The sequence below is a fragment of the Pseudomonas sp. LB3P58 genome (genome assembly GCF_054897895.1).
On record NZ_JBUBVE010000001.1, the window covers coordinates 3744249 to 4185000 of the forward strand.

The following is a 440752-nucleotide window of genomic DNA, read 5'->3' on the forward strand; positions in this document are numbered from 1 at the left end:
AATCGCTGACCACCTTGCGTCCGAGCTTCGATACACCACCGCTGCTACCAAGCAACCTGCAAGACTGGTTAGTCAAAGCCCAGACCGACAGCCCGCTGATCCATGCGCGCCGTCATAGCAGTGACCTCGCCGAAGAAGAAGTGAAGCGCGCCAAGGCAGGCCACTGGCCAACACTGGATTTCGTTGCCGGCTACACCGCGGGTCAAAGCCAATCAATCTCCGAGTTGAATCAACGCAACCACTACGGCTCAATCGGGCTGGAAGTAAACTTCCCGTTGTACAGCGGTGGCGGCACCAGCGCGTTGACACGCCAGGCCAGCGCCAATAGCTATAAGGCCCTGGACGAACTCGACGCCACGCGCCAGGAAGTCATCACCGGTACCACCCGTGAGTATCACGGCGTACAGAGCGGCGCCCAACGTATTCACGCGCTGGAGAGAGCAGTGGAGTCCAACGAACGCTCACTGACTTCGACACGCAAGGGCTTCAAAGAAGGAGGCACCAGCACCAACTCGGACGTCCTCAATGCCGAAGAGCTGCTCTTCGTTGCGCGCCACGATCTGTTCGAGGCCAAGCTGCGCTATTTGATGTCGCACCTGCGCCTGGCCTCTTCGGTGGGCAGTTTGGGCGACGACGATATCGACCGAATCAACAACTACCTCGGCCCGGAACTGTTGGTCACCAACTGACGCTCACCTGCGCGGCACTTCTACAAGGTGGTCGGCAAAACCCAGGCACAACAAGCCGTAACACGATCTGTAGCAGCTGGCGAAGCCTGCGTTCGGTTCGGGCCGCGTTCGGACGAAGCAGTCGTGAAATCAGACGACGAGGTGCTTCAGGAAGACCTCGCGCTCAGGTTTTACGACTGCTCCGCAGCCGAACGCAGGCTTCGCCAGCTGCTACAAAGTTTGCGTTGCGGCTGAAAATTGCCCCCCCCGATTCCGGAGTGAACTCCCCCACTAATGGGTGTCGTTCCCCCAGTATTCGCGTCTCGATTAGCACAAAATTTCAGCCTATGACCAATGTTTGCTGGACCTTCAGGTCATTGCACATGTTTTGTCACAGTCCTTGCAACGTAATAACCGAGTGAGCTTCTCCCTCGGGGAAACGTTTATGAACCACCCCACATACAAACACGCACCCAGGCCGGGGGAATTACTGGCAGCCTTTGTCCATAACCTGATCTACCGGGTGATCAAACCTTTCGTTCGCCGTTTTTTATGCTTTCTAGCCTGCCTGCTGACGGTAACGCTGGTGGCGGCCGACGAACCTCAGGGCAATGACAATCAGGATAATGAGAAGTGGCTGGAGCCGGCACGCTCCAGGCTCATGCATGTGATTGGCGGGATGCCGTTCTTTCCGCATCGGGCCAATACCCCCGGCAACCTGGTTTTGAACGTAAAAGACTTCGACAATGCTCAGGTATGTGGCGCTTGCCATACGGAGATCTACAAGCAGTGGCGCTCGTCGATGATGTCCCAAGCCTGGGATGAACCCATCTATCGGGCCTTGCTCAAGCGTGCGAGTTCGGCCACCGAGGGGAAAGTCGATAACTTTTGCACCGGCTGCCATACCCCGATCGGTCTCACGACCGGGCAAATCAATTCGGAAATCAACCGCTCCTCGATTGAAGACAGCACGAAAAATCATCCGATGCCTGGGGTCGATTGCGAGACCTGCCACAACATTAGTGCCCGCACGGGCCTCGATAACGGCGCCTATGTCCTGAGCCCTCGAGCGCACGGTAAACCGACCAAGTTCGGCCCGCGTAAAGATGCCGTTTCGCCCTATCACGACACCGTATATTCCGCTCTGCACACGCGCTCGGACTTTTGCGGCACCTGCCACAACGTCACGCACCCGTTCAGCAGTGTGGCGGTCGAGCGCACCTATGACGAATGGCAGGAAAGCTCCTACAGCCTTAACGATGTAACCTGCCAGAGCTGCCATATGCCGGTTTTTGCGGGTAAGGCCGCGATCATGGGGCCAGACCGCGAGCAGGTCTCCTCGCATTGGTTCAGCGGAGCCAATGCCATGATGCTCAAGCATCTCGGTCAGGAAGCGGGCGCGCAACGCGCGCGCGATATGCTCGCGCGCGCGGGGGAAATAACGTTCCAGCAACTGCCGTCAACCATCATTCCCGGGCAATACACCTCGGTAGCCGTGAAAGTTGCCAATGTTGGCGCCGGGCACAAGCTGCCGACCGGATTTCCGGAGGGACGGGAGATGTGGATCGACTTCCGGGTGCTGGATGCCAGTGGTCGCGAGCTCTATCGGCTGGGCTCGATCAAGGACGGCAAGACCGAGGTCAATACGCGAAACTTCAAAGTGCACATAGGCGACAAGGACGGCAATCCGTTGGATGTCGAGGTCTGGAATGCTACGCAAATTCTCTCGGACAACCGCATTCTGCCCAAGGGCTACGATATTGGGGAGTTCTCCTTCCTGGTGCCGGCCGACGCCGTCGGACCGCTCACCTTGACTGCCGAACTGAACTACTGGCCATTTTCGCAGAAGCTGGCCGACTACCTGCTTGGCAAGGATAAGTTGCAGGTGGAAATCACCCAGATGGCCAAAGTCACACAGAGCATCCCCCTGTCGACAAGTCTGCCAGTCGTCGGTGCAAACACTGCGCACTTTTAGCTGCGCAGTGTCGACGTCGAGGTGAACACGTCAAAACGGGGGCGGCCCCCCGCGACATGTTCGGGGTAGTTTCAGATATGGATTTCGCTGGTCGGGATAACGTCGATCCGCGCCACGGGCCCCGTCAAGTGCGCCAGGTCTGCGTTGTGCTCGGCGATGATGTCTTCAGCGGCGAGGTTGCCGTTGTCGACGGTGGAATGCGCATCGGCGGCGAGCACCACGTCATAGCTCAGCTTAAGGGCCTGGCGGACGGTGGCATTGACGCAGTAGTCGGTTTGCAGGCCGCAGATGATCAGGCGGTCAGTGCCAAAATCTTGCAGTTGGGCTTGCAAGTGGGTCTGGTAGAACGAGTCTCGAGTGGTTTTTCGCACGTGAAGGTCTTGCGGCGAAGTCTTCAGGCTTTCGGCCAGTTGCCAGCCTTCGGAACCGTGTTGCAGCAGGTCGCCCTTTTCTTCGTGCTGGATGAGGATGACCGGGATGCCTGCTTCGCGAGCCTTGGCACTGAGGCCATTGATGTTCTCGATAACTCGCTTGATCTCAAAGCAGGCGTACTCGCCAGTGCACAGGGCGCGCTGGACGTCGATGATCAGCAGTGCGGTAGCCATGGTCCCTTCCTTGAAAAGTCAGTGGATCAGGGGACGAAAAATAGACCCGTCCCCTTTTAAAAACAACCCTCAATAACCGAGCGATAACCCGGTGTTACGACGTGGATCGTTCGCCCCATAGAAGCGGTTTTTGCCCACCGGTTTGCCTTCCAGGGAAGGCGCGCCGACCAGAATCGCCGCCACATGGTTGGCGTCCTGTGGCCCGGCAAACTTGTGCCCCCAACTTTCGAGCATCTTCACCGTATCAGGACTGGTAGTGAAGGTCTCAAGGTTGGTCTCTTCCGGCAACCACTGCTGGTGGAAACGCGGTGCATCGACCGCTTCCTGGATGTTCATCCCGTAGTCGATCACGTTGAGCATGGTCAGTAAGGTGGCGGTGATGATGCGACTGCCGCCGGGGGTGCCGACGACCATCACCACTTTGCCGTCCTTGGTGACGATGGTCGGGCTCATTGACGACAGCGGTGCCTTGCCGGGCGCGATGGCATTGGCCTCTCCTTGCACCAGACCGTACATGTTCGGCACGCCGATTTTCGAGGTGAAGTCGTCCATTTCGTCGTTGAGGATGACCCCGGTTTTGCTGGCCATGACGCCAGCGCCGAACCAGTCGTTCAAGGTGTAGGTCACCGAGACCGCGTTGCCCCATTTATCGACGATGGAGTAATGGGTGGTATTGCTGCCTTCATGGGGCGCTACGCCGGGTTTCAGCTCGCGGGACACACCGGCCTTTTTCGGGTCGATGGCGGTGCGGATTTTGGTGGCGTAATTTTTATCCAGCAGATGGGCGATCGGGTTCTTCACGAAATCCGGGTCGCCCAGGTAGCTGTTGCGGTCTACGTAGGCGTGACGCATCGCTTCGATCTGGTAGTGCATGCTCTGGGCCGAGTGATAGCCCAGGTCTTTCATCGGATAGCCTTCGAGAATGTTCATGATCTCGCAAATCACCACGCCGCCAGAGCTTGGCGGTGGCGCTGAAACCACGTGGTAGCCGCGATAATCGCATTCAATCGGGGCCAGTTCGCGGGTCTTGTATTTGTCGAGATCGGCCTGGGTGATGATGCCCTTGTTGGCCTGGCTGGAGGTGACGATGGCATCGGCCACCCAGCCTTTATAGAAGCCGTCGGCGCCGTTCTCGGAGATTTCCCGCAGGGTCTTGCCGAGGTCTTTTTGCACCAGTTTCTGGCCGACTTTCATCGGCTCGCCGTTGCTCAGGAATATCGAGCCGGAATCCTTGATGTCCTTCTTGAACACGTCGGTGGCGTATTCCAGTAATTCGACATCGCCCTGCTCCAGCACAAAACCGTCTTCGGCGAGCTTGATGGCCGGGGCGATCACTTCCTTGCGCGGTTTGGTGCCGTATTTCTTCAGCGCCAGCTCCATGCCCGACACGGTGCCTGGCACGCCAACGGCCAGATGGCCACGGGTGCTCAGGTCAGGGACGACGTTGCCCTCCTTGTCGAGGTACATGTCGGCGGTGGCGGCCAACGGTGCTTTTTCACGGAAGTCGAGGAAGGTCTTGCGCCCGTCCGCCAACTGAATGGTCATGAAACCGCCGCCGCCCAGGTTGCCCGCAGCGGGATAAACCACCGCCAGCGCGTAACCGACCGCTACCGCGGCATCGACGGCATTGCCGCCGTTCTTGAGTACATCGACGCCCACATGACTGGCCAGATGCTGGGCGGTGACGACCATGCCGTTTTCGGCCGCAACCGGCGCCACGGAGGCCGCGTAAGCACTGAGGCAGCTGAGCGCCAATGAGGTCGCAATCAGCGATTTGGCAAAAGGTTCGAACTTCATGAGTCGGTCTCTTTTTGTTTTTAGGCTCTGTACACAAACAGAGGGAAGGCTTCAAGAGCAGAGGCAAGTATGGCTGGGATTGCGTATTGCGCCTCCCCGTCGAGGCAGTATGCTTGCCCTCTGCTCAGCACTTTTACGGAGTCCACCGGCATGAGTTACACCTTCATCACCGTCGCATCGAAGGTGGGCGAGCTGAAGCTGGTCGCGAACGGCTCACGACTGGCAGCCATCCTCTGGGAAAACGACAAACCGGGGCGGGTACGACTTGGGCCGATGCGCGAGGCGCCGGATAATCCGATCCTGATGCGCACCGCTCAGCAGTTGCAGGAATACTTTGCGGGCACGCGCAATCGTTTCGACCTGGAACTGGAGTTTTCCGGGACGGAATTTCAGAAGACGGTCTGGGCAGCGCTGCTGACCATTCCGTTTGGCGAGACCCGCAGCTATAGCGAGATTGCCCGGCAGATCGGCAATCCCAGTGCAGTGAGGGCGGTGGGTGCGGCCAACGGCAAAAACCCGATATCGATTGTTGCGCCGTGTCATCGGGTGATTGGCGCTTCGGGGAAGTTGACGGGGTTTGCCGGTGGGCTTGAGGCGAAGGAGCGTCTGTTGACGCTGGAGGGCGGGCAATGGGGTGGAACTGGACGACTGGAAGGCTTTTGACCTTGTAGGAGCTGCCGCAGGTTCGGGCCGCGGTCGGACGATCTTTTGATCTTCAGTGTCTTCAAGGGCACCGAAGATCAAGATCAAAAGATCGCAGCCTGCGGCAGCTCCTACAGGGGTTGTGTGCGTCTCTTAAACCGCGGTGAAGATGTTTTTCATCGCCGCATACTGCAACAGCATGATGGTCTTCGCATCGCAGATCTCCCCGCGATAAAACGCCTCAAGTGCGTCGTCGAATTTCCATTCCAGCACTTCCAGTTCCTCGGTCTCTTCCTCCAGCCCGCCGCCATCACTGACCTTGGAAGCGGCATCGTACTCAGCGATGAAGAAGTGCAGTTTTTCAGTCACCGAACCGGGGCTCATGTAGGCCTCGAACACCTTGTGCACGTGGTGCACGCGATAACCGGTTTCTTCCTCCGCTTCTTCGCGGATGCGCTCTTCAGGCGCCGCACCTTCGAGCAGCCCCGCCGCCACTTCGATCAGCAACCCATCGTGGCCGTTGACGAACACCGGCAGCCGGAATTGCCGGGTCAGCACCACGGTTTTCTTTTCACGGTTGAACAGCAGAATCGCCGCGCCGTTGCCACGGTCATAGACCTCGCGGGTCTGGCGTTGCCATTCGCCATTGTTGCGCAGGTAATCGAAGGTGATTTTCTTGAGCAGGTACCAGTCGTGGGACAACACCTGGGACTCGATGAGGTTGACCCGCTCGGCTGTGTTCGACATGACAACGCATCCCTTTTTTCGTCAGAAGGTGCACATGTTAGGCGAAAACGAAAGCCTGGCGCTAAGAAAGCTGAGCCTTGTATTCCTTCACATATTGCCCCGCCAGCGTCTCTTTCTGTTTGTCGTCGAGTAGCTTGCCGGCCATCTGGAAGAACTTCTGCTCTTCCTCTTCCAGGTGGTGATTAACCTTCTCGGCGAGCTTCTTCGCGGTCGCCAGCCAGGCCGGGCTGGACATCTCGGTCTCGTCCAGTTCCTCCATCATTTCGTCCATCTCGTGATGTTCTGAAATGGCATGGCGGCTGAGGTCGACGCCATTATCAAACTCCATCAGCGGGATGTAGAAATGCCGCTCTTCAGCGGTTTCGTGGGCCTGAAGTTCGGACTTGAGCTGCTTGTATGCCTCGACCCGCTCGGGAGTGTCGCCGCTGGTCTGGATCAGCGCATCGGCGTAAGTGCGTTGGCGGTCGTGGCTTTCGCGCAAGGCTTCGAAAATATTCACGGAGTGTCCTCATAGGCCGTGTTCTGGAATGACGCTGTTTAGGCTAGACATCTGCGCGATGGCGACGGTTCCACTTGTTCTCAGGGGATAGAACAAGACGTGCAACCGAGATAGGCTGCCACTTCACCGCCATAAGGATATAGCCATGACCCTGCGAATCGAGTTGTCGCAAAACCCCACGAATGAAGACCGCGAAGCGATCCTCACGCCGTTGCGCGCCTATAACGCCGCGCAGGCGGGAGAGGCGAACTCGCAGCCGATTGCCTTACTGGTGCGCGATGACAACGACGAGATTCTCGGCGGGCTCTATGGACGGGTGTTTTACCGGTGGTTATTCATCGAATTGCTTTCGGTGCCTGAACAGGCCCGGGGACAAGGCATGGGCTCGAAGCTGATGCAGATGGCCGAAGACCTGGCACGGGAGAAGGAATGCGTGGGGATCTGGCTCGACACCTTCGACTTCCAGGCGCCGGAGTTCTACAAGAAGCACGGCTACAGCGAACTGGGCGAGATCGCTGACTACCCGCCTGGCCACAAGCGCTTCTTTTTCCAGAAGCGCCTGATCAATAGCTGAACGACTTACAAACAGGTCGCCAACGCCGCCAATCGGCGCTTGGCGACAAAGTCGTCGTGCTGCGCGTAATAATTCAGCACGGTGGCGGAAGCGTCAGTCTTCACGTCCACAAAGGACTCCGCCGAGCGCGTGTAAACGGTGGTGCCGCCCTTCTCGCCAGGCTGCAAATACGCGCCAGCATCGACACCGAACACCGCCTCATCCTGCCAGGAAAACTGCACACACTGGGCGACGACTTTTTCCGGCTTGTCCGACGTCAGGGTTTTGTACGGGGTTCCAGTGCGGGCGTCGTTCATCGCCGAGCCCGCGCATCCCGCCAGCAACGTTACGGCCAACGCCACCATCAGAATTCGCATTGCGTTCGCTCATCAAGAAAAAGCGGACTGTATCACCGCGGCACGGCGTATCGTTCTGCTTTACTTCATTTATACCGCGACACCGAGTGACGATTCGCGCACCCTGTCGCGCCATTAACGCCGCATCGCCCGTTTTTCCGGGCTCATTTTTTGGAAAGGCCATGACACCCAACGCCGAATATTACAAACCGACCGCTGAATATGCCGACAAGCTGATCAGCCAGATCGGTCAGACGCCGTCCTGGATTGCCAAGCGAATTGGCGTCACCGACAAGCGGATTCGTTACATCCTCGACGGCGAAAGAACCGTGAAAGGTGAAACCACGCCGATTCAAATGACCTACCCCGAGCAGTTTGCCCTCGAATGCCTGGCAGCAGCGGCCAAGGCCAGCAAGAAGCAGTCTTCGTAATCCAGCCTCAAGGAGCGACCATGGCGGCAACCGAACAGCAACACGAGCAAGCGCTGAAGAAGTTTCTCGATGAGCGCCCTGAACTGCGCGTCGAACTCGACAACCTCAACCCGCTGTTGGCTCAGGCCAAGGGCGAGACCGCGGCGCAGTACCGCGAGGAGCGCTTGCATGAAGCCTTCGAAGCCGAGGCCGAGCATCTGGGATTGTTTGCCTGGGAGCTGACGCTGCAACTGACCGCCGCGACGTCCGAGGACTATCAGGCCCAGCGCCTGGAAGTGCACAAGGAAGTCGCCGAGATGGCCGGCATGGACTGGCTGGAGTATTGCGAGTTATATGGATTGAGTAAGTGACCCTAACGGTCGCTGCCTGAGGACGACCTTCGCTGATGTTGCCATCCCTCTCCACTGACCGCGCCAGTCCAGGCCATCTGCATGCCCGCAAATGGCGCGGACGCATTGGCATGTCGCTGGTGGCCAGCCTCTCGGTACTCGCGGGCATGACCGACGCCATCGGCTTCATGGCCAGCGGCGATTTCGTCTCGTTCATGAGCGGCAACACCACCCGCCTCGCCGTCGCCATCAGCGACGGCGACCTGGGCCTGACCTTGCGCCTGGTGATCCTCGTTGGCACCTTCATCGTCGGCAACGCCTTGGGGATTGTCGTCAGCCGCCTCGGCGGCCGTCGGGCGCTGCCCTTGCTGCTGTGCATCGCCACGCTGCTCTGCGGCGCCGCTGCCTGGCCCTATGATGAACAACTACCAGCGCTGCTGGCCGCGATCATCGCCATGGGCATGCTCAATGCCGCCGTGGAAGAAGTGAATGGGCTGCCGGTCGGCCTGACCTACGTCACCGGCGCCCTGTCGCGCTTCGGCCGTGGGCTGGGACGCTGGATGCTCGGCGAACGGCGCAACGGTTGGCGCGTGCAACTGATCCCCTGGACCGGGATGTTTGCCGGCGCGGTACTCGGCGCCGTGCTGGAGCATCATTTGGGGCTCAGGGCGTTATTTGTCAGCGGTCTGCTGGCCGGCGCGGTCGGGCTGCTGTCGCTGAAAATCCCGCGGCGCTGGCAGTTGGGTTATATGCCGCGCTGAATTGGGTGGTGTCTGTCAGGCCGCCTTCGCGAGCAAGTCGGATCGCCGCACCGCCGCTCCCACATTGAATCGCATTCCATTTGGTAGAACTCGGTCAAATGTGGGAGCGGGCTTGCTCGCGAAGGCGGCGACTCGGTCTTGAGGAAAACGCCCTTCGCCGCCCCGGCGATAAAGCTTTATCATGGCCGCAGTTTTACTGATCGAGTCCGTCATGAAGTTCGCCATCGCGCTGTTTTCCGCTGCCCATGCGCCCTCCTCGCGCCGAGCCCTGCTGTTCGCCCAGGCCGCGCTGGCCGGTGGGCATGAGATTGTCCGGCTGTTTTTCTATCAGGATGGCGTCTACAACGCCTCCGGCAGCGTGGTTACGCCGCAGGATGAGCAGGATTTGCCCAAGCAATGGCGCAACTTCGTCACCGAGCATCAACTGGACGGCGTCGTGTGCATCGCAGCCGCCCTGCGTCGTGGCGTGTTGAACGAAGAAGAAGCCGGCCGCTATCAGCGTGAAGCCGTGGCGGTGGGTGCGCCGTGGGAATTGTCTGGTCTGGGCCAGTTGCATGACGCGGTGCAGGACGCTGACCGCCTGATCTGTTTCGGAGGCGCGTGAGATGCCTAAATCCTTGCTGATTATCAGCCGTCAGGCGCCCTGGTCCGGGCCGAGTGCGCGCGAAGCGCTGGACATCGTGCTGGCCGGCGGTGCCTTCGACCTACCGATCGGCCTGCTGTTTCTTGATGACGGGGTGTTCCAGCTCGCCGCGAAACAGGACGCCAAGGCCCTCCAGCAGAAGGACCTGAGCGCCAACCTGCAAGCCTTGCCGATGTTCGGTGTCGAAGACCTATTTGTCTGTGGCGACAGCGCTGCAGAACGGGGTCTGAACCCGGCCGGCTTGTCGCTGGAAGAAGCTCAAGTGCTGGCCGCCCACGAAATCACCGCACTTATTGACCGTTACGACCAGGTGATCACCCTCTGATGTCGACTTTGCATGTGTTGTCTCATTCCCCGTTCGGCGACGATCGCCTGACCAGTTGCCTGCGCGTAATCGGCGCTGACGATGCCTTGCTGCTGACCGGTGACTCGGTTTATGCGTTGCAACCAGGCACCGCGCCGTTCAATGCGCTGAACGCCCGCCATCTGAAACTGTTCGTACTGGCCGAAGACGCCCAGGCTCGCGCGCTGGAGATTCCTGACACGGCCAAGGCTATCGATTACCCGGCCTTCGTCGAGCTGTCGATTCACTACGACAAGGTCAACAGTTGGCTATGAACTCCCTGACGGTCGGCGCCCGCGCCATCGAGTTGGACAAGGACGGTTTCCTGGTAGAGCTGAGCGACTGGTCCGCCGACGTGGCCAGCGCCCTGGCCGCCGCCGAAGACATCGAGTTGAGCCCTGAACACTGGGAAATCCTCGAACTGCTGCGCAGTTTCTATGCCGAATTCCAGTTGTCGCCGGCCACGCGTCCGCTGATCAAGTACACCGCGCTGAAGCTGGGCCCGGACAAGGGCAACAGCCTGCACCTGAACCGACTGTTCAAAGGCACCCCTGCCAAACTCGCCGCGAAACTGGCGGGCCTGCCCAAACCGACGAATTGCTTATGACCGACTTCCCAGCGCTGACCCTCGAAACACCCGCCGAACACCCGTTCGCCCAGTTCGTGCGCATCCTCGGCAAAGGCAAACGCGGCGCCCGAGACCTGACCCGCGAAGAAGCCCGCGAAGCCATGGGCATGGTGCTCGACCACAAGGTCGAAGACACCCAGCTCGGCGCATTCCTGATGCTGTTGCGACACAAGGAAGAAAGCGCTGAGGAGATGGCGGGTTTTACCGAAGCGTTGCGCGAACGTTTACAGGCACCGACGTTGAATGTGGATCTGGACTGGCCGACGTATGCCGGCAAGAAACGTCACCTGCCCTGGTATCTGCTGGCGGCCAAATGCCTGGCGCAAAATGGTCTGCGCATTTTCATGCACGGCGGCGGCGCGCACACGGCGGGTCGGCTCTATAGCGAACAATTGCTGGATAAGTTGAAGATTCCGTTGTGCCGCGACTGGCAGCAGGTGGGTGTGGCGCTCGATAACGGCGGTCTGGCCTTCATGCCGCTGGTAGATTGGGCGCCGCAGCTGCAACGAATGATCGACCTGCGCAATACGCTGGGCCTGCGCTCGCCGATCCATTCCCTGACGCGGATTCTAAATCCGTTGGGCGCTCGCTGTGGCCTGCAAAGCATTTTCCACCCCGGCTACCAGGCTGTGCATCGCGATGCCAGCGGTTTGCTCGGCGATACCGCGATCGTGGTGAAAGGCGACGGTGGCGAAATCGAAATCAACCCGGACGCCGACAGTCACTTGTATGGCACCACTGGCGGCGAAAGCTGGGACGAGGAATGGCCGCAGCTGTCGGCTCAACGGCACGTCAAACCGGCCACCCTCGATCCCGAGCATTTAAAAGCCGTGTGGCGTGGCGATGTGGTCGACAGCTATCCGCAAATGGCGCTGATCTCGACCATGGCCCTGGCCTTGCGCGGCCTCGGCCAAACCCGCGAACACGCCTTCGAAACCGCCCAGCAGTATTGGGACGCTCGGGACAAATCGATTTAACCGATCATAAGCGCCCAACCTTTGCGCTTTTTTATCGAACCTATGCGAATAGACTCCTCTCCAACGCTTATTGGTTGAGGAGTCTTGAACATGGGTTTGTTAGTTGAAGGTCGCTGGCATGACCAGTGGTACGAAAGCGCCAAGGACGGTACGTTCCAGCGTGAACAAGCGCAGCGTCGTAACTGGCTGACCGCCGACGGCAAGCCTGGCCCGACCGGTGTCGGTGGCTTTGCGGCCGAAGCCGGTCGTTATCACCTCTACGTGTCCCTCGCCTGCCCATGGGCTCACCGCACGCTGATCCTGCGCAAACTCAAAGGCCTCGAAAGCCTCATCGACGTCTCGGTGGTCAGTTGGCTGATGCTGGAAAACGGCTGGACCTTCGACCAGAACCTCGGATCGACCGGGGACAAACTCGATCACTTCAATTTCATGCACCAGCGCTACACCGCCGATACCGCCGACTACACCGGCCGCGTCACCGTGCCGGTGCTCTGGGACAAACAGCAAAATCGCATCGTCAACAATGAATCGGCGGAGATCATCCGCATGTTCAATGGCGCCTTCGATGACTTGACCGGTAATGACCTGGATTTCTACCCGGCGCCGCTGCGGGGCGAGATCGACGCGCTGAACGAACGGATTTATCCGGCGGTGAACAATGGCGTGTACCGCGCAGGGTTTGCCACGTCGCAGAAGGCGTATGAAGAGGCGTTCGACGGGTTGTTCGAGGAGCTTGATCGGCTGGAACAGCTGTTGGGCGCCAATCGCTACCTGACGGGTGAATACCTGACCGAAGCTGATGTTCGGCTGTTCACCACGTTGATTCGCTTTGACGCGGTGTATTACGGGCACTTCAAGTGCAACCTGCGGCGGATCGCCGATTATCCGAACCTGTCGAACTGGCTGCGGGAGATTTATCAGTGGCCGGGGATTGCCGAGACGGTGGATTTTGAGCACATCAAGAATCACTACTATGGCAGCCACAAAACCATCAATCCGACCGGGATCGTGCCGAAAGGGCCTGCGCAGGAATTCACGGCGCCACATGATCGCGAGCGGTTGAGCGGGAAAGGGGTTTGGCGTAAAGCCCAGGTCTGATCTGAGGTATGGGGTGGTTTTGAGGACCCCTTCGCGAGCAAGCCCGCTCCCACATTTGACCGAGTTCTAACTGAAGAATACGGTTGAATGTGGGAGCGGGCTTGCTCGCGAAGGGAGCGACTCGGTTTCTAAACTTGCGCCTGAGCGCCCTCGAACCACGCCAGTTTCTCGCGCAATTGCACCACTTCCCCAACGATCACCAGCGTCGGCGCATGCACTTCATGCTCCGCCACCAGACTTGGCAAATCCGCCAACGTGCCGGTAAACACCCGCTGATTGACCGTGGTGCCCTGCTGGATCAACGCCGCGGGCGTATCCGCTGCGCGACCATGCTTGATCAACTGCTCGCAGATAATCGGCAAGCCCACCAGCCCCATGTAAAACACCAGGGTTTGCGCCGGCGCAACCAGGTCGGCCCACGGCAAATCGGTGGAACCGTCCTTCAAGTGCCCGGTGACAAAACGCACAGACTGCGCGTAATCGCGATGCGTCAGCGGAATCCCGGCATACGCCGCGCAACCGCTGGCCGCGGTGATACCCGGCACCACCTGGAACGGGATGCCATGGGCCGCCAGTTCTTCGATCTCTTCACCGCCGCGACCGAAGATGAACGGATCACCGCCCTTCAACCGCACGACCCGCTTGCCTTGCTTGGCCAAATCCACCAATTGCTGGTTGATCTGATCTTGTGGCACAGCGTGATCGGCGCGACGCTTGCCGACGTAAATCCGCTCGGCATCGCGACGGCACAAATCCAGAATCGCCGGCGCCACCAAGCGGTCATACAGCACCACATCGGCTTGCTGCATCAGACGCAAGGCACGGAAGGTCAGCAGGTCGGGATCACCCGGGCCGGCGCCCACCAAATAGACTTCGCCCGTTGCATCCGGTGCATCACCGGCAATTTTCGCCAGCATCAAGCGCTCGGCTTCGGCGCCCTGCCCGGCCAGTTGCCGGTCGGCAATCGGGCCCTGGAACACATCTTCCCAGAACGCCCGGCGCTGCTGCACATCCGGGAACAGGTGTTTGACCTGGCTGCGAAAACGCGCTGCCAGGCCGGCCAGTTGACCGTAAGTGGAAGGAATCCAGGTTTCCAGTTTGGCGCGGATCAACCGCGCCAGCACCGGCGCGTCGCCGCCGCTGGAGACCGCTACGATCAAAGGAGAACGGTCGACGATCGCCGGGAAGATCACGCTGCACAAGGCTGGCGCGTCCACCACATTGACCGGCACACAACGCCGATGGGCATCGGCGGAGACTTGTGCGTTCAGCGGTTCGTCGTCGGTGGCGGCAATGATCAGCCCGCAACCGTCCAGGTCTGCTTCAACGTAGCCTCGCACCAGACACTCGCCACCGCTGCCGGCAACCAGTTCGCGCAGTTGCGGTTCGATTTCAGGTGCGACCACCCGCAGCAGCGCACCGGCTTCGGCCAGCAGGCGGGATTTGCGCAAGGCAATCTCCCCCCCGCCGACGACCAAGACACGACTGCCGCGAAGGTTATGGAACAGCGGCAGATAGTCCATTTAGCCGATGACCTCAAGGCCACCCATGTACGGTTTCAGCACGTCCGGCACACGGATCGAACCGTCGGCTTGCTGGTAGTTTTCCAGCACCGCCACCAGAGTACGACCGACCGCCAGGCCGGAACCGTTCAGGGTGTGAACCAGTTCAGGCTTGCCGGTTTCCGGGTTGCGGAAACGCGCTTGCATGCGACGGGCCTGGAAGTCGCCGCAGTTGGAGCACGACGAAATCTCACGATACTTGTCCTGGCTCGGGATCCACACTTCCAGGTCGTAAGTCTTGACCGCGCTGAAGCCCATGTCGCCGGTGCACAGCGCAATGGTGCGATAAGGCAGCTCGAGCAATTGCAGGACTTTTTCGGCGTTGGCCGTCAGGCCTTCCAGCGCGTCCATCGAGGTCGACGGCTCAACGATCTGGACCATTTCAACCTTGTCGAACTGGTGCTGCCGGATCATGCCGCGGGTATCACGACCCGAGGCACCGGCTTCACTACGGAAGCACGGCGTGTGGGCGACGAACTTGATCGGCAGCAGTTTCGAATCGACGATTTCGCCAGCGACGATGTTGGTCAGCGACACTTCGGCGGTCGGAATCAGGTACAGATCGGCTTCGCCTTCGCGAGTGATCTTGAACAGGTCTTCTTCGAACTTAGGCAACTGACCCGTGCCTTGCAGCGCCGGTGCTTGAACCAGATAAGGCGTGTAGGCCTCTTCGTAACCGTGTTCGCTGGTGTGCAGGTTGATCATGAACTGCGCCAAGGCGCGGTGCATACGAGCGATCGGGCCACGCAACAGGGCGAAACGGGCACCGGACAGCTTGGCGGCGGTTTCGAAGTCCAGCCAGCCGAATTTCTCGCCCAGGGCGACGTGGTCCTGAATCGGGAAATCGAACGCGGTCGGGGTGCCCCAGCGGCGCACTTCGACGTTGCCGTCTTCGTCGACACCGATCGGCACGGATTCGTGCGGCAGGTTCGGGATGCCGAGCAGGATCGAATCCAGATCGCTCTGGATCGAGTCCAGCTCGACTTTACCGGCGCTCAATTCGTTCGCCATGCGCTCGACGTCAGCCATCAGCGGTGCGATGTCTTCGCCGCGCTGCTTGGCCTGGCCGATGGATTTGGAGCGCGCATTACGGTCTGCCTGCAGTGCTTCGGTGCGGGTCTGGACGGTCTTGCGCTGTTCTTCCAGCGCTTCGATGCGCGCAACATCCAGCGTGTAGCCACGGGATGCCAGGCGGTCCGCTACGTCCTGAAGGTTGCTACGTAACAGTTTGGAATCGAGCATGTCGGTCTCTCGTTATCAAAGTTTGGTCAAGGACAGGCCAGCCCAGGTAGCGAGCAGCCCACCGAATACGCTGATGGCAGCATAGACAATAGCCAGCGGCATTTGCCCGGTTTCCAGCAGACGCACCGTATCCAGTGAAAAAGATGAAAAAGTCGTCAGCCCCCCGAGGAAGCCAACCATCAACCCGGCGCGCACCTCAATCGGCACCTCCGGGCGTACTAAAAACAGACCGTATAGAACGCCGATCAGCAAACAGCCGACGATATTAACGGCCAGCGTCGCGGTATAGAAGTGCCGCGGCCAATTAGCGTTGATCCAGTTACCCGTAGCAAAGCGCAAAAGCGTTCCGGCGACACCGCCCACAGAAACGGCAACGATCAAAGGGATCACTATTTTCTCCGCTGCCGGGGACTGAGACGGTCAAGTTGCGCAAGGTGATTGAGCTTCTCGCCGATCTTCAGCTCCAGGCCACGCGGCACCGGCTGATAGAACGGTTGTGGCTCAAGTTCTTCCGGGAAATAGTCTTCGCCAGCGGCATAAGCGTCCGGCTCATCATGGGCGTAACGGTATTCGTCGCCATAACCCAATTGCTTCATCAATTTGGTCGGCGCGTTGCGCAGGTGCAGCGGCACTTCCAGCGAACCGTGTTCGGTGGCGCTACGCATGGCTGCTTTGAAACCCATGTACACCGCGTTGCTTTTCGGCGCGCAGGCCAGATAGGTAATGGCCTGAGCCACCGCCAATTCGCCTTCCGGGCTGCCGAGGCGCTCTTGCACTTCCCAGGCAGCCAGGCACAGGCTCAAGGCGCGCGGGTCGGCGTTGCCGATGTCTTCGCTGGCCATACGCACCACGCGCCGGGCCAGGTACAACGGATCGCAACCGCCGTCGATCATCCGCGCGAACCAATACAACGCGCCATCAGGATTGGAGCCGCGCACGGATTTATGCAGCGCAGAGATCTGGTCGTAAAACGCTTCGCCGCCCTTGTCGAAACGCCGACGGGTATCACCGAGCAGGCTTTGCAGCAGGTCGACGCCGATCTCGCTGTTGTCTTCAGCCAGGTCCGAGGCGTTTTCCAGCAGGTTGAGCAGACGCCGGCCATCGCCATCGGCGGCCGACAGCAGCATCTGGAAGCCTTCATCGCTGAGGGTCAGTTGCCGTTTGCCCAAGCCACGCTCTTCAGTCAGCGCGCGATGCACCAACTTGCGCAGGGCCGCTTCATCGAGGCTTTTGAGCACGTAGACGCGCGCCCGGGAGAGCAAAGCGTTGTTGAGTTCAAACGAGGGATTTTCAGTGGTTGCGCCGATGAAAATCAGCGTGCCGTCTTCGACGTATGGCAGGAACGCATCCTGCTGAGACTTGTTGAAGCGATGCACTTCATCGACGAACAGGATGGTCCGTCTACCGTACTGCCCGGCCTGCTGCTTGGCGATTTCCACCGCCTGACGGATTTCCTTCACGCCGGCCAGTACCGCCGAAACCGTTTCGAAGTGCGCATCCGAGACTTCCGCCAGTAGCCGCGCCAGTGTGGTTTTCCCCACACCCGGCGGGCCCCAGAAAATCATCGAGTGCAGGGCACCCTGCTCCAGCGCTTCGCGCAAAGGCTTGCCGCGAGCGAGCACGTGTTCCTGACCGACGTACTCGTCCAGATTGGCGGCACGCAGGCGTGCTGCCAAAGGTTGAGCGATCGGGGCACTGCGAAACAGGTCCATCACTACTTATGAAACCTCACTACTTGAACACTGCAGGCCCCCTGTAGGAGTGAGCCTGCTCGCGATGGCTGCGTTACATTCAACATCATTGTTGACTGACCCAACGCTATCGCGAGCAGGCTCACTCCTACAGGTTTTGCGTTTTACTCCTGGATCACGTCGGCACCCTTCGGGATGACGAACTTGAACTTGGACGCCGGGATCGGTTCGTTGGCTTTCACGCCAGTGAACAGGATGTTGGTGCGCTGACCGACGCTGTCGATCATCTGCATGTCATTGACCAGGCCATTGCGGAACGACAGACGCAGGCTGTCGAACAGGGTGTCCTTGGTTTTCGGCTTCAAGGTGAAGTCGATCACGCCACCGGCTTCCTTGGCGCTGATGTCGAAGCTCTGGCTGATCTTGGACACGTCACCGGACAGCAGCAACGCCGGGGTCTGGGTCAGGCGCTGATCGAGGTTCTTGATGGTGGCCTGCTCCAGGTCCGGATCCCACAACGTCACCTTCTTGCCGTCGGAAACCATCGTTTGTTCGGCCGGCGCGTTGGTGTGCCAGTAAAACAATCCAGGACGCTGCAAGGACATTTCACCCGCGGTTTCCTGCAATTGGGTGCCGCTGCCGTCGAGGGTCAGCTGGGAGAAACGCGCGGTCAGGGTCTGGGATTTTTCCAGCAGTTGGGTCAGACGTGCCACGTCCTTGTCATCGGCGTGGGCCGAGAGCGTGGTCAAAGCCAAAACCGGCAGCAACAGCATGCGGATAAGACGCATGGGAGTCCTCATAACATTCGTGGGGGTGCGATGGCGCGTCATTACGCCACCGCGTTTCAATCAATTCAGTCGCGTACCGGGCCCGGAGCCAGGACCTCACGCGAACCGTTGGTGTTCATGGACGTCACGACCCCCGCCATCTCCATGGCTTCGATCATGCGCGCGGCGCGGTTGTAGCCGATTTTCAGCTTGCGCTGAACCGCAGAGATGGACGCTCGACGGCTTTCCAGTACGAACTGCACCGCTTCGTCGTAGAGCGCGTCGGATTCACTGTCGTCGTCGCCACCGCTGCCGCCTTCAAAGCCGCTACCCGGCTCTTCGACACCGGCGAGAATCTCGTCGTTGTATTCCGGTGCGCCGCGCAGTTTCCAGGCTTCGACCACCCGGTGAACCTCGTCATCGGACACAAAGGCGCCGTGGACACGAATCGGCAGACTGGTGCCCGGCGGCATGTAAAGCATGTCACCGTGGCCCAGCAGTTGTTCGGCACCGCCCTGGTCGATGATGGTCCGGGAGTCGATCTTGCTCGACACCTGGAACGCCATACGGGTCGGAATGTTGGCCTTGATCAGACCAGTGATTACATCAACCGACGGACGCTGGGTCGCGAGGATCAAGTGGATACCGGCCGCACGCGCCTTCTGAGCGATACGGGCGATCAGTTCTTCAACCTTCTTGCCAACGATCATCATCATGTCGGCGAATTCGTCCACCACCACGACAATCGTCGGCAGCTTGGTCAGCAGCGGCGCTTCATCGTGAATGCTTTCGCGCTTGTACAACGGATCGGTCAACGGCGTACCGGCGTCCTGGGCTTCCTTGACCTTGGCATTGAAGCCCGACAGGTTACGCACGCCCATTTTCGCCATCAGTTTGTAGCGACGCTCCATCTCCGCCACGCTCCAGCGCAGGGCGTTGGCGGCGTCCTTCATGTCGGTCACGACCGGGCACAACAGGTGCGGAATGCCTTCGTAGATCGACAGCTCAAGCATTTTCGGGTCGATCATGATCAGTTTGGCGTCTTCCGGGCCGGACTTGAACAGGATCGACAGGATCATCGCGTTCACGCCCACCGATTTACCGGAACCGGTCGTACCGGCTACCAGCAAGTGAGGCATTTTCGCCAGGTCGGTGATGACCGGCTTGCCACCAATGTCGTGGCCCAGGGCCAAGGTAACCGGCGACTTGAAGTTGTCGTACTCGGGGGTCGACAGCACTTCGGAGAAACGCACGATCTGGCGGTCTTCGTTAGGAATCTCGATACCGACGGTGGTCTTGCCCGGAATCACTTCCACCACGCGCACGCTGGTCACGGCCAGGGAGCGTGCCAGGTCTTTCGCCAGATTGGAGATGCGGCTGACCTTGACGCCGGCCGCCGGCTGGATTTCGTAACGGGTAATCACCGGGCCCGGGTGAATCGAATCCACCGAGACTTCGACGCCGAATTCCTTGAGCTTGATTTCCAGCAAGTGGCCAACCGCCGCCAGGGATTCAGGCGAGTAGTTGAGTTGTTTCTTTTCTGCCGGGTCGAGAATCGAGATCGGCGGCAAGGTGCCTTCGACGGCGCTGTCGACGAACAACGGCGCCTGCTTCTCTTTTTCCACGCGCTTGCTGGGCGCCGCTGGCTTGGGCGGCGCAGGGGCAATCACCGGCGGCACCTGCTTCTCGCGGTCCGACATGTGTTTGCTCAGCGCCTGCTCACGTTCGATCAGGCGCTCCTTGACCTTGGCTTGCTCGCGCTTGTCGGTGACGGTCGGCGCCACCACGTCATGGACGCGATCGTCGACTTCACGCAACTGCGCAACCAATTGTTTGCGCTCGACACGGGCCGCCCACCATCGATTGGCCGCGCCCTGGAACAATTCGAACAGGTCGAGGGTGATCTTGCCGGTGAGGTCCATCACTTTGAACCACGACAGGTCGGTGAACACCGTCAGGCCAAACAGGAACAACGCGATGAACACCAGCGTACTGCCCTGGATGTTCAGGGCGTTCCTGGCCAGATCGCCAAGGCTTTCACCTAGCGCGCCGCCAGCGCCGGCCGGCAGACCGGTCGCGGCGTGGAAATGGATATGGGCCAGGGCCGCGCCCGACAGCACCAGAAACACCAGGCCGATCAGGCGCCAGGAGAACAGCCAGCCGCTCCACTCCCACTGCTCGTGGCGTTGACGGAAGATTTGATATGCCTTGATCGCCAGCAACAGCGGGAAGATGTAGGCGAAGTAACCCAACACCATGAACAGGATATCGGCGCTGTAGGAGCCGACCGGTCCGCCGAAGTTCTGCACATCGTCGATCTTGCTGTTATGGCTCCAGCCTGGATCGTCCTTGCCGTAGGTCAACAAGGCCATCATCAGGAACAGGCACAAGCCGCCGATGGCGATCAATGCACCTTCCTTGAGCCGGTAGTGCAATTGCTGGCGCCAGAGCGGAACGACTGTTTTTGGTGCTGCGGTGGATTTCTTCAAAACGCTTCTTTTCCTGCGCCTGTGGCGCGTCCATCTGTTGATTGACTATAAAAAACTGCCCAATCCAGGCAGGTAAAAAAGATAACAGGTGTAACTGGGACTACTTTTAACACTACGCTCCGGTTTTTATAAACACGGCGCGCAGCGCTTATTTTATTACAAGCACTGTAACAGGCAGGCATTGTACGGGTTTGTTCGTCCGATGCCATGCTTGAAACCCAAGGTGTAGCATAGCCAACAGCACATAACGCGCGGTTCAATTTGAGCATGCATTCTCTTTTGTGACAAAGGCTTATGAGGTGTTTTTATGAGCGAAGCGAAGCATTCCCGCCTGATCATTCTGGGTTCCGGCCCTGCCGGTTACAGCGCAGCCGTTTATGCCGCCCGCGCCAACCTCAATCCCGTTGTCATCACCGGCATACAGGCAGGTGGCCAGCTCACCACCACCGTCGAAGTCGACAACTGGCCCGGTGATGTCGAAGGCCTCACCGGCCCGGTACTGATGGAACGCATGCAAAAACACGCCGAGCGTTTTCACACAGAGATCGTCTACGACCACATCCACACTGCCAAGTTGCAACAGCGCCCGTTCGAACTCATCGGCGACAGCGGCACTTACACCTGTGATGCGCTGATCATCGCCACCGGCGCCTCGGCGCAATACCTGGGGCTGCCATCGGAAGAGACATTTGCCGGCAAAGGAGTGTCGGCCTGCGCGACGTGCGACGGTTTCTTCTACCGCAATCAGGTGGTCGCGGTCGTGGGCGGCGGCAACACAGCAGTTGAAGAAGCGTTGTACCTGTCAAACATTGCCAAGGAAGTTCACCTGATTCACCGGCGCGACAAGTTGCGCTCGGAGAAAATTCTTCAGGACAAGCTCTTCGAAAAAGCCGCCAAAGGCAATATCCGCCTGCACTGGAACCAGAATCTGGATGAAGTGCTGGGCGATGCCAGCGGTGTGACCGGCGCCCGCCTGCGGGACAGCCACACTGACGAAACCAGTGAATTGCCGCTGACCGGCGTGTTCATCGCCATCGGCCACAAACCCAACACCGACCTGTTCGAGGGTCAGCTGAAAATGCGTGACGGCTATCTGCTGGTCAAGGGCGGCAGCGAAGGCGACGCTACCAGCACCGAAATCCCCGGCGTGTTTGCCGCCGGCGACGTAGCCGATCACGTTTACCGCCAGGCCGTGACGTCTGCCGGGGCCGGCTGCATGGCCGCGCTGGACGCCGAGAAGTATCTCGACGACATTCCAGTCATTTGACGGCACACTTCACGGTGGGCCCACCCGCCCACCACTGCCCTCCCCTTCTGCAAGCCCGGATGCCATGCTGACTTGGTTACAACGCAACACATTGACCTTCCCGCCCCTGGAAAAAGCCATGCGCGATCCCAACGGGCTGTTGGCCGCGGGCGGGGATCTGTCCGCCGATCGTCTGATTCAGGCCTATCGCCACGGCTGTTTTCCGTGGTTCTCGGAAGGCCAGCCGATTCTCTGGTGGTCGCCGGATCCACGCACCGTATTGTTTCCCGACGAACTGCATGTCTCGCGCAGCCTGAACAAACTGCTGCGTCAGCAACGCTATCAAGTGACCTTTGATCAGGATTTTGCCGCGGTCATCCGCGCCTGCGCCGCGCCTCGGGATTACGCCGACGGCACCTGGATCACAGAAGCCATGCAGAACGCCTACCTCGAGCTGCACAGGCGCGGCTACGCCCACTCGGTGGAAGTCTGGGACCAGGGCGAACTGGTCGGCGGGCTCTATGGCCTGGCGATGGGTCAGCTGTTTTTCGGCGAATCCATGTTCAGCCGCGCCGATAACGCCTCGAAATATGGCTTTGCCACGCTGGTCCGACATCTGAAAGACTCAGGCTTCGTGCTGATCGACTGCCAGATGCCTACCGACCATCTGCACAGCCTCGGCGCCCGAGCGATTCCTCGCAGCGAGTTTGCCGACTACCTTGCGCAGCATCTGGACCAACCCAGCCGTGCAACCTGGGTTTGCTGAGCGACTTTTGCGACAGTGGCTTACACTTAATTCAAAGCTTATTCCCGAGGGTTGATCATGACCGAGTTGGCGCGTTTGAAGTTCTATGCCACTCAGCCCCACTCTTGCAGCTATCTGCCCGAGGAGCAGGCCACGACCTTGTTCCTCGACCCTAGTCAGCCCATGGATGTGCATGTCTATGCAGACCTGTCTGAAATGGGTTTCCGTCGTAGCGGCGATCATCTTTACCGGCCTCATTGCCAGAATTGCAATGCCTGCGTACCGGCGCGCATCCCTGTGGCGCAATTTTCGCCCAACCGCCAGCAGAAACGCATATTCAAACGCAACGTCGACCTGCAGGTGCGCCCTTCCAGGCCGCAATTCAGCGAAGAGTATTTCGACCTTTATCAGCGGTATATCGAACAGCGTCACGCCGATGGCGATATGTACCCGCCGAGTCGCGATCAGTTTGCGACGTTCCTGGTACGTGACCTGCCGTTTTCCCGATTCTACGAATTCCGTCTCGAAGGACGACTGGTGGCGGTGGCCGTCACCGACTTGCTGCCGAACGGTCTGTCGGCCGTTTACACCTTCTACGAGCCCGCTGAAGAACGCCGTAGCCTGGGGCGTTATGCGATTCTCTGGCAAATCGCCGAGGCTCAGCGCCTGGGGCTGGAGGCCGTCTATCTGGGCTATTGGATCAAAAACTGCAAAAAGATGAGCTACAAGACTCAATATCGCCCTATCGAACTGCTGATTAATCAGCGCTGGGTCATCCTGAACTAGAGCAAGCCGTAAACCCCTTGGCTTAAACCCCATTTTTCGGGCACAATGCACGCCGCTTTTGCCTGGCGCAGTTGCACCGGGCCATTCATTGGACACCGAGGGCTTTACTGCATGTCGAAAGAAGACAGCTTCGAAATGGAAGGCACTGTCGTCGACACCCTGCCCAACACCATGTTTCGTGTGGAGTTGGAAAATGGGCACGTCGTAACCGCGCATATCTCCGGCAAGATGCGCAAGAACTACATCCGTATTCTTACCGGTGACAAAGTGCGCGTCGAGCTGACGCCCTATGACTTGAGCAAAGGGCGCATCACTTACCGCGCTCGCTAATCAAGTCAATACAAAACGCCCGGTTTATGCCGGGCGTTTTTGTTTGTCTGCGATTTGGTGGGGTTTTGGGTTTTGGGTTCTTGGGTTCTTGGGTTCTTGGGTGTATATCCGTTGCTGCGGTAACGGCTGAAAATGGTTTCGCTCTTACAGCGACTCACTTTTGCAGACGCCCAAAAGTAAGCAAAACGCTTCGCCCCGGCGTACGGCACTTCGCTAAAGCTCAGTGTTCCCTCGCTACGGTGTCCATCAGGGGGCATCGCCTACGGTCTGCTTCGCGACGACCTCCTCTCGATGTGTGCGGCTTCGCCGCACGGCGCTACGCGCCTAACCCCCTGATGAACACCTCCGCTCGGCCTGCCGAAGGGGCGAGAGATCAAAATCAACTTCAAAAGCCACAGCCGCAGCCAGATCAAAAGATCGCAGCCTCGTTTCACTCGACAGCTCCTACAGGGGATGGGTGTACCCCCCCCTCACCACTCAACAGGCCGAGCGTTAGCTCGCCTGCCGCTCTTGATCTTGATTCACCCGCCCCTTCGGGAGGCTGAGTGGAGGTATTCATCTGGGGGATAGGCGCGTAGCGCCGTGCGGCGAAGCCGCACACATCGAGAGGAGGTTGAAGCGAAGCCAACCGGAGGCGATGCCCCCAGATGAATACCGGAGCGAAGGAACGCCGAGCCCAAGCGAGGGGCCGGACGCTTGGGGCGAGCGTTTTTTTGCTTACTTTTTTGAGGCGTTTGTCAAAAAAGTGAGTCGCCGTAAGGGCGAAACCCTAAGCAGCCGTTACCGCAGCAACGGATATACACCAAATCTAATAGACAACAAAAAGGCGCCCGAAGGCGCCTTTTCGCGTTACCGCCGTCAGGCCATTTCAGCCGTGGTCTCGAAGTCGAAGGTCAGCTCGCCGTCCTTGAGATCGATGTGAACCACACCACCATGGTCGGCCAGTTCGCCAAACAGGATCTCTTCCGCCAGCGGACGCTTGATCTTGTCCTGAATCAAACGCGCCATTGGTCGAGCACCCATTGCCGTGTCGTAGCCACCCACTGCCAGCCAGCCGCGCGCTGCGTCCGTCACTTCCAGCTGCACGCGCTTGTCTTCCAGCTGCGCCTGAAGCTCGGTAAGGAACTTGTCCACCACGCTTTTGATGACCTCATGGCTGAGGCGACCAAACTGGATAATGGTGTCCAGACGGTTGCGGAACTCTGGCGTGAAGCTCTTCTTGATCACTTCCATCGCATCGGACGAGTGGTCCTGATGGGTGAAACCGATCGAAGCGCGAGCTGCCGTTTCGGCACCGGCGTTGGTCGTCATGATGACGATCACGTTACGGAAGTCCGCCTTGCGCCCGTTGTTATCGGTCAGCGTACCGTGGTCCATCACCTGCAGCAGCAGGTTGAAGACTTCCGGATGCGCCTTCTCGATTTCATCGAGCAACAGCACGCAGTGAGGCTGCTTGGTGATGGCTTCGGTCAGCAGACCGCCCTGATCGAACCCGACATAGCCTGGAGGCGCACCGATCAGACGCGATACGGTGTGGCGCTCCATATACTCGGACATGTCGAAGCGAACCAGTTCGATGCCCAACGCCTTGGCCAGCTGACGCGCCGCTTCGGTTTTACCGACACCGGTAGGCCCTGCGAACAGGAACGAACCGACTGGCTTGTCAGGCGACTTGAGGCCGGCACGGGACAGTTTGATCGCAGTCGACAGTGAGTCGATTGCGGCATCCTGGCCAAATACCGTCAGTTTCAGGTCACGCTCAAGGTTACGCAGCAGCTCTTTGTCGGAACTGGTGACGTGCTTAGGCGGAATCCGCGCGATTTTCGCGACGATGTCCTCGACTTGAGGCACTTCGATGCGCTTAACGCGCTTCTCGATTGGCTGCAGACGCTGGTAGGCGCCCGCCTCGTCGATGACGTCGATGGCTTTGTCCGGCATGTGCCGGTCATTGATGTAGCGCGAGGCCAGTTCGGCCGCCGCACGCAACGCTTCATCGCTGTATTCGATGTTGTGGTGCGCTTCGAAACGACCTTTCAGGCCGCGCAGGATGCCAATGGTGTCTTCCACCGAAGGCTCCGACACGTCGACCTTCTGGAAGCGCCGGGCCAAAGCACGGTCCTTCTCGAAGATCCCGCGGAATTCCTGGAACGTGGTCGAACCGATGCAACGGATATCACCCGACGACAGCAGCGGCTTGAGCAGGTTCGAGGCATCCATGACGCCACCGGACGCGGCACCCGCACCAATGATGGTGTGGATTTCGTCGATGAACAGGATCGCCTGCGGACGTTTTTTCAGCTCATTGAGCAACGCCTTGAAGCGCTTCTCGAAATCGCCGCGGTATTTGGTCCCGGCCAGCAAGGCCCCCAGATCGAGGGAATACACCACGCTGTTGGCCAGCAGGTCCGGCACCTGGTTGTCGACAATGCGTTTGGCCAGGCCTTCGGCAATCGCGGTTTTACCCACGCCCGCCTCGCCCACCAGCAACGGATTGTTTTTGCGACGACGCGCCAGGATCTGCGCAACGCGCTCGACTTCCAGCTCACGGCCTACCAATGGATCGATTCGACCCTGGCGCGCGAGTTCGTTGAGGTTGCTGGCATAAGCATCCAGAGGATTGCCTGAAGAAGAAGACTCACCGCCCTCGTCGTCCTGCATATCTTGTTCACCTTCAGAGTGATCGCCATGCCCCGGCACTTTGGAAATGCCGTGTGCGATGTAGTTGACGACATCGATGCGCGCAACGCTCTGCTGTTTCAGCAGGAACACTGCCTGACTCTCTTGCTCACTGAAGATCGCGACCAGTACGTTGGCGCCAGTCACTTCGCGTTTGCCCGAGCTCTGTACGTGAAAGACAGCACGTTGCAGAACACGCTGGAAGCCCAGGGTTGGCTGGGTCTCACGATCCTCGTCATGAACGGGGATCAATGGCGTGGTGGAGTCGATGAACTCCTGCAGATCGTGCTTGAGTTTGTCGAGGTTTGCGCCGCAGGCACGCAAAACGGTGGCGGCAGCCTCATTGTCCAATAGGGCCAGCAGGAGGTGTTCGACGGTCATGAACTCATGACGCTTCGAACGGGCCTCCTTGAAGGCAAGATTGAGGGTGACTTCGAGCTCGCGGTTTAACATAGCTTCACCTCATACCCAAGTGGTCGGCGATTAACCGTCCTTCTCGATTTCACAGAGTAGCGGATGCTGGCTTTCCCTGGCGTACTGGTTGACCTGCATGGCCTTAGTCTCGGCGATGTCGCGGGTAAACACTCCACATACTGCCCGTCCTTCTGTGTGGACGGCCAGCATGACCTTGGTCGCCAGCTCGCGATTCAGGTTAAAAAACACCTCGAGCACTTCGACGACGAAATCCATCGGTGTGTAGTCATCATTGAACAAAACCACCTTGTACATCGGCGGCGCCTGTAAAGCAGGCTTTGCCTCCTGAACAGCAATGCCTGCGGAATCGTCGTCGTGTGAATCAGGGCGATCCTGATTGAATGTTAGTCGAATCTGGCTGATTGCATGCATGGAAAGAAAGGTTCGTCAGTTGTGCAAATACAGTGGTGGGGGCGGCTATGGACGATTTCAACTCCGACTGCCCGGTCACCTTGACTATCGGGAAATCGGTGTTACAACCAATAGAGCCCACAGTGGGTAAAAAAGGTCCGCGGAGTCAATCTTATTTCCAGGAAATGACTGCGGATGAACTGGATGATACTCCAGTGATGGAGTCTGTTGCAGAGGGATATGGGTATGTCAGTCGGTAAGGTGAAATGGTTCAACAATGCCAAGGGGTTCGGTTTCATTAACACCGATGCCAGAGAAGGCCGTGACGAGGATGGCAAGGAAATCGATTTCTTTGCCCACTATTCGGCCATTGATATGGGCGGGTACAAGACTCTCAAGGCCGGGCAAGCTGTAAATTTCGAAATCGTCCAGGGACCCAAAGGGTTGCATGCAGTGAAGATTACGCCCGCAACGACCGAGAACGAGCAGACCGTACCTGCCACCCAGCAAGAAACGGTGTCGAGCTGACGCAACCCGTCATCCAGTCATAAAAAAACCGCCCGAAGGCGGTTTTTTTAATGCTGATTCGCTTACATATGCGGCTTACATATGCGAGATGAGCGCATCACCAAACGCAGACGAAGACAGCAGCTTCGCGCCTTCCATCAGACGGTGGAAGTCATAGGTCACTGTCTTGGCCGAAATCGCGCCGTTGGTGCCCTTGATGATCAGATCAGCGGCTTCGGTCCAGCCCATGTGACGCAGCATCATCTCTGCGGACAGGATCAGGGAACCCGGGTTGACCTGGTCCTTGCCAGCGTACTTCGGCGCAGTACCGTGGGTCGCTTCGAACATCGCAATGGTGTCAGACAGGTTGGCACCCGGTGCGATACCGATACCGCCCACTTCCGCCGCCAGGGCGTCGGAGAGGTAGTCGCCGTTCAGGTTCAGGGTCGCGATCACATCGTATTCGGCCGGGCGCAGCAGGATCTGCTGGAGCATGGCGTCGGCGATGGCGTCTTTGACGATAACGTTCTTGCCGGTTTTCGGGTTTTTGAACTGCATCCACGGACCGCCATCGAGCAGGGTCGCGCCGAACTCTTCAGCCGCCACTTCGTAGGCCCATTCCTTGAAGGCACCTTCGGTGAACTTCATGATGTTGCCTTTGTGCACGATGGTCAGCGAGTCGCGGTCGTTGTCGACCACATACTGCAGCGCTTTTCGCGCCAGACGCTTGGTGCCTTGCAGCGAAACCGGCTTGATGCCGATACCGCAGTTTTCGTCGAAACGAATCTTGGTGACGCCCATTTCATCTTTAAGGAACTTGATGACTTTGGTCGCTTCCGGCGAACCGGCTTTCCACTCGATACCGGCGTAGATGTCTTCCGAGTTCTCACGGAAGATCGTCATGTCGACGTCGCCTGGCTTCTTGACCGGGCTAGGCACGCCTTCGAACCAACGCACAGGGCGCAGGCAGACATAAAGGTCGAGTTGCTGACGCAGGGCCACGTTCAGGGAACGGATGCCGCCACCGACCGGGGTGGTCAGAGGGCCCTTGATGGAAACCACGTAATCTTTAACTGCGTCCAGGGTTTCCTGAGGTAGCCAGGTGTCCTGATCGTAAACCTGAGTCGCTTTCTCCCCGGCGTAGACTTCCATCCAGGAAATTTTGCGCTCGCCGCCGTAAGCCTTCTTAACAGCAGCATCGACAACCTTGATCATGACCGGGCTGATATCAACGCCAATACCATCACCTTCGATGAAGGGGATGATCGGGTTGTTAGGAACATTGAGAGAATGGTCCGCGTTGACGGTGATTTTGTCGCCGACTGCTGGAACCTGAATCTTCTTGTATCCCATGCTGAACTCCATTGTTTGGATTGAACATCTGGCTTCGTTCGAGCGTACCCCAGTTAAATCGGCACGCAAACCCTCTGTTCCAACCATCTGCCGCAAAGCTGCACAGTTCGCGACCTACAAGCCTGAAAGCAAAGGGAAAAGCGCCAAACTCAAGCACGGTGCAAGACTCTACGCCCCACTCGCCCCTGCGACCTTTAGACCAATGGACGACAATCGTTGCATATGAACCATCGGCAGATTGCCAGCTACCTATGTATAATGCCGCCCGCTGACCACAGAGTCACGACGGCCGACCTCTCCTGCAACTGAATAAGTAGCCGAGACTTCGGGCCTGAAAAGCAAGACTGTTACCGCAGTCCACCCGCTTGACGCTCGACTGATGCACCCAACATCACCGCGAAGAAATCTCGACATTCGGCTCATGGATGACTTTGAACGAACGCGCTTACCCGGCGCCCCTCGAGTTTTTCTGCGCACGCTTTAGCAAAGAAGAGAGAGTTAATCCGAATATGCCCACCCGCTCGAAGATCATCTATACCTTCACCGACGAAGCTCCCGCCCTCGCCACCTATTCACTGTTGCCTATCGTAGAGGCCTTCACCGCCTCCGCTGATATCGCCGTGGAAACCCGCGATATCTCTCTTGCAGGGCGCATCCTGGCCAGCTTCCCCGAGCAACTGGGTGACAAAGCCGTAGCCGACCACCTCGCCGAACTGGGCGACCTGGCCGTTACGCCTGAAGCCAACATCATCAAGTTGCCGAACATCAGCGCCTCGGTTCCGCAACTGCAAGCCGCGATCAAGGAACTGCAAGCCCAGGGCTTCGCACTGCCTGACTACCCGGAAACCGTGACCAGCGACGCCGACAAGCTCGCCAAGTCGCGTTACGACAAGATCAAGGGCAGCGCCGTGAACCCGGTTCTGCGCGAAGGTAACTCCGATCGTCGTGCACCGCTGTCGGTCAAGAACTACGCGCGCAAACACCCGCACAAAATGGGCGCCTGGGCTGCGGACTCCAAGTCCCACGTCGCGCACATGAGCACCGGCGATTTCTACGGTAGCGAAAAAGCTGCCCTGATCGACGCCGCTGACGCCGTCAAAATCGAACTGATCGCTCAAGACGGCACCACCACCGTCCTGAAAGAAAAAACCACCGTGCAAGCCGGTGAGATCCTCGATTGCGCAGTCATGAGCAAAAACGCTCTGCGCAGCTTCATTGCTGCCGAGATCGAAGACGCCAAAGCCAAAGGCGTGCTGCTGTCGGTTCACCTGAAAGCCACCATGATGAAGGTCTCCGACCCGATCATGTTCGGCCAGATCGTTGCCGAGTTCTATAAAGGCGCACTGGCCAAGCACGCTGACGTGCTGGCGCAGATCGGCTTCAACCTGAACAACGGCATCGGCGACCTGTACGCTCGCATCAAAGCCCTGCCGGCTGAGCAGCAAGCGCAGATCGAAGCGGACATCCAGGCGGTCTACGCCGATCGTCCGTCGTTGGCCATGGTCAACTCCGACAAAGGCATCACCAACCTGCACGTGCCGAGCGACGTTATCGTCGATGCCTCGATGCCGGCGATGATCCGTGACTCCGGCAAGATGTGGGGTACTGACGGTCAGTTGCATGACACTAAGGCTGTGATCCCGGATCGCTGCTACGCCACCATCTACCAGGCGGTGATCGAAGACTGCAAGCTGCACGGCGCTTTCGATCCAACCACCATGGGCAGCGTGCCAAACGTTGGCCTGATGGCGAAGAAAGCCGAAGAGTACGGCTCGCACGACAAGACTTTCCAGATCAAGGCCAACGGCGTAGTTCGGGTTTCCGATGGCGCTGGCCGCATGCTGCTGGAACAGTCGGTTGAAGCCGGCGACATCTTCCGCATGTGCCAGACCAAAGACGCGCCGATCCAGGACTGGGTCAAACTGGCCGTCAACCGTGCTCGCGCAAGCGCCACTCCAGCCATTTTCTGGCTGGACCCAATGCGCGCCCACGACGGCGTAGTGATCGAGAAAGTTCAGGCTTACCTGAAGGATCACGATACCTCCGGCCTGGACCTCCGCATCATGTCGCCAGTCGACGCGATGGCCTTCACTCTGGGCCGTACCCGCGAAGGCAAGGACACCATCTCGGTGACCGGCAACGTACTGCGCGACTACCTGACCGACCTGTTCCCGATCATGGAACTGGGCACCAGCGCCAAGATGCTGTCGATCGTTCCGCTGATGAACGGCGGCGGTCTGTTCGAAACCGGCGCCGGCGGTTCGGCTCCGAAGCACGTTCAGCAACTGCTGGAAGAGAACTTCCTGCGCTGGGATTCCCTGGGTGAGTTCCTGGCCCTGGCCGCTTCCCTTGAGCACCTGGGTGTTACCTACAACAACCCTAAGGCGCTGGTTCTGGCCAAGACCCTGGATCAGGCTACTGGCCAGTTCCTGGACAACAACAAGTCGCCATCGCGTAAAGTCGGCAACATCGACAACCGCGGCAGCCACTTCTACCTGGCGCTGTACTGGGCTCAAGCCCTGGCTGCCCAGACCGAAGACACTGCACTGCAAGCACAGTTCGGCGAACTGGCCAAGACCCTGACCGAGAACGAAGCAACCATCGTTGCCGAGCTCAACGCCGTTCAGGGCAAGCCAGTAGTCATCGGCGGTTACTACCACGCCAATGCCGAGCTGATCAGCAAGGCCATGCGCCCGAGCAACACCTTCAACGCCGCGATCGCTGCGCTGGTTTAAGGTTGTAAGGGAACATCACAAACCCCGGCCCTGCGCCGGGGTTTGTGTTTGTGGCGTTCACACACTTCCAATGTGAACACTGGACCAATGTGGGAGCGGGCTTGCTCGCGAATGCGGTTTATCATTCAACAATCATGCTGGCTGACCCACCGCTTTCGCGAGCAAGCCCGCTCCCACATTGACCGTGTTTCAATATTCAAAATTCGAGGAAGCTTCATGGATTGGCTACCCCACATCACCGTCGCCACCATCGTCGAAGACAACGGTCGTTTCCTGATGGTTGAAGAAACCAAGCACGGACGAACGGTGCTCAACCAGCCCGCCGGCCACCTCGACCCAGACGAAACACTGATCGAGGCCGCCGTACGCGAAACCCTCGAGGAAACCGGCTGGGACGTCGAGCCGACTGGCGTGGTGGGCATTTACCTCTACACCGCCCCAAGCAATGGCGTGACCTACCAGCGGGTCTGCTTCACCGCAAAACCGCTCAAGCATCACCCCGACTATCAGCTGGACGACGGCATCGTCGGCGCAAAATGGCTGACGCGTGACGAACTGCTGGCACAGCGCGCAAACTGGCGCAGTGAGCTGATCATCCGCTGTATTGATGATTATCTGGACGGCAAACGCTTCGGCCTCGAACTGATCCGCCCTTCTCTTTAGCCTTGCGGGCTTCGGCCTGTTAGAATCGCGTCCTTTTTCAAGACACTCATTGAATCCCTATGCGTGATCCAGCCCCTTCTGACACACAAAAGAAGCGCGTCATTGTCGGCATGTCCGGCGGCGTGGACTCTTCCGTTTCCGCTCTCCTGCTGATCGAGCAGGGTTATGAGGTGGAAGGCCTGTTCATGAAGAACTGGGAAGAAGACGATGGAACGGAATACTGCACCGCCATGGATGACCTGGCGGACGCCCAGGCCGTGTGCGACAAGATTGGCATCAAGCTGCACACCGCCAACTTCGCCGCCGAGTACTGGGACAACGTGTTCGAGCACTTCCTGGCCGAATACAAAGCCGGTCGCACGCCGAACCCGGACATCCTGTGCAACCGCGAGATCAAGTTCAAGGCGTTCCTCGACTACGCCATGATGCTCGGCGCCGACCTGATCGCCACCGGTCACTACGTGCGCCGCCGCGACATCGATGGTCGCACCGAGCTGCTCAAGGGCCTGGACCCGAACAAGGACCAGAGTTACTTCCTGCACGCCGTCGGCGGCGAACAGATCGCCAAGACCCTGTTCCCGGTCGGCGAGCTGGAAAAACCCGAAGTCCGCGCGATTGCCGAGAAACACGAACTCGCCACCGCGAAGAAAAAGGATTCCACCGGGATCTGCTTTATCGGCGAGCGCCGCTTCAGCGACTTCCTCAAGCAGTACCTGCCGGCCCAACCGGGCGAGATCAAGACCACCGAAGGTGAAGTCATCGGCCGTCACCATGGCTTGATGTATCACACCATCGGCCAGCGTCAGGGCCTGGGCATTGGCGGCTTGAAAGACGCCAGTGACGAGCCGTGGTACGTGCTGATCAAAGACCTGGAACACAACGAATTGATCGTTGGCCAGGGCAATGACCATCCGTACCTGTTCTCCCGCGCCCTGCTCGCCTCGGACATCTATTGGGTCAACCCGATCGACCTGAGCGAACCACGCCGATTGACCGCCAAAGTCCGCTATCGCCAAAGCGACCAGCCGTGCACGCTGGAAAAAACCGCCACCGGCTACCGCGCGACCTTCGATGACCCGCAACGCGCGGTCACCCCGGGCCAGTCCGTGGTGTTCTACGACGGTGAAATCTGCCTCGGCGGCGGCGTGATTGAAGTCGCGGAGCCGTGGACCAGCAAAGGCACGGCTCAAGGCGAGCAGCAATGAACCCGACTCAGGAGCAACTGACGGCCCTGGGCGGTGTGTTTCTCGCCGCCGTGCTGGTCGACAAGATCGCCAAGACCGGCCAGACCACCGAAGCCGGCCTGACGTGCATGCTCGGCAGCCTGCTGATTCGCGACCCAAAAGACACCCTGGAAGTCTACGGCGGCGACGACATCAATCTGCGTGAAGGCTACCGCGCATTGATTGGCGCCCTGGAACGCGACCCGAGCACCCTTCAGCGCGAACCGCTGCGCTATGCGCTGGCGATGCTTGGTCTGGAGCGTCAATTGGCCAAGCGCAACGACATGCTGGACGTAATCGGCAAGCGTCTGCCGCAGATTCAGTCCCAGGTCGAGCACTTCGGCCCGGCGCACGAAAACGTGATTGCCGCCTGCGGTGCCCTGTACCAGGACACCCTGAGCACCTTGCGCCAGCGAATTCAGGTCCATGGCGACATGCGCAACCTGCAGCAACCGAGCAACGCTTCGAAAATCCGCGCCCTGTTGCTGGCCGGAATTCGTTCGGCGCGCCTGTGGCGGCAGTTGGGCGGTCATCGCTGGCAGCTGGTGATCAGCCGTCGCAAGTTGCTGAAAGAGCTTTACCCGCTGATGCGCAGCAGCTGAACCGCGCCCGCAAGACCGTTTGTAATTTGTAACGCGTAAGACGCTGGTCAGTTGGCAACGGACCGGCGGATTTTTTCATGTATGATACGCGCCCCATTTCGTTGCCCGACTGTCCGAGAACACCCCATGCAGCTTTCTTCGCTCACTGCGGTTTCCCCTGTTGACGGCCGCTACGCCGGCAAAACCCAGGCCCTGCGCCCAATTTTCAGCGAATACGGCCTGATCCGTGCTCGCGTTCTGGTTGAAGTGCGCTGGCTCCAGCGCCTGGCCGCTCACCCTGGCATCAGCGAAGTGCCGGCGTTCTCCGCCGAAGCCAACGCTGTGCTGAACACCCTGGCGGAAAACTTCGCTCTGGAGCACGCCGAGCGTGTCAAAGAGATTGAGCGCACCACCAACCACGACGTAAAAGCCATCGAATACCTGCTCAAAGAGCAAGCGGCCAAGCTGCCGGAACTGGCCGCCGTCAGCGAATTCATCCACTTTGCCTGCACCAGCGAGGACATCAACAACCTGTCCCACGCCCTGATGCTGCGCGAAGGCCGTGATGACGTGATGCTGCCGCTGATGCGCCAAACCGCTGAAGCCATCCGCGAACTGGCCATCCGTTTCGCTGACGTGCCGATGCTGTCGCGCACCCACGGTCAACCGGCTTCGCCGACCACCCTGGGCAAAGAGCTGGCGAACGTGGTTTACCGTCTGGAGCGTCAAATCGCTCAAGTCGCGGCCGTTCCGCTGCTGGGCAAGATCAACGGCGCTGTCGGCAACTACAACGCTCACCTGTCGGCCTACCCTGAGATCGATTGGGAAGAGAACGCCCGCGCCTTCATCGAAGACGAGCTGGGCCTGGGCTTCAACCCGTACACCACGCAGATCGAACCGCACGACTACATCGCCGAGCTGTTCGACGCGATCGCGCGCTTCAACACCATCCTGATCGACTTTGACCGCGACATCTGGGGCTACATCTCCCTGGGTTATTTCAAGCAGCGCACCATCGCTGGCGAAATCGGTTCGTCGACCATGCCGCACAAGGTCAACCCGATCGACTTCGAGAACTCCGAAGGCAACCTGGGCATCGCCAACGCACTGTTCCAGCACCTGGCGAGCAAGCTGCCGATTTCCCGCTGGCAGCGCGACCTGACCGACTCCACCGTACTGCGCAACCTCGGTGTCGGCTTCGCCCACAGCGTGATCGCGTACGAAGCCAGCCTCAAAGGCATCAGCAAACTGGAGCTCAACGCTCAGAAAATTGCTGCTGACCTGGACGCGTGCTGGGAAGTATTGGCCGAGCCAATTCAGACCGTTATGCGTCGCTACAACATCGAAAACCCGTACGAAAAACTGAAAGAGTTGACCCGTGGCAAGGGCATCAGCCCGGAAGCACTGCAAACTTTCATCGACGGCCTGGACATGCCAGCCGCCGCCAAGGCCGAGCTGAAACTGCTCACCCCGGCGAACTACATCGGCAACGCTGTAGAGCAAGCCAAACGCATCTGATCGACCGCTTTACCCTTTTGAGACGCCCGGCAGCGCCGGGCGTTTTTATTCCCGTCTGAAAAGTGCATTTTTTCAATAGGTTACACATGAATCCTGATATTCCTCTTCAACTTCTGGGCGGCATCACGGCGCGCGAATTCCTGCGTGACTACTGGCAGAAAAAACCGCTGCTGATTCGCCAGGCGATCCCTGATTTCGAAAGCCCGATCGACCCAGACGAACTGGCCGGCCTGGCGCTGGAAGAAGAAGTTGAATCACGCCTGGTGATCGAACACGGCGAGCGTCCTTGGGAAATGCGTCGCGGCCCATTCGCCGAAGACGAATTCAGCAAACTGCCGGAGACCGAGTGGACCCTGCTGGTGCAAGCGGTCGACCAATTCGTGCCAGAAGTCAGCGAGTTGCTGGAAAACTTCCGCTTCCTGCCGAGCTGGCGCGTCGACGACGTGATGATCAGCTTTGCCGCCCCAGGTGGCAGCGTCGGTCCGCACTTTGACAACTACGACGTGTTCCTGCTGCAAGGTCACGGCAAGCGCAACTGGAAAATCGGCCAGATGTGCGATTCCGAAAGCAAGCTGCTGCCGCACGCGGACCTGCGTATCCTCGCCGACTTCGAGGCCACCGATGAGTGGGTCCTGGAACCCGGTGACATGCTCTACCTGCCGCCACGCCTGGCCCATTGCGGCGTTGCGGTGGATGACTGCATGACCTACTCGGTCGGCTTCCGCGCCCCGAGCGCCTCTGAAGTGCTGACTCACTTCACTGACTTCCTCAGCCAGTTCCTGACTGACGAAGAGCGTTACACCGACGCCGACGCTCTGCCGGCGGTCGATCCGCACCAGATTCAGCACGACGCCCTTGATCGCCTGAAAGCTTTGCTGGCCGAGCACATGAGCGACGAGCGCCTGCTGCTGACCTGGTTCGGCCAGTACATGACCGAGCCGCGCTACCCGGAACTGATCGTCGGCCCGGAAGAAGTCGAAGAAGAAGACTTCCTCGCCAGCCTGGAACAAGGCGCCGTGCTGATCCGCAACCCGAGCGCGCGCATGGCCTGGTCCGAAGTCGATGACGACCTGCTGCTGTTCGCCAGCGGCCAGAGCCGTTACCTGCCGGGCAAACTGCGCGAGCTGCTGAAATTGATCTGCGCTGCCGACGCCCTGCACACCGATAACCTCGGTGACTGGCTGAACGACGAAGACGGCCGCGGCCTGCTGTGCGAGCTGGTCAAGCAAGGCAGCCTGGGGTTTGCTGATGAATAAAATTCACGTACGTGTCGCAGACTGGCAAAAGGACAACGCCGAGATCCGGCGCATTCGTGAGACGGTGTTCATCGCCGAGCAATCCGTTCCGCCTGAGCTGGAATGGGATGCCGATGACGCAACGGCGGTGCATTTTCTGGCCTTCGAAGGCGACTTTCCGATTGGCACCGCCCGCCTGCTGCCCGATGGCCACGTCGGCCGGGTGTCGGTGCTGAAAGACTGGCGCGGCTTGAAAGTCGGCGATGCGCTGATGCACGCGGTGATCGGTGAAGCCGAGAAGCGCGGGCTCAAGCAGCAGATGTTGAGCGCACAGGTGCAGGCCACGGCGTTCTATGAGCGCCTGGGCTTCAGCCTGGTCAGTGAGGAGTTCCTGGAAGCAGGCATTCCGCATGTGGACATGGTGCGGCATTCGGCATAACACCGAGGTGCTGCCATCGCGAGCAGGCTCGCTCCCACAGTGGATTGATGGTGTTGCTGCAACCTGTAACAACACCTAAAACCCTGTGGGAGCGGGCTTGCTCGCGAAGAGGCCCGAAAGAACACCACAAAACGCCCCGCCATCTTCGGATGCCGGGGCGTTTTGCTGTCTACGATTCAACTTGGCCCACGCCGGGCCGACAAACTGGCAATATCAACACTTCAAGATGTCGGAGATAACGGATATGTCCCTACGCACCCTGCTCACCACGCTGCTGCTGAGCTGCAGTTTTTCGGTCATGGCCGCCACCGAGATCGTGCCACTGAACTACCGCACCAGTGCCGACATGCTGCCCATAGCCCAGGATTTCATCGGCAAGGATGGCCAGGTCAGCGCCTACGGCAACCAACTGATCGTCAATGCCGATCAGCGCAAGATCGACGAACTTAAAGCCTTGATCACGCAACTCGATGTAGCCGCCAAACGTCTGCTGATCACTGTCGACACCAACGAAAACAACTTCCAGGGCGATCAGGGTTACTCGGTAAACGGCACGAAACCGAGCCAGACCCGCATCATCAATCGCAGCACCGACAGCCGTGACGGCGGAATTCAGCAGATCCAGGCCAGCGAAGGCTCGCCGGCCCTGATCCAGGTCGGCCAGAGCGTCCCGCTCACCAGCACTCAGACCGACTCCTACGGCGACCTGCGAAGCCAGACCGAATACCGCAACGTCACCCAGGGTTTCTACGTCACTGCCAGCGTCACCGGCGATATCGTTCACCTGGCGATCAGTACCAACCGTGACCGAATGAGCCAGGAACGTCCCGATGTAGTGAATGTGCAAAGTACCGACACAACTGTCACGGGACGACTGGGCGAATGGATCACCCTGGCCGGCGTGAACCGCCAGACTCAGGCCGACAAACAGGGCCAGACCCGCAGCTACTCGACTCAGGGCCGCGATGACATGACCCTGCGGGTGAAAGTCGATACTTTGGACTAAACCACCGAAAACTGACTGATTAGTCGTATTAGACCAAAGATGTAGTGCCACAAAAAAAGCACTACAAAACGTTTGACGATACAAAAAAGCAAAGGCATGATGGCCTCGCTCCCGCTAATCAGGGGCCCTGGCAAGGGCCTTCGAGGCGCCGTTCGCACCTACCCCGCGAGCCGCTTCGTGTCTGTACCGCCCACAAGGTGTGTTTGACGAGGTTGCCGACTGGAACGAAGTTGTCCCGAGGGACGGAAGCGTAATTAGGTAACCCGGCTCCACACTGAAGTTCGTACCAAGGCCCACGACGCCCGAATGCGCTCGCCAGTTCGCCCTTACCTGCTCACTTCCCCTCGAGCCCATCGTTCATCCCGTCGCCATCCCCGCCGAATCCGACTTGACCACCTAAGCTTCTGGTCAGCGAGCAGCCTTTTACGCCCACCTTTGAAAAGCGTACTTGGCAGGAGCAGGAATTTTCCACCCAGACCTATGCGACGAGGTTTATCTCCATGGCACTGACACGCGAACAGCAAATTGCAGCCCTCGAAAAAGATTGGGCTGAAAACCCACGCTGGAAAGGCGTGACACGCGCTTACTCCGCTGCTGACGTCGTCCGCCTGCGTGGCTCGGTTCAACCTGAGCACACCTTTGCAAAATTGGGCGCCGAGAAGCTTTGGAACCTGGTAACCCAGGGCGCCAAGCCGTCCTTCCGTCCTGATAAAGATTTCGTCAACTGCATGGGCGCCCTGACCGGCGGCCAGGCTGTACAACAAGTTAAAGCCGGTATCCAGGCAATCTACCTGTCGGGCTGGCAAGTCGCTGCGGACAACAACTCCGCCGAATCGATGTACCCAGACCAGTCGCTGTACCCGGTGGACTCGGTTCCAACCGTGGTCAAGCGCATCAACAACTCGTTCCGTCGTGCTGACCAGATCCAGTGGAAAGCCGGCAAAGGCCCGGGCGACGAAGGCTACATCGACTACTTCGCGCCAATCGTGGCTGACGCTGAAGCCGGTTTCGGCGGCGTACTGAACGCTTACGAGCTGATGAAAAGCATGATCGAAGCAGGCGCCGCCGGCGTTCACTTCGAAGACCAACTGGCTTCCGTGAAAAAATGCGGCCACATGGGCGGCAAGGTACTGGTTCCTACCCAGGAAGCTGTACAGAAGCTGACCGCTGCTCGTCTGGCAGCTGACGTTGCCGGTACTCCGACCATCATCCTGGCTCGTACCGACGCTAACGCGGCTGACCTGCTGACTTCCGATTGCGACCCGTACGACCAGCCGTTCGTGACTGGCGAACGTACCCAGGAAGGCTTCTACAAAGTGCGCGCCGGCCTGGACCAGGCGATCGCTCGCGGCCTGGCTTACGCTCCGTACGCCGACCTGATCTGGTGCGAAACCGCCAAGCCGGATCTGGACGAGGCTCGTCGCTTCGCCGAAGCGATCAAAAAGGAATACCCGGACCAACTGCTGTCGTACAACTGCTCGCCTTCCTTCAACTGGAAGAAAAACCTGGATGACGCGACCATCGCCAAGTTCCAGCGCGAACTGTCCGCCATGGGTTACAAGCACCAGTTCATCACCCTGGCCGGCATTCACAACATGTGGCACAGCATGTTCAACCTGGCGCACGACTACGCCCGTAACGACATGACTGCCTACGTGAAGCTGCAAGAGCAAGAGTTCGCTGACGCTTCGAAGGGCTACACCTTCGTGGCTCACCAGCAGGAAGTGGGCACCGGCTACTTCGACGACATGACCACTGTGATTCAAGGTGGCTCGTCTTCGGTAACCGCGCTGACCGGTTCGACTGAAGAAGAACAGTTCCACTGATCTGATTCACCTGAGCAAACGGCCGTTGCGGACCGAATAGAAAGCTAACCGCAACGCCGCACATCTGACGCCCCGACTGGTTCGGGGCGTTTTTTTTGCCTGAGATTTCACATGCCCGCTCTCACACAACGCGCTCAAAATCATTGATCCAGAGCAGTTTTTCGATCAGGAAAAGAAGGTAAAACGATCCTGCTCGCTACTTGTTGTTACGCACATATAAGACAACTTCCCGACTCTCACCCCATTAAACAGTTTAAAAACCACCGCAAACAATATTGATTATCATTTAGCCGCAACTATGTTCGTTACATTCCCAACAAAACAATATTGATGAAATCCCGGCTAATGCCCGAACCGCATGGGCTGCGGGGTTTTGGAGGTGCGCTATGTCCTTATTCCTATAAATAATTTCGCTATAGGAATTTTACTTGCACGGTGTTGTGCCATAAAATCAGCGGGATTGATTGCTGCGACATATCGTCACTGCTTTGTTTCTTTTCAAGCTCAGAGACCTTTGCTCTCTGTTAAGGATTACCAGCATGCCCGAAGCGACAGGACTCATGGCCCACAACTGGGGCTTTGCCATTTTCCTTCTGGGCGTCGTCGGCCTTTGTGCCTTCATGCTCGGCGTCTCCAGCCTCCTCGGTTCAAAAGCCTGGGGCCGCAGCAAAAACGAACCGTTCGAATCCGGCATGCTACCTACAGGTGGCGCCCGCTTGCGGCTCTCAGCCAAATTCTATCTGGTCGCGATGCTGTTCGTGATCTTCGATATCGAAGCCCTTTTTCTCTTTGCCTGGTCTGTGTCCGTCCGCGAAAGCGGCTGGACCGGATTCGTCGAAGCTCTCGTTTTCATAGCAATTCTGTTGGCAGGCCTTGTCTACCTATTTCGAGTGGGCGCCCTTGACTGGGCTCCGGCAGCTCGTCTTAAGCGGCAAGCGAAGCTGAAACAATGAGGCTTTGGCAATGCAATACAATCTCACCAGGATCGACCCCGATGCTCCTAACGAGCAGTATCCGATTGGCGAACGGGAAACCGTTTCCGATCCGTTAGAAGATCAAGTTCACAAAAACATTTTCATGGGCAAGCTCGAAGACGTGCTTAACGGCACGATCAACTGGGGGCGCAAGAACTCCCTGTGGCCGTATAACTTCGGTCTTTCGTGCTGCTACGTGGAAATGACCACCGCCTTCACGGCGCCCCACGACATCGCGCGCTTTGGCGCCGAGGTTATCCGGGCATCGCCGCGTCAGGCGGATTTCATGGTTATCGCCGGTACCTGCTTCATCAAGATGGCGCCGATCATTCAGCGTCTCTACGAGCAAATGCTCGAACCTAAATGGGTTATCTCCATGGGTTCGTGCGCCAACTCCGGTGGCATGTACGACATCTACTCAGTCGTTCAAGGGGTGGACAAGTTCCTGCCCGTGGACGTCTACGTGCCTGGCTGCCCGCCCCGCCCTGAAGCTTTTCTGCAAGGCTTGATGCTCTTGCAAGAGTCGATTGGACAGGAGCGTCGTCCGCTTTCCTGGGTCGTCGGCGATCAAGGCGTGTACCGCGCCGAGATGCCTTCGCAAAAGGAACAGCGCCGCGAACAGCGAATCGCAGTCACCAACCTGCGCAGCCCCGACGAAGTCTGATCCAGACCTGCTTCTTTTATAGAACGAGAACCTGGCTTCATTCTTTACGTTGACCGAAAGCGATAAATAACCATGACTACAGGCAGTGCTCTGTACATCCCGCCTTATAAGGCAGACGACCAGGATGTGGTCGTCGAACTGAACAACCGTTTTGGCCCCGAGGCGTTCACCGCCCAGCCTACCCGCACCGGCATGCCGGTGCTTTGGGTTGCCCGTGCCAAACTCGTCGAAGTCCTGACCTTCCTGCGCAACCTGCCCAAGCCGTACGTCATGCTCTATGACCTGCACGGCGTGGACGAGCGTCTGCGCACCAAGCGTCAAGGGCTGCCTAGCGGCGCCGACTTCACTGTGTTCTATCACTTGATGTCGATCGAACGTAATAGTGACGTAATGATCAAGGTCGCCTTGTCCGAGAGCGACCTCAGCGTGCCGACCGTGACCGGCATCTGGCCGAACGCCAACTGGTACGAGCGTGAAGTGTGGGACATGTACGGCATCAACTTTGCCGGTCACCCGCACCTGACCCGCATCATGATGCCGCCGACCTGGGAAGGTCACCCGCTGCGCAAGGACTTCCCGGCCCGTGCCACCGAGTTCGATCCGTTCAGCCTGACCCTGGCCAAGCAACAGCTTGAGGAAGAAGCCGCGCGCTTCAAGCCTGAAGACTGGGGCATGAAGCGTTCCGGTGCGAACGAGGACTACATGTTCCTCAACCTCGGTCCTAACCACCCTTCCGCGCACGGTGCGTTCCGCATCATTCTGCAGCTGGACGGTGAAGAGATCGTCGATTGCGTACCGGATGTCGGTTACCACCACCGTGGTGCCGAGAAGATGGCCGAGCGTCAGTCCTGGCACAGCTTCATTCCGTACACCGACCGTATCGACTACCTCGGCGGCGTGATGAACAACCTGCCGTACGTGCTCTCGGTCGAGAAGCTGGCCGGCATCAAGGTGCCGGAGAAGGTCGACGTCATCCGCATCATGATGGCCGAGTTCTTCCGGATCACCAGCCACCTGCTGTTCCTGGGGACTTACATCCAGGACGTCGGCGCCATGACCCCGGTGTTCTTCACGTTCACCGACCGTCAGAAGGCGTACACGGTGATCGAAGCCATTACCGGCTTCCGTCTGCACCCGGCCTGGTACCGAATCGGTGGCGTCGCTCACGACCTGCCGCGCGGCTGGGAAAAACTGGTGAAAGACTTCATCGAGTGGATGCCAAAGCGTCTGGACGAATACCAGAAAGCCGCACTGGACAACAGCATCCTGCGTGGCCGGACCATCGGCGTCGCCGCCTACAACACCAAAGAAGCCCTGGAATGGGGCGTCACCGGTTCCGGCCTGCGTTCGACCGGTTGCGATTTCGACCTGCGTAAAGCTCGCCCGTACTCCGGTTACGAGAACTTCGAATTCGAAGTGCCGCTGGCGGCCAATGGCGATGCCTACGACCGTTGCATCGTGCGTGTCGAAGAAATGCGCCAGAGCCTGAAGATCATCGAGCAGTGCATGCGCAACATGCCGGAAGGCCCGTACAAGGCGGATCACCCGCTGACCACGCCGCCACCGAAAGAGCGCACCCTGCAGCACATCGAGACCCTGATCACGCACTTCCTGCAAGTTTCGTGGGGCCCGGTCATGCCGGCCAACGAATCCTTCCAGATGATTGAAGCGACCAAGGGCATCAACAGTTATTACCTGACGAGCGATGGCGGCACCATGAGCTACCGCACCCGGATTCGCACCCCAAGCTTCCCGCACCTGCAGCAGATCCCTTCGGTGATCAAAGGCAGCATGGTCGCGGACTTGATCGCGTACCTGGGTAGTATCGATTTCGTTATGGCCGACGTGGACCGCTAAGCATGAACAGCACGCTTATCCAGACAGACCGTTTCGCCCTGAGCGAAACCGAGCGCTCGGCCATCGAGCATGAGCTGCATCACTACGAAGACCCGCGCGCGGCGTCGATCGAAGCCCTGAAGATCGTCCAGAAGGAACGTGGCTGGGTGCCTGATGGCGCGCTCTACGCCATCGGCGAGATCCTAGGCATCCCGGCGAGCGACGTTGAAGGGGTGGCGACGTTCTATAGCCAGATCTTCCGTCAGCCGGTCGGCCGTCACATCATTCGCGTCTGCGACAGCATGGTCTGCTACATCGGCGGCCATGAATCGGTAGTCAGCGAAATCCAGAGCAATCTGGGCATCGGCCTGGGTCAGACCACCGCCGACGGTCGTTTCACCCTGCTGCCGGTCTGCTGCCTCGGCAACTGCGACAAGGCGCCGGCGTTGATGATCGACGACGACACTTTCGGTGATGTGCAGCCTGCCGGCGTTGCCAAATTGCTCGAGGGCTACGTATGACCCTGACTTCCTTCGGTCCAGCCAACCGCATCAAGCGTTCGGCCGAGACTCACCCGCTGACCTGGCGTCTGCGTGACGACGGCGAAGCCGTCTGGCTCGACGAGTACCAGGCCAAGAACGGTTACGCGGCTGCGCGCAAGGCTTTCGCCGACATGGCTCAGGACGACATCGTCCAGACCGTGAAAGACGCAGGTCTTAAAGGTCGCGGCGGTGCAGGCTTCCCCACGGGTGTTAAGTGGGGCCTGATGCCCAAAGACGAATCCATCAACATCCGCTACCTGCTGTGCAACGCGGACGAGATGGAACCGAACACCTGGAAAGACCGCATGCTGATGGAGCAACTGCCCCATCTGCTGATCGAAGGCATGCTGATCAGTGCTCGCGCGCTGAAAACCTACCGCGGCTACATCTTCCTGCGTGGCGAATACACCACCGCCGCCAAGCACCTCAACCGTGCCGTGGAAGAAGCCAAGGCAGCGGGCCTTTTGGGTAAAAACATCCTCGGCAGCGGCTTCGATTTCGAACTGTTCGTCCACACCGGCGCCGGGCGTTACATCTGCGGTGAAGAAACCGCACTGATCAACTCCCTCGAAGGTCGCCGCGCCAACCCGCGCTCCAAGCCGCCCTTCCCTGCTGCCGTTGGCGTGTGGGGCAAGCCGACTTGCGTGAACAACGTTGAAACCCTGTGCAACGTGCCGGCGATCATTGCCGACGGCGTGGACTGGTACAAATCGTTGGCCCGCGAAGGCAGCGAAGACATGGGCACCAAGCTCATGGGCTTCTCCGGCAAGGTCAAGAACCCGGGCCTGTGGGAATTGCCGTTCGGCGTCACCGGTCGCGAGTTGTTCGAAGACTACGCCGGCGGCATGCGCGACGGTTACAAGCTCAAGTGCTGGCAGCCAGGCGGCGCCGGTACCGGTTTCCTGTTGCCGGAACACCTGGACGCACAAATGTACGCCGGCGGCATCGCCAAAGTGGGCACCCGTATGGGTACCGGCCTGGCCATGGCGGTGGACGACAGCGTCAACATGGTTTCCCTGCTGCGCAACATGGAAGAGTTCTTCTCCCGCGAATCCTGCGGCTTCTGCACCCCGTGCCGTGACGGTTTGCCGTGGAGCGTCAAGCTTCTGCGTGCGATCGAGAACGGTGAAGGGCAAGCCGGCGATATCGAGACCCTGCTGGGTCTGGTCGGTTTCCTCGGCCCAGGCAAGACCTTCTGTGCTCACGCACCGGGCGCCGTGGAGCCGTTGGGCAGCGCAATCAAATACTTCCGCCATGAGTTCGAAGCCGGCATCGCGCCTACCAGCGCCGTCGTCCCGCCTCTGGCAAGGCCGATCGTAGTCGGCGCGTAAACGCTTAAAAAAGCGAAGGGTCCGTGCCCTTCGCTTTGTCGTGTGATGACGCCGTAAACGGCTGTGTTGATTCACGCGAATAACAAGATTCCATTAGCCACGCCCGCTGACACCGGGCCAACGAAGAACTTTGAACCATGGCCACTATCCACGTAGACGGCAAAGAGCTCGAAGTCGATGGGGCAGACAACCTGTTACAGGCATGTCTGTCGCTAGGCCTCGATATCCCTTATTTCTGCTGGCACCCAGCCCTAGGCAGCGTTGGCGCTTGCCGCCAGTGCGCGGTCAAGCAGTACACCGACGAAAACGACAAGCGTGGTCGGATCGTCATGTCCTGCATGACCCCCGCCACCGACGGCAGCTGGATCTCCATCGACGACGAAGAAGCGAAAGTGTTTCGCGCCAGCGTCGTTGAATGGCTGATGACCAACCACCCTCACGACTGCCCGGTCTGTGAAGAAGGCGGTCACTGCCACCTGCAAGACATGACGGTGATGACCGGCCACAACGAGCGCCGTTATCGCTTCACCAAGCGTACTCACCAGAACCAGCAACTGGGCCCGTTCATTTCCCACGAAATGAACCGCTGCATCGCTTGCTACCGCTGCGTGCGCTTCTATAAGGACTACGCCGGCGGCACCGACCTCGGTGTATTCGGCGCCCACGACAACGTGTACTTCGGTCGCGTTGAAGACGGCACCCTGGAAAGCGAGTTCTCCGGCAACCTCACCGAGGTCTGCCCGACCGGTGTGTTCACCGACAAGACTCACTCCGAGCGCTACAACCGCAAGTGGGACATGCAGTTCTCGCCGAGCATCTGCCATGGCTGCTCCAGCGGTTGCAACATCTCCCCGGGCGAGCGCTACGGTGAACTGCGTCGTATCGAAAACCGTTTCAACGGTTCGGTAAACCAGTACTTCCTGTGCGACCGTGGCCGTTTCGGCTATGGCTACGTCAACCGCAAGGATCGCCCGCGTCAGGCATTGCTGGCCAACGGCGCCAAGCTGACCCTCGACGAAGCGCTGGATAAAGCCGCCGACCTGCTGCGCGGTCGCAACATCGTCGGTATCGGTTCGCCGCGTGCCAGCCTCGAAAGCAACTACGCGTTGCGCGAACTGGTCGGCGCCGAGCACTTCTACTCCGGCATCGAAGCCGCTGAGCTGGAACGCATTCGTCTGGTCGTGCAGGTGCTGAAAGACAGCCCGCTGCCGATCCCGAACATGCGCGACATCGAAGACCACGATGCGATCTTCGTCCTCGGCGAAGACCTGACCCAGACCGCTGCGCGTATGGCCCTGTCCCTGCGTCAATCGGTCAAAGGCAAAGCCGAAGACATGGCCGACGCCATGCGCGTCCAGCCTTGGCTCGACGCCGCCGTGAAGAACATCGGTCAGAACGCTCTGAACCCGCTGTTCATCGCCAGCCTGGCTGAAACCAAGCTCGACGACATCGCTGAAGAATGCGTACACGCTGCGCCAGACGACCTGGCCCGCATCGGTTTCGCCGTGGCTCACGCCCTCGACGCCAGCGCGCCTGCCGTTGAAGGCCTGGACGCTGAAGCTCTTGAGCTGGCCAAGCGCATTGCCGACGCCCTGCTCGCCGCCAAGCGTCCGCTGATCATTGCCGGTACCTCGCTGGGTTCCAAGGCGCTGATCGAAGCCGCGGCAAACATCGCCAAAGCCCTGAAACTGCGCGAGAAGAACGGTTCCATCAGCCTGATCGTGCCAGAGGCCAACAGCCTCGGCCTGGCCATGCTCGGTGGTGAATCGGTCGACGCAGCCCTGCAAGCGGTGATCGACGGCAAGGCCGACGCCATCGTCGTGCTGGAAAACGATCTGTACACCCGTACCGACAAAGCCCGTGTCGATGCGGCCCTGAACGCCGCAAAAGTGCTGATCGTGGCGGACCATCAGAAGACCGCCACCAGCGATCGCGCGCACCTGGTTCTGCCAGCCGCCAGCTTCGCTGAAGGCGACGGTACGCTGGTCAGCCAGGAAGGCCGCGCCCAGCGCTTCTTCCAGGTCTTCGACCCGACTTACCTCGATGCAAGCATCATGGTTCACGAAGGCTGGCGCTGGCTGCATGCCCTGCGCGCCACCCTGTTGAACCAGCCGATCGACTGGACCCAACTGGACCACGTCACCGCTGCCTGTGCCGCAAGCACTCCGCAACTGGCCGGCATCGTCAGCGCCGCACCGTCCGCCGCGTTCCGCATCAAAGGCCTGAAACTGGCTCGCGAACCGCTGCGTTACTCCGGTCGTACCGCCATGCGCGCCGACATCAGCGTGCACGAGCCGCGTACTTCCCAGGACAACGACACCGCGTTCTCGTTCTCCATGGAAGGTTACTCGGGCTCGGTCGAACCGCGTCAGCAAGTGCCATTCGCCTGGTCTCCAGGCTGGAACTCGCCGCAAGCCTGGAACAAGTTCCAGGACGAAGTCGGTGGTCACATCCGCGCTGGCGACCCGGGCACCCGCCTGATCGAAAGCACCGGTGACTCGCTGAACTGGTTCGCCAGTGTTCCGCGTGCATTCAACCCGGCTCCGGGCACCTGGCAGGTTGTGCCGTTCTTCCACCTGTTCGGCAGCGAAGAGAACTCTTCCAAAGCCGCGCCGGTTCAGGATCGCATCCCGGCCGCTTACGTGTCGCTGGCCAAATCCGAAGCCGACCGTCTGGGTGTCAATGACGGCGCCCTGCTGAGCTTGAGCGTTGCTGGCCAGACCCTGCGTCTGCCGCTGCGCATCAACGAAGAGCTGGGTGCCGGTCTGGTCGCATTGCCGGCTGGTATCGCCGGCATTCCGCCCGCGATCTTTGGCAAATCCGTTGACGGTCTGCAGGAGGCAGCTCAATGACCTGGTTCACGCCTGAAGTGATTGACGTGATCATCGCGGTCCTCAAGGCCATCGTGATTCTGCTCGCCGTCGTGGTGTGCGGCGCGCTGCTGAGCTGGGTCGAGCGTCGTTTGCTCGCCCTCTGGCAGGACCGTTATGGTCCGAACCGCGTCGGCCCGTTCGGCGCGTTCCAGATCGCGGCCGACATGATCAAGATGTTCTTCAAGGAAGACTGGACCCCGCCGTTCGCCGACAAAGTGATCTTCACCTTGGCGCCGGTCGTGGCCATGAGCGCCTTGCTGATTGCCTTCGCGATCATCCCGATCACCCCGACCTGGGGTGTGGCGGATATCAACATCGGCATCCTGTTCTTCTTCGCCATGGCCGGTCTGTCGGTCTACGCGGTGCTGTTCGCCGGCTGGTCGAGTAACAACAAGTTCGCCCTGTTGGGCAGCTTGCGGGCCTCGGCACAAACCGTGTCGTACGAAGTGTTCATGGGCCTGTCGCTGATGGGCATCGTGATCCAGGTCGGCTCGTTCAACATGCGCGACATCGTTGAATACCAGGCGCAGAACCTGTGGTTCGTGATCCCGCAGATCTTCGGTTTCCTGACTTTCTTCATTGCCGGCGTCGCCGTGACTCACCGTCACCCGTTCGACCAGCCGGAAGCGGAGCAGGAACTGGCTGACGGTTACCACATTGAATACGCCGGCATGAAATGGGGCATGTTCTTCGTCGGTGAGTACATCGGCATCGTGTTGATTTCGGCGCTGCTGGTGACCCTGTTCTTCGGTGGCTGGCACGGTCCGTTCGGCATTCTGCCGCAGATCCCGTTCATCTGGTTCGCACTGAAAACCGCGTTCTTCATCATGTTCTTCATCCTGCTGCGCGCCTCGATTCCGCGCCCACGGTATGACCAAGTGATGGATTTCAGCTGGAAGTTCTGCCTGCCGCTGACCCTCGTCAACATGCTGGTGACCGCTGCGATCGTGTTGCTCAACACGCCCGCCGTCGCGGCTCAGTGAGGATAGAGAATCATGAAGTACATATTTGACATCGTGCATGGCTTCTTCACCCAGCTTCGCAGCCTGGTGATGATTTTTGGCCACGCCTTCCGCAAGCGCGACACGCTGCAATACCCGGAAGAGGCGGTGTACCTGCCGCCGCGCTTCCGTGGTCGTATCGTGCTGACCCGCGACCCTGACGGCGAAGAGCGTTGCGTAGCTTGCAACCTGTGCGCCGTGGCGTGTCCGGTCGGTTGCATCTCGCTGCAGAAAGCTGAAACCGATGACGGTCGCTGGTACCCGGAGTTTTTCCGTATCAACTTCTCGCGCTGCATTTTCTGCGGCCTCTGCGAGGAAGCCTGCCCGACCACCGCGATCCAGCTGACACCGGATTTCGAGATGGCCGAGTTCAAACGTCAGGACCTGGTGTACGAGAAAGAAGATCTGCTGATCTCCGGCCCCGGCAAAAACCCTGATTACAACTTCTATCGTGTTGCAGGTATGGCGATTGCCGGTAAGCCGAAAGGCGCCGCGCAGAATGAAGCCCAGCCGATCAACGTGAAGAGCTTGCTGCCTTAAGGAAGAAAGATGGAATTCGCTTTCTATTTCGCATCGGGTATCGCTGTTGTGTCCACGCTTCGCGTGATCACCAACACCAACCCCGTGCACGCCCTGCTCTACCTGATCATTTCGCTGATTGCCGTGGCGATGACGTTTTTCGCCCTCGGCGCACCGTTTGCCGGTGTGCTGGAAGTGATCGCCTACGCTGGCGCCATCATGGTGCTGTTCGTGTTCGTGGTGATGATGCTGAACCTGGGGCCCGCCTCGGTTCAGCAAGAGCGCGTCTGGCTCAAGCCCGGCATCTGGCTCGGCCCGGTTGCACTCGGCGCCCTGCTGCTGGTTGAACTGCTGTACGTGCTGTTCAGCCACGACAGCGGCCAGGCCGTCGGCCACACCACCGTAGACGCCAAGGCCGTGGGCATCAGCCTGTTCGGTCCTTATCTGCTGGTGGTCGAACTCGCCTCGATGTTGCTGCTCGCCGCAGCCGTCACGGCGTTCCACTTGGGCCGCAACGAAGCCAAGGAGCAATGACGATGCCTGCTATCCCTATGGAGCATGGTCTGGCGGTCGCCGGCATCCTGTTCTGCCTCGGTCTGGTCGGCCTGATGGTCCGCCGCAACATTCTCTTCGTGCTGATGAGCCTGGAGGTCATGATGAATGCCTCCGCACTGGCCTTCATCGTTGCCGGTAGCCGCTGGGCGCAGCCGGATGGACAGATCATGTTCATCCTGGTGATCAGCCTGGCAGCCGCCGAGGCCAGTATTGGCCTGGCGATTCTGTTGCAGCTGTATCGCCGCTTCCACACTCTCGATATCGACGCTGCCAGCGAGATGCGCGGATGAATCTTCTCTATCTGACTTTCGTATTCCCTCTCATAGGTTTCCTGCTGCTGGCGTTCTCACGCGGCCGTTTTTCGGAAAACCTGTCGGCGCTGATTGGCGTCGGTTCCATCGGCTTGTCTGCCATCGTCACGGCTTATGTGATCTGGCAATTCAACGTCGCGCCACCTGAAGGTGGTCACTACACCATGGTGTTGTGGCAGTGGATGGCGGTGGAAGGCTTTACGCCTAACTTCGCGCTGTACCTGGATGGTCTGTCCCTGACCATGCTCGGTGTGGTGGTCGGCGTCGGCTTCCTGATCCACCTGTTCGCGTCCTGGTACATGCGCGGTGAAGCCGGTTACTCGCGCTTCTTCGCCTATACCAACCTGTTTATCGCCAGCATGCTGTTCCTGGTCCTGGGCGATAACCTGTTGTTCCTGTACTTCGGTTGGGAAGGCGTGGGCCTGTGCTCGTACCTGTTGATCGGTTTCTACTACAGCAACCGCAACAACGGTAACGCGGCACTCAAAGCCTTCATCGTCACCCGGATCGGCGACGTGTTCATGGCCATCGGCCTGTTCATCCTGTTCGCGCAACTGGGCACGCTGAACATCCAGGAACTGCTGGTTCTGGCGCCGCAGAAATTCCAGGCTGGCGACTTCTGGATGGTCATGGCCACCCTGATGCTGCTGGGCGGCGCTGTCGGTAAATCTGCGCAACTGCCGCTGCAAACCTGGCTGGCGGACGCGATGGCCGGTCCTACTCCGGTTTCGGCACTGATCCACGCTGCAACCATGGTGACCGCCGGTGTCTACCTGATCGCCCGTACTCACGGCCTGTTTGCCCTGGCGCCGGATATCCTGCACCTGGTTGGCGTCGTCGGCGGTGTGACCCTGGTACTCGCCGGTTTTGCCGCACTGGTTCAGACCGACATCAAACGTATCCTCGCCTACTCGACCATGAGCCAGATCGGCTACATGTTCCTGGCGCTGGGCGTTGGTGCGTGGGATGGCGCGATCTTCCACCTGATGACCCACGCCTTCTTCAAGGCGCTGCTGTTCCTTGCGTCCGGTTCGGTGATCGTTGCCTGCCACCACGAGCAGAACATCTTCAAGATGGGCGGTCTGTGGAAGAAACTGCCACTGGCCTACGCCAGCTTCATCGTCGGCGGCGCGGCTCTGTCGGCCCTGCCACTGGTCACCGCAGGCTTCTACTCCAAGGACGAAATCCTCTGGGAAGCGTTCGCCAGCGGCAACCACGGTCTGCTGTACGCAGGTCTGGTCGGCGCGTTCATGACGTCGCTGTACACCTTCCGCCTGATCTTCATCGCGTTCCACGGTGAAGTGAAGACCGAAGCGCACGCCGGTCACGGCATCGCTCACTGGCTGCCACTGTCGGTGTTGATCGTATTGTCTACCGCCATCGGCGCGATGATCGTTCCACCGCTGCACGGTGTGCTGCCGGAAAGCGTCGGCCATGCCGGCGGCGAAGCCAAGCACAGTCTGGAAATCGCGTCGGGCGCCATCGCCCTGTCCGGTATCCTGCTGGCCGCGCTGCTGTTCCTCGGCAAGCGTCGTTTCGTCACTGCAATCGCCAACAGCGACATCGGCCGCTTCCTTTCGGCCTGGTGGTTCGCTGCCTGGGGCTTCGACTGGATCTACGACAAACTGTTCGTCAAGCCGTACCTTGCGATCAGCCACGCACTGCGCAGAGACCCGCTCGACCAGACCATCGGTCTGATCCCGCGTATGGCCAAAGGTGGTCACACCGCCCTGAGCCGTACCGAAACCGGTCAACTGCGTTGGTACGCGGCATCGATGGCAGCCGGCTCCGTGCTGGTCATCGGCGCCATCGTGCTGGTAGCGGTCTGATATGAACCTTGCGAACTTGCGAACTTGCGAAAGGAATTGAGCCCGTCATGATTCTGCCTTGGCTAATCCTGATCCCCTTCATCGGCGGCCTGCTGTGCTGGATGGGTGAGCGCTTCGGCGCTACCCTCCCCCGCTGGATTGCGCTGATCACCATGTCCCTGTTGCTCTCCCTCGGCCTCTGGCTGTGGGCTAACGGTGACTATTCACTTGCCCCGGCGCCTGGCGCCGACCCGACCTGGGTGCTTGAGTTCAAGCATGTCTGGATCCAGCGTTTCGGCATCAGCGTGCACCTGGCCCTCGACGGCCTGTCGCTGCTGATGATCATGCTGACCGGTTTGCTGGGTGTTCTCTCGGTACTGTGTTCGTGGAAAGAGATTCAACGTCATGTTGGCTTCTTCCACCTGAACCTGATGTGGATCCTGGGCGGTGTCGTCGGCGTGTTCCTTGCCCTCGACCTATTCATGTTCTTCTTCTTCTGGGAAATGATGCTGGTGCCGATGTACTTCCTCATCGCGCTCTGGGGTCACAGTTCTTCGGACGGCAAGAAAACCCGGATCTACGCGGCGACCAAGTTCTTCATCTTCACTCAGGCGTCCGGCCTGATCATGTTGGTGGCGATCCTGGGTCTGGTCCTGGTCAACTTCAACGACACCGGCGTGATTACCTTCAACTACGCCGACCTGTTGAAAACCAAGATGTCGCTGACCACCGAGTACATCCTGATGCTCGGCTTCTTCATCGCTTTCGCGGTGAAGCTGCCAGTGGTGCCGTTCCACTCCTGGTTGCCTGACGCTCACGCCCAGGCGCCAACAGCGGGTTCGGTCGACCTGGCCGGTATCTTGTTGAAAACGGCTGCTTACGGTCTGCTGCGTTTCGCCCTGCCGCTGTTCCCGAATGCCTCGGCCGAGTTCGCGCCGTTCGCCATGACCCTCGGTCTGATCGGGATCTTCTACGGTGCGTTCCTGGCGTTCGCGCAAACTGACATCAAGCGTCTGGTCGCGTACTCCAGCGTTTCGCACATGGGCTTCGTGCTGATCGGCATCTACTCCGGCAGCCAACTGGCGCTGCAGGGCGCGGTGATGCAGATGCTCGCGCACGGCCTGTCGGCCGCGGCACTCTTTATCCTGTGTGGCCAGCTCTACGAGCGCACTCACACTCGCGACATGCGTGAGATGGGTGGCCTGTGGTCGAAGATCGCCTACCTGCCAGGCGTCAGCCTGTTCTTCGCGGCGGCCTCTCTGGGCTTGCCAGCGACCGGTAACTTCGTCGGCGAATTCCTGATCCTGATCGGCACGTTCCCTGCCGCCCCATGGATCACTATCATCGCGACGTCCGGCCTGGTGTTCGGTTCGGTCTACTCGCTGATCATGATCCACCGTGCCTACTTCGGCGCGTCCAAATCGGACGCGGTGATGCATGGCATGGACGGTCGCGAACTGATCATGGTGGTCGGTCTGGCAGCGTTGCTGATTTTCATCGGCGTGTACCCGCAGCCGTTCCTCGACACCTCTGCCGCGACGATGCATGGCGTGCAGCAGTGGCTCGGCACCGCCTTCACTCAACTCGCTTCGGCCCGGTAAGAGCGCTATGGAATTCACGACTCAACACTTTATCGCGCTAGCGCCGTTGTTGATCACCAGCGCCACGATCATCGTGGTGATGCTGGCGATCGCCTGGCGCCGCAACCACTCGCAGACCTTCCTGATTTCCGTGGCGGGTCTGAACCTGGCGTTGCTGTCGATCCTGCCAGCCTTGAAAGTCGCGCCATTGGCCGTGACCCCGCTGCTGCAAATCGATAGCTTCGCTTGCTTGTACATGGCGCTGATCCTGGTCGCCACCCTCGCTTGTGTGACCCTCGCCCACGCCTACCTCGGCGATGGCGGTTCGGGTTACCCGGGCAACCGTGAAGAACTTTACCTGCTGATCCTGATGGCCGCCGCCGGTGGCCTGGTGCTGGTCAGCGCGCAGCACCTGGCCGGGTTGTTCGTCGGTCTGGAACTGCTCTCGGTACCGGTCTACGGTCTGGTGGCGTATGCCTTCTTCAACAAGCGTTCGCTGGAAGCCGGTATCAAGTACATGGTGCTGTCGGCCGCCGGTTCCGCGTTCCTGTTGTTCGGTATGGCACTGCTCTACGCCGATTCGGGTAGCCTGAGCTTCGTCGGTATCGGCCAGGCGCTGGCGGCTACTGGTCTGCCAAGCTCGCTGGCGCAACTGGGCCTGGGCATGATGCTGATTGGTCTGGCGTTCAAGCTGTCGCTGGTACCGTTCCACCTCTGGACCCCGGACGTTTACGAAGGTGCTCCGGCACCGGTGGCCGCGTTCCTGGCCACCGCTTCGAAAGTCGCTGTGTTCGCTGTGATGGTGCGTCTGTTCCAGATCTCGCCCGCGGCGAGCAGCGGTGTACTGAGCGACGTGCTGACCATCATCGCCATCGCGTCGATCCTGTTCGGTAACCTGCTGGCACTGACCCAGAGCAACCTCAAGCGTCTGCTGGGTTACTCGTCCATCGCTCACTTCGGTTACCTGCTGATCGCCCTGGTGGCGAGCAAGGGTCTGGCCGTGGAAGCCATCGGCGTGTACCTGGTCACCTACGTGATCACCAGCCTCGGCGCGTTCGGCGTGATCACGCTGATGTCCTCGCCGTACAACGGCCGTGACGCGGATGCCCTGTACGAATACCGCGGCCTGTTCTGGCGCCGTCCGTACCTGACCGCCGTACTGACCGTGATGATGCTGTCCCTGGCCGGCATCCCGCTGACCGCGGGCTTCATCGGCAAGTTCTACATCATCGCAACCGGCGTCGAGTCGCATCAGTGGTGGCTGGTCGGCTCCCTGGTACTGGGCAGCGCCATCGGCGTTTTCTACTACCTGCGTGTGATGGTCACTCTGTTCCTGATCGAACCGAACCTGCGTCGCCACGATGCGCAACTGCACTGGGAACAACGTGCAGGCGGCGTGATGCTGCTGGCGATCGCTGCACTGGCGTTCTTCCTTGGGCTGTATCCGCAGCCATTGCTGGTCCTGGTTCAGCAGGCGGGTCTGGCGGGTTGATTGCTTAAGCGACACTCGGTAGAAAACAGAAACGGCACCTTCGGGTGCCGTTTTTTTTGTGGCGAGCCTGCTCGCGATGGCGTCGGCACAATCAACATCTTCATTGCCTGACACTCCGCCATCGCGAGCAGGCTCACTCCTACAAGGATTCGCTGTACTTGGGGCTCGCCCCACATGACGAAATTGTAATTCCCCCATCACCTTGGCGTTATCCGCAGCTTGCAACGATGTCACCCGGCGACCAATGCCGGCGGGCCCTTGTCCGTCGAACAATAAAACCACGCCGACGTACGTTCCTGTTCTGCCGAACCCAAGGAGTGATTGATGGTTAACAATTCAAAAATGTCGATGGCCGCTTTAGCGGTGGTGGTCGGTTCCGGGCCGTCCATGGTGATGGCGGATGATAAAGCCGAAGGGTTTATCGAGGGCAGCAGCCTGACGGTGCTCAACCGCAACTTCTACTTCAATCGTGATCACCGTGACGGCCAGTCCAGCCCCACCGGCAATGGTTATTCCGAGGCCTGGGCCCATGCGGTCATCAGCAAGTTCGAATCCGGGTTTACACAGGGCACCGTCGGAGTCGGTGTCGATGCGTTTGCGATGATCGGTTTGAAGCTTGATACCGGTGACGGGCGCAACGGTGGCCGTAGTTCGTTTGATGTGCTGCCGGTCGACAGTGATGGCCAGGCGCGGGACGAATACACCAAGGTCGGTGGCGCCGCCAAGGTGCGGGCGTTCGATACGGTGGTGAAGGTCGGCGATGTGTTCCCCGCCAATCCGGTGGTTGCGGCGGGTGACTCCCGACTGTTGCCGGAAAGCTTCCGGGGTGTCACGGCCACCAACACCAGTATCGAAGGTCTGTCGGTACAGGGCGGTCGCCTGCATGCGATGAGCCAACCGGTGTCCAGCGACATGCGCGAGAACTTCGCGACCTTCTATGCCGGCCCGGTCAACTCGCCGTGGGTAGGCTATTTCGGTGGCGACTACACGCTGAACAAAAACCTCAGTTTCAGCCTGTATTCCAGTCGCCTCAAGGATGCCTGGAATCAGTACTACGCCGGCACCGCGTGGACTTACCCACTGTCGGATGACCTGTCGCTGTTCGGTGGCCTGAACTATTACAAGGCGGTCGACGAAGGCAAACAACTGCTGGGCAAGTTCGACAACAACATCTGGAGCGGCCGGGTCGGGGTAAAACTCGGTGCCCACTCCGTTGCGTTATCGCACCAGCGCAACAACGGCAACGACGACTTCGACTACCTGCGCCAGTCCGACTCGATCTTCCTCGACAACTCCATCCAGTACAGCGACTTCAACTCGCCCAAGGAACGTTCGTGGATGGTGCGTTACGACCTCGACATGAGCAGCTATGGCGTGCCGGGTTTGTCGTTCATGACCCGTTACGCCCGCGGCACCGACGCCGACTATTCCAGTGCCAACTCCGTGTACATGCGCCGCGATGCCGACGGCAACCCGCTGACCGATCAGAAACGCTGGGAGCGCGACATCGAAGTCAAATACGTGGTGCAGAGCGGCTCGCTGAAGGACATGTCGTTGCGCCTGCGTCAGGCCACAACCCGCGCCACGGCATTTGAGTCGGATCTGGATGAAGTGCGGGTGATTATCGAGTATCCGCTGGCGATTCTCTGACTTCACGGTTGATGCAAACTCACCTTTAGAAGCTCCTTGCTCCTTTGGTAAGAGGTGAATCTTTTGGCGTCCTTCGGGGCGCCTTTTTTATGCCTGTAGATTGAGCACTGCAGGAGCAGCCTTCGGCAGCTCCACAGGGGAATTGGTGTCAGCCGCCGCGATTGAGGCAATCGCCCGCCACGGTGTATTTGATGGTGTTGAGTTGGCCCTTCGAGTCTTCGTAGGTCATTGCGGTGGGAACTACAGCGCAGGCAACTTGCGGGCGCACAACACTCACCACTTTCACCACGTCCAGCTTCATCCCGTATTCATAATCCTTGACCACCGGCGCCGGTTTGCCCTGGTTGGCCGCGTATTGCTCCATGGCTTTAGTGTTGGCACTGAGCGCTCTCTCGAACGTCCGGTCGCCCCCCCCTTCAGCCAGCACATTCAGGGACATCGCCATCACACCGGCGAACGTCATCAACTTGATAATTTTCATGTTCAATACCTTCATAAAAAAGCCCGGCATCGGGACTCGACGACGGGCTTGTTCAAGTGCGACACGCTTACAAGTCTTTGGTGTTGTCGTCCTTCTTTTCATTGACGACGACTGGGTCGCGCGCCTTTTCTTTGGTCGCATATAGCTCCACCGAGCGGTCACTCGCCGCCATCATTCTTTCGAACGCCCTGTCGCCGCCACCTTCAGCCAAAACAACAGAAGTCATCACCAACGCCACCGCAAATGCACTCAGTTGTACAAGTTTCATGTTTGATTCCTCGTTTAATTAACTAACGGGATCAAGGTAACAATCCGAACCTTTCGTGACGGTGGCGTGGAGATTACATATCCGTTATGTGGCAAAAACATGTGGGAGCGGGCTTGCTCGCGAAGGCGCCGGGTCAGACAACAATGATGTTGAATGTGCTGACCCTTTCGCGAGCAAGCCCGCTCCCACAGGGGGATCACCTACTTAGTTGAAGCTGCGTCTTCGTCGCGTCGGTGCGCCAACTGATACAACGCCGGCAATATCAGCAGCGTCAGGATGGTCGAGGATAGGATCCCGCCGATCACCACCGTTGCCAGCGGACGCTGCACTTCCGCACCTGTGCCGGTTGCCAGGGCCATCGGAATGAAGCCCAGGGACGCCACAAGCGCCGTCATCAACACCGGACGTAGACGCGTTAGCGCGCCCTCGTTGATCGCATCACTGAGTGAGCGCCCCTCCTCCCGCAAATTGCGGATAAACGCAATCATCACCAACCCGTTAAGCACCGCCACCCCCGACAGCGCGATGAAACCGACGCCCGCCGAGATCGACAGCGGAATGTCCCTCAGCCACAACGCCATGACGCCGCCAGTCAAGGCAAACGGAATCCCGGTGAATACCAGCAAGCCGTCCTTGAGGTTGTTGAACATCATGAATAGCAGCCCGAACACCAGCAACAAAGCCACCGGCACCACGATCTGCAAGCGTTTGGCCGCCGACTGCAACTGCTCGAACTGCCCGCCCCAACGGGTCCAGTAACCCGCCGGCACCTGCACATCGCGCTCGATCACCTCTGCGGCCTCTTTAACGAAGGAGCCAATATCCCGCCCACGCACGTTGGCGCTGACAATTACCAGGCGCTTGCCGTTTTCGCGGCTGACCTGATTCGGCCCGAGCACCAGATCAAGGCTGGCGACGTCGTTGAGGGCGATGAAGCCAATCTGATCGGCAGCGCCATTCAGGGGCGCCGGCACCGGAATCAACAGCGCCGACAAGCCTTCGATGTCCTTGCGCATGGCATCGGACAGACGCACCACCATGTCGAAACGCCGATCGCCTTCATACAGTGTCCCGGCCTGACGCCCGCCGACCGCCACCGCAATGGTGTCCTGCACATCGCCGACGTTGAGCCCGTAACGCGCAGCCTTGTCGCGGTCGATGTTGATGGTCAGCACCGGCAGGCCGGTGGTTTGCTCGACCTTGACCTCGGACGCGCCGTTAACCTTCTGCAGGGCGGCGGCAATCTTCGCCGCCGTGGCGTTGAGCACCTCCATGTCATCGCCGAACACCTTGACCGCTACATCGCTGCGCACGCCGGAGATCAGTTCGTTGAAGCGCAACTGGATCGGCTGCGACAGTTCATAGTTGCTGCCCGGCAGCGTCGCGGCGGCTTGTTGCAGTTCGGCCATCAGCGTTTCACGGGACTTGCCCGGATCCGGCCACTGCTCCTTCGGCTTGAGCATCACGTAGCTGTCGGAGATGTTCGGCGGCATCGGGTCGGAGGCGATTTCAGCGGTGCCGGTGCGGGCGAACACGCGCTCGACTTCGGGCACTTTGTTGATAATTAACGTTTCCAGACGCTGCTGCATATCCACCGATTGGGTCAGACTAGTGCCCGGCACGCGCAAGGCTTGCAAGGCAAAATCGCCCTCGCTGAGGCTCGGCACAAACTCGCTGCCCATTCGGCTGGTCAGCACACCACTGAGCACAATCACCCCGAGCGCCGTGCCCACGGCCACTGCTCGATGGGACATCACCCAGGCCAGCGCCGGCGCATACACCTGACGTGCGCCACGCATGACCACGCCTTCCTCTTCCTTGACCTTGCCGGTGACAAACAGCGCAATGGCCGCCGGGACGAAGGTCACGGACAAGAGCATCGCACCGAGCAGTGCGATGACCACGGTGAAGGCCATCGGGTGGAACATTTTCCCTTCGACACCGCTCAGGGCGAAGATCGGCAGGTACACGACCATGATGATCAACTGGCCGAAAATCAGCGGCCGCCGCGCTTCTTTTGCCGCCGCGAATACCTCGTGAAAACGTTCGGAACGGGTCAGCAATCGCCCGTGATGCTGCTGCGCATGAGCCAGACGCCGCAGGGTGTTTTCGACAATCACCACCGCACCGTCAACGATGATCCCGAAGTCCAGTGCGCCGAGGCTCATCAGGTTGGCGCTGACTTTGTTGCTGAACATGCCGGTGAAGGTGAACAGCATCGACAGCGGAATCACCATGGCGGTGATCAACGCCGCGCGGATGTTGCCCAGAAACAGGAACAGAATCGCGATGACCAGAATCGCGCCTTCCACCAGGTTCTTTTTCACCGTGGCGATGGCCTTGTCCACCAGGTGTGTGCGGTCATACACCGGAACCGCGATCACACCTTTGGGCAGGGAGCGGTTGATCTGTTCAAGCCTGGTAGCCACTGCCTGGGAGACCGTTCGGCTGTTTTCGCCGATCAGCATGAACACTGTGCCAAGCACCACTTCGCGACCGTTCTCGGTGGCGGCACCGGTACGCAGTTCGCGGCCGATGTCCACGGTCGCGACGTTCTTCACCCGGATCGGCGTACCGTCGACATTGGCCATGACGATGTTGGCGATGTCCTCGACGCTCGCCACCTGGCCGGGCGCACGAATCAGCAACTGCTCGCCGCTGCGCTCGATGTAACCGGCGCCGACGTTGGCGTTGTTGCGCTCCAGCGCCGTGACCAGATCGGTGAGGGTCAGCTTGTACGCCGCCAGCCGTTTCGGATCGGGGGCGATCTGGTATTCCTTGGCGAATCCGCCGATGGTGTTGATTTCGGCCACACCGGGCACGTTGCGCAATTGCGGCTTGATGATCCAGTCTTGAATCACCCGCAGGTCAGTCGGCGTGTAGGCGGTGCCGTCGTCCTTGAGCGCACCGTCCTGCGCCTCCACCGTCCACAGGAAAATCTCGCCAAGCCCAGTGGAAATCGGCCCCATCAGCGCTTCCGCGCCCTCGGGCAATTGCTCCTTGGCGATCTGCAAACGCTCGTTGACCAATTGCCGGGCGAAGAACAGATCGGTGCCGTCCTTGAAAATCACCGTGACCTGCGACAGCCCCGAACGCGACAGCGAGCGGGTCTGCTCCAGCGCCGGCAGACCGGCCATGGCAGTTTCAATCGGGAAGGTGATGCGCTGCTCGGTTTCCAGCGGCGAGAACCCGGCCGCGCCGGTGTTGATTTGCACCTGGACGTTGGTGATGTCCGGCACGGCGTCGATCGGCAGCTTTTGATAACTGGCGATGCCGAGGCCGGCCATGAGGAGAACGGCGAGCAGCACGATGATGCGCTGCTCGATGGCAAACTGAATCAGGCGTTCGAACATGAGGACCTTCTCGTCGAGGGGGCGGATCAGTGGGAGTCTTCAGTGAGAGTGCTCAGCTGAGGCTTTGCCCAATTCCGATTTGAGGACGAAGCTGCCGGCACTGGCGACTTGCACGCCCGGTTCCAGCCCTTGGGTGACTTCCACCAAACCGGCCGCGCGACTGCCCAGTTCCACCGGTTGCGCCTTGAAGCCGTCGTCGGTGCGCACGAACACCGTGGGCTTGTCCTCGACGGTCTGGATCGCGGTTTCAGGTACGGCGACCTTGGCTTGGCGACTGTCGATAGCCACCAGCGCGGTGACGAACAGGCCGGGGCGCCACGAGCCTTGCGGATTTTCCAGTGTCACGCGAACCGTTGCAGTGCGGGTCTGTTCGCCGAGCAAACTGCCTACGTAGGCCACGGTGTCGGCGACTTCGGCATTGAGTTCCGGGGCGCTGACGGTGACCGGTTTGCCCACTTGCACCTTGTTCAGATCCTTGGGCGAAACGCCGAACGTCACCCACACCCGCGACAGGTCGGAGAGCGTAAAAGCCGCCGTGGTTTCATCGACCACTTCCCCCGGCGTCAGGTGTTTCTCCACCACCACGCCGTCGAACGGCGCGCGCAGTTCATAGCGATTGCCGCCGGTGGCGACCACGCTGCCACTGAGCACGCTGATCTTTTGCCGGGCATTGGTCAGGGAAATTTCGGCTTCTTCCAATGCTTGACGTGCCTGAAGGAAATCCTGCTCGGCGGAGATCCTGTCCTGCCACAGTTTTTTCTCGCGTTCGTAGGTGGTGTGCGCCAAGGTCAGGCGACGCTGTGCGGCAGCCTGTTCGCTGCGCTGATCGGAGATCTGCTGACTGGCGATCACCGCCAGCAACTGGCCCTTCTTCACCGACTGCCCGAGATTGACCGACACCGACTCGACCACGCCGGGCACACGCGGCACCACGTGCGCGGTGCGGTCTTCGTCAAAGCGCACTTCGCCGGGGAACGGCAAGCCGAGGCTGATGTTCTGCGCCCGCGCTTCGACCAGTTGAATGCCTGCCGCTGTGATCTGTTCGGTGCTCAACTCCAAGTGCCCTTCTTCTGTATGTTCACCGTCGGCTGCTGCGCCTTCTTCAGCGTGATCGGCGTGTTCCGCCGCTTCATCGGCGTGAGCGTCGATGGACGCATTGCCCGGCCACATCGAGCCAATTCCAATGCCCAGCGCCAACGTCGCCGCAGCAACCACGATCAGTTTTTTTTCCATGGAAACTCCTCTGCGCCATGCCATCGCGCAGTGATCTGAAAGATGAAATTCAAGGGCTGACGGAGAGGTCGCCGAAGATGCGTTCGATGCGTACTCGCGCATCCGTCGTCTCGCTGACGGCCTGGATGTATCGGCTGCGCGCGCTGATCAGGGTGCGTTGGGCGTCGAGCACGTCGAGGAATCCGAACTTGCCCATTTCGAAGCCGCGCGTGGCGCTGTCGACCGCACTTTGCGCGGCGGGCAGGATGGTCTGGTTGAACGCTTCGACTTCGCCGTTGGCGGTCTGCCATTGCTCAAGGGTGGTCTTGATTTGCGTGCGTAAACGCAGCTCGGTGGCGTTGCGCAGATCCCGCGCCTGATCGGTGCGCCGCGCCGCCGCCAGCACATTGCCCTGATTGCGATTGAACAGCGGAATCGGCATCGACAGCCCGACCACGTTGACCCGCTCGCGCTCGGTTTCACTGTATTGGCTGCCAATGCTTACGGTCAGGTCGGGAATGCGTTGCGATTTTTCCAGACCCAATGAGGCTTCGCGCTGATCGATCTGCAATTTGGCCAGACGCAACTCGGCGGTCTCGTTCAGGCGCTCAAGCAATCGGGTCGGCGGTGGCACGCTGGGCATGCTTTGCGTGGCCGCTTGCACGGTGGTCGAGGTTGGCAACGGTGAGCCCATGACCTGCGCCAATTGCTGATAGGCGTTGGCCTGATCGCGTTCGGCGCGGCTCAGTTCCAGGCGCACTTCGGAGCGTTGCACTTGCGCACGGGTGCCTTCGACTGGCGATGATTGACCGGCCTCGATGCGCCCTTGGGCGACGCGCAAACCGTGTTCGGCGAGTTGCAGCGACTGGCGCGACAACTGCAAGCGTTGTTGCGCGGTCTGGGCGCTGTTGAACGCCTGAATCACATCAGCGCGCAAGGCATTGCGCTTGCGCTCCCATTCGATCCCGGCGGCGTCCTGCGCGCGGCTGGCGACGTCGATCCGTGCGCCGCGTTTACCGCCCAGTTCGATCGGTTGGCTGAGCCTCACCGTGGTGGTTCGCGAATCGCGGCGGGTGTCTTCGGCCTCCCACGACACTTCGGGGTTGGGGATCAGACCGGCCTGTTTGCGCTCACCCTCGGCGATGCCAATTTCCCACTGCGCAGCCGCCAGATCCGGGTTACCGGCGAATGCCGTTTGCAGGGCTTGATCGAGGGTCAGGGTCGATGCATGCACAAGACCCGTGCCGGCCAGCAACACAACGCTGGCCGTCACTGTCCTCGCTGTTTTTTTCAGGCGTGATCGCGCCGTCAGTTCTTTTAAACCGGGCAATGGAAGACTTCCTTTATTCAAGAATCTTTGATGCCGCCACGGTAGGGTTTTGAACTTATCGGCAAGGTGACTGGAACATTACAAATCCGTTATCCACGGTTTGTGGAAGTTGTTTTGATTTAGGATGCGAAGTGCGAAAGGCGACATAGCAATACATGGAAACAAATACACGGTAGTTATCTGCCAAACAGCACTTGCCTGAATGCGGCGCATGGGCATTCGGGCTTGCCCGCTGCGACAGGCTGTCGCAGATCGCCACTTTAAGGGCTCAAGACCCAGCATTTCAGTTGACCCTGTAGCCACTACAGCCTTTACCTTGTCCGCCATCACACAGGGAAATCTCTGTAGGAAACCAGGAGCTCACAGCCTCTAGTCGTTATTCAAATCCGTCCGGAAGCCCCTACAAAAACAACAACTTTCCCGGCCACCTTAATTAAATATCCATTAAATAAAAGTGGTGATAGATCATGCGAATCCTTGTCGTCGAGGACGAGCTTAAAGCTGCCGAATACTTGCATCAGGGACTGACAGAAAGTGGTTATATCGTTGACCACGCGGCCACCGGCGCCGATGGACTGCATCTGGCGCAACAGCAGGCGTATGACCTGGTGATTCTGGATGTGAACCTGCCGGAACTCGATGGCTGGGGAGTCCTGGAACAATTGCGTCGCACCCATTCCACCCGAGTGATGATGCTCACTGCGCGCGGTCGTCTGGCCGACAAGATTCGTGGTCTGGATCTGGGCGCCGATGATTATCTGGTCAAACCGTTCGAGTTCCCCGAATTGTTGGCGCGGGTGCGCACGCTGATGCGCCGCAGCGAAAACATCCCGGTGCCGCAGGTGCTCAAAGTCGCCGACCTGGAACTCGATCCGGGGCGCCATCGCGCCTTTCGCGGCGAGCAGCGCATCGACCTGACCACCAAGGAGTTCGCCCTGCTGCATCTGCTGATGCGACAGTCCGGCGAGGTGCTCACCCGCACCCAGATCATTTCACTGGTGTGGGACATGAACTTCGATTGCGACACCAACGTGGTCGAAGTGTCGATCCGGCGTTTGCGCGCCAAGATCGACGACCCGTTCGACAGCAAACTGATCCATACCCTGCGCGGTGTCGGCTATGTACTGGAGGCGCGGGATTGAAGCCGGCCAGCCTGTCGCTGCGCCTGGGCCTGACCGTCAGTATCCTGGGGGCGGTGCTGGTGGTGTTCCTGGCTGTATTGGCGTTCTTTGCCCTGACCCATGAACTGAACGCGTTATCCAGGGACAGCCTGGCGCAGAAGATGGAACAGGTGGAACACAGCCTGTCGCTGTACGCCGATTCCGCAGAAATTCGTTCGGCGCCGCACATTCTGCTCGATCAGGTCATGGGCCATGACAACCTCACCCTGACGATTTATGACCGCGCCAACTTGCGTACGCCGCTGTTGAAATCCGGCTCCGGCATGGTCGACCCGCGTCTTGAGCGCAAGGCAGCGCTGGCCGCCAACGAACAACTGGCGTTCTCGGGCAGCACCGACGATCAAGACAAGCGCTACCTGACCGCCTCTCGGTTGATCCGCATCAAGGACGGCACCCGCGTCCCGGTGCTGCTGTCGATGGACGATGCCCACAATCAGGCGTTGCTCAACGCCTATCTGCGCTCGACACTGATTGCTTTGCCGTTGCTGCTGATCTTCATCGGCCTCAGTGCCTGGGCCGCCGTACAGCGGGGGCTGAGGCCGCTGCGCGAGTTTCGCAAAGTGGCGGCGATGGTCTCGACGCAAGACCTCGGCCATCGGCTGTCGGTGCTCGACATGCCCCAGGAACTCAGTGAACTGGCCCAGGGGATCAACTTCATGCTGGATCGCCTCGACAATGGCGTGCAGCAGTTATCGCAATTCTCCGATGACCTGGCCCATGAACTGCGCACGCCGATCAACAATTTGATGGGCAAGGCACAGGTGACGCTGTCCCGGGAACGCACGGGCGAGGCGTACAAAAACGTTTTGGTGTCTTGCACCGAAGAACTGGAGCGTGTCGCGCGGATTGTCTCGGACATGCTGTTTCTGGCGCAGGCCAGTCACCCGGCAGCGCTCACGTCCTTCGAGTCGGTCACCCTGGAAGAAGAAGCCGAAAAGGTGGCCGACCTGTTTTCCTTGTCGGCTCAAGACAAGCGCATAAGCCTGAGCGTGACCGGCAGCGCACGCGTACTGGGCGACCGCTTGATGATTCAACGGGCAATATCGAACCTGCTGTCCAACGCCCTGCGTCACTGCCCGTTTGGGCAAACGGTTTCGCTACACATTGAGCAAGAGGCGACTCAGGTTTCGCTGCGGGTCAGCAACCCCGGCGCGGGCATCGAAGCACAGCATCTGCCGCATCTATTCGACCGCTTTTACCGCGTCGACAGCAGCCGCTCCCGCTCGCAGGGCAGCACCGGACTGGGCCTGGCCATCGTGCGCTCGATCATGAGCTTGCATCAGGGGGTGGCCGAAGTTGAAAGCCTGCCCGGTGCGATGACCGTGTTCAGACTGGTTTTCCCCGATATCCAGAATCGCCTCGCGGGTGAATCAGCCGCGTCCTACATCCCGATCCTGCCTTCGACTTTAACGTAATGACTTGACCGAATTCGGCAGGAACAGAAACCTTGACCTATTCGATTCTTGTGATAGAAATATACGCAGGTAACGTACAGAACATGGACGCTCTTTTTATCGAATTACCCGCATTTCAAAAGCACAGAAATGACTACCTGGACGACGAACTGTTTCGCAGCTTTCAACTGGAGCTGCTGAAAAACCCGGAAGCGGGCGATCTCGTGGAAGGTACGGGCGGTTTGCGCAAAGTCCGCTTCTCCGACCAGCGACGAGGCAAAGGCAAGCGCAGCGGATTACGGGTGATTTATTACTGGTGGTCAGGTTTCGATCAATTCTTGCTGTTCACGGTGTACAGCGAAAATGAGCAAGACGACCTGACGCCTGCCCAGAAAAAACTTTTCAGACAAACGCTGGATAGAGAAATCAATACGAGAACTCACTATGAAACGTGACATTTTTTCCGAACTGATGGAGGGCCTCGAAGCCTTGGCCGACGAGCGCCAAGGTAAGGTCACGCTGCGGAGCCACAAGGTCAAACTGCCAAAACTGGTACCAATCACTGCCGAGGAAGTGGTAGCCATACGCCAACAACTCAACCTTTCCCGTTCGGTATTCGCGATGTATTTGCGTACGAATACCCGGACGCTGGAAAACTGGGAGCAAGGACGAGCGAAACCTAATGCTCAGGCGACAACGTTGATCCGGCTGGTTGAGCGCTTTCCGGAGACGGTTCAACAACTGGCGGCGCTGACCTGAAGTGCTCTCTGCGTTTTCAATGACGCCATCGCGAGCAGGCTCGCTCCCACAGGGGACCGAGTTTGCCCAAGGGAATGCGGTCAAATGTGGGAGCGGGCTTGCTCGCGAAGGGGCCCTCTCTGGCACAAAAGAAAACGGCACCTTACGGTGCCGTTCGCCTTTCAAAGTCCAGCTGTTTACTTACGCGCATCCGCCCACGATTTCAGCAGTTCGTTGTAGCTCACGGTTTCACCCTTGGGCTTCTCGTTGGCCAGTTTCGGCTTCGGTGCGCCCGGTTGATCGAACCAGTATTGCGCGTCGCGTTCCGGGTTCATTTTCGGCGCACAAGTGGCCTGGGCCTTGGAGCGTTCCAGACGGGTCATGATCGCGTCCTGATCCTTGGCCAGACCATCGAGCGCCTGTTGCGGGGTTTTGTCGCCGCTGGCGGCTTCGGCGATGTGGCTCCACCACAATTGCGCCAGACGCGGATAATCCGGCACGTTGGTCCCGGTCGGAGTCCATTGCACACGGGCCGGGCTGCGATAGAACTCGACCAGGCCACCGAGCTTCGGTGCCAGGTCGGTCATGGCTTGCGAGTTGATGTCCGACTCGCGGATCGGGGTCAGGCCAACGATGGTTTTCTTCAGCGACACGGTTTTCGAGGTCACGAATTGCGCATAGAGCCAGGCAGCCAGTTTCTGTTTCTCAGGCGTGGACTTCATGAACGTCCACGAACCCACGTCCTGATACCCCAGCTTCATGCCCTCTTCCCAATACGGACCGCGCGGCGATGGCGCCATGCGCCATTTCGGCGTGCCATCGGCGTTGACCACCGGCAGGCCCGGTTTGGTCATGTCGGCCGTGAACGCGGTGTACCAGAAGATCTGCTGGGCGATGTTGCCCTGGGAAGGTACGGGACCGGATTCGGAGAAGGTCATGCCCGCCGCTTCCGGTGGCGCGTAAGCCTTGAGCCAATCGACGTATTTCGTGGTGGCAAACACCGCCGCCGGGCCGTTGGTGTCGCCGCCACGGGTTACGCTGGAGCCGACCGGGTGGCAATCCTCGACACGGATACCCCACTCGTCCACCGGCAAACCGTTAGGCAAGCCCTTATCGCCGCCACCCGCCATGGAGAACCAGGCGTCGGTGAAACGCCAGCCCAGGGACGGGTCCTTCTTGCCGTAGTCCATGTGCCCGTAGACCCGCTTGCCGTCGATTTCCTTGACGTCTTCGCTGAAGAATTTGGCAATGTCTTCATAGGCCGACCAGTTCACCGGTACGCCCAACTCGTAACCGTACTTTTCCTTGAACTTGGCTTTCAGGTCCGGGCGCTCGAACCAGTCGGCGCGGAACCAGTACAGGTTGGCGAACTGTTGATCAGGCAATTGATAAAGCTTGCCATCGGGAGCGGTGGTGAAGGAAAGACCAATGAAGTCCTTGAGGTCCAGGGTCGGCGAGGTGAAGTTTTTACCTTCATTGGCCATCAAGTCAGTGATCGCTTCGGTCTTGCCGTAACGGAAGTGTGTGCCGATCAAGTCAGAGTCATTGACCCAACCGTCATAGATGCTCTTGTCCGATTGCATCACGGTCTGCAGCTTCTCCACCACGTCGCCTTCTTGCAGCAGGTCGTGGGTCACTTTAATCCCGGTGATCTCGGTAAAGGCTTTGGCCAGCACTTTCGACTCATACTCGTGAGTGGTCAGGGTTTCCGAGACCACCTTGATGTCCATCCCGCGAAACGGTTCGGCCGCCTTGATAAACCACTTCAATTCTGCGAGCTGTTGATCGGCCGTCAGGGTGGACGGTTTGAATTCGCTGCCAATCCATTTCTTGGCGGCGTCTTCATAGGCATCGGCCCAGGCTGCAGCGCTCAACCCGCTGAGTGCCAGCATGGCTGCCAATGAAACGCTATGTCGCAGCTTATTGTTTTTGTCGAACATAGAGACCTCCTTTTAGGGTTTCGGAGCAACTTTGCCGAGCGATTCGACTAGCCCCAACGCATCACAGCCAACAGCCACACCAGGGACAACGCGAACGCCACCCAGATGCTCCAGTCGGTGACGCCGATTACCAGCAAATGCAGGTAGGCGCTGCCGAGAAGACCGATAAACAACCGATCGCCACGGGTGGTGGCAATCGGCAACAAACCACGCCGGAGAATGCTCGGCGAACGCAATTCCCAGGTCGTCATGCCCACCAGGATCAAGGCAATGACGCTGAAGAACGCCGCCGTAGGGCCGGTCCAACTCATCCATTCCATCATCAGCTCCTCAGACCCGGCCCAGGGCAAAGCCCTTGGCCACGTGGTTGCGAACAAACCAGATCACCAGCATGCCCGGCAGGATGGTCAACACCCCCGCCGCCGCCAGCACGCCCCAGTCGATGCCTGACGCCGAGACCGTGCGCGTCATCACCGCCGCAATCGGTTTGGCGTTGACCGACGTCAGCGTCCGCGCCAGCAGCAGTTCGACCCAGGAAAACATGAAGCAGAAAAACGCCGTCACGCCGATCCCGGAGCCAATCAGCGGCACGAAAATTTTCACGAAGAACTTGGGGAAACTGTAGCCGTCGATGTAGGCCGTTTCGTCGATCTCCTTCGGAACGCCAGACATGAATCCTTCAAGGATCCACACCGCCAACGGCACGTTAAACAGGCAATGAGCCAACGCGACGGCGATGTGCGTATCGAACAAACCGATCGAGGAATACAGCTGGAAGAACGGCAGCAAAAACACCGCCGGCGGTGCCATGCGATTGGTCAGGAGCCAGAAGAACAGGTGCTTGTCACCGAGGAACCGATAGCGCGAGAACGCATACGCGGCCGGCAATGCCACGCTCAGCGAAATCACCGTGTTCAGGCTCACGTAGTACAGCGAGTTGAGGTAACCGGTGTACCAACTCGGATCGGTGAAGATCACCTTGTAGTTGGCGAAGGTGAAATCCTGCGGAAACAACGTCAGGCCGCCGAGGATTTCGGTGTTGCTCTTGAAGGACATGTTCAGCAGCCAGTAGATCGGCACCAGCAGGAACAGGATGTAGATCAGCAGTGGAATGAGCTTTCTTTTACTCATGGCAGACCTCAGCGGTTGGCGTCAGAGTGAGTCATGGCCGTATAGAACAGCCAGGACACCAACAGGATGATCAGGAAGTACACCAGCGAGAAAGCCGCCGCCGGGCCGAGGTCGAATTGCCCTACCGCCATCTGGGTCAAGGTCTGACTCAAGAAGGTCGTGGCATTCCCCGGACCACCACCGGTCAGCACAAACGGCTCGGTGTAGATCATGAAACTGTCCATGAACCGCAACATCACCGCGATCAACAGCACGCTCTTGAGCTTGGGCAACTGGATGTGTCGGAAAACCGCCCAGGCCGATGCCCGATCAATCCGCGCCGCCTGGTAGTACACGTCCGGAATCGCCCGCAGCCCCGAAAAACACAACAGCGCCACCAACGACGTCCAGTGCCAGACGTCCATCACCAGCACCGTGACCCAAGCGTCCATGGTGTTGGCCGCGTAGTTGTAGTTCAGGCCCATGGCCTTGAGGCTGGCGCCGAGCAATCCAATGTCGGCCCGACCGAAGATCTGCCAGATCGTCCCCACCACGTTCCACGGAATCAGCAACGGAATCGCCAGGATGATCAGCACCAGCGATGACCAGCGGCCTTTGATCGGCATGGTCAGGGCGATGGCGATGCCCAGCGGGATTTCGATCAGCAGCACACAGCCGGAGTAAATGAACTGACGCAGTAAAGAGTCATGCAGGCGCGGATCGAGCAGCACTTGCTTGTACCAGTCGGCGCCGACGAAGTAGCGGCTGGACTGGTCGAAGATGTCCTGCACCGAGTAGTTGACCACCGTCATCATCGGGATCACCGCACTGAACGCCACCAGCAAAAACACCGGCAACACCAGCCACCAGGCCTTGTTGTTCTGCACCTTGTTCATGGCTACGTCTCCAGGAGGTATTCGTCGGCATACACCATCAACCATTGCGCCGGGAAGCTGATGTAGGCGGTTCCCTCAGGCACTGGCTTGTCTTCGGCCAGGCGCACTTTCAAAGGCGCGCCGTCGAGGTTCAGGGTCATGATCTTGTAGGTGCCAAGGTCTTCGACGTGTACGACCTGTGCCTGCATCGCCTCATCAAACGGCTCGTCCCACACATGCACGAACTCTGGACGGATGCCGACCTTCAGGGTTTTCCACTCGGACTCGGCAACGCGTTTCTGCTGAGGATCGGAAAGCGGCAAATGAGTCGAGGCGAAAACGACACCGCCTGGCTGCGGCTGCACCTCGATCAGGTTCATTCCCGGACTGCCGATGAAATAGCCGACAAAGGTGTGGCTCGGCCGCTCGAACAGTTCTCGCGGCGTACCGAATTGCACAATCTGCCCGCCGTACATCACCGCGATCTTGTCGGCGAAGGTCGAGGCCTCCAGCTGATCGTGGGTGACGTAGACCATGGTGATGTTGAACTGCTCGTGGATCTGCTTGAGCTTGCGCCTCAGCTTCCACTTCAAGTGCGGGTCGATCACCGTCAGAGGTTCATCGAACAGGATCGCTGACACGTCATCGCGCACCAGCCCACGGCCCATGGAGACTTTCTGCTTTTCATCGGCGGTGAGGTTGCGCGCCTTCTTGCTCAGCAGCGTCTGGAGGTCGAGGACTTCGGCGATTTCCTGCACCTTGCTGTGAATTTTCGCCTCGGCCATGCCCTGATTGCGCAGCGGGAAGGCCAGGTTGTCGAACACCGTCATGGTGTCGTAGACCACCGGAAACTGGAAAACCTGGGCGATGTTGCGCTTCTCCGGGGTCAGGTCGTTGACCACTTTGCCGTCAAACAGCACTTGGCCCTGAGACGGACTGAGCAATCCGGAAATGATGTTGAGCAAGGTCGACTTACCGCAGCCCGATGGCCCGAGCAAGGCATAAGCACCGCCCTGCTCCCAGACGTGGTCCATCTCGCGAATCGCATAATCCTCGGGGCCGGTCGGCGTGCGGGTGTAACTGTGGGCAAGGTGCTGCAAACGGATTTCGGCCATCAGGCAACCCTCGCGATACGGCGACCGGGCGCCTGGACCAGCCGCCCCTGCATATCGAAGACAAACAGTTTATGGGTCGGGATATAGATACGAATCGGCGCATCGACGTCGTATTCGTGAACGCCGGGCAAGTGCAGCACCAACAGAAAATGCTCGTTGCGCACATGGAGGAAGGTTTCCGACCCGCTGATCTCGGCCACCTCCACGGTCACCGCCAGTTCCAGGTCATCGTCGTTGCTCGGCACCAGCGAAATATGGCTGGGTCGTACGCCAAAGCGGAACTCGCCCTCGCCCACCGGGCGCAGATCGACGTTCAGCGGGAAGTGCACGAAATTGGCGAAGCTGACTTCGTTGCCGGCGATACGCCCCGGCATCAGATTGATCGGCGGCTCGGAGAACAGCTCCGCCGCCAGCACGGTTTGCGGCTGGTGATACACCTCGGAAGACTTGCCGCTCTGAATCACCCGACCTTCGTGAAGAATGGTGGTGGTGCCGCCCAGCGCCAGGGCTTCGTTGGGTTCGGTGGTGGCGTAGATGGCGATGGTGTGGCGAGCCTTGAACAGCTCGCGCATTTCCTGCCGCAATTCTTCGCGCAGTTTGTAGTCGAGGTTCACCAGCGGCTCATCGAACAGGATCAGTTCGGCATCCTTGACCAGCGCCCGGGCCATCGCCGTGCGCTGTTGCTGACCGCCGGAGAGTTCAAGCGGATGGCGCTGGAGGAATTTCTCGATGCGCAACATCTTCGCGGTTTCCAGCACTTTGCTCTGGATCAGCTCATTGGAAACGCCGCCCTGGCGCAAGGGCGAGGCGATGTTCTCGAACACCGTCATGGTCGGGTAGTTGATGAACTGCTGATAGACCATCGACACGTTGCGCAACCGCACCGGGCGCTGGGTAACGTCGACGCCGTTCATCAGGATGCGACCGCTGTCGGGCTTGTCCAGACCGGCCATCAAGCGCATGAGACTGGTTTTGCCGGACAGCGTACGCCCGAGCAAAACGTTGAAGGATCCGGCTTCGAAACTAAGGCACGCATCGTCGATCCAGGTCTGGCCCTCGACGGTGCGGCTGACGTGCTCCAGGGTTAATGACATGGCTCGGCCTTTTTATTATTGGAGTCAAGCGACCGGAGCTACAGAGCGACATTCGTGCCAGAAAATGCAAGCCGTTGATCCGGCTTGAGAATCCTTGAAGTGGACGGAAAATCGCGTTCGTTGCTGAACAGAAATGAACAACCGCGACTGAACAATTGAACAATCCAACCGTTGACAATGAACAATAGTGAACAACACTCTACGGATGCTTTTGGCTCGCAAAGACGAGCGCATAACAAAAACAACAAAGCATTTTCAGAGACTGCCGACCATGGCCGCACCCGCCTTGCCGCTCTCCCACGACGCCATCATCCAGGACTCCTGGTCCCGTTGCCGCGCGTTCGGCCTCAATCATCAGAGCGCCCCGGCGTTCGATCAGCTGCCGGCCGAGGGCATTGCGCAATTGCTGGAGAGCCAGCACTCACTGGTGCAAACCACTCACCAGGAAGTCCTGCCGTATTACGAGAACATCCTCAGCAACTCCAACTGCCTGATCATGCTCGCCGACAATCAGGGCCAGGTGCTGACGTCCTGGGGCACCCAGCGTTTTATCGAGCCGAACCTGACCCGCGGTTTCAGCGCCGGTGCCAGCTGGATGGAACGCTGCAGCGGCACCAATGCGATCGGCACCGCCCTGGCCTGCGAGCAGGCGGTGCACATCGAGCACGATGAACATTTCCTCAAGGCCAATCGATTCATGACCGGTTCCGCCGCACCGATTTTCGATGCCGAACGCAAGGTCATCGCGGTGCTGGATGTGTCCAGCGACAGCTACCTGCCGCCGTCCCACACCCTCGGAATGGTCAAGATGATGAGTCAGACCGTGGAAAACCGGCTGATCCTCAACCTGTTCCACGGCCAGCATTTCCAGCTGACCTTCAACACCGGACTGAACAACCTCGACAGCCAGTGGGCCGGGCTGCTGATCTTTGATGAAACCGGTCAGGTGCTGTCCGCTAACCGCCGGGCCGACAATCTGCTGGGGATCAGCCTGTCGCGGGTCAGTGTCGAAAGCCTGTTCAAGGTTTCGCTGCTGGAGTTGCTGAACCAACCGGACGGCCTGCCCTTCGCCTTGCAAACCTCGGGACGCAACCGCTTCCAGTGCCTGTTGAAGCGGCCGAAACAAATGCCCATTCAGCCGCGCGTCTTTGCCGAGCCGGTGGTGGCAGCGTCCGAAGCGATCAGCCTCAACACCCTGCATTTCGGTGACAGCCGCGTGGAAAAAGCCGTGCGCCAGGCCGAGCGGTTGCTGGAAAAAGACATTCCGTTGTTGATCCACGGCGAAACCGGGGTCGGCAAGGAAGTCTTCGTCAAAGCCCTGCATCAGGCCAGTTCGCGGAGCAAAAAACCCTTCATTGCCGTCAACTGTGCGGCGATCCCCGCCGAACTGGTGGAATCCGAACTGTTTGGCTACGAGAAAGGTGCGTTCACCGGTGCCAACCAGAAAGGCAGCATCGGGCTGATCCGCAAGGCTGACAAAGGCACCCTGTTCCTTGATGAAATCGGTGATATGCCGTTGCCGACTCAGGCTCGACTGCTGCGAGTGTTGCAGGAGCGTTGCGTGCAACCGGTGGGCAGCAGCGAGTTGTTCCCGGTGGATATACGGATTATTTCGGCGACCAACCGCTCGTTGCGCGAACAGGTTCAGTTGGGGCGCTTCCGCGAGGATTTGTATTACCGGATTGGTGGTTTGACCCTGGAACTGCCGCCGTTAAGAGAACGCAGTGATAAAGAGGCCTTGTTCAAACGTCTGTGGGAACAGCACCGCGAACCGAGCCAATGGGCGGGATTGAGTCGCGAAGTGTTGGAGCTGTTCGGGCGCCACCCGTGGCCGGGGAATTTAAGGCAGGTCAGCAGTGTGATGCAGGTGGCGCTGGCCATGGCCGAGGAACAACCGGTGCGGCCGGAGCATTTACCGGATGATTTTTTTGTCGATCTGGAGATGGAGCCGGTGGATTTGCCGGAGCCGTTGTCGGTGGATTTGAATGATGCCGAGGATTTGAATCGGCAGTTGCAAGCGGCCGGGGGGAATATCTCCCATTTGGCGCGCAGGCTCGGGGTGAGCCGCAATACCCTCTACAAGCGGTTGCGTCAGATTGAAGGTTGAATGAACCTCCTTTCCCCTCACCTCAGCCCTCTCCCGGAGGTAGAGGGAGCCGACCGAGGTGTCTGGCGTTCTACATCGACCTGAAAAACTGAGTTGATTATGGATTAGGCACAAATCGTTCAGGTCGGTGTATCTCTTGAGCATCCCCGAATCAGTCCCCTCTCCTGGGGGAGAGGGTTAGGGTGAGAGCGAAAAGGCTGGCTCAACATGCGCAGCTGACGCAGCCCCCAGAGTGCGCACGCCAGCCAGCACGACCACCACCATCATCAAACCTGCGCCAATCGCCACCCCGAACCCAGCTCGTGCGCCATAAGCGTCAATGACCAGCCCCGCAAGCATGCCTCCAAGCGCTACGCCGATGCTGATGCCGGTGGTCATCCATGTCAGCCCTTCGGTGATCCTCGACGGAGGGATGATGATTGTCCCCAGCTTCATGACCACGACCATCGTTGGCGCAAACGATATGCCGGCGATAAACAGCATCGCTGACAGGAAATAAACGCCCGGTGAGAAAACAGGCAATACGCCTGTGACTGCCGTCACTAATATCCCGATCAAGAACTGTTTTTCTATCAGCAGGGAAACCCTCAATGCACCGAACGTCAGGCCCGCAATCAGTGAGCCGAGCGCATAGGCTGCGAGGATGAAGGTCGCAGATGCTGGCCAGCCTTGCGCATTGGCGAAGGCCACGACGGCGACATCGATTGATCCGCCGATTGCCCCCATCGCCAACAGCGCGAGCACGATGGTGCGGACGCCGGGAATAAGCAGGGTTGACCCCGTATGGCTCTTATTGCCCACGACAACTTTAGGTTCAGTCTGGCGTTGCAGGAGAAAAGCCGTGACCCCGACGGCCAGCAACCCAACCGCTACAAGCGGCCCGGCTTCGGCGAAAAAGCTCACGCTCAAACCGATCGCCAGTGGCGGGCCGACGATGTAAGCGAGTTCGGTCAGGACCGTATCCAGAGAGAACGCCGTGTGCAGTTGCGGCTTGCCACGGAACAACTGTGTCCATCGAGCCCGGATCATCGACGGCATGCTCGGCATCGTCCCCGCCAGTGCAGCCAGAACAAAAAGCAACGCGGCTGGAGCGCGCAAGTAGACGGCGATGATCAGCGCCAGCAACATGCCAATGCTGACAGCCGTCACGACGGGCAGCACGCGACTCTGGCCACGCTGATCAACCAGTTTCGAGATATGCGGGCCGATCAGCGCATTGGCCAAGGTAAACGTACCGGCGACTGCGCCGGCCAGCCAGTAAACACCGGTTTGCTGCACCAGCATGGTGATGATGCCAATGCCGATCATTGCCTGCGGCAACCGCGCAATAGAACTCGCGAGCACTAACCCCGTGGCACCGGGGGTCGTTAGAAGCTCGCGATAGTGATTAGCCATGATGTCTCCATTCCATAATCGTCGCCGATCAGCATCCCGCTGCATGCGCCGCCGCCAAGGTTGGCAGCGTCAGACATCAAGACCTACGCGCACCGCAAAAGCAACCACAGGCTTTGGTTTTGATGACTGCCTTTACCGTGCAGCCGACGCAAAGCGTTGCCCTCACCCCAGCCCTCTCCCGGAGGTAGAGGGGGCCGACCGAGGTGTCTCGCGTTGTACATCGACCTGAAACATCGAGTTGATTATGGATTCGCTAAAAATCGTTCAGGTCGGCGTATCTCTTGAGCATCCCCCAATCGGTCACCTCTCCCTTTGGGAGAGGTGTTAGGGGCTCTTTTCGCGCCCAAACAAAAACCCGCACAAGGCGGGTTTTGTTTGTAACAAACGCAGCGATCAGTCAGCCAGACGCCAGGTCGTGCCGCCCTTCCCGTCTTCCAGCACCACGCCCATGGCGGTGAGCTGGTCGCGGATACGGTCGGATTCGGCCCAGTCTTTACCAGCACGAGCCGCCAGACGCGCGGCAATCAGCGCATCAACCTCCGTCGCATCAACCCGCCCTTCAGCGCCGGCCTGCAAGAAGTCATCAGCCTCAAGCTGCAACACACCCAGCACGCTAGCCAATTCCTTCAAGCGCGCCGCCAGACCCGCCGCCGCATCGAGATCACTCTCGCGCAGACGGTTGATCTCGCGAACCATCTCGAACAGCACCGCGCAGGCTTCCGGCGTACCGAAGTCGTCGTTCATCACCTGAGTGAAACGCTCGACAAAAGCTTCGCCACCGGCCGGTGCCACGCTCGGCAGGCCTTTCAACGCATGGTAGAAACGCTCGAGTGCGCCTTTGGCGTCCTTGAGGTTGTCTTCCGAATAGTTGATCGCGCTGCGGTAGTGGCTCGACACCAGCAGGTAACGCACGACTTCCGGGTGGTACTTTTCCAACACGTCGCGAATAGTGAAGAAGTTGTTCAAGGACTTGGACATCTTCTCGCCATTGATGCGAATCATGCCGCAATGCATCCACGCATTGGCGTAGGTCTTGCCGGTGGCCGCTTCGCTCTGGGCGATTTCGTTTTCATGGTGCGGGAACTCGAGGTCGCTGCCGCCGCCATGAATGTCGAACGTCTCGCCGAGGCAGCAGGTGGACATCACCGAGCACTCGATGTGCCAGCCCGGCCGACCGTCGCCCCAAGGCGAAGGCCAGCTCGGCTCGCCCGGCTTGACGCCTTTCCAGAGGACGAAGTCCAGCGGGTCCTGCTTCGACTCGTCGACTTCGATCCGCGCGCCGATGCGCAAGTCTTCAATCTTCTTGCGCGACAGCTTGCCGTAGCCCATGAACTTGGCGACGCGGTAATACACGTCGCCATTGCCCGGAGCGTAGGCGTAGCCCTTGTCGATCAACGTCTGGATCATCGCGTGCATACCAGGGATATGCCCGGTGGCGCGCGGTTCCATGTCCGGCTTCTTGATGTTCAGGCGCGCTTCGTCTTCGTGCATCGCCGCGATCATGCGCTCGGTCAACGCTTCGAACGACTCGCCGTTCTCGTTGGCCCGATTGATGATCTTGTCGTCGATGTCGGTGATGTTGCGCACGTAAGTCAGATCGTAGCCGCTGAACCGCAACCAGCGGGTCACCAGGTCAAACGCGACCATGCTGCGGCCGTGGCCCAGGTGGCAGTAGTCGTACACGGTCATCCCGCAGACGTACATGCGCACCTTGTTGCCATCCAGCGGCTTGAAGACTTCTTTGCTCTTGGTGAGCGTGTTGTAGATCGTAAGCACTTTAGTTTCCTTGAATCACTGGCCCCACGAATCACGCAAGGTCACGGTACGGTTGAACACCGGATGACCGGGTTTCGAGTCCTTGATATCCGCGCAGAAGTAACCTTCGCGCTCGAACTGGAAACGGTCTTCCGGCTGTGCATTGCCCAGCGAAGGCTCGGCACGACAACCGGTGAGGACTTGCAGCGAGTCAGGGTTGATGTTGTCCAGGAAACTGGCGCTGTCTTCGGCCTTCTCAGGGTTGGCCGAGCGGAACAGGCGATCGTACAGGCGCACTTCGCACTCGACGCTGGCCGCAGCCGGCACCCAGTGAACCACGCCTTTGACCTTGCGGCCTTCAGGGTTCTTGCCCAGGGTTTCCGGGTCATAGGAGCAACGCAGTTCGACGATGTTGCCATCGGCGTCCTTGATCGCTTCGTCGGCGCGAATCACGTAGCTGCCGCGCAGACGCACTTCGCCAGCAGGTTCCAGGCGCTTGTAGCCTTTTGGCGGCTCTTCCATGAAGTCTTCACGGTCGATGTAGATCTCACGGGCGAACGGCAGAACGCGCACGCCCATGTCTTCTTTCGGGTGGCACGCCAATTCGAGGTTTTCGACCTGGCCTTCCGGGTAGTTGGTGATCACGACTTTCAGCGGACGCAACACGCACATGGCACGCGGGGCGCTGTGGTCGAGGTCGTCACGGATGCTGAATTCGAGCATGCCGAAGTCGACCACGCCGTCGGAACGGTTGGTGCCGACCATTTCGCAGAAGTTGCGGATCGATTTCGGCGTGTAACCACGGCGGCGGAAGCCGGACAGCGTGGACATGCGCGGATCGTCCCAGCCAAGAACGTGCTTTTCATCGACCAGTTGCTTGAGCTTGCGCTTGCTGGTGATCGTGTAGTTCAGGTTCAGACGGCTGAATTCGTACTGACGCGGTTGCGCCGGCACGGGCAGGTTCTCGAGGAACCACTCGTACAGCGGACGATGGCTTTCGAACTCCAGGGTGCAGATCGAGTGAGTGATGCCTTCGATGGCATCCGACTGACCGTGGGTGAAGTCGTAGTTCGGGTAGATGCACCACTTGTCACCGGTCTGGTGGTGGTGAGCGTGACGGATGCGATACATGATCGGGTCGCGCAGGTTCATGTTCGGCGAGGCCATGTCGATCTTGGCCCGCAACACGCGTGCGCCGTCCTTGAATTCACCGGCCTTCATGCGGGCGAACCAGTCGAGGTTTTCTTCCACGGAACGATCGCGGAACGGGCTGTTCTTGCCCGGCTCGGTCAGGCTGCCACGGTATTCCTTGGCCTGTTCAGGGCTCAGGTCATCGACGTAGGCCTTGCCGGCCTTGATCAGCTCAACGGCCCAGTCGTGCAACTGGTCGAAATACTGCGAGGCGTAGCGCACTTCACCGGACCATTCGAAGCCCAGCCATTTGACGTCGCTTTCGATCGCGTCGATGTATTCCTGGTCTTCCTTGGCCGGGTTGGTGTCGTCGAAACGCAGGTGCGTGACGCCGCCAAATTCCTGGGCCAGGCCGAAGTTCACGCAAATCGACTTGGCGTGACCAATGTGCAGGTAGCCGTTGGGCTCAGGCGGGAAACGGGTGACGATCTGCGTGTGCTTACCCGAGTCCAGGTCCGCCTGGATGATCGGGCGCAGGAAATTGACCGGCACGGCAGGGCCGGTCTTGGAATTCGAGGTAGGGTCGACAGTGGGCTTGCTCATAGGATCCTTGAACGTACAAGTGCGCGGCCAGTTGGCCAAATCAAAGCGGCTGTTAAAACAAAGGGGCTTATCATAGCCGATGCCGTCAAGTCGCTGACAGCGCAGGGCAAAAAACGGCTGCATTTAATCGGATGCAAATGAAAAACAGCCTCGAAATTCGCGCTTGGCACGCTAAACTGCGCATCTTGGCCAAAATTGGCCGGACCGGTTGAGGGCTTCAACGCCCCGAAACCCACGAATTCCTAGAAAACGCTTCTTTTATAAAGAGTCCCTGATCATGACCCAAGTCAAACTGTCCACCAACCATGGCGACATCGTCCTGGAACTGAACGCTGAGAAAGCCCCGATCACCGTGGCCAACTTCATCGAGTACGTCAAAGCCGGTCACTACGAAAACACCGTTTTCCACCGCGTCATCGGTAACTTCATGATCCAGGGCGGCGGTTTCGAGCCAGGCATGAAAGAAAAGAAAGACAAGCGCCCAAGCATCCAGAACGAAGCCGACAACGGCCTGCCGAACGAGAAGTACACCGTTGCCATGGCCCGCACCATGGAGCCGCATTCGGCTTCCGCCCAGTTCTTCATCAACGTGGCTGACAACAGCTTCCTGAACCACAGCGCCAAGACCACTCAGGGCTGGGGCTACGCAGTATTCGCCAAAGTCGTTGCAGGCACCGACGTAGTGGACAAGATCAAAGGTGTTTCCACCACCATGAAGTCCGGCCACCAGGACGTACCAGCAGAAGACGTGATCATCGAGAAAGCCGAGATCATTGAGTGATACTGCTGATTTCAGACTTGCATCTGGAAGAGGAGCGCCCGGACATCAGCCGGGCGTTTCTGGATTTGCTCGCCGGACGCGCCCGCTCGGCGAGTGCGTTGTACATCCTGGGCGACTTTTTCGAGGCGTGGATTGGCGACGATGCCATGACGCCCTTTCAGCGTTCCATCTGCCAGGCCCTGCGCGAACTCAGCGACAGCGGCACGGCCATTTTTCTGATGCACGGCAATCGCGACTTCATGCTCGGCCAGGCTTTTTGCAAACAGGCCGGCTGCACGTTGTTGAAGGACCCGAGTGTCGTGCAGTTTTACGGTGAGCCGGTGCTTTTGATGCACGGCGACAGCCTCTGCACCCGCGACGAGGCTTATATGAAGCTGCGTCGCTATCTACGTAATCCGATCACCCTGTTCATCCTGCGGCATCTGCCCCTGAGTACTCGCCATAAACTGGCGCGCAAGCTGCGCAGTGAAAGCCGTGCGCAGACGCGGATGAAGGCCAATGACATTGTGGATGTCACGCCGGATGAAGTGCCGCGGATCATGCAGGCCTTTGGCGTGAAAACCTTGATCCATGGGCACACCCATCGCCCGGCCATTCACAAGTTGCAGATTGGCGAGCAGGCGGCCAAGCGGATTGTGTTGGGGGATTGGGATCGTCAGGGGTGGGCGTTGCAGGTGGATGAGCAGGGGTTTGCGTTGGCACCGTTTGATTTTGGTACGCCGCCACAGTTGGCATTGCCAAACGGCTGAGAGCCACCCCTCACCCCAGCCCTCCCGAAACGTCGGACCGCCCCAGTGGGGAGAGGGGGAAAGGGGGCAGATCTTCATGGGTTTCAAAACCTGAGTTCAACTCAAAGTTTTCAGGTCGCCGTATCCAGCACGAGCAACTCGGTCAGTCCCCTCGCCCTCTGGGAGAGGGTTAGGGTGAGGGGTCGATTCTGAGCCGTACACTCAATGCCCTGACGCCGCCGGCCCCGCCTTCGCCGCAAACGGCGGTTTCGCCAGCCACACCAGCACAATCAAGCCCATGAATGCCCACCCCAGCAACGTGAAGTAATCCACGGTGGAGAGCATGTACGCCTGACTGGTCAGCACATGATCCAGTTGCGCATACGCCGGATTGCTCGCCCCGCCCAGGCTGTTCAGCGCCTCGCGGGTAGCCGGCTCATAGGTGCTGATGCTTTCGCTCATATAAGCGTGGTGCTGATCGGCCCGGCGAATCCAGATCCAGGTCGTCAGCGACGCCGCAAAACTACCGCCTAACGTGCGCAGGAACGTCGCCAGGCCCGCGCCGTCGGCGATCTGGCTCGGTGGCAGGTCCGACATCAGAATGCTCAAGGTCGGCATGAAGAACAGCGCCACGCCAATCCCCATGAACAGCTGCACCAGAGCGATGTGCTGGAAGTCCACTTCGTTGGTAAACCCGGCACGCATGAAGCAGCTCAGGCCAATCGCCAGGAACGCCAGGCCGGCCAGCAGCCGCAGGTCGAATTTGTGTGCGTACTTGCCGACAAACGGCGACATCAGCACCGGCAGAATCCCGATTGGCGCCACCGCCAGCCCCGCCCAGGTCGCCGTGTAACCCATCTGGGTTTGCAGCCATTGCGGCAGGATCAGGTTGATCCCGAAAAACCCGGCGTACCCCAACACCAACACAATGGTGCCGATGCGGAAGTTGCGGTAAGCGAACAGCCGCAGATTGACCACCGGGTGTTTGTCGGTCATTTCCCAGATCACGAACACCGCCAGCGCTATCACTGAAATGGCCGCGCCGATGAGGATGAAGTTCGACTCGAACCAATCCAGGTCATTGCCCTTGTCGAGGATCACCTGCAAGGCGCCGACGCCAATGATCAGCGTGATCAAACCGACGTAATCCATCGGCTGGTAGCTGGTTTCCACCGGCCGCGCCTTGAGTTGCTGGCGCACCACCATCACCGCGAAAACACCGATCGGCACGTTGATAAAGAAGATCCACGGCCAGCTATAGCTGTCGGTAATCCAGCCGCCGAGGATGGGGCCGGCAATCGGCGCCACCACCGTGACCATCGCCAGCAACGCCAGGGCCATGCCGCGCCTGGCGGGCGGATAGACGGCAATCAGCAACGTTTGAGTCATCGGGTACAACGGACCTGCCACCAGGCCTTGAAGCACCCGAAAGCCAATCAGCTCCGGCATCGAGGTCGAGATACCGCACAGAAACGAAGCCAGCACGAACAGAATCGTCGCCCAGAGAAACAGCTTCACCTCGCCGAAGCGCCGGCTGAGCCAACCGGTCAGCGGCAGCGCGATGGCGTTGCTCACGGCGAACGAGGTAATCACCCAAGTGCCCTGCTCCGAACTCACACCCAGGTTGCCGGAAATCGTCGGCAGCGCCACGTTGGCGATGGTGGTGTCGAGCACTTGCATGAAGGTCGCCAGCGACAGGCCGATGGTGCTGAGCAGCAGGCTGGGCGGCGTGAAAGAGGCGTTATTGCTCATCGCGAATCCTTTGGAACCTGATTGGCGCAGCGCCTGTTACTGACGCAGCTGACCTTGTGGGAGCGAGCCTGCTCGCGAAAGCGCTGGTTCAGTCAACAGTGATGTTGAATAGAAAACCGCATTCGCGAGCAGGCTCGCTCCCACAGGGTCGGTGTGATGACCAATCAGCGTTGAACGGTTTTGCTGACCGCAGCGCTGTTGTCGTGGATCAACTGAGTGATCATCGCGTCGGCCTCGGCCAACTGACGGTCATACACATTGGTGCTGAACGAGGCCTTTTGCGGCGGCTGTTGTGCCAGCACCGGGCCGCTCTGGTCACGCAGGTTTACATCGACCTGAGTCGACAGGCCGACCCGCAACGGGTGCTTGGCCAGCTCTTCGGCGTTGATGTGAATCCGCACCGGCACCCGCTGGACGATCTTGATCCAGTTGCCAGTGGCGTTCTGTGCCGGCAGCAAGGCAAACGCGCTGCCGGTACCGGCGCCGAGGCTGTCGATGGTGCCGCTGAACTTCACGTCGCTGCCGTAGAGGTCGGCCTCGATGTCCACTGGTTGACCGATGCGCATGTCACGCAGTTGGGTTTCCTTGAAGTTGGCGTCGATCCACAGCTGATCCAGCGGAATGACCGCCATCAACGCGGTGCCCGGCTGGACGCGTTGGCCCAGTTGTACCGAGCGCTTGGCCACGTAACCGGTCACCGGTGCGATCAAGGTGCTGCGCGAGTTGTTCAAGTAAGCCTGACGCAATTGTGCGGCAGCGGACATCACATCCGGGTGCGACGACACCACGGTGTCATCGACCAGCGCACTGGTGGTTTTCAGTTGCTGTTTGGCGTTGGCCAAGGCGTTTTGCGCCGAGGTCAGGTCGTCGCGAGCGTGGGACAGTTCTTCCTGGGAAATCGCGCCGCCAGCGGCGAGGTTTTTCCGGCGATTGAAGTTGTCCTGAGCCTTTTGCACTTCAGCCTGTTGAGCGTTGACCTGGGCTTTCATGCCGTCGACGTTGCTGTACAAGCCACGAACCTGACGCACGGTGCGGGCCAGATTGGCCTGGGCACTTTGCAGACCGACTTCGGCGTCGTTCGGGTCGAAGTTGATCAGCACCTGGCCTTCGTGAACCAGGTCGCCATCGTCGGCACCGATGCTGACCACGGTGCCGGTGACTAACGGAGTGATTTCCACCACGTTGCCGTTCACATAGGCGTCGTCGGTGCTTTCGTTCCAGCGCCCGTAGAATTCGTGATAACCCCAGACGCCGACACCGGCGAGGATCACCACGATCGTCAGTACAAACAGCATCACTTTGCGTTTGCGCGAATTGCTCGTGTCTTGAGCGTTGTCAGACTCTGTATTCGTTGAAGCAGGAGTTGTTTCGGCAGTGGCCATGACAAATACCTTGAATTAGTTGTGCTGCGTGGCTGGGGTTGCGTTGGCTGCGGTCAGGGTTTCGCCCTGGAAGCCGCCGCCCAGCGCCTGCATCAGTTGGATCGACAGGTCGATCTGCTCGGCATTCAGGTTGGCCAGCTGACGCTGGGCCTGGAGCAATTGCTGCTCGATGCTGAGCACGTCCAGGTAATTCCCGATGCCGGAACCGTACCGCTGGACCACGGTGTTGTAAGAATCCTGGGCAATGTCGGTGGCGTGCTGCTGAGCGCCGATCTGCCGGCCGATATCGCGCAACTGGTTTATGGTGTCGCTGACATCACCCAGCGCTTTCACCAGGCTTTTGTTGTATTGCGCCACCGCGAGGTCGTAATCGGCGTCGCGGGAATCGAGGTCGGCACGCAGGCGGCCACCGTCGAAAATCGGCACCGAGATCGTCGGCGCAATGTTGAAGAAACGACTGGCCGAACCGAACATCGCGTCGCCCAGCAACGATTCGGCACCGGCCGCAGCGCTCAGGTTCAAGTTTGGATAGAACTGGGTTTTCCCGGCGTCGATGTTCTTGCTCGCCGCCTCGACCCGCCAACGCGCGGCCACCAGGTCTGGACGACGACCGAGCAACTCGGCCGGCAGCATCGAGGGCAACGCGACCGCGCTGGCCTGGAGGATTTTTGGCCGGGCGATTTCATTGCCGCGATCAGGGCCTTTACCGAGCAAGACGGCCAAGGCGATTTTCGCGCTTTGCAGGCGTTTTTCGGCGTCGATCAGGCTGGCTTCGGACGTGGCTTCCAGACTCTCGGTTTGCTGGAACTGGTATTGACTGTCGATCCCGGAACTCAGGCGACTCTGGCTCAGGTTGAGCATTTGCTTAGTGCGCTTGAGGTCTTCACTGGCCAGGTCGTAGACGATGTGCGCCTGACCCAGATCGCTGTAAGCGCGAGCGACGTCAGCGGACAACGTCAGCTGAGCGGCCTGTTGATCGACTTCGGCGGCACGGGCCTGGCCCAGTGCGGCTTCCCAGGCATCACGCTGACCGCCCCAGAGGTCGAAGTTGTAATTGAAACTGGCGCCGATGTTACGCACCGTGGAATAAGTGCCGCCCTGCCCGCTCGGATCCTGATCCCGGGCCAGACGCGACCGGCTGACGCCAGCGCTGGCATCGAGGGTCGGCATGCGAGCGGCATCCGCTGCATAAGCGGCGGCGCTGGCCTGGTGGGCGCGGGCGTCGGCGATTTGCATGTCGGGGCTGTCGTGCAGGGCTTCGCGGATCAGGCCGTCGAGCTGTGGGTCGCCGAGGCTTTTCCACCAGTCGCTTTTTGGCCAGGCCGCGGGCGACAGGGTTACACCGCTGAGGGATTGCCCGGCCTTGAGGTTTTTCGCATCGAGGCTTTTGCCTTCGGTGGTCAGGCCGCTGTAGCTGGCGCAACCGGCCAGGGTCATGGCCGCCAGCACCAGGCTCAGGCCGGTACGCAGGGTTTTACTGCTCATTTGTCACCTACCCGCAGCAGGGTGATCGAGTCACCGGCTGCCACCAAAATTTTCTTCAGGATCTGTTCGAGGGTCTGCAACTCCTCGGGGGTGATCGCGCCGGCCAGTTCATTCATGGCGTCGGCGCCGATCTCCGGCAGGCGGTCAGTCAGCTGCTGGCCTTGCTCGGTCAGCACCAGCTGAACCTGACGGCGATCCGCCTCGGAGCGTTGGCGGGCGAGGAAGCCTTTCTGTTCCAGACGGTCGAGCATGCGGGTCATCGATCCGCTGTCCAGCGACAGGTGACGGCACAGCTCGGCCGGGGTATCGACGCCGAACTGGGCCATGATGATCAGCACTTTGAACTGCGCGGCGGTGATGCCGTGGGGTTCCATGTGCGTGTCGATGATCCGGTCCTTGAGCAGCGCGGCGCGCCCGAGCAGGAGGCCGAGATGGCAAGTGTGGAATGCGTCTGGGGTGAAATGTTTCATCTGTCCACCAATTAGCTGCCTAGGCAGAGAATGTATGTCGAGATGTTACTGCCTAGGCAGCGAATGTCAACGTAATAGTTAGGTTGCTTGCTATTTAGTTGATAAATGGTGGGGCGCAAAAGCAAAAAGATCGCAGGCTTCGCCAGCTCCTACAGGTTCTTGTGTACACCTGTAGGAGCTGGCGAAGCCTGCGATCTTTTGATCTTGAAGGGACTAAAAGTCCCGCTTGTAGAAGATGTCCAGCGAACTGGCCACGCCGCCCGCCGCTTCGAGGTAAACCTTCTTGCTCAGCTTGTAACGCAAGGCGATGGTGTTGGCCGGCTCGAACACGCCAACGCCATAACGCAGGCTGAGCTTCTCGGAGATATTGCCGCTGGCCACCACGCTGGTGGCGCTGCCGCTACCCTCGGTATCGAGCTGGAAATCCTGAATCCCCAGGTTTTTCGCCAAGCCGCTGGTCACTCCCGAACTGCCCATCAAGCCCAACCCGAGCGCGGCCTGGGCGAGCATGTTGTTGTCTTCACCGTTACTGGCCAACGGACGCCCCAGCACCAGATAGGACAACGCCTGCTCCTGGCTCATCGCCGGCTCAGAGAAGATCTGTGTGGTCGGCTGCTCGGCGCTGCCGCTCAGGCGAATGCCGGCGATCACGTCGTCGGTCTGGCGAATCGCTTCGATGTCCAGATACGGCTGGTCGATCGGGCCGGCAAACAGCAAACGAGCCCGGCGCACGGTCAATCGCTGACCGTAGGCGCGATAACGCCCATCGTTGAGCCAGAGCTCGCCGCGGGTGTCCATGTTGTCGCCGATGTGCACATGACCTTGCAGGTTGGCGGTCAGGCCAAACCCGGCGAAGCTGAGCTTGTCCTGACCGACCACCACATCGACGTCCATCGCCATGGCCATCGGCGGTTTGCCCTCTTCGGTCTGTTGACCGACGATCACCGTGTCATCGGACACCTTGACCGTCGATGGCGGCAACTCGCGCACGGTGATCTCGCCTTTCGGCACCAGCACTTTGCCGGTGATCGCCAGTTTGTCGTCCTTCACCGAAATCTTCAGGTCCGGCGCCACTTCCAGCTTGGCGTACGGCTCGACGGTGACGGGCAATTGCGTGCCTTTGAGCGCCAAATCAACCACCAATGCCTGACCCCAAGCGATGTTGCCGCTCAAGGTGCCCTGCCCGGCCTTACCGCTTTTCCAGCCGCCGTTCAACTGCACGGTTTCGCCAGCGATCACGGCTTGAAGTTGCAGCGCTTCAAGGTCCATCGGCAGTTCAGGCCCGGAAATCTCGCCGTCGCTGAGCAGCAGATTGCCGTTGACCTGCGGCGCCAGCAGCGTACCTGCGAGCGTGCCGCTGCCATTCAAACGACCGGTCAGTTTCTCGACCATCGGCACAAACGGCCGCGCTACCGACAGGTCCAGTCCATTCAAACGGAACGAGCCGGTCAGTGGTTTGTCCTTCGGCAACGGATTGATCTGCGCCTGGAGCATAAGCTCACCGAGTTTGCCGCCGACGAAATTGAGGTCAGTGTCGATGCGCTTGGGCGTGAGTTTGCTGTTGAGTTTCAGGGTCTGGTACGGGAAATCCAGCCACTGGTCCTTTTCCTTGATGCGCAACGTGCCGCCGCTGGCATCGACGCTGATCTGGCCGTTCGGGCCGCTGGCCGGCAGGTCCAGTTGCAGGTCGGCGTTGAGTCGTCCCTTCCAGGCGAAATCCTTGGGCAACCACTGCGCCAGGCTGTCGATCGGGAACTGTTTGAGGTGATAACGCAGCTTCGGCTCAGGCATCAGGCGCTGATCCTCACCGCACAGGCTGGCCGGGCCGGACGTCCAGCAATGGGCGCCGAAGTTGATCTTGCCGTCCGCCAGCCGCTCCAACTTCGCCGGACCTTGCAGTTTCCAGTCTTGACCGCCGGCCTGGATATCGCCGCTGGCCAGACGCCCGCGCCAATTGCCCTGGTCCAGATTGCCGTCGAGGCCGAGCGCGAGTTTCAGCTTCGGCCCTTGCAGGTCGAGGGTGAGTTTCTGGTTTTTGATATCGCCCTGGCCGCTGGCGGTCAGCGTGCCCAGTGACGTCTCACCGGCCTGGATGCCGCTGCCCTTGAGGTCGATTTTCGCGCGCTGCGCGCTGTCGAGGGTGGCGTCCAGGTTCAGGCTTTGCAGGCGATTGTCTTCGAAGGCCAGTTGCGTGCCTTGCAGCCCGAGCTTGCCTTGCGGGGCCTTGAGCGTCCCGGCGACATCGACTCGACCATTGAGCTGACCGCGCAGTTGCGGCCACAGCTGAGCCAGGCGCGGCAGCTTGATATCGATCTGACCGGCGAGCTTCTGTTGCAGGCTGCCCTTGCCGTTGATGCTGTTGTCGCCGAGGCGAATTTGCAGCGCGTTGAGGTTCCATTGCTCGCCGCCGCCATCGGCTTTGGCCTGGATTACTGCCGGTTGGCCGCGCAGTTTGCCTTTCAAGTCAAGATCAGCGGTCAGGCTGAGTTTTTCATTCTTCATCTCGCCTTTGCTGCGCAACGGTCCGGCCAGGATGCCCGGCAACTCCGCGACCCAGTACGCCGGGTTGATCGCCGACAGGTCCAGCGCGGTGTCCCAGGCAATACCATCGGCGAATTGCAGGTTCAGGTGCCCTTCGGCCTTGCCCTGCCCGGCTTCGAGTTGAATTTGTTGCAGGTAGATTTTCGTCAGGTCGCCGCTGAACGGGCTGGTCAGGCTGAACGCCCCGGCCGGGCCGTCGAGTGCGGCGTTGAAGTGCCCCATGTACTGGCCGTCGGTGTAGGAGACTTCACCGTTGAAGCTGCGCAACGCCACTTCTGGCTCGTCGATCAGCGGATAGAGGCGATGCCACGGGAAATCCAGCCAGTCGATTTTTGCATCGGCGCTCAGGCCTTTGCTCCAGTCGAGGTTGCCGGTGAGTTTCAGGCTTTGCTTGTCGTTGGCCGTGAGGTCCAACCCGGCGATCTGAGCGCCGTTGGCGTCGACCTTGCCTTGCAGCAACAACGCGACCGGGCCAAGCTCTGCGGGCAACGTGGCTTTGCCAAGCAACTGGTAACCGCTTTTCAGGTCGCCGTCGCCGGTGAGTTCCAGTTGGTTGAGCTGCAGGGTGTCCGGCAGATCGGCGCCGGGCTTGAAGCCGTCAGCGGTGATCCGCACCTTGGCCGGCAGGTTTTCCACCAGCGGTTGCAGTTCGCCGGTCAATTGTCCGTCGAGGTAACCGCTGCTGTCGGCTTTCAGGTTGAGTGTTTTCAGCAGATCGCCGTCAACCTTCAGGGCCAGCGTCCAAGGCCCGGTGCCGGGGGCTGGCAGGGTCAGTTTGCCTTCGGCCTTGAGCGGCCAGTTACCGCTGGGTTGCAGCAGGCCTGAAAGATTCAGGCTCAGGTCATCCCTTTGCAAATGAACGGAATCGATCTGCAAACCGTTGGCCGTCCAGTGCGCCGCCAGTTGCAGGCCCTTGAGCTCTTCGCTGCCGTTGAACATCAGGCTGCCGACCTGGACATCGCCTAGCTCGATGGCCAGGGGCAACTTCAGATCCGGAAGACTGATCGGCCCGCTGCTTTCTTCTTCCGTGCTGGGCGGAAATTGCAGGCTGACCTGATCGGCTTTCAATTGCTCGATGCACAGGGTCATGCGCGTCAGGCACAGCGGCGACCAGGCGAAAATCACCTTGTTCAACTCAACCCGGCTGCTGTCCTGCTGCCACAGCACATGGTCGGCGCTCCACTGTCCGCCCAAACGACCCTGGAAATTCTCGACGGTCAAACCCGGCACGAACCCCAGCGCCCAGCGACTGCCCGTTGCCGTGCCCAGCACTGTGGCCACGGCCAAAACGACCAGCATCAGCAGCGCCAGAATCGCCAGCAGCGTTATTTTCAAACCACGATTCACAGCTCAGGCCCCATGGAAAAGTGCAATCGAATGCCGCCGTCGTCGTCCATCGCATGGGCCAGGTCGAGGCGTATCGGCCCTACCGGAGAAACCCAGCGCACACCGATGCCGACGCCGGTCTTGAGGTCCGGCAGTTCGAGGGTATTGAAGGAATTGCCTTGGTCGATGAAGGTCGCGACCCGCCATTTTTCGGCAATGGAGTACTGATACTCGACGCTGCCGGCAACCATGTAACGGCCGCCGATGCGGTCGCCCTCGGAGTTTTCCGGGGACAGGCTCTGATAGTCGTAACCGCGCACGCTCTGATCGCCACCGGCGAAGAAGCGCAACGACGGCGGCACCGACTTGTAGCCATTGGTGGCGCTGCCGCCGACCTGCACCCGGCCGAGGAAGCGGTGTTTGTCGAAGACCGTGGTCAAGCCTTTCACCAGCGCGGTGCCGTAGATCAGATTGGTGTCCGAACCCAAGCCTTCCTTGGCCACTTTCGTCGCGAACTCCAGACGATAGCCGTTGTGCGGGTCGATGCGGTTGTCACTTTTAAGGTAGGAATAGCTGACGCCAGGCATCAGCAATGTGCTGAGCCCCGAGTCGTCGCCGAGCCTGTATTCCTCGCGCTGCCACTTGAGCGACACCACGCGCTGCCAACCGCTGGGCAGCTTGCTGTGCCACTCGGGGCCGATGGTCAGCAGTTTGCTGAGGGAGTCCTTGTCGGCGATTTCTTCATTCTGATAGCCCGCGGCGAACCGCAATTTGTCGGTCAGCGGCGGGTCTAGGGGAATGTCGTAGAACACACCGACGTTCTGCCGGGGCGCCGAGACTTCGGTCTCCCAGCCATAACTGTGCCCCTGAGGGTTGACCCAATGCCGGGTCCAGTTGGCCTTGATCCGTGGGCCGACGTCGGTGGAATAACCCAGCCCCAGGCCCATGGTCCGTGGTTTGCGGGTTTCGAGTTTGACGTCTACCGGGATCACATCGTTCTTCGACGCCGTCGGTGCCGCATCCACCCGCACGCTTTCGAAATAGCCGCTCGATTGCATGGCTTGATTGAGTTCGGCGATCAGTTCGGAGTCATAAGGCGCGCCCGCCTTGAAGGGCACCATGCGCAGCAGCAGGTCTTCGTCGAACGGCGTGTCACCCTCGAAACTGACCTTGCCCAGTGAATAACGCGGGCCGCTGTTGTAGATCAGTTCGATGTCGGCAACGCCGGCTCGCGGGTCGACCAACAATTTCTGGCTGCTGAAATAACCACTGAAAAAGCCATAGCGTGAGGCCTGATTCTGAATCAGGCGCTTGGCGTCTTCGTAATGGCCATGGTTGAGCACGGCACCGGTTTTCAGCGCATCGCTTTTGGGTACACGGAAGGATTTGAGGGAGGCGGCCGGGCCGTCGATTCGAATAGTGACGTTGCGCAAGTGCACCGGCTCGCCGGGATCGATGTTCAGCACCAGGCGCGGCGTCTTGCCGCCCTTCACATCCGAGTCGATCTGCGGCTGGTAATAACCCAAGGCCTGGGCGGCCTTGCGCGCCTGTTCTTCGGCGCCGCGACTGAAGCGCAGCAAGGCTTCTTCGTCACGATCGCCGAGGCTGCCGATATAGCCCTCTATATTGGCTTTCAGTTCATCGTTGGACGGTTTGATCCGCACATTCAATTCACTTTGCGCCAGCGCCGCGCAGCTGGTAATCAGCATCAGCACGCCGCTGGTCATTCTTCCTGGAAAATTCATAGGCGCGGATGCTATCACGAGCTTGGGAGCGTGATAGAGCCTGGCGTGCGGTGAAAGTTCTACCTTTATGCCGTTGCTGTTTGTAACACCTGCGGATTGGCGTGAAAAAACACGTGTTCGCGGATCGGTCCTACGGCGACTTCTCCTATTTCCTCATAGCCCTGACGCTTATAGAACTCCAGATAACGAGGATTCCCGGTATCGAGGATCACGCCCTCGGAGTGTTCATCCACCGCGCACCAGTTATGCACCGCTTGCAGCAATTGTTCGCCAAAGTGTTTGCCCTGAAATTGCGGATGAACCCCCAGCAATGGCAGCAGGTGCACCGAGTCGGACGGCACGCAAGCCATCACGGCATCGTGATACTCGAGATAGCGTCGGGTGCAGCGAAACCCGGTGCTGAGCACCATGCGCAGACGCCAGGCCCAACTTTCGGTGATGCCCAGGCGACGTTGCGGCGGCGCGATCAGCGCGATGCCGATCAACCGGTCGTTGACCAACAGGCCGATGGCCGGCAAGTCCTGAAGAAAGTGTTGTTTGACCAGTTCGCGCACGGTGGCGCGGACCCGCTGTTCATAACCGGGGCGCTCCGCTTCGAACAGGTAGCCGAACGTCGGCTCATGCCGGTAGGCCTGGTACAACAACGAACGTGCTTCGCGGGAATAGCCGCCGTCGAGCATGTGAATATCGGCGATGACGGTCGAGGTTTCGGGCATAACGGTTGATCTCCCCGGGGCACAGCTCAAATGACTGCGCTCTTCTGGTTACGAGCCTATAGCGCTGGCACAGTTCCTTTCTGATCCGAATCAGGGTTGGCTGTGATGTCGCCATCGCGAGCAGGTCGAATCGTCGCACCGTCGCTCCCACCAGTTATAGACCAGACTCCTAACCTGTGGGAGCGAGCCTGCTCGCGATGAGGCCATTACTACCAATACAAAGCTGACGGACAAACACGAATGCCCTCACCCTACACTGGCCCCATTCCTACATGTCAGCTAGCATCGCCCTTTTGCCAGGACTGCCGACCATGAAGATCGTCTCCTTCAACATCAACGGGCTGCGCGCTCGCCCGCATCAGCTGGCAGCGCTGATCGAAAAGCATCAGCCAGACGTAATCGGACTGCAGGAAACCAAGGTTCACGACGACCAATTCCCGCTGGCCGAGGTTCAGGCGCTGGGCTATCACGTGTATTTCCACGGTCAAAAAGGTCACTACGGCGTGGCCCTGCTCTCGCGTCAGGAACCTATCTCGCTGCACAAAGGTTTCGCCACCGATGAAGAAGACGCTCAGCGCCGCTTCATCTGGGGCACGTTCGCCGACGCCAATGGCGTGCCGGTGACCATCATGAACGGCTATTTCCCACAGGGCGAAAGCCGCGATCACCCGACCAAGTTCCCGGCCAAGGAACGCTTTTACAACGATCTGCAGCAATTGCTGGAAAGTCAGTTCAGCAACGATCAGCCGGTGGTGGTGATGGGCGACGTGAACATTTCCCCGGAAGACTGCGACATCGGTATCGGCCCGGACAATATGAAACGCTGGCTGAAAACCGGTAAATGCAGCTTCCTGCCGGAAGAACGCGAGTGGATGGCCCGTTTGAAGAACTGGGGCCTGGTGGACAGCTTCCGTCACTTGAACCCGGAGGTGGCCGACCGTTTCAGCTGGTTCGATTACCGTAGCCGCGGTTTTGAGGATGAGCCCAAGCGTGGGCTGCGAATTGACTTGATCATGGCGTCCCATGGGTTGTTGCCACGCGTGAAGGATGCGGGAGTGGATTACGAACTGCGCGGGATGGAAAAACCATCGGATCACGCGCCGATCTGGCTTGAATTGAGCTGATCCCTACCTGTCGACACAGATCAACTGTGGGAGCGAGCCTGCTCGCGAAAGCGGTCTTACATTCAACATTTGCGTTGAATGTTACGCCCTCTTCGCGAGCAGGCTCGCTCCCACATTTAAAGACTGTCATCTTTCAGAAACCTTACTGACTTATTCTCCCGGCACTTCCTTTGGCTTATAAGGTGCTGGCATGACGCTGCGCGTGTTGTTCCTGTTGATGCTGTGCGCCTGGCTGCCGCTGACGGCGTCGGCTGGCGCGTTGCCGACGCCCGAGTCTGGCCCGGTGTTGCGCATCCAGGGCTCCAACACCATTGGCGCGGCATTGGGCCCGGCGCTGGTTGAGGGGTTGATGCGCGAACAGGGCCTGCTGAAGATTCACAGCGAGGCCCCGGACAAAGCCAACGAACTGCGCGTCATCGGCGAAACCGTTCAGGGCCGCCGGGTCGCGGTGGACATTGCGGCCCACGGTTCCAGCACCGGTTTCACCGCCCTGAAAACCGCCACCGCCGACCTCGCCGCCTCCTCGCGCCCGATCAAGGACAGCGAACGGGCAGACCTTGCACACTTGGGCGACTTTAAAAGCCCCGGCGCCGAGCAGGTCATCGCCATCGATGGCCTGGCGATCATCCTTCATCCGCAAAATCCGTTGAGTGAACTGAACACCGAACAACTGGCGCGAATCTTCAGCGGCGAGGCAAAAACCTGGGAAGAACTCGGCGGCATCGGTGGGACGATTCATCTCTATGCGCGGGATGACCAATCGGGCACCTACGACACGTTCAAGGAATTGGTCCTCAGCCGTCGTGGGAAAACGCTGAGCAGCGCGGCGAAACGTTTCGAATCCAGCGAGCAATTGTCCGACGCGGTCAGCCTCGACCCGCAAGGTATCGGCTTCATCGGCCTGCCTTACGTGCGTCAGGCCAAAGCCGTGGCGATTGCCGATGGCCAATCCCAAGCCATGTTGCCGCTCAACAGCCTGATTGCCACGGAAGACTATCCGCTGTCCCGCCGGCTGTTCTTTTACCTGCCGCCCAATGGGAAAAATCCCTGGGCCGACGCACTGGTGACGTTCGCCCAAAGCAGCAAGGGTCAGGCGATTGTCGCGGCCAATGGTTTTATCGCCCAGACCGTCCAGGCCATGACCGTCACACCGAACGCGCTGATGCCTGAGGGTTATCAGGCGCTCAGCCGTCACGCCCAACGACTGACAGTGAATTTCCGTTTCGAAGAAGGCAGTGCGACGCTGGACAACAAGGCCCGGCAGGACCTGTCGCGGGTGCTCGACTATATAAAGCAGCGTGACAAGATCAATCGGCAGGTGACGCTGGTGGGGTTTGGCGACGCCAAAAGTGATCCGGCGCGCGCCGATCTGCTGTCGAAACTGCGCGCGATGGCGGTGCGGCGCGAACTGGTGAAAAGCGGCGTAGTATTTCGCGAGATTCGTGGTTTTGGCGCCGAGATGCCAGTGGCGGCCAATAGCGCGGATGAGGGGCGAATCAAGAATCGGCGGGTTGAGGTTTGGGTGTATTGACGGTGCGTAGCCGCTGTCGAGCTTGCTCGACAGCGGCTACGCGGCGGCTACAGGGTGCAAATCAGCCAAGCAGCTTCTGCAACTGCGCCGTGGTGTCCACCGCGCCCATGGTCTTGGCGGCATCCAGTGCAGAGACGCCATTGGCGTCCTTGGCTTTCGGGTCGGCGCCTTTGCTGATCAGGTAGTCGACGATTTCGACGCGATTGAACATCGCCGCCATCATCAGCGCAGTACGGCCATCGAAGGACGAACCTTCCACTTGCGCACCGCCTTCAACCAGTGCCTTGACCACCGCCAGGTCACCCTTGAACGCCGCACCGGCAATCGGGCTCTGGCCGTTGTCGTTGCGGATTTCCGGGTCAGCCTTGTGCTCGAGCAGGACTTTTACGGTATCCACATGGCCGTGGTAAGCGGCCAGCATCAGCAAGGTGTCGCCCTTGTGGTTACGCAGGTTCGGCGGCAGGCCCTTGGTCAACAGCGCAGCCATCATGGCCGCATCGCCCTCGCGCGCCTTGTTGAATACCTGTTCGGCAAATTCAGCGGCTTCTTCGGGGGACATCTGGCGGCTTTGGTCTGACATTGGGCACTCCACGTTCGGTTATTCGCAAAGCCGACAGTTTCCCGAGCAGCCCCGAGGCTGTCACTTCTTTTTTCTCATGGACGGCCATAGCCACATTCAATAGCGCTGCATTCAATAACGAAAAGCGCCGCCGTGAATATCCGCCAGCAACTGCGGAGTGACCTGCACGTAAGTCTGGGTCCCCGGCAGCCAGGCATAGATCGGATCATCGCCGGTTTTGCCGGGGTCGAAGGCTTCGTCCTTGAGGCGGGTCTTCTGATACTTGAAGGTGCCGGTGGTCTCCATTTTCACTTTCACTCGCAAGAACAAAGGCACCGCATAGGCCGGCATTTGTTCACGGGCGAAAGCCAGCAGCTCACTGAAATCCAGGGTCGCCAAGGACTCGGCTGGCGTAATCGCCGCCATCCCCGCACGCCCGTTGGTGTTGCGGATTTCCACGCCGTAGGCCACGGCTTCGGAAATATTAGGGTGTTGCAGAAGGATGTTCTCGACCTCGGTGGTCGAGACGTTTTCGCCCTTCCAGCGGAATGTATCCCCCAGCCGGTCAACAAACTGCGCATGACCGAAACCGATGTTGCGCAGCAGGTCACCGGTATTGAAGTAACGGTCGCCCTTCTCGAACACGTCGTGCAGCACAACCTTTTCGGTCTTCTGTGGATCGGTGTAACCGTCCAGCGGCGCCTTGTCGTCGATCTTCGCCAGCAACAGTCCCTGCTCGCCTTTGGCGACTTTGCGCATGAAGCCCTGGGCATCTCGAATCGGCGCGCCGCTGTCGTGGTCGTACGCCGCCAACTCCCATGACATCAGGGAAAAACCGACGGTGTTATCAAAGTTGAGGATGTTGGTGAAGCCGATGTTGCCGTCGCTGGCGGCGTAGAGCTCGCAGATGTGGTTCACCCCGAATCGCGTCTTGAACTCGCCCCACGCGCCGGGGCGCAGGCCATTGCCGATCATCTTCGTCACGCGGTGCTGGCTGTCGTCGGCGCTGGGCGGTTGATCCACGAGGTAGCGGCACAATTCTCCGACGTAACCGAGGGTGGTCGCGCGGTACTTGCGCACATCGTTCCAGAATTGACTGGCGCTGAACTTGCGGCGAATGGCAAAGCCCGAGGCGCCACTGATCGCCGAGCCCCAGCACACGCACAGCCCGGTGGCGTGATAGAGCGGCAAGGTGCAATAGACGACGTCCTCCGGGCGCATATCCAAGGCGATCAGCCCGAAGCTTGCGGAGCTGCGCATCCAGCGGCCGTGTTTGAACACCCCGGCCTTGGGCAAGCCGGTGGTGCCCGAGGTGTAGATATAGAAACAAGGGTCGTCGAAAAAAACCTGCTGACTGCTGACGGGGTTGGCGCTGGAGCTGACGACACTGGCGGTCATCAGGTTGATGAACCCGTCGGGCGCAATGCCCGGATGACTGAAGGTGTCTCGATCAGCGACGAACCAGGTGCGCGCCGCCTCGATCGACACCCGTTCGCGAACTGCCGAAAACGCCGGGACCAGCTCTTCTCCGACAATGATCGCCGCGGGTGCCACCAGGTTCAGGCTGTGAGCCAGGGTATCGCGGGTCTGCGACGTATTGAGCAAGGCACTGATCGCGCCAACCTTGGCCACCGCCAGAATCGTCACCAGCAGTTCCGGGCGATTCTCGATAAAGATCGCCACCACATCGCCCTTGCGGATGCCTTGGGCAATCAGATGATGGGCAATGCGATTGGCCCATTGGTTGACCTGAAAATAAGTCAGCGCTACCTCGCCCTGCAGCAATGCCGGGCCGTCGGGATTGCGCAACGTCGCTTGCTCGAAGCACCAGCCCAGGCCACACGGTTGGGTCGGGTCCTTGACGTTGGCGGCTTTCATGCCCTTCACCACGCGAGGAATGGCTTTGGCAATGGAAGGCAGCTTGCGGAGCATCATGCCCCAGGTAATCGTGTCGTGCGGCGTGCGGCTCATGGTTGCTCCCGGTCGATCTTTTTATTGTTCGGGCGGCGTTGATTGAGGCCGAAAATACGTCAGCGGTTCCTGAGCTGTACACGCGGTTTTTGAAATGATTTGTATCCACGTCTGCGGCATTCGAAATCGTGTGCCTGCGCCGGGCAAATGGTTCCATCGAATCGGCGTCGACCACGCAAAATGCAGGATGCACGATGGCCATTCATGCAGATTGCACGAAAGTGCAAAAGCACCGAAAAACTAACTTATTGATATGTAAAGACTTTTAAAAAATCAGGTGCTGGCACAATCACTGCAACTACCTCTGCATGCTTGCCATTCAAGAGCTAACGGAGCTGATAGACATGAACCTGATCCAAGAAAAATTTTCGTCCCTGTTCTCCAACTTCGAAGTGTCCACCCAGCCACGTCCGGACGGCGGCATTCTGCTGACCTTGAGCAGCACCGACGGCAAAGTCTTCAAGCGCTCGATTTCCTACCAGCAATTGCATGCTGGCGATCAGTTGTCCTGGGTGATCAGTGCCATTCGCCGTGACATCGCCGAACAGGCCAGCGAACTGCCGCAGATTTCCATGCTGCAAAGCCAGCAGCGGTTTGCCCTGCCGACGTATCACTCGGCTTAAACCCCTAAAACACTGTGGGAGCGAGCTTGCTCGCGATGGCGGCTGAACATTCAACACTTGAGTTGACTGACAGACCGCTATCGCGAGCAAGCTCGCTCCCACAGGTTATGTGTTATATGCCTTAAAACGTGGAAGGATCGACCAGCTCAAAACTGTCGACGGTCACATGCCCCGCCAGCTCCCCGCCCTCTCGGGCCAGCCCGCACGTAGCCATTCCCGCCGTGTGCGCCGCGTCCAGTTCCTCGACGATGTCGGACAGAAACAGGATCTGCGAAGCGTCCAGGCCAATGGCCTGGGTAATGCGCTCGTAGGACTGCGCTTCACGCTTGGGCCCCGAGGTGGTGTCGAAATAGCCACTGAACAGTGGTGACAGGTCCCCCGCTTCCGAGCAGCCAAAGATCAGTTTTTGCGCCTGAATCGAACCGGACGAATAAACAAACAGTTTGAAGCCTTCCTGATGCCAGCGTCTGAGCGCTTCAACGGCGTCCGGGTAAACGTGGCCTTTCAACTCCCCGGCCTGATAACCCTGTTCCCAGACCATGCCTTGCAACGCTTTCAGCGGCGTGGCTTTGCGGTCTTCGGCGATCCAGTGCAGAAGAATGTCGATCACCCGCTCGACGTCGGCGTTCGGCTCGTTGGCATCCCGGCGAACGGCGTCCAGTTGCTCGGCAACATCCGCACGCGCGGCGTGCTGGCGAACAAAATCCGGAAAGTGTTTGGCGGCGTAGGGAAACAGCACGTCGAACACAAAACTCACCGCGCTCGTAGTGCCTTCGATGTCGGTGAGAATCGCTTTGATCGGCATCGCCTCAGTCCTCAAGACGCGGGAAGCGACTGGCGATGTCGTCGCCGGTGAAATTGGCCACCCAGCCTTCAGGGTTGTTGAACAGGCGGATCGCGACGAAATGCGGATGTTCGCCCATGTCGAACCAGTGCGGGGTGCCGGCCGGTACCGAGATCAGGTCGTTTTTTTCGCAGAGCACCACGTAGACGTAATCGTCGATGTGCAGGGTGAACAAGCCACGGCCGGCGACGAAAAATCGTACTTCGTCTTCGCCATGGCGATGTTCGTCGAGAAACCTGGCGCGCAATTCGGCTTTTTGCGGGTGATCGCTGTTCAGGCTGATGACATCGACGGTGATGTAACCGTGTTCGGTCATCAGCTTGTCGATTTGCTCCTGATACGCGGCGATCACTTCTTCCTGACTGGCGCCGGGCTGGATTTTCGCCGCGGCTTGCCAGCGGTCGAAACGCACGCCCTGCTCGGCCAGGGTCGAGGCGATGTCTTCGAAATGCGTCAGCACCTTGTTTGGCAAATCAGGGCTTGAGACGTGGTAAACGGACAGGCTGCTCATCAGGGCAACTCCTTAACGGTTCATGCTTTATGGTTCGAGACCGAGCGCATCTTCAACTCGCACTCGAACAAAAATTCAAAGGCCTCGATCTGCCGCAGTGCATCGCTCATGCGCGCGCCCCAGGTGTAGAGACCGTGGCCGCGGATCAGATAGCCGACGCAATCAGGATGGGCGTCCAGCCAAGGCTGCACCTTGGCGGCGAGGCGCGCAATGTCCTGATCGTTGTCGAAAATCGGCACACGCACCCGGGATTCGTGGGTCGACACACCACTGAAGGCTTTTTGCAGTTCGTAGTCTTCGAACTCGATGAAATCTTGCGGCGTCAGGCGCGACAGCACCGTGGCGTTCACCGAGTGGGTGTGCAGCACCGCGCCGATCTCCGGGCGCCAGTTGTAGAGCTGGGTGTGCAACAGGGTTTCGGCGGACGGTTTTTTGCCCGGTTCCAGGCTGTTGCCGGACAGATCGGTAGCGAGCACATCGTCGAGGCCGAGTTGGCCTTTGTGCTTGCCGGACACCGTCAGCAGCGCTTCAGTCGACGACAGGCGCGTCGAGTAGTTGCTGCTGGTGGCCGGCGACCAGCCGCGGCCATACAGAAAACGCCCGGCATCGATGATTTCCTGGGCGAGGTGCTCTCGGGTAAGGCTCATGGCCTGTCCTCTTGCATACGTGTGGCAATGATAACGGCTGCCGCGAAGGCTGCGAGGCTGGCAATACTAAAGGTCAATGCCGGGCCGAGGGCATTCCAGCTGTAGCCGGAATACAACGCGCCCAGTGCGCCGCCGGTGCCGGCCAGTGCGGCGTACAACGCCTGGCCCTGCCCTTGCTGGCGCGCGCCGAAACTACGTTGCACGAACTGGATGGCAGCCGCGTGAAAGCTGCCGAATGTCGCCGCGTGCAGCACCTGGGCAATCAACAGCACCCACAGGAACTCAGCAAACGAACCGAGCAACAACCAACGCAACGCCGCCAGCAGAAAACTCGCCAACAGCACCCGTCGCACGGAGAAACGCGCGAGGATCTTGCTCATGGCCAGAAACATCAAGACTTCGGCGACCACACCGACCGCCCAAAGCACGCCGATCAGCCCACGACTGTAGCCGAGTCGCTCCAGGTGCAAGGTCAGAAAGGTGTAATAAGGACCGTGGCTCATCTGCATCAGCGCCACGCAACCGTAAAACGCCAGCACCCCGGGATTGCGCAATTGCTTGAGAAACCCATCTCCCGCAATTCGATTGCCCTGAGCCGGTTGGGCGTTCGGCACCCACAAACTGCTGACCACGATCCCGGCCATGATCAGCACCAACGCCACCGGATAGATATCCAGGCTCAACCATTCGAACAGCCGGCCAAGCGCAACCACGGTGATGATAAAACCGATGGAGCCCCACAGGCGGATCTGACTGTAACGGTTAGTCTGGCCCTGCAAATGCGCCAACGTGATGACTTCGAACTGCGGCAACACCGCGTGCCAGAAAAACGCGTGCAAGGCCATGACCATCGCCAGCCAGGCGTAGGTCTTGCTGACGAAGATCAGCGAAAACGTCAGCAGCGTGCAGACCGCGCCAAAGCGCACGATGGCCAGGCGTCGGCCGGTGTAATCACCGAGCCAGCCCCAGATGTTCGGCGCCACGCAACGCATCAGCATCGGGATCGCCACCAGCTCGCCGATGCGCGCGCTGGAAAAGCCCAGGTGATCGAAGTACAGCGCCAGAAACGGCGCTGTCGAACCGAGCAAGGCGAAATAGAACAGATAGAAACTGGAGAGCCGCCAGTACGGGAGCGCCGCTGTTGTCATCTGACGGCAGCGGCGTTGAGGTCAGCCATTAAAGCTGACCCAGCACCGGCGTGCTCACGCGCACGTCCAGGTTCTGCCCGCGGTGACGCAACAGGTGATCCATCAGCACGATGGCCATCATCGCTTCGGCGATTGGTGTGGCGCGGATGCCGACGCACGGGTCGTGGCGACCCTTGGTGACGACTTCCACCGGGTTGCCATGGATGTCGATGGAACGACCCGGCGTGGTGATGCTCGAGGTTGGCTTGAGTGCCAGGTGCGCGACGATCGGCTGACCCGACGAAATGCCACCCAAAATGCCGCCCGCGTTGTTGCTGAGGAAACCTTGCGGGGTCATTTCATCGCGGTGCTCGGTGCCGCGCTGGGCAACGCTGGCGAAACCGGCGCCGATTTCCACGCCTTTGACCGCGTTGATGCTCATCAGCGCGTGAGCGAGTTCGGCATCGAGACGGTCGAAGATCGGCTCGCCAAGGCCAGGCATTACGCCTTCAGCGACTACGGTGATCTTCGCGCCGACCGAATCCTGGTCGCGACGCAACTGGTCCATATAGGCTTCCAGCTCCGGGACCTTGTCCGGATCAGGGCTGAAGAAAGCGTTCTCTTCCACCGAATCCCAGGTCTTGAACGGGATTTCGATCGGGCCGAGCTGGCTCATGTAGCCACGAATGACGATGCCCTGAGTGGCCAGGTATTTTTTCGCAATCGCCCCGGCGGCCACGCGCATGGCCGTTTCACGGGCCGAGCTGCGACCGCCGCCACGGTAATCGCGCTCGCCGTATTTGTGGTGATAGGTGTAGTCGGCGTGGGCCGGGCGGAACAGGTCCTTGATCGCCGAGTAATCCTTGGACTTCTGGTCGGTGTTGCGGATCAACAGGCCGATGGGGCAACCGGTGGTGCGCCCTTCGAACACGCCGGAGAGGATTTCGACTTCGTCGGCTTCCTGACGCTGGGTGGTGTGGCGGCTGGTGCCGGGTTTGCGGCGATCCAGGTCACGCTGCAGATCCTCCAGAGAGATCTCCAGGCCCGGCGGGCAGCCGTCGACAATGGCGACCAACGCCGGGCCATGGCTTTCGCCCGCGGTGGTGACAGTGAACAGCTTGCCGTAGGTATTGCCGGACATGCAGGACGCTCCGTGAATTCGAACCAAATACGTAATGCGCGCCAGTATACGCAGGCTACCCAACTAGTTCATCCTCGAACCTTATGGGTGCCTGCGAGTCCAACCGGCACCTTGTTCATGATGGCGTGATGATGCTGCGAGTTATAGCCTTGAGCCTTACCCTCTTTACCGGCTTTGTACAGGCCACCGTCCTGCAACGCCCGATCACATTGGACACCGGCACCGGTGAGCTTTTCGGCTCGTTATTGCTGCCCAAGTCCGACACGCCGGTACCGGTTGTCCTGATCATTTCCGGCTCCGGTCCTACGGATCGTGACGGAAACAACCCCGACGGTGGACGCAACGACAGCCTCAAGCGTCTCGCTTGGGTCCTGGCCAAACACAACATCGCCAGCGTGCGTTATGACAAACGCGGCGTGGCGGCGAGTCTTGCGGCGACCCCGGACGAACGCAATCTGTCGGTTGAAGCCTATGTGGCCGACGCCGAGGCCTGGGGCCAGAAGCTCAAAACCGACCCGCGCTTTGGCCAGCTGATCCTGCTGGGCCACAGCGAAGGCGCCTTGATCGCCAGCCTCGCGGCGCCGAGCCTGGATGCCGCCGCGGTCATCTCCATGTCCGGCAGCGCCCGGCCGATCGATCAGGTGTTGCGCCAACAATTGAGCAATCGCCTGCCGCCAGCACTGATGCTGCGCAGCAATGAACTGCTCGACAGCCTCAAGGCCGGCCACACCGACGACAACGTGCCGCCGCAGTTGCAGGTGATTTTCCGCCCGAGCGTGCAGCCGTATCTGATTTCATTGTTCCGCCAGGACCCGGCGGCGGCGTTCGCCAAGTTGAAGATGCCGGCGCTGATCATCCAGGGCAGCAATGACATCCAGGTCGGCGTCGGTGACGCCAGGCTGTTGAAGGCCGCCAAACCGGACGCCGAACTGGCGCTGATCGAGGGCATGAACCACGTGATGCGCATCGTGCCCATCGATGTAAAACGGCAATTGGCCTCTTACAAAGATCCGCAATTGCCACTGGCGGCCGAACTCGGCACGCGAATCCTCGGGTTTATTGACGGACTTCGCACCAGTTAAGCACTGTTAGCCCTCCAGTCCTGAAAAAAACGGCCGATAAGCCTTTGTCGCCAGCGCTATGACTGGCGGCAAGCAGAGCTTGGACAGGATCTCGCCGTTATGACTGATACCCAGACTTCACCCGACACCACTGCTGAAAAAGACGCACCACCAGTGGTCGAGCTGCCGTGGGCGGACGTCCACGCCGAGCACCACAAGATGCTCCGTCTGGCGCCATTGCAAACCGACCGTAACACCGGTGGACGGCCGCTGCGCTTTGTTGAATTCGGTTACGCCGAGCGCAACAACAAGGAACACAGCCTGATGCGCATGGGCATTTCGCTGCCCGGCCAGCGCGTGCGCAAGGAACAGAATCATCTGGACGTGTGGGTCGATCACGCCACCAAGCGCGTGCATTTCGGGCCTGACAGCGGTTTGCAGATCGAACCGATGAACCGTGGCATCGGTCGCTACATGGCCGCTCAGGGCATTACCTGGGCGAAAAAGAGATGGCCCGGCTACACCGTCGATGGCACCGACCTGAACAACAAGGATGCGCTGAACGAAGACACTCGCCTGCGCCGCGATCACTTTTTGCGGATGCATGGTTTCGACGTGATCTACGCCGACGCCCAGCATTTGAAAGGCAGCGTCAAAGAGGTACGGGTCGGCGACCTGTTGGGTGACTGGAGTACGGAAAAACTGCAGGTCGTGGAAATTCTTGAGGCGGCGCAGATGCTCCAGCAAGCCGAGCAAAATCTCGCCGAGCAGGAAGTCAAACTCAAGAAACACGAAGAAAAAGTCAGCAAGTACAAGCGCGAAGACGCCGGGCTGCGTTTTACCATTACCTGTCTGGTGGCGTTTGCGGTGTTTCAGGCGGGGTTGTTGATCTGGATTGCCACGCACCGGTAGATCAAAAGATCGCAGCCTCGTTGCACTCGACAGCTCCTACAGGACTTACACATTCCCTGTAGGAGCTGTCGAGTGCAACGAGGCTGCGATCTTTTGCTTTTAAGGGTCAGACGCGAGAAGCGAACAGCACCTGATGGTTGCGGCACTGTTCCGCCGTCAACATGAACACGCCATGCCCACCGCGCTCGAAATCAAGCCAGGCGAAGTCGACTTCCGGGTACAGCGCCTCAACGTGAACCTGGCTGTTGCCCACTTCGACAATCAGCAAGCCCTTCTCGGTCAGGTGATCCGCCGCTTCGGCGAGCATGCGACGCACCAGGTTCAAACCATCATCACCGCAGGCCAGGCCCAGCTCCGGTTCGTGCTGGTATTCATCCGGCATGTCGGCGAAATCTTCCGCATCAACGTAAGGCGGGTTCGACACGATCAGGTCGAAACGCTGCCCCGGCAAACCATCGAAACCATCGCCCTGAACCGTGTACACCCGCTCATCGACGCCATGGCGCTCGATGTTCTGGTTGGCCACTTCCAGTGCTTCGAACGACAGATCGGCCAACACCACTTCGGCGTTCTGGAACTCGTAGGCACAGGCGATACCGATACAACCGGAGCCGGTGCACAGGTCGAGAATCCGCGCAGGTGCGGTACCCAGCCACGGTTCGAAACGTTTTTCGATCAGTTCGCCAATCGGCGAACGCGGGATCAATACGCGCTCATCGACAATGAACGACATGCCGCAAAACCACGCTTCACCCAACAGGTAGGCGGTAGGAATGCGTTCTTCGATACGGCGCTTGAGCATGCGTTGCAGCTTGACCAGTTCGTCTTCTTCAAGATTGCAGTCGAGGTAGCTGTCGGCGATTTCCCACGGCAAGTGCAAGGCACCCAACACCAACTGACGCGCTTCGTCCCAGGCGTTGTCGGTCCCATGGCCGAAAAACAGATCCTCCCCATGGAAGCGGCTGACGGCCCAACGGATATGGTCACGCAGGGTACGAAGTCGGGAAGTGATCACGGGGCAAACTCCAAAAAAAACGACTGGCGATTCTAACAGCCAAAACGCGTCTCGACGACGCGGGAAAACTACCGGCGCAAATGTAGGACTATTCTATTTTTTCGGCCGGCTATTGAACAAAACGGGCCTATTGACAAGGCTGCGAGCCAGAAAAGACGGCGCCTACGATGGTAGCGATTCACAGAAGCGCTCAGCCAGAGGACAATGTCGCAAAAGCCCCACTCGAAGGAGCCCCAGAATGTCCGTTCCAAAAACGATGTTTCAACTCAGCGGCCGCGGTTATGCCGCAGCCGTTCTGAGCCATGCGACCCTTGTCATCATCGATGCCCAGAAAGAATACCTCAGCGGCCCGTTGGCCCTGATCGGCATGGATGCTGCCGTCGCGAACATCAAGCAACTGGTGGCCGCTGCCCGTGCAGCCGGCCGGCCGATCGTCCATGTCCGCCACCTCGGCACCGTCGGTGGGCTGTTCGATCCACAAGGTGAGCGCGGCGAGTTCATCCCGGGCCTGGAACCACAGGGCGACGAAACCATCATCGGTAAATTGCTACCGAGTGCGTTCCACGGCACCGAACTGCTGGAACGCCTGCAGAATCTCGGCTCGCTGGACCTGATCGTGTGCGGTTTCATGAGCCACTCCAGCGTCAGCACCACGGTGCGCGCCGCGAAGAACCTGGGCTTTCGTTGCACGCTGGTGGAAGACGCCTGCGCGACTCGCGACCTGCCTTACAAGGGCGGCGTATTGAGCGCAGACCACGTTCAGCAGACTGAAATGGCGATCATGGCGGACAACTTCGCCACCCTCGCGCTGACTCACGAACTGATCTGATCGACGCTCGATGAGCGGTCCATGCCGCCGCTCATCCGCAAAAACCTATCATTTGCTGTAATTGTCTTAGCCTCAGGAACATCCCGGTCAACTCCCGGTCGAAGGGCCGATACCCATTGAGGAAGGTCGGAATGAAGTTATCCGATGGTTTTGACGCTCGCCGCTTGCGGCCCAAAGGCCAACGCAACTGGCGTTTTCGAATCGGCGCGGCATTTGCTGCCTTGCTGTCGATGAGCGGTGTGTTGCTGGCGATGGCAGGCATAGCCAGCCTGCTTGGCCACGCGCCCGCCCTGGGCGAGTTGAATACCAACCGGGTCGGTTCGGCAGTGATTCTGGCGATTGGCCTGTTCGTGCTGTACCTCGGCGTGTGGCTGTGGCGCCGCTGCCGTCGCCGCTCGCGGCAGTCGCAAGAACTGAACATCTCCCCGCATTTGATGAAAAAGCACGACTGAGCCGAGTGCTGCGCGTTTTCTCGCGCCCCATTCGCCTCGAGTTGGGTAAACTGGCCGCCCTTCGCGGAGGCTGACATGCAAGACGACGATTTTTCCCTGTTCAAAAGCGCGATCCAAGGCGTCAAGCCGATCAAACACGATCGCGCCGAAACCGGCAAACCCAAGGCTGACCGCGCGCAAATCGCCAAGTTGCGACAAGCCGCCACCGTACGCACCGATGCCACCACCGTTGACGGGCTGTCCGATCAGTTCGTTATCGATGTTGGCCCGGAAGACGAGCTGATGTGGGCGCGTGACGGTGTTCAGGAAAGCCAGATGCGCAAGCTCAAGATCGGACAGATTCCGTTCGAAGGCAGCCTCGACCTCCATGGCATGAACGTGGAAAAGGCTCGGGAAACCCTCTGGGCGTTTCTGGCCGAAGCGACCAAATTCGAAATCCGTTGCGTGCGCGTCACCCACGGCAAGGCCGTGCGTCTGGACGGCAAGCGACCGATGATCAAAAGCCACGTCAACACCTGGCTACGCCAACATTCACAAGTGCTCGGCTTCACCTCGTGCCAAGCGAAACACGGCGGCGCCGGGGCGGTTTATGTGATGCTCAAACGAACCATGATGGAAGGTCGCGACGAGTAAAGCGGTCGCCTGGCAAATTATCGGGATAACGATTTGCAATGATATGGGAGCTCCCGTAATACTTCGCAGATGGAATTTAAAGAACGACTCAAAGCAGCCCGCCAACACGCCAAGCTCAATCAGACCGAGCTTGCCGAACGCGCAGGCCTGACGCAAACCTCAATCTCCGACCTCGAGCGCGGGAAATCGAAGGCAACAGCCTTTGCTGCCCAGATCGCTTCAGCGTGTGGCGTTTCACCGATGTGGCTGGCTGAAGGTGTCGGTGACATGCTTAAAGGGGTGTCCGATGCTGCTCCGTTGAATCGCATCCCTCCAAGCGTTTCAATGTCAGACATCCAGCCTTGGGACGACAGCACGCCCCTGGATGACGACGAGGTTTATGTCCCCTTCCTGCGTGAAGTTGAGCTGGCGGCCGGCTCAGGCCGTTTCGTGATCGCGGAAAACGACAGCGCCCGGCTGCGTTTCTTCAAGAAAGACCTACGTCACAACAACGTGCAGTTCAACAACGCCAAATGCGTGGTGGTGAGCGGAAACAGCATGCTCCCGGTACTGCGCGACGGCGCGACGGTTGGCATGAACGTCGGAAAGAACTCGCTGGGCGACATCGTCGACGGCGACATGTACGCGATCAACCACAACGGCCAGCTCCGCGTGAAACAGGTCTACCGACTGCCCAGTGGCATCCGCCTCCGCAGCTTCAACCGTGACGAGCATCCGGACGAGGACTACACGTTCGCCGAGATCCAGGAGCAGCAGCTTGCGATCCTGGGTCATGTCTTTTGGTGGGCGATGTATTCGCGGTGAACTGAGTTGCGGTGATTCGGGGCATTTAGTGCAATAACGTGCAATACAGTAAATCAACGCCCATCCAAGAGAAGCCCGCCAAGCGCGGGCTTTTTTGTACCTTGAATATAGGCACGGAATAAAATATGGGAATACCCATTGACACAAAATATGGGAACACCCATATTTGTATCCGAGCCAACGGGAAATCGATCGGAAGCTGCCAGGCATCACTTCTGCCCATTCACTGAGTGGGCAGTGGGATGTAGGCCTGCATCAAACGCAAGGCTCACCAGAGCAAAAAGCGACATCAATGGACTGAGGCAAAAACCATGACTGTAGACATCAGCAACTTCACCATCGCTACCCCGCTTCCAATCTCCGACACCAACCCGATTGCGCTTGAGCTCATCGGCTGGCGCGCACTTCTCGAATGCCCCGACGTCATCTCAATGCTTGACGATGGCTCGCTGCAGATGACGGCGCCGACACTTGGAGCCTCGAGCAAGAGCACGCTACGAACCCGTTGCGAGTGGAAGGAGCCAGGTTACTGGCTGTTCTCCAGCGCAGCGGACCACTGGAACCGCCAGGAAATGCGAGTGACGAAAGTCAACTCGCTGCAGAAAGTCGTGATCGGCCAGATCCATGTGAAGGATTCAGAGCGACCTCCGGTAAAGGTGTTCTGGAACAAAGGAAAAATCACCATGGGGTTCCGAACCAGTTACCTCCAGGACGATCCGGTCAACTCGACGATTTTGGAGAACGTGCCGCTCGGTGCACTTTTCAAAATCAACATTCACGCCAATTCGAGTGGCGCCGTCTCTGTATCGGCTAGCTGTAACGGCGTTAAATCCACTTCCGCGATCATGCGCCTCGACAACACCTGGGACACGAAAACACTCGCCTTCCACGGTGGCGTGTACAACCAGATCGATTACTCCGACACTACCGATCCGCTAGACGGTTCTGTCTGCATCATCAGCGATCTGTCGATCACTCACGCCTGATACGACCTGCTCGGCCTGATGAGCAATACAGGCTTCAGGGAAGCATCACTGCTGCACCTTGGCGACAGGGTGCAGCGGGATGCGCAAACCCGAAATGACCGATTTGGGGATTCGCGCCCGCCGGCAATACAACTGCCGGCACACATACGCTACCATGTGCCTCATGTCGGGGATGAACCCTGCGATTATTGCCACTCAGCTCGGTCATAGCGTTCAGATATTGCTATCGACCTGCACCCGATGGATCAACGCCAGCACCGACTGGGGTGAGCCCGGGAAGATTGAAAAGAGCTTGATTGGTACACAATTGGTACAGACAGAAACAGTACCCCTCTGAAACCCGTATGGAATCAGCCTCTGTGACACTGGAACAGAACTACACCGCGATTCTCGGCCAATTGGGCGAGGACGTCTCCCGCGAGGGCCTGCTCGACACGCCAAAACGTGCCGCCAAAGCCATGCAGTACCTCTGCCGCGGTTATGAACAAACACTGGAAGAGGTCACCAACGGTGCCTTGTTCAGCTCCGACAACAGCGAAATGGTGCTGGTAAAGGACATCGAGCTCTACTCGTTGTGCGAACACCACCTGCTGCCGTTTATCGGCAAGGCTCACGTCGCCTACATCCCGAGCGGCAAGGTATTGGGCCTGTCGAAAGTCGCGCGGATCGTCGATATGTACGCCCGCCGCCTGCAGATCCAGGAAAATCTCAGCCGCCAGATCGCCGATGCGGTCCAGCAAGTCACCGGCGCCCTGGGCGTTGCGGTGGTGATCGAGGCCAAGCACATGTGCATGATGATGCGCGGTGTGGAGAAACAGAATTCGTCGATGATCACGTCGGTGATGCTGGGTGAGTTCCGCGAAAACGCGGCCACCCGCAGCGAGTTTCTCAGCCTGATCAAGTAATTCGCAGCAGAAGAAAACCGGCATTCATCGCCGGTTTTTTTTCGCCGGTGAAAAATCAGGTAAGCTGCGCGCCTTCTGTTTGCCCCTGTGAGGCTTATACCGTGTTCGTTAAAGCGCTTCGTGTCGGCCTTGGCCAACTGATCATCTTCATCGACTTCATTACCCGCCCAGGCAAAAAGCAGCGCCCTGCCGCCGCTCAGGCTCAGGTCGAGACGGCCGCCAAGGACCTGACCCTGTATCAGTTCCACGCCTGCCCGTTCTGCGTGAAAACCCGCCGCACCCTGCGCCGCTTGAACGTGCCAGTGGCGCTGCGCGACGCGAAGAACAATGAACAGGATCGTCAGGCCCTGCTGGAACAGGGCGGCAAGATCAAGGTGCCGTGCCTGCGCATCGAAGAGAATGGCCAGACGACCTGGATGTATGAGTCCAAGGTGATCATCGATTATCTGGACAAGCGTTTCGCGGCAGCCTGAAGCCGTACAGATTTCGGATAAAAATAAACCGGCCCATTGGCCGGTTTATTTGTTTTTGCACCCTTCGCACCAGCAGCCTCAAGCCGCTTGCGCCGCCAGGGCCTGACACAGCACCGCTGCCAGCCGCTTGAGCCCTTCGTCCAGCCGTGCCGGGTCGATGTGGCTGAAGTTCAGGCGCAAATGCCCCGGATTGCTGTCCGGTTCAGGGAAGAACGGCTCGCCCGGCATGAACGCCACATCCGCTGCCAGTGCGGCCTTGAGCAACGTACGCGTGTCCAGCGGCTGCTTGAGTGTCAGCCAGAAAAACAGCCCGCCCTGCGGCACGTTCCAGTCCGCCAAATCAGCAAAATGCGTTTCCAGGGCTGACTGGAACGCGTCCCGACGAACCCGGTAGAAGTCCCGCAGCTCGCTCAAGTGATGCTGGAATTTGTCGGTGCCGATCCACTGCAGCGCTTGCCACTGGCCCACGCGATTGGTGTGCAGGTCGGCCGATTGCTTGAGTTTCAGCAAGTGCGGAAAGAGATCCGGACTGGCGATCAGATAACCGACTCGCAATCCGGGCAACAGGGTTTTCGACACGGTGCCGGTGTAGATCCAGCTGGCCTTTTTCAAGCGGCTGACAATCGGTGTGGCGCTGCCACCGTCGAAGGTCAGCTCGCGGTAAGGCTCGTCTTCGATCAAGGTCACGCCGAACTCATCGAGCAAGGCTGCCACGGCATCGCGCTTGGCTTCGCTGTAGCGCACGGCTGAAGGATTCTGAAAAGTCGGGATCAGGTAGATGAACGCCGGACGGTGTTTCTCCAGACGAGTACGCAACTGCACCAGGTTCGGGCCATCAGCCTCCAGCGCGACAGTGATGCAGTCAGCGCCGAACAGCTGAAAAATCTGCAACGCCGCCAGATAAGTCGGCGCCTCGAGCAAAATTTCGGTGCCGTTGTCGATGTACAGCTTGGCCGCCAGATCGAGGGTTTGCTGGGAGCCACTGACCACCAACACCTGACTCGCCTCGCAGGGTACGCCCAGCGCTCGCGCCTCTGCTGCCAGCGCTTCACGCAGCGCCGGCTCACCTTCGCTCATGCCGTATTGGCCCATGGACAACGGCATGTCGGCCCACTCGACTTTTGGCAGCATGGCTTCGGCGGGCAAGCCGCCGGCGAACGACATCACTTCCGGGCGCTGGGCGGCGGCGAGAATTTCACGGATCAAAGAACTTTTAAGGCGCGAGACACGTTCGGAAAATGCCATGGGGTCACCGGTAGCGAGGCCTGAGAAAAATGAGTCAAACTGATTGACCGAAATTACGACAGACCGGACGGATACGTCAACATGCTTGACCTTAAAAACCCCGCGACTCAGCAACAAGCGATGGAAGCGTTTTTCTTCGGTTACCAGGCGTTCACTGCGAAAGCCGACGAAATGCTCGAGCGTCGTGGCTTGAGCCGGGTGCATCAACGCATTGTGTTTTTCATCGCGCGCTACCCGAACCTGAGCGTCAAGGAGTTGCTGGCGTTGCTCGGGGTGACGAAGCAGGCGCTGAACATTCCGCTGCGTCAGTTGGTGGAAATGCATCTGGTGAACAGTGTCGCGTCCGAAACCGACAAGCGTAAGCGGTTGCTGGAGCTGACTGACGATGGCGCGCGTTTCGAGCAGTCATTGCGCCGTGAGCAGGTGAAATTGCTGGAGCGGGTATTTGCCGAGGCTGGGGAGACGGCGGTGAATGGATGGTTAGCGGTGAATCTGGCTTTAGGAAAAACCCAAGCGCCAACCGAGTAACCGATCGTCTATAGCCGATATATCCCGATCAACAAACTTTTCGTCTACAAAATCAAAAACATTATTTGCTTTATTTGTATACAAAAGCATAATCCACTTCGTGCGAGTTCCTGACCAAGCGGTCAACAAATCGCAAGTACCTCAAAGGGTCGCTGCCACCCTCATGGGTCCGGCCCTGGAAATAACAATAAAACTCTTGAGGAGTATTCGCTGTGGAAAGCCGCAAATCCGAAGCCCCGACGCTGGAACTCTCGCCGCCATTACGCAATGGCTGGCTGGAGCGCATCTTCAAACTCAGCTTGCATGGCACCACGGTGAAGACCGAGTTGATTGCCGGTCTGACAACCTTCATCACCATGGCCTACATCATCTTCGTCAACCCTAACATCATGGCCGACGCCGGAATCGATCACGGTGCGGCGTTCGTCGCCACCTGCATCGCCGCCGCGCTGGGTTGTCTGTTGATGGGTCTGTACGCCAACTGGCCGGTCGGCCTCGCGCCGGGCATGGGCCTGAACGCCTTCTTCACCTACACCGTGGTCGGCACCATGGGTTACAACTGGGAAACTGCCCTTGGCGCGGTGTTTGTTTCCGGTGTGTTGTTCATGTTTCTGACCTTTTCGCGGATCCGCGAATGGCTGCTCAATAGCATACCGGTGAGTTTGCGCTTTGCCATGGGCGCCGGTGTGGGCCTGTTTTTAGGGCTGATCGGCTTGAAAACCGCGGGCATCGTGGTCGACAGCCCGGCCACCCTGATCAAGCTCGGCTCCCTGCGCGAGCCTGGCCCGCTGCTGGCCGCCATCTGCTTCCTGATGATCGCCGTACTCAGCTACCACAAAGTGTTCGGCGCGATTCTCATCAGCATCATCACCGTCACCCTGGCGGGTTGGGGCCTGGGCCTGGTGCACTACGAGGGCCTCATGTCCGCCCCGCCGAGCCTGGCGCCGACCTGGATGGCCATGAACATCGCGGGCGTGTTCAACGTCAGCATGATCAGCGTGGTGCTGGCCTTCCTCTTCGTGCACATGTTCGACACCGCCGGCACCTTGATGGGCGTCGCCCAGCGCGCCGGCCTGGTGAACGCCGACGGCAAGATCGAAAACCTCTCCCGCGCCCTGAAAGCCGACAGTGCGTCCAGCGTATTCGGGGCGATGGTCGGCGTTCCGCCGGTCACCAGCTACGTGGAAAGTGCCGCGGGTGTAGCCGCTGGTGGTCGGACTGGTCTTACCGCCGTGACCGTAGGTGTGCTATTTATTGCCGCAATGTTTTTCGCACCGCTGGCTGGCATGATCCCCGCTTACGCAACCGCCGGTGCGCTGATTTATGTGGCGATGCTGATGATGGGCGGCATGGCGCACATCGAATGGGACGAAGCGACCGACAGCATTCCGGCGATCGTAACCGCGATCATGATGCCCCTGACCTTCTCGGTCGCCGACGGCATCGCGCTGGGCTTTATCACTTACGTGGTACTGAAGGCCTGCACCGGTAAGCACAAGGAAATTTCCATCAGTCTGTGGGTGCTCTGCGCGATCTTCATCGCCAAGTTCATTTTCTTGTAAGCCGTAGACGTTTCAAAACAGCCTCACCCCGTCGGGTGAGGCTTTTGTGCAAATGGAGGAAAGTGATGAGTCTGGAAACCTGGCTGCTGTTCAGCGGCGCTGCGCTGGTGGTAATCCTGATCCCGGGGCCACTGTCTTTGCTGATGATCAGCAACAGTCTGAATTACGGTTTGCGCCGTTCTTACCCGGCGTTTCTGGGTGGCGTGATTGCCTCGATCTGCTTGCTGAGTGCGTCGGCGCTGGGGTTGGGCGCCTTGCTGCTGGCATCGGAACAGTTGTTCAGCGCCCTGAAGATCGTCGGGGCGCTGTACCTGTTCTACCTGGCCTGGCAGAGTTGGCAGCAATCGCGTCAGCCCTCCCACGGCGCTGAAGTGCCCCAGGCTGCGCCGGTTCCACGCTTTCGCGCACTGTTCGGGCGCGCGTTCATGTTGGGCGCCAGCAACCCGAAAGACATTCTGTTCTTCGCCGCTTTCCTCCCGCAGTTCCTCAGTGCCGAGCAACCGTTTCTGCCGCAGTTGCTGGTGATGATTGCGACCTGGACCGTGCTGGATTTGCTGTGCAAGTTGGCTTATGGATTAGGTGCACACGGGGCTGCGCGGTATTTGCGCAGTGGCAAGGGTCAGAGCTGGTTTAATCGGGTGAGTGCGGGGTTGTTTAGCGGGGCCGGGGCTGCGTCTCTTCTGAGCCGCTAAGAGCAAAAGCATCGCGAGCAGGCTCGCTCCCACATTGGCATGCATACCCCTGTGGGAGCGAGCCTGCTCGCGATGGCGTCATCACAAACAACACATTTCTCACAGACGAAAAAAAGCCCGCAGTGTGAGCGGGCGAAAGACCAAAGAAGCTATATGCGCAGGATTCTGGGGGGAAAGTCCTAGCTTCCTCTGTAGGTCGAATAGCTGTATGGCGAAATCAGCAACGGCACGTGGTAGTGATCCTGTTCCGCAGAGATGCCAAAACGCAGCACCACCACATCCAGGAACGCGGGCTCTGGCAGCTGAACGCCACGGGCGCGGTAATAATCGCCCGCATGAAACTGAACCTGATAGACCCCTGAACGGTAGTCATCGCCTTGCAGCAGCGGTGCATCGACCCGGCCATCGCTGTTGGTTATCGCAGTGGCGACCAATTCCAGCTGCGAACCTTCAACGCGGTACAACTCGACCTTGATCGAGCTGCCCGGGCAACCGTGTGCAGCGTCCAAAACGTGTGTTGTCAAACGTCCCATTGATTCTGCGCGCCTGCCTGCATGAAGCAGTCAGACCTCGCGCCTCCCGAAGTCAGTTGAAAAGGAGACCGCACCGATTCGGAGCACGAAACGCTGCGGCGAGCGACTGATTAAGACACTTTTCAAAAAAATTGTACACAATAAAAACAACATATTTACCGCTATACCCGTCATTCAGCGATTCCCGACGAATCTGCCACCGAACCATAGGATCAAAGGACCTTCCATCCATTAGCTGACCAATCAGGCAGGTTTCTTGCAATAACATGTGAAGATGACAGTTTTGAAAAATGCAAAAAAACAGGCTTACAAAGTGGATATAAAGTTGTATACAATCAGCCCATCGCTGTGACGCCAGCCTGTCATCACACTGCAGGCCGCCTCACAAATCTGACCTTGAACAAGTCGAACGAATAAGAAGGAAGACTGCAGTGAGCGCTGACTACCCACGCGACCTGATCGGTTACGGCAGTAACCCTCCTCACCCACACTGGCCGGGCAATGCCCGCATCGCCTTGTCCTTCGTGCTCAATTACGAAGAAGGCGGCGAGCGCAATATCCTGCACGGCGATAAAGAATCTGAAGCCTTCCTTTCGGAAATGGTCTCGGCGCAGCCGCTGCAAGGCGCGCGCAACATGAGCATGGAATCCCTTTACGAGTATGGCAGCCGCGCCGGCGTCTGGCGGGTTCTGAAACTGTTCAAGGAATTCGACATTCCGCTGACCATCTTCGCCGTGGCCATGGCCGCCCAGCGCCACCCGGACGTGATCCGCGCGATGGTCGATGCCGGCCACGAGATCTGCAGCCACGGCTATCGCTGGATCGACTACCAGTACATGGACGAAGCGCAGGAACGCGAGCACATGCTCGAAGCGATCCGCGTCCTCACCGAAATCACCGGCGAACGTCCACTGGGCTGGTACACCGGCCGCACCGGCCCGAACACTCGTCGACTGGTGATGGAAGAAGGCGGTTTCCTCTACGACTGCGATACCTACGACGACGACCTGCCCTACTGGGAACCGAACAACCCGACCGGCAAGCCGCACCTGGTGATTCCGTACACCCTGGACACCAACGACATGCGCTTCACCCAGGTCCAGGGTTTCAACAAGGGCGACGACTTCTTTGAATACCTCAAAGACGCCTTCGACGTGCTGTATGCCGAAGGCGCCGAAGCACCGAAGATGCTGTCGATCGGCTTGCACTGCCGTCTGATTGGCCGTCCGGCGCGTCTGGCCTCGCTCAAGCGCTTTATCGAATACGCTAAAAGTCATGAACAGGTGTGGTTCAGCCGTCGCGTCGACATCGCTCGCCACTGGCACGAAACCCACCCGTATCAAGGGGCCTCGAAATGAGTCAGTTCCAAACCCTGAAGCCATCGACCCTGAGCCGCGACGCGTTTGTCGCCGCTTTCGCCGACATCTACGAACATTCGCCATGGGTGGCCGAGAAGGCCTTCGACCTGGGCCAGGACGCTTCGATCGACGAGATCGAAACCCTGCACCAGCGCATGAGCGACATCCTGTTGAGTGCCGATCACGAAGGCCAATTGGCACTGATCAACGCTCACCCGGACCTGGCCGGCAAAGCCGCCGTCCAGGGCCAGCTGACCGCAGCCAGCACTGAAGAACAGTCTGGCGCGGGTATTCACCAATGCACGGCCGAAGAGTTTCAACGCTTCACCGAGCTGAACGACGCCTACAAAGCCAAGTTCAAGTTTCCCTTCATCATGGCGGTAAAAGGCAGCAACCGGCATCAGATCCTCGCGGCGTTCGAAACGCGCATTCACAACCCGCAAGACACCGAGTTCAAATGCGCGCTGGCGGAAATCAACAAGATTGCCCTGTTCCGATTACTGACCCTATAGCGAGCCTGGCCCGAGTGCTCTCAAACGCAAAAAGCACCCAGGGCCTCGCAAGCATCCCAAGCCAACTAATTAAAGGCAGACAAGAAGAATGAAAGCTTACGCCGTACCTTTCGAGAAGTTCGTCAACCTGGCCGACGCCCGTCTGGGCACCAAAATCATCTCGGTCACCGATGACTGGTTCGCTGATGCCAACCGCCTGTTCCAGCCGACCCCGGCTGTATGGAAGGAGGGCGTGTTCGATGACAACGGCAAGTGGATGGACGGCTGGGAGTCGCGCCGCAAGCGCTTCGAAGGCTACGACAGCGCCGTGATCCGCCTGGGCGTACCGGGTTCGATCAAAGGCGTGGACATCGACACTTCATTCTTCACCGGCAACTTCCCGCCGTCGGCCTCCCTGGAAGCGTGCTTCCTGGCCTCGGGCGAGCCGGACGAAAACACCCAGTGGACTGAAGTGCTGTCCGCCGTCGAGCTGCAAGGCAACAGCCACCACTTCCACGAAATCAACAACGACCAGGCGTTCAGCCACCTGCGTTTCAACATCTACCCGGATGGTGGCGTGGCCCGTCTGCGTGTTTACGGTGTTCCGTTCCGCGACTGGTCCGCTGTCGGCGACAACGAGCAAGTTGATCTGGCAGCAGCCCTGAACGGTGGCCGCGCCCTCGCCTGCTCCGACGAACACTTCGGTCGCATGAGCAACATCCTCAACCCGGGCCGTGGCATCAACATGGGCGACGGCTGGGAAACCGCACGTCGTCGCACGCCAGGCAATGACTGGGTCATCGTCGCGCTGGGTCATGCCGGCGAGATCGAGAAAGTCATCGTCGACACCCTGCACTTCAAGGGCAACTACCCGGACACATGCTCGATCCAGGGCGCGTTCGTGAAGGGCGGTACTGACAGCCAGATCGAAACCCAATCGCTGTTCTGGCGCGAATTGCTGCCGGCGCAGAAACTGGAAATGCACGCCGAACACACCTTCGCCGAGCAGATCAAGGCGCTGGGCCCGATCACCCACATCCGCCTGAACGTGTTCCCGGACGGTGGTGTGAGTCGCCTGCGGGTATTGGGCAAGGTCGCTAAATAAGCGCTGAACCCAATCGCCAGCAGGCTGGCTCCCACAGGGGAATGCATTCCAAATGTGGGAGCTGGCCTGCCAGCGATAGCAATAGAACCAACAACACAGAACTCGGAAAAGAAGACCAGCATGCGCACATTGACGATTGAACCGCTGACCAAAGAAGCCTTCGCCCCTTTCGGTGACGTGATCGAAACCGACGGCAGCGATCACTTCATGATCAACAACGGTTCGACCATGCGCTTTCACAAACTGGCGACGGTGGAAACCGCCACGCCAGAGGACAACGCGATCATCAGCATCTTCCGCGCCGACGCGCAGGACATGCCGCTGACCGTCAGCATGCTGGAGCGTCACCCGCTGGGCAGCCAGGCTTTCATTCCGCTGCTCGGCAACCCCTTTCTGATCGTGGTCGCGCCACTTGGCGATGAACCTGTATCAGGCTTGGTCCGCGCCTTCGTCACCAACGGCAGGCAGGGCATTAATTACCATCGCGGCGTTTGGCACCATCCGGTGCTGACGATCGAAAAGCGGGATGACTTCCTGGTGGTTGATCGCAGTGGCACAGGCAATAACTGCGATGAGCATTTTTTCAAAGAGGATGAGCGTTTGATCCTCGCCCCCCACCAATAAGAGAAGGTCTGATCACTCGACAACAGAGTGACAGGCGAGAGGTAAAGACTGTGGAAGCACATCTGTTGGAATGGCTGAACCTGAGCGTGCGCTGGGTTCACATGATTACTGGCGTGGCCTGGATCGGCGCGTCGTTCTATTTCGTCTGGCTGGAAAACAACCTCAATCGGGTCAACCCGAAAAGTGGTCTGGCGGGCGATTTGTGGGCGATCCACGGCGGCGGTATCTATCACCTGGAAAAATACAAACTGGCTCCACCGACCATGCCGGACAACCTGCACTGGTTCAAATGGGAAGCCTATTTCACCTGGATGTCGGGGATCGCGCTGCTGTGCGTGGTGTTCTACTCCAACCCGACGCTGTACCTGCTGGCACCGGGCAGCAGCCTGACCGGCCCTGAAGGGGTCGCACTGGGCATTGCCTCGTTGTTCGTCGGCTGGTTCGTCTACTCCTTCCTTTGCGACTCAGCCCTGGGCAAACGCCCTGCCCTGCTAGGCGGAATCCTGTTCGTGCTGATCATTGGCGCCGCTTACGGCTTCAGCAAAGTGTTCAGCGGTCGTGGTGCGTACCTGCACGTCGGCGCGATCATCGGCACCATCATGGTCGGCAACGTGTTCCGCATCATCATGCCGGCGCAGCGCGCACTGGTTGCCGCGATTGCCGAAAACCGCACGCCGGATCCGGCACTGCCGGCCAAAGGCTTGCTGCGTTCGCGTCACAACAACTACTTCACCTTGCCGGTGCTGTTCATCATGATCAGCAACCACTTTCCGAGCACCTACGGCAGCCAATACAACTGGCTGATCCTGGCCGGGATCGCGGTGCTGGCGGTGTTGGTGCGTCACTACTTCAACACCCGTCATGACAGCCACAAGTTCGCCTGGACCTTGCCCGTCGCGGCAGTCGGCATGATCTGCCTGGCTTACGTAACTGGCCCGGCACAGATGCCGAGCGCTCCTGAAGTAGCCAAGGCACCCGGCACCATCGAGTACCAGCCGCTGCCGGAAACTGCCCTCGGTGGCGGTGTGAAACCTGAAGCGGCGAAACCTGCTGCGCCTGCCGCTGCACCGGCTCAGGCGTCCAACGCCGGCCCCGTTTTCGACAAGGTGCACAGCGTGATTCAGGAACGTTGCGCGGTTTGCCACTCGGCCAAACCGACCAGCCCGCTGTTCAGTGCCGCACCGGCCGGCGTGATGTTCGATACCCCCGAGCAGATCCGTCAGAACGCGGCGCGCATCCAGGCTCAAGCCGTCACCAGCCAGATCATGCCACTGGGCAACATCACCCAGATGACCCAGCAGGAACGTGACCTGATCGGTGCGTGGATTGTTCAGGGAGCTCCAACCAATTAACCGTTGAAAAGCTTCGCGGGCAAGCTCGCTCCCACAGGTTCTGTATGGTCTGTGTAGGAGCGAGCCTACTCGCGAATGGCCGCAACGCGGCCCCCTGATACAAAAATCACAAGAATAAAAAAGATCCGAGGTGTTGCATGTCCGAGCTATCCAAAGCGCGCATCCCCGACGCACCCGCCATTCAGCGTTTACCCCTTTTGCAACTGATCCTGGTTGGTCTGCAACACGTTCTGCTGATGTACGGCGGCGCCATCGCAGTGCCGCTGATCATCGGACAGGCCGCTGGCCTGAGTCGTGAAGAAATCGCCTTCCTGATCAACGCCGACCTGCTGGTGGCCGGGATCGCTACCATCGTGCAGTCGCTAGGCATCGGCCCCATGGGCATTCGCATGCCGGTGATGATGGGCGCCAGTTTCGCCGCCGTCGGCAGCATGGTCGCCATGGCCGGCATGCCGGGCATCGGTCTGCAAGGGATCTTCGGTGCAACCATCGCCGCCGGATTCTTCGGCATGATCATCGCGCCATTCATGTCCAAAGTCGTACGCTTCTTCCCGCCTCTGGTGACCGGCACAGTCATCACCTCGATCGGTTTGTCGCTGTTCCCCGTGGCCGTGAACTGGGCGGGTGGCGGTGCTGGCGCCGCGCAATTCGGCTCACCGATTTACCTGGCCATCGCCGCGCTGGTGCTGGCCACCATTCTGCTGGTCCACCGCTTCATGCGCGGTTTCTGGGTCAACATTTCCGTGCTGATCGGCATGTGCCTGGGTTACGTGCTCTGCGGCCTGATCGGTATGGTCGACCTGAGTGGCATGGCCCAGGCGCCGTGGCTGCAATTCGTGACCCCGCTGCATTTCGGCATGCCGAAGTTCGAACTCGCACCGATCCTTTCCATGTGCCTGGTGGTGGTGATCATCTTCGTCGAGTCCACCGGGATGTTCCTGGCGCTGGGCAAAATCACCGGTCAGGAAGTCTGCCCACGGATGCTCCGTCGCGGGTTGTTGTGTGATGCCGGCGCCTCGTTCTTCGCCGGTTTCTTCAACACCTTCACCCACTCCTCTTTCGCGCAGAACATCGGCCTGGTGCAGATGACTGGCGTGCGTTGCCGCTCGGTGACCATCGTCGCCGGCGGTTTGCTGGTGGTGTTGAGCCTGTTGCCCAAAGCCGCGTTCCTCGTTGCCTCGATTCCACCGGCCGTACTGGGCGGCGCGGCGATTGCGATGTTCGGCATGGTCGCCGCCACCGGCATCAAGATTCTTCAGGAAGCCGACATCGGTGACCGTCGCAACCAATTGCTGGTGGCGGTGAGCATCGGCATGGGGCTGATTCCGGTGGTGCGTCCGGAGTTCTTCGCGCACCTTCCGATGTGGATGAGTCCCATCACTCACAGCGGTATTGCCATGGCGACGTTGAGTGCTTTGTCGCTGAACCTGCTGTTCAACATCCTCGGCGGCGCCGAACGCGCGGCCATCAACGCCTGCCACGCGCACCCGCATTAACTGACTAAAACCACAAACCCTGTGGGAGCTGACCTGCTCCCACAGGTCAGTGGCTGCCTGCGCCTCAAACAATAAAAACAAGAGGGAGCAACAGATGATTCGGACACAGACAAACATGCTGTTGGGCGGTGGCTTATTGGCCGCCAGTCAAGCCATGGCCGGCGATTTACTGCTGTGGCAGACCAACAGCCTGAGCTATCTGTATGGCAAGAATTTCGCGGTCAACCCGTCGATCCAGCAGACGATAACCTTTGAGCACGCCGACCGCTGGAAGTACGGCGACAACTTCCTGTTCGTCGACAGCACTTACTACAACGGCGAGAAAGACCGGAACAAAGGTGTTCACGCCTATTACGGCGAGTTCAGTCCGCGCCTGTCTTTCGGCAAAATCCTCGACCGCCGTTTCGAATTCGGCCCGATCAAGGACGTGTTGCTGGCCATGACCTACGAGAATGGCGAAGACGACACCGAGGCCTATCTGATCGGCCCCGGTTTCGACCTCGCGGTACCGGGCTTCAATTTTTTCACCTTGAACTTCTACTATCGCCAGACCGAAGGCTCGCGTCCCGGCGACGATGTCTGGCAGATCACGCCGGCCTGGTCCTACACCCTGCCATTGGGCAGCTCGAACCTGTTGATCGACGGCTACATCGACTGGGTCGTGGATAACGATCAGAACTCACAGGGCACCTACCACGCCAACCTGCACTTCAACCCGCAGATCAAATATGACCTGGGGAAGGCCTTGGGCTGGCGGGAGAAACAGGTGTACGTCGGCGTCGAGTACAGCTACTGGAAAGACAAATACGGCATCGAGAACACCGCCAACTTCGACACTAATGAGAACACCACCAGCCTGCTGGTGAAGGTGCATTTCTAGATGATCCGCAACCGTGCTCCAAACCTGTCGTCGGTGCGCTGTTGCGGGGCACTTGAGACCTGGCCAAGGAGTCAGTATTCTCCGCGGCCGCCCGAATCTGGTCTAAAAAAAAGCCCGGATTTAATTCCTGACCAGAAAGCCAACTTATCCCGGCTCTGGACGGTACCAAGGCACTCCAAAACCACTCTCAATCGACTGCTCTTGAGCCGCCGAACGGGAGTTTTTTGGCTTTTCAAAAGCCTTGGCTCAGCTCTTGCTAACAGCACTGAAGCTGACCGATTGGATGATTTTTACAGCTACAGAAAAAGGCGCCACACCAGAGCGCCGACCTTAGAAAAATAACGTGGAACCACCTACTTTTTGGGAGCAACCGAATGAAACGTACGTGCACTAGCCTGATGCTGGCGGGATCTTTGCTGGCCGGGGGCCAGGCCATGGCCGGCGACTTGCTGCAATGGCAGAACAACAGCCTGACCTACCTGTATGGCAAGGACTTCCAGGTCAATCCGCGCATTCAGCAGACGGTGACCTTCGAACACGTCGATGGCTGGAAATACGGCGACAACTTCATGTTCGTCGACAAGATTTTCTACAACGGCAAGGACGATAGCTACGCCGGCTCGAACACCTACTACGGCGAGATCAGCCCACGCTTGTCGTTCGGCAAGATCTTCGACCAAAAGCTCGAATTCGGCCCGATCAAAGACGTACTGCTGGCCATGACCTACGAGTTCGGTGAAAACGATACCGAGTCCTACTTGATCGGTCCTGGTTTCGACCTGGCGATCCCGGGCTTCGACTACTTCCAGCTGAACTTCTACAACCGTCATACCGAAGGCGACCGCCCAGGTGACAATATCTGGCAGGTCACTCCGGTCTGGTCTTACACCATCCCGGTGGGTGATTCGAACATCCTGATCGACGGTTTCATGGACTGGGTGGTCGACAACGACGTCAACAAAAAAGGCGAATACCACGCCAACCTGCACTTCAACCCACAGGTCAAGTACGACTTGGGCAAGGCGCTGAACCTTGGCGAAAAGCAGTTGTACGTCGGCGTCGAGTATGACTACTGGAAAAACAAGTACGGTATTGAAGACAGTCAGGGCTTCAAAACCGATCAGAGCGTAACCAGCTTCCTGGTCAAGGTTCACTTCTGATTTAAAGTCAAAAGATCGCAGCCTTCGGCAGCTCCTACAGGGGTATACGTTCCAATGTAGGAGCTGGCGCAGCCTGCGATCTTTGCTTTATGACAATCCCAGAAACCGGGACAACTCATCCCGCTTGGCCAGCGCATCCCGCCGCCCCAAATCAATCAATTCGCTGCAATACCCCGCCTCGAACAGCAGATAACTCAGCACCCCCGCCCCGCTCGTCCTGGTCGCCCCCGGCCCGCGCAGAAACAGGCGCAGCGCCGCCGGTAATTCCTGCCGATGCCGCGCCGCAATCTCATCGATCGGCTGACTCGGCGAAATCACCAGCACCTCCACCGGCGCCACACCCAGCGCGCGCGTCGGCGTGCCATCGGGCAGCAGATGACTGAACTGATTGAGCCGCTGCAGCAACTCGATGTCACTTTCCAGGCTGTCAATGAACGTGCTGTTGAGCATGTGCCCACCGATCTGCGCCAGGCTCGGCTGCTGACCGGTGTAGACGCGCTGCAGCGGTTGTTCCGGGTCGACGCCGCGGGGGTTGCCGCTGACGCCCACCACCAGCACTCGGCTGGCGCCCAGGTGCAGCGCCGGACTGATCGGTGCCGACTGACGTACCGCGCCGTCGCCGAAATACTCTTCACCGATTTTCACTGGCGCAAACAACAGCGGAATGGCGGAACTGGCCAGCAAGTGATCGACGGTCAATTGCGTGGGGACGCCGATTCGCCGATGGCGCAACCAGGCATTGATGGTGCCGCCACCCTGATAAAAGGTCACCGCCTGACCGGACTCGTAGCCGAACGCAGTCACCGCAACCGCCTGCAACTGCTTCTGTGCAATGGCCTCGGCAATCCCGCTCATCTGCAGTTTGTCGTTGAGCAATCGGCGTAGCGGCGAGCTGTTGAGCAAGGCCACCGGCACCTGAGCGCCAATCCCGAGCAAACTGTGGCTGACAAAACGGCTGGCCTGGTGGATCACGCCCGGCCAGTCGCTGCGCAGCACCAGATGACTGCGAAAGCCCTGCCAGAAGGCTGTCAGACGTTGAATCGCACCACGAAAATCCATCGCCCCGCTGGCGAGGCTGACCGCGTTGATTGCGCCGGCCGAGGTGCCGACGATCACCGGAAACGGATTGCTCGCGCCGACCGGCAACAGCTCGGCAATCGCCGCCAGCACCCCCACCTGATAGGCCGCCCGAGCCCCGCCGCCGGAAAGAATCAACCCTGTAACCGGTTCAGCAGGACTCATCGCAACACTCCATGGTGCTTATAAGGACGGTGGTTCAACCGCGTTTTGCGTACAGCTTCGGCTCACCCGGCGGACGGCTCTTGAAGCGGCGATGGGCCCAGAGGTATTGCTCTGGACATTCACGCAAGACGCCTTCGATCCATTGGTTGATCCGCAGGCAATCGGCCTCTTCGGTTTCGCCAGGGAAACCCTCGAGCGGTGCGTGAATCACCAGTCGATAACCGCTGCCATCTGCCAGACGTTCCTGAGTGAACGGCACCACCAGCGCCTTGCCCAACCGCGCAAACTTGCTGGTGGCGGTGACGGTCGCGGCCTGAATCCCGAACAGCGGCACGAAGATACTTTGCTTGGCGCCATAGTCCTGATCCGGTGCGTACCAGATTGCCCGGCCTGCGCGCAGCAATTTGAGCATGCCGCGCACGTCGTCGCGCTCCACCGCCAGCGAGTCGACGTTGTGCCGCTCGCGCCCCAGGCGCTGGACGTAGTCGAACAACGGATTTTTGTGTTCGCGGTACATGCCATCAATGGTGTGCTGCTGGCCGAGCAACGCCGCGCCGATTTCCAGCGTGGTGAAATGAACAGCCATCAGGATCACGCCTTTGCCGTCACGCTGGGCTTTTTTCAAATGCTCCAACCCTTCGACATGGGCCAGCTTCGCCAGACGCTCGCGCGACCACCACCAGCTCATGGCCATTTCGAAAAACGCGATGCCCGTTGAGGCAAAGTTTTCCTTGAGCAGGCGCTTGCGCTCGGCAGCGGTTTTTTCAGGGAAACACAGTTCCAGATTGCGCTTGGCAATGCGCCGTCTGTCGCCCGCTACTCGATACATCAATGCACCCAGGGCGCGACCGATCGACAGCAACGCCGGATACGGCAACTGCACAATCAGCCACAACAGCCCCAAGCCACACCACAGCGGCCAGAAACGTGGAGATAGAAATGCTGTTCGAAAACGCGGGCGATCCATTAAAGGTTCCGGAAAGACAATGGCCGCGCATTCTACATCGTTCGACCCGGCTTGCGGCTCGCGGGCGTTCTCGTTATAAGTCTCGGCACTTTTAGTGACAAGTCGTTGTATGCCGACCATGAGCCAAACCGAACCGCTAGACCAAGATCCCGTGTTCCAGCTGAAGGGCAGCATGCTCGCCATTACGGTGCTGGAACTGGCCCGTAACGACCTCGAGAACCTCGATCGTCAACTGGCCGCCAAGGTCGCCCAGGCGCCTAACTTCTTTAGTAACGCGCCATTGGTGCTGGCCCTGGACAAACTTCCGGCCAGCGAAGGCGCAGTCGATCTGCCGGGCCTGATGCGCGTCTGCCGCCAACATGGCCTGCGCACCCTGGCGATCCGTGCCAGCCGCATCGAAGACATCGCCGCGGCCATCGCGGTCGACCTGCCGGTGCTGCCACCGTCCGGCGCCCGTGAACGTCCGCTTGACCCGCTTGAAGGCCAAGTCATAAAAAAACCGGAAAAACCGCCGGAGCCGACTATCAAGCCAACGAAGATCATCACCTCGCCCGTACGCGGTGGGCAGCAGATTTATGCCCAGGGTTGCGATCTGGTGGTGATCTCGTCGGTCAGCCCTGGGGCGGAACTTCTCGCCGACGGGAACATCCATGTATACGGCCCGATGCGTGGTCGAGTGTTGGCCGGCGTCAAAGGCGACACGAAAGCCAGGATTTTCTGTCAGCAAATGAGCGCTGAACTGGTCTCCATCGCAGGCCACTACAAGGTTTCGGAGGATCTGCGTCGCGACCCTTTGTGGGGCGCGGGTGTACAGGTCAGCCTGTCGGGCGATGTGTTGAACATCATTCGGCTTTAACGGATACTGCCGCATTTTCCAAACATCTCTAAAACGTAGCGAAAACGGCTCAAACGAAGTAGGAAAAAGGCCATAAGCAGTGTTTACCCGAGGTAAGCGCCGTTCTGGACCGAATTCCAGCCAAGGCTGTCCGACTGCAGTAGTTTTTCTAGAGATGTTTTTCAGGGGCTAAATGTCCTTTTTCCTTAGGGGTGAAACACCTTGGCCAAGATTCTCGTGGTTACATCCGGCAAGGGTGGTGTGGGTAAGACCACCACCAGTGCTGCTATCGGTACCGGCCTCGCACTGCGCGGTCACAAAACAGTTATCGTCGACTTCGACGTCGGTTTGCGTAACCTCGACCTGATCATGGGTTGCGAGCGTCGCGTGGTGTATGACTTCGTCAACGTGGTCAACGGCGAAGCCAACCTGCAACAAGCCCTGATCAAAGACAAACGCCTGGAAAACCTCTACGTACTGGCCGCCAGTCAGACTCGCGATAAAGACGCGCTGACTGTGGAAGGCGTGGAAAAAGTGTTGATGGCGCTGAAAGAAGACTTCGAGTACGTGGTCTGCGACTCTCCGGCCGGCATCGAAAAAGGCGCCCACCTGGCCATGTACTTCGCAGACGAAGCGATTATCGTGACCAACCCGGAAGTGTCCTCGGTTCGTGACTCGGACCGCATGCTCGGCCTGCTGGCCAGCAAATCGCGCCGCGCTGAAAAAGGCGAAGAGCCGATCAAGGAACACCTGCTGCTGACCCGCTACAACCCGCAACGAGTCAGTGACGGCGAGATGCTCGGCGTCGAAGACGTCAAAGAGATTCTGGCGGTCGCCCTGCTGGGTGTCATTCCGGAATCCCAAGCGGTTCTCAAGGCTTCCAACTCGGGCGTGCCGGTCATTCTCGACGACCAGAGCGATGCCGGTCAGGCATACAGCGATGCGGTCGATCGTCTGCTGGGCAAAAACGTGGAGCATCGTTTTCTCGATGTAACGAAGAAGGGATTCTTCGAGCGCCTGTTTGGAGGTAGATAATGAATCTTTTTGACTTCTTTCGTGCCAGCAAAAAGGTCAGCACCGCGTCGGTAGCGAAAGAGCGTCTGCAGATCATCGTGGCGCACGAACGCGGCCAACGCAGTACACCGGACTACCTGCCAGCCTTGCAGAAGGAATTGGTCGAGGTCATCCGCAAGTACGTCAATATCGGGTCCGATGACGTGCACGTCGCTCTGGAAAACCAGGGCAGCTGCTCGATTCTGGAACTCAATATCACCCTGCCAGATCGCTGAGTCGATCCGGCTGGAGCCACGGCGGCTCAGGCCCCTTCTGTTCATGGAAGGGGCCTGAGCCGCCGTTGGCGTTTGTTACGAGGCTGTTTTAATGCCGCTGTCCAACATCAGCATCATCCATGAGGACGCCGCCGTACTGGTGGTGAACAAACCGACCCTGCTGCTCTCTGTCCCTGGCCGGGCCGATGACAACAAGGACTGCCTGATTACCCGCCTGCAAGAAAACGGCTACCCGGAAGCGCGAATTGTCCATCGTCTGGACTGGGAAACTTCCGGCATTATTCTGTTGGCCCGTGACCCGGACACTCATCGCGAGCTGTCTCGGCAATTTCACGACCGCGAAACCGAAAAGGCCTACACCGCCCTGTGCTGGGGACAACCGGAACTGGACAGTGGCAGCATCGATCTGCCGTTGCGCTACGACCCGCCGACCAAGCCACGCCATGTGGTGGACCATGAATTCGGTAAAAATGCCCTGACCTTCTGGCGCGTACTGGAGCGTTGCGGCGATTGGTGTCGTGTCGAATTGACGCCGATCACCGGCCGCTCCCATCAGTTGCGCGTGCACATGCTTTCCATCGGCCACCCACTGCTGGGTGACGGGCTGTATGCCCACGAGCAAGCACTGGCCGCCTGGCCACGACTATGTTTGCACGCGAGCATGCTGAGTTTTACTCACCCGCAAAGCGGCGAACGCTTGCGCTTCGAGTGCCCTGCTCCTTTTTAAGCAACCGCCGAACCAAAAAACGCCCTTCCATTGAAGGGCATTTTTTTTATTTCTTGTTACAAATCGACGTGAAATTGGCGTGAAAATATTGTCATGAATTTGTAATGAAACGTAAAATAGCGGCACTTTGATATCAGGCAGGAAGCCCTCGTGCTCAGCAACAAGACATTCCAAGACGACTACCCATTCACCTTCTGCCTTTTCAACACCACGCTACACCTTAGCGCGCAGCGTTCAGCCGAAGCACAACAGGCGCTTGAACATCTCATACACAAACGACGTACCCACAAGCTCACCCGTGCGAGTGCGCCACTGGCCTCCGGCGATACGCCGCTGTTTGCCAAGGTCCAGCCGCTGGATACCTTGAAGGCAAAAATGCGCGTGACCTTTGGCAAACCACAGCGCAATGGCCGATTCGACTGGCCGCTGGAAGAGTTGATCAATACGCTCGAAGCACAACGCCGTGGCGCACAAATGCCGTCGCTGCAAGGGTTTGGTTACACCAAGGACCGACTGGGGCTGACCCAGGAATATTTCATTATCACGCGCCTGCTCCACGATCATATCGACGGCGTGCAATGGCTTAAACGCAACCCGGACAGCGTCGAAACATTCATTCTCGACGCCTTCGAATTGCTGAGTTCCTTGTCGCGCAAGAACATCACGCACATGGATTTCTGGGCCGGCAACATCATGATCCCGGAAACGCCGCGGACCCCACTCAAAGCCATCGACTTTGAAAACTGCTTTGCCGGACAGACAAACCATCAAAGCGAAACCCTGGGCTTTCAACTGGGCTTCTTCTATCGCCGGGACATTTACAAGCTCATCACCGAAGCCGCCTATGACCGACTGGTGGACGAGTACATTCGACAGATCCCGGGTATCTCGAAGGAAAAATTCAACGAGGTGTACCTCGCGAGCAAACATGAATATGTGGGCCGCAAGCAACGTCGCGAAGTGTTCCTCAATGGCAACCTGATCACCGGTTGACTCATCCTCTTCGCCAATCGGCAGCTGGCGCACGTCGAACGGCATTGTCGCTGCAATGCCGTGAGCCAATACGTTAAACTTGCGCCATTGCTGTCTGGAGCTACTTATGCGCGAAGAGTTGAATCAAGGCCTGATCGATTTCCTCAAGGCCTCCCCCACCCCATTCCATGCCACCGCCAGCCTTGTTCAGCGCCTGGAAGCGGCGGGCTATCAACGCCTTGACGAGCGCGAGCCATGGACCACCGAAGCCAACGGTCGCTACTACGTCACCCGTAACGACTCGTCGATCGTCGCGTTCAAGATGGGCCGTCATTCGCCCCTGCACGGCGGCATTCGCCTGGTTGGCGCGCACACCGACAGCCCGTGCCTGCGCGTCAAACCCCAGCCGGAACTGCAACGTCAGGGCTTCTGGCAGCTGGGTGTCGAAGTCTATGGCGGCGCACTGCTGGCGCCATGGTTCGACCGCGACCTGTCCCTGGCCGGCCGCGTAACCTTCCGCCGTGACGGCAAGGTCGAGAGCCAGCTGGTCGACTTCAAGGCGCCGATCGCCATCATCCCGAACCTGGCCATTCACCTGAACCGTGAAGCCAACATGGGCTGGGCGATCAACGCCCAGACCGAACTGCCGCCAATCCTTGCGCAATTTGCCGGTGACGAGCGCGTGGACTTCCGCGCCGTGCTCACCGATCAACTCGCCCGCGAACATGGCTTGAACGCCGACGTGGTGCTCGACTATGAGCTGAGCTTCTACGACACCCAAAGCGCTGCGGTCATCGGCCTGCATGGCGATTTCATTGCCGGGGCGCGCCTGGACAACCTGCTGTCGTGTTATGCCGGCCTGCAAGCCTTGCTGACCACCGAAACCGACGAAACCTGCGTGCTGGTCTGCAACGATCACGAAGAAGTCGGTTCCTGCTCGGCCTGCGGCGCCGATGGCCCGATGCTGGAGCAGACGCTGCGTCGCCTGCTGCCTGAAGGTGATGAATTCGTACGGACCATTCAGAAATCCCTGCTGGTCTCGGCCGACAACGCCCACGGCGTGCACCCCAACTACGCCGACAAGCACGATGCCAATCACGGCCCGAAACTCAACGCCGGCCCGGTGATCAAGGTCAACAGCAACCAGCGCTACGCCACCAACAGCGAAACCGCCGGGTTCTTCCGCCATCTGTGCATGGCCGAAGAAGTGCCGGTACAGAGCTTCGTGGTGCGCAGCGACATGGGTTGCGGCTCGACCATCGGCCCGATCACCGCCAGCCACCTGGGCGTACGCACCGTGGACATCGGCCTGCCAACCTTCGCCATGCACTCGATCCGTGAACTGTGCGGCAGCCATGACCTGGCGCACCTGGTCAAAGTGTTGAGCGCGTTTTACGCCTGCCAAGAATTGCCGTAATCCGTGTAGGAGCCGGTAGGAGCTGTCGAGAGAAACGAGGCTGCGATCTTTTGATCTTGTTTTTAAATAGCAAAGTCAAAAGATCGCAGCCTCGTTTCACTCGACAGCTCCTACACTTTCAATACCCCTTTCGACAAGGCAGTCGCTCATGATCTCGTTGTCTTCGTTTCACGCCATGCTGATCCCGATTCTTTCCGGGATGATCATGCTGGCAATCGGCTTCAATTTTCGCGACAAGAACATCGGCGTGTTCGCGATGTGGATCGGCATGCTGATGATCCTCGCCACCGTGATTTTCAAGATCCTCGCCAAACTCAACGAATAAATCCTCACCCCCGGCTCGCATTGATTTTGACGGGCTCGTACACTCGGTCGATCCGCTCATCCCGAGGTTGACCGCCTAGTGTTCGCTCGTCTTTTTGCCCTGCCGTGTTTATTCCTTGTCTGCCTCATGACGCTGCTGCCGATGGCGCCTGCCCAGGCGGTCGGCTTGCCCAGCCTGCTCAACAGCTCGGCAAAACAGCCAGAGGCGCAAGAGCCCTTGGGGCAATCCCTGGATGAAGTCATCAAGTCGCTGGAGAACGATCAGCAACGCTCCAAATTGCTGGCGGATTTGAAGAAGCTGCGCGATGTCACCAAAAAGGCCCAGCCGGTCACCGAAGTAGGCGTCCTGGGACTGATCGGTGGCACCCTGGCCAGTTTCGAAAAGCAGTTTTCAGGCGCCGACAGCCCTCTCACTCGCTGGTCCGAAGAGTTCAAACTGGCTGAAGATGAACTGACAGCGCTGGTGCTGCCGGCCAATGAATGGCTGCCGATCATCTTTGCCTTTGCCATGATCCTGATGCTCTGGAGTTTGCTGGCCGCCGCGCTGATCTGGGTCAGCCACCGGGTGCGGATGCGCTTCGGCCTGACCGAAGAACTGCCGCAGCACCCCAAGGCCCTGGACATGCTGCGCTTCGCCCTGCGCAAACTCGGGCCGTGGCTGATTGCCTTGGTGATGACGGTCTACATGAGCTACGCCCTGCCCTCGTCACTGGGCAAAAGCCTGGCCATGGTGTTGGCTTATGCGCTGGTGGTCGGCACCTGTTTTTCGGCGATCTGCGTGATCGCCTTTTCGGTGCTCGACGGCCCACACCGCCACCGGGCCTTGTACATCCTGCGGCATCAAGCCTTTCGGCCGCTGTGGCTGATCGGCAGTTTTGCCGCCTTCGGTGAAGCCCTGAGCGATCCGCGACTGGTCGAAAGCCTTGGCAGTCATCTGGCGCACACCGCCGCGACGGTCGCCAACGTACTGGCAGCATTGTCCACAGGGCTGTTCATCCTGCGGTTCCGTCGCCCCATCGCCCACTTGATCCGCAACCAACCGCTGTCCCGGCGCCTGACCCGCCGCGCCCTCAGCGACACGATCGAGATTCTCGGGACCTTCTGGTACATGCCGGCGCTAGTGCTGGTGGGTATTTCGCTGTTCGCCACGTTCGTCTCGGCCGGCGATACCAGCACTGCACTGCGTCAGTCGCTGATCTGCACCGTGCTGCTGGTGTTGTGCATGGTCATCAACGGCTTGGTGCGCCGCCATTCACTCAAACCGCAGCGCAGCGTGAAGCGTCATGCGCTGTATTCGGAGCGCCTGAAAAGCTTCTTCTACACACTCGCTCATGTGGTGGTGTGGCTCGCGTTCATCGAACTCGGCCTGCGGGTCTGGGGCATGTCGCTGATCCGTTTCACCGAAGGCGAAGGCCATGAAGTCAGCGTCAAACTGTTCAGCCTTGGCGGCACGCTGATTTTTGCCTGGCTGATCTGGATTCTCAGCGACACCGCCGTGCACCACGCCCTCACCCGCTCGCGCAAAGGCCTGGCAAATGCCCGCGCGCAGACAATGATGCCGCTGATCCGCAACGTGTTGTTCGTGGCGATTTTCATCATTGCGCTGATCGTCGCCCTGGCGAACATGGGCATGAACGTCACACCATTGCTGGCCGGTGCCGGCGTGATCGGCCTGGCCATCGGTTTCGGTGCACAGTCACTGGTGGCGGACCTGATCACCGGGCTGTTCATCATCATCGAAGACTCGCTGGCCATCGACGACTACGTCGACGTCGGAGGCCACCTCGGCACCGTCGAAGGGCTGACCATTCGTACCGTGCGCCTGCGGGACATCGACGGTATCGTCCACACCATTCCGTTCAGCGAAATCAAAAGCATCAAGAACTACTCCCGGGAATTCGGCTACGCGATTTTCCGGGTGGCGATCCCCTCCGGCATGGACATCGATAACGCGATCAAACTGATGCGCGACGTCGGTCAGAAGATGCGCACCGACCCACTGCAACGGCGCAACATCTGGTCGCCACTGGAGATTCAGGGTGTCGAGAGTTTCGAGTCAGGCAACGCGATTCTTCGCGCCCGGTTCAAGACCGCGCCGATCAAGCAGTGGGAAGTGTCCCGAGCGTTCAACCTGTCACTCAAGCGACACCTGGACGAAGCCGGGCTCGACCTGGCGACACCACGCATGAGCGTGCAGGTGATCACGGCAGGTGGCGGCCAAACGCAGGAATAGCCCTGTAGCAGTTGCCGAACGCAGCCTCGCAGGCTCGACAGCTGCTACAAACGGCGCCCAAAAAAAATCCCCGAACCAGTCGGGGATTTTTTATGTTCGATCAATCAGCCCGAGAGCGGATCAATCTTCGCGATAGCGACGCAGCTTCAACTGCTTACCGGCAACGCGAGTGTCCTTCAGCTTGGTCAGCAGACGCTCCAGACCATCTTCCGGCAGCTCAACGAGGCTGAAGCTGTCACGCACCTGGATGCGACCGATTGCTTCGCGAGCCAGACCACCCTCATTGAGGATAGCGCCCAGCAGGTTCTTGGCAGCGATACCGTCACGCGCACCCAGCGCGGTACGGCAACGAGCACGACCTTCGGCCAATGGAACCGGAGCACGACGCTCACGATCACCACGGTCCGGACGATCACCGGTACGCTCTGGACGATCGCCACGCGGTGCGTTGTTCGGCACCAGTGGACGTTCTTTCTCGATGGCAGCCAGGGTCAACGCCTGAGCGTTGGTTGCCTTGCGCAGCAGAGCAGCGGCCAGTGCACGCGGGGTGCAACCGATGTCGGCAGTCAGGCGATCCAGCAGATCACCGTGAGTCGATTCGGCATCAGCCACCAGCGGCGACAGGCTGTTGGTCAGTTTCTTGATGCGGGCATCGAGAACAGCCTGAGCGTCCGGCAGGCGAACTTCGGCAACTTTCTGACCGGTTACACGCTCGATCACTTGCAGCATGCGGCGCTCACGTGGAGTCACCAGCAGCAGTGCACGACCTTCGCGACCGGCACGGCCGGTACGGCCGATACGGTGAACGTAGGACTCTGGATCGTACGGCATGTCAACGTTGAACACGTGAGTGATGCGCGGAACGTCCAGACCACGAGCAGCAACGTCGGTCGCCACAACGATGTCCAGACGGCCATCCTTGAGGGATTCGATCACGCGCTCACGTTGGTTCTGAGCAATGTCACCGTTCAGCGCAGCGGCTTTGTAGCCTTTGGCTTCCAGGGCACTGGCCAGGTCCAGGGTCGCTTGCTTGGTGCGCACGAACATGATCAGGGCATCGAAGTCTTCAACTTCCAGCAGGCTCAATACAGCCGAGGTCTTCTGGTCAGCGTGAACCAACAGGTGAGCCTGTTCGATCGCGGTAACGGTCTGAGTCTTGGTCTGGATCTTCACGTGTTGCGGATCGCGCAGATGGCGTTCGGCAATGGCACGGATCGACTGCGGCAAGGTGGCCGAGAACAATACGGTCTGACGGGTTGGAGGCAGAGCCTTGAAGATAACTTCGAGGTCGTCCATGAAACCCAGTTTCAACATTTCGTCAGCTTCGTCGAGAACCAGGTGGTTCACGGTCGACAGAACTTTTTCGTCGCGACGCAGGTGGTCGCACAGACGGCCCGGAGTGGCGACAACGATCTGTGCGCCATTACGGATTGCTTTCAGTTGTGGACCCATAGGGGCGCCGCCGTAAACGGCCACAACGGTAACGCCCGGCATTTGCTTGGCGTAGGTTTCGAAAGCGGTTGCTACTTGCAGCGCCAACTCACGGGTTGGCGCCAGGATCAGGGCTTGCGGCTCGCGCTTGGCAGGATCGATGCGATGCAGGATCGGCAGGGCGAACGCAGCGGTTTTACCCGTACCGGTTTGCGCCTGACCAATCATGTCGTGGCCGGCCATGATGATCGGGATCGATTGCTGCTGAATAGCCGAAGGCTCTTCGTAGCCAGTCGCAATGACGGCTGCAAGAATATTCGGATTAAGATTAAAAGCGGCGAAGCCGCCGGTTTCCTGGGTCATGGGTCTGCCTCTAAGTGCATCCGCAAAGACCCATGCTCCAAAGCTGCGCATGCCGTGTAAGACTCAAGAGTCGCCCTGGCTGCTTTGTCGGCGGGGATTTGCGAAAACGAATGAATGAAAAAGATTCGTCAAGGGAGAGTCCGCTGTACGGACGTGCAGCCGAAGCTGACTTCGGGGAATTGCGCTACCTAAACGCGGCCCGGTTAAAGGCCGGCGCGCACTATACCGGAATTAGCCCAAAAAGGGAGCATTATTTGTCGGAAAAGTGACGGATACACCGTTGTGTCACAGGCTTTGCGGATAATCGTGCAACGGTCTATTTTTCAAAGGCCCGGCCCTGCTGGCGATGGCGCTAAAACGGTTCATCGTTATCAGGCAGACCTGCTGTCTGACACCCCCCTTCCCGCCCGAGGAAATGCCCAATGAATCAGCCCTGCTCCAGTCGTGTGAGCCGTGAACGGCACGGTCATGTCCTGATGATCGGCCTGGATCGGGTGGGCAAACGCAACGCCTTCGATCTCGACCTGCTCAACGAACTGAGCCTGGCCTATGGCGAGTTCGAGGCCGACAGCGAGGCGCGGGTGGCGGTGGTGTTCGGCCATGGAGAGCATTTCACCGCGGGGCTGGATCTGGTCAGTGCCAGTGCGGCCCTGGCCGAAGGCTGGCAGGCACCGCCCGGCGGCTGCGATCCATGGGGTGTTTTCGCCGGCCCCAGGGTCAGCAAACCAGTGATTGTCGCCGCGCAAGGCTACTGCCTGACCGTCGGGATCGAATTGATGCTGGCCGCCGATATCAACCTGTGCGCCAGCAACACCCGTTTCGCCCAGAAAGAAGTGCAACGCGGGATCTTCCCGTTCGGCGGCGCCACGTTGCGCCTGCATCAGGTCGCTGGCTGGGGCAATGCCATGCGCTGGCTGCTGACTGGCGATGAATTCGATGCCCATGAGGCGTTGCACCTGGGCTTGGTGCAGGAAGTCATGGCCAGCGAGGATCTGCTGCCACGGGCGATGGAGTTGGCCGAGCGGATTGCCCGGCAGGCGCCGCTTGGGGTTCAGGCGACGTTGATGTCTGCGAGGCAGGCGCGTTATGAAGGGGAAACAGCGGCGACGCAGGGTTTGCCGCCACTGGTGAAGAAGTTGCTGGCCAGTGAGGATGCCAAGGAAGGCGTGCGGTCGATGATCGAGAAGCGGCCGGGGGTCTTCAAAGGGGTTTGAGGCATGTATTGGCTGCTATGGCCTCTTCGCGAGCAGGCTCGCTCCCACATTTGAAATGCATTCCCCTGTGGGAGCGAGCCTGCTCGCGAAGAGGCCATCACAGGCGACAACATCAGGTAGCCGGGCGGATTGCCTTGATCAACGACTGCAACGAATACCCCAACCGCGGCGCCAGCCCTTCGGCGCGGGCGATCAAGCCGTCCATGTCCAGTTCCTGATCCAGTTCCGAAGGCACGAGCAGAATCACATTGCCCTCCTTCACTGGCAGTTCCCAGTAATGCCGGTGATAGAGCCCGCGAAACAATGCGGCGCCCAACGGCTTGCCATCATCGGTGGCCCACTGATTGATCACCAGCCAGCCACCCGGATTCAGGCGTTTCTGACAGTTTTCCAGGAAATTCCACGCCAGATGCCCGACACCCGGCCCGACATCGGTATAGAGGTCGACGAAAATCAGATCCGCCGGCTCAGCGGTATCGAGCAGTTCCAGCGCATCGCCCACCCGGATATACAGCCGCGGATCGTCATCCAGCCCAAGGTATTCAATGGCCAGGCGCGGCACATCGGGACGCAGCTCGATGGCTTCGACGTCTTCCAGCGGCAGAAACTTGAGGCAGGCCTGGGTCAGGGTGCCGGCTCCGAGGCCGAGGAACAGCGCGCTTTCCGGCTGCTCGTGGCACAACGCGCCGATCAGCATGGCCCGGGTGTAATCGTATTCGAGCCAGCTTGGATCGGCCGTGAACACGCAACTCTGTTCGATGGCATCACCGAACTCGAGAAAACGGTAATCGGCCACTTCCAGCACGCGAATCACGCCGAACTCATCCTGTACCTCGGCGAGCAGATGCTCGACGCGCTCCTCAGTCATTTCGTCTCCTGATCGTCACCGGGCCCGGCAACGCAATAAAACCGCGGAGTGGCGCGGCAAAAGCGCGATTGTCCGCGAAGCGACGGGAACAGGTCACGCACTAATTGCTGATAACATGACCGTCCGAGCGTAAAACACTAGAGACCGTGATGAGCCAACCCTGGAGCCCTGACAGCTGGCGCGCCCTGCCGATCCAGCAACAACCCCATTACCCCGACGCAGCGCATTTGCTGCACGTCGAGCAAACGCTGGCCAGTTATCCGCCGCTGGTGTTTGCCGGTGAAGCCCGGGAGTTGCGCCGTCAGTTTGCCGAAGTGACCCAGGGCCGCGCGTTTCTGCTGCAGGGCGGCGACTGCGCCGAAAGCTTCGCCGAGTTCTCCGCCGCGAAAATCCGCGACACCTTTAAAGTCCTGTTGCAAATGGCGATCGTCATGACCTTCGCTGCCGGTTGCCCGGTGGTCAAGGTCGGGCGCATGGCCGGGCAATTCGCCAAACCGCGTTCGTCCAACGACGAAACCATCGACGGCGTGACCCTGCCGGCCTACCGTGGCGACATCGTCAACGGCATCGGTTTCGACGAAAAAAGCCGCGTGCCGGACCCGGAGCGCTTGCTCCAGTCCTACCACCAGTCCACCGCGACCCTGAACCTGCTGCGCGCCTTCGCCCAGGGCGGTTTTGCCGACCTGCATCAGGTGCACAAGTGGAACCTGGACTTCATCGCCAACTCGGCGCTGGCCGAGAAGTACAGCCACCTGGCCGATCGCATCGATGAAACCCTGGCCTTCATGCGTGCCTGCGGCATGGACAGCTCGCCGCAACTGCGCGAAACCAGTTTCTTCACCGCCCACGAAGCGTTGCTGCTGAACTACGAAGAAGCCTTCGTGCGTCGTGACAGCCTGACCAACGATTACTACGATTGCTCGGCGCACATGCTGTGGATCGGCGACCGCACCCGTCAGCTCGACGGCGCTCACGTCGAATTCCTGCGTGGCGTGAACAATCCGATCGGGGTCAAAGTCGGCCCGAGCATGAACCCCGAAGACCTGATTCTCCTGATCGATGTGCTCAACCCCGACAACGATCCGGGCCGTCTGAACCTGATTGCGCGGATGGGTGCGAACAAGGTCGGCGATCACCTGCCGCAACTGATCCGTGCCGTGCAACGCGAAGGCAAGCAAGTGCTGTGGAGTTGCGACCCGATGCACGGCAACACCATCAAGGCGAGCAGCGGCTACAAGACCCGCGACTTTGCGCAGATCCTTGGCGAAGTGAAGCAGTTCTTCCAGGTTCACGAAGCGGAAGGCACGTATGCCGGCGGCATCCACATCGAGATGACCGGGCAGAATGTCACTGAATGCATTGGCGGTGCGCGGCCGATTACCGAAGACGGGTTGTCGGATCGGTATCACACCCATTGCGACCCGCGGATGAATGCCGACCAGTCGCTGGAGTTGGCGTTTTTGATTGCTGAAACCCTGAAGCAAGTCCGCCGTTAAATCGCGTCGACCCCTTCGCGAGCAAGCCCGCTCCCACATTAGACCGCGTCCGTTTGGACAGCTCGGTCAACTGTGGGAGCGGGCTTGCTCGCGAAGGCGTCCGCTCAGTCACCGCCAATTTGTGCCAATGCCACCCTCAACCGCGCCGCACTCGCCCGCGGGCAATTCAGTTGAACCCGCTCAAGCCCCAACCAATCCGCCATTCGCCGCAGATTGACCGCCAACGCCAGCATCCCCTCCTCATCCAGCCCCGGCTCTTCCTCATGCACAGCGTGCACCGCCAGCCTGCCCAACGCCCGCTCGGCGCGCAGATCCACCCGCGCGGCAATCCGTTCATTGTGCAAAAACGGCAACACGTAGTAGCCGTAGACCCGCTTGTCCGGCGGCGTATAAATCTCCAGCCGATAGCGGAAATCGAACAACCGCTCAGTGCGGCTGCGCTCCCAAATCAGTGAGTCGAAGGGTGAAAGCAAAGCGCTAGTCTCAACCTTGCGCGGCACTTTCGGCTCCGGCAGACAATAGGCCGGTTGCCGCCAGCCCTGGACTTCACAGCTCAGTAATTCACCCGCCTCCACCAGTTCCGCCAAGCGCGGACGGGCATCACCTGGACTCAAGCGAAAGTAATCCCGCAGGTCTTTTTCTGTTCCGACGCCCAACGCTGTCGCGGCATGCAGCAACAGGCCGCGCTGGGCCTCGGCCTCACTCAACAGCGGCTGCGCAAGAATCGCCGAAGGAATCACCCGCTCCGGCAGATCATAAAGCCGCTCGAATCCACGCCGCCCGGCCACGGTCACTTCACCGGCGGCGAACAACCATTCCAGCGCATGCTTTTCCGCGCTCCAGTCCCACCAGGGCCCTGCCCGTTCCTGACGGGTCGACAGGCTTCCGGCACCCAGCGCGCCCAGCTCCTGAACCGAGGCCAGCACCCGGCGAATCGTGTCCTGCTGCTCACGCCCGAAACGTGCCAGTTGCTGGTAGATATCTTCACCACGGGTCGCACGCAGCATGCGCCAGCGCATCAACGGGTACATCGACAAGGGCAGCAACGACGCTTCATGCCCCCAGTACTCGAAGAGCGTGCGCCGCCGGCCCGAACTCCAGGCAGCCTGGTCGAGCAAGTCGGATGAGTAATTGCCGAGGCGGGAAAACAAGGGAAGGTAGTGCGAACGCACCAATGCATTGACCGAATCGATCTGCAGAATACCCAGCCGCTCGATCAGACGATTGAGCTGAACCGGTTTGATCGCCGCTGGCGGCTGGCGCCCGTTGAACCCTTGGGCGGCCAGCGCCAGACGCCGAGCCTGTTTGATGGAAAAGGACAGTGTTGCGGGCATGAGCATCTCCTTGTCTGCTCGCAACCTACCTCACCGGGAGACGGTTTGTGTAGTTGTGCATGACTCATTTGTGCATCGGGTCATTCCAGAACGGTTTGACCGACTCGAACTCCACATCCGCACGACTCATGCCGATGTCCTTCAGTGCTTCATCGCTCAGACTCGCCAACAACTCGCGCTCCCGGTGAAGTTCGTACCAGCGACTGAATTTGTGCAGCAGATCGGATACCAGGTGGATCGAGTGCTTTTCTACTGCTGGATATTCATGTTGACCTTTCATCTTGTTGCCCTCCGTTTGGATGGCTCAAGTGTCGCGCCGGGACTAAGATCAATCCAACGAATGTTTCTGATGTAACACATCTCGGAGATTGATGAATGTCCGCCTTCCCAAGTATCGACACCGAAGTGCTGCGCACCTTTGTCGCCATCGCTGACCAGGGCGGTTTTACCCGGGCCGGCGAGTTAGTCAATCGCACTCAGTCCGCCGTGAGCATGCAGATGAAGCGGCTGGAGGAGGATGTGTTGCAGCGTCAACTATTCCAGCGCGACGGACGGCAGGTGCGCCTGACGGCTGAGGGTCAGGTACTGCTGGGTTATGCCCGACGCATCCTCAAGCTGCACAGCGAGGTGTTCAACACCTTGCGCGAGCCGCACATGGTCGGCATGGTGCGCATCGGTACGCCGGACGATTACGTGATGCGTTTTTTGCCGGGGATTCTGCGGCGATTTGCCCAGACGTATCCACTGATCCAGATCGAGGTGCATTGCGAATCATCAAAACAATTGCTGCTGCGCCAGGACCTGGACTTGACCATCGTCACCCGTGAACCAGGCAACGAGATCGGCCAACTATTGCGCAAGGAGCATTTCGTCTGGGCCGAAGCCCAATGTTTCAGTGCTCATGAGCAAACGCCGCTGCCGCTGGCGATGTTCAACAGTGATTGCTTCTGCCGCTTATGGGCCTGCAATGCACTGGATGCCATGGGTCGCGATTACCGCGTGGCGTACAACAGCGACAGCCTGTCGGCAATCATGGCGGTGGTCAGCGCCGGCCTGGCGGTGACCGCGCAGCTGGAAAGCCTGGTCACCCCGGACATGCGCATTCTCGGTGAAGCCGAAGACCTGCCGATTCTGCCCGAGGCCAGCATCATGCTGGTGCGCAACCTGCACAACCCGTCGCCGATCACTGAGTGCCTGGCCGAACACATCGTCGAAGGCTTCAAACTTTAAGGGCGAGCATCACCGCGCAGAGCACCAGAAAGCCACAGAACAACCCGCGCAGCAGTCGCTCCGGCAGTGCGTGGGCGATTCTCACGCCCCAGCTGATGCTCATCAGCCCGCCGACCGCCAAGGGCAGGCCGATCATCCAGTCCACCTGATGGTGCACCGCGTAAGTCACCAGCGTGACGCCGGTACTCGGCAACGCCAGCGCCAGCGACAAACCCTGCGCAACCACCTGACTGGTGCCGAACAGACTGGTCAGCACCGGCGTTGCCACCACCGCCCCGCCCACGCCAAACAACCCACCCATGGTGCCGGAGGCGGCACCGAGCACGCCCAGCCATGGCCATGAGTAATTCATCTGCGCAGACACTGGCGCGTTGGCACAGAACATTCGCACCAGGTTGTAGGCCGACAAGGCAATCAGGAACGCAACAAATCCGACGCGCATGGTTTGCGCATCAATGCCCACCGCCCAGATCGAGCCGATCCAGGCAAAACAGAACCCCATCGACGCCAATGGCAGCGCATGGCGCAATTCAATCCGGTTGCGCTGGTGATAACGCCACAGCGCCAACATCACGTTGGGCACCACCATCACCAGCGCCGTGCCTTGGGCAATTTGCTGATCGAGGCTGAACAACACGCCCAGCAACGGGATCGCAATCAAACCACCGCCAATGCCAAATAACCCACCGAGGGTTCCGAGGGCGGCGCCAAACATCAGGTACATCAAAAACTCAATCACAGTCGATTTTCCCTTCACGTCAGGCTATTCATCCTACGCAGTCGGCGCTGGCGGGGAAACGCACAGCAACGCACAATGGCTGTGCCAACTTCGCACAAGCGCTGACAACACCATGAACCCCAATCAATTGACCGAACAACTGGGTCTGTTCCTCGACGTGCTGGAAACCGGCAGTTTTTCCGCCGCGTCCCGTCGCCACCCGCTGACCCCTTCGGCAGTGGCCCGGCGCATCGACAGCCTGGAAAACGCCGTCGGCAGCCAGTTGTTCATACGCAGCACCCACGCGGTGCGCGCGACCCCGGCGGGTTTGGCGTTTGCCGAGCGCGCGCGGCGGATCGTGGCTGAACTGCGGCTGGCTCGGGCTGAGGCGGTATCCTTGAGCAGCGCACCTGAAGGCTTGATCCGGATCGATGCACCGGCAGCGTTCGGGCGGCGACATCTGGCGCCGGTGATTGCCGACTTTCTGATGCTCTATCCCGGTCTCGACGTGCAACTGCACTTGATCGACAGTTTCGTCGACATGCAGGGTTTGAATCTGGGCAAGGTCGATCTGGTGCTGCGCGCCGGGCAAATGGCCGATACCCGGCTGGTGGCCACGCCGCTGGCGAGCATGGTGCGCATTGCCTGCGCCAGCCCGGAGTATTTGCAACGGCGTGGTGTGCCGACCGATCCGGCGCAGCTGATTGAACACGACGGGCTCGACTGGGATGGCCTGGCCCCGCCGTTCGCCTGGCGCTTCGAACGGGACGGGCAGATGCACTTGCACCGCCCGGCGCGCATCCGCATGAGTGCCAATAACGCCGAGGCTTTGGTCTGCGGCGCATTGGCCGGGCTGGGTATCGCACACTTACCAACCTGGTTGACCAGCGAATACCTGTTACGCGGTGAACTGCTTCCGCTGTTCTGCGAGAACGGCCTGCCACCACCGGAAACGACCGGCATTTATGCCTTGCGCCTTGAGCAACAACCCAATCCCCGCAGTCGCTTATTGCTCGAATACCTGAAAACCCGCTTCAGCCCGATCCCGCCGTGGGATCTGGCGCTGCAAAGTACCCTCGACCGGCACTAGGCTAGAATTATCTGGCGCATTAAAGATTCGCCCGCTAGATTGATGACGATCACTGATCAAGGCTTCGAAATGACCACCGAGCGCAACACCCCCGATAACTGCGACGACCTGCTGCTGGATAATCAGGCCTGCTTCGCCCTGCACTCCACCTCGCTGCTGATGACCAAGGTCTACAAGCCGCTGTTGCAAGCACTGGGCCTGACCTATCCGCAATACCTGGCGATGATGGTGTTGTGGGAACAGGACGGTTTGACCGTAGGCGAAATCAGCACGCGCCTGCTGACCGATCCTGGCTCATTGACGCCGTTGCTCAAACGCCTGGAAGTCGAAGGTTTACTCAGCCGCACCCGCAGCCGTGAAGACGAGCGGGTGGTGATTGTCGAACTCACCGAACAGGGTCGTGCATTGCGGGAGCGGGCGCGCGGTATTCCCCAGTGCATCCTCGGCGCCAGCGGGATGACGCTGGAGAGACTGCAGAAACTGCAAGCGGAACTGCAAACGCTGCGCAGCAATCTGCAAGACAGCCTGTAATCTTCAAATCATCACAAATCCCCTGTGGGAGCGAGCTTGCTCGCGATTGCAGTGTGACATTCAGCAATGATGTTAGCTGACACACCGCCATCGCGAGCAAGCTCGCTCCCACACTTGCTTTGTGGTGTCCCTCCGACCTCGCCCCCCCCCCCGTAAAAAATTCTTCGCTGAAAATCCTGCCGCAACAGCTCTAGCTCAACACATCTAATCAGCGCCCGCCCCGAGCCAAAACTTTTTTCAAAATTTATATTGCGCGCTAAATATATGCGCGCTACATTTATCTCGCACTTACTTAGCGCGCAAACATTTAGCGCAAAACATCCAACTCCGAACGAGGCTCACACCATGCAAACTCTCTACACCGCAATCGCAACCTCCACTGGCGGCCGTGACGGTCGTGCGGTTTCCAGCGACAACATTCTCGACGTCAAACTCGCCACCCCAAAAGAGCTCGGTGGTGCCGGCGGCGCAGCGACCAACCCTGAGCAACTGTTCGCCGCCGGCTACTCCGCCTGCTTCATCGGCGCACTGAAATTCGTCGCCAGCCAGACCAAACGCACCATCCCGAACGACTCCTCGATCACCGCCCATGTCGGTATCGGCCAGATCCCTGGCGGATTCGGCCTGGACATCGACCTGCACATCAGCCTGCCGGGGCTTGAACAAGCCGATGCACAAAGCCTGGTCGACGCTGCCCACCAGGTCTGCCCGTACTCCAACGCCACCCGTGGCAACGTCGATGTGCGCCTGCACGTTACCGTCTAACCGCTGATTCCCAGGCCCGAACCAGGAAACGAACATGAACACTTTCAGCAAAGTCTTGACCGGTACCCTTCTCGCCCTGTCCATCCACAGCGCGTTTGCAGGTGAGGGTGTTGAACACAACACCCAGGCGTTCCTCGACGTTCTGAACGCCGGCACCGGCAAACCGATGGAACAACTCACGCCTAAAGAAGCCCGCGCCGTGCTGGTCGGCGCGCAAGCCGGGGTGAAACTGACGCTGCCAAAAGCTGATGTCAGCGAGAAAACCATTCAAGTCGACGGCCAACCGCTCAACCTGACCATCGTCCGGCCGGCCGGAGTCAAAGGCCCGCTGCCCGTGTTCATGTTCTTCCACGGCGGCGGCTGGGTGCTGGGGGATTTCCCGACCCATGAACGTCTGGTTCGGGACTTGGTTACCGGTTCGGGGGCGGCGGCGGTGTTCGTCAATTACACCCCGTCACCGGAAGCGCATTACCCGGTGGCGATCAACCAGGCTTACGCCGCAACCCAATGGGTGGCCGAGCACGGTAAAGAGATCAACGTCGACGGCAAACGTCTGGCCGTGGCCGGCAATAGCGTCGGCGGCAACATGGCGGCAGTGGTTGCGCTGATGGCCAAAGACAAGGGCACGCCGGCGATCAAGTTCCAGGTGCTGCTGTGGCCGGTGACTGATGCCAGCTTCGAAACGGCGTCCTACAACCAGTTTGCCGAGGGGCACTTCCTCACCAAAAACATGATGAAGTGGTTCTGGGACAACTACACCACCGATGCCAAGCAGCGTAACGAGATCTACGCGTCGCCGCTGCGGGCGACCACCGCGCAACTCAAGGGACTGCCACCTGCCCTGGTGCAGACCGCCGGCGCCGACGTGTTGCGCGATGAAGGCGAAGCCTACGCCCGCAAACTGGACGAAGCTGGGGTGCCGGTCACTGCCGTGCGCTACAACGGCATGATCCACGACTATGGTTTGCTTAACGTGGTGAGCCAGGTGCCGGCAGTGCGCTCGGCGATGTTGCAAGCCTCTGAAGAGCTGAAGCAACACCTGAAATAAAGCAAGAGATCGCAGCCTCGTTTCACTCGACAGCTCCTACAGGGGAATACAAAACTCATGTAGGAGCTGTCGAGTGAAACGAGGCTGCGATCTTTTGATCTTGATCTTCGGCCACAAAAAAGCCCGACTCAATGGTCGGGCTTTTCATTCCTGAAGCTGTGCTTATTTAGCACGGCCTTTGTAGGAACCGCCTTCGCGGGTATCGATCTCGATCTTGTCACCGATTTCGATGAAGTCAGCAACTTGCAGCTCAGTACCGTTGCTCAGCTTGGCAGGCTTCATCACCTTGCCGGAAGTGTCGCCGCGAGCCGAACCTTCGGTGTAGTCAACTACGCGCACGATGGTGGTCGGCAGTTCTACGGAAACCAGACGCTCTTCGAAGAAGATCGCTTCGCAAACATCGGTCATGCCTTCTTCAACGAAAGGCAGAACGGCTTCGATGTCTTCAGCGTTCAGCTCGTACATGGTGTAGTCGGTGGTGTCCATGAACGTGTAGGTGTCGCCGCTGATGAAGGACAGGGTCGCTTCTTTGCGGTCGAGGATTACGTCGTCCAGTTTGTCGTCAGCGCTGTAAACGATCTCGGTCTTGTAACCGGTCAGCAGGTTTTTCAGCTTGGTCTTCATGATGGCGCTGTTACGACCAGACTTGGTGAATTCAGCTTTCTGAACCAGCCAAGGATCGTTTTCGAGACGGATCACGGTACCGGGTTTCAGTTCTTTACCAGTTTTCATTGCGAATATCCGAATTTGGATGGGATTTACAAAAATCTAGGCCGCGTATCATATCCAATTTACATAAAACTGTACCAGCGCTGCGGCAAGATCTGCCTGCAAAGCCTGTTCCAGACACCACGCTTCGGCGTGTTTTTGCAGTTCTGGCCAGTGTTTTCGGGTCGATTGCCAGTGCGCGGTCATATTGTCACCCGCATTCCACGCTCGCCAAAGACCGCTGATCGCCTCGCGGGCAGGCTCGGACAGGCCTTTGGTGTACAGAGCGAGGAAGGCGTCGAGCTTGTCCAAGTGGATGTCTTCGTCCTGCTGATAGATGTGCCAGAGCAGCGGCCGGCCCGCCCATTGAGCGCGGACAAAGGAATCTTCACCGCGCACGGCGTTGAAATCGCAGCACCAGAGCAGGTGATCGTATTGATCCTGTCGGACGAACGGCAGCACTTGCACGGTCAATTCACCGCGCACATGCACCGCGCCGGCCACCAGATCGTCCACACCGAGCCAACGCTCGACATCCCCAAGAATCCGACCTTCGGGCACCAGCAGATGAGTGGGCGTCGAGTCGGCAGCCATTGCCTCGAGCCAACTGGCCAGCCCGTTATTTTCGTAGGCAAACAGCGAGATCAACTGCGCACCTTGTGCGCGATCAATCCCTAAACCTTGCAGGAATTCTCGCTGAGCCTCGGGGTTTTGCTGAAACTGCTGACGACGCTCAAGCAATCCGCTTTCACGCAGCAAGCCACCCGTGCCCTTCTGAAACCCCGGGAAGAAAAAGAATTTTTGTACGCTCTTGTACTTCACCGACGGCAAGCCGTGGCAGCCGACGATCCAGTCCTCGGCACTCAGATAGTCGAGATTCATCCACAGCGGCGGTTTTTCCCGCTCGGCCATGGCCTCCATGTAAGCACTCGGCAATTGGCAGGCGAACGCGGCGATCACCACATCAGCGGCCTCAGTGGGCTGCCAGTCGGCCGTCCACTGGCGCACTTCGACGCCCTGCTGCCATTGCTGTGAGGCGTTGATGTCGATTTCCGGGCACAAGCGCTCGAAGGCTCGCAAATCATCGACCCACAAACGCACCGTCACCGAATGTTCGGCCACCAGTTGTCGGGCCAGACGCCAGGTCACGCCGATGTCGCCAAAGTTGTCGACCACCGCGCAGAAAATATCCCAGCGGGCTTTCATTTCACGCATTCCAGGCTCCCGTTGGCAAAGGCGCCGATTGTCCTCATAAATTACCCCGTGCAGAAGAGCCGACGGCGATTAATCTTCATGCGACAATCGCCACTCGCCCGCGACCACCCGCCAGGAGGCAGCCATGCCCTACCGTCCCAACCCGCGCCGGCCGTTGCCGATCCAGCTCAACGCCTTGCAACTGACCGGCAGCATTGCCCTGGGTGTGTGGCTGGGGTTTATCGCAATCGCGCTGACGTGCTGGCTCGCCTCTAGACTGTTGTTCAGCGAGCAGCTGGCGCCTGTAGCTGAAGCCGTGCAGCATCTGGCCAAACCACCGGTGGTGGTGCAACCGGTGCCGGATAATCCGCCGCAGAGCCCATTGTTCGAACGGTACGAAGAGAACCTGCGCAAAAACGAGCAGCAGCAACGAATGGATCAGGCCCGCAGCACCGGCCGCAATCTGTCCAACCCGAAATGCCAGTTCTGGCTGCAACAGGACCAGACTGCGCCGAGCGAAAAAAGCCGCGCCAACGTCCTGCAATTCTGCGATTGATCAAGAAGCTCTCTATGCACAAGCCGACCGTCCACCAACTGATTCTCGACAAGCTGCGGATCGACCTCGACATCGCCGAGCGCGCCGCACAAACCGCTTACGAAACCGCGACCCACGAAGAAAACATTGCCGAGAACAAGTACGACACGCTGGGTCTGGAGGCGTCTTACCTGGCAGCCGGGCAAGCCAAACGGGTGGAAGAAATCAGGCAGTCACTGACGCTTTGCCAGAACCTGACACTGCGCCCTTACGACGGTCAGCGCGGCATCGAAGTCGGTGCCCTGCTCGGTCTGGAAGACGAAAAGGGTCGTGAGCAATGGTTGTTTCTGGCCCCCGACGCGGCGGGTTTGAAGGTCGACGTGGTGGGGCAATGGATTACCGTCATCACCCCTCGCTCACCGCTGGGCAAGAGTCTGCTGGGCAAGTTCGAAGGGGACGAGGTGGAGATTCTGGTGGCGGGTGCTCGGCAACAGTTTTCTGTCACCGAGGTGGTATAGAAAGGGAGATTAATGGACCGGCAGTTCGACGCCGTCGAACAGCTCTTCCAGTTCCTGCTTGTTGTGGCACTGGATGGCCTTGGCCATGACTTCGCGGGTCAGGTGCGGGGCGAACTTCTCGATGAAGTCGCACATGAAGCCACGCAGGAACGTGCCGCGACGGAAACCGATTTTAGTAATGCTGGATTCGAACAAGTCGCTGGCATCAAGCATGACCAGGTCGCTGTCGAGTTTGGCATCGACCGCCATTTTCGCCACGATGCCCACGCCCAGACCCAGGCGAACGTAAGTCTTGATCACGTCGGCGTCGGCGGCGGTGAACACCACTTTCGGCGTCAGGCCGCGATGGCTGAACGCTTCGTCGAGCTTCGAACGACCGGTGAAACCGAACACGTACGTCACGATCGGGTATTCGACCAAGGCTTCCAGAGTCAACTTCGACAGCTTGGTCAGCGGGTGGCCCTGAGGTACGACCACGCAGCGGTTCCAGCGATAGCACGGCATCATCACCAGATCACCGAACAGCTCCAGCGCTTCGGTGGCGATGGCGAAATCGACGGTGCCGTCAGCGGCCATTTCAGCGATCTGCATCGGTGAACCCTGGTGCATGTGCAGGGCAACGTCCGGGTATTGCTTGATGAAATTGCTGATCACCGGTGGCAACGCATAACGCGCCTGGGTGTGCGTGGTGGCGATCGACAGGGTGCCTTTCTTCTCGTTGGAGAATTCCTGGGCGATCTGCTTGATGCTTTCAACCTTGCGCAGGATCTCGCCGGCGGTGGTGATAATTCGCTCGCCGGCCGGGGTGACACGGGTCAGGTGCTTGCCGCTGCGAGCGAAAACCTCGACCCCCAATTCGTCTTCCAGCAGACGGATCTGCTTACTGATGCCCGGTTGCGACGTGTAAAGGCTTTGGGCCGTAGCGGAAACGTTGAGGTCGTGGTGCGCCACTTCCCAGATGTAGCGCAATTGTTGAAGCTTCATATGAATCCCTCAAAGCAGGTAGACGCCACGGGCATCAGCGACGGTATATAACTATATTAATGGCTTGAAGAATAAATCTAGAACTTTTTTATCAAACTGCCACTATTCGTGTTCAGGTGTCCTGCCTCGTGAATACGCGAGGCAGGACACTATCGATCCCCTTGGCGACGACGTTCCACCAGCGGCACCAGATAGACCGGCACCCGAGACAGTTGCAACACCCGCGCTGCGGTCCGGCCCAAAGGCGTTTCCGCGCCAGCACCATGGCTATGACTACCTACGATCAACAAATCCACGGAGAGTTTCTGCGCCTGGTCGAGAATCACCTGTGACGGATCGCCCTGAAGCACCCGCACCGCTTGAATCCGCTCCAGATCCTGCGCCCCGTCATCCCCCAATTCTTCACGAAAGCTGTCGAGCACCCGCTGCTCGATATTGGCAATCACTGTATTCAGGCCCTGACTGTGAAACTCGTTCAATGCTTGCTCATCGAGGTAACTCTGAAGCACCGATTCGGCGAACAGCCCCATCGGTTCAACGGCGTGCACCACGTAGAGATCGGCATTGAAAGTTCGCGCCAGCGCCAAGGCATGATGCATTACCAAAGGTGCGTACAGGCCGAGGTCAGTGGCGTACAACATAGAACGAATCATATGACCTCCTCGAGTGCCGACATGGCGGAGATTGATTCAGCTTAGCAGTGCCTTGGCGAGTACGACGTTTCGCGTAACGCGTTGAACCGTGGGCTTAAACCTTTTGCTCGTTGCTTATGCCGTGCGGCACGTGGCCAGTGGCGACCACCTCACGGGCCAACTCGCAATGACCGGCCTGATCGTCGAAAAACACGTCGGCGGCAAAGGCTTCAAGAAACGCCGACTTGGTCAGGCCGCCGAGAAACAGCGACTCGTCCAGACGAATGTCCCATTCGCGCAAGGTACGAATCACTCGCTCATGGGCCGGCGCCGATCGCGCGGTCACCAGTGCGGTGCGGATCGGACAGGCGTCTTCCGGGAACTCGCGCTGCAACAGATTGAGGGCGGCGAGGAAGCCTTTGAACGGCCCACCGCGCAAAGGCTCGCGGGCGGCTTCACGCTCGCTGGCCTGAAACGCTTCCAGACCACCGGACTGATAGACGCGCTCCGATTCATCGGAAAACAGCACCGCGTCACCATCGAAGGCAATGCGCAATTCGTCACTGGCAGCACGGCTGGCGCCACCCGACAGAATGGTCGCGGCGGCGAACCCTGCATCCAGTGCACTGCGCACGTCTTCGGCATGCGTCGAGAGAAACAGGTCGCAGCCAAACGCCTTCAAGTACGGATAAGGGCTGCGCCCGCCGACAAACGCCGCGCGGGAAATCGCCAAGCCATAGTGGTGGATCGAATTGAACACCCGCAGGCCGGTGTCGGCACTGTTGCGCGACACCAGAATCACCTCGACCCGGGCGCGGCCAAGGCTGGTATTGAGGTTGAGGAGTTTCTGCACCAACGGAAATGCATCACCGGGTTCGAGGATTTCGTCTTCGTGTTCGATCTGATATTGCCGATAGGCTTCGACGCCGCTCGACAGATAGACCTTGTGGCTTTCGCTCAGGTCGAACAGCGCACGCGAAGAAATCGCCAGCACCAGTTTGTCGTCGATAGTCTTTGCCATGCCCTTCCCCTCAGGATGATCGACTCAGGTGTTACGTCGATCGATAAAACTCAAACTGCGATACAAGGCTTCGATTCGCGGCAACTCGCACCCTGCGGCCTTGGCTGCCGCCAGTGGCCGGGCATAAATCGCATCCAGCTCAAGCGGTCGTTTGTGCAGAAAATCGTGGTACATGCTCGGCCAATAGTCCGGCATTTTCTCGGTCACCATGAACAGATGATCGGCATAACCGGCCGGTACGTCGTGACCGCAGGCGACTGCTCCCTGAACCACTTCAGCCATCAGAGCCTTGATCAGTTCCCGACTGTCGGCATCCGCCATCAACGGCGTGGTGCTTGCCCCGAGCAGCACCGACAGACCGTTGTAGGGGATATTCCAGACCAGTTTTTGCCAGCGCGCCTGATGCAGGTTCGCCATGGCCTGGGAGTCGATGCCGGCGGCGCGGAACAGCCCGGCGCCCTCCTCGACAATCGCCATGCGCGCCTGCTCATCAGCTGCCGGGCCACTGTGATAGCCAACATTCACCGCGCCGAGTGCCTGATGAGTGATGACGCCTGGTCCGTCGCGATGGACGCAGATATAGCAGAGCCCACCGAGCACGTGCAGCGAATCGGGGAGCAACGCTCGCAGACTGTCTTCGACGTCCAGGCCATTTTGCAGCAACAACACTTTGGCATTCGGTGCCGCGGCTTGAATGATCGTCGGTGCCAGCTGCGCGTTACTGGTGGTTTTCGCGCCCACCAGCAACCAGTCACAGGGCGGCATGTCTTCGGCACTCGAATAGGCCTGAACCGGCTTCAACGTCAGCGCGCCATGCGTCGCACTGTCGAGCTGCAACCCGCGCTCGGCCACCGCTGAGAATTCACTGCGTAACAGAAAATGCACATCGAAACCGGCACGCGCCAGCATCAACCCGTAGAAACCGCCGATCGCACCGGTTCCGATAATACCGATTGTCGGTTTGGTCACTGCCCCCATCATGGCAACTCCTCTGCAATTCGACTCAACGCCTGACCCACGGCTGCATTGAGCTCGGTGCCGGTCAGGCGCGATTTTAGTGCCCCGAAAAATTCACCGTCGCGCACCACAAACAGCGCCGGCAAATAAAAAACCTGATAACGCTCGACCACCCCGCCATTGTTCCCGGCATCGATCCAGCACAGCCGATCGACGTCCAGGTCGAGTCGTGGCAATTGCTCACGGGCAAAACGGCAACTGGCGCAGCCGACGCTAGTGAAAATAACCAGCGACACACCGCTCATCGCCAGCAGCCGTTGGTCGGCGTCGAAATCAGTCAGTTCCAATTCGACCACTATACTGGGTGGAACAATGTCAGATGGCCGACACATGGAGTCCGTGTTCATGGGACGTTTTATTCCTCACCCTGACGATGTGCCCGTCGAATTAACGTTGCTCAAACCTGAGTGTATTTCACGGCAACAGCTGCACACTATCAGCCTCGGGGGCATGGCTTGCAATTATCACCGGGCGTGGCGCCACGGTACGGCGCTGGAAATTCGCATGCCGACCTTGAACCCCGACATGCGTTTTCTGGGCTATGTGGCCTGGTGCCTGCGACGAAAGCGCGGCTATCTGGTAGGCATTGCCTTCGTTGACGAGCAGATGATGTTCAGTGCCCGGATGGGCGAGCAGGTGTGCCAGATCGAACGTTACTGCCGCCTGCATGACGCGCATGACGATCTGCAGGAAACTCAGGCCCTGGCCCTCGAATGGGTCCAGGAGCATGCCGACGAGTTCTCTCACGACACGGTTCGCAGGGCATTTGCGCAGGTTGTGCTGGATTAAACCGGTGTCTGCCCATTGTCGAGCCACGGTGTAACGCGCTAAGGTTCTGCTCCCCGACGCGCTTAATTTGCTGTGCTCCGCCGCGCGGGTTCGCTGGCGGCCGGCACCCGTGACCTGACGAGTAAACGATGGCTGATTTACCGATCAACGACCTAAACGTCGCCTCCAACGAGACGCTGATCACTCCCGATCAGCTCAAGCGTGATATCCCTCTGAGCGACGCTGCCCTGCGCACCGTCACCAAGGGCCGCGAAGTCATTCGCAACATTCTTGATGGCACCGACCACCGCCTGTTTGTTGTCATCGGGCCTTGCTCGATCCACGACATCAAGGCTGCCCACGAATACGCCGAGCGCCTGAAGGCGCTTGCGGCAGAGGTGTCCGATACCCTGTATCTGGTCATGCGCGTGTATTTCGAGAAGCCACGCACCACCGTCGGCTGGAAAGGCTTGATCAACGATCCGTACCTGGACGACTCCTTCAAGATTCAGGACGGTCTGCACATCGGTCGTCAATTGTTGCTGGACCTGGCCGAGATGGGCCTGCCGACCGCAACTGAAGCCCTCGACCCGATTTCCCCGCAGTACCTGCAGGACCTGATCAGCTGGTCGGCCATCGGTGCGCGCACCACCGAATCCCAGACTCACCGTGAAATGGCCTCCGGCCTGTCCTCGGCAGTCGGCTTCAAGAACGGCACCGACGGCGGCTTGACGGTCGCTATCAACGCCCTGCAATCGGTTTCCAGCCCTCACCGCTTCCTGGGTATCAACCAGGAAGGTGGCGTGTCGATCGTCACCACCAAGGGCAATGCCTACGGTCACGTGGTACTGCGCGGTGGCAACGGCAAGCCGAACTACGATTCGGTCAGCGTCGCGCTCTGCGAGCAAGCGCTGAACAAAGCGAAGATCAAGCCGAACATCATGGTCGATTGCAGCCACGCCAACTCCAACAAGGACCCGGCCCTGCAACCGCTGGTGATGGAGAACGTCGCCAACCAGATCCTCGAAGGCAACCAGTCGATCATCGGCCTGATGGTCGAAAGTCACCTGAACTGGGGCTGCCAGGCGATCCCGAAAGACCTCGCCGACCTGCAATACGGCGTGTCGATCACCGATGCCTGCATCGACTGGTCCGCCACCGAAAACACCTTGCGCAGCATGCATGCCAAGCTCAAGGACGTGCTGCCGAAACGCGATCGCAGCTGATCACTTTTCGCCGCACAAAAAAACGCCGGGCTTGACCCGGCGTTTTTTTATGCGTTCGATTCTTTGAAAGGTTACTGGCTCAGCTTGGCCGCGTGCCGCTGATGACGCTCCATGTAGCGTTCCACGTAGGAACACGATGGAATGACGGTGTAACCCATTTCTTCAGCGTACTCCAACGCCTTCTCGGTCAAGGCGGCCGCTATGCCGCGACCACGCAGCGCGTTGGGCACAAAGGTGCGATAGATATCCAGGGTCTGTTTCCCCAGATCCATATAGGTCAGGTAGGCACGATGACCGTCCACATTGGTCTCGAACTGATGACCAGCCTGGTCATGGTGGATGGACAACGCCTCGCTCATCACTACTCCTCGCGGGTCTGGAATTCTGACCCCTACCTTACCGATGTTTTTCCGGCGAAGGAACATCTACGCCACCCCGTGCCTGAATGGACACCGAGAAGAACTGCACCCATCTCGCGCAACCGAGCACGTATCAAATAGTAGGCACCATTAGGCAGAAATGCTCAAGGTACGCTCGTCATCACGCTGGGGGGCGGGGGTGCTGCTCCGGGTTACGCAGAGACGGCTCGACCAGGATCTCTGAAGGTCGACAGCCTGAACATTGCCGGATGTTGAGACTTAAGACGTGCGCCCTTTGTTAAAGTCACCTGAACATGGAGAAAGATATGAGAGGCGCCACGCAGAATCCGAACAAAAGTGTAGACGAATCCATCTAGACAGACTTTAGCCAAGACTCCGAAAAGAGCTGTGAGCGCGCGGAACTTTTCTTCGGCGGCTCGCTCAGCTCGGGCCTCCCAGCTGGATATTTTTTAAACAATGCAGTTAAAAGTTGCTCGAAAAAGAATCAACGCCTACAATTTTTTTGGCTTCTTGCTTTACGTCAGTTTACTTACGACAAGTAATGGGTAGTATGTACGCCGGCTATTTCCTCAATCTGAGGAGACAGCTAACTTAATAGAAAGTCCTTGAAGGGGAACACGATGAACAACGTTCTGAAATTCTCTGCTCTGGCTCTGGCCGCAGTTCTGGCTACCGGTTGCAGCAGCGTATCGAAAGAAACCGAAGCACGTCTGACTGCTACTGAAGACGCAGCAGCTCGCTCCCAGGCTCGTGCAGACGAAGCTTACCGTAAAGCTGATGAAGCTCTGGCTGCTGCTCAAAAAGCACAACAGACTGCTGACGAAGCTAACGAGCGTGCACTGCGCATGCTGGACAAAGCTAGCCGCAAGTAATAATCCCTCGGGATTGTTATCAAGCCGACCCATTTTTTGGGTCGGCTTTTTTATTGCTCGCTATTTCGTACCGGCAATAAAAAACCCGCCGACGCGGTCAGCATCGGCGGGTTCCTTTCAAGCATTACTGCAACGGGTCGATCGGCGCACTCGTCACCATCGCCGCCGAGGAATTCGGCACTCCGATTTCCACCGGCAGACCATCTTCGGCAGCAACCACGTCGCGGACCACATCCCAGTTCATGCGCAGGTTGTTGGTGATGTCCTCACGCTTGAGCATCGCGTTGATTACCGCGGTGTGTTTGTCGACCACAGAAGGGTTGCCCTTGTCGTCCAGCGGCGTGTGCGCTTCCAGATACACCTTGCCGCCACTGACACCGAACTTGTACGGGTCGCTGATAATGCGCACCGACGTGCCTACCGGCACCATGCTCGCCATTTCCAGCACGTTGTTGTTGAACATGCGGAAGCAACCGTGGCTGGTGCGCATGCCGATGCCGAACTTCTTGTTCGAACCGTGGATCAGGTAGCCCGGCGTGCCCAGCGTGAACTTGAACGGCCCCAGCGGGTTGTCCGGACCGGCCGGCACCACGTTCGGCAGTGGATCGCCATCGGCGGCGTGCTCGGCCTTGATCGACGCTGGAGGGGTCCAGGTCGGGTTCGGCGTCTTGGCGGTGATGCTGGTATGGGCAATCGGCGAGCCCCAGCCTTCACGGCCGATACCCAGCGGGAAGGTGTACACCACGTTCCGGCCTTTCGGGAAGTAATAGAGGCGGTACTCGGCCAGGTTGATGACGATGCCTTCACGCGGACCTGGTGGCAGGATGAAACGCGTCGGCAGCACCACTTCGGTGCCAGCGCCCGGCAGCCATGGATCGACGCCAGGGTTGGCCGCGACCATTTCCGAATAGCCCAGATCGTAGGTGGTGCCAAGGTCGGCGAAGGTATCTTCGTACTTGGCCTTGATCACCTGGACCTGACCGACGATGTCTTCACCGGGTGGTGGCAGGGGCAGCTCCAATGCTGCTACGGGACCCGCCACACAGAGGGCGGCGAGAGACAGGTAGCGGGTGACGGCAGGAAAGCGCGGCAACATCCGGAAAATCCTTCGCATGATCGACAAGGGTATAAAAATAGGATTGTACACCGGTGCCTGGAAAATCGGGGAGTGGACCGATAGCAAGCAATCTATCGCCTTCTAAAGCTCGAAACGAAGTTCCGGCCAGATCGGCGATGTACCGCGTTTTTGCGATTCCAGAATGGCGCGACACAGCGAGCACAGGCGCTGATCCTGGAACACACGGCGATCGACACTCGACCAGCGCGGTTGTGCTGGCAGCAGGCTGCCGCACAAGGTCCGGTCCGCCGAGCCGCCCAACTCCAGTTGACGGGTCACCAGATGTACCCGCACTTCCTGGCAGGCGAACAGATCCAGTTGTTCGTCAGGCTCGATCAGTTGGTAGGCAAAAAGTGACCAGGCAGGACGCGGCATCGGGGGCTCCAAATCGGGGGCGTCACCTTAGCCGAAACACCGCCGCTAGAAAAGCGTCAAAGCAGCGGTTTCAGTGTAGGCCAGACATTTTCCAGCAACTTGCCCTGAGCCCCGGCAGCCGGGTGCAAGCCGTCGGCTTGCATCAAGTCCGGATGACCGCCCACGCCGTCGAGAAAAAACGGCACCAGCGGGATCTTTTTCTCTTCGGCCAGCGTGCTGTAGACCTTCGCGAAGGCCTCGGTATAACGAACACCGTAGTTGGGTGGCAATTGCATGCCGAGCAGCAGCACCTTGGCGCCACTCGCGCGGGAGCTGTCGATCATTGCTGCAAGGTTTTGTTGCAATTGCGTTGGCAGCAATCCGCGCAGGCCATCGTTGCCGCCCAACTCGAGGATTACCAGCTCCGGCTTATGCTCTGCAAGCAGCGCGGGCAGGCGCGCCTGGCCTCCGGCGCTGGTGTCGCCGCTGATGGACGCATTGACCACCTTATCGTCGAAACCTTCGCGCTTGAGCCGTTGCTCGAGCAATGACACCCACCCCAACCGGGTATCCAGCCCGAAACCCGCGCTGATACTATCGCCAACGATCAGGACTGTACCCGCCGCTGCGTTCTGGGCCATGCACATCAAGGCCAGGCCAGCACTCAAAAACCACACACGCATCGGATTCTCCATGGGCGCAAGCATTCTCACCGCGAAGAACCTCAGCAAAGTGGTTCCCAGCGCGGAAGGTGAACTGACTATCCTGCACGAACTCAGCCTGGAACTGAACAAGGGCGACAGCCTGGCCATCGTTGGCGCCTCCGGTTCCGGCAAGTCCACCCTCCTCGGCCTGCTCGCTGGCCTCGATCTGCCGAGCAGCGGTGACGTCACCCTCGCCGGGCAAGCCCTGAGCAATCTCGATGAAGACCAGCGCGCCCGTATCCGGGCCGAGCATGTCGGTTTTGTGTTTCAGTCCTTTCAGCTGCTCGACAGCCTCAACGCCCTGGAAAACGTGATGCTGCCGCTGGAACTCGATGGCCGCAAAGACGCCCGCGAACGCGCCACCGAGCTGCTGCAACGGGTCGGCCTGGGCCAGCGACTGACCCATTCGCCGCGCCAGCTCTCGGGTGGCGAACAGCAGCGCGTGGCGATTGCCCGTGCGTTTGCCGCTGAACCCGATGTGCTGTTCGCTGACGAACCCACCGGCAACCTCGACAGCCACACCGGCGAGCGCATCAGCGATCTGCTGTTCGAACTCAACCAGGAACGCGGCACAACCCTGGTGCTGGTAACCCACGACGAACGCCTGGCACATCGCTGCCGACGCCTGATCCGCCTTGAAGCCGGCCTGCTGGTCGCCCCTCTGGAGCCTTGATGGCACGCCTGCCGCTGTTGCGCCTGTTCAGTCTTGCCATCCGCCAACTGCTGCGCGACGCCCGCGCCGGTGAGTTGCGCGTGTTGTTTTTTGCCTTGCTGGTGGCCGTGGCGGCGAGTACCGCCATCGGCTACTTCGGCGCCCGCCTGAACGGCGCCATGATGCTGCGCGCCACCGAGTTTCTCGGTGCCGACCTGTTGCTTGAAGGCAGCTCTCCCGCGCGACCCGAACAAATTAAAAGCGGCACGGAGCTGGGCCTCGAACACGCTCAAGTGGTGGAGTTTTCCAGCGTCATCGCCACTGACAATGGGATTCAGTTGTCCAGCATCAAAGCTGCCGACGACGGCTACCCACTGCGCGGCGAACTGAAAAGTGCCCCGGCGCCCTTCGCCCCGGAAGAACCCGGTGGCGGACCGAAACCCGGTGAAGCCTGGGTCGAAGCGCGACTGTTGACTGCGCTGGACCTGAAAATCGGCGACAGTATCGACGTCGGCATGCGAACCCTCAAACTGGCGCGAGTGCTGACCTACGAACCGGACCGCGCCGGCAATTTCTACAGCCTGACGCCGCGGGTGCTGATCAACCTCAGCGACCTCGCCGCGACCGGCGTGGTGCAACCCGGCAGCCGGGTCAGTTACCGCGAACTCTGGCGCGGTAAAGCCGAGGCGCTGGAAACCTACCGTCAATTGATCAAACCCGGCCTGGCCGCCAACCAGCGTTTGCAGGATGCCCGCGATGGCAACCGACAGATCGGCGGCGCCCTGGGCAAGGCCGAGCGTTATTTGAACATGGCCAGTCTGGTGGCGGTTCTGTTGTCGGGTGTGGCAGTGGCGCTGTCGGCGACGCGCTTCGCCACCCGCCGATTCGATGCCAGTGCATTGCTGCGTTGTCTGGGGCTGTCCCGACGGGAAACCATGGTGCTGTTCAGTTTGCAACTGACGGTGCTCGGGCTGCTCGCCAGCATCAGCGGCGCACTGATCGGCTGGTTCGCGCAGCTGGGACTGTTCGCGCTGCTGCATGATTTATTACCGACCGACGTTCCACCGGGCGGTCTGTTTCCAGCCATCGCCGGAATCGGCACCGGGCTGGTGGCGCTGGCCGGTTTTGCCTTGCCACCACTGGCGGCACTGGGCCGGGTTCCGCCATTGCGGGTATTGCGTCGGGACATGCTGCCAATTCCGTCCAGCACCTGGATGGTTTATGGCGCGGCATTGGGCGCCCTCGGGCTGATCATGTGGCGCCTGAGCCTGGACCTGGTATTGACCTTCGCCCTGCTCGGTGGCGGTGTGATCGCGGCATTGGTGCTTGGCGGCTTGCTGTTGCTGCTTCTGAAGAGCCTGCGTCGAATGCTGGCGCGCGCCTCTTTGCCATGGCGCCTCGGGCTGGGCCAATTGCTGCGCCACCCGCTGGCGGCAGCGGGACAATCCCTGGCCTTCGGTTTGATTCTGCTGTCCATGGCGCTGATCGCATTGCTGCGCGGCGAGTTGCTGGACACTTGGCAGAACCAGCTACCGAAAAACGCGCCCAACTATTTCGCGCTGAACATCCTGCCGGCGGACAAACAGGCGTTCACCGATCGCCTGATCGAGCTGTCGGCGCAATCCGCGCCGCTGTACCCGGTGGTACCGGGACGGCTGATCAGCGTCAACGGCGAGCCGGTGCAGGAAATCGTCAGCAAGGATTCGGCCGGTGATCGAGCGATCCAGCGCGACCTGAGTCTGACCTGGGCGGCGGATTTGCCGTCGGGCAACAAACTCACGGCGGGCAACTGGTGGACCGAACAGGCGCCGGACGAGATTCCCGGCGTATCGGTAGAAGGCAAAGTCGCCGAAAGCCTGAAGCTCAAGCTCGGCGATCACATGGTGTTTACCGTGGGCGGCGTCAATCGCGAGGCGAAAGTCACCAGCCTGCGGGAGATCAACTGGGACAACTTCCAGCCTAACTTCTTCATGATCTTCCAGCCCGGCACACTGAAGGATCTGCCGGCGACCTACCTGACCAGTTTTTATCTGGCGGCCGGTCATGACCAGCAAATTGTGGATCTGTCCCGGGCGTTCCCGGCGGTGACCATCTTGCAAGTCGAAGCCTTGCTCGAGCAGCTGCGCAGCATCCTTGCCCAAGTCACCCTGGCGGTGGAATACGTGCTGTTGTTCGTGTTGGCGGCGGGGATGGCGGTGTTGTTTTCAGGCTTGCAGGCGACGCTCGATGAACGCATTCGCCAAGGCGCATTGTTGCGAGCGCTGGGGGCCGAGCGGCAACTGTTGGTCAAGGCCCGGCGGATCGAGTTCGGTTTGCTTGGGGCGGTCAGCGGATTGTTGGCGGCGCTGGGTTCGGAACTGGTGAGTCTGGTGCTCTACCGCTACGCCTTCGACCTGCCCTGGCATCCGCATCCATGGCTGCTGGTGTTGCCACTGATCGGCGCGGTGCTGATCGGCGGTGCTGGCGTGTTCGGCACACGTCGCGCGCTGAACGCCAGCCCCCTGACAGTCTTGCGCGAGGGTTGATAGACTCAAGCTCTCTCCACCACAAGAAGTTGCCATGAGCCGTTATCGCCCTCCCCGCACCGCTGGCACCGCGCTGATCACCCCCGAAGGTGAAGCGCGGATGCGGGCCGAGTTTCATGAGCTCTGGCATGTGCGCCGGCCGCAGGTGACACAGTCGGTCAGCGAGGCCGCGGCACAGGGTGATCGCTCGGAAAACGCCGAATACACCTACGGTAAAAAGATGCTGCGCGAGATCGACAGTCGCGTACGCTTTCTCACTAAACGGCTGGAAGCGCTCAAAGTCGTCAGCGAAAAACCGAGCGATCCGAACAAAGTCTATTTTGGTGCCTGGGTCACGATCGAAGACGAAGACGGGAAGGAGTCGCGCTACCGCATCGTCGGGCCGGATGAACTGGATTTGAAACTGGGCCTGATCAGCATCGATTCGCCGTTGGCCCGTGCCCTGATCGGCAAGGCGCTGGACGCCGAGGTTCGGGTCCAGACACCGACCGGTGAGCAGTGCGTGTATATCGTCGCGATCGAGTATCTTTGAGCCGCAGCGTTCAACGCCTCAACGGCGGGTAATCAGCCCCTGTCGGGCAACGCGAATCAATTGCTTGATCACTTCGGGGGCGTCCTCGAGGCTGGGCGATTGAATCACCGCCAGATCGAAACTGTCGCTGGCAAATCGAGCCAGCGATTCACCCTCTTCGACAAACTGGATCAGGAAGGCCGCAGGCCCACCGGTGCGACGTGGCCAGCCATCGAGATAACGCAAAAGTGTCGGCTGATGTTTGCCGCCAAGCAGGATTTTTGGATTGCGCTGGGTCAGGTGTGCCGTGATCGGCGCGGGGCGTATAACGGGGCTTAGTGCATTCATTGTGTCGTGTCTCTGCCTCAAAAGTCTGCATGGCAGGTGAGAGGCAACACCGAACCAGCGCTTTAGCGGTATTTCGAAGCCTGTTTCAAGCTTCTATCGGCAACTGAATGAGTCACCTGGCGCCCCGCAAGTAGCTGTTTAAATCGGCGCATAGGCAGCATCCTAGAGAAGCTGACCGGACAGTGTCAAGAATGACGAGAACAAAAAAGGCCCGCGCAATGCGGGCCTTTTCATTGAACCAGAGCGGTCAGCCAGCGATAGCGCGGTCAGCCGAGAGCTTGCCGGCGCCTTCGATCAACACCGCGATAGTGCCACCGAGCAGGGCCAGGGCGAATTCATAACCGTTGTTGACCATGAACAGACCGTGAGGGAGATGCACCGAGAAGATCGCCACCAGTGAGAGGATGGTCAGGCCCAGGGCTGCCGGGCGAACCAACAAGCCGATGATCAAGGCCAGACCGGCGAAGAACTCGGTACCACCGGCCAGCGTCGCCATCAGGTAACCCGGCGCCAGGCCAATGCTTTCCATGTACTGCGCGGTGCCCGCCAGACCGTAACCACCGAACGCCCCGAAAAGTTTCTGCGAGCCGTGGGCTGCGAAGATGATGCCGACGAAGATCCGCAGAAGGGTCAGGCCGTAGCCAGCGCGGGTAAACAGTACCTTGTTGATCAGTGTGCTCATGCTGTGTCATCCGTTGTCAGTGTGTGTTGGTTGGCCGCTATATTAATCAGTAAATTTCATGTTAAAAGCGCAATAAATGCGCCATAACAATCAGTTTATTCGATCACTTACGTGAGGCAACTTTCTGCCCCTGGGGCTCCAACGACTCCCGCTCCCGATCGAACGCCAAGTAATACTTGTTCACGCTATTAACATAGCTGACGGCGCCCATTCCCACCTGCTCCATGGCGATGCGTTCGACCTGGAAGAACCACTGATTGGGATTCAAACCGCGCCGACGAGCCTCGGCACGCATGCCCTGAACCCGCTCCGGCCCCATATTGTAGGCCGCCAGCACGAACGCCATGCGCTCGCGCTCGTTGAGTTTGGGGCTGGCAAAGAACTTGCGGCGGATCATCGCCAGGTACTTGGCCCCGGCCTGCACATTGGCGTCGAGATCCTGAATGTTGTTGACCCCCACCCGCTGGGCGGCGGACGGGGTGATCTGCATCAGGCCAGTAGGACCGCTGCCACTGCGGGCATTGGGTTGCAGGGCTGATTCCTTGAACGCCAGGGCAGCCAGGTTCAGCCAGTCCATACCTTGGGCTTCGGCGTGCTTCTGCAACACTGGTCGAAGTTTCTCGAGGCGCTGGCGATCAGCCTTGGCCAATGGATAGTGCACTTGATACAGACGTCGATAGATCCGCAGGAACGCGGCATCCTGATCCGATGGTTTTTTGTAACCGATCAGGAAGCGATCAATGCTCGCCCGCAACATTGAGGCGTCGCGGCGCACGAACCAGAACTCTTCGCCCGGCTCACTGATGAGTACCTGCCGATCGAAACGCAACTTGGGCAGGATCTTGCCCCAGCGCTCAGCAATGGGTTGCTCGACGATCGTCAGGTGAAAGATTCCGCCCTGGACCATCTCCAGCACATCCTCGACCGCCAGACTGGGATCGACCCACTCGATGATCACCGGTGGCAGTTTAAGTAGCGCGAGTTTTTGATTGATCTGACTGACCGCGTCCCCGGCGGCACTGCCGGTGGGCAACGCCAGGGTCTTGCCAGAGAGTTGTTCGAGACGGGTGTAACGTCGCTCGCCTTTGATCCCGACCAATATCAACGGGATGTTGCTGGCAATCGGTTCACTGGTGCTGATCGCGTGGCCCGGTTGCAGGTCCAGCAATTCCCCCGGCGCGACCAGATCACCCTCGCCGCGCTGCAAAGCGCCGATCAGTTGATCCTTGCCCTTGGGAATGATCTTGAGGGTAATTTCCTGACCGTCACGGGCGTGACCATTGAGGTACTGCTCGAAGGCACGCAAGCGGTGATATTCAACACCGATGGCCTGGCCCTGGACTTCGCCGGAGCTGTTGCGGCTCTGGTTGACCAACACGCGCAGCACGCGACTGCTGCGGATTTCCGCCAAGTCGCGCACTTTGGCCGAAGGCACGGCTTGCAGCGGCCCGGCCAGACGCGCAACCGCCGGCATCGGCAGCAGCAACGAGCAACACAGCAGTAGCAGAACCGAGGGACGTATCATCCACTCTCCAGAAAGAATACTGGGCCGATCTCAATAATTTTCATGAAATCGAACGACAGAAACAGAGCGCCGTGAGCGCTGGCAAAGTGCGAAAGACTGGCACAGTGATGGCACCTTAGCCACCCTGACCTGTCTCGCGGCATCAAGAGACAGCTTTAACTCGTTGTAGTTCTTGGCTTTTCTTATAAATCTACAGCTCTGATATGCTTTCCGGCCTTTGGTCCGAGGTAGCACCATGCAACTCATCGATATCGGCGTCAACCTGACCAACCCCAGTTTTGCCGACAAACACCAGGCTGTACTCGACCGCGCCTACGCTGCCGGGGTCTGCCAATTGGTGCTCACCGGCACCAGTGTCGAGGGCAGCGAGCAGGCGCTGGAATTGTGCCGGCAACTGGACGAAACGGCTCAACGGCTGTTCGCCACCGCCGGCATTCATCCCCACTGCGCCAGCGACTGGAACGCCGACAGCGCCCAGCGTCTGCGCAGTTTGCTCAAAGAGCCGAACGTCGTGGCGGTGGGTGAATGCGGGCTGGATTTCAACCGTGATTTCTCGCCGCGCCCGCAGCAGGAAAAAGTCCTGGAAAAGCACTTGGAGTTGGCAGTCGAGCTGCAATTGCCGGTGTTCCTCCACGAGCGTGATGCCAGTCAGCGCTTGCTGGAGATCCTTCGCGATTACCGTGATCAATTGCCGGCCGCCGTGGTGCATTGCTTCACGGGCGAAAAGAAGGCGCTGTTCAGTTACCTCGATCTGGATTTGCACATCGGCATCACCGGCTGGATCTGCGACGAGCGCCGGGGCACGCACCTGCATCCGCTGGTGAAAGAGATCAAGCGGGGACGGCTAATGCTGGAAAGCGATGCGCCGTATCTATTGCCGCGCAGTCTGCGACCCAAGCCGAAGAATGGTCGCAACGAACCGGCGTATCTGACCGAGGTGTTGCGGGAAGTGGCGTTGCATCGCGGGGAGAGCGAAGAAGATCTGGCCGCTCACAGCACGGCGTGTGCGCGAGCGTTTTACGGCTTGCCAATGGTCGACTGACGAACCGAACCTGTGGGAGCGAGCAAGCTCGCTCCCACATTATCAGTGGCTGCTGCGCATCATCTCTTTAGGCACGTACTTGCCGATCTCGAACTTGCCGATCGCCGCGCGGTGCACTTCGTCCGGGCCATCCGCCAGGCGCAGGGTGCGCTGCATCGCATACATGTAGGCCAGCGGGAAATCGTTGGACACCCCTGCCCCGCCATGGATCTGGATCGCCCGGTCAATCACCCGCAAGGCCACGTTCGGTGCGACAACCTTGATCTGAGCGATTTCGCTTTTCGCAATCTTGTTGCCCACGGTGTCCATCATGTACGCCGCTTTCAACGTCAGCAGGCGTGCCATGTCGATTTCCATCCGCGAGTCGGCGATTTTGTCGATGTTGCCGCCCAGACGTGCCAAAGGTTTACCGAACGCAGTACGGGTTACCGCCCGTTTGCACATCAGTTCCAATGCACGTTCGGCCATGCCGATTGAACGCATGCAGTGGTGAATCCGACCCGGGCCAAGGCGACCCTGAGCGATTTCGAAGCCGCGTCCTTCGCCCAACAGGACGTTTTCGTAGGGCACGCGGACGTTTTCGAACAGCACTTCGGCGTGGCCGTGAGGTGCATCGTCGTAACCGAACACTGGCAGCGGACGAACGATCTTCACGCCCGGAGCATCCACCGGCACCAGAATCATCGAGTGCTGGGCATGACGCGGCGCGTCAGGATCGCTCAGCCCCATGAAGATCAGAATCTTGCAGCGTGGATCGCAAGCGCCTGAGGTCCACCATTTTTTGCCGTTGATCACCCACTCGTCACCATCACGCACGGCGCGGGCGGCCATGTTGGTGGCGTCGGACGAGGCCACGTCCGGTTCAGTCATGGCGAACGCCGAGCGGATCTCGCCGCGCAGCAGCGGTTCGAGCCAGCGCTGTTTCTGCTCTGCGTTGGCGTAACGCACCAGCACTTCCATGTTGCCGGTGTCTGGCGCGGAGCAGTTGAACGGCTCGGGGCCCAGCAGCGAGCGGCCCATGATTTCGGCCAACGGCGCGTATTCGAGGTTGGTCAGGCCGGCGCCGAGTTCGGACTCCGGCAGAAACAAATTCCACAAACCTTCAGCCTTGGCCTTGAGTTTGAGCTCCTCCATGATTGCGGTCGGCTGCCAGCGATCGCCCTCGGCGACCTGGCGCTCAAACACCGCTTCAGCGGGATAAACGTAGGTGTCCATGAACGCGGTCACGCGCTCACGCAGTTCTTGCACCTTGGGCGAATAAGCGAAATCCATGGGCAGCTCTACCTTTTAATGGAGGGTTTTGATGAGTTGTTCAGGTCATGCAATCGATGCTAGAACAGCTACGAAAATTTACCTAGCCTATTCTCGGCGTGTATTAACATTCATCACCGATATATGATCGGCTGATCGAGAGCCCAACAATAAGAGTGCAGCGCAATGAATCTGAGCAAGGTCGACCTCAACCTTTTCATCGTCTTCGACGCGATCTACACCGAAGCCAACCTGACCCGTGCCGGGCAGATTGTCGGCATTACTCAACCGGCGGTCTCGAACGCTCTGGCCCGTCTGCGCGAGACCTTCAATGATCCATTGTTCGTGCGTACCGCTCAGGGCATGGTCCCGACACCCATGGCGCAGAACATTATCGGGCCGGTGCGCAACGCCCTCTCCCTGCTGCGGGTGTCGGTGCAGGAAAGCCGTATTTTCAACCCGTTGCAGGCGGTCAAAACGTATCGCATCAGCATGACCGACCTCACCGAAGCGGTGATCCTACCGGCACTGTTCCAGCGCCTGCGGCGTCTGGCGCCGACGGTGATCATCGAAAGCTTTCTGTCCAAGCGCCGCGAAACCACCAAGGAACTGGCGGCCGGGCGCCTCGATTTCGCTGTCGACGCGCCGCTAAACACTGACCCGCAAGTGCGCCACGTCAAGTTGATGGAAGACCGTTACGTGTGCGCCATGCGCAAGGGCCATCCGCTGGCGGGTAAAGAGAAGTTCACCCTCGATGATTACCTGTCGCTGACCCACATCCATATCTCCAGCCGCCGTAGCGGTCTGGGCCATGTCGACCTGGCCCTGGGCAAAATGGGTATCCAGCGCAAGATCGCCCTGCGATCCCAGCATTACTTGATGGCATCTCAGGTGTTGCAGCAGACCGACATGGTCATGACCGTGCCGGAACGCTTCGCCCGTCGCCATGACCTGTACTCGGTGAACCTGCCGGTCAACGATGTGCCGCCGGTAGAAACCCACCTCTACTGGCACGAAAGCACTGACCAGGACCCTGCCAACCGCTGGATGCGCGAGCAGATGATCGAGTTATGCCAGCAAGTGACGGCACATGAGAAGAAGCTCGATAAGGTGTAGGGCTTTTTACCGAGTTATCGTTCTTCGCGAGCAAGCCCGCTCCCACATTTGATCTCCAGTGTTCGCACGACCAATGTGGGAGCGGGCTTGCTCGCGAAGAGGCCCGTATGAACACCGAAGATCAGCGCCCCTTGACGTAAACGTCAACCTGCCTTTAGCTTAGCGCTATGACCTTTTTCGAGCGCTTCCATGAGCAGCCAGACCTATAGCATTTCCGACCTCGCCCGCGAGCTCGACATCACCACGCGGGCTATTCGCTTTTATGAAGAGCAAGGCCTGCTCAGCCCCGAGCGACGCGGTCAGGAGCGCATCTACTCGCCCCGTGACAAGGTCAGCCTGAAGCTGATCCTGCGGGGCAAGCGCATTGGTTTCTCCCTGGCCGAATGCCGCGAGTTGATCGAACTCTACGACCCCACCGGCGGCAATCAGAAACAGCTGCAAACCATGCTGACCAAAATCGCCGAACGTCGTGAACAGCTCGAGCAGCAAATGCTCGACATCGAACAGATGAAACTGGAACTGGACACCGCACAGGAGCGTTGCACCCAGGCGCTGGAGCAGACCATCAAAAGCCAGCAGACCGTTCAGTAGTCCTTAACCCACAGGTGAATTGCTTATGTCCCTTCCCGCCCACGTACGCCTGGTCGAAGTCGGCCCGCGCGACGGTCTGCAAAACGAAGCCCAACCCATCAGCGTTGCGGACAAGGTGCAACTGGTCGATGCGCTGACCGCCGCCGGTCTTGGCTATATAGAAGTCGGCAGTTTCGTTTCGCCTAAATGGGTACCGCAAATGGCCGGTTCCGCCGACGTCTTCGCACAAATCCAGCGTAAACCGGGCGTGACCTATGGTGCACTTGCACCGAACCTGCGCGGGTTTGAAGACGCCATTGCAGCCGGGGTCAAGGAAGTGGCGGTGTTCGCCGCCGCGTCGGAATCGTTTTCCCAGCGCAACATCAATTGCTCGATCAGCGAAAGCCTGGAGCGCTTCGTGCCGATCATGGACGCCGCCAGGCAACACGGTGTCAGCGTGCGCGGTTACGTGTCCTGTGTGCTGGGCTGCCCTTACGAAGGTAACGTCGCGCCCGAGCAAGTCGCTCGAGTCGCTCGCGAGCTCTACGCGATGGGCTGCTATGAAGTTTCCCTGGGCGACACCATCGGCACCGGCACCGCTGGCGCGACCCGCAAAATGTTCGACGTGGTCTCGGCCGATGTACCCCGTGAAAAACTGGCCGGGCACTTCCACGACACCTATGGCCAGGCCATGGCCAACATCTACGCCAGTCTGCTGGAAGGCATCTCGGTGTTCGACAGCTCCATCGCCGGCCTCGGCGGCTGCCCGTACGCCAAGGGCGCCAGCGGTAACGTCGCCACCGAAGACGTGGTTTACCTGCTCAACGGCCTGGGTATCGAAACCGGTATCGACCTGGACGCCTTGATTCTGGCCGGTCAACAGATTTGCACGGTGCTGGGGCGACCGACCGGTTCGCGCGTGGCCAAGGCTCGTAGTGCACAGTGAGTGCGCGGATGTGTCCGGGTGTTACCGCTGCGTCTGAAACGTGGGGCACAAGCGAGTAACACGGAAACAAATTGTCGGGTTTTGACTGAACGAAAAACCCGACAAAAATTTAAGACGTTGATTTTAAAGGCTTTTTAAAAGTTGGCACGCCTTCTGCTATCTCTATTGCATAACAAGAACAAAAAAAGCGGCAAACCTAATAAAAATAAGACGTAACGACTCTGACATAACAAAAACAACACGGCAGAGACGCAGCTAACAGATTTTTTTGGAGAGGATGTGCTTTTCAGGGTGCTTTTCGGAGTAACCCGCAACCGGGCAGAGAACAATAAAACTACCTTCAGGTAGCTCCCGAACTGGTTGGATCGCTTAGCGAAAAAGTAGATCAGCGCTCAAAAAAATACGTTTGCTCTTGATCCCGGATGGGGATCGACAAAAACAGCGGTAAAGGGTCACGGTTTCAAAAAACAACAACAGACCGCCCCTCAATAATAAAAAAAGAGCACGCGCAACGACAAAATTAAAGGGGAGCTTCGGCTCCCCTTTGTGCTTTCTGGCGTTTGTAATTTGCAGCGCCACCCCATGTGGGAGCGAGCTCGCTCCCACATGGGATTTTCGTCAGATGTTATTGGTCTTCAACTCCTCGATACTGATCTCACGCATCCGAAACTTCTGAATTTTCCCGGTCACGGTCATCGGAAACTCATCGACGAACTTAAAGTAACGCGGTGTCTTGAAGTGCGCGATGCGCTCCTTGCACCACGCTTGCAGCTCCTGCTCGGTAGCGCTGTGGCCCGGATGGAATTTGATCCACGCGACAATCTCTTCGCCATAACGCGAACACGGAATCCCGATCACTTGCACATCCGCGACTGCCGGATGGGTAAAGAAGAACTCTTCCAGCTCCCGCGGGTAAATATTCTCACCGCCGCGGATGATCATGTCCTTGTTACGTCCGGCAATGCATACGTAGCCTTCATCGTTCATGCTCGCCAGATCACCGGTGTGCATCCAGCCGGCCTGGTCGATGGCTTCCGCGGTGCATTGCGGGTTGTTCCAGTAACCGAGCATCACGCTGTAGCCGCGGGTGCACAGCTCACCGATAGTGCCGCGCGGCACGAGGTTGCCCGCCTCGTCGATGATTTTGCTTTCCAGTTGCGGCTGAGTTCGGCCGACGGTGGTGACGCGCAATTCCAGTTCGTCTGACGGACCGGTCTGCAACGACACCGGACTTGTTTCCGTCATCCCGTAGGCAATCTGCACTTCGCTCATGTGCATTTCACTGATGACCCGACGCATCACTTCGATCGGACAAGTCGCCCCGGCCATGATCCCGGTGCGCAGGCTCGACAGATCAAATTCAGCGCGCTTGGGTTGATCGAGCATGGCGATGAACATGGTGGGCACACCATAGAGCGCGGTGGCCTTTTCCTCAGCGACAGTGGTCAACGTCAGCAGCGGATCGAAGGCATCGTTGGGGTAAATCATGGTGCTGCCGTGGGTCATGCAGCCGAGGTTGCCCATGACCATGCCGAAGCAGTGATAAAGCGGCACAGGGATGACCAGACGATCACTCGCGGTCAGGCCGAGGCTTTCGCCGACCATGTAACCGTTGTTCAGAATATTGTAGTGACTGAGGGTCGCACCTTTCGGGAAACCGGTGGTGCCGGAGGTGTACTGGATATTTACCGCCTGGTCGAAATGCAGGCTGTGCTGACGTTCGCTCAACTGCTCTGCCGACACGCTCCCCGCGAGATCGGTCAATTGCGACCACGGCAGGAAGCCCGATGGCGGCTGAGGATCAAGGCTGATGACACCGCGCAGCTCCGGCAGTCGTTCGCTCTGCAACTTTCCGATGGATTGCTCAGCCAGCTCGGGAACGAGGCTTTGCAGCATTCCGTGATAGTCGGAGGACTTGAAGGCGCCAGCGCAGACCAGCCATTGGCAACCGGATTGCTTCAACACGTATTCAAGTTCGGAGCTGCGGTAGGCGGGGTTGATGTTGACCAGAATCACGCCAATTTTCGCGCTGGCGAACTGGCTGATACACCATTGGGCGCAGTTCGGTGCCCAGATACCCAGACGATCACCGGTCTGCAAACCCAACGCCAACAGCGCTTTGGCATGCAGATCCACGGTTTCGGCCAGTTGCTGCCAGGTGTAACGCAACTGTTGATGGCGCACGACCAGCGCCTCCCCGGTCGGGTACTGCGCGACGGTGTTATCGAATGCCTGGCCGATGGTCATCGCCAGCAAGGCTTTGTCCTGGGAACCGCGGGTATAGCTGCGCTGCGGGCTTGCACTGGGTTGATCCATGACGACCCCTATTGTCTTTATTAGTGGGTTGTTGGAACGAGGCATATGGCTAGCCCCGATCATTCAGAACTGGCTCTACTCTCGCTCAAGTTGACGTTAACGTAAAGGGTGATTGACAGCCATTCGTCACAGGCTTACGTTAACGTAAAGGTGAGAACCACATCACGGCCCTCCCTACCCTACAAAAAAGCCAAAAGGTGACCCATGAGCTACCCATCCCTGAACTTTGCCCTCGGTGAAACCATCGACATGCTGCGCGATCAGGTTCAGTCCTTCGTCGCCAAAGAGATCGCACCACGCGCTGCTCAGATCGACATCGACAACCTGTTCCCCGCCGACCTGTGGCGTAAATTCGGCGACATGGGCCTGCTGGGCGTGACCGTACCGGAAGAGTACGGCGGCGCTGGCCTGGGTTACCTGGCCCACGTGGTGATCATGGAAGAAATCAGCCGGGGTTCGGCCTCGGTCGCACTGTCCTACGGCGCGCACTCCAACCTCTGCGTCAACCAGATCAACCGCAACGGCAATCACGAACAGAAAACCAAATACCTGCCGAAGCTGATCAGCGGCGAACACATCGGCGCCCTGGCCATGAGCGAACCGAATGCCGGTTCTGACGTGGTGTCGATGAAACTGCGCGCCGACAAACGCGGCGATCACTACGTCCTGAACGGCAGCAAGACCTGGATCACCAACGGCCCGGACGCCAACACCTACGTGATCTACGCCAAGACCGACCTGGAAAAAGGCCCCCACGGCATCACCGCGTTCATCGTAGAGCGTGATTCCAAAGGCTTCAGCCGCAGCAACAAATTCGACAAGCTCGGCATGCGCGGTTCCAACACCTGCGAGCTGTTCTTCGATGACGTGGAAGTGCCGGAAGAAAACATCCTCGGCGTGCTCAACGGCGGCGTGAAGGTGCTGATGAGCGGCCTCGATTACGAACGCGTTGTCCTGTCCGGCGGCCCGACCGGGATCATGCAAGCCTGCATGGACTTGATCGTGCCGTACATCCACGACCGCAAGCAGTTCGGCCAAAGCATCGGCGAATTCCAGCTGATCCAGGGCAAGGTCGCCGACATGTACACCCAACTCAATGCCAGCCGTGCCTACCTCTATGCGGTGGCCCAGGCGTGCGAGCGTGGCGAAACCGCTCGCAAGGACGCCGCCGGAGTCATCCTATACAGCGCCGAATGCGCGACCCGAATGGCCCTCGATGCGATCCAGATTCTCGGTGGCAATGGCTACATCAACGAATTCCCGGCCGGTCGTCTGCTGCGTGACGCCAAGCTGTACGAAATCGGCGCCGGCACCAGTGAGATCCGTCGCATGCTGATCGGTCGCGAACTGTTCAACGAAACCCGCTAAACGGAGCTGTCCATGGCTATCCTGCATACCCAGCTCAACCCTCGTTCGGCGGAGTTCGCGGCCAACAGCGCGGCGATGCTCAAACAGGTCGACGCCCTGCACACCCTGCTCGCTAAAGTGCAGCAAGGTGGCGGCCCGAAGGCGCAAGAGCGCCACACCTCGCGGGGCAAACTGCTGCCGCGTGAACGGATCAATCGTCTGCTCGATCCGGGTTCACCGTTTCTCGAGATCAGCCAATTGGCGGCCTACGAGGTGTATGGCGAAGACGTTCCGGCCGCTGGCGTGATTGCCGGGATCGGCCGTGTGGAAGGCGTCGAATGCATGATCGTCGCCAACGACGCCACCGTAAAAGGTGGCTCGTATTACCCGCTGACCGTGAAAAAACACCTGCGCGCCCAAACCATCGCCCAGCAGAACCGCTTGCCGTGCATTTACCTGGTGGACTCTGGCGGCGCCAACCTGCCACGTCAGGATGAAGTGTTCCCGGACCGTGAGCACTTCGGACGGATCTTCTTCAACCAAGCCAACATGAGCGCCATGGGCATCCCGCAAATTGCGGTGGTCATGGGCTCCTGCACCGCCGGTGGCGCGTACGTGCCGGCCATGGCCGATGAGGCGATCATGGTGCGCGAACAGGCAACCATTTTCCTCGCCGGCCCGCCACTGGTAAAAGCCGCGACCGGTGAAGTGGTCAGCGCCGAAGACCTCGGCGGGGCCGATGTGCACTGCAAGATTTCCGGGGTGGCCGACCATTATGCCGAGAGCGATGAACACGCCCTGGCCATTGCGCGACGCAGCATCGCCAACCTCAACTGGCGCAAACTCGGTGAACTGCAACAGCGCACACCCATCGCCCCGCTCTACAACAGCGACGAGCTCTACGGCGTGGTCTCGGCGGATGCCAAGCAACCATTCGATGTGCGTGAAGTGATTGCGCGGTTGGTGGACGGTTCGGTGTTCGACGAATTCAAAGCACTGTTCGGGACGACCCTGGTGTGCGGCTTTGCCCACTTGCACGGTTACCCGATCGCGATCCTCGCCAACAACGGCATTCTGTTCGCCGAAGCCGCGCAGAAAGGCGCGCACTTCATCGAACTGGCTTGTCAGCGCGGCATTCCGCTGCTGTTCCTGCAAAACATCACCGGTTTCATGGTCGGCCAGAAATACGAGGCCGGCGGCATCGCCAAGCATGGCGCGAAACTGGTGACCGCCGTGGCGTGCGCCAAGGTGCCGAAGTTCACCGTGATCATCGGCGGCAGTTTCGGTGCCGGTAACTACGGCATGTGTGGCCGGGCTTACGATCCACGTTTCCTGTGGATGTGGCCGAACGCACGCATCGGCGTGATGGGCGCCGAGCAGGCTGCGGGGGTTTTGGTGCAGGTGAAACGCGAGCAGGCCGAGCGCAGTGGCCAAAGTTTCAGCGCCGAGCAGGAAGCCGAGATCAAGCAACCGATCCTCGACCAGTATGAAGAACAGGGTCACCCCTACTACTCCAGCGCCCGATTGTGGGACGACGGTGTCATCGACCCGGCGCAAACCCGCGATGTATTGGCCCTGGCCTTGTCGGCGTCGCTGAATGCGCCTGTCGAACAGAGCCGCTTCGGCGTGTTCCGGATGTGATCGGGAGAAAATCATGAGCGACTTCAACACCCTCGAACTGCTGACCGACCCGCGTGGTTTTGCCACCCTGTGGCTCAGCCGTGAAGAAAAGAACAACGCGTTCAACGCCGAAATGATCCGCGAACTGATCCTCGCGCTGGACAAAGTGTCGAGCGATGCCAGTCTGCGTTTCCTGTTAGTGCGTGGACGCGGCAAGCATTTCAGTGCCGGCGCGGACCTGGCCTGGATGCAGCAATCGGCCGAACTCGATTACCACACCAACCTCGACGACGCCCGGGAACTGGCGGAGTTGATGTACAACCTCGCCAAGCTGAAGGTCCCGACGCTGGCAGTGGTGCAAGGCGCTGCATTCGGTGGCGCGCTGGGCCTGATTAGTTGCTGCGACATGGCCATCGGCGCCGATGACGCGCAGTTCTGCCTGTCGGAAGTGCGCATCGGCCTGGCCCCGGCGGTGATCAGTCCGTTCGTGGTGCAAGCCATCGGCGAACGCGCGGCACGTCGCTATGCGCTGACTGCCGAGCGTTTCGGCGGACAACGAGCGCGAGAAATCGGCTTGTTATCGGAGAGTTATCCGATCGCTGAGCTGGAACAGAAAGTCGAGCAGTGGATCGACAACCTGTTGCTCAACAGCCCGGCCGCCATGCGCTCCAGCAAGGACTTGCTGCGCGAAGTCGGCCACGGCGCGCTGACCCCGGCACTACGCCGCTACACCGAAAATGCCATCGCCCGAATTCGCGTCAGCCCCGAAGGTCAGGAAGGCTTGCGGGCCTTTCTGCAAAAACGTCCGCCGAGCTGGCAAGCCGAAACCACCACCAAGGAGCCGCGTTGATGAGCGCACCTGTTCTCACCACCCTGCTGGTGGCCAACCGCGGCGAAATCGCTTGCCGGGTGATGCGCACCGCCAAAGCCCTGGGCCTGACCACCGTGGCCGTTCACAGCGCCACTGACCGTGAAGCCCGACACAGCCGCGAAGCGGATATCCGCGTCGACCTCGGCGGCAGCAAGGCCGCCGACAGTTACCTGCAAATCGACAAACTGATCGCCGCCGCCAAGGCCAGCGGCGCTCAGGCGATTCATCCGGGTTATGGCTTTCTTTCCGAGAACGCCGGGTTCGCCCGCGCGATTGAACAAGCTGGCCTGATTTTCCTCGGCCCGCCCGCCTCGGCCATCGACGCGATGGGCAGCAAATCTGCCGCCAAAGCCTTGATGGAAACCGCCGGCGTGCCGCTGGTGCCTGGCTATCACGGTGAAGCCCAGGACCTCGACACCTTCCGCGACGCCTGCGAACGCATCGGTTATCCAGTGCTGCTCAAGGCCACCGCGGGCGGTGGCGGCAAAGGCATGAAAGTCGTCGAGGACGTCAGTCAATTGGCCGAAGCCCTGGCCTCGGCCCAGCGTGAAGCGAAATCCTCGTTCGGCGATTCGCGGATGCTGGTGGAGAAGTACCTGCTCAAACCGCGCCACGTGGAAATCCAGGTCTTTGCCGATCAGCACGGCAACTGCCTGTACCTCAACGAACGTGACTGCTCGATTCAGCGTCGGCACCAAAAAGTCGTTGAAGAAGCACCCGCTCCAGGCTTGAGCCCGGAACTGCGTCGCGCCATGGGTGAGGCCGCCGTGCGATCGGCACAGGCCATCGGCTATGTCGGCGCCGGCACCGTGGAGTTTCTGCTGGATTCTCGCGGTGAGTTCTTCTTTATGGAGATGAACACGCGCCTGCAAGTCGAACACCCGGTCACCGAAGCCATCACCGGCCTCGATTTGGTGGCCTGGCAGATTCGTGTGGCCCGCGGCGAAGCGCTGCCGATGACTCAAGCCGAGGTTCCGCTGATCGGCCATGCCATCGAAGTGCGGTTGTATGCCGAAGACCCGGGCAATGATTTCCTGCCGGCTACCGGTCGACTGGAACTGTATCGTGAATCCGCGCAAGGTCCGGGACGGCGGGTGGACAGTGGCGTCGAAGAAGGCGACGAGATCTCTCCATTCTACGACCCGATGCTCGGCAAACTGATTGCCTGGGGCGAGGATCGTGAACAGGCGCGACTGCGGCTGCTGAGCATGCTCGATGAGTTTGCCATTGGCGGGCTCAAGACCAACATCAACTTCCTGCGCCGAATAGTCGGCCATCCGGCGTTTGCTGCGGCCGAACTGGATACCGGGTTCATTCCGCGTTATCAGGAAGAACTGCTGCCAGTCGCCTCGGACCTCAGTGACGAATTCTGGCAAGCCGCCGCCCAGGCGTTTGCCCAAAGCCAGCCGAGTTCTCCACGAGCCGATGACCCGGTTTCGCCTTGGGCCAACAGCAATGGTTTCCGTGCCGGACTGCCGACAGAAATCACCCTGCACTTGAGTTGTGAAGGCCAGGATCGCGCGCTGACGTTGGGCGACGCTGATGCCCACACCGCTCAACTCAAGGGCGAGCAACTGCTAATCGAGCACAACGGCCTGCGCCGCCAACATCGGGCAATCCGCCGTGGCGACGTTCTGTATCTGCAATGGAAAGGTGAATTGCGCCGCATCGAGTCCTACGACCCGATCAGTGCCGTCGAAGCCAGCCACAGCCATCATGGCGGGCTGACCGCGCCCATGAATGGCAGCATCGTGCGGGTACTGGTGGAAGCCGGGCAAACGGTCGAAGCCGGGGCGCAACTGGTGGTGCTGGAGGCGATGAAAATGGAGCACAGCATTCGTGCGCCACACGCTGGGGTGATCAAGGCGCTGTATTGCCAGGAAGGCGAGATGGTCAGTGAAGGCAGTGCGTTGGTCGAGTTTGAAGAAGCATGAAATGAAGATCGGTCCTACGTCTTGCGAGGACCGATCTGATTAGAACCTGGCTGTCGCCTGAACCACCACGCCGATAATTCGGCACTCTTCGGTGTAAAGGGCTTTCGGATAGGTCGGATTGAGCGGGACCAGGTAACGCTGCCCGCCCTCTTCGATCAGCTTGCGAAAGGTCGCCTCGGCGCTGTCCGGCCACTGGGCGATCACCAGTTTTCCGGGTTCCGGCACGATGGCCGGGTCCACCAGGATCATCATGCCTTCGGCAATGCTGATACCCGTGGGCGCGGTCATCGCATCGCCCACCACACTCAGCCAGAAGGCCGGGCCCTGGGCGTGGTAGTCGGTCAGCTCGAAGCGTTCCTCCTTGCGATACACCGTCAGCTCACCATCGCGCAGCTGCGCCGGCTCCTTCCAGTCACTGACCGGGTAGCGGAAGTACGGGTTGTACTTCAGCGCCAGAGGCATCTCCTCCTCTTCCAGGATGAGTGGTTCGCGGATCACCAGCACCACTTCGAGAAAGTCCATGCCCAGCGCCTTCAACACACGGTTCATGTTGACGACGCCGGGGTCGCGGCGTTTGTTCAGCCAGTGGCCGACGCCGCCCTGGGACATCCCGAGGCGATCTGCGAGTTCTTCTTGAGTGACTTTGAGTTCACTCATCTTGGCCTTGACCAATTCAATCCATTTATCCATGTGCGGCACGATACGTGGGCGCCTCCGGCCATCAAAACACAAATTGTAGTATTTAATCTCTCGTCATAAATACAGTACGTACTAGGATTGGTTCACGGATCTGAATCTATCACGGAGCTTGCCATCGCCATGTCCATCCCCTGCAACGACCTGCCTGACATGCAAATCGACACTTCCCTCACCTCGCCAAAAGGCTCTGCCGCCGCGCAACGAGCGCTGGACTATTACTTGAAACCAGCTGTTTCAGAGGAAGTGGTCGAAGAACGTTTCTTTGACGTAAACCGCAACATCAGCTGCGAAGAGGCTCTGGTCCATGCCACGGATTTGCTACGTTGTGCCGCCGCCATCGCGTACGAGTCAGCCAGCAATTTGCAGGGCGCAAGTCGGGACCTGGCGTTTTCGGCGGTGCACATGATCGACATGGCCAGGGCGATGGTAGATCGATCCCTGGAGGGCGATCAGAACGGGTGAGACACGGGTGCTTGCGAGGAGGACAGGAAAGATTTTTCCAATCGCGCAGATAAAAGCATTTGACTTGCAAACGAGAATGATTATTATTGCATGCAGCTGGTCGCGAGATCAGTCGATTGTCCAAGTGACCTTAGGTCGGTCTCCTGGACTATCTCCTCATCAGGCTAATCACGGTTTTTGACCCGGCTTTTTGCCGGGTCTTTTTTTTGCCAGTTATTCTGGCTTTACCTTCAGGCTAATGAAGTCTTTAGGTGCTGCAAATTCGAATGGCGCGGATGATATCAAAAGAATATCCGTTGGCAAGAGAAGCCCGGCATCATTGGCCCAAACTAATAAAAAATAGCGCTTGAGAATCAATCGCACAGTCTCTAAGCTGCGTCGGCGTCAAGGAGGACGCCCCCCGCTTCAGCCCAGAATTTCCCCCGGTTTTTCCCTTCCCAGCGTGTAAAGTAGCAGCCATAAAAATCATATTCAGGAATCGACTATGGCCGTGGCTAAATCCTCTTTCGACATCAGTGCCGACTTCGACAGTGGCAACATCGAAGTGCTGGACATCAGCAATCCGTTGCAAGCCCTGCTGGCCATCAAGCCAGACACCCGCAGCCAGCACTTTCAATGGTTCCACTTCAAGGCCAGCGGTCTGCATGTCGGTCAGGAACACTGGTTTCGTCTGAACAATGCCAGCAAGTCCTCCTACAACAAAGCCTGGGATGGTTATCAGGCGGTGGCGTCCTACGACCACGTCAACTGGTTCCGGGTGCCGACCATTTTCGAAGGTGACTGCCTGCGCTTCAGCCTCGAAGCCACCGCCACCCACGCCTGGTTTGCTTACTTCGAACCCTACAGCCGCGGTCGCCATGACTGGTTGATCGAGCAAGCGCTGACCAAGGCCGGCACCGAACTGCTGGCCACCGGCAAGAGCGTCGAAGGTCGAGACATCCAGCTGCTGCGTAAAGGCACTGGCGCCGAAGGTCAGCGCAAGGTCTGGATCATTGCCCAGCAACACCCCGGCGAACACATGGCCGAGTGGTTCATGGAAGGTGTGATCGAACGTCTCGAAAAACACGACGATCCGGTATTGAACAAACTGCTGACAAGCGCCGATTTGTACTTGGTGCCGAACATGAACCCGGACGGCGCTTTTCACGGTCACCTGCGCACCAACGCCATGGGCCAGGACCTGAATCGCGCCTGGCAGAGCGCCAGCCAGGAAATCAGCCCGGAAGTGCTGTTCGTTCAGCAGCAGATGGAAAAGTACGGCGTCGACCTGTTCCTCGACATCCATGGCGATGAAGAAATCCCCTACGTGTTCACCGCCGGTTGCGAAGGCAATCCGGGGTACACGCCACGGATCGAAAAACTCGAAGAGCATTTCCGCAGTCATCTGAAGCACCTGACCAAGGACTTCCAGACCAAGCACGGCTACACCCGCGACGAGCCGGGCAAAGCCAACATGACCCTGGCGTGCAACAGCGTCGGCGAGAAATTCGACTGCCTGTCGCTGACCCTGGAAATGCCCTTCAAGGACAACAACGATGCGCCGAATGCGCTGACCGGCTGGTCCGGCAAGCGTTCGAAGCAGTTGGGCAAGGATGTGCTGACCACCGTTGCGGATATGGTCAACACCTTGCGCTGAATACGCAGAATCAAAAGATCGCAGGCTTCGCCAGCTCCTACGCCGACCGTGTGAACCGCACGAATCTTTGTAGGAGCTGCCGCAGGCTGCGATCTTTTAGCCGCGATCCTTGCCCCGCAACATGCTGTCCAGCACGTCATCGCGGCGCACCCAGCCGTGAAACAACGCCGCCGCCAAATGCAGCAGCACCGTCAAGAACAACAAATACGCCAGATACCCGTGAGCCTTGCGCAGGAACGCAAACACCTGCGCATTCGCCGGTACGATCGACGGCAACTGCAGCGAGCTGCTGAGCATCACCGGATCCCCCGCCGCCGAAATCATCGCCCAGCCCAGCAGCGGCAGAATCAGCATCAAGGCGTACAGCAACACATGCGAAGCCTTGGCCGCCAGCGCTTGCCAACCCGGCAGATCCGCCGGCAGCGGTGGCTGTTGCGTGGAAAAGCGCACGGCCAGGCGCACGATCACCAGCAGCAGAATCGCGACGCCCAAGGGTTTGTGCAGATGAATCAGCCACTCATGACGCTCGGACACCGAAGCGGCCATGCCCGCGCCGATAAACAGCATGGCAATGATCATCAGCGCCATCAGCCAGTGCAGCAATCGCGCTAAAGGCGCGAAGTGGTTCGGTTGAGCGCTCATTGACGAGACTCCTGTTTATTAGCAGCGGGCAACTGGCTGACTTCGCTGGTACGACGCAGGTAGGAAGTGGCGTACCCCGCTGAACGAGCGGCGAGCAAAGGGTCGTCGGAACCTTCTATGCCGGCGGGCAGTACCAGCGGGTCGTAGTTGATGTCCCGGCATTCGCCATTGAGTTGTGGCTGGGTGCTTTCGAGCACCAACGTGCCGGCGTTCAACACTTTGCGACCCTCTGGCCAGGCCTTGCTGGCGTCGTTGACCGGATCTCCAGGGTTGGCCAGCGTGATGTTCAACTGCCAACGCAGCGGCCCTGCGGAAATGCGCTGTACCAGGTCTTTCTCCAGGAATTCACCCCCCTCAGGCGCCGTAGCACCCGCGGCATCCTGAGCGACGGGCACCATGCTCCAACGCACCGCTTGCCGTTGCCCGGCCGCGTTCACCAGGTAAAACGCATTGACGCTGTTATAGGTTTCCGTCACGTAACTGGCCGACGGCTTGGCGGTTTTGATCCAGGCCAGGAACGGTGCAGCTTCCGGATGCGAGCCGAAGAACGCTGGCACGGCAGCCGGGTTCGGTTTGCCGGTGGCCGGATCCGGTGACTGGGCTTGTTGCAATTGATAGAACGCTTCGGGCGTACCCACCGGGAACACCGGCATGCTGTTCATCCCGGTGCGCCACTGCTGGCCGTTGGCCTGGTTGAATCGCAAGGCCAGGCTGCGGATCGGCACGCTATTGTCCGGCGCATAAGGATTACCGGCCGGCAATGCGAAACGCCCGACCACCGGGGTCCGCGCAACATTGAACACCTGAGCGCTGGAATAGCTGCGCGCCTCACCACTGCTCTCGAAATGTCCGATCACGCACACGCCTTTGGAGTGGTTACGCCGGAAGCCCGGGTGCACGCCGTTGTTGGTCTCCAGCACATTGATCAGCTTTTTCGGCGTCAGGCGCTGTGGGTCGAAGGTGCCGTTGACGTAGGCAAAAGCCCCGGCCAGGACGGCAACCACCACAGCAATACCGGCCAGACGTAATGTCAGGCTCGCGGCACTCAAGGGTGGCCGGGTTGGCGGTGATGAGCGATCTACCATGAAAGACTCCAGGGCCATCGGCCACAAGTGAGAAGGATCAAGCAGACGCACCCCGCGCTGGTTTATTCCCTCGCCCGGTATTTATTTTTTCAGGCGTGGAATAACCTCGACTGCCGGGCGTCTTCCTAGACACTCAAGCGTAGTGACTAGCCAGAACTTCATGAACGATATCGACGAACAACTGCGAGAAATCATTCCCAGATTGCGCCGGTTTGCCGTGTCGTTGACGCGCAATCCCAGCAGCGCCGACGACCTGGTGCAGTCTTGCCTTGAGCGCGCGCTGTCGAGTTGGGGCGACAAACGCCCCGAGGGCGACTTGCGCGCCTGGCTGTTTTCGATTCTGTATCGACAGTTTCTCGATGCTCACCGGCGCTCCCGGCGTTATGCGCGGATGCTCGAATTCTTTACCGGTCGTGACGATTCACAGCCGTCGGTGGAACGCACCGTGATCGCCCAATCGACCCTGAAAGCCTTCGATCAACTCAGCACTGAACAACGTGCCCTGCTGCTCTGGGTCTCGGTCGAAGGCTTGAGTTACAAAGAGGTCGCCGAGATTCTCGACGTCCCCACCGGCACCGTGATGTCCCGCCTGTCCCGTGCCCGCCAAGCCTTGCGCCAGTTGAGCGACGGCGAAATCACCCGCCCTTCTCTGCGGAGACTCAAATGATCAGCCTGCCCCCAAGCGAGCGTGACCTGCACGCCTATGTCGACCAGCAACTCAGCGATACCGACCGACGTCTGGTGGACACTTTTCTGGCCAGCAACTCGGAAGTGGCTGCACAAGTGCGTGCCTGGCAGCAGGACGCCCAGCAATTGCGCGCGGCATTGAGCGGTGCCCTGCAGCAACCGGCCAATCCGGACCTCGACCCGGCGCTGATTCGCCAACGCCTCAAACGACAATCTCGCCGTCACCTGGCCAGCGCTGCCGTGTTGCTGATCGCGGTCAGCGTCGGCGGGTTCAGCGGTTGGCAAGCCCGGGAGATGACGCTCGTCAGTGCCCAACTGCCGATGACCGATGCCCTGCAGGCCTATCGCCTGATTGCCCAGCAAGGCATCTTGCCGGCCGATTACAAAGTCAGCGATGACGGTGACATGCAGGGTTGGCTCGACCGCTATTTCACTCAGGCCAATCGCTTGCCTGACCTCTCGGGCGCCGGTTTCAAACCGGTCAGCGGACGCTTGCTGAGCACCGAGCAAGGGCCGGCGGCGATGGTGGTTTACGAGGATCAAAGCGGCCATAAAGTCAGCTTCTACGTCCGCCCACCAGGACCGAAAAACTACCTGTTACCGAGGGGCAGTCGCAGCGATGGCGAGTTGCAGGCCGAGTACTGGTCAGGGGGCGGGTACAACTACGCGATGGTCAGCCCGAGCGATACGCCGGCGGCGCAGATGCTCAAGCAAACCGCGCAGTTCTGACCGCACCTCCAATCCCCTGTGGGAGCGGGCTTGCTCGCGAATGCGGTGTGACAGTCGACATTAATATTGACTGATCAACCGCATTCGCGAGCAAGCCCGCTCCCACATTGGATCTGTGACGGTTTGAAGATTGTGTTCAACCCTGCCCAAACACTTGCGAAGGCCGGCGCAGCAACGGGTCGAACGGATTGATCCGCGGCCCGATCAGCGCCGCTTCGCGCTTGAGCATTTCCACCACCGTCGGCAAGCGATCCGGCCCCAGCCGATCACTCACGGTGGCCACACTCAGTGCCGCCACGGCCCGCCCTTCACGATCCAGAATCGGCACCGCCACCCCGGCCATGCCCTGCAACACGCCGGTGTTGCGCCCGGCATAACCCAGCTTGCGCACGTTCTCGACTTCCGAGCGTAGGAACACCTCGTCGTACAGGTGGAAATCCTTGAGCCTCGGCAAGTTGTAGTGAATCACCGTGTCGCGCTCTTCTTCCGGCAAAAACGCAAGAATCGCCAGGCTACCCTGCCCCACACCCAGCGCCACCCGCCCACCAATGTCACCGGTAAAGGTGCGGATCGGAAACGGACCTTCACTGCGGTCCAGGCAGATCGCATCAAAACCACTGCGCGCCAGCAAGAACAACGAATCCCCCAACGACGCCGACAGCCGCAGCAGCGCCGGACGCACCAGTTCGCGCAGGTTTCCGGTATTCCCGGCGCGGGCCGCCAGCGCAAAAAACTCCAGACTCAAGCGATAGCGCTTGCTGCGCGCATCCTGCTCGACCATGCCCTCATCCATCAGGCTGCGCAGCAATCGGTGCGTGGTCGGTTGCGATAACCCGATGCGCTGGGCCAGTTGCGTCACCCGCTCTCCGCCCTCGACGGTGTCACCCAGACTGCGCAGCACGGCAAACAGTCTGGAGACTGCGCCAACACCGACATCACTTTTGCTTTCATTCCGCTCAATGGCATCTGTCATGGGTTTTCTCGAGTATTAATTTACTCACCGAATGAAACTGAAAATAGTCATCGCTTCAGTGAAATAGGCCATTGAGCCCATCCTATTCTTCGTCCTACTCTGCGTCCAGACAGGGGCGATTCGAACAACAGCGGCAGCCGACTGAAGTCGAGCGCCAACGCACCCAGCAAGACCTTTTCGTATCTGCCCATACAAAAAAGCGCGCCTTCGGGCGACGCATAACAATCTCAGGTGGAGCGCAGTCATGGCTTTTGTGCAACTTGAAGGACTCGGCAAACGTTACGGCGAGATCGACGCCGTCGTTGCTACCAACCTCTCGGTCGAGAAAGGCGAGTTCGTCTCGCTGCTCGGCCCCTCCGGATGCGGCAAAACCACCACCCTGCAAATGATCGCCGGCTTCGTCGAAGTCAGCAGCGGACGCATTGTGCTGGACGGTCGCGACATCACCCACGCCAAACCCGCCAGCCGCGGTCTGGGCGTGGTGTTCCAGAGTTACGCGCTGTTCCCGCACATGACCGTGAAAGACAACGTCGCCTTCGGCCTGCGCATGCGCAAAGTGCCCGGTGCCGAGTTGCAGCAGCGAGTGGACCGGGTGCTGAAACTGGTGCGCCTCAATCAGCATGCCGAGCGTTACCCCCGAGAGCTTTCCGGTGGCCAGCGTCAACGTGTTGCCCTCGCTCGTGCCCTGGTGATCGAGCCGCCGGTGCTGTTACTCGACGAGCCGCTGTCCAACCTCGACGCCAACCTGCGCGAAGAGATGCAATTCGAGATCCGCCGCATCCAGCGCGAAGTCGGGATCACCACGCTGATGGTCACCCATGACCAGTCCGAAGCGCTGTCCATCAGCGACCGGGTGGTGGTGATGCAGGCCGGGCGCATCACCCAAATCGACGCGCCCTACACCCTCTACGAACACCCGCGCACCGAGTTCATTTCCGGTTTCGTCGGCAAGGCCAATCTGCTGCCGGGCGAGCGTGACAGCGCCGGTGTCGTTCAGGTGAGCAACCGTGGCGACGGTGAACTGACCCTGAGCCTGCGCCCGGAAAAAATCGATCTGCGGGACAAAGGTCAGGGCCGTCTGCAAGGCAACATCGTCAGTCGCTTCTTTCTCGGCAGCCAATGGCTGTACGGCGTCTCGACAACCTTGGGCGAACTCAGTGTGGTGCGCCGCAACGACGGTTCGGCACCGCTGACCGAAGGCACGGCGGTCGGCCTCGATTGGGACGCAACGTTGCTGCGGGTGCTGAGTGTCGACGAGGTGCCGGCATGAGTACGCTTGTCGCCATTCGCCAGGGACGCCAGGGTTACTGGCTGTCGGCACCGGCCCTGGCCTTGTACCTCAGCCTGCTGGTTATCCCTTTGCTGCTGACCTTGGTGCTGTCGTTCAACGTCTTCGACTACAGCTCGGGGATCAACAGCGACGCCTACACCCTCGGTCACTACAGCAGCCTGCTCGGCGATCCGTATTTCTACGAAATCTTTCTGCGCACGATGTGGATCAGTGCCCTGACAACCCTGCTCTGCGTGGTGATCGGCGTGCCCGAGGCCTACATCCTCAGCCGCATGGGCACGCCTTGGTGCTCGATTTTCCTGATTCTGATCCTCACCCCGTTGCTGATTTCGGTGGTGGTGCGCGCCTTCGGCTGGAGCCTGCTGCTGGGTGCCGACGGCCTGGTTAACCAGACCCTGCAAGCCTTCGGTGGCTCGCCGATGAAACTGCTGTACACGCCGTTCGCGGTGGTGATTGCGCTGGTCCACGTGATGCTGCCGTTCATGATCATTCCGGTCTGGACCTCGCTGCAAAAACTCGACCCGGCCGCCGAGCAAGCCGCGATGTCCCTCGGTGCCAGCCACTTCACGGTGATGCGCCAAGTGGTGTTGCCGCAAATCATGCCCGGCGTGCTCTCGGGCACCTTGATCGTGTTCGGTCTCGCAGCCAGCTCCTTCGCGATTCCCGGCCTGCTCGGCGGGCGCCGGATAAAAATGGTCGCCACGCTGATCTACGACCAGTACCTGTCGGAGCTCAACTGGCCGATGGGCGCGGCCATCGCCGTGGCCCTGCTGTTGCTCAACCTGCTGATCATGCTGTCGTGGAACCGGATGATCGAAGGCCGCTACAAGAAGTCATTGGGATAACTCGTCATGTCCAAGAACGGTCCTTTCGCCCTGCTGTTCCATACCCTGGTGGTGCTGTTCATGCTGGCGCCGCTGGTGGTGGTCTGCCTCGTGGCCTTCACCCCGGAAAACACCCTGAGCCTGCCGACCACGGAGTTTTCCCTGCGTTGGTTCCGCGCGGTGTTCGAGCGTGCCGACTTTGTCGATGCGTTCTACAACAGCCTGATCCTGGCGTTCTGCGCCGCCAGTCTGGCGACGTTGATTGCGGTGCCGGCGGCGCTGGCGATCACGCGCTTCGAGTTCCCCGGCCGCGACTTTTTCAATGGTTTGTTCCTGTCGCCGATCATCATTCCGCACTTGGTGTTGGGTGTCGCATTGCTGCGCTTGTTTGCGCTGATGGGCGTCAACGGCAGCTTCGCCTGGCTGATCTTCGCCCACGTGCTGGTGATCACACCGTACGTACTGCGACTGGTGCTGGCGTCGGCCATCGGCCTGGATCGCAGCGCCGAACACGCCGCGCAATCGCTCGGTGCCGGGCGCTTCACGCTGTTCAGGGAAATCACCTTGCCGATGATTCTGCCGGGAGTGGCCGGTGGTTGGCTGCTGGCGTTCATCAACAGTTTTGACGAGGTGACGCTGTCGATTTTCGTCACCTCGCCAGCCACGCAAACCTTGCCGGTGCGGATGTACGTGTACGCCACCGAATCCATCGATCCGATGATGGCGGCGGTGTCGGCACTGGTGATTGGGCTGACCGCGCTGACGATGATTTTGCTCGACCGGGTCTACGGCCTCGATCGGGTTCTGGTGGGCAAACAATGAGGGCGCCATGGCTCTGCTGAAACGACTGGCCGAAGGCGACCGCCCGGCCCTGGACTTTACCCTCGACGGCACACCTGCCACCGGCCTGCTCGGCGACACCTTGCTGACGGCGGTGCTGACCTGCAGCGAACACTTGCGCGGCAGCGACTTCAGCGCCGAACCCCGCGCCGGGTTTTGCATGATGGGTGCGTGTCAGGACTGCTGGGTTCGACTGGGCGATGGTCGACGCGTGCGGGCTTGCTCGACGTTGCTCGAAGCCGGGCAGCAGATCAGCCGCGAACCAGGGCGTTCCTTATGAATACCCTTTCTACCAGCAGAAACCGAATCCCCTGTGGGAGCGAGCCTGCTCGCGATAGCGGTCTGTCGGCCAGCATCAATGTCGACTATGCCGCCGTCATCGCGAGCAGGCTCGCTCCCACAGGGGTTCAGCGGCGTTCACGAAACCCGGGCGCAACCCCGATCAACTGTGGGAGCGAGCCTGCTCGCGATAGCGGACTGTCGGCCAGCATCAATGTCGACTGTGCCGCCGTCATCGCGAGCAAGCTCGCTCCCACTGGGGTTCAGCGGCGTTCACAACACCCGGGCGCAACCCCGATCAACTGTGGGAGCGAGCCTGCTCGCGATAGCGGACTGTCTGTCACCACATCTGTCGACTGTGCCGCCGTCATCGCGAGCAGGCTCGCTCCCACTGGGGTTCAGCGGCGTTCACGAAACCCGGGCGCAACCCCGATCAACTGTGGGAGCGAGCTTGCTCGCGATAGCGGTTTGTCGGCCACCACATCTGTTGACTGTGCCGCCATCATCGCGAGCAAGCTCACTCCCACAGGGGTTCAGCGGCGTTCACGAAACCCGGGCGCAACCCCGATCAACTGTGGGAGCGAGCCTGCTCGCGATAGCGGTTTGTCGGCCACCACATCTGTTGACTGTGCCGCCATCATCGCGAGCAAGCTCACTCCCACAGGGGTTCAGCGGCGTTCACGAAACCCGGGCGCAACCCCGATCAACTGTGGGAGCGAGCTTGCTCGCGATAGCGGTTTGTCGGCCACCACATCTGTTGACTGTGCCGCCATCATCGCGAGCAAGCTCACTCCCACAGGGATTCAGCGGCGTTCACGAAACCCGGGCGCAACCCCGATCAACTGTGGGAGCGAGCTTGCTCGCGATAGCGGACTGCCTGCCACCACATCTGTCGACTGTGCCGCCGTCATCGCGAGCAAGCTCGCTCCCACAGGGGTTCAGCGGCGTTTACACATGAGGTGGGTATGAAGCCTGTAGTCATCATCGGTGCCGGTCCGGCCGGTATACGTGCTGCACAAACCCTGGTCGCCCACGGCGTTCGCCCGGTGCTGCTGGACGAAGCAGCACGCGGTGGCGGGCAGATTTATCGTCGCCAACCGGCCAACTTCAAGCGTTCGCCGGTCAAGCTGTATGGCTTCGAAGCCGGCAAGGCCAACGCGTTGCATCAGACGATCGACGTGCTGCGCGAGCAACTCGACTACCGTCCTGAAACCCTGGTGTGGAACGCCGAGGACGGTGCGCTCGACACCTTGCATGAAGGCCGCGCCGCGCGGCTGGCGTTCTCCCGGGTGATCGTCGCCACGGGCGCCACCGACCGGATTCTGCCGGTACCGGGCTGGACCCTTCCGGGGGTCTACAGCCTCGGCGCAGCGCAGATCGCCCTCAAATTTCAAGGCTGCGCCATCGGTGAACGCGTGGTGTTCGCCGGCAGTGGTCCGTTGCTGTACCTGGTGGCGTATCAATACGCCAAGGCCGGCGCAAAGGTGGTCGCTGTGCTCGACAGTTCGCCTTTCAGCGCTCAGGCCCGCGCCCTGCCCGGCCTGCTCTCGCAACCGGCCACCCTGGCCAAAGGCATCTATTACCGCAGCTGGCTGACCGCCCATGGCATCCCGGTACACCAGGGTGCCAGCCTGAAACGCATCAATGGCGAACAACGTGTGCAATCGCTGAACTGGTCCAACTCAAAGGGTGAACAGCCACTCGATTGCGACGCCGTCGCCTTCGCCCACGGCCTGCGCAGTGAAACCCAACTGGCCGACCTGCTCGGCTGTGAATTCGCCTGGAACCCGCTCAACCGCGCCTGGCTGCCGCAACGTGACAGCGCCGGTCGTAGCAGTGTCGCCGAGGTTTACCTGGCCGGTGACGGCGCCGGCATCATGGGCGCCGACGCGGCGGAAATGGCCGGCGAACGCGCGGCCCTGGCGTTGCTCGAAGACATCGGTTACCTGATCCCGCCGCAACGTGGGGCGCAATTGGAACAGGCGCTGGGGCGGATCGATACCTTCCGCCAAGGTCTGGAGCGGGCCTTCATCTTTCCCAAGCAATGGGCCGCCGATGCCCCGAATGACGTGATGATCTGCCGCTGCGAAGAAGTGCGGGCCGGCGACATCCGTCAGGTCGTACGCGAGGGCCATTGGGAGATCAACCGGGTCAAGGCGCATTGCCGGGTCGGCATGGGGCGCTGTCAGGGCCGGATGTGTGGCGCCGCCGCTGCGGAAATCATTGCCTGCGAAAGCCAGCGCTGCGTGTCCGACATCGGCAGGCTTCGGGCTCAGGCCCCCATCAAACCCCTGCCGTTTGGTCTGGAGGTCGAGTCATGATCGAAGTCGATGCCGTCATCATTGGCGGCGGAATTGTCGGCGCCTCCGCCGCGCTTTTTCTGAGCAAGGCCGGGCGTCGCGTGGCGCTGCTGGAGCGGGACTTCTGTGGTTCGCACTCCAGCGGCGTGAACTACGGCGGCGTGCGGCGTCAGGGGCGACCGCTGTCGCAACTGCCGCTGTCGCAACGGGCCCACGACATATGGGGGCAACTGCCGCAGCTGATTGGCATCGACGGTGAGTATCAGCGCAGCGGCCACCTGAAACTGGCCCGCAGCCTCAGCGACCTGCACGCCTTGCAAGACTATGCCGCCAGCAGTCGTGGCTTTGGCCTCGATTTGCAGGTACTCGAGCGCAGTGAATTGCGTGCCCGTTTTCCGTGGGTCGGCGAGGTGGCGGTCGGTGCCTCGTTTTGCCCCGATGACGGTCATGCCAACCCGCGACTGGTCTCCCCGGCGTTTGCCCGGGCGGCGCGGCGACATGGTGCGCGAGTCCATGAACAATGCCCGGTGACGGCGGTGGAACACGACGGTCAGCGCTTTCGCATCAGCACGCAAACCGGTCTGGAGCTGCAGGCGCCCTGGCTGCTGAATTGCGCCGGCGCCTGGGCCGACACTCTGGCAAAACAATTCGGTGAGGGCGTGCCGATGCACGCCGGGCACCCGGCGATGCTGGTCACCGAGCCCTTGCCGCTGGTGATGAATGCCAGCACCGGGGTCGAGGGCGGCGGTATCTATGCGCGTCAGGTCGCGCGCGGCAATTGCGTGTTGGGTGGCGGTCAGGGTTTTGCCCTCGACGGCGCCCGCGCCCGGCCCGGTCAGCACGCGGTGATCGAGATCCTGCGTCAAGCGGTCGAGCTCTATCCGTTTCTTGAAGGCGCCCAAGCGATTCGTACCTGGAGCGGCACCGAAGGTTACCTGCCCGATCGCCAACCGGTGATCGGCCACAGTGGCACTCAACCCGGTCTGCTGCACGCGTTCGGCTTTGCCGGTGCAGGCTTTCAGATCGGTCCCGCGGTGGGCCAGGCGCTCACCGAAATCATCTGCAGCGGCGCCTCAAAGACGCCACTGGATGCGTTTTCCATCACCCGGTTTCACTCCATCTCCGTTGCTTGATAGAGGAAGGTCGCGCCAATGAATAACGTCAAACGCACTGCACTGCTCGGTATCTCCTGCATGAGCGCCCTGCTCGCCACCGCCCAGGCCCAGGCCGAACCGACGCTTTACCTGGGCATGAACGGCGGGACCATGGAGCGGCTCTACGCCGATAAGGTGCTGCCGGTTTTCGAGAAGGCCAATAACGTCAAAGTGGTGATTGTGCCCGGCACCTCCGCCGATATTCTGGCCAAGGTCCAGGCCAGCAAAGGCAACCCGCAGATGCACGTGATGTTCCTCGACGACGGCATCATGTACCGCGCCATCGCCATGGGGCTGTGCGACAAACTCGAAGACAGCGCACCGCTGGCGCAGATTCCGGCCAAGGGCCGCATCAAGGATCAAGCCGTGGCAGTCAGCCTCGGCGTGACCGGGCTGGCGTACAACACGCGTCTGTTCAAGGAGAAAGGCTGGACCGCACCGACCTCGTGGATGGACATGGCCGACCCGCGCTTCAAGGACAAACTGGTGTTCCAGTCGATGGCCTCCTCGACCTTTGGCCTGCACGGGTTCCTGATGTTCAACCGGATTCAGGGCGGCAGCGAAACCGCCGTCGAGCCGGGCTTCAAGGCGTGGCCGAACACCGTCGGGCGCAACGTGCTGGAGTACATCCCGAGTTCTGCGAAGATTTCCGAAATGCTTCAGACCGACGAAGCCGCGCTGTTCCCACTGACGCCGACCCAGGTCACCGCCCTGAAACTCAAGGGCATGCCGGTGGAGTATGCGCAACCGAAGGAAGGCGCCGTGGTGCTCAACGTGGCCGAATGTGCCATCGCCAACAACACTCAGCCGGAACTGGCGCAGAAACTCGCCGCCTTCTTGCTGACGCCGGAAGCGCAGGCCGCCGCGCTTGAAGACGGCGACCAGATCCCGTCCAACCCCAATACACCGACCACTGACAAGACACGCGGCCAGGTCGAGGCGATGAAACAGTACCTGACCACGGCCATTGCGATCGATTGGGATCAGGTCAACGAACAGCGCCCGGCTTGGAATGCGCGGTGGAATCGCAGTATCGAGCGGTAACTTCCGGCATAGCACTATCTATGTAGCAGCTGCCGAGCCTGCGAGGCAGCTGTTACAGGTCGACGCAACTGGAATGGAAATTCCCCATTTGGTTACACTACGGCGCGGCAGCTCGGGGAGCGGCCTGACGATTACGGGGTAACCTCACAGTGGCCGTTCGACCGCCCAACCGTTCGCGACTCACACCACGCTGGCCCACGCTACGCCGCTTGTTCGGCAAGTCATCGGCTGCATCCGCCGGTAATACCGCGACCGGTCGCGTCATCCACGACTACTTCCACCGCAAGGCCCACACCCAGGGTTACACCCTCAGCCATAGCCAACTGCGCGTCATCGACTGCATGGCGCAACACGCCGCAGCACTGTCGGGCACCTCGGCAAAAACGCTCCCCGGCCTATACCTGCACGGCGCCGTGGGGCGCGGCAAGAGCTGGCTGCTTGACGGTTTTTTCCAGGCCATCCCCATCGCGGAAAAACAGCGCCTGCATTTTCATGAGTTTTTTGCGCACCTTCATCAAGGAATGTTCAGTCATCGCGATCAGCCCGATGCGCTGGAAACCACCCTCGACGAACAGCTGCGCGATTGCCGGGTGCTGTGTTTCGACGAGTTTCACGTCCATGACATCGGCGACGCGATGCTCATCACCCGGCTGTTCAAGGCATTGTTCCGCCGAGGCATCCTGCTGCTGGTCACTTCCAACTACCCACCGGAAGGACTGCTGCCCAATCCGCTGTACCACGCGCGCTTCAAACCGGTGATCGACCTGATCAACGCACGCATGCAGGTCATGGAGGTCGGCGGTCCCCATGACTACCGCAGTCAGGCCCGAACCCACGCCCAGCAGCTGTTTACCCAGGGACGGTACGTCTGGCCGGCCACGCTGGCGCAGCGTCAGTCGTTGAACCTGCCCGAACGCGACGCGCCGGCCATTTCACTGCCCGTCGGGACACGCAACCTTCAGGCCCGACACTGCGAAGGGCGAACCATCGGTTTCACCTTCGGCGATTTGTGCGACCAACCGACTGCGGTGATGGATTACCTGGAGCTGTGCCGACGTTTCGATCACTGGTTCATCGATGAACTGCCCAACCTCGCCGATTGTTCCATCGCCGCCCAACAGCGCTTCATCGACCTGGTCGACGTCCTGTACGACCAGGACAAGCACCTGATTCTGCTCGGGCAGCAGTCTTTGCGCGAAAGCCTGGGCGGCGATGCCATCGATCTGGCGCGCACGCGCAGCCGGTTGGGGCAGTTGGTGGAAATGAAGGGAGCGGTCTGATCAATGTTCTTCGGTGCGGCTGCTGGCCTCTTCGCGAGCAAGCCCGCTCCCACATTGGATCGGTGTACAACACAACACTAGTGTGGGAGCGGGCTTGCTCGCGAAGGCGGCCTGACAGACACCACACGTTTCCCGGTATCATGTCGCTCGTTTCCAGGCCTCCGCGCCCTCCTCCCGATCAAAGTGAATCTGTTCATGGATACCCTTGCCCAACTGCGTGCCGGCCAACTGTCGGGCGCTACCCGCCTGGACCTCTCCGGCGGCCTGACGGAGTTTCCGCGAGAAATCTTCGACCTGGCGGACTCGCTGGAAGTCCTCAACCTCAGCGGCAATGCCTTGAGCAGTCTGCCGGACGACTTGCACCGCCTGACCCGTTTGCGCGTGCTGTTCTGCGCGGACAATCTGTTCACCGAACTGCCCGACTGCCTTGGCCATTGCGCCGCACTGACGATGGTCAGTTTCAAGGCCAACCGCATCGAACGCGTGCCCGGCACCGCGCTGCCACCGTTGCTGCGCTGGCTGATCCTGACCGATAACTGCATCACTGAGTTGCCGGCCGAGCTGGGTGAACGCCCGCACCTGCAAAAACTCATGCTCGCCGGCAACCACTTGCAACGTTTGCCCGGGAGCTTGCGTCATTGCCATCGACTCGAACTGATCCGCATCGCCGCCAACCAGTTGAGCGAGTTACCCGAGTGGCTGCTGTCCCTGCCGAGCCTGGCCTGGCTGGCGTACGCCGGCAACCCGCTGGAGACCGAAGCCGATGCGGCCGCCCTCGAAGCCACGCCCCGTATTCCCTGGTCCGAACTGCGTCTGGAGCAGCAACTGGGCGAAGGCGCGTCGGGGGTGATTCATCGGGCTAATTGGGATCGACAGGACCAACCGGCCACACAGGTCGCGGTCAAACTCTACAAAGGCGAAATGACCAGCGATGGCTCGCCGTTGCACGAAATGAACGCCTGCATCACCGCCGGTAGTCACCCCAACCTGATCCGGGTTGAAGGGCGCGTCGTCGGGCATCCGGAAGCCCAGGCCGGGCTGGTGATGCAGCTGATCGATCCGAGCTATCGCAATCTGGCCGGGCTGCCGAGCCTGGCGTCATGTACCCGCGACGTTTACGCCAATGACACCCGGTTCAGCGCGGGTGTGGCATTGCGCATCGCCTGTGGCATCGCCTCGGCAGCCGAGCATTTGCACCAACATGGCATCACCCACGGCGACCTCTACGGCCACAATATTCTGTGGAACGAGCACGGTGATTGCCTGCTGGGGGATTTCGGCGCGGCGTCGTTCCATGCCATCTCGGACAGCCTTGAAAGCCGTGCGCTGCAACGGATAGAAGTGCGGGCGTTTGGTATTTTGCTGGGGGAATTGTTGGAGCGGATCGACTCGGGGTTGAGCGATGAGGGTCGGGTGCTGCTGGAGGCATTACAGCAGCGCTGCTGTCAGCCGCAGGTGCTGGCGCGGCCGGGGTTCGGCGAGATTGTGCGAGCCTTGGAGAATCGGTGACCGCAAAGCGGTCACCGAAGAAACGGTTTAACCCGCCAAACCAACAAACATGTCCTGCACGTCATCGTGGTTATCGAGGCCTTCGAGGAAGGCTTCGACTTCAGCCATCTGCTCATCGCTCAGACCGCTTACCGGGTTTTTCGGCTGATAGCCCAACTTGGCCGACAACACGGTGAAACCTTGCTCAGGCAGGGCTTTCTGCACGGCGTCCAGGTCCGCAGGCTCGGTCAGGAACAGGGTCGTGCCCTCTTCTTCACCCGGCTCGAAATCCTGGGCACCGGCTTCGATCGCGGCCATTTCCGGATCGGCGTCAGGGCTGTCCGGGGACGCCTCGATCATGCCGACATGGTTGAAGTCCCACGCTACCGAACCGGAAGCGCCCAATTGGCCCTTGCGGAACGCGACGCGAATTTCAGCGACGGTGCGGTTGATGTTGTCGGTCACGCATTCAACGATCAGCGGCACCTGGTGCGGTGCGAAGCCTTCATAGGTCACGCGATGGTATTGCACGGTTTCGCCCAACAGGCCCGCGCCTTTCTTGATCGCGCGATCCAGGGTTTCCTTGGGCATCGAGGCTTTCTTGGCCTGCTCGACCACCAGGCGCAGGTGTGCGTTGGTGGCAGTATCGGCACCGTTGCGGGCAGCAATGGTGATTTCTTTCACCAGTTTGCCGAAGATCTTGCCCTTGGCGTTGGATGCCGCTTCTTTGTGTTTAACCTTCCACTGTGCGCCCATTACTCACTCTCTTGATCTGTGGCGCCGAGACATCTATTGGCCGACGCATGGCGCCAAGTTTATACGGCCTAAAGTTGGCAATCGACCAAAAATTCCATCCTGTTTACCCGCATGACCAATCGACATCTTCACCGGCAGTTGTAGGGCGATTCTGAAACTTCGATTTGCGGTGACCATAAAGGGCTGTGGTTTCGTACCCTCTGCGCCCGAATTCCATGGCAGAAGCGCGTTCGATGCACAACGACAAGGAAAGTCCTTTCACCCTGACACTCCTCGACGGCGATTTGAGTTTGCAGGTGTTGCAGTTCAGTGGCCGAGAAGCCCTCAACCAGCCCTATCGATTCGACATCGAAGTCATTGGCCTCGCACCGGCCATGAGTCTCGATCGATTGCTGCAACAGCCAGTGTTCCTCAGCCTGATGGAGGGCCAGGGTATTCACGGCGTCCTTCACAGTGCCAGTCGCGAGTATCGCGGCCCACACCGGATCGGCTACAAACTGGTGCTGGTGCCCTACCTTCAATGGCTCGACCGGCAGTGTTCACGCCGCGTCTTTCATCACCTCAGCGTACCGATGATCCTGCGCCAACTGCTGGAGGAACATGATGTGCCCGAGGGGAGCTATCGCTTCGAATTGTCGAACGGGCACTATCCCGTCCGGCCTTTTTGCATTCAGTACGAGGAGAGCGATCTGGCATTGCTGCAACGGCTGTGCGAAGCAGAAGGCATTCACTATCACTTCGAACATCAGCGCGACGGGCATGTGCTGGTCCTGGCGGATGACAGCCTGAGTTTCCCCCAGGAACCCGTCCTTACGCCTTTCCAGGGCGACGCGCCCGAAGACAGTGACGAGCCGGTGATCAGTGAGTTGTTCCAGCGCCATGACTCGCCGCCCTTTCCCTCGCGACTGGAGGCCAGGAACCGTGGCTCGCAAAAACCCGACGAGGGAGCGGCCAACCATGCTTTCAGCAAACCATTGCCGGTGATGGTCCGCCCCGCTCCCGAGCACATCCATCGCGATCAACTAAGCCGTCGACAACTGGAACGTCTGCGTTGCCAGCACCTGCAGATCCACGGTCAAAGCAACCAGAGCGCACTGCGCAGCGCACGGATAGTGCAAGTGTCAGAACATCCACTGTCGAATTTCAACGATCAGTGGCTGCTCACCGAAACCCGACATCAGGGGCAACAACCTTCAATTCTTGCCACCGACACACCCGTGACTGTCCGCCATTACCGCAATCAGTTCACCGCCATTCCCTGGTCAACGGTCTTCAGGCCGGCGCTCAGACAGACCAGGCCGAGCATCCCGGGTTATCAGCCCGCCCGGGTGCTGGGCCCGGCCGGGCAGCCGGCTGTGCTGGATGATCGAGGTCGAATACAGGTCAGGCTGTGGCCAACAGCGGAAGCGGATCCGCTTGAATCTGCCGGTCTCTGGCTACCGGTAGCCCTTGCAACGCCGGACGGTCGGATTGACCCGTCCAGCCTGCCAAAGGCCGGCAGCGACGTCCTGATCAGTTTTCTCGACAGCGACCCGGACCGGCCGGTGCTGTGCGTCGGCATGGGCCATCACCCGCGCACTCGGTCTGTTCCCGCGCCACGCCGCGATAGCCACTTGCTGCTCGATTGGCTGGTCAATCGCTCGGACCTCACGCCCTGACACTCACCCCTTGTCGGCCTTGCCTGCCGCCGCCGCGAACTTCGCCAGACGCACATCCAGATGCCGTGGCCGGTGCCCGTGATCCTCGGCGCGCTCCTTGCGGCGGATGGCGTTGCGCACCATCAATGAGCCGAGGTAACGAATCGGTTCCGGCGGAAACAAGCCCAACGGGCCGTTGACCAGAGGCGAACGGGTCCAGGCGTTGTCCAGTCCCTGGACCATCGAGGCGAGAATCTGCCCGCCCATATGACACGGGCCAACCCCGCTGCCGGAATATCCGAAACCATAAAACACGTTGCCACTGGCACTCATCTGACCGAAGAACGGCAAACCGGTGACCGAGCGATCAGACGGACCGTTCCAGGTCGCCTCGACCTTGACCTGGGCAAACGCCGGAAAGAACTCGCTCAGGCTGTGCTGCAACAAACCGGCATAGGGCGATGGCTGATCGAACACCGGCAACATTCGCCCGCCGTAAGCAAAGGTGTTGCCGCCCTTGCCGAGCATGATTCGGCCGTCCGGGGTGTTGTGGTAGTAGTGCACGAAAATCCGCGAATCGAGCACGGTGACGCCGCTGGTCAAACCGATCTCGTTGAGCAGATCGGGTCGCGGTTCGGTGATCAGCATGTCGCTGGAAACAATCGCCACACTGCGCTCGAACTGTGGAAACGCCCGGGCCATCCAGGCGTTCATCGCCAGCACCACGCGATCAGCGCGAACGGTGCCGTTCGGGGTTTGTATCCCCGCTGGCTTGCCCTCCTGCAACCCGGTCATGGCGGTGTGCTCGTGAATCCTCACGCCGAGTTGCAAGGCGACCCGGCGCAAGCCGCGCACCAGTTTGCCCGGCTGCACACTGGCCGCCGCCGGGGAAAACCAGCCTTCCAGATGTTTGCTGGAACCGGCCATGCGTTGCACATCGGCCACCGGCCGTTGGGTGAAGGAGTTGATGCCATTACGCTCCAGCGCCGCGATCACGGCGTCGGTCGAACCGCATTGGGCACGGTTGGTGGCGGTGTAGAGCGTCCCGTCGAGGCGGTAATCGGCGTCCACCGCGTACTGCTCGCAAAAGGCGCCGATGGCATGGATGCTGCGCTCCGATTCCTTGACCAGTCGCACGGCTTCTTCGACGCCGAACAGCCGTTCAAGGGTGAAGTACTTGGCCGACCACGACAGTGCACAACCACCGTTGCGACCACTGGCGCCGGCGCCGCAGATATCAGCCTCGATCAGCAGCACATCCAGCTCGGGGTTCTGTTCCTTGAGCATGATCGCGGTCCACAACCCGGTGTAGCCGCCGCCGACGATGCAGACATCGGCGCGGGTGTCGCCCACCAAGGGTTCGCATGGCGCGCAGGACTCGGCCGCCAGCGCCTGTTCCAGCCAGAAAGGTCTCATGGGTCAATCCTTAAGTACGCAGAGGTTTTACGGTGATCGGTTGATTAGGTACGAAAACGCTTTCGGCACTCAGGCCAGCCGGGCGGCTGTTCCAGTGCGGGATCAGCACCAGGGCCGAAAACAACGCGCAGCCGGCGAAGACGATGAACACGGTGACCGAGTCGAAGTAGCCCGGCAGCAAGCCGCCGAGAATCGCCCCGACCGAGCCGCAACCGTTGACGAAGCCGGCCGCTGTGGCGCCCGCCTTGGCGGTGCCGAAATCGATCGCGGCCGCGCCGCTGATCATCGAGTCCGGTCCGTACAGGGTCAGGCCCATGACGAACAGCAGCGCCACCACCAGCATCACGCTGCCGGTATGCAGGGCGCCCATGAACAAGGCCAGGGTCACGGTCAGCGCCAACAGGCTGAGCACACACGCCGGCATGCGTCGGGCGCCGAACACTTTGTCCGAAGCCAGGCCCAGCAGAATCGGCCCGAGCAACCCGGCCAGTTCAAACGCAGTCGGAATGATTGCCGCGCCGACCTTGCCCACTGAGGGCATCTGCTCGAAGACGATTACCGGTCCCCAGAGCAGAATCGCGTAGCGCGCCGGTTTCAGCAGAAAGTACGCGAGGCCCAGCACCAGCACGGTGCGGTTGCGCAGAATTTCTTTTAACGGTTCCAGCATGCTGATCTTGCTTTGCGCGTCGGCCTCTTGCGCCGTCAGCTGCGGCTCCGGTTCCACCGCCGGCAAGCCAACGTCTTCCGGTTTGTTGCGTTGAAAAATAAAAAACAGCACGGCGACCAGCCCAACCACCGCCGCACTGGAAAAGAACGCCGCATGCCAAGTGCCGATCAGCGTATACGCCCACCAGCCAGCAAACGGCGAAGCCACCAACCCACCAAAGGCGTAGCAGGAACTCCACAACCCCAGCACCCGCCCGCGCTGCTCGGCGGGAAAGAAACTGCCGAGGTTCTTGCACAGCCCGGACCAGCCGGTGGACTGGGCAAACCCTTGAATCAACATGCAGGTGGCGAAGATTGGCAACGTCGCGAAACTGCCCATCACCAAGGCTGCCGCTGCTGAAATCAGCAACCCGCCTAACACTACGACCCTTGGGCCAAAGCGGTCGGCCAGGATGCCCCAGGTGAATTGCCCGATGGCGTAAGCCGTGAGGTAGATGGCGTCGAGGTTGGCCATGGCCATTTTGTCGAGCATGAAGGTGGGGTCTTCGGCGATCCCCAGTTTTGCCACGGAAAAAGCTTTGCGGGTGAAGTAGAAAGCGGCGTAAGCGAGCCAGGTGATCGCGAAGATCTGCACGCGCCAACGCTTGATAGTGCCGATGTGCTTGTTCATGGTGGTTCTGACCTCAGGGTGTGAGTGTGCCGGCAGAAATTGAGAAATAACGCCTGTTTTTTTATTGTTGAGCACTTCGATATCGCAGCTTCCCTGAGGCGATATCGGTCAGATGAGTCCTGCTGTTGCACGCACAGGCTCATGGCCGCCGACGCTGTTCGACTGACCAGTCACCGGGGCTGAGGTGGATAAAAACAATTACTGATTAATAAGTGAAATCGATTTATCGTATTTCCAATATAAGCTCAGCTTGTTACTGGAGGTTTCGATGTCGGTTTCCCACGCCCAGCTCAAAGCCTTCCACGCCGTGGCCGTGCACGGAAGCTTTACCAAAGCCGCCGAGCGGCTATTCCTCACGCAACCGGCGATTTCCGACCAAGTGCGCAAACTCGAAGAGCGTTTCGGTGTGCTGCTGTTCCACCGCAACAAACGCTCGGTACGCCTGACCGATCTGGGCGAGCGCTTGCTGAGCATTACCCAGCGATTGTTCGTTATCGAGGCCGAGGCGCAGGAGCTCTTGCATGACTCCAGGGCCTTGCAGACCGGCAGCCTGATTCTCGCGGTGGATGCGCCAGTGCACGTGTTGCCGCAGATTGCTCGCTTTTGCGAGCGCTACCCCGGCATCAGCGTGAAGATCGAAACCGGTAACACCGATGAATCGCTGTTTCGGTTGTTCAACTACCAGGCCGACCTGGCGTTGCTGGGCCGGGAGGTGAGTGACGAACGTCTGATCTCGTTGCCGCTGCGCAACGACCCGATGGTGGCGTTCGTTTCGCGCCATCATCCGTGGGCCGACCGTGAGTCGATTTGCCTCGCGGATCTGGATGACACGCCATTGGTGCTGCGGGAAATCGGCTCGGTGACGCGCCAGACGCTGGAAGAAGAAATGGCTCAGGCAGGCTTTCGCATTCGGCCGGCGATTCAGGTTGAAGGTCGGGAAGCGGCGCGTGAAGCGGTGGTCGTGGGGATTGGTGTTGGTGTGGTATCAGCCGCCGAGTTCGGTGCAGATTCGCGGGTGTGTGCGTTGCCGATTACCGATTGCAAACGGCGATTGACCGAGACGCTGGTGTGCTTGCGCGAGCAGAGTTCACGGCGGGTGGTGGCGACTTTTCTGGAGATGGTTCGCGAAAGTCTTGTGTAGTCAGGTCCGTCCCCTTCGCGAGCAAGCCCGCTCCCACATTGGATCTCCAGCGGTCACAAAATCCCTGTGGGAGCGAGCCTGCTCGCGATGGGCGCACCTCGGTTACAAGGCGGGTGCCAAATCGAAAAACGCCTGTATCAAGCGCAAATCCCGCCGCCGTTCCATGCACCCAATCATGTGCCGATTGACCAACCCTTCACCAAGAATCGGCACCGCCGCTACCCGCGGGTCATGACTGACCTCCACCGACGACACCACGCCAACCCCCAACTCCGCGGCGACGGCTTCGGTCACCGCCTCGCGACTGTCCAGCTCCAGTAACACCCGTGGACTGACCATCGCCGCCGCGCACGCCTCGTCGAAGGTGCGCCGGGTGATCGAACTTGGCTCGCGCAACACCATGATCACCTGATCCAGCGCCTTGAGCGGCACGCCCTTGGACATCTGCGCCCAGGGATGACCGTCGGGCACCAGTGCACAAATCCGTGATTCGCTTAAGTCTTGCAAATGCAGCCCCTTGCGCGGTTCGACCTCGGTCAGCACCGCCACGTCGGCATGCTCCGACAACAACGCCGCCAAGGTTTCCTGAGCATTGCCCAGCCGCAGGTTCACGGTAATGCCGGGATACCGCGCGCGCAGGCTGGCGAGCATCGGCATCACCATGTGCGGCCCGTCCGCCGCAACCTCCAGACGCCCGGTCAGCAACTGCCGGTTGGCCTCGAGCATCACCTGCGCCTCTTCGGCCAGACCGAACATCGCCCGGGTGATCGCGGCCAGTTTGGTGCCCTCCTCCGTCAGCTCCACCCGTCGTGCGGTGCGCCGCAACAGGGTGATCTGGTAATGCTCCTCCAGCGCCTTGATGTGCCCGGTGACCGCCGGTTGGCTGATGAACAGTCGCGCGGCGGCCCGGGTGAAGCTGCCCTCGCGGGCCACCGCATCGAATGCGCGGAGCTGGAACAGGTTCATGAATAACCCTCACTGATGGCTGGCATAACAACAAACAATTTGATTGATAGCACGGCAAATTGCAATTTAAGCCCCGTAGCTTCATCCCATCGATTGCGAGGACACGAGAATGAGTACTGCCGAACCCATCCTGCTCACCCCCGGCCCACTGACCACATCGGCCCGCACCCGTCAGGCGATGATGGTCGACTGGGGTTCATGGGATGACCGCTTCAATCAACTGACCGCCAGCCTGTGCGAACAACTGCTGGTGATCATCAACGGCGGCGACAGCCACCACTGCGTGCCCCTGCAAGGCAGCGGCACGTTCGCGGTCGAAGCGGCGATCGGCACCCTGGTGCCTCGCGACGGCAAAGTCCTGGTGCTGATCAACGGCGCCTACGGCAAACGCCTGGCGAAAATCTGCGAAGTGCTCGGCCGCTCCTTCAGTACCTTTGAAACCGCCGAAGACGAGCCGACCACCGCCGCCGACGTCGACCGCCTGCTGCGTGCCGACGCCAGCATCACCCACGTCGCGCTGATTCACTGCGAAACCAGCACCGGGATCCTCAACCCGCTGCCGGAAATCGCCCACGTCATCGCGCAACACGGCAAACGCCTGATCATCGACGCCATGAGCTCCTTCGGCGCGCTGCCGATTGACGCGCAACAGGTGCCGTTCGATGCGCTGATCGCCGCCTCGGGAAAATGCCTGGAAGGCGTGCCGGGAATGGGCTTTGTCTTTGCTCGCAAAGAAGCGCTGGCCGATGCCGCCGGTAACTCGCACTCGCTGGCGATGGACCTTTTCGACCAGCACACCTACATGGCCAAGACCGGCCAGTGGCGCTTCACCCCGCCGACCCACGTGGTCGCGGCGTTGCACGAAGCCCTGCTGCAATACAACGAAGAAGGTGGTTTGCCCGCCCGGCATCAGCGCTATGCCAACAACTGCAAAGTGCTGCTCGATGACATGGCCAAACTGGGGCTGCGCAGTTTCCTGCCCGCCGAGATTCAGGCGCCGATCATCGTCACCTTTCATGCACCGAAAGATCCGCGCTACCAGTTCAAGGAATTCTACGAACGCGTCAAGGCCAAGGGTTTCATTCTGTACCCCGGCAAATTGACCCAGGTCGAAACCTTCCGCGTCGGCTGCATTGGCCACGTCAACCAGGACGAGATGCACGCGGCCGTGGCGGCGATCGCCGAAGTGCTGCGCGAGATGGAAGTCCTCGACATCTGAGTAACACCGAAATCCCTTGTAGGAGTGAGCCTGCTCGCGATTACGGTCTGCCATTCACCTTGATGCCGACTGACAGGGCCTCATCGCGAGCAGGCTCACTCCTACAAAAGCAGCGCCCCTATTAGCCAGTTGCCACAGGACTTGATCACTATGAACTACGCAAACCCAACCAAACTGCAAGCCGCCATCCTCGACTGGGCCGGCACCGTGGTCGACTTCGGCTCTTTCGCGCCAACTCAGATTTTTGTCGAAGCCTTCGCCGAGTTCGACGTCCAGGTGTCCATCGAAGAAGCCCGCGGGCCGATGGGCATGGGCAAGTGGGACCACATCCGCACCCTGTGCGATCAGCCGGAAGTCGCCGAACGTTATCGCGCCGTGTTCGGCCGTACGCCGACCGACGATGACGTCACCGCCATCTACAAACGCTTCATGCCGCTGCAAATCGAGAAAATCGCCGAGCACTCGGCGCTGATTCCGGGCGCATTGGACACCATCGCCAATCTTCGCCAGCAAGGGATCAAGATCGGTTCCTGCTCCGGCTACCCGAAACAGGTCATGGACAAGGTGGTCGAGCTGGCCGCCACCAACGGCTACGTCGCCGATCACGTGGTCGCCACCGATGAAGTGCCTAACGGTCGTCCATGGCCGGCCCAGGCGCTGGCCAACGTGATCGCGCTGGGCATCGATGATGTCGCGGCCTGCGTGAAGATCGACGACACCGTGCCGGGCATTCTTGAAGGTCGTCGCGCCGGCATGTGGACCGTGGCACTGATTTGCTCGGGCAACGCGCTGGGCCTGGACTACGAAGGTTACCGCGCCCTCGGCAGCGACCAACTGGACAGCGAACGCAAGCGCATCCACGCCATGTTCGAAGGCTCACGGCCGCACTACATGATCGACACCATCACCGATTTGCCGGAAGTGATCGCCGATATCAATAAACGTCTGGCCAAGGGCGAGATGCCGCAAACCAACTGATTGCGCCTGCCGCAGCATAAAAAAGCGCCAGTTCTTTAACGGAACTGGCGCTTTTTTGTGGCCAACCTCGTGATCTAGAGCATTGAACACCCAAATAGCCACAGGCAAATCCACCAAAGCGGATTACAGTTAAAGCACACCGTCGAACAAGAACGGTGGCTCGACCTGACCTGTGAGGAACACCGTATGCCCTGGAAGAACTCTGACTCACGCTACAGCACCGTATCGATCGCGCTGCATTGGTTGATGCTGGTCCTGCTGGCGCTGGTTTACGCGTCTATCGAGTTTCGCGGGATCTTTCCCAAAGGCAGTGGCGCACGAACACTGATCGTCGAATCACACTTCATGCTCGGCCTGACCGTGTTCGTGCTGGTCTGGCTGCGGCTGTTCGCCCGCAGCCTCGGCCCGGCACCACAGATCTTCCCGGCCTCGCCTCACTGGCAGACCGTGCTGGCCAGGCTGATGCACTGGGCGCTGTACATTTTCATGATCGCCATGCCGATTCTGGGTTGGCTGGTGACCAGCGCCAAGGGCAATCAAGTGATGTTTTACGGCATTGACCTGCCGTTGCTGATTGCCGAAAACAAGGAGTTCGCCAAAGAACTCCAGGGCTGGCATGAACTCGGCGGCACCATCGGTTACTGGCTGATCGGCCTGCACGCCGTGGCGGGGATTTATCACCACTATGTAGTGGGTGATAACACCTTGCTGCGGATGATGCCCAAGCGCGGGTGAATCCGGCCGCTCACTGGAAACCCCGGCGGCCCTGCAAACCGCCGGAATGGATGAAGATCAGGCGCGCACCCTTTTCGAATCTTCCGGCTTCGACTTGCTGCTTGAGCGCCAACAGGGCTTTGCCGGTGTACAGCGGTTCGAGGGGAATGCCGCTGGCCTGTTCGGTCTGATCGATGAACTCGAGCAACAGCGGATCGACTTTGGCAAAGCCGCCACGGCTGGCGTCGAACAATTCATAAGCGCGATTGTGTAAACCCGCCTCTTGCACAATTGATTCGACTTGCTGCGCCACACCATGATCGTCGGGCACCGCCAGCGCGCCATACACCGGGTGCTCACCCGCCTCGGCCAGCACCAGACCGGCCAGGGTCGTGCCCGTTCCGCAGGCCAGCCACCAGCCGTCGTAGTCGCTCCAGCCAAGACCGTTCAGTTGCTCGCTGACCATTGTCCTCAGCTGCAGACAGCCCTTGGCGCCCTGCAAACCGCCGCCACCTTCCGGCACCGGATGCAGATCCGGATACTGCGCCTGCCATGGCAGCCAGAAACCCGGCTCGTGCCGCGCTCGATAACCGCCATAACCCAGCCAATGCAACTGCATGCCGAACGCCTGCAAGTCTTTCACCGTCGGCGTTTCTTGCGGATGACCGCGCAGCAGGCCAACGGTGCGAAAACCAAAACGCTTACCCGCTGCCGCCAGTGCATGCAGATGATTGGAGTGGGCACCGCCCAGACTGATGATGCCTTTGGCACCGATCTGGTCAGCGGCTTTCAGGTGCTCGATGAGTTTGAACCACTTGTTGCCGCTGATCAGTGGGTCGATCTGGTCGAGGCGCAGGATCGCGACTTCGATGCTTGATCGGGTCAGCCAATCAAGATGAAGGGGTTCGAGGGGGGCCTGGGGCAGCCATTCGTTAGGCGGGAAAAGCATCGATGCCGGCTCTGGGTGAAGAGCCAGCATTCTAGTCGCTCTGAGGACGCCATCGCGAGCAAGCTCGCTCCCACACTCGATCCATGTCGCACCGAAGATCTACTGTGGGAGCGAGCTTGCTCGCGATGGCCATTGGCGCGCTCGACCTGCGTATTACAACTCGGCAGCCAGACGCGAACCCTGGTTGATCGCCCGCTTGGCATCCAATTCAGCCGCCACATCCGCGCCGCCAATCAAATGCACGTTCTGCCCGGCCGCCACCAGACCCTCCTGCAATTCACGCAGCGGATCCTGCCCGGCGCAGATCACGATGTTGTCCACCGGCAGCACTTGTGGCTCGCCAGTTTCGCCGATGCGGATGTGCAAACCTTCGTCGTCGATCTTCAGGTACTCAACGCTGTTGAGCATCTGCACCTGCTTGTTTTTCAGACCGGTGCGGTGAATCCAGCCGGTGGTTTTACCCAGGCCATCGCCGACCTTGGATTTCTTGCGCTGCAGCAGGAACACTTCACGTGCCGGTGCATGGGGTTCAGCCTTGATGCCGGCGACACCGCCGCGCGCTTGCAGATGCGTATCGATGCCCCATTCCTTCCAGAACGCCTCGCGATTCTGGCTGGTGGCCACGCCCTGGTGAACCAGGAACTCCGAGACATCGAATCCGATACCACCGGCACCAATCACCGCGACGCGTTTGCCCACCGGTTTGCGCTCAAGGATCACGTCCAGGTAGCTCAGCACCTTGGCGTTCTCGACACCCGGAATCGCCGGGGTTCTTGGAGCAATGCCGGTGGCGAGAATGATCTCGTCGTAACCGCCTTCGACCAGCTGTGCGACGTCGACGCGGGTGTTCAGGCACACCTCAACGTGGGTGGTCTGCAGTTTGCGGTTGAAGTAGCGCAGGGTTTCGAAGAACTCTTCCTTGCCCGGCACACGCTTGGCGATGTTGAACTGGCCACCGATTTCGCTGGCCGAATCGAACAGCGTCACCTGATGACCACGCTCAGCCGCCACGGTCGCCGCAGACAAACCCGCAGGACCGGCACCGACCACCGCGATTTTCTTGATCTGCTGCACCGGCAGGTAATTGAGTTCGGTTTCATGACAGGCGCGCGGGTTCACCAGGCAACTGGTCAACTTGCCGCCGAAGGTGTGGTCCAGACAGGCCTGGTTGCAACCGATGCAGGTGTTGATTTCATCGGCACGACCTTCAGCGGCCTTGTTGACGAAGTCCGGGTCGGCGAGGAACGGCCGCGCCATGGAGACCATGTCGGCATCGCCTTCGGCCAGAATCTGCTCGGCGACTTCCGGGGTGTTGATACGGTTGGTGGTGATCAGCGGAATACTCACCGAACCACGCAGCTTGGCCGTGACTTTGCTGAACGCGCCGCGCGGCACTTTGGTGGCAATGGTCGGGATCCGCGCTTCGTGCCAGCCGATGCCGGTGTTGATAATCGTTGCGCCGGCCTGTTCGATGGCCTTGGCCAACTGGACGATTTCTTCCCAGCTGCTACCGCCTTCCACCAGATCGAGCATCGACAGGCGGAAGATAATAATGAAATTCGGGCCTACCGCTTCGCGCACCCGGCGAACGATTTCCACCGGCAGGCGCATGCGGTTTTCGTAGCTGCCGCCCCAACGGTCGGTGCGGTGGTTGGTGTGGGCGGCGAGAAACTGGTTAATGAAATAACCTTCGGAGCCCATGATCTCGACGCCGTCGTACTCGGCCTGTTGCGCCAGGGTCGAGCAGGTGACGAAATCGCTGATCTGCTTCTCGATGCCTTCCTCGTCCAGCTCTTTAGGCTTGAACGGGTTGATCGGCGCCTGAATGGCGCTCGGCGCGACCTGTTTCGGGCTGTAGGCATAACGCCCGGCGTGAAGGATCTGCATGCAGATCTTGCCGCCCGCCTCGTGCACCGCGCGGGTGACGATCCGGTGTTTGAGCGCTTCTTCCTCGGTGGTCAGTTTGGCCGCGCCGGAGTACACCCCACCCTCGTCGTTCGGGCCAATACCGCCGGTGACCATCAGGCCAACGCCGCCACGGGCACGTTCGGCGAAGTACGCCGCCATGCGCTCGAAACCGCCGGGCTTTTCCTCAAGACCGGTGTGCATCGAACCCATCAGGGTACGGTTGCGCAGCGTGGTAAAACCCAGGTCCAGCGGGGCCAACAGGTGCGGGTAATGAGCGGCGGCCATCGGTAACTCCACATCGAGCGATCACGGAAAAAGTGCAGGAGCTCTGCGGCCCCCGTCAGTCATGTTGGACAGACTAAGAGTCGCGCCGCTGTCACTCAATGACCGTAACTGACAACTTATTGATCCAAATGTGCAGCGCCCCTTGGCAAGTGCCGGCATGCGCCCTACCCTAGTCGCGAATCCTGCACACGGCCGTTGACTGTTTACCCATGCGCAAACTTCTGTACCTGACCTTCTCCACGGCATTGATTGCCGCCCTTACGACCTACGCCATGTGGGCCGCGGACCGTCCGGTGGGTCATTACCTGTCGGACCTGCGCATCAACCTCGCGGTCGACCAAGGCACACCCGCCGATCGCGGCAACTTGCTGGGCATCCAGCCCGAGCTGTTTCCCACCGACTATCAAAGCCCCGAGCGCCTGCACCGCAAGTTGGCGGCCTATTTGCAGAAGGCCCAGGACCAGGGCCTGCTGAACGAAAAAACCATCGTCGTCCTGCCCGAACATGTCGGCACCTGGTTGATGGTCAGCGGCGAGAAAGATGAGCTGTACCAGGCGACCACGCTCAAGGAAGCCATGAACTGGCTGGCGGTCAGTAACCCACTGAAGTTCGTCCGCGCACTGATCAGCGCCAAGGGCGACAAACGTCTGGACGACGCGCACCTGCGCATGAAGGCCAAAGGCATGGCCAAGGACTACCAGGCGCTGTTCGGTGGTCTGGCGAAAGAATTCCACGTGACGTTGGTGGCGGGCTCCATCGTGCTACCCGAGCCCAGCATCATCGACGGCACCCTGAAAATCGGCCGCGGCGCGTTGTACAACAGCAGCGTGGTATTCGGTCGCGATGGCTTGCCGATCGGCCAACCCCAGCGCCAGATGCACCCGATTTTCGATGAACATGAAGTCATCGCCGCCAATGGCGAGCATACGCTCAACGTCGTCGACACCCCGGCCGGACGCCTGGGTGTGCTGATCGGCAGCGACAGTTGGTACCCGGACAATTACCGCAAGCTCGACGACCAGGGAGCGCAGTTCGTCGCGGTCCCGGCGTTTGTGATCGGGCGCGGCACCTGGGACAAACCGTGGGGCGGTTACAAGGGTCTGTCGACGCCTGACTCCGTCAGTCTCAAGGCCGGGGAGCTCAGCGAAGGCCAGGCCTGGCATCGTCTGACCCTCACCGCTCAACCGCCCAGCAGCCAGGCAATCGCCGGCATGAGCGTGTTCCTGCGCGGTCAGTTCTGGGATCAGGGCAGCGCCGGTCAAAGTTTTCTCAGCAGCAACGGGCAGCAGTTCGCCGACGGCAATGCCCGCGGCGCGCGATTGCTGAACCTCTGGTTGTAACCGATGAAACCGTTGCCGATGCGCCTCGGCGATCTGTCGGTCGGCTTTGTTCATAGCCTGGCCGACGCCGTGCGCAGCCATGGTGTAGACCCTCAGCCGTTGCTCGAACAATACGGCCTCGACACGGCTCGCCTAAGCGAAGCGAGCGCCCGGCTCTCGATCCCGCGCTACATGCGCCTGGGTCACAGCGCCATTCAACTGACCGACAACCCGGCACTTGGCTTGCGCATGGGTCAGCTCAGTCGCCTGAGCCAGGTCGGCCTGGCCGGGGTCACGGCCGCTCAGGCGCCAACGGTGCGAGAAGCCGCGCGGTGCCTGATTCGTTTCGAAGCCTTGTATGGCTCCAACTATCGCGGTCAATCGAGCTTTCACGAAGACGCCCAAGGCGCCTGGCTGCGGTTTTATTCCATCAGCCCTTACAACGCCTACAACCGCTTCGTGGTGGACTCGATCATCGCTGGCTGGTTGCAGCAATTGTCCAGCATCAGCCCTGCCCCTTTAAGGGCCGAACGCATCGAGATCGAGTTCGACGAGCCGGATTACCGAACGGCTTATGAGGTGCTGGGCGACTGCCCGATCCAGTTTGGCGGCGAGCACAATCAACTGCGCTTGAGCCTTGCCAGCCTCGCCCAGCGCAACCCGGAACATTGCCCGAGCACCTGGCGACACTTGCTGCAACTGTGTGAACGGGAGCTGGAGCAACTGACACGCACCCGCAGCCTGCGTGAACGCATCACTCAGCTACTGGGGCCATTGCTCAATGGTGGCCGGGAACCCGACCTGGAAGAAGTGGCGGCACGCCTGAAGCTGCCAACCTGGACCTTGCGCCGCAAACTCGCCGAGGAAGGCACGCAATTTCGCGCGATCCTCAATGACACGCGTCGCGACCTGGCCATGACCTACATCCGCGATACCGAACTGGCGTTCGGAGAAATCGCCTACCTGCTGGGCTTTGCCTCAGCCGAAGCCTTTCAAAGGGCCTTCAAACGCTGGAGCGGCCAGACTCCCGGCGAGTTTCGCCGCAGTCATCGCCAATCCGCTTGACGCTTACAGCTCGGTAGCGTCTTCGGCCGGTTCCAGCGGGTCCAGTTCAAACGCCTGATACTCGAGCAGCTCTTCTTGATAATCGTCCATTTTGAATCCCCCACAGCTCGTTGAAAAAAACGCCTGAATAAATGACCAGCGCCCCGAGCATAAAGTGCCCACGTGAAAGAAAAATGACGCAGGCACGCCGCTCAGCGGCTACTTAATAAAACGTAGCAGGCCGTCAGGAATTTATCACAGGATTTTTTCGATACCGGCCGTAGGACAACGGCCTGGGTTGATGCGGATCAATTTAAAAGCCGCTGCGGGATCGGTGTCGACTGACCCGATCCCGCAGCGTCAGAGCACGATTACTGGCCTGATACAGGAATGGCCGAAATAGGCTCGGTGGGTGGAGGCAGGCTTGATTGGGGCGGCGGAGTGACGGTTTCCGTGGTCGATGCCGGCTCGGTATTCCCGGCCGGAGCAATCGGAGCGGCTTCAGGCGGCGGTGCAACCGGCTCAGAGGCTGCTGGAGCAGCTTCGGCAGGTGCCGGCGCAGGTTCTGCCGCAGACGGCGCCAACGGAGCCGGTGCAACCTTGGCTTCAGGCACGCCGAGATCGGGTTTCGGCTTATCCTTGATGTGCGCGGCCTTTTTCGCTTCCGGCGGCAGGAACAACTCGACCAGGGTGAAGAACCGCTCGTAGAACTTGGGCGACGATACGGTTTCGCTGGCAACCTTGACCATCGAGTCGTCGGACGAGCCGATCGGCATCGACACAGAACCCAGCACGCCTACACCAACGCTGGCGGAGTTGTTGGTCTTCTTCAGCGCATAACGGTCCTGCAGGGCGTTGGCGAACATCGTCGCGTGGTGCCCTTCACTGCCGTCATCGGCACAGACCACACTGAAGCTGATCTCCATGTGGGTTTCGCCGGTCTGCTGGAAGCTTTTGTGTCCGCTGACCAGTTTCGGGTCGGCGCTGGTGATGATGTAGCCCTGGCTGAGCAACGCCCGACGGGCGGCTTCGCACGTCTGCGCATCCGTCACCGGGTAGCTGCGCGAAAACGTTCCGGAGTCATCGAAGTTCTCATGCTCGTAGATAGGGGCTTTCTTCGACGAGCAGCCGGCCGCGGCGGCCAGCACCAACGCCAGCCCTGCAACACGCATGGGAAATGATTTAAACATTGAACATCCTGAGGAAAACGGTCCGGGGCGTATTGTGCAACAGATCGATGCTTAGCGGAGTATCGATTAGTGTCTTAAAACAGTTACAAGTCTACTGACTGTCATTTACAGGAAAAAGTCGCTCGATAAACACTCAGGCGACGGGTAACCCGCGCTGCTTTTGTTTCGCCCATAAAAAACCCCAGCCTTTCGGCCGGGGTCTTTGTGTAGCACAACACTCAGTCAGGCATCAGAAGCGTTTGATCTCAGCCTGGCTTTCCAGCTGTTTGCGGTAGGCCGCAAAGTCTTGCTGGCCAATGCGCGAAGCGAGGAAGCGACGGTATTGAGCCTTCTCTTCTTCGGTCGGCGCAGCAGCTTCGTTCACGCCGTTCAGACGCACAATCACCAGGCTACCATCGGCCAGGGTCACGCTGCTGAAGGTCGGCTTGTCCTTGGCGACAGGCTTGGGCATGCGGAACAGCGCCTGCAGCACGGTTGGGTCAACCCCTTCCTGGCCACGAGTGGCTGCCTGGGTCACTTTCCAGCTCTGACCGTCGATCGCCTTGTCCAGCGCAGTCTTGCCATCGCGCAGGCTGACAATCAGCTCTTCAGCCTTGGTCTTGGCGGCAGAACTGGCGTGTTCCTTGGCCAATTGCACGCGAATACTGGCAGCTACGCTTTCCAGCGGTAGTTGCGCAGGTTTCAGGTGCTCCTTGGCGCGCAACACGATCACGGTTTCCGGATCGAGCTCGATAGCGGTGCTGTTGGCACCCTCATCCAGCACTTCAGGGCTGAACGCCGCAGTGACCACGGCACGGTTGGCCGCAACACCGTCGCCACCTTCACGGCCGAACGGTTTGGACGTATGAACAGTGAGCTTCAGGTCCTGCGCCGGCTGAACCAGATCGGAGGCTTCGAACGACGAGTCTTCCAGTTGCTTGGTCGCCTCGACGAAACGCTGCTCGACCTGCTGGGTTTTCAGCTCACGGGTCAGCTTGTCTTTCAGGCTGGCGAGCGTCGGCACTTCAGGCGCTTCGACACCCAACAGCTTGATCAGGTGGAAACCGAAGTCGGTGCGAACCGGCGCCGAGACCTGATCCTTGGCCAACGCATACAGCGCTGTTTCGAAGGCTGGATCGTAGACACCAGGACCGGCATAGCCGAGGTCACCGCCGTTGTTCGCCGAACCAGGATCCTGGGAGAACTCCTTGGCCAGAGCTTCGAACTTCTCGCCTTTTGCCAGGCGTGCCTGGATCTCTTCGATCTTGGCCTTGGCTTGCGCTTCGGTCGCCTTGTCGTTCACTTCGATCAGAATGTGCGCGGCCCGGCGTTGTTCCGACAGGTTCGCGGTTTCTTTCTGATACGCCGCTTGCAGGTCTTCGTCTTTGACGCTGACCTGATCAAAGAAGGAAGCCTTCTTCAACTCGAGGTAATCAATGACCACCTGATCCGGCGTCATGAATTCCTTGGCGTGTTCGTCGTAGTAGGCTTTGACTTCATCGTCGGTCAGCTTCACAGCCGCCGGGTCGACCTTGACGTTCAAGGAAGCGAAATCGCGGGTCTGTTTTTCCAGACGGGCGAATGCCAGAACCTGTGCGTCGGTGACGAAACCGCTACCTGCCAGACCAGCGCGCAGCTGACCGATCAGCATTTCCTGAGCCAGCATCTGGCGGAATTGCATGCGGCTGTAGCCGAGTTGGCGAATAACCTGGTCGAAACGCTCAGGGCTGAACTTGCCATCAACCTGGAATTCAGGCGTTTGCAGGATCACCTGGTCCAAAGCAGCTTCGGAAAAAGCGAACTTCGAGTTTTCTGCGCCTTGCAGCAGCAGCTTGCGATCGATCAAGCCTTTGAGGGCCGATTCGCGCAGCATTTTTTCGTCGAGTAAGGAAGCATCGAAATCCTTGCCCAGCTGTTGCATGAGCTGACGGCGTTGCATATCGACCGCCTGGCTCAGCTCGTTCTGGCTGATTTCTTCACCATTGACCTTGGCCGCATCATTACGATGCGTAGTGGCCTTGAAGATGGCGTCGAAACCGGTCAAAGCCATCAGTGCAACGATGACCCCGATAATGGTCTTGGCAATCCAGCCTTGTGAATTGTCCCTGATATTCTGCAGCATGCGTCCCCCAGAAACGGTTGAACTTCAAAATTAGGCAACCGTGGAGCGTGGGTAGAATCCGGATAGAAGAAAGGCGCATCCGAGGATGCGCCTTCTCGTAACTGGCGGAGCGGACCGATGACTCGAACTTGCGAGCCTCGGTGTCTCGGATCGGCGACTCGCCGACTGGACTACCGCTCCGCTGCCAGGTCAGGCATGACCCCGACCCGGATAGGCAAAAACCTGAATCGAACTTAGTTGACAGCTTCTTTCAGTGCTTTACCGGCTTTGAAACCTGGTTTTTTAGCAGCTGCGATTTCCAGCGTCTTACCGGTCTGTGGGTTACGACCAATGCGAGCTGGACGATCAGTTACGGAGAAAGTACCGAAACCAACCAGAACAACAGAGTCGCCAGCCTTGAGAGCGCCAGTGACGGATTCGATTACAGCGTCCAGCGCACGGCCAGCAGCAGCTTTCGGGATATCAGCGGATGCAGCGATAGCATCAATCAGTTCCGACTTGTTCACTCTAAGTCCCCTTATATCTATTTTGAGTATGATTCTAAGTTTTTTGGTGAAAGCAAAAACGAGTGCTGAATGGCCTACAGACACTTAAGAGCCGCTTTATAACAAGGGCTCTAAAAAGCTGTCAACAAGCCACCCAGGCAAATGCGTACTAATGCGTGCTAATTCTTTCCTTAGAGTCAGACTCGCGTTTTTCATCCTTTGCAACTATCTCTGGAGCTACATCTGGCAAGGGCTCCGGCGCGTATTGCAGCGCAATTTGCAGGACCTCGTCAATCCATTTAACCGGTTTAATCTGCAGATCTTGCTTGATATTGTCAGGAATTTCCTTCAGATCGCGTACGTTCTCTTCAGGAATGATCACGGTCTTGATTCCGCCACGGTGAGCAGCGAGCAGTTTTTCTTTCAAACCGCCAATCGCCAGCACCTGACCACGCAGCGTAATTTCGCCAGTCATCGCAACGTCCGCGCGCACAGGGATCCCGGTCAATGCCGACACCAGAGCCGTGCACATGCCCACACCGGCGCTAGGGCCGTCCTTCGGGGTCGCCCCTTCCGGCATGTGGATGTGCGTGTCGCGCTTCTCGTGGAAGTCCAGGGGAATCCCCAGGCTCTTCGCGCGACTGCGAACAACAGTCAGGGCCGCAGTGATCGATTCGACCATGACGTCACCCAAAGAACCGGTCTTGATCAACTGGCCTTTACCCGGCACGACGGCGGCTTCGATGGTCAGCAATTCGCCACCCACCTGAGTCCACGCCAGCCCGGTAACCTGACCGATCTGATCCTGCGATTCGGCCAGACCGTAGCGGAATTTGCGCACGCCCAGGAAGTGTTCCAGCATCTCGGCAGAGACCTTCACCGAGAAGCGTTTTTCCATTGCATGCTCTTTGACCGCCTTGCGGCAAACCTTGGCAATCTGGCGCTCCAGCCCACGTACACCGGCTTCGCGGGTGTAGTAGCGGATGATGTCACGGATCGCTTCGGCGTCGAATTCAAGCTCGCCTTTTTTCAAACCATTGGCAGTAATCTGCTTTGGCGAAAGGTATTTGACGGCGATGTTGATCTTTTCGTCTTCGGTGTAACCCGGCAGACGAATCACTTCCATCCGGTCCAGCAAGGCTGGTGGAATGTTCATGGAGTTCGAGGTGCAAAGGAACATCACATCGGACAGGTCGTAGTCGACTTCCAGATAGTGATCGTTGAAGTTGTGGTTCTGCTCAGGGTCGAGCACTTCCAGCAACGCCGACGCCGGATCGCCACGCATGTCGCTGCCCATTTTGTCGATTTCATCGAGCAGGAACAGCGGGTTGCGGACACCCACTTTTGTCATCTTTTGAATCAATCTTCCTGGCATCGAACCGATATAAGTACGGCGATGACCACGAATTTCCGCTTCATCACGCACGCCACCGAGGGCCATGCGCACGAATTTGCGGTTAGTGGCGTGAGCAATCGACTCCGCCAGAGAGGTTTTACCCACCCCAGGAGGACCGACCAGGCACAACACCGGACCACGAATTTTCTTCACTCGCTTCTGCACGGCGAGGTATTCGAGGATCCGCTCTTTGACTTCTTCCAGACCATAGTGGTCTGCATCGAGAATGTCTTCAGCGCGCGCCAGGTCCAGACGCACTTTGCTCTGCGCCTTCCACGGCACCTGAACCAGCCAGTCAATATACGAGCGCACCACGGTCGCTTCCGCAGACATTGGCGACATTTGTTTTAACTTGTTCAGTTCGCCCTGGGCTTTGGCCAAGGCGTCTTTCGGCAGACCGGCGGCATCGATGCGCTTTTTCAGCTCTTCGATTTCGTTGTGGCCTTCGTCGCTGTCGCCGAGCTCTTTCTGAATGGCCTTCATCTGCTCATTCAGGTAGTACTCGCGCTGGCTGCGCTCCATTTGTTTTTTGACGCGACCGCGAATGCGTTTTTCGACTTGCAGCAGGTCGATCTCGGCATCCAGCAACGCCAGAACGTGCTCGACCCGGGCCGACAAATCGATGATTTCGAGGATTTCCTGCTTCTGCTCGATCTTCAGGGCCATGTGTGCGGCCATGGTGTCGACCAGGCGGCCTGGTTCGTCGATGCTGTTGAGCGACGACAGGACTTCAGCCGGGACTTTCTTGCCCAGCTGCACATATTGTTCGAACTGAGCCAGCAGGCTGCGTACGAATACTTCCGACTCGCGCTCTGGCGCGTCGACTTCGTCGATCAATGAGACTTCGGCACGGCAGTGGCCGTCCACTTCGCTGAAACGCTCAACGGCGCCCCGCTGCTCACCTTCAACCAAAACCTTGACCGTGCCGTCAGGCAGCTTGAGCAGCTGCAGAACGGTAGCAATGGTACCTACGCGATAAAGTGCATCTTCACCGGGATCGTCGTCAGCAGGGTTTCTCTGAGCCAGCAGAAGGATCTGCTTGTCGCCCGTCATCGCTGCCTCGAGGGCTTCGATGGATTTCTCGCGCCCCACGAACAGCGGGATAACCATGTGCGGATAAACCACAACATCACGCAATGGCAGGAGAGGCAATTCGATGGTTGTCTTCATGATTTCGCCTCTACGGCGGCCATAAGGCCGTAAACAGATGGAAGTGAGCTTGAAACCAAGATGGGGGCTACCTTCAAAAAAAACAAGCTTAAAGAAGGTGTTAAAACGCGCAAAAAGCAAAGGGGCCCGAAGGCCCCTTCTTTATTCCAGCAGCGTGACGCTTAGGCGTCTGGCGCTGCCTTGGCAGCCGGCTCACTGTTTTCGTAGATATACAGTGGCTTGGACTTGCCTTCTATAACGCTTTCGTCGATCACTACTTTACTCACCTCGGACTGCGAGGGGATTTCATACATAGTGTCGAGCAATACACCTTCGAGAATCGAACGCAGTCCACGGGCACCGGTTTTGCGTTCCAGGGCACGTTTGGCGACCGATTTCAGCGCGTCGGCCCGGAATTCCAGGTCCACACCTTCCATCTCGAACAGCTTGGCATACTGTTTGGTCAGAGCATTTTTCGGCTCGGTGAGAATCTGCATCAGCGCAGCCTCATCAAGCTCGTCCAGCGTGGCAAGTACCGGCAGACGACCGACGAATTCCGGGATCAGACCGAACTTGACCAGATCGTCAGGCTCGACTTCACGCAGGGACTCACCGACTTTCTTGCCTTCTTCCTTGCTGCGCACTTCCGCGTTGAAACCGATGCCGCCCTTGGTGGAACGGTTTTGAATAACCTTTTCCAGACCGGAGAACGCACCACCGCAGATGAACAGGATGTTACGGGTGTCGACCTGAAGGAATTCCTGCTGCGGATGCTTGCGACCACCTTGAGGCGGAACGGAAGCGACCGTGCCTTCGATCAACTTGAGCAGGGCCTGCTGCACGCCTTCACCGGAAACGTCCCGGGTGATCGACGGGTTGTCAGATTTGCGCGAGATCTTGTCGATCTCATCGATGTAGACAATACCCATCTGGGCCTTTTCTACGTCGTAATCGCACTTCTGCAGCAGCTTCTGAATGATGTTTTCGACATCTTCACCCACGTAACCTGCCTCGGTGAGGGTGGTTGCGTCGGCGATGGTGAACGGAACGTTCAGCAAGCGGGCCAGTGTTTCGGCAAGCAGGGTTTTACCCGAGCCTGTCGGGCCGATCAGCAAGATGTTGCTCTTGCCGAGTTCGACATCGTCATTCTTTTTGTCACGCTGGTTCAGGCGCTTGTAGTGGTTGTACACCGCTACGGCCAGAACCTTTTTCGCACGCTCCTGACCAATCACGTACTGATCAAGGATGCCGCTGATTTCTTTAGGCGAAGGCAATTTATGCGCGCTGCTTTCGGCCTGGGCTTCCTGCACCTCCTCACGGATGATGTCATTGCACAGGTCGACGCACTCGTCGCAGATAAAGACCGAGGGGCCGGCAATCAATTTGCGCACTTCATGCTGGCTTTTGCCACAGAAGGAGCAATAGAGCAGCTTGCCGTTGTCCTCGCCGTTGCGGGTGTCAGTCATTCGTTCGATCCAAATCCGATAGGCTTGCAACACAAGATGAAGGCTATTGCGGGCTTTTTCAAGCCCGCGAGTGATCGGACGCGCCGACCAACCTTATTTTGAGCTGCTTAATTTAAGCGGGGCGCTGGCTGATCACTTCATCGATCAACCCGTATTCACGCGCTGCTTCTGCACTCATGAAATTATCGCGGTTGGTATCGCGCTCGATTTCTTCAAGAGTGTGCCCGCTATGCTTGGCCATCAGCGTGTTGAGACGCTCACGAATGAAGAGGATTTCCTTGGCATGGATTTCGATATCCGAAGCCTGGCCCTGGAAACCGCCCAGTGGCTGGTGAATCATCACACGTGAGTTCGGCAGGCAGTAACGCTTGCCAGCGGCACCGGCCGTCAGTAGAAACGCACCCATGCTGCACGCTTGACCGATACAGGTGGTCGACACGTTTGGCTTGATGAACTGCATGGTGTCATAGATCGACATGCCCGCCGTCACCGAACCGCCCGGGGAGTTGATATAGAGATGGATGTCCTTGTCCGGGTTTTCCGCTTCAAGGAACAGCAGTTGCGCACAGATCAGGTTGGCCATGTAGTCCTCTACCGGACCAACCAGAAAGATCACGCGCTCCTTGAGAAGGCGCGAGTAGATGTCATAGGCGCGCTCGCCACGAGCAGACTGCTCGACAACCATCGGGACCAGGCCGCCTGCGGCCTGGATATCAGAGTTCTGCTGAATATACGAATTACGGAACATGCTCTGCAGTCACTCCCAAATAGTTATGTCTTGAATACGCATAAGCCAGCACGAAGGCTGGCTTATGGTGTGTGCTTCTTACCGCAAAAACGATCAGTCGGCTTGTGGAGCTTCTACCGGCTTGACTGCTTCTTCGTAAGAGACCGATTTGTCGGTCACGCTAGCTTTCTGCAGAACAGTATCCACAACTTGCTCTTCCAGCACAACCGAACGGACTTCGTTCAATTGCTGGTCGTTCTTGTAGTACCAAGACACAACCTGCTCAGGCTCCTGGTAAGCCGAAGCCATTTCCTGAATCATTTCACGAACGCGGGCTTCGTCAGGCTTGAGGTCGAATTGCTTGACCACTTCAGCCACGATCAGACCCAGCACAACGCGGCGCTTGGCTTGCTCTTCGAACAGCTCGGCCGGCAGTTGCTCAGGCTTGATGTTGCCACCGAACTGCTGAACAGCCTGCACGCGCAGACGGTCAACTTCGTTGGACAACAGAGCCTTAGGCACTTCGATCGGGTTGGTGGCCAGCAGACCGTCCATTACCTGATTCTTGACCTTGGATTTGATCGCCTGACGCAGTTCACGCTCCATGTTCTTGCGAACTTCGGTGCGGAAGCCTTCCAGACCCGTTTCCTTGATGCCGAATTGAGCGAAGAATTCTTCGGTCAGTTCTGGCAGTTTTGGCTCGGAAACAGTGTTCACGGTCACGGTGAACTCAGCAGTTTTGCCTGCCAGGTCGAGGTTCTGATAGTCCTCTGGGAAGGTCAGGTTCAGAACGCGCTCTTCGCCGGCTTTAGCGCCAACCAGACCGTCTTCAAAGCCAGGGATCATGCGGCCGGAACCCAGAACCAGCTGAGTACCTTTGGCGGAACCGCCAGCGAACACTTCACCGTCGACCTTGCCAACGAAATCGATGTTCAGCTGGTCTTCGTTTTGAGCAGCGCGATCGGCCACTTCGAAACGGGTGTTCTGCTTGCGCAGCACTTCCAGCATTTTGTCCAGATCGGCATCAGCCACGTCAGCGCTCAGGCGCTCAACCGCGATACCTTCGAAACCGGCAACGGTGAACTCAGGGAACACTTCGAAAATCGCGACGTATTCCAGGTCTTTGCCAGCTTCCAGCGATTTCGGCTCGATCGAAGGAGCGCCAGCCGGGTTCAGCTTTTGTTCAACAACAGCTTCGTAGAAAGAAGACTGGATCACGTCGCCAACAGCTTCCTGACGTGCATCAGCACCGAAACGGCGCTTGATTTCACTCATTGGCACTTTGCCTGGACGGAAGCCAGCAATCTTGGCCTTTTGGGCAGTCTGCTGCAGACGCTTGTTGACCTGAGTCTCGATGCGCTCAGCCGGCACGGTGATGCTCATGCGGCGCTCAAGAGCAGAAGTATTTTCAACAGAAACTTGCATGGATATTCCTCGTTGCACAGACGTTAGCCGGCCGTTTCCGACCCCAGAATCAAGGGCATGCATTCTAGTGGGTCAAACTCAAGAAGTCACCCTACTGAAAACGGGTAAAAAAGCAGCAGGCAATTTATAGGCGGGGACAAACGGTTGTGCCTCGCCCTGTTAGCAAATACAGCCAATCATGCCAGGGCTCTGCACCAATCCTTCTATATATAGAAGGCATCGGCAATCCATCCCTGACAGTCGACCCCACGAGGGGACCAACGGGCGAGCCAGCATCATCGAGAAACATAAATCCGACGATCCGAGCCACCCTCTCGACCCAGAACCTGCGGCCGCTTTGAAAATTCAGACTTCTAAAACAAAAACGGCGCAGCCCTTTTCAGGTGCTGCGCCGTTTTCTGCTATTAAATAGCTGTTTGTAATGGTGCGGACGGAGAGACTCGAACTCTCACACCTTGCGGCGCTGGAACCTAAATCCAGTGTGTCTACCAATTCCACCACATCCGCATCAAGCTTTTAAAGCAAAGGCGCCAGACTGTTAATCTGGCGCCTTTCTAAATATGGGGTGGACGAAGGGGATCGAACCCTCGACAACGGGAGTCACAATCCCGTGCTCTACCAACTGAGCTACGCCCACCATATTGCCATGTTGCGTTACTTGTGCCAAAGCTGCCTAATGGCGCACCCGGCAGGACTCGAACCTGCGACCATCCGCTTAGAAGGCGGATGCTCTATCCAGCTGAGCTACGGGCGCCTTGTTAATCTGTATTCTTGGACGATTACAAACTAAGTGCTTTCAGTCTCACCGAATTAAACATCAACTCTGCTCGACCTTCTTAACCAGTGCTAGGCTGTGCCCGACAAGTGCGACGAATGTTATAGGTGACCCTGAAGGTCGTCAACTCTTTTTTAAAAAAAATTCATTTAATTAAAGGGGTTAGGGGAATTTGCAGACCAAGCGCCTTTGCCCTCACCTCATGACATGCGAGAATGCGTTCTCTTTTTTTCCCCTCTCGATGGTTAATCACGCGCAATGACTGCACAACTAATCGACGGCAAATCGATCGCCGCCAGCCTGCGCCAGCAGATCGCCAAACGCGTCAACGAGCGTCGCCAGCAAGGTCTGCGCACGCCCGGCCTCGCGGTGATCCTGGTCGGCAGCGATCCTGCCTCTCAGGTTTATGTCTCGCACAAGCGTAAAGACTGTGAAGAGGTCGGCTTCATTTCCCAAGCCTACGACCTGCCTTCCGAAACCACTCAAGAAGCGCTGACCGATCTGATCGATCGCCTGAACGACGACCCGGCGATTGACGGAGTTCTGCTTCAGCTTCCTTTACCTGAACACCTGGACGCCTCCAAATTGCTGGAGCGCATTCGTCCAGACAAGGACGTCGACGGTTTCCACCCTTATAACGTCGGCCGCCTCGCCCAGCGTATTCCGCTGCTGCGTCCGTGCACGCCTAAAGGCATCATGACGTTGCTGGAAAGCACCGGTGTCGATCTCTACGGGATGGACGCAGTGGTTGTCGGGGCTTCCAACATTGTTGGCCGCCCGATGGCGATGGAATTACTGTTGGCCGGCTGCACCGTGACCGTCACCCACCGCTTCACCAAGGATCTGGCAGGCCACGTCGGTCGCGCCGATCTGGTGGTGGTCGCCGCCGGCAAGCCGGGGCTGGTAAAGGGTGAGTGGATCAAGGAAGGCGCGATCGTGATCGACGTCGGCATCAACCGCCAGGAAGACGGCAAACTGGTCGGTGACGTGATCTACGACACCGCCCTGCCCCGCGCCGGCTGGATCACTCCAGTCCCGGGTGGTGTTGGCCCGATGACCCGCGCTTGCCTGCTGGAAAACACGCTATACGCAGCCGAAACACTGCACAGCTGATTCCACCGGCTACGCCGAACAAACAAGAAACCCCGCCATTGGCGGGGTTTCCTGTTTTCAGGCACGGCTCAAGTAATGCCCCTCAAGGACTGCAGGTCAAAGAAGCGGCGAAAATCCCATACCATCCTAGACTGATACTCGAAACATCCTCATAAACCGTAGACGCGAATCGGGAAGTACGCGCAAAGCCTGGAAGGCATCACGCATGAATCCTCCTAACCTGACTGGACATCGTTTTTTCGTTTTCTCTGGAAAACTGGCTGGCTTGCTTTACAGCCTCTGCTGCTACCTGTTTTTCCTGCTGACCGTTCTATATCTGATTGGATTTCTCGCAGGTATCGGAGTCCCCAAAGATATCAATTCAGGACCACGCATCACATGGCCTCTGGCGGTGCTGGTTGATGCCATTCTGATTACGTTGTTTGCCGCACAACACAGTGGCATGGCGCGAAAAAACTTCAAGCGATGGTGGATGAGGTTCATCCCCGCCACGCTGGAGCGCGCTACCTACGTACTCTCCAGTTGCCTGGTGCTCACCTTGTTGTTTGTGCTTTGGCAGCCTATCGCAACGCCCGTCTGGAACGTCGAATCGCCCTGGGGCAAAGGGCTGCTCATCTCACTGTTCTGGCTAGGCTGGGGCATCGTGCTATTGGCAACCTTCCTGATCAGCCACTTCGAGCTATTCGGTGTGAAGCAAGCGCTTGATGCCTGGCGCAAGCGCATCCCCGAAAAGCCCACCTTCAAATCGCCATGGCTCTACAAACTTGTCCGCCATCCCTTGTACGTCGGCTTCCTGATTGCATTCTGGGCGACGCCCGACATGACCACAGGGCATCTTCTGTTTGCGGTACTCAGTACCAGCTACATCCTGATCGGCGCGCACCTGGAAGAAAAAGACCTGGTCGATTCGCTTGGAGAGGTATACCAGTGCTATCAGCAGGAGGTCGGAATGCTTGTGCCCAAGCGGAACCAGACCAAAGGGCGCTGAGCACAAAAACCACCCGCAATCTCAGGCACCCACAGTGCCTGAGACTAAACACGGCATAAGCATCCCCCTCCCGCACCTTCGCCTCATTTTTTTCATTTAAAGCACTCTCCATACAGGCAGCTAGCGCTTTCGTAGCTCATACTCCTAAAATGCGTCGTTTTTAAAGAAACAACCCGTTACAAAACGGCTTATCCACACCTAACGAGTCTGCCAGCGTGAAAATCCGTCTTTCCATCCTGAGCCTTTTTTTTGCATTTACAGGGACTTTCACCACGCCAATGGTCAACGCTGCCGACACCACTTCGGCACCGCGAGATACGTCAACACTGAAGATCGCTTCCGGCAGCGCATTGCTGATGGATCTGCAGACCAACAAAGTCATCTATGCCAGCAACCCTGACGTGGTTGTACCGATCGCTTCCGTCAGCAAACTGATGACCGGCCTGGTCGTGGTTGAAGCCAGACAGAACATGGACGAATACATCTCCATCAACATCAGCGACACGCCGGAAATGAAAGGTGTGTTTTCCCGAGTGAAACTCAACAGCGAAATGCCGCGCAAGGAAATGCTGCTGATTGCCCTGATGTCCTCGGAAAACCGCGCTGCCGCGAGCCTGGCCCATCACTATCCGGGCGGCTACGTCGCGTTCATTGCCGCAATGAATGCCAAAGCGAAAGCACTGGGCATGACCAGCACGCACTTCGTCGAACCCACCGGTCTCTCCCCTCGCAACGTGTCCACGGCTCGCGACCTGAGCAAACTGCTGATCGCTGCGCACAAGTACCCACTGTTGACTGAGCTAAGTACCACCAAGGAAAAAACCGTCTCGTTCCGTAAACCCAACTACAGCCTGGGTTTCCGTAATACCGATCATTTGGTCAACAAACCGAACTGGGACATCAAACTGACGAAAACCGGCTTCACCAACGAGGCCGGTCACTGCCTGGTGCTGGTCACCAGCATGGGCAATCGCCCGGTTGCGCTGGTCATCCTCGATGCTTTCGGCAAATACACACACTTTGCCGATGCCAGCCGTATTCGCAGCTGGGTGGAAACCGGCCAAGGCACGAAAGTGCCGTCTGTAGCCTTGCAGTACAAATCCGACAAGAACCTCAAGCATCGTCAGAGCGGCGTGGTTGAAGCGTCGAAATAACTAAACGACAGATAAAAGAAAGCCCCGAATATTCGGGGCTTTTTTTCGTCCGGCGTCAGTCATTGGGCAGCGGCATCTGGTCGTCATCTGGAATGCCATCCCCGGCACTCGGATCTCTCGTGCCGTGGGGATGTTCCGTTGGCACTACCATTGGACGCGCCAAGGGATCCCTTAACGGATCGTTCGGATCCATCACGGGGTCGATGTCCTTTTCGGGGGTGGTTGGAACGCTGTCCGGACGTTTGTCGTTGAAACTCGAATCGGTAGACATACGCACCTCACTCAGGCTCAGAGTTTCAGATCGGCAAGTGGATCGTAAGGCTTCGCGGGAGCCTTGGAATTGTCGCCCGGCTTCACATCCCTGGGCGCCTTGGCAGGTCCGATGGGGTCGACCTGAGGATCGGCGAGGTCCGGCGAATCGGGATCGAAGCCCAACTCATCACCCGAAGAATGCTCAGACGAGTGCGGGCCGTCGGGGGTAGTGGAATGTGCCATGGGCGCCTCCTTTGAGTCTGGCCCGGAGAAATCCGGGCCCTACTTCATTAGAGGTCAGCAAAGTGCAGGGGTGCCCGACAGATGACGAACGGACTTATTGCGCGTTCAGCGCTTTCTTCGCTCTGGCGGCTGCCTGCTCCTGACCTGCCTGGGCAAGGTCACTCGCCGCCTTGAGCCATCGCTGTTGATCGACATTGGCCGGCAGTTGATTCGGCTTCTGGATCAGCACGGCCCAGCCACCGGCATCCTTGAGCGCCGATTCAAACGAACCGAAGCCCATCAACTCCCGACGATTCATGCCCGAGCGCAGCAGCACTGTCTGCTTCTGACGGTTGTACCCGGCAAGAATGGCGTAACGCGGTTCAGCCCAGAACGCCGAGCCTTCCGTGAAACGCACCATTACCGGGTAACCGGCCGCCACCTGGGTCAACAGTGCAGGCAGATTGCTGTCGAGGGGATAGACGACCATGCCGTACTCGCGAGCGAGGTTCTGCATGTTCTGCTGCAACTGGGCTTCGGCACCCGGCAAATGCAACGGTTTTTCGAGCAAACCTGGCGTAATCACAATGCCTTGCTGGGACAACATGCTGGCCAGCACTTGCGGCCCACTCTGATTCGCCACGCCACGGTAGAACGTGCCACTGAGCTCGACACGCTCCGGCAGGCGCTTGATTTCAGGCGCCACACCCGCGCAGCCAGCCAGGCCTGCCACGCAGCCAACGACCAGCACTAACGATCGAATTCGAGAAAATACCCGCACCATCATCACTCTCTTGATTTAGACGCCAGGCATTCGGCTCCCGGCTTGGCCGTCGATCATAGGACGCCGCGCGGCGGCGGTATAGCCTTAACCGGCAGATGACGGGATTCGATAGAGCGAACTGATTGGTGTCAGCTGACCTTTGGTCAATAGCCTGAAACACAGCAGCGACTAGACTGTCATGTGCAAAGAGTGTGTGCCCGCAGCAGGGCGAAGAGGAGGCACTGATGAGCCTGACAATGACCATTGTGATGTTGATTTCTGGCTGGCTGGCCGTTGCCGCCGCCATGTTATGGGGAGTCCTGCGCATTACCCGCCGGCACCATCATCCGGCTCAGTCGACGCCGGTGGCGAAACCCGATAAAACCGCTGAACAGCACGCTACCGCGCACTGACCGACACCCTTATGTATTCAAACAAAAACGGCCGCCTGGGCTCTTGAGCGCAGGCGGCCGTTTCGTTTAACGCAGGTTATGCTTCAGCGGCGATACGCTTCTGCTTTGCCCGTCGCGACATCATGTTCAAACCCTCGATCGTCGCCGAGAACGCCATGGCCGCATACACGTAGCCTTTCGGTACATGGGCGCCGAAACCTTCGGCGATCAGCGTCATGCCGATCATGATCAGGAAGCCCAGCGCCAGCATCACCACCGTCGGGTTGTCGTTGATGAACTTGGCCAGAGGATCAGCCGCCAGCAACATCACCAGTACCGACACCACCACCGCGATGATCATGATAGGCAAATGCTCAGTCATGCCGACAGCGGTAATGATGCTGTCGATGGAGAACACCATGTCCAGCAGCAGGATCTGACCGATCGCGGCGGCAAAGCCCAAGGTCACGGTCGAGGTGGCCGACGTCGGATCTTCCGGCGCCGGGTCCATGCTGTGATGGATCTCGGTGGTCGCCTTCCACAACAGGAACAGGCCGCCGGCAATCAGGATCATGTCCTTCCAGGAGAACGTCTGGCCGAAGATATCGATCACAGGCTCAGTCAACTGGACGATGAACGCGATGGTGCTCAACAGCGCCAGTCGCAGGATCAGCGCCATGCCGATACCGATGCGCCGCGCCTTCTGCCGGTGCTGCTCGGGCAGTTTATTGGTCAGGATCGAAATGAAGATCAGGTTATCGATGCCGAGTACGATTTCCATGACGATCAACGTAGCCAGGGCAACCCAGGCGGTGGGGCTTGCAGCAAGTTCTAAAAGGTATTCCATGGGTCAGTCCTGACTCTTTTAAGACGGTTTAAATTTCCTGGGACGAGGATTCGGTTTTGTCCGTTTCTTTGGCCGGTTGTTCTTTCTTGCTGATCAGCCCACCCGTGGCATCACTGATTGCCTGCTCTGCGGCTTTGTGGGTGTCGTCGATCGCTTGCTTGGCGGTTTCGGCAGCCTTGCCCATCAGTTGCTGAGCGCTTTTTTCGGCCTGGTCACAACCGGCCAACACCAGTAAAGACGTGATCAACAGTGCCGTGGTTTTAAGCTTCATGATGCTTTCCTCGATAGAACAAACCGGGCCGAAACGATGGCCCGTTGATAGCGAGGCATTCTAGGGAGGCAAACACTTCAGGAAAATTCGTATTTTTAGCGGTTATACTTCGGTTTTAACGAACTATAGGTCGCCATGCTCAACTATCGGCAATTGCATTATTTCTGGGTGGTGGCCAAGACCGGCAGCATCGTGCGCGCCTGCGAGCAGCTGAACCTGACGCCGCAGACCATCAGCGGGCAGATTTCCCTGCTCGAACAAACCTATGGCATCGAGCTGTTTCGCCGGGTCGGCCGGCAGCTGGAACTCACCGAAGCCGGGCGTCAGGCCCTGCCCTACGCCGAGCAAATGTTTCAGCTGGGCGGCGAACTGGAGCTGATGCTGCGAGCACAGCCCAATGAACAGCAGATTCTGTTTCGGGTAGGGGTGGCCGATGTGGTGCCCAAATCCATCGTCTATCGCCTGATTGCGCCGACCATGGAATTGAGCGAGCCGCTGCGCATCACCTGTCGCGAAGACAAACTGGAACGCCTGCTCGCCGACCTGGCGATCCAGCGGCTCGATCTGGTGATCTCCGACAGCCCGATGCCCTCGCACCTGGACATCAAGGGCTACAGCCAGAAACTCGGGGAATGCGGGATCAGCTTCTTCGCCACTGCTGAACTGGCGGCGCAATACGGTCAGGATTTTCCCCGCAGCCTGCACGGCGCACCGCTGCTGATTCCAGGGCCGGAGACCGTGGTGCGCAGTCGCTTGCAGCGCTGGTTTGCCGAGCAGCAGATCCAGCCGCGCATCGTCGGCGAGTTCGACGACAGCGCCTTGATGCAGGCGTTCGGCCAATCCGGCAGCGGGATCTTCATCGGCCCGAGTGTGATTGCCGATGAAGTGATACGCCAATACGGCGTGGAGTTGATTGGCCAGACCGACGCGGTGACCGAGTCGTTCTACGCCATTTCGGTGGAACGCAAGGTCAAGCACCCCGGCATTGTCGCCATTACCGAAGGTGCCCGACGCGAGCTGTTCACCGAGATGTGAGGTATCAGGCGCAGACTTCGCGGGGCTTGAAGGTCATCAGCGCGATGGCCAAGAGGATCGAGGCGAGGATAAAAGCGGCCGCCGCGAAACCAAGACCTTGCAGGCCTACACCGTCGATGACCCTACCGCCGATCATGGCGCCCAGGCCGATCCCGAGGTTAGCCCCGGCAATGTTCAGCGATGCCGCGAACGCCGGCGCTTCGGGTGCGGCCTTCATCAATCGCACATGGCTGACCAGGAACAACGCCGCCTGAGTCACGCCCCAGATCCCCATCGCCGCAGCCAGACCCAGCGGCGAATGAATGTTCGGCACCAACGCCACCAGGCCGGCGATCATGAACGCACAGAACATCATCGAGGCGATCAACGGATGACGATCCACCGCGCGGCCGCCCAGTGAGTTGCCGATCAACCCGACCGCACCGAAGCCCATCAGGCACCAGCCGACCACCGTGCCGTTGAAACCGGCCAGGCGTTCAAGAATGTCCGCCAGATAGGTATAAGCGGTGAACATGCCGCTAAACACCAGGACCGACAGCAGCACATGCCCCACCATCAGCGGGCTGCGCAGGATTCTGAACTGCGAGCGAAAGCTCACCTGATGCTGATGCAGATTGGTTTTCGGCAGGTAGATAAACAGCAGCAACGCCTTGGCAAACGCGATCACCGCCAGAATGCCGAAGGCACTGCGCCAGCCGAACGCATCGGAGATCAGTGTGCCCACCGGAATGCCGAACACCGTGGCGCAAACAATGCCGAAACCAATCTTGGCGATGGCGCGACCGGCGTAGTCCGGGCCGACAATGTCCACCGCGGTTTCACTGGCCAGCGCCCAGAACACTGGCAACCCCAACGCGGGGATCAATCGGGCGACGGACATCACCCAGATGTTCGGCGCAAACGCCGCAAGGGTGTTGGCCAGGCCGAACATGATCAGCACCGAGATGAACAATTTGCGGCGCTCGAACCTTGCGAAATAGGCGGTCAGGAACGGCCCGAATGCGGCGACCGTGAAGGCGAACAATGTCACCAGCAAACCCGCTTGCGGGATGGTGACTTCAAGGTCTCGAGCGATCGCCGGCAACAGGCCGACGATGATGAATTCCGTGGTCAGCACCGTGAAACCGGCAGCAGACAACAGAAGGATGGGCAACAGCATGCAGAACTCCAGAAAACGACGACACCAGCGATAGCCCGAAGGCCCACTGGCATGACTTGAAAATGAGGATGGCGAATCTTAACAGAGTGTTTCCGATCAGGGTTGCACGAACCTGCCGATCTCGTTGACCCCGCGGGTGGCAGATCGTCACAGGTCTGAAGGATGAAGACCACGCTGTGATAAAGTCCGCGCCCTGCGATATGTACACCTTATTCATCGGCCATTGATTGGCATTGATGTCGCGATACCCCCGCACCTAAAAAAATCAGAGATGCCGTTTTATGACCGTTTCATCCCCTTCGCTATGGTTACGCCTGAAACGCTTAAGCCTGGTCACACAAATCATCATCGGCCTCATAGCCGGGATTGCCCTGGCCCTGTTCGCGCCGGAGGTGGCGAAGTCCACCGCGTTTATCGGAAAAGTCTTCGTATCGGCGCTTAAAGCTGTCGCGCCGATTCTGGTGTTCGTGCTGGTCATGGCCTCGATTGCCAACCATAAGCACGGCCAGGAAACCCACATCCGACCGATTCTGTTTCTGTATCTGCTGGGAACGTTTGCGGCGGCGGTGGTGGCCGTTGTCGCCAGTACGCTGTTCCCGTCGAGCCTGGTACTGGCGACTCACGACGTTGCGATCACCGCGCCGGGCGGTATCAGTGAAGTGCTGCAAAGTCTGCTGTTGAGCGTGGTCGACAATCCGGTCAGCGCGCTGATGAATGCCAATTTCATCGGCATTCTGGCGTGGGCGATTGGTATGGGCGTTGCCATTCGCCATGCCGGTGACACCACTCGCGAGGTGCTGGGTGACCTGTCCAATGGCGTGACCTTGATCGTGCGATTGGTGATTCGTTTTGCGCCGCTGGGCATTTTCGGTCTGGTGGCTTCGACCCTCGCCACCTCCGGTTTCGGTGCCTTGATCGGCTACGTGCATCTGCTGGCGGTGTTGCTGGGCTGCATGCTGTTTGTAGCGCTGGTGATGAACCCGGTCATCGTGTTCTGGAAACTGCGTCGCAACCCGTATCCACTGGTGATCATGTGCTTGCGCGAAAGCGGTATCACCGCGTTTTTCACCCGCAGCTCGGCGGCGAACATTCCGGTCAATCTGGAATTGAGCAAGCGCCTGGGCCTGCACGAAGACACCTACTCAGTCTCGATCCCGTTGGGCGCGACCATCAACATGGCCGGCGCGGCGATCACCATTACCGTGCTGACCCTGGCCGCCGTGCATACGCTGGGCATTGCCGTGGACGTTCCGACGGCCATCCTGCTGAGCGTCGTCGCGGCGATCTGTGCCTGTGGTGCCTCGGGCGTGGCGGGCGGCTCGTTGCTGTTGATTCCACTGGCGTGCAGCCTGTTTGGCATTCCAAGCGAAATCGCCATGCAGGTGGTGGCGGTCGGTTTCATTATTGGGGTGCTGCAGGATTCGGCGGAAACCGCGCTGAACTCCTCCACTGATGTGCTGTTCACTGCGGCTGCGTGCCTGGGCGAAGAACAGAAGGCCCAACGCCTGGCGTAACAAAGATCAAAAGATCGCAGCCTCGTTTCACTCGACAGCTCCTACATTGAAATGCTTACCCCCTGTAGGAGCTGTCGAGTGAAACGAGGCTGCGATCTTTTGATTCACCAAAAAAAGCCCGCCAAGGTGCGAACCTTGGCGGGCTTTTGTATATCCGGGCGGCTTAGAACGCGCCCATGTAATCACGCTTGCCCACTTCCACACCGTTGTGACGCAGCAGTGCGTAGGTGGTGGTGACGTGGAAGAAGAATTGCGGCAGACCGTAGCTCAGCAGGTAAGCCTGGCCAGTGAAGCGCTTCTCTTTCGGCGTGCCCTGACGGGTGATGATTTCGATGCCTTCCTTGCCGTCGATCTGTTCCGGTTTGATCTCGCCGATGAAGGCCAGCACTTTGGCGATCAGCGCTTGCAGCTCGGCGAAGGTGGTTTCGGTGTCGTCGTACTTCGGCAGTTCAACTTCGGCCAGACGCGCGGAAACGCCCTTGGCGAAATCAACGGCGATCTGCACCTGACGAACCAACGGGAACATGTCCGGGTACAGACGGGCTTGCAGGAAAGCATTCGGGTCGATGTTCTTGGCGGTGGCGTGGGCTTCGGCCTTGTTCAAAACGTCGCTCAGGGCGTTGAGCATTTGTTTGAAAACCGGAACGGAAGCGGCGTACAGGGAAATAGTCATGGCAGTCTCGTGTTGTGACAGGAGGGAAACGTGGGGCGATTATAGCCATGCGCGGTCCCCCTGCGGCGGGTCTTTTATCCGGTGGGGAAACGCAGCGCACCTCTGAACGATCTGCGCACGTTAGCCCCTTGCCGGCATGAAAACTTCAACTTCATCAGTGTTTTTCTGCACTCGCCGACAGACCGGCCTTCGATTGAGTGAACCGGTAAAACAGATTGGGCTCGCTCACAATGTAAAGCTCGCCGGCGTTGTCCATGGTCATGCCTTCGGCTTGCGGCGGCGTATGCTTGAGGTCACCCGCCATGGCGCGCAGGGAGAGAATACTGACGAAGTTACCCTGCTGGTCCAGTTCGGTCACGTTGCTGGACTCTTCGCTTAGCAACAGTAAGTGGCCGGTCCGAGGATCGTAGTAACCCTCGGAAAGGTCTTTGCTGAAAACGCCGCGGTCGACCCAGGTCGTCAAGTCCTTGATACGGATCTGCATTCGGTTGCCAATGGAGCCGAGCATGCCGGTGATTGAGTACAGTTGCCGCGGATCACGCTCCTTGATGGCGAAGATGCGGTCATTGGCCGAGTCATAGGTCACCCCTTCAAACCCCTTGTTATGCTGGCTCAGGTTGATCCCAATGGCGAGTGATTCGGTTTGCTCTTCACGGATGGGTCCAGCGGTGTCCGGCAGGGTGAAAATGTGCAGCCGCTGCTGCCGTTCATCAACGATGACCACCCGCCCTTTGCCCATGTAAGCAATGCCTTCGGTGTCCTCGAAACCGATCAATGGGTAGCGTTCGATCAAATCGCCGTCACGGGTCAGCGCCAGAATTTCCATAGGCACACCATTGGTGATACCCAACAAGCGGTCGTGATCAGGGTCATAGGCGATACCGGACAAATCGGTGATGCCCGGGATCGGTTTGCCTTCGATCGCGACCTTGTAGTCTGGCAGCCAGATATTTTTGTCTGGCGCCTTATTGCCATACCAGCTGTTATGCCAGTGCGCGTACAACTGCCCGTGCCAGCTAAAATGAACGGAAACCACGCTAACGCCGACCAGCACGGCGATCAGCAGAACGCCAACCTTCCCTGTTTTGCTCATGCTTTTTTCCGATCCCAAGTAAATCGATAGACATTGACGGGTTGTGCCGGATGACATTGGCCGTTATCGGCATCGGCGCCGACGATCGACCACTGTGCACGGGAGGTTTCGCCCAACTCACGCGCGGCCTGGGGATTGAAACACTGGCTCAACAGTTCGTCGGGGACCAAGGCGTACGCCTGAGGGTGTTCGCGCAGCCACAGTGCCGCCTGCTCGACCGTGGAGCCGACCATCCCGAAGTGCACGATCGGTTGTCGCGCGAACAGCCAATGGCCCTCGCGCCAATTGACCAACACCAGGTCGGCGCCTTGAGTCATGGTCGCCGCCTGCGCCATGAGCGCCTCATGAGGGTTGGGACCGTCCTTGATCGGTTCGATGAAACCGCGGGCAATCCAAAGCGCAAACCAGGTCACGACCAGCGCCTGGAATACTCGCCGACCCCGCGGACGCTGACTGAACCAGCGCTTGAGCAGCCAGGGAATCAGCGGTGCAGCCACCAGCACCAGCCCGGGCAGCGCCGGGTAGATGTACAACTTGCGTTTGCCGCTGCTGATACAGAAAAACAGCACCACCAGCACGACCCAGCCCAGCAGCACCAGCACTCGGCCGTCGCGCTTGTGCAGTTGCCGGCGCCAAGCGGGCACCAGCCACGGCAACGCGAGTACCAGCGGCAGCCAATATTGCGGGATCACGTGAACGAAGAAATACCAGAACGGTTCGCGATGGTCCCAGGCGGCCGCATAGCGTCCGGCGGTCTGGCGCAGCAGAATTTCTCGCGCATAGGCGATCTCGTCAGCAGTGCCATTGAGCGCGATGGACAAGGCCAAGGGCAGTAACCAGATCGCGATGGCACCCAGCATGACCAACAGTCCCAGCAGCCACTTGCGCGCCTCGCCCGGCATGGCCACCACACCGGGCCAACCTTTGCGCACCGCGTAGGCATACGGAATCAGCATCAGGGCCGGGACGAAGCCAACCCCTTTGGTGATCACACCAATGCCCATGGCAGCGCAACCCAGGTAGAACCAGCGCCAGGCCGGCCCGAGCAACAGGTGCCGCGCCAGACCGTACATACCCACGGAGGTGAACAGAATCAAAAAGCTGTCGATCTGGCCGGTCTGCAGGATGCTGTAGGTCTGATAGGTCGCCAGGTACAAGAGCGCCGCCATCCGACCGACACGCTGATTCCATAACCGACGGCCCAGGTCATAGACCACGGCGGTAACCGTCACGGCCGATAGAAGCCCCGGCAGGTACAGGGCGATGGAGGGTTTACCGGTGAGCCAGGCGAAGAACGCCACGGTCCACATGAAAATTGGCGGTTTGTCGCCGTAGATCTCTGCCGCACGGTGCGGAATCAGCCACGAGCCGTGCTGCAGCATCTCGAGCGCAACGCCAAGGAATCGCTCCTCATCGACATTCTGCGGCTGACGCAGCCCCAGCCCGGCACCGATCAAAACCAGGGCGAGCAACATCAAACCCAGGCATTCGACCCGGGGTGATAACGTTCTGCGCATGACTCAGTCCTTTAAGTGTTTGCTGCGGGCAATCAACTGCAAATTGCGCAGATAAACGATCGAGCCAAAGGCTTGACCGGCAATGAACACCGGGTCCTCCCGGTAAATGGCATAAGCGAGCAGCAGGGCGCTACCGACGATGCTCAGGTACCAGAAACTCACTGGAATCACGCTGCGTTTCTTGTATTCGCTGTACAGCCACTGCAGGACGAAGCGACCGGTAAAGGCTATCTGGCCGGCGAAGCCGACCACCAGCCACAGGGTTTCACGGGAGAGATTCATCCTTCGATTTCCTGCGCATTGGCGTTCAGGCGCGTGCGCCGGATCAGCCACCAGACGCCGATCAGGTCGAGAATGCCCACCAGGGCACGGTCGAGGTTGCCGTATTTGGAGACCCCGGCCGTGCGGTGCCTGTGGTTGACCGGATGGGTGATCATTCGGCCGTTGTGGCGCTGGATCAGTGCAGGAATGTACCGATGCATATGATCGAAGTACGGCAGGCGCAGAAACGCCGCCCGCTCGATCAGTTTCAATCCGCAACCGGTGTCCGGTGTCTGGTCCTTGAGCATGCGGCTGCGCAATCCATTGGCAAACCGTGAAGCCCAGCGCTTGCTCGCGTTGTCGCGGCGGTTGACCCGGTGCCCGGCCACCAACTGAATGCCGGCCAGCCCCTGTTCACCGCGCACCAACGCCAACATCCCGGGGATGTCCGCAGGATCGTTCTGGCCGTCGCCATCGAGCGTGGCCAGCCATTGCCCCTTGGCAGCAAATGCCGCATGGTAAAGCGAGGTACTTTGCCCAAGCGAACGCTCATGACGCAGGATACGCAGCGTGCTCAGGCCGTTGTTTTTGATCTGCCGCAGTTCGTGCAAAGTGGCATCGGTACTGCCATCGTCCACGACGATGATTTCGTACGCCTCATCGGCCAAGGCCATGCGCACTTCTTCAATCAAGGGCTTAAGGTTGTTTGCTTCATTTTTTGCCGGAATCAGTACAGATACAAAAATTTCATGACTCATAGGGTCCCCCCTTTAATCCTTGGTTTCTTATTATCAAGGGCGAACATTTCATCTCTGATAAAAGTGGCGATACCATTTCACAAATTCCGCTACACCCTCTTCCACCGTCACCTGAGGGTGGAAGTCGACCCATTGGGTCAATGCCGACACGTCAGCCCAGGTCTTGACCACATCACCAGGCTGTAAGGGTAAAAAGTTGCGCTGCGCTTTGATCCCCAGCGCCGATTCCAGACAATCGACGAATTCCAGCAGTGCTACCGGCATGCCACGCCCGATATTGAAAATCCGGTTAACGCCGTCGCCCTCCCCGTCCGGAATCGGCGGCCGTGGGCGCAAACGGGCGACACTTTCGACAATGTCATCGATGTAAGTGAAGTCGCGCGCCATCTGGCCGTGATTATAGATATCGATCGGCAGGCCGTTGAGGATCCCTTCGGTGAACTTGAACAGCGCCATGTCGGGGCGCCCCCAAGGTCCGTATACGGTAAAAAAGCGTAGGCCGCTGGCCTTCAGCCCATACAAATGACAGTAGCTGTGAGCCAGCAACTCATTGGCACGTTTGCTGGCCGCGTACAGTGAAATAGGGTGATCGACAGCGTCTTCGACACTGAACGGCATTTTGCTGTTGGTACCGTACACCGAGCTGCTTGATGCATAGATCAGGTGCTCGGGGCGATAGTGACGGCAAGCTTCCAGCACATTCAGAAAACCCACCAGGTTCGATTGCGCGTAGACGTCCGGGTTATCCAGTGAATAGCGAACTCCCGCCTGGGCCGCCAGGTGCACAACCTCGGTAAAACGATGCTCTTTGAACAACGCCATCAGTGCCGGTTTGTCGACGATATCCAGGGTCTGAAAACGAAAGCCTGGCAAGGATGCAAGCTCGTTGAGCCGTGCGCGTTTAAGCTCAACGCTGTAATAGTCGTTGAGGTTGTCGATACCGATGACGTCAAGACCTTCCCGGCACAAACGCTTAACAGTGTGATACCCGATGAAACCGGCAGCGCCAGTGACCAGAACGGTCATCAGGAGTACGCGCCGATCAGCGCACTGTGCTTGGCCAATACCCACGTCAGCTTCATGCTTTGCTCCATAGTCCAGTCAATAAGGCTTATATCGTCGATGGGAGAACTACCGGATGCCCACAATAAAGTCCGCCAGTTCTCGGCCCTGCATACGTTGCTCGTCGGATTGTAAAAATAACGTTAATTATTCATTTAGGTTTTGTGATGATTGCAAAGAAGGCGTGACGAATTCAGTTGCCATTGACACACGTCAATCTAAAGTGCATGCCAGCAGGAGCAAAAATTGCCTCCGGGAAGGATAAAGAACCATGAGTACTGAGCAAGAGATGACCTTAGACGAGTCGCGGCTTAACAGCACGGAAATCCGCATACTGGGCTCGTTGATCGAGAAACAGGCCACCAGCCCGGAAACCTATCCGCTGACGCTCAATGCGTTGGTGATTGCCTGCAACCAGAAAACCAGCCGCGAGCCGGTGATGAACCTGACCCAGGGTCAGGTCGGCCAGAGCCTGCGCGCCCTCGAAGGACGCGGCTTTACCAAGCTGGTGATGGGCAGTCGTGCTGATCGCTGGGAACACAAAGTCGACAAGGCACTGGAACTGGTGCCGGCTCAGGTCATTCTTGCGGGGCTGCTGTTCCTGCGCGGTCCGCAAACGGTCAATGAACTGCTGACTCGCAGCGGCCGCATGCATGACTTCGAAGATGCCGAACAGGTGGTGCATCAACTGGAACGCTTGATCGCTCGCGGTCTGGCGCTGTTGATTCCGCGCCAGGCCGGTCAGCGTGAAGACCGCTACATGCACGCCTTGGGCGACCCGGCGGACATCGAAGTGATCCTGGCAGCACGGCAGAACCCGACCGAACGTGGCGCGGGTGGCGGCGTATCGGTTGAGCGGGTCGAAGAGCTGGAGGCGCGAATTGCGGCGCTGGAAGAGCGTCTGGCCCGCCTCGAATAACCCTGCGCTACTCGCCGTCCCAGTAATCCACGCCGTCCGCCGGCCTGGCGACGGCGACGAAGCCCGAGGTATTGCCCTCGGCATCGACCTTGAAGTCGTCCATCACCGCATACTTGCCGGAATCCGGGTACTCGCAAATTTCGGGTGATTGCTGGGTGCTGACCGCCAGGTAGCGCAGCTCAGCGTTGCTGGTGTTGATGATCTGGTGCGCGGCTTCAGGGCCGCCCGGCGGGCAGGCAATGACATCACCGGCGCGAACAGGAAAGCGCTCGGCGCCCAAGCGAATCTCCCCTTCCCCGGCCACGATGTAAAACATCTCCTCGTTGACCCGATGACTGTGAAACGGGCTGCCACGCATCCCCGGTTCCAGCGCGTACAGGCGATAACCCAGCTTCTGCGCACCCAGTTGCTGGCCGATCCGCGCCTGCCGTTGCTGATAGCGGTCGGCGGTGTCTCCCGTCGGGGCAAACGCTTCGGGCAGCGGCTCAAGCTCGGCCTGATCCAGATTAAGAATGGCAGGACGCATGAGTCACCTCCGTCACGGTTTCGCTTGCTGGGCAGCAGGATAGCCAAGGCCACTGCGGGCAAATTCCACGGCTTTGTGAAACTGCTCATCGGTCGGCCGCACGCCGGTGTACAGCACGAACTGCTCCAGCGCCTGGATCGCGATCACTTCCAGCCCGGTGATCACTCGCTTGCCTTCAGCACGAGCGCGCACAATCAACGGTGTTTCCGAGGGGACTGCCACTACATCGAAGACAGTCTCGGCAGCAGCGATGGTTTCAACATCGAACGCCAGCAGATCGGCTTCGGGGCCGGACATGCCGATCGGTGTGACGTTGATCAGCATCTGCGGCCGCTCCGAGCCCAGCTCCGCTTGCCATCGATAGCCCAGCGAGTCGGCCAACGCCCGTCCGGCACGCTCGTTACGGGCGACGATCAGGCCATTTTTGTAGCCACCATCGCGCAAGGCGCTGGCCACAGCCTTGGCCATGCCGCCGCTGCCGCGCAGGGCAAAGGTCAATTCCTTCGGTACCTGGTGGGTGTCAAGCAACTGGGCGATCGCGATGTAGTCGGTGTTGTAAGCCTTGAGATGGCCGTTAGTGTTAACGATGGTGTTGATCGATTGAATAGCCGCAGCGGAGGCGTCCAGTTCATCGACCAGGGCAATGCTGGCCTCCTTGAACGGCATCGACACGCCGCAACCACGAATCCCCAAGGCGCGAATACCAACAACGGCGCCTGGCAGATCCTGACTGCTGAAGGCCTTGTAGTAAAAATTCAGCTCCAATTGCTCATACAGATGATTGTGAAACCGCAAACCGAAGTTCCCGGGACGTGCGGAAAGCGACATGCACAGCTGGGTGTCTCTGTTGGGGTTCATCTGCATGAAAAATCTCCTTGAATAGCACTTTCAGATGGACGGGATTAGCCAATCCATCGGGTCTGATCGATCATAACGGTGTGTCTGCACGCGGCCTCACTGAACTGTAAAGAAGCCAGTACAGACCTTACACAAAATTTACCCAACGGCTGTGCTGATTTTGAAAAAAACGCTGTCTTAGAAGTATCCCCGCGACAATCCTTGGGTCTATTGCAGACACAAGCGCCGGGGCGAAGAACCGAGGAACTATCATGATCCGTAAAATCCCCACAGTAGCCTTGCTGATCGGTGCTCTTGCTATCGCAGGGCAGGCAGAGGCTGGCGGCGGTCACGGCGGTCACGGTTGGGAAGGACCGGCGGTATTTGGCGCTATCGTTGGCACGGCCATCGTCGGTTCGGCCCTCATCAACAGCAACCGGCCGGTCTATGTACAGCAACCGGTTTACGCTCAACCACAACCGGTTTACTACGGCCCGCCACCGGTTTATTACCAGCCGGCACCGGTCTACGTGCAACAACCGGTCTATTACGGCCCGCCGCCGGTTTATTACGGCCCGCCACGTGGTTATTACGGTCCACCGCGCGGTTACTACGGCCCTCCCCACGGCTATGGCCGCTGGTAACGGAATCAACAGGCTCCGCCTCAACAGCGGGGCCTTTTTTGTGACCGTCCGTCGGCAGAGGTCTGGATAAATCTCGCCAAGGTCGCTGTCGGGACAGTCTTTGCGGTTCAAGTTGGCAAGATTGACTTGCCACCCTTCCCCCGCTTTTGGGAAAACGGTCATATTTATGTCATGTCGGATCCGCAATCTTGGATCTGTCCGTTAACAACAGGTTGATAAAAACAAGGACGACCTCATGCCCACGCAAAACCCGCACCGCATTGTCGGCTTGTGCACTTCCAGCAAGGTGTACAACGCACTGACCGAACTCAAGCACCTGGAAGGCCATCGCAGCGCCAAGTTTCTTTCGCTGCTGGCAGAAAACCTGGTGCGAAAAGGCCTGCTCAACGAGCAGGAAGTGGTTCATATGCTGGACCTGGTGGTCGACTGAAGCGATGACTCATTGGCATCAATGACGACTATCGAAAGCGTTGATTGTCCGTTCAAGCGCCCGGTCCGTAAGGTAGCTCCACAGATTGATGGAGGTACTTATGTCCCAGGTTCAGATCATGTCCGTTATCGGCAGCGCCGTTCCCGCACCGCTCAGAGAGCTAGGATTGCTCGCCTGTTGGTACCTGGTGCAGGACGGCGAACCGATCAGCGGTCCGCTCACCTCGCTGCCAGCCGCCCAGGCACTGTCGCAACGTATTGGCCACGGCCATCTCAGCGCTTAAGGCAGCTGCACCCGCGGCTTGGTTTCAATGAAGATGGCCCAGCTCGACATGAACAGCGCAGCGATCAGCGGCCCGATCACAAAGCCATTGAGGCCGAAGATCGCCAGACCGCCCAGGGTCGAGATCAGGATCAGATAGTCCGGCATCTTGGTATCCTTGCCCACCAGGATCGGTCGCAGCACGTTATCCACCAAGCCGATCACAAAAACCCCGAACAACCCCAACACCACGCCTTGCCAGATCGCCCCGGTGAACAGGAAAAACGCCGCCACTGGCGCCCAGACGATCCCCGCTCCCACCGCTGGCAACAGCGACAGAAACGCCATCAGCACCGCCCAGAGCAGCGCGCTCGGAATATCCAGAAACCAGAAAATCAAACCGCCCAATGCGCCCTGCGTGATCGCCACCAGCAGGTTGCCCTTCACTGTCGCCCGAACCACGCGATTGAACTTGAGTTGCAAACGACGTTTCTGGTGCTCTTGCAGCGGTACGGCAGCGCGTACTTTGCGGGCCAGTTCGGCGCCGTCCCGCAGAAAGAAGAACAGTAGGTAGAGCATGATGAAAAAACTCACCACAAAATCGAACGTACCCTGACCGACACTGAAGACTTGCGTGGCGATAAACTCATTGCCTGTCACCGCACTCTTGATGATCTTCTCTCGCAGCCCTTCCAGCTCGCCAACCCCGGCCCGATCGAGCAAGTGCTGGAAGTACGGCGGCAGGCTGTGTTTGAAATGCGTCACATACCCGGCGATGTCCAGTTCGCCGCTTTCGATGCTCTTGTAAACCGCAGCCCCTTCCTGGACCAGCAAGATACTGAGGACGATCACCGGCAGAATCGCGATCACCAGGCAGATACTCAGGGTGAGCAGCGACGTCAGATTGCGCTCCCAGCCGAACTTCAGTTGCAGTCGTCGCTGCAGGGGCGCGAAGAGGATGCCGAGGATCACCGCCCAGAACACCGCGCCGTAAAACGGCAGCAAAATCCAGATGAACGCGGCGGTGACCAGCCCCAGCAAGATCACCAGTGATTTGTTTTGTACTGTCTCTTCGTTCATGTCCGATCCATGTCAGTCCGCAAGGACACAATGTCGCGTCCAGATGCTTAGTCCGCCACGGTTCGCGCGAGTGCCATCCGTTTGTTCATCAAGCATAGATCCAGATCAATGAACCTCGCGGGCAAGCCGCTTACTCTCGGCGGCTTTTGTGACCGACTCTGCCATGACTCTCCTGCCTCCAGAACTGCTCGCCCCCGCCGGCACCCTGAAAAACATGCGATATGCCTTCGCCTACGGCGCCGACGCGGTGTACGCCGGTCAGCCGCGCTACAGCCTGCGGGTGCGCAATAACGAATTCGATCACGCCAATCTCGCCCTCGGCATTCACGAGGCCCAGGCTCAGGGCAAGCGCTTCTATGTGGTGGTGAACATCGCCCCGCACAACGCCAAATTGAAAACCTTCCTCAAAGACCTGGCGCCGGTGATTGCCATGGCGCCGGATGCGCTGATCATGTCCGATCCAGGCCTGATCATGCTGGTCCGCCGGCATTATCCGCAGATGCCGATTCACCTTTCGGTACAGGCCAACACGGTGAACTGGGCCAGTGTCGAGTTCTGGCAGCAACAAGGCTTGAACCGGATCATCCTGTCGCGGGAACTGTCCCTGGAAGAAATCGCCGAAATCCGCGAGCAAGTCCCGGCGATGGAGCTGGAGGTGTTCGTCCACGGCGCCTTGTGCATGGCCTACTCCGGTCGCTGCCTGTTGTCGGGTTACATGAACAAGCGCGACGCCAATCAGGGCAGTTGCACCAACGCCTGTCGCTGGAAATATTCGGCGCAAGAGGCCACGGAAAATCAGCTCGGCGAGATCGTTCAGACCTTCCAGCCCGAACCAACCCTGGGCATTGGCGCCCCGACCGACCAGGTGTTCCTGTTGCAGGAAGCCAATCGGCCCGACGAACTGATGCCGGCCTTCGAAGACGAACACGGCACTTACATCATGAACGCCAAGGACCTGCGCGCGGTGCAGCATGTCGAGCGCCTGACGCAGATGGGCGTGCACTCACTGAAAATCGAGGGCCGGACCAAATCCCACTTTTATTGCGCGCGAACCACTCAGGTTTACCGTCGGGCGATCGACGACGCGGTGGCTGGTCGCGAGTTCGACCGCGGTCTGATGACGGATCTGGAATCCCTCGCCCAGCGCGGCTACACCGAAGGTTTTCTGCGGCGGCATGTGCATGACGAATACCAGAACTACCAGCACGGCAGTTCAGTGTCGGAGCGGCAGCAGTTTGTCGGCGAGCTGACCGGCGAGCGGCGTGACCGGATGGCGGAGGTCAAGGTGAAGAATCGATTTGGTCTGGGCGACCACCTGGAACTGATGACGCCCAAGGGCAACTTCCAATTCGACTTGCATGAGCTGCAAAACGTTAAAGGCGAGCCGATCGAGGTGGCGCCGGGGGACGGGCATACGGTGTACCTGCCGATTCCGGATGCGGTGGATTTGCGGTTCGGGTTGTTGATGCGCGATGTCAGCGTCACATGATCATCAAGAACACACAACTCCCCTGTGGGAGCGAGCTTGCTCGCGATGACGGAATCACAGCCAACATCATTGTTGAATGTTAAACCGCTATCGCGAGCAAGCTCGCTCCCACAGGGGCTCAGGCAAACTCTTCACGCAACATCCCCACAAACGCTTCCCGCGCCGGGTGAACCCCGGCGTTTTCATGCCAGTAAAACAGGTTGTCGATCGCCGTCAGCTCAGGGAACTCATACCCCGCGCAACCCGCCCCTTTGGCGTACTGATCAAACACGCCTTTTGGCACCAGCGCGACACCCGCCCCGGCACTGACACAGCCGACAATCGCCCCGTAACTGGCCAGGCTGACAATCGGCAATGCCTGCCCCTGCCGCAGCAACCAATGTTCCAGCGCCGCCCGGTAGGGACAGCCCTGAGGCCACATGAATACGGTCTTGTCCTGCAAATCCGCGATGTCACGCACTGGCCCCAGGGACGTCGAGGCAATCAGCAGCAGCTCCTCGCGGTACATCGGCGTGCGCTTGAGGTGTGAGCGCTCGACATCCACCGCAACGATCGCGCCGTCGAGCCGGTGATTGAGCGTGTCGTCGAGCAATTGGCTCCAGGTGCCGGTGCTCAGTTCCAGCGCAACGCCGGGGAAACGCTTGTGGAATTTCGCCAGCAAACGCGGCAATCGACCGGTCGCCGACGACTCGATGGCGCCAATGCGCAACGGCCCGGACGGCTCGGCCGAAGGGTCCACCGCGCGCTTGGCTTCCGCCGTCAGGGCGAGAATTTTCGAGGCATAAGCCAGAAAGGTCTGCCCCGCCGGGCTGATTCGCAGCCCTCGGCCCTCGCGCAGAAACAGCGCGACACCCAGTTCCGCTTCCAGGGACTTGATCCGTGCCGTGATGTTCGACGGCACGCAATGCAACAACTCGGCCGCCCGGGCGATGCTGCCGACCTCGGCGACGGTCTTGAACATGCGTATCTGTGCCAGCTCCATACATCACCAAAAGTGAAGAGTTGACGCACTATAAGTCAGTTGTGGCGAACAGTCAGGCTTCTGATACTGGGTGCATCCGCCTACAGGTGCCCGATCATGAAGCCTCTCACGCCCTCCCCCGGTTCTCCCGTCAAACTCATCCTGGCCATGGCATTTGTGGTCGGCTGCTGGGGTTACTCACCGACCGGCATTCACATCGGCTTGCAGGCCTATGAGCCTGGTCATCTGGCCTTGCTACGGTTTCTATTAGCGTCGGCATTCATGGCGGTGGTTGCGGTGTTCCGAGGCATCAGCCTGCCGAACAGGCGTGACCTGCCGCTGCTGTTCGCGCTCGGTTTCTTTGGCGTGAGCCTGCACCATGTCGCGCTGAATTTCGGCCAGCAAAGTATCAGCGCCGGCGCTTCCAGTGTGTTGGCGCAATCAACGCCGTTGTTCAGCACGCTGCTGGCGCGCTTCGTGTTCAAGGACCGGGTGAGCGCGTGGCGATGGGGCTGCGTTTTTCTGGGATTGATCGGCGTGGTGATTGTGGTGGCCGGGGATCACGGACTGGGGAGCATCGACACCCACGGATGGCTGATTGTGCTGGCGGCGGTGTCATGGAGTTTCTACTTTGCCTTGCAGAAGCATCACTCGCGGCGCTACGACGGGCTGACGCTGGTGTGTTACACGGTTTGGTTCGGGACGCTGCTGCTGTTGGTTTATCTCCCGGGGCTGGTGAGCCAGGTCATCACCGCTCCGGCTGAAGTGCAGCTGGCGGTCATCGGGTTGGGCATTTTTCCAAGTGCCCTCGCGTATCTCGCCTGGGCCTATGTGCTCACTCATGTGGATTTGAGCCGCGCGACGATGACGCTGTATCTGATTCCACCGACCGCCATGGCGATTGCCTCTTTTGCGCTGGGCGAGCGGCCGACGTTGATGATCGTTGGGGGAGCACTGGTGGTGCTGGTCAGCGTGTTGGCCTTGAATCTGGAGCGCAGACCGGTGGTTACTCGAGTAACCAGCGCCTGATCCAGACCGGCGCCAATGCGACTGACGCCTTCGCGAAATGTAGGGTCAGCGATCGGCCGAAAACCGGTCGCGGCTGTTGGTCAGGTGCAGCCACATGGCCGCCCGCGCCGCATCCGGATCCTGGCGTTTGATCGCATTGAGAATCGCCTCGTGCTCAAGGTTGGCCAGTTGCCCGAGCTTGCTCAAGTCCACTGCGCCGCGCTCGGCGGCATTGACGCGGGTGCGCGGGATCATGGCGCTGCCCAGGTGCTGCATGATTTCGGTGAAGCACACGTTGCCGGTGGCTTCGGCGATCAGCAGGTGAAAGCGCTTGTCGGCTTCGACGCAGCTGTCGTTGTTGGCCAGCAGGCTTTGATAGTCGTCCAGCGCTTCGCGCATTTGTGCCAACTGATGATCCGTGCGACGGGTTGCGGCCAGTGCAGCGGCCTGGGTTTCCAGGCCCATGCGCAACTCCAGAATGCTGCGCACCCCCAGCGCGGTATCGACGTTCAACCGCAACCCCTGCTCCGGTGCCCGTTCAATAACGAAGGTGCCAATGCCGTGCCGGGTCTCCACCAACCCGGACGCCTGCAACTTAGAGATCGCCTCGCGCACCACCGTGCGACTGACCCCGTGCTCCTGAACAATCGTGTTCTCGGACGGCAGCTTGTCCCCGGGCAGCATCTGGCCGAGCAAGATGCTCTGGGTCAGTTTGGCGACCAGGTCATGGGCCAGGTTGTGGGTGCGCTTGCGGGCAGGCGCGTCGAGGTCTTCTTGCATGGCGATCATCCGGAAGCAGGGCTAACGGAATCGTAGCACTGCGCTCGACGGGAATCCCAGGAAAACGCCGACCAACTTGTATGACAACACTCAACAAACAGGGTATTCGAGACCATCAGAAAGGTCATACATCAGCGCAAAAGAATAATAAACACTCCAGAAAGCGCCATTTTGTTGAACAACTACTCTTGCGGGATGAAAAAACGTAGTTGTATGATGTCTATCAACATCGCAACACCCAGTCGCACCCCGCATAAAAATAATCAGTGGGAGATAACGCAGTGAATACATCCATATCCGGGATGAACGATGGCGCCGATTCGGTCCTGAAATCCGCCATCTCGAAAGTGAAACGCCATGTACTGCCGCTGTTCGTGATCATGTTCATCGTCAACTACATCGACCGCGTGAACATCGGCTTCGTCCGCGCCCACATGGAACATGACCTGGGCATCGGCGCTGCCGCCTACGGCCTCGGCGCCGGTCTGTTCTTCATCGGTTACGCGCTGTTTGAAGTCCCCTCCAACATCCTCCTGCAAAAAGTCGGCGCGCGAATCTGGCTGACCCGCATCATGCTGACCTGGGGCGTGGTCGCCGCTTGCATGGCGTTCATCCAGAGCGAAACCCACTTCTACATCCTGCGATTCCTGCTGGGCGTGGCCGAAGCAGGTTTCTTCCCCGGAGTGATTTACTACTTCACCCGCTGGTTACCTGGCGTTGAACGCGGCAAGGCGATTGCGATTTTCCTCAGCGGTTCGGCGATTGCTTCGCTGATCTCCGGCCCGCTGTCCGGGTTACTGCTGCAAATCAGCGGTTTCGGCATGCACGGCTGGCAGTGGATGTACTTCATTGAAGGTATGTTCTCGGTCGGGTTGTGCGTGTTCGTCTGGTTCTGGCTGGACTCCAAACCCCACGATGCCAAATGGCTGAGCCGCGCCGAACAAGACGCACTGGTCAAGGCCATCGACGACGAACAACTGGCCCGCGAAGCCGCGACGCCGATAAAACCGTCGTTGGGCACCCTGCTCAAGGATCGCCAGATCATCCTGTTCTGCCTGATCTACTTCTTCATCCAATTGACCATTTACGCCGCGACCTTCTGGCTGCCGAGCATCATCAAAAAGATGGGCGACCTGAGCGATATTCAGGTCGGGTTGTTCAACTCGATTCCGTGGTTGCTGTCGATCGTTGGCATGTACGCCTTCGCTTCGCTGTCGGCCAAATGGAAGCATCAACAAGCCTGGGTCGCCGCTGCCCTGCTGATCGCAGCAGCCGGGATGTTCATGTCCACCACCGGTGGGCCGATCTTCGCCTTCGTTGCGATCTGCTTTGCCGCGCTGGGTTTCAAATCGGCGTCGTCGTTGTTCTGGCCGATTCCACAGGCCTATCTGGATGCGCGAATTGCGGCAGGTGTGATCGCGCTGATCAACTCGGTGGGCAACCTCGGCGGCTTCGTCGCGCCGACCACGTTCGGTCTGCTGGAAGAACGCACCGGTTCGATTCAGGGCGGGCTGTACGGCCTGGCCGCGACCTCGATCATCGCCGCGATCATCGTCTTCGCCGCACGCAACAAACCGAAATCCGCACCTGCCGTCGCACTGGCCAAACCAGCGTCCAACCACGCCTGAACACTCATGTAAGAGCACTGTTTTGAAGGACATAACAATGAACACACAAGAAACCGCCAAAGCCCCGATCATCACCAGCATGCAGGTGGTTCCAGTGGCCGGTCACGATGGCATGTTGCTCAACCTGAGTGGCGCTCACGGGCCATTTTTCACCCGCAACATCGTGATCCTGAAGGACAACGCCGGTCACACCGGCGTCGGAGAAGTACCGGGCGGAGAGCGCATTCGCCAGACCCTCGAAGACGCTCGCTCATTAGTGGTTGGCAGCCCGATCGGCACGTACCAGAAGATCCTCAATCAAGTGCGCCAGACCTTCGCCGATCGCGATGCCGGCGGTCGCGGGTTACAGACGTTCGATTTGCGCATCACCATCCACGCCGTCACCGGCCTGGAAGCCGCCCTGCTCGATCTGCTCGGTCAGCATCTGGACGTGCCGGTCGCCGCCCTGCTCGGCGAAGGTCAGCAGCGCGATGAAGTGAAGATGCTCGGTTACCTGTTTTATGTCGGTGATCGCAACGAAACCGACCTGGCCTACCGCAGCGAGCCGGACGCCGCCAACGACTGGTTCCGCGTACGTCACGAAAAAGCCATGACCGCCGACGCCGTGGTGCGTCTGGCCGAAGCGGCTCACTCGCGCTACGGTTTCAAGGACTTCAAACTCAAGGGCGGCGTGCTCAGTGGCGATGAAGAAATCGAAGCCGTCACCGCCCTGGCCGAACGCTTCCCCGATGCGCGCATCACCCTCGATCCGAATGGCGCGTGGTCGCTGAAAGAAGCCATTCGCCTGTGCCGGGATCAGCATCACGTCCTGGCTTACGCCGAAGACCCGTGCGGCGCGGAAAACGGCTATTCGGGCCGTGAAGTCATGGCTGAATTCCGTCGCGCCACGGGTCTGAAAACCGCCACCAACATGATCGCCACCGACTGGCGGGAAATGGGCCACGCGATCCAGCTGCAATCAGTGGACATTCCCCTGGCCGATCCGCACTTCTGGACGATGCAGGGTTCGGTCCGCGTGGCGCAGATGTGCCATGAATGGGGTCTGACCTGGGGTTCGCATTCCAACAACCACTTTGATATTTCCCTGGCGATGTTCACCCACGTCGCGGCGGCTGCGCCGGGTGAAATCACCGCCATCGACACGCATTGGATCTGGCAGGACGGTCAGCGCCTGACCAAAGCGCCGCTGCAAATCGTCGGCGGCTGCGTGCAGGTGCCGAAGAAACCAGGGCTGGGCGTCGAACTGGACATGGATCAGTTGGCCAAGGCCCATGAGTTGTACAAAGGCATGGGATTGGGCGCGCGGGATGACAGCGTGGCGATGCAGTTTCTGATTCCGGGCTGGAAATTCGATAACAAGCGGCCGTGTCTGGTGCGTTAACGCTATTGGAATATCGCAATCCCTGTGGGAGCGAGCCTGCTCGCGAAGACGTCGGCACATCCAGCATCAATGTGACGGATAGACCGCTTTCGCGAGCAGGCTCGCTCCCACAGGTTCTTGTGCTGCTTGCAGCAGCCAGCCCTTGAACGCCGTCATTGCCGATGTTTCGGGGCGGGACTGCAAGCGGGTCAGCCAGTAACTGCCCGTAGTGATCCCGATAGCGAACGGTTGTTCGATTGCACCCGCCGCCAGTTGCCGGCCGAACATCAACGGCGGCGCCAATGCCACGCCCGCCCCTTGCAGCGCTGCCTCCATCATCGCCAGCGATGAGTCGAAGACGATGCTTCGGGGCGACGCTGTGTGGGTCGATAGGCCGGTGGCCTGGAACCATTCGGGCCACTCGTCCGTGCGATAGGAACGCAACAGCGTTTGCTGCAACAGGTCTGTCGGAGTTTTCAGTTGCCGGGCAATCTCGGGCACACACAACACCGATAACGGTGCCTCGATCAACCTCACCGCTGCAATGCCATGCCACGCCCCCGCGCCAAAACGAATCGCGTAATCCAGCCCTTCGGCCGCCACATCCACTCGATTGTTGTGGGTCGACAGGCGCAAATCTATGAACGGATGTTTCGCCTGGAAGTCGGTCAACCGTGGCAACAACCAGCCCACCGCAAACGTCCCCACCGCGCCGACCGTCAATACCTCGCGAAAATGTCCGCCTTCGAATCGCTCAAGGGTTTGCGCGATACGGTCGAAAGATTCGCGCAGAACCGGCAGCAGCGTTTCGCCCTCGCTGGTCAGCATAAGCCCGCGAGGCAAGCGCTTGAACAGGATCACGCCAAGTTGAGACTCCAGGCTCTTGACCTGATGGCTCACCGCCGCCTGAGTGACACACAACTCAACGGCCGCCCGAGTGAAACTCAAGTGCCGAGCAGAGGCCTCGAAGGCGCGCAATGCATTGAGCGGTAATTGAGGCCGGATCATGCCCACTCCAAAATTTTTCTAATGGCTCGTCCGAAATATCATCGGTTGTCGAACCTAGGCAGACTGCATAGATTTGGCTCGCCTATCAGCAACCCGGATTGAAAAGCCGCTCGGAGTGTAGCGGTTAGTATCCTTGAACCTCATGGAAAGTGACTCAATCATGCATAACAAACTCGCATCCTACAGCGCTTTCGCACTGTTCCTCAGCGCCGGTCATTGCGTTGCTGACGACCGCATCGAAGCCATCGTGAAGGCTGCCATCGAACCGGTGATGCAGCAACAGCGGATCCCCGGAGTCGCGGTTGCGATCACCGTCAACGGCCAACCTCATTACTTTAACTACGGCGTGGCCTCGAAGGAAAACGGCAAAGCCGTCACCGAAGACACCCTGTTCGAGATCGGTTCGGTGAGCAAAACCTTCACCGCCACCCTCGCCGCCTACGCTCAGGCCACCGGCAAGCTGTCCCTGTCGGACAAGGCCAGCAGCGTGCTGCCGGATCTGCGTGGCAGCGCGTTCGATAACATCAGCGTGCTGCAACTGGGCACCTACAGCGCCGGTGGCCTGCCGCTGCAATTCCCCGACGATGCCGATGCACCGGACAAGATGCTCGGATACTTCCAGCAGTGGAAACCGACCTATGCCGCCGGCACCCATCGGCTGTATTCGAACCCGAGCCTGGGGTTGTTCGGTTATCTGGCAGCCAAAAGCATGGGCGCGCCGTTTGATGACGTGATGGAAAAAACCCTGCTGCCGAAACTCGGGCTGAAACACACCTACCTCACAGTGCCACAGGCTGAAATGGGGTTTTATGCTCAGGGTTACAACAAGGATGACAAACCGGTGCGAGTTGGGCCGGGAGCGCTGGATTCGGAGGCTTATGGGGTGAAAACCAGCGCGGCGGACATGATTCGGTATGTTGAAGCGAACATGAAGCCGGCCAGCCTCGAAGACCCGATGCAACGGGCAATTGCCACGACGCATACCGGTTACTACAAGGTGGGCGAGATGACTCAGGGGCTGGGTTGGGAGTTCTACAACTACCCGGTCACCCTCGATACATTGCTGGCGGGTAACTCGACGCAGATGACGATGGAGGCTCACAAAGTCCAGTGGCTGACCCCGCCGCAACCTCAACCAGAAAACGTATTGATCAACAAAACCGGCTCAACAAGCGGCTTCGGTGCCTACGTGGCGTATGTGCCGTCGAAAGACATCGGCATCGTGATCCTGGCCAACAAAAACTACCCGAACCCTGAACGGATCAAGATTGCTCATACGATATTGAGCGCACTGAGCAAGTAGCCGAGAAACGCGATTTCTCGTAGCAGCTGTCGAGCCTGCGAGGCTGCGTTCGGCTGCGCAGCAGTCGTGATCCGGAAAATGCGGTTTTCCTGAAAGAACGCGGTTGCAGATTTTACGACGGCTTCGCCGCCGAACGCAGCCTCGCAGGCTCGACAGCTGCTACAGATCTCCAGCAGGCAAACAAAATGGGCGACCCCTTGAGGTCGCCCATTGTCGTTACTGCGTCAGCTCAATGCCGAGTCGGCGGCTGAGCGTCAGGTGCAGCGCTTCTCGGATCAAGATTTTCCCGTGCCTGATTCACCAACAACTCGGTGACCGCCGCCAATTGCTGAATCGACAGCAGCACTTTGCGGTTCGAGCCTTCCAGTTTCCCGGCAAAATTCGCAATCAGGACATTCAGGGAGGCAAGGTTTTCGCAGGCCTGATTTAGCAGGGTCAGTGTGTCGACACCAGGAGCAACAGTGAAAATCTGCTGGGGCGTGGCGGTACGCCTGGGGCTTCGGGTGACTGCGCCTTTCGCGGTTTCACACGGCTTCGCGGGATCGAGATGATCGGCGTCGGTTGGGGTTTGCGGTTGATGCTTGCTGAACTTTTTCACAGACGAGGCTCCTTTTTGTGCCATTGGTGTTTTTCGTCCCTGGATCCCTCAGTGTCGCGGATTCCCACGTCCGACCGCGTTTTTGCGGTGGCTGACGAAGGCTAGCGGTGCGCTCTGACAGAAACCAGTTCATCAAGACCGACAGGACTTGCAGGAAACTTCCGAGACCAATAGAAGCCAGTACATCTCACCCTGGAACACCCTTTTTTTAGCGATTGCCGAGCAAAAAAATGGGCGACCTCTTGAGGTCGCCCATTTTTCATTGTTGCTACAAAAGTCTGCGTTTAATCATCCGGCATTTCAGGCGGCTTGGCAGGTTTCGCCGACTTGCCTGGTTTTGCGCCCTTGGCGCCCTTTGCGCCATTGACCGGTTCAGCCGCTTCAACAGGCGTCGCGACCGTCATCGCTGCGGCTTCTTTCTCAGTCGCTGGCAAGGCGTCGATCGTGTCGAAAATTTTCTTCAAGTCGACCGATTTTGATTCATCCCCCGAACTCTCAAGTTTCTTTTCGCCGTCCTTGCCCACCAGGATGACTTTGCTCTTCGCGCCGGCCCCCAACTTGAGCGAGCGGATCAATGCCGCCGTGTCTTGTGGCCCCAGGTCTTTGCCCTCGCGCTGGCCCATCAAATTGAGCACGGTGTACAGGACCATGTTTCGCTCGGTGAACCCCTTGCGGTTGGCCGGCTCATCCAGCGACTTTTTCAGGCTGACCCACGTGGGATCGACCGTACTTGGAGCGATGACAATCAACGGCCGGGACCTGCCCTTGTCCATATCCAGCGGTGAGCCGTCATCGGCAGCGAACAAGGGGCCGGCGAATGCCAGCAGGGTAGCCAGGGTCAATGACCTGATGAGCATGCGCATCTCCTTTTGATATCCACGCTCTAATGATTGCGCATCGCGGCGTTCGTTCCGGGTGACGCACGCAATTATGTCTCGCCTTGCCCCAAGCTTAGGTCAGGGCGGTCATTGCGCAACAGGCTGAGCTAATCTCATAGCTCAACAACCAAGCCCTGATCCGCCGTGAGGACCTGTGCATGAGCGCTCAGTTGAACCACACCATCGTCTGGTGTCGCGACAAGCAGACATCAGCCAACTATCTGGCAGACATCCTCGGTCTGCCCGACCCAGAACCCTTTGGCCCGATGCTGATCGTCAAGTTCGACAACGGTGTGTCGCTGGACTTCTACGACAATGACCCGCCGATAGTCTCTCAGCACTACGCGTTTTTGATCGGTGACGAGGATTTCGATGCGGCCTTCGCGCGCCTGCAAGCCCGACAGCAACCCTGGTGGGCCGACCCCGGCAAACAACGACCAAACGAGATCAACGATTACGGCGGTGGCCGGCGGGTTTATTTCGATGACCCGGACGGGCATCTGCTGGAGATTCTGACCCGGGCCTAAGGGCGCCTGCCAAGCGGGTTTGTTTCTGGAACCTCTACCCGATTAAAAGGCCAGTTTGTACCCGATCAGCACCAGCATCGTGGCCAGGCAAGGCCGCAGCACTTCATCGGAGATACGGCCAGTGAGGTGGCTGCCCAGGTAAATCCCCGGCAGCGAACCGATCAGCAAGTAACCCAGCACGTGCCAATCCATGTTGCCCATGCTCGCATGGCCGAGGCCGGCCACCAGGGTCAGCGGTACGGCGTGCGCGATTTCCGTGCCCACCAGGCGGCGGGTCGGCAGCAGCGGATAGAGAATGAACAACGCGACGGTGCCCAGGGCGCCAGCGCCGATGGACGTCAGGGCAACCATGGTGCCGAGGACCAGGCCGGTAATCACGGTCAGCGCATTCAAGCGGTTGCCGCTGGGGTTGTAATGACCGCCCGCGCGTTTGTGGGCGAAATCGAGCAGGCGTTTCTTGAAGAAAATCGCCAACGCCGTGGCAAACAGGACAAAGCCCAAGGCCTGCTTGATGACCGCGTTCATCGCCTCGGGCGACGTTTGCAAGGTGCTCAGAAACCACAACGTCAGCGCCACCGCTGGCACACTGCCGAGGGTCAGCCAACCGGTAATGGCCCAGTCGATGTTCTTGTTCTTTCGATGAACCAGCACGCCACTGGACTTGGTAATCGCCGCGTACAGCAAATCCGTCCCCACTGCGGTGGCCGGATTGACGCCGAACCACAACAGAATGGGGGTCATCAACGAACCGCCACCGACCCCGGTCATCCCGACAATAAAGCCGACCACCAGACCTGCCACGACTAAACCGAAATTACCGAATTCCATTAACACGCCCACAAAAAACGCATGAAAAATCTGGCTCGCAGCATAGCGATTTTTCTTATAACCACATATATCGATGCGATCTATCTTTATGCACTTCTTCGCTTACTGCACTGGCAAGAAATTCAAAAACAGCAAACTCTGCGCGTAGTTCAAGCCGATCCGTCGGTAGCGTTCGTCCAGCATCTGCGTCAGCAGGTCCAGCCGCGCGACGATCTTGCCGAACTCCACGGCAAAACTCAGGTTGCTGCCCTCCTCCGAAATTTCGTTGGAAAACAACAATGGCTCGCCGTTCTTGCTTTGCCGCTGGCTGAGTATCCAGGTGGCTTTCTCGATATTGCGGGCGGCGTTGCTGACGAACGTCGGGTTGATCACATCCGTCATGTAGAACTCGAGCCGATTGCCGTGGGCGGTGACGAGCATGCTGCCGATGGCGTAGATGAAGGCACCGACCCGGTCGCCGAGAAACTCCGGGCTCATGGCATAACTCAACGCTGCCAGGTCCTTTTTGCCACCCAGGGTCGGCAGCGGTTGTTGCTGTTCGATGGCCATGCGCACTTGCTTGCCAGCGGTGCGGGCGTCGAGGAAGCCGGACTTTTTCAGCTCGTCCGGGTTGCGCAGGTAGAGCTTGCTCATCAGCAGGTAGAGGCTGTCGAGGTTGTCGCGCATCGCCAGGGTCGCTATGCGGTCGACGCTGGTCTGGAGGAATTCCTGGGGTTTGCCTTCGCGGAACTGGCTGACGATGTCGCTGCCCTGCTGCTGGCTGCACCCGGAGGTTGCGAGCATCGACAAGCAGGCCAACAGCAGGCAACGGCGGCGGATGGGTGTGGTGGTGAGAGGTAAAACTCGAGCCATGGGTTATTGAACTTGGGCATGGGCCGGCGGTGGGGATTCGCCGCAGGCTGGCCAAGGATAGAGCCGTGAATCCTTGAAAAGTGCAGTGCCGACGGTCCATAAGCGTTGGCATCCGTTAAGAGGACCACCACATTAGTCATACTTTATAATTGCAACAGCTCATACGTAAGCTATAAATCCTTCCTTGATCGCATTGAAACGCGATCATTAGTATGACTACTTCGTCAAAAACAACAAAAAGGAAGGTCAACCATGCTTCAATCCCGACACCCACTCTGCGTCCTTGGACTGTCCCTGATGATCGCCACCCTCTCCGCCCAGGCCGCCGGCCTGTCCAGCGAACACAAGTCCTTCGGCAAAACCAATGACGGCACGCCCGTCGAGCAATACATCTTGCGCAACAGCCATGGCCTGACCGCCACGGTCATTACCTACGGCGGCATTCTGCAGTCGCTGAAAGTGCCGGACAAAAACGGCAAGTTCGACGATGTGGTGCTCGGTTTCGATAACGTGCAGGGCTACCAGAGCGGCACCGCGTACTTCGGTGCGACCATCGGGCGCTTCGGCAATCGCCTGGCCAACGGTGCTTTCGAACTGGACGGCAAGCGCTATCAGGTACCGCTCAACGACGGTTCCAATTCGCTGCACGGCGGCCCCAAGGGTTTTGACAAAGACGTCTGGAAAGCCCAACCGAGCAATGGCAAGGATTCGGTCGGCGTGACCCTGACGTACCTGTCGGCGGACGGTGAAATGGGCTTCCCCGGCAACCTGAAAACCGAGGTCACCTACAGCCTCAACGAGCACAACGAGCTGCGCATTGACTACAAGGCTTCCACCGATAAAGCCACGGTGTTGAATCTGACCAATCACAGCTATTTCAACCTGGCCGGCGCCGGTAACGGCGATGTGCTGAAACAGCTCGCCACCCTGCATGCCAGCCATTACACGCCGGTTACCGGCAAATTGATCCCGACCGGCGAACTGGCCCCGGTGGCCGGCACACCGATGGACTTCACCCAACCGACCGCCATTGGCAAGAACATCAAAGCCGATCACCCACAGTTGAAATTTGCCGAACCGAAACAGGGCGGCTTCGATTTCAACTGGGTGCTGAACGCCATGGGTGATGTGGATCAACTCGCCGCCGAGGTCAGCGATCCGCAATCCGGTCGTCGCTTGCAGCTCTACACCAGCGAGCCCGGTGTGCAGTTCTACACCAGCAACTTCCTCGACGGTTCGGTCAAGGGCAAGGCCGGCAAGGTCTATCCGCACTGGGGCGCGTTCACGCTGGAGACCCAGCACTATCCGGATTCGCCGAATCAGCCGACCTTTCCGTCCACGCGCCTGGACCCGGGCAAGACCTATGCCCAGAGCACTGTAATGAAGTTTTCTGTCAAATAAACCTGCGACACAGACGCATTTGCTGTGACCTCCTTTCTGGTGCTCGACGGAACCACCGGGCTATTCTGCTGCCCACTGAAGTATCGATCGAAATTCAGAAAGGAGATTTGAATGCGGACCCTCGAACTGGCCGGCGTCAATGTACCGGTCATCGGCCAAGGCACCTGGCGCATGGGAGAAGACCGTTCCCGGCACACCCAGGAAGTGGCTGCATTGCGCCAAGGCATCGAATTGGGCATGACCCTCATCGACACCGCTGAAATGTACGGCGAGGGCGGCGCGGAGGAAGTGGTCGGTGAAGCCATCGCCGGCAGGCGTGACGAAGTGTTTCTGGTCAGCAAGGTGTACCCGCACAACGCCAGCCGCAAAGGCATCCCCCAGGCGTGCGAACGCAGTCTGCGGCGGCTCGATACCGATTACATCGATCTCTACCTGCTGCACTGGCGCGGCCAGTATCCCCTCGAAGAAACGGTCGAAGCCTTCGAACGTCTGCGCGAAGAAGGCAAGATCGGTCGCTGGGGCGTCTCCAATTTCGATGTCGACGACCTGGAAGAACTGGCCTCACCGGCCTGTGCCACCAATCAGGTGCTCTACAACCTGGAAGAACGCGGCATCGAGTTTGATCTGCTGCCCTGGAGCCGCCAGCATCAAATGCCGGTCATGGCCTACTGTCCGATCGGTCAGGGTGGGCCTATGCTGAACCATGCAACGCTCAAACAAATAGCCGCCCGTCACCGTGTGACGCCGGCCCAGGTAGCACTGGCATGGATGCTGCGTAAGGAAGGCGTGATCGCCATCCCCAAAGCGGTCCGACCCGAGCACGTGCAACTCAACGCGCAAGCCGCGCAATTGCAACTGGAGGCTGGGGATCTGGAGGCGCTGGACCAGGCGTTTCGCGCGCCACAACGCAAACAGCGGTTGGCCATGGTCTGAGCCATCGCAGTCTGTCAGAGGGCTTCGGCATGAGAAGCACTGATCAGGACGATTCCTTTAATCTGCAACGCTTTATCCAGGCACAGGACCCGGTGTTCAAACGGGTCCAGGCCGAGCTGAACGCCGGTCACAAGCGCAGTCACTGGATGTGGTTCATCTTTCCGCAATTCTCAGGATTGGGCGGCAGCGAGATGTCCCGCCACTTTGCCATTCGTTCCAAAGAGGAAGCCTCGGCGTACCTCAATCATCCGCTACTGGGCTCACGGTTGCGCACCTGCACGCAATTGGTGCTGAACATCGAAAACAGCTCAATTACGGCCATCTTCGGTCACCCTGACAATCTCAAGTTTCACTCTTCCATGACGCTGTTCGCCCAGGTTGCTGGCGCTAACAGCGACTTTCATCGAGCACTTGACCAGTATTTCCACGGCATCCTGGATGACTGGACATTGTTGCTGCTGGATTCAAAACAGGCCCAATTGCCCACCAATCAAGGTTGAAAAGTCGTCGTCCACGAAGGGCAGAATGGCGTCCGCCACCGGTTGCAGTTGCCGGGTGACGTAGTGGTCGTAGTCGATGGGCGCGCTGCGGATTTCCAGCGGTTCGGGCCCGGCGACGGTGATCACGTAACTGATCCAGCCACCGTTCTGGTATTGCCGCGGACGGCCCTGCTGGTCGTTGTAATCATCGGCCATTCGCGCGGCACGCACATGCGGCGGCACATTGCGCTGATAGTCATCAAGGGTGCGGCGCAGGCGCTTGCGGTAGATCAGGCGATCGTCGAACTCCCCCGCCAAGGTCTTGCGCACATAGTCGCGCACATAATCCTGATAGGGTTTGCGATTGAAGATGCGCAAGTACAACTCCTGCTGGAATTGCCGGGCCAGTGGCGACCAGTCGGTGCGCACGGTTTCCAGGCCTTTGTAGACCATTTCGTCGGTGCCATCAGCGCGGGTCACAAGCCCGGCATAGCGCTTCTTGCTGCCCTCCTCGGCGCCGCGAATGGTCGGCATCAGAAAGCGCTTGTAGTGGGTCTCGAACTGCAACTCCAAGGCACTTTCCAGACCGTATTCCTGCTGCACATGCTCGCGCCACCACTGGTTGACGTGATCCACCAGCGCGTGGCCAATTTTCGCGGCCTCCTCCTGGCCGTGCGCACGGCGCAGCCAGACGAAGGTCGAGTCGGTGTCGCCGTAAATCACCGTGTGGCCCTGGGCTTCGATCAGCTGTCGCGTACGCAGCATGATCTCGTGACCGCGTAGGGTGATGGACGACGCCAGGCGTGTGTCGAAGAAACGGCAACCGCTGGAACCGAGCACGCCGTAAAAAGCGTTCATGATGATTTTCAGGGCCTGGGACAACGGCGCGTTGTGTTCGCGCTTGGCGGTTTCGCGACCTTCGGCGACCCGGGCGACGATGGCCGGCAGGCAATGCCGGGTTCTGGAAAAACGCGCACCGCGAAAGCCTGGTACGGACTCGCTGTCATCGGGATGTTTAAGTCCCTCGATCAAGCCCACCGGGTCGATGAGGAAGGTCCGGATGATCGATGGATAGAGGCTTTTGTAGTCGAGCACCAGCACCGATTCGTACAGCCCCGGTTGCGAGTCCATGACAAAACCGCCGGGGCTGGCCTGCGCAGGCTTGTTCCCAAGGTTCGGCGCAACGAAACCCTGGCGATGCATCAGCGGCATATAAAGGTGCGTGAACGCCGCCACCGAACCGCCGCTGCGATCCGCCGGCAAACCGGTGACGCTGGCCCGTTCCAGCAGAAAGGTCAGCAGCTCGGTCTTGGCGAAAATCCGCGTCACCAGCTCGCAGTCCTTGAGGTTGTACTTGGCCAGGGCCGGTTTGTCCTCGGCGAACATGCGGTTGATTTCGTCCATGCGCTGGTACGGATTGTCGATCGACTTGCCCTCACCAAGCAGGGTTTGCGCGACGTTTTCCAGGCTGAACGAGGGGAAACTCCAGGTCGCCGAACGCAGGGATTCGATGCCGTCGATGATCAGCCGGCCGGCGGCCGAGGCGAAGTAATGGTTGCGGCTCCCGTGTTCACGCCACTGCATTTCCTCGCCGCCACGCCCCAGTTTCAGCGGTACCGCCAGGCGCCGGGCGTGTTCGTGGAGCACGCGCAGGTCGAATTGCACGACGTTCCAGCCGATGATCGCGTCGGGGTCATGACGGGCGAACCACTCGTTGAGTCTTTTCAGCAGCAGGGTTCGGGAATCGCAGTATTCGAGCTGGAAATCCACTTCGCTGTCGTCGCCATTGGGCGGGCCGAGCATGTAGACCTGGCGCTCGCCGCAGCCTTCCAGGGCGATGGAATACAGCTCGCCCTGAGCGGTGGTTTCGATGTCCAGGGAGACCAGCCTGAGGTTCGGGCGATAGTCGGGGTCGGGTTTCATCTGCGCATCGAGCAGCAGGCCCTCGGCGTTCGGCGTGCCACTGAACCGGACCGGCGCGGTGATGAAACGCTCCATCATGTAGCGTTCCGGCGGGCGCACATCGGCTTCGAACATGTCGACGCCGGCCTTGCGCAGCGCGGTTTCCAGGCGAATCAACTGACCGTGCTGCTGGCAATACAGACCGAGCACCGGGCGGTGCTCGAAATCCAGCAACGCCAACGGCCGCAGCTCGACGTTCTTTTCGCCGCGCAGCAGCGCTTCGGCCTGCTCGCGCTGGGCGGCGGGGATGAACGCCACCGACGGTTGATGAGGCAGACGGATCCGCTGGGGACCGGTGTCGGTCGCCAGCCAGAACTCGACTTCCGTACCGGCCGGGGTATCGCGCCAATGCCGGGTCAGGACGAAGCCCCGCTGTAAATCCACCACTGCAACCTCGAATCTGATTCAGAGGGAGATTCTACGCGGGATCGGGATGGAGAGCGTGGTGCCTTATGGATTTGGCAGCCTTTGGAAACACCCCTCACCCTAACCCTCTCCCCACGGGGTAGAGGGGACTGACCGAGTTGATTTTTAGACGTTCTGCGACCGAGGAAATAGAGTCGAACTCAGGCTCGAAAACCATAAAGATCAGCTCCCTTTCCCCCTCTCCCCCGTGGGGAGAGGGTTGGGGTGAGGGGTGGCTCTTGAAGTCGCTGCCAGATTGCAGGTGTTTATCGACCTGGTACGGAGATATTCGGAAGAAAAACCGCTGAATGGCGTTTTTTGCGCGTTATCTGCCGCTTTCTGCCTTGCCCTCAGCGCCCGTGTCTACGATTCTTCAAGGACAACGACAACACCTGAGAAACTGCCATGAAAACCGTCGCCCAACTGCTGAAGTTAAAGGCTGAACAGAATCATGAGGTCCACACCATTGCGCCGCATCAAATGGTGCTGGAAGCGCTGATGGTCATGGCCGCCAAAAACGTCGGTGCATTGCCGGTCGTGAAGAATGGCGAGGTCGTCGGCATCATCAGCGAGCGTGACTATGCGCGCAAACTTGTGCTCAAGGGCCGCTCCTCTGTCGGTACACCGGTCGAAGACATCATGGTGTCGCCGGTGATCACCGTGGACACCCATCAAACCGTCGAAACCTGCATGGGCATCATGTCCGACAAACGCCTGCGCCACTTGCCGGTGGTGGAAAACGGCCAGCTAATTGGTTTGCTATCGATCGGCGACCTGGTCAAGGAGGCCATCGCCGAACAGGCTGAGCTGATTCGCCAGTTGGAGCAGTACATCCGCGGCGAATAGATCAGTCCGGCCAATGCCGCGCGAAGACCGGTGCCAATGTCGGGTGCCGGTCGATGCGCGTAAGCCACGCGAAAAACCCGGGCCTTGCACTGCGTAAATGCTCCCGGCTACCCGCCCATCTGGAAACCACCGCCGCCAGCACATCCAGCGCCCCCGGCGTCTCATCGCCCAGATACAAATCGCCCGAAAACTGATCGGCAAACACCTCCCAACTCCTGTGAAGTCGCGCGCGGGCGCCGGCCATGAGGTTTTGCCTGGACGATTCATCCGCCTCGGCCAACCAGCGCTCGGGGTAGTCGATGATGCCAATGGCCGAATAGCAATTGCTGACGATGTACACCAGGCCGCGAATGGCCTGATCCCGCGCGGCGGTGTTTTTCGGCAGCAGATTTGCTTTGGGAAACGTGAGCCCCAGGTGAATCAGAATCGCCGCGCTCTCGGTGAGAACGCTGCCATCGGGCAATTGCAGTGTCGGAATCTGCTTGAGCGGATTGAGCTTCTCCAGCGCGTGGGTCGCCTCGGGAGAGGCTTCAACGTCGATGAAGCGGTAAGGAATTTCGCAAAGCTCCAGTGCCGCTTCTATCGCGGCAGCGCCGGAGTTCTGGTGTCCGTATAGCTGGTACATATCGCGCGCTCCTGGCGAAACGAAAATAGCGTCAGCAGACGATTGGGCACGAGGCACGCTCCCTGCCATTGGGCCGGGCGATACAGGTAAGATACGCCTCCCGGGCCGCACTCATGACTACCCGTCGCGGTTCAAGCCCTACTGCACACTTCAAGGAAAGAACATGCGCCAACAGGATGGCGGTCTCGCCCCGTTTCTTCGTCTCTATGGGTTGCTTCTGGCTGGTTTGGCCTTGAGTGGCTGCTCGCCGAGCGAACACTCGTCTTCGGCCAGTCTAGCCGGTGAACAAGGGCGCGGTGGCGCCATGCTCGCCTATGAGCACGAACTGCAACTGTTACTGCCCCAGGCGCAAATCGGGCCGCGCTTGCAGGCCACACGCGAGGCCTGCGAAACCGCCCGCTTCGGGGCCTGTAACGTTCTGCGTATCGAGCAAGGCGCCGGCCGCGCCGAGATCACCTTGCGCATTGCCCCCGCTGGCGTCGAGCCGCTGGTCACGATGGCGGCCGAGGGTGGGGAACTGGGTCAGCGGATCACCAGCGCCGAAGACCTGGCCGATGCTGTGGACGACACTCGTCGGCGTCAAGAGCGGCTCAAGGCTCAGCAGCAACGTCTGGATGAGTTGGCGACCCGCAAAGACATCAGCGTCACGGACCTGATCACCTTGAGCAAGGAACAGGCCGGGATCGAAAACGACCTGCAAGCCCTGGCCCAGATCGCCGCCGGGCACCAGCGCCGACTGGACACCAATCGGGTCACGCTGTCGTTCCTGCCGACCGGCGCCAGCAGTCGCTCGTCGCACCTGAGCCAAGCGTTCAGCAATTTGCTGGACAACCTGGCCGATGGCGCCGCCGATGCGCTGGAAAAAGTCAGCTACGCGCTGCCCTTCCTGATTCTGGCCTTCCCGCTGTTCATGCTGTGGGTCTGGTTGTGGCGCAAGTTTGTTCGCCGTCGCACCTGAGTCGTTGAACTGAACCATCATGCTCGCGTGGGGTGCCTCGTCCTTCCTATCATTGCCGTCGATGTCCACCGAATGGTTTTACCGCAGTACTCAATGAAAAACCCGGCCTCATCAGCCGGGTTTTTTTACGCCTGTTTTTTGCGCTCGGTCACTTGCCGGCCCGCGCCATGCAACGCTGATAACGCTCATCGACCCGCTTGGCAAACCACGCCGTGGTGAGTTTTCGGGTGATTTTCGGGCTTTGCAGCGCAATCCCCGGCAACACCGCACGCGGTAATGGCCGACCTTCCGCCTTTTCGGCCAGGGCGAAAACCCGTGCATAGAGCTGGGTGTCCTCGAACGCGAAGTTTTTGCCCTCCTCCAATTGGTCCCGAAGGGTCGGATTGCGCATACCCAGTTGCTTGCCAAGGGTGCGCACCGCCAATTCCGTGGTGCCCGGCATGATCGAATCGTAGCGGACCAGGTCACCATCCAGCGCCAGCGGTATGCCCGACGCGCGACTCACCGCGTTCTGAAACGCGGCATTGCGACTGGCGTACCAACCGGCATTGAAATCGGCAAAGCGATACAGCGATTGTTTGTAGCTCACCGGATAACCGAGCAAGTGGGCGATACCGAAGTACATGCCACCGCGACGACTGAACACTTCATGACGGATCGAGCCGTCCACCGGGTACGGGTACGGATACGCCTTCGCCTGTTGCTCGGCGAAATCGATGCTGACCTGCATTGGCCCACCGGTGTGCACCGGGTTGAACCCAGCGAACAGCGTCCGGCCCATGGGCACCATGCCGATGAAGTCATCGAAGATCGCGCTGAGTTCTTTTTCGCTGCGCGCGGCATTGAGTCGGTCGCTGTAGCTTTTTCCATTGGATGAACTCACCTGCAGCGCACCGCTCACCAGCAGGCCGGGAATGTGGGCTTTGTCGGCTCGGCGGTCGATTTCCTCGCGGGCGATTTTGCCCAGGCCCGGTACCGGTGGGTCCACCTGAAAGGTCGATTCCTGCTCGGTGACCGCCAGTACCGAGCACAGGTTTTGGGTGGATGGATAAATGTTCTGGGCAGCAAATGCTGCGTAAATGTCCGTGGCCCAGCCTTGGCGATCGGTGGTTTTGGCCGGCAGCAGACGCACGATCTCGGCCTTGACCTCGGCAGGCTTGCGCGCCGGGAGCTCTTGCGTGCGCTGAGTGCCGCAACCCGCCAGCACCAGCAGCGCGGCGACGCTCATCATCAATCGATTGGCTTGCATGTTGCTCCATCAAATCCGTTGAGCCGGGGTAACCATACGATCAATGGCATGGCGCAGGCTATGACTCTCGCCGCCCCCCACTGTTCCCCATAGCAGCGCGGGGCCTTTTTCCGTTTGGCAGACATCCTGCCCGTCTGTCGCGGCTGAACCATACTTGAGCCACACACCGAGGAGGACAGTCTCATGAACCGTAGCGACGTTCTGATCATCGGCGCCGGCCCGACCGGGCTGGTGTTGGCGCTGTGGCTGAGCAAGCTTGGCGTGCAAGTACGCATCATCGACAAGACGTCGGCACCCGGAACCACGTCGCGGGCACTGGCCGTGCAGGCGCGGACGCTGGAGCTGTATCGCCAGCTCGACCTCAGCAATGCGGTGGTGCAGAACGGTCATCGAGTGGCCGCGGCGAACTTCTGGGTCAAGGGCGAACCCGTGGCGCGCTTGCCGTTGAGCCGCATCGGCGAAGGCCTGACACCTTATGCGTTCCTCGAAATCTTTCCTCAGGACGAACACGAACGGCTGCTGATAGACCGCCTCGAAACCTTTGGCATCAAGGTGGAGCGCAACACGGCGCTGGAGAGTTTCGTGGAAACCGGTGACGGCATCACCGCCTATTTGCGCTTGGCCGATGGTCAGGAGGAAACCTGCCAGGCTTGCTATCTGGCAGGTTGTGACGGTGCCCGGTCGATCGTGCGCAAGACCCTGGACACCGGATTTCCCGGCGGCACCTACCAGCAGATTTTCTACGTCGCCGACGTGCAAGCCAGCGGCCCGACGTTCAACGGCGAACTACACGTGGATCTCGATGAAGCGGATTTTCTCGCGGTGTTTCCCTTGGCCGGTGAAGGTCGCGCCCGCCTGATCGGCACCGTACGCGACGAGCGCGCCGAGCAAGCCGAAACCCTGCAATTTGAAGACGTCAGCAGCCGGGCCATCGAACATATGAAAGTAAAGATCGAGCAACTGAACTGGTTCTCGACCTACCGCGTGCATCATCGGGTGGCGGATCATTTCAGCACCGGGCGCGCGTTTCTATTGGGTGACGCCGCCCACGTCCACAGCCCCGCCGGTGGCCAGGGCATGAACACCGGCATTGGCGATGCCATCAACCTCGCCTGGAAACTCGCGGCGGTGTTGAGCGGCGGCGCTGAGGCCAAACTCCTCGACACTTACGAAACCGAGCGCATCGCGTTTGCCCGCAAACTGGTCGCCACCACCGATCGGGTGTTCAGTTTCGTCACGGCCGAGGGGCGCATTGCCGATGTGCTGCGCACGCGCCTGGCGCCGTTCGTGATTCCGAAAATGGCATCGTTTGAGGCGTCCCGTGAATTCCTGTTTCGCACGGTGTCGCAGATCACCTTGAACTATCGCGGGATGCCGTTGAGCACGGGCGTTGCCGGTCATGTTCACGGTGGCGACCGCCTGCCTTGGGCTCACGATGGTGAGGGGGACAATTTCGAATCACTGAAGTGTCCGACCTGGCAGGTGCATGTGTATGGCGACACCAGCGACGAAATGATCGCCTGGTGCAACGAACATCATTTGCCGTTGCATGTTTTTGACTGGCGGCCGGCGTTTGAAGCGGCTGGCCTGGGGCGTAACGGGTTTTACCTGTTGCGGCCGGATACCTATGTGGCGATTGCCGACAACTCTGCCGATCCCAAAGTGATCGAGCGGTACTTCCAGGATCACGGGATCAGACCGTTTTTCGGCGCGAACTGACTCAACACAGTCCAAATGTGGGAGCGGGCTTGCTCGCGAAGGCGGTGTGTCAGTTAATTCAAGTGTCGACTGACACACCGCTTTCGCGAGCAAGCCCGCTCCCACATTTAATCTGCAGTGATACTTAGATCCCGGCCAGGGCGAGGTCCATCGCAAAGTAAGTGAAGATCAGATCCGCGCCGGCCCGTTTGATCGACCCTAGGGTTTCCCGCACCACGCGATCTTCATCTATCGCCCCGGCCTGGGCGGCGAATTTGATCATCGCGTACTCGCCGCTCACCTGATACGCCGACAGCGGCAAACGCGAGGCTTCACGGATGTCGCGGATGATGTCCAGGTACGCGCCGGCCGGTTTGACCATCAGCGCGTCGGCGCCTTCCTGCTCGTCCATCAGTGATTCGCGCACGGCCTCGCGGCGGTTCATCGGGTTCATCTGGTAGCTTTTGCGGTCGCCCTTGAGCGCGCTGCCGCCGGCTTCACGGAACGGACCGTAGAGCGCCGAGGCAAATTTGGTCGAATAGGCCATGATCGCGGTCTGGTTGAAACCCGCTTCATCGAGCGCCCGGCGAATCGCCTGAACCTGCCCGTCCATGGCGGCCGACGGGGCGATCACGTCAGCACCGGCACGAGCGGCGGCCACGGCTTGTTTGCCGAGATTGATCAGGGTCTGATCGTTGTCGACCTCATGGTTGTGCAGCACGCCACAATGGCCGTGGTCGGTGTACTCACAGAAGCAGGTGTCGGACATCACAATCATGTCCGGCACGGCGTCCTTGGCGATGCGCGACATGCGCGACACCAGGCCGTTGTCGCTCCAGGTGTCGCTGCCGTTGCCGTCCAAATGGTGCGACACGCCGAACGTCATCACCGACTTGATCCCGGCCCGGGCATAACGCTCGATCTCACCCGCCAGTTTCGACTCCGGAATACGCATCACACCGGGCATGCTTTTGATCGGTACGAAGTCGTCGATCTCTTCCTCGACGAAAATCGGCAACACCAGATCGTTCAAGCTGAACTCGGTTTCCTGGAACAGGCTGCGCAGGCTCGCATTGCGGCGCAGACGGCGTGGACGTGCTTCGGGGAACGGACTGGACATGAGGGGTTCCTGAAAAACGGGAGGACGAGACGAAAGTCGTAGGGGGCGAAGCTTATGCCCTGGACCTTGCAGGGCACAAACTTCAGGTGAGGAAAAACCCTTACCGGTTCGGCAATAATCACTGAGATATGAGCCTTGCCTCTTACAGCGTCAAGGTTCCGCTGATGCAGGTCACCACCGCGCCGCCGATCCAGATTTCGTCGCCCACTTGCTCGACCTGAATGCGTCCGGCGCGGCCCATGGTCAGGCCCTGGCTGACCACATAGGACGCCGGCGCCAGTCCTTCGCTGAGCAACCATTGGGCAATCCCGGCGTTCAGGCTGCCGGTGGCGGGGTCTTCCGGCATGCCATCCCCGGAGATGAACGCCCGCACTTCGAACTGTGCGCCATCGCCATCACGCTCGGGATGCCATGGCGCGATGACACCGACGGCCAGGCCAAGCATTTGCGAATGATCCGGTTGCAGGTCCAGCACCTGCTGGCGATTCTCGACCATCACCGCCAGCCATCCGGCACCGTTGTCGACCCACTGAGTGCGCACGATCGCCCCTGATTCCAGCCCGAGCCCCCGCCGCACCCGTTCCACCACATCCGCCTCCACCGGCCCGGTCCTGAGCAATGGCGGTGCGAGAAAGGCCAACTCTGTCCCTTGTCGACGAACCCGCACCAGCCCCACGCCGCACTCCTGAATGATCTCTTCGCCCTTGGGCACGCCACCGGCCTCCAGCCACGCATGGCAGGTGCCCAGTGTCGGATGACCGGCGAACGGCAATTCGTTCAGGGTGGTGAAGATCCGCACGCGATAATCGGCGCGAGAATCGCGCGGTTCGAGTATGAATGTGGTTTCGCTGAGGTTGGTCCAGCTGGCGAACGCCGCCATGCGCTCATCGCTGAGCTCATCGGCGCCTAACACCACCGCCAACGGATTGCCCTTGAGCGCAACATGGCTGAAGACATCTACTTGCTTGAAATCGAATGAGTGCATGGCCTTCCTTGGTTTCTTGATCAAATCGAAGCGTTTGGCTTGGGGATTTCCAGCCCGCGCATCACCGCCGGCCGCGCCAGAAAGCGCTCCAGCACCCGCGTGACGTTCGGGAAGTTCTCGATGCCCACCAGCTCGCCAGCCTCATAGAAGCCGATCAGGTTGCGCACCCAGGGGAAGGTCGCGATGTCCGCAATGGTGTAGCGCTCGCCCATGATCCAGTCGCGCCCTTCCAGGCGGTTATTGAGCACATTAAGCAGGCGTTTGCTTTCATCGACGTAGCGGTCGCGGGGACGTTTGTCCTCGTAGTCCTTGCCGGCAAATCTGTTGAAAAAACCGACCTGGCCGAACATCGGCCCGATGCCGCCCATCTGAAACATCAGCCATTGAAGGGTCTCGTATCGCGCTGCCGATTCCTGGGCCAGCAGTTGCCCGCTCTTGTCGGCCAGGTAAATCAGAATCGCCCCGGACTCGAACAGCGCCAGGGGTTGGTCCCCCGGACCGTGGGGGTCGAGGATTGCCGGGATCTTGTTGTTGGGGTTCAGCGAAAGAAATTCGGGGGACATCTGATCGTTGGTGTCGAAGCCCACACGATGCGGTTCGTAGGGCAGTCCGATCTCTTCGAGCATGATCGACACCTTGACGCCGTTGGGTGTCGGCAAGGAGTAAAGCTGGATCCACTCGGGGTATTGAGCCGGCCATTTTTGGGTAATCGGGAACGCGGACAGATCGGTCATGGGAAAGGATCCACGAGAAAATTGAGAGTGACGATCATAATGTCAGCGGCCGAAGAACGGCGACCTTTTGGCGTTATTGATATCGCTGATGAACATGATCAAAAGATTGCAGCCTGCGTCTGCTCTACTACGTGTAACGTGTCCACAAATTCGCAACATCCTGTCGATAACCTAAGCTCCAACCTGTTCAAGGTTACCGGTACATTGCTGCGCACTTGCCGGAATCGAACCAAACGGGTATCAGAGGACTCTGAGCACTGCCCCTTTGAAACGGACCGACTCAATGACATGGAAAACACCCGACGCAGGAACTTCGCGGTGTAAAGGTTTGTCAGCCTTAATCGAATGCGCTGAAGAACCCCTAATTCCATGAAGAACCCTCTGAAATTCGCCAACCGCTTCAAACATCGCGCTTATCTGTTACTGCCCGCCCTGCTGGCGGCCGGCGCGTTGTTTCTGGTGCTGGACTCCCGCGAAAGCCGCGCCCAACCGGCAAACGGCACTCAGACGCTGGTGTTCCTGCGTCACGCAGAAAAACCAGAGGGGGGCCTCGGCCAGCTCAACTGCCAGGGCCTGAACCGCGCCATCGACCTGGCCACCTTGCTGCCGGAAAAATTCGGCAAGGCCAACTACGTGTTTGCCGCCAACCCGACGCGCAATGTCGAGGAAGGCGAACAGGACAATTCCTACAGTTACATCCGTCCTCTGATAACCATCAGCCCCAGCGCGATCAAGCTCGGTTTGCCGGTGAACATCAACTTCTCGGCCAACGACACCAGCGACCTCGCGGATGAGTTGCTTCAGGACAAGTATCACAACTCGGTCATCTACACCGCCTGGTCCCACGGCTACCTGCCCGAACTGATCAACAAGGTCGCTGGAGAAGCCGTCGGCAAGAAACAGACCATCGCCGATGACTGGGAATCCAGTGATTACGATTCGCTGTTCGTGCTCACCCTGACCTGGCACAACGGCAAGGCCAGTGTGGTGAGTCACAGCTACAAGCAAGGCCTGAATAACGGTCCGCAGACCTGTCCGACGTAAGCTTTAAGAGATTTGGCGCCTGTCAGGCCCCCATCGCGAGCAGGCTCACTCCCACATTAGATTTTCAGTGAACTCAGATTTTGTGTATCACCGAGATCCAGTGTGGGAGCGAGCCTGCTCGCGATGGGGCCGGCAAAAACTACATAACCCTCACTGGATAACACGCTCTCGCAGGTATTCGAGCACTGCAGCCCGCTCCCCGGCGAATTCAATGCGAGCCCCTTTCTTCTCCCGCTGAAACGCATACATCGGGTCGTAATACTCGCGGAGCAACCCTTCGATCCAGCCCCGGTGCAAGTCCACCGCCCCGCTACTCGCCTGCTCCGCCAGCGCGTCTTCCATCAACATCAACATCCGCCGATGGCGTTCACCGCCCAGACGTTTCTGCACATTGTTCAGGCTCTCCAGCAAGCGCTCGGAAAACAGCGCGAAGCCTTCATCGCCATGCACGCCGATGAACTCGGCACACAAGTCCACCACGTAATCGCGCAGGATCCGTTCGACCCGCCCTTCCAGGCTGTCTTCCAGCCAGACCATCGGAAACTGTTGCATGCCCTGAAACAGCGGCAACGGCAGCGCACAACTCCCGATCGCGCGGCTCTCGTCTTCCAGCACAAACTGCTCGATACCGTGGGCTCGCTTCTTCAGCACGTCCACTGCCAGACGGTTTTCAAAATCGATGTTGGAGGGTTGGCCGGTGGCGCGTTTACCGAAACTGGAGCCGCGGTGATGGGCGTGACCTTCAAGGTCCAGGCCGTTGCGCAACTGCGTGAGCACTTCGGTTTTACCGGTGCCGGTCATGCCGCCCAGCAAGACGAAATCACACTGGGCAACCGCCTGATCGAGCGTGTCGAGCAAGAAGCTGCGCATCGCCTTGTAGCCGCCACCCACTCGCGGATAGTCGATGCCCGCCTCGTCCTTGAGCCATTGCTGGACGATCTGTGAACGCAAACCGCCGCGAAAACAATACAAATACCCATCAGGATGAGCCCGGGCAAAATCGGCCCAGGCCTGGATACGCTCGGCTTTTATCTCGCCGGACACCAACTGGTGCCCCAGCGTAATGGCCGCTTGCTGGCCGTGTTGCTTGTAACAAGTGCCGACCCGTTGCCGCTCATGGTCATTCATCAGCGGCAGGTTGATCACGCCGGGGAATGAGCCCTTGAGAAATTCGACCGGCGCACGGGCATCCATCATCGGTCGGTCGTTGAGGAAAATGTCGCGGTAATCGGTGAATTCGATGGACATCAAAACACCTCAACCGCGTTCGTCTGTCGCTCGATCAGTTCACCGATCGGCTCAAGGGCCAGGCCCAGCTCGGCGGCTACTTTGAGGAAGTGTTCGTTGCCTTCGGGGGTGACCGCAACCAGCAGGCCACCGCTGGTCTGCGGATCGCAGAGCACGCGTTTGTGCATTTCCTGAAGACGCCCAAGCTTGCTGGCGTAGCTGTCGAAGTTGCGCAGCGTCCCGCCCGGCACGCAACCTTGGTCGAGATAATACTCGACACCCGGCAGACGCGGCACACGGTCGTACTCGATGCGAGCGGTCACGTTGCTGCCGTCGGCCATTTCCACCAAATGCCCCAGCAGGCCAAAACCGGTGACGTCGGTCATCGCCGTGACGCACTCGAGTTTGCCGAAGCGGCTGCCGGGTTTGTTCAGGGTGCACATCCAGTCGCGGGCCAGGCCGATGTCGGCATGGCGCAATTTGCCCTTCTTTTCGGCGGTGGTGAGGATGCCGATGCCCAGCGGTTTGGTGAGGTAGAGCAGGCAACCGGCGGTGGCGGTGTCATTGCGCTTCATGTGGCGTTTTTCCACCAGACCGGTCACGGCGAGGCCGAAGATCGGTTCCGGCGCGTCGATGGAATGCCCACCGGCCAACGGAATTCCGGCTTCATCGCAGACCGAACGCCCGCCGCGAATCACTTCCCGGGCAATTTCCGGCGCCAGTACGTTGACCGGCCAGCCGAGGATCGCAATCGCCATCAACGGATCGCCGCCCATGGCGTAGATGTCGCTGATGGCATTGGTGGCGGCGATGCGACCGAAATCGAACGGGTCGTCGACGATCGGCATAAAGAAGTCGGTAGTCGACACCACGCCGCGTTCTTCATCGATGGCGTACACCGCCGCGTCATCGCGCGAGGCGTTGCCGACCCAGAGTTTCGGGTCAAGGTTCTGCGCCCCGCTGCCGGCCAGAATCACCTCCAGCACCTGCGGGGAGATTTTGCAGCCGCATCCTGCGCCGTGGCTGTATTGGGTCAGACGAATCGGCTCGCTCATGGGGGGACACACCTCGTGAAGTCAGTGCCGAAGAGTCTACATCAACGTCGTCTCCCCTGAGGTCCCGCGAATCATTGACCGAAAGGACAGTTAAACCCTCAATTCCCTAGCCTTTTCCGTACCTTGAGCAAAACTGGTATGCCTTGTGCAAACGTTTGCGAGTCGCTGATACAAGCGTTTTCGCAACATAACTGCGCAAGCCCGCAGAACCGGGCCTTCGATCCGCACGAAAAGGGACTTTTAATGCACCGCACGTCCAGCCGCGTGACTTGCTCGCGCACTTTTGCTGTTTCCTTGCTGCTGGCCAGCGTTACAGGACTACTCAGCAGCACCGTTTTGGCGCAACCCGCCCCCGCCGAAGAATCCGCCCAAGGCGAAACCCTCAGCCCCGAAGCGAGCCCACCGAAAAAAGGCGTGTACCTCTCGGACTGGTTCAACCAGGACCTGACCGTCATCGGCAGCAAAGACATCAGTTTCGGCCCGCAACCGGCCGACGATATCTACCTGGAATACGAGTACTTCGGCCGCAAGGGGCCATTCGAGTTGTACGGCTACATCGACATCCCGAAGATCTTCGACATCGGCAACAGCCATGACAAAGGCGTGTGGGATCACGGCTCGCCGGTGTTCATGGAGCACGAACCGCGGATCTCCATCGACTACCTCGCCGGCCGCAGCCTGGCCATCGGGCCGTTCAAGGAATGGTACGTCGCCTTTGACTGGATCTATGACCACGGCAGTAAAAGCGCCAACCGTGCCAATACGCTGTACAGCGGTTTGGGCACCGACATCGACACCCATTCGCGGGTCAACTTGTCGGCCAACTTCTATGGGCGCTACCAGTGGGAAAACTACGGCGCCAGCAACGAGTATTCATGGGACGGCTATCGCGCCCAACTCAAATACATCGTGCCGATCAGCAGTTTCAGCAACGGCGCGTCACTGACCTACATCGGGTTCACCAACTTCGACTTCGGCTCGGACCTGCACAAGGACAACCCGGCCCGCACGGCCAACGCCACCGTCGCCACCAACGTCTTGCTGTACTCGTTCACCCACTTACGTTTCACCCTGGTCGGTCGTTATTTCCACAACGGCGGCAACTGGGAGGATGGCAGCGAATTGAATTTCGGCGACGGTAACTTCCGCGCCCGTTCCGACGGCTGGGGTTATTACGCCGGTGTCGGTTATCAGTTTTAAGTCTTGTTTGAATCAGGAGGTTTTATGCATGCAATGACGCGTCTTTCCTTGGCCTGTGCCGCCCTGCTCTCTTCAACGGCCTGGGCGACTGAAGCGCCGATCCAGCCGAAAGTGATGCTAATCACGATGTTCGCCCCCGAGGCGCAAAACTGGATTGATCGGTTGGAACTCAAGCAGGAAGTGCGGGTGCCGGGGCTGTCCGCCGAGTACCCGACCATTCGCTGCAACAGCCAGCAGGTATGCCTGATGGTCACCGGCATGGGCCAGACCAACGCCGCGGCGTCGACGCTGGCCCTGGCGTTATCGTCGAAATTCGACCTGCGTAAAAGTTACTTCCTGATCGCCGGGATTGCCGGGATCAGCCCGAAACACGGGACCATTGGCACCACCGCGTGGGCGCATTATCTGGTGGAGTTCGGCACCCAGTGGGAGATCGATTCCCGGGACGCGCCGACAGACTGGCCGACCGGTTATATCGGCATCAACACCAAAGGCCCGAACGAAAAACCGCCGCTGGATTACAAGACCGAAGTCTTCGAACTCAACCCGAAGTTGCAGGCCAAGGCGTTTGCCCTCAGCCACAAAGTCGAGCTGAGCGAGAGCAAAGAATCGGCCGCGTGGCGCATGAAGTATCCGTCGGCCCCGGCCAATCAGCCGCCGATGGTGACGCAGTGCGACACGCTGGCGGGCAATACCTGGTTTTCCGGGACGCGGTTGAGTGAGCGCGCCGAAGTCTGGACCCAACTGCTGACCGATAACAAAGGTGAGTACTGCACGACGCAGCAGGAAGACAACTCCACCTATGAGGCGCTGTTGCGGGCCAGTCGAGAAGGGTTGGTGGATGTGCAGCGTTTGGCGGTGGTGCGCGCGGGTTCTGATTTTGACCGGCCGGCGCCGGGCCAGAGTGAGGTGGATAACCTGCTCAAGTATGCGGATCAAGGTGGGTTTGTGCCGGCGCTGGAGAACCTGTACCGGACGGGGAATCCGTTGGTGCAGGAGATTTTGAAGAATTGGTCGGCGTGGGAGAACGGTGTTCCCGAGGCATAAAGCAAAATCAAAAGATCGCAGCCTGCGGCAGCTCCTACTGGTGTACGCGATGCAATGTAGGAGCTGCCGCAGGCTGCGATCTTTTGCCCTTCAAATCACGGCAACAAAATCACTTTGTCGCCACTGCCCTGACTCACCTCGGCATACCGCGCCAGCCCTTCGGCCAACGACGATTCAAACAAGCCCTCGGGCAACGGCAACAAGCCCTGATCGAAGAACGTGCCGAACTGCTCAAGCATCGCCGCACACGCCTGGACGCCGTACAGCAATGAATTGATCCCCACCACCGAACCGCCCTTGCGATACAACGCCAGGGCCGGCAATTGCACCATCCCGTCCACCGGCGCGGCGATGATCGCGATGCGACCGAACGCGGCCAACGCCGGGACCGAGGCCGGCAGCCAGAAACCGGTGGTGTCGAAAATCACATCGGCGCCGCCGGCATATACGGCGCTCACCTGTGCGCCGAGGTCCTCGGGTTTATCCAGTTGCAGCGTCTGATACCCCAAGGCCTGCAAATCCTTGACCTGCTCGGGCCGCCGCGCCGCTGCCAGTACTTGAGCGCCACGCACCTTGGCCAGCGCCAGCGCCGCAGTACCAACCGCCCCGCCACCGATCACCAGCAACCGGGTTTCGGCCGTCACCCCACTGCGCTCCAACGCATCCCACGCCGTGGTGTACGGCACACCGAGGCTGGCAGCCTGGGCAAAACTCAGATGGGTCGGCTTTTGTGCCACGCCATTGGCCGGCAGTTTGACGAATTGTGCGTGCGAGCCATCGGCGAAAAACCCCAATTCACGACCGGTGCCCCAGACTTCCTGACCGATCAGTGCCTGCGGGCCTTCAACGACTACACCGGCGAAATCACGACCGGGAATCCGCGGCAGTGTGGTGTAAGGAAAGCGCCCCAGCACGTTTTTTACATCGCTGGGGTTGAGGCCGGCCGCCTTGATCTGGACCAGCACTTCATCGCTGCCGGGGACGGGGGTAGGCACCTCAACGTAGCGCAGGGCCGCGAGGTCACCGGTCTTGTCGAATTGCAGTGCTTTCATGAGCGTTTCCCTCGAATGAATAAACGGTTCAGGAGATCCAGCCAGTGACCAGTTGCCGGCCCATTGGCCACAACTTCTCACCGGCCAACATGCCGAGCAGCCCTACCAGCGCGATGGCCGGCGGTGCGGGGGAACGAAAATCCAGAGCGCCGTAGAGCAGACCGACGCCCAGACCGATGACCAATGGGATGAGGAAGCTCATGGCGGACTCCGTGGCTAATTAAGGTATGCCCGGAGTCTAGAGATCGGTCGCGACGCGCATCGGCCAAGTGCTTCTGAATATCGGCCAAAGCGCTTTCAATCCTGACGCTGGCTCGCGGAAAACTGCGAAGGCGCGACGCCCAGTTCCCGTCGGAACATGTCGCTGAAGCTGCTCGGTGAATAACCCAGCTCCCGGGCAATCGCACTGACCGGCACGCCCTGGATCAACTCCGCCACCGCCGTCGCCAATTGCACCTGGCGCCGCCACTCGGCGAAGCCCATGCCCAGACCGTCCTTGAACAACCGCGCCAGGGTACGCACGCTGGCACCTGCGTTTTCGGCGTGTTGCTCGAAGGCAATGTCCAGCGATGGCGCGGCCATGACCGCCTGACACAGGTTCATCAGGCGCCGGTCGGAATCATCCGGCAAGGGGATTTTCAGCAACGAGCGCCTGGCTCGCCTTAGCTCCAGCAGCGCCAGGCCGACCAGCGCTTCGTAATACTCGGGCGCGCCATCGTCGCCCTGCTCCACCAACCCGACGATCAGCTCACGCAGCAGTCCGCCGACTTCGATCACCTGAACCGTGTCGTCCAGCGTCGCCGCCAATGACGGCCGCAGGTAGATATTGCGCATCTGCAAATCCGAAACCACGCGAATCCCGTGGGGCACACCCGGCGGCAGCCACACCGCCCGTTGCGGCGGCACCACCAGCGCTTCATGGGGTGTCTCGACCCACATCACCCCGCTCATCGCATACAGCAACTGCCCCCAGACATGCTCATGCGGCTCGATGTACAAGCCGCGCGGATAGGTGCGCGCCAGCGGTTGCACGGGCACATCGGTGTCACTCAGGTCTGGAGGGGCGGCAAGGGCCATGGGCAGCAATCATTGGGGGTTTCAGAGATTGCATGGTAACGAGCCACGGGGCTTGTCGCTACGGGCGGCATCCATCTGACAATTCGACTGAATTTTCCGTATCCCCAACGATCCTTGTATTACCACAGGGAGGAATATGGGCTTTATGAACAACGCAAAACTTTTCGTCATTGAATACACCCTTCATGGCGCGCCCAAGTCTTTCATCATCCGCTTGGACAAGATGGATAACGCGGAGGCCTGGCATTGGGCAAGTTGCGACGCGGGGGTCGGACGAATCCCTCGCTTCGGACGAGAGAAGGTGCAAAAAACCAGCAAGCCGATGGCGGAGAAGTTCGGCGTGGAAAACGTCAAGTGGCGGCCGGCAAATTGAAATGAAAGTGGAGCCCAATCAGGCTCCACCTTTTTTTGGATGAGTGGTCAGCGTTGGGCGCACTTGCAGCCCTTGCTGGCACACTCTTCGCCATGTTCGTGGTGCTTGGCGCAGGCTTCACAGCAATAGTGCTTGCCGTGGCGCGCGATCGGATGTTCGCCCAGTTTGCAGGAGCATTTGGGGCAGTCGCATTTACTTTCACTGTCGATCATGAGCCTGACTCCATAGGTTGTGGTCGTCCGGGTCTGGCAAATGCGACCCGTACCACCAGTGTAGGAGCTTGCGTCAGCCCTGCCGGGTACTGATCCCGCCGATCAACTGCCAGCGCGGCAGCTCATTCAAGGCGGGCCCCTGTTGCGGACCGCTGAACAGCAACAGTAAAAACTCTATATCGAGTGCTTCGGTGCAGTGCCCTACTGGGACAAACCGTAATGTCTGTCAGCACCACAATCCCTGTGGGAGCGAGCCTGCTCGCGATAGCGGTGAATCAGTCACATTGATGCTGGAAGTGCCGACGCTATCGCGAGCAGGCTCGCTCCCACAGGTTCTGTGCCGGTGCAATCAGATGCGGAACTGACCCACCAGTTTGCCCAGGCGTTGACCGAGGTCGGCGAGGCTGCGGGAGGTCTGGGCGCCGAGCTGGGTTTCGTCGGCAACGCTGTCCACCGCCACGGCGATCTGATGCACGCTGCGGTTGATCTCTTCGGCCACGGCGGTCTGCTCTTCGGCGGCGCTGGCGATCTGCGCGTTCATCGAGTTGATGGTGCCGATCAGTTGGGCCATGGTGTCCAGCGATGCACCCGCTTCGTTGGCCTGAGCCGACGTGCCGTCGCCGGCCTCGCTGGAACGGCGCATCGCTTCCACGGCCGATTGGGTGCCGGCCTGCAAGCGATCGATCATGCCCTGGATTTCCTGGGTGCTGATTTGCGTGCGACTGGCCAACGCACGAACCTCGTCGGCCACCACGGCAAAGCCGCGCCCGGCCTCACCGGCACGAGCGGCTTCGATGGCGGCGTTGAGTGCCAACAGGTTGGTCTGCTCGGCAATCGAACGGATCACGCCGAGCACGCTGACAATCGACGACACGTCTTTTTGCAAACTGTCGAGAGACACGCCGCTGCTGCGAATATCGTCCACCAACGCATGAATCTTCACGATGCTGCCGGCTACCACTCGCTTGGCAGCCTGGCCTTCTTCGTCGGTCTGCTGGGCAGCCACTGCGGCGTTTTGCGCACTCTTCGCCACTTCTTGAGCGGCGGCGGACATTTGGTTGATCGCCGTGGCGACCTGATCGGTTTCGTGACGCTGACGCTCCATGGCCTGATCCGAGCGCTGGGCCTGATCGGAGACCTGATTCACCAACCCGGTCAGTTGCGAAGTCATTTCGGTGATCTGGCGCACCAGGCCGTGGATCTTGTCGACGAAGCGGTTGAACGAGCCGGCCAGTTCGCCGAGTTCGTCCTGGCTGGTGATGGTCAGGCGACGCGTCAGGTCGCCCTCGCCCGCCGCGATGTCATCGAGGTTGGCTTTCATCAGGTTCAGCGGACGCAGGATGGTGTTGGCCAGCAGCATCCCGGCGGCGGCAATCACCAATAGCACCACGGCGGCAATCCCGACGATGCTCAGCACCACGCCTTGCATGCGCTCCTGGACCTTGATTTCGACCAGCGCCACTTGGGCTTCGATGCCGTCGAGGTTGACCGAGGTGCCGACCGCCATGTCCCACTTCGGCAGGTATTCGGTGTAGCCGAGCTTGGGCACCAGCACCTGGGTGTTGCCGGGCAGCGGCGAGCTGTATTGCAGGTAGTGGGTCCCGTCCTTGGCGACTTTCACCAGGTCGCGGTTGACGTAGACGCCGTTCGGATCGCGGTTGTCCTTGAAGCTTTGGCCCACGCCTTCGGGGCTGTTGGCCTTGAACAGGCGCACGGTGTTGGAGTCGTAGCCGAAGAAGTAGCCGTCCTTGCCGTAGGTGATGCTCGACAGCAACTTGACCACTTGGGCCCGCGCCGCGTCATCACCGGGGGCGGCCGCGTCGTAGAGCGGTTTGATCGTGGTCATGGCCACGGCGACGTAGCTTTGCAGCGTTGCCTTGGCATCGCTGAGCAGGCGCTGGCGAGTTTCCTCGACTTCCTTGCGGGCCTGCTCCTGCAGAATGAACAACGTGGTCAGGCTGATGACCAGCGCAAAGAGCAACACCGGGAGGACGGCAAGGGACAGGACTTTAGCCTTCAGGCTCATGCGCATGACGGTTCACTCTTTTGATTTTATTGGCGTGGTTAAAGGCTTTAACGGCACGCCAGGCCAAAAGTTGAGTGAAGGTCACCCCCAATCAAATGTGGGAGCGAGCCTGCTCGCGAAAGCGGTATGTCAGTCACATCAATGCTGGATGTGCCGCCGCCTTCGCGAGCAGGCTCGCTCCCACAGGGGAAATGTGTTTAGAGGACCATCGCCGCCACCCAGCCGAACGCCAGCAGCGGGAGGTTGTAGTGCAGGAAGGTCGGGACCACGGTGTCCCAGATGTGGTGATGCTGGCCGTCGATGTTCAGGCCCGAGGTCGGGCCGAGGGTCGAGTCCGACGCCGGTGAACCGGCATCGCCCAGCGCACCGGCAGTCCCGACGATGCACACGATCGCGATCGGGCTGAAACCCAACTGCACGCACAACGGCACAAAAATCGCTGCCAGGATCGGCACTGTGGAAAACGACGAACCGATGCCCATGGTCACCAACAGTCCGACCAGCAACATCAGCAACGCGCCAATGCCTTTGCTGTGGCCGATCCACGAGGCCGAGGCTTCGACCAGTGTCTGCACCTCACCGGTGGCTTTCATCACTTCGGCAAACCCGGACGCGGCGATCATGATGAAACCGATCATCGCCATCATTTTCATGCCTTCGGTGAACAGGTCGTCGGTTTCACGCCACTTCACGATCCCCGACACCGAAAAAATCAGAAAGCCAGCCAACGCACCGATGATCATCGAGTCCAGCAACAGCTGAATGATGAACGCCACCGCGATGGCCAGACCGGCGACCATCAGGCTCAGCGGGTTGTACTGCACCGCGACCTGTTCGACTTGCTCGATCTTTTCCAGATCGTAGACGCGCTTCTTGCGATAGCTGACAAACGCTGCCGCGAGCCCGACGAACATGCCCAAGGCCGGAATCCCCATGGCATGGGTGACGTTGATGCCGCTGATGTCCACACCGCTACGGGCGACGTTGGCCAGCAGGATTTCATTAAGGAAGATGTTGCCGAAGCCCACGGGCAAGAACATGTACGGCGTAATCAGGCCGAAGGTCATGACGCAGGCAATCAGTCGGCGGTCCAGCTGCAGCTTGGTCAGCACATATAAAAGCGGCGGCACCAGCAGCGGAATGAAGGCGATATGTATCGGCAAGATATTCTGGGACGCGATGGCCACCACCCACAGCAAACCGATCAACAGCCATTTGACCTGACGGCCACCGCTGGCGTGCTGGCGGTCGACCATCAGCAAAGCTTTGTCGGCCAGGGCATGCGCCAGGCCGGACTTGGCAATGGCCACGGCGAAAGCGCCGAGCAATGCGTAGGACAACGCGACCGTCGCGCCGCCACCGAGACCACTGTTGAAGGCTTTGAGTGTCGCGTCGATGCCCAGGCCACCGGTCAAACCACCCACCAGGGCGCCCACGATCAGCGCGATTACTACGTGCACGCGGGACAGGCTGAGGATCAGCATGACGCCGACCGCGGCAATTACAGCATTAATCATCGGTACCTCAAGGCAAACGGAAAGAGTCCGGCCGGCAGTCTGCAAAGAGCCGCCAGCGGATTGAATGAGAGGGTTTTATTAGAGGGCGCGCACTGTGCCGGACCGCTGCCACCTTGTCAAAGCCAACACACATCCCCGTAGGAGCTGCCGAAGGCTGCGATCTTTTGATCTTCCGGCGCCATCGAAGACGTAAAGATCAAAGGATCGCAGCCTTCGGCAGCTCCTACGGGGTGAGAATCGATATTCAGAAAACGGCATAAAGAAAGCCGAATCGTGGCCGTTACAGTGCAAAGTCTCAGATATTTATCGAATAAAGGACGTCTCCATGTCGCTCAGACAACTTTCCATTCAATGGAAAATCACCCTGCTGGCCGGGCTGTGCCTGGCCGGCATCGTGACCCTGCTGGTGGGTCTTTCGCTGTATCGCATGGAGCACAGCTCCGAGATGGTGAAAGCATCCAGCATGGAGATGCTCACCGAAGCGGCCCAGGCCCGGATCGAATCCCAGGGTGAAAACCAGGCGCTGGGGATACGCCAGCAGTTCATGGACGCCTATCAATATGGCCACGGCTTTTCGCGTCAGGTGCTGTTCCTGCGCGACCAGGCCGAGAAGCGCTTCCTCGATGCCTTTGACCTGCGTGAAGACCTGACACGCCAGGTCAAATCGGCCCTGCAAGCCAACCCGGAACTGCTCGGCCTCTCGCTGGTGTTCGAAGCCAACGCGCTGGACGGCAAGGACGATCTGTTCGCCGGCCAGGCCGAGTTGGGCAGCAACGACAAGGGCCGTTTCGCCCTGTACTGGTCGCAACCGACTCCGGGCAAGGTGACGTCGATGGCGCTACCGGAAAGCGACATGGCCGACACCAGCACCGGCCCTAGCGGCGAACCGGCCAACGCCTGGTTCACCTGCCCGCGCACGACCCTCAAGCCCTGCGTGATCGAACCCTACTTCTATGTGATCGACGGCCAGAACGTGCTAATGACCAGCATCGTTTTCCCGCTGATGGTCAACGGCAAGGTCATCGCTTCGCTGTCGGTGGACATCAACCTCAACAGCCTGCAAGCCGTCAGCCAAGGTGCGAGCAAGAAACTCTATGACGGCCAGACCAACGTCAGCATCATCAGCCCGGTCGGTTTGCTGGCCGGTTACAGCCCGGACGCCAGCAAGCTCAGCCAGCGCCTGGACACCGTGGACAAGACCAACGGTGCCGAGCTGATCCGCATGCTCGCCGCCAGCAGCAAGACCGCAAGCCTGCACAACAATCAACAGCTCAAAGTGCTGTCGCCGTTCCAGCCGATTCCCGGTGGCAAGTCCTGGGGCGTGTTGCTCGATGTGCCGGAGAAAGTCCTGGTCGGCCCAGCCGAAGCGCTGAAAAAACAACTCGATGAAAGCAACACCGCCGGCACCCTGGTCGAACTCGGCCTGGGTGTGCTGGCCGCATTGATTGGCCTGTTGCTGGTGTGGCTGATGGCCCGCAGCGTGACCCGGCCGATCCTGGGTGTGGCGCACATGCTCGAAGACATTGCCAGCGGCGAAGGCGATCTGACCCGCCGCCTGGCCTACGACAAGCAGGATGAACTCGGCCAATTGGCCGGCTGGTTCAACCGCTTCCTCGACAAGCTGCAACCGATCATCGCCGAGGTCAAACGCTCGGTGCAGGACGCGCGCAGCACGGCGGATCAGTCGTCCGCAATCGCCACCCAGACCAGCGCCGGCATGGAGCAGCAATACCGTCAGGTGGATCAGGTCGCTACCGCTTCCCACGAAATGAGCGCCACTGCTCAAGACGTCGCTCGCAGTGCAGCGCAAGCGGCACAGGCGGCGCGGGATGCGGATCAGGCCACCCGTCGCGGTCTGACCGTGATCGACCGCACCACCACCAGCATCGACAACCTCGCCGCTGACATGAGCGCGGCAATGGTTCAAGTCGAAGGCCTGGCGGCCAACAGCGAGAAGATCGGTTCGGTGCTGGAAGTGATTCGGGCCATCGCCGAACAGACCAACCTGCTGGCGCTCAACGCCGCCATCGAGGCCGCTCGTGCCGGTGAAGCCGGACGCGGTTTTGCCGTGGTGGCCGATGAAGTGCGCAACCTGGCACGCCGGACCCAGGAGTCTGTCGAAGAAACCCGTCTGGTGATCGAGCAATTGCAGAGTGGCACTCAGGACGTGGTTGGTTCGATGAACAACAGCCATCGTCAGGCTCAGGGCAGTGTCGAACAGGTGGGTCAGGCGGTGACGGCGCTGCGCCAGATTGGTGAAGCGGTGACGGTGATCAGCGACATGAACCTGCAGATCGCCAGTGCCGCTGAAGAGCAAAGTGCCGTGGCCGAGGAGATCAACAACAACGTGGCGACGATTCGGGATGTGACGGAGTCGTTGTCAGGGCAGGCGAATGAGTCGGCGCGGGTGAGTCAGTCGCTCAATAGCCTGGCGAATCAGCAGCAGAGTTTGATGGATCAGTTTCGGGTCTGAGAGCCACCCCTCACCCTAACCCTCTCCCCAAAGGGGCGAGGGGACTGACCGAGTTGTTTATAAGAAATTCTTCGACCTGAAATATCGAGTCGAACTTAAGTTTTGAAAAACTTGAAGATCTGCTCCCTTTCCCCCCTCTCCCCACTGGGGCGGTCCGACGTTTCGGGAGGGCTGGGGTGAGGGGTGGCTTTCAGCATCAACGCTTGGGCAACTCGATCATTACCTTCAACCCGCCCCACTCGCTCTCCTCCAGCCGCAACACCCCGCCCCACGTATCAACGATGTCCCGCACAATCCCCAATCCCAACCCATGCCCATCCGTCTGTTCATCAAGCCTGGTCCCCCGGCTGAACACCTGATCGCGCTGGTTCTCGGGAATCCCCGGCCCATCGTCTTCCACGCTTAACTCAAACCCTTCTACCGTCTCGACCACGCTCAACCGAACCTCGGCGTCCGCCCATTTGCAGGCGTTGTCCAGCAGGTTACCGAGCAGTTCGAGCAAGTCCTCGCGATCCCAAGGCAGTTGCAACCCCTTCGGTGCCACATAGCTGAGGTCCAGATGCTCACCATGAATCATGTTCAACGTCGCCAGTAACCCAGGCAATTCAGCATCGCAATCAAACAACGCCCCCGGCAACGCATCGCCGGATAACCGTGCGCGATTGAGTTCGCGATTGAGTCGCTGCTGGACCTGTTCCAGCTGCGCCTGAATCACTTTGCGCAGTTCCGGCTGCGCATCGAGCTTCTCGCTTGAGGCCAGGCTCAACAACACCGCCAGCGGGGTTTTCAAGGCGTGGCCGAGGTTGCCCAGCGCATTGCGCGAACGCTTGAGGCTGTCTTCGGTGTGAGCGAGCAAATGGTTGATCTGCGCCACCAGCGGCTCAAGCTCTACCGGCACCTGATCATCGAGTTGCGAGCGCTGGCCCTGCTGCAACTGGGCGATCTGCTCTCGCGCCTTTTCCAGCGGGCGCAAGGCGCGGCGCACGGTGATCCGTTGCAGCAGCAGAATCAGCAGCAACCCCGTCAGCCCAAGGCCCAATCCGACTTGACGCATGCGCTGGAAACTCTCGCGCACCGGCGTGTAATCCTGGGCCACGCTGATGGAAATCGATTGGCCCAAGCGTCGATAGTCTGAACGCAGCACCAGCAATTGCTGGCCTTCCGGCCCCAATTGCAGGTTGCTGTGCAGGCCGGCATGGTCGAGGCGCGGCAGTTCCTGATCCCATAGCGAACGGGAGCGCCAATGGCTGTCGGCAAAATCGATGCGGAAGTAATGCCCGGAAAACGGTCGCTGATAGGCCGGCGACAGGTGTCGCTCATCCAGCTGTAAACCCTGCGGCCCACGCACCAGCGCCACCAGCAGGTTTTCGCTGTCGTCGCGCAGCCCGGCTTCGAGGTAGCGCTGCAAACCCATTTCGAACAGCCACAGGCTGGTCTGCGCCAGCACCAGGCCGACGATCACCATCACGCTGATCAGCCCCAGACTCAAGCGGCGCTGGATCGACCTCACTGGGCTTGCCCGCCGAACAGGTAACCCTGGCCGCGACGGGTTTCGATGACACTGCGCCCGAGTTTGCGCCGCAGGTGGTTGACGTGGACTTCGAGCACGTTGGAGTCGCGCTCGGTTTCACCGTCATAGAGGTGTTCGGCGAGGTGGCTTTTGGAAAGAATCTGCTCGGGGTGCAGCATGAAATAACGCAGCAGGCGGAATTCAGCGGCGGTGAGCTGGATGTCAGCACCGTCGCGGGTCACGCATTGTCGGCCTTCGTCCAGGTGCAGTCCGGCAGACTTGAGCGTCGGCTGGTTGGCATGGCCATGGGAACGGCGCAATAGCGCCTGGACGCGCAAGTGCAGCTCTTCGGGGTGGAAGGGTTTGGTCAGGTAATCGTCGGCGCCGGCCTTGAGGCCTTCGATCCGTTCAGCCCAGGAATCACGGGCGGTGAGGATCAGCACTGGCGTGGACAGACCAGCGGTCCGCCATTGCGTCAGCACCTCGAGCCCTGGCAAACCCGGCAGGCCGAGGTCGAGGATGATCAGGTCATAAGGCTCGCTGCTGCCCTGATACACCGCGTCGCGACCGTCGGCCAGCCAGTCCACGGCGTAACCCTGTCGGTTGAGGCCGGCCATCAGTTCGTCGGCCAGCGGCACATGGTCTTCCACCAGAAGCAAACGCATCGATCAATCTTCCCTGTCTTTCAGTAACTGGCCGGTGCTGGCGTCGAGGTCCAGTTCGCGGACCACACCGTCGGCGGTCAGCAACTCGACTTCATAAACATAGACGTCGTGTTTCTCTTCAAGCTCGGCTTCCAGCAATTTGGCCCCGGGGTAGCGGTCCAGCGCTTGCTGCAACAGCTGCTCCAGCGGCAGGATCACGCCCCGTTGACGCAGGCGCAGGGCTTCGTCCTGATCCAGGTCGCGGGCCATGACCACCGAGCAAAAAGCCAGAAGCGCCAGCGCCATTCGACCGCTCGTGCACCGATGTGAAAAAGAAAACACCTTCATTACGTATCCTGATGATCCTTGAGAATCTGCCCGCTGACAGCGTCCAATTCCAGGTCCCACTCAATGCCCTGAGGGTCGCGCAATTCCACCTGATAGATGTACTTGCCGTACTCTTCTTCCAGCTCGGTTTCGGTGATCTTGGCGCCGGGATGTTTGGCCAGAGCGGTGGCGTTGAGCTTCTCGAAAGACACAATGGTACCAGCGTCGCGCAGTCTCAGGGCTTCGTCGGGACCGAGGTCGCGAGCGTGGGCGATGCTGGCGGTCATGCCGATGATGGACGCGGTGAACAGGGCAGTCAGGATTTTCATGGGGGTCTCTCCGTATTTTTTTATGTGTTGCCTACGGAGTGCACCTTAACGGGGCGAACTTAATTGAAACTGAATTGCCATCATTGAAGATAGCAACACGACATCACCGCCCTGCACAAAACCTGTGGGAGCGGGCTTGCTCGCGAAAGCGGTGTGTCATTCAACATTAATATCGACTGATACACCGCTTTCGCGAGCAAGCCCGCTCCCACATAATCCGCACCGCTTGCCTGCATTCGAGACCGGTATGACCGCTATCCACATCAAGTTCCCCTCGCTGACGCTCAAGGCCGGCCCTCGCGCCTTGGCGCGCATCCGTGAAAACGGTTTGAGCGCCGCCGATGTCGGCACACTGCCGGGTGCCGCCGGTGGTCCCAAGGCGTTGGGGATTCAAGGTCTGGACCTGGCGTTGTTCGGCGAATGGCTGCCGGCGGCACCGCGCGAGCGTTCGTTGATCGGTGCGTCGGTGGGTTCCTGGCGCTTCGCCAGCGCGTGCCTGCCGGATGCCGCCGAAGGTATCCGCCGCCTCGGTCACCTCTACACCGAGCAGAACTTCGCCAAGGGCGTGACCATGGCGCAGATCAGTCTGAGCTCTCGGCGCATGCTCGATGACCTGCTCGACGGCCGCGATGCCTCGATTCTGGACAACGTTCATTACCGACTGAACATCATGGTGGTCAAAAGCCACGGCCTGCTGGCGGACGATCATCGCGGCCGACTGGGGCTGGGCCTGTCATCGGTGATCGCCGACAACCTGCGCGGCCGGGCGCGGCTGTCGCGGCATTTCGAGCGGCTGATCATTCACGATCCGCGTCTGGCACCGCCGGTCAATGCATTGAACGATTTCCCCTCGCGCTTCGTTGCGCTGAATGCCGGCAACCTGCGCCAGGCCTTGCTCGCGTCAGGCTCGATCCCGATGGTGATGGAAGGCGTGCGTAACCTACCGGGTGCCGGTGCCGGGACGTTTCGCGATGGCGGTCTGCTGGACTATCACCTCGACCTGCCCTACAGCGGCAACGACATCGTGCTCTATCCGCATTTCACCGACCGGGTGATTCCCGGCTGGTTCGACAAGACCCTGCCGTGGCGCCGCGCGTGTCCTGCCCGTTTGCAGGATGTCCTGTTGTTGGCGCCATCGAAGGAATACCTGGCGCGCCTGCCCTACGGCAAACTTCCGGACCGCAACGACTTCAAACGCTTCATGGGCGATGCCCCGAGCCGGCAGAAATACTGGCGCACGACGATGGATGAAAGCCGTCGCATGGGCGATGAGTTCCTCGAACTGGCTGCCAGCGGTCGCCTCGGGGAGCGCTTGCTGACCCTTTAGTCAGTGTTTTCCCGCAACGCCAAACGCAAACTGTTAAACTCGCCGCCTGCCCACATCGCCGCGGCGATCGCCACCTGACAGAGCTGAAACTACTGTGGAAATTTTCAAAATTTCCACGGTAGCCTCCCGCCGAAAACCTCCCCGCCTCAAAACCCCAAGCAAACCACCAGAAACAAACGATTAGCGCGTATCACCGCGTACCGGCCAATACCTTCCCAATGCGAAAAAGTTAGTACATCATCCAGTACATTGAAAAACGACCATCGGGAGGATGTACTAGTGGCACTCACGGACACCGCGGCCAAACAGGCAAAGCCAAAGGACAAGGCTTATACGCTCCCAGACGCGCTAGGGCTTTCGCTCTATATCGCCGCAAGCGGCATCAAGAGCTGGCATTTCCGGTTTACTTGGCTGGGGAAGCAGGCGCGCATTTCGTTCGGGACGTACCCAGACACCGGCCTAAAGGAAGCGCGCGCACGTCGAGACGCGGCACGGGAGGACATTGCGGCAGGTGTTGACCCGCGCAATTCAAGGAGGGAGAAGAAGGCCGGGATGATCGAGGCCGAGGACCAGACCTTCCGCCGCATCTATGACGAATGGCTGGCTTTCAGGAAGGGAAGTATTTCCGCTGGCACCTACAGGGTGATCAGCAACGCCATGGAGCTGGATGTGCTGCCGGTCTTTGGCGATCGGCAGATTGAATCCATCAAGCGGGCCGACGTCATCGGCTTGATCCGGCGCGTTGAGAAGCGCGGATCGGTTGGCACGGCCGTAAAGGTTCGGCAGCGGATGGGCCAGGTGTTCAGCTACGCCATTGCCACCGGCGTGATAGAGGCCAACCCTACCGCCGAGATGCACGCCGTCACCGAAAAGATGGGCCAGCACAAACCGCACCCATTCCTGCCCTTCAGCGAAATGCCATCTACCATGGCGGCGATCATGGACTGCGCATCAGGCCATCAGCTGAAGACAGCGATGATGCTGATGATCTACACCGCCTCGCGCCCGGGCGAAGTGCGTCATGCCGAATGGTCGGAGATCGATCTGGAGGCGGCAACCTGGACAACCCCTGCCGCCAAGATGAAGATGCGCAGGGACCATTCGGTCCCACTGTCGCGCCAGGCTGTCGATCTACTGAAAAGCATGCTGCCAATCACCAGCGGCAAGCGTTACGTCTTCATGAACCGCAACATCTCCACGGCACCCATCGGCACCAACTACGCGAACAACGTCATGGACTCCTGCGGCCTCACCGGCAAGCAGTCACCCCACGGTTTCCGGCACCTGTTCTCTACCGAAATGAACGACCGAGGGTACAACCGTGACTGGATCGAGCGGCAGCTGGCTCACGCTGATAGTAGTGTCATCCGCGATGTGTACAACCACGCCGCCTACCTGGAACAGCGTCGGGAGATGATGCAGGAGTGGGCTGATCTGGTTACACCTGGTAGCAAAGGGGCGTAAGCCCCCTTCTCCTGCTTGCTGCCGACAATCAGGCCTCCCTGCACCACCACGACTGTGCATACAGGCAGCCGTCGATTTCCTCCAGGCCGCTGAGCGTGAAAGCTCTGTCCCGTAACTGATTCACCCGGTAGCATTCGCGCCAACTGTTAATGTCTCCACTAGACCAAGGACCTCAAGGGAATGTCTAATCCGCAAATCGTACGAGCGATAAAGCTTTGCGCGATATTTTGCTTCATCGGCTGGGCCGTTTTTTACTCGCTCTTCATCCCAATATTCACACCGACATTTCATTTGGATGGGGCTTTCCAAACTGCTAGCGGGCTTTATCGCCTGGACGCAGGGCAGATGCCTGGTCGAGACTTCTTTCCTTATCTTGGAATAGGGCCGCTGTTCATTCTGTTTCCACTGTTTAAGCTACTTGGATCAAACCTTGCTGCCAGCGGCTTTTCCGCGCAATTTATCGTGCTGATTTTTGGGGCAGCAGCCGTATCAATTATCTGGCATTTGATCTTCAAGCCAGAAAAAAAGATAGATTCAATATTGGCTGGCAGTGTTCTTTTTATCGGGTCATTAGCAACGCTCACGGCAACCGGTCATATGGTTCCTAATTGGTTGCAGTTCGGCCTGACACCTGGCAACTCTCTGAAGCCTGTCAGGGCTTTTCTTCCCTATATGGCAATAGCCTTTCTCGCGATTCCTCTTGGCAGGATCGGGGCTATACGCTTCCTTTATCGTGGTGCATTTTGCGGTGCAATCCTGTTATGGTCGAATGACTTTGCACTGAGTACCGCTGCATTGTTTTCACTGTTAATGATCCCGCTAGCAGGTCGCGAAAAATGTATAAATGCAAGATGCATCGCATCTTACACAGCGGCACTCACGGTATCAGCAGTTACTCTTTATTGCATTACAACTGCTGGCCACCCACTAGATTTTTTGAAATACAACTTCATTGATGTAGCTAAAGACCAGTGGTGGTATTTCGGCGCCTACGGGGAAACCGCACGCATATACAATTTAGGTCAATTGACTCGGCTTTTTGCAGAAGATAACTACTTGCCCACGGCGGTACTTTTGGCTACTTCAGCCTACGCAGCTGTATCGAAGCGTAGCGATGTAGGTCTTGTGTCGTGGATAGGTCTGGCGCTGTTTGCAGGCGGCGCTGTTGCATCCGTCGGCGGCCACTTGGGCGACTACATGGGGCCTTTCTACTTTTGGGGCGCATGGGTAGTGATTGTCAGCGCATTGACAATTGTCGAGAAGACTTTTAACGCTTGGGATGGTCGCAGAATGGTCGTTTCGATTGGATCGTTAGCGCTCTCAATTGCGGCTCTGACACTTTCAATCACTGCGTTTGAATCATCGTCATCATCCGCGAAACACAATCCTGATCTGTTTTACTCTCCCGAGCTTGGCGGCTACCTCAACAACGAGTGGAAAGACTACATCGAGATGGCAAAGGACTCAAAAAATTCAATTGTCATTGAGGAGTACTGGGGTCTATGGAGCGCCACTAGAAAGTCATTCTCCGGCTGGCCTGTTGACTCTGTGATCCATGCTTTGGGAGGAGTGCGAGTAATAGCAAGCGAGCGACTTAAGAATGCAAACATCGTAATATCAACAAGAAACTCACTGTCTAATGTATGGCAGCCTTGGAGCTTAAGCCAAAACTATTGGTTCTATAAAGAGTTAATTGAAAATTTTACCCCATATGCAACCTCGCCAAACACATTGGTATGGAAGCGCAAAGCCACCACTGCTAGAAGTGCTGACACTGCCTGCATATACACTAACGCCGAACCAGCGATGATAACCATCAGCAATGACAAGAAAGGCTTCTATGAAGTAACCATGGAATATGAGTTCTCTAGCAACGGAAGATTCTTGACCATGATAAAAAACAACATATCGTTCGCGGCGAACGCACAAGGTTATGTATCGTTCGACCCTGCCGGATCGATAGTCACATTCCCAGCCTATTTAAAAAATGGGTCGACGCCATTGGATGTAACTTTGATTGGAGCGGCGCCTCGCACATTTTCAATTAAGTCGTGTAGAGCTAAGTTTATAACTGATAATGATGACGAGGTCACAAAACGACCAGACTAGTTATGGCCTCAGAAGCCCACCATACGCCTGTTCGCAGGTCATTCCCCGAGCTCTGGCTTGGTCAGCCTCTGAAGCCAGTTCACCCGCTCGCTGGTCAGCGCGCTTGAGCACGTCGGCAAGCACCATTGCGGCGCGGGCAGCTGCCTTGCTTGCGGCGGCAGTGCAGGAATTGCCGCTGGCTTCACTGGCCTCGAGTCGAGCGGCAATGGCATCGGCCGCCCCGCGCAGGCCGTCAGCAGAAGCGCGAGCGGTAGCAGCATCAGCCGTCGCCTGGTCAATGATTCGTTGGCCATCTTGCACCGCCTTGTTGATTGATCGTTGGTAGGCCTGTTCCTTGGTGCGTTCCGCTACCTCGTTGGCCGTCCGGGCCTCGGCGTCGAGTGTGTCGCGGTCGTTCCAGGCGGATTGCCATTCAGCATCCTTGACCGAAAGACCATGGTGGTAGGCACCGAACAGCGCGCCAGCCACCAGTGCGAGCGCAGCTATATAAGGAAGAAATCGCAGCAGAATCTTCATTCCAGTACCTTCAGCGCCGTTTCATAGAAGGCCAGACGCTCAGCCAGACCGTTCAAGCCGCCATTGATGCGCCGGGTAATATCATTGAATTCGCCAGGCCCGGCATCAGCCAACGCGTTCAGGTTCCGCGAATTCCAGAACCACGCCGCCGACTTCGCCTCCCACTCTGCCTGCTCCAGCAGCTCAGGCGTTCGAATCAGTCGATCATCCCCGAACAGCGCCTTGCTGCACGCCAGGTAGTTGTCGTGTCCGGTGATCTGAATCAGGCCGCGCCCGCGGTACTTCTGGCCGTCTCCGTCGGCCTCGGGCGTGTTACCCAGTCGCTTGGCCAATGGGCCGGTGTCGTACTTGCTCAGGTACTGGTCGCCGCCGAGCTCCTTCACATAGCAAAACTGACCTGACTCATGCCCCACCTGGGCGATGAACGCCGCCATGCGCAATCGGGTGTTGATCTGGTAGCGCTCCATCGCCAAATTCAGCGCAGACGCAAAAACGCCGGCTTGCTTGCCGGCGTTCGGGAGGATCTGCAGCAGTTGCTGCTGAGTAATGGGCATATTTTTCTCCGGGCGAAAATAAGCCCGCACTCGGCGGGCATCTTTTCTTGCGACTGACTTAGTCTGGAGCGACCGGCCATTCAGGTGCGGTGACAGTCAGATCGACCGCTTGAAGCTCCTGGTAGTAATCACGCCACGCCTTGGCCTTGACGGTTACTGCGTCCGTTGCGTCGAGCTGTAGAGCCATAAGTACCGGCGTCATCGCCTGGGAGGCCTGGGTCATCAACGCAGTCTGGGCCGCCTGATTGGCTGCGAGAATATCCGCAGGGCTGACTGGGGGATTAAGAAAGTCCAAGTAGCGCTGATCATTGTCCTGCACAACCCCCTGGTTTGGCCAGTATGCAGGATCTTGAGGGCATCCAAAAACAGAGGTTATAACCGTCTGAGTTTCATCGGAAAATTGAACATATATATCAGTCATCATTTTCACCATTCAGAATGTATAGGATGTAACGTTTAATGTGAAAGCTGTTAGAGTGCCAGATGTAGTTATCTTGTAATAAATAGTCTGCGTTGTTATCAGCGGTATATCGTTAACAGAAACGCCCTGTACGCCCGTAGAGTTTACCGTGTAGTTACGCTGTCCTATCCCGGTACTATCACCCGCTGCAAAGAAAGCAAACCCAGAGGAACTTACCGTTCCTGACTGGAGTAAATCAACCGTCTTCGCATTTGTAGGGACTGCTAGAGCAACGGACAGAGAAACAAGTGACGCCTGCTGCGTACTTGAGCTAATTACCTGAAACGGGTCAATGTAAATCTTACGATCAAGTTGGTAGCCAACTACAAACTGACTACTGGCATTCGTCGGCCAGGTGCTGATCAGTGCCGAAGCTGTATAGCCGGCCGGCATGTTTGCGCCGGTGTAGACCGATCCGTTACTGGTCGCTTGGGCGCAGGCCAATAGAGCCGAACCCCCTGTAGCCGGATTGTAGATCGCGTACAGCGACACAAACCCACTGACCGGAGCGGTGCCGGTATCCATGCCTCCTGCACCAGTCGTAGCCAGGTTGATCGTTTTGCTGAAGCTGGAGAGCAGCCAAGATTGACCGCCAAGCGCTGCTTTCACACAGACCTCGTCAGCGGTGAAAGTGGCCGTGGCGCTAGCAGCTGCTACCGACATCTTGGCGTTACGCATCGATCCTACAGGCGTGCCAACAATGGCTTGCGAATACGCTGATACGTACCAACCAGTCCCATCGGTCGTTAGTTGTAACTGCTCTCCAGCATTCATCAGGAAGGTATTGGCCGATACACTGAGCTGATTCGTTATAAGTTCGGCGGCATTCCCTTTCACCGTGCAAGCCCCGTACGCCGCAATGACTATGGCAGAACCGGAAAGCAAGCTCGCGGCAGCCGGCAAGGTCTGCGTAGTCCCTGCACTGTTTACAACGAGAGCCTTGCCCGCGAATGTGGCGTTAAGTGTTGTGCTCCCACTCGCGAAAGTTATTCCATTGAGGTTGCCCAGCTGAGACTGGTTTACCGCCTGACTGCTCTTCGTGCCCTTTGGTACCTGAACTGCACCGCCGGTCCCGTCGATCAGAATCCACGATCCTGCGCCGACCGAACTATTCCACTGAAACCAGCAGTCACCATTCGGAACGATCTCGCCGCCCTGAAGTGCCACATGCGCGCCGCCGACAATCGGAGAGGGAGCGATGACGCCAGGCGCAGGAGTGAATGTGCTGGCCGTGGTGTTGGCGTTCACCGCTTTGATGCAAAGCACCATTTTGTCGCTGAGCGCGGTGATGGCTGGTGTGAAATTGGCGGCGTAGGCGTTAGCCACACCAATATCAGGCGCACTGGTGGTCTGCCCGCTTTGCACGGACTGCAGCAGTCCGGCGGGGAGCAACGGCGCGCCGCTGTACTGCGAGATGCTCGCGCCAGTGATAGTGGTCTGGCCGAAAGCGACGGTCACCACATACAAGCCGATAAACCCAGCGTCTGGCGCCGGAGTTACCTGACTTCCGGTGACCGCCGAAGCACCTGCCTTCACGGCGACGACAGCGATGCCCTTACGGTTGGTATTTTGTGTCAGGCCATTGTTGCCCATGCCGGTGTAAGGCAGAGCAGGGTTAGCGCTGTTGTAATAAGGCAGCAGCACCGGCGCCGAATCGGAGTCCTGGTAAGTCGCCTGCACCAGATAATTGATGGATTGACCGGTGGTGCCCGGTGCCGGGCAGTTCAGCGTCACGCCATCGAGCAGGATGCCCTGCTTCATGATCGAGTGAGTGGTGTCGGCCGGCAGCGTCGAGAACGCCAGCGCGTCGATACTGGTCAAGCTGTAGATCTCGCCCGGCGCACAGACGACTTGCAACGAGGCTGGACCGGTCGGTGTAACCGCAAAGCCGTTGGCCGTGGTGCTGGTGCCAAGCATGGCGGCCGACAGTTTGGCCACTCCGATCATCGCGTCCTTGGCCATCTGGAGCAGGCTGGTTTCCGGCAGAATTTGGCCGGGATAAACGATCTGTCTGTCCATGGAATCCCCATAAAAAAGCCCGCTCAAGGCGGGCATAGAGTTGAATGAGTGAAATCAGTTGGTGATCCGGTACCAGATCGTCGAGCCGTACATTTTTGTCGCCTCGATGGCGGCAACGATGTCATCGTCCGAAACGTCAGAAAAAAGCTGTGAAGCCGGTAGCAGTGCGCTTGTCTGTGATAGCCCAAACCAGTTGGTGGCGATGCCTGGCCAATTGGCCGCCCCGCTTCCCGATGGCCTATAGGCCGTTACGAATGCTTGATAGGGGCAACTCGTGGACCCGAGAGGCCCGGCCACGCCGAGTCCCAGCGTTAGACCAAGGCACCCGCAATCGTCCGGTTTGGCTGGTTCGATAATCAGTGGGTGTCGCCCGGTCAGATCGAACAAGACCTGATCCATGCCGTGACGTGTGGCTCGCTCCCTGAAGATGTTGATCAGAATTCGATTTCGATAGCTCGGATCAAGCTGTCCAGAAAGTCTGATCAGGTTATTCCCGAAAAAATCGAGGCCGATCAGGTCGAGCCAGCCATCGGTGGCTGTTTTGATCCGCGTTTGGTCCTTGGCATAGAGATAGAGGGTGAAGCCCCATGAAAGCGCCTGGGCATAGCCCCACAGAAGCGCATCACGGACCGGATTGCTGTCGCCGAACCAGCTGGGCGGCAAAAGGTTCTTCAGCCGGCCGAACATGTCCGTTTGGTCGCCAACGCTCATTTAAGCCACCGTCACTGTGCCTGGTCGGATGACCTGTTTATTGGTTGCGCCGACATCCGCCGTCCCGCCATTGAGCAGTACGCCTGAGACGTTCGTGATCGCCGGGGAAACTCCGTAGGCGATGGCGGCGAGTTGCGTATAAGGCAGGATCTGACCCAGCGTTAGGCCTGAGATATAGGCCTGCAGAGCCGTCGTCACCTGAGCCACTACCACGCTATGGGTAACCGTTGCATTCGTCGTGATGGTCATCCCGACGTTGGCAGTCACCAGAACAGGAGCAAATACCCCGTAACGGGTGGTGAAACCTCTGACCGATTCGATTGCGGCACCTGCAGTCACCAGGAATGCGCCCGAAGGCGCCCCGCTTCCATCGTCGACGACCGCATAGAAGTAGCCGTAGAGCGTGTTGCCGCTGTAGTCCTGATTCTCGGTCAGCGTGTACGAAACCCCTTGCTGCATCGAAGACAGTGCGTAGCCGATGGCAGCCTTGGTCGCTTTCGAGAGTGACTGGACCCACAGAACGAAGCGAGCACGGAATGCTGAATCATTCTCCGGGTCGACACCATTGGCGAAGACGGCGGTGTTGGTAACCGTATCCACGCCACTGATGCTGCCAACGATCACCGTTACCGTGCCGATCAGCGCGTTCCCGGCTGATCCAGCGGTACTGGCAATAACCGGAACCGTTACCGATGCTGTGCCGGCGGGAATTAGATAGCCGCCCATCGTGGCGTTGTACATCACGTTCGTGGTGTCGATCGTCACCGAGAATTGCTGCGAGCCGTCGGTTGATCCGACCAGCGCGCCAATCGGGATCAGTGCCGAGTTGGTGGGCGTGAACCGCGAATAGGTGACGCTGCCTGTCGCGAAGCTGGCGGACAACCGATAGAACCCGAAGTCCGCCATCCAGCTGTCAAGATCGGCACCGGACGAGGTAGAAGCCCGGGTCGTTGCCAGCAGCGTGACGATCAGCTGCTGAAGCCACTGCAGGACGCTGGCGTTGCTTTCCGTGATGGCGCGCAACAGCGAGCCAATGGTGAAGTCAACGAGTCCGGCGGCACGGCCTTGAATGGCAGTCACCTGGTCGCGAACCAGCGTGGTGAAGTCCTTGATATTGAGCGATGCCATATCAGCGATTTACCTCAAACGAGAGCGTCACCGGCACACCCAGAGGTGAATCGGTGTAGCCGATATTGACGGAGAGTGTGTCGTTCGATGGAGTGACGGAAATCACCGGCTTGGGCTTCTTCGCGACGCAGTCCTCGAGCAGGATCTGGCCGCGAATCAGCGCAATGATCTCTGGGATGTTCGTCAGCGCGCCGACGTATCGGCCAAGCCCGGCGCCGTAGGTTGGGTGAAACAGGTAGTCGCCAGGGTTGGTGATAAGTCGCCTCAGAATCCGCTGCTTGCCGCGCTCCATACCTTCGACTGGCGAAAGGCTCCCGGTCGGGGACAACGAAAGGTCGTCGCCGACGTAGTGATTAAGGTCTTTCATGCGCCTTTCACCGTGGTAGTCATATGGGTGTTGCCCATTTGCTGGACCGGCACGCCAGAGCCACCAGATGCATGGGTGTGACCGTTGAACAGCGCTTGAAACGTCTCGGTGACGAACTTCAGCAGTGTCTGCCCGGAAGCCCTGAGATTGATTGCGGGAGCCGTGACGTTGGCCGATATCGTCGCCGTGACGTTGGCTGTCTGAGCGGTTGCGTTCAATGTTGTGTTGGCGATCAGCTCAACCGAGCCGTCGTTGTGGAACTTGAGCAGGGATCCGGACGCATGGACGATCCAAGTTTCACCGCTCGGCACTGGTGGCGGCGTGTTCGTGTCGTTGAAGTAGCGACCTGTCACGCTGCCGAGGTTTGGGTCGCCGTTGTCGAACGACACCTCCACCTCATCGCCGATCTGCGGGCCAACCACGACGCCCCAGCCATTGCCAACCCCGTGAGCATCGAGCTGAATCCATCCGGTTTCGAGGTCTTCCGGCTGGATCAGCACCTTCACGCTGTAACTGTCCTTGTCGTAGCTGGAGATCGTCCCTTTGCGCGGGTACGTACTGCCGTTGCTCTGGTGTTGCCGTTGTGCGTTCAGCAGGTCGCCTATCGCGCTCATGGAAGCACCATTGAATTGGGGTTGTGGTTCTTGGCGGTCAGGCTCATCGAGTAGCCATACTCAAAGCTGATCGACCTGCGCACCGAGTCGGCGTAATAGAGCTGGTCGAAATCTGAGTTCGTGCCTTCGACGCGGATGATCGTGTTCGGCATGAGGATGTTGTCGCCCGGGAGCGAGCAGCGAATCCGCATCTCATGATCCGTGATCTGCTTGTGCAGCTTCTGCGCGAGTTGTTGAGCGGCTTGATGATCGAGGCCGCTTCGAACAACGCTGTAAACCTGGCGTTTTGGTGTTGCGTTGCCGGGGGAAATGCCACGCGCGCTGTTGTTCGGGTACGTCTCGGTGAAGGCCTTTCCGCCCTTCCATGACCTGACCTGTACTGTGACGCCTTTGGCCAGGGTCAGATCCCGCTCCAGGTACAGGCCTTCGGTGGTATTGCACAGTGGATACGCCAGAGCGCCTGGCGCAACCCACTTGATCAGGTACTGATCTGTTGTGGCCGGATCAAGCGCTGGCTCGTAGTGGAGCTCGTTGCCGACGACGTAAGTCTGGAACCCATCCATGCCGGCAAAGTAGGACAGCAGGTCCCACTCTGAGCGCTCGTCGTTGATGTGCGTGTGGTCAAACTTGGTGATAGCGCCAACATTGGTTGTGGTTGGCGTTACCACGGGCGTAAGGCCGTGCCGACCGGCGAGCATCACCGCCACTTCGCTGGTGGTGTAGTTCGAAAACTTCTCGCTGGTCTTGGTGTCGATGAGCGTGCTGGTGTAGTCACGCCCCTCAACCGTCGCCTCGAAGCGAGCCATGTCAATCGACGGCCTGTCGGTTAAGCCAATGATCAGTTCCTTCCAGTTCGTGGCGTTCTGATCAATCAAGCCGACCGAGATCGAAAGCTCCATCGTGGCTTGCTGACTCCACCAGCGGACGGTCTTCATCTCACCCGGGAGGTCGCTCATCGCGAATGTTGCCGAGAAAGTGTCGGCCGAATAGAACGAATTGCTGTCCACTTCGGCCGCCACAAACGGAACCTCAACTCCATTCAGCAAAACCCGGCCAATAACGCGCCGAGCGCCAGGAGTGACATCGGCTTGGTTAATGTCCAATTACTCACCTATTGGGATTTTTATCGTCTGGATGCCGTCGAGTTGCGGGTCGGCGATGTTGTTGACCTCGCCAATGACCGTCCACTTCGACGGGTCGCCGTAAGCATCGGCGGCGATCTTCTGCAGGCTCGAGTTGCTGGTCGTAACGCTGGAGGTGCCGTTGGCCAATGGCCCGGCGAGTACGTTTTTCTGAAGTCGCCCGAGAACGCTCTGCATTTGATACAGCGGTGCCAGCTGAGTAAGCGCGGCACCCTGACGAAGCACGTTGTTCGCCGCGGTCGCCACCGGGTTGCCCGGAATCAAGCCGCCCAAGGTCGTGATGTCGTTGATCGACGCCCCTACCTGCGAGATCACCGACTGCACGACAGCCTGAGCGGCCACCAGCGGCCGGATTACCGTCTGAACTGTGCTGATCGTGGCATTGGCGAATCCCTGCACTTGCGATACGGCATCCTTTACCGCGGCAATGCTGGTTGTCACGGCATCAGAGTTGATAATGCTGGAAAGGCCGAGGGCTTCACCGACGTCGCTGTTCACCAGCGCATCCAGCGTTCCTGACAGTGCGTTTTCGGTGATCGGCGCATCCAACCGCTCAATAACCAGCAGATCGATGTAGTAGTTGCGACGATAAACATGTTCAAACCGGGCGCTGAAAGCTTGGATCACAACGCTGAAGTAGTAGCCGTCCATGTTGAATGTCAGCGGGTCGCCGGTATCGCGCAGCGTTTCGAGCTCAGTGACACGGTCACCTGCAGTGGCGCCGGTCATCCACCCAGACCACGACATGTTGTCGTAGTCGACCCCCATCACATCGACCACCCGCTTGCCGCCCACCAGCTTGTGCACGACCAGCTGTTGTTTGGCGCCGACGGTGACTGACTCAGGGACCTCTAGTCCGCTGAATTCGACATCGCCGACAATCAATCGAGTGGCAAACGGGTCCCCGTCCGGGGCAAAGTTGTCCAGGAAGCTCGTGAAGCTCATTGGTTAGTTCCTCGGGACGACCAGGCTGGAAGTGCTAGGCCTCAACATGCTGCGAGAAGGATCGAAGCCTTGAGTGCCGGTGTTGGGCCGGCCGGCTTCACGCGCCTGATGCGTGGTCACCGCTTCGCCGACTTTTTTGCCATCGAGCATGATGCTGCTGTGCACCTGGAGCGGCTGACTCGCTTTTGCGGGGACCGGAGCCACCAGAGGCGACCACGGCTCGCGAGGTGCGCTCTTGCCCCTGAAGTCATCGGCGAAGGTCGTCTTGGAGATCTGCATCGACGCCGGCAGGATCAGGTTTGCGCCTGCGATCAGCGTGTTGAAGATGGTCTGCCAGCCCGTCAGGAAGATCAGGGCAAACGACTTGAACGCACCGCCGATATCACCATGGAACAGCTTGACGAAGCCGGTCTTGATGTCGCCCCACACCAACTTCAGCGCCCCGCTAACTTCCTTCCAGTTGTTCCAGAGCAGAAAGGCGGCAGCAGCAACGCCAACCACTACCAGACCAACAGGCGTAAGCAGCAACGTCAGTGGCGACAGAAAGAAGTACAGTGCTTGCCCGATCAGTTTGATAGGGCTCAGAAACGCCATCAGAAAGCCGCGAACAAACCCGGACGCCAAGACGAATCCAGCCATCGCTCTAGCGAAATCAATGGCAAAGATCAGCAAGTAGGTGCCAAAGCGAGCAATCGCCGGGATCATTGGCGCAAGCGCCGTGCCGGTGACGAATATCATGGCCTGGCCGAGGAGCCAGAATCCACGGCCGGCTGCGATGACCATATTGATCAGTCCGCCAGCTATCAGGAAAGTCGAGAGCCCGAGCAACGCGTAGGTGAAACCCTTCACCTTGCCTTGGTTGTCATTCATCCAGTGCGCCAAGTCCTTCAGCGCCGGATTCAGCTTGTCGAGCGCCTTAATTGCCAGCGGCAGCACGACCGCGCCCAAGTTGAGCATCAGGTCGCGCCACTTGGCGCCAAATTCCAGCTGCTTGCCGGAGAGCGTGTTCTTGGCGTTTTTGTCGAGCTCGTCGATGCCCGCTGCGCCTTTGTTCAGTTTGATGTTCTTATCGATGTTGGCCATCTGGGTGTACATCGTTGAGTACAGGTTTGAGGCAGTGCGGTTGGTGAAAATAGCTCCAATTTCGTTAAGAATGGCCTGCCTCTCAGTGATTCCTTTGCTGGCGAAAGCCGGCAACATCACTGTCTTCATCCACGCGTAGGGGTCCTCTACCATCAGGTCGGTGCCCTTAACGGCTCCAGGCTTGATTTGCTTGATGTTGCCAATTTTGTTGTAGATCACCTTGTCCGGATCAAGCATGCCAATACGCATCAGCTCTTCAGCCGCGCGCGCCGTGGTACGTCCCTGTACCAGGTTCTGGTAGCCGGACATTAAGCCGGTGCCGACCCGGAAGCCGCCCATCTCCTGAACAAGCGGCTCCATGTTGTAGTAGAAATTCGCGTCTTTCATGCCTTTGGCGGCAACGCCGCCGGTCTTGATCAGATTCAAATATTCGTTTGCGCCAACGCGACCTCCAGTCGCGGTCTGAACCTGCTGGATCATGTTGGCCTGACTGTAGAAGGCCTCTTTGCTGGCTAGGCCGCCGCGCATTTCAATAACTTTGAGCATGTCCATGAAGGCGCGATCTTTCATCGCGCCGCCTTCGTCGCCATAGAGTGCGGCGTTGGCGAATTTCATTTTGGACAGCAGCGGAACGACCATTTGCGCTTCGTGGAAGTCGCCAAATACGGTTTGCGCGTCACGCAGCAGGCCGAGGTTCTCACGAATGCTGGTGCCGTAGGTGTTCATGCCACTGGCGAACATCACCGCATCATTCGTGACCTTTTCTCCGAGACCTAGGGAGCGAAAGCGCTCAACCTCGTTCTGAAACTTCTTGGCCTCGTCGAGCGGCGCCTTGAACATTGCGGCAATGCCAAGGCCACCAGCGACCATGAGGCCCCCGATAGCGCCTTGCTTGCCGATCGAGGACAACTTAGCATTGAGCTTGTCTACGTCCTGGCCAGCCGTAGCCAGGCTTTTGCTGATCATCAGCATGCCAGCGCTGACGTGGTTGATCAGCGAGAGCTTGACGGCGACGGAATACGCCTCAAATGCCATAATCAAAATTCCTATTCTGTGGGTGAATCACATGGCAAATGGGCATCGCACGTATCAGTGGGTGAACGGCCGAATCCAAGATGTTGGATCGTTGCGATCGATAGAGCTGAAGGAGGCGGCGCCACGCCCGACAAAGAAAGCAGAGCGGCGCACGACTGGATTGGATCTACAGACCGGGCTTCTCGTTTTCACCTGCAGTAGCCTTGTAATGGTCTTCGCAGGCGGCGCTCTGTGTGCCCTTCTCTTTACGCTCTACGCACTCTTCATTCGGTGACTTATGAATAAATGGATTTTCCTGTTGGCCGTCGCGACGACCCAGGCGGCAAGCGCCGCGGATATGAGCAAGTCCTGCACCGCTGTTGAATGCTCTGCCGGGGCCAAGGCCATCACCTACGCGCAAAAGGATGACTCGTATTACGCATGCCCGACATTTGAGCTGTCCGACTACGTGAACGGCGTCATGGGCTTTGTTTCTATGACGTACGGCGCAACAGGCAATCTGCCGAACGTGTCCCCAAAGACCGGCGAACCCGAATACACAGGACAGACCAAGGAAATGATCGACAGCTGGCGGACGTCGGCGAATGTTTCGACATTTGATGAGGCGATAGCTAAGTGCAGTGAAGGGAAGAACAAGGTCCAAGTGATCGTGATGAACTCACCCGATAGCGGCCTTTCGGTGTGGGTCGCAGACCAAAAACAGAACACCTTCTGGCTGCCGCGCGGTCACTTGATCAAGCGCTAGAGTCGTAACCAAGCGACTTGTGGATTGCTAGACCTCCAATCAATCCTGAAACGGTAGCCATCCCAAGCACGCGGCGGATGTATTCCTTGTTGCGAAAGACCGCCGGCCCCATCACTGGCCGCGCCGGCATCTTCAGCGTGCCGAACTCGTGATACACCATCTTCTCGTCCGTTGAGCCGATGACAGTCTCAAGCATGTGCGTGGTGTGGGTGATGCTCTCCCTCATTGCCCCGCTGGCTTCGAGCGGCGCGTCAGCTGGATATCCCATCCTGGCCTTTTGCGTTTCTGTCGAGTCAGCAAGATCCGCCCAGGCCGGGAAAGGTCCAATACCTGACTGGTAATGGCCTATTTCGTCCTTGGCGGTCATCTCGACCTTCGCCGCACACTTCTCAAGCCCGGCGTGCAGGCTGGCCAGCAGCGCGACTTCCTGACTGACCATGTGCAGCGCGAGGCCGCCCAAACTCTTGAATTCCATGGTCAGTCCTTCTTGTCGAACTGCATGCTTGACCAGTTCCAGATGCCCGATCCCTCGAATTCAGAGAACAGGATGGAGAAGGCAAAGCGCTCGTAGTCGGTCAATGGTCCGCATTCAAACAAACGATCAAACGGAACCCCGTTTTTCACCAGCCAACAATCCCGGCGAAACTCGGGGTTCGTTGCTAGTTTTTTGCTGCGGCCTGCTCGGCGCCGAGGCCTTCCTGCAGTGCTTTGGCGTCGGCTTCAGCCTTGGCGGCCTCATACTTCTTCAGGAAGTGGGCATTGATCGCTTCCATGCCCTCTTCGCCCAGCTCCTTCAGCACGGACTCGATCTGGGTCATCGTCTGCGGCAACCCGAAGCCGGTGTCGTCGATGTACACCACCATCGCGGCCGGCAGCGCGAAACCGGACATGAACGTCTGATTACCCGCAGCCTCTGCACCGGCAGCCATCACCACGCGGCCTTGCTCGAGCGGACCCAGCTTGCGCAGCTGAATGGTCCGCCCTTTGGAATCCTGAATGGTCTCGAAGCGTGGCTTCTGATCAACGTGAACAGGTGCTGCAACGCCTTCGTGAACGGTTACTTTGCTCATGGGTAAATCCCCTGGTCAGTGAGTCGTCAAAGGTGCATGGCGTGCGGGGTGACGAGTCCCGCGCCCTGCCGGGCTGCCATGCGTAACGGGTTAAACCTTGAGGCGGCGGCGCGCGGTGAAGGACATGGACTGGCGAATGGTCTTGTCGCCTTCCTTCTTGCCTGCGTCCTCGAACTTGAGAATCACGTGCGTATAACGCCAGGTCGTGCTGCCGCCACCGATTTCCTGAATGGTCTCGGTGATGGTGGCCGGGTTCTGGTTCACACCGTTGTAGTAGTCGCTTTCGAACTGCGCCCACCAGTCATCAAGAGTGGAATCAACGCGCTCGGCATCGAACGTGCCCGTCCAGCCCTTCGGGATCATCAACTCATCGGTCAGGCCGTTGAGCGGCGTGATTTCTTGGTTGGTGACCTTCGGTTTTGAATCGAAATTCATGATCTTCGGGAGCCGGATCGGCCCCGTCGGGGTGTTGATGTCGATCGAGACATCTTTCCCCGTGTTGTATCCACCTTGACCGGGCATGGCGTTCTCCAAATGAAAAACCCGGCGCTAGGCCGGGCGGGAAGTGGTTTCAGCGCTTAGGAGCGCGGGGTGGCGGACGCAACGATCGAGACGGACTGGCCGGCTTCGAGATTGACGAGGAAGTAGCGGATCACGGACAGGTATTTAACCTGTACGTCCGCCTGCATGTAGCCAAGAGCCACACGATCAGATGGGTTGTTGGCCGCGTCGAGCTGGACCGAGAACGCCGGGCCGCCATTGACGTCACCAATCATTCCCTGCTGCACCAGTGTCTGCAGGAAGCTTTCCATGGTGGACTTCGTTTCGCGGCGCACGTCAGGCGTTTGCAGCCGGCCGATGGTCCCGCCGAAGCTTGCGGCGATGGTCAGCGAGATGAAGTTCGTCATCCGCGTGTAGTTGTCGCCGTTCACCGCAGAGTTGCTGGAGCAGTTCAGGCCGGAACGATGCCCGAAGTAGCTGCCGCCCGGACAAGGGTTGGTGATGACGTCGAGGCGTGCGGTGTTGATCGCGCCGATCTCGGCGATGCTGTACGGCTGTTGCGACAGGTTGCGCTGAGTCGACACCGCATTGGTGATCGGCTTGTTCAGGGCGTTCTGGTGCGGCGCCAACGCGGCGATCTTGGCGGCGGAAAAGGTTGCCGGGGCAATCATGCGCTGCTGACCGTTCACCTGGTCTTGCCAGTAAACCCAATCACCCGAGAGAACCTTGAGCGCGTAGCTGTCACAGCCGGCCGTGGTCAGGGCCGTGGCGACGGTGGTGTAGGACGCGCCCGCAACACCTTGGGTGACCATGTAGCAACCTTCAGACAGGCCGTAAGTCAGCATGGTCGGCCATTGGGTGCCGTCAGTAACATCGATCAGGTTCGCCACTTGGGCGCCGGAGCCACGCAAGGCGTACATGCCTTTGCGGGCCGAGCCGATCACGCCATCCACGCCAACCAGTACCGCGTCAGTGATGGTGGTGTTGCCAGAGGTGCCAGAGGTGAAGGCGACGGTCTGAGTCAATACGACCGGAGCCAGCACCGAGATGCCGACGGTTGCCACAACAAGCTGCGACGGCCCACGGATACCCGATTGACCGTTGTTCACCGCGCTGACGATGTTCGTCCACAGCGCCAAGCCGGAGCCGGTGATGTTATCGAACACTTCCGGCGCAACGCCAGGCAGCGAAATAGTCAGTTTCCAGCTGGCGGCGGCAGAGCCAACTGCCAGTGTTGCGCTGAGCGAGTTGCCCAGGGTGCCGGTGTAGAACGCGGTCAGAGTGGCGCCGACAGCGACAGCGGTGTCTTTCAGCGTGGCAGTGGCCGCAGTGTCGGTGCCGTCAGTGACGCGCACGGCACGGATGTTCGAGGCGCCACCTTGGATCGACACGGCAATCGCGGTGCACAGGTCGTACTTGCGCACGACTTGGGTGCCGAACTTCTGCGAGGCATCACCGGGCGAGCCGATCAAGGTCGCGCTGCTCACCGGACCCCAGTCAGCCACGCCGACGATGCCGAGAATGTCGGTCGCCACGCCGTTGATGTAGCGGGTCTTCGGTGGAACGATTTGAATGTAGAGATCCGGGGCCTGAAGCGCCGCGGTATTCAAGCTGCCTGCCGGGTAAATGGGCATGGCGTCCTCCTAATGAAAAAACCGCCTCAATGGGCGGTTTCTTGTGTGTGGGTTTCGCCTGTTAGGCGTTGGCGACTTTCAGGACGTTGCCCGCGCACTCGCCGGCCAGAACGGCAGCGACTTCATCGGGGTCAGTGATCTCCTGGCCGACTTGGTAGTCAGCAAAGGCGAACTTGACGGTCAGCTTGTACGGCGAGGCTTTTGCTTTTGCCGGTTTGGTATCGGAGTCCATGTCGGGCCTCAAGGGTTCACAGTGATTACAGGAAGCCCGGACTGGGCGTTGACGATGTTCAGCACCGGAGCGATGACTTCGGTGGCTTGCAGTGTCTGCGTTGTGGCGTAGTCGATCGTGTAGAACAGGTCGATCCGGTAGAGGTCGGCCTTCTGGAGCTGGTCGGTCATCAGCGAACCGCCAGATCGAACGATTCCTGCCGAGCCGTCGGTAAACGCGATGTTCGTTCCGTCGGACAGCGCCGAGTCGAGCGGGTCAGCCACTGCGGCACGGGCATCCGGCGAGTTGGCCCAGATAATGATCTGCACCATCTGTTCCTGGCGCTTCGTTTCCTTGAAGGCCGTGCCAAAGCCACCGACACGCGTGAAGACGTTGTGCGCCCCCGTAAGCGTGATGACTGGGCCGACGTTAGATGCGCCAGGGATCATCGACGCCAGCGCCGTGGCTGCGGTCGTGAGCGTGTCCGTCACCTGCATGGCGTAGACGTAGTGGGTCCCGTTCAGATTGATCAGCAAATTCTGCTTGCTGATGGTCCCCGACAAGGTCACAACCGCACCGGCGACCGTCATCACGACCGTATGCACCGGCTCTACCAGCGGCTCCCAGCTTCGGCCGATGTAGCGCGTGGTCTTCCGGTCCTTGCCGTGCGGAAAGACGCTGATATGCGCCCACCCAGCCGCAAGGTCAGTTTCAAGCACGTTTGGTACCGGCCAACCAGGGTAAACCCGCACCGGAATGCCCGAAGCGCTCGGCTGACCCGTCCCGTTCGGATAGCGCCGCGTCCAGCTGGATGATGCAGCACTCAGTGGTGAAGCCGAGCTGACGAGCCTTGAGGATGATGTTGCGAGTGTGCAGCCCATCGAAGTACTCGACCTGCTCGTCCGTCATCCGGAAGCGGACCTTCTTGCCCGCTTTGTCCGTGATGAAATAGAGATTGTTCAGCCTCCAGCGCTTATCCCGGAGCAGCTTCAGATGCTCGGGTTTCATGTCAGGCTTCCTTCGATAGATCGTCCATCATTTTGGACAGTTCGTCCGAGTCTCCGGGCTGCTCTTTGTCGTCCAGACCGAATGCCTGGCGCTCAAGTACCTGCAGGTTCTTCATGGCCGACGAAAGCTGAAACAGGGTCTTGGCATTGCTCGGCAGGCTAACGGCGGAATGCATCGTCGCCCGGCGCATGCCGTTACTGTCTTCTTTGGTTTCTTCGTCGATCGCGTCTTCGATCTCTTCGCGCTTGCTGATGGTCGTCAGCAGATCGTCCATCAACAGGTTCGCAAGGTTCGTGGCCTTGCGAATGTCTCGCCGATGACTGCGAACTACCTGGGCGCCTTCCTCTGCGGCTTCCTCGACTATCTCGGCATCCCGCTCGGGGTTCGCACATTGCTCATCGCGAACCTCTCCGCGAACCAGCTTGTTGCGAACCTCTTTGCGCACCTGCTCGGAAAGGTCTCTCGCCCATCCGGATGCCTTGGCTTTCTTACGGATGGCTGTATCGCTGATGCCGTTACGGTCGGCAACTCTCCACCTCTCCACAGGTTGATCATGATCTTGCTCGGCGGTGGGTTTCGCAGGCCGATGCATGCCAAGCGCTGGACGCTCTCCAGTCTATCTGGACAGCCGGCCTCGAAGAGATCAGCAAGGTCAAAGACATGGCCGCATACGAACTGTTCAAGGCGGCGGTAAACAAGCGGAAAACCGAATTGGCACCGCCGGCAGCCAAGATTAAAGAGGGGCAAGCCGCATGAAAATCATTGAGTGCGAACAAGGTAGTGCCGAATGGCATCAAGCCCGAGCTGGCTGCATCACGGCCAGCATGTTCACCGTGGCCCGATCTCGCGTGAACGGCCTGACCGATCAGCAGCAGAAGTATGTGACGGCCATTCTCGCGGGTAAATCCGAAGACCAGGCGCGAACAGCGGCAGACTACAAGGCAGCACCAAAGGCTGACTCTGTGCGCCGAGCAATTGCAGGAGAGCCCGTCGGCGAACCATCCGAAGCCGCACTTAACTACGCGTTCGGCTTAGCTGTTGAGCGGATCAGCGGTGCCGCGTTGGATAACGGCTTTGAAACCTGGCAGATGAAGCGCGGGCACGAACTGGAGCCAGAAGCCAGGATGGTTCACGAACTGAAAACAGGCCTGATCGTTCAGCGGGCCGGATTCGTTACCACCGATGACGGCGTGTTCGGCGCCAGTGCTGATGGCCTGATTGGTGAAGATGGCGGCTCGGAGTACAAATGTTTCCTTGCCCCGGAAAAGCTCAGAACCTTCCATATCGACAACGATGCTAGCGCCATCATGGATCAGGTCCAGGGCTGCATGTGGATTACCGACCGCAAGTTCTGGCACGTCGGCATGTACTGCCCGGCGCTCGAGGTGGTTGGCCGTCAACTCTGGTGGAAAGAGTTCAAGCGCGATAACGACTACATCGAAAAGCTCGAAGAGGACCTGTGGCAATTCAAGCTGCTGGTTGACGGGTATGAAGCGAAACTGCGGAGCAAAGTCGCATGAACGCATACGTGAGTACCGAGCTGAGCATGATCCAGATGCTCGACCCTCAACGCCACGAACTGGCACTGCTTCAGGAGGCCTTCTTAAACAAAGGAGGGACTATTGAGGTGTTGCAGGGCCCGAGCTTTGTGCCACCGCCGGTGAGGAATGAGCCGCCGCCGACGATTAAGGTCGCCAAGCCTTCACCAGTAAAGCCAGTCGCAGAGCTACCACAGCCCACCAAGATGACCCTGCGCGAGATCGAGCGAGAAGAGCGCGCCGCCATCGCCGCCAAGGCCCGTGTCGAACTCGTTGAGCAGGTCAAGAAGCTTTCCGAGACCATGAGCTACGCACAAGCGATGGACCGCACAGGCCTGTCTCGCAAGATCCTGTTCACCATGGCCAAAGAGCACGGATTCAGCTTTCAGCCGGCAGGCTACAGGAACGGATGGAGCGCCAACCGAGGCGTGATCGACGAGACGCTCGACGCCAAGCTGGCCGAGCGCATCAAAGCCTTTCTGGAAATCGGCCTTTCCCGCAACAAGGCTCAAGGCCAGTGCGGAATCACGTTCAAGACCTTCGTCCGCATCCTGAACAAGTTCGGCATCGACTACCCGAAACGCAGAGCAGGCCCTCATCCGGTCTTTATCGCGAAAGAGCCGAAGCAGTAGGAGCGGATCATGGCAGCGGAACAGAAAGATCGCTCAGCCAAGACAGCGGCGAGGCGAAAGACTCGCGGCGAGGAAGAAATCAGGCTGCACTGCATGGCCGGCACACGACAAGCACTGGCTGAACTGATGGCCTGGAGTGGGATCGAGGAGCAAGGCGAGGCCATCACGCTGATGATTCACCATCTTCATGCAATGGGGCCTCAAAAGTCCGCGCCGCTCCTGTCTCCGCCGCGACACGAATACGAGATACCCGAAAACGTGTCGCGCAAATTGGAGCTCGCCTACAACCGCGAAGCCCTGCGCATCTATCACGACGAATAATCACAATCCCTAGCGAGGCATAACATGAAAGCCGAAATGATTACCCTCAAGCACGGCGAGACCACGATCAAGATGCCGGCGTCACAACTGGCAAAACTGGCATTGGCCAGTACGTTTGCCCTGGTGCTCCCGCCGGCGGCGAATGTCCAGCCAGTTGCACCAACCAACATCCCGGCGCTCGGTGCTGAATGGCCCGGCCAAGGCGGCTTCAACGGCGGGCTGGTCGCTGCTCGTGGCGATGTCCCGGCGCACTACCTGATCCTCGCCGCCAAAGACGTCGGCGATCACGAATGGGGCGGCCGCGGCATTGAGTTAAAAGGCCTCAGCAAGACCGACGGCTACATCAATACCCAGGTGCTGATTGGCAACGATGATGAGAGGAAGTATCCAGCAGCCGATGCCTGCGCCGAATACATCGCGGACGGCCATCACGACTTCTACTTGCCGGCCGCTGCCGAGCTGTACCAGGGCTGGTTGAACTGCCCCGAGGTGTTCGCCCAGGACTGCTACTACTGGTCGAGTTCGCAGCGCTCCGCCAACAGCGCATTCCTCATGGACTTCGATGTTGGGTATCAGTACTACTACGTCAAGGGCAACGAGCTCCGTGTCCGCCCCGTCCGCAGATTCTTTATTTAATCCTTCAATCATTCGTTCTTGATCGGCACCGGGCGCAGCAGCGCCTTTTTTGTTGCCTTCGAAAAGAGGAAAGACCATGTCCGCAGCAGCTCAAGCAGCATCAGCAGTGACCATCCCGGAAATCGGCCAGCCCTTCGGCGGCGGGTTCTTCACCGGCATCACCCGTGACCCGGACACCGGCAATCGCTACCTGAACATCACTGCCGGCGCTGCGCACGAACTGGAAGGTGAATGGGGCAGGTACGGCGAGAAGATCGAAGGTGCCGACAGCTTCACCAACAGCCGCTCCAACACCGAGGTGATGGCAGCCGCTGGCAGCGAACTGGCGCAGCAGGTGCTGGCTCTGGATATCGGCGGCTTCACTGACTGGGCAATCCCGGCGCGTGACGTGCAAGAGCTGCAGTATCGCCACTTCAAACCGACCACCGAAGCGAACTGGCAGTACGGCCGCAGCGGCGACAACCCGAACAGCGAGCCTGTCGGTCTGCTGCACACCGAGGATTCACCGGCGCAGACCCCGCTCGCAGCCTTCCAAACTGGAGGCTCAGAAGCCTTCAAGCCAACCTGGTACTGGTCCTCTTCGCAGCGCTCCGCCGACAACGCATTCACCATGGGCTTCGATGGTGGCCTTCAGAACGTCAGCGCCAAGGGCGGCGAGCTCCGTGTCCGCCCCGTCCGCAGTCAATTGATTGATTAATTCGCTTATTTAATCCGGCTGCTTGCGGCCGGTTGCTCTTGGAGAGCGAGCCTCATGGCAATGCACACGGACTTGCAGATCTACAAAGCTTCGCTTGGCCTGCTCCAGATGGCCACGAACCTCACCAGAAACATCCCCCGAGATTTGAAGCAGTCTCTCGGGAAGCGCGTCATCGATGAGTGCATCGACGTGCTGATGTTGATTGCCCGGGCCAACTCGACGCCTGACAAGCGCCCACACCTGACCTTGCTGGTCGAGAAGGTCCAGGTGATCGAGTTCCTGATGCGGCTTTTCAAAGAGAGCCGATTCATAAGCGTCCCGCAGCATGCCAATGCAATAGAGGTCACCACCTCGATTGGCAAACAGGCGAATGCCTGGAAACGCTCCACCCCAACCGCGCCCGCCACCTGAGAGTTACGGCTTTCAGGTCTGTGCGAATTGAATCTGGTCGTGCCGCTGACCTCCGGGTCACCGCCATGCGCATCAGAGATACCGACGGTCTAAAGCGTCCGTGCAGGTCTCGCGCAGTTTCCTTGCTGATCGGCTCTGCCTTCGGCTTGGCGACGTAGATAGCACGATAGGTCGCAGCGCTCCGCCAACAACGCATTCAACATGAACTTCGATGATGGCAATCAGAACAACAACGACAAGAACAACGAGCTCCGTGTCCGCCCCGTCCGCAGATTCGACTGTTGGTCCCTACCCGTTCAGCGAGCTTGTTCAGGCCTACTACGACTGCCGCCGCACGAAGCGCAACAGCGCCAGTGCGTTGGCTTTCGAAATGGATCTGGAGCGCAACCTGATCAATCTTCACGACGACCTGATCGCCGGCACCTACCGGCCAGGCCGCTCGATATGTTTCGTGGTCACCCGACCGAAAGCCCGAGAGGTTTGGGCTGCCGCGTTCCGGGACCGCGTCGTCCACCACCTGCTTTACAACCGAGTGGCGCCGCGCTTCTACGCCAGCTTCATAGCGGACAGTTGCGCATGCATTCCCGGGCGCGGCACGCTGTACGCCGCCACCCGGCTTGAGACGAAGATCCGCAGCGCCAGCCAGAACTGGTCGAAGCCGATCTTCTACCTCAAGTGCGACTTGGCCAACTTCTTCGTCGCGATCGACAAAGAGGTCCTGCGCAAGCAGCTGGCCGCCAAGATCACAGAGCCCTGGTGGTTGGCACTCGCCGAACAGATCCTGATGCACGACCCTCGCGAAGATTACGAGGTGCGCAGCCCGGCCCATCTGTTCAACCGGGTGCCGCAGCACAAGCGCCTCACCGCGCAGCCTGCCCACCTCGGCCTACCCATCGGCAACCTGTCGTCGCAGTTCTTCGCAAACGTGTACCTCGATGCACTGGATCAGTTCGCGAAACACCGACTCGGCGCCAAGCATTACGTCCGCTACGTCGATGACTTCGTGTTCCTGCATGAATCGCCGCAACAGCTGAATGCGTGGAAGGCCGCGGTCGAAGCATTCCTTCCCAGTCTGGGCGCCAAGCTGAACCCGACGAAGACCATCCTGCAACCGGTGGATCGCGGCGTCGACTTCGTTGGTCACGTCATCAAGCCGTGGCGGCGATCAACCCGCAAGCGATCGCTGGCGCAGGCCCTCAAGCGGACCGCCGCCGCGCCCGCCGAGGATCTTCGCGAAACCGCCAACAGCTACTTCGGCCTACTCAGTCAGGCCAGCCACAGCGGAAAAGACCGGGAGAAGCTGGCTCGCGTCGTGCTGAAGCGCGGCCACAGCGTCAACGGCGCGCTGACAAAGACATACCCAAAGAAATAACCCTTCCCCATTTATCGCGCTGAACGCCCTGGCGGGACTTCGGCTGCACGGAGCAATCGAAATGAAGGCGTTTGTTTTCAGCACACTGACTATCGACGGCCAGGCCATCCGTACTGCGGTACGCCCGGGCAAACCACACCTGACGCCGCTTATGGTGTTCAACGGCATCGGCGCGAGCTTGGAACTGGTTCTCCCCTTCGTGCAGGAGCTTGACCCGGATCAGGAGGTGATTGCCTTCGACGTGCCGGGCGTTGGCGAATCTCCTGCTCCACTCCTGCCATACAGCTTCAAGGGCCTATCTAGGATCGTCGCCAAAATGCTGGATGCGCTCGAATACGATCAGGTCAATGTGATCGGCGTTTCGTGGGGCGGCTTTCTCGCCCAGCAGTTCGCTCACGATCACCCGAGACGCTGCGGCAAGCTGATCCTCGCTGCGACTTCCGCCGGCGTGCTCAGCGTTCCGCCATCCCCGAAAGTCTTGGCGCTGATGGCTAGCCCCCTGCGCTATACCAACCCTGAGCACGGGGCGAAGATCGCGCCGGACATCTACGGCGGATCGTTTCGGCATGACAAGGCTCTGGCCACCGCTCACGCAAGCAAGATGAAGTCGGCAGGCGGCCGAGGCTACTACTACCAAATGGCGGCCGTTTACTGGTGGACCTCGATCCACTGGCTGCACCGGATCAAGCAGCCAACTCTGGTACTGGCCGGCAACGATGACCCGCTGATCCCGCTGGTCAACATGCGCATCCTGGCCAACCTGATTCCGAACTCTGAACTGCGCGTCATCGACGACGGGCATCTGTTCCTGATCACGCAAGCCAAGTCTGTCGCGCCGATCGTGACGGCGTTTATGTCGGCGGTCGTTGATGAGTCCAGCGACTCATTGCTCGATTCCGAGTATGAGCGGGTTAGCGGCGCGCTTTGAGCGAAGACCCCCTTTAACGAATCACGCCAGCCAGCGAGGCAGGCGCTTGCCTGGAGCCCCCCCATGTTCACCAAGACCTTCGAGAATATTGGAACCTTTGAAGCGCTATATGCCGCCCAGAAGTGGCTGACCCAGAACGGCTATAGCTACGGATCAAGCTGCGTCATGCATCCGATGCCCGTACTGAAGGGTGACTTCCTGATCGCCAAATGGAAGAACCTGACCAAAAAGGAAATCGCCGCATTGGATGGCGAGGTGAAAGGCAATCTGCGTGAGGGGCCGATCACCGTGCGCCTCAAGGTTGCGCCAACGGGAACACGCACGGAGGAGTGAGCATGACAGCCAAACTATCGCCTGACTCGGTCGGGCTGATTTTCAGCTTGTTTGACGGTGGTGCGGAGACGGTGGCGATTGCTGAATCCGTCGGATGCGCACCCTCAACCGTCGTGCGCTACCTCAACTCAGCCGGGATTGTAATCGGCAGAACAGGCGGACGGCCGAAAGAGATCACCGCCGACTACCTGAGCCTGGCCCTGTCCATGCGGGAATCCGGTGCAACGTGGCCCGATGTGTCGAAGAAGATCGGCTTCCACCAATCAACCTTTCAGCGCGAGTTGCGCTCCATGAGGCTCAATCATGCTCCTGACAATCATTAAGTACTGGCCGGCGCTGTCGGCCCTCGCGGTAGTAGTCGCCTGCTGCCTGTTTCATAACGGCCAATTGGGGGTTTCGGATGAGTGAAATTCAGCGGTATGCAGTCATCGAGACCGCATTGTGTATCGGCGGGAACCTTCACGAAGGTGAGGTGTTAATGGTTCGTGCTGATGAGCATGAACGTGAACTGGCTGCGCTGCGGGAAGAGCTGCACATCGCCAATGAGTATTGCGATTCAGAGCAGGCGTTGATGCAGGCCAAGTTGACAGCCGCCGAGCAGCGGAATGTGGTTATGTATAAAGCCCTGCTTCATGTTGGTTACCCAGTCGATAAAGAGCTGGCACTAGCGGCCCTCAAACCCACCGAATCGGGAGCAAGCGAATGAGCGAACGCGAGGCTTTCATGGCCGCCATCAAACGGATGTGGCTGAATCTTGGCAGACCAGAAGCTTGCTGGGATTCCGTTCACGACTGGGGGCTCTATTTCCGACTTGGTGGCTCCCGCGCTGATGCCGCAGTCGAATCCTTCAACGATGCATTGCAGTGCGAGTGAAGCCATGACCAATAAATTCGAAATCTCGCGGGAGCTGCTGGAGCGCGCAGCCTCTGCAATCGAAAAGCATCACAGCTCTCTCCAGTGGGTTGTCGCATCAGAACTGCGCGCACTGCTCGACAACCATAGCGAGGAACCGCTCGGGGTGGTGGAGCCGGTGGCGCGCGATCATCAGGTAACCGAATTATCTGAATTCATGGGGAGACTGTCTGGCGGGCTAAGACATTTTGCAGGCCAGATAATCGATGCTGGATGGAAGAAAGCTTGTCAGCTGCGAATTCCCCCGATTGGGTTTCGCGATCCTGAATTTACATGGGCAACGATCAGCGCAGAAAATAAAGCCAAAATGGTTGCGCTAGGACATGACCTAAGCTGCTTCTCTGTGCCGCTCTACACCTCACCGCCCGTGCCGGTAGCGGTGGTGCTGCCTGATCGGGAGGACGAGAACAACGACTCCTGTGGTAATGACCCGGCGTGCTGGTATCCGCAAGGCTGGAACGCCTGCCTCGACAAGGTCAAGGAGCTGAATCAATGATCGCCCTCGCCTGGTTCGCCTACGTGTACTGCTACAAGGTACCGAAGTGATGAACAGCAATGAAGCTCGCGCTCTGTTCTCCGGCGCAAACCTCAACTACTCGGTTATCACCCAGAAAAACATGCAGCGGCTTCGGGCGCTGATCAACAAACAGATGAAGGATAGCAGCCTAATAAAAGGCACCTTCAGCTGCCACCAGAGAGCCAAAATCCGCGAAGGCTACGCCGAGATTCGGTGCCGGTCGTTCTACTTCGATAGTCGCGAGGCGGTCACCTTCAACACCGACGGCTTTATCGGGTTCGCAGGCTGGGCTGACGAGGAGAACATCCAGCCGGTGCTGGCTGGGTTTGCTGACTGGGTGAAGGAGATTACGCCATGACCCACCAACCCAAAGGCGGCATGTGTCGCACCTGCGTCCACGCCCACCGCAATTGCAGCCACCTCCCCTTCAGCACCATGCCGGCGCTCGGTCGGGACGCTCAGACCGTGATCGTCCGTTGCACTGAATTCCAGCGCCGCCAGCAACCTAAGCTGTAACCCCCTAATTGACAACTCAAGCCTGCCGGTGACTGCGGGCGAGGAATTTCTATGCCTACCGGATATACGAACGACATTAAAGACGGCATCAGCTTTCAAACTTTCGTGATGAATTGCGCCCGAGCATTTGGCGCAACCATCACCCTCCGCGACGAATCGGGTGGCGGCGAGGCGATCCCCGAGCAGTTCGAGCCGGACAGCTACCACCTTCGGGCGCTCACCACTGCGCGCGAGACGCTTTCCACTCTCGAGTCCATGACCACGGCAGAGTGCGACCTGAAAGCCGCTGCCGAACACACGACCTCCGAAGTACAGCGGCTGTCGCGGATCAAGGAGCTGGACACCCTCCGGCAGCAGTATCAGGAAATGCTGATCTGCGCCGAACAGTGGGTGCCGCCGAGCGAAGAGCATGTCGGCCTGAAGGAATTCATGGTTAAGCAGATTCAAGACAGCATCAACTGGGACTGCGACGTGAGCTTTTACGCCACGCCAACCCCGAACCTAACTGGTCTTGAATGGGCTGAAGCCGCCAAAGAGAAGGCGATCAAAGACATCGGTTACCACAAGAAAAAGCACGCCGAAGAAGTCGAGCGCACTGAGCAGCGCAATACCTGGATCGCCGCACTCCGCAACAGCCTGTAACCACCCGCGCCCACCCCTGCTTGCCGCCCCGCGCGGCCGGAGCATCCCTATGTCTCGCATTGAAGAAAGAGAAGGCTGGAATCTGGCTGATCAGTTGATTAAAGACGGTCGCCAAGTAGACCCGATATTCGGCGGCGTCGAGCGGGTCATCGCCAACATTGAACGCACTGCCGCGATGAGGCCGGAAGGCTATCGGGCGGGCATTCAGAAACGAATTGAGGTAGAGCGCCATGGCAGCCTTTGATGTGCACGAACAGAACACTGGCGGCGCCCCGGGTAAGCTGCTCGACACCATCGACCGCGCCCCAGACATGCGCAAGAAGGACAGCTTCGTCGAGTTCGACGGCGAGATGCACAAGGTTCTGACCGGTATCCGCAATTTCATCATCGTCACCCAAGAGCGCTGGGCGCGGGTGTCGGGTAAAGCCTGGAGAAAAGCATGAGCGAGCACGTACTGAAAATTCACCCGGAACCATTCCACGACCTGCAGTCCGGGGCGAAAACCGGCGAAGTCCGCAACTGCGCAGATCGCGACTTCAAGGTCGGCGACGACGTGCGACTGATGATGATCGACGAAACCGGCAACCCGACTGGCATCGAGATGCAACGGAAAATCACGCACATCCAGACCGGCTATAGCCTGCCCGACGATATCTGCGTGTTGAGTTACGGCCAATTCACCGCCGCCGACATGACGGGCGCGGATTCGAACGGCTACAAGAACGGCTTCGCGGCGGCCATCAAGTCGCTACCAGAGCAGCAGCACTTCACCAACTGGGCGGCCTACACCGCTTGGCGTGCTGCGCAGATTGAAGCGGTCGGAGATTTTGGCGGCGAGGTTCAGCCATGACCGACAAGATGCGTGAAAAGTTCGAAGCGGCTTACGTCGAGAGCATGGTCGATATCATTGGTGAGGGAATCCGCAAGCGAGCGCTCGACAATACCAAGTTCCTCATGCAGAACGGCGATTTCCAAGACCCTGCGCTTCGCTTGGCATTTTGGGCTTGGCAAGAAGCTAGCAAGAAATCGAATACAGAAGTTGATTCGCCACCGGAAACAGGCCACGCCATCCCCCAATGGCTTCGCGACCAATTCGACGCTATCGAGCTGCAAGTTCGGAAGATGGGCGCCGAGGCCGTATTCACCCAGATGCGCACGAAGGTGCAGGCCTACTTTGAAATGCTGCGATCAATAGAGAGCGGCAGGGTCGGCAGGGATCTAGCCACAATCATCCAGCAGAAGAACCTGATTGCTTCCCTGCGCGAAGATCTTCAGGAAGCAATCGCCATTGATTGCGACGACGACGTAATTGAAGCCTGCTCCGAAGTTGAGCGCACCGGTACACCAGGTAGCGTGATCCGCGAGATGAACGATGAACTGGTTGATCTCCGCAGAGAAGCCAACCGCTATCAGCACATCAAGTCGACTTGGCACGACGGCGGCCTGATCGAGCGCTTGGAGGCGAACGTGTTGCCCGAAGACTGGGATGCGACCATTGATGCGGATATGAGCACACAGGTGAAGCCATGACTAATAGCCACGGGCTGGATGTCGATTATTTCAGTCGAAAGATGGAGCGGATGCTGAATGGGGCTGACCGCTACACCCGCAGCGAATGGGCTCGCGAGTGCGCGCGAATGGCGAAGGTAGCCGATGAGGATGTGCTGCTGGAGGATGAGTTTGTCGGCGGGCTACGCAAGGCTGCTGACGAACTGCGTCGCGGAGCCAAATGCCAGGATCTGCACCACAACAAAGCTGACGGACATGAATACGACGAGCCATGCAAGGTGCTGGCACGCATCGACGCCGCTATGAATATCGAGGTGACCCCATGACAAACAGAGCAGCGACAGAAAGCATTGATCGTTTCCTGCGCCTCGACGAGGTGCTTCACACCACCGGCCTTGGCCGTAACACGGTTTATCGTCGCATCAGGGAAGGCACCTTCCCAAAACAGGTTAGAATAGGTCCCAACTCGGTCGCTTGGCGCCAGTCGGCAATCGCTCAATGGATGATCGATCTGACCCCCAGCAACGACCAATCAGTACATTGATCAGTACACCAGAAACCATTCCTCGCTCCACACCCTCTAATATCAAGCCCTACAGGTCATACCGTGGAAATTTTCAAAGAGTTCACCTTCGAATCCGCCCACCGCCTGCCCCACGTTCCGGAAGGCCACAAGTGCGGCCGCCTGCACGGTCACTCGTTCAAAGTGGCGATCCACCTGAGCGGCGACCTCGATCCGCACACGGGCTGGATCCGCGATTTCTCGGAAATCAAGGCGATCTTCAAGCCGCTCTACGAGCGTCTGGACCACAACTACCTGAACGACATTCCCGGTCTGGAAAACCCGACCAGTGAAGTGCTGGCCAAATTCATCTGGAAAGAATTGAAGCCACTGCTGCCGGAACTCAGCGCGATTCGCATCCACGAGACGTGCACCAGCGGCTGCATCTATCACGGCGAGTAAGCCGATCGATCAAAAAACCACCAAGACCGGTGGTTTTTTTATGCCTGTCGTTTCGCCGTCCTCCCCGGTACAGTCGGGCCTCATCCTTGGCCCAAAGGAACCCGTCTGATGTCGCTGCTTATTCGTCCCGCTACGCTTGAGGATATCGCGCAGATCGAAGCCATCGTCGAGGCGGCTTACTCGCCTTACATCGAGCGCATCGGCCGCAAACCCGCACCGATGCTGGATGACTACGCCAGTCAAGTGCTGGCCAGGCGCGTCCATGTACTCGCCCACGAGCAGACACTCAGCGGCTTTGTGGTGTTGATCGACACGGAAGAGTACTTGCTGCTGGACAACATCGCGGTCAGCCCGGCGGTCAAGGGGCAAGGTTATGGCCGTCAGTTGCTGGACTTCGCCGAACGCCACGCACTCGACGCGGGTTATCCATCGATCCGGCTGTACACCAACGAAGCCATGAGCGAAAACATTGCGCTGTACACCCGCCGAGGGTATGTCGAAACCCACCGGGTCGAAGAGAACGGCCTGCGCCGCGTGCACATGAGCAAATCGCTGGGCTGAGCCCACAGTGAACTGCGTTTCGTCAGTAAATGTAAAAACAGCCTTCAATGGCTGTTTTTTTATGCCTATGCTTTTTGGCTCCCCCACGCCAAGAGGACACCCCCAATGACTGACTGGCCGCTGCCGCAGACCTATCGCTTCAACGGGCACTCCGTTCGCTACGCCGTACGGGGTGACGGTCCACCACTGGTGTTCGTGCATGGCACGCCCTTCTCTTCTTACGTGTGGCACCGGATTGCGCCGCACTTCATCACCACCCATCGGGTGCATTACTTTGATCTGTTGGGTTATGGACTATCGGAGAAAATCGACGGCGATGTGTCGCTGGGTGTGCAGAACGACCTGTTGGCTCACTTGCTCGATCACTGGGGTCTGGAACGGCCAGACGTGGTTGCTCACGACTTCGGCGGCGCCACCGCTCTGCGCGCTCACCTGCTGAACGGCAAGGATTACCGCAGCCTGACGCTGATTGATCCCGTGGCGCTGACGCCCTGGGGTTCGCCGTTTGTGCAGCATGTGCGTCAGCATGAGGCGGCCTTCAGTGGCCTGCCCGATTACATTCAGCAAGCGATCGTGCCGACCTATATTCGCGGGGCGATCAAGCGCGAAATCCCGGACGACGAACTCGCGCCTTACGTGCAGCCGTGGCTCGGCGATCCGGGGCAAGCGGCGTTCTATCGGCAGATCGCGCAGATGGATGAGCGTTATACCCGTGAGGCCGAAGGGCTGTACCCGACGGTTCGTTGTCCGGTGCAGATTCTGTGGGGGGAAGATGACCAGTGGATTCCCATTGAACGCGGGCAGGCGTTGCATCAGATGATTCCGGGGTCGCGGTTTCAGGCGATTCCGAATGCCGGGCATCTGGTTCAGGAAGATGCGCCGGAAGCGATCGTCGCGGCGTTGCTGCGGTTTCTGCCGCAACACAAATCCCCCTGAAGAAACCAAATCCACTGTGGGAGCGGGCTTGCTCGCGAAGGCGGTGGGTCAGTGACACTTGTATTGACTGACCCACCGCCTTCGCGAGCAAGCCCGCTCCCACAGGGGACATCTATTCTTTCAGGTGCACCGCTTTGTGCCCTCCCCGCGCCAAACCCGTCGGCTCGGCTATAAATAACTAAGCCTCCCCACGCTTGGCACGACCACTGCAACACGCTCCCGCGTCACTCATTCAGCAAGGAACGCCCCATGACGCAGAACGATCCCGGCAACGATTACCCCCTCAGCGAAGTCCCGATGCATGCCCGCAAAGGCCTGGCCTCCACGGCCATGGTGCTGCTGGGTTTCACCTTTTTTACCGCGACCATGTTTGCCGGCGGCAAGCTCGGTGTGGCGTTCAGCTTCGGCGAGATGATGGCGGTGATTATCGTCGGCAATCTGCTGCTGGGGATCTACGCCGCAGGCCTGGGTTACATCGCCTTCAAGAGCGGTCTGAACTCGGTGCTGATGGGACGCTTTTGTTTTGGTGAAGTGGGCAGCAAGCTCAGCGACCTGATCCTCGGCTTTACCCAGATCGGCTGGTACGCCTGGGGCACGGCCACTGCCGCCGTGGTGCTGGGCAAGTATTTTGAGTTGAGCGAGGGCACCGTTCTCGGGCTGATGGTGCTGTTCGGCCTGGTGTTTTGCGCGACTGCGTATGTCGGTTATCGCGGATTGGAGATTCTGTCGTACATCGCCGTACCGGCGATGATGTTGCTGCTGATGCTGTCGATGTGGGTGGCCACGGTGAAGGTCGGCGGGCTCGACGGTTTGCTCGCGGTAGTCCCGACGGGAACACTGGATTGGTCGACCGCCATTACCCTGGTGTTCGGCACCTTTGTCAGCGGCGCAACCCAGGCGACCAACTGGACGCGTTTCTCCCGCTCAGCACGCGTCGCGGTGCTGGCGAGCCTGATCGGTTTCTTCATCGGCAACGGCCTGATGGTGTTGATCGGTGCTTACGGTGCCATCGTTTACCAGCAACCGGACGTGGTCGAAGTGTTGCTGCTGCAAGGCTTCGCCATGGCGGCGATGGCGATGTTGCTGCTCAATATCTGGAGCACCCAGGACAACACCATCTACAACTTCGCCGTCGCCGGTTGCAACCTGCTGCGCACCGGCCGTCGCAAAACCGTAACCCTGGCTGGCGCAGTGATCGGCACGTTGCTGGCGCTGCTCGGCATGTACGACATGCTGGTGCCCTACCTGATTCTGCTGGGCACCGTGATTCCGCCGATTGGCGGCGTGATCATGGCGGACTTCTTCTACCGCTATCGTGGTCAATACCCACGTCTGGCCGACGCCCGGTTGCCGGCGTTCAACTGGGCCGGTTTGGCCGCCTACGCAGTCGGCACCGTTACTGCGTTCAGTTCACCGTGGGTCGCGCCGCTGGTAGGGATTGCCGCTGCCGCGCTAACGTATGTATTACTGACCGGCGTGCTGGGTGCCCGTACTGCCAACGCACCATTACAAGATCTATAAAAGGATTCGCCTGATGCACATCATCAACGCCCGCCTGCGCAACCAAGATGGCCTGCATGAGTTGCACCTGGAAAACGGCCTGATCAGCAACATCGCCCGACAGACCGAAGCCCCAACCCTGGGCCCCGATGATCTGGACGCCGGCGGCAACCTGGTGGTGCCACCCTTCGTCGAGCCGCACATCCACCTCGACGCCACGCTCACCGCCGGCGAGCCGCGCTGGAACATGAGCGGCACCTTGTTCGAAGGCATCGAATGCTGGGGCGAGCGCAAGGTGACCATCACCGAAGAGGACACCAAGACCCGCGCCAAAAAAACCATCCAGACCCTCGCCGCCCACGGCATCCAGCACGTGCGTACCCACGTCGACGTCACCGACCCGCAGCTCACCGCGCTCAAGGCGATGCTCGAAGTGCGCGAGGAAAGCCGTCACCTGATCGACATGCAGATCGTTGCGTTCCCGCAGGAAGGCATCGAGTCGTACCGCAACGGTCGGGAGCTGATGGAAGAAGCGATCCGCATGGGCGCCGATGTGGTCGGCGGCATTCCGCATTTCGAGTACACCCGCGATCAAGGCGTGAGTTCAGTGAAGTTCCTGATGGACCTGGCCGAGCGCACCGGTTGCCTGGTGGACGTGCATTGCGATGAAACCGACGACCCGCACTCACGCTTTCTAGAGGTGCTGGCCGAAGAAGCCCGCAGCCGCGACATGGGCTCAAGGGTTACCGCCAGCCACACCACGGCAATGGGCTCTTACGACAACGCTTACTGCGCCAAACTGTTTCGCCTGCTCGGGCATTCGGGGATCAGTTTTGTCTCCTGCCCCACCGAAAGCATTCACCTGCAAGGACGTTTCGACAACTTCCCGAAACGCCGTGGCGTGACCCGTGTGAATGAGCTGCTCGAAGCCGGGATGAACGTGTGTTTCGGCCAGGATTCGATCGTCGACCCGTGGTATCCGCTGGGCAATGGCAATATCTTGCGCGTGCTCGAAGCCGGCCTGCACATCTGCCACATGCTCGGTTACCGCAACCTGCAAAGCGCGCTGGACCTGGTCACCGATAACAGCGCCAAGGCCATGAACCTGGGTGATCGTTATGGACTGGAACGCGGGCGGCCGGCGAATTTGCTGATTCTGTCGGCGGACAGCGATTACGAGGTGATCCGCAGCCAGGGCCTGCCGCTGTATTCGGTGCGCGATGGCAAGGTGTTGATGAAGCGGCAGATGCCGGTGGTTGAGTTCTTCGGCGATCAGAGCTGAGATTTGCGTTGGCTGGGCTTGCCTCATCGTCGGATCGCCGCCCGGAGCAAGCTCGCTCCCACATTGGATCTGTGTCGTCCACAAATCCCCTGTGGGAGCGAGCTTGCTCCGGGCGGCGATCCGACGATGGCGATCTAACAATCACCCCATCAACCGCGCCGTACCGAATAACCTGACCCGACTCAACTCACCCTGCTCTTCTTCCAGAAGAATTGGCGCCGAACCGCCAGGCATGACCACCTTCACTTCCCCGGCACTGACCCAACCCACCCGCCACGCCGCGCAAGCCACCGCACTGGCGCTAGTACCCGACGACGCCGTCGGCCCTTCTCCACGCTCAAACACCCGCGCGACGACTCGCCCCTCGGATTCAAGCATCGCCCATTGCAGATTGATCCCCGCCGGGCACGGTCGGCCTTCCCCGGTCGGCATGGCATAAGCGATACGCGTCAACCCATCGGACAACCCCGGTTCGCGCATCTGCTCATTGCCCGGCAATGCATCGGCGTTCTCTAAAAGCGTCACACAATGTGGATTACCGATGCGCACGAACTGGCTTCGAGACCAGGCGGGATCGAGCGCCGACAACGGCTGCACATGGCTGACGTCGCGACCGTTCAACAGCACGCTTTCAACCCCTTCAGCCCCCACCGCGTCCGGCCCGAACGAGGGTTTGCCCAAATCCAGCCAGAAGCCTTTCACACCCTCGATCTCGGCCGGTTTCACCGAAGTGCCCACCGGTGAAACCGCATCAGCCTTGTCGTGATGAACCCTGAGCAAACAAACCTCGTTCCTCGGCAGCAGCCCTTGCTCACTCAGGGCCTGAGAGAAAATCGTCAACCCGTTTCCACTGCGCTCGGCGAGCGTGCCGTCGGTGTTGACGATCAGCAGGTCAAACGGTGGTGAGTCTTGAAACGGGCCGATCAGCAAGCCATCGCAACGATGCGACTTGGCATTGGCCGGCCGCGAATGCGGCGGCCATTCGCAGAATGCATCCACCGCTTGACGACTCCAGGCGGCCCGGGACGATGCGGCGTACCCAACCGTTGTCGGCAAGTCGACACCGGCGCGACGCACCGCTGCGGGAGACACCACGCCATAAATATTGCCGCGTGCATCGTAGAACTGCGCCATGTACCGGTCCTTTTTTATCTGTTGGGTGCGGTGCCCAGAAGGCCATGGCGACTTGCATTGACCGGTTGAGCCCGCCGTCCCATTTTCTACAAAGTACCGCCCCGGCGTCACCCCGAACGTTCGTCGTGGATTGTGCGAAGGGCACTGACAGCCGCGCTCGCGATGGAGGGATCAAGTTGTGCAAAAGGTAAACTCGCACACTTCCCTCTTTTTTATCGCGAAACGATTACCGACACCTGTCACTTATGACAGCAGACAGTCGTTCGAAACCGGCTCAGAGTAAAACCTGACTTGATCGTTCGGAAGACGACTATGAAAAGGATGTCCCTGCTGCCCCTGCTGATACCCCTGGCGCTGACCGGCGCGGTTGTCGCCGATGAAACCGTCTCCGTTCGCAACGGCACAGGAGAAGAAATTCTGTTGCAGGGTTTTCATTGGAATTCCAGTCGCGACGCCGCCGAAAAGTGGTACCCCGTACTGGCTCGCACGGCCGGTCAGATCGGCCGGGACGGTTTCACCGCCATCTGGATGCCGCCGCCCTGGCGCGATCGCTCCAGCTGGGAGGACAGCCGCAAGGGCACTTCAGGCGGAGGTGAAGGTTACTTCTGGCAGGACTTTGACAAAAACGGCCATTACGGCACTGATGCACAGCTCAAACAGGTCGCTGCCGCGTTGAATGTCGCAGGGGTAAAGGTCGTCTATGACGTGGTACCCAATCACATGGATGACAACAAGACAGTCGAATCGCAGTTTCCGAGGGGCCGGAATGAGTGGCGGCATGATTGTGGCGAATGCGATAAGGGCGACTCGTTCATGGATGGCGCTGCCGATCTCAATACCGATAACGAGCACGTATTCGAAACATTCAAAAGGGAGTTCATTAACCTGCGTGACCATTACGGCGCCAAAGGCCTGCGCTTCGACTTTGTCAGAGGCTATACACCCGAAACAGTCAATCGCTGGATGCAAGCCTTTGGGGATCAGCAGTTCTGTGTCGGTGAAATGTGGAAAGGTCCCAGCGAGTACCCGGCCAGCGATTGGCGCAACAAGGCGAGTTGGCAAGACTCACTCAAGGACTGGTCCGACCGGTCCCGCTGCACAGTCTTCGACTTCGCGCTCAAGGAACGCATGCAAAACGGCTCCATCGCCGAATGGCGGCATGGGCTCAATGGCAATCCCGATCCGAACTGGCGCAAGGTCGCCGTCACCTTCGTCGACAACCATGACACCGGTTATTCGCCGGGACGCTACAAGGGCCAACATCACTGGGCATTGCCCGAAGAACGGCGCAATCAGGCCTATGCCTACATTCTCAGCAGTCCCGGTACTCCCGCCGTGTATTGGCCTGACATGTATGACTGGCAGCGCGGCAACCTGATCCGACAGCTGATAAAAATCCGCACGGAGGCTGGCATCAAGGCCGACTCGCCGATCCGTTTTCAGCCTCAATACTCAGGACTAGTGGCAACGACGACGGGCGCCAGCAAAAGCCTGGTCATTGCCCTGGATTCGGATCTGACAAAGCTTCCCCCGGGACTGACCGATCCCGTGCTGACTTGGGATGACGGGAAGATCCGGATCTGGAGCATTGCCGCCGAACACCTGCCCGTCAGTGTTCGCTTCACTTGTGACTACGCCGCGTCCCTTCCCGGTAAAACCGTTTATGCGGTGGGCTCGTCACTGGAGCTGGGGGCCTGGGATCCTGGTCATGCCGTGGCATTGATCAACAAGCCCCCGCAGAACCAATGGAGCGGTTCGATTGACGTGCCGGCGAAACAAGACATCCAGTGGAAATGCATCGAGCGCAATAACGATTCGTCGGGAGCCGTGCGCTGGCAGCCGGGTTCTAATGTCAGCTTCACCAGCGGCACCGACATCGAGACACGAGGCACGTTTTAGATTGGCCATGAAAAGCCAATGTGGTGCAGGTCTGAAAAGTGGGCGCGACATGAGCAGCAAACACCCAAACTCTCCCATGCCCACGCTGTACCGCGAGGGCCGGAAAACCTTTATCGACCTGGTGCCAGACGGAGGCGCCCGTCTGGACGCACTGTTTCGAACGGTCCCGGCCCTGGGAGAGCTGGCGGTCGGCGTTGTTTATGGTTACTTGCATGGCCGTCCTGACTTGGACCCACGTCTGCGCGAAGCGGTATCGTTCGCCGCAATTGTCGCGGCCGGCATGGTGGGGCCACCCTTGAGTGTGCATTTCAAGACGGGGTTGGCTTCGGGACTCGCGCCGGGAGAGATGACGGGAATATTGCTGCAAGCTTCAGCGTTCGCCGGTTTCCCGAGAGCCGTGTCCGCTGCCGACCAGCTCAATCGACTGTTTGATGAAGCAGGAATGGTTTCGCCGCCCCCGCCTGCTCCGCGTGAAGTGGCGCTGGCGTTTTGCGAGCAAGTTCGCAAGGGCCATTCGCCGGTTCCCCTGAGTGCCGCGATCAAACGCCTGTTGCGCCAATCACACCATCTTTCGGTGCAGGCGACAGCGGCCAGAACCGTGATTATTGAGTGTTTCGACGGTGAGCATTCCCTTCCTGCGGCGCTTGTGCATGTTCAGGTGCAAGGGACTCAGGTCGTCGAGGTGACGCGTTATGTTGCCCGTTGACCGACGACGTCTCGTAACCACAGGAAAAATGCATCGACGCTATTTTCAACCGCCAATTTTCCCTTCATCGAGTGAAATCTGAGTGGGATGGTCCATATCACCTCCAACCGGACAATGTCGGCACTTGCGCTCGCTGCAGAGGGTCACGCTGTGCAACGATGGTGCCCTGCCTGACTGCGAATCCCGCGGACTGAATATCGAACCCTCACCGGTGAGTCACTGTCCCTTGGGTACGCGACGTTTTTTGCCAAGGATTGATATGACCAACCTCAACACTCAAACCGCATTTGTTCCCGGACGCCTGGAACAGATGTCCACACGCATCGCCTTTTTCATTGCCGGCTTCGGTATCGCTGCGTGGGCGCCGCTGGTGCCCTACGCCAAGGCTCGGGCCGGGCTGGATGAAGGGACGCTCGGTTTGCTGCTGTTGTGCCTGGGGGTAGGGTCGATTCTGGCGATGCCGATGGCGGGGCTTCTGGCCACGCGTTTCGGTTGTCGCCGGGTGGTGAGCGCCGGGGTGTTGCTGATCTGTGCGGCCCTGCCGCTGCTGGCGACGGTGTCGTCGATTCCGGCGTTGATTGCCGCGTTGTTCATGTTCGGCGCGGGGTTGGGCACGGTGGATTCGACGGTGAACCTGCAAGCGGTGATCGTCGAACGGGCCAGCGGCAAGACCATGATGTCGGGTTTCCATGGGCTGTTCAGCCTGGGTGGGATTGTCGGTGCGGCGGGCGTCAGCGCCCTGCTCGGCTTCGGGGTTTCACCCCTGGGGGCAACGCTGGTGGTGATCGTGATGCTGCTGATCGCCCTGGCCAAGGCCGCGCCGCACCTATTGCCTTACGGCAGCGAAAGTTCGGGGCCGGCGTTTGCTGTTCCCCATGGCATCGTGCTGTTCATCGGCGGGATGTGTTTCATCGTATTCCTCGCCGAAGGCGCGGCGCTCGACTGGAGCGCGGTGTTCCTGGCGCAGGAACGCGGGATCGACACGGCGTATGCGGGGCTGGGTTACGCGGCGTTCGCGTTGACCATGACCGTCGGACGTTTGACCGGGGATTCGATTGTGCGTCGTCTTGGCGCTACGCGGGTGATTGTGTTCGGTGGGCTGACGGCCGCAGCGGGCCTGTTTGTGGCGACCTTCGCACCGAGTTGGGAAGCGGCGCTGGTGGGTTATGCATTGTTGGGGGCGGGTTGTTCTAACATTGTGCCGGTGCTGTACACCGCAGTGGGCAAACAGACGGTGATGCCCGAAAGCGTCGCCGTGCCGGCGATTACCACTTTGGGTTATGCCGGCATTCTTGCGGGGCCTGCGTTGATCGGGTTTATCGCCCATGGCAGCAGTTTGAGTTTTGCCTTCGGGTTGATGGCGGTGTTGTTGGTGGCGGTGGCCATTGGCGGGAAGGTGTTGAAAGTCTAAAAGCGAAAAGATCGCAGCCTCCGGCAGCTCCTACATTTGGATGGCGTACATCCTGTAGGAGCTGCCGGAGGCTGCGATCTTTTGATCTTCAGCCGTTAAAACCCGACGCTGGCCTGCACAAAGAACGTGCGCGGCGCACCCACGTACATCCCCGAATTGTTGTCGCTTGAGCGGGTGAAGTACTGCTTGTCGAAAATGTTCTTCACCCCGGCGCCGACTTTCAGGTTCGAAAGCGTCGCGCCGAAGTCATAACCGCCGCGCACGTTCCAGGTGACGTAACCCGGGATGTCGCCGTACTGGCCGTCCGCGGTGCCTTCGGTGATGTAGTTGCCGCTGAAACTGCCATCAGCGTTCACAGCCACACCCGGCGAACGCTGCTTGGACTGGGCAAAGGCATCGAGGTTGTAAGTCCAGCGATTGATGTCGTAACGCAGGCCGGCAGTCGCTACCTGACGTGAGTAGAACGGCAGGTCACGCCCCTTGAAGCCCGGGATCTCGCCTTCATAAACGGCGCGGGTGTAAGTGAAACCGGCGTTGGCGGTCAGGCCGTCGAGCCGTGGGTCCAGCGCCGCCATGTCGTAGTGCACCGAAGCTTCGAGGCCTTGGTGCGTGGTGGCGCCGAGGTTGGTCCAGCCCGCATCGTTGCTGATGTATTGCAGCTCTTTATCGAAGTCGATGTAGAACAGCGTCACTTCCCCGCCCCACACATCATTGTTGTAGCGCGTGCCGACCTCGTAGGTCTTGGCCTTTTCCGGCTCAAGGCCGTTAGCGGTGTTGTCACCCGCGCCACCCTGGCCGAGCTGGAAATACTGCAGGCTGCCGAACGAGGTTTCGTAGTTGGCGAACAGCTTCCACTCTTCCGACACGTGATACATCACGCTCAGGGCCGGCAGCGGCTCGTTGCTTTCGATGCTGCGGTTCTTTTCCAGCACCGGTTTGCCGGCGGTGTCGAGCACCGGGCGATCGTGCCAATCGGTGCTGATGTGTTCAAAGCGGATGCCGGGGGTGATGGTCCAGTTGCCGACGTCGATTTTGTTATCGACGTACACCGAGTTGGCTTCAGTACCACCGGTGCGGTCCTGATAGACATGGCCGTCGGAGCTCTTGGTCGCGACCGGCTCGTTGTTGACCAGCGCCAGGCGGCTCGCCTCTTCGTGCATACCTTCCTTGAGGTAGCGATAACCGACACTGACTTCCTGGGTGGTCGGGCCGACATCGAACACACGGGACACCCGCGGTTCGATCCCGAAGGTGTAGTAAGTACGCGGGAACGAGCCGAGGGTTTTCTGATCGCGAGCGGCGATGTTGCTGCCACGGAAGCTGTCGGAATAGTAAGTCAGCACTTCGGCCTGGGTGCGGTCGTCGATCTGCCGTGCCCACTTGAACGAGACGTCCTTGCGGCGGCCGCTGAAGTTGTCGTTGTTGCGGTCGGACTGGAACGGATCGGCGTCGTACTGCGCCTGGGTCAGACCGCCGGGCATGTCGGCGCTGGCGTCGTAGTAGTGAAAGTTGAGGCTGAAATCGTCCACATCGGTGGGTGCCCAGTGGGTCTTGAGGATCACGTCGTCGATGTCGTTGCCGTTGTTGCGTTCACGGTAACCGTTGCCGTTCACGCCCGAGTACAACAGCGCCATGCCGATGCCGTTGTCCGCGGTGCCGCCGAGAAACGCCGTGTCGATGTGCTTCCAGCCACCGTGCTGGGAGGTTTCCAGGGTGCTGCCGATTTCACCGGTGGCTTTTTCCGGAATCGCGCGAGTAACAAAGTTGATCACGCCACCGACGTTCTGTGGCCCGTAACGCACGGAGCCGGCGCCGCGAACCACGTCGATGCTGTCGAGGTTGCCGGAAGAAATCGGGGCCATGGACAACTGCGGCTGGCCGTACGGGGCGAACGCTGCCGGCACGCCGTCAATCAGCACGGTGGAGCGTGGCGACAGGCGTGAAGTCAGGCCGCGCACGCCGACGTTCAGGGAAATGTCGCTGCCGCCGGTGCCGTTGGCGTCCTGCACTTGCACACCGGGCACGCGCTTCAGCACGTCGCCGACGTTCATCGCGCCCTGCTCGACCATTGCCTCGCGGCGAATCACCGTACGCGCGCCGGGGTGGTTCTGCACCACGGCGGCATCGGCGTCACCGAGCCAGTTGCCAACCACTTTGATGTCGGTCACGCCCAATTCCAAAGGGCCGTTTGCAGCAGACGTCGGCGCCGGCATCAACGTGACCGAACCTTCGTCGATCTGGTATTGCAGACCGCTGCCTTGCAGCAGTTGGCGCAACGCGTCTTCTGGCGAAAGGTTGCCGTCCACCGCCGGGGCCTGTTTGCCGGCAACCAGCTCAGGGCTGAAGAACACCTGCAGCGAGGTTTGCTGGCCCAGTTCACTCAGGGCCTGCCCCAGGGGTTGCGCCGGGATGCGAATCGCGTCGGCGGCAAAGGCCTGGGGCAGCGCCGCAGTGACAGCCAGGGCGAGAGCGAGGCGCAACCAAGGTGATTTGTTGTTTTTAGCGGTGGATTCTTTCACGTCGAACGTAGTCCTGTGGATCGCAAGAGTGTGCGCTTGTTAATGCAAACCAGTTGCAGTTGGACAGGAAGACGATCAACTCGAAAAAAACCTGAATTTATTTTGAAATTATTTCCTGACTGCCGTCATCGAGGGTGCGCACGGCCACCGGCAGAATGCTCGGCAAGGCCTTGAGCAGTGCGTCGGTGTTGTCGGATTTGAACACGCTGGTCAGGCGCAGATTGCCCACTTTGTCGTTATCGACGGTGAGCGGTTTCGCCCGATAGCGCGAGACTTCCTCGGCGACATCGCTGAGTCTGGCGTTGTTGAACACCAGTTTGCCGCTGCGCCAGGCAGTCAGCTCGGCAGGGTTGACCGCGTAGGCAGCGGCCACTTTGCCTTGGCCATCGATGTGCGTACCGAGGCCGGCCGTGAGGCTGATGAAATCGCTGTCCGCCGCGGTGCTGCTCTGAACCTTGACGGTGCCCTGCTCCACCACGACCCGGGTTTGGGTGGTGTCACGGCGCACATCAAAACGGGTGCCGGTGACCGTCACCTTGCCGCTGCCCGCCTCGACCACGAAGGGTCGACGGGTGTCATGCTCGACGCTGAACATCGCTTCGCCCTGCGTCAGTTCGATGCTGCGGCGGTCGTTTTCATAACGCACCTGAACGCGGCTGCGGCTGTTCAGGTCGATCACCGAACCGTCCGGCAACGCCACATGACGTCGCTCGCCCAGGGCAGTGGAAAACTCGGCGGTGTAGATCGCCGGGTGATTCAAACCGCTGAACAACCCCAACCCGAGCGCGACGGCCAACACACTGGCGGCCACCGCATAACGCACCAGCGGGCGACGTTTGCTGCGCGCTGCCGGGGTTTCACACAAGGCTTGCAGACGCGCCGCCGGCAGCAAATCCGCCGCCGACCACAAGCCCTGGAGCAACTGGAATTCGTCGCGATGCTGAGGGTGTTCGTCCAGCCAGGCGTCGAAATGCCGTGACTCTTCGGCATTGATCGCAGGTTCCTGCAAACGCACAAACCACCGCGCCGCCTCGTCGCGAACCGTTGTTTGCCCGCACGCGCAATCACGAGTATCCATCATGGAAGTTCCTGTTTGGCTGGGGATGAGAAGGCACCGCCGATCATGGCTGCAATCCGTCAAGGCGGTCGCGCAGATGCCGCAGCGTGCGGATCATATACTTTTCCACCATGTTCTTGGACAGTCCCAGGCGTTCGGCGATTTCGGCCTGGGTCAGGCCTTCGATCTTCTGCCAGACAAACACTTTGCGACAGTTGACCGGCAACTCGGTGAGCGCCCGTTCGATGGAGTCAGCCAACTGGATCGCCTGCATGAAATGCTCCGGGTCGCCGGACGACGACACACTGTGATCAACCGCCTCCGACTCCATGGCGCCCCGCCGATCCTCCCGCCGATAACCATCCACCGCGATGTTGCGCGCGGTCTGGTGCAAGTACGCCCGAGGTTGTGCAACCGTCGCCGAATCGGACTCAAGCACCTTCACGAAGGTGTCGTGGGCCAGGTCCTCAGCCTGCTGACGATTTCTCAGGCGACGGGTCCAGGTCCCGACCAACTCTTCGTAATGCTCGAAAAAGCCGTGTCTGCGGGGCAGCTTGGGGGTCATTGCGGTGTGCTGTGAAGACGGGGCGCGAATAGTAATGCTTCCTATTAACCGGAAGCAATGGGATTAAGAACCCGTAGGAGCCGACCCGTTAAGGAACAACACGGACCGTAATTGAATGGACTCGCCCAAGCCGAGGCGTCTGTGCGCCGCGGTGGCATTCTTATAGAAGCCAACGACAGCGAGGGCGAGGCCATTCAATTACAGATCGTGTTATGGCTTATTGATCGGCACTACCTGTTTTCCTGCACTGAAACCCGCACCTGCAATCGTCGTCCGACGACATCCATCAAATCACAGCCATCGTGAAGTCATCAGCTAGGGAGTGTGAATTAGCTGCTAATCGCCCCTCCCCCTTTGTGCATTACTTCCTATAGTTCTAATTTAATTTTTAGACTGTGAACAACCTCTGCTCTATTCTCCAAAAACTCACTCAATCCTTTCGCACGAAGAGCACACGCATCACAGTCGCCGCACCCACTTCCCATTATTCCGTTATAGCAAGTCAATGTGTGATAGCGAATCAAATCCAGCTGCTTATGGTAATCGGCCAACGCCCAAGTCTCTGCCTTATTCAACCGCATAAGCGGCGTCTCGATTCGTACCTTATAGTCCATGCCCAAGTGAATGGCGCTGTTCAACACCTTAACAAACTCATCGCCACAATCCGGGTAGCCAGAACTCTCTGTTTCACACACACCTGTGATGACAGCTTCAGCACCCACTTGATAGGCATAAATAGAAGCCAACGTTAAAAACAGAATATTCCTGCCAGGCACGAACGTATCAGGCACGCCGTTCCCCGTACTCCTTGCAATTGGAATGTGGTCGCGCGTCAAGCTGCTAATAGCCAGTTCGTTTAGCAATGAAGTGTCTAATACTTTGTGTACCTTCACGCCAAGCTGTTTTGAAAGCTGTTGCGCCACTTCGATTTCCGCACGATGGCGCTGGCCATAATCAAACGTAATGCAATGAATTTCATCGTACATCGGCAATGCGTGGATCAAGCAGGTGGTTGAGTCTTGTCCGCCGCTGAAAACGATAACGGCCTTTCTAGTCATGGTTCGTTCTTCCTTGGGGGCTCGGCAGGGGGCCGGGGCCGTTGACCCTACCGGGAAGCTCAAACTCTGGGTGTGGGAGGTTTCCGAAATGACCGTCTCCGATTTCCGTTTGTGTCATTTCTATGCTGGATTCCCGAGGGATTTTCCAAACAGTCATCACTGATGACCCGCTTCAAATGGCAGTTACGCGGTCCCTGTGGGAGCGAGCCTGCTCGCGATGGCGGTTTTACATTCAACGTTGATGTTGACTGGTAGTCCGCTTTCGCAAGCAAGCCTGCTCCCACAGGGGATGTGTGTGGCTTAGATGTTTTTCTCGTCGATGCCGGCCTGTAGCGACTGGCTGTCGTAATGACCACCCAAGGTTACGGGGCCGAGTTTGACACTGTGCTCCCCGGCGGCTGAGACGTCGGGTTTACTGCCCTCGGTTTGTGCTTTCTCCGGCAGATCCAGACCTGCCTTGACCCCGTAGTCGCGGTTATTCAGGTCGGTGGTGCTGACCTTGGAGTCCCCTAAATCCACGCGACCTTCAGATGAAGCAACCCGCGCGCCGGTCAATTGCGTTGCACCGTCAACCTTGAGATTCACGCCTTGCGTGCCGCTGATGCCAGAGGCCTGGCCGACGCTGTCCTTGTGGGCATAACCGGCGTCCAGTTTCAGGGTCGGCTTGTAGTCCGTCCCGCCCGGTTTGCTGTTATCGGCCACTTTGTCTTTGTCAGCGGGTGCGGCTTTCTTGCCGGTCAACCCGAGGTCAACATCGACCTTGGTGCTGGTCTGGCTGTCCTGACGGCTTTCCACGGTCAGGTCGCTACCGACCTTGCCGCTGACCGTCGTCGCATCAATCCTCGCACCGGCCAACTGCGCATCGCCCGCGCTATTCAACACCACGCTGTCAGCCTTGATCTGGCTGTTCTGCTGAGTAGTGCCTTGCAGGTAATCAACGCCAACCCTGGCCCCGGCATTGAAACCATGATCGCTCTTGGCGACGTCTTTTTCGTTGGTGGCAGTGGGTGTGCTGTTGCTCAGATTGCCGCCGGCATTCAGGGCGACGTTCCAGTTCGTGCGGTTTTGAGTGGACTGGGCCGATTCCTGATAGACCCCGCCGTTCTGCGCATCAAGGGCAACGCTCGGCGCACTGACCTGGGTGCCTTGCAGGTGGATCGAATCACCGCTGAGTTGAATCTTGTCCTGGCTGTTGAGGCGGCCGCCGCTCAGGGTCTGGCTGCTTTCATTGACCCGGCCGATGTTGAAGTTGGCGCTCAGGTTGCCGCCCTGATCGCTGCTTTTCTCGGTGCTGGTTTTGCTGCCGCCCACATTAAGACCGCCGCCGAGATTGCTGCCCGTGGAGCGATGGGTGTCAGAGGCCGCTTGCAGGTCGAGTTTGCCGCCGGCCTTCAGGTCGATGGCGTCGCGGGTATCGACTGTCGTCCCTTGCAGGATCTGGTCGCCGCCGCTGCTCAATTGCACCGGGCCTTTGCCCGCAATACTTGCCACGCGAGCCTGACTGCCCTGAGTCTGATTGCCTTTGTGATCCAACTGGAAACCCGCGCCGAGATTGACGTTGGTGCCGTCGGTGCCAGGGGCGGTGCCGACGCTCAGCGAACCGTTGCCACTCAGGCTGGAGCTGTCGTTGCTCTGACGGTCATTGGCCTGATTCAGCGCCAGATCGCCACCGGTTTTGATGCTTACTCCGCCCTGCCCGCCATTGAACTGACTGCCTTCGAACTGGCCGTCGTTGCGCAGGTTGATATTCACGCCGTCACTGCCCGCATAGCCGCCGACCACCGCCGTGGAGCTGTCTTTACGCGTCTGGCTGCTGCCACCCGCGCCGCTGCCGCTGACATTCACGTCCTCACCGGTTTTGGTGTAGACCCGCACATCAACCTTGGCGTCCAGTGCCTGATCGGTGCTGTTGCGAGTGTTACTGGCGGCGCTGGCCACCAGGTTGTCGGCGCTGATGTTCACCGCGCCCGCGCTCGACTGGTACTGCGTGCCCTGATCCTGCAACGTGCCGGCGACGTTCACGTCCACCGTGCCGCCCTTGAACTGGCTGACCACGGCGTTGCTGTTTTGCTCGGTATGGCTGCCGTTCTGATGACCGATCGCCACGTCGATGCCGACATTCGGCTGGCCGAGGTTGGCGAGGGCGTCCTTGTCCGGCACCTTGCCGTTCAGTACGCCTTCGACAGCTTTGGCGATCGGCCGGGCGATGTCTTTGTATTCGACGTTGGCACCGATGTCCGCCGACCAGTTGCTCTCTGTATGAGTGCTGCTGTCGGTATTGCTCGCGGCCTGATTGTTGACCTCGGCGGCGGCGACATTCAGACCTTTGCCCGCATCAAGACGCGCGCCTTCAGTGGTGAGTTTGCCGGTGTTGATATTCAAGTTGCCGCTGCTTTGGACGCTGGTGGTTTGTGCAGTGGTTTTGTTCGTGGTGTCCTGGGACGTACCGTGGGCGAAATCGACGCCACTGCCGGCACGATCGAGGCCGCCGGTGTAGTAGAAACCGCCACGGGTGCTGGTCGTGTCCGTCGAAGTGCTGTGGCTGTCCTGCTCGGCCAGCAGCGACACGTTTTTACCGCTCAGGGTCGCGTCACCGTTTGTGGCTTTGACGTCGGCACCTTTAAGGGTCAGATCACCGCCCGCCGCCAGCTGCACGTTGGTGCCGCGGAGGCTGGAGCCTTGCTGGTTGACATCACGGGTACTCGCGGTTTGCTGCTTGTCTTGGTAATGCACACCGGCACGGTACTGGCCGGCGTCCGGTGCGTTTTCCTTGGCGTAGGCATCGAAGCCACGGGTCTCGGTGGTTTTGCCGGACTCATGGGTGTTCTGCGCGGAATGGACATTCACATCCCCCGCCGCCTCGGCGCTGAGGGTGCCGTTGGCCTTGACCGTGGCGCCAGCCACTTCGATGTCTTTAGCGCTCTTGAGTTTGAGGTTGCTGTCGGAGGTCAGCTCGCTGCGCACCGTGGTGCTGTCCTTGGCGTTCTGACGGGTTTCATCCTTGGTGATGCCGAAAAACTTGCTGTCCTTGTCGTGGCTGTTGGCATGGGAGGTGTCTTGCACGCCATCGATGACCAGCGAGCCTTTGTCGCTGATCACGCTGGCCTCGCTGCCGCCGCGCACCTGACTGCCGCTGATCCGCACATCGTCGGCCTTGACGATCAGTTTGCCGCCGGCATTGACCTTGCTGCCCTGATTCAGGGTTTTGCCCTGATCCGCGTCGCCGGTCTTGCCGAAGAAACCGCCGCCCACCAGATCGCCGGAATAGCGGTTGTCGCTGTTGCGCCGGGTACGACTGGCGCTGGTGATCTCGACCTGTTTGCCGGCGAGCTGGATATCACCCTTGCTGCTCAACTCCGCGCCCTCGGCACGTAACAACGCCGCCGTGGCCAAGGCGATATTGCCACCCTTCAACTGGGTGGTGACGCTGCGCTGCTCTTCGCTGCTGGTGTCCCAGTTGGCTTTCCACAGGTGTTTGCGGTGGTTGCCCTGATCGGTTTGGGTGTGGCTTTCGGTGGCGGCGGTCAGGCGCAGATCACCGCCGCTCCGGACGTTGAGGGTGTTGGCAGCGTCGACCTTCGCCGCTTTGAGTTCGGTGTTGCCGCCGGACGACAACTCGGCGTCACGGCTGGCGAGAATCTGGCTGCCGTGCTGGCGCGAGTCGCTGTCGGTCTGGGTCCGGTCGTAGGTTTCCCAAGTGATGCCGATGGTGCTGTTGTTCCAGTTTTCACGTTTCTCTTGAAGCTTGCGGCTTTCGACGGTGGTCAAGGTCAGGTTGCGTTTGGCGTCGACCTTGACGTCACGGCCACTGACATCGGCGGCGGCCAGCAGCAGATCCTTGCCGCTGTGCAGACTGACATCGCCCTGGCCGCTGCGCACGCCGGCGCGGACCACATCGAGGCTGTCGGGAACGGCCTGACCGCTGATGCTCAGGTCACCGGCGGAACGAATCTGCACCCCCTCACGACCGTCGACCTGCACCGGGCCGACCCGCACACCTGCGCCCTCGGCTGTGCTGACGATGTTGATGCGCCCAGCCTGCATCGCACCGAACAGGCTGGCGTCGATGCGTTGGTCTTGAGTGTTGCCGGCCGGGTCCACGGTTTTAACCTGGCCGCTGGCGTAATCCACCTGGTTGCGGCCCACGGTGAGGTTCAACTGATCCCGGGCGCTGAGGCTGCCCTGGCTGTCGATGCGCGGGGCAATCAGATTGATCGAGCCTTCGCGGTTTTGCAGGCCCGCGCCTTGAATCTGCAAGGAGCCGGTGGCGTCGCGGGTGCTGAAGGCTTGCAGCTTGCCGTCGTTCAGTTCGGGGCGACCGACCACCAGATTGGCGTTCGGGGTGTTGATGAAACTGCCGCCGTTCACCGAGATACCGTTAGGGTTGGCCAACACGTAATCGGCGGCGCGACCGAAGATTTCCTGAGCACCGTTGAGGGCCGACGGGTTGCGGCTGATCACTTCATTGAGGATCACGCTCGCGGCCTGCCCCTGGAATTGCGGGTTGGCCGCCAGTTGCCCGGCAAGTTGCGACTGTCCGGCTTGCAGCGCGTTGTTCAGCACCAGGCCCTGACGGTCAACGTTGTAGTCCAGGAACTGGTTATGGGACAGGCCGGAACCGTTAGGCGCAACGATGTTGACGATCGGCACGCCGCCCTGGGTTTGCAGTTGCGCGGTGCCGCCGGGGCCTGGTGCGACCACTACGCCCCCTGCCAAAGCGTTGGGCAGGTGAGCAATCAGAAACAGGCTGGCAATCGCCCAGCGCAGTTTGCCCCGAGGGGAAAGATGGAACGCAAATGTCTGTGCAGGCATAGAAACCTCTCAATTAAAGTGCGGCATCACGTTGCGCGCTGAGTTGTTGGCCGTGGCTGTGGCGCTCAGGTCCGACGGCTGTTTTGTCGGTGTTCATATTTGCAACCCCACGCGCATCAGCCAGGTCTCTGGCTCATGCTGCAAACCGCTGGGAGTGTTGAGGCTGCGTTGGTAATCGACGTCGACTTGCAGGTTTTTCCAGCTCAGGTTGACTCCGGCGCTGGCGCCACTCAGACGTTGCCCTTGAGCACCGTGGTCGGCCTTGATCCAGCCATTGTCCAGGCCCAAACGTGGGGTGATCTGCACTGGCAGAGCGCTGCGCAATGGCAGGCGCAGGGTATTGCGCCAGATCGCACCACTGGCACCGGACGCACTGCTGACCCGATAGCCGCGCACCGCGGAATCGTCGGTGCCCAGCAATTGCTCGATGGCCGGCAGCGGATCGGGGCTGTATTGCACGTTGAACTGGCTCTGCCATTGCCAGGTTTGCTGGCCGATCTGGCCGTTGCGCCACTGGCTGAGGCCGGCGCGGTATTTGCGAAACTGCGCCTTGGGCTGGTTATTGACCTGGCGCTGGGCATCGTCATCGGCACCGAGCCAGCGCAAGCCTTGGGCGTAATTGATGTCCAGGTTCCACACCGCGCTGTTGAGCCAGAACAGGTTCAGCCCGGCTTCGGCCACGGTCAGGGTCGGGCTCTGGATGCCCAGGCGAATGTTTTCCAGGTAACTGTCGACGTCCTTGTGGGCCAATTGCAGATTGGCGCTCAGCTGATGACTTTGATCGCGCCACAGCACCCGGTCGGCGCGCAGGCTCAGTTGATCGGTGATGCCGGTGCTGTGGAACGTCAGCGTGCTGAGTTTGAACGGCGCACGGTATTCGGCGTGGCTGGCGAACAGGCTGTAAGTCCAGTAACCGTAGGGAATGGCGTAGTACAGGCTGGCGTTGCGGCTATAGCGGTCGCCCTGATTGAGGGTGTCGCTGAAACTCAGATTGAGCGCATCGTTGAGTTCCAGCGGGCTGTCCAGGCTCAGGCTCAGCGCGTCGCGATCCCGCCCGGTGCTGGCACTGCCGAGGTTGTCCACGCCCAGGCCCAACGACCAGCGCGACTGCCCGCGGGTGCGCGAACGCAGGATGAGCCGTGAGGCGCCGGGCTGGCTGCCGGGGGCGATGTCGGCGGTCAAATCCACGGAGCGCAGACGGTTCAACTGATCCAGGCCTTGCTCCAGATCTCGCAGATTCAGCGGCTTGCCGAGCATCCCGGGGAACGCACCACCGAGGGACACCGGCAAGCTCTGGTCGGCCAGTTCGATGGACTCGACGTAGCCTTCATCGACCACGATGTCCAGCGATTGCCCCGCCGCTGGCGCGCTGCGCAGGTACGGCCGACTGGCGATGTAACCCGCCTCGACATACAGACCGGTGATGGTCGACAGCAGATGGTTGATCTGACCGACGCCCATGCACGACGACAGCTGCGGTTTGATTCGCTCATTGAGTGTCTGGCTGCCGATCAGCGTCACGCCGCCAATGCGCGTTCCGCTCAGGGGCCAGCAGCGCTCATCGGCAGGCACCGTGGCAGGAACGACAGGCGTGAGCGGCACCGCACCGAAACTGCCGCGCTCCAATTGCCGGCGGCGCTGTTCCAGTTGCAGTTGTTGCAGATCGCGCTGTTGTTGCTGTTGTTGGCGCAGCACCTCCTGGCCTGGAGCAGTGGGCTCGGCCGCCTTTAGCGAGGAAACGCTCAGGCTCAGCAGCAAGGCCGACAACAGCGTGCAAGCCGTGGGACTACGACGAGGAACAGCGCGAAGCGAATACGGCACTCAACATCCTTGCGATCATCAAATGGCCTAATGCCACTCCATTAATGCGAGTGATAGTCAGATCGTTCCTGCGCGAATGCAAGACATGTCCTACAACGCTTACATTTCTTAAACAATTGCTTCGCCCCTCCTGTTTACCCAAGAGCACCTGACGACCGGCAACAGAAATCAATTGCCACAAAATATTACCTACGTCATATTACACGCGTAATAAAGACCCGTTTCCCACAGGTATTTCTCCATGACCAGCATGCCCAGCCTTGAACCCAACCTTGCTGTCCCGGTGAGCACACCCAAGCCTCCCCTGCTCAAACGGTTGATCTTGCTCGCTGCGGTCATCGCTGGCCTGGTGTTCGCCGGGCTGTACGCGACTCACTGGTGGACCGCCGGCCGTTTCATCGAAGAAACCGACGACGCTTACATCGGCGGCGATGTGACGGTGATCGGGCCGAAGGTGGCGGGTTACATCGAAGAAGTGCTGGTCACCGACAACCAGAAGGTCAAGGCCGGTGACGTGCTGATTCGCCTCGACTCCCGCGATTACCGCGCCAATCTCGCCAAGGCCGAAGGTGCGGTGGCCGCCGAAGAAGCGTTGCTCGCCAATCTCGATGCCACCGAAGAATTGCAACACGCGGTGATCGGCCAGGCGCGCGCCGGGATCGATGCCGCCGGCGCCGAAACCGCCCGCTCACGGGATGACGATGCTCGCTACAAAAAACTGGTCGGCAGCAATGCCGTCTCGGTAGAAAGCGCCCAACGCGCCAACGCCACCTTCAAGACCGCCCAGGCCCTCAGCGCCCGGGCCCAGGCTGAATTGCTCGCCGCACAACGTCAGCTGAATGTGATCGCAACCCAGAAGCAACAAGCCCGCGCCGCGCTGATGCAGGCCCGTGCCGAACGTGATCTGGCGCAGTTGAATGTGGGTTACACCGAACTGAAGGCCCCGGTGGACGGTGTGATCGGCAATCGCCGGGCGCGGGTCGGCGCTTATGCCCAGGCCGGTTCGCAACTGCTGTCGGTGGTACCGGCCAGTGGGCTGTGGGTCGATGCCAACTTCAAGGAAGATCAGCTATCGCGAATGACGCCGGGGCAACGGGTAATCATTCATGCCGACGTGCTCTCGGGTCAGGAATTCCACGGACATCTGGACAGCCTCGCGCCGGCCAGTGGCGCGCAGTTCAGCGTGCTGCCGCCGGAAAACGCCACCGGCAACTTCACCAAAATTGTTCAGCGGGTGCCGGTGCGCATCGTGCTTGATCCGGCCGATGGCGTGCTTGGCCATCTGCGTCCGGGCCTGTCGGTCACCGCTGAAGTGGACACTCGCAAGGAACCTGCAACCCCGGCCGTGGCCAGCGTGCCATGAGCCGCGCCCTCGCCGCCCCCGCGCAGCCGTTCAATGCCGCCGACATGGCGACGGCGACCAAGGTCTTCGCCTTCGCCACCATGTGCATCGGCATGTTCATTGCGCTGCTGGACATTCAGATCGTCTCGGCCTCGCTGCGTGACATTGGCGGCGGGCTCTCGGCCGGCACCGACGAAACGGCGTGGGTGCAAACCAGCTACCTGATCGCCGAAATCATCGTGATCCCGCTGTCCGGCTGGTTGTCCCGAGTGTTCTCGACACGCTGGCTGTTTTGCGCTTCAGCGGTGGGGTTCACCTTGGCCAGCCTGCTCTGCGGCGCGGCCTGGAACATTCAGAGCATGATCGCGTTCCGCGCCCTGCAAGGGTTTCTCGGTGGTTCGATGATCCCGCTGGTGTTCACCACCGCGTTCTTTTTCTTCACCGGCAAGCAACGGGTGATCGCCGCCGCAACCATCGGCGCGGTGGCCTCTTTGGCACCGACCCTGGGGCCGGTGATCGGCGGCTGGATTACCGATGTTTCCTCGTGGCACTGGCTGTTCTACATCAATCTGGTGCCGGGGATTTTCGTCGCGGTGGCGGTGCCGATGCTGGTGAAAATCGACCAGCCGGAATTGTCGCTGCTCAAGGGCGCCGACTACTTGAGCATGGTGTTCATGGCGCTGTTTCTCGGTTGCCTGGAATACACCCTCGAAGAAGGCCCGCGCTGGAACTGGTTCAGCGACAGCACGATTCTGACCACGGCATGGATCAGCGGACTGGCTGGCCTGGCGTTCATCGGTCGAACCCTGCACGTCGCCAACCCGGTCGTCGATTTGCGCGCCTTGAAAGACCGCAACTTCGCCCTTGGCTGTTTCTTTTCGTTCGTCACCGGGATCGGCCTGTTCGCGACCATTTACCTGACGCCGCTGTTTCTCGGCCGGGTTCGTGGCTACGGTGCGCTGGACATTGGTCTGGCGGTTTTCTCCACCGGGGTGTTCCAGATCATGGCGATTCCGCTGTACGCCTTTCTGGCCAACCGCATTGATCTGCGCTGGATCATGATGACCGGCCTCGGGTTGTTCGCGTTGTCGATGTGGGATTTCAGCCCGATCACCCATGACTGGGGGGCTAAGGAATTGATGCTGCCGCAAGCGCTGCGCGGAATTGCCCAGCAACTGGCGGTGCCGCCGGCAGTGACGTTGACCTTGGGTGGTCTGGCACCGGCGCGGCTCAAACATGCTTCGGGGTTATTCAACCTGATGCGAAACCTGGGTGGCGCCATCGGCATCGCCGCGTGCGCGACCATTCTCAATGACCGCACCAACCTGCACTTCACCCGGTTGGCGGAAAACCTCAACAGCACCAATGAAGCACTGAATCAGTGGCTGTCCCAGGTCGGCAACAACTTCGCCGCCCTCGGCCAAAGCGGTGACGCGGGCGTCACCGCCAGCCTGCATCAGCTCTGGCTGCTGACCTACCGCGAAGCGCAGACACAAACCTACGGCGACGCGTTCCTGATGATCATGGTCTGCTTCATCCTTGCCACGGCGATGGTGCCCTTGATGCGCAAAGTGAAACCACCGGCCGCGCCGAGTGCGGATGCTCATTGAGCCTTGGGTGTTATTACTCTTGAGGCATTTTGCGGAAGCCTACCGCCAGGCGGTTCCAGCTGTTGATGGTGGAAATCGCCACGGTCAGGTCGACCATTTCCTTGGGCGTGAACTGCGCGGTGGCCAGTTCGTAGTCTTCGTCCGGGGCGTGGGTCTGGCTCAGCAGTGTCAGGGATTCGGTCCAGGCCAGCGCAGCACGTTCGCGCGGAGTGAAGAACGGCGTTTCACGCCAGACCGAAACCGCGTACAGCCGACGTTCGGTTTCGCCGCCCTTGCGGGCATCCGCGGTGTGCATGTCGACGCAGAAGGCGCAGCCATTGATCTGCGATGCGCGCAGTTTGACCAGTTCGATCAGCGTTTTTTCCAGAGGCAGCTTCGACACAGCGGTTTCCAGCGCGATCATGGCTTTGAGTGCATCTGGGGAAGCAGTGTAGAAATCAATACGCGGTTGCATGGTGGGCTCCAGTCAAAAGGGTGTGGAGCTACGTTAATCCCGCACTGATCTGCAGCAAATAGCCAATTATGGGGAAGATGAGGATGCCAATGGGCGAGCTTCAAAATAATCTAGATGGGTAATTGCCATCACCGCACCGACACTACTAGAATGCGATTCATTCCTGATAACGCGGCCGGGACGCCGGAAACGAGTACCTCCTGCCCATGTCGTCCTCATCCGAAATGCCTTTACCGCCTGCTACTTCGCTGAATTCCGAATCGCGTTGGCACCTGGAATCCTTATTGTGGCAAATGCCGGAACAGGCGCGCGAAGCCTTTCTGCTCGCCCAGATTCATGGACATGGCCGCGCCCGGATCGCAGCGCGGCGGTCGGCGCACAAAAAACCGCTGACCCGTCGACAAACCCTGGCTTATCTGGCCTTGCTGTTGATCGCCGGCCCCGTTGGCATGATTTGGCAACACGCGCCGTTCGAGTACTGGAACAGTCATGACCGTACCCAGGTCGGCGAACAGCTTGTTCGCCAGGCGCCTGCTGACGGCGCATTTGATTGCACCCGCGTCCATGACCTTCAAGCCCCTACGCTCGATTGCGCAGCCACTGCAAAAACCCCTTCTTCTGCACAACCCTAGGCGCTTCCTGAGTCAACGTCTGAGCTTTGTTCAAGCGGAAATCCAGCAACGCCTTCATCGCTTCGCTGATGTCATGCCGCGCATCCAGACACGGTTTGAGGTATTCCTTCTCGATCCGGTACAAGCTGCAGAACGTCTTGGCGCTGAAGTCCGCCGGTAGCGCCGTGTCGGACAAAATCCCGCCCTCGCCGATTACCTCACCCGGGCCCATGCGCCCGGACTCGAACTTGACCCCGCCACGGCTCAGCTCCACCGAGACGACGCCGGATTCGATGATGAACAAATGATCGCTGACCTCCCCCGCTGGCAGGATCATTTCACCGGCGCGGAAGTTTTGCAGGGTCATGTTCTGGCTGAAGGTTTCTTTCTCTTCCTGACGCAGGGTCGAGAAAATATTCGACGCATCCAGCAATGCCCGTGGCCGCGACAGGTTGGCAGGTGCATTCGGTTCGACGTTCGACAACAGGCTGACGCCGCTGGCCTGCAAGTGCCGGTACGCCAGGTCGAACAGCAGATTGCGGACCATGCGTTTCTGATCCATGGAGACCACAAAACCACTGATTTCGTATTCCACTCCAGTGGCGCTGGAGCCTTTCAACGCGACACACGGTGCCGGTTTGATCAACAAATAACGGCATCCTTGCATCGCCCGTTCCAGCGCGTCGATCACCGTTTGCGGACGCGCATGCGGGCTCAATTGCAAGCTGATGGACACGCCAAAAATGTCACTGGGCCGGCTGAAATTGATGATCTTGGCCTTGGCCGCCAGGGAGTTGGGGATCACCGCCATGCTGCCCTGGGCCGTTTGCAGGCGCGTCGCGCGCCAGTCGATATCGGTGACTCGACCTTCGGTGCCGTCGATCGAGATCCAGTCATCCAGTTGATAGGGCTTGGTGGTGTTGAGGACGATCCCGGAGAACACGTCGCTGAGGGTACTTTGCAAAGCCAGGCCGACGATGATCGCCAATGCGCCGGAGGTCGCCAGCACGCCTTTGACCGGCAGATCGAGTACATACGCAAGGGCGGCGATGATCGCGATCAGGAAAATCACCGCGCCGAGCAAATCCTGGAGCAAGCGCCCGGTGTGCCCGACCCGTTGCATCATCACCGCGCCGATCAGCACCGTCAGGGTGCGCGCGCCGAACAGCCACCAGCCGATCTGCAAACCGGTGGCCGCCAGGTGCAGCGGGACGTTGTCGGCCCAGGGCGCCGTTTCCATGGGGTTCAGGCCTTCGTTGAACAGCAGGACACTGAACAACGAAAAAATCACCAACCGCACGACCATTTTCCATTGGCTGCCATTGGCACTGAGCAGGCGCCATAGCCCAAGATCGATAAGGATCAAAGCCATCGCGCAGATCAATGGGTGATCGGTAAGCAGTGACAGCATCAAGCAACTCCAGCGAAGGCCTATGAACGGAAGATCGCACACATTGGCCACATTGTAGGAGTGTTTGATGCCTTCAGAACAATGCAAAACACTGTGGGAGCGAGCTTGCTCGCGATTACGGTATGCCAGCCACCATCAATGGTGACTGGCATGGCCTCATCGCGAGCAAGCTCGCTCCCACAGGGGGATCTATGTTGTCAGGGGTTACTTGCTGTTAGTCAGCGCGTTGTAGCTGGTAAACAGGTTGCGGTAGTCCGGGATGTGGTTGGAGAACAAGGTGCCCAAGCCTTCCACGTCGTTGCGCCAGTCGCGATGCAACTCACAGGCCAGGCCGAACCAGGTCATCAACTGTGCGCCGGAGGCCGACATGCGGTCCCAGGCCGATTGACGGGTCAGCTCGTTGAAGGTGCCGGAAGCGTCTGTCACCACGAACACCTCGAAGCCTTCAGCCAGTGCCGACAGCGCCGGGAACGCCACGCATACTTCGGTCACCACGCCAGCGATGATCAGTTGTTTCTTGCCGGTGGCCTTGATCGCCTTGACGAAGTCTTCGTTGTCCCAGGCATTGATCTGGCCAGGACGGGCGATGTATGGCGCGTCCGGGAACAGCGCCTTGAGCTCGGGCACCAGCGGGCCGTTGGGGCCGGTTTCGAAACTGGTGGTGAGGATGGTCGGCAACTTGAAGTACTTGGCCAGGTCAGCCAGGGCCAACACGTTGTTCTTGAAACGGTCCGGTTCGATGTCGCGCACCAGAGAAAGCAGACCCGCCTGGTGATCGACCAACAGAACGGCGGCGTTATCCTTGTCGAGACGTTTGTAAGAGGTAGTCATGGGAGTAATCCTCGCTTTTTATCGATGCCGAGTGGAAGTCGGCGTGGGGTACCCGGTTAGCGCTGGGAGTCCAGCACTTCGTGTTCGTTCGCCACTTGCTGAGCCTTGAGATAGCTCTCGATCAGCAATTGATAATGCGGCATGGCCTGGGCGTAGACGGCCGCCCACTGCTCGGCGTCCGGACGGTTCCACGAGCCTTGCAGCTCAGAGAGCGTAGCCATGATGTCGATAGGCACCACCCCGGCTTGCGTCAATCGGGCAATTGTCAGATCAGTGGCCAGTTTCGAGTGGTTGCCGGAAGCGTCGACCACCGCAAACACTTTGTAGCCTTCATGCACCGCCGCGATGGACGGGAACGCCAGGCAAACGCTGGTCAGGGTGCCGGCGATCACCAGGGTTTTCTTGCCGGTCGCTTTTACTGCCGCGTGAAACTCAGCATTGTCCCAGGCGTTGATTTCACCTTTGCGTGCCACGTATTGAGCGTGCGGTGCTGCCTCGTGAATCTCCGGAATCAACGGCCCGTTCGGCCCTTGCGGTACGGAGGCAGTGGTGATCACCGGCATCTTCAGCAGGGTCGCGGCTTTGGCCAGGGCAATGGCATTGGCCCGCAGTTGCGGCACATCCATGTCCTTGACGATCTGGAACAATCCGCTCTGGTGGTCGATCAACAGCATCGCGCTGTCGTTGGGATCGATGGTCGGTTTCTGGCCATTGAAGTTGGCCGCGTTGACGGTATTCATGTGCGTCTCCTCTTTCTTTCAGGCAACAGCCATCCCTGGCCCGGGAACCGGCCTACGCATCCTGTGTAGAGCGGGTTGTTGAACCTGTGCGGGTTAACCGTGCATCTGGCCGAACCGACCGGACTGGAAGTCGGCAAAGGCCTGGTGAATCTCTTGCTCGGTGTTCATCACGAACGGACCGTGACCAACGATAGGTTCGTCGATCGGCTCGCCACTGAGCAGCAACACGACGGCATCGTTATTGGCTTCCAGGCTGAGCTGCTGGCCATTGCGTTCGAACAACGCCAACTGCCCTTCGCGCACCAGTTCCACACCGTTGACCTGAACCGTGCCACGCAACACTACAAGTGCGGTGTTACGACCTTCGTGCAGGTCCAGGGTCAGCAACTTGCCGCCGTTGAGGCGCAGGTCCCAGACGTCAATCGGGGTAAACGTGCGCGCCGGGCCGGTGTGGCCGTCGAACTCACCGGCGATCAAGCGCAGGCTGCCGGCCTGGTCCTTGAGCGGGATGCTCGGGATGTCGCCATCGAGAATCGTCTGGTAACCGGCGTCGGCCATTTTGTCCTTGGCCGGCAGGTTGACCCACAGCTGAACCATTTCCAGGGTGCCGCCGGTTTTGGCGAAACCTTCTGAGTGGAACTCTTCGTGGAGAATCCCGGAGGCTGCGGTCATCCATTGCACGTCGCCTGGGCCGATCTTGCCGCCGCTGCCGGTGGAGTCGCGGTGTTCCAGTTCGCCCTTATAAACGATAGTCACGGTTTCGAAACCGCGGTGTGGATGCTGACCAACGCCACGACGCTCGGTGGTCGGGGTGAATTCAGCGGGACCGGCGTGATCGAGCAGCAAGAACGGGCTGATGTGTTTGCCCAGGTTGTCGTAGGAAAACAGCGTGCGAACCGGAAAACCGTCACCGACCCAATGGGTCCGTGGGCTGGTGTAAATACCGATGATGTTTTTCATTCTGCCTCCGAATCTGGTGTGTGACGCGATGGACAAAGCTTAAAACTGAACCCTTTGATGCACTAGACTGCAAAAATCAGCCTTAGCGTTCTATATGGAGAACGATGGTGGAAGACCTCAACACCCTCTACTACTTCACCCAAGTGGTGGAACATCACGGTTTCGCCCCGGCCGGTCGAGCGCTGGACATGCCCAAGTCGAAGCTGAGCCGACGGATCGCCGAACTTGAAGAGCGCCTCGGTGTGCGCCTGCTGCACCGCACCAGCCGGCATTGTTCACTGACGGAAATCGGCCAGGCCTATTACCAGCGTTGTCTGGCGATGCGCGTGGAAGCCGAAAGCGCGGCCGAACTGATCGAACGCAACCGCTCCGAACCCCAGGGCCTGGTGCGCATCAGTTGCCCGACCGCGCTGCTCAACGCCTGGGTCGGGCCGATGTTGACCCGCTACATGCTCAAGTACCCGCTGGTGGAGTTGTTCATCGAGAGCACCAACCGCCGGGTCGACCTGATCCACGAGGGGTTCGACATCGCCCTGCGCGTGCGCTTTCCGCCGCTGGAAAACACCGACATGGTGATGAAGGTGCTGGGCAACAGCACCCAGTGCCTGGTGGGCAGTCCGGCCTTTGTGTCGCGCCTGTCTTCACCGGCCTCCCCGGCCGACCTCAGCGGGTTGCCGAGCCTGCACTGGGGCGCGGCGCAGCGTGAATATCAGTGGGAATTGTTTGGGGCGGACGGCGCCAGCGCGATGATTCGGCATGCGCCACGAATGGTCACCGATGACCTGTTGGCGTTGCGTCACGCCGTGGTGGCCGGGATCGGCATCGCTCACCTGCCCAGCGTGGTGGTGCGTGATGACATCGCTGCGGGCCGACTGGTGGAACTGGTGCCGGGCTGGGCACCCAAATGCGGGATCGTGCATGCCATCTTTCCCTCACGCCGTGGGCTGCTGCCGTCGGTGCGCGCATTGATCGACTTTCTGGGCGAGGAATTCAGCCACAGCGATATTGCTTAGAAACCCGTACACACTCCATGAAGCCGCTGGCGAAGCCTGCGTTCGGACGAAGCAGTCGTGAAGTAAGGCTTTAAACCGAGTCGCGATGGCGGCCGACCAAACACTATCAACCCCCCAGATGGCCGCCCGATTCATGACTTGCGGTAAACACTGCTTTGCCGATCCAGCGGTTTTTCTCATGGGTGCGGGCGCGGATACTCCTGCCCATTCCCACTGCAACCCCTGGAGTCATTGATGTCTATTCCCGCATTTGGTCTTGGTACTTTTCGCTTGCAAGGCCAGGTGGTCATCGATTCGGTGAGCACTGGCCTGGAGCTGGGCTATCGAGTCATCGATACCGCGCAAATCTACGAGAACGAAGCCGAGGTCGGCGAGGCGATTGCCGCCAGCGGCATTGCCCGTGACGAGTTGTTTATCACCAGCAAGATCTGGGTTGCCAACTTCGCCAGGGATCGCCTGATCGACAGCCTCAAGGAAAGCCTGCAAAAGCTGCAAACCGACTACCTGGACCTGACCCTTATCCATTGGCCGTCCCCGGAAGATCAGGTGCCGGTCGAGGAATTCATGGGCGCCCTGCTCGAAGCCAAACAACTGGGCCTGACCCGGCAGATCGGTGTGTCCAACTTCACCGTCGACCTGATGGAACAAGCGATCGCCGCGGTCGGTGCCGAACACATCGCGACCAACCAGATCGAATTGCATCCCTACCTGCAAAACCGCAAGGTCGTCGAATTCGCGCAGAGCCAGGGCATCCAGATCACTTCGTACATGACCCTCGCTTACGGCGAAGTGCTGAAAGACCCGGTGATCCAGCAGATCGCCGATCGCCTGCAGGCGACGCCGGCACACGTCACGTTGGCCTGGGCCATGCAACTGGGTTACGCAGTGATTCCCTCGTCGACCAAACGCGCCAACCTCGCCAGCAACCTGAAAGCTTGCGCCATGACCTTGAGCGACGCCGACATGGCGCTCATCGCGGGTCTTGATCGTGGCCATCGTCTGACCAGCCCCAAAGGCATCGCGCCCCAGTGGGATTAAGCGTCAGTCTCGCTTGAGGTTCTGATCCAGGCGTGCCATGGCGTGCTGCAATTGATCGACGGCCTCGTCGATCAACGCCGCGCGCCCCTCGGCGCAGGCACGTTCCAGATGTTCGCAGCACTCGATCAAACGTTTTGCACGAACCATGCGCGCACCACCCTTGATGCGGTGCGCCAGGTCTTGCAGCCGGTGACGATTGCCACTGACGTGCGCCGCAAGCAGATCATCGCGATCGTAGAGGTTGGTTACGGCCAGTTCGCGCAACAACTGATTGATCAGCGTCCGGTCTTCACCGACGTAGAGCTCCAGGCCGGTCAAGTCGATCTCGTACGTTGATTTTTCTGCAACCGGCGCTGGCGGCTCATTCACAAATCGGGACGCCAGCCAGGCACTCAAATCGGCCAGCCGGATCGGTTTGAACAGGCAGTCGTCCATGCCCGCGTCCAGGCAACGGATCTTTTCCTCCGGCTGCGCATTGGCGCTAAAACCAAGAATCAGCGTGGGTGGCAAGCCATTAGCGCGCTCTTCATCGCGTATCGCACCCGCCAATTCATACCCATTGACCACCGGCATGTTGCAATCGGTGATGACCAAATCGAGCTCATGCTCGCGCCACTGCGCAAGACCACGCTCGCCATCCTCAACCTCCAGCACCTGATGCCCCAGGTAGCTCAGCTGCCGTGAGAGCAACAATCGATTGGCCGGGTAATCGTCGACCACCAGAATCGTCAGCAGCCGAGTGGCCACCTGCAATCCGCTATCGGCCCGCTCGCTGCAGGCCAACGGTTGCAACGCAATCAGATCAAGGCTGATGTCGACCTGCGTACCCAGTCCGAGGACGCTGTCGAGCTGCAATCGGCCGCCCATCATTTCGCACAAAGTGCGGCTGATCACCAGTCCCAGGCCGGAGCCAATGTGGCCTGACTGCTGGCTGTTACCGGCCTGCACGAACGGGCTGAACAGTCGTTGCTGATCGACCACACTGACACCGATGCCGCTGTCCTCAATACGCACACTGACGGCCAGATACCCCGACACACCGGGCTCTACTCGCAGTGTCAGACTCACCTCACCTTCACGGGTGAACTTGATCGCGTTGCTCAGCAGATTGGACAGCACCTGCTTGAAGCGCGTGGGGTCGACTAACACGTCACGATCGCTGTGTTCGGCCAATTCGACCCGCCACTGCAAGTTCTTCTGCCGTGCCAGGCCTTCGAAAACCCGGCATACCGACTCCACCAGCGCGCGTAGATTGGCCCGCTCAGGGGTCAGCGACAAATGCCCGGATTCGATGCGGGCGATGTCCAGGATGTCGCCGATCAACGCCAGCAATTGCTGCGCGGCATTGGATGCCACTTCGATGGCGGAGCGATCAGTGAAGCCCTCTTCCGCTCGCTTGAGCGCCAGTTCGAGCATGCCGATCAGGGCATTCATCGGTGTGCGGATTTCATGACTCATGGTCGCCAGAAAGGTGGTTTTGGCGCGGTTGGCATCGTCGGCGGCGTTCTTGGCATCCTGCAATTGCCCGAGCAGTTGTTGGCGTTGAGCTATCTGCCGACGCTGCCAGGCAATCCAGGCCAGTGCGAGCAACAGCAAAGCGCCCGCAGCGGCAAACGCCTGGAGAATGCCTTGGCGATGACGCAGCCAGTAGCTGTCATCGACCACCACATCATTGCTCCAGCGGGCTAACAGCTCATCCATCTCCCGGGGCGAAATGCTCAGCAGTGCCTTGTTCAGAATCGAGTGCAACTCCAGCGCACCACGGCTGGTGGCCAGAGCGATACGCGCCGGTTCATCACCCACGGTGCTGCTGATCCGCAGACGCTCGCGGTATTGCCGGGTGATCAGATACCGAGCCACGATCAATGAACTGACTGCCCCGTCGGCCTGGCCCTTGATCACCCATTCCATACCCTGCGCCGGACTCTGCACTTCGACCAGACGTACGTTGGGCGCCCGAGCGCGGATGAACCCGAGCAACGGATGACCGCGATAAATCGCCAGGCGTTTACCGGCCATGTCATCCAGGGTCCTGGGGCTTCCCGGGGTGGTCGCACTGACCAGTACAAACGGATTGTTCAAGTAGGCCCGAGTGAAACGCAGTTCGACTTCGCGATCGATACTGGGCGTGACCACAGGTAACACGTCGATCTTGCCGTCCTTGAGTTGCTGGATCTGCTGATCGAGGGAGTTACCCCGCTGCACCTTGAAGGTCAAGCCGCTGCGCTGGCTGATCAGCGTCAGCAATTGCGCAGTCAACCCGCTGAGTTGTCCCTGGGCATCGTAAAAAGTCAGTGGTGCAAAGTTCTCGACGGCACCGACTTCCACCGTCGGATGTTGATCCAGCCAACGTTGTTCACTGGCGCTCAAACGTACTCGCTCTTGACCCGCCATGTTGGCTCTTCCGGCACTCCATCGCTGCTCGATGGCCGTGCGCTCATCCATGGGAATCGTCGCCAGGGCTTTATCGACAATGCGCTTCAGACGAGGGTTGCCCCGGCTGAAGGCAAAGCCGAACGGATTGGCGTCCAGGCCGGAAGGCCCCACCAGGCGTACATTACTGAGGTAGTTGTTATTGATGAGGTAATTGGCGCTGATGAAGTCCCCGAGGTACACATCATCCTGCCCGAACGCCACCGCCCCGATCGCGTCGAGTGCCGAGGGGTAGCGTTGCAAGCTCGCATCGGGATAAAAGGCTTCGACAGTCTGCGCCTGCAGATAGTCATCGACCATGGCGATGCGTTTGCCCGCGAGGTCGACGGGCATCCAGTCGTCCAGGCGGGTGACCAGCATCGGCTGATCTTCGGCATAGGCACTGGATCGGGTCAGCTCGGGGTCAGCCGCCTCGAAGTTGTTGGACGTGCCGAGCAGGTCCAGTTCATCGCGTTTGAGCGCATCCATGGCCGCCTCGCGCGTGCGATAACGAAGCACGTCGATTTTTACGTGCAGCAGTTGCCCCAACAGTGCGGCATAGTCTGCGGTGATGCCTTCCAGCTCATCAACGTTTCGCGTGATCTCGAACGGCGGGTAGTCCGCCCCCGACACCCCGAGGCGCAAGACTCGTTTGTCACGCAACCACTGCCAGTCTTTTTCATCCAGCTGGACCTGATAACCCTCCACCGCTGAACGCCCCAGCACATGCAAAAGCTTTGGCTCATCGGCCGCCGTCACCGGTGCTCCCAGTCCACAGAACAGCAACAGAGCCCACAAACAATCGCGCATGATCGGGCTCACTCAGATCAGATGATTACGCTTGGCAAAATCCCTCAGGTACACCGCCGATTCCACGTTGAGTTTTCCAACCAAACGGGTCTTGTAAGTGCTGACGGTCTTGTGACTCAAGTGCATGATTTCAGCGATCGCCTTGTTTGTGATGCCTCGGGCCAGATGCTGAAAGATCGTCAGTTCCCGGTCGGAGAGTTTATCGATCATCTGCTGTTCACTGCGTTGCATCGAAGTCAGCGACACCGACGCCGAGGGTAGCTGGGCGAAATAGGTGTAACCGGTCATCACGGCGTGCACGGCCTTGTGCAAATGCTGCAAATCATTGGTCTTGGCGACATAGGCCGCGGCACCGGCGTGCATGCAACGATCCTGATAAAACATTGGCTCCTGGGACGTAAAGACCAGTACTCGGCACGGCACCTCACTGGCTTTGATCCGCGCCAGCACATCCAGCCCGTCGAGCGACGGCATTATCAGATCCAGCACCACCAGATCAGGCTTGTGTTCGCGGATCTGCGGCAAGACCTCATTACCACACGCCGCTTCGTATATCCGCTTGAAACCCTCCTGCACCAGTATGATTTTGACTGCGGCGCGAACCACCGGATGATCGTCCACAATCAGCACTGACTTCATGGCAACTCCCTGTGCAAAAAACACGACGATTGAGCAATCAATGCCCATGAGCCCGGCCCGGTTGAACGCACCGGCTGCGCAAAGACTTTTGCATGGAAAACCGGGCGCAACTACCTGACAGAAATGACAGTGCCGACGAACGGTAGATGAGGGTCGATGATCGCCATCAGCCGCGCAATGGACGCCAGATCAGGCAGCATTGCGTGGCTCACCTCAACCGTCTGTTGAACGCAGGCAGGAATGGGCGGCAGTTGCGCCAGCTGACCGTCATAGATCAAGGCGTGATGAACCTGTTGGTTATCAAGGAAAAAATCGAACAGGTTCAACGCCCCGCCCGCCAGCGAGGCATTGATGACCACCAGATCAAGTGGCTCGCAACCGTATTCGACCAGGGTCAACAGCTCTTCAAGGCTGTGCACCGGTGCTATCCGGTAGTAGTCGAGTTGATTGAACAGTCGCTCGACCTTCATGCAGTGAAAATGCAACTCGTCGGCGATCAGGATGCGTAAGGCTTTGTTCGACAACGTGGGCCCCCAGGAGAGTGTCAGATTCGTGAGGGCGCAAGGCTACGGAAGACCCGTCGAGCTTTCTGTAGGACTTTTCCTAAATGTGCACGCTTTATTGCCAGCCAAACCGGCGGATATAGAACCCCTTCACCGCCTGCGTCAGGCCCATGTACGCCAGCAAAATCACCGGCAGGAACACGAAGTACAGCGACGGCAGCGCCTGCAATTTGAAGTAGTGCGCCAGCGGTCCCATCGGCAAGAAGATGCCGACGGCCATGATGATTCCAGTCATCACCATCAGTGGCATCGCTGCGCGGCTTTGCAGGAACGGGATTTTCGGCGTGCGGATCATGTGCACGATCAGCGTCTGAGTCAGCAGCCCGACCACGAACCAGCCGGACTGGAACAGGGTTTGGTGGTCCGGGGTATTGGCGTCAAAGACGTACCACATCAAGGCAAACGTGGTGATGTCGAAGATCGAGCTGATCGGTCCGAAAAACAGCATGAAACGCCCGACGTCCGCCGGCTGCCAGCGTTGTGGTGTTTTCAGCATTTCTTCATCGACGTTATCGAACGGGATGGCGATCTGCGAAATGTCATAGAGCAGGTTCTGCACCAGCAGGTGCATCGGCAGCATCGGCAGGAACGGGATGAACGCACTGGCCACCAGCACCGAGAACACATTGCCGAAGTTCGAACTGGCGGTCATTTTGATGTACTTGAGCATGTTGGCGAAGGTCCGACGCCCTTCCAGCACGCCCTCCTCCAACACCATCAGGCTTTTCTCCAGCAGGATGATGTCGGCCGCTTCCTTGGCAATGTCCACGGCGCTGTCCACCGAAATGCCGATATCGGCGGTGCGCAACGCTGGCGCGTCGTTGATGCCGTCGCCCATGAAACCGACCACATGACCGTTGCCCTTGAGCAAACGCACGATGCGTTCCTTGTGCGACGGGGTGAGTTTGGCAAAAACGTTGGTGGTCTCCACCGCTACCGCCAGTTCGGCGTCGCTCATGCGCTCGATGTCGTTGCCCATCAGCAGGCCTTGCTGCTCCAGGCCGACTTCGCGGCAAATCTTCGCGGTCACCAGTTCGTTGTCGCCGGTCAGCACTTTCACGGCCACGCCGTGAGCGGCCAGGGCTTTGAGGGCCGGTGCAGTGCTTTCCTTCGGTGGATCGAGAAACGCCACGTAACCGATCAGCGTCAGCGCCTGTTCATCCGCCAGGCTGTAGGTGTCGCGGCCCTCAATCATTGGCCGTGCGGCGACGGCGACGACACGAAGTCCTTCGGCGTTGAACGATGCGGTCACTTGACGAATCCGCGCCAGCAATTCATCGCTCAGTGCTTCATCGACCTCGCCATGACGCACCCGCGTGCACACCGCCAGCACTTCTTCCACCGCGCCCTTGCAGATCAGCAGGTGCGAATGATCGCGCTCGGCGACCACCACCGACATGCGTCGGCGAGTGAAGTCGAACGGGATTTCGTCGACCTTGCGAAACGCTGTGCCGACTTTCAGTTCACGGTGGATTTCCACGTGTTCGAGCACCGCCACGTCCAGCAGGTTTTTCAGGCCGGTCTGGTAGTAGCTGTTGAGGTAGGCCATTTCCAATACGTCATCGGAATCGTTGCCCCAGACATCGACGTTGCGCGCCAGGAAGATTTTGTCCTGAGTCAGGGTGCCGGTCTTGTCGGTGCACAGCACATCCATGGCGCCGAAGTTCTGGATCGCGTCGAGGCGTTTGACGATGACTTTTTTACGCGACAGGAACACCGCCCCCTTGGCCAGGGTCGAGGTGACGATCATCGGCAGCATTTCCGGGGTCAGGCCCACGGCAATCGACAGCGCGAACAGCAGCGCTTCGGTCCAGTCGCCCTTGGTGAAGCCGTTGATGAACAACACCAGCGGCGCCATGACGAACATGAAGCGGATCAGCAGCCAACTGACTTTGTTGACGCCCGTCTGGAATGAAGTGGGTGCGCGATCCGTAGCGCCAACCCGCTGCGCCAGGGCGCCGAAATAGGTGTTGTTACCGGTGGTGAGAATCACCGCCATGGCCGTGCCGGACACCACGTTGGTGCCCATGAACAGAATGTTGTCGAGGTCCAGCGGGTTGCGGGTGTCACTGTCCTGCTGACGGCGGAATTTTTCCACCGGCATCGATTCGCCGGTCATCGCGGCCTGGCTGACGAACAAATCCTTGGCGCCGAGCACCCGGCAATCGGCGGGAATCATGTCGCCGGCCGAGAGCACGATCAGGTCGCCTGGCACCAGTTGCTTGATCGGCAGCTCGGTACGTTGCGCATCCCGACGCAACACCGTAGCGGTGTTGCTCACCATCGCCTTGAGCGCGTCGGCCGCCTGGTTGGATTTGGTTTCCTGCCAGAAGCGCAGCAAGGTCGAGAGCACCACCATGGAGAAAATCACGATGGCGGCTTTCATGTCTTCAGTCAGCCAGGAGATGACCGCAAGCAAGGTCAGCAGCAGGTTGAACGGGTTTTTGTAGCAGTGCCACAAGTGGGTCCACCACGGCAGAGGCTGTTCGTGCTCGACTTCGTTGAGGCCGAATTGCACGCGCAGTGCATCGGCTTCGAGTTCGCTCAGGCCATCGGTGTGGCTGCCGAGATTGTCCAGCAGTCGGCCGGTGTCGCTGTTGGCGGCGCTCACCAGGGTTTGCGCCAGGGTGGGAGGCACCTCGCGGCTGACCGTGGTGTCGGTGAAGTTCTCCAGCAGCGCCAGTCGACGGAAGTGTCGGGCGATGTGGCGGGTGCGCAGGAATCCGGCGAAGAATTCTTTGAGCAGGGTCAGGTTCATGGCAGTTCCCCCAGGGTCAGCCGGGAAACCGTCGAGCAGGCGTGTCGATACGCCGCGATGACGACACACAGTCGAACATCACGCACGGTTCAGCGTCGATGAGAGGGACGTCGGGACACGGACCAGGACTGGCCGCGATCGGGATGCCGCTGCTCGCTTTTCGGCGAGACAACGGCACAAAAAGTTGCGCGTTATCTTGCCGGGAAGGTGCCGGTTATCGAAACCGGCCGACTACTGTCACTCGAACAAGTACCCACTGTGGGTCTCCGCTATTGATTGAAAACGCGCGAAGCTTACGCCCCGATTTCTGGAGAGTAAACGATGCAAAGGCGTGCGGCGGGGGAATCGCGGGGTTCTTCAGGAAGGGTTCAGGATTGAGTGTTTTGGGTGCTTTCAAAGGCCTCATCGCGAGCAGGCTCACTCCTACAATAGACCTGTGTTCACAGGCTAAATGTGGGAGCGAGCCTGCTCGCGATGGCGGCCTGTCAGTCGCTGAAGATCTTAGCTGGCAGTCGCCAACAGCAAGTCCATCACCGACCGACCATGCCCACGCGCCTTGCCATGGTCATACAACGAACCGGCAATCTCATCCGCCCGAATCGGCAGGATCGACAGCAAGGTGTCGCTCAAGCCGTGGCTGGCCTGGCAGAAGCCCTGCATATAGATGCCAGCCTTGCAGCGCTCGTCGGTGATCAGTTTGTAATTACGGTCTACCTCGAAATCGCCCAGATATTGCTCCAGCGGCGCCAGCAGCTTGCGGTGCATCTGGCGCTCGTAACCGGTGGCCAGCACCACGGCGTCGTAATGACGGACCGTAACTTCACCCGTGGCGTTGTTGCGCACGGCCAACTCGATACCGCGTTCGGTGGCGGTGGCTTTTTCGACGGTGGTCAGGGTGCGGAACGCATGGCGCGCGATGCCCGAGACTTTCTGGCGATAGAAGATGCCGTAGATGCGTTCGATCAGGTCGATGTCCACCACCGAATAGTTGGTGTTGTGGTACTCGTTGACCAGACGCTCGCGCTCGCTGCTCGCCTGCTGGAACACCAGGTCAGTGAATTCCGGCGAAAACACTTCGTTGACGAACGGGCTATCGTCCGCCGGCTTCAGGGCCGAGCCACGCAGGATCATGTCCACCTGCACCGACGGGAAGCTGTCATTCAAATCGATGAACGCTTCCGCCGCGCTTTGCCCGCCACCGATGATCGCGATGCTCATCGGCTGGTTGTTCACGCACGGCTGCTTGGCCATCTGCGCCAGATACTGGGAGTGGTGGAACACCCGGCTGTCACCCTTGAGTGCCTTGAACGCTTCGGGAATACGCGGTGTTCCGCCGGCACTGACCACCACCGAACGGGCGGTGCGAACGTGCTGCTGACCTTGGGTATCGCGCGAGATCACCCGCAGCGCTTCGACCTGCTGGTTGTGCAGGACCGGCTCGATGGTCAGCACTTCTTCACCGTAGCGGCTCTGCGCTTCAAATTGTCCGGCGACCCAGCGCAGGTAATCGTTGTACTCCATGCGGCACGGATAAAAGGTGCCCAGGTTGATGAAGTCCACCAGACGGCCGTGGTGCTTGAGGTAGTTGACGAAGGAGTACGGGCTGGTCGGGTTGCGCAGGGTCACCAGGTCCTTGAGGAAGGAGATCTGCAACTCGCTCTGGGTCACCAGGGTGTTGCCGTGCCAGCGGTAGTCGGCCTGCTTGTCGAGAAACAGAACATCCAGCTCGCCCTGACTCGGCCCGCGCTCTTGCAGAGCGATGGCCAGCGCCAGGTTCGAAGGGCCGAAACCGACGCCGATCAGGTCGTGAACGATGGGCGATGCAATTGCCTGTGTCATTTCCAGTGTCCTCTGGATGAACCCCCGAGCAGCGGGGAGTAAGCCTAAGTGACCTGACCGGCCTTGAGCAGGACAGCAGATCGTCTGTTGATTAGGAACGAGGACAATGAAAAAAAATTTAGCGAGGGGAGATCAATGGGCGTCCCATTGCAGCATCCGCACGCGGCAATGCTTCATCGCATTGACGATGTGTTTCTCCACCAGGGCCCGGGAAATGCCCAGGTGTTCAGCGATCTCCGGGTGCGACAGACCTTCGATCTTGCGCAGCAGGAAACTCTCGCGGCACAGCCGTGGCAATTCCGCCAATGCACGCTGGAGCATCTCCAAGCGTTGACCGTGATCGAGGCTGTGATGAGGGGATGGGGTGAAGTAGCGCTCTTCGTTGTCGAGCACTTCCAGCGATTCGACCTGACGCAGGGCATTGCGCCGATGGTCATCGATCACCAGATTGAGCGCGGTGCGATACAGGAACGCCCGAGGCTGCTCGATCGGCGTGTCGCTGGAGCGCTCCAATACCCGCAGATAAGCGTCATGCACCACATCTTCGGCCACCTGACGGTTGCCCAGCTTGGCGTTCAAAAAACACACCAGCTCGCGATAGTAGTTTTCCAACATGACTCCCGGCCGCAGGGGTGCGGTTTCTATCCTTGAGCCAGACCGGCGACCGCCGAAATAGGCAGTGGCACGATAGTGGCAGCTTGAGGTGCGTAATTTATAGTAATTCTCATATAGATTTAAAGTATTGCTTCACCTTGCCCCACAAATAGTCTGCACACAGCTTCACTCGACAGCTCCTACACAGCTCCTACGGGTGTTACGCCGTATGTCCGAAGCTAAATTCCCCGCTACGTTCATCGTTTACAGGACAGCTCCCCGTCTCTGTCGCACGTTTTCGCGCACAGCCTGAACGACGGGCCGATATTCATTGGCCGGAACCCTGCATGAAACGTCCCCGACAGACCCGACGCGCCCTGCTTGTAGCACTTTGTCTGATCCCCGTTATCGCCGTCGCCGCCTGGCAGATCATCCCGCCCGGCCGCGACCAGTTCGCCACCGTTCAGGTCTCCCGTGCCGACATCGAAAGCAGCGTCACGGCCCTGGGCACCCTGCAACCTCGACGTTATGTCGACGTCGGCGCCCAGGCGTCCGGGCAGATCCACAAGCTCCACGTGGAAGTCGGCGATGTGGTGAAGGAAGGCCAGTTGCTGGTGGAGATCGATCCGTCCACGCAACAGGCCAAACTCGATGCCGGGCGTTTCTCCATCGAAAACCTCAAGGCACAGCTGCAGGAACAACGGGCGCAGCACGACCTCGCCCGGCAGAAATTCCAGCGCCAGCAAAACCTCAAGGCCGGTGGCGCCACCCGTGAAGAAGACGTGCAGACCGCCGAGGCCGAACTGCGCGCCACCCAGGCCCGCATCGACATGTTCCAGGCGCAGATCCGCCAGGCCCAGGCCAGCCTGCGCAGCGATCAGGCGGAATTGGGTTACACCCGAATCTATGCACCTATGAGCGGAACCGTCGTCGCACTCGACGCCCGTGAGGGCCAGACCCTCAACGCCCAGCAACAAACGCCACTGATTCTGCGCATCGCCAAGTTGTCGCCGATGACCGTCTGGGCCGAGGTGTCGGAAGCCGACATCGGTCACGTCAAACCCGGGATGACGGCCTGGTTCACCACCCTCAGCGGCGGCAACCGTCGCTGGAACAGCACCGTGCGGCAAATTTTGCCGGTGCCGCCCAAGCCGCTGGACCAGACCAGCCAGGGCGGCGGCAGCCCCGCCAGTTCGAGCAAAAGCGGCAGCGCTCGCGTGGTGCTGTACACCGTATTGCTCGACGTCGATAACGCCGACAATGCGCTGATGGCGGAAATGACCACCCAGGTCTTCTTCGTTTCGGATCAGGCGAAAAACACCCTGACTGCGCCTGTCGCGGCCTTGCAGGCCGGCATTGAAGCGAATATGCAAATTGCCCAGGTCGTCGCCAAAAACGGCCGCATCGAGCAGCGTGACGTGCGCACCGGCATCAGCGATCGCCTGCGGGTGCAGATCATCGACGGCTTGCAGGAAGGCGATCACCTGTTGATCGGCCCGGCCGACGGGAGTGGCGGCTGAATGCTGACGCCCCTGATCGACCTGCACGACATCCGCAAAGCCTACGGCGGCGGCGATTCACCGGAAGTTCACGTGCTGCGCGGTATCGACCTGTCGATCCATGCCGGGGAATTCGTGGCGATCGTCGGTGCCTCCGGCTCCGGCAAGTCGACGCTGATGAACATCCTCGGCTGCCTCGACCGCCCGACCTCAGGCGAATACCGTTTCGCCGGGGAGAACGTCGCCGCACTCGACAGCGACGAACTGGCCTGGCTGCGCCGCGAAGCCTTCGGCTTTGTGTTCCAGGGTTATCACCTGATCCCATCCGGTTCGGCCCAGGAAAACGTCGAGATGCCTGCGATCTACGCAGGCTTGCCGGCCGCCGAACGTCACGCCCGCGCCGCCGCCTTGCTCGACCGCCTCGGCCTGGCCTCGCGCACCGGCAACCGTCCGCACCAGCTCTCCGGCGGCCAGCAACAACGGGTGTCCATCGCCCGCGCCTTGATGAACGGCGGCCACATCATCCTCGCCGATGAACCCACCGGCGCCCTCGACAGCCACAGCGGCGCCGAGGTCATGACCCTGCTCGACGAACTGGCGAGCCAGGGCCACGTTGTAATTCTCATCACCCACGACCGCGAAGTGGCGGCCCGGGCCAAACGCATCATCGAAATTCGCGACGGGCTGATCATCAGCGACAGCGCCCGCGACAACCCTGAGGTACAAACTTCAGCCAACCCTGGCGCGCTGCAAGCGGTGGATCTGCGCAAGCGCCTGACCGAAGGCGCCGAAGCCACCGGGGCCTGGAAAGGCGAACTGGTCGATGCGGTGCAAGCCGCGTGGCGGGTGATGTGGATCAACCGTTTTCGTACCGCACTGACGCTGCTCGGCATCATCATCGGCGTCGCGTCGGTGGTGGTCATGCTGGCAGTCGGTGAAGGCAGCAAGCGCCAGGTGATGGCGCAAATGGGCGCGTTCGGCTCCAACATCATTTACCTCAGCGGCTCGTCACCGAACCCGCGAACGCCGCTGGGCATCGTCACCCTGAATGATGTCGCGGCGGTGGGAAGCCTGCCGCAAGTGACACGGATCATGCCGGTCAACGGCCAGGAGGCCGGGGTGCGCTTCGGCAACCTCGACCACTTGAGTTACGTCGGCGGCAACGACACCAACTTCCCGGCGATCTTCAACTGGCCGGTGGTGGAAGGCAGCTATTTCACCCAGGAAGATGAACGCAACGCAGCAGCCGTCGCAGTCATCGGCCACAAGGTGCGAACCAAGTTGCTCAAGGACGTCGCCAACCCGATTGGCCAATACATCCTGATCGAGAACGTGCCGTTCCAGGTGGTCGGCGTGCTCGCGGAAAAAGGCGCCAGCTCCGGCGACTCCGACAGCGACGACCGCATCGCCATCCCCTACTCCGCCGCCAGCGTCCGACTGTTTGGCACCCACAACCCCGAATACGTGGCCATCGCCGCCGCCGATGCGCGCAAGGTCAAAGAGACCGAAGTAGCCATCGAGCAATTGATGCTGCGCCTGCACAACGGCAAGAAGGATTTCGAACTGACCAACAACGCCGCGATGATCCAGGCCGAGGCGCGCACGCAAAATACCCTGTCGCTGATGCTCGGCTCGATTGCCGCGATCTCTCTGCTGGTGGGCGGGATCGGTGTGATGAACATCATGCTCATGACCGTGCGCGAGCGCACCCGCGAGATCGGTATCCGCATGGCCACCGGCGCCCGCCAACGGGACATCCTGCGCCAGTTCCTCACCGAAGCGGTGATGCTTTCGGTGGTCGGCGGGCTCGCCGGGATTGCCCTGGCACTGATCGTCGGTGGCGTGCTGATCCTCAGCGAAGTCGCCGTCGCGTTCTCCTTGATAGCGGTGCTCGGCGCCTTCGGCTGCGCCCTGGTCACCGGTGTTGTCTTCGGCTTCATGCCGGCCCGCAAAGCTGCCCGACTCGACCCGGTCACGGCCCTTACCAGTGAATGATCGATCTATGAAGCCGCAACTCAGCCTGCTGACCCTCTGCCTGTTGCTCGGCGCCTGCGGTAGTCCCGCCCAGCGTCCGGACAGCGGCCTCCAGCCGCCCGCCGCCTGGCAATCGCCACACACTGAAAGCGCTACCCGCAGCCACCTGCAATGGTGGACGCAGTTCGGCAGCCCGGAGCTTGATCGCCTGATCGAACAGGCGCGGGTCGGCAGTTTCGATCTGGCCGCCGCCATCGCTCGGGTGCGTCAAGCGCAAGCCGACACCGTGATTGCCGGCGGCTCGCTGCTGCCGGAGGTCAAGGCCGGCCTGAACGCCAATCGGCAGAAACTATTGCGCGGCAACGGCTACAGCCAGCTCGATGCCGATGGCGATAACAAGGCCGTCGATTACTTTAATGCCAACCTCAGCGCCACTTACGAAGTCGACTTCTGGGGCGGCCAACGCGCTTCCCGCGACAGTGCGCAATTCGGCTTGCAGGCCAGCGAATTCGATCAGGCAACGGTGGAGCTGACGCTGCTCAGCGGCGTCGCCAGCAGCTACGCGCAAAGCGTGTCGTTGCGTGAGCAAAGTCGCATCGCCGAGTTGAATCTGGCGAACGCGCAGAATGTTTTGAAACTGGTGCAGACGCGTTTTGACTCTGGCTCGGCAACCGCGCTGGAACTGGCGCAGCAGAAGAGTCTGGTCGCCGCGCAACAACGGCAATTGCCGCTGGTGCAGCAACAGGCTCAGGACGCACAGATCAGCCTCGCCGCCCTGCTCGGCCGGCCGGTGCAGGCATTGTCTTTGGGTCAGGAACGCTTTGATCAATTGTCATGGCCGACCATTGGCGCTGGGCTGCCCAGCGAACTGATCAGCCGACGCCCGGACATCGCCCGCGCCGAAGCGCAATTGGCCGCCGCACAAGCCGACGTCACCGTCGCCCGCGCGGCGATGCTACCGAAGGTCACGCTGAGCGCGGAACTCGGATCGGGCGCGGATCGCGCGGCGGACATGCTGCGCAATCCTTTCTACAACCTCACCGCCGGACTGCTTGCACCGGTCTTCAACAATGGTCGCCTGAGCGCCGAGCGCGACAAGGCCACGGCCCGCCAGGAGGAACTGCTGGAGACGTATCGTGGGGCGATCATCAATGGGTTCGCCGATGTGGAAAAAGCGTTGAACAGCATTCGCGGACTGGACGAACAGCGGCAGTGGCAAGGTGAAGAACTGAACCAGGCGCAGACGGCGTTCAACATTGCGCAAAGCCGTTATCAGGCCGGTGCCGAGGATTTGCTGACGGTGCTGGAGACACAGCGCACGCTGTATGCGGCGCAGGATCTGAATGTGCAACTGCGGTTGTCGCGGTTGCAGGCGAGTATTGCGTTGTACAAGGCGCTTGGGGGTGGGTGGCAGGTGTTGTGATTTGCAGCGCCAGTGAGTCCGCCATCGCGAGCAGGCTCGCTCCCACAATTGATCTCAGGTGTTCACACATAATGTGTTCGCCATAGATCCATTGTGGGAGCGAGCCTGCTCGCGATTGAACGATAACCCGGTATGCCTGATTAGCTGGTAATCGGTTTGGCCTTCAAATGCCTTGCATACCAAGGACGTTGCGGCACCTTGCGGAACAGATCCGCCAGTTTCTTCTCGTCATCACCAAAGGTAATCCGCAACGCCAGCTTCATGGTTTCCGGGTCCATCTCCACCGACTTGCCGGCCTGTAATCCCGGCGTGGTGGCGCAACCATGGGTGCTCGGGCCGAGCCACGGATCATCGATCTCGACCCAACGCCCAGGCGCAAACCACGCCACGCCATTGACCTCCAGCCGACTGACCTCCCCCGGATGAAAACGCTCGTGCGCGCGGAACCAGTCTTCCAGACGATCATCGATCCAGCCATGGAAATGCCAGAACACCGGGTTTACATGAGACGAAAACGGATCGCCGAGGAAGTCGTTTTCCGGCGCATACCAGCGCGCGGAAAAATCCGACGGATCCCGGGCAAACGGCACGGGTTGACCGTTGGACGGATCACGCGGCACCGAGGCCCAACGCATGTGCAGCCAGTCGTGCAACCCCAATTCCACCTCTGAACCGAACTGACCCAAGGTCAATTTCGACAGATAACGCGGATCACGGTACTGCGATTCCCAGACCTGGAAATTGCTGTGGTAGGTCTCGGCGGTCTTGATGTCGCTGACCCATTGCGAGTACTCGGCATCGTCGTCGGCCAGCCAGGTCGGCGGCAGCGCGGTGCCATCGTGGTTGTCGAAATAACGGGCGAACCCTACCCGATCACGCGCCAGTTCCGGCTGTGGCAGCGGGAAGTGCTGCCAGGACGGCAAGTCTTGCAGGGAGCGCGCCTTGCCGAGCATGTGCCGGTGCATGAAGAAGAAATCCACACCCGAGCCGTTACGATCCTTGCGCGCGCCACGGGCATCACGCTCCTTGTCTCGCGGGCCAGGCTGCCAGCCAATGCCGCGCAAAGCACCGCGCTTGTCTTCGGACAGGGTGTGCCATTTGTCTCGGGAGGCATGCCAGAGTTGGTGAAACAGTCGATGCTCCGGGGACACCAGCCAGGCCAGCAACGTCGGGTTGAGACCGCTGCGCTCGCGGGCTTCGGGGAACACGCGCTTGACGGCAATGAAGCGGTTGTCCTGCGCCGTCAACATCAGCGGACGGTCCAGATTCAACACCCGACCACTGAGAGTGCCGCTGCCAGCGTTGCCGAAACCGGCCCAGACTTCGTCCAGCAACAGGCTGAATTCGTAATCCGCTGTGCCGCTGGCGCTGAGCAGCCGCCAGCTCAATTGCGCCGGTTTGGCGCCGGCCAGATCGCCGAGCACCCGGTAACGCGGCGCTTCGCTCGAACGCAAACGCTCGGCGGTGTCGAGGAACCCGCTCAAGCCGCGACCTTTGTGACCGATGTCGAGAAACACCTCCAGCCCGTCCCGTGGCAGGCCTTCAATGCCGGCATCACGACCTTCGAAACGGATCTGCCAGACACCGCGCAAGGTGTTCGCCAAGTGCTGGCCAGCGACATCCGCGACATCGAATGACGCTTCGCCGGGGGTGATCGTCGGATCCGGTTTCGTCCATTCACGATGCCCATAAAAAGCCGCAGGCACGGCGGCGCCGGTCAGCGCCAGGCCTGCCATGAACCATCGTCGAGAAATCGTCATTGCCCTACCTGTGTCAGCCATGAAGCAGGCTTTATCCAAGCTAGAACGTTCACCCCCTTCAAAAATTTAACAGCATCGCCAGCAGGCTAGCTCCCACAGTGGATCTCCCGTGTTCGCAAAATCCCTGTGGGAGCGAGCCTGCTCGCGATGAGGCCATCAGCCCCACCCTAAATTTCCAACGGGATCACTCGTCCATCCCAGATAGCAAAGCCCCCCACACCGGGGCAACGAACCTGACTGAGATGAACATGACAAAACCACGTTCGAAAAAGGCTCTTTACATCGGCCTGCCGCTGGCCCTGGCGATCAGCGCCGGTGCAGGCTTTGCGGCCTGGGATTACTGGTTCAAGGACAATCCCGGTTACCCGGTCAAGGTGATGAAACAGGCCGATGAGCTGCACGAGCGAATCCTCTCCTTCGACAGCCACGTCACCGTCCCGCTGGACTTCGGCACCGCCGGCAATGAAGCCGACAAGGACGGCACCGGGCAATTCGACCTGGTCAAGACCGGGCGCGGACGCCTGTCTGGTGCGGCCCTGACGATTTTCGGCTGGCCGGAGATCTGGAACGGCGCCAACGCCCCGCACCGCCCAACCGCCGGTTTCGTCGACGAAGCACGGTTCGAGCAGGAAACCCGCTACAAAATCATCAGCACAATGGTTCGCGACTTCCCTAATCAGGTTGCCATCGCCTACACCCCCGACGACTTCCGCCGCCTGCATGGCGAAGGCAAGTTCGCGATCTTCATGAGCATGCTCAACGCCTATCCGCTGGGCAACGACCTGAACGCCCTGGACAAGTGGGCGGCACGCGGCATGCGCATGTTCGGCTTCAGCTACGTGGGCAACAATGCCTGGGCTGATTCATCCCGGCCATTGCCGTTTTTCAACGACTCCCGCGACGCCCTCGGCGGCCTCTCGGAGATCGGCAAGCAGGCCGTGCACCGCCTCAACGACCTCGGCGTGATCATCGACGTTTCGCAGATGTCGACCAAGGCGCTGGAGCAAGTTGCCCAGCTGAGCCGTGCACCGATGGTCGCGTCCCACTCGGCACCGCGAGGGTTGGTGGACATCCCGCGCAACCTCAGCGACCAGGAAATGCAACTGATCAAGAACAGCGGCGGCGTGGTGCAGATTGTCGGTTTCCCGACCTACATCCGCCCGCTCAGCCAGACCACCCAGGACAAACTCAACAACCTGCGCGCACGCTTCGACCTGCAACCGTTGCAAGGCCTGGAGATGGCACTGATGCCGGGGGACCCGGTGATCACCGTCTGGTCCGAACAACGTTTCGGCGAGTACGCCAGTCAGCTCTACGCCATCGTCGACGAGGAGCCCAAGGCCACGCTCAAGGACTACGGCGACGCGATCGACTACGCGGTGAAGAAAATCGGCATCGACCATGTCGGCATCAGTTCCGACTTCAACGACGGTGGCGGCCTGGACGGTTGGAAGGATGTCAGCGAGGCCCGCAACGTGACAGCCGAGCTGATCAGTCGCGGCTACGGCGAAGCCGATATCGCCAAGCTCTGGGGCGGCAACTTCCTGCGGGTCTGGGACCAGGTGCAGAAGTCCTCCAAGCCTGTGGCGAAAAACTGATTCTCTCTTTTGCAGAAGCGAACCGAGCTCATGACCAACCGTCGTTCTTTCCTCAAGCAGGCCGGCATTCTCGCGGCTGGCCTGCCCCTGGGCGCTGCCGTGAACCTGCCGGCGCTGGCCGCCAATCCGGCGCCGCTGCCGAAGGATAAATGGGCGCAACTGCGCCAGATGTTCAATCAGGACCCGGATTACCTGCACTTCGCCAACTTTTTGGTGACTTCGCACCCCAAACCGGTGCGTGACGCCATCGACCTGCACCGCGCCAACCTCGACCGCAACCCCGGCAGGGCCATGGACTGGGACCTGGGGGAAACCGAAAAACGCGAGCAGGAAGTACGCGTCTGGGCCGGTCGCTACCTCAAGGCCAAGCCCGAGCAGATCGCCCTCACCGGCAGCACCACCGAAGGCCTTTCACTGATCTACGGCGGCATTCACGTGCGCCCCGACCAGGAAATCCTCACCAGCGAACACGAACATTACGCGACGAACTATGCGCTGGGGTATCGCCAGCAAAAGGACGGGGTCAAGGTTCGCAAGCTCAAGCTGTTCGAGAACAGCCACAGCATTTCCGTGGATGAAGTGCTGGGCTCGATTGCCAAAGGCATTCGCCCCGAAACCCGAGTGCTCGGCATGACGTGGGTGCAATCGGGCAGCGGCGTGAAACTGCCGATCGGCGAGATCGGCAAACTGGTGGACGAACAGAATCGCAACCGCGAGGAAAAGGACCGCATCCTGTATGTGGTCGACGGCGTCCATGGCTTCGGCGTCGAGGACCTCGACTTCCCCGACATGCACTGCGATTTCTTCATTGCCGGCACGCACAAATGGATGTTCGGCCCGCGCGGTACCGGGATCATCTGCGCCCGTTCGACCGAGCTCAAGGACGTGACGCCGACCATTCCAACGTTCTCCGAAGCCACCACCTTCTCGACCATCATGACCCCCGGTGGCTATCACAGCTTCGAACATCGCTGGGCCCTGAACGAAGCCTTCAAGCTGCACCTGGACCTGGGCAAGGCCGAGGTGCAGGCACGCATCCACGCGCTCAACACCTATGCAAAAAACCGCTTGCTGGAGCACCCGCAGATCGAATTGGTGACGCCAAAGAGCCCGGACCTGTCGGCCGGTTTTACCTTCTTCCGGATCAAGGATCGCGACTGCGAAAAAGTCGCCGTCCAGCTGATGGAAAACCGTGTGGTCTGCGACTCGGTGGACCGCGACGTCGGCCCGGTGATCCGCATCGCCCCCGGCCTGCTCAACACCGAAAACGATATCGACCACTTCATGGCCCTGCTGAGCAAGACCGCCTGACGCCATGATGCAGAACCCTGTGGGAGCGAGCCTGCTCGCGATAGCGGTGGATCAGTCACCATCAATGTTGAATGTGATGGCCCGATCGCGAGCAGGCTCACTCCCACATTGGGCCTGGCGTGACACCCGTTTTTTATATCGAGATGATTCATGAACCGAGATCAATTGACCTTGCCGCTCAAGGCCCTGGCCCTGACCGCCCTCATGGTCGGACTTTTACCGACCACCGCCCAGGCTGCAGCCACCCCGCAACCGGGCAAGGTGTTCAAGGACTGCCGGGACTGCCCGGAAATGGTCGTGCTGCCGGCCGGCACCTTCACCATGGGCACACCGGACGATGAAGTCGGTCGCGAACCCGATGAAGGTCCAATGCACGAGGTGACCTTTGCCAAACCGTTCGCCATGAGCCGCTTCCAGGTCACTGCCGGTGAATGGGACAGCTACGTGCGCGAGAGTGGCGTGACCATCGCCAACGGCGACACCCGGCCGGGTCGCGAGTGCGTCGCCAGCAAGCCGCGTTATCCGCAGAGCCCGCGTCAGCCGGCGGTGTGCATGAACTTCGACGACGTGAAAAACTACGTCGCCTGGCTGTCGAAAAAAACCGGGCAGACGTACCGCATGGTCAGCGAGGCCCAACGCGAATATGCCGCGCGCGGTGGCAGCAAAGGGCCGTTCCCCTTCCCGTTCGATGAGGGCAAGGAGTACAGCATCAGCAAACACGCCAACACCTATGGCCCGGCGGACGGTTACAGCTACAGCTCGCCAGTGGGCAGCTACCCGCCGAATGCCTTCGGCATGTACGACATGCACGGCAATGTTTACGAATGGATCGAAGACTGCGAACACCCGGACTACGTCGGTGCGCCCACCGATGGCAGCGCCTGGGTCGAGCCCAAATGCGAAGCCGTGCGGATTCGCGGCAACGACTGGGGGGAAGCGCCGGTGTTCTCCCGCTCCGGCAACCGCAACAGCCAGTACCCGCAAGAGCGCGGCGACTGGATGGGATTTCGCATCGTGCGAGACCTATAAGCCAGAGTTTTCTGGATGACTGTGCTCTCTGTAGGAGCTGACGAGTGAAACGAGGCTGCGATCTTTTGACTTTGCTTTTTAAAAACAAGATCAAAAGATCGCAGCCTCGTTTCACTCGTCAGCTCCTACAGGGTTTTGTGTGGCCCCCCCTCCACCAGTCGGCGCCCTTCTAAATTAAGCCTTCCACCAGACGTTCTACTGGGTATCTGCCTTCACGACCCAAGGAACTGTCTTCCATGACCCAGCCTACCCGTGGCGCCATCGGCGAATTGTTCGCCCTGTTGAAACCCTTTCGGCTCATCGTCGCCGCGTCCATTTTCCTGGGCATGGTCGGCGGCCTGAGCGTCACGGTATTGCTGGCGACCATCAACAACGCCCTGCATTCGGACACCGGCCTGACCCAAGGCGTGGTCGCCCTGTTCGCCGGCCTGTGCCTGCTCGCGCTGGCCAGTTCGATCTGCTCGGACATCGGCACCAACTATGTCGGCCAGCACATCATCGCCAAGCTGCGTAAACAGTTGGGTGAAAAAGTCCTGTCGGCACCGATCGAACAGATCGAGCGCTATCGCAGCCACCGCCTGATCCCGGTGCTGACCCACGACGTCGACACCATCAGCGACTTCGCCTTCGCCTTCGCGCCGCTGGCCATTTCCGTCACCGTGACCCTGGGTTGCATGGGCTATCTGGCGATTCTGTCGTGGCCGATGTTCCTGATCATGGTCGCCGCCATCCTGATCGGCACGGCGATTCAGGCCTACGCCCAGAGCAAGGGTGTTCAGGGTTTCATGGCCGCCCGAGAGGCCGAAGATGAACTGCAAAAGCACTACAACGCGATTGCCGAAGGCGCCAAGGAACTGCGCATTCATCGCCCACGTCGGCAGCGCATGTTCGTCTCGGGCATCAAGGCCACCGCCGAGTTCATCTGCAACACCCAGGTGCGTTCCATCAACACTTTCGTGATCGCCAAGACCTTCGGCTCGATGCTGTTCTTCGTGGTCATCGGCCTGGCCCTCGCGCTGCAAACCTTTTGGCCGAGTGCCGACAAAACCGTGATGAGCGGCTTCGTGCTGGTGCTGCTTTATATGAAAGGTCCGCTGGAGCATTTGATCAGCACCTTGCCGATCGTCAGCCGCGCGCAGATCGCCTTCCGCCGCATCGCCGAACTGTCGGAGCAGTTTTCCACCCCGGAACCTCATCTGCTGCTCAGCGATAAAGGCAACGTCAAGCAAGCGGTGCACGAACTGAAACTGGCCGATGTGCGTTTCAGCTTCCCGGCGGTCGAAGGCGCTGCGCCCTTCCAGCTAGGGCCGGTGAACCTGACGATCAAGCAAGGCGACATCACCTTTATTGTCGGCGAGAACGGTTGCGGCAAGACCACGCTGATCAAGCTACTGCTGGGTCTGTACACACCTCAACAGGGAGAAATCCGCGTCAATGGCGAGGCGATCGACGCGCAGAACCGCGATGACTATCGCCAGCTGTTCACCACGATTTTTGCCGACTATTACCTGTTCGATGATGTGGTCCAGGGCGATACGCACATCCCCGAAGACGCCAACAAATACCTGCAACGGCTGGAGATCGCGCACAAGGTCAGCGTCAAGGACGGCAACTTCACCACCACCGACCTCTCCACCGGCCAGCGCAAACGCCTGGCCCTGGTCAATGCCTGGCTGGAGGAACGTCCGGTGCTGGTGTTCGATGAATGGGCGGCTGACCAGGACCCGACCTTCCGCCGGATCTTCTATACCGAGCTGCTGCCGGACCTTAAACGCCTGGGCAAGACCATCATCGTGATCTCCCACGATGACCGTTATTTCGACGTGGCGGACCAACTGGTGCGCATGGAAAGTGGACGGGTCGTCACCGAGCTCGCCCCTGCCTGACAACCTGGCTCCTACAACCACCCTTCGGATATTTATTTTCCCGGTTTCTTTCCGGTTTTACGCTCGTGCTGCGTCTAATAATCATTCCTATTAACAAAAACTCTGCACAACACTTTTTCAGGAGCTCAGGTAAGTAATGCGACCTCAAACACCCCGCACACCTCTCGCGCTGGCCGTACAGCGCCCGACTTTGCATCGCACCCTGTTCACTAGCGTACTGCTGACCGCCACCTTGCTGGGGAGCTCGATGGCCAATGCTGCACCTGTAAAAGTGAACATTGCAGGTCAATCGCTTTCCAACGCGCTGACCGAACTGGGCATGCAGACCAATCTGCAAATCCTCTACAGCCCGGATCAGGTTGCCGGGATCAAGTCTCGTGCGGTGTCCGGTTCACTGGAACCGTCCGATGCCCTGAAGGCCCTGCTGCAAGGCACCGGCATCTCGTTCCAGATCAACGGCAACAGCGTCACCCTGGTGTCTGGCGGCGGCTCGAGCCTGCAACTGGGCGCGACCACCATTTCCGGCCAGGCCCTGGGCCTGACCACTGAAGACACCGGTTCCTACACCACCGGCGCCACCACCACCGCGACCAAACTGCCGCTGACCCTTCGCGAAACACCGCAATCGGTGACCGTGGTGACGCGTCAGCAAATGGACGATCGCGGCGCCAAGAGCGTCGGCGACGTATTGCGCAACACCCCTGGCGTCACGGCGCAGAAGTACGACAGTGACCGTACTGAGTTTTCTGCTCGTGGTTTCGCCATCACCAACTTCCAGTACGATGGCATCAACCTCCCGTACGACGGTGTTTACGGTGAGAACCCCAACAACAGCGACGACGCCGCCAGCCTCGATCGCGTCGAAGTGATCAAAGGCGCCACGGGCCTGATGACCGGCGCGGGCGACCCGTCCGCCACCGTCAACCTGGTGCGCAAGAAGCCGACCAAGGACTTCAAGGCTTCGGTCAGCGCCACCGCCGGTTACTGGGACAACTACCGCACCGAAGGCGACATCTCCGGTTCGCTGAACGATTCCGGCAGCGTGCGCGGCCGCTTCGTCGGCGCCCTCCAGGATAAGGATTCGTACATCGACCACTACAGCCAGAAGAAAGACCTGTTCTACGGCATCCTCGAAGCCGACCTGACGGACGACACCCTGCTGACCCTCGGCGTCGACAAGTCCAGTGCCACCCCGCGCGGCAGCTCCTGGACCGGTAACGCGCCGTACTTCACCGACGGCGGCCGTACCGACTTCTCTCGCAGTTTCAACCCCGGCGCCGACTGGAGCCGTCGTGATTTCGACAGCGTCACCTACTTCTCGTCGCTGGAACAGGCACTGGCCAATGACTGGAAGTTCAAGGCCAGCTTCGACCAGAAAACCACCGATCACGATACCCAACTGGCCTCGGCCAGCGGGGGTTCTGCGGACCGCGCCACGGGCGTAGGCAATTTCCTTTACTGGGGTCGCTGGGAAGGTCATCGCGTGCAGAACACGGCTGACGTGAACGTCTCCGGACCGTTCACCCTGGGCGGTCGCGAGCACGAACTGGTGGCCGGCTTCATGGCGTCCCACTCGCGCCAGACCGGCGCAACGTACGACACCAGCGCCTTCGAACTGGTGCCGGGCAGCATCTATGACTGGAACGGTAGCCTGCCGAAACAGGAGTTCCCGAAAAACGGTAAATACGAACGCACCCAGAGCCAGAACGGTCTTTACCTGGCCACGCGCCTGCGTCCGACCGACGACCTGTCGTTCATCCTCGGCAGCCGTCTGAGCACCTTCAAGTACAACGAGGATTACTCGTACTATCCGGGCGGCACCCTGACCGACACCCACGCCAGCTACAAGGAACACGGCGTTGTCACGCCTTACGCCGGTGTGGTCTATGACCTGAACGATACCTACTCGGTCTACGCCAGCTACACCAAGATCTACCAACCTCAGATCAACAAGGACATCAACGGTTCGACCCTGGCACCGGTCGAAGGCGACAGCTACGAAACCGGCCTGAAAGCGGCCTACTTCGAAGGCAAACTGAACGCCAGCCTGGCCTTCTTCCGCATTGAGCAGGACAACTTCGCTCAATCGGTCGGCACCGATTTGAATACCGGCGATGGCATTTTCAAAGCCACCGACGGCGCCACCACCAACGGCGTGGAACTGGAACTGGCCGGCGAACTGGCTCAGGACTGGAACGTGTCTGCCGGCTACACCTACGCCCGTACCCGTGACAAGGACGAACAGCGCATCTTCGGTTTCCCGCTGGCCACCAGCAAACCGGAACACGTGATTCGTACGTTCACCACCTACCGCCTGCCCGGCGCGCTGGACCAGTTCACCGTCGGTGGCGGCATCAGCTGGCAGAGCGCGTTTTACGGCCAGAGCTACAGCCCCAACGTGGGCGGTGGCGAGGGCGGCAGCACCTCTCTCAAACAAGGCGGCTACACCCTCGTGGACCTGATGACCCGTTATCAGTACGACGAACACCTGAGCTTCACCGCCAATGCCAACAACGTCTTCGACAAGAGGTACCTGACCGGCCTGGGCAACTTCGGCACCACGTTCTACGGCGAGCCACGTAACCTGCAGATCACTGCGAAATATGATTTCTGAGTGGCTGAGCTGAAATGAAAAATGCCCGTATCGCGAGATACGGGCATTTTTTATGGCTGTGAGATTTGTGTCGTCTGTGATGCCCTCATCGCGAGCAAGCTCGCTCCCACAGTGGATCTTGGGTGGATACAAAGCCTGCGTACGACCGAGATCAAATGTGGGAGCGAGCTTGCTCGCGATGGCGGCAGTCGCCCCATCAGAGATCCCACTGATCAAACACAAAAAACCCGGCAATGATTACTCAAGTGGGTCGAGCTGATCCAGCGCCCGGTTCACCGCCAGCTCCCCCAGCATGATGACTTGCGCAATGCCCAGCAGGGAGTTGCGACTCGGCCCGTCCATATCATCCGCCAGATCCATGGTCATGACATTGGCCGAGGCCAGTGATTCGCACGCGTGGGCCAGCAAGGTTTCGGTATCGAGCTCTGGATTGACGATGAACATGGTGCTGGGTGTGCGTGGGGTGGCTTTGAACATAGTGGTGCTCCTTGATTAGTGGAGCTGCGACCGTCCGCGGTCAAACGAATAAGGTGGCAGCTGTACGCGGGTTGACCGACCGGAAATCAAGGTATCCGGCACACCCGGAGGTGTCCCGCGCACAGCCACCGCAAAAAGACTGAACTTCTCTTGGGCATGTGCACGCCTTGATTAACTCGGACGGTCAAATCCGGACGCTGATTTTCAGCGACCGGGAAACGATAAAACCCAGGCTCAAGGCGCACAAGCCGGCGGATTCTGGCGTAGTCGTAGGCAACGACGCAAGGCGTTGTAGCTTTCAGGAAGTAACCTACAGGTCTTTTAAACACGCCGGCTCAAGCCATGTTTAAACGCGGTCCATCAAAGCTGCGAACGCACCCACCCCGCCACTTCCGAGTGAATCCCTTCCACTTCCCCCAACAACCCCGCCATGCGCAAAAAGTCATGGGTCATCCCAGGCTGTTCCAGCAACGTCACCTCATTCCCCGCCGCTCGCAGCCGATCCGCATACGCCAGCCCTTCGTCATGCAACGGATCATGCCCGGCCAAATACACCAGAGCCGGCGCCACGCCTGACAAATCCTCCGCCAGCAACGGCGAGCAGCGCCAATCTGCCAGATCCTCTGGCGTGCGCCCGTAATGCGCATAGAACCAATCCAGCGTCGGCGTCTCCAGCAAATAACCCTCGGAGAAATCCCGATGCGACGCGCGCTTGGTGGTGGCATCCGTCACCGGGTACACCAACAATTGCGCCTTGGGTTTCAACGCCAGTTCCTCAGGTTCACGCACCGCCATGATCGACAACACTGTCGCCAGCGTCGCACCCACGCTGTCACCGGTCACGGCCACTCGCGTTGCGTCCAGACCGCGCGCCGCGCCTTCACGAACCAGCCAGTTCCCCGCATCGCAGGCATCCTGTACCGGCGTCGGGAACCGCCACTCCGGCGCCAGGCGATAATCCACCGTCAACAAGGCAAAACCACCTTGGGAGGCCAGCCGCCGGCACAGCGCATCATGGGAATCGAGACTGCCGACTACATAGCCGCCACCATGGAAATACAACACCACCGGTTGCAGCCCTTTGACCGATTGCCCGTCGCGATACACCCTTGCCGACAGGCTGTGGCCATCTCGCGCGGCGATGGTGAAGTCCTCGCAGGCAACGCTGTCCAGCGGCACATCGAGAAACCCCGACGACGCTTCGAAATCGATCCGCGCCTGTTGCGGCGACTGTTCATGCATCGCGCGACTTTTGCCGGTCATCCGGCCGAACTCGGCGAGTTCTAGAAATGCTTCAAGTTCTGGCAACACAGCCATGGGACGAATCCTTCTACACAAATAGGTCAATACAAAATCTTGAAACGAGCGGAGCTTTTGTAGGAGCTGTCGAGTGAAACGAGGCTGCGATCTTTTGATCTTGATCTTAAAAAGATCGCAGCCTCGTTTCACTCGACAGCTCCTACAGGGGACCGTGACGCCCTCGTTTAAGCGATGGCCAATCGGCGTTCCAACAGGTCTTCAAGCTCGTCGAGCAACTCATCACCGCGCAGCAACTCGTAGTGCCCGCCCGCCAACAAGCGATCAACGCCGTGGCTACCAACCTGGGCCTCGAACACCCGACGTTCGTCGTCGCGTTCGGCCACCCACCAGCGATGAGCCGTGACCTGAATCGCCGGCAGTTGCCGATGCACCAGCGCCAATTGCTTGAGGCGTGAGCCGGTGGCGAAGATCTGCGTGAGTTCCCCCGCGCCCAACGCAGCTTGCTCATTGGAGCCGTGCATGGCCGCCTCGATCACCGCCGTGGAACCCTCGCGCTCATTCAAATCAGCGGCTTTCAGCGCAATCAATGCCTGAGCCTCATCGGTCGGCAGACCGAGCACAAACTTCAGGAAGTCGCCCAGGTCCTCGCGCCAGTCCCCCGCTTCTGCGGTGCCCGCTACGTAACTGTCGACCAGCCCGGCAAACGCGACCGTTTCACCCTGGGCTTCCAGTTCGTGAGCGACCAGTTGCGTCAACGCCCCGCCCAATGACCAACCCAGCAAGTAATACGGCCCCTTGGCCTGCTGACTGCGAACCCGTTGCGCATAGGCCTGAGCCATGGCCAGCAGCGACTCGTCCTGCCACAGCGGATCAAGCAGCATCCGGCATTGCACGCCGTACACCGTGCGCCGGCCTTCCAGTCGACGGGCCAGCGGTTCGTAGTCGAACACCGTGCCGAAACCGGCGTGCAGGCAAAACAGCGCCGGCACGTTCGGGATCCGCGCATTCAGCGCCAGCAACGGGTCTGGTGCAGATGCCGGCTCGGCAGCCTGATAACCGCTGAGTTCGGCGATGCACGGCTTCTGCATCAAGTCGCGCAACTTCAATTCAAAGCCCAGTTGCGGCTGGCTGCGCACCCGCGAGATGACTTTGAGCACCTGCAACGAGTCGCCGCCGAGTTCGAAGAAGTTGTCATCGATGCCCACTTGCGGCACGCCCAGCACCTCTTGCCAGATCGCGGTCAGCGCCGTTTCCAGTGCGTTGCGTGGCGCGCGATAACCGCCGAGCGCCCATTCCGGCGTAGGCAGTGCGCGACGGTCGAGCTTGCCGTTGGCCGACAGCGGGAAGCGCTCCAGCACCATGATTCGCGCCGGCACCATGTAGTCCGGCAGTTGCGCTTGCAGTTCAGTCTTCAAGCGACGATCCAGCCCGACAGCACCGGCCGCCACCACATAACCCACTAACTGCTTACCGGTCGGCGTGTCGTGCACCACCACCGCGGCATCCTGCACCCCGGCGCAGTCGCGCAGACGAGCTTCGATTTCGCCCAGTTCAATGCGGAAACCTCGGATCTTCACTTGCTGGTCGAGACGCCCCAGGTAGTCGATCAACCCGCACTCGCGCTGGCGCACCAGGTCGCCGGTGCGGTACATGCGGCCACCGGCCTCGAACGGGTCCGGAATGAAACGCTCGGCGCTCATGCCGGGACGCTGGTGATAACCGCGCGCCAGGCATTCGCCGCCCAGGTACAACTCGCCGCTGACACCGACCGGTAACGGATTGAGGTCGGCATCCAGCACGTACAAACCACGCCCGGCCACACCACGACCAATCGGCGCATACGCCGCATCGCAGGTTTCGCTGACCTCGGCACGCCACAGCAGCGGCGTGACCACGGTTTCGGTCGGGCCGTAACCGTTGACCAGACGCTGCGGACGCAAGGCGCGTTTGACCTGCTCGAAACTGGCCTCCGGCACCGCATCACCGCCAAAGCAATACACCTCGACCGCCGGTGGATTGCCCAGACGTTCGGCGACTTCGGCCATCTGTTGCAGGTACGCCGGCGGGAAACAGGCCACGGTGACGGCATGACGCTGCAGCACTTCCAGGGTTTGCTCCGGCGTCCACAAACTGTCATCGCGGATCACCAGACTGCCGCCGGCCAACAGCACACTCAGCCAACGCTCCTGCGCACCGTCGAAGGCGAACGACATGAAGTGCAGCTCGCGGCTGCGCGGTGCCAGTTCGTAGAGCTCGATGATGCCGCGGCAATGCCGGGCAATCGGTCCGCGCGCCACGGCCACGCCTTTCGGTTGGCCGGTGGAACCGGAGGTGTAAATCAGGTACGCCAGATGCCCTGGCAGCGGATTGGCAACCGGACACTCGGTGTTGCCAGCAACGGACATCTGATCGAGCAACAGACGTGGCGGACTATCAGCCAGGGTCAGTCGTTCGCCCAGATCACTGTCGCAAAGCAACAGGCTGGCCGCAGAATCGCTCAACATATAAGCCAGCCGCTCGGCCGGGTACGCCAAGTCCAGCGGCAGATAAGCCGCCCCAGCCTTGAGCACCGCGAGGAACGCAACAATCGTGCGCTCGGAACGCGGCAATGCCACCGCTACCAGACTTTCCGGCCCGATGCCGCGACCAATCAGTTGCTGCGCCAGCCCATTGGCCTGCGCCTCAAGCTGTGCATAACTGACTTCCCGATCCTCGCAGTTCAAGGCGACTTTCTGCGGTTGCGTGCGCACGTGCTGATTGAACGCGTGCAACAAATCGACGTTATCGTCGGACACCTGCGGCAGACTCAAACGCGCCTCAGGCAAGCCAATGTTGCCAAGCAGGCGCGTGGCATCCTCCGGCAACGCACGCAGCAACCCTTCAAGCTGCGCACGAATCCGCTCAACTTCCACGTCACTGAAGCGATCACGCAGGAACAGGTATTCGACTTCCAGGCCTTCTTCATTGGCACTGACCATCAAGTCCATCGGGAAGTTGGTCACCCCGCCGCTGCCAACCTCGGCGAAGCGCAGCTCACCTTCCTCGCCCCCTTTCAAGGCACGGTCCACCGGATGGTTTTCGAACACGATGATGCTGTCGAACAAGCCCTGACCACCCTGCCCGGCCCAGCGCTGAATGTCCGACAACGGCGTGTGCTCGTAGTCGCGGACCATCAGGTTGTAATCCTGCAAGTCGCGCAGCCACTCACCCAACGGCTGTTGCGGATCAAGCGTCTGAATGACCGGCAAGGTGTTGATGAACAGCCCGAGCATGTCCTGCGCCCCGGCCAGCCCGGTCGGACGCCCCGCCACCGTGGCGCCGAACGCGACACTGCGTTGGCCGCTGTGACGTTGCAACAGCAACAGCCACGCGCCTTGCACCAGTGTGTTGAGGGTCACGCGCTGACGCTTGGCGAAGCTGTGCAGTTTGCGCGTCGCCTCGGCGTCGAGGTTGCTGTACATCACGCCGTGGCCGGAGCCTGTCGCACCGGAAGCCTTGGCCAGAATGGTCGGCTCTTCGAGCAACGCCAGACGCTCACGCCAGAAGCCTTCGGCCTGCGCACCGTCCTGTCGTTGCAGCCAGGCGATGTAGTCGGCGTAGCGACCGGTCAGGGTCGGCAGGCTGTCGTTGTGGTACAGGCGCAACATGTCGCCCAACAGGCGCGATGCACTCCAGCCATCCAGCAACAGGTGATGGTAGATCCAGATCATCTGGTAACGGTCGTCACCCAGGCGCACCAAGATGAAACGCATCAACGGCGGGCAGCTCAGATCGAACCCCTTGGCCTGTTCCGCAGCCGCCAGTTCACCCAGCGCCTGTTCTGTGTCGGTACGCTCGCGCCAGTCGAGTTCTTCGATCGGCAACTCGACATCGTCGAACACCGCTTGCAGCGGATCGGCCAAGCCATCGCGCCAGCGGAACGCCGCGCGCAGCACTTCATGACGTTCAACCAGAGTTTGCCAAGCGGCGCGGAAACGCGGCACCTGCAAGCCGTCTACCGCTACGCTCAACTGGTTGACGTAGGGGTTCAGCTCCGGTGAATCGAGGCAATGGAACAACATGCCTTGCTGCATCGGCGACAGCGGATACAGGTCTTGCAGACCTTCGCGAGCGGCGATGTCGATGTGCGGCACCAGCGCAAAAGCAGGGACTTTCGGCGCTTCAACCAACGCCGCTTCACGGCTGGTCGCCACCGCAGCGAGTGCCCGAATGGTCTGCTGCTCGAACAGTTGCTTCGGACTGAACACCAGCCCGCGCTGCCCGGCACGACTCACCGCTTGCAGGGAAATGATCGAGTCACCGCCCAGTTCGAAGAAGTTCTCGGTGACGCCCACCGACTCCAGCCCCAGCAGTTCCTGCCAGATCTCCACCAGCAATGTTTCGGCCGGCGACGCAGCGGCGACTTGATCGTGGTTCTGCCGGGTTGCTTCCGGCGCTGGCAGGCCTTGGCGATCAAGCTTGCCGTTCGGCGTCAGCGGCAACGCGGCCAGGCACATCAAATGCGCCGGCAGCATGTGCGCCGGCAGACGGCTGCGCAGGTGCAACGTCAGCGCTTCACGCAAATCGTGCTCGTCGGTGAGTGGATCGCGCGGCACCACGTAGCCAACCAACTGGCGGCTCACCGGGCCTTCGCGATCGATCACGAACGCTTCACGCACGCCTTCGTGTTCGAGCAGGCAGGCTTCGATTTCGCCGAGCTCGATACGGAAACCGCGAATCTTCACTTGCTGGTCGATACGGCCGAGGTATTCAACAACACCGTCAGCGCGGAACCGCGCGAGGTCGCCACTGCGATACAAACGCGCGCCCGGCACGAACGGATCCGGCACGAAGCGTTCAGCGGACAGGTCCGGACGTTGATGGTATCCACGGGCGACGCCCTCGCCGCCCAGGTACAACTCACCCGCCACGCCAACCGGCAACGGCTGCAAACCGCCGTCCAGAATATAGGCGCTGCGATTACCGACCGGCCGGCCAATCGGCATGAACGCCGAGTCGAATTCGGTATCCGGATACGCCAGCCAGATCAACGGCGTGATCACCGTTTCGGTCGGGCCGTAGCCGTTGATCAGGCGCTTCGGTTGCAGCACCTGCTGGACTTCATCGAACGCGTGCTTGGCCATGCCTTCGCCGCATGGGGTGTAGGAGCGGATCGGCAAATCGCGCCCCGCTTCGCCCATGAATTCGGCGATCTGGCCCAGATAGGTCGGGGTGAAGCAGGCGATGGTGATGCCGTGCTTTTCGATCTCGGCGCAGGTGCGCTCCACGCTCCACAACTCGTCGTCGCGGGGCATTACGGCCGAACCGAACACCAGTGGCGTCAACCAGCGCTCATGGGCGCCGTCGAAGCTGATCGAAGCAAATTGCAGCTCGCGATCGTCTGGGGTCATGCCGTACAACTCGCCGATCGACAGGCAATGCATGGCCAGCGGACCGTGGGCCACGCTCACGCCTTTCGGCCGCCCGGTGGAGCCCGAGGTGTAGATCAGGTACGCGAGGCTTTCACCGCAGGTCAGGTTGACCGGGTTGGTTTCCGACATTTGTTCCAGCGGCTCGCGGTCGATTTCCAAGACTGATAGGCCTTCCGGCAACGGCAGTTTTTCCCGCAGCCACGATTGGCTGATCAGCAGCGAAATGCCGCTGTCGTCCATCAAGTAACGCAGGCGTTCGGCCGGATAAGCCGGGTCCAGCGGCACGTACGCGCCGCCAGCCTTGAGGATCGCCAGCAGGCCAATGATCATTTCCGGCGAACGCTGCATCGCGAGGCCGACCCGCACTTCCGGGCCGATGCCCAGTGCACGCAGGCGATGGGCCAATTGGTTGGCGCGGCGGTTGAGTTGGTCGAAGCTCAATTCCAGGTCGTTGAAAATCAGCGCCGTGGCGTCCGGTCGGATGACGGCCTGAGCCTCGATCAACTGATGCACGCAGAGCGGGTTTTCCGCCGCGGTGAACGAGGGGTTCCACTCGACCAACTGTTGCGCGCGTTCCGGCGCGGTCAGCAGGTCCAGTTCACTCAATGCAGCCTGTGGCGCGGCGACCATCGCTGCCAGCAGCGCGGCCAAATGCTCGCTCATGCGGGCAATCGCCTCGGCGCTGAAGTGGCTGCACTGGTAGCTCCAGTTCAGGCTGAGCTGGCTTTCGGCAGTGGCCGCCAGCGTCAGCGGGAAGTTGGTGCGTTCGTGGTTCTGCGGGATCGAGAAGCTCAAACCGGCTGGCGCACCCTGTTGCAGGGCCGCGGCGACCGGGAAGTTTTCGAACACCAGCAGGCTGTCGAACAGCGGTTCACCGGCACGCCCGGCCCAGCGCTGAATGTCGCCGAGGGCGGTGAATTCATGCTCACGCAATTCCAGGTTCTGCGCCTGCAAACGGGTCAGCCACTGGCCGACGCTTTCAACCGCGTCCGGGCTGCTGATCACCGGCAAGGTGTTGATGAACAGGCCGAGCTGACTTTCAGCACCCGGCAAGTCCACCGGACGCCCGGCAACGGTCGCGCCAAACGCGACGCTGCGTTGACCGGTATAGCGTTGCAGCAGCAGTGCCCAGGCACCTTGGACCAAAGTGTTGAGGGTGACCTTTTGCTGACGGGAAAACTCACTGAAGCGTTTGCTGGTGGCAACATCGAAGGTCTGGCGGTGATCGGCGAATTCCGCCGTCGACAGGTTTTTACTGTCGCCATGGGCCAGGCTCTGGGCCAGCAAGGTGGGGTTGTCCAAGGTCGCCAATTGCTCGCGCCAGAACAGTTCGTCAGCCTGCGCATCCTGACGTTGCAGCCAGCCAATGTAATCGGCAAAACGCCCAATCGGCGCCTGCACTTTTTGCCCGGCATACCGCTGCAGGACTTCGCTCAACAGCAGCGAATTACTCCAGCCATCGAGCAGCAAGTGATGGTGGGTGTAGATCAGTTGCTGACGCTCATCGTCCAGTCGCACCAGGGTCAAACGCATCAACGGCGCGCCAGTCGAATCGAGTTGCAGGCGTTCTCTGTCGATCAGTTGAACCAACGCTTCGGCCTGATCGCTGCGGTTGCGCCAGTCGAGGCAGGTCATCGGCAATTGCAGGTGTCTATGCACCAACTGCACCGGCGCTTCGAAGCCGTCCGGGAAGTGGAAACTGCTGCGCAGGATCGGATGGGTGTCGAGCACCGCTTGCCATGCGCGGCCCAGCCGTTCGGCATCGAGCCCGCGGGCTTCGACGCTGAGCTGGTTCACGTAGGCGCCGGACTCGGATTCGTACAGGCTGTGGAACAACAAACCGGCCTGCATCGGCGACAGCGGATACAGGTCCTCGATTTGTGCTGGCGGCACTGGCAGACCATCGAGTTGCGCTTGAGTCAGACGCGCCAACGGGAAGTCCGCCGGGGTCACGCCGCCCGCGCCATCGCTCAGGCAATGGGCGATCAGCGCCAGCAACTCGCTGCGGAAATCCGCCGCCAGCGCTTCGATCTCGCGCAGGTCGAAGCATTCACGGCTGAAGGTCCAGTCCAGTTTCAGTTCGCCGCCATAGACCTGACCGTCCACCGACAACCAGTTCGGCAACGGTGCGTCAGCCGATTGCGCGGCACCGCTGGATTCGCGGGCCGGGGTGAACAGTGCGTCCTCGGCAAAACTCTGGTCGAACTGTCCGAGGTAGTTGAAGGTCACGCGTGCTTGCGGCAACGCGGCCAGCGCAGCTTGGCTCGCAGCATCGCCCATGTAGCGCAACAGGCCGTAACCCATGCCTTTGCCGGGGATCTCGCGCAGTTGCTGCTTGATCGCCTTGATCGAACCCGAAAGGTCGGCGGTCGGCGTCAGGCGCACCGGGAACAGGCTGGAGAACCAGCCGACGGTGCGGGTCAGGTCGATGTCGTCGAACAGCTCTTCGCGGCCATGGCCTTCGAGCTGAATCAGCGCCGAGGCATCGCCGGTCCAGCGGCTGAGGGTGCGGGCCAGCGCGGTCAGCAGCAGGTCGTTGACTTGCGTGCGGTAGATGGCCGGAGCCTGTTGCAGCAACTGGCGGGTCTGCTCGCGGTCAAGACCGATGCTGACGCCCTGACGCAAGTGCCCGGCCTGACTGGCTTGAGCGTTGGCGACTGGCAACCAATCATTGGCGACGCTCAGTTGCGCCTGCCACCAGCTCAGTTCGCCGGCAGCGGTTTCGGAACGTGCATAGGCGTCGAGTTTGTCGGCCCAGGCCTGGAAAGCGCTGGTCTTCGGTGGCAGCTCTTGCCCTTGATAGGCGGCCTGCAAATCTTCCAGCAACACCCGCCAGGACACACCGTCCACCGCCAAGTGGTGGATCACCAACAGCAACCGCTGCGAGCCGTCAGCTTGGGCGATCAACGCCACGCGCAGCAGCGGACCGTCTTGCAGACTGAGGCTGCGCTGGGCTTCGTCGCACACCGATTCCAGCGAGGCATCACTGGCCACGCGAGCGGTCCAGAGCATGTCGATCACATCGCAGCTGTCGGCCCCGACATACCGCGCCGACCATTGACCGTCGACCTGACTGAAGCGCAAACGCAGCGCATCGTGCTGCTTGAGCAGCCGTTGCAGCGCCGCTTGCAGACGTGGCAATTCGAGGGTTTCACGCGGCGTCAGCAACACGGCTTGGTTCCAGTGCGCGCGCTGCGGAATCGGCTCGTCGAAGAACCAACGCTGGATCGGCGTGAGTATTTGCACACCGTCCACCGGCCCTTGTTGCGCCAGCGGTGCCGCCTGCTCTTTGACCACGGCGGCCAGTGCTTGCAAGGTTTGCTGCTGGAACAGGTCGCGGGGTTGCAGGCTCAGACCGGCACGGCGGGCACGGCTGACCACTTGAATCGAAATGATCGAGTCGCCGCCCAGTTCGAAGAAGTTGTCCTGACGCCCGACCTGCTCCACGCCCAACACGTCCTGCCAGATCTGCGCCAGCACCTGTTCATGTTCGCTGCGTGGCGCTTCAAACGCGCGCTGACTGACTTGCGCGGTTGGCGCGGGCAGGCGTTTGCGGTCGAGTTTGCCGTTGGGGCTCAGTGGCATTTGTTCGATCAGCACGGTCTGCGCCGGCACCATGTAATCCGGCAGGCTGGCGAGCAAATGGCTTTTCAGGGTTTCGCGCCACGCGCCTTGCTGCTCGGCATCGGCGTCCAGCAGTGCGCGATTCTGCGGCACGAGGTACGCGACCAATTGCTTGCCGCTCGGGCCATCGAGGGCCAGCACCACGGCTTCCTGCACGTCCGCATGTTCTTGCAGGCGCGCTTCGATTTCGCCCAGTTCGATGCGCAAACCGCGAATCTTCACTTGGTGGTCGATACGCCCGCAGTAGTCGATGGCGCCATCAACGCGATAGCGCACCAGGTCACCGGTGCGGTACAGACGCTCGCCGCTGCCGAACGGATCGACCACGAAACGCTCGGCAGTCAGCGCGCCACGACGGTGATAACCGCGCGCCAGACCGACACCGCCCAGGTACAACTCGCCCACCGCGCCCAGCGGCAACGGTTGCAGTTCGCTGTCGAGGACGCAGGTGCGCAGGTTGGCAATCGGTCGACCGATCGGCACGCTGTCGCGCCCCTCTTCCACGCAAGTCCAGTGGGTCACGTCGATGGCCGCTTCGGTCGGGCCATACAGGTTGTAGAGATTGGCTCGCGGCAGGCTGCGCAGCGTCTGGCGTTGCAGCTCCATCGGCAGCGCTTCACCGCTGCAAATGATCCGTTGCAGCGAGGTGCAGGCCAGCGCTTCGTCGGCACCGATAAACGCCGAGAGCATCGACGGCACAAAGTGCAGCGTGGTGATCGCCTGTTCGACGATCAACGCGGCCAGACGTTGCGGATCACGATGCTCGCCCGGCGCGGCGATCACCAGAGTGGCGCCCTTCATCAGCGGCCAGAAAAACTCCCACACCGACACGTCGAAACTGAACGGCGTTTTCTGCAGCACGCGGTCGCTCGGCAGCAGGTTGTAGGCTTCCTGCATCCACTCCAGACGGTTATGCAGCGCCACATGGCGGTTGCCCGCACCCTTGGGTTTGCCGGTGGAACCGGAGGTGTAAATCACGTAGGCGAGGTTTTCTGCGATGGCCTGGTTGGGCAGATCGGTGCCCGGCAGATCGCTCAGCCAATCGGCTTCGCTGTGCAGGCACAAGGTGCGCACGTTGTCCGGGGTCGGCAGTTGCGCCAGCAGATGTTCCTGTGTCAGCAACAGCGAAATGCCGCTGTCCTCGATCATGTAGCTCAGGCGATCAATCGGGTATTCCGGGTCCAGCGGCACATACGCGCCGCCGGCCTTGAGAATGGCCAACAGGCCGACGACCATTTCAAACGAGCGGTCGCAGGCAATCCCCACCAGCACTTCCGGGCCAACGCCCTGGGCACGCAAGTGGTGGGCCAGACGGTTGGCACGCAAATTCAGCTCGGCGTAACTCAGGCTCTGGTTCTGGAACACCAGCGCTGTCGCCTCACCGTTTTCTGCCACGCGCGCTTCGAAATGGCGTTGCACGCAGACTTCGCCCGGATAGGTTTGAGCCGTGTCGTTCAGGTCATCGAGGATGCGCAGACGCTCGTCGGCGTTCAGCAATGGCAACTCGGCGAGCGGGCATTGCGGGTTCGCCAGCACACCGGCCAACAAATTGCGCCAGTGACGCGCTAAATGCTCGATGCGCTCAGCGTCGAACAAATCGGTGGCATACGTCAGGCTGGCGAACAGCTTGTCGCCCTCCTCCTGCGTGTCCAGTTGCAGGTCGAATTGCGTGGTGTGCGCCGTGGCGTTCATCGCTTCGACGCGCAGACCGGCGAGCAAACCGCTGACCGCCGCCGGTTTGGCTTGCTGGTGGTTGAACATCACCTGGAACAATGGGCTGTGGCTCAGGCTGCGTTCACCTTGCAGCGCCTGCACCAGACGCTCGAACGGCAAGTCCTGATAGTCCTGGGCATCCAGCGACGCGGCGCGGGTCTGGTCGAGCAATTGGCTGAATGGCAGACGTCCGTCCAGTTCAGCACGCATCACCTGAGTGTTGACGAAGAAGCCGATCAGGCCACGGGTTTCCGCGCGATTGCGGTTGGCAATCGGCACGCCAACGCGCAGGTCGGACTGACCGCTGTAGCGATAGAGCAAGGCCTGAAAACTCGCCAGCAACAGCATGAACGGGGTGACACCGCGCTGTTTGGCCAGGGTCATCAAGCCGCTGGCCAACGTGGCATCGAGGGCGAAATCCAGACGCGCACCGCGCTGGCTCGGCTGCGCCGGACGTGGACGGTCGGTGGGCAATTCCAGCAGCGGTTGTTCGCTACCCAGGGTCTCGCGCCACCAGTTGAGTTGACGCTCCAGCTCCCCCGCTTCCATCCAGCGGCGCTGCCACATTGCGTAGTCGGAATACTGGATCGGCAACGCTTCCAGCGCCGCGTTTTGCCCTTGGCAATGGGCGGCGTAGAGCCGGGAAAACTCTTCCACCAACACACCCATCGACCAGCCATCGGTGACGATGTGGTGCAGGGTCAGCAACAGCACATGGTCTTCGCCGTCGAGCTGCAACAGGCTGACCCGCAACAGCGGACCGTGCTGCAGATCGAACGGTCGGGCGATGTCCTGCTCAACCGCTTTCATGGCCAGATCGAGACGCTGTTCCTGAGGTTCACTGCGCAGGTCGATCTGTTCAATCGGCAGCGAGGTGAACCCGGCCAGCGTCTGAACCACCTGACCGTCGTCTTCGACGAAACGGCTGCGCAGGCTCTGATGCCGCTCCAGCAGCACATCGAAACTCTGCTGCAACGCCGCGACATTCAGCGGCCCGTGCAAGCGCAGCGCGGCTGGAATGTTGTACGCCGAGCTCTGCGGATCAAGCTGCCAGAGGAACCACTGACGCTGCTGCGCGTACGACAGTTCGAAGGTCGTTTGCGGCTCGGCAGCGGGCGGAATCGGCAGTTGGCCAAAGCTCACGCCCTGCTCTTGCATGCGTAACAGAAACTCGCGGCGCTTGTCAGCCGGCAGGCCGGCGAAGCGGGTGGCGATACGCTGGGCAGTAGTGTGTTCCATCAGTTGATCTCCATCTCGTCGAGAAGCGACTCAAGCGCATCAAGACGTGCATCGTTGTCAGCCGGGGCGTGTTGCCCGGCCATGGCGGCATAAGCCTGAAGGTCGGTGGATTCGAACAGCGCGCGCAGCGGCAGCTCGATGCCCAGTTCCAGTTCCACGCGGGCACTGGCCTGGGCGGCGAGCAACGAATGCCCGCCCAGTTCAAAGAAGTTGTCGCGGCGGCCGATCTGCGCCACGCCCAGCACGCTGGCCCAGATGTCGGCCAGTTGCCGTTCGAGATCGCCTTCGGGGGCTTCGAACGGGCGTTGCCATTCCTGGGCATCGGGCACCGGCAGGGCCTTGCGGTCGAGCTTGCCGTTGCCGGTCAGCGGCAAGGCGTCGAGCAGCAGCCAGTGACTCGGCACCATGTAATCAGGCAGATCCACCTTGAGGGCGGCGCGCAAGTTGTCGCGCCAGGCGATCGGGTCGTGCGGGGTTTGCTCGGCCACGACGTAGGCACAGAGCTGCGGGCAGCCGTCGCCGGCATGCACGCTCAGCACCGCTTGGCGCACGCCCGGTTGGGCCAGCAACGCAGCCTCGATTTCACCCAGTTCGATGCGGAAGCCACGGATCTTCACTTGCTGGTCGATCCGGCCGAGGTAATCGATGCTGCCGTCGGCACGCTGACGCGCCAGGTCGCCGCTGCGATAAAGGCGCTGCGAAGCCTCGAACGGGCTCGGCACGAAGCGCTCGGCAGTGAGGCCGAAACGGCCGTGATAACCGCGCGCCAGACCAGCGCCGGCGATGTACAACTCACCCGCCACACCCACCGGCACCGGTTGCAACTGGCTGTCGAGCAGGTACCAGCGCAGGTCGCGAATCGGCAGGCCGATCGGGCTTTGGGCCTTGCCGTCGAGGTCCGCCAGGCGGATCGCACGGTAGGTCACGTGCACCGTGGTTTCGGTGATGCCGTACATGTTGACCAGGGTTGGCTGCTGGTCGCCGAAGCGCTCGAACCATGGACGCAGGCTCGCGACTTCCAATGCTTCGCCGCCGAAAATCACCTGACGCAACGCCAGGTTTCGCTCGCTGGCGCAGGCAATCGGCAACAACTGGCGGAACGCGGTCGGGGTCTGGTTCAACACCGTCACGCCTTCATCACAGAGCAAGCGGTGAAACTCTTGCGGCTCGCGGCTGATGTAATACGGCACGATCACCAGACGCCCGCCGGTGCACAGCGAACCGAACAGCTCCCAAACCGAGAAATCGAACGCGTAGGAATGGAACAGCGTCCAGACATCGTTCGGGCCGAAGTTGAACTCGGCAGCGGTGGCGGTCAGCAAACGCCCGACGTTGCCATGGCTGAGCAATGCGCCCTTCGGCCGACCGGTGGAACCGGAGGTGTAGATCACGTAGGCGAGGTTTTCCGGGGTCGCCAGCGCTGGCAGGTTGTCGTCGCTGAAGGCCTCAAGTTGCAACGACTCCAGGCTCAGCACCTGCACGCCGTCGCGGGCCGGTAAACCGTCGATCAAGTGTTGTTGAGTCAGCAGCAACGTGATGCCGCTGTCTTCGATCATGTAGCTCAGGCGCTCGGCCGGGTATTGCGGGTCGAGCGGCACATAGGCGCCGCCGGCCTTGAGAATCGCCAGCAAGCCGACCACCAGCGGCATCGCCCGCTCGGTGGCGATGCCGACGCGCACCTCGGGGCCGACGCCCTGTTCACGCAGTTTGCGCGCCAGTCGGTTGGCCTGAGCGTTGAGCGCGGCGTAGGTCAGTTGCTCGCCTTCGTAGACCAGTGCGATTGCGTTCGGCCGTTCGGCCGCCTGGGCTTCGAACAAGTGGTGCAAGGTTGACGACGGCGGTTGCGCCTGGAACGCCGGGTTCCAGTGCTGGATCAGCGCATCGCGTTGCGGGGCTTGCAGCAACGGCAGTTCGGCGACGCGCTGCTGTGGATCGACGACCACCGCTCGCAGCAGGTTCAGCCACTGCTCGCCGAGGCGGTTCATCGACGCCTCGTCGTACAAATCAGTGGCGTAGGTCAGGCTGGCATCCAGCGCTTCGCCCTGCTCTTGAGTGTCGAGCACCAGATCGAATTGCGTGGTGTGTTGCTGCCAGTGCAGACGCTCGACCTGCAAGTCGGCGACGCTGCGTTCGACGCTCGCGCCCAACTGCTGTTGATGGTTGTAGAGCACCTGGAACAATGGGCTGTGATTGAGGCTGCGGTCCGGCTGCAAGGCGTCGACCAACTGCTCGAACGGCAAGTCCTGATTGGCCTGAGCGCCCAATGCCACGCGTTTGACCTGTTGCAGCAAGGCGCTGAAAGTCTGCTGCCCATCGATCTCGGCACGCAACACTTGGGTGTTGATGAAGAAGCCGATCAGGCCTTCGGTTTCCAGGCGCGAACGACCGGCACTCGGCACGCCGACGCTGACGCTCGACTGCCCGCTCTGGCGATGCAGCAAGGTCTGGAAACTTGCCAGCAACAGCATGAACAACGTCACCTGTTGTTCCTGGGCACGGTGACGCAAACCGGCGAGCAATTCGCGATCAACGTTCAGCACCAGGCTGGCGCCGCGCTCGGTGCGACGGGCCGGACGGGTCAGTTCACTCGGCAATGCCAGCGGTGCCTGGCTGCCATCCAGTTGCTCGCGCCACCACGCCAGTTGGCGTGCACCCTCCCCGGCCTCCAGCCAGTCACGCTGCCAGCGGGCGTAGTCGCTGTAGTTCACCGGCAGGCTCGACAGGTTCGCAGCCTTGCCTTCGACGGCCGCCTGATACAGCGCACTGAACTCATCGACCATGACCTGCATCGACCAGCCATCGGCAGCGATGTGGTGCACGGTGAGCACCAGCACATGTTCGTGAGTGTTCACTTGCAGCAGCAACACGCGCCACAGCGGGCCGTTGCGCAGGTCGAACGGACGGGCGATTTCTTCGGCTACGGCATTGTCGATCGACGACTGATCAAGTGTGCGTTCATCCAGTTGCAGCGCCAGATTGTCGTACAGCACCGGACGCGCCTGCAGACCATCTTGTTCGAAGGTCGTGCGCAGGGTTTGGTGACGGGCCTGCAATTGAGTGAAGGCTTCGCGCAGGGCTTCGCGGTTCAGCGTTCCCTTGAGGCGCAGCGCGGCGGGAATGTTGTAGGCCGAACTCTGTGGGTCCAGTTGCCAGAGAATCCATTGGCGTTGTTGGGCGTACGAAAGAATTTGTGGCTGATTGACCGCTGCACGTTGCAGGGACGGTTGGCCGCTGACGTTCGCCAGTGCTGCACGCTCGGCAAATTCCGCCAGATTCGCGGCGGAGAACAGACTGCTCACCGACAGTTCAAGCTGCAACTGCTGACGCACGCGAGAGATCACCTGAAGCACCAGCAACGAGTGTCCGCCCAGCTCGAAGAAGTTGTCGTCACGGCCCACGCGTTCGACCTGCAACACTTCCTGCCAGATCAGCGCGAGTTGCGTTTCCAGCCCTTCGACCGGGGCCACGAAGTCACGTTGTGCATCGCCGGCTTCAACGCGCGGCAAGGCTCTGCGGTCGAGTTTGCCGTTGTTGTTGAGCGGCAGTTTGGCCAGCAGGATCAGGTGATTTGGCACCATGTATTCAGGCAACGACTGGCGCAGAACGGCTTTGAGGCCTTCCAGATATTCCGTCTGAGAGGCTACCGCGGCGTTGGCCACGATGTACGCCACCAGTTGCGTACCGTCCTGAGCGATAACCGCCGCTTCGCGCACCTCCTCCCGAGCTTGCAGGCAGGCTTCGATCTCGCCCATTTCGATGCGGAAACCGCGGATCTTCACTTGATGGTCGATGCGGCCGACGTATTCCAGATTCCCTTCAGCGTTGTAGCGCGCCAGGTCGCCGCTGCGGTACAGCCGCGCGCCCGGCTCACGGGCGAATGGGTCTGGCAGGAAACGTTCAGCGGTCAGCGCCGGACGATCGAAGTAGCTCTGAGCGAGGCTGGCCGGCGCGCCGATGCACAGTTCACCGACGCCACCGTTTGGCAGCAGTTGACCGGCAGCGTCCAGTACATACAGCGCGCGACCGGCGATAGCACGACCGATCGGGATGCCGAACGCGTCGCTAGCATCTTCAAGTCGGCATTCATGAACGCTGGAAACCACCGTCGCCTCGGTCGGGCCGTAGGTGTTGAGCAATCGCACATGGCTCAAACCAGCCTGATGCCACAAGCGCAAACCTTCGACCGACATCGCTTCGCCGCCGACGTGAACCTGACGCAACTCACCGAGATTGCGTACCACACCGCTCGCGCATTCCCGGGCCAGCAAGTACCAGTAAGCCGCCGGCAAATCCGCCACGGTCACGCCTTGCTGGACGATTTCGGCGGCCAGTCGGCCGGCATCCCACACATCATCGCCGCGTATGATCAACGCCGCACCGACGCACAACGCCGGGAAACACTGCTCGACGAAGCCATCGAAACTGAAGGTCGCGAACTGCAACACGCGGTCCAACGCCGACAGCACCGAATAGTCGGCAGCGGTCTGGCAGAACTCGCGCAGCGCGGCATGGGCGATGGCCACGCCTTTTGGCTTACCGGTGGAACCGGAGGTGTAGATGACGTAGGCCAGATCGTCGGCGACCGCATGGTTTTGCGGATCGCTGTCGGGATAGTCGGCGCTGTCGTCAAGGCCGAGACGTCGCACGCCTGCCACATTTTCCAGCAGACCGGACTCGCACAGCAGCACGTCGAGGCGGCTGTCGTCGATCATGTACGCCAGGCGTTCAGTCGGGTATTTCGGGTCCAGCGGCACATAGGCCGCGCCGGTTTTGAGCACCGCCAGCAGGCTGACGATCAGTTGCGGACCACGGTTCAGCGCCAGGCCGACGCGCTTGCCGGGGCCGGCACCGTTTTCGATCAAGCGATGGGCCAGTCGGTTGGCCTGCGCGTTCAATTGGCCGTAGCTCAGGGATTGACCATCGACCAGCAATGCCATCGCGTCTGGGGTGGCGGCGGCCTGAGCAGCGATTTGTTCGTGTACCAAAAGCGTTGTGGATAACTGAACCGTGGCCGGTTGGCTGACTGCGAGCACAGCGGCTTTGCCATCGACATCGAGCAGTTCCAGCGCGCCCAATGCCGCGTCCGGCTGCGCCACCAGTTGCGTCAGCAGATGCTGCAGATTGGCCGACAACTCAGCGACCTGCGCCGCACTGAATCGCGCCGCGTCGTAGCTGAAGTCCAGGCTCAGTCCTTCGCCCAGTTCGATGCCCAGGGTCAGCGGATAGTGCGTGCGTTCGTGGTTGTGCAGGTTGCCGAACGACAATCCGGCCGGTGCGCCCTGTTTCAGCGCCTCGGCCACCGGGAAGTTTTCGAACACCAGCAGGCTGTCGAACAGCGCCGACCCCTGCTGCCCCGCCCAGCCCTGAATATCGTAAAGCGGCACATGCTCGAACTCGCGCATGGCCAGGTTCAGCCCTTGCAACTCGCCCAGCCATTGGCTGACGGTTTGATCTGGCTTCATCGCGCACACCAGCGGCAGCGTGTTGATGAACAGGCCGAGCTGCTCTTCGATGCCTGGCAGCGGAGCAGAACGCCCAGCGACCGTGGCGCCGAAAACAACGCAATCCTGACCGGTGTAGCGTTGCAGCAACAGGCTCCACGCCGCTTGCAGCAACGTGTTGAGGGTGACTTTCTGCTGACGGGCGAACTCGGCCAGGCGCTGGGTCGCACGGCTGTCGAGGGCGATGCGGTATTCCTCGCTACCCTCGGCACCCACCGGCGGCCGCAAGGCTTCGGCCAGCAACGTCGGCGCTTCCAGCGGTGCCAATGCCGCTTTCCAGAACTGCTCGCCAGAGACGGCCGATTGCTGCTGCAACCAGCCCAGATAATCGCGGTATTGCCCGGTCGGTGCCGGCAACGATTGCCCGGCGGCGTAGTGCTGGATCACTTCGGCCAGCAACTGTGCGTTGCTCCAGCCGTCCATCAAAATGTGGTGGCTGGTGTAGATCAGGTGCCAGTCATTGACGCCCGTGCGGACCAGTTTCAAGCGGAATAGCGGCGCACTGCCCAGTTCGAAACCCAGGGCACGTTCAGCGTCGGCCAGCGCATCGGTGTCGGTTGCTTCAAGCACTTCAAGCGGCAACGCTACGTTGCGGACAATCGCTTGATGCGCGGTGTCGAGACCTTGCCAGTGGAAGCTGCTGCGCAGGATGTCATGACGCTCCAGCGCGGTTTGCCAGGCGTCGGCAAAACGCTGAGGGTCGAGGCCCTGAATGTCCAGGCGCAACTGACTGATGTAAGCGCCGACTTCGGGTTCGTACAGGGTGTGGAACAGCATGCCCTGCTGCATCGGCGACAGTGGATATAGGTCTTCGAGGGTCGAAACAGCGACCGGCAGTGCATCGAGTTGCACCTGACTGATGCGCGCCAAAGGGAAGTCCGACGGTGTGGCTTGCGGCGCTTCAACGGCGCAGCAGTGATCGATCAGCGCGCTCAGTTCCAGCGCGTAATCGTCCGCCAGACGCTGGATGGTCGCGACGTCGAACATCTCGCGGCTGAAACCCCAGCTCAGCGACAACTCGCCGCCGTAGACCTGGCCTTCGACCGTCAGCCAGTTGCCCAGCGGTGCCGATGGATCTTGCGCGATACCGTTGCCTTCTGTGGACGGCACAAACATCGCCGCATCGTCGAACTGACGGTCGAACTGCCCCAGATAATTGAAGGTGATACGCGGTTGCGGCAACGCCGCAAGTTCGGCGCGAATCGCCGGTGTGCCGAGGTAGCGCAACGCGCCATAGCCCAGGCCTTTGTCCGGCACGGCACGCAGTTGTTCTTTGATGGATTTGATCGACGCGCCGAGATCGCTGGATGGCATCAGGTTGACCGGGAACAGGCTGGTAAACCAGCCGACGGTGCGGGTCAGGTCGATGTCGTCGAACAGGTCTTCACGGCCATGGCCTTCAAGCTGAATCAGCGTGCTGCCCTGCCCGCTCCAGCGGCAAACCGCGCGAGCCAGCGCGGTCAGCAGCAGGTCGTTGACCTGGGTGCGATAGGCCGCCGGGGCCTGTTGCAGCAGTTTGCGGGTTTGCTCAGCGTCGAGTTTGAGTTCGAGTTTTTGTTCGAAGCGGTTTTCGAGTGCGCCGGTTGGGCGGTCGCACGGCAGATCGCTCGGCGCGTTTTTCAGTTGGGTCTGCCAGTGTCCGAGGCTGTTTTCAAAGACTGGCAGATGATCCTGCAAGCGAGCGACCCAGCGTTGATAGCTGCTGGTTTTCGCCAGCGACACATTACCGCCGCTGTAGAACTGCTGAAGGTCTTCGAGCAACACGCGCCAGGAAACACCGTCCACCGCCAGGTGATGAATGACCAGCAGTAAACGCTGAGTTGCGTCGGCCATCGTCACCAACAGCGCGCGCATCAGCGGGCCGTTCTGCAAATCGAGGCTGCGCTGGGCTTCATCGCACAGGGCGTTGAGCTCTTCGAGCGATTGCGCCTGACGTTGCCACAACACCGACTCCGTGGTCGGCGCGGCATAGGTTTGTTTCCAACCTTCGGCGGTCTGTTGGTAGCGCAAGCGCAAGCTGTCGTGATGGGTCAGCAATTGCTCAAACGCGCGATCCAGCGTCTCGACGTTCAACGCTTCACGCGGCACCAGCAGCAGCGACTGGTTCCAGTGCTGACGCTCAGGGATGGCGTGTTCGAAGAACCACTGTTGCACCGGTGCCAACGCCACCGCACCAACCGCTGGACCTTGATCAATCAATGGCTGCTCACCGCTGCGGGCGACCTGGGCCAGGCTGCGGATAGTCTGGTGCTGGAACAGGTCTTTGGGGCTCAACACGATCCCGGCCTGACGCGCGCGGCTGACCACTTGCATGGAAACGATGGAGTCGCCGCCCAGTTCGAAGAAGTTGTCTTCAAGACCCACATTTTTGATGGCCAACACGTCCTGCCAAATCGCTGCCAGTGACTTTTCCATCGCAGTGCGCGGCGCGACGTGTTCGCGTTGTTGCTGCGAGCCGTCAATCGCTGGCAAGGCCCTGCGGTCGAGTTTGCCGTTGGGGGTCAGTGGCAACTGTTCGAGGAACAGCAGGAACGCCGGGACCATGTAGTCCGGCAGGTGTTGGCGCAGCGCGGTTTTCAAGGTTTCACGCTGGGTCGCTTGAGCGTCGATGTCGTCCAGTAGCGATGGATCGGTCGGCACGATGTACGCGACCAGTTGCTGACCGTTGACGCCGTCCTGCGCCAGCACCGCCAGTTCGCGCACGGCGTCCTGCTGCAACAGTCGCGCTTCGATTTCACCGAGTTCGATGCGGAAACCGCGGACCTTGACCTGATGGTCGATACGACCGACGTATTGCAACGTGCCGTCGGCCTGATAACGGGTCAGGTCGCCGGTGCGGTACAGGCGTTCGCCAGTGTTGGAGAACGGGTTCGGCACGTATTTTTCGGCGGTCATGCCCGGACGCGCCAGGTAACCACGGGTGATGCCGGCGCCAGCCAGGTACAGCTCGGCGGACACGCCTTGCGGCACCGGTTGCAGGTCAGCGTCCAGCAAGTAGCTGGCGGTGTGTTTCAGGGGTCGGCCGATGTTTGCGCGGCCAGCGGCCTCGCGGCGGGTCCAGGTCGAATAGGTGGTGTCTTCGGACGGGCCGTACAAATCGTAGACATGCTCGACCGTCGACTGCTGATACAACGCGTCCACCAGGCTCTGCTTCAACGGCTCACCGGCGAGGTTGATGATGCGCACGCCCGACGGAATCTGCCTGTCGCGCTGCAACGCATTGATCGCTGACGGCACGGTGTTGATCAGGCGCACCTGATCCCGGGCCGGTAGCTGCGGCAATTCCAGGGCATTGCGGGCGATGATCACCGAGCCGCCGTTGGCCAGCGTGACAAACAGCTCCCACACCGACAGGTCGAAGCACACCGACGTCGAGGCCAGCACCCCTTGGATGTCTTCGCGGCTGTAGACCGATTTCGACCAGTCGGTCAGCGCCAGTACGTTGCGGTGGGCGATGGCCACGCCTTTGGGTTTGCCGGTGGAGCCGGAGGTGTAGATCACGTAGGCGAGGTTGTCTGGTGTGACGCGAGTCATCGGCGCACTACTTGGATAAGCGGTCCACTCCGTATAGTCCATCAGCAACACTTGCGTATCAGCCGGCACGTTCAATGTTGCGGCGACAGCCTGTTCAGTAAGAAGCACCAGGGCGCCGCTGTCTTCGAGCATGTAGGCAACGCGTTCGGCCGGGTAATCCGGGTCCAGCGGCACATAAGCGCCGCCCGCCTTGAGCACCGCCAGCAGCGCCACCAACAGGTTGTCGGAACGTTGCATCGCCACGCCAACCCGGACCTCCGGGCCCACGCCCAGTTCGATCAACCGATGTGCCAGACGATTGGCCTGATGGTCTAGTTCGGCGTAGGTCAGCTGTTTGGCGGCGAAGGTCACCGCCAGCGCAGTCGGGTTCGCGGCGACTTGCTGGCTGATCAGCTCATGAATGCACAGGTCCTGCGGGAAGCTTTCGTCAGCGCGGTTCCAGTCATGCACGATGCGTTGAAATTCGGCGCTCTCCAGCAATGGCAAATCACTGATGCGCTGCTGCGAATCACTGACCATGCCCTGCAACAAATGCCTCCAGTGTTGCGCCATGCGCGCGATGGTCGCTGCGTCGAACAGGTCGTTGGCGTAGGTCAGCGCGGCGTGCAGCTTGCCGCCCTTTTCATAGGTGTCGAGGGTCAGATCGAATTGAGTGGTGCGCCCTTCCCACTCGATCACGCCCAGCGCCAGACCGGACGCGGTGCTGACCGTGGAAATGTCCGCGACCTGCGGCTGGTGGTTGTACATCACCTGGAACAGCGGCGTGTGACTGAGACTGCGTTCCAGTTTCAGCGCCTCGACCAGGCGCTCGAACGGCAAGTCCTGATGGGCCTGGGCACCGAGGGCGGTTTCCTTGATCGCATGCAGCAAATCGTCGACGCGGGTCTGGCCGTCGAGCTGGGTGCGCAGCACCTGGGTGTTGACGAAGAAGCCGATCAGGCCTTCGATCTCGGCGCGGTTGCGGTTGGCGATCGGCACGCCGACGCGGATGTCGGTCTGCCCGGTGTAGCGATGCAGCAGCGCGTTGAAGGCGCCGAGCAACAGCATGAACAGGGTGATGTTGTGCTTCTGCGCCGTCGCTCGCAGTTGCTCGGCCAACTGACCGTCGACGGCGAACTCGTAACGGGTGCCGCGATAGCTCGGCATCGCCGGGCGCGGGTGATCGGCGGGCAGTTCCAGCACCGGGTGTTCGTCGCCCAGTTGCGCCTGCCAGTAGTCGAGTTGACGCGCCTGCTCGCCCGCCTCCAGCCAGCGACGTTGCCACAACGCATAGTCGCTGTACTGGATCGGCAATGGCGCGAGTTGCGGTTGTGCGCCCGCCTCAAAGGCGTCGTAGCAACGGATGAATTCGTCGATCAGCACGTTCATCGACCAGCCATCGGAAACGATGTGGTGCAGGGTCAATAGGAGGACGTGTTCCTGCTCGGCGAGTTTGAGCAAGGTGACGCGCAGCAATGGGCCGGTTGCCAGATCAAACGGCAGCACGGATTGCTGTTCGGCCGCTTGGGCAACGGACCTTTCGCGCTCCGTGGCCGGTAATGCGCTGAAATCCACATGATCGATGACAAACGGCGCGCTGGCCGGCACTTGCAGCAAGGCGTCGTCGGCCTGGCTCTGGAACACGGTGCGCAGGGTTTCGTGACGTTCAACGAGGCTGACGAACGCTTGCTCCAGCGCGGACAGGTTCAACTGCCCGGTCAGACGCACCGCGCCCGGCAGGTTGTACGCGCCGCTTTGCGGGTCCAGCTGCCAGAGAAACCACATGCGCTGCTGGGCGTACGACAACGCCTGGCGATCTTCGGCTTCGACGCCGGCAGGAATCGGAAACCGGGCGAAATCAACGCCTTCCTTTTGTAAGGCCGCAAGGAACATCTGGCGCTTTTCCAGGGGCAACCCGATAAACCGGCGAGCAAGTTTCAAGGAGTCTTCAGCATTCATTTCTTAGCATCCGGATCAGTGGCGGGAAGCACAAAGGCACGTCGTCCCTATAAAACGAATGCAGACCGGAAAAATTAGCGAATGAGAACAAGTATCAGAGCGGCGGTGGATCGCGGTCTGCGGGCCGCCAAAAATCATTGTGGGAGCGAGCCTGCTCGCGAAGGCGGTCCATCATTCAGCATTGATGTTGAATGACCTGCCGCTTTCGCGAGCAAGCCCGCTCCCACAGGGTTGAGGTGATGTTGAGATTGGGTCAGGCGCTGACGGCCATGGCATGCCGCCGATGGTGAACTTCCAGCTGGTCCTTGATCACCCGCAACACCTTGGCTTCGTGCTCATGGATAAAGAAGTGTCCGCCAGCGAGCATGTCCACCGAAAAGCTACCGTGGGTTTCCTTGCTCCAGCCGATCAGCTGCTCAGTGGTGGCACGATCAGCCTTGCCGCCAAGCACATGAACCGGGCACTTGAGCAAGGGGCGCTGCTGCGGCTCGAAACGTCCGCACAATAGAAAGTCCGCGCGCAGCACTGGCAGCGTCAGGCTCATCAGTTCTTCGTTGGCCAGCACCTCTTCACGGGTGCCGTTGAGGGTGCGCAATTGCTCGATCAATTCGGCATCGGTTTTGGGCTCGGCGAAACCCCGGTCATAGTCGGCACGCAGGGTCGGTGCGGCGGTGCCCGAAGCGAACAGCGCCACCGGTTCCGGACAGCCCAGCGAGCGAAACGCATGAGCCATCTCACAGGCGAGCAACGCGCCAAGGCTATGGCCAAATAGCGCATACGGCGTCTTGAGCGTGGCTTTTTGCTCCTGCGCGAGTTGCAGCGCCAGGCGCCGCATGTCGGTGTGCAAGGGTTCGCCAAACCGGGCGCCACGTCCTGGGAGTTCCACGGGTTGCAGCTTGAGCCACTCCGGTAGCTTGCGCCGCCAGCGGCTGTAGACCATGGCACTCGCGCCCGAATAAGGCAGGCAGAGCAATGTCAGCTGGGTCACCGGGCTTACCTCGAAAGTTGTCTGTTAAGAGAACGGATGAGGCAGTACCTGAATTAGTCGAAGATCCAAATGTGGGAGCGGGCTTGCTCGCGAATGCGGTGTGTCAGTCAACGTTGATGTTGTTTGACCCACCGCATTCGCGAGCAAGCCCGCTCCCACATTTAGTCATCATTTCAAGTGGCGGAAGCTTTGCACCGCAGAACCGAGGACCACGGCGCCAGCCGCAATCGCCACCCAGAACCCGCTGCGCGCGCCGAACGCATCCACCAGCCACCCGGAACTGGCCGCACCGATCGCCACGCCAATGCTCAACCCGGTCACCAGCCAGGTCAGGCCTTCTGTGAGTTTGGCCGGCGGCACGATGCGCTCCACCAACGCCATCGCCACAATCAGGGTCGGCGCAAAGAACAACCCGGCGACAAACACCGCCAGCGACAGTCCGAGAATGTTCGTCGCCAGCAGCAACGGCAGCGTGGTCACCGCCGTCGCCACTCCGCCGTACAGGAACAGTTGCGGCAACGGCAGTTTCGAGCGCAACGCCCCGAACGCCAGCCCGGCCAGGCACGAGCCGATGGCATACACCGACAACACAATGCTCGCCGCCGCCGGCTGGCCCTGCTGCTGGGCGAACGCCACGCTGACCACATCCACCACACCGACGATGGTGCCCATGGCGACCATCAACAGCATCAGCAACTGAATCTCGCTGGAACGAATGATCGAGGCCTGATGATGGTCTTCATGGGGATGAATCGCTGGCTCGGTGTCACGTTGCAGCACAAACGCCGTCACCCCGATCGCCAGCATCAGCAACGCCGCCAACGGCCCCGCCTCGGGGAACGCCACCACGCACAACCCCACCGACAGTGGCGGCCCGACAATAAAACAGACCTCGTCCAGCACCGACTCCAGCGCATAGGCGGTTTGCAGCTCAGGCTGGCCGCGATACACCTCGGTCCAGCGCGCCCGCACCATCGCCGACATGCTCGGCATGCAGCCGGCCAGCGCGGCGAATACAAACAACGTCCACTGCGGCGCCTGCAAGCGAGTGCAAAGCAACACCAGCAACAACGCTCCGCCACCGATCAACGCCGAGACTGGCAAGATCCGACGCTGCCCGAAGCGGTCCACCAGCCGCGAGACTTGCGGCGCGCAAAACGCCGTGGCCAGGGCAAACGTGGCCGCCACTGCGCCAGCCAGTCCGTAGCCACCCTGCAGCTGCGAGAGCATGGTGATCAGGCCGATGCCGGTCATGGAAATCGGCATGCGCGCGATCATCCCGGCCAGCACAAAAGCGCTGCTGCCTGGGGCTTTGAACAGCTCTCGGTAGGGGTTTGCCATAGGTGCGGGTCTCAACAAGGGCCTGCAAGTTGCCATAAACGCGGGTTGAGGGGAAAGCAGGCAATTGTTGGTTGAATGTGAAGGCCTTGAAGATCAAAAGATCGCAGCCTTCGGCAGCTCCTACAGGAGACCGCGTACCAAATGTAGGAGCTGCCGAAGGCTGCGATCTTTTGATCTGGGCGCTGAACTCTAGCCCCCCAAAACCAGTCAGCTAATTAGGCCCTCAACTCAACGCGATGACGTCGGCACCACCCTGTTCATCGACGGCGGCATGAGCCTTTATCCGGAGTTTCGCGGCAATGGCGGATCATCAACCCGAACGACAAAGCGCCATCGATGCCCATGGCATCATCGGCGACATGCGCAGCGCGGCACTGGTCAATGACAAAGGCAGCGTAGATTTTTTCTGTTGGCCGGAATTCGACAGCCCGTCGATCTTCTGCTCGCTGCTAGATACCCCTGAGGCCGGGATTTTCCAACTGTCCCCGGATTTGCCCGACGCGCGCCGCGAACAGATTTACCTGCCCGACACCAACGTGCTGCAAACCCGTTGGCTCAGCGACCGTGCAGTCGTCGAAGTCACCGACCTGCTGCCTATCGGCGACAGCGAAGATGACACGCCGGTGCTGATGCGCCGGGTGCGTGTGGTCAGCGGACAGGCAACGTTTCACATGCGCTGCGCGGTGCGTCATGACTACGCTCGCGCCAAGACCCGCGCACGCATGGATGAAGAGGACGTGACCTTCGAGGCCGCCAATCAGCCGTCCCTGCGCCTGTCTTCGGATCAGGCTTTACGCATAGACGGCCATGCGGCAGTCGCCGAATTCACCCTCGAACAGGACCAGAGCGCCGAATTCCTGCTCGGAGGTATCGACGACCCGCGGTTCAAGAAAGGCGCCGCCGCGATCTGCCTGGAACGGACCCTGAAGTTCTGGCGCGACTGGATCGGCCAATCCAACTACCGTGGCCGCTGGCGGGAAATGGTCAATCGCTCGGCCCTGGCGTTGAAGCTGCTGACCTCGCGCAAACATGGCGCAATCCTCGCCGCCGCGACCTTCGGCCTGCCGGAAACACCCGGCGGCGAGCGCAACTGGGACTACCGCTACACGTGGATCCGCGACGCCTCGTTCACCGTCTATGCGTTCATGCGCCTGGGCTTCGTTCAGGAAGCCAATGATTACATGCGCTGGCTGCGCGGGCGGGTCAGCGATTGCCACGGTAAATCGATGAAACTCAACATCCTCTATGCCATCGATGGCCGCCAGGAACTGCCGGAAACCGAACTCTCGCACCTCTCCGGTCATGGCGGCGCAACACCGGTACGGATCGGCAATCAGGCTTACGACCAGGTCCAGCTCGACATCTTCGGCGAGCTGATGGACGCGGTGTACCTGGTCAACAAATATGGCGACGCCATCTCCCATGAAGGCTGGAAACACACCGTGGAAGTGGTCGACCAGGTCTGCGAAACCTGGGAGCAAGAGGACGTCGGCATCTGGGAAATGCGCGGCGAACAGCATCACTTTCTACACTCGCGGCTGATGTGCTGGGTCGCACTGGACCGAGCCATTCGCCTCGCCTCAAAACGCTCACTGCCCGCCCCGTTCGCCCGCTGGGACCAGACCCGACAGGCGATCTACGCGGACATCTGGGAAAACTTCTGGAACGAAGAACGCGGGCACTTCGTCCAGCACATCGGCGGCACCGCGCTTGATGGCTCGATGCTACTGATGCCGCTGGTGCGCTTCGTCAGCGCCAAAGACCCGCGCTGGCTCGCGACCCTCGACGCCATCGAAAAGAATCTGGTGCGCGATGGCATGGTTTACCGCTATCGCAATGACGACACCCGGATCGACGGCCTCGATGGCACCGAAGGCGCCTTCGCCGCGTGCTCGTTCTGGTACGTCGAATGCCTGGCTCGCGCCGGACGGGTGGAAAAAGCGCATCTGGAATTTGAACAGTTGCTGAGGTATGCGAACCCGCTGGGGTTGTACGCCGAAGAGTTCGACAGCCATGCGCGGCATCTGGGGAATACGCCGCAAGCGCTGACGCATTTGGCACTGATCAGTGCGGCGTGTTTTCTGGATCGGAAATTGAGTGGGGAGAAGAGTTTCTGGCAGCCGTAAAACCGTGTTGCCTCCATCGCGAGCAAGCTCGCTCCCACATTTGATCTTTAGTGGCCACGAAATTTGTGTTCAACCGAGATTAAATGTGGGAGCGAGCTTGCTCGCGATGGGGCCATCAACCACAACATAAGACCGACTGAATACCGGCGAAAGAAACTTTGGCCGGTTTAGGCCAAGCTCCTACAACTACTAAACAGACTTTTCAACCGCACGAAGCACCTCATTTCTATAGCCTGAAAACGTTTGTTGCCACCCGTTACATCCACCCCTACCATCGACCATCAACGGGTACAGCGGAGCTGTCCAACAAAACCCGAATTCAAGGAACCAGAATGACCCAGCGCATCCACCGCAGCATTGACACCCCTCTCAGGTCCGGACTGAACCGCGACGAATTGTGGGAAGCCCAAGACAAAGGCCTGATCAAATGCTGGGAAATCGGCCGCCAACGCGCCGCCCGTTTCCCCGAACTCGCCCAACGCTGCCTTGCCGGCGAACTCCCGGTGCTGGGCTGGAAAGGTGGCGTCAGCCGCAGCCTGAAAAAACTCGAAAAATACGGATCCCTCAAGTACCTCGCTCAGTGGCAAGGGTTGCGCGGGGAAGATCTGGATGTTGATTTGGGTGAAGAACGGGCATTGACCTGTTCGCGGACCAACATGGTGGTGACGTTTACGCCGGATCGGTCGAAGTACTTCAATCAAGTGGCGGAAATTGAAGCCTAGGAAACAGGCGAAAAACAACCCTTTCTGGAGTGTCGAATGAACAATGAAGCGCTGATCCACTTCATCCAAACTCCAGGTTTGTCGCTCGCCTACGAAGAACACGGCCCCACCACCGGCGAGGCCGTCATCCTCCTCCACGGCTTCCCCTACTCCCCGCGCGCCTACGACGAAATCGCCCCAGCCCTCGCCGCCAAGGGCTACCGCGTCATCGTCCCGTACCTGCGCGGTTACGGCCCGACCCGGTTCAACCACCCCGACACCCTGCGCTCCGGACAACAAGCCGCCCTCGCCCAGGACCTGCTGGACCTGATGGATGCGTTGGCCATTAAACAAGCCGCCCTTTGCGGCTACGACTGGGGCGGTCGGGCGGCGTGTATTGTGGCGGCGTTATGGCCCGAACGGGTTCGTTGCCTTGTGACCGGCGACGGTTACAACCTTCAGGACATTCCCCATTCCACCGAACCGTTGGACCCGGAAACCGAGCACCGCCTCTGGTATCAGTACTACTTTCACACGCCACGCGGCGTCGAAGGCCTGACGAAAAATCGTCGAACCTTGTGCGAATTACTCTGGACGCTGTGGTCACCGACCTGGAAAAAAGGTCCTGAGTTGTACCCGTTAAGCGCACCGGCCTTCGACAACCCGGATTTCGTCGAGGTAGTGATTCACTCCTACCGCCACCGGTTCATGTACGCGCCCGGCGACCCGGCGCTGGAGTGGATCGAAGAAGCGCTGACCCGACAGCCGCCGATCAGCGTACCGACGATTTCCCTGTGCGGTGCCAACGATGGCGTCGGACCGGCACCGGAGATAGACGAAGACATCGCCCATTTCACCGGGCGTTATGAGCGGCGAGTGCTGGCGGGCGTCGGCCATAACATTCCCGAAGAAGCGCCCGAGGCAACGCTCAGAGCGTTACTGGATCTGCTGGAGGACTGACGCTGAAACGCTCGCGATAGGCCTGCGGGGTCACGCCCATGGCCCGCAGAAAACTGCGTCGCAGCGTCTCTTCGCTGCCGAAACCGCATTGCACCGCGACCCGTTTGACCGGTACGCCGGTATCGCTGAGCAAACGTCGGGCGGTCTCGACCCGAATCAGTTCGATGGCCCGGGCCGGAGTCTGGCCGGTGTCGGCGCGGTAGTGGCGGACGAAGCTGCGTTCGCTCATGCCGGCCTGCAAGGCCAGGGTCGGAACGCCGAGATCCTTGGTGAGATTTTCGCTGATCCATGCGTGAAGTTCGTCGAAGCGGTTGCCTTCCTTTTGCAAAGAGAGGGTCACGCTGAACTGCGACTGCCCGCCGGGACGTTTCAGGAACACCACCAATTGCCGGGCAACTTCCAGGGCCATCGTGCGGCCAAGATCTTCTTCGACCATGGCCAGCGCCAGATCGATACCGGCGGTGACCCCGGCCGAGGTCCAGACCGGACCGTCATTGATGAAAATCGGATTGGGCTCAACCTGCAGCCGCGGATGTTGCTGCGCCAACTGCTCGCAACGGGTCCAGTGAGTGACCACCCTCCGGCCATCGAGCCAGCCGCTGGCCGCCAGCAAAAATGCCCCGGTGCACACCGATGATACCCGCCGACACCCCGTCGCATGTTCACGTACCCACGCCACCAGCGGTTCATCTCGCGCCGCGTCGTAAACGCCCCAGCCACCGGCAATGATCAACGTGTCACTGCCCTCTTCGGGCAACGGCTCGGCCAACAGCGCCAGCCCCGCCGACGACATCACCGCCCCGCCGCCGCTGGCAATCACCGACGGCGCGTAAGGCGCCGGCAAGCCTTGCTGGCGGGAAATATCGTTGGCCGAGGCGAACACCTGCAATGGCCCGGTGACGTCGAGCAATTGCACATTGGCAAAGGCGAGCACGTGAATGGTTTTCGGCATGATTGGCGTAATTCGTGGGGTTATTGGCGTATACGCCAAATCCTACGAGCCTAAAGTGAAGTCGTCCACCCACTTCATGAGAAAAATGCCATGACGTTGCAGATCGGTTTTCTGTTGTTTCCACAGGTTCAGCAACTGGACCTCACCGGCCCTTACGACGTACTGGCCTCACTGCCGGACGTGAAGGTGCATTTGATCTGGAAGGACCTGATGCCGGTCACTGCGAGCACGGGCCTGGTGCTGAAACCGACCACCACCTTCGACGATTGCCCGTCACTGGATGTCATCTGCATTCCCGGCGGCAGTGGCGTCGGGCCGTTGATGGAGGATGAACAGACGCTGGCCTTCATCAAGGCGCAGGCCGCCACCGCGCGTTACGTCACGTCGGTGTGTACCGGCGCGCTGGTGCTCGGTGCGGCGGGTCTGCTGAAGGGCAAACGCGCCACTACTCACTGGGCCTATCACGAATTGCTGGCGCCTTTGGGGGCGATCCCGGTAAAGGATCGGGTGGTGCGCGACGGCAATCTGTTGACTGGTGGCGGGATCACGGCGGGCATCGATTTTGCCCTGACCCTGGCCGCGGAGCTGTTCGATAAGGACACGGCAGAGCTGGTGCAGTTGCAGCTCGAATACGCACCGGCACCGCCGTTTGCGTCGGGCAGTCCTGAGACGGCTCCGGTCAGAGTGCTGGAGGAGGCCCGCAAACGTGCTGCCGGGTCATTGAAACTGCGCTCGGAAATCACTGAGCGTGCAGCGGCTAAACTCGATCAATTGTCAGCTAGCTGATCCAGCCCGACCGGCAGCCAGTGCCTGGCTGCCGTTCCCCCCGGCCAAAATGAGGTACCGAGGATTTTCCATCGCCCATAAAAAAACCCGCCTAAGCGGGTTTCTCAAGACCATTTCGACATCCTGTCGGCAGCCGTCCTGGCCAATGGTCGATCATCCGTGATCCTGAGCGCTTCCTGCGACTCAGTTGATGGATCCAGATTAAACACATCGGTGACGCATCAAAAGACGACATACCCACACGCTGGTGTAAGCCATTGACCATTCCAGCCTTGAAGCCCTCTGCCAAGGCCTTTTCGGCAGGCGAAAAAAAACCCGCCGAAGCGGGTTTTTCCCAAGACCATTACGACTCCCTGTCGGCAGCGATTCCTTGCTTATGGTCGATCATCCATGATCCCGAGCACTTCCTGTGCTTCGGTTGATGAGGCTAGATTACGCTTCGGATCCAATGTGCAATAGACGACATAGCTACCATCGCGTGTAGGACATTCGCTATAGCCGCCCTTCCGAAAACCCTTAGACGGCTCAGGTATCGAGCATTGAAGCCGCGAGTTTAGCGGCCTGCAGCTGACCATCTGCCGCCAGGGTGTCGTCATCCTCGAGAAACCAGGCTGCCGACAATCCGGCAAACGCCAATACCCATTGCAGCAATCGTCGACGCTCGAGGCCAGCGGCGTCAGCCACCACCGCGACCTGCCTGTGGAAACGCTGCGGATCAGTCGCCGTCGGCAAGTCGGGATTACAGATCAGGTTGGCGTAATCGAATCCGCGCTCACCGATCACCCGCTTGGGATCGATGGCCAGCCAACCCCGCGGGCCGAAGTCCAGAACATTGTCGTGATGCATGTCGCCGTGCAGCACCACGACGTCTTGCGGTTCGGCCAACAAGGCTTCGGCAGTGGCGAGACTGAGGGAATAAGGGCCGCCAAATTGTTCAGCCGCCAAACGAAGCGACTTGAACCATGGCGCCAATGGAACCAGGAGTGGTGGTGGCGACGGCCGCGGCGCGTGCAGCCGCGCCAATGTCGCACACAGGATCTGGCTGGCTTCGTCGTCCTGTCCGTTGAGCGCCATGTGTATCAGCGATCGCTGGCCCATGGCACGCTCGATCAACAACCCGTCACCGTCATGGGCATAGACGTGGGCAGCGCCCTCGCCGCCCCACCAGGTCATCAACAGATTGCCGAATTTTTCCTCGGCATCGACCGCAATCTTCAACATCGCCGGCACATCACCCATGCGCACCGGCAATAAACGACTGCCGGGCGTGATGATCGGTTCACCGTCCGGCACCAGCGCCCAGCGATTCAGCCAAGGTTCGAACATGCAGCCATCACTCTTCCTGACGCTCGCGCGCCTTGGCACTGACTTTGAGAAATTCTTCGATATTACTCATCTGCTCATCCCAACCGCGGCTGTCCATGCGGAACGCCTTGAGTCGGCGCGTCTGAGGGATGTGATCGAAACCGGACTCGGTGACCTTGAGTAACGTGCCTTCATCCATGTCTTCGAGCTCGAACTTCACCAGCGTGGTGGGTTCCTGGGAGTAATCGATATCGGGCTCAATCGCGTACGGATGCCAGCGAAACGAAAACACCCGTTCCGGCTCGACCCGCTCCACCAGTACATTCCACAGCAAGTGCTCATAACCCGGGTACGTAATCTGCCCCTGGGTCCATTCACCGGCGACAAAACGCTTGCCCTCAAGCGCCACGCCAAACCACTGCCCAAAGGCTTCGGCATTGGCCAGCACACGCCAGACCTGCGAGCGCGGCGTTTTGAGCAGGATCTTCCTTTCGATGCGATCTGATGCTGGATTCATAAGTCACCTCCTGTACTGAACAGTAGGCCTGTAAGACCACAAGACCAACCCTAAAGTTGTATCAATCGGGTATCGCAATCAACCCTGTACGAAATATTCAGCTGCATTTCCAAGTGTAACTGCTGGTTTGAAAGCAAAACGAGTAGACCGAAACTGCTAACGTAAAAAACGAAATTGACTCAGGCAAGGACGATTCATGCAGCTTTCACTTACGGAGCGTTATCGCGGAGCCCTGCTGGGCCTGGCCTGCGGTGATGCCGTCGGCACCAGCGTCGAGTTCCAGCCACGCGGCTCGTTCAAGCCCCTGACCGAAATGGTGGGTGGTGGCCCTTTCAATCTGAAAGCCGGGCAATGGACCGATGACACCTCGATGGCGCTGTGCCTGGCCGAAAGCCTGCTGAGCAAAAACGGCTTCGAGGCGGCCGATCAGATGGGTCGTTACTTGAATTGGTGGCAATGGGGTTATCTGAGTTCAACGGGTGAATGCTTCGACATTGGCATGACGGTACGCGACGCCCTTTCGCGATTTCAGAAAACCGGGGAACCGTTCGCCGGCTCCACCGATCCCCGCACGGCAGGCAACGGCTCGCTGATGCGCCTGGTGCCGGTGGTGCTGTATTACTTTCCCCATCGCGACCGGATCCTGGCGTTTTCCGCCAACAGCTCACGAACCACCCACGCCGCACCGGAAGCGATCGAATGCTGTCAGTTGTTCGCCGAGCTGATCCACCGAGCGTTGCAAGGCGCGTCCAAGGCAGAAGTGCTCGGCTTGTCAGAAACGACATGCCTGGAACCCAAAGTTGCCGCCATCGCACGAGGCGATTATCTGGGTAAACCTGAACGCGAAATCCATGGCAGCGGTTACTGCGTTGCTTCACTGGAAGCGGCCCTGTGGTGCTTTCATCAGACTGACAGCTTTGAAGCGGTCATCCTTAAAGCCGCCAACTTGGGCGACGACGCCGATACCACCGCCGCCATTGTTGGCCAGTTGGCCGGGGCTCATTACGGTGTGCAGGCCATTCCCGACCGTTGGCTGAAGAAGTTACATTGGCGCGAAGACATCGAAGCCACGGCTGACGCTTTGCTGCGGGCAGCCACCCTCACGCAATCAGGAGCACGCGATGAATAGCCTGCATGGCAGCTGCTTGTGTAAAGCCGTCGAGTACCAAGTCGATAGCCTCGACATGCCCATCAGTCATTGCCACTGCCAAACCTGTCGCAAGGCACACGCGGCGGCATTTGCCTCGACAGCCGGGGTCATGCGCGAACATTTTCGCTGGACCAAAGGCCAGGACCGCCTGAGCAGCTACGAATCGTCGCCGGGCAAGCTTCGGCATTTCTGTTCGGTCTGTGGTTCACACTTGATGGCTGAGCGATTGGCCCAACCTCACGTTATCGTTCGTGTGGCGACACTGGACGATGACCCGAAAATGACGCCTCAGGCGCATATCTGGACGTCGCATGATGTGCCGTGGCTTGGCTATGAATCGATTAAAAAATGCCCCGAATGGCAAACATAAAGGGTCGAATACGGCACTAAACTGCATCCCGACTTTCCTGTCACAGCGAGAATCCCCATGCACCCACGCTTTCTTCTGGCACTGACGCCTCTGCTGTTCACCGCCGCTGCTTATGCGGTGGACTGCGACAACGCCACCGATCAGGCGACGATGAATGAGTGCGCGGCGCAGCAGCACAAAACGGCGGACAAGGAGTTGAATGCGCTTTACCAGCAGATCAACGAGCGTTTGAAGAGCAACCCCGAAAGTAAAAAGCTGCTGATCGGGGCGCAGCGTTCGTGGATTGCGTTTCGGGATGCCGAGTGCAAGTTCTCGAGCGCCGGGGTGGAAGGTGGGAGTGTGTATCCGCTGATCTACAGCAACTGTGTTACTGAATTGACCAAGGCGCGGGTTGAGACTTTCAAGAATTATTTGAAGTGCCAGGAGGGGGATATGAGTTGTCCGGTGCCTGGGGCTTGATGATTCTGTGATCTTGAGGGCCTCATCGCGAGCAGGCTCGCTCCCACATTGGATTTTCAGCGAACACCTATTTTGTGTACGACCGAAAACCACTGTGGGAGCGAGCCTGCTCGCGATGGCGTCAGTTCAGACGCCGCAAATTACCGGACAAACACCTGAGCGGTCGTGATCGCCATGTCCCCACCCGGCAACTTGATGCTGCCAATCTGCTTCATGCTCTCGGGATCAAAGATCGCCACATCATTAAACGTCCCCGCCAGATAAATCTTGCTGCCGTCCTTGTTGAACGAAATGCAGTAGTAGGAATGATCCAGCGTCGCCGCCTGGAGCATTTTCTTCTCCTTGATGTCGTACTTCGCCAAACGGTTGAGCACACCGAACATCAGGTTCGGATCCTTCGGCGAGCGCATGCCGCTGAAGTAGATTTCCGTCAGAGGGCCGAAGTCGGTGGTTTCGGTCTTGCCGGTTTTCAGGTCGATGCTGAACAGCCCGTAAAGGTACTCAGCCGTCAACGGGTCCTGCTTCTTGTCCTTGAATTTTGCCGCGGTGTAGAGCAGCGAGAAGTCATGGCGATAAGTCTGCTGGTTCCACACGTAGAGCACGTCCGGCGCGCTGTAGCCAGGACGTTTCCAGTGGCGGCTGGGGATCAGCACGTCGAACTTGCCGGTTTTCACATCGACCTTGTAGACGTCCGCCCCCGCCACATACAGCGCGCCGTCGTCACCGCTCTGCATGATGGTCAACTGCCGTGGCGCCGGGAAACTGCGCACGGGTTTGGCGCCCATGCCGGCGTCGGTGGCGTACACATCGAGCCGCGGTTGCTGCACTTCATAGCGGTCATTGAGCATCAACGTCGGGTTGGCAATGGTGAACAATTCCTTGCCGTCATGACTGAGGGTAAAGGCGAACATGGACCTCGCTTTCTCCCCCGGTTTCTGGGTGATGCTGGCGTGAAACACCTGTTTGCAGCTGTCGAGTTCAACGCCGTAGACATCGGCGTAGTGATTGTTCAACACGTAAGCGGTCTTGCGGTCCGGCGACAATTGGACGGTGCCGGGACCGAAGGCATCCGGCATCTTGCAGGTCTTGAACAGGGTGTCGGTGACCACGTCGATAACGTGCAGGTTGTTCGGGTAATTGGTGGTCAACATGTACTCGTGACCATCTTGTAGTGCGGTGTTTTCATCGGCCAGAACAGTGAGCGAACAGGCGCTCAGGACGGCGAATGCGGCCAGGCCGCAGGCTTTGATGCTAGGCATGCTGGAATCCTTTTATCTGACCGATTACTTGTCTTTTGGAAAGACAGTCCCGAGGTTGCGCCAGTTTTCGTTGGACGCCTGGGCATCCTTGTTCCAGTCCGGGTAGGTGCTCATCATGTCGGGCACCTGGGCCGGCCACCAGCAAGGGTCGGAACAGCCGTAAAGGTCGGCTTCCATCGGCTGGCACAGCGACGACACACCGCCAAAGGCGTCGATTTCCCAACCTGGGTCGGTGGTCGAGGCGCAGCCGGCGACGGAACTCATCGCCACCACTTCTTCGATGCGGTTTTCGGCCGCGGCCTCATCCAGTTTCAGCGCTTTATTATTGATTGCCTTGAGATGTTTCATATCAGTGAGCCTTGCGTGGAGTGATGTAGCTGCTGATAAACGCAGGGTTGTGGGCCATGATCCGGGTGTAGACCTCAATACCGAAGTCGACCCAGTCACGCATCAGTTCGCAGTAGTGATAGGTCGGATGGGTCGGATCGCCGTAACGGGCATAGCTCTCGTGGTAGCAGCCGCCGGAGCACAGATTGCGGATCTGGCAGTCCTCGCAACCCGTGTTAGTGCGGTCGAGGCGCTGGGACAGGAAGTCGTTCAACTCCACCTGCTTCACCCCGCTGTGAACGTTGCCGAAGGTTGGTAACGATGAGCCGGTAAAACGGTGGCACAGGTTCAATTCACCCTTGTGATCCACCGCCAGCATCTTCAGGCCCGCGCCGCAGGGCAGGGCTTTTTTGTGGCCTTCGTGGATGTCGGTGATCAACTGGTGCAGGTTGGAGAAACCGATGTTGCGGTGCTCCAGCGCCGCTTCCAGATAACGCCGGCCGAGCTTCTTCATGTTGGCGAAGACTTCGATCAACTCGTCGCTGGACAGGTTGAAGGTGCTGATGTCACCGGAGGTCACTGGGGCAAACCCGACCTCGGCAAAACCCAGTTCATTGAACAGGTGATCCCAGATGGTTTCGACGTCGGTGACGCCGGTGGTCAGGGTCACACGGGCACCGACCGGACGACTGTTGTAGCGCGATAGCAGCATCTCGGCCTTGCGCCGCACCACGTCGTAAGTGCCCTGCCCGCCCACGGTGATGCGGTTGCGGTCGTGCACGGTTTTCGGTCCGTCGATACTGACTGACAGGCCGAAACGGTGGGCGTTGAGGTAGTCCACGGTCTCTTCGGTAAGCAGCGTCGCATTGGTGGTCATGACGAACTCGACGAACTTGCCGGCCTCGCGGAAACGCTTCTCGCAATAGTCGACCATGTACTCGATCAGCTTGCGATTGCTCAGCGGCTCACCGCCGAAAAACACCACGGTAAAACGCTCTTCATCCGGCGACTCGCGCAGCAGCATTTCCACCGACGCGACCGCGGTTTCGACGTCCATTTTCTTGCCGGCCGACGGTTTGTCGAGGTCTTCCTTGTAGCAGTAGGTGCAGCTCAGATTGCAGCCGGTGTTGACGTTGAGCACCACGGTATTGATCGCCGTGCGCTCGACCCGTTTGGTGCCGATATCGGGGGTCAGCGGCGAGCCGTCGCTGACCAGTTCCAGGGACATCAACTCACGCAAGGTCTCGGTGATTTCTTCGCCGTTGAAACGTGACGACAAACGCTGGATCAGGTCGTCCGACGAACAGCCGGGACCGCGCAAGGTGTCGATGATGGTACCGGTCAGCTCATCGCTGGCGAACAGCGAACTGCTGGGGATGTGAAACAGCATGCGGTCAGCATCGACGTGCACTTCGTGCAGATTCCGCTCAACCAGATTCAAAATAGCGCCCATTGCAACCTCCTGTGCAAACCCCGTTCTACGGGGCTCACGGTCATTCCAAAAAAATGTCTGAAGCCGTTGAAGTCAGCCAGCTCACGTTTTCAAAATCATGGAATGGGTGGATTGTTCCAGCGTTGCACGGTGACGATCATGTGGCCTTCGCCGGTCAGGGATTTTCCTGCGTCGTCGACGGCGGCTATCACCTTGAGGTTGCCGGCATTGTTGGTGGACATTTTGCGCTGCGGGTTTGGCCCGGCATCGCCCGGAGTGAACACGCCGCTGTCAGCCTGCATGGTGCCGGCGAACTTGACGTCCTCGTCTTCCTTGGCACGGTCGTCGAAGGCTTCGACCGACCACTGCGCCGGGAATACGCCGATGCGATACGGCTTGCCATCGGAGCCCTTGCCCCAGGCTTCGGCATCAAAACGGCCCTGGACTTTCGGTGTCGAACCACCGCCCTCGCCGATCCGCGCCACCGAGAACTCGGGCACGACTTTGACTTCGGCGATCTTGCTGTAGACCGACAGGGTCGGGCCTTTCAGCGTGCCGACGGTGACGTTGCGCAGACCCGGTTGGGCATTCGCAGCGGCCTTGAGCTTGACGCGCAGGCGCTCTGGCGTCTGCTCCAGCACCTCGACCACTTCCACGCCTTTGCCGAAGTTCGGTTTGCCGGTGAGACCGCTGCCGACAAGGGTCACTTCCGTTTCGGCGCCAGCCTTCAGGTAACCCGGCTGTACCGCCAGCAAACGGCTGCTGCCCTGCTTGGCGGCGACGAAGTCCATACCTCGCTCATCATGCTCGGCCTCGAACATCCGGCCCTGCATCGCGTTGCCTTGGGCGGCGAACACCTGGCGCATGGTCACGCCGTCGATGGTCACGTTGCCGCGCCATTCGTAGCCGGTGTAGAGAATCGCGCTGCCATCGCCATTGAACGGACTGCCGTCGGCGTATTGGCCTTTGACGTTGACCTTGAACGTGTCACTGCCATCGGCCGTGACGCTCATCACACCGGCCAATTCACCCTTGCCCGGAAAGTGGCCGCTGAAACTCCAGTCACCGACCAGCGCTTGCGCTTTCGGCGCGGTGCTCAGCCATTTTTTCCAGGCCGGGTTGTCCAGCGGATACCGCTTGGCCAACAGCGGCACCATGTCTTTTCGAGCAAGGTCGAACCAATCACGGTCACGAGCCAGAGCCTGGTATTCCAGCGACGGCCATTGGCCGAGGTGGAAGTTCACCAGACGCTCCCATTCCTGGGCCGGACGCCGTTGCAGCGCGACCCGCGCACCGGAGTGGCAGCGGCCGCACATCTGGCTGGTCTGGTCGTCGAATTTCTCGACGGTATTGAGTCGACGCTCCAGCGCATAACGCACGCCGTCGGTCTCGCTTGGGGCCAGGCCTTGAGTGTCGGCCAGGTATTTGACCAGGGTTCGGCGGTCGTCATCGCTGATCTGCAAACCGTGCATGGTTTGCATGCGGGCGATGCTCATCAACCAGCCTTCAGGGGTTTTGCGCTGGTGGCTGATGCGGCTCAGGGCATTATCGGCTTCGGGGGTATGACAGCCCTGACAGGTTTCCTTGAGGATGGTCTGAGCGTCGCGGGCTGCCAGGCTGTAAGGCGAATGCAGCGCCACACAAGCGGCCACGGCCAGCAGACTGGCACTCAGGCCTGATCGGAGTTTTCTCTTCATCAACGTCGAACCTCGCACGGTGCTTTCTTATTTTTGTGGCTTATCGTTTTTATGGTTTCTGCCGTCGGCGGCGCACCGCTGACGGAGGCAAGAGAAACGTCTGCAATGAGCAATACACGGAGCGTGCCAGCTTGCCGATTACCTTTTTAATCAAGGAGTTGCGCGAAGATGACTGCTTTGCGCCATCGCTGAACGAGATCGCCTGCGTCTAATATCGCGACAGTTGTTGCAGTCTGAGACAGCATAGATGGCCTGACCGGAACAGCTCATCGGCCGGCGATTGACGCCGATCCCTTGCAAGCGCGAAATGGTTGTTCACCGATTGCCACCAGGGGATAAAAAAATGGCAAGCATCACTGTCCTGGCGGGGGACTTTCTGCAGGGTGATGGAGAGTACAGAGACGGCGTTTTCACCCTCAGAACGTCGCTTCACCCATGGCCTGGCATTACCCTCCCGCTCTCATCGTTCAAGAGCGTGGAAGTGGCCAACGAGGATTCGATCAACAACATCAAGGATGCCATCGGCTTTGGCGTGGCCGGGGCCATGCTGTTGGGGCCCATCGGCGCAATCGCCGGGTTCATGCTGGCCGGCAAGGAAACCGAAGTGACCTTTCTGGCGACGCTCAAGGACGACAGAAAGTTGTTGGCTGCCGTGGATGGCAACACGTTCGAAGAAATTTCCCGGAAGTTTGCAGACTGAACAATCGGCGCGGGCCGCACCGTTGTCCCACGGTGCGGCGTGACGCCGATTCAGATGTCATAGGTGGGGGAAACGCTTTTGTGTACGTCGATCTCGTGCTGCATGTCCGCCACCAGCGACGCGATCGCATGGGGACTGTCCAGTGTCCACAGGGGAACGTGGGTGGCCACAATATCCACTTTGCCGGTCATGCAGTCGCAGACCCGAATCGTCAGGGACTGGTCCGCCGCCATGGTGCAGGTGCACACGGACGGCAGAAAACTGTGTTCAATGATGTTTTGAATTTCCAGGGTTGAAAGGAACATCGTTACCTCCCTCACGCCAGATGTATTGCCGGATGAACGGTCCGTCATTTCACCCACCTATCCTGAAAATTCTAGTCCTCAATAATAGGTACCTCAAGGTCGCAACCCGGTTGCTCGTCGTCTCATAGCTGTCGCAATTTGCAACAACCTCACAGCGCCCGCGACTCCCTTGACCGCCCCAAAACCCCGCCGACCAAGGGCGGTTCTGCCTTTTCGGGCACTTGGCACAGCCATTGCGAAAGCCCTCGTTCTCACGAACAACAAGAGGTCTCGCCATGCCCCTCCCTTATTTGCTTCCCGCCACCTCGGCGTTCATCCAGCGCGCCCCGCGCATGCTCATCGGCGGCGATTGGGTCGAGGCCGCCGACAGCCAGACCATGCCCCTGCACAACCCGGCCACCGGCGAAGTGCTGTGCGTCGTGCCGCGGGCCACGCCTGAGGATGTCGACCGCGCCGTGCTCGCTGCGCGTCAGGCCTTCGATGATTCGGCCTGGACCCGCACCCGACCTCGGGAACGGCAGAACCTGCTGTGGAAACTCGCTGATCTGATGGAGCGCGACGCCGAACTGCTGGCGCAACTGGAATGCCTGAACAACGGCAAAAGTGCGGCGGTGGCCCAAGTGATGGACGTGCAACTGTCCATCGACTTCCTGCGTTACATGGCCGGTTGGGCGACCAAGATCGAGGGTTCCAGCGTTGAAGTGTCGTTACCGTTGATGCCCAACGATCAATTCCACAGTTTCATCCGCCGCGAAGCGGTGGGCGTGGTCGGCGCCATCGTTGCCTGGAACTTCCCGCTGCTGCTTGCCTGCTGGAAACTCGGCCCGGCCCTGGCCACCGGTTGCACCGTGGTGCTCAAACCCGCCGACGAAACCCCGCTGACCGCACTGAAACTGGCCGAACTGGTGCTGGAAGCCGGTTACCCCGAAGGCGTGTTCAACGTGGTCACCGGCACCGGCATCACTGCTGGTTCCGCCCTGACCCACAACCCGTTGGTGGACAAGCTGACCTTCACCGGCTCCACCGCCGTGGGCAAGCAGATCGGCAAGATCGCCATGGAGTCCATGACCCGGGTGACCCTGGAATTGGGCGGAAAATCACCGACCATCGTCATGGCCGACGCCGACCTGAAGTCCGCCGCAGCCGGCGCCGCCAGCGCGATTTTCTTCAATCAGGGACAGGTGTGCTGCGCAGGTTCGCGGCTGTATGTGCAGCGCAAGCATTTCGACAATGTGGTGGCGGACATCGCCGACATCGCCAACGCCATGAAACTCGGTAACGGACTGGACCCTAGCGTCGAGATGGGGCCGCTGATCTCGGCGCGTCAGCAGGAACGGGTTTACGGGTACATCGAAAAGGGTCGGGAAAGCGGCGCGACCATCGCTTGCGGTGGTGAGCAGTTCGGGCCGGGGTTCTTCGTTAAACCGACAGTGATTGTGGATGTCGATCAGAAGCACTCGCTGGTGCAGGAGGAGATCTTCGGGCCGGTGCTGGTGGAGATTCCGTTCGATGATGAAGCCGATGCGTTGCGCATGGCCAACGACAGTCCGTATGGGCTTGGGGCGAGTATCTGGTCGAACGATCTAGCGGCGGTGCACCGGATGATTCCGCGGATCAAGTCGGGTTCGGTGTGGGTGAATTGCCACAGCGCGCTGGACCCGGCGTTGCCGTTTGGTGGGTACAAGATGTCGGGGGTTGGACGGGAGATGGGGTATGCGGCGATTGAGCATTACACCGAGTTGAAGTCGGTGTTGATTAAGTTGTAGGGGTGTTGAGGTGAGGGGTTGGAATGGATGTGCAATTCAAGATCCACCCCTCACCCCAGCCCTCTCCCCAATGGGGAGAGGGGGAAAGGGAGCAGATCTTCATGGTTTTCGAACCTGAGTACGACTCGATATTTCAGGTCGATGTAGCTCTAAGAACACCTCGGTCAGTCCCCTCGCCCCCTTGGGGAGAGGGTTAGGGTGAGGGGTCGATATCCCTGACTCAACAACCAACTCCTGACCACCCGTCCTTGCTCCACCGTCAACCCGGCCAAAACCTGCTCGGCCGGTTCGGTCCGCAACCGCCGCACTAACGGCGCCAGTTCAACCCCTTGCACATGCCAGATCCCCAGCGGCTGATCCGCCGTGATCACCACCTCAGCCTCATCCACAAACCCCTCTTTCAACACCGGCGCGCGCTCAATCCTCAGCGAGGAAAAATCCGCCTCGGCATGCGCCACTTCAGCATCCGGCCACTGCCGGCGCGCAAGCCAGAATGGCTGCTGCAACCAACTCTGCTCATCGGCATAAAAATCCCGCCCGATCCGCGCAAAACGTAAAAACAACTGCTCCACCCGTTGCTGATGAAAGCGCTGAGCCAGCGCCGCTCGCTCGGGTTTACGCAACAACGTGTTGATCACCGTCGGCGCCTGTAACGCTGACGACAAGGACTGAAAAATCCCGTTGCCCGACAGCGGATCCACCGCCATCGCCGCATCCCCTACCCGAATCCAGTTTTCGCCACACACCTGCGGGCACAAAATCGCCGTGCTGCTGCGCGCATGCAGCTGTAGATCGACCTCAGGCTCGACACCGAAAAACGCTCGCGCCAACGCCGAGCCTTGGCGCCGTTGACGACAGTAGTCGAGCAACATCGCCTTGCCCGGCAATTCAGCACTGGCCACGTCCACCGTCCATTGCCAGTAACACTGACCGTCGGCTCGCCGGGCCATCCAGGCCCAGCCGTCCTCAAGGCTTTCCACCGCACTAGCAGTGCTGCCCGGCGTACCTTGCCAGCGATTGAGCAAGCTGACCGTCTCCGGTCCGCGCAGGCCTTTGCCAAGCGCCGGCGCCTGACGCCCACGCGCCTCAACCAGAAAATCCGCCAGCAGCGCCTCGCGCCCTTCGACCTCGATCCGATGGCCCGAAACCGATGACTGCACCGTCAACACACGGCCTTCGATCAGCTCAACGCCAGCCAGGCGCAGATCCTCGCGCAAGCCTCGATCAAAGCTTGGGCGATCCAGTAAAAATTCGATGTTCTGCGCATGCTGCTGGCCGTTCCATGACACCTGTCGTTGGGACGGCAGCGCCGCATCCGCCAAGGCTTGATGAAGCCCCGCGCCACGCAAGGCCTCCAGCACCCGAATGGAAACGCCTTCCAGCGCCGCAAACCGCCGCCATTCACTGACCAGCGTCACGGGATAACCGAGCCGACGCAAACCCAAGGCAACCGCCGCTCCCGCTGGCCCTGCGCCAAGAATCAAAATCATGCTCCGAAGCGCCGTTCAGGGCCGCGATAACGGGCATTCTCCCGCAGCCATTCGATGATGTGTTCGTTGCTCGCCTCGGGATGTGCAACCAGAAAACCCGCAATGTGCCCGCTCAACGCCGCACAGCCGAGACTGGCGCCGGACTGCCCCGGATAGGTGCCATGCACACACGCCGCGAAATCCGCCTGAGCGCTGTTGAGCCACGACCATTCCTGTTCGGCACAACGCGCATCGCCGGTGACTCGCAGCACCTGTGGATAATTCGCCGGAAACACGCCCTCGCCCTGCGCCGGGCTCGACGCACAGAGCAAAACACCTCGCGCTACCGCCAACCCACAGGCTTCACGCAACAGGCTGCGATCCTGACGCAGCCCGAGGCTCAAATTGATCAGCCGAACGTCCTGCGCCACCAGCCAGTCAATCGCTGTAGCGATCTGCAACGCGCTGGTGACCCCACGCTGGTCGAACACCTGAGCCACGCAAAATACCGCCGAAGGCGCCCGCCGACCGATGGCCTCGACCACCGCGCTGCCGTGGCCCAGCGGATCGTCGCGCAAGTCGCTTTCGGCCAGGCCATCCGCCAGCAACGAGAAGCGCCGCCCGGCGACCACTTGCACCCGCTGCGCCGCCGAGTGACCGCTGTCCACCACGCCAATCCGCAGCTCAGGCTTCATGCAGCACCGTTTTTGAAGTGAGTACGCCGTCGAGCAATTCAAAGCGCAAATCGGCATCGGCCAAGGTTGAAGGACGGTGGCTGATGAGGATCCGCGTACGCCCGGCAAACAGTCGGTCGATGGCTTCGATGACTTCGCGCTCGGTGGCTTCATCCACCGCCGAGGTCGCTTCGTCCAGCACCAGAATCAATGGATCCTGCAACAGCGCCCGGGCGATGGCGATGCGTTGTTTCTGCCCGCCGGACAACTGCTGACCGCGTTCGCCCAACGGACTGTCGAGGCCTTCGGGCAACGACTCGATCAGGCTGTCGAGTTGCGCCAGCCGAGCCACTTCGGCAATCGCTTCACGGCTGGCGTCCGGCACCGCGTAGGCCAGGTTGTCGGCAAGGCTGCCGCGAAACAGCACGATGTCCTGACTGACCACCGCAATCCGCCGACGCAGCTGGAACAGGTCCAGTTCGCGCAGATCGACCTCCCCCAGCAACACCCGACCGGACTGCGGGTCGTGGTGCCGTTGCAGCAGGTCGATCAGGGTCGTTTTACCGACCCCGGAGCCGCCGCTCAGGGCGACTTTCAAACCGTAGGGAATTCTCGCTTCGATCCCGCGCAATGTCGTCGGGCGACCGGGATGGCTGAAGTGCACGTCGTCGAAACGCAGCTCGCCAGAGGTCGGCATCGGTTGCGGCGTGACCGGCGTGAGAACGGTCGGCTCTTCGCCACGTAATTCCATCACGCGCCCGAGGCTGACGGTCATTCGTTGGACCGCGACATAGAGCCCCAGCAGGCTCTGCACCGGTCCGACGGCCATGCCCAGGTAGGTGGAAAACGCGATCAGCGCGCCCAGTTGCCACGTCCCCTGCACCACCCAATATCCGCCGATCAGGAACGCGCAGGCACGAGACAGAGACGTCAGTGTGCCCGGCACCGCCTGAGTGAAAAACTCGGTGACTTGCAGGCGCAGCAACTGGCTCATGTAGCCTTGGCCCAATGTCTCCAGGCGCCGCGATTCACGCTGTTGCTGGCCGGCAGACTGAATGAATTTCATCACTGGCAAAGTCTCGACCATAAACGAGGACATGTCCGCCGAACGCTCGCGCAATTGCCGCACATCCCGTTCGACCTTGCGCCGCATCCAGCGCAACCAGAGTACGTCGAGGGGAATCAGCACCAGCGCCAGCAACGAGAGTTTCCACGACAGGGTCAGCAGCATCGCCACGGCACAGACCAGACCGATCACGCTCGACACCGCTGAGAACAAGGAGTCCACGGCAAAGCGCTGGATCTCAGCGACGTCGCCATCGAGGCGTGACATCAGGTCACCGATGCGGCGCTGTCCGTAGAAACTCGGCGAGAGCGTTTGCAGATGTCGATAAAGGTCATCGCGCAGGGCAAACAGAATCCGTCCGGACAGCCGCGTGTGCAGGTAACGATTGATCCCCGACAGCGCAGTGCCCAACAACCCGGCCACAATCATCAGCCCGGCGATCAGCACCAGCATTGGAAAGTTGCGTGCGAGCAAACCATCGTCGATCAGCAGTTTGGTCAGCCAAGGCTGGACCAACACCAGCAACGAGGCGCAGACCGATAACCCGAGCAACCCGGCAATCGCCAGACGATGCGGCCGCACGAAGCTGTAGAGCCAGCGCAATGCCGCTTGCAGGGCTTCGGGGTTCTGGCTGTCGATCAGCCGAACGATCAAGCGCTGCATCACGAGCGCAACTGTTTGAGCTTGCGATACAAGGTCGCGCGGCTGATGCCCAAGGCGTCGGCGGCGGCCGAGACGTTGCCCTGGTGAGTGTCCAGGGACTGGCGAATCAGCTCCAGTTCATTTTCGCGAATGCTGCCGGCCTGAGGACGTTCGCTGGCGCTCAACTCGTCGAGCATGCTGTCGGGCAAGTGGTCGAGGGTGAGTACGGTGTCCCCCGGCTCGCGCATGGCCAGTGCAGTGCGCAGGACCATTTCCAGTTGGCGAATGTTGCCCGGCCAGTGATAGCCGCCGAGCAAGCGGTTCAAATCGTCATGCAGGACCATCGTCGGCGCATCCAGCTTGGCCAGCAGGCGAGCGACCAAACCGCTGAAATCCTCACGCTCGCGCAGAGCCGGGAGCATCACGCTGATGCCGTTGACGCGGTAGAACAGGTCCTCGCGGAAGTGTTTGTCTTCGACCAGTCGCTTGAGGTCGCGGTGCGTGGCGCAGATCAATGCGACGTCGATGTCTTGCTCTTCACCGGCGCCCAACGGTGCCACTTTGCGGTCCTGCAACACCCGCAGCAGACGGGCCTGCAAGGCCAGCGGCATGTCGCCGATTTCGTCGAGAAACAAGGTGCCGCCATGGGCCTGTTGCAGACGACCGATCATGCCGCCGCGACGCGAGCCGGTGAACGCGCCTTCGCGGTAGCCGAACAATTCCGACTCGATCAGGCCTTCGGGGATCGCCGCACAGTTCACCGCGACAAAGGGTTTATCGCAGCGGGTGCCGGCCATGTGCAGGGCGCGGGCGATGACTTCCTTACCGGTGCCGGTTTCGCCCAGCAGCAACACCGGCAGCTCATTGGCCAGGCCTTGACGGGCCATGCGCAACGCTCGGGCATACCGGACATTGCTGCCGGCCAGGGATTCGAGATCCGGTTGTGCTTTGGCGGTTTTCGCTGTGCTGCGCGGCGGCGTACTGAGGTTGATCGAACGCTGCGGCGCACGCAGGGTTTTGTAGAAGAACTCGCCTTTGGCCGTTTGCAAACTGCCGACACCGCCCTGATGCAGTCGCGACAGAAGTTGCAGGCCATCGACGCCCAGAAACTCTTCACAGCGTCGACCGACCAGCGCCGAGCGCTCGGCGTGGAGCAACTGACAGGCCTGGGCGCTGACCGCGAGAATCTGCCCGCCAAGGCTCACCGCCAGCAGACCCTGCCAAGGGGATTCGAGGTATTGCCGACGGCTGTGGAAAGCCAGGACGATTTCGTCTGGATAACTGGCATTGAACACCCGACTTTCGATCTGGCTGACGGCCATGGCCAGCAACGCGGTGCTGTCGTGGACACGACCGAGCGGGCCTTCGCGGGTCAGGTCGAGTACGCCGAGAATATCGCCTTGGGGGCAATGGATCGGCACCGAGGTGCAAGAGAAATCGGTCAGGCGATCGAGGTAATGTTCGCCGCAATCGATCATCGTTGGCCGGGCTTCCACCAGTGCAGTGCCCAACGCATTGGTGCCGCGAGCGGCTTCGCTCCAGCAGGCGCCAAGGGTGATGTCTTGCAGGCCGCTGCCCTTGAGGCGATCGGCGCGGCCTTCGACAGCGAGGATGGTGGCGTCGGAATTGGCGAGGATGATCAGCCCTTCCTTGCCCTGACGTTCAGCCAGGTAGTCGATGGCCGGCAATGCCGCATCGATCAGCAGCCGATTGCTCGCCAACAGCACGTCGAGGCTCGCGCTCGATTCCAGCGCCAGCTCGTGCTTGGCATTGAAATGCACGCCATGGCTGAGGCTACGCCGCCACGACGCATCGATTTCCGCCCGCAACACGCCATCCGGGACTTCGCCCTCGAGATGGAGTTTTTCCCGGGCCAGCCGGGCTTCGTGGTGCAGCTTGGGAGGAGTTGTTTTTATTAGCGTCATCAAGCGCTCCGGATCGGTCCGCCCTGCGCTTTTTTAAGATCAGCGCCCTGCCGCAATCTTTACGTTAACGTCAGGGCGATGGCAAGTGCCTTACGGCGCTTGTGTTCCGTCAGGTCGGCCGCGTTATCGTTCATCGCGAGCAGGCTCGCTCCCACAGTGGTTTGTGTTGAACTCAAATTTGTCGTTCAACTCGGTCCATTGTGGGAGTGAGCCTGCTCGCGATAGCGATCTACCAGACACCAAAGATCTCAGAGCTGCCACACCTCGGCGTTCACAAAAAACGCCCGCGCATTATCCTCCAGACTCTCCAGGTGATACCCGCCCTCCTGCACAATCAGACACGGCACCCCCAGGCTGCGAATCCGCTCGCCCAGCCGCGCAAACCCTTCACGGGTCACCGCCACTTTGCTCTGCGGATCCAGCACGAAAATATCGAACCCCAAGGACAACACCAACACCTCGGCGCCGAAGTCTTTCACCGCCGCCAATGCCACGTCCAACTGACCCAGGAAGTCCGCCTCACTGGCGCCATGCGCCATCGGCAAGTTGAGGTTGAAGCCCTCGCCCTTCCCGTCTCCCCGCTCATCAGCGAACCCGGCAACCCCCGGATAGAAGTTGGTCGGATCGCCATGCACCGAGACATAGAGCACGTCATCGCGGTCGTAGAAAATCTCTTGAATTCCCTGACCGTGGTGCATGTCGGTGTCGAGCACCGCGACGCGCGCAAACCCGCCACGCAACACTTGTGCGGCCACCGCTGCATTGTTCACATAACAGAAACCGCCCGCCGCTTCGGCCCGGGCATGGTGACCTGGTGGACGGCACAAGGCGTAAGCCGCCGGCTCGCCATCGAGCAAGGCTTGGGCGCCAGCGATCGCGCTTTGCGCCGACCAATAGGCCGAACGCCAGGTCTGCTCACCCACCGGGCAACTGCCATCCGCCAGATAGCGGGCGGCCTGGGCGAGAATCCCGCGCAGGGCGTTGGGCTCGCGCACGAAGATGTTCGACATCACCTCGTCGCCCCAATCCTCGGGAATTTCCTTCCAGCGCTGATGCGCTTCCTGCAAGAACGTCAGGTACGGCGCACCGTGGACCGCCAGCAGCGGATCGAGCCCGGCATCGACCGGTTGCTCAACGTTAAAGCCCAGCGAATGCGACGCCTGCACCAACCGCTGAGCGCGCTCGGGTACTTCCTGCGGTGTGCGCATCTGCCCACGGGAGTAGTAGCTGCGAGGATGGTGAAGCAATTGTTCGGGGTGGAAAAAACTGCGCATGGTTCTAATACCTGTCAGTTAACCTAGATCTTGAAACGTTGTGCGCCCTCCTGTGGGAGCGAGCCTGCTCGCGAATACGGTGTGTCATCTTGCAGTGATGTTGGCTGACACTCCGTTTTAGCGAGCAGGCTCGCTCCCACAGGGATTGTATTTATTCAGTTCTTCCGGCACGGGCCAGCACAGCGTTGAGCAACACATCAGTGCCCTGACGCACATCTTCAGGCAGCACGTCCTCTGCTTCGTTATGGCTCAAGCCGCCAACGCATGGAATGAACACCATCGCCGTCGGGCAAAACCGCGCCAGATGAATCGCATCATGCCCGGCGCCGCTGACAATCGATTGCTGAGCGTAGCCCAGCGCGTCCACCGCCTGCTGCACGGCCGCCACGCAATCGGCATCGAACGGTGTTGCCGGGCTGATCCAGTGAGGCGTAATCGTCAGGTTCAAGCCTCGGCTATCGGCAATCGCCTGAAGCCGCTCGCGGACTTGCTGCTCCATGGCCTCAATGGCTTCGTCGCGGTGATGACGCAGGTCGACGGTGAAATTCACCAAGCCCGGAATGGTATTGCGCGAGGACTTGTTGATGCTCAACTCGCCGACGGTGGTCAGCCCTTCGGGGGTGAAATCACTGGCCAGGCCTTCGATTGCCTGGATCATTTGTGCGACGCCGTACAAGGCGTCCTTGCGCAACGGCATCGGCGTTGTACCGGCGTGGGCGGCCATGCCTTCGACCCGCACGTCGAGCCAGCGAATCGCCTGGCCGCCGCTGACCACGCCGATGCTTTTGGCGTTGTCTTCGAGGATCGGACCTTGTTCGATGTGCGCTTCAAAGTACGCATCCACCGCGCCGCCCAATGGGCGTTCGCCGGCGTAACCCGTGCGTTGCAACGCCTCGGCAACGCTGATGCCGTCGATGTCACGCACCGCCAGCGCTGCGTCCAGTGGCATGATCCCGGTGAACACCGCCGAACCGAACATCGCCGGGGTGAAGCGTGCGCCTTCTTCGTTGGTCCACACCGCCACTTCCAGCGGCTTGCGGGTCTGGATGCCGAGGTCATTCAGGCAACGCACCACTTCCAGGCCGGCGAGTACGCCGTAGACGCCATCGAAACGCCCACCTTCAGGCTGAGTGTCGAGGTGGCTGCCCATCATCACTGGCGCCGCATCGGGGTCGGTGCCAGCGCGGCGGGCGAACAGGTTGCCGATGGCGTCCACGCTCAGGGTCATGCCGGCTTCGCGGCACCAGTGGGAAAACAGTTCGCGACCGGCCTTGTCTTCATCGCTCAGGGCCAGGCGGCAGCTGCCGCCACGGGCGGTGGCGCCGATTTCGGCCATGTCCATCAGACTCGCCCAGAGGCGTTCACCATTAATTTTCAACATGCGTTACTCCTGGGAAAACTTAATTAAGCGTTGGCCATTTCAACGCGTTCAGCGCTGGCATGGCGACGGGCAAGGGACAGGACACAGATCAGCGAAGTCGCGGCAATCAGGCTGTAGAACACCGCCATCGGCCACCATTGGCCGGCGAACTTGTGTGCCAGCAAGGTGCCGATCAGCGGCGTCAGGCCACCGGCCACGGCGCCGCAAATCTGATAGGCCAACGAAATCGCGGTGTAGCGCACGCGGGTTTCGAACATGCCGCTGACGTAACCGGCGATCACCGCGTAGAACGACGCCATGCACACCACCGCCAGGGCGATGCCGAGGATGATCAGCGGCGCCTGGGCCGAGCTGACCAGCACGAACATCGGGTACGGCGAGGCGATGGCCAACAACGACACCAGGCACAGGAATCGCGTGGCGCCCATTTTCTCGGCGACCCACGCGGCCAGCGGTTGAATGCAGAACTGAATGATCGCCACCACAAACAGGCACTCAAGGATCAGCGAGCGCGGCAGTTCGAGTTGCTGGGTGGTGTAGGCGATCATGAAGGTGTTGGTGAAATACACCCCGGCGATCCCGAGGGTGTTGGCGCCGATGCACAGCAGCAACGGGCGCCACGCGGTACGCAGGACCTCCATGACCGGCGCCTGCTCCTTGCGTGTGCTTTTGCGCGCCAATTCGCGGCTGGCGAGGAACTCCGGCGACTCATTCACGCCCAGGCGTATCGCCAGGCCCACCAGCAGCAACAGCGAACTGGCGAGGAACGGCAGGCGCCAGCCCCAGTTCATCAGGTCTTCTTCCGGCAGACGGGTGACTGCGCTGAAGGCCAGCAGCGAGAGGATCAAACCGGCCGGGCTGCCCAGCTGCGCAAAGGAGGCGAAGAAATTGCGTCGACCTTTCGGCGCATGCTCGCCGGCCATCAACACCGCCCCGCCCCACTCGCCACCGACGGCGATGCCCTGGACGATGCGCAGCAGAATCAGCAGCACCGGCGCCGCTGCGCCAATTTGTGCGTAGGTCGGCAGCAAACCGATGCAGACCGTGACCACGCCCATCATCAGCAACGTGATGATCAGCGACTTCTTGCGGCCGATGCGGTCGCCGATATGGCCGAAGATAATCCCGCCCAATGGCCGCGCAAAGAAGCCCACGGCGAAGGTGCCGAAGGCGGCCATGGTGCTGAACAGTTTGTCGTCTGAGGGGAAGAACAGCGCGCCGAATACCAGCGCAGCAGCGGTGGCATAGATGTAAAAGTCGTACCACTCGATCATGGTGCCGATAAAGGCTGCGGCTGCCGCACGGCGCGGCTGAGGAGAAGCTTGGGGCTTCATGGGTCGGTCTCCTTTGGTTATTTTTTTGGCAGGAGTGAAACTGCAAAATCAAGGCGCTCTGACGGCGCCTGTCTGGAGATGATTTATCGTCTCGGGGCTATGATTAGTCAATTTTCTATTTATTATGCAGACTATTACGCCAGCTTATAATCGAGAGCCACCATGGCCGAACGCGATGTACAACGCCTGCTCAATGACCGTCTGGACTGGAACCTGCTGCGCACTTTTCGGGTGATCGGCCAGGAGCTCAGCATCAGCCGCGCCGCCGCCCGCCTGCACCTGACGCAACCGGCGGTAAGCCAGGCGCTGAAGCGTCTGGAGGAGCAACTGGGCCGACAACTGATCGCCCGTCGCGGGCCACGGTTTGCCCTGACCGAAGTCGGCGAGCAGATCTTCGAACTGGCCGGGGAAATCTACGGGCAGATGTCCCAGGTCAGCAGCGTGCTGGAGCAACCGGCCGACGAAGTGATCGGCAAGGTTCGCTTGCTGATCATCAGCCGGATCTTTTCGGAGCGCTTCGATGACTTCCTCGCGGACTTTCATCGCCAGCATCCGCGAGTGGATCTGGAAGTCGACGTGATGCGCAGTTCCGACATTGTCAGCGCCCTCCAGGAAAAAACCGCGACCCTCGGCCTGAGCCTCAATCGCCGCCCACAACCGCGCCTGGAACAACGGCTGTTCCTGCGTCAGCGCTATGCGTTTTTCTGCGGCAAGCACCATGCGCTGTTCGGCCAACAGAACGTTGCCGAAGGGGATTTGCAGCGGGAGAACTTCGTCAGTTTCACCAGCGACCAGATCGGCGGCATGCTCTCGCCGCTGACGATTTTTCGTGATCAGCAAGGCTTCAGCGGACGGATCGTCGCCTCGTCACCGAGCCTGGAAGAAGTCCGGCGACTGGTGATCGCCGGGTACGGGATCGGCTGTTTGCCCGAGCACGTGGTGGCGGCGGACGTCGACGCCGGATTGCTCTGGCGCCTGCCGCCCCACGAAGGGATTGCCGATGTGGACATTCATTTGCTGTGGAACCGCGAGCAACGCATGAGCCGGGCCGAGACGATCTTTCTCGAGAGCCTGCAACAGTGCTTGCTGGACTGAGTGACCCGATCAGAACAACGGCAGACTGTAGCTGACCACCAGGCGGTTCTGGTCCGCATCGCGCGACGCTTCACTGCGCGACATGCCGTTGCGCCAACCCAGTGCAACGTTTTTCAACGGTCCGCTCTGGATCACGTAGTCGATACTCAGGTCCCGCTCCCATTCCTCTTGCTCTGGTCCGGCCACCGTTTTGATGCCGCTGCCTGAGAGGTACATCGCCGAAGCCTTGAGCCCCGGCACGCCAAGAGCCGCGAAATCGTAGCTGTACTGGGCAAACCCGGTACGTTCACCGGCGCGGGTGAAGTTCTGGATGTAGCGGTCGGTCAGCAGGTAGACGCTGGCGCCTCCAGCGCCTTTGTCCGGCAAACCACCCTGGTTGAGCTGCACGAATCCGCTGTCACTGGACACCTGCTGATAACCAGCCATCAGCGCGTGAGCGCCGATGCTCCAGGTGAACGCCAGGCTCCAGGTATTGTTGTCGATCTTGCCGTCGCCGTTCTGCGTATAACCGCTGGTGCGGTAGCCGCTGGCCCGCCCGCTGGCCGAGTCATTGGCACCGTCGGCGGAGGTCTTGAAGTAGCGCAGATCGGTTTTCAGCGCGCCGAAATCCCCCAGTGTCAGGTTGTGAACCAGACCGGCGAAATGCTGTTGGTAATAGTCTTCGAGATTGGCGTAGTAGTACTGCGCCAGAAGCGCATCGGTGACTTTGTAATCGGCACCGGCAAAATTGAACGCGTTGCTTTCCCGGGTGCCGCCGGCCACGGCCAGACCGGTGCTGTCGCTGGAACCGCGACCCGTGGCGTGTTCGAGATGACCACCGGTCAGGGTCAGGTGCTCGAAGTCATTGGAGACGATCTGCCCACCCTCGAACGTCTGCGGCAGCAGCCGCCCGTCATTGGCCTGCAAAATCGGCAACTTCGGTGTCAGCGTGCCGTAACGCATTTCAGTCTGGGCAAAGCGCATCTTCGCCGTCGCACCGAAACGCGACCATTGCTCGGCGGCGCCGTTGCCATCGTTGGGGATCATCGAACTGCCGACATGGCGACCGTCACCGCTGTCCAGGCGAATACCCAGCAGGCCTAACGCATCGACACCAAAGCCGACGCTGCCTTCGGTGAATCCGGACTGATAGTTGAGCATGAAACCCTGCGCCCACTCTTCGGTTTTTGAAGGGCTCGCGGCGCCATCGCGATTATCGTTATTGAAGTAATAGTTACGCATCCCGAGGGTCGCTTTACTGTCTTTAATAAAGTCCGCCATGCTTAACGGACTGAATAGCGCACTGCCGATCGCAATAAGTGCCAACGGTTGTTTGTTCATTGATTTTGAAGTTCCTGAGCAGCCAGCTTTGGGGCTGGCTGCCGGTCATTAAGAAAGTTTGATACTCAAGACACTGGACACCGGCTCGCCTGCCATTAACCGGGTCAGCAGTTGCGGTTCTGCCCGGTCCGATGCCAGCGCGCGCTCGATGACGTTTTGCGCGGTGACCGGATCGAGAAACAGCACACCGTTGTCGTCTGCCAGCACGAAGTCACCGGGATGCACCGTGACGCCGGCGCAGTGGATCGGCTGATTGATCTGGCTGTCGCCACGGCCATGCAGCTTGGTGGTCAGCAGGCTGGTGCCCCGAGCGAAGACCGGCAACCCGGTCTCGCGCAGTTCGAGCAAGTCGGTCACCGCGCCGTCCACCACGATTCCCACCGCCCCCGCGCAGCGCGCCGCGCAACTGGTGACCGCGCCGACGGGTGCGTGCTGCCAGTCGCCATCGGTGTCGATCACCAGCACATCGCCGGGCTGGATGAGCGCCAGGGCCTGGTTGACCGCGATGGCATCGGCGCCCACCAGTTTCAGGGTCAACGCGCGGCCGACCAGTTTCACATTGGGCACCATGGCCCGCAGTTGCGAGTCGGCAAAGCCCTCCTCGAGAAAATGCCCGAGGGTCGGAAAGCTCACCGCGTTGAGCTGCTCGATCAGCTGCGATTCATCCATGTTGCGCCTCCTCGGCAATCAACTCGGCAACACAATCAATTTCCAACGACACGCCCCACAGCGCCACACACACCGTGGTGCGTGCCGGCGGCGCATGGCCGAGGAACTCGCGATACACCGCGTTGAACGGCTCCAGTTGTGCGGGATCGGTGAGGTACGCGTTGACCTTGATCACGTGACTGAAGTCGGACCCGGCTTCAATCAGGATCGCTTCCAGATTGCGCAAGGTTTGTCGCACTTGTTCGGTGAAACTGGCGGGCTGGTCATCAAGCCCGCTCTGGGCCGGAATCTGCCCGGCGGTGAACACCAGGTGGCCGCTGACCACCGCTTGGGAGTAAGGACCGACCGGGCCGATGAAGCCCGGGGCTGACTGAATTCTGCGCATGTTGTTGAACTCCATTGATCAGGCGGCGGCCGATTTGACAGGTTTACCGAGGGCTGGCTCGTTGGCCGGCACTGCCGCTGGGACTTCACTGATGTCTCGCTTGAAGGTCTCGGTCAGCAACAACAGCGCCACCAACGAAATCAACGCCGCGCCGATCATGTACCAGGCCACCGAAGAGCCTTTGCCGGTCGCTGCCAGCAATGCGGTGGTGACGATGGGCGTCGCGGCGCTACCGAGCAGGCCGGACAACATGTAGCTGATCGACAACCCGGAATAACGCACCCGAGTGCCGAACAGTTCGGCGAGGAAGGTTGCGATCGGCCCGTAATTGGCCGCGAAGGCCGTCATCAACAGCAGGTAGCCGAAGATCACACAGGGCAACTCTTTGGTGTCCATCAACCAGAACAGCGGGAACGCCACCAACGCCTCGGCCACGATGCCGGCGACGATGATCGGCTTGCGTCCGTAGCGGTCCGACAGCGCGCCAAACACCGGCAACATGACGATGCACCAGGCACAGGACAGCAACACCACGCCGAGCATCACGCTGCGGCTGAACCCCAGATTCTGCGTGCCGTACGTCAGGCCGAAGGCAACGATGATGTTGAACGACGCCCCGGTCGACATGGTGGCGATCCCGCCCAGCACGACTTGTTTCCAGTACTTGCGAAACACTTCCGCCAGCGGCATTTTCACTTGCACCTCGGCTTCCTTGACCTTGTTGAAGGCCGGGGTTTCAGAGATGTTCAAACGGATGTACAAGCCCACGGCGATCAGCAGCACGCTGCCCAGGAACGGGATACGCCAGCCCCAGGCCAACAGGTCTTCAGGGGATAGCCACGCGGCAATCAGCAGGAAGGCCAGGTTGGCAATCATGGTCCCGGCCGGAACACCGATCTGTACCCACGAGCCGTACAAACCGCGCTTGTTGGCAGGCGCATGTTCCACCGCCATCAACACCGCACCGCCCCACTCACCACCCAACGCCAGGCCTTGAATTACCCTCAGCAGCAACAACAGGATCGGCGCCCAGATACCAATGGCCGCGTAATTGGGTAATAACCCGATGGCGAACGTAGCGGCGCCCATGGTCAACAGCGAAATCAACAACATCGACTTGCGTCCCAAGCGGTCACCGAAATGACCGAACAGTGCCGCGCCGACAATCCGGGCCAGGTAGGCCGAAGCAAACGTACCGAACGCCAGTAATGTACCGATCAACGGATCGAAATCCGGAAAGAACACTTTGTTGAACACCAGCGCCGAAGCTGTGGCGAACACAAACAGGTCGTACCATTCCACGGTGGTGCCAATCACACTGGCCACGGCAACTTTTTTCATGCTAATTGCAACTTCCGGAGGTGCGCCGGACTTTTCTACAGGCGATAGATCGCTCATTACTGTCTCCAGGAGTTCATCAGGAACTCGTATTTAATTGTTTTAACTGGCAGTAAAACGTTCGAGGTGAGGGAATGTTGTTATATATCGCCCAACTCAATGGGCGAGTTTGCAAGGCGCTTTCTTATTAATAACCGAGTGTTCGGTCCGCACAATTCAATAACGGTTCGCCGCTATTTAAACGGCGAAAGTTCTCTGCTACTTGTTCGGCGATACAGTCGTGAGAGGCCGCCGATGCCATGTGCGGAGTGATGGTGACGCCGGGCATTGTCCAGAGACGATGATCGACCGGCAGCGGTTCTTGTTCGAAAACATCCAGCAACGCACCGCGCAGTTTTCCTCGGACCAGGGCTAGTTCGAGGTCGTCGATGTTCAGATGACCGCCGCGACCACAATTGACCAGCGCGGCGCCATTGGCGAGTCGCTCGAACGTTGCACTGCCAAGGATGCCGCGGGTTTCGCTGGTCAGCGGCAACAGGTTGATCAGCAACTCCAATCCATCGAGAAACGGGTTCAGCTTTTCCGCACCGGCGAACGTCTGTACGCCCGGCAAGTCCTTGCTGCGGCGCGCCCAACCACGAACGTCGTAACCGGCGGCGGCCAGGTCCTGGGCAATCGCGCTGCCCAACGACCCAAGCCCCATCACCCCGACCTTGAACTGCCCCGCCGCCCGTTGTAGCGGCCGCTCCCAACGCTGGTCCTGTTGCTGCATCAGCACCTGATCGAAGCCGCGGTGATAGTGAATCGCCGCCCAGCGCACGTACTCGGTCATGCCTTGGCGGTGGCCGGGATCGACCACTCGGCAGATCGGCAGATCCGGGCACGACGGGTCGTGATCGAGGTGATCGATGCCGGCGGCTACCGAGTGAATGACTTGCAGGTTCGGCAATGCGGCGAGACTGCCCGGCAAGGGAAACCAGCACGCGGCAATCTGCGCATTCCTGGCCAACGGATCATCCGCCAGCACGGTTGTGAGTTGCGGCGCACTGCGGGCAAACGCAGCCTGCAGTTGCTTGAGCAGCAGGTTGTCGCGGGACAGCAAAACCACGGTGTTCATGACAGATAGGACTCTCGCTGGGATTCGATCAGGGTCAGTGCGGCCTCCCAGGCCAGGTCGATGATGTTGTCCTGCTCATCGCGGTCAAACTGTTCGGCAGTATGTGCGCACACTTCCGGGGACGGATAATGCAGCGCCGACCCACCGGACAACGCCGCAACCTGCGCCTGACAGGCACGCTCCAGGAAGTGAATCTCCTGGAACGCCTGGGCCACGCCGGAACCACCGACCAACAGTCCATGGTTGCGCAGGATCATCGCCCGGTGCGGGCCCAGATCGGCAATCAAACGCTCGCGCTCATCCAGTGACAGCGCGATGCCTTCATAGGTGTGATACGCCAATTTTCCGTAGAACTTCAGCGCGTGCTGACTGATCGGCAGCAAACCGTGCTTCTGGGCGGCGACCGCCATGCCGGCGGCCGTGTGGGTGTGAATCACACAGTTGAGATCCGGGCGGGCCATGTGGATCGCCGAGTGAATGACGAAGCCGGCGGCGTTGACCCGATGACCTTCATACTCCGGATCGACGACTCGCCCGTCCTGATCGATACGCACCAGGTCCGAAGCGCGCATGCGGTCGAAAATCACCCCGTAGCGGTTGATCAGGAAGTGGTGCTCCGGCCCTGGAATTCGCAGGGTGATGTGGGTGTCGATCAGGTCGGTCATGCGAAAGTGCGCGACCAGGCGATACAGCGCAGCCAGTTCGCAACGGGCTTGCCATTCAACCGGGCCGATGTGTTCAGGTTTACTCACGAATACACCTCTTTAGCAGCGTGGGTGACGACCGGGTTGGCGCGCAGGCGGGCCAGGCCGCAAACACCGATCAAGGACAGGGCCGAGAGCAAGGTGAAGAACACCGCCAGCGGCAACCATTGTCCGGAAAACTTGCTCGCCAGCAGCGTGCCGATCAGCGGCGTGGTGCCGCCGGCCAGCGCGCAGCTGAGTTGGTAGGCGATAGAAATGCCCGAGTAGCGCAGGTGCACCGGGAACGCCTGGGTCATGTAGCTGGCGATCACCGCGTACAGCGCCGAGAGAATCACCACCGCCAGGGCGATGCCGACGGTCATCAGCACAATGTTCTGTGTGCCCACCAACATGAACATCGGGTACGGCGTGACCATGCACAGCAGCGCGACGAGTTTGAGGAAGCGGCCTTCGCCGATGCGCTCGGCCAGCAACGCGGAGAGCGGTTGCGAGAGCAGCTGAATGACGGTTACCAGGAACAGGCAATCGAGAATCGTCGAACGTGCGATGCCCTGATATTGGGTGACGTAGGTGATCATGAACGTATTGGTAAAGAAGAACCCGGCCGAACCGATGGTCACGGCGGCGGCAGCAAACAGGATCTGCCGCCAGCAGGTACGGATCACGTCCTTCACCGGATACTTGGAAGTCTCATTGTTGTCCCGGGCCTTGGCGAACTCCGGCGACTCGTGGACACCGGATCGAATCATCAGGCCGACCATCATCAACACACCGCTGGCGAGAAACGGCAGACGCCAGCCCCAGGCGAGGAAGTCTTCCGGCTCAAGGGATGTCACCAAGCGAAAGGCGATCAACGCCAGCAGCAAACCGGCCGGGCTGCCGAGTTGGGCGAACGAGGCGTAGAAGGTCTTGCGCTTGGCCGGGGCGTGTTCGCTGGCCATCAACACCGCCCCGCCCCACTCACCACCGACCGAAATGCCCTGAATCAACCGCAGCACGATCAGGCCGATCGGCGCCCAGATACCGGCGCTGGCGTAGCTCGGCAACATCCCGATGCCAGCGGTGGCCAGCCCCATCAACGCCATGGTCACCAGCAGCATTTTCTTGCGACCCAGGCGATCACCGAGATGACCGAACACCATGCCGGCCATTGGGCGAGCGATGAAGCCGACGGCGAAACTGCCGAACGCTGCCAGGGTACTCATCACCGGGTCGTGGCTGGGAAAGAACACTTGCCCGAGTACCAGCGCGGCCGCCGTGGCATAGATGTAGAAGTCGTAGAACTCGATGGTCGTGCCAATGAAGGCCGCCGCCGCCGCTCGACGCGGTTGAGGGGTAGTGTGCATGCAAGGACCCTGTGTATTTATAGTTTTGGGCAGGTACTGAAGGCTGTTTACGGGTTGCACTCTGTGACGCTTGTTAGCTTTATCGCTTCCGTGCCAGGATTAGTCAATTTTCAAATTCTTATCTTTACTATTAGCCTTGCTACTACCAGGAGTTTTATGCCCTCCACTTCTAACCCTTGGGTCGGTCGCCGCTTTCTGAATGACCGCCTCGACTGGAACCTGTTGCGCACCTATTTGGTGATCGGCCAGGAAGGCAGCATGAGCCGGGCCGCCGCGCGATTGCACATCACGCAGTCAGCCGTCAGCCAGGCACTGAAACGGCTGGAGGAACAGCTGGAATGTGTGTTGATTGCCCGCAGTGGGCGACGGTTTGACCTGACGGAAACCGGGGAGGAAGTCCTGCGTATTGCGGCGGATATTTACGGCGATATTTCGCGTCTGGGCACGGTGGTAGAAAGTCGTAACGACGACGTGGTCGGCAAGATTCGCATCCTTACCGTCAGCGGCGTGCAAGCACGACATTACGACGAGTTCCTCGCCGATTTCCACGAAACCCATCCGAAAATCGAGTTTGAAGTCGAGGTGATGGGCAGCTCGAACATCATCAGTTCACTGCTGCAAAAGACAGCGACCATTGGCGTCGGCCTGTGCCGTTTACCGCAGCCGCGGCTGGAGCAGCGAGTACTGTTTCGTGAGACTTATGCGTACTTTTGTGGGCAGCGTCATCGACTGTTCGGGCAAGAGAATCTGACCCTGGAACAGCTCGCGGCGGAGAACTTTGTCAGCTTCACCAGTGACCAACTCGGGGGCAATCTTTCGCCCCTGACATTGTTCCGCGACCAACAAGGCTTTACCGGCAAGATCGTCGCTTCATCGACGAGTTTCGAAGAGATTTATCGCTTGATCTGTTCAGGGTTCGGCATTGGCTGCCTGCCGACGCACCTGGTGCGAAGGGATGTCGAGCAAGGTTTGCTCTGGCGTTTGCCGCCGGAAGATGGGGTGGTGGATTTCGATATCCAGCTGCTGTGGAATCGCGAGCAGAAGATGAGTCAGGCCGAAACCGTATTCCTCGAAAGCTTCCAGCACATGCTCAGTATTCGTGAGCCGGTGCTGTGAAGCGTTGATCGCTTAAACGTGAGGATCACCCGGTGCTTTGCTAGGCGTGGCGTATTGCGGCTTCAAGTGACCGTCCTGATCGAGTAGCCAGGCGTCCATGATCTGCCGCACCACAGGACCTGCGACGCGACCGCCGGCCTCGCCGTTTTCGATCATCACCGAGATGACAATCTTCGGATGTTCGGCCGGGGCGAAACCGACGAACAAGGCGTTGTCGCGGTTACGCTCCAGGGTTTTCGCCCGGTTGTAACGTTCGCCCTGCTTGATCGCCACCACTTGCGCGGTACCACTCTTGCCGGCGATACGGTACTGAGCGCCCAGCGCTGCCGCTCGGGCAATCCCGCGAGCGTCGTGCATGACCATTTGCATGCCATGGTTGACCTGCTCCCAGTCACGCGGGTCTTTCAACAGGATGTTTGGTATTGGATGCTCATCCACTGGCGCCACACCGTCCACGGTCTTGGCCAAGTGCGGCCGGTTCCAGACACCTTTGTTGGCGATCAATGCCGTGGCCTGTGCCAGCTGCAGGGGCGTGACCTGCATGTAGCCCTGACCGATGCCGAGGATCACGGTCTCACCCGGGAACCATGCCTGACGGCGCGTGGCACGCTTCCAGGCTTGCGATGGCATTAAACCGGCAGACTCTTCGAACATGTCCAGCGAGACTTTCTCGCCGAGGCCGAACATGGCCATGTAGTCATGCAGGCGATCGATACCCAGCTTGTGGGCCAGGTCGTAGAAGTAGGTGTCGTTGGAGCGCATGATCGCCGCGTCCATGTCCACCCAGCCATCGCCGCTGTGGTTCCAGTTACGGTATTTGTGATCGAAGTCCGGGAGTTGGTAATAACCGGGGTCGAAGACGCGGGTCTGCGGGGTAACGACGCCGGCGTCGAGGCCGGCAATGGCCACTTCCGGTTTGATGGTCGAACCCGGTGCGTAGAGGCCGCGCAGTACGCGGTTGAACAGCGGCCGGTCGATGGAGTCGTGCAGCGCCGCGTATTCCTTGAAGCTGATTCCGGTGACGAACAGGTTCGGGTCGAAACTCGGCTTGCTGACCATCGCGAGTACTTCGCCGGTCGACGGATCGAGAGCGACCACCGAACCGCGACGATCACCCAAGGCTTCCTCGGCGGCTTCCTGAAGTTTGACGTCGAGGCTCAGTACGATGTTTTTGCCCGGGATCGGATCGGTGTGCTTGAGCACTCGCAGCACCCGGCCCTGAGCGTTGGTTTCGACTTCTTCGTAACCTACCTGGCCGTGCAACTGCGACTCGTAGAATTTTTCGATGCCGGTCTTGCCGATGGATTGAGTGCCACGGTATTCCACCGTGTCCAGGGCTTTGGACTCTTTCTCGTTGATGCGGCCGACGTAGCCGATCGAATGCGCAAAGTGCGCACCCATCGGGTAGTGGCGAACGAATTGTGGCTCTACGTCGATCCCCGGCAGACGGAATTCGTTGACCGCCAACACGGCGATTTGTTCTTCGCTGAGCTCGTAGAACAAGGTGACCGGCACGAATGGATGTCGAGCTTGCTTCATTGCCTTGTCGAACAGCGCGCGGTCTTCGGTCGGCAAGTGCAGGAGGTTGACTACCTCATCCAGTTCCTCTTTGACATCGGAGGCGCGTTCACGGGTGATGGTTAGGTTGAAGCTGGGACGGTTGTCCGCCAGAACCACGCCGTTGCGGTCATAGATCAATCCGCGGGTGGGGGTGATTGGCAGGACATGGACGCGGTTGTTTTCAGAGATCGTCGAGTGATAGTCAAATTCGACCACCTGCAGGACATACATGCGCACGACCAGCGCGCAGGTAATGGCAACAACGAACAGGGCGCAAGCCATCAGTCTTTTGTTGACCAGGCGCGTCTCTTTTTCGTGGTCTTTGATCGGTATCGGTTGGGGCATTTCTGCAGCAGCTCTTTGACTGTAAAAGGAGCCCGATCCGTAGGCTTGAAATCAGTCCGTTAAAAAACGAGCTGCACCATACCAAAAACCGTGCGGTCACTTTAGTGCGATTTCCTCTAACGGTTGTCCTTGAGGGCCAAAACGACGGTCGGTTTTTTTATGACTCGTGCGTTTTGCTCAAGATTGATATTCCCATTCATGCATTTTTCTTGAAGGAGGGCCTATAGATACTGGGTGCATGTCATTCCGTTATGTTTTTTTGGAGTCTTTTCATGCATCCACGATTTCAACGATTACTGGGCTCCAATGGATTTTCCATTGGGCTGGAACTGCCGTTGGATAACGATTGGTCTAGCGATGGCCAGCGGCTGAGGATTGCCGAAGACAGGCCTTTTGGTGTTCCGGACCTGAAGCAGCACGCCGCTATGGCGCGCCTCGCCGACAAAGCGGGTTTCCGCGCTCTGTGGGTCCGCGATGTGCCGGTTTATGATCCCGATTTTGGTGATGCGGCACAGGTGTTTGAAACCTTTTCCTACCTTGGCTACCTGGCAGGGATCACCGACAACATCATGCTGGGTACGGCGGCGGTTGTATTACCGCTACGTCAACCTTGGTTAACGCTCAAGGCAGCCAATAGTGTTGATGAACTGAGTGATGGACGTCTGCTACTGGGTGTGGCCAGTGGTGACCGACCTATGGAGTATCCGTTATTTGGTGTGGACTACGATCAGCGGGGAGAGATCTTTCGCGATACGGTCGAGTTGTTGCGCAGCCAAGGTGAAGGCCGCTTGCCGGAAGGTGCTCGCCTGTTACCGGAGCGAGATCAGCCAGTGCCATTGTTGGTCGCAGGTCTTGGTCAGCAATCCCCGGCGTGGATCGGCCAACACATGGACGGCTGGCTCGCCTACCCCGGCACTCCGGATGAGCATCGGCGCCGAGTGGGACTGTGGCGGGAGGTCGGTGGCGACAAACCCTACATCAGCTTCGTTCACCTGGATCTGGCGGCCAATCCTCATGCACCGATGCGACGTGTACGTTTTGGCGGTAGCTGCGGGAGGCTGGCGTTGATTGATGAACTTCAGGCTTTGCGTGAAGCCGGTGTGCAGCACGTTGGCTTGCATCTGCGTCGTAGCGAGCGACCGGTTGCCGAGGTTATTGAAGAGATCGCTGAATACGTTCTGCCGAAGTTTCACTAACGATGCTGCTGGAACCTGGGATAGCCGATGGACTGTCCCTTTTTCGCCACGGCACTTTCCTGCGGACAAAACAAAACCCCTACCTGCATACGCAGATAGGGGTTTCGGAATTTAATCTTGACGATGACCTACTCTCACATGGGGAAACCCCACACTACCATCGGCGATGCATCGTTTCACTGCTGAGTTCGGGATGGGATCAGGTGGTTCCAATGCTCTATGGTCGTCAAGAAATTCGGTAGCCAGGTCGTTCTCCTTGCGGATTACGCTCCAGCGAATGGGTATGCGATAGTTTGGTGTTTGGTGAGTATCTCGAACTTTCGGTTCGTTTCGTCTTCACACACCGCAATCTGGTGCCTCTTCAGGACAGCAAATTGCTTGGGTGTTATATGGTCAAGCCTCACGGGCAATTAGTATTGGTTAGCTCAACGCCTCACAGCGCTTACACACCCAACCTATCAACGTCGTAGTCTTCGACGGCCCTTCAGGGGACTCAAGGTCCCAGTGAGATCTCATCTTGAGGCTAGTTTCCCGCTTAGATGCTTTCAGCGGTTATCTATTCCGAACATAGCTACCCGGCAATGCCACTGGCGTGACAACCGGAACACCAGAGGTTCGTCCACTCCGGTCCTCTCGTACTAGGAGCAGCCCCTCTCAAATCTCAAACGTCCACGGCAGATAGGGACCGAACTGTCTCACGACGTTCTAAACCCAGCTCGCGTACCACTTTAAATGGCGAACAGCCATACCCTTGGGACCGGCTTCAGCCCCAGGATGTGATGAGCCGACATCGAGGTGCCAAACACCGCCGTCGATATGAACTCTTGGGCGGTATCAGCCTGTTATCCCCGGAGTACCTTTTATCCGTTGAGCGATGGCCCTTCCATACAGAACCACCGGATCACTAAGACCTACTTT

Annotated in this window: 401 protein-coding genes, 3 tRNA genes, 2 rRNA genes and 4 pseudogenes (2 of these 410 only partly in view); 209 read left to right on the forward strand and 201 right to left on the reverse strand. The window is 59.7% G+C overall.

What is annotated here, in order from left to right; genetic code table 11:
• Together ACYZTZ_RS17375 and ACYZTZ_RS17380 are read left to right on the forward strand one after the other, a co-directional pair.
• A protein-coding gene (locus tag ACYZTZ_RS17375) for a TolC family outer membrane protein (RefSeq protein ID WP_461999146.1) crosses the window boundary here: on the forward strand, positions 1–689 show its 3' portion. The gene continues 640 nt to the left of window position 1, outside the view; the window shows 689 of its 1329 coding nt (coding positions 641–1329); its start codon lies off the left edge, out of view; it ends in the stop codon at positions 687–689.
• A gap of 424 nt (positions 690–1113) precedes the next feature.
• A complete protein-coding gene (locus ACYZTZ_RS17380; protein WP_461999147.1) occupies positions 1114–2643 on the forward strand; it encodes a multiheme c-type cytochrome in 1530 nt (509 codons plus the stop codon).
• A 71-nt stretch (positions 2644–2714) separates the two neighbouring features.
• On the opposite strand, the gene ACYZTZ_RS17385 is transcribed toward ACYZTZ_RS17380, so the two are convergent.
• A complete protein-coding gene (locus ACYZTZ_RS17385; RefSeq protein ID WP_461999148.1) occupies positions 2715–3248 on the reverse strand; it encodes a cysteine hydrolase family protein in 534 nt (177 codons plus the stop codon).
• A 69-nt stretch (positions 3249–3317) separates the two neighbouring features.
• The gene (gene ggt, locus ACYZTZ_RS17390; protein WP_461999149.1) at positions 3318–5045 is read right to left on the reverse strand and encodes a gamma-glutamyltransferase; all 1728 of its coding nucleotides are present in this window, start codon (positions 5043–5045) and stop codon (positions 3318–3320) included.
• Between the two features lie 150 nt (positions 5046–5195).
• Between ggt and ACYZTZ_RS17395 the strand changes: the two genes are divergently transcribed.
• A complete protein-coding gene (locus ACYZTZ_RS17395) occupies positions 5196–5708 on the forward strand; it encodes a methylated-DNA--[protein]-cysteine S-methyltransferase (protein ID WP_461999150.1) in 513 nt (170 codons plus the stop codon).
• 132 nt (positions 5709–5840) lie between these two features.
• Here the strand turns inward: ACYZTZ_RS17395 and ACYZTZ_RS17400 are convergent, their stop codons facing one another.
• The gene (locus ACYZTZ_RS17400; protein WP_461999151.1) at positions 5841–6434 is read right to left on the reverse strand and encodes an NUDIX domain-containing protein; all 594 of its coding nucleotides are present in this window, start codon (positions 6432–6434) and stop codon (positions 5841–5843) included.
• A gap of 61 nt (positions 6435–6495) precedes the next feature.
• Positions 6496–6933, reverse strand: coding sequence for a hemerythrin domain-containing protein (locus tag ACYZTZ_RS17405; protein ID WP_461999152.1), 438 nt, complete (start codon positions 6931–6933; stop codon positions 6496–6498).
• Between the two features lie 145 nt (positions 6934–7078).
• Here ACYZTZ_RS17405 and ACYZTZ_RS17410 point away from each other — a divergent pair, with 145 nt between their 5' ends.
• Positions 7079–7507, forward strand: a complete 429-nt coding sequence (locus tag ACYZTZ_RS17410) for a GNAT family N-acetyltransferase (RefSeq protein WP_461999153.1) — start codon at positions 7079–7081, stop codon at positions 7505–7507.
• A gap of 5 nt (positions 7508–7512) precedes the next feature.
• Here the strand turns inward: ACYZTZ_RS17410 and ACYZTZ_RS17415 are convergent, their stop codons facing one another.
• Entirely contained in the window at positions 7513–7863 is a 351-nt protein-coding gene (locus tag ACYZTZ_RS17415; RefSeq protein ID WP_008154821.1) for a hypothetical protein, read from the reverse strand.
• 161 nt (positions 7864–8024) lie between these two features.
• Here ACYZTZ_RS17415 and ACYZTZ_RS17420 point away from each other — a divergent pair, with 161 nt between their 5' ends.
• From ACYZTZ_RS17420 to ACYZTZ_RS17460, 9 genes are all read left to right on the forward strand, one after another.
• Positions 8025–8273, forward strand: a complete 249-nt coding sequence (locus ACYZTZ_RS17420) for a hypothetical protein (RefSeq protein WP_008154823.1) — start codon at positions 8025–8027, stop codon at positions 8271–8273.
• A 20-nt stretch (positions 8274–8293) separates the two neighbouring features.
• Complete coding sequence (locus ACYZTZ_RS17425) at positions 8294–8623, forward strand: DUF6388 family protein (RefSeq protein WP_461999154.1); 330 nt, start codon at positions 8294–8296, stop codon at positions 8621–8623.
• Between the two features lie 35 nt (positions 8624–8658).
• The gene (locus tag ACYZTZ_RS17430) at positions 8659–9363 is read left to right on the forward strand and encodes a YoaK family protein (RefSeq protein WP_056743884.1); all 705 of its coding nucleotides are present in this window, start codon (positions 8659–8661) and stop codon (positions 9361–9363) included.
• 211 nt (positions 9364–9574) lie between these two features.
• Positions 9575–9967 (forward strand): sulfurtransferase complex subunit TusD, encoded by a 393-nt coding sequence (tusD, locus tag ACYZTZ_RS17435; protein WP_008154829.1) that lies wholly within the window; start codon positions 9575–9577, stop codon positions 9965–9967.
• A gap of 1 nt (position 9968) precedes the next feature.
• Entirely contained in the window at positions 9969–10331 is a 363-nt protein-coding gene (gene tusC / locus ACYZTZ_RS17440; RefSeq protein WP_461999155.1) for a sulfurtransferase complex subunit TusC, read from the forward strand.
• Positions 10331–10624, forward strand: a complete 294-nt coding sequence (gene tusB / locus ACYZTZ_RS17445; protein ID WP_461999156.1) for a sulfurtransferase complex subunit TusB — start codon at positions 10331–10333, stop codon at positions 10622–10624. The genes tusC and tusB overlap by 1 nt, the downstream gene beginning before the upstream one ends.
• Positions 10621–10956, forward strand: coding sequence for a TusE/DsrC/DsvC family sulfur relay protein (locus ACYZTZ_RS17450; protein ID WP_461999157.1), 336 nt, complete (start codon positions 10621–10623; stop codon positions 10954–10956). Before tusB ends, ACYZTZ_RS17450 begins: the two co-directional genes overlap by 4 nt.
• The gene (locus ACYZTZ_RS17455) at positions 10953–11954 is read left to right on the forward strand and encodes a glycosyl transferase family protein (protein ID WP_461999158.1); all 1002 of its coding nucleotides are present in this window, start codon (positions 10953–10955) and stop codon (positions 11952–11954) included. The genes ACYZTZ_RS17450 and ACYZTZ_RS17455 overlap by 4 nt, the downstream gene beginning before the upstream one ends.
• 90 nt (positions 11955–12044) lie before the next feature.
• Positions 12045–13052, forward strand: a complete 1008-nt coding sequence (locus ACYZTZ_RS17460) for a glutathione S-transferase family protein (protein ID WP_461999159.1) — start codon at positions 12045–12047, stop codon at positions 13050–13052.
• Between the two features lie 128 nt (positions 13053–13180).
• Here the strand turns inward: ACYZTZ_RS17460 and cysG are convergent, their stop codons facing one another.
• From cysG to ACYZTZ_RS17495, 7 genes are all read right to left on the reverse strand, one after another.
• Positions 13181–14575, reverse strand: coding sequence for a siroheme synthase CysG (cysG, locus tag ACYZTZ_RS17465; RefSeq protein WP_461999160.1), 1395 nt, complete (start codon positions 14573–14575; stop codon positions 13181–13183).
• Entirely contained in the window at positions 14576–15856 is a 1281-nt protein-coding gene (gene serS / locus ACYZTZ_RS17470; RefSeq protein WP_461999161.1) for a serine--tRNA ligase, read from the reverse strand.
• A gap of 15 nt (positions 15857–15871) precedes the next feature.
• On the reverse strand, positions 15872–16246 hold the full coding sequence (gene crcB, locus ACYZTZ_RS17475) for a fluoride efflux transporter CrcB (protein WP_461999162.1): 375 nt from the start codon (positions 16244–16246) through the stop codon (positions 15872–15874).
• Positions 16246–17568: a replication-associated recombination protein A gene (locus ACYZTZ_RS17480; protein ID WP_461999163.1), complete on the reverse strand. Its 1323-nt coding sequence runs from the start codon at positions 17566–17568 to the stop codon at positions 16246–16248. Before ACYZTZ_RS17480 ends, crcB begins: the two co-directional genes overlap by 1 nt.
• Positions 17569–17711: 143 nt before the next feature.
• Positions 17712–18335 carry an outer membrane lipoprotein periplasmic chaperone LolA gene (lolA, locus tag ACYZTZ_RS17485; RefSeq protein ID WP_046049408.1) on the reverse strand — a complete coding sequence of 208 codons (624 nt, stop codon included), beginning with the start codon at positions 18333–18335 and terminating at the stop codon, positions 17712–17714.
• Between the two features lie 65 nt (positions 18336–18400).
• Positions 18401–20803: a DNA translocase FtsK gene (locus ACYZTZ_RS17490; protein WP_080932652.1), complete on the reverse strand. Its 2403-nt coding sequence runs from the start codon at positions 20801–20803 to the stop codon at positions 18401–18403.
• Complete coding sequence (locus tag ACYZTZ_RS17495; RefSeq protein ID WP_461999164.1) at positions 20800–21072, reverse strand: hypothetical protein; 273 nt, start codon at positions 21070–21072, stop codon at positions 20800–20802. The genes ACYZTZ_RS17490 and ACYZTZ_RS17495 overlap by 4 nt, the downstream gene beginning before the upstream one ends.
• Before the next feature lie 38 nt (positions 21073–21110).
• Here ACYZTZ_RS17495 and trxB point away from each other — a divergent pair, with 38 nt between their 5' ends.
• The 4 genes from trxB to infA all read left to right on the forward strand — a co-directional run bounded on the left by trxB (position 21111) and on the right by infA (position 23910).
• The gene (trxB, locus tag ACYZTZ_RS17500; RefSeq protein WP_461999165.1) at positions 21111–22070 is read left to right on the forward strand and encodes a thioredoxin-disulfide reductase; all 960 of its coding nucleotides are present in this window, start codon (positions 21111–21113) and stop codon (positions 22068–22070) included.
• A gap of 64 nt (positions 22071–22134) precedes the next feature.
• Complete coding sequence (gene aat, locus ACYZTZ_RS17505) at positions 22135–22815, forward strand: leucyl/phenylalanyl-tRNA--protein transferase (RefSeq protein ID WP_056743911.1); 681 nt, start codon at positions 22135–22137, stop codon at positions 22813–22815.
• A 57-nt stretch (positions 22816–22872) separates the two neighbouring features.
• Positions 22873–23580: an arginyltransferase gene (locus tag ACYZTZ_RS17510; RefSeq protein ID WP_046049404.1), complete on the forward strand. Its 708-nt coding sequence runs from the start codon at positions 22873–22875 to the stop codon at positions 23578–23580.
• 111 nt (positions 23581–23691) lie between these two features.
• Positions 23692–23910 (forward strand): translation initiation factor IF-1, encoded by a 219-nt coding sequence (gene infA, locus ACYZTZ_RS17515; RefSeq protein ID WP_002553999.1) that lies wholly within the window; start codon positions 23692–23694, stop codon positions 23908–23910.
• Between the two features lie 858 nt (positions 23911–24768).
• Here the strand turns inward: infA and clpA are convergent.
• Positions 24769–27039: an ATP-dependent Clp protease ATP-binding subunit ClpA gene (clpA, locus tag ACYZTZ_RS17520; RefSeq protein WP_033057050.1), complete on the reverse strand. Its 2271-nt coding sequence runs from the start codon at positions 27037–27039 to the stop codon at positions 24769–24771.
• Positions 27040–27069: 30 nt separating this feature from the next.
• A complete protein-coding gene (gene clpS / locus ACYZTZ_RS17525) occupies positions 27070–27432 on the reverse strand; it encodes an ATP-dependent Clp protease adapter ClpS (RefSeq protein WP_046032480.1) in 363 nt (120 codons plus the stop codon).
• 225 nt (positions 27433–27657) lie between these two features.
• On the opposite strand from clpS, the gene ACYZTZ_RS17530 reads away from it, so the two are divergent.
• A complete protein-coding gene (locus ACYZTZ_RS17530) occupies positions 27658–27939 on the forward strand; it encodes a cold shock domain-containing protein (RefSeq protein WP_461999166.1) in 282 nt (93 codons plus the stop codon).
• Between the two features lie 75 nt (positions 27940–28014).
• Here ACYZTZ_RS17530 and icd read toward each other — a convergent pair whose 3' ends face one another.
• Entirely contained in the window at positions 28015–29271 is a 1257-nt protein-coding gene (gene icd / locus ACYZTZ_RS17535) for an NADP-dependent isocitrate dehydrogenase (RefSeq protein ID WP_010458895.1), read from the reverse strand.
• 509 nt (positions 29272–29780) lie between these two features.
• Between icd and ACYZTZ_RS17540 the strand changes: the two genes are divergently transcribed.
• The 23 genes from ACYZTZ_RS17540 (at position 29781) to ACYZTZ_RS17650 (ending at position 57633) form a co-directional block, all read left to right on the forward strand.
• Entirely contained in the window at positions 29781–32006 is a 2226-nt protein-coding gene (locus tag ACYZTZ_RS17540) for an NADP-dependent isocitrate dehydrogenase (protein ID WP_461999167.1), read from the forward strand.
• Between the two features lie 216 nt (positions 32007–32222).
• Positions 32223–32669 (forward strand): NUDIX hydrolase, encoded by a 447-nt coding sequence (locus ACYZTZ_RS17545; RefSeq protein WP_461999168.1) that lies wholly within the window; start codon positions 32223–32225, stop codon positions 32667–32669.
• Between the two features lie 59 nt (positions 32670–32728).
• Complete coding sequence (gene mnmA / locus ACYZTZ_RS17550; RefSeq protein WP_046047458.1) at positions 32729–33874, forward strand: tRNA 2-thiouridine(34) synthase MnmA; 1146 nt, start codon at positions 32729–32731, stop codon at positions 33872–33874.
• The gene (gene hflD, locus ACYZTZ_RS17555) at positions 33871–34494 is read left to right on the forward strand and encodes a high frequency lysogenization protein HflD (protein WP_046047459.1); all 624 of its coding nucleotides are present in this window, start codon (positions 33871–33873) and stop codon (positions 34492–34494) included. Before mnmA ends, hflD begins: the two co-directional genes overlap by 4 nt.
• A 126-nt stretch (positions 34495–34620) precedes the next feature.
• Entirely contained in the window at positions 34621–35991 is a 1371-nt protein-coding gene (gene purB / locus ACYZTZ_RS17560) for an adenylosuccinate lyase (RefSeq protein WP_027925117.1), read from the forward strand.
• A gap of 86 nt (positions 35992–36077) precedes the next feature.
• Positions 36078–37247 (forward strand): ribosomal protein uL16 3-hydroxylase, encoded by a 1170-nt coding sequence (locus ACYZTZ_RS17565; protein WP_461999169.1) that lies wholly within the window; start codon positions 36078–36080, stop codon positions 37245–37247.
• The gene (locus tag ACYZTZ_RS17570; RefSeq protein WP_033057062.1) at positions 37240–37665 is read left to right on the forward strand and encodes a GNAT family N-acetyltransferase; all 426 of its coding nucleotides are present in this window, start codon (positions 37240–37242) and stop codon (positions 37663–37665) included. The genes ACYZTZ_RS17565 and ACYZTZ_RS17570 overlap by 8 nt, the downstream gene beginning before the upstream one ends.
• Before the next feature lie 244 nt (positions 37666–37909).
• Complete coding sequence (locus ACYZTZ_RS17575; RefSeq protein WP_461999170.1) at positions 37910–38671, forward strand: secretin N-terminal domain-containing protein; 762 nt, start codon at positions 37910–37912, stop codon at positions 38669–38671.
• Between the two features lie 500 nt (positions 38672–39171).
• Positions 39172–40497 (forward strand): isocitrate lyase, encoded by a 1326-nt coding sequence (gene aceA, locus ACYZTZ_RS17580; RefSeq protein WP_033057066.1) that lies wholly within the window; start codon positions 39172–39174, stop codon positions 40495–40497.
• A gap of 539 nt (positions 40498–41036) precedes the next feature.
• Entirely contained in the window at positions 41037–41450 is a 414-nt protein-coding gene (locus ACYZTZ_RS17585; protein ID WP_008146033.1) for an NADH-quinone oxidoreductase subunit A, read from the forward strand.
• Positions 41451–41460: 10 nt separating this feature from the next.
• The gene (locus tag ACYZTZ_RS17590) at positions 41461–42135 is read left to right on the forward strand and encodes a NuoB/complex I 20 kDa subunit family protein (RefSeq protein ID WP_008146035.1); all 675 of its coding nucleotides are present in this window, start codon (positions 41461–41463) and stop codon (positions 42133–42135) included.
• A gap of 72 nt (positions 42136–42207) precedes the next feature.
• Positions 42208–43992 (forward strand): NADH-quinone oxidoreductase subunit C/D, encoded by a 1785-nt coding sequence (gene nuoC, locus ACYZTZ_RS17595; protein ID WP_008146037.1) that lies wholly within the window; start codon positions 42208–42210, stop codon positions 43990–43992.
• A gap of 2 nt (positions 43993–43994) precedes the next feature.
• A complete protein-coding gene (gene nuoE / locus ACYZTZ_RS17600) occupies positions 43995–44492 on the forward strand; it encodes an NADH-quinone oxidoreductase subunit NuoE (protein ID WP_008146039.1) in 498 nt (165 codons plus the stop codon).
• Positions 44489–45844, forward strand: coding sequence for an NADH-quinone oxidoreductase subunit NuoF (nuoF, locus tag ACYZTZ_RS17605; protein ID WP_017339604.1), 1356 nt, complete (start codon positions 44489–44491; stop codon positions 45842–45844). Before nuoE ends, nuoF begins: the two co-directional genes overlap by 4 nt.
• 137 nt (positions 45845–45981) lie before the next feature.
• On the forward strand, positions 45982–48696 hold the full coding sequence (nuoG, locus tag ACYZTZ_RS17610) for an NADH-quinone oxidoreductase subunit NuoG (protein WP_461999171.1): 2715 nt from the start codon (positions 45982–45984) through the stop codon (positions 48694–48696).
• Positions 48693–49700 carry an NADH-quinone oxidoreductase subunit NuoH gene (gene nuoH, locus ACYZTZ_RS17615; protein WP_008146046.1) on the forward strand — a complete coding sequence of 336 codons (1008 nt, stop codon included), beginning with the start codon at positions 48693–48695 and terminating at the stop codon, positions 49698–49700. The genes nuoG and nuoH overlap by 4 nt, the downstream gene beginning before the upstream one ends.
• Before the next feature lie 12 nt (positions 49701–49712).
• Positions 49713–50258, forward strand: a complete 546-nt coding sequence (nuoI, locus tag ACYZTZ_RS17620; protein ID WP_197679435.1) for an NADH-quinone oxidoreductase subunit NuoI — start codon at positions 49713–49715, stop codon at positions 50256–50258.
• Positions 50259–50267: 9 nt separating this feature from the next.
• Positions 50268–50771: an NADH-quinone oxidoreductase subunit J gene (gene nuoJ, locus ACYZTZ_RS17625; RefSeq protein ID WP_461999172.1), complete on the forward strand. Its 504-nt coding sequence runs from the start codon at positions 50268–50270 to the stop codon at positions 50769–50771.
• Positions 50772–50773: 2 nt separating this feature from the next.
• A complete protein-coding gene (nuoK, locus tag ACYZTZ_RS17630) occupies positions 50774–51082 on the forward strand; it encodes an NADH-quinone oxidoreductase subunit NuoK (RefSeq protein WP_007946416.1) in 309 nt (102 codons plus the stop codon).
• Complete coding sequence (nuoL, locus tag ACYZTZ_RS17635; protein WP_461999173.1) at positions 51079–52932, forward strand: NADH-quinone oxidoreductase subunit L; 1854 nt, start codon at positions 51079–51081, stop codon at positions 52930–52932. The genes nuoK and nuoL overlap by 4 nt, the downstream gene beginning before the upstream one ends.
• Positions 52933–52979: 47 nt before the next feature.
• Positions 52980–54512, forward strand: coding sequence for an NADH-quinone oxidoreductase subunit M (nuoM, locus tag ACYZTZ_RS17640; RefSeq protein WP_461999174.1), 1533 nt, complete (start codon positions 52980–52982; stop codon positions 54510–54512).
• A gap of 7 nt (positions 54513–54519) precedes the next feature.
• Positions 54520–55983: an NADH-quinone oxidoreductase subunit NuoN gene (gene nuoN, locus ACYZTZ_RS17645; RefSeq protein ID WP_461999175.1), complete on the forward strand. Its 1464-nt coding sequence runs from the start codon at positions 54520–54522 to the stop codon at positions 55981–55983.
• Positions 55984–56307: 324 nt separating this feature from the next.
• The gene (locus ACYZTZ_RS17650; protein WP_461999176.1) at positions 56308–57633 is read left to right on the forward strand and encodes an OprD family porin; all 1326 of its coding nucleotides are present in this window, start codon (positions 56308–56310) and stop codon (positions 57631–57633) included.
• A gap of 148 nt (positions 57634–57781) precedes the next feature.
• Here the strand turns inward: ACYZTZ_RS17650 and ACYZTZ_RS17655 are convergent, their stop codons facing one another.
• From ACYZTZ_RS17655 to ACYZTZ_RS17675, 5 genes are all read right to left on the reverse strand, one after another.
• Positions 57782–58114 carry a DUF2790 domain-containing protein gene (locus ACYZTZ_RS17655; RefSeq protein WP_461999177.1) on the reverse strand — a complete coding sequence of 111 codons (333 nt, stop codon included), beginning with the start codon at positions 58112–58114 and terminating at the stop codon, positions 57782–57784.
• A gap of 67 nt (positions 58115–58181) precedes the next feature.
• A complete protein-coding gene (locus tag ACYZTZ_RS17660) occupies positions 58182–58382 on the reverse strand; it encodes a co-regulatory protein PtrA N-terminal domain-containing protein (protein ID WP_461999178.1) in 201 nt (66 codons plus the stop codon).
• Positions 58383–58582: 200 nt separating this feature from the next.
• On the reverse strand, positions 58583–61735 hold the full coding sequence (locus tag ACYZTZ_RS17665; protein WP_461999179.1) for a CusA/CzcA family heavy metal efflux RND transporter: 3153 nt from the start codon (positions 61733–61735) through the stop codon (positions 58583–58585).
• 39 nt (positions 61736–61774) lie between these two features.
• Complete coding sequence (locus ACYZTZ_RS17670) at positions 61775–62968, reverse strand: efflux RND transporter periplasmic adaptor subunit (protein ID WP_461999180.1); 1194 nt, start codon at positions 62966–62968, stop codon at positions 61775–61777.
• Positions 62969–63017: 49 nt separating this feature from the next.
• On the reverse strand, positions 63018–64277 hold the full coding sequence (locus tag ACYZTZ_RS17675; protein WP_461999181.1) for a TolC family protein: 1260 nt from the start codon (positions 64275–64277) through the stop codon (positions 63018–63020).
• 467 nt (positions 64278–64744) lie between these two features.
• Between ACYZTZ_RS17675 and ACYZTZ_RS17680 the strand changes: the two genes are divergently transcribed.
• From ACYZTZ_RS17680 to ACYZTZ_RS17695, 4 genes are all read left to right on the forward strand, one after another.
• Positions 64745–65419 (forward strand): heavy metal response regulator transcription factor, encoded by a 675-nt coding sequence (locus ACYZTZ_RS17680; RefSeq protein WP_461999182.1) that lies wholly within the window; start codon positions 64745–64747, stop codon positions 65417–65419.
• Positions 65416–66873, forward strand: a complete 1458-nt coding sequence (locus tag ACYZTZ_RS17685; RefSeq protein ID WP_461999183.1) for a heavy metal sensor histidine kinase — start codon at positions 65416–65418, stop codon at positions 66871–66873. Before ACYZTZ_RS17680 ends, ACYZTZ_RS17685 begins: the two co-directional genes overlap by 4 nt.
• An 83-nt stretch (positions 66874–66956) precedes the next feature.
• On the forward strand, positions 66957–67307 hold the full coding sequence (locus tag ACYZTZ_RS17690) for a toxin (protein WP_462000688.1): 351 nt from the start codon (positions 66957–66959) through the stop codon (positions 67305–67307).
• Positions 67297–67611 (forward strand): helix-turn-helix domain-containing protein, encoded by a 315-nt coding sequence (locus ACYZTZ_RS17695; RefSeq protein ID WP_095128978.1) that lies wholly within the window; start codon positions 67297–67299, stop codon positions 67609–67611. Before ACYZTZ_RS17690 ends, ACYZTZ_RS17695 begins: the two co-directional genes overlap by 11 nt.
• A gap of 176 nt (positions 67612–67787) precedes the next feature.
• Here the strand turns inward: ACYZTZ_RS17695 and ACYZTZ_RS17700 are convergent, their stop codons facing one another.
• From ACYZTZ_RS17700 to ACYZTZ_RS17725, 6 genes are read right to left on the reverse strand one after another with little or no spacing between them, the layout of a single operon-like run.
• On the reverse strand, positions 67788–69530 hold the full coding sequence (locus ACYZTZ_RS17700) for an ABC transporter substrate-binding protein (RefSeq protein ID WP_461999184.1): 1743 nt from the start codon (positions 69528–69530) through the stop codon (positions 67788–67790).
• Positions 69531–69577: 47 nt separating this feature from the next.
• Complete coding sequence (locus ACYZTZ_RS17705; RefSeq protein ID WP_008146061.1) at positions 69578–69850, reverse strand: DUF2160 domain-containing protein; 273 nt, start codon at positions 69848–69850, stop codon at positions 69578–69580.
• Positions 69851–69860: 10 nt separating this feature from the next.
• Positions 69861–70661: a carbohydrate ABC transporter permease gene (locus tag ACYZTZ_RS17710; RefSeq protein ID WP_007896138.1), complete on the reverse strand. Its 801-nt coding sequence runs from the start codon at positions 70659–70661 to the stop codon at positions 69861–69863.
• An 8-nt stretch (positions 70662–70669) separates the two neighbouring features.
• A complete protein-coding gene (locus tag ACYZTZ_RS17715; protein WP_046047473.1) occupies positions 70670–71536 on the reverse strand; it encodes a carbohydrate ABC transporter permease in 867 nt (288 codons plus the stop codon).
• 2 nt (positions 71537–71538) lie between these two features.
• Positions 71539–72630: an ABC transporter ATP-binding protein gene (locus ACYZTZ_RS17720; protein WP_461999185.1), complete on the reverse strand. Its 1092-nt coding sequence runs from the start codon at positions 72628–72630 to the stop codon at positions 71539–71541.
• A complete protein-coding gene (locus ACYZTZ_RS17725) occupies positions 72630–73724 on the reverse strand; it encodes an ABC transporter ATP-binding protein (RefSeq protein WP_046047475.1) in 1095 nt (364 codons plus the stop codon). The genes ACYZTZ_RS17720 and ACYZTZ_RS17725 overlap by 1 nt, the downstream gene beginning before the upstream one ends.
• Positions 73725–73995: 271 nt before the next feature.
• Between ACYZTZ_RS17725 and ACYZTZ_RS17730 the strand changes: the two genes are divergently transcribed.
• A complete protein-coding gene (locus ACYZTZ_RS17730; protein ID WP_461999186.1) occupies positions 73996–75831 on the forward strand; it encodes a sigma-54-dependent Fis family transcriptional regulator in 1836 nt (611 codons plus the stop codon).
• 177 nt (positions 75832–76008) lie between these two features.
• On the opposite strand, the gene ACYZTZ_RS17735 is transcribed toward ACYZTZ_RS17730, so the two are convergent.
• From ACYZTZ_RS17735 to ACYZTZ_RS17745, 3 genes are all read right to left on the reverse strand, one after another.
• Positions 76009–77226: an MFS transporter gene (locus ACYZTZ_RS17735; protein WP_461999187.1), complete on the reverse strand. Its 1218-nt coding sequence runs from the start codon at positions 77224–77226 to the stop codon at positions 76009–76011.
• Positions 77227–77619: 393 nt separating this feature from the next.
• On the reverse strand, positions 77620–79002 hold the full coding sequence (gene cysS / locus ACYZTZ_RS17740; RefSeq protein WP_461999188.1) for a cysteine--tRNA ligase: 1383 nt from the start codon (positions 79000–79002) through the stop codon (positions 77620–77622).
• A gap of 15 nt (positions 79003–79017) precedes the next feature.
• Positions 79018–80715, reverse strand: coding sequence for a glutamine--tRNA ligase/YqeY domain fusion protein (locus ACYZTZ_RS17745; protein WP_461999189.1), 1698 nt, complete (start codon positions 80713–80715; stop codon positions 79018–79020).
• A 277-nt stretch (positions 80716–80992) separates the two neighbouring features.
• Here ACYZTZ_RS17745 and ACYZTZ_RS17750 point away from each other — a divergent pair, with 277 nt between their 5' ends.
• Both ACYZTZ_RS17750 and lpxH read left to right on the forward strand, forming a co-directional pair.
• Complete coding sequence (locus tag ACYZTZ_RS17750; RefSeq protein WP_461999190.1) at positions 80993–81496, forward strand: peptidylprolyl isomerase; 504 nt, start codon at positions 80993–80995, stop codon at positions 81494–81496.
• Complete coding sequence (lpxH, locus tag ACYZTZ_RS17755) at positions 81493–82245, forward strand: UDP-2,3-diacylglucosamine diphosphatase (protein WP_461999191.1); 753 nt, start codon at positions 81493–81495, stop codon at positions 82243–82245. The genes ACYZTZ_RS17750 and lpxH overlap by 4 nt, the downstream gene beginning before the upstream one ends.
• A 201-nt stretch (positions 82246–82446) precedes the next feature.
• Here the strand turns inward: lpxH and ACYZTZ_RS17760 are convergent, their stop codons facing one another.
• The 7 genes from ACYZTZ_RS17760 to ACYZTZ_RS17790 all read right to left on the reverse strand — a co-directional run bounded on the left by ACYZTZ_RS17760 (position 82447) and on the right by ACYZTZ_RS17790 (position 93641).
• Entirely contained in the window at positions 82447–83976 is a 1530-nt protein-coding gene (locus ACYZTZ_RS17760; RefSeq protein WP_095128971.1) for a DHA2 family efflux MFS transporter permease subunit, read from the reverse strand.
• Between the two features lie 164 nt (positions 83977–84140).
• Positions 84141–85358, reverse strand: a complete 1218-nt coding sequence (locus tag ACYZTZ_RS17765; RefSeq protein WP_461999192.1) for an HlyD family secretion protein — start codon at positions 85356–85358, stop codon at positions 84141–84143.
• Positions 85359–85373: 15 nt separating this feature from the next.
• Positions 85374–86843, reverse strand: a complete 1470-nt coding sequence (locus tag ACYZTZ_RS17770; RefSeq protein ID WP_461999193.1) for an efflux transporter outer membrane subunit — start codon at positions 86841–86843, stop codon at positions 85374–85376.
• Positions 86840–87313 (reverse strand): MarR family winged helix-turn-helix transcriptional regulator, encoded by a 474-nt coding sequence (locus ACYZTZ_RS17775; RefSeq protein WP_046047482.1) that lies wholly within the window; start codon positions 87311–87313, stop codon positions 86840–86842. Before ACYZTZ_RS17775 ends, ACYZTZ_RS17770 begins: the two co-directional genes overlap by 4 nt.
• Before the next feature lie 213 nt (positions 87314–87526).
• Positions 87527–91201, reverse strand: coding sequence for a translocation/assembly module TamB domain-containing protein (locus tag ACYZTZ_RS17780; protein WP_461999194.1), 3675 nt, complete (start codon positions 91199–91201; stop codon positions 87527–87529).
• Positions 91198–92925: an autotransporter assembly complex protein TamA gene (locus ACYZTZ_RS17785; protein WP_461999195.1), complete on the reverse strand. Its 1728-nt coding sequence runs from the start codon at positions 92923–92925 to the stop codon at positions 91198–91200. Before ACYZTZ_RS17785 ends, ACYZTZ_RS17780 begins: the two co-directional genes overlap by 4 nt.
• A gap of 65 nt (positions 92926–92990) precedes the next feature.
• The gene (locus ACYZTZ_RS17790; RefSeq protein ID WP_461999196.1) at positions 92991–93641 is read right to left on the reverse strand and encodes a GNAT family N-acetyltransferase; all 651 of its coding nucleotides are present in this window, start codon (positions 93639–93641) and stop codon (positions 92991–92993) included.
• Between the two features lie 311 nt (positions 93642–93952).
• Here ACYZTZ_RS17790 and xthA point away from each other — a divergent pair, with 311 nt between their 5' ends.
• Both xthA and ACYZTZ_RS17800 read left to right on the forward strand, forming a co-directional pair.
• A complete protein-coding gene (xthA, locus tag ACYZTZ_RS17795; protein WP_461999197.1) occupies positions 93953–94765 on the forward strand; it encodes an exodeoxyribonuclease III in 813 nt (270 codons plus the stop codon).
• A 190-nt stretch (positions 94766–94955) separates the two neighbouring features.
• The gene (locus ACYZTZ_RS17800; RefSeq protein ID WP_461999198.1) at positions 94956–96296 is read left to right on the forward strand and encodes a substrate-binding domain-containing protein; all 1341 of its coding nucleotides are present in this window, start codon (positions 94956–94958) and stop codon (positions 96294–96296) included.
• 61 nt (positions 96297–96357) lie between these two features.
• Here ACYZTZ_RS17800 and ACYZTZ_RS17805 read toward each other — a convergent pair whose 3' ends face one another.
• Together ACYZTZ_RS17805 and ACYZTZ_RS17810 are read right to left on the reverse strand one after the other, a co-directional pair.
• Entirely contained in the window at positions 96358–96876 is a 519-nt protein-coding gene (locus ACYZTZ_RS17805; protein WP_461999199.1) for an ankyrin repeat domain-containing protein, read from the reverse strand.
• A gap of 111 nt (positions 96877–96987) precedes the next feature.
• Complete coding sequence (locus ACYZTZ_RS17810; RefSeq protein ID WP_461999200.1) at positions 96988–98826, reverse strand: long-chain-acyl-CoA synthetase; 1839 nt, start codon at positions 98824–98826, stop codon at positions 96988–96990.
• Positions 98827–99170: 344 nt separating this feature from the next.
• On the opposite strand from ACYZTZ_RS17810, the gene ACYZTZ_RS17815 reads away from it, so the two are divergent.
• Positions 99171–99449 (forward strand): DUF3509 domain-containing protein, encoded by a 279-nt coding sequence (locus tag ACYZTZ_RS17815; protein WP_461999201.1) that lies wholly within the window; start codon positions 99171–99173, stop codon positions 99447–99449.
• A 121-nt stretch (positions 99450–99570) separates the two neighbouring features.
• On the opposite strand, the gene mtnC is transcribed toward ACYZTZ_RS17815, so the two are convergent.
• From mtnC to aroC, 5 genes are read right to left on the reverse strand one after another with little or no spacing between them, the layout of a single operon-like run.
• Entirely contained in the window at positions 99571–100254 is a 684-nt protein-coding gene (gene mtnC, locus ACYZTZ_RS17820) for an acireductone synthase (protein WP_461999202.1), read from the reverse strand.
• A 4-nt stretch (positions 100255–100258) separates the two neighbouring features.
• Positions 100259–100804, reverse strand: a complete 546-nt coding sequence (locus ACYZTZ_RS17825; protein WP_461999203.1) for a 1,2-dihydroxy-3-keto-5-methylthiopentene dioxygenase — start codon at positions 100802–100804, stop codon at positions 100259–100261.
• Between the two features lie 20 nt (positions 100805–100824).
• Positions 100825–101451, reverse strand: coding sequence for a methylthioribulose 1-phosphate dehydratase (locus ACYZTZ_RS17830; RefSeq protein WP_461999204.1), 627 nt, complete (start codon positions 101449–101451; stop codon positions 100825–100827).
• Positions 101448–102599, reverse strand: coding sequence for an MFS transporter (locus ACYZTZ_RS17835; protein WP_461999205.1), 1152 nt, complete (start codon positions 102597–102599; stop codon positions 101448–101450). The genes ACYZTZ_RS17830 and ACYZTZ_RS17835 overlap by 4 nt, the downstream gene beginning before the upstream one ends.
• Before the next feature lie 28 nt (positions 102600–102627).
• Positions 102628–103719, reverse strand: a complete 1092-nt coding sequence (aroC, locus tag ACYZTZ_RS17840; RefSeq protein WP_046047494.1) for a chorismate synthase — start codon at positions 103717–103719, stop codon at positions 102628–102630.
• 83 nt (positions 103720–103802) lie between these two features.
• Between aroC and ACYZTZ_RS17845 the strand changes: the two genes are divergently transcribed.
• Both ACYZTZ_RS17845 and ACYZTZ_RS17850 read left to right on the forward strand, forming a co-directional pair.
• Entirely contained in the window at positions 103803–104801 is a 999-nt protein-coding gene (locus ACYZTZ_RS17845; protein WP_046047495.1) for an alpha/beta hydrolase, read from the forward strand.
• A 99-nt stretch (positions 104802–104900) separates the two neighbouring features.
• Positions 104901–105692 (forward strand): hypothetical protein, encoded by a 792-nt coding sequence (locus ACYZTZ_RS17850; protein ID WP_461999206.1) that lies wholly within the window; start codon positions 104901–104903, stop codon positions 105690–105692.
• Positions 105693–105798: 106 nt separating this feature from the next.
• Here ACYZTZ_RS17850 and prmB read toward each other — a convergent pair whose 3' ends face one another.
• Positions 105799–106707, reverse strand: coding sequence for a 50S ribosomal protein L3 N(5)-glutamine methyltransferase (gene prmB / locus ACYZTZ_RS17855; protein ID WP_461999207.1), 909 nt, complete (start codon positions 106705–106707; stop codon positions 105799–105801).
• A gap of 238 nt (positions 106708–106945) precedes the next feature.
• Between prmB and ACYZTZ_RS17860 the strand changes: the two genes are divergently transcribed.
• The 8 genes and pseudogenes from ACYZTZ_RS17860 (at position 106946) to ACYZTZ_RS17895 (ending at position 111789) form a co-directional block, all read left to right on the forward strand.
• Entirely contained in the window at positions 106946–107536 is a 591-nt protein-coding gene (locus tag ACYZTZ_RS17860; RefSeq protein WP_033057146.1) for a cysteine hydrolase family protein, read from the forward strand.
• 131 nt (positions 107537–107667) lie between these two features.
• Positions 107668–107988 (forward strand): hypothetical protein, encoded by a 321-nt coding sequence (locus tag ACYZTZ_RS17865; RefSeq protein WP_056740391.1) that lies wholly within the window; start codon positions 107668–107670, stop codon positions 107986–107988.
• Positions 107989–108063: 75 nt separating this feature from the next.
• Entirely contained in the window at positions 108064–108621 is a 558-nt protein-coding gene (locus ACYZTZ_RS17870) for a Smr/MutS family protein (RefSeq protein WP_056740389.1), read from the forward strand.
• A gap of 69 nt (positions 108622–108690) precedes the next feature.
• Entirely contained in the window at positions 108691–109425 is a 735-nt protein-coding gene (locus ACYZTZ_RS17875; RefSeq protein ID WP_461999208.1) for an XRE family transcriptional regulator, read from the forward strand.
• Between the two features lie 311 nt (positions 109426–109736).
• On the forward strand, positions 109737–110411 hold the full coding sequence (locus ACYZTZ_RS17880; RefSeq protein ID WP_461999209.1) for a polysaccharide lyase family 7 protein: 675 nt from the start codon (positions 109737–109739) through the stop codon (positions 110409–110411).
• 94 nt (positions 110412–110505) lie between these two features.
• Positions 110506–110748: pseudogene (locus tag ACYZTZ_RS17885) on the forward strand (site-specific integrase); the annotation flags it as partial.
• 22 nt (positions 110749–110770) lie between these two features.
• A complete protein-coding gene (folE, locus tag ACYZTZ_RS17890) occupies positions 110771–111316 on the forward strand; it encodes a GTP cyclohydrolase I FolE (protein WP_010456659.1) in 546 nt (181 codons plus the stop codon).
• 101 nt (positions 111317–111417) lie between these two features.
• Positions 111418–111789, forward strand: coding sequence for a glutathione S-transferase N-terminal domain-containing protein (locus ACYZTZ_RS17895; protein WP_129436949.1), 372 nt, complete (start codon positions 111418–111420; stop codon positions 111787–111789).
• A 78-nt stretch (positions 111790–111867) separates the two neighbouring features.
• Here ACYZTZ_RS17895 and ACYZTZ_RS17900 read toward each other — a convergent pair whose 3' ends face one another.
• Positions 111868–113034 (reverse strand): aminotransferase-like domain-containing protein, encoded by a 1167-nt coding sequence (locus tag ACYZTZ_RS17900; protein ID WP_461999210.1) that lies wholly within the window; start codon positions 113032–113034, stop codon positions 111868–111870.
• An 81-nt stretch (positions 113035–113115) separates the two neighbouring features.
• On the opposite strand from ACYZTZ_RS17900, the gene ACYZTZ_RS17905 reads away from it, so the two are divergent.
• The 3 genes from ACYZTZ_RS17905 to ACYZTZ_RS17915 all read left to right on the forward strand — a co-directional run bounded on the left by ACYZTZ_RS17905 (position 113116) and on the right by ACYZTZ_RS17915 (position 115816).
• Positions 113116–113562 carry a MarR family winged helix-turn-helix transcriptional regulator gene (locus ACYZTZ_RS17905; protein WP_429510574.1) on the forward strand — a complete coding sequence of 149 codons (447 nt, stop codon included), beginning with the start codon at positions 113116–113118 and terminating at the stop codon, positions 113560–113562.
• Positions 113563–113774: 212 nt separating this feature from the next.
• Entirely contained in the window at positions 113775–115124 is a 1350-nt protein-coding gene (locus ACYZTZ_RS17910; protein WP_056740374.1) for an NCS2 family permease, read from the forward strand.
• Between the two features lie 65 nt (positions 115125–115189).
• Positions 115190–115816, forward strand: a complete 627-nt coding sequence (locus ACYZTZ_RS17915; protein WP_008146144.1) for a LysE family translocator — start codon at positions 115190–115192, stop codon at positions 115814–115816.
• A 179-nt stretch (positions 115817–115995) separates the two neighbouring features.
• Here ACYZTZ_RS17915 and uraH read toward each other — a convergent pair whose 3' ends face one another.
• Positions 115996–116349: a hydroxyisourate hydrolase gene (gene uraH, locus ACYZTZ_RS17920; RefSeq protein WP_008146146.1), complete on the reverse strand. Its 354-nt coding sequence runs from the start codon at positions 116347–116349 to the stop codon at positions 115996–115998.
• 431 nt (positions 116350–116780) lie between these two features.
• Here uraH and puuE point away from each other — a divergent pair, with 431 nt between their 5' ends.
• The 8 genes from puuE to ACYZTZ_RS17960 all read left to right on the forward strand — a co-directional run bounded on the left by puuE (position 116781) and on the right by ACYZTZ_RS17960 (position 124815).
• The gene (puuE, locus tag ACYZTZ_RS17925; protein WP_046047506.1) at positions 116781–117707 is read left to right on the forward strand and encodes an allantoinase PuuE; all 927 of its coding nucleotides are present in this window, start codon (positions 116781–116783) and stop codon (positions 117705–117707) included.
• A complete protein-coding gene (uraD, locus tag ACYZTZ_RS17930; protein ID WP_415757132.1) occupies positions 117704–118219 on the forward strand; it encodes a 2-oxo-4-hydroxy-4-carboxy-5-ureidoimidazoline decarboxylase in 516 nt (171 codons plus the stop codon). Before puuE ends, uraD begins: the two co-directional genes overlap by 4 nt.
• 88 nt (positions 118220–118307) lie before the next feature.
• A complete protein-coding gene (gene alc, locus ACYZTZ_RS17935; protein ID WP_150656316.1) occupies positions 118308–119303 on the forward strand; it encodes an allantoicase in 996 nt (331 codons plus the stop codon).
• Between the two features lie 120 nt (positions 119304–119423).
• Positions 119424–119927: an ureidoglycolate lyase gene (locus ACYZTZ_RS17940; protein ID WP_007960046.1), complete on the forward strand. Its 504-nt coding sequence runs from the start codon at positions 119424–119426 to the stop codon at positions 119925–119927.
• Between the two features lie 50 nt (positions 119928–119977).
• Complete coding sequence (locus ACYZTZ_RS17945) at positions 119978–121279, forward strand: urate hydroxylase PuuD (protein WP_461999211.1); 1302 nt, start codon at positions 119978–119980, stop codon at positions 121277–121279.
• A 137-nt stretch (positions 121280–121416) separates the two neighbouring features.
• Positions 121417–122775, forward strand: a complete 1359-nt coding sequence (locus ACYZTZ_RS17950) for a nucleobase:cation symporter-2 family protein (protein WP_461999212.1) — start codon at positions 121417–121419, stop codon at positions 122773–122775.
• A gap of 94 nt (positions 122776–122869) precedes the next feature.
• Positions 122870–123655, forward strand: a complete 786-nt coding sequence (locus ACYZTZ_RS17955) for an outer membrane protein OmpK (RefSeq protein WP_461999213.1) — start codon at positions 122870–122872, stop codon at positions 123653–123655.
• 374 nt (positions 123656–124029) lie between these two features.
• Positions 124030–124815 carry an outer membrane protein OmpK gene (locus ACYZTZ_RS17960; RefSeq protein WP_140680101.1) on the forward strand — a complete coding sequence of 262 codons (786 nt, stop codon included), beginning with the start codon at positions 124030–124032 and terminating at the stop codon, positions 124813–124815.
• Between the two features lie 87 nt (positions 124816–124902).
• On the opposite strand, the gene ACYZTZ_RS17965 is transcribed toward ACYZTZ_RS17960, so the two are convergent.
• Positions 124903–126057, reverse strand: coding sequence for a patatin-like phospholipase family protein (locus ACYZTZ_RS17965; RefSeq protein WP_461999214.1), 1155 nt, complete (start codon positions 126055–126057; stop codon positions 124903–124905).
• Positions 126058–126091: 34 nt separating this feature from the next.
• Positions 126092–127024: a lipid A biosynthesis lauroyl acyltransferase gene (locus ACYZTZ_RS17970; RefSeq protein WP_076027967.1), complete on the reverse strand. Its 933-nt coding sequence runs from the start codon at positions 127022–127024 to the stop codon at positions 126092–126094.
• Positions 127025–127142: 118 nt separating this feature from the next.
• Between ACYZTZ_RS17970 and minC the strand changes: the two genes are divergently transcribed.
• The 8 genes from minC (at position 127143) to ACYZTZ_RS18010 (ending at position 134821) form a co-directional block, all read left to right on the forward strand.
• Positions 127143–127880, forward strand: a complete 738-nt coding sequence (gene minC / locus ACYZTZ_RS17975; RefSeq protein WP_461999215.1) for a septum site-determining protein MinC — start codon at positions 127143–127145, stop codon at positions 127878–127880.
• 201 nt (positions 127881–128081) lie between these two features.
• Positions 128082–128894: a septum site-determining protein MinD gene (gene minD, locus ACYZTZ_RS17980; RefSeq protein WP_056740357.1), complete on the forward strand. Its 813-nt coding sequence runs from the start codon at positions 128082–128084 to the stop codon at positions 128892–128894.
• Positions 128894–129148: a cell division topological specificity factor MinE gene (gene minE, locus ACYZTZ_RS17985; protein WP_007898843.1), complete on the forward strand. Its 255-nt coding sequence runs from the start codon at positions 128894–128896 to the stop codon at positions 129146–129148. The genes minD and minE overlap by 1 nt, the downstream gene beginning before the upstream one ends.
• 91 nt (positions 129149–129239) lie before the next feature.
• Positions 129240–129875, forward strand: a complete 636-nt coding sequence (locus ACYZTZ_RS17990) for an RluA family pseudouridine synthase (RefSeq protein ID WP_056740354.1) — start codon at positions 129240–129242, stop codon at positions 129873–129875.
• A 150-nt stretch (positions 129876–130025) separates the two neighbouring features.
• The gene (locus ACYZTZ_RS17995) at positions 130026–130868 is read left to right on the forward strand and encodes a protein kinase family protein (RefSeq protein WP_461999216.1); all 843 of its coding nucleotides are present in this window, start codon (positions 130026–130028) and stop codon (positions 130866–130868) included.
• 106 nt (positions 130869–130974) lie between these two features.
• On the forward strand, positions 130975–132264 hold the full coding sequence (locus tag ACYZTZ_RS18000) for a M18 family aminopeptidase (RefSeq protein WP_149629396.1): 1290 nt from the start codon (positions 130975–130977) through the stop codon (positions 132262–132264).
• Positions 132265–132412: 148 nt separating this feature from the next.
• A complete protein-coding gene (locus ACYZTZ_RS18005) occupies positions 132413–132589 on the forward strand; it encodes a hypothetical protein (protein WP_177338837.1) in 177 nt (58 codons plus the stop codon).
• A 78-nt stretch (positions 132590–132667) separates the two neighbouring features.
• Positions 132668–134821 carry a mechanosensitive ion channel family protein gene (locus tag ACYZTZ_RS18010; protein WP_461999217.1) on the forward strand — a complete coding sequence of 718 codons (2154 nt, stop codon included), beginning with the start codon at positions 132668–132670 and terminating at the stop codon, positions 134819–134821.
• Between the two features lie 120 nt (positions 134822–134941).
• On the opposite strand, the gene ACYZTZ_RS18015 is transcribed toward ACYZTZ_RS18010, so the two are convergent.
• Positions 134942–136615 carry a DEAD/DEAH box helicase gene (locus ACYZTZ_RS18015; RefSeq protein WP_008146183.1) on the reverse strand — a complete coding sequence of 558 codons (1674 nt, stop codon included), beginning with the start codon at positions 136613–136615 and terminating at the stop codon, positions 134942–134944.
• Positions 136616–137037: 422 nt separating this feature from the next.
• Here ACYZTZ_RS18015 and ACYZTZ_RS18020 point away from each other — a divergent pair, with 422 nt between their 5' ends.
• Positions 137038–137829, forward strand: a complete 792-nt coding sequence (locus ACYZTZ_RS18020) for a crotonase/enoyl-CoA hydratase family protein (RefSeq protein WP_461999218.1) — start codon at positions 137038–137040, stop codon at positions 137827–137829.
• A gap of 112 nt (positions 137830–137941) precedes the next feature.
• Here the strand turns inward: ACYZTZ_RS18020 and ACYZTZ_RS18025 are convergent, their stop codons facing one another.
• Positions 137942–138697, reverse strand: coding sequence for a spermidine synthase (locus ACYZTZ_RS18025; protein ID WP_046047519.1), 756 nt, complete (start codon positions 138695–138697; stop codon positions 137942–137944).
• 149 nt (positions 138698–138846) lie between these two features.
• Between ACYZTZ_RS18025 and ACYZTZ_RS18030 the strand changes: the two genes are divergently transcribed.
• Positions 138847–140193: a class II 3-deoxy-7-phosphoheptulonate synthase gene (locus ACYZTZ_RS18030; RefSeq protein WP_461999219.1), complete on the forward strand. Its 1347-nt coding sequence runs from the start codon at positions 138847–138849 to the stop codon at positions 140191–140193.
• 104 nt (positions 140194–140297) lie between these two features.
• Here ACYZTZ_RS18030 and ACYZTZ_RS18035 read toward each other — a convergent pair whose 3' ends face one another.
• On the reverse strand, positions 140298–141527 hold the full coding sequence (locus ACYZTZ_RS18035; RefSeq protein WP_461999220.1) for a winged helix-turn-helix domain-containing protein: 1230 nt from the start codon (positions 141525–141527) through the stop codon (positions 140298–140300).
• 64 nt (positions 141528–141591) lie between these two features.
• The gene (locus tag ACYZTZ_RS18040; RefSeq protein ID WP_033057173.1) at positions 141592–141807 is read right to left on the reverse strand and encodes a DUF1127 domain-containing protein; all 216 of its coding nucleotides are present in this window, start codon (positions 141805–141807) and stop codon (positions 141592–141594) included.
• A gap of 95 nt (positions 141808–141902) precedes the next feature.
• On the opposite strand from ACYZTZ_RS18040, the gene ACYZTZ_RS18045 reads away from it, so the two are divergent.
• Positions 141903–142757 (forward strand): LysR substrate-binding domain-containing protein, encoded by an 855-nt coding sequence (locus ACYZTZ_RS18045; protein WP_461999221.1) that lies wholly within the window; start codon positions 141903–141905, stop codon positions 142755–142757.
• On the opposite strand, the gene ACYZTZ_RS18050 is transcribed toward ACYZTZ_RS18045, so the two are convergent.
• Complete coding sequence (locus ACYZTZ_RS18050; RefSeq protein ID WP_461999222.1) at positions 142747–143496, reverse strand: sulfite exporter TauE/SafE family protein; 750 nt, start codon at positions 143494–143496, stop codon at positions 142747–142749. The two genes, ACYZTZ_RS18045 and ACYZTZ_RS18050, sit on opposite strands and share 11 nt — an antisense overlap.
• Before the next feature lie 112 nt (positions 143497–143608).
• On the opposite strand from ACYZTZ_RS18050, the gene ACYZTZ_RS18055 reads away from it, so the two are divergent.
• From ACYZTZ_RS18055 to ACYZTZ_RS18070, 4 genes are all read left to right on the forward strand, one after another.
• A complete protein-coding gene (locus ACYZTZ_RS18055) occupies positions 143609–144565 on the forward strand; it encodes a LysR family transcriptional regulator (RefSeq protein ID WP_461999223.1) in 957 nt (318 codons plus the stop codon).
• A 69-nt stretch (positions 144566–144634) separates the two neighbouring features.
• Positions 144635–145096, forward strand: a complete 462-nt coding sequence (locus ACYZTZ_RS18060; RefSeq protein ID WP_095129095.1) for a MarR family winged helix-turn-helix transcriptional regulator — start codon at positions 144635–144637, stop codon at positions 145094–145096.
• 345 nt (positions 145097–145441) lie between these two features.
• Entirely contained in the window at positions 145442–145861 is a 420-nt protein-coding gene (locus tag ACYZTZ_RS18065; RefSeq protein ID WP_461999224.1) for an organic hydroperoxide resistance protein, read from the forward strand.
• Positions 145862–145895: 34 nt separating this feature from the next.
• Positions 145896–146909 (forward strand): alpha/beta hydrolase, encoded by a 1014-nt coding sequence (locus ACYZTZ_RS18070; RefSeq protein WP_461999225.1) that lies wholly within the window; start codon positions 145896–145898, stop codon positions 146907–146909.
• A 162-nt stretch (positions 146910–147071) separates the two neighbouring features.
• Here ACYZTZ_RS18070 and ACYZTZ_RS18075 read toward each other — a convergent pair whose 3' ends face one another.
• Both ACYZTZ_RS18075 and earP read right to left on the reverse strand, forming a co-directional pair.
• The gene (locus tag ACYZTZ_RS18075) at positions 147072–147641 is read right to left on the reverse strand and encodes an elongation factor P (RefSeq protein ID WP_028619992.1); all 570 of its coding nucleotides are present in this window, start codon (positions 147639–147641) and stop codon (positions 147072–147074) included.
• Between the two features lie 48 nt (positions 147642–147689).
• Complete coding sequence (earP, locus tag ACYZTZ_RS18080; RefSeq protein WP_461999226.1) at positions 147690–148832, reverse strand: elongation factor P maturation arginine rhamnosyltransferase EarP; 1143 nt, start codon at positions 148830–148832, stop codon at positions 147690–147692.
• 124 nt (positions 148833–148956) lie between these two features.
• Between earP and ACYZTZ_RS18085 the strand changes: the two genes are divergently transcribed.
• Both ACYZTZ_RS18085 and ACYZTZ_RS18090 read left to right on the forward strand, forming a co-directional pair.
• Positions 148957–149367, forward strand: coding sequence for a hypothetical protein (locus ACYZTZ_RS18085; RefSeq protein ID WP_461999227.1), 411 nt, complete (start codon positions 148957–148959; stop codon positions 149365–149367).
• A gap of 14 nt (positions 149368–149381) precedes the next feature.
• The gene (locus tag ACYZTZ_RS18090) at positions 149382–149864 is read left to right on the forward strand and encodes a GreA/GreB family elongation factor (RefSeq protein WP_461999228.1); all 483 of its coding nucleotides are present in this window, start codon (positions 149382–149384) and stop codon (positions 149862–149864) included.
• A 9-nt stretch (positions 149865–149873) separates the two neighbouring features.
• Here ACYZTZ_RS18090 and cysB read toward each other — a convergent pair whose 3' ends face one another.
• From cysB to ACYZTZ_RS18115, 5 genes are all read right to left on the reverse strand, one after another.
• Positions 149874–150848: an HTH-type transcriptional regulator CysB gene (gene cysB, locus ACYZTZ_RS18095; RefSeq protein ID WP_461999229.1), complete on the reverse strand. Its 975-nt coding sequence runs from the start codon at positions 150846–150848 to the stop codon at positions 149874–149876.
• 149 nt (positions 150849–150997) lie between these two features.
• Entirely contained in the window at positions 150998–151501 is a 504-nt protein-coding gene (locus ACYZTZ_RS18100; protein ID WP_095128925.1) for a universal stress protein, read from the reverse strand.
• A 94-nt stretch (positions 151502–151595) separates the two neighbouring features.
• Complete coding sequence (locus ACYZTZ_RS18105; protein ID WP_008148545.1) at positions 151596–152501, reverse strand: 5'-nucleotidase; 906 nt, start codon at positions 152499–152501, stop codon at positions 151596–151598.
• A gap of 24 nt (positions 152502–152525) precedes the next feature.
• On the reverse strand, positions 152526–153482 hold the full coding sequence (locus tag ACYZTZ_RS18110) for a putative 2-dehydropantoate 2-reductase (RefSeq protein WP_461999230.1): 957 nt from the start codon (positions 153480–153482) through the stop codon (positions 152526–152528).
• Positions 153479–153865 (reverse strand): YbbN family protein, encoded by a 387-nt coding sequence (locus tag ACYZTZ_RS18115; protein ID WP_461999231.1) that lies wholly within the window; start codon positions 153863–153865, stop codon positions 153479–153481. Before ACYZTZ_RS18115 ends, ACYZTZ_RS18110 begins: the two co-directional genes overlap by 4 nt.
• On the opposite strand from ACYZTZ_RS18115, the gene ACYZTZ_RS18120 reads away from it, so the two are divergent.
• Positions 153864–154307, forward strand: coding sequence for a PilZ domain-containing protein (locus ACYZTZ_RS18120; protein ID WP_347803617.1), 444 nt, complete (start codon positions 153864–153866; stop codon positions 154305–154307). The two genes, ACYZTZ_RS18115 and ACYZTZ_RS18120, sit on opposite strands and share 2 nt — an antisense overlap.
• 128 nt (positions 154308–154435) lie before the next feature.
• The gene (locus ACYZTZ_RS18125) at positions 154436–155512 is read left to right on the forward strand and encodes a 3-deoxy-7-phosphoheptulonate synthase (RefSeq protein WP_056740324.1); all 1077 of its coding nucleotides are present in this window, start codon (positions 154436–154438) and stop codon (positions 155510–155512) included.
• A 71-nt stretch (positions 155513–155583) separates the two neighbouring features.
• Here the strand turns inward: ACYZTZ_RS18125 and ACYZTZ_RS18130 are convergent, their stop codons facing one another.
• Entirely contained in the window at positions 155584–155871 is a 288-nt protein-coding gene (locus ACYZTZ_RS18130; RefSeq protein ID WP_008057026.1) for a GNAT family N-acetyltransferase, read from the reverse strand.
• A gap of 641 nt (positions 155872–156512) precedes the next feature.
• Between ACYZTZ_RS18130 and oprI the strand changes: the two genes are divergently transcribed.
• Entirely contained in the window at positions 156513–156764 is a 252-nt protein-coding gene (oprI, locus tag ACYZTZ_RS18135) for an outer membrane lipoprotei OprI (protein ID WP_002553018.1), read from the forward strand.
• Between the two features lie 124 nt (positions 156765–156888).
• Here the strand turns inward: oprI and ACYZTZ_RS18140 are convergent, their stop codons facing one another.
• The 3 genes from ACYZTZ_RS18140 to ACYZTZ_RS18150 form a co-directional block, all read right to left on the reverse strand.
• Positions 156889–157860: a L,D-transpeptidase family protein gene (locus ACYZTZ_RS18140; RefSeq protein ID WP_461999232.1), complete on the reverse strand. Its 972-nt coding sequence runs from the start codon at positions 157858–157860 to the stop codon at positions 156889–156891.
• Between the two features lie 102 nt (positions 157861–157962).
• Positions 157963–158256: a hypothetical protein gene (locus ACYZTZ_RS18145; protein ID WP_003226812.1), complete on the reverse strand. Its 294-nt coding sequence runs from the start codon at positions 158254–158256 to the stop codon at positions 157963–157965.
• A 56-nt stretch (positions 158257–158312) separates the two neighbouring features.
• Positions 158313–158918, reverse strand: coding sequence for an arylesterase (locus tag ACYZTZ_RS18150; protein ID WP_461999233.1), 606 nt, complete (start codon positions 158916–158918; stop codon positions 158313–158315).
• A 10-nt stretch (positions 158919–158928) separates the two neighbouring features.
• Between ACYZTZ_RS18150 and ACYZTZ_RS18155 the strand changes: the two genes are divergently transcribed.
• Genes ACYZTZ_RS18155 through greB form a run of 3 tightly spaced genes read left to right on the forward strand, consistent with a single transcriptional unit; the run spans position 158929 to position 162648 of the window.
• Positions 158929–159612, forward strand: coding sequence for an ABC transporter ATP-binding protein (locus tag ACYZTZ_RS18155; RefSeq protein WP_033057202.1), 684 nt, complete (start codon positions 158929–158931; stop codon positions 159610–159612).
• Positions 159612–162116: an ABC transporter permease gene (locus tag ACYZTZ_RS18160; RefSeq protein ID WP_461999234.1), complete on the forward strand. Its 2505-nt coding sequence runs from the start codon at positions 159612–159614 to the stop codon at positions 162114–162116. Before ACYZTZ_RS18155 ends, ACYZTZ_RS18160 begins: the two co-directional genes overlap by 1 nt.
• Before the next feature lie 34 nt (positions 162117–162150).
• Positions 162151–162648, forward strand: coding sequence for a transcription elongation factor GreB (gene greB / locus ACYZTZ_RS18165; RefSeq protein WP_033057207.1), 498 nt, complete (start codon positions 162151–162153; stop codon positions 162646–162648).
• 18 nt (positions 162649–162666) lie between these two features.
• Here the strand turns inward: greB and ACYZTZ_RS18170 are convergent, their stop codons facing one another.
• The 3 genes from ACYZTZ_RS18170 to ACYZTZ_RS18180 form a co-directional block, all read right to left on the reverse strand.
• Complete coding sequence (locus tag ACYZTZ_RS18170; protein WP_008148504.1) at positions 162667–162975, reverse strand: hypothetical protein; 309 nt, start codon at positions 162973–162975, stop codon at positions 162667–162669.
• Positions 162976–163222: 247 nt separating this feature from the next.
• Positions 163223–163657, reverse strand: coding sequence for a DoxX family protein (locus tag ACYZTZ_RS18175; RefSeq protein WP_461999235.1), 435 nt, complete (start codon positions 163655–163657; stop codon positions 163223–163225).
• A gap of 103 nt (positions 163658–163760) precedes the next feature.
• The gene (locus ACYZTZ_RS18180; protein ID WP_461999236.1) at positions 163761–165182 is read right to left on the reverse strand and encodes an MltF family protein; all 1422 of its coding nucleotides are present in this window, start codon (positions 165180–165182) and stop codon (positions 163761–163763) included.
• 235 nt (positions 165183–165417) lie between these two features.
• Here ACYZTZ_RS18180 and ACYZTZ_RS18185 point away from each other — a divergent pair, with 235 nt between their 5' ends.
• The gene (locus tag ACYZTZ_RS18185) at positions 165418–166224 is read left to right on the forward strand and encodes a TatD family hydrolase (RefSeq protein WP_111449043.1); all 807 of its coding nucleotides are present in this window, start codon (positions 165418–165420) and stop codon (positions 166222–166224) included.
• A gap of 42 nt (positions 166225–166266) precedes the next feature.
• Here ACYZTZ_RS18185 and ACYZTZ_RS18190 read toward each other — a convergent pair whose 3' ends face one another.
• Complete coding sequence (locus ACYZTZ_RS18190) at positions 166267–167496, reverse strand: acyl-CoA dehydrogenase (protein ID WP_461999237.1); 1230 nt, start codon at positions 167494–167496, stop codon at positions 166267–166269.
• 165 nt (positions 167497–167661) lie between these two features.
• Here ACYZTZ_RS18190 and ACYZTZ_RS18195 point away from each other — a divergent pair, with 165 nt between their 5' ends.
• The 3 genes from ACYZTZ_RS18195 (at position 167662) to ACYZTZ_RS18205 (ending at position 170107) form a co-directional block, all read left to right on the forward strand.
• The gene (locus ACYZTZ_RS18195; protein WP_046047541.1) at positions 167662–168591 is read left to right on the forward strand and encodes a LysR family transcriptional regulator; all 930 of its coding nucleotides are present in this window, start codon (positions 167662–167664) and stop codon (positions 168589–168591) included.
• 189 nt (positions 168592–168780) lie between these two features.
• Positions 168781–169182 (forward strand): MerR family transcriptional regulator, encoded by a 402-nt coding sequence (locus ACYZTZ_RS18200; protein WP_046047542.1) that lies wholly within the window; start codon positions 168781–168783, stop codon positions 169180–169182.
• 25 nt (positions 169183–169207) lie between these two features.
• Complete coding sequence (locus tag ACYZTZ_RS18205; protein WP_461999238.1) at positions 169208–170107, forward strand: hydroxymethylglutaryl-CoA lyase; 900 nt, start codon at positions 169208–169210, stop codon at positions 170105–170107.
• 618 nt (positions 170108–170725) lie between these two features.
• Here ACYZTZ_RS18205 and ACYZTZ_RS18210 read toward each other — a convergent pair.
• Entirely contained in the window at positions 170726–172423 is a 1698-nt protein-coding gene (locus tag ACYZTZ_RS18210) for an AMP-binding protein (RefSeq protein WP_461999239.1), read from the reverse strand.
• A gap of 204 nt (positions 172424–172627) precedes the next feature.
• Here ACYZTZ_RS18210 and ACYZTZ_RS18215 point away from each other — a divergent pair, with 204 nt between their 5' ends.
• Genes ACYZTZ_RS18215 through ACYZTZ_RS18230 form a run of 4 tightly spaced genes read left to right on the forward strand, consistent with a single transcriptional unit; the run spans position 172628 to position 178195 of the window.
• Positions 172628–173791 carry an isovaleryl-CoA dehydrogenase gene (locus ACYZTZ_RS18215; protein ID WP_046047545.1) on the forward strand — a complete coding sequence of 388 codons (1164 nt, stop codon included), beginning with the start codon at positions 172628–172630 and terminating at the stop codon, positions 173789–173791.
• 12 nt (positions 173792–173803) lie between these two features.
• Entirely contained in the window at positions 173804–175411 is a 1608-nt protein-coding gene (locus ACYZTZ_RS18220; RefSeq protein ID WP_461999240.1) for a carboxyl transferase domain-containing protein, read from the forward strand.
• Between the two features lie 13 nt (positions 175412–175424).
• A complete protein-coding gene (locus tag ACYZTZ_RS18225) occupies positions 175425–176240 on the forward strand; it encodes a gamma-carboxygeranoyl-CoA hydratase (protein WP_056740299.1) in 816 nt (271 codons plus the stop codon).
• Positions 176240–178195 carry an acetyl/propionyl/methylcrotonyl-CoA carboxylase subunit alpha gene (locus ACYZTZ_RS18230; RefSeq protein ID WP_461999241.1) on the forward strand — a complete coding sequence of 652 codons (1956 nt, stop codon included), beginning with the start codon at positions 176240–176242 and terminating at the stop codon, positions 178193–178195. The genes ACYZTZ_RS18225 and ACYZTZ_RS18230 overlap by 1 nt, the downstream gene beginning before the upstream one ends.
• Positions 178196–178234: 39 nt before the next feature.
• Here the strand turns inward: ACYZTZ_RS18230 and ACYZTZ_RS18235 are convergent, their stop codons facing one another.
• Positions 178235–178885, reverse strand: a complete 651-nt coding sequence (locus ACYZTZ_RS18235; protein WP_461999242.1) for a LexA family protein — start codon at positions 178883–178885, stop codon at positions 178235–178237.
• Between the two features lie 129 nt (positions 178886–179014).
• On the opposite strand from ACYZTZ_RS18235, the gene ACYZTZ_RS18240 reads away from it, so the two are divergent.
• Positions 179015–179356 (forward strand): DUF6124 family protein, encoded by a 342-nt coding sequence (locus ACYZTZ_RS18240; protein ID WP_046047549.1) that lies wholly within the window; start codon positions 179015–179017, stop codon positions 179354–179356.
• Positions 179357–179840: 484 nt separating this feature from the next.
• Positions 179841–180992 carry a M14 family metallopeptidase gene (locus tag ACYZTZ_RS18245; protein ID WP_095128908.1) on the forward strand — a complete coding sequence of 384 codons (1152 nt, stop codon included), beginning with the start codon at positions 179841–179843 and terminating at the stop codon, positions 180990–180992.
• Between the two features lie 96 nt (positions 180993–181088).
• On the opposite strand, the gene ACYZTZ_RS18250 is transcribed toward ACYZTZ_RS18245, so the two are convergent.
• Positions 181089–181634, reverse strand: coding sequence for a cytochrome b (locus ACYZTZ_RS18250; protein WP_056740290.1), 546 nt, complete (start codon positions 181632–181634; stop codon positions 181089–181091).
• Entirely contained in the window at positions 181631–182719 is a 1089-nt protein-coding gene (locus ACYZTZ_RS18255; protein ID WP_461999243.1) for a catalase family peroxidase, read from the reverse strand. The genes ACYZTZ_RS18250 and ACYZTZ_RS18255 overlap by 4 nt, the downstream gene beginning before the upstream one ends.
• Before the next feature lie 160 nt (positions 182720–182879).
• Between ACYZTZ_RS18255 and ACYZTZ_RS18260 the strand changes: the two genes are divergently transcribed.
• Both ACYZTZ_RS18260 and ACYZTZ_RS18265 read left to right on the forward strand, forming a co-directional pair.
• Positions 182880–183386, forward strand: coding sequence for an RNA polymerase sigma factor (locus tag ACYZTZ_RS18260; RefSeq protein ID WP_046047553.1), 507 nt, complete (start codon positions 182880–182882; stop codon positions 183384–183386).
• Complete coding sequence (locus ACYZTZ_RS18265; protein WP_461999244.1) at positions 183383–184135, forward strand: anti-sigma factor family protein; 753 nt, start codon at positions 183383–183385, stop codon at positions 184133–184135. Before ACYZTZ_RS18260 ends, ACYZTZ_RS18265 begins: the two co-directional genes overlap by 4 nt.
• 136 nt (positions 184136–184271) lie before the next feature.
• On the opposite strand, the gene ACYZTZ_RS18270 is transcribed toward ACYZTZ_RS18265, so the two are convergent.
• Complete coding sequence (locus tag ACYZTZ_RS18270) at positions 184272–185108, reverse strand: IclR family transcriptional regulator (protein ID WP_461999245.1); 837 nt, start codon at positions 185106–185108, stop codon at positions 184272–184274.
• A 244-nt stretch (positions 185109–185352) separates the two neighbouring features.
• On the opposite strand from ACYZTZ_RS18270, the gene ACYZTZ_RS18275 reads away from it, so the two are divergent.
• The 9 genes from ACYZTZ_RS18275 to ACYZTZ_RS18315 all read left to right on the forward strand — a co-directional run bounded on the left by ACYZTZ_RS18275 (position 185353) and on the right by ACYZTZ_RS18315 (position 195629).
• Positions 185353–186378: an ABC transporter ATP-binding protein gene (locus ACYZTZ_RS18275; RefSeq protein WP_461999246.1), complete on the forward strand. Its 1026-nt coding sequence runs from the start codon at positions 185353–185355 to the stop codon at positions 186376–186378.
• Positions 186375–187244, forward strand: a complete 870-nt coding sequence (locus tag ACYZTZ_RS18280) for an ABC transporter permease (protein ID WP_461999247.1) — start codon at positions 186375–186377, stop codon at positions 187242–187244. Before ACYZTZ_RS18275 ends, ACYZTZ_RS18280 begins: the two co-directional genes overlap by 4 nt.
• Positions 187245–187250: 6 nt before the next feature.
• Positions 187251–188045, forward strand: coding sequence for an ABC transporter permease (locus ACYZTZ_RS18285; RefSeq protein WP_033057243.1), 795 nt, complete (start codon positions 187251–187253; stop codon positions 188043–188045).
• Between the two features lie 7 nt (positions 188046–188052).
• Positions 188053–188343 (forward strand): (2Fe-2S)-binding protein, encoded by a 291-nt coding sequence (locus tag ACYZTZ_RS18290; RefSeq protein WP_008148449.1) that lies wholly within the window; start codon positions 188053–188055, stop codon positions 188341–188343.
• A 964-nt stretch (positions 188344–189307) separates the two neighbouring features.
• A complete protein-coding gene (locus ACYZTZ_RS18295) occupies positions 189308–190663 on the forward strand; it encodes an FAD/NAD(P)-dependent oxidoreductase (protein WP_461999248.1) in 1356 nt (451 codons plus the stop codon).
• Complete coding sequence (locus ACYZTZ_RS18300; protein WP_461999249.1) at positions 190660–191775, forward strand: NAD(P)/FAD-dependent oxidoreductase; 1116 nt, start codon at positions 190660–190662, stop codon at positions 191773–191775. Before ACYZTZ_RS18295 ends, ACYZTZ_RS18300 begins: the two co-directional genes overlap by 4 nt.
• An 18-nt stretch (positions 191776–191793) precedes the next feature.
• Complete coding sequence (locus tag ACYZTZ_RS18305; RefSeq protein ID WP_461999250.1) at positions 191794–192840, forward strand: ABC transporter substrate-binding protein; 1047 nt, start codon at positions 191794–191796, stop codon at positions 192838–192840.
• Positions 192841–192989: 149 nt separating this feature from the next.
• Positions 192990–194120 (forward strand): cell division protein ZapE, encoded by a 1131-nt coding sequence (zapE, locus tag ACYZTZ_RS18310; RefSeq protein ID WP_461999251.1) that lies wholly within the window; start codon positions 192990–192992, stop codon positions 194118–194120.
• 195 nt (positions 194121–194315) lie between these two features.
• Positions 194316–195629: a leucine-rich repeat-containing protein kinase family protein gene (locus ACYZTZ_RS18315; RefSeq protein WP_461999252.1), complete on the forward strand. Its 1314-nt coding sequence runs from the start codon at positions 194316–194318 to the stop codon at positions 195627–195629.
• A gap of 27 nt (positions 195630–195656) precedes the next feature.
• Here the strand turns inward: ACYZTZ_RS18315 and ACYZTZ_RS18320 are convergent, their stop codons facing one another.
• Positions 195657–196364, reverse strand: a complete 708-nt coding sequence (locus tag ACYZTZ_RS18320; RefSeq protein ID WP_046032546.1) for a YebC/PmpR family DNA-binding transcriptional regulator — start codon at positions 196362–196364, stop codon at positions 195657–195659.
• 233 nt (positions 196365–196597) lie between these two features.
• Between ACYZTZ_RS18320 and ACYZTZ_RS18325 the strand changes: the two genes are divergently transcribed.
• A complete protein-coding gene (locus tag ACYZTZ_RS18325) occupies positions 196598–198022 on the forward strand; it encodes a type VI secretion system Vgr family protein (RefSeq protein ID WP_461999253.1) in 1425 nt (474 codons plus the stop codon).
• Positions 198023–198025: 3 nt separating this feature from the next.
• On the opposite strand, the gene ACYZTZ_RS18330 is transcribed toward ACYZTZ_RS18325, so the two are convergent.
• Together ACYZTZ_RS18330 and ACYZTZ_RS18335 are read right to left on the reverse strand one after the other, a co-directional pair.
• Positions 198026–199417, reverse strand: a complete 1392-nt coding sequence (locus ACYZTZ_RS18330; protein WP_461999254.1) for an FAD-dependent oxidoreductase — start codon at positions 199415–199417, stop codon at positions 198026–198028.
• Positions 199418–199427: 10 nt separating this feature from the next.
• The gene (locus tag ACYZTZ_RS18335) at positions 199428–200753 is read right to left on the reverse strand and encodes an MFS transporter (protein WP_461999255.1); all 1326 of its coding nucleotides are present in this window, start codon (positions 200751–200753) and stop codon (positions 199428–199430) included.
• 268 nt (positions 200754–201021) lie between these two features.
• On the opposite strand from ACYZTZ_RS18335, the gene ACYZTZ_RS18340 reads away from it, so the two are divergent.
• Positions 201022–201894 carry a LysR family transcriptional regulator gene (locus ACYZTZ_RS18340; RefSeq protein WP_149629348.1) on the forward strand — a complete coding sequence of 291 codons (873 nt, stop codon included), beginning with the start codon at positions 201022–201024 and terminating at the stop codon, positions 201892–201894.
• 102 nt (positions 201895–201996) lie between these two features.
• Here the strand turns inward: ACYZTZ_RS18340 and ACYZTZ_RS18345 are convergent, their stop codons facing one another.
• On the reverse strand, positions 201997–202860 hold the full coding sequence (locus ACYZTZ_RS18345; RefSeq protein WP_461999256.1) for a LysR substrate-binding domain-containing protein: 864 nt from the start codon (positions 202858–202860) through the stop codon (positions 201997–201999).
• A 109-nt stretch (positions 202861–202969) separates the two neighbouring features.
• On the opposite strand from ACYZTZ_RS18345, the gene ACYZTZ_RS18350 reads away from it, so the two are divergent.
• The 3 genes from ACYZTZ_RS18350 (at position 202970) to ACYZTZ_RS18360 (ending at position 205792) form a co-directional block, all read left to right on the forward strand.
• Complete coding sequence (locus ACYZTZ_RS18350; RefSeq protein WP_461999257.1) at positions 202970–204079, forward strand: 2-aminoethylphosphonate--pyruvate transaminase; 1110 nt, start codon at positions 202970–202972, stop codon at positions 204077–204079.
• Positions 204080–204229: 150 nt separating this feature from the next.
• A complete protein-coding gene (gene phnX, locus ACYZTZ_RS18355) occupies positions 204230–205057 on the forward strand; it encodes a phosphonoacetaldehyde hydrolase (protein ID WP_461999258.1) in 828 nt (275 codons plus the stop codon).
• A 186-nt stretch (positions 205058–205243) separates the two neighbouring features.
• Positions 205244–205792, forward strand: coding sequence for a cytochrome b (locus ACYZTZ_RS18360; protein WP_056740251.1), 549 nt, complete (start codon positions 205244–205246; stop codon positions 205790–205792).
• A 10-nt stretch (positions 205793–205802) separates the two neighbouring features.
• On the opposite strand, the gene ACYZTZ_RS18365 is transcribed toward ACYZTZ_RS18360, so the two are convergent.
• Both ACYZTZ_RS18365 and ACYZTZ_RS18370 read right to left on the reverse strand, forming a co-directional pair.
• The gene (locus tag ACYZTZ_RS18365) at positions 205803–206720 is read right to left on the reverse strand and encodes a 1-aminocyclopropane-1-carboxylate deaminase/D-cysteine desulfhydrase (protein ID WP_461999259.1); all 918 of its coding nucleotides are present in this window, start codon (positions 206718–206720) and stop codon (positions 205803–205805) included.
• 153 nt (positions 206721–206873) lie between these two features.
• Positions 206874–208913 (reverse strand): oxidoreductase, encoded by a 2040-nt coding sequence (locus ACYZTZ_RS18370; protein ID WP_461999260.1) that lies wholly within the window; start codon positions 208911–208913, stop codon positions 206874–206876.
• Between the two features lie 209 nt (positions 208914–209122).
• Between ACYZTZ_RS18370 and ACYZTZ_RS18375 the strand changes: the two genes are divergently transcribed.
• Together ACYZTZ_RS18375 and ACYZTZ_RS18380 are read left to right on the forward strand one after the other, a co-directional pair.
• The gene (locus ACYZTZ_RS18375) at positions 209123–210253 is read left to right on the forward strand and encodes a carbon-nitrogen hydrolase family protein (protein ID WP_461999261.1); all 1131 of its coding nucleotides are present in this window, start codon (positions 209123–209125) and stop codon (positions 210251–210253) included.
• 3 nt (positions 210254–210256) lie between these two features.
• Positions 210257–211297, forward strand: a complete 1041-nt coding sequence (locus ACYZTZ_RS18380) for an AraC family transcriptional regulator (protein ID WP_461999262.1) — start codon at positions 210257–210259, stop codon at positions 211295–211297.
• Positions 211298–211647: 350 nt separating this feature from the next.
• On the opposite strand, the gene ACYZTZ_RS18385 is transcribed toward ACYZTZ_RS18380, so the two are convergent.
• The 10 genes from ACYZTZ_RS18385 to ACYZTZ_RS18430 form a co-directional block, all read right to left on the reverse strand.
• Positions 211648–212466 (reverse strand): DUF2242 domain-containing protein, encoded by an 819-nt coding sequence (locus tag ACYZTZ_RS18385; RefSeq protein WP_461999263.1) that lies wholly within the window; start codon positions 212464–212466, stop codon positions 211648–211650.
• Between the two features lie 229 nt (positions 212467–212695).
• Positions 212696–214567, reverse strand: a complete 1872-nt coding sequence (locus ACYZTZ_RS18390; RefSeq protein ID WP_461999264.1) for a SurA N-terminal domain-containing protein — start codon at positions 214565–214567, stop codon at positions 212696–212698.
• 233 nt (positions 214568–214800) lie between these two features.
• The gene (locus ACYZTZ_RS18395) at positions 214801–215073 is read right to left on the reverse strand and encodes an HU family DNA-binding protein (RefSeq protein ID WP_002552737.1); all 273 of its coding nucleotides are present in this window, start codon (positions 215071–215073) and stop codon (positions 214801–214803) included.
• 148 nt (positions 215074–215221) lie between these two features.
• Positions 215222–217618 carry an endopeptidase La gene (gene lon, locus ACYZTZ_RS18400; protein ID WP_461999265.1) on the reverse strand — a complete coding sequence of 799 codons (2397 nt, stop codon included), beginning with the start codon at positions 217616–217618 and terminating at the stop codon, positions 215222–215224.
• Between the two features lie 161 nt (positions 217619–217779).
• A complete protein-coding gene (gene clpX, locus ACYZTZ_RS18405) occupies positions 217780–219063 on the reverse strand; it encodes an ATP-dependent Clp protease ATP-binding subunit ClpX (RefSeq protein ID WP_007946893.1) in 1284 nt (427 codons plus the stop codon).
• A 112-nt stretch (positions 219064–219175) separates the two neighbouring features.
• Positions 219176–219811, reverse strand: a complete 636-nt coding sequence (clpP, locus tag ACYZTZ_RS18410; RefSeq protein WP_033057292.1) for an ATP-dependent Clp endopeptidase proteolytic subunit ClpP — start codon at positions 219809–219811, stop codon at positions 219176–219178.
• A gap of 93 nt (positions 219812–219904) precedes the next feature.
• Positions 219905–221215, reverse strand: coding sequence for a trigger factor (tig, locus tag ACYZTZ_RS18415; protein WP_046047576.1), 1311 nt, complete (start codon positions 221213–221215; stop codon positions 219905–219907).
• Between the two features lie 422 nt (positions 221216–221637).
• Positions 221638–221722 (reverse strand) — tRNA-Leu (locus tag ACYZTZ_RS18420).
• A gap of 54 nt (positions 221723–221776) precedes the next feature.
• Positions 221777–221852 (reverse strand) — tRNA-His (locus ACYZTZ_RS18425).
• Positions 221853–221892: 40 nt separating this feature from the next.
• A tRNA-Arg gene (locus ACYZTZ_RS18430) sits at positions 221893–221969 on the reverse strand.
• Positions 221970–222248: 279 nt separating this feature from the next.
• On the opposite strand from ACYZTZ_RS18430, the gene folD reads away from it, so the two are divergent.
• The 3 genes from folD (at position 222249) to pbpG (ending at position 225245) form a co-directional block, all read left to right on the forward strand.
• The gene (folD, locus tag ACYZTZ_RS18435; RefSeq protein ID WP_008148421.1) at positions 222249–223103 is read left to right on the forward strand and encodes a bifunctional methylenetetrahydrofolate dehydrogenase/methenyltetrahydrofolate cyclohydrolase FolD; all 855 of its coding nucleotides are present in this window, start codon (positions 222249–222251) and stop codon (positions 223101–223103) included.
• 205 nt (positions 223104–223308) lie between these two features.
• Positions 223309–224091 carry a methanethiol S-methyltransferase gene (gene mddA, locus ACYZTZ_RS18440; RefSeq protein ID WP_461999266.1) on the forward strand — a complete coding sequence of 261 codons (783 nt, stop codon included), beginning with the start codon at positions 223309–223311 and terminating at the stop codon, positions 224089–224091.
• 215 nt (positions 224092–224306) lie between these two features.
• Entirely contained in the window at positions 224307–225245 is a 939-nt protein-coding gene (pbpG, locus tag ACYZTZ_RS18445; RefSeq protein ID WP_150656386.1) for a D-alanyl-D-alanine endopeptidase, read from the forward strand.
• A 55-nt stretch (positions 225246–225300) separates the two neighbouring features.
• Here the strand turns inward: pbpG and ACYZTZ_RS18450 are convergent, their stop codons facing one another.
• The 3 genes from ACYZTZ_RS18450 to ACYZTZ_RS18460 form a co-directional block, all read right to left on the reverse strand.
• Positions 225301–225516 (reverse strand): hypothetical protein, encoded by a 216-nt coding sequence (locus ACYZTZ_RS18450; RefSeq protein WP_074878456.1) that lies wholly within the window; start codon positions 225514–225516, stop codon positions 225301–225303.
• A gap of 17 nt (positions 225517–225533) precedes the next feature.
• Positions 225534–225740 carry a DUF6021 family protein gene (locus tag ACYZTZ_RS18455; RefSeq protein WP_461999267.1) on the reverse strand — a complete coding sequence of 69 codons (207 nt, stop codon included), beginning with the start codon at positions 225738–225740 and terminating at the stop codon, positions 225534–225536.
• A 94-nt stretch (positions 225741–225834) separates the two neighbouring features.
• The gene (locus ACYZTZ_RS18460) at positions 225835–226503 is read right to left on the reverse strand and encodes a lipoprotein (protein ID WP_046047581.1); all 669 of its coding nucleotides are present in this window, start codon (positions 226501–226503) and stop codon (positions 225835–225837) included.
• Positions 226504–226727: 224 nt separating this feature from the next.
• On the opposite strand from ACYZTZ_RS18460, the gene ACYZTZ_RS18465 reads away from it, so the two are divergent.
• Positions 226728–226895 carry a hypothetical protein gene (locus tag ACYZTZ_RS18465; protein ID WP_165934015.1) on the forward strand — a complete coding sequence of 56 codons (168 nt, stop codon included), beginning with the start codon at positions 226728–226730 and terminating at the stop codon, positions 226893–226895.
• 76 nt (positions 226896–226971) lie between these two features.
• Here ACYZTZ_RS18465 and ACYZTZ_RS18470 read toward each other — a convergent pair whose 3' ends face one another.
• Both ACYZTZ_RS18470 and ACYZTZ_RS18475 read right to left on the reverse strand, forming a co-directional pair.
• A complete protein-coding gene (locus ACYZTZ_RS18470) occupies positions 226972–227721 on the reverse strand; it encodes a TerC family protein (RefSeq protein ID WP_046047582.1) in 750 nt (249 codons plus the stop codon).
• 28 nt (positions 227722–227749) lie between these two features.
• Positions 227750–227992: a hypothetical protein gene (locus ACYZTZ_RS18475; RefSeq protein ID WP_008148410.1), complete on the reverse strand. Its 243-nt coding sequence runs from the start codon at positions 227990–227992 to the stop codon at positions 227750–227752.
• Positions 227993–228127: 135 nt separating this feature from the next.
• Between ACYZTZ_RS18475 and nhaR the strand changes: the two genes are divergently transcribed.
• On the forward strand, positions 228128–229027 hold the full coding sequence (gene nhaR, locus ACYZTZ_RS18480) for a transcriptional activator NhaR (protein WP_461999268.1): 900 nt from the start codon (positions 228128–228130) through the stop codon (positions 229025–229027).
• 4 nt (positions 229028–229031) lie between these two features.
• Here the strand turns inward: nhaR and ACYZTZ_RS18485 are convergent, their stop codons facing one another.
• Positions 229032–230186 carry an MFS transporter gene (locus tag ACYZTZ_RS18485; protein ID WP_461999269.1) on the reverse strand — a complete coding sequence of 385 codons (1155 nt, stop codon included), beginning with the start codon at positions 230184–230186 and terminating at the stop codon, positions 229032–229034.
• Between the two features lie 281 nt (positions 230187–230467).
• On the opposite strand from ACYZTZ_RS18485, the gene sstT reads away from it, so the two are divergent.
• Complete coding sequence (gene sstT, locus ACYZTZ_RS18490) at positions 230468–231700, forward strand: serine/threonine transporter SstT (RefSeq protein WP_461999270.1); 1233 nt, start codon at positions 230468–230470, stop codon at positions 231698–231700.
• 163 nt (positions 231701–231863) lie between these two features.
• Here the strand turns inward: sstT and ACYZTZ_RS18495 are convergent, their stop codons facing one another.
• From ACYZTZ_RS18495 to ACYZTZ_RS18520, 6 genes are all read right to left on the reverse strand, one after another.
• Positions 231864–232373, reverse strand: coding sequence for a DUF1993 domain-containing protein (locus tag ACYZTZ_RS18495; protein ID WP_008148402.1), 510 nt, complete (start codon positions 232371–232373; stop codon positions 231864–231866).
• A gap of 154 nt (positions 232374–232527) precedes the next feature.
• Entirely contained in the window at positions 232528–233466 is a 939-nt protein-coding gene (locus ACYZTZ_RS18500) for an SdiA-regulated domain-containing protein (RefSeq protein WP_461999271.1), read from the reverse strand.
• Entirely contained in the window at positions 233463–234983 is a 1521-nt protein-coding gene (locus tag ACYZTZ_RS18505; RefSeq protein ID WP_461999272.1) for an ArnT family glycosyltransferase, read from the reverse strand. The genes ACYZTZ_RS18500 and ACYZTZ_RS18505 overlap by 4 nt, the downstream gene beginning before the upstream one ends.
• A gap of 3 nt (positions 234984–234986) precedes the next feature.
• The gene (locus tag ACYZTZ_RS18510; RefSeq protein ID WP_008148397.1) at positions 234987–235265 is read right to left on the reverse strand and encodes a lipid-A-disaccharide synthase N-terminal domain-containing protein; all 279 of its coding nucleotides are present in this window, start codon (positions 235263–235265) and stop codon (positions 234987–234989) included.
• Complete coding sequence (locus tag ACYZTZ_RS18515) at positions 235262–236002, reverse strand: glycosyltransferase family 2 protein (RefSeq protein ID WP_461999273.1); 741 nt, start codon at positions 236000–236002, stop codon at positions 235262–235264. Before ACYZTZ_RS18515 ends, ACYZTZ_RS18510 begins: the two co-directional genes overlap by 4 nt.
• A gap of 48 nt (positions 236003–236050) precedes the next feature.
• Entirely contained in the window at positions 236051–237028 is a 978-nt protein-coding gene (locus ACYZTZ_RS18520) for an NAD-dependent epimerase (protein ID WP_461999274.1), read from the reverse strand.
• 307 nt (positions 237029–237335) lie between these two features.
• Between ACYZTZ_RS18520 and ACYZTZ_RS18525 the strand changes: the two genes are divergently transcribed.
• Positions 237336–237983 (forward strand): YceH family protein, encoded by a 648-nt coding sequence (locus ACYZTZ_RS18525; protein ID WP_461999275.1) that lies wholly within the window; start codon positions 237336–237338, stop codon positions 237981–237983.
• Positions 237984–237990: 7 nt separating this feature from the next.
• On the opposite strand, the gene ACYZTZ_RS18530 is transcribed toward ACYZTZ_RS18525, so the two are convergent.
• Both ACYZTZ_RS18530 and ACYZTZ_RS18535 read right to left on the reverse strand, forming a co-directional pair.
• On the reverse strand, positions 237991–238509 hold the full coding sequence (locus ACYZTZ_RS18530; RefSeq protein ID WP_461999276.1) for a cupin domain-containing protein: 519 nt from the start codon (positions 238507–238509) through the stop codon (positions 237991–237993).
• A gap of 12 nt (positions 238510–238521) precedes the next feature.
• A complete protein-coding gene (locus tag ACYZTZ_RS18535) occupies positions 238522–239373 on the reverse strand; it encodes a shikimate 5-dehydrogenase (protein WP_461999277.1) in 852 nt (283 codons plus the stop codon).
• 245 nt (positions 239374–239618) lie between these two features.
• On the opposite strand from ACYZTZ_RS18535, the gene ACYZTZ_RS18540 reads away from it, so the two are divergent.
• From ACYZTZ_RS18540 to ACYZTZ_RS18550, 3 genes are all read left to right on the forward strand, one after another.
• The gene (locus ACYZTZ_RS18540; RefSeq protein WP_046047593.1) at positions 239619–239990 is read left to right on the forward strand and encodes a hypothetical protein; all 372 of its coding nucleotides are present in this window, start codon (positions 239619–239621) and stop codon (positions 239988–239990) included.
• A 235-nt stretch (positions 239991–240225) separates the two neighbouring features.
• Positions 240226–240420: a hypothetical protein gene (locus ACYZTZ_RS18545; protein WP_003179723.1), complete on the forward strand. Its 195-nt coding sequence runs from the start codon at positions 240226–240228 to the stop codon at positions 240418–240420.
• A 100-nt stretch (positions 240421–240520) separates the two neighbouring features.
• On the forward strand, positions 240521–240703 hold the full coding sequence (locus ACYZTZ_RS18550; RefSeq protein WP_461999278.1) for a hypothetical protein: 183 nt from the start codon (positions 240521–240523) through the stop codon (positions 240701–240703).
• Here ACYZTZ_RS18550 and ACYZTZ_RS18555 read toward each other — a convergent pair.
• The gene (locus ACYZTZ_RS18555) at positions 240700–241761 is read right to left on the reverse strand and encodes an AI-2E family transporter (protein ID WP_461999279.1); all 1062 of its coding nucleotides are present in this window, start codon (positions 241759–241761) and stop codon (positions 240700–240702) included. The genes ACYZTZ_RS18550 and ACYZTZ_RS18555 overlap by 4 nt on opposite strands.
• A gap of 163 nt (positions 241762–241924) precedes the next feature.
• On the opposite strand from ACYZTZ_RS18555, the gene trhP reads away from it, so the two are divergent.
• Entirely contained in the window at positions 241925–243250 is a 1326-nt protein-coding gene (gene trhP / locus ACYZTZ_RS18560) for a prephenate-dependent tRNA uridine(34) hydroxylase TrhP (protein ID WP_461999280.1), read from the forward strand.
• Positions 243251–243368: 118 nt separating this feature from the next.
• On the opposite strand, the gene ACYZTZ_RS18565 is transcribed toward trhP, so the two are convergent.
• Positions 243369–244232 carry a LysR family transcriptional regulator gene (locus ACYZTZ_RS18565; RefSeq protein ID WP_461999281.1) on the reverse strand — a complete coding sequence of 288 codons (864 nt, stop codon included), beginning with the start codon at positions 244230–244232 and terminating at the stop codon, positions 243369–243371.
• A gap of 96 nt (positions 244233–244328) precedes the next feature.
• Between ACYZTZ_RS18565 and ACYZTZ_RS18570 the strand changes: the two genes are divergently transcribed.
• The gene (locus tag ACYZTZ_RS18570) at positions 244329–245240 is read left to right on the forward strand and encodes a DMT family transporter (RefSeq protein ID WP_461999282.1); all 912 of its coding nucleotides are present in this window, start codon (positions 244329–244331) and stop codon (positions 245238–245240) included.
• Positions 245241–245285: 45 nt separating this feature from the next.
• Here the strand turns inward: ACYZTZ_RS18570 and ACYZTZ_RS18575 are convergent, their stop codons facing one another.
• The gene (locus tag ACYZTZ_RS18575; protein WP_046047599.1) at positions 245286–245999 is read right to left on the reverse strand and encodes a FadR/GntR family transcriptional regulator; all 714 of its coding nucleotides are present in this window, start codon (positions 245997–245999) and stop codon (positions 245286–245288) included.
• Positions 246000–246280: 281 nt separating this feature from the next.
• Here ACYZTZ_RS18575 and ACYZTZ_RS18580 point away from each other — a divergent pair, with 281 nt between their 5' ends.
• Together ACYZTZ_RS18580 and gudD are read left to right on the forward strand one after the other, a co-directional pair.
• The gene (locus ACYZTZ_RS18580; protein WP_461999283.1) at positions 246281–247627 is read left to right on the forward strand and encodes an MFS transporter; all 1347 of its coding nucleotides are present in this window, start codon (positions 246281–246283) and stop codon (positions 247625–247627) included.
• A gap of 37 nt (positions 247628–247664) precedes the next feature.
• Positions 247665–249008 carry a glucarate dehydratase gene (gene gudD, locus ACYZTZ_RS18585; protein WP_461999284.1) on the forward strand — a complete coding sequence of 448 codons (1344 nt, stop codon included), beginning with the start codon at positions 247665–247667 and terminating at the stop codon, positions 249006–249008.
• A gap of 66 nt (positions 249009–249074) precedes the next feature.
• Here the strand turns inward: gudD and ACYZTZ_RS18590 are convergent, their stop codons facing one another.
• Positions 249075–249995: a LysR family transcriptional regulator gene (locus tag ACYZTZ_RS18590; protein WP_461999285.1), complete on the reverse strand. Its 921-nt coding sequence runs from the start codon at positions 249993–249995 to the stop codon at positions 249075–249077.
• Between the two features lie 142 nt (positions 249996–250137).
• Between ACYZTZ_RS18590 and ampC the strand changes: the two genes are divergently transcribed.
• Entirely contained in the window at positions 250138–251298 is a 1161-nt protein-coding gene (gene ampC / locus ACYZTZ_RS18595) for a class C beta-lactamase (protein WP_461999286.1), read from the forward strand.
• 229 nt (positions 251299–251527) lie between these two features.
• Here ampC and ACYZTZ_RS18600 read toward each other — a convergent pair whose 3' ends face one another.
• Together ACYZTZ_RS18600 and ACYZTZ_RS18605 are read right to left on the reverse strand one after the other, a co-directional pair.
• On the reverse strand, positions 251528–251896 hold the full coding sequence (locus ACYZTZ_RS18600; protein ID WP_461999287.1) for a DUF6124 family protein: 369 nt from the start codon (positions 251894–251896) through the stop codon (positions 251528–251530).
• Positions 251897–252180: 284 nt separating this feature from the next.
• On the reverse strand, positions 252181–252753 hold the full coding sequence (locus ACYZTZ_RS18605; RefSeq protein WP_461999288.1) for a DUF4174 domain-containing protein: 573 nt from the start codon (positions 252751–252753) through the stop codon (positions 252181–252183).
• Positions 252754–252932: 179 nt separating this feature from the next.
• On the opposite strand from ACYZTZ_RS18605, the gene ACYZTZ_RS18610 reads away from it, so the two are divergent.
• On the forward strand, positions 252933–253301 hold the full coding sequence (locus tag ACYZTZ_RS18610) for a VOC family protein (RefSeq protein ID WP_461999289.1): 369 nt from the start codon (positions 252933–252935) through the stop codon (positions 253299–253301).
• A 42-nt stretch (positions 253302–253343) separates the two neighbouring features.
• On the opposite strand, the gene ACYZTZ_RS18615 is transcribed toward ACYZTZ_RS18610, so the two are convergent.
• Positions 253344–254129 (reverse strand): sulfite exporter TauE/SafE family protein, encoded by a 786-nt coding sequence (locus ACYZTZ_RS18615; protein WP_046047606.1) that lies wholly within the window; start codon positions 254127–254129, stop codon positions 253344–253346.
• 102 nt (positions 254130–254231) lie between these two features.
• Entirely contained in the window at positions 254232–254981 is a 750-nt protein-coding gene (locus ACYZTZ_RS18620) for a hypothetical protein (protein WP_461999290.1), read from the reverse strand.
• Between the two features lie 252 nt (positions 254982–255233).
• On the opposite strand from ACYZTZ_RS18620, the gene ACYZTZ_RS18625 reads away from it, so the two are divergent.
• The 3 genes from ACYZTZ_RS18625 (at position 255234) to ACYZTZ_RS18635 (ending at position 257815) form a co-directional block, all read left to right on the forward strand.
• Entirely contained in the window at positions 255234–256382 is a 1149-nt protein-coding gene (locus ACYZTZ_RS18625; RefSeq protein WP_461999291.1) for an aldose epimerase family protein, read from the forward strand.
• A 111-nt stretch (positions 256383–256493) separates the two neighbouring features.
• Positions 256494–257315: an aldo/keto reductase gene (locus ACYZTZ_RS18630; protein WP_461999292.1), complete on the forward strand. Its 822-nt coding sequence runs from the start codon at positions 256494–256496 to the stop codon at positions 257313–257315.
• Between the two features lie 29 nt (positions 257316–257344).
• A complete protein-coding gene (locus ACYZTZ_RS18635) occupies positions 257345–257815 on the forward strand; it encodes a DUF1810 domain-containing protein (protein ID WP_461999293.1) in 471 nt (156 codons plus the stop codon).
• Here ACYZTZ_RS18635 and ACYZTZ_RS18640 read toward each other — a convergent pair.
• Positions 257780–260140, reverse strand: coding sequence for a DNA polymerase II (locus tag ACYZTZ_RS18640; RefSeq protein ID WP_461999294.1), 2361 nt, complete (start codon positions 260138–260140; stop codon positions 257780–257782). The two genes, ACYZTZ_RS18635 and ACYZTZ_RS18640, sit on opposite strands and share 36 nt — an antisense overlap.
• Positions 260141–260566: 426 nt before the next feature.
• Between ACYZTZ_RS18640 and ACYZTZ_RS18645 the strand changes: the two genes are divergently transcribed.
• Positions 260567–261007, forward strand: coding sequence for a CBS domain-containing protein (locus ACYZTZ_RS18645; protein ID WP_046056085.1), 441 nt, complete (start codon positions 260567–260569; stop codon positions 261005–261007).
• Position 261008: 1 nt separating this feature from the next.
• On the opposite strand, the gene ACYZTZ_RS18650 is transcribed toward ACYZTZ_RS18645, so the two are convergent.
• Positions 261009–261632: a glutathione S-transferase gene (locus ACYZTZ_RS18650; protein WP_461999295.1), complete on the reverse strand. Its 624-nt coding sequence runs from the start codon at positions 261630–261632 to the stop codon at positions 261009–261011.
• A gap of 163 nt (positions 261633–261795) precedes the next feature.
• Here ACYZTZ_RS18650 and ACYZTZ_RS18655 point away from each other — a divergent pair, with 163 nt between their 5' ends.
• Positions 261796–262590, forward strand: coding sequence for a DUF4349 domain-containing protein (locus tag ACYZTZ_RS18655; RefSeq protein WP_461999296.1), 795 nt, complete (start codon positions 261796–261798; stop codon positions 262588–262590).
• A gap of 148 nt (positions 262591–262738) precedes the next feature.
• Here ACYZTZ_RS18655 and ACYZTZ_RS18660 read toward each other — a convergent pair whose 3' ends face one another.
• Positions 262739–263839: a DUF1615 domain-containing protein gene (locus ACYZTZ_RS18660; protein WP_461999297.1), complete on the reverse strand. Its 1101-nt coding sequence runs from the start codon at positions 263837–263839 to the stop codon at positions 262739–262741.
• A 183-nt stretch (positions 263840–264022) separates the two neighbouring features.
• On the opposite strand from ACYZTZ_RS18660, the gene ACYZTZ_RS18665 reads away from it, so the two are divergent.
• On the forward strand, positions 264023–265558 hold the full coding sequence (locus ACYZTZ_RS18665; RefSeq protein ID WP_461999298.1) for an FAD-dependent oxidoreductase: 1536 nt from the start codon (positions 264023–264025) through the stop codon (positions 265556–265558).
• A gap of 124 nt (positions 265559–265682) precedes the next feature.
• Here ACYZTZ_RS18665 and hemB read toward each other — a convergent pair whose 3' ends face one another.
• The 3 genes from hemB to ACYZTZ_RS18680 all read right to left on the reverse strand — a co-directional run bounded on the left by hemB (position 265683) and on the right by ACYZTZ_RS18680 (position 268376).
• Positions 265683–266657: a porphobilinogen synthase gene (gene hemB, locus ACYZTZ_RS18670; RefSeq protein ID WP_461999299.1), complete on the reverse strand. Its 975-nt coding sequence runs from the start codon at positions 266655–266657 to the stop codon at positions 265683–265685.
• A 142-nt stretch (positions 266658–266799) separates the two neighbouring features.
• Complete coding sequence (locus ACYZTZ_RS18675) at positions 266800–267642, reverse strand: PhzF family phenazine biosynthesis protein (protein ID WP_461999300.1); 843 nt, start codon at positions 267640–267642, stop codon at positions 266800–266802.
• A 20-nt stretch (positions 267643–267662) separates the two neighbouring features.
• A complete protein-coding gene (locus ACYZTZ_RS18680; protein WP_461999301.1) occupies positions 267663–268376 on the reverse strand; it encodes a glutathione S-transferase family protein in 714 nt (237 codons plus the stop codon).
• Between the two features lie 369 nt (positions 268377–268745).
• On the opposite strand from ACYZTZ_RS18680, the gene ACYZTZ_RS18685 reads away from it, so the two are divergent.
• Positions 268746–269420: a histidine phosphatase family protein gene (locus ACYZTZ_RS18685; protein ID WP_461999302.1), complete on the forward strand. Its 675-nt coding sequence runs from the start codon at positions 268746–268748 to the stop codon at positions 269418–269420.
• A gap of 150 nt (positions 269421–269570) precedes the next feature.
• Here the strand turns inward: ACYZTZ_RS18685 and mnmH are convergent, their stop codons facing one another.
• Both mnmH and selD read right to left on the reverse strand, forming a co-directional pair.
• Positions 269571–270668, reverse strand: coding sequence for a tRNA 2-selenouridine(34) synthase MnmH (mnmH, locus tag ACYZTZ_RS18690; protein WP_461999303.1), 1098 nt, complete (start codon positions 270666–270668; stop codon positions 269571–269573).
• Positions 270668–271702, reverse strand: coding sequence for a selenide, water dikinase SelD (selD, locus tag ACYZTZ_RS18695; RefSeq protein WP_056740154.1), 1035 nt, complete (start codon positions 271700–271702; stop codon positions 270668–270670). The genes mnmH and selD overlap by 1 nt, the downstream gene beginning before the upstream one ends.
• A 243-nt stretch (positions 271703–271945) precedes the next feature.
• On the opposite strand from selD, the gene ACYZTZ_RS18700 reads away from it, so the two are divergent.
• Together ACYZTZ_RS18700 and ACYZTZ_RS18705 are read left to right on the forward strand one after the other, a co-directional pair.
• Positions 271946–272902, forward strand: coding sequence for a nucleoside-specific channel-forming protein Tsx (locus tag ACYZTZ_RS18700; protein ID WP_461999304.1), 957 nt, complete (start codon positions 271946–271948; stop codon positions 272900–272902).
• Positions 272903–272926: 24 nt separating this feature from the next.
• The gene (locus ACYZTZ_RS18705; RefSeq protein ID WP_461999305.1) at positions 272927–273949 is read left to right on the forward strand and encodes a purine-nucleoside phosphorylase; all 1023 of its coding nucleotides are present in this window, start codon (positions 272927–272929) and stop codon (positions 273947–273949) included.
• Positions 273950–274044: 95 nt separating this feature from the next.
• Here the strand turns inward: ACYZTZ_RS18705 and ACYZTZ_RS18710 are convergent, their stop codons facing one another.
• The 3 genes from ACYZTZ_RS18710 to ACYZTZ_RS18720 form a co-directional block, all read right to left on the reverse strand.
• Positions 274045–275001, reverse strand: a complete 957-nt coding sequence (locus ACYZTZ_RS18710; RefSeq protein WP_461999306.1) for a quinone oxidoreductase family protein — start codon at positions 274999–275001, stop codon at positions 274045–274047.
• A 28-nt stretch (positions 275002–275029) separates the two neighbouring features.
• Positions 275030–275203 (reverse strand): DUF1427 family protein, encoded by a 174-nt coding sequence (locus tag ACYZTZ_RS18715; protein WP_461999307.1) that lies wholly within the window; start codon positions 275201–275203, stop codon positions 275030–275032.
• A gap of 95 nt (positions 275204–275298) precedes the next feature.
• Positions 275299–276078: an AraC family transcriptional regulator gene (locus tag ACYZTZ_RS18720; protein WP_134099418.1), complete on the reverse strand. Its 780-nt coding sequence runs from the start codon at positions 276076–276078 to the stop codon at positions 275299–275301.
• Between the two features lie 145 nt (positions 276079–276223).
• On the opposite strand from ACYZTZ_RS18720, the gene ACYZTZ_RS18725 reads away from it, so the two are divergent.
• Complete coding sequence (locus ACYZTZ_RS18725) at positions 276224–276451, forward strand: DUF6555 family protein (RefSeq protein WP_008152143.1); 228 nt, start codon at positions 276224–276226, stop codon at positions 276449–276451.
• Between the two features lie 47 nt (positions 276452–276498).
• On the opposite strand, the gene ACYZTZ_RS18730 is transcribed toward ACYZTZ_RS18725, so the two are convergent.
• The 5 genes and pseudogenes from ACYZTZ_RS18730 to ACYZTZ_RS18750 all read right to left on the reverse strand — a co-directional run bounded on the left by ACYZTZ_RS18730 (position 276499) and on the right by ACYZTZ_RS18750 (position 280203).
• On the reverse strand, positions 276499–276663 hold the full coding sequence (locus tag ACYZTZ_RS18730; protein WP_056740143.1) for a metallothionein: 165 nt from the start codon (positions 276661–276663) through the stop codon (positions 276499–276501).
• A gap of 94 nt (positions 276664–276757) precedes the next feature.
• Positions 276758–276874: pseudogene (locus ACYZTZ_RS18735) on the reverse strand (DMT family transporter); the annotation flags it as partial.
• 138 nt (positions 276875–277012) lie between these two features.
• The gene (locus tag ACYZTZ_RS18740) at positions 277013–277834 is read right to left on the reverse strand and encodes a methyl-accepting chemotaxis protein (protein WP_371922184.1); all 822 of its coding nucleotides are present in this window, start codon (positions 277832–277834) and stop codon (positions 277013–277015) included.
• A gap of 84 nt (positions 277835–277918) precedes the next feature.
• Positions 277919–278695, reverse strand: a pseudogene (locus ACYZTZ_RS18745) (cache domain-containing protein); the annotation flags it as partial.
• A gap of 191 nt (positions 278696–278886) precedes the next feature.
• Positions 278887–280203, reverse strand: a complete 1317-nt coding sequence (locus ACYZTZ_RS18750) for a Na+/H+ antiporter family protein (protein ID WP_462000689.1) — start codon at positions 280201–280203, stop codon at positions 278887–278889.
• Between the two features lie 328 nt (positions 280204–280531).
• On the opposite strand from ACYZTZ_RS18750, the gene ACYZTZ_RS18755 reads away from it, so the two are divergent.
• Positions 280532–282679: a methyl-accepting chemotaxis protein gene (locus tag ACYZTZ_RS18755; RefSeq protein ID WP_461999308.1), complete on the forward strand. Its 2148-nt coding sequence runs from the start codon at positions 280532–280534 to the stop codon at positions 282677–282679.
• A gap of 196 nt (positions 282680–282875) precedes the next feature.
• On the opposite strand, the gene ACYZTZ_RS18760 is transcribed toward ACYZTZ_RS18755, so the two are convergent.
• From ACYZTZ_RS18760 to ACYZTZ_RS18775, 4 genes are read right to left on the reverse strand one after another with little or no spacing between them, the layout of a single operon-like run.
• The gene (locus ACYZTZ_RS18760) at positions 282876–284189 is read right to left on the reverse strand and encodes a sensor histidine kinase (protein ID WP_461999309.1); all 1314 of its coding nucleotides are present in this window, start codon (positions 284187–284189) and stop codon (positions 282876–282878) included.
• The gene (locus tag ACYZTZ_RS18765; RefSeq protein WP_056740136.1) at positions 284186–284854 is read right to left on the reverse strand and encodes a response regulator transcription factor; all 669 of its coding nucleotides are present in this window, start codon (positions 284852–284854) and stop codon (positions 284186–284188) included. Before ACYZTZ_RS18765 ends, ACYZTZ_RS18760 begins: the two co-directional genes overlap by 4 nt.
• 3 nt (positions 284855–284857) lie before the next feature.
• The gene (locus tag ACYZTZ_RS18770) at positions 284858–285181 is read right to left on the reverse strand and encodes a PepSY domain-containing protein (protein ID WP_461999310.1); all 324 of its coding nucleotides are present in this window, start codon (positions 285179–285181) and stop codon (positions 284858–284860) included.
• Positions 285181–285489 carry a PepSY domain-containing protein gene (locus ACYZTZ_RS18775; RefSeq protein WP_415768058.1) on the reverse strand — a complete coding sequence of 103 codons (309 nt, stop codon included), beginning with the start codon at positions 285487–285489 and terminating at the stop codon, positions 285181–285183. Before ACYZTZ_RS18775 ends, ACYZTZ_RS18770 begins: the two co-directional genes overlap by 1 nt.
• A gap of 247 nt (positions 285490–285736) precedes the next feature.
• Here ACYZTZ_RS18775 and ACYZTZ_RS18780 point away from each other — a divergent pair, with 247 nt between their 5' ends.
• The 3 genes from ACYZTZ_RS18780 (at position 285737) to ACYZTZ_RS18790 (ending at position 290389) form a co-directional block, all read left to right on the forward strand.
• A complete protein-coding gene (locus tag ACYZTZ_RS18780) occupies positions 285737–286816 on the forward strand; it encodes a patatin-like phospholipase family protein (protein ID WP_461999311.1) in 1080 nt (359 codons plus the stop codon).
• A gap of 279 nt (positions 286817–287095) precedes the next feature.
• Positions 287096–288280 carry a tyrosine-type recombinase/integrase gene (locus ACYZTZ_RS18785; protein ID WP_461999312.1) on the forward strand — a complete coding sequence of 395 codons (1185 nt, stop codon included), beginning with the start codon at positions 287096–287098 and terminating at the stop codon, positions 288278–288280.
• Positions 288281–288460: 180 nt separating this feature from the next.
• A complete protein-coding gene (locus ACYZTZ_RS18790; protein ID WP_461999313.1) occupies positions 288461–290389 on the forward strand; it encodes a hypothetical protein in 1929 nt (642 codons plus the stop codon).
• On the opposite strand, the gene ACYZTZ_RS18795 is transcribed toward ACYZTZ_RS18790, so the two are convergent.
• Genes ACYZTZ_RS18795 through ACYZTZ_RS18845 form a run of 11 tightly spaced genes read right to left on the reverse strand, consistent with a single transcriptional unit; the run spans position 290390 to position 300963 of the window.
• A complete protein-coding gene (locus ACYZTZ_RS18795) occupies positions 290390–290905 on the reverse strand; it encodes a DUF2514 family protein (protein ID WP_461999314.1) in 516 nt (171 codons plus the stop codon).
• On the reverse strand, positions 290902–291459 hold the full coding sequence (locus ACYZTZ_RS18800; RefSeq protein ID WP_461999315.1) for a glycoside hydrolase family 19 protein: 558 nt from the start codon (positions 291457–291459) through the stop codon (positions 290902–290904). Before ACYZTZ_RS18800 ends, ACYZTZ_RS18795 begins: the two co-directional genes overlap by 4 nt.
• A 58-nt stretch (positions 291460–291517) precedes the next feature.
• Complete coding sequence (locus ACYZTZ_RS18805) at positions 291518–291880, reverse strand: tail fiber assembly protein (RefSeq protein ID WP_461999316.1); 363 nt, start codon at positions 291878–291880, stop codon at positions 291518–291520.
• Positions 291881–291892: 12 nt separating this feature from the next.
• Positions 291893–293938, reverse strand: a complete 2046-nt coding sequence (locus tag ACYZTZ_RS18810; protein ID WP_461999317.1) for a hypothetical protein — start codon at positions 293936–293938, stop codon at positions 291893–291895.
• A 54-nt stretch (positions 293939–293992) separates the two neighbouring features.
• Positions 293993–294649, reverse strand: coding sequence for a hypothetical protein (locus ACYZTZ_RS18815; RefSeq protein ID WP_461999318.1), 657 nt, complete (start codon positions 294647–294649; stop codon positions 293993–293995).
• Positions 294650–295777 (reverse strand): baseplate J/gp47 family protein, encoded by a 1128-nt coding sequence (locus ACYZTZ_RS18820; RefSeq protein WP_461999319.1) that lies wholly within the window; start codon positions 295775–295777, stop codon positions 294650–294652.
• Between the two features lies 1 nt (position 295778).
• Entirely contained in the window at positions 295779–296144 is a 366-nt protein-coding gene (locus ACYZTZ_RS18825; protein WP_461999320.1) for a phage tail protein, read from the reverse strand.
• Positions 296141–296758, reverse strand: a complete 618-nt coding sequence (locus ACYZTZ_RS18830; protein WP_461999321.1) for a phage baseplate assembly protein V — start codon at positions 296756–296758, stop codon at positions 296141–296143. Before ACYZTZ_RS18830 ends, ACYZTZ_RS18825 begins: the two co-directional genes overlap by 4 nt.
• Entirely contained in the window at positions 296755–297861 is a 1107-nt protein-coding gene (locus tag ACYZTZ_RS18835; RefSeq protein WP_461999322.1) for a rhs element Vgr protein, read from the reverse strand. Before ACYZTZ_RS18835 ends, ACYZTZ_RS18830 begins: the two co-directional genes overlap by 4 nt.
• Complete coding sequence (locus ACYZTZ_RS18840) at positions 297862–298845, reverse strand: hypothetical protein (RefSeq protein ID WP_461999323.1); 984 nt, start codon at positions 298843–298845, stop codon at positions 297862–297864.
• A 3-nt stretch (positions 298846–298848) separates the two neighbouring features.
• Complete coding sequence (locus ACYZTZ_RS18845) at positions 298849–300963, reverse strand: phage tail tape measure protein (protein WP_461999324.1); 2115 nt, start codon at positions 300961–300963, stop codon at positions 298849–298851.
• 277 nt (positions 300964–301240) lie between these two features.
• Here ACYZTZ_RS18845 and ACYZTZ_RS18850 point away from each other — a divergent pair, with 277 nt between their 5' ends.
• Entirely contained in the window at positions 301241–301708 is a 468-nt protein-coding gene (locus ACYZTZ_RS18850) for a hypothetical protein (protein ID WP_461999325.1), read from the forward strand.
• Here ACYZTZ_RS18850 and ACYZTZ_RS18855 read toward each other — a convergent pair.
• From ACYZTZ_RS18855 to ACYZTZ_RS18890, 8 genes and pseudogenes are all read right to left on the reverse strand, one after another.
• On the reverse strand, positions 301698–302183 hold the full coding sequence (locus ACYZTZ_RS18855) for an HK97-gp10 family putative phage morphogenesis protein (RefSeq protein ID WP_461999326.1): 486 nt from the start codon (positions 302181–302183) through the stop codon (positions 301698–301700). The two genes, ACYZTZ_RS18850 and ACYZTZ_RS18855, sit on opposite strands and share 11 nt — an antisense overlap.
• Before the next feature lie 184 nt (positions 302184–302367).
• Complete coding sequence (locus tag ACYZTZ_RS18860) at positions 302368–302778, reverse strand: hypothetical protein (RefSeq protein ID WP_461999327.1); 411 nt, start codon at positions 302776–302778, stop codon at positions 302368–302370.
• 90 nt (positions 302779–302868) lie between these two features.
• Positions 302869–303300, reverse strand: coding sequence for a hypothetical protein (locus tag ACYZTZ_RS18865; protein ID WP_461999328.1), 432 nt, complete (start codon positions 303298–303300; stop codon positions 302869–302871).
• A gap of 56 nt (positions 303301–303356) precedes the next feature.
• A complete protein-coding gene (locus ACYZTZ_RS18870) occupies positions 303357–304913 on the reverse strand; it encodes a phage tail protein (RefSeq protein ID WP_461999329.1) in 1557 nt (518 codons plus the stop codon).
• Between the two features lie 61 nt (positions 304914–304974).
• Entirely contained in the window at positions 304975–305145 is a 171-nt protein-coding gene (locus ACYZTZ_RS18875; RefSeq protein WP_461999330.1) for a hypothetical protein, read from the reverse strand.
• 8 nt (positions 305146–305153) lie between these two features.
• Positions 305154–305843, reverse strand: coding sequence for a hypothetical protein (locus ACYZTZ_RS18880; protein WP_461999331.1), 690 nt, complete (start codon positions 305841–305843; stop codon positions 305154–305156).
• A gap of 67 nt (positions 305844–305910) precedes the next feature.
• A pseudogene (locus tag ACYZTZ_RS18885) lies at positions 305911–306132 on the reverse strand (terminase); the annotation flags it as partial.
• A 1-nt stretch (position 306133) separates the two neighbouring features.
• The gene (locus tag ACYZTZ_RS18890) at positions 306134–306724 is read right to left on the reverse strand and encodes a hypothetical protein (protein WP_461999332.1); all 591 of its coding nucleotides are present in this window, start codon (positions 306722–306724) and stop codon (positions 306134–306136) included.
• Between the two features lie 160 nt (positions 306725–306884).
• Here ACYZTZ_RS18890 and ACYZTZ_RS18895 point away from each other — a divergent pair, with 160 nt between their 5' ends.
• From ACYZTZ_RS18895 to codA, 27 genes are all read left to right on the forward strand, one after another.
• Positions 306885–307652 (forward strand): lambda exonuclease family protein, encoded by a 768-nt coding sequence (locus ACYZTZ_RS18895; RefSeq protein ID WP_461999333.1) that lies wholly within the window; start codon positions 306885–306887, stop codon positions 307650–307652.
• Positions 307649–308302, forward strand: a complete 654-nt coding sequence (locus ACYZTZ_RS18900) for a hypothetical protein (RefSeq protein WP_461999334.1) — start codon at positions 307649–307651, stop codon at positions 308300–308302. Before ACYZTZ_RS18895 ends, ACYZTZ_RS18900 begins: the two co-directional genes overlap by 4 nt.
• A 9-nt stretch (positions 308303–308311) precedes the next feature.
• Positions 308312–308623: a hypothetical protein gene (locus ACYZTZ_RS18905; protein ID WP_461999335.1), complete on the forward strand. Its 312-nt coding sequence runs from the start codon at positions 308312–308314 to the stop codon at positions 308621–308623.
• 24 nt (positions 308624–308647) lie between these two features.
• Positions 308648–309259, forward strand: coding sequence for an Lcl C-terminal domain-containing protein (locus tag ACYZTZ_RS18910; protein WP_461999336.1), 612 nt, complete (start codon positions 308648–308650; stop codon positions 309257–309259).
• 76 nt (positions 309260–309335) lie between these two features.
• Positions 309336–309956, forward strand: a complete 621-nt coding sequence (locus tag ACYZTZ_RS18915) for a DUF1566 domain-containing protein (RefSeq protein ID WP_461999337.1) — start codon at positions 309336–309338, stop codon at positions 309954–309956.
• Positions 309957–310010: 54 nt separating this feature from the next.
• Positions 310011–310367, forward strand: a complete 357-nt coding sequence (locus ACYZTZ_RS18920; protein WP_093218104.1) for a four helix bundle protein — start codon at positions 310011–310013, stop codon at positions 310365–310367.
• A gap of 211 nt (positions 310368–310578) precedes the next feature.
• Positions 310579–311739: an RNA-directed DNA polymerase gene (locus ACYZTZ_RS18925; RefSeq protein ID WP_461999338.1), complete on the forward strand. Its 1161-nt coding sequence runs from the start codon at positions 310579–310581 to the stop codon at positions 311737–311739.
• A 61-nt stretch (positions 311740–311800) separates the two neighbouring features.
• Positions 311801–312667 (forward strand): poly(3-hydroxyalkanoate) depolymerase, encoded by an 867-nt coding sequence (gene phaZ, locus ACYZTZ_RS18930; protein WP_461999339.1) that lies wholly within the window; start codon positions 311801–311803, stop codon positions 312665–312667.
• Between the two features lie 63 nt (positions 312668–312730).
• A complete protein-coding gene (locus ACYZTZ_RS18935; RefSeq protein WP_461999340.1) occupies positions 312731–313000 on the forward strand; it encodes a hypothetical protein in 270 nt (89 codons plus the stop codon).
• Between the two features lie 2 nt (positions 313001–313002).
• Entirely contained in the window at positions 313003–313323 is a 321-nt protein-coding gene (locus ACYZTZ_RS18940; RefSeq protein WP_461999341.1) for a hypothetical protein, read from the forward strand.
• Positions 313324–313400: 77 nt separating this feature from the next.
• Entirely contained in the window at positions 313401–313706 is a 306-nt protein-coding gene (locus tag ACYZTZ_RS18945; protein ID WP_461999342.1) for a hypothetical protein, read from the forward strand.
• The gene (locus ACYZTZ_RS18950; RefSeq protein WP_461999343.1) at positions 313703–313873 is read left to right on the forward strand and encodes a hypothetical protein; all 171 of its coding nucleotides are present in this window, start codon (positions 313703–313705) and stop codon (positions 313871–313873) included. Before ACYZTZ_RS18945 ends, ACYZTZ_RS18950 begins: the two co-directional genes overlap by 4 nt.
• 4 nt (positions 313874–313877) lie before the next feature.
• Positions 313878–314408, forward strand: a complete 531-nt coding sequence (locus ACYZTZ_RS18955; protein WP_461999344.1) for a hypothetical protein — start codon at positions 313878–313880, stop codon at positions 314406–314408.
• 49 nt (positions 314409–314457) lie between these two features.
• Positions 314458–314787, forward strand: a complete 330-nt coding sequence (locus tag ACYZTZ_RS18960) for a hypothetical protein (RefSeq protein ID WP_461999345.1) — start codon at positions 314458–314460, stop codon at positions 314785–314787.
• Positions 314784–314945, forward strand: coding sequence for a hypothetical protein (locus ACYZTZ_RS18965; RefSeq protein WP_461999346.1), 162 nt, complete (start codon positions 314784–314786; stop codon positions 314943–314945). Before ACYZTZ_RS18960 ends, ACYZTZ_RS18965 begins: the two co-directional genes overlap by 4 nt.
• A gap of 51 nt (positions 314946–314996) precedes the next feature.
• Positions 314997–315587, forward strand: a complete 591-nt coding sequence (locus tag ACYZTZ_RS18970) for a hypothetical protein (protein ID WP_461999347.1) — start codon at positions 314997–314999, stop codon at positions 315585–315587.
• Between the two features lie 49 nt (positions 315588–315636).
• A complete protein-coding gene (locus tag ACYZTZ_RS18975) occupies positions 315637–315831 on the forward strand; it encodes a hypothetical protein (RefSeq protein ID WP_461999348.1) in 195 nt (64 codons plus the stop codon).
• Positions 315818–316030, forward strand: coding sequence for a hypothetical protein (locus ACYZTZ_RS18980; protein WP_461999349.1), 213 nt, complete (start codon positions 315818–315820; stop codon positions 316028–316030). The genes ACYZTZ_RS18975 and ACYZTZ_RS18980 overlap by 14 nt, the downstream gene beginning before the upstream one ends.
• Positions 316027–316437 carry a DUF3850 domain-containing protein gene (locus ACYZTZ_RS18985; protein WP_461999350.1) on the forward strand — a complete coding sequence of 137 codons (411 nt, stop codon included), beginning with the start codon at positions 316027–316029 and terminating at the stop codon, positions 316435–316437. Before ACYZTZ_RS18980 ends, ACYZTZ_RS18985 begins: the two co-directional genes overlap by 4 nt.
• Positions 316434–317117: a hypothetical protein gene (locus ACYZTZ_RS18990; protein WP_461999351.1), complete on the forward strand. Its 684-nt coding sequence runs from the start codon at positions 316434–316436 to the stop codon at positions 317115–317117. Before ACYZTZ_RS18985 ends, ACYZTZ_RS18990 begins: the two co-directional genes overlap by 4 nt.
• Entirely contained in the window at positions 317114–317422 is a 309-nt protein-coding gene (locus ACYZTZ_RS18995; protein ID WP_461999352.1) for a hypothetical protein, read from the forward strand. The genes ACYZTZ_RS18990 and ACYZTZ_RS18995 overlap by 4 nt, the downstream gene beginning before the upstream one ends.
• Positions 317419–317640 carry a helix-turn-helix transcriptional regulator gene (locus tag ACYZTZ_RS19000; RefSeq protein ID WP_348129465.1) on the forward strand — a complete coding sequence of 74 codons (222 nt, stop codon included), beginning with the start codon at positions 317419–317421 and terminating at the stop codon, positions 317638–317640. Before ACYZTZ_RS18995 ends, ACYZTZ_RS19000 begins: the two co-directional genes overlap by 4 nt.
• Positions 317641–317703: 63 nt before the next feature.
• On the forward strand, positions 317704–318060 hold the full coding sequence (queD, locus tag ACYZTZ_RS19005) for a 6-carboxytetrahydropterin synthase QueD (protein ID WP_008152165.1): 357 nt from the start codon (positions 317704–317706) through the stop codon (positions 318058–318060).
• A gap of 108 nt (positions 318061–318168) precedes the next feature.
• A complete protein-coding gene (locus ACYZTZ_RS19010) occupies positions 318169–318621 on the forward strand; it encodes a GNAT family N-acetyltransferase (RefSeq protein WP_129437084.1) in 453 nt (150 codons plus the stop codon).
• A gap of 105 nt (positions 318622–318726) precedes the next feature.
• Positions 318727–319557 (forward strand): alpha/beta fold hydrolase, encoded by an 831-nt coding sequence (locus ACYZTZ_RS19015; RefSeq protein WP_461999353.1) that lies wholly within the window; start codon positions 318727–318729, stop codon positions 319555–319557.
• A 249-nt stretch (positions 319558–319806) separates the two neighbouring features.
• Complete coding sequence (gene codB / locus ACYZTZ_RS19020) at positions 319807–321078, forward strand: cytosine permease (RefSeq protein WP_056740126.1); 1272 nt, start codon at positions 319807–319809, stop codon at positions 321076–321078.
• 13 nt (positions 321079–321091) lie between these two features.
• On the forward strand, positions 321092–322339 hold the full coding sequence (codA, locus tag ACYZTZ_RS19025) for a cytosine deaminase (RefSeq protein WP_123368400.1): 1248 nt from the start codon (positions 321092–321094) through the stop codon (positions 322337–322339).
• A gap of 141 nt (positions 322340–322480) precedes the next feature.
• Here codA and ACYZTZ_RS19030 read toward each other — a convergent pair whose 3' ends face one another.
• Positions 322481–323473, reverse strand: a complete 993-nt coding sequence (locus ACYZTZ_RS19030; RefSeq protein ID WP_461999354.1) for a diaminopimelate epimerase — start codon at positions 323471–323473, stop codon at positions 322481–322483.
• A 321-nt stretch (positions 323474–323794) separates the two neighbouring features.
• Between ACYZTZ_RS19030 and ACYZTZ_RS19035 the strand changes: the two genes are divergently transcribed.
• From ACYZTZ_RS19035 to ACYZTZ_RS19045, 3 genes are all read left to right on the forward strand, one after another.
• On the forward strand, positions 323795–325372 hold the full coding sequence (locus ACYZTZ_RS19035) for a glucan 1,4-alpha-maltotetraohydrolase domain-containing protein (protein ID WP_461999355.1): 1578 nt from the start codon (positions 323795–323797) through the stop codon (positions 325370–325372).
• Positions 325373–325421: 49 nt separating this feature from the next.
• The gene (locus ACYZTZ_RS19040) at positions 325422–326078 is read left to right on the forward strand and encodes a carboxymuconolactone decarboxylase family protein (protein WP_461999356.1); all 657 of its coding nucleotides are present in this window, start codon (positions 325422–325424) and stop codon (positions 326076–326078) included.
• 259 nt (positions 326079–326337) lie between these two features.
• The gene (locus ACYZTZ_RS19045; protein WP_461999357.1) at positions 326338–327489 is read left to right on the forward strand and encodes an MFS transporter; all 1152 of its coding nucleotides are present in this window, start codon (positions 326338–326340) and stop codon (positions 327487–327489) included.
• Between the two features lie 95 nt (positions 327490–327584).
• Here ACYZTZ_RS19045 and ACYZTZ_RS19050 read toward each other — a convergent pair whose 3' ends face one another.
• From ACYZTZ_RS19050 to ACYZTZ_RS19060, 3 genes are all read right to left on the reverse strand, one after another.
• Positions 327585–330008, reverse strand: coding sequence for a TonB-dependent siderophore receptor (locus ACYZTZ_RS19050; RefSeq protein ID WP_461999358.1), 2424 nt, complete (start codon positions 330006–330008; stop codon positions 327585–327587).
• 97 nt (positions 330009–330105) lie between these two features.
• Positions 330106–331089: a FecR family protein gene (locus ACYZTZ_RS19055; RefSeq protein WP_461999359.1), complete on the reverse strand. Its 984-nt coding sequence runs from the start codon at positions 331087–331089 to the stop codon at positions 330106–330108.
• Positions 331090–331129: 40 nt separating this feature from the next.
• Positions 331130–331630 carry a sigma-70 family RNA polymerase sigma factor gene (locus ACYZTZ_RS19060; RefSeq protein ID WP_461999360.1) on the reverse strand — a complete coding sequence of 167 codons (501 nt, stop codon included), beginning with the start codon at positions 331628–331630 and terminating at the stop codon, positions 331130–331132.
• A gap of 111 nt (positions 331631–331741) precedes the next feature.
• On the opposite strand from ACYZTZ_RS19060, the gene ACYZTZ_RS19065 reads away from it, so the two are divergent.
• Complete coding sequence (locus ACYZTZ_RS19065) at positions 331742–331936, forward strand: hypothetical protein (protein WP_461999361.1); 195 nt, start codon at positions 331742–331744, stop codon at positions 331934–331936.
• Between the two features lie 62 nt (positions 331937–331998).
• On the opposite strand, the gene queC is transcribed toward ACYZTZ_RS19065, so the two are convergent.
• The 3 genes from queC to ACYZTZ_RS19080 form a co-directional block, all read right to left on the reverse strand.
• Positions 331999–332688, reverse strand: coding sequence for a 7-cyano-7-deazaguanine synthase QueC (queC, locus tag ACYZTZ_RS19070; RefSeq protein ID WP_461999362.1), 690 nt, complete (start codon positions 332686–332688; stop codon positions 331999–332001).
• Positions 332689–332988: 300 nt separating this feature from the next.
• Positions 332989–337500 (reverse strand): hemagglutinin repeat-containing protein, encoded by a 4512-nt coding sequence (locus ACYZTZ_RS19075; RefSeq protein WP_461999363.1) that lies wholly within the window; start codon positions 337498–337500, stop codon positions 332989–332991.
• 93 nt (positions 337501–337593) lie between these two features.
• Positions 337594–339321, reverse strand: coding sequence for a ShlB/FhaC/HecB family hemolysin secretion/activation protein (locus ACYZTZ_RS19080; protein WP_461999364.1), 1728 nt, complete (start codon positions 339319–339321; stop codon positions 337594–337596).
• Positions 339322–339562: 241 nt separating this feature from the next.
• On the opposite strand from ACYZTZ_RS19080, the gene ACYZTZ_RS19085 reads away from it, so the two are divergent.
• Both ACYZTZ_RS19085 and ACYZTZ_RS19090 read left to right on the forward strand, forming a co-directional pair.
• On the forward strand, positions 339563–340684 hold the full coding sequence (locus ACYZTZ_RS19085; RefSeq protein WP_461999365.1) for an HlyD family secretion protein: 1122 nt from the start codon (positions 339563–339565) through the stop codon (positions 340682–340684).
• Positions 340681–342273, forward strand: a complete 1593-nt coding sequence (locus ACYZTZ_RS19090) for a DHA2 family efflux MFS transporter permease subunit (RefSeq protein ID WP_461999366.1) — start codon at positions 340681–340683, stop codon at positions 342271–342273. The genes ACYZTZ_RS19085 and ACYZTZ_RS19090 overlap by 4 nt, the downstream gene beginning before the upstream one ends.
• Positions 342274–342286: 13 nt before the next feature.
• Here ACYZTZ_RS19090 and ACYZTZ_RS19095 read toward each other — a convergent pair whose 3' ends face one another.
• The 6 genes from ACYZTZ_RS19095 to ACYZTZ_RS19120 all read right to left on the reverse strand — a co-directional run bounded on the left by ACYZTZ_RS19095 (position 342287) and on the right by ACYZTZ_RS19120 (position 347280).
• The gene (locus tag ACYZTZ_RS19095) at positions 342287–342727 is read right to left on the reverse strand and encodes a carboxymuconolactone decarboxylase family protein (protein ID WP_056745030.1); all 441 of its coding nucleotides are present in this window, start codon (positions 342725–342727) and stop codon (positions 342287–342289) included.
• A gap of 281 nt (positions 342728–343008) precedes the next feature.
• Positions 343009–343293: a hypothetical protein gene (locus tag ACYZTZ_RS19100; RefSeq protein ID WP_461999367.1), complete on the reverse strand. Its 285-nt coding sequence runs from the start codon at positions 343291–343293 to the stop codon at positions 343009–343011.
• A gap of 13 nt (positions 343294–343306) precedes the next feature.
• On the reverse strand, positions 343307–344749 hold the full coding sequence (locus ACYZTZ_RS19105) for a mechanosensitive ion channel domain-containing protein (protein WP_461999368.1): 1443 nt from the start codon (positions 344747–344749) through the stop codon (positions 343307–343309).
• 204 nt (positions 344750–344953) lie between these two features.
• Positions 344954–345580: an isochorismate family cysteine hydrolase YcaC gene (gene ycaC, locus ACYZTZ_RS19110; RefSeq protein ID WP_033061120.1), complete on the reverse strand. Its 627-nt coding sequence runs from the start codon at positions 345578–345580 to the stop codon at positions 344954–344956.
• Positions 345581–345636: 56 nt separating this feature from the next.
• The gene (locus tag ACYZTZ_RS19115) at positions 345637–346320 is read right to left on the reverse strand and encodes an isochorismatase family protein (protein ID WP_046057124.1); all 684 of its coding nucleotides are present in this window, start codon (positions 346318–346320) and stop codon (positions 345637–345639) included.
• A 93-nt stretch (positions 346321–346413) separates the two neighbouring features.
• Complete coding sequence (locus ACYZTZ_RS19120) at positions 346414–347280, reverse strand: pirin family protein (RefSeq protein ID WP_056745033.1); 867 nt, start codon at positions 347278–347280, stop codon at positions 346414–346416.
• 104 nt (positions 347281–347384) lie between these two features.
• Between ACYZTZ_RS19120 and ACYZTZ_RS19125 the strand changes: the two genes are divergently transcribed.
• Together ACYZTZ_RS19125 and dkgB are read left to right on the forward strand one after the other, a co-directional pair.
• A complete protein-coding gene (locus tag ACYZTZ_RS19125; RefSeq protein ID WP_046048434.1) occupies positions 347385–348293 on the forward strand; it encodes a LysR substrate-binding domain-containing protein in 909 nt (302 codons plus the stop codon).
• A gap of 234 nt (positions 348294–348527) precedes the next feature.
• Positions 348528–349331: a 2,5-didehydrogluconate reductase DkgB gene (gene dkgB / locus ACYZTZ_RS19130; protein ID WP_461999369.1), complete on the forward strand. Its 804-nt coding sequence runs from the start codon at positions 348528–348530 to the stop codon at positions 349329–349331.
• Positions 349332–349334: 3 nt separating this feature from the next.
• Here the strand turns inward: dkgB and ACYZTZ_RS19135 are convergent, their stop codons facing one another.
• The 6 genes from ACYZTZ_RS19135 to ACYZTZ_RS19160 all read right to left on the reverse strand — a co-directional run bounded on the left by ACYZTZ_RS19135 (position 349335) and on the right by ACYZTZ_RS19160 (position 358967).
• Positions 349335–352553 (reverse strand): transporter substrate-binding domain-containing protein, encoded by a 3219-nt coding sequence (locus ACYZTZ_RS19135; RefSeq protein ID WP_461999370.1) that lies wholly within the window; start codon positions 352551–352553, stop codon positions 349335–349337.
• 12 nt (positions 352554–352565) lie between these two features.
• Positions 352566–353192 (reverse strand): response regulator, encoded by a 627-nt coding sequence (locus ACYZTZ_RS19140; protein WP_461999371.1) that lies wholly within the window; start codon positions 353190–353192, stop codon positions 352566–352568.
• Between the two features lie 110 nt (positions 353193–353302).
• Positions 353303–353716 carry a response regulator gene (locus ACYZTZ_RS19145; protein ID WP_461999373.1) on the reverse strand — a complete coding sequence of 138 codons (414 nt, stop codon included), beginning with the start codon at positions 353714–353716 and terminating at the stop codon, positions 353303–353305.
• Between the two features lie 94 nt (positions 353717–353810).
• Positions 353811–356513, reverse strand: a complete 2703-nt coding sequence (gene mgtA, locus ACYZTZ_RS19150) for a magnesium-translocating P-type ATPase (RefSeq protein ID WP_461999375.1) — start codon at positions 356511–356513, stop codon at positions 353811–353813.
• Positions 356514–357014: 501 nt separating this feature from the next.
• Positions 357015–358352, reverse strand: coding sequence for a lysine N(6)-hydroxylase/L-ornithine N(5)-oxygenase family protein (locus ACYZTZ_RS19155; protein ID WP_461999376.1), 1338 nt, complete (start codon positions 358350–358352; stop codon positions 357015–357017).
• 132 nt (positions 358353–358484) lie between these two features.
• Positions 358485–358967 (reverse strand): sigma-70 family RNA polymerase sigma factor, encoded by a 483-nt coding sequence (locus ACYZTZ_RS19160; protein WP_056741950.1) that lies wholly within the window; start codon positions 358965–358967, stop codon positions 358485–358487.
• Positions 358968–359293: 326 nt separating this feature from the next.
• Here ACYZTZ_RS19160 and ACYZTZ_RS19165 point away from each other — a divergent pair, with 326 nt between their 5' ends.
• From ACYZTZ_RS19165 to ACYZTZ_RS19175, 3 genes are read left to right on the forward strand one after another with little or no spacing between them, the layout of a single operon-like run.
• A complete protein-coding gene (locus ACYZTZ_RS19165; protein WP_461999377.1) occupies positions 359294–360466 on the forward strand; it encodes an efflux RND transporter periplasmic adaptor subunit in 1173 nt (390 codons plus the stop codon).
• Entirely contained in the window at positions 360467–362440 is a 1974-nt protein-coding gene (locus ACYZTZ_RS19170) for a MacB family efflux pump subunit (protein ID WP_461999378.1), read from the forward strand.
• A 7-nt stretch (positions 362441–362447) separates the two neighbouring features.
• On the forward strand, positions 362448–363842 hold the full coding sequence (locus ACYZTZ_RS19175; protein WP_461999379.1) for an efflux transporter outer membrane subunit: 1395 nt from the start codon (positions 362448–362450) through the stop codon (positions 363840–363842).
• A 140-nt stretch (positions 363843–363982) separates the two neighbouring features.
• Here the strand turns inward: ACYZTZ_RS19175 and pvdP are convergent, their stop codons facing one another.
• The gene (gene pvdP / locus ACYZTZ_RS19180) at positions 363983–365602 is read right to left on the reverse strand and encodes a pyoverdine maturation tyrosinase PvdP (RefSeq protein WP_461999380.1); all 1620 of its coding nucleotides are present in this window, start codon (positions 365600–365602) and stop codon (positions 363983–363985) included.
• A gap of 248 nt (positions 365603–365850) precedes the next feature.
• Between pvdP and pvdM the strand changes: the two genes are divergently transcribed.
• The 5 genes from pvdM (at position 365851) to ACYZTZ_RS19205 (ending at position 374040) form a co-directional block, all read left to right on the forward strand.
• A complete protein-coding gene (gene pvdM, locus ACYZTZ_RS19185; RefSeq protein ID WP_461999381.1) occupies positions 365851–367200 on the forward strand; it encodes a pyoverdine-tailoring dipeptidase-like protein PvdM in 1350 nt (449 codons plus the stop codon).
• 30 nt (positions 367201–367230) lie between these two features.
• Complete coding sequence (gene pvdN, locus ACYZTZ_RS19190) at positions 367231–368511, forward strand: pyoverdine-tailoring periplasmic protein PvdN (RefSeq protein WP_461999382.1); 1281 nt, start codon at positions 367231–367233, stop codon at positions 368509–368511.
• Positions 368512–368661: 150 nt separating this feature from the next.
• Entirely contained in the window at positions 368662–369540 is an 879-nt protein-coding gene (pvdO, locus tag ACYZTZ_RS19195; protein ID WP_461999383.1) for a dihydropyoverdine dehydrogenase, read from the forward strand.
• A 236-nt stretch (positions 369541–369776) separates the two neighbouring features.
• Positions 369777–371426 carry a cyclic peptide export ABC transporter gene (locus ACYZTZ_RS19200; RefSeq protein ID WP_461999384.1) on the forward strand — a complete coding sequence of 550 codons (1650 nt, stop codon included), beginning with the start codon at positions 369777–369779 and terminating at the stop codon, positions 371424–371426.
• Between the two features lie 136 nt (positions 371427–371562).
• Positions 371563–374040 (forward strand): TonB-dependent siderophore receptor, encoded by a 2478-nt coding sequence (locus ACYZTZ_RS19205; RefSeq protein ID WP_461999385.1) that lies wholly within the window; start codon positions 371563–371565, stop codon positions 374038–374040.
• 237 nt (positions 374041–374277) lie between these two features.
• On the opposite strand, the gene ACYZTZ_RS19210 is transcribed toward ACYZTZ_RS19205, so the two are convergent.
• From ACYZTZ_RS19210 to ACYZTZ_RS19235, 6 genes are all read right to left on the reverse strand, one after another.
• A complete protein-coding gene (locus tag ACYZTZ_RS19210; RefSeq protein ID WP_461999386.1) occupies positions 374278–374517 on the reverse strand; it encodes a DUF6124 family protein in 240 nt (79 codons plus the stop codon).
• 360 nt (positions 374518–374877) lie between these two features.
• A complete protein-coding gene (locus ACYZTZ_RS19215; RefSeq protein ID WP_461999387.1) occupies positions 374878–375834 on the reverse strand; it encodes an alpha/beta hydrolase in 957 nt (318 codons plus the stop codon).
• Positions 375835–376001: 167 nt separating this feature from the next.
• Positions 376002–387764, reverse strand: a complete 11763-nt coding sequence (locus ACYZTZ_RS19220; protein WP_461999388.1) for a non-ribosomal peptide synthase/polyketide synthase — start codon at positions 387762–387764, stop codon at positions 376002–376004.
• Complete coding sequence (locus ACYZTZ_RS19225; RefSeq protein ID WP_461999389.1) at positions 387764–398737, reverse strand: non-ribosomal peptide synthase/polyketide synthase; 10974 nt, start codon at positions 398735–398737, stop codon at positions 387764–387766. Before ACYZTZ_RS19225 ends, ACYZTZ_RS19220 begins: the two co-directional genes overlap by 1 nt.
• A 253-nt stretch (positions 398738–398990) precedes the next feature.
• Positions 398991–399725 carry a thioesterase II family protein gene (locus ACYZTZ_RS19230; RefSeq protein WP_461999390.1) on the reverse strand — a complete coding sequence of 245 codons (735 nt, stop codon included), beginning with the start codon at positions 399723–399725 and terminating at the stop codon, positions 398991–398993.
• Positions 399726–399893: 168 nt separating this feature from the next.
• Positions 399894–401066, reverse strand: coding sequence for an MFS transporter (locus ACYZTZ_RS19235; protein ID WP_461999391.1), 1173 nt, complete (start codon positions 401064–401066; stop codon positions 399894–399896).
• Between the two features lie 299 nt (positions 401067–401365).
• Here ACYZTZ_RS19235 and ACYZTZ_RS19240 point away from each other — a divergent pair, with 299 nt between their 5' ends.
• From ACYZTZ_RS19240 to ACYZTZ_RS19250, 3 genes are all read left to right on the forward strand, one after another.
• Positions 401366–403192, forward strand: coding sequence for a glycoside hydrolase family 15 protein (locus ACYZTZ_RS19240; RefSeq protein WP_461999392.1), 1827 nt, complete (start codon positions 401366–401368; stop codon positions 403190–403192).
• A gap of 332 nt (positions 403193–403524) precedes the next feature.
• Entirely contained in the window at positions 403525–403914 is a 390-nt protein-coding gene (locus ACYZTZ_RS19245; protein WP_056741965.1) for a hypothetical protein, read from the forward strand.
• Between the two features lie 36 nt (positions 403915–403950).
• Positions 403951–404853, forward strand: a complete 903-nt coding sequence (locus ACYZTZ_RS19250) for an alpha/beta fold hydrolase (protein WP_461999393.1) — start codon at positions 403951–403953, stop codon at positions 404851–404853.
• Here ACYZTZ_RS19250 and ACYZTZ_RS19255 read toward each other — a convergent pair.
• Positions 404822–405805 carry a GlxA family transcriptional regulator gene (locus ACYZTZ_RS19255; RefSeq protein WP_461999394.1) on the reverse strand — a complete coding sequence of 328 codons (984 nt, stop codon included), beginning with the start codon at positions 405803–405805 and terminating at the stop codon, positions 404822–404824. The genes ACYZTZ_RS19250 and ACYZTZ_RS19255 overlap by 32 nt on opposite strands.
• A 90-nt stretch (positions 405806–405895) precedes the next feature.
• Between ACYZTZ_RS19255 and inhA the strand changes: the two genes are divergently transcribed.
• Entirely contained in the window at positions 405896–406591 is a 696-nt protein-coding gene (inhA, locus tag ACYZTZ_RS19260; protein WP_461999395.1) for an isonitrile hydratase, read from the forward strand.
• Between the two features lie 525 nt (positions 406592–407116).
• On the opposite strand, the gene ACYZTZ_RS19265 is transcribed toward inhA, so the two are convergent.
• Both ACYZTZ_RS19265 and ACYZTZ_RS19270 read right to left on the reverse strand, forming a co-directional pair.
• Positions 407117–407917 (reverse strand): aminoglycoside phosphotransferase family protein, encoded by an 801-nt coding sequence (locus ACYZTZ_RS19265; protein WP_461999396.1) that lies wholly within the window; start codon positions 407915–407917, stop codon positions 407117–407119.
• Between the two features lie 7 nt (positions 407918–407924).
• On the reverse strand, positions 407925–408413 hold the full coding sequence (locus ACYZTZ_RS19270) for an SRPBCC family protein (protein ID WP_461999397.1): 489 nt from the start codon (positions 408411–408413) through the stop codon (positions 407925–407927).
• Between the two features lie 196 nt (positions 408414–408609).
• On the opposite strand from ACYZTZ_RS19270, the gene ACYZTZ_RS19275 reads away from it, so the two are divergent.
• The 3 genes from ACYZTZ_RS19275 to ACYZTZ_RS19285 are packed head-to-tail and all read left to right on the forward strand — an operon-like array spanning position 408610 to position 410392.
• Positions 408610–409542 carry an ADP-ribosylglycohydrolase family protein gene (locus tag ACYZTZ_RS19275; protein WP_461999398.1) on the forward strand — a complete coding sequence of 311 codons (933 nt, stop codon included), beginning with the start codon at positions 408610–408612 and terminating at the stop codon, positions 409540–409542.
• On the forward strand, positions 409535–409933 hold the full coding sequence (locus ACYZTZ_RS19280; RefSeq protein WP_461999399.1) for a GFA family protein: 399 nt from the start codon (positions 409535–409537) through the stop codon (positions 409931–409933). The genes ACYZTZ_RS19275 and ACYZTZ_RS19280 overlap by 8 nt, the downstream gene beginning before the upstream one ends.
• 57 nt (positions 409934–409990) lie before the next feature.
• The gene (locus ACYZTZ_RS19285) at positions 409991–410392 is read left to right on the forward strand and encodes a lysozyme inhibitor LprI family protein (RefSeq protein WP_461999400.1); all 402 of its coding nucleotides are present in this window, start codon (positions 409991–409993) and stop codon (positions 410390–410392) included.
• Positions 410393–410532: 140 nt separating this feature from the next.
• Here ACYZTZ_RS19285 and peaD read toward each other — a convergent pair whose 3' ends face one another.
• From peaD to peaA, 4 genes are all read right to left on the reverse strand, one after another.
• Complete coding sequence (gene peaD, locus ACYZTZ_RS19290; protein WP_461999401.1) at positions 410533–411651, reverse strand: quinohemoprotein amine dehydrogenase subunit beta; 1119 nt, start codon at positions 411649–411651, stop codon at positions 410533–410535.
• Between the two features lie 24 nt (positions 411652–411675).
• Positions 411676–411999, reverse strand: a complete 324-nt coding sequence (gene qhpC / locus ACYZTZ_RS19295) for a quinohemoprotein amine dehydrogenase subunit gamma (RefSeq protein ID WP_008145336.1) — start codon at positions 411997–411999, stop codon at positions 411676–411678.
• A gap of 1 nt (position 412000) precedes the next feature.
• Positions 412001–413431: a quinohemoprotein amine dehydrogenase maturation protein gene (gene peaB, locus ACYZTZ_RS19300; protein WP_046048405.1), complete on the reverse strand. Its 1431-nt coding sequence runs from the start codon at positions 413429–413431 to the stop codon at positions 412001–412003.
• 95 nt (positions 413432–413526) lie between these two features.
• A complete protein-coding gene (gene peaA, locus ACYZTZ_RS19305; protein ID WP_461999402.1) occupies positions 413527–415107 on the reverse strand; it encodes a quinohemoprotein amine dehydrogenase subunit alpha in 1581 nt (526 codons plus the stop codon).
• A gap of 343 nt (positions 415108–415450) precedes the next feature.
• Here peaA and ACYZTZ_RS19310 point away from each other — a divergent pair, with 343 nt between their 5' ends.
• Positions 415451–415807 carry a hypothetical protein gene (locus ACYZTZ_RS19310; protein WP_461999403.1) on the forward strand — a complete coding sequence of 119 codons (357 nt, stop codon included), beginning with the start codon at positions 415451–415453 and terminating at the stop codon, positions 415805–415807.
• Positions 415808–415857: 50 nt separating this feature from the next.
• Here ACYZTZ_RS19310 and ACYZTZ_RS19315 read toward each other — a convergent pair whose 3' ends face one another.
• Complete coding sequence (locus ACYZTZ_RS19315) at positions 415858–416112, reverse strand: DUF1652 domain-containing protein (protein WP_008145342.1); 255 nt, start codon at positions 416110–416112, stop codon at positions 415858–415860.
• 275 nt (positions 416113–416387) lie between these two features.
• On the opposite strand from ACYZTZ_RS19315, the gene ACYZTZ_RS19320 reads away from it, so the two are divergent.
• Positions 416388–417878 carry an aldehyde dehydrogenase family protein gene (locus ACYZTZ_RS19320; protein WP_461999404.1) on the forward strand — a complete coding sequence of 497 codons (1491 nt, stop codon included), beginning with the start codon at positions 416388–416390 and terminating at the stop codon, positions 417876–417878.
• Positions 417879–418042: 164 nt separating this feature from the next.
• On the opposite strand, the gene qhpG is transcribed toward ACYZTZ_RS19320, so the two are convergent.
• The 7 genes from qhpG to ACYZTZ_RS19355 form a co-directional block, all read right to left on the reverse strand.
• Complete coding sequence (gene qhpG, locus ACYZTZ_RS19325) at positions 418043–419368, reverse strand: flavin-dependent monooxygenase QhpG (RefSeq protein WP_461999405.1); 1326 nt, start codon at positions 419366–419368, stop codon at positions 418043–418045.
• The gene (gene qhpE, locus ACYZTZ_RS19330; protein WP_461999406.1) at positions 419365–420042 is read right to left on the reverse strand and encodes a subtilisin-like serine protease QhpE; all 678 of its coding nucleotides are present in this window, start codon (positions 420040–420042) and stop codon (positions 419365–419367) included. The genes qhpG and qhpE overlap by 4 nt, the downstream gene beginning before the upstream one ends.
• Positions 420032–421750 (reverse strand): ABC transporter ATP-binding protein, encoded by a 1719-nt coding sequence (locus ACYZTZ_RS19335; RefSeq protein ID WP_461999407.1) that lies wholly within the window; start codon positions 421748–421750, stop codon positions 420032–420034. Before ACYZTZ_RS19335 ends, qhpE begins: the two co-directional genes overlap by 11 nt.
• Positions 421750–423654, reverse strand: coding sequence for a sigma-54-dependent Fis family transcriptional regulator (locus ACYZTZ_RS19340; RefSeq protein ID WP_461999408.1), 1905 nt, complete (start codon positions 423652–423654; stop codon positions 421750–421752). The genes ACYZTZ_RS19335 and ACYZTZ_RS19340 overlap by 1 nt, the downstream gene beginning before the upstream one ends.
• Before the next feature lie 248 nt (positions 423655–423902).
• Positions 423903–424928 (reverse strand): histone deacetylase family protein, encoded by a 1026-nt coding sequence (locus ACYZTZ_RS19345; RefSeq protein WP_461999409.1) that lies wholly within the window; start codon positions 424926–424928, stop codon positions 423903–423905.
• A gap of 151 nt (positions 424929–425079) precedes the next feature.
• Entirely contained in the window at positions 425080–426309 is a 1230-nt protein-coding gene (locus tag ACYZTZ_RS19350; protein ID WP_461999410.1) for a Zn-dependent hydrolase, read from the reverse strand.
• 23 nt (positions 426310–426332) lie between these two features.
• Positions 426333–427643 carry an MFS transporter gene (locus ACYZTZ_RS19355; protein WP_461999411.1) on the reverse strand — a complete coding sequence of 437 codons (1311 nt, stop codon included), beginning with the start codon at positions 427641–427643 and terminating at the stop codon, positions 426333–426335.
• 162 nt (positions 427644–427805) lie between these two features.
• On the opposite strand from ACYZTZ_RS19355, the gene ACYZTZ_RS19360 reads away from it, so the two are divergent.
• Entirely contained in the window at positions 427806–428738 is a 933-nt protein-coding gene (locus ACYZTZ_RS19360) for a LysR family transcriptional regulator (protein ID WP_033061190.1), read from the forward strand.
• Positions 428739–428747: 9 nt separating this feature from the next.
• Here the strand turns inward: ACYZTZ_RS19360 and ACYZTZ_RS19365 are convergent, their stop codons facing one another.
• The 7 genes from ACYZTZ_RS19365 to ACYZTZ_RS19395 all read right to left on the reverse strand — a co-directional run bounded on the left by ACYZTZ_RS19365 (position 428748) and on the right by ACYZTZ_RS19395 (position 435617).
• Positions 428748–430058 carry an OprD family porin gene (locus ACYZTZ_RS19365; protein WP_461999412.1) on the reverse strand — a complete coding sequence of 437 codons (1311 nt, stop codon included), beginning with the start codon at positions 430056–430058 and terminating at the stop codon, positions 428748–428750.
• Between the two features lie 48 nt (positions 430059–430106).
• Complete coding sequence (locus tag ACYZTZ_RS19370) at positions 430107–430727, reverse strand: RraA family protein (protein ID WP_461999413.1); 621 nt, start codon at positions 430725–430727, stop codon at positions 430107–430109.
• A complete protein-coding gene (locus ACYZTZ_RS19375) occupies positions 430720–431112 on the reverse strand; it encodes a RidA family protein (protein ID WP_461999414.1) in 393 nt (130 codons plus the stop codon). The genes ACYZTZ_RS19370 and ACYZTZ_RS19375 overlap by 8 nt, the downstream gene beginning before the upstream one ends.
• Positions 431113–431130: 18 nt before the next feature.
• Positions 431131–432510, reverse strand: a complete 1380-nt coding sequence (locus tag ACYZTZ_RS19380) for an MFS transporter (protein WP_461999415.1) — start codon at positions 432508–432510, stop codon at positions 431131–431133.
• A gap of 127 nt (positions 432511–432637) precedes the next feature.
• Entirely contained in the window at positions 432638–433567 is a 930-nt protein-coding gene (locus ACYZTZ_RS19385) for a 2-hydroxyacid dehydrogenase (RefSeq protein WP_461999416.1), read from the reverse strand.
• The gene (locus tag ACYZTZ_RS19390) at positions 433564–434319 is read right to left on the reverse strand and encodes a class II aldolase/adducin family protein (RefSeq protein WP_056741989.1); all 756 of its coding nucleotides are present in this window, start codon (positions 434317–434319) and stop codon (positions 433564–433566) included. The genes ACYZTZ_RS19385 and ACYZTZ_RS19390 overlap by 4 nt, the downstream gene beginning before the upstream one ends.
• Positions 434316–435617 carry an MFS transporter gene (locus ACYZTZ_RS19395; protein WP_461999417.1) on the reverse strand — a complete coding sequence of 434 codons (1302 nt, stop codon included), beginning with the start codon at positions 435615–435617 and terminating at the stop codon, positions 434316–434318. Before ACYZTZ_RS19395 ends, ACYZTZ_RS19390 begins: the two co-directional genes overlap by 4 nt.
• A gap of 156 nt (positions 435618–435773) precedes the next feature.
• Between ACYZTZ_RS19395 and ACYZTZ_RS19400 the strand changes: the two genes are divergently transcribed.
• Positions 435774–436733 carry a LysR family transcriptional regulator gene (locus ACYZTZ_RS19400; RefSeq protein ID WP_095131011.1) on the forward strand — a complete coding sequence of 320 codons (960 nt, stop codon included), beginning with the start codon at positions 435774–435776 and terminating at the stop codon, positions 436731–436733.
• Between the two features lie 12 nt (positions 436734–436745).
• Here the strand turns inward: ACYZTZ_RS19400 and mrdA are convergent, their stop codons facing one another.
• Positions 436746–438638, reverse strand: coding sequence for a penicillin-binding protein 2 (gene mrdA, locus ACYZTZ_RS19405; protein ID WP_046048387.1), 1893 nt, complete (start codon positions 438636–438638; stop codon positions 436746–436748).
• A 272-nt stretch (positions 438639–438910) separates the two neighbouring features.
• On the opposite strand from mrdA, the gene ACYZTZ_RS19410 reads away from it, so the two are divergent.
• Complete coding sequence (locus ACYZTZ_RS19410) at positions 438911–439834, forward strand: TIGR03571 family LLM class oxidoreductase (protein WP_461999418.1); 924 nt, start codon at positions 438911–438913, stop codon at positions 439832–439834.
• Positions 439835–439949: 115 nt separating this feature from the next.
• Here ACYZTZ_RS19410 and rrf read toward each other — a convergent pair.
• A 5S ribosomal RNA gene (rrf, locus tag ACYZTZ_RS19415) occupies positions 439950–440065 on the reverse strand.
• 158 nt (positions 440066–440223) lie between these two features.
• Positions 440224–440752, reverse strand: a 23S ribosomal RNA gene (locus tag ACYZTZ_RS19420); it runs 2363 nt beyond the window's last position.

Coding starts and splice junctions, on each gene's coding strand:
- ACYZTZ_RS17380 (WP_461999147.1), top strand. CDS start 1,114: ATGAACCACCCCACATACAAACACGCACCCAGGCCGGGGGAATTACTG.
- ACYZTZ_RS17385 (WP_461999148.1), bottom strand. CDS start 3,248: ATGGCTACCGCACTGCTGATCATCGACGTCCAGCGCGCCCTGTGCACT.
- ggt (WP_461999149.1), bottom strand. CDS start 5,045: ATGAAGTTCGAACCTTTTGCCAAATCGCTGATTGCGACCTCATTGGCG.
- ACYZTZ_RS17395 (WP_461999150.1), top strand. CDS start 5,196: ATGAGTTACACCTTCATCACCGTCGCATCGAAGGTGGGCGAGCTGAAG.
- ACYZTZ_RS17400 (WP_461999151.1), bottom strand. CDS start 6,434: ATGTCGAACACAGCCGAGCGGGTCAACCTCATCGAGTCCCAGGTGTTG.
- ACYZTZ_RS17410 (WP_461999153.1), top strand. CDS start 7,079: ATGACCCTGCGAATCGAGTTGTCGCAAAACCCCACGAATGAAGACCGC.
- ACYZTZ_RS17415 (WP_008154821.1), bottom strand. CDS start 7,863: ATGCGAATTCTGATGGTGGCGTTGGCCGTAACGTTGCTGGCGGGATGC.
- ACYZTZ_RS17420 (WP_008154823.1), top strand. CDS start 8,025: ATGACACCCAACGCCGAATATTACAAACCGACCGCTGAATATGCCGAC.
- ACYZTZ_RS17425 (WP_461999154.1), top strand. CDS start 8,294: ATGGCGGCAACCGAACAGCAACACGAGCAAGCGCTGAAGAAGTTTCTC.
- ACYZTZ_RS17430 (WP_056743884.1), top strand. CDS start 8,659: ATGTTGCCATCCCTCTCCACTGACCGCGCCAGTCCAGGCCATCTGCAT.
- tusD (WP_008154829.1), top strand. CDS start 9,575: ATGAAGTTCGCCATCGCGCTGTTTTCCGCTGCCCATGCGCCCTCCTCG.
- tusC (WP_461999155.1), top strand. CDS start 9,969: ATGCCTAAATCCTTGCTGATTATCAGCCGTCAGGCGCCCTGGTCCGGG.
- tusB (WP_461999156.1), top strand. CDS start 10,331: ATGTCGACTTTGCATGTGTTGTCTCATTCCCCGTTCGGCGACGATCGC.
- ACYZTZ_RS17450 (WP_461999157.1), top strand. CDS start 10,621: ATGAACTCCCTGACGGTCGGCGCCCGCGCCATCGAGTTGGACAAGGAC.
- ACYZTZ_RS17455 (WP_461999158.1), top strand. CDS start 10,953: ATGACCGACTTCCCAGCGCTGACCCTCGAAACACCCGCCGAACACCCG.
- ACYZTZ_RS17460 (WP_461999159.1), top strand. CDS start 12,045: ATGGGTTTGTTAGTTGAAGGTCGCTGGCATGACCAGTGGTACGAAAGC.
- cysG (WP_461999160.1), bottom strand. CDS start 14,575: ATGGACTATCTGCCGCTGTTCCATAACCTTCGCGGCAGTCGTGTCTTG.
- serS (WP_461999161.1), bottom strand. CDS start 15,856: ATGCTCGATTCCAAACTGTTACGTAGCAACCTTCAGGACGTAGCGGAC.
- ACYZTZ_RS17480 (WP_461999163.1), bottom strand. CDS start 17,568: ATGGACCTGTTTCGCAGTGCCCCGATCGCTCAACCTTTGGCAGCACGC.
- lolA (WP_046049408.1), bottom strand. CDS start 18,335: ATGCGTCTTATCCGCATGCTGTTGCTGCCGGTTTTGGCTTTGACCACG.
- ACYZTZ_RS17495 (WP_461999164.1), bottom strand. CDS start 21,072: ATGCTCAAATTGAACCGCGCGTTATGTGCTGTTGGCTATGCTACACCT.
- trxB (WP_461999165.1), top strand. CDS start 21,111: ATGAGCGAAGCGAAGCATTCCCGCCTGATCATTCTGGGTTCCGGCCCT.
- aat (WP_056743911.1), top strand. CDS start 22,135: ATGCTGACTTGGTTACAACGCAACACATTGACCTTCCCGCCCCTGGAA.
- ACYZTZ_RS17510 (WP_046049404.1), top strand. CDS start 22,873: ATGACCGAGTTGGCGCGTTTGAAGTTCTATGCCACTCAGCCCCACTCT.
- infA (WP_002553999.1), top strand. CDS start 23,692: ATGTCGAAAGAAGACAGCTTCGAAATGGAAGGCACTGTCGTCGACACC.
- clpA (WP_033057050.1), bottom strand. CDS start 27,039: ATGTTAAACCGCGAGCTCGAAGTCACCCTCAATCTTGCCTTCAAGGAG.
- clpS (WP_046032480.1), bottom strand. CDS start 27,432: ATGCATGCAATCAGCCAGATTCGACTAACATTCAATCAGGATCGCCCT.
- ACYZTZ_RS17530 (WP_461999166.1), top strand. CDS start 27,658: ATGTCAGTCGGTAAGGTGAAATGGTTCAACAATGCCAAGGGGTTCGGT.
- icd (WP_010458895.1), bottom strand. CDS start 29,271: ATGGGATACAAGAAGATTCAGGTTCCAGCAGTCGGCGACAAAATCACC.
- ACYZTZ_RS17540 (WP_461999167.1), top strand. CDS start 29,781: ATGCCCACCCGCTCGAAGATCATCTATACCTTCACCGACGAAGCTCCC.
- ACYZTZ_RS17545 (WP_461999168.1), top strand. CDS start 32,223: ATGGATTGGCTACCCCACATCACCGTCGCCACCATCGTCGAAGACAAC.
- mnmA (WP_046047458.1), top strand. CDS start 32,729: ATGCGTGATCCAGCCCCTTCTGACACACAAAAGAAGCGCGTCATTGTC.
- hflD (WP_046047459.1), top strand. CDS start 33,871: ATGAACCCGACTCAGGAGCAACTGACGGCCCTGGGCGGTGTGTTTCTC.
- purB (WP_027925117.1), top strand. CDS start 34,621: ATGCAGCTTTCTTCGCTCACTGCGGTTTCCCCTGTTGACGGCCGCTAC.
- ACYZTZ_RS17565 (WP_461999169.1), top strand. CDS start 36,078: ATGAATCCTGATATTCCTCTTCAACTTCTGGGCGGCATCACGGCGCGC.
- ACYZTZ_RS17570 (WP_033057062.1), top strand. CDS start 37,240: ATGAATAAAATTCACGTACGTGTCGCAGACTGGCAAAAGGACAACGCC.
- ACYZTZ_RS17575 (WP_461999170.1), top strand. CDS start 37,910: ATGTCCCTACGCACCCTGCTCACCACGCTGCTGCTGAGCTGCAGTTTT.
- aceA (WP_033057066.1), top strand. CDS start 39,172: ATGGCACTGACACGCGAACAGCAAATTGCAGCCCTCGAAAAAGATTGG.
- ACYZTZ_RS17585 (WP_008146033.1), top strand. CDS start 41,037: ATGCCCGAAGCGACAGGACTCATGGCCCACAACTGGGGCTTTGCCATT.
- ACYZTZ_RS17590 (WP_008146035.1), top strand. CDS start 41,461: ATGCAATACAATCTCACCAGGATCGACCCCGATGCTCCTAACGAGCAG.
- nuoC (WP_008146037.1), top strand. CDS start 42,208: ATGACTACAGGCAGTGCTCTGTACATCCCGCCTTATAAGGCAGACGAC.
- nuoE (WP_008146039.1), top strand. CDS start 43,995: ATGAACAGCACGCTTATCCAGACAGACCGTTTCGCCCTGAGCGAAACC.
- nuoF (WP_017339604.1), top strand. CDS start 44,489: ATGACCCTGACTTCCTTCGGTCCAGCCAACCGCATCAAGCGTTCGGCC.
- nuoG (WP_461999171.1), top strand. CDS start 45,982: ATGGCCACTATCCACGTAGACGGCAAAGAGCTCGAAGTCGATGGGGCA.
- nuoH (WP_008146046.1), top strand. CDS start 48,693: ATGACCTGGTTCACGCCTGAAGTGATTGACGTGATCATCGCGGTCCTC.
- nuoI (WP_197679435.1), top strand. CDS start 49,713: ATGAAGTACATATTTGACATCGTGCATGGCTTCTTCACCCAGCTTCGC.
- nuoJ (WP_461999172.1), top strand. CDS start 50,268: ATGGAATTCGCTTTCTATTTCGCATCGGGTATCGCTGTTGTGTCCACG.
- nuoK (WP_007946416.1), top strand. CDS start 50,774: ATGCCTGCTATCCCTATGGAGCATGGTCTGGCGGTCGCCGGCATCCTG.
- nuoL (WP_461999173.1), top strand. CDS start 51,079: ATGAATCTTCTCTATCTGACTTTCGTATTCCCTCTCATAGGTTTCCTG.
- nuoM (WP_461999174.1), top strand. CDS start 52,980: ATGATTCTGCCTTGGCTAATCCTGATCCCCTTCATCGGCGGCCTGCTG.
- nuoN (WP_461999175.1), top strand. CDS start 54,520: ATGGAATTCACGACTCAACACTTTATCGCGCTAGCGCCGTTGTTGATC.
- ACYZTZ_RS17650 (WP_461999176.1), top strand. CDS start 56,308: ATGGTTAACAATTCAAAAATGTCGATGGCCGCTTTAGCGGTGGTGGTC.
- ACYZTZ_RS17655 (WP_461999177.1), bottom strand. CDS start 58,114: ATGAAAATTATCAAGTTGATGACGTTCGCCGGTGTGATGGCGATGTCC.
- ACYZTZ_RS17660 (WP_461999178.1), bottom strand. CDS start 58,382: ATGAAACTTGTACAACTGAGTGCATTTGCGGTGGCGTTGGTGATGACT.
- ACYZTZ_RS17665 (WP_461999179.1), bottom strand. CDS start 61,735: ATGTTCGAACGCCTGATTCAGTTTGCCATCGAGCAGCGCATCATCGTG.
- ACYZTZ_RS17670 (WP_461999180.1), bottom strand. CDS start 62,968: ATGGAAAAAAAACTGATCGTGGTTGCTGCGGCGACGTTGGCGCTGGGC.
- ACYZTZ_RS17680 (WP_461999182.1), top strand. CDS start 64,745: ATGCGAATCCTTGTCGTCGAGGACGAGCTTAAAGCTGCCGAATACTTG.
- ACYZTZ_RS17690 (WP_462000688.1), top strand. CDS start 66,957: ATGGACGCTCTTTTTATCGAATTACCCGCATTTCAAAAGCACAGAAAT.
- ACYZTZ_RS17695 (WP_095128978.1), top strand. CDS start 67,297: ATGAAACGTGACATTTTTTCCGAACTGATGGAGGGCCTCGAAGCCTTG.
- ACYZTZ_RS17700 (WP_461999184.1), bottom strand. CDS start 69,530: ATGTTCGACAAAAACAATAAGCTGCGACATAGCGTTTCATTGGCAGCC.
- ACYZTZ_RS17705 (WP_008146061.1), bottom strand. CDS start 69,850: ATGGAATGGATGAGTTGGACCGGCCCTACGGCGGCGTTCTTCAGCGTC.
- ACYZTZ_RS17710 (WP_007896138.1), bottom strand. CDS start 70,661: ATGAGTAAAAGAAAGCTCATTCCACTGCTGATCTACATCCTGTTCCTG.
- ACYZTZ_RS17715 (WP_046047473.1), bottom strand. CDS start 71,536: ATGAACAAGGTGCAGAACAACAAGGCCTGGTGGCTGGTGTTGCCGGTG.
- ACYZTZ_RS17720 (WP_461999185.1), bottom strand. CDS start 72,630: ATGGCCGAAATCCGTTTGCAGCACCTTGCCCACAGTTACACCCGCACG.
- ACYZTZ_RS17725 (WP_046047475.1), bottom strand. CDS start 73,724: ATGTCATTAACCCTGGAGCACGTCAGCCGCACCGTCGAGGGCCAGACC.
- ACYZTZ_RS17730 (WP_461999186.1), top strand. CDS start 73,996: ATGGCCGCACCCGCCTTGCCGCTCTCCCACGACGCCATCATCCAGGAC.
- ACYZTZ_RS17735 (WP_461999187.1), bottom strand. CDS start 77,226: ATGGCTAATCACTATCGCGAGCTTCTAACGACCCCCGGTGCCACGGGG.
- ACYZTZ_RS17745 (WP_461999189.1), bottom strand. CDS start 80,715: ATGAGCAAGCCCACTGTCGACCCTACCTCGAATTCCAAGACCGGCCCT.
- ACYZTZ_RS17750 (WP_461999190.1), top strand. CDS start 80,993: ATGACCCAAGTCAAACTGTCCACCAACCATGGCGACATCGTCCTGGAA.
- ACYZTZ_RS17760 (WP_095128971.1), bottom strand. CDS start 83,976: ATGAGCAATAACGCCTCTTTCACGCCGCCCAGCCTGCTGCTCAGCACC.
- ACYZTZ_RS17765 (WP_461999192.1), bottom strand. CDS start 85,358: ATGGCCACTGCCGAAACAACTCCTGCTTCAACGAATACAGAGTCTGAC.
- ACYZTZ_RS17770 (WP_461999193.1), bottom strand. CDS start 86,843: ATGAGCAGTAAAACCCTGCGTACCGGCCTGAGCCTGGTGCTGGCGGCC.
- ACYZTZ_RS17775 (WP_046047482.1), bottom strand. CDS start 87,313: ATGAAACATTTCACCCCAGACGCATTCCACACTTGCCATCTCGGCCTC.
- ACYZTZ_RS17785 (WP_461999195.1), bottom strand. CDS start 92,925: ATGAATTTTCCAGGAAGAATGACCAGCGGCGTGCTGATGCTGATTACC.
- ACYZTZ_RS17790 (WP_461999196.1), bottom strand. CDS start 93,641: ATGCCCGAAACCTCGACCGTCATCGCCGATATTCACATGCTCGACGGC.
- xthA (WP_461999197.1), top strand. CDS start 93,953: ATGAAGATCGTCTCCTTCAACATCAACGGGCTGCGCGCTCGCCCGCAT.
- ACYZTZ_RS17800 (WP_461999198.1), top strand. CDS start 94,956: ATGACGCTGCGCGTGTTGTTCCTGTTGATGCTGTGCGCCTGGCTGCCG.
- ACYZTZ_RS17805 (WP_461999199.1), bottom strand. CDS start 96,876: ATGTCAGACCAAAGCCGCCAGATGTCCCCCGAAGAAGCCGCTGAATTT.
- ACYZTZ_RS17810 (WP_461999200.1), bottom strand. CDS start 98,826: ATGAGCCGCACGCCGCACGACACGATTACCTGGGGCATGATGCTCCGC.
- ACYZTZ_RS17815 (WP_461999201.1), top strand. CDS start 99,171: ATGAACCTGATCCAAGAAAAATTTTCGTCCCTGTTCTCCAACTTCGAA.
- mtnC (WP_461999202.1), bottom strand. CDS start 100,254: ATGCCGATCAAAGCGATTCTCACCGACATCGAAGGCACTACGAGCGCG.
- ACYZTZ_RS17825 (WP_461999203.1), bottom strand. CDS start 100,804: ATGAGCAGCCTGTCCGTTTACCACGTCTCAAGCCCTGATTTGCCAAAC.
- ACYZTZ_RS17830 (WP_461999204.1), bottom strand. CDS start 101,451: ATGAGCCTTACCCGAGAGCACCTCGCCCAGGAAATCATCGATGCCGGG.
- ACYZTZ_RS17835 (WP_461999205.1), bottom strand. CDS start 102,599: ATGACAACAGCGGCGCTCCCGTACTGGCGGCTCTCCAGTTTCTATCTG.
- aroC (WP_046047494.1), bottom strand. CDS start 103,719: ATGTCCGGCAATACCTACGGCAAGCTGTTCACTGTCACCACCGCGGGC.
- ACYZTZ_RS17845 (WP_046047495.1), top strand. CDS start 103,803: ATGGGTGCCTGCGAGTCCAACCGGCACCTTGTTCATGATGGCGTGATG.
- ACYZTZ_RS17850 (WP_461999206.1), top strand. CDS start 104,901: ATGACTGATACCCAGACTTCACCCGACACCACTGCTGAAAAAGACGCA.
- ACYZTZ_RS17860 (WP_033057146.1), top strand. CDS start 106,946: ATGTCCGTTCCAAAAACGATGTTTCAACTCAGCGGCCGCGGTTATGCC.
- ACYZTZ_RS17865 (WP_056740391.1), top strand. CDS start 107,668: ATGAAGTTATCCGATGGTTTTGACGCTCGCCGCTTGCGGCCCAAAGGC.
- ACYZTZ_RS17870 (WP_056740389.1), top strand. CDS start 108,064: ATGCAAGACGACGATTTTTCCCTGTTCAAAAGCGCGATCCAAGGCGTC.
- ACYZTZ_RS17875 (WP_461999208.1), top strand. CDS start 108,691: ATGGAATTTAAAGAACGACTCAAAGCAGCCCGCCAACACGCCAAGCTC.
- ACYZTZ_RS17880 (WP_461999209.1), top strand. CDS start 109,737: ATGACTGTAGACATCAGCAACTTCACCATCGCTACCCCGCTTCCAATC.
- ACYZTZ_RS17900 (WP_461999210.1), bottom strand. CDS start 113,034: ATGGCATTTTCCGAACGTGTCTCGCGCCTTAAAAGTTCTTTGATCCGT.
- ACYZTZ_RS17905 (WP_429510574.1), top strand. CDS start 113,116: ATGCTTGACCTTAAAAACCCCGCGACTCAGCAACAAGCGATGGAAGCG.
- ACYZTZ_RS17915 (WP_008146144.1), top strand. CDS start 115,190: ATGAGTCTGGAAACCTGGCTGCTGTTCAGCGGCGCTGCGCTGGTGGTA.
- uraH (WP_008146146.1), bottom strand. CDS start 116,349: ATGGGACGTTTGACAACACACGTTTTGGACGCTGCACACGGTTGCCCG.
- uraD (WP_415757132.1), top strand. CDS start 117,704: ATGAGTCAGTTCCAAACCCTGAAGCCATCGACCCTGAGCCGCGACGCG.
- alc (WP_150656316.1), top strand. CDS start 118,308: ATGAAAGCTTACGCCGTACCTTTCGAGAAGTTCGTCAACCTGGCCGAC.
- ACYZTZ_RS17940 (WP_007960046.1), top strand. CDS start 119,424: ATGCGCACATTGACGATTGAACCGCTGACCAAAGAAGCCTTCGCCCCT.
- ACYZTZ_RS17950 (WP_461999212.1), top strand. CDS start 121,417: ATGTCCGAGCTATCCAAAGCGCGCATCCCCGACGCACCCGCCATTCAG.
- ACYZTZ_RS17955 (WP_461999213.1), top strand. CDS start 122,870: ATGATTCGGACACAGACAAACATGCTGTTGGGCGGTGGCTTATTGGCC.
- ACYZTZ_RS17960 (WP_140680101.1), top strand. CDS start 124,030: ATGAAACGTACGTGCACTAGCCTGATGCTGGCGGGATCTTTGCTGGCC.
- ACYZTZ_RS17965 (WP_461999214.1), bottom strand. CDS start 126,057: ATGAGTCCTGCTGAACCGGTTACAGGGTTGATTCTTTCCGGCGGCGGG.
- ACYZTZ_RS17970 (WP_076027967.1), bottom strand. CDS start 127,024: ATGGATCGCCCGCGTTTTCGAACAGCATTTCTATCTCCACGTTTCTGG.
- minC (WP_461999215.1), top strand. CDS start 127,143: ATGAGCCAAACCGAACCGCTAGACCAAGATCCCGTGTTCCAGCTGAAG.
- minE (WP_007898843.1), top strand. CDS start 128,894: ATGAATCTTTTTGACTTCTTTCGTGCCAGCAAAAAGGTCAGCACCGCG.
- ACYZTZ_RS17990 (WP_056740354.1), top strand. CDS start 129,240: ATGCCGCTGTCCAACATCAGCATCATCCATGAGGACGCCGCCGTACTG.
- ACYZTZ_RS18000 (WP_149629396.1), top strand. CDS start 130,975: ATGCGCGAAGAGTTGAATCAAGGCCTGATCGATTTCCTCAAGGCCTCC.
- ACYZTZ_RS18005 (WP_177338837.1), top strand. CDS start 132,413: ATGATCTCGTTGTCTTCGTTTCACGCCATGCTGATCCCGATTCTTTCC.
- ACYZTZ_RS18015 (WP_008146183.1), bottom strand. CDS start 136,615: ATGACCCAGGAAACCGGCGGCTTCGCCGCTTTTAATCTTAATCCGAAT.
- ACYZTZ_RS18020 (WP_461999218.1), top strand. CDS start 137,038: ATGAATCAGCCCTGCTCCAGTCGTGTGAGCCGTGAACGGCACGGTCAT.
- ACYZTZ_RS18025 (WP_046047519.1), bottom strand. CDS start 138,697: ATGACTGAGGAGCGCGTCGAGCATCTGCTCGCCGAGGTACAGGATGAG.
- ACYZTZ_RS18030 (WP_461999219.1), top strand. CDS start 138,847: ATGAGCCAACCCTGGAGCCCTGACAGCTGGCGCGCCCTGCCGATCCAG.
- ACYZTZ_RS18035 (WP_461999220.1), bottom strand. CDS start 141,527: ATGCCCGCAACACTGTCCTTTTCCATCAAACAGGCTCGGCGTCTGGCG.
- ACYZTZ_RS18040 (WP_033057173.1), bottom strand. CDS start 141,807: ATGAAAGGTCAACATGAATATCCAGCAGTAGAAAAGCACTCGATCCAC.
- ACYZTZ_RS18045 (WP_461999221.1), top strand. CDS start 141,903: ATGTCCGCCTTCCCAAGTATCGACACCGAAGTGCTGCGCACCTTTGTC.
- ACYZTZ_RS18055 (WP_461999223.1), top strand. CDS start 143,609: ATGAACCCCAATCAATTGACCGAACAACTGGGTCTGTTCCTCGACGTG.
- ACYZTZ_RS18060 (WP_095129095.1), top strand. CDS start 144,635: ATGACCACCGAGCGCAACACCCCCGATAACTGCGACGACCTGCTGCTG.
- ACYZTZ_RS18065 (WP_461999224.1), top strand. CDS start 145,442: ATGCAAACTCTCTACACCGCAATCGCAACCTCCACTGGCGGCCGTGAC.
- ACYZTZ_RS18070 (WP_461999225.1), top strand. CDS start 145,896: ATGAACACTTTCAGCAAAGTCTTGACCGGTACCCTTCTCGCCCTGTCC.
- ACYZTZ_RS18075 (WP_028619992.1), bottom strand. CDS start 147,641: ATGAAAACTGGTAAAGAACTGAAACCCGGTACCGTGATCCGTCTCGAA.
- earP (WP_461999226.1), bottom strand. CDS start 148,832: ATGCGTGAAATGAAAGCCCGCTGGGATATTTTCTGCGCGGTGGTCGAC.
- ACYZTZ_RS18085 (WP_461999227.1), top strand. CDS start 148,957: ATGCCCTACCGTCCCAACCCGCGCCGGCCGTTGCCGATCCAGCTCAAC.
- ACYZTZ_RS18090 (WP_461999228.1), top strand. CDS start 149,382: ATGCACAAGCCGACCGTCCACCAACTGATTCTCGACAAGCTGCGGATC.
- cysB (WP_461999229.1), bottom strand. CDS start 150,848: ATGAAGCTTCAACAATTGCGCTACATCTGGGAAGTGGCGCACCACGAC.
- ACYZTZ_RS18100 (WP_095128925.1), bottom strand. CDS start 151,501: ATGATTCGTTCTATGTTGTACGCCACTGACCTCGGCCTGTACGCACCT.
- ACYZTZ_RS18105 (WP_008148545.1), bottom strand. CDS start 152,501: ATGGCAAAGACTATCGACGACAAACTGGTGCTGGCGATTTCTTCGCGT.
- ACYZTZ_RS18110 (WP_461999230.1), bottom strand. CDS start 153,482: ATGATGGGGGCAGTGACCAAACCGACAATCGGTATTATCGGAACCGGT.
- ACYZTZ_RS18120 (WP_347803617.1), top strand. CDS start 153,864: ATGGGACGTTTTATTCCTCACCCTGACGATGTGCCCGTCGAATTAACG.
- ACYZTZ_RS18115 (WP_461999231.1), bottom strand. CDS start 153,865: ATGAACACGGACTCCATGTGTCGGCCATCTGACATTGTTCCACCCAGT.
- ACYZTZ_RS18125 (WP_056740324.1), top strand. CDS start 154,436: ATGGCTGATTTACCGATCAACGACCTAAACGTCGCCTCCAACGAGACG.
- ACYZTZ_RS18130 (WP_008057026.1), bottom strand. CDS start 155,871: ATGAGCGAGGCGTTGTCCATCCACCATGACCAGGCTGGTCATCAGTTC.
- oprI (WP_002553018.1), top strand. CDS start 156,513: ATGAACAACGTTCTGAAATTCTCTGCTCTGGCTCTGGCCGCAGTTCTG.
- ACYZTZ_RS18140 (WP_461999232.1), bottom strand. CDS start 157,860: ATGTTGCCGCGCTTTCCTGCCGTCACCCGCTACCTGTCTCTCGCCGCC.
- ACYZTZ_RS18145 (WP_003226812.1), bottom strand. CDS start 158,256: ATGCCGCGTCCTGCCTGGTCACTTTTTGCCTACCAACTGATCGAGCCT.
- ACYZTZ_RS18150 (WP_461999233.1), bottom strand. CDS start 158,918: ATGCGTGTGTGGTTTTTGAGTGCTGGCCTGGCCTTGATGTGCATGGCC.
- ACYZTZ_RS18155 (WP_033057202.1), top strand. CDS start 158,929: ATGGGCGCAAGCATTCTCACCGCGAAGAACCTCAGCAAAGTGGTTCCC.
- ACYZTZ_RS18160 (WP_461999234.1), top strand. CDS start 159,612: ATGGCACGCCTGCCGCTGTTGCGCCTGTTCAGTCTTGCCATCCGCCAA.
- greB (WP_033057207.1), top strand. CDS start 162,151: ATGAGCCGTTATCGCCCTCCCCGCACCGCTGGCACCGCGCTGATCACC.
- ACYZTZ_RS18170 (WP_008148504.1), bottom strand. CDS start 162,975: ATGAATGCACTAAGCCCCGTTATACGCCCCGCGCCGATCACGGCACAC.
- ACYZTZ_RS18175 (WP_461999235.1), bottom strand. CDS start 163,657: ATGAGCACACTGATCAACAAGGTACTGTTTACCCGCGCTGGCTACGGC.
- ACYZTZ_RS18180 (WP_461999236.1), bottom strand. CDS start 165,182: ATGATACGTCCCTCGGTTCTGCTACTGCTGTGTTGCTCGTTGCTGCTG.
- ACYZTZ_RS18185 (WP_111449043.1), top strand. CDS start 165,418: ATGCAACTCATCGATATCGGCGTCAACCTGACCAACCCCAGTTTTGCC.
- ACYZTZ_RS18190 (WP_461999237.1), bottom strand. CDS start 167,496: ATGGATTTCGCTTATTCGCCCAAGGTGCAAGAACTGCGTGAGCGCGTG.
- ACYZTZ_RS18195 (WP_046047541.1), top strand. CDS start 167,662: ATGAATCTGAGCAAGGTCGACCTCAACCTTTTCATCGTCTTCGACGCG.
- ACYZTZ_RS18200 (WP_046047542.1), top strand. CDS start 168,781: ATGAGCAGCCAGACCTATAGCATTTCCGACCTCGCCCGCGAGCTCGAC.
- ACYZTZ_RS18205 (WP_461999238.1), top strand. CDS start 169,208: ATGTCCCTTCCCGCCCACGTACGCCTGGTCGAAGTCGGCCCGCGCGAC.
- ACYZTZ_RS18210 (WP_461999239.1), bottom strand. CDS start 172,423: ATGGATCAACCCAGTGCAAGCCCGCAGCGCAGCTATACCCGCGGTTCC.
- ACYZTZ_RS18215 (WP_046047545.1), top strand. CDS start 172,628: ATGAGCTACCCATCCCTGAACTTTGCCCTCGGTGAAACCATCGACATG.
- ACYZTZ_RS18220 (WP_461999240.1), top strand. CDS start 173,804: ATGGCTATCCTGCATACCCAGCTCAACCCTCGTTCGGCGGAGTTCGCG.
- ACYZTZ_RS18225 (WP_056740299.1), top strand. CDS start 175,425: ATGAGCGACTTCAACACCCTCGAACTGCTGACCGACCCGCGTGGTTTT.
- ACYZTZ_RS18230 (WP_461999241.1), top strand. CDS start 176,240: ATGAGCGCACCTGTTCTCACCACCCTGCTGGTGGCCAACCGCGGCGAA.
- ACYZTZ_RS18235 (WP_461999242.1), bottom strand. CDS start 178,885: ATGGATAAATGGATTGAATTGGTCAAGGCCAAGATGAGTGAACTCAAA.
- ACYZTZ_RS18240 (WP_046047549.1), top strand. CDS start 179,015: ATGTCCATCCCCTGCAACGACCTGCCTGACATGCAAATCGACACTTCC.
- ACYZTZ_RS18245 (WP_095128908.1), top strand. CDS start 179,841: ATGGCCGTGGCTAAATCCTCTTTCGACATCAGTGCCGACTTCGACAGT.
- ACYZTZ_RS18250 (WP_056740290.1), bottom strand. CDS start 181,634: ATGAGCGCTCAACCGAACCACTTCGCGCCTTTAGCGCGATTGCTGCAC.
- ACYZTZ_RS18255 (WP_461999243.1), bottom strand. CDS start 182,719: ATGGTAGATCGCTCATCACCGCCAACCCGGCCACCCTTGAGTGCCGCG.
- ACYZTZ_RS18260 (WP_046047553.1), top strand. CDS start 182,880: ATGAACGATATCGACGAACAACTGCGAGAAATCATTCCCAGATTGCGC.
- ACYZTZ_RS18265 (WP_461999244.1), top strand. CDS start 183,383: ATGATCAGCCTGCCCCCAAGCGAGCGTGACCTGCACGCCTATGTCGAC.
- ACYZTZ_RS18270 (WP_461999245.1), bottom strand. CDS start 185,108: ATGACAGATGCCATTGAGCGGAATGAAAGCAAAAGTGATGTCGGTGTT.
- ACYZTZ_RS18275 (WP_461999246.1), top strand. CDS start 185,353: ATGGCTTTTGTGCAACTTGAAGGACTCGGCAAACGTTACGGCGAGATC.
- ACYZTZ_RS18280 (WP_461999247.1), top strand. CDS start 186,375: ATGAGTACGCTTGTCGCCATTCGCCAGGGACGCCAGGGTTACTGGCTG.
- ACYZTZ_RS18285 (WP_033057243.1), top strand. CDS start 187,251: ATGTCCAAGAACGGTCCTTTCGCCCTGCTGTTCCATACCCTGGTGGTG.
- ACYZTZ_RS18290 (WP_008148449.1), top strand. CDS start 188,053: ATGGCTCTGCTGAAACGACTGGCCGAAGGCGACCGCCCGGCCCTGGAC.
- ACYZTZ_RS18295 (WP_461999248.1), top strand. CDS start 189,308: ATGAAGCCTGTAGTCATCATCGGTGCCGGTCCGGCCGGTATACGTGCT.
- ACYZTZ_RS18300 (WP_461999249.1), top strand. CDS start 190,660: ATGATCGAAGTCGATGCCGTCATCATTGGCGGCGGAATTGTCGGCGCC.
- ACYZTZ_RS18305 (WP_461999250.1), top strand. CDS start 191,794: ATGAATAACGTCAAACGCACTGCACTGCTCGGTATCTCCTGCATGAGC.
- ACYZTZ_RS18315 (WP_461999252.1), top strand. CDS start 194,316: ATGGATACCCTTGCCCAACTGCGTGCCGGCCAACTGTCGGGCGCTACC.
- ACYZTZ_RS18320 (WP_046032546.1), bottom strand. CDS start 196,364: ATGGGCGCACAGTGGAAGGTTAAACACAAAGAAGCGGCATCCAACGCC.
- ACYZTZ_RS18325 (WP_461999253.1), top strand. CDS start 196,598: ATGCACAACGACAAGGAAAGTCCTTTCACCCTGACACTCCTCGACGGC.
- ACYZTZ_RS18330 (WP_461999254.1), bottom strand. CDS start 199,417: ATGAGACCTTTCTGGCTGGAACAGGCGCTGGCGGCCGAGTCCTGCGCG.
- ACYZTZ_RS18335 (WP_461999255.1), bottom strand. CDS start 200,753: ATGAACAAGCACATCGGCACTATCAAGCGTTGGCGCGTGCAGATCTTC.
- ACYZTZ_RS18340 (WP_149629348.1), top strand. CDS start 201,022: ATGTCGGTTTCCCACGCCCAGCTCAAAGCCTTCCACGCCGTGGCCGTG.
- ACYZTZ_RS18345 (WP_461999256.1), bottom strand. CDS start 202,860: ATGAACCTGTTCCAGCTCCGCGCATTCGATGCGGTGGCCCGCGAGGGC.
- ACYZTZ_RS18350 (WP_461999257.1), top strand. CDS start 202,970: ATGAGTACTGCCGAACCCATCCTGCTCACCCCCGGCCCACTGACCACA.
- phnX (WP_461999258.1), top strand. CDS start 204,230: ATGAACTACGCAAACCCAACCAAACTGCAAGCCGCCATCCTCGACTGG.
- ACYZTZ_RS18360 (WP_056740251.1), top strand. CDS start 205,244: ATGCCCTGGAAGAACTCTGACTCACGCTACAGCACCGTATCGATCGCG.
- ACYZTZ_RS18365 (WP_461999259.1), bottom strand. CDS start 206,720: ATGCTTTTCCCGCCTAACGAATGGCTGCCCCAGGCCCCCCTCGAACCC.
- ACYZTZ_RS18370 (WP_461999260.1), bottom strand. CDS start 208,913: ATGGCCGCCGCTCATTACCCGCACCTGTTGGCCCCGCTGGACCTGGGT.
- ACYZTZ_RS18375 (WP_461999261.1), top strand. CDS start 209,123: ATGCGCAAACTTCTGTACCTGACCTTCTCCACGGCATTGATTGCCGCC.
- ACYZTZ_RS18380 (WP_461999262.1), top strand. CDS start 210,257: ATGAAACCGTTGCCGATGCGCCTCGGCGATCTGTCGGTCGGCTTTGTT.
- ACYZTZ_RS18385 (WP_461999263.1), bottom strand. CDS start 212,466: ATGTTTAAATCATTTCCCATGCGTGTTGCAGGGCTGGCGTTGGTGCTG.
- ACYZTZ_RS18390 (WP_461999264.1), bottom strand. CDS start 214,567: ATGCTGCAGAATATCAGGGACAATTCACAAGGCTGGATTGCCAAGACC.
- lon (WP_461999265.1), bottom strand. CDS start 217,618: ATGAAGACAACCATCGAATTGCCTCTCCTGCCATTGCGTGATGTTGTG.
- clpX (WP_007946893.1), bottom strand. CDS start 219,063: ATGACTGACACCCGCAACGGCGAGGACAACGGCAAGCTGCTCTATTGC.
- clpP (WP_033057292.1), bottom strand. CDS start 219,811: ATGTTCCGTAATTCGTATATTCAGCAGAACTCTGATATCCAGGCCGCA.
- tig (WP_046047576.1), bottom strand. CDS start 221,215: ATGCAAGTTTCTGTTGAAAATACTTCTGCTCTTGAGCGCCGCATGAGC.
- folD (WP_008148421.1), top strand. CDS start 222,249: ATGACTGCACAACTAATCGACGGCAAATCGATCGCCGCCAGCCTGCGC.
- mddA (WP_461999266.1), top strand. CDS start 223,309: ATGAATCCTCCTAACCTGACTGGACATCGTTTTTTCGTTTTCTCTGGA.
- ACYZTZ_RS18450 (WP_074878456.1), bottom strand. CDS start 225,516: ATGTCTACCGATTCGAGTTTCAACGACAAACGTCCGGACAGCGTTCCA.
- ACYZTZ_RS18455 (WP_461999267.1), bottom strand. CDS start 225,740: ATGGCACATTCCACTACCCCCGACGGCCCGCACTCGTCTGAGCATTCT.
- ACYZTZ_RS18460 (WP_046047581.1), bottom strand. CDS start 226,503: ATGGTGCGGGTATTTTCTCGAATTCGATCGTTAGTGCTGGTCGTTGGC.
- ACYZTZ_RS18465 (WP_165934015.1), top strand. CDS start 226,728: ATGAGCCTGACAATGACCATTGTGATGTTGATTTCTGGCTGGCTGGCC.
- ACYZTZ_RS18470 (WP_046047582.1), bottom strand. CDS start 227,721: ATGGAATACCTTTTAGAACTTGCTGCAAGCCCCACCGCCTGGGTTGCC.
- ACYZTZ_RS18475 (WP_008148410.1), bottom strand. CDS start 227,992: ATGAAGCTTAAAACCACGGCACTGTTGATCACGTCTTTACTGGTGTTG.
- nhaR (WP_461999268.1), top strand. CDS start 228,128: ATGCTCAACTATCGGCAATTGCATTATTTCTGGGTGGTGGCCAAGACC.
- ACYZTZ_RS18485 (WP_461999269.1), bottom strand. CDS start 230,186: ATGCTGTTGCCCATCCTTCTGTTGTCTGCTGCCGGTTTCACGGTGCTG.
- sstT (WP_461999270.1), top strand. CDS start 230,468: ATGACCGTTTCATCCCCTTCGCTATGGTTACGCCTGAAACGCTTAAGC.
- ACYZTZ_RS18495 (WP_008148402.1), bottom strand. CDS start 232,373: ATGACTATTTCCCTGTACGCCGCTTCCGTTCCGGTTTTCAAACAAATG.
- ACYZTZ_RS18500 (WP_461999271.1), bottom strand. CDS start 233,466: ATGAGCAAAACAGGGAAGGTTGGCGTTCTGCTGATCGCCGTGCTGGTC.
- ACYZTZ_RS18505 (WP_461999272.1), bottom strand. CDS start 234,983: ATGCGCAGAACGTTATCACCCCGGGTCGAATGCCTGGGTTTGATGTTG.
- ACYZTZ_RS18510 (WP_008148397.1), bottom strand. CDS start 235,265: ATGAATCTCTCCCGTGAAACCCTGTGGCTGGTGGTCGGCTTCGCCGGC.
- ACYZTZ_RS18515 (WP_461999273.1), bottom strand. CDS start 236,002: ATGAGTCATGAAATTTTTGTATCTGTACTGATTCCGGCAAAAAATGAA.
- ACYZTZ_RS18520 (WP_461999274.1), bottom strand. CDS start 237,028: ATGACCGTTCTGGTCACTGGCGCTGCCGGTTTCATCGGGTATCACACT.
- ACYZTZ_RS18525 (WP_461999275.1), top strand. CDS start 237,336: ATGAGTACTGAGCAAGAGATGACCTTAGACGAGTCGCGGCTTAACAGC.
- ACYZTZ_RS18530 (WP_461999276.1), bottom strand. CDS start 238,509: ATGCGTCCTGCCATTCTTAATCTGGATCAGGCCGAGCTTGAGCCGCTG.
- ACYZTZ_RS18535 (WP_461999277.1), bottom strand. CDS start 239,373: ATGCAGATGAACCCCAACAGAGACACCCAGCTGTGCATGTCGCTTTCC.
- ACYZTZ_RS18540 (WP_046047593.1), top strand. CDS start 239,619: ATGATCCGTAAAATCCCCACAGTAGCCTTGCTGATCGGTGCTCTTGCT.
- ACYZTZ_RS18545 (WP_003179723.1), top strand. CDS start 240,226: ATGCCCACGCAAAACCCGCACCGCATTGTCGGCTTGTGCACTTCCAGC.
- ACYZTZ_RS18550 (WP_461999278.1), top strand. CDS start 240,521: ATGTCCCAGGTTCAGATCATGTCCGTTATCGGCAGCGCCGTTCCCGCA.
- ACYZTZ_RS18555 (WP_461999279.1), bottom strand. CDS start 241,761: ATGAACGAAGAGACAGTACAAAACAAATCACTGGTGATCTTGCTGGGG.
- trhP (WP_461999280.1), top strand. CDS start 241,925: ATGACTCTCCTGCCTCCAGAACTGCTCGCCCCCGCCGGCACCCTGAAA.
- ACYZTZ_RS18565 (WP_461999281.1), bottom strand. CDS start 244,232: ATGGAGCTGGCACAGATACGCATGTTCAAGACCGTCGCCGAGGTCGGC.
- ACYZTZ_RS18570 (WP_461999282.1), top strand. CDS start 244,329: ATGAAGCCTCTCACGCCCTCCCCCGGTTCTCCCGTCAAACTCATCCTG.
- ACYZTZ_RS18575 (WP_046047599.1), bottom strand. CDS start 245,999: ATGCAAGAAGACCTCGACGCGCCTGCCCGCAAGCGCACCCACAACCTG.
- gudD (WP_461999284.1), top strand. CDS start 247,665: ATGAACACACAAGAAACCGCCAAAGCCCCGATCATCACCAGCATGCAG.
- ACYZTZ_RS18590 (WP_461999285.1), bottom strand. CDS start 249,995: ATGATCCGGCCTCAATTACCGCTCAATGCATTGCGCGCCTTCGAGGCC.
- ampC (WP_461999286.1), top strand. CDS start 250,138: ATGGAAAGTGACTCAATCATGCATAACAAACTCGCATCCTACAGCGCT.
- ACYZTZ_RS18605 (WP_461999288.1), bottom strand. CDS start 252,753: ATGCTCATCAGGTCATTGACCCTGGCTACCCTGCTGGCATTCGCCGGC.
- ACYZTZ_RS18610 (WP_461999289.1), top strand. CDS start 252,933: ATGAGCGCTCAGTTGAACCACACCATCGTCTGGTGTCGCGACAAGCAG.
- ACYZTZ_RS18615 (WP_046047606.1), bottom strand. CDS start 254,129: ATGGAATTCGGTAATTTCGGTTTAGTCGTGGCAGGTCTGGTGGTCGGC.
- ACYZTZ_RS18620 (WP_461999290.1), bottom strand. CDS start 254,981: ATGGCTCGAGTTTTACCTCTCACCACCACACCCATCCGCCGCCGTTGC.
- ACYZTZ_RS18625 (WP_461999291.1), top strand. CDS start 255,234: ATGCTTCAATCCCGACACCCACTCTGCGTCCTTGGACTGTCCCTGATG.
- ACYZTZ_RS18630 (WP_461999292.1), top strand. CDS start 256,494: ATGCGGACCCTCGAACTGGCCGGCGTCAATGTACCGGTCATCGGCCAA.
- ACYZTZ_RS18635 (WP_461999293.1), top strand. CDS start 257,345: ATGAGAAGCACTGATCAGGACGATTCCTTTAATCTGCAACGCTTTATC.
- ACYZTZ_RS18645 (WP_046056085.1), top strand. CDS start 260,567: ATGAAAACCGTCGCCCAACTGCTGAAGTTAAAGGCTGAACAGAATCAT.
- ACYZTZ_RS18650 (WP_461999295.1), bottom strand. CDS start 261,632: ATGTACCAGCTATACGGACACCAGAACTCCGGCGCTGCCGCGATAGAA.
- ACYZTZ_RS18655 (WP_461999296.1), top strand. CDS start 261,796: ATGCGCCAACAGGATGGCGGTCTCGCCCCGTTTCTTCGTCTCTATGGG.
- ACYZTZ_RS18660 (WP_461999297.1), bottom strand. CDS start 263,839: ATGCAAGCCAATCGATTGATGATGAGCGTCGCCGCGCTGCTGGTGCTG.
- ACYZTZ_RS18665 (WP_461999298.1), top strand. CDS start 264,023: ATGAACCGTAGCGACGTTCTGATCATCGGCGCCGGCCCGACCGGGCTG.
- hemB (WP_461999299.1), bottom strand. CDS start 266,657: ATGTCCAGTCCGTTCCCCGAAGCACGTCCACGCCGTCTGCGCCGCAAT.
- ACYZTZ_RS18675 (WP_461999300.1), bottom strand. CDS start 267,642: ATGCACTCATTCGATTTCAAGCAAGTAGATGTCTTCAGCCATGTTGCG.
- ACYZTZ_RS18680 (WP_461999301.1), bottom strand. CDS start 268,376: ATGACCGATCTGTCCGCGTTCCCGATTACCCAAAAATGGCCGGCTCAA.
- ACYZTZ_RS18685 (WP_461999302.1), top strand. CDS start 268,746: ATGAAGAACCCTCTGAAATTCGCCAACCGCTTCAAACATCGCGCTTAT.
- mnmH (WP_461999303.1), bottom strand. CDS start 270,668: ATGTCCATCGAATTCACCGATTACCGCGACATTTTCCTCAACGACCGA.
- selD (WP_056740154.1), bottom strand. CDS start 271,702: ATGAGCGAGCCGATTCGTCTGACCCAATACAGCCACGGCGCAGGATGC.
- ACYZTZ_RS18700 (WP_461999304.1), top strand. CDS start 271,946: ATGCACCGCACGTCCAGCCGCGTGACTTGCTCGCGCACTTTTGCTGTT.
- ACYZTZ_RS18705 (WP_461999305.1), top strand. CDS start 272,927: ATGCATGCAATGACGCGTCTTTCCTTGGCCTGTGCCGCCCTGCTCTCT.
- ACYZTZ_RS18710 (WP_461999306.1), bottom strand. CDS start 275,001: ATGAAAGCACTGCAATTCGACAAGACCGGTGACCTCGCGGCCCTGCGC.
- ACYZTZ_RS18715 (WP_461999307.1), bottom strand. CDS start 275,203: ATGAGCTTCCTCATCCCATTGGTCATCGGTCTGGGCGTCGGTCTGCTC.
- ACYZTZ_RS18720 (WP_134099418.1), bottom strand. CDS start 276,078: ATGGCCCTTGCCGCCCCTCCAGACCTGAGTGACACCGATGTGCCCGTG.
- ACYZTZ_RS18725 (WP_008152143.1), top strand. CDS start 276,224: ATGAACAACGCAAAACTTTTCGTCATTGAATACACCCTTCATGGCGCG.
- ACYZTZ_RS18730 (WP_056740143.1), bottom strand. CDS start 276,663: ATGATCGACAGTGAAAGTAAATGCGACTGCCCCAAATGCTCCTGCAAA.
- ACYZTZ_RS18740 (WP_371922184.1), bottom strand. CDS start 277,834: ATGACTTCGCAACTGACCGGGTTGGTGAATCAGGTCTCCGATCAGGCC.
- ACYZTZ_RS18755 (WP_461999308.1), top strand. CDS start 280,532: ATGTCGCTCAGACAACTTTCCATTCAATGGAAAATCACCCTGCTGGCC.
- ACYZTZ_RS18765 (WP_056740136.1), bottom strand. CDS start 284,854: ATGCGTTTGCTTCTGGTGGAAGACCATGTGCCGCTGGCCGACGAACTG.
- ACYZTZ_RS18770 (WP_461999310.1), bottom strand. CDS start 285,181: ATGAAGGTGTTTTCTTTTTCACATCGGTGCACGAGCGGTCGAATGGCG.
- ACYZTZ_RS18775 (WP_415768058.1), bottom strand. CDS start 285,489: ATGAAAATCCTGACTGCCCTGTTCACCGCGTCCATCATCGGCATGACC.
- ACYZTZ_RS18780 (WP_461999311.1), top strand. CDS start 285,737: ATGACCGCTATCCACATCAAGTTCCCCTCGCTGACGCTCAAGGCCGGC.
- ACYZTZ_RS18790 (WP_461999313.1), top strand. CDS start 288,461: ATGTCTAATCCGCAAATCGTACGAGCGATAAAGCTTTGCGCGATATTT.
- ACYZTZ_RS18795 (WP_461999314.1), bottom strand. CDS start 290,905: ATGAAGATTCTGCTGCGATTTCTTCCTTATATAGCTGCGCTCGCACTG.
- ACYZTZ_RS18800 (WP_461999315.1), bottom strand. CDS start 291,459: ATGCCCATTACTCAGCAGCAACTGCTGCAGATCCTCCCGAACGCCGGC.
- ACYZTZ_RS18805 (WP_461999316.1), bottom strand. CDS start 291,880: ATGACTGATATATATGTTCAATTTTCCGATGAAACTCAGACGGTTATA.
- ACYZTZ_RS18810 (WP_461999317.1), bottom strand. CDS start 293,938: ATGGACAGACAGATCGTTTATCCCGGCCAAATTCTGCCGGAAACCAGC.
- ACYZTZ_RS18815 (WP_461999318.1), bottom strand. CDS start 294,649: ATGAGCGTTGGCGACCAAACGGACATGTTCGGCCGGCTGAAGAACCTT.
- ACYZTZ_RS18820 (WP_461999319.1), bottom strand. CDS start 295,777: ATGGCATCGCTCAATATCAAGGACTTCACCACGCTGGTTCGCGACCAG.
- ACYZTZ_RS18825 (WP_461999320.1), bottom strand. CDS start 296,144: ATGAAAGACCTTAATCACTACGTCGGCGACGACCTTTCGTTGTCCCCG.
- ACYZTZ_RS18830 (WP_461999321.1), bottom strand. CDS start 296,758: ATGAGCGCGATAGGCGACCTGCTGAACGCACAACGGCAACACCAGAGC.
- ACYZTZ_RS18840 (WP_461999323.1), bottom strand. CDS start 298,845: ATGAGCTTCACGAGCTTCCTGGACAACTTTGCCCCGGACGGGGACCCG.
- ACYZTZ_RS18845 (WP_461999324.1), bottom strand. CDS start 300,963: ATGGCATTTGAGGCGTATTCCGTCGCCGTCAAGCTCTCGCTGATCAAC.
- ACYZTZ_RS18850 (WP_461999325.1), top strand. CDS start 301,241: ATGAATAAATGGATTTTCCTGTTGGCCGTCGCGACGACCCAGGCGGCA.
- ACYZTZ_RS18855 (WP_461999326.1), bottom strand. CDS start 302,183: ATGGAATTCAAGAGTTTGGGCGGCCTCGCGCTGCACATGGTCAGTCAG.
- ACYZTZ_RS18860 (WP_461999327.1), bottom strand. CDS start 302,778: ATGAGCAAAGTAACCGTTCACGAAGGCGTTGCAGCACCTGTTCACGTT.
- ACYZTZ_RS18865 (WP_461999328.1), bottom strand. CDS start 303,300: ATGCCCGGTCAAGGTGGATACAACACGGGGAAAGATGTCTCGATCGAC.
- ACYZTZ_RS18870 (WP_461999329.1), bottom strand. CDS start 304,913: ATGCCCATTTACCCGGCAGGCAGCTTGAATACCGCGGCGCTTCAGGCC.
- ACYZTZ_RS18875 (WP_461999330.1), bottom strand. CDS start 305,145: ATGGACTCCGATACCAAACCGGCAAAAGCAAAAGCCTCGCCGTACAAG.
- ACYZTZ_RS18890 (WP_461999332.1), bottom strand. CDS start 306,724: ATGCATCGGCCTGCGAAACCCACCGCCGAGCAAGATCATGATCAACCT.
- ACYZTZ_RS18895 (WP_461999333.1), top strand. CDS start 306,885: ATGAAAATCATTGAGTGCGAACAAGGTAGTGCCGAATGGCATCAAGCC.
- ACYZTZ_RS18900 (WP_461999334.1), top strand. CDS start 307,649: ATGAACGCATACGTGAGTACCGAGCTGAGCATGATCCAGATGCTCGAC.
- ACYZTZ_RS18905 (WP_461999335.1), top strand. CDS start 308,312: ATGGCAGCGGAACAGAAAGATCGCTCAGCCAAGACAGCGGCGAGGCGA.
- ACYZTZ_RS18910 (WP_461999336.1), top strand. CDS start 308,648: ATGAAAGCCGAAATGATTACCCTCAAGCACGGCGAGACCACGATCAAG.
- ACYZTZ_RS18915 (WP_461999337.1), top strand. CDS start 309,336: ATGTCCGCAGCAGCTCAAGCAGCATCAGCAGTGACCATCCCGGAAATC.
- ACYZTZ_RS18920 (WP_093218104.1), top strand. CDS start 310,011: ATGGCAATGCACACGGACTTGCAGATCTACAAAGCTTCGCTTGGCCTG.
- ACYZTZ_RS18925 (WP_461999338.1), top strand. CDS start 310,579: ATGATGGCAATCAGAACAACAACGACAAGAACAACGAGCTCCGTGTCC.
- phaZ (WP_461999339.1), top strand. CDS start 311,801: ATGAAGGCGTTTGTTTTCAGCACACTGACTATCGACGGCCAGGCCATC.
- ACYZTZ_RS18935 (WP_461999340.1), top strand. CDS start 312,731: ATGTTCACCAAGACCTTCGAGAATATTGGAACCTTTGAAGCGCTATAT.
- ACYZTZ_RS18940 (WP_461999341.1), top strand. CDS start 313,003: ATGACAGCCAAACTATCGCCTGACTCGGTCGGGCTGATTTTCAGCTTG.
- ACYZTZ_RS18945 (WP_461999342.1), top strand. CDS start 313,401: ATGAGTGAAATTCAGCGGTATGCAGTCATCGAGACCGCATTGTGTATC.
- ACYZTZ_RS18950 (WP_461999343.1), top strand. CDS start 313,703: ATGAGCGAACGCGAGGCTTTCATGGCCGCCATCAAACGGATGTGGCTG.
- ACYZTZ_RS18955 (WP_461999344.1), top strand. CDS start 313,878: ATGACCAATAAATTCGAAATCTCGCGGGAGCTGCTGGAGCGCGCAGCC.
- ACYZTZ_RS18960 (WP_461999345.1), top strand. CDS start 314,458: ATGAACAGCAATGAAGCTCGCGCTCTGTTCTCCGGCGCAAACCTCAAC.
- ACYZTZ_RS18965 (WP_461999346.1), top strand. CDS start 314,784: ATGACCCACCAACCCAAAGGCGGCATGTGTCGCACCTGCGTCCACGCC.
- ACYZTZ_RS18970 (WP_461999347.1), top strand. CDS start 314,997: ATGCCTACCGGATATACGAACGACATTAAAGACGGCATCAGCTTTCAA.
- ACYZTZ_RS18975 (WP_461999348.1), top strand. CDS start 315,637: ATGTCTCGCATTGAAGAAAGAGAAGGCTGGAATCTGGCTGATCAGTTG.
- ACYZTZ_RS18980 (WP_461999349.1), top strand. CDS start 315,818: ATGGCAGCCTTTGATGTGCACGAACAGAACACTGGCGGCGCCCCGGGT.
- ACYZTZ_RS18985 (WP_461999350.1), top strand. CDS start 316,027: ATGAGCGAGCACGTACTGAAAATTCACCCGGAACCATTCCACGACCTG.
- ACYZTZ_RS18990 (WP_461999351.1), top strand. CDS start 316,434: ATGACCGACAAGATGCGTGAAAAGTTCGAAGCGGCTTACGTCGAGAGC.
- ACYZTZ_RS18995 (WP_461999352.1), top strand. CDS start 317,114: ATGACTAATAGCCACGGGCTGGATGTCGATTATTTCAGTCGAAAGATG.
- ACYZTZ_RS19000 (WP_348129465.1), top strand. CDS start 317,419: ATGACAAACAGAGCAGCGACAGAAAGCATTGATCGTTTCCTGCGCCTC.
- ACYZTZ_RS19010 (WP_129437084.1), top strand. CDS start 318,169: ATGTCGCTGCTTATTCGTCCCGCTACGCTTGAGGATATCGCGCAGATC.
- ACYZTZ_RS19015 (WP_461999353.1), top strand. CDS start 318,727: ATGACTGACTGGCCGCTGCCGCAGACCTATCGCTTCAACGGGCACTCC.
- codB (WP_056740126.1), top strand. CDS start 319,807: ATGACGCAGAACGATCCCGGCAACGATTACCCCCTCAGCGAAGTCCCG.
- codA (WP_123368400.1), top strand. CDS start 321,092: ATGCACATCATCAACGCCCGCCTGCGCAACCAAGATGGCCTGCATGAG.
- ACYZTZ_RS19030 (WP_461999354.1), bottom strand. CDS start 323,473: ATGGCGCAGTTCTACGATGCACGCGGCAATATTTATGGCGTGGTGTCT.
- ACYZTZ_RS19035 (WP_461999355.1), top strand. CDS start 323,795: ATGTCCCTGCTGCCCCTGCTGATACCCCTGGCGCTGACCGGCGCGGTT.
- ACYZTZ_RS19040 (WP_461999356.1), top strand. CDS start 325,422: ATGAGCAGCAAACACCCAAACTCTCCCATGCCCACGCTGTACCGCGAG.
- ACYZTZ_RS19045 (WP_461999357.1), top strand. CDS start 326,338: ATGACCAACCTCAACACTCAAACCGCATTTGTTCCCGGACGCCTGGAA.
- ACYZTZ_RS19055 (WP_461999359.1), bottom strand. CDS start 331,089: ATGATGGATACTCGTGATTGCGCGTGCGGGCAAACAACGGTTCGCGAC.
- ACYZTZ_RS19060 (WP_461999360.1), bottom strand. CDS start 331,630: ATGACCCCCAAGCTGCCCCGCAGACACGGCTTTTTCGAGCATTACGAA.
- queC (WP_461999362.1), bottom strand. CDS start 332,688: ATGACTAGAAAGGCCGTTATCGTTTTCAGCGGCGGACAAGACTCAACC.
- ACYZTZ_RS19075 (WP_461999363.1), bottom strand. CDS start 337,500: ATGCCTGCACAGACATTTGCGTTCCATCTTTCCCCTCGGGGCAAACTG.
- ACYZTZ_RS19085 (WP_461999365.1), top strand. CDS start 339,563: ATGACCAGCATGCCCAGCCTTGAACCCAACCTTGCTGTCCCGGTGAGC.
- ACYZTZ_RS19090 (WP_461999366.1), top strand. CDS start 340,681: ATGAGCCGCGCCCTCGCCGCCCCCGCGCAGCCGTTCAATGCCGCCGAC.
- ACYZTZ_RS19095 (WP_056745030.1), bottom strand. CDS start 342,727: ATGCAACCGCGTATTGATTTCTACACTGCTTCCCCAGATGCACTCAAA.
- ACYZTZ_RS19100 (WP_461999367.1), bottom strand. CDS start 343,293: ATGGACGCGGGTGCAATCAAATGCGCCGTCAGCAGGCGCCTGGCGAAC.
- ACYZTZ_RS19105 (WP_461999368.1), bottom strand. CDS start 344,749: ATGCTGTCACTGCTTACCGATCACCCATTGATCTGCGCGATGGCTTTG.
- ycaC (WP_033061120.1), bottom strand. CDS start 345,580: ATGACTACCTCTTACAAACGTCTCGACAAGGATAACGCCGCCGTTCTG.
- ACYZTZ_RS19115 (WP_046057124.1), bottom strand. CDS start 346,320: ATGAATACCGTCAACGCGGCCAACTTCAATGGCCAGAAACCGACCATC.
- ACYZTZ_RS19120 (WP_056745033.1), bottom strand. CDS start 347,280: ATGAAAAACATCATCGGTATTTACACCAGCCCACGGACCCATTGGGTC.
- ACYZTZ_RS19125 (WP_046048434.1), top strand. CDS start 347,385: ATGGTGGAAGACCTCAACACCCTCTACTACTTCACCCAAGTGGTGGAA.
- dkgB (WP_461999369.1), top strand. CDS start 348,528: ATGTCTATTCCCGCATTTGGTCTTGGTACTTTTCGCTTGCAAGGCCAG.
- ACYZTZ_RS19135 (WP_461999370.1), bottom strand. CDS start 352,553: ATGCGCGATTGTTTGTGGGCTCTGTTGCTGTTCTGTGGACTGGGAGCA.
- ACYZTZ_RS19140 (WP_461999371.1), bottom strand. CDS start 353,192: ATGAAGTCAGTGCTGATTGTGGACGATCATCCGGTGGTTCGCGCCGCA.
- mgtA (WP_461999375.1), bottom strand. CDS start 356,513: ATGAACCTGACCCTGCTCAAAGAATTCTTCGCCGGATTCCTGCGCACC.
- ACYZTZ_RS19155 (WP_461999376.1), bottom strand. CDS start 358,352: ATGACACAGGCAATTGCATCGCCCATCGTTCACGACCTGATCGGCGTC.
- ACYZTZ_RS19160 (WP_056741950.1), bottom strand. CDS start 358,967: ATGTTGGAAAACTACTATCGCGAGCTGGTGTGTTTTTTGAACGCCAAG.
- ACYZTZ_RS19165 (WP_461999377.1), top strand. CDS start 359,294: ATGAAACGTCCCCGACAGACCCGACGCGCCCTGCTTGTAGCACTTTGT.
- ACYZTZ_RS19170 (WP_461999378.1), top strand. CDS start 360,467: ATGCTGACGCCCCTGATCGACCTGCACGACATCCGCAAAGCCTACGGC.
- ACYZTZ_RS19175 (WP_461999379.1), top strand. CDS start 362,448: ATGAAGCCGCAACTCAGCCTGCTGACCCTCTGCCTGTTGCTCGGCGCC.
- pvdP (WP_461999380.1), bottom strand. CDS start 365,602: ATGACGATTTCTCGACGATGGTTCATGGCAGGCCTGGCGCTGACCGGC.
- pvdM (WP_461999381.1), top strand. CDS start 365,851: ATGACAAAACCACGTTCGAAAAAGGCTCTTTACATCGGCCTGCCGCTG.
- pvdN (WP_461999382.1), top strand. CDS start 367,231: ATGACCAACCGTCGTTCTTTCCTCAAGCAGGCCGGCATTCTCGCGGCT.
- pvdO (WP_461999383.1), top strand. CDS start 368,662: ATGAACCGAGATCAATTGACCTTGCCGCTCAAGGCCCTGGCCCTGACC.
- ACYZTZ_RS19200 (WP_461999384.1), top strand. CDS start 369,777: ATGACCCAGCCTACCCGTGGCGCCATCGGCGAATTGTTCGCCCTGTTG.
- ACYZTZ_RS19205 (WP_461999385.1), top strand. CDS start 371,563: ATGCGACCTCAAACACCCCGCACACCTCTCGCGCTGGCCGTACAGCGC.
- ACYZTZ_RS19210 (WP_461999386.1), bottom strand. CDS start 374,517: ATGTTCAAAGCCACCCCACGCACACCCAGCACCATGTTCATCGTCAAT.
- ACYZTZ_RS19215 (WP_461999387.1), bottom strand. CDS start 375,834: ATGGCTGTGTTGCCAGAACTTGAAGCATTTCTAGAACTCGCCGAGTTC.
- ACYZTZ_RS19220 (WP_461999388.1), bottom strand. CDS start 387,764: ATGGAACACACTACTGCCCAGCGTATCGCCACCCGCTTCGCCGGCCTG.
- ACYZTZ_RS19225 (WP_461999389.1), bottom strand. CDS start 398,737: ATGAATGCTGAAGACTCCTTGAAACTTGCTCGCCGGTTTATCGGGTTG.
- ACYZTZ_RS19235 (WP_461999391.1), bottom strand. CDS start 401,066: ATGGCAAACCCCTACCGAGAGCTGTTCAAAGCCCCAGGCAGCAGCGCT.
- ACYZTZ_RS19240 (WP_461999392.1), top strand. CDS start 401,366: ATGGCGGATCATCAACCCGAACGACAAAGCGCCATCGATGCCCATGGC.
- ACYZTZ_RS19245 (WP_056741965.1), top strand. CDS start 403,525: ATGACCCAGCGCATCCACCGCAGCATTGACACCCCTCTCAGGTCCGGA.
- ACYZTZ_RS19250 (WP_461999393.1), top strand. CDS start 403,951: ATGAACAATGAAGCGCTGATCCACTTCATCCAAACTCCAGGTTTGTCG.
- ACYZTZ_RS19255 (WP_461999394.1), bottom strand. CDS start 405,805: ATGCCGAAAACCATTCACGTGCTCGCCTTTGCCAATGTGCAATTGCTC.
- inhA (WP_461999395.1), top strand. CDS start 405,896: ATGACGTTGCAGATCGGTTTTCTGTTGTTTCCACAGGTTCAGCAACTG.
- ACYZTZ_RS19265 (WP_461999396.1), bottom strand. CDS start 407,917: ATGTTCGAACCTTGGCTGAATCGCTGGGCGCTGGTGCCGGACGGTGAA.
- ACYZTZ_RS19270 (WP_461999397.1), bottom strand. CDS start 408,413: ATGAATCCAGCATCAGATCGCATCGAAAGGAAGATCCTGCTCAAAACG.
- ACYZTZ_RS19275 (WP_461999398.1), top strand. CDS start 408,610: ATGCAGCTTTCACTTACGGAGCGTTATCGCGGAGCCCTGCTGGGCCTG.
- ACYZTZ_RS19280 (WP_461999399.1), top strand. CDS start 409,535: ATGAATAGCCTGCATGGCAGCTGCTTGTGTAAAGCCGTCGAGTACCAA.
- ACYZTZ_RS19285 (WP_461999400.1), top strand. CDS start 409,991: ATGCACCCACGCTTTCTTCTGGCACTGACGCCTCTGCTGTTCACCGCC.
- peaD (WP_461999401.1), bottom strand. CDS start 411,651: ATGCCTAGCATCAAAGCCTGCGGCCTGGCCGCATTCGCCGTCCTGAGC.
- qhpC (WP_008145336.1), bottom strand. CDS start 411,999: ATGAAACATCTCAAGGCAATCAATAATAAAGCGCTGAAACTGGATGAG.
- peaB (WP_046048405.1), bottom strand. CDS start 413,431: ATGGGCGCTATTTTGAATCTGGTTGAGCGGAATCTGCACGAAGTGCAC.
- peaA (WP_461999402.1), bottom strand. CDS start 415,107: ATGAAGAGAAAACTCCGATCAGGCCTGAGTGCCAGTCTGCTGGCCGTG.
- ACYZTZ_RS19310 (WP_461999403.1), top strand. CDS start 415,451: ATGGCAAGCATCACTGTCCTGGCGGGGGACTTTCTGCAGGGTGATGGA.
- ACYZTZ_RS19315 (WP_008145342.1), bottom strand. CDS start 416,112: ATGTTCCTTTCAACCCTGGAAATTCAAAACATCATTGAACACAGTTTT.
- ACYZTZ_RS19320 (WP_461999404.1), top strand. CDS start 416,388: ATGCCCCTCCCTTATTTGCTTCCCGCCACCTCGGCGTTCATCCAGCGC.
- qhpG (WP_461999405.1), bottom strand. CDS start 419,368: ATGATTTTGATTCTTGGCGCAGGGCCAGCGGGAGCGGCGGTTGCCTTG.
- qhpE (WP_461999406.1), bottom strand. CDS start 420,042: ATGAAGCCTGAGCTGCGGATTGGCGTGGTGGACAGCGGTCACTCGGCG.
- ACYZTZ_RS19335 (WP_461999407.1), bottom strand. CDS start 421,750: ATGCAGCGCTTGATCGTTCGGCTGATCGACAGCCAGAACCCCGAAGCC.
- ACYZTZ_RS19340 (WP_461999408.1), bottom strand. CDS start 423,654: ATGACGCTAATAAAAACAACTCCTCCCAAGCTGCACCACGAAGCCCGG.
- ACYZTZ_RS19345 (WP_461999409.1), bottom strand. CDS start 424,928: ATGCGCAGTTTTTTCCACCCCGAACAATTGCTTCACCATCCTCGCAGC.
- ACYZTZ_RS19350 (WP_461999410.1), bottom strand. CDS start 426,309: ATGTTGAAAATTAATGGTGAACGCCTCTGGGCGAGTCTGATGGACATG.
- ACYZTZ_RS19355 (WP_461999411.1), bottom strand. CDS start 427,643: ATGAAGCCCCAAGCTTCTCCTCAGCCGCGCCGTGCGGCAGCCGCAGCC.
- ACYZTZ_RS19360 (WP_033061190.1), top strand. CDS start 427,806: ATGGCCGAACGCGATGTACAACGCCTGCTCAATGACCGTCTGGACTGG.
- ACYZTZ_RS19365 (WP_461999412.1), bottom strand. CDS start 430,058: ATGAACAAACAACCGTTGGCACTTATTGCGATCGGCAGTGCGCTATTC.
- ACYZTZ_RS19370 (WP_461999413.1), bottom strand. CDS start 430,727: ATGGATGAATCGCAGCTGATCGAGCAGCTCAACGCGGTGAGCTTTCCG.
- ACYZTZ_RS19375 (WP_461999414.1), bottom strand. CDS start 431,112: ATGCGCAGAATTCAGTCAGCCCCGGGCTTCATCGGCCCGGTCGGTCCT.
- ACYZTZ_RS19380 (WP_461999415.1), bottom strand. CDS start 432,510: ATGAGCGATCTATCGCCTGTAGAAAAGTCCGGCGCACCTCCGGAAGTT.
- ACYZTZ_RS19385 (WP_461999416.1), bottom strand. CDS start 433,567: ATGAACACCGTGGTTTTGCTGTCCCGCGACAACCTGCTGCTCAAGCAA.
- ACYZTZ_RS19395 (WP_461999417.1), bottom strand. CDS start 435,617: ATGCACACTACCCCTCAACCGCGTCGAGCGGCGGCGGCGGCCTTCATT.
- ACYZTZ_RS19400 (WP_095131011.1), top strand. CDS start 435,774: ATGCCCTCCACTTCTAACCCTTGGGTCGGTCGCCGCTTTCTGAATGAC.
- mrdA (WP_046048387.1), bottom strand. CDS start 438,638: ATGCCCCAACCGATACCGATCAAAGACCACGAAAAAGAGACGCGCCTG.
- ACYZTZ_RS19410 (WP_461999418.1), top strand. CDS start 438,911: ATGCATCCACGATTTCAACGATTACTGGGCTCCAATGGATTTTCCATT.